This window comes from Pinibacter soli (assembly GCF_029961145.1).
Taxonomy (GTDB): domain Bacteria; phylum Bacteroidota; class Bacteroidia; order Chitinophagales; family Chitinophagaceae; genus Pinibacter; species Pinibacter soli.
The window spans coordinates 634,610-1,095,982 of record NZ_JASBRG010000007.1 but is presented as its reverse complement, the minus strand read 5'-3'; the positions used below and the strand labels follow the sequence as shown (position 1 = coordinate 1,095,982).

The 461,373-nt window shown below is 41.6% G+C and carries 334 protein-coding genes, 1 tRNA gene and 1 riboswitch (2 of these 336 only partly in view); of the genes, 211 read left to right on the top strand and 124 right to left on the bottom strand.

The annotated features are described in order from the left end of the window. The 6 genes from QJ048_RS15220 to QJ048_RS15195 form a co-directional block, all read left to right on the top strand. Positions 1-865, top strand: the 3' portion of a protein-coding gene (locus tag QJ048_RS15220; RefSeq protein ID WP_282335249.1) for a sugar phosphate isomerase/epimerase family protein. Its footprint begins 14 nt before the window's first position; the window shows 865 of its 879 coding nt (coding positions 15-879); its start codon lies beyond the left edge, outside the window; the stop codon is at positions 863-865. A 56-nt stretch (positions 866-921) separates the two neighbouring features. Further along, entirely contained in the window at positions 922-2,796 is a 1,875-nt protein-coding gene (locus tag QJ048_RS15215) for a right-handed parallel beta-helix repeat-containing protein (RefSeq protein WP_282335248.1), read from the top strand. Then, entirely contained in the window at positions 2,789-4,975 is a 2,187-nt protein-coding gene (locus QJ048_RS15210; protein WP_282335247.1) for an alpha-L-rhamnosidase-related protein, read from the top strand. The genes QJ048_RS15215 and QJ048_RS15210 overlap by 8 nt, the downstream gene beginning before the upstream one ends. 92 nt (positions 4,976-5,067) lie before the next feature. Then, positions 5,068-8,322 carry a glycoside hydrolase family 2 TIM barrel-domain containing protein gene (locus tag QJ048_RS15205; protein ID WP_282335246.1) on the top strand — a complete coding sequence of 1,085 codons (3,255 nt, stop codon included), beginning with the start codon at positions 5,068-5,070 and terminating at the stop codon, positions 8,320-8,322. Positions 8,323-8,371: 49 nt separating this feature from the next. Beyond that, on the top strand, positions 8,372-9,382 hold the full coding sequence (locus QJ048_RS15200; RefSeq protein WP_282335245.1) for a zinc-binding alcohol dehydrogenase family protein: 1,011 nt from the start codon (positions 8,372-8,374) through the stop codon (positions 9,380-9,382). A 153-nt stretch (positions 9,383-9,535) separates the two neighbouring features. Continuing rightward, on the top strand, positions 9,536-11,890 hold the full coding sequence (locus QJ048_RS15195) for a DUF5703 domain-containing protein (RefSeq protein ID WP_282335244.1): 2,355 nt from the start codon (positions 9,536-9,538) through the stop codon (positions 11,888-11,890). Between the two features lie 174 nt (positions 11,891-12,064). Here the strand turns inward: QJ048_RS15195 and QJ048_RS15190 are convergent, their stop codons facing one another. Further along, on the bottom strand, positions 12,065-13,096 hold the full coding sequence (locus QJ048_RS15190; RefSeq protein WP_282335243.1) for a GntR family transcriptional regulator: 1,032 nt from the start codon (positions 13,094-13,096) through the stop codon (positions 12,065-12,067). A 132-nt stretch (positions 13,097-13,228) separates the two neighbouring features. Here QJ048_RS15190 and rhaT point away from each other — a divergent pair, with 132 nt between their 5' ends. The 17 genes from rhaT to QJ048_RS15105 all read left to right on the top strand — a co-directional run bounded on the left by rhaT (position 13,229) and on the right by QJ048_RS15105 (position 42,257). Continuing rightward, complete coding sequence (gene rhaT, locus QJ048_RS15185) at positions 13,229-14,284, top strand: L-rhamnose/proton symporter RhaT (RefSeq protein ID WP_282335242.1); 1,056 nt, start codon at positions 13,229-13,231, stop codon at positions 14,282-14,284. A gap of 31 nt (positions 14,285-14,315) precedes the next feature. Then, on the top strand, positions 14,316-16,430 hold the full coding sequence (locus QJ048_RS15180) for a bifunctional aldolase/short-chain dehydrogenase (protein ID WP_282335241.1): 2,115 nt from the start codon (positions 14,316-14,318) through the stop codon (positions 16,428-16,430). 88 nt (positions 16,431-16,518) lie between these two features. After that, positions 16,519-16,833, top strand: a complete 315-nt coding sequence (gene rhaM, locus QJ048_RS15175) for an L-rhamnose mutarotase (protein WP_282335240.1) — start codon at positions 16,519-16,521, stop codon at positions 16,831-16,833. 262 nt (positions 16,834-17,095) lie between these two features. Continuing rightward, positions 17,096-18,370: a sugar isomerase gene (locus QJ048_RS15170; protein WP_282335239.1), complete on the top strand. Its 1,275-nt coding sequence runs from the start codon at positions 17,096-17,098 to the stop codon at positions 18,368-18,370. Between the two features lie 148 nt (positions 18,371-18,518). Further along, entirely contained in the window at positions 18,519-19,901 is a 1,383-nt protein-coding gene (locus tag QJ048_RS15165; protein ID WP_282335238.1) for an FGGY-family carbohydrate kinase, read from the top strand. Then, entirely contained in the window at positions 19,898-20,632 is a 735-nt protein-coding gene (locus QJ048_RS15160) for a (Fe-S)-binding protein (RefSeq protein WP_282335237.1), read from the top strand. The genes QJ048_RS15165 and QJ048_RS15160 overlap by 4 nt, the downstream gene beginning before the upstream one ends. A gap of 1 nt (position 20,633) precedes the next feature. Next, complete coding sequence (locus QJ048_RS15155) at positions 20,634-22,004, top strand: lactate utilization protein B (RefSeq protein WP_282335236.1); 1,371 nt, start codon at positions 20,634-20,636, stop codon at positions 22,002-22,004. A 127-nt stretch (positions 22,005-22,131) separates the two neighbouring features. Next, entirely contained in the window at positions 22,132-22,722 is a 591-nt protein-coding gene (locus QJ048_RS15150) for a LutC/YkgG family protein (RefSeq protein WP_282335235.1), read from the top strand. A 370-nt stretch (positions 22,723-23,092) separates the two neighbouring features. Then, complete coding sequence (locus QJ048_RS15145) at positions 23,093-26,341, top strand: SusC/RagA family TonB-linked outer membrane protein (protein ID WP_282335234.1); 3,249 nt, start codon at positions 23,093-23,095, stop codon at positions 26,339-26,341. 18 nt (positions 26,342-26,359) lie between these two features. Next, on the top strand, positions 26,360-28,231 hold the full coding sequence (locus QJ048_RS15140) for a RagB/SusD family nutrient uptake outer membrane protein (protein WP_282335233.1): 1,872 nt from the start codon (positions 26,360-26,362) through the stop codon (positions 28,229-28,231). Between the two features lie 109 nt (positions 28,232-28,340). Further along, positions 28,341-29,990, top strand: a complete 1,650-nt coding sequence (locus tag QJ048_RS15135) for a hypothetical protein (RefSeq protein WP_282335232.1) — start codon at positions 28,341-28,343, stop codon at positions 29,988-29,990. 268 nt (positions 29,991-30,258) lie between these two features. Then, a complete protein-coding gene (locus tag QJ048_RS15130; RefSeq protein ID WP_282335231.1) occupies positions 30,259-31,623 on the top strand; it encodes a pectate lyase family protein in 1,365 nt (454 codons plus the stop codon). Positions 31,624-32,024: 401 nt separating this feature from the next. Beyond that, on the top strand, positions 32,025-33,506 hold the full coding sequence (locus QJ048_RS15125; protein ID WP_282335230.1) for a glycoside hydrolase family 28 protein: 1,482 nt from the start codon (positions 32,025-32,027) through the stop codon (positions 33,504-33,506). Between the two features lie 436 nt (positions 33,507-33,942). Continuing rightward, on the top strand, positions 33,943-37,185 hold the full coding sequence (locus QJ048_RS15120; RefSeq protein WP_282335228.1) for a SusC/RagA family TonB-linked outer membrane protein: 3,243 nt from the start codon (positions 33,943-33,945) through the stop codon (positions 37,183-37,185). A gap of 9 nt (positions 37,186-37,194) precedes the next feature. Next, positions 37,195-39,051 (top strand): RagB/SusD family nutrient uptake outer membrane protein, encoded by a 1,857-nt coding sequence (locus QJ048_RS15115; protein ID WP_282335227.1) that lies wholly within the window; start codon positions 37,195-37,197, stop codon positions 39,049-39,051. A 30-nt stretch (positions 39,052-39,081) separates the two neighbouring features. Further along, positions 39,082-40,707 carry a DUF4957 domain-containing protein gene (locus QJ048_RS15110; RefSeq protein WP_282335226.1) on the top strand — a complete coding sequence of 542 codons (1,626 nt, stop codon included), beginning with the start codon at positions 39,082-39,084 and terminating at the stop codon, positions 40,705-40,707. Positions 40,708-40,772: 65 nt separating this feature from the next. Next, positions 40,773-42,257 (top strand): pectate lyase family protein, encoded by a 1,485-nt coding sequence (locus QJ048_RS15105; RefSeq protein WP_282335225.1) that lies wholly within the window; start codon positions 40,773-40,775, stop codon positions 42,255-42,257. A 196-nt stretch (positions 42,258-42,453) separates the two neighbouring features. On the opposite strand, the gene QJ048_RS15100 is transcribed toward QJ048_RS15105, so the two are convergent. Next, positions 42,454-43,485 (bottom strand): LacI family DNA-binding transcriptional regulator, encoded by a 1,032-nt coding sequence (locus QJ048_RS15100; protein ID WP_282335224.1) that lies wholly within the window; start codon positions 43,483-43,485, stop codon positions 42,454-42,456. A 368-nt stretch (positions 43,486-43,853) separates the two neighbouring features. Here QJ048_RS15100 and QJ048_RS15095 point away from each other — a divergent pair, with 368 nt between their 5' ends. The 5 genes from QJ048_RS15095 (at position 43,854) to fbp (ending at position 52,126) form a co-directional block, all read left to right on the top strand. After that, positions 43,854-45,497 (top strand): glycoside hydrolase family 28 protein, encoded by a 1,644-nt coding sequence (locus QJ048_RS15095; protein ID WP_282335223.1) that lies wholly within the window; start codon positions 43,854-43,856, stop codon positions 45,495-45,497. A 139-nt stretch (positions 45,498-45,636) separates the two neighbouring features. Continuing rightward, the gene (locus QJ048_RS15090) at positions 45,637-47,562 is read left to right on the top strand and encodes a glycoside hydrolase family 88 protein (RefSeq protein WP_282335222.1); all 1,926 of its coding nucleotides are present in this window, start codon (positions 45,637-45,639) and stop codon (positions 47,560-47,562) included. A 165-nt stretch (positions 47,563-47,727) separates the two neighbouring features. Beyond that, entirely contained in the window at positions 47,728-49,170 is a 1,443-nt protein-coding gene (gene uxaC, locus QJ048_RS15085; RefSeq protein WP_282335221.1) for a glucuronate isomerase, read from the top strand. Positions 49,171-49,172: 2 nt separating this feature from the next. Then, positions 49,173-50,744: an MFS transporter gene (locus tag QJ048_RS15080; protein WP_282335220.1), complete on the top strand. Its 1,572-nt coding sequence runs from the start codon at positions 49,173-49,175 to the stop codon at positions 50,742-50,744. A 377-nt stretch (positions 50,745-51,121) separates the two neighbouring features. Beyond that, entirely contained in the window at positions 51,122-52,126 is a 1,005-nt protein-coding gene (gene fbp / locus QJ048_RS15075; protein ID WP_282335219.1) for a class 1 fructose-bisphosphatase, read from the top strand. 80 nt (positions 52,127-52,206) lie between these two features. On the opposite strand, the gene QJ048_RS15070 is transcribed toward fbp, so the two are convergent. The 4 genes from QJ048_RS15070 to QJ048_RS15055 all read right to left on the bottom strand — a co-directional run bounded on the left by QJ048_RS15070 (position 52,207) and on the right by QJ048_RS15055 (position 57,535). Then, entirely contained in the window at positions 52,207-53,697 is a 1,491-nt protein-coding gene (locus QJ048_RS15070; protein ID WP_282335218.1) for a UxaA family hydrolase, read from the bottom strand. A 156-nt stretch (positions 53,698-53,853) separates the two neighbouring features. Further along, positions 53,854-54,237 (bottom strand): HIT family protein, encoded by a 384-nt coding sequence (locus QJ048_RS15065; RefSeq protein ID WP_282335217.1) that lies wholly within the window; start codon positions 54,235-54,237, stop codon positions 53,854-53,856. Positions 54,238-54,326: 89 nt separating this feature from the next. After that, positions 54,327-55,790: a tagaturonate reductase gene (locus tag QJ048_RS15060; protein ID WP_282335216.1), complete on the bottom strand. Its 1,464-nt coding sequence runs from the start codon at positions 55,788-55,790 to the stop codon at positions 54,327-54,329. A gap of 236 nt (positions 55,791-56,026) precedes the next feature. Continuing rightward, positions 56,027-57,535 carry a tagaturonate reductase gene (locus QJ048_RS15055; RefSeq protein WP_282335215.1) on the bottom strand — a complete coding sequence of 503 codons (1,509 nt, stop codon included), beginning with the start codon at positions 57,533-57,535 and terminating at the stop codon, positions 56,027-56,029. A gap of 574 nt (positions 57,536-58,109) precedes the next feature. On the opposite strand from QJ048_RS15055, the gene QJ048_RS15050 reads away from it, so the two are divergent. Then, the gene (locus QJ048_RS15050; RefSeq protein WP_282335214.1) at positions 58,110-58,391 is read left to right on the top strand and encodes a hypothetical protein; all 282 of its coding nucleotides are present in this window, start codon (positions 58,110-58,112) and stop codon (positions 58,389-58,391) included. Between the two features lie 129 nt (positions 58,392-58,520). Here the strand turns inward: QJ048_RS15050 and QJ048_RS15045 are convergent, their stop codons facing one another. Further along, positions 58,521-59,537, bottom strand: coding sequence for a YncE family protein (locus tag QJ048_RS15045; RefSeq protein WP_282335213.1), 1,017 nt, complete (start codon positions 59,535-59,537; stop codon positions 58,521-58,523). A 151-nt stretch (positions 59,538-59,688) separates the two neighbouring features. Here QJ048_RS15045 and QJ048_RS15040 point away from each other — a divergent pair, with 151 nt between their 5' ends. From QJ048_RS15040 to QJ048_RS15030, 3 genes are all read left to right on the top strand, one after another. Next, positions 59,689-60,315 (top strand): DNA-3-methyladenine glycosylase family protein, encoded by a 627-nt coding sequence (locus QJ048_RS15040; protein ID WP_282335212.1) that lies wholly within the window; start codon positions 59,689-59,691, stop codon positions 60,313-60,315. A gap of 204 nt (positions 60,316-60,519) precedes the next feature. Next, positions 60,520-61,266, top strand: a complete 747-nt coding sequence (locus QJ048_RS15035; protein ID WP_282335211.1) for an SDR family oxidoreductase — start codon at positions 60,520-60,522, stop codon at positions 61,264-61,266. Positions 61,267-61,404: 138 nt separating this feature from the next. Continuing rightward, positions 61,405-61,980, top strand: coding sequence for a pentapeptide repeat-containing protein (locus tag QJ048_RS15030; RefSeq protein WP_282335210.1), 576 nt, complete (start codon positions 61,405-61,407; stop codon positions 61,978-61,980). An 88-nt stretch (positions 61,981-62,068) separates the two neighbouring features. Here the strand turns inward: QJ048_RS15030 and QJ048_RS15025 are convergent, their stop codons facing one another. The 7 genes from QJ048_RS15025 to QJ048_RS14995 form a co-directional block, all read right to left on the bottom strand. Continuing rightward, positions 62,069-62,908, bottom strand: a complete 840-nt coding sequence (locus QJ048_RS15025) for a phosphatase PAP2 family protein (RefSeq protein WP_282335209.1) — start codon at positions 62,906-62,908, stop codon at positions 62,069-62,071. A gap of 222 nt (positions 62,909-63,130) precedes the next feature. Then, positions 63,131-63,604: a carboxymuconolactone decarboxylase family protein gene (locus tag QJ048_RS15020; RefSeq protein ID WP_282335207.1), complete on the bottom strand. Its 474-nt coding sequence runs from the start codon at positions 63,602-63,604 to the stop codon at positions 63,131-63,133. A gap of 278 nt (positions 63,605-63,882) precedes the next feature. Continuing rightward, the gene (locus QJ048_RS15015; protein WP_282335206.1) at positions 63,883-64,140 is read right to left on the bottom strand and encodes a hypothetical protein; all 258 of its coding nucleotides are present in this window, start codon (positions 64,138-64,140) and stop codon (positions 63,883-63,885) included. Between the two features lie 126 nt (positions 64,141-64,266). Then, the gene (locus tag QJ048_RS15010) at positions 64,267-65,016 is read right to left on the bottom strand and encodes an ABC transporter permease (protein WP_282335205.1); all 750 of its coding nucleotides are present in this window, start codon (positions 65,014-65,016) and stop codon (positions 64,267-64,269) included. 13 nt (positions 65,017-65,029) lie between these two features. Continuing rightward, complete coding sequence (locus tag QJ048_RS15005) at positions 65,030-65,806, bottom strand: ABC transporter ATP-binding protein (RefSeq protein ID WP_282335204.1); 777 nt, start codon at positions 65,804-65,806, stop codon at positions 65,030-65,032. 559 nt (positions 65,807-66,365) lie between these two features. Beyond that, positions 66,366-68,711 (bottom strand): dermokine domain-containing protein, encoded by a 2,346-nt coding sequence (locus QJ048_RS15000; protein ID WP_282335203.1) that lies wholly within the window; start codon positions 68,709-68,711, stop codon positions 66,366-66,368. A 182-nt stretch (positions 68,712-68,893) separates the two neighbouring features. Next, on the bottom strand, positions 68,894-69,223 hold the full coding sequence (locus tag QJ048_RS14995) for a phosphoribosylpyrophosphate synthetase (protein WP_282335201.1): 330 nt from the start codon (positions 69,221-69,223) through the stop codon (positions 68,894-68,896). Positions 69,224-69,615: 392 nt separating this feature from the next. Here QJ048_RS14995 and QJ048_RS14990 point away from each other — a divergent pair, with 392 nt between their 5' ends. The 17 genes from QJ048_RS14990 to QJ048_RS14910 all read left to right on the top strand — a co-directional run bounded on the left by QJ048_RS14990 (position 69,616) and on the right by QJ048_RS14910 (position 90,968). Beyond that, positions 69,616-71,259, top strand: coding sequence for an NADP-dependent glyceraldehyde-3-phosphate dehydrogenase (locus QJ048_RS14990; protein ID WP_282335200.1), 1,644 nt, complete (start codon positions 69,616-69,618; stop codon positions 71,257-71,259). 147 nt (positions 71,260-71,406) lie between these two features. Continuing rightward, on the top strand, positions 71,407-71,781 hold the full coding sequence (locus tag QJ048_RS14985; protein WP_282335199.1) for a DMT family protein: 375 nt from the start codon (positions 71,407-71,409) through the stop codon (positions 71,779-71,781). Between the two features lie 258 nt (positions 71,782-72,039). Next, complete coding sequence (locus tag QJ048_RS14980; protein WP_282335198.1) at positions 72,040-72,405, top strand: hypothetical protein; 366 nt, start codon at positions 72,040-72,042, stop codon at positions 72,403-72,405. Between the two features lie 39 nt (positions 72,406-72,444). Further along, positions 72,445-73,842 carry a TolC family protein gene (locus tag QJ048_RS14975; RefSeq protein WP_282335197.1) on the top strand — a complete coding sequence of 466 codons (1,398 nt, stop codon included), beginning with the start codon at positions 72,445-72,447 and terminating at the stop codon, positions 73,840-73,842. Between the two features lie 15 nt (positions 73,843-73,857). Continuing rightward, entirely contained in the window at positions 73,858-77,061 is a 3,204-nt protein-coding gene (locus tag QJ048_RS14970; RefSeq protein WP_345774537.1) for an efflux RND transporter permease subunit, read from the top strand. Then, positions 77,058-78,137 carry an efflux RND transporter periplasmic adaptor subunit gene (locus QJ048_RS14965; protein WP_282335195.1) on the top strand — a complete coding sequence of 360 codons (1,080 nt, stop codon included), beginning with the start codon at positions 77,058-77,060 and terminating at the stop codon, positions 78,135-78,137. The genes QJ048_RS14970 and QJ048_RS14965 overlap by 4 nt, the downstream gene beginning before the upstream one ends. A 288-nt stretch (positions 78,138-78,425) precedes the next feature. Next, on the top strand, positions 78,426-78,875 hold the full coding sequence (locus tag QJ048_RS14960) for a response regulator (RefSeq protein ID WP_282335194.1): 450 nt from the start codon (positions 78,426-78,428) through the stop codon (positions 78,873-78,875). A 223-nt stretch (positions 78,876-79,098) separates the two neighbouring features. Continuing rightward, positions 79,099-79,626 carry a hypothetical protein gene (locus tag QJ048_RS14955; protein ID WP_282335193.1) on the top strand — a complete coding sequence of 176 codons (528 nt, stop codon included), beginning with the start codon at positions 79,099-79,101 and terminating at the stop codon, positions 79,624-79,626. A gap of 92 nt (positions 79,627-79,718) precedes the next feature. Next, a riboswitch (cobalamin riboswitch) is annotated at positions 79,719-79,919 on the top strand. Positions 79,920-80,136: 217 nt separating this feature from the next. Then, complete coding sequence (locus QJ048_RS14950) at positions 80,137-81,462, top strand: DUF5074 domain-containing protein (protein ID WP_282335192.1); 1,326 nt, start codon at positions 80,137-80,139, stop codon at positions 81,460-81,462. Positions 81,463-81,476: 14 nt separating this feature from the next. Next, positions 81,477-83,519 carry a TonB-dependent receptor gene (locus QJ048_RS14945; protein WP_282335191.1) on the top strand — a complete coding sequence of 681 codons (2,043 nt, stop codon included), beginning with the start codon at positions 81,477-81,479 and terminating at the stop codon, positions 83,517-83,519. A gap of 138 nt (positions 83,520-83,657) precedes the next feature. Further along, positions 83,658-84,788 carry a YncE family protein gene (locus QJ048_RS14940; RefSeq protein WP_282335190.1) on the top strand — a complete coding sequence of 377 codons (1,131 nt, stop codon included), beginning with the start codon at positions 83,658-83,660 and terminating at the stop codon, positions 84,786-84,788. A 29-nt stretch (positions 84,789-84,817) separates the two neighbouring features. Next, positions 84,818-85,960, top strand: coding sequence for a PKD-like domain-containing protein (locus tag QJ048_RS14935; protein WP_282335189.1), 1,143 nt, complete (start codon positions 84,818-84,820; stop codon positions 85,958-85,960). Positions 85,961-86,217: 257 nt separating this feature from the next. Continuing rightward, positions 86,218-87,039 (top strand): purine-nucleoside phosphorylase, encoded by an 822-nt coding sequence (locus tag QJ048_RS14930; protein ID WP_282335188.1) that lies wholly within the window; start codon positions 86,218-86,220, stop codon positions 87,037-87,039. A 49-nt stretch (positions 87,040-87,088) separates the two neighbouring features. Beyond that, positions 87,089-89,095, top strand: a complete 2,007-nt coding sequence (locus QJ048_RS14925; RefSeq protein WP_282335187.1) for a putative porin — start codon at positions 87,089-87,091, stop codon at positions 89,093-89,095. Between the two features lie 253 nt (positions 89,096-89,348). Beyond that, the gene (locus QJ048_RS14920; protein WP_282335186.1) at positions 89,349-89,747 is read left to right on the top strand and encodes an HYC_CC_PP family protein; all 399 of its coding nucleotides are present in this window, start codon (positions 89,349-89,351) and stop codon (positions 89,745-89,747) included. A 162-nt stretch (positions 89,748-89,909) separates the two neighbouring features. After that, complete coding sequence (locus tag QJ048_RS14915; RefSeq protein ID WP_282335185.1) at positions 89,910-90,311, top strand: heavy-metal-associated domain-containing protein; 402 nt, start codon at positions 89,910-89,912, stop codon at positions 90,309-90,311. A gap of 177 nt (positions 90,312-90,488) precedes the next feature. Continuing rightward, entirely contained in the window at positions 90,489-90,968 is a 480-nt protein-coding gene (locus QJ048_RS14910; protein WP_282335183.1) for a TlpA family protein disulfide reductase, read from the top strand. Between the two features lie 81 nt (positions 90,969-91,049). Here QJ048_RS14910 and QJ048_RS14905 read toward each other — a convergent pair whose 3' ends face one another. Further along, the gene (locus QJ048_RS14905; protein WP_282335182.1) at positions 91,050-92,270 is read right to left on the bottom strand and encodes a 4-hydroxy-3-methylbut-2-enyl diphosphate reductase; all 1,221 of its coding nucleotides are present in this window, start codon (positions 92,268-92,270) and stop codon (positions 91,050-91,052) included. Between the two features lie 193 nt (positions 92,271-92,463). Between QJ048_RS14905 and QJ048_RS14900 the strand changes: the two genes are divergently transcribed. The 3 genes from QJ048_RS14900 to QJ048_RS14890 all read left to right on the top strand — a co-directional run bounded on the left by QJ048_RS14900 (position 92,464) and on the right by QJ048_RS14890 (position 95,870). Then, complete coding sequence (locus QJ048_RS14900; RefSeq protein ID WP_282335181.1) at positions 92,464-93,738, top strand: alpha-amylase family glycosyl hydrolase; 1,275 nt, start codon at positions 92,464-92,466, stop codon at positions 93,736-93,738. A gap of 203 nt (positions 93,739-93,941) precedes the next feature. Next, positions 93,942-94,724, top strand: a complete 783-nt coding sequence (locus tag QJ048_RS14895) for an FkbM family methyltransferase (protein WP_282335180.1) — start codon at positions 93,942-93,944, stop codon at positions 94,722-94,724. 111 nt (positions 94,725-94,835) lie between these two features. Next, complete coding sequence (locus tag QJ048_RS14890) at positions 94,836-95,870, top strand: dipeptide epimerase (RefSeq protein ID WP_282335179.1); 1,035 nt, start codon at positions 94,836-94,838, stop codon at positions 95,868-95,870. Positions 95,871-96,099: 229 nt separating this feature from the next. Here the strand turns inward: QJ048_RS14890 and QJ048_RS14885 are convergent, their stop codons facing one another. Beyond that, positions 96,100-96,606: a peptidylprolyl isomerase gene (locus QJ048_RS14885; RefSeq protein WP_282335178.1), complete on the bottom strand. Its 507-nt coding sequence runs from the start codon at positions 96,604-96,606 to the stop codon at positions 96,100-96,102. Between the two features lie 593 nt (positions 96,607-97,199). On the opposite strand from QJ048_RS14885, the gene QJ048_RS14880 reads away from it, so the two are divergent. Further along, complete coding sequence (locus QJ048_RS14880; protein WP_282335177.1) at positions 97,200-98,033, top strand: CvfB family protein; 834 nt, start codon at positions 97,200-97,202, stop codon at positions 98,031-98,033. 260 nt (positions 98,034-98,293) lie between these two features. Next, the gene (ligD, locus tag QJ048_RS14875) at positions 98,294-100,009 is read left to right on the top strand and encodes a non-homologous end-joining DNA ligase (protein ID WP_282335176.1); all 1,716 of its coding nucleotides are present in this window, start codon (positions 98,294-98,296) and stop codon (positions 100,007-100,009) included. Between the two features lie 160 nt (positions 100,010-100,169). On the opposite strand, the gene QJ048_RS14870 is transcribed toward ligD, so the two are convergent. From QJ048_RS14870 to QJ048_RS14860, 3 genes are all read right to left on the bottom strand, one after another. Then, positions 100,170-100,784, bottom strand: a complete 615-nt coding sequence (locus QJ048_RS14870) for an HAD-IA family hydrolase (RefSeq protein WP_282335175.1) — start codon at positions 100,782-100,784, stop codon at positions 100,170-100,172. Between the two features lie 112 nt (positions 100,785-100,896). After that, positions 100,897-103,386 carry a TonB-dependent receptor gene (locus QJ048_RS14865; RefSeq protein WP_282335174.1) on the bottom strand — a complete coding sequence of 830 codons (2,490 nt, stop codon included), beginning with the start codon at positions 103,384-103,386 and terminating at the stop codon, positions 100,897-100,899. A gap of 158 nt (positions 103,387-103,544) precedes the next feature. Continuing rightward, the gene (locus tag QJ048_RS14860) at positions 103,545-103,826 is read right to left on the bottom strand and encodes a hypothetical protein (protein ID WP_282335173.1); all 282 of its coding nucleotides are present in this window, start codon (positions 103,824-103,826) and stop codon (positions 103,545-103,547) included. A 167-nt stretch (positions 103,827-103,993) separates the two neighbouring features. Here QJ048_RS14860 and QJ048_RS14855 point away from each other — a divergent pair, with 167 nt between their 5' ends. Further along, entirely contained in the window at positions 103,994-104,542 is a 549-nt protein-coding gene (locus QJ048_RS14855) for a hypothetical protein (protein WP_282335172.1), read from the top strand. A 156-nt stretch (positions 104,543-104,698) separates the two neighbouring features. On the opposite strand, the gene QJ048_RS14850 is transcribed toward QJ048_RS14855, so the two are convergent. After that, positions 104,699-107,068 (bottom strand): M1 family metallopeptidase, encoded by a 2,370-nt coding sequence (locus tag QJ048_RS14850; protein WP_282335171.1) that lies wholly within the window; start codon positions 107,066-107,068, stop codon positions 104,699-104,701. A gap of 131 nt (positions 107,069-107,199) precedes the next feature. After that, positions 107,200-107,796: a HupE/UreJ family protein gene (locus QJ048_RS14845; RefSeq protein WP_282335170.1), complete on the bottom strand. Its 597-nt coding sequence runs from the start codon at positions 107,794-107,796 to the stop codon at positions 107,200-107,202. Positions 107,797-107,846: 50 nt separating this feature from the next. On the opposite strand from QJ048_RS14845, the gene QJ048_RS14840 reads away from it, so the two are divergent. Together QJ048_RS14840 and QJ048_RS14835 are read left to right on the top strand one after the other, a co-directional pair. Beyond that, complete coding sequence (locus tag QJ048_RS14840) at positions 107,847-108,419, top strand: DUF6702 family protein (RefSeq protein ID WP_282335169.1); 573 nt, start codon at positions 107,847-107,849, stop codon at positions 108,417-108,419. A 141-nt stretch (positions 108,420-108,560) separates the two neighbouring features. Then, positions 108,561-109,379, top strand: coding sequence for an SMP-30/gluconolactonase/LRE family protein (locus QJ048_RS14835; protein WP_282335168.1), 819 nt, complete (start codon positions 108,561-108,563; stop codon positions 109,377-109,379). 147 nt (positions 109,380-109,526) lie between these two features. Here QJ048_RS14835 and QJ048_RS14830 read toward each other — a convergent pair whose 3' ends face one another. From QJ048_RS14830 to QJ048_RS14820, 3 genes are all read right to left on the bottom strand, one after another. Continuing rightward, positions 109,527-110,087, bottom strand: a complete 561-nt coding sequence (locus QJ048_RS14830) for a methyltransferase family protein (RefSeq protein WP_282335167.1) — start codon at positions 110,085-110,087, stop codon at positions 109,527-109,529. A gap of 149 nt (positions 110,088-110,236) precedes the next feature. Next, positions 110,237-110,923 (bottom strand): 2'-5' RNA ligase family protein, encoded by a 687-nt coding sequence (locus QJ048_RS14825; protein WP_282335166.1) that lies wholly within the window; start codon positions 110,921-110,923, stop codon positions 110,237-110,239. 271 nt (positions 110,924-111,194) lie between these two features. After that, positions 111,195-111,803 (bottom strand): hypothetical protein, encoded by a 609-nt coding sequence (locus QJ048_RS14820; RefSeq protein ID WP_282335165.1) that lies wholly within the window; start codon positions 111,801-111,803, stop codon positions 111,195-111,197. Between the two features lie 320 nt (positions 111,804-112,123). Here QJ048_RS14820 and QJ048_RS14815 point away from each other — a divergent pair, with 320 nt between their 5' ends. The 6 genes from QJ048_RS14815 to trxB all read left to right on the top strand — a co-directional run bounded on the left by QJ048_RS14815 (position 112,124) and on the right by trxB (position 117,979). Beyond that, a complete protein-coding gene (locus QJ048_RS14815; protein WP_282335164.1) occupies positions 112,124-112,645 on the top strand; it encodes a KdsC family phosphatase in 522 nt (173 codons plus the stop codon). Positions 112,646-112,785: 140 nt separating this feature from the next. Continuing rightward, a complete protein-coding gene (locus tag QJ048_RS14810) occupies positions 112,786-113,748 on the top strand; it encodes a geranylgeranylglycerol-phosphate geranylgeranyltransferase (protein WP_282335163.1) in 963 nt (320 codons plus the stop codon). Further along, complete coding sequence (locus QJ048_RS14805) at positions 113,748-114,311, top strand: Maf family nucleotide pyrophosphatase (RefSeq protein WP_282335162.1); 564 nt, start codon at positions 113,748-113,750, stop codon at positions 114,309-114,311. The genes QJ048_RS14810 and QJ048_RS14805 overlap by 1 nt, the downstream gene beginning before the upstream one ends. Before the next feature lie 180 nt (positions 114,312-114,491). Beyond that, positions 114,492-115,754 carry a DUF2851 family protein gene (locus tag QJ048_RS14800; protein WP_282335161.1) on the top strand — a complete coding sequence of 421 codons (1,263 nt, stop codon included), beginning with the start codon at positions 114,492-114,494 and terminating at the stop codon, positions 115,752-115,754. Between the two features lie 181 nt (positions 115,755-115,935). After that, positions 115,936-116,793, top strand: coding sequence for a sigma-70 family RNA polymerase sigma factor (locus QJ048_RS14795; protein ID WP_217792739.1), 858 nt, complete (start codon positions 115,936-115,938; stop codon positions 116,791-116,793). Positions 116,794-117,040: 247 nt separating this feature from the next. Continuing rightward, positions 117,041-117,979: a thioredoxin-disulfide reductase gene (trxB, locus tag QJ048_RS14790; RefSeq protein ID WP_282335157.1), complete on the top strand. Its 939-nt coding sequence runs from the start codon at positions 117,041-117,043 to the stop codon at positions 117,977-117,979. Between the two features lie 171 nt (positions 117,980-118,150). Here trxB and QJ048_RS14785 read toward each other — a convergent pair whose 3' ends face one another. Next, the gene (locus QJ048_RS14785; RefSeq protein WP_282335156.1) at positions 118,151-118,369 is read right to left on the bottom strand and encodes a KTSC domain-containing protein; all 219 of its coding nucleotides are present in this window, start codon (positions 118,367-118,369) and stop codon (positions 118,151-118,153) included. 398 nt (positions 118,370-118,767) lie between these two features. Here QJ048_RS14785 and folB point away from each other — a divergent pair, with 398 nt between their 5' ends. Further along, positions 118,768-119,124 carry a dihydroneopterin aldolase gene (gene folB, locus QJ048_RS14780; RefSeq protein WP_282335155.1) on the top strand — a complete coding sequence of 119 codons (357 nt, stop codon included), beginning with the start codon at positions 118,768-118,770 and terminating at the stop codon, positions 119,122-119,124. Between the two features lie 177 nt (positions 119,125-119,301). Then, complete coding sequence (locus tag QJ048_RS14775) at positions 119,302-120,501, top strand: NAD(P)-dependent oxidoreductase (RefSeq protein WP_282335154.1); 1,200 nt, start codon at positions 119,302-119,304, stop codon at positions 120,499-120,501. Between the two features lie 91 nt (positions 120,502-120,592). Here the strand turns inward: QJ048_RS14775 and QJ048_RS14770 are convergent, their stop codons facing one another. Beyond that, the gene (locus QJ048_RS14770; protein ID WP_282335153.1) at positions 120,593-121,840 is read right to left on the bottom strand and encodes an RNA polymerase sigma factor; all 1,248 of its coding nucleotides are present in this window, start codon (positions 121,838-121,840) and stop codon (positions 120,593-120,595) included. 126 nt (positions 121,841-121,966) lie between these two features. Beyond that, complete coding sequence (locus tag QJ048_RS14765; protein WP_282335152.1) at positions 121,967-122,314, bottom strand: YciI family protein; 348 nt, start codon at positions 122,312-122,314, stop codon at positions 121,967-121,969. Between the two features lie 179 nt (positions 122,315-122,493). Here QJ048_RS14765 and QJ048_RS14760 point away from each other — a divergent pair, with 179 nt between their 5' ends. From QJ048_RS14760 to QJ048_RS14740, 5 genes are all read left to right on the top strand, one after another. Then, positions 122,494-122,874, top strand: a complete 381-nt coding sequence (locus QJ048_RS14760; protein WP_282335151.1) for a nuclear transport factor 2 family protein — start codon at positions 122,494-122,496, stop codon at positions 122,872-122,874. 109 nt (positions 122,875-122,983) lie between these two features. Beyond that, a complete protein-coding gene (locus QJ048_RS14755; protein WP_282335150.1) occupies positions 122,984-124,399 on the top strand; it encodes an aldehyde dehydrogenase family protein in 1,416 nt (471 codons plus the stop codon). A 177-nt stretch (positions 124,400-124,576) separates the two neighbouring features. After that, a complete protein-coding gene (locus tag QJ048_RS14750; RefSeq protein ID WP_282335149.1) occupies positions 124,577-125,368 on the top strand; it encodes a helix-turn-helix domain-containing protein in 792 nt (263 codons plus the stop codon). Positions 125,369-125,568: 200 nt separating this feature from the next. After that, positions 125,569-129,420, top strand: a complete 3,852-nt coding sequence (locus tag QJ048_RS14745) for a hypothetical protein (RefSeq protein ID WP_282335148.1) — start codon at positions 125,569-125,571, stop codon at positions 129,418-129,420. 186 nt (positions 129,421-129,606) lie between these two features. Continuing rightward, on the top strand, positions 129,607-132,675 hold the full coding sequence (locus QJ048_RS14740; RefSeq protein WP_282335147.1) for a hypothetical protein: 3,069 nt from the start codon (positions 129,607-129,609) through the stop codon (positions 132,673-132,675). A gap of 127 nt (positions 132,676-132,802) precedes the next feature. On the opposite strand, the gene QJ048_RS14735 is transcribed toward QJ048_RS14740, so the two are convergent. Next, positions 132,803-133,468, bottom strand: a complete 666-nt coding sequence (locus QJ048_RS14735) for an NAD-dependent epimerase/dehydratase family protein (RefSeq protein ID WP_282335146.1) — start codon at positions 133,466-133,468, stop codon at positions 132,803-132,805. A gap of 106 nt (positions 133,469-133,574) precedes the next feature. On the opposite strand from QJ048_RS14735, the gene QJ048_RS14730 reads away from it, so the two are divergent. From QJ048_RS14730 to QJ048_RS14715, 4 genes are all read left to right on the top strand, one after another. After that, complete coding sequence (locus QJ048_RS14730) at positions 133,575-133,967, top strand: DUF1398 domain-containing protein (protein ID WP_282335145.1); 393 nt, start codon at positions 133,575-133,577, stop codon at positions 133,965-133,967. A 74-nt stretch (positions 133,968-134,041) separates the two neighbouring features. Continuing rightward, entirely contained in the window at positions 134,042-134,611 is a 570-nt protein-coding gene (locus QJ048_RS14725; RefSeq protein ID WP_282335144.1) for a YeeE/YedE family protein, read from the top strand. 12 nt (positions 134,612-134,623) lie between these two features. Then, positions 134,624-135,136: a DUF6691 family protein gene (locus QJ048_RS14720; RefSeq protein ID WP_282335143.1), complete on the top strand. Its 513-nt coding sequence runs from the start codon at positions 134,624-134,626 to the stop codon at positions 135,134-135,136. Between the two features lie 257 nt (positions 135,137-135,393). Further along, positions 135,394-136,617 (top strand): glycoside hydrolase family 27 protein, encoded by a 1,224-nt coding sequence (locus QJ048_RS14715; protein ID WP_282335142.1) that lies wholly within the window; start codon positions 135,394-135,396, stop codon positions 136,615-136,617. 130 nt (positions 136,618-136,747) lie between these two features. Here the strand turns inward: QJ048_RS14715 and QJ048_RS14710 are convergent, their stop codons facing one another. Next, positions 136,748-137,359, bottom strand: coding sequence for a methyltransferase domain-containing protein (locus QJ048_RS14710; RefSeq protein WP_282335141.1), 612 nt, complete (start codon positions 137,357-137,359; stop codon positions 136,748-136,750). Between the two features lie 404 nt (positions 137,360-137,763). Between QJ048_RS14710 and QJ048_RS14705 the strand changes: the two genes are divergently transcribed. The 7 genes from QJ048_RS14705 (at position 137,764) to QJ048_RS14675 (ending at position 149,846) form a co-directional block, all read left to right on the top strand. Continuing rightward, positions 137,764-139,065, top strand: a complete 1,302-nt coding sequence (locus QJ048_RS14705) for an SWIM zinc finger family protein (RefSeq protein ID WP_282335140.1) — start codon at positions 137,764-137,766, stop codon at positions 139,063-139,065. A 12-nt stretch (positions 139,066-139,077) separates the two neighbouring features. Further along, complete coding sequence (locus QJ048_RS14700; protein WP_282335139.1) at positions 139,078-140,589, top strand: DUF5691 domain-containing protein; 1,512 nt, start codon at positions 139,078-139,080, stop codon at positions 140,587-140,589. 11 nt (positions 140,590-140,600) lie between these two features. Continuing rightward, on the top strand, positions 140,601-141,680 hold the full coding sequence (locus tag QJ048_RS14695; RefSeq protein WP_282335138.1) for an ATP-binding protein: 1,080 nt from the start codon (positions 140,601-140,603) through the stop codon (positions 141,678-141,680). Positions 141,681-141,822: 142 nt separating this feature from the next. Further along, the gene (locus QJ048_RS14690) at positions 141,823-144,111 is read left to right on the top strand and encodes a DUF5682 family protein (RefSeq protein WP_282335137.1); all 2,289 of its coding nucleotides are present in this window, start codon (positions 141,823-141,825) and stop codon (positions 144,109-144,111) included. 140 nt (positions 144,112-144,251) lie between these two features. Next, a complete protein-coding gene (locus QJ048_RS14685; protein ID WP_282335136.1) occupies positions 144,252-147,242 on the top strand; it encodes a DUF4132 domain-containing protein in 2,991 nt (996 codons plus the stop codon). Between the two features lie 262 nt (positions 147,243-147,504). Then, entirely contained in the window at positions 147,505-148,644 is a 1,140-nt protein-coding gene (locus QJ048_RS14680; protein ID WP_282335135.1) for a VWA domain-containing protein, read from the top strand. A 92-nt stretch (positions 148,645-148,736) separates the two neighbouring features. Then, on the top strand, positions 148,737-149,846 hold the full coding sequence (locus QJ048_RS14675; RefSeq protein ID WP_282335134.1) for a pyridoxal phosphate-dependent aminotransferase: 1,110 nt from the start codon (positions 148,737-148,739) through the stop codon (positions 149,844-149,846). Positions 149,847-149,914: 68 nt separating this feature from the next. Here QJ048_RS14675 and QJ048_RS14670 read toward each other — a convergent pair whose 3' ends face one another. From QJ048_RS14670 to QJ048_RS14660, 3 genes are all read right to left on the bottom strand, one after another. Continuing rightward, on the bottom strand, positions 149,915-153,142 hold the full coding sequence (locus QJ048_RS14670) for an error-prone DNA polymerase (RefSeq protein ID WP_282335133.1): 3,228 nt from the start codon (positions 153,140-153,142) through the stop codon (positions 149,915-149,917). 271 nt (positions 153,143-153,413) lie between these two features. Next, positions 153,414-154,910 (bottom strand): Y-family DNA polymerase, encoded by a 1,497-nt coding sequence (locus QJ048_RS14665; protein WP_282335132.1) that lies wholly within the window; start codon positions 154,908-154,910, stop codon positions 153,414-153,416. Then, positions 154,903-155,679: an ImuA family protein gene (locus tag QJ048_RS14660; protein WP_282335131.1), complete on the bottom strand. Its 777-nt coding sequence runs from the start codon at positions 155,677-155,679 to the stop codon at positions 154,903-154,905. Before QJ048_RS14660 ends, QJ048_RS14665 begins: the two co-directional genes overlap by 8 nt. Positions 155,680-156,110: 431 nt before the next feature. Between QJ048_RS14660 and QJ048_RS14655 the strand changes: the two genes are divergently transcribed. The 4 genes from QJ048_RS14655 to QJ048_RS14640 all read left to right on the top strand — a co-directional run bounded on the left by QJ048_RS14655 (position 156,111) and on the right by QJ048_RS14640 (position 159,185). Continuing rightward, complete coding sequence (locus tag QJ048_RS14655) at positions 156,111-156,467, top strand: hypothetical protein (protein WP_282335130.1); 357 nt, start codon at positions 156,111-156,113, stop codon at positions 156,465-156,467. Positions 156,468-156,493: 26 nt separating this feature from the next. Continuing rightward, positions 156,494-157,081 carry a hypothetical protein gene (locus tag QJ048_RS14650; protein ID WP_282335129.1) on the top strand — a complete coding sequence of 196 codons (588 nt, stop codon included), beginning with the start codon at positions 156,494-156,496 and terminating at the stop codon, positions 157,079-157,081. Between the two features lie 288 nt (positions 157,082-157,369). Next, positions 157,370-158,848: a sulfatase family protein gene (locus QJ048_RS14645; protein WP_282335128.1), complete on the top strand. Its 1,479-nt coding sequence runs from the start codon at positions 157,370-157,372 to the stop codon at positions 158,846-158,848. A 94-nt stretch (positions 158,849-158,942) separates the two neighbouring features. Beyond that, positions 158,943-159,185 (top strand): hypothetical protein, encoded by a 243-nt coding sequence (locus tag QJ048_RS14640; RefSeq protein WP_282335127.1) that lies wholly within the window; start codon positions 158,943-158,945, stop codon positions 159,183-159,185. Positions 159,186-159,315: 130 nt separating this feature from the next. Here QJ048_RS14640 and QJ048_RS14635 read toward each other — a convergent pair whose 3' ends face one another. From QJ048_RS14635 to QJ048_RS14620, 4 genes are all read right to left on the bottom strand, one after another. Further along, a complete protein-coding gene (locus QJ048_RS14635) occupies positions 159,316-160,578 on the bottom strand; it encodes a DUF4861 domain-containing protein (RefSeq protein WP_282335126.1) in 1,263 nt (420 codons plus the stop codon). Positions 160,579-160,872: 294 nt separating this feature from the next. Beyond that, entirely contained in the window at positions 160,873-162,240 is a 1,368-nt protein-coding gene (gene glmM, locus QJ048_RS14630) for a phosphoglucosamine mutase (RefSeq protein ID WP_282335125.1), read from the bottom strand. A gap of 219 nt (positions 162,241-162,459) precedes the next feature. After that, complete coding sequence (locus tag QJ048_RS14625) at positions 162,460-163,377, bottom strand: sugar phosphate nucleotidyltransferase (RefSeq protein ID WP_282335124.1); 918 nt, start codon at positions 163,375-163,377, stop codon at positions 162,460-162,462. Between the two features lie 4 nt (positions 163,378-163,381). Beyond that, on the bottom strand, positions 163,382-164,674 hold the full coding sequence (locus tag QJ048_RS14620; RefSeq protein ID WP_282335123.1) for a sugar MFS transporter: 1,293 nt from the start codon (positions 164,672-164,674) through the stop codon (positions 163,382-163,384). Between the two features lie 225 nt (positions 164,675-164,899). Here QJ048_RS14620 and QJ048_RS14615 point away from each other — a divergent pair, with 225 nt between their 5' ends. The 6 genes from QJ048_RS14615 to QJ048_RS14590 all read left to right on the top strand — a co-directional run bounded on the left by QJ048_RS14615 (position 164,900) and on the right by QJ048_RS14590 (position 175,611). Continuing rightward, positions 164,900-165,610, top strand: coding sequence for a carbohydrate-binding family 9-like protein (locus tag QJ048_RS14615; protein WP_282335122.1), 711 nt, complete (start codon positions 164,900-164,902; stop codon positions 165,608-165,610). A gap of 260 nt (positions 165,611-165,870) precedes the next feature. After that, positions 165,871-169,122: a ligand-binding sensor domain-containing protein gene (locus tag QJ048_RS14610; RefSeq protein ID WP_282335121.1), complete on the top strand. Its 3,252-nt coding sequence runs from the start codon at positions 165,871-165,873 to the stop codon at positions 169,120-169,122. Positions 169,123-169,149: 27 nt separating this feature from the next. After that, positions 169,150-169,923 carry a response regulator transcription factor gene (locus tag QJ048_RS14605; RefSeq protein WP_282335120.1) on the top strand — a complete coding sequence of 258 codons (774 nt, stop codon included), beginning with the start codon at positions 169,150-169,152 and terminating at the stop codon, positions 169,921-169,923. Between the two features lie 244 nt (positions 169,924-170,167). Then, positions 170,168-171,667, top strand: coding sequence for a sulfatase family protein (locus QJ048_RS14600; RefSeq protein ID WP_282335119.1), 1,500 nt, complete (start codon positions 170,168-170,170; stop codon positions 171,665-171,667). 234 nt (positions 171,668-171,901) lie between these two features. Continuing rightward, entirely contained in the window at positions 171,902-173,422 is a 1,521-nt protein-coding gene (locus tag QJ048_RS14595; RefSeq protein WP_282335118.1) for an alpha-L-fucosidase, read from the top strand. Between the two features lie 32 nt (positions 173,423-173,454). After that, positions 173,455-175,611: a polysaccharide lyase 8 family protein gene (locus QJ048_RS14590; protein WP_282335117.1), complete on the top strand. Its 2,157-nt coding sequence runs from the start codon at positions 173,455-173,457 to the stop codon at positions 175,609-175,611. 219 nt (positions 175,612-175,830) lie between these two features. Here the strand turns inward: QJ048_RS14590 and QJ048_RS14585 are convergent, their stop codons facing one another. Together QJ048_RS14585 and QJ048_RS14580 are read right to left on the bottom strand one after the other, a co-directional pair. Beyond that, the gene (locus QJ048_RS14585; RefSeq protein WP_282335116.1) at positions 175,831-176,217 is read right to left on the bottom strand and encodes a VOC family protein; all 387 of its coding nucleotides are present in this window, start codon (positions 176,215-176,217) and stop codon (positions 175,831-175,833) included. A 164-nt stretch (positions 176,218-176,381) separates the two neighbouring features. Then, the gene (locus QJ048_RS14580; RefSeq protein ID WP_282335115.1) at positions 176,382-177,248 is read right to left on the bottom strand and encodes an AraC family transcriptional regulator; all 867 of its coding nucleotides are present in this window, start codon (positions 177,246-177,248) and stop codon (positions 176,382-176,384) included. A gap of 72 nt (positions 177,249-177,320) precedes the next feature. On the opposite strand from QJ048_RS14580, the gene QJ048_RS14575 reads away from it, so the two are divergent. The 10 genes from QJ048_RS14575 to QJ048_RS14530 all read left to right on the top strand — a co-directional run bounded on the left by QJ048_RS14575 (position 177,321) and on the right by QJ048_RS14530 (position 190,999). Beyond that, positions 177,321-178,151, top strand: a complete 831-nt coding sequence (locus tag QJ048_RS14575) for an SDR family NAD(P)-dependent oxidoreductase (protein WP_282335114.1) — start codon at positions 177,321-177,323, stop codon at positions 178,149-178,151. Positions 178,152-178,306: 155 nt separating this feature from the next. After that, the gene (locus tag QJ048_RS14570) at positions 178,307-179,530 is read left to right on the top strand and encodes an enolase C-terminal domain-like protein (protein WP_282335113.1); all 1,224 of its coding nucleotides are present in this window, start codon (positions 178,307-178,309) and stop codon (positions 179,528-179,530) included. Positions 179,531-179,631: 101 nt separating this feature from the next. Beyond that, on the top strand, positions 179,632-179,967 hold the full coding sequence (locus tag QJ048_RS14565; RefSeq protein ID WP_282335112.1) for an L-rhamnose mutarotase: 336 nt from the start codon (positions 179,632-179,634) through the stop codon (positions 179,965-179,967). 166 nt (positions 179,968-180,133) lie between these two features. Beyond that, positions 180,134-181,432 (top strand): L-fucose:H+ symporter permease, encoded by a 1,299-nt coding sequence (gene fucP / locus QJ048_RS14560; protein WP_282335111.1) that lies wholly within the window; start codon positions 180,134-180,136, stop codon positions 181,430-181,432. Positions 181,433-181,901: 469 nt separating this feature from the next. Further along, entirely contained in the window at positions 181,902-182,873 is a 972-nt protein-coding gene (locus tag QJ048_RS14555) for a TonB-dependent receptor plug domain-containing protein (protein ID WP_282335110.1), read from the top strand. Between the two features lie 102 nt (positions 182,874-182,975). Beyond that, complete coding sequence (locus QJ048_RS14550) at positions 182,976-184,451, top strand: sulfatase family protein (RefSeq protein ID WP_282335109.1); 1,476 nt, start codon at positions 182,976-182,978, stop codon at positions 184,449-184,451. 124 nt (positions 184,452-184,575) lie between these two features. Next, positions 184,576-185,904 carry an alpha-L-fucosidase gene (locus tag QJ048_RS14545; RefSeq protein ID WP_282335108.1) on the top strand — a complete coding sequence of 443 codons (1,329 nt, stop codon included), beginning with the start codon at positions 184,576-184,578 and terminating at the stop codon, positions 185,902-185,904. 142 nt (positions 185,905-186,046) lie between these two features. Beyond that, the gene (locus QJ048_RS14540; RefSeq protein WP_282335107.1) at positions 186,047-187,570 is read left to right on the top strand and encodes a sulfatase family protein; all 1,524 of its coding nucleotides are present in this window, start codon (positions 186,047-186,049) and stop codon (positions 187,568-187,570) included. Positions 187,571-188,084: 514 nt separating this feature from the next. Continuing rightward, positions 188,085-189,236 carry a glycoside hydrolase family protein gene (locus tag QJ048_RS14535; RefSeq protein WP_282335106.1) on the top strand — a complete coding sequence of 384 codons (1,152 nt, stop codon included), beginning with the start codon at positions 188,085-188,087 and terminating at the stop codon, positions 189,234-189,236. A 98-nt stretch (positions 189,237-189,334) separates the two neighbouring features. After that, positions 189,335-190,999 carry a beta-N-acetylhexosaminidase gene (locus tag QJ048_RS14530; protein WP_282335105.1) on the top strand — a complete coding sequence of 555 codons (1,665 nt, stop codon included), beginning with the start codon at positions 189,335-189,337 and terminating at the stop codon, positions 190,997-190,999. Positions 191,000-191,123: 124 nt separating this feature from the next. Here QJ048_RS14530 and QJ048_RS14525 read toward each other — a convergent pair whose 3' ends face one another. The 5 genes from QJ048_RS14525 to QJ048_RS14505 form a co-directional block, all read right to left on the bottom strand. Then, a complete protein-coding gene (locus QJ048_RS14525) occupies positions 191,124-191,828 on the bottom strand; it encodes an XAC2610-related protein (protein WP_282335104.1) in 705 nt (234 codons plus the stop codon). A 42-nt stretch (positions 191,829-191,870) separates the two neighbouring features. Then, positions 191,871-192,584, bottom strand: coding sequence for a hypothetical protein (locus tag QJ048_RS14520; RefSeq protein WP_282335103.1), 714 nt, complete (start codon positions 192,582-192,584; stop codon positions 191,871-191,873). Between the two features lie 198 nt (positions 192,585-192,782). Beyond that, the gene (locus QJ048_RS14515; RefSeq protein ID WP_282335102.1) at positions 192,783-193,727 is read right to left on the bottom strand and encodes a DUF6624 domain-containing protein; all 945 of its coding nucleotides are present in this window, start codon (positions 193,725-193,727) and stop codon (positions 192,783-192,785) included. 189 nt (positions 193,728-193,916) lie between these two features. Continuing rightward, entirely contained in the window at positions 193,917-194,585 is a 669-nt protein-coding gene (locus QJ048_RS14510) for an ATP-binding cassette domain-containing protein (RefSeq protein ID WP_282335101.1), read from the bottom strand. 589 nt (positions 194,586-195,174) lie between these two features. Then, the gene (locus QJ048_RS14505; protein ID WP_282335100.1) at positions 195,175-195,729 is read right to left on the bottom strand and encodes a hypothetical protein; all 555 of its coding nucleotides are present in this window, start codon (positions 195,727-195,729) and stop codon (positions 195,175-195,177) included. 162 nt (positions 195,730-195,891) lie between these two features. On the opposite strand from QJ048_RS14505, the gene QJ048_RS14500 reads away from it, so the two are divergent. Further along, on the top strand, positions 195,892-196,437 hold the full coding sequence (locus QJ048_RS14500) for a DUF4468 domain-containing protein (protein ID WP_282335099.1): 546 nt from the start codon (positions 195,892-195,894) through the stop codon (positions 196,435-196,437). Positions 196,438-196,811: 374 nt separating this feature from the next. On the opposite strand, the gene QJ048_RS14495 is transcribed toward QJ048_RS14500, so the two are convergent. Further along, complete coding sequence (locus tag QJ048_RS14495) at positions 196,812-196,991, bottom strand: hypothetical protein (RefSeq protein ID WP_282335098.1); 180 nt, start codon at positions 196,989-196,991, stop codon at positions 196,812-196,814. A gap of 339 nt (positions 196,992-197,330) precedes the next feature. On the opposite strand from QJ048_RS14495, the gene QJ048_RS14490 reads away from it, so the two are divergent. Beyond that, positions 197,331-198,695, top strand: coding sequence for a glycoside hydrolase family 28 protein (locus QJ048_RS14490; RefSeq protein WP_282335097.1), 1,365 nt, complete (start codon positions 197,331-197,333; stop codon positions 198,693-198,695). A gap of 183 nt (positions 198,696-198,878) precedes the next feature. Next, positions 198,879-200,069 carry a chondroitinase-B domain-containing protein gene (locus QJ048_RS14485; RefSeq protein WP_282335096.1) on the top strand — a complete coding sequence of 397 codons (1,191 nt, stop codon included), beginning with the start codon at positions 198,879-198,881 and terminating at the stop codon, positions 200,067-200,069. Positions 200,070-200,179: 110 nt separating this feature from the next. Here QJ048_RS14485 and QJ048_RS14480 read toward each other — a convergent pair whose 3' ends face one another. Continuing rightward, positions 200,180-200,611 (bottom strand): DUF1801 domain-containing protein, encoded by a 432-nt coding sequence (locus QJ048_RS14480; protein WP_282335094.1) that lies wholly within the window; start codon positions 200,609-200,611, stop codon positions 200,180-200,182. Positions 200,612-200,792: 181 nt separating this feature from the next. Here QJ048_RS14480 and QJ048_RS14475 point away from each other — a divergent pair, with 181 nt between their 5' ends. Next, on the top strand, positions 200,793-201,815 hold the full coding sequence (locus QJ048_RS14475; RefSeq protein WP_282335093.1) for an LLM class flavin-dependent oxidoreductase: 1,023 nt from the start codon (positions 200,793-200,795) through the stop codon (positions 201,813-201,815). An 88-nt stretch (positions 201,816-201,903) separates the two neighbouring features. Here QJ048_RS14475 and QJ048_RS14470 read toward each other — a convergent pair whose 3' ends face one another. Together QJ048_RS14470 and QJ048_RS14465 are read right to left on the bottom strand one after the other, a co-directional pair. Beyond that, positions 201,904-202,311: a DUF3592 domain-containing protein gene (locus QJ048_RS14470; protein WP_282335092.1), complete on the bottom strand. Its 408-nt coding sequence runs from the start codon at positions 202,309-202,311 to the stop codon at positions 201,904-201,906. Positions 202,312-202,365: 54 nt separating this feature from the next. Next, a complete protein-coding gene (locus QJ048_RS14465) occupies positions 202,366-202,884 on the bottom strand; it encodes an STM3941 family protein (RefSeq protein WP_282335091.1) in 519 nt (172 codons plus the stop codon). Between the two features lie 391 nt (positions 202,885-203,275). On the opposite strand from QJ048_RS14465, the gene QJ048_RS14460 reads away from it, so the two are divergent. From QJ048_RS14460 to QJ048_RS14430, 7 genes are all read left to right on the top strand, one after another. Further along, a complete protein-coding gene (locus tag QJ048_RS14460; RefSeq protein WP_282335090.1) occupies positions 203,276-203,881 on the top strand; it encodes an RNA polymerase sigma factor in 606 nt (201 codons plus the stop codon). A gap of 80 nt (positions 203,882-203,961) precedes the next feature. Then, on the top strand, positions 203,962-205,185 hold the full coding sequence (locus QJ048_RS14455; protein WP_282335089.1) for a FecR family protein: 1,224 nt from the start codon (positions 203,962-203,964) through the stop codon (positions 205,183-205,185). A 191-nt stretch (positions 205,186-205,376) separates the two neighbouring features. Continuing rightward, positions 205,377-208,622: a SusC/RagA family TonB-linked outer membrane protein gene (locus QJ048_RS14450; protein ID WP_282335088.1), complete on the top strand. Its 3,246-nt coding sequence runs from the start codon at positions 205,377-205,379 to the stop codon at positions 208,620-208,622. A gap of 12 nt (positions 208,623-208,634) precedes the next feature. Then, complete coding sequence (locus tag QJ048_RS14445) at positions 208,635-210,011, top strand: RagB/SusD family nutrient uptake outer membrane protein (protein WP_282335087.1); 1,377 nt, start codon at positions 208,635-208,637, stop codon at positions 210,009-210,011. A gap of 23 nt (positions 210,012-210,034) precedes the next feature. Next, positions 210,035-211,513, top strand: a complete 1,479-nt coding sequence (locus QJ048_RS14440; RefSeq protein WP_282335086.1) for a redoxin domain-containing protein — start codon at positions 210,035-210,037, stop codon at positions 211,511-211,513. Positions 211,514-211,836: 323 nt separating this feature from the next. Beyond that, a complete protein-coding gene (locus QJ048_RS14435) occupies positions 211,837-212,706 on the top strand; it encodes a TlpA family protein disulfide reductase (protein WP_282335085.1) in 870 nt (289 codons plus the stop codon). Next, the gene (locus QJ048_RS14430; protein ID WP_282335084.1) at positions 212,703-212,879 is read left to right on the top strand and encodes a hypothetical protein; all 177 of its coding nucleotides are present in this window, start codon (positions 212,703-212,705) and stop codon (positions 212,877-212,879) included. Before QJ048_RS14435 ends, QJ048_RS14430 begins: the two co-directional genes overlap by 4 nt. Positions 212,880-212,979: 100 nt before the next feature. Here QJ048_RS14430 and QJ048_RS14425 read toward each other — a convergent pair whose 3' ends face one another. Further along, positions 212,980-214,524, bottom strand: a complete 1,545-nt coding sequence (locus tag QJ048_RS14425; protein ID WP_282335083.1) for a TolB family protein — start codon at positions 214,522-214,524, stop codon at positions 212,980-212,982. A 454-nt stretch (positions 214,525-214,978) separates the two neighbouring features. On the opposite strand from QJ048_RS14425, the gene QJ048_RS14420 reads away from it, so the two are divergent. The 14 genes from QJ048_RS14420 (at position 214,979) to QJ048_RS14355 (ending at position 231,168) form a co-directional block, all read left to right on the top strand. After that, positions 214,979-215,410, top strand: a complete 432-nt coding sequence (locus QJ048_RS14420) for a CBS domain-containing protein (protein WP_282335082.1) — start codon at positions 214,979-214,981, stop codon at positions 215,408-215,410. 64 nt (positions 215,411-215,474) lie between these two features. Next, a complete protein-coding gene (locus QJ048_RS14415; RefSeq protein ID WP_282335081.1) occupies positions 215,475-215,933 on the top strand; it encodes an NADH-quinone oxidoreductase subunit A in 459 nt (152 codons plus the stop codon). Between the two features lie 112 nt (positions 215,934-216,045). Continuing rightward, positions 216,046-216,684 carry an NADH-quinone oxidoreductase subunit NuoB gene (gene nuoB / locus QJ048_RS14410; RefSeq protein WP_282335080.1) on the top strand — a complete coding sequence of 213 codons (639 nt, stop codon included), beginning with the start codon at positions 216,046-216,048 and terminating at the stop codon, positions 216,682-216,684. Between the two features lie 119 nt (positions 216,685-216,803). Beyond that, complete coding sequence (gene nuoC / locus QJ048_RS14405; RefSeq protein WP_282335079.1) at positions 216,804-218,552, top strand: NADH-quinone oxidoreductase subunit C/D; 1,749 nt, start codon at positions 216,804-216,806, stop codon at positions 218,550-218,552. A gap of 86 nt (positions 218,553-218,638) precedes the next feature. Continuing rightward, complete coding sequence (nuoE, locus tag QJ048_RS14400) at positions 218,639-219,118, top strand: NADH-quinone oxidoreductase subunit NuoE (protein WP_282335078.1); 480 nt, start codon at positions 218,639-218,641, stop codon at positions 219,116-219,118. A gap of 74 nt (positions 219,119-219,192) precedes the next feature. Then, positions 219,193-220,467: an NADH-quinone oxidoreductase subunit NuoF gene (nuoF, locus tag QJ048_RS14395; protein WP_282335077.1), complete on the top strand. Its 1,275-nt coding sequence runs from the start codon at positions 219,193-219,195 to the stop codon at positions 220,465-220,467. A 162-nt stretch (positions 220,468-220,629) separates the two neighbouring features. After that, entirely contained in the window at positions 220,630-223,338 is a 2,709-nt protein-coding gene (nuoG, locus tag QJ048_RS14390) for an NADH-quinone oxidoreductase subunit NuoG (protein ID WP_282335076.1), read from the top strand. Positions 223,339-223,436: 98 nt separating this feature from the next. Next, the gene (nuoH, locus tag QJ048_RS14385; protein WP_282335075.1) at positions 223,437-224,393 is read left to right on the top strand and encodes an NADH-quinone oxidoreductase subunit NuoH; all 957 of its coding nucleotides are present in this window, start codon (positions 223,437-223,439) and stop codon (positions 224,391-224,393) included. Positions 224,394-224,666: 273 nt separating this feature from the next. Continuing rightward, positions 224,667-225,182 (top strand): NADH-quinone oxidoreductase subunit NuoI, encoded by a 516-nt coding sequence (gene nuoI, locus QJ048_RS14380; protein WP_282335074.1) that lies wholly within the window; start codon positions 224,667-224,669, stop codon positions 225,180-225,182. 3 nt (positions 225,183-225,185) lie between these two features. Further along, positions 225,186-225,737 carry an NADH-quinone oxidoreductase subunit J gene (gene nuoJ / locus QJ048_RS14375; protein WP_282335073.1) on the top strand — a complete coding sequence of 184 codons (552 nt, stop codon included), beginning with the start codon at positions 225,186-225,188 and terminating at the stop codon, positions 225,735-225,737. A 3-nt stretch (positions 225,738-225,740) separates the two neighbouring features. Then, the gene (nuoK, locus tag QJ048_RS14370; RefSeq protein ID WP_282335072.1) at positions 225,741-226,052 is read left to right on the top strand and encodes an NADH-quinone oxidoreductase subunit NuoK; all 312 of its coding nucleotides are present in this window, start codon (positions 225,741-225,743) and stop codon (positions 226,050-226,052) included. Positions 226,053-226,129: 77 nt separating this feature from the next. Then, the gene (gene nuoL, locus QJ048_RS14365; protein ID WP_282335071.1) at positions 226,130-228,019 is read left to right on the top strand and encodes an NADH-quinone oxidoreductase subunit L; all 1,890 of its coding nucleotides are present in this window, start codon (positions 226,130-226,132) and stop codon (positions 228,017-228,019) included. Beyond that, positions 228,016-229,470, top strand: coding sequence for a complex I subunit 4 family protein (locus tag QJ048_RS14360; protein WP_282335070.1), 1,455 nt, complete (start codon positions 228,016-228,018; stop codon positions 229,468-229,470). The genes nuoL (QJ048_RS14365) and QJ048_RS14360 overlap by 4 nt, the downstream gene beginning before the upstream one ends. A 261-nt stretch (positions 229,471-229,731) precedes the next feature. After that, positions 229,732-231,168, top strand: coding sequence for an NADH-quinone oxidoreductase subunit N (locus QJ048_RS14355; RefSeq protein WP_282335069.1), 1,437 nt, complete (start codon positions 229,732-229,734; stop codon positions 231,166-231,168). Between the two features lie 103 nt (positions 231,169-231,271). Here the strand turns inward: QJ048_RS14355 and QJ048_RS14350 are convergent, their stop codons facing one another. From QJ048_RS14350 to QJ048_RS14330, 5 genes are all read right to left on the bottom strand, one after another. Then, entirely contained in the window at positions 231,272-232,255 is a 984-nt protein-coding gene (locus QJ048_RS14350) for a maleylpyruvate isomerase N-terminal domain-containing protein (protein WP_282335068.1), read from the bottom strand. A 97-nt stretch (positions 232,256-232,352) separates the two neighbouring features. Continuing rightward, positions 232,353-233,294: a GGDEF domain-containing protein gene (locus QJ048_RS14345; RefSeq protein WP_282335067.1), complete on the bottom strand. Its 942-nt coding sequence runs from the start codon at positions 233,292-233,294 to the stop codon at positions 232,353-232,355. A 201-nt stretch (positions 233,295-233,495) separates the two neighbouring features. Next, positions 233,496-234,068 carry a dihydrofolate reductase family protein gene (locus tag QJ048_RS14340; RefSeq protein ID WP_282335066.1) on the bottom strand — a complete coding sequence of 191 codons (573 nt, stop codon included), beginning with the start codon at positions 234,066-234,068 and terminating at the stop codon, positions 233,496-233,498. A 241-nt stretch (positions 234,069-234,309) separates the two neighbouring features. Then, positions 234,310-235,254 carry a T9SS type A sorting domain-containing protein gene (locus tag QJ048_RS14335; RefSeq protein WP_282335065.1) on the bottom strand — a complete coding sequence of 315 codons (945 nt, stop codon included), beginning with the start codon at positions 235,252-235,254 and terminating at the stop codon, positions 234,310-234,312. Between the two features lie 286 nt (positions 235,255-235,540). Continuing rightward, positions 235,541-236,806 (bottom strand): TolB family protein, encoded by a 1,266-nt coding sequence (locus QJ048_RS14330; protein WP_282335064.1) that lies wholly within the window; start codon positions 236,804-236,806, stop codon positions 235,541-235,543. 347 nt (positions 236,807-237,153) lie between these two features. On the opposite strand from QJ048_RS14330, the gene QJ048_RS14325 reads away from it, so the two are divergent. After that, complete coding sequence (locus QJ048_RS14325) at positions 237,154-238,155, top strand: helix-turn-helix domain-containing protein (protein WP_282335063.1); 1,002 nt, start codon at positions 237,154-237,156, stop codon at positions 238,153-238,155. A gap of 370 nt (positions 238,156-238,525) precedes the next feature. Here the strand turns inward: QJ048_RS14325 and QJ048_RS14320 are convergent, their stop codons facing one another. Beyond that, positions 238,526-239,362: a methyltransferase domain-containing protein gene (locus QJ048_RS14320; protein ID WP_282335062.1), complete on the bottom strand. Its 837-nt coding sequence runs from the start codon at positions 239,360-239,362 to the stop codon at positions 238,526-238,528. A 377-nt stretch (positions 239,363-239,739) separates the two neighbouring features. On the opposite strand from QJ048_RS14320, the gene QJ048_RS14315 reads away from it, so the two are divergent. The 5 genes from QJ048_RS14315 (at position 239,740) to QJ048_RS14295 (ending at position 246,018) form a co-directional block, all read left to right on the top strand. Then, on the top strand, positions 239,740-240,669 hold the full coding sequence (locus QJ048_RS14315; protein ID WP_282335061.1) for a dihydrodipicolinate synthase family protein: 930 nt from the start codon (positions 239,740-239,742) through the stop codon (positions 240,667-240,669). Between the two features lie 49 nt (positions 240,670-240,718). Continuing rightward, complete coding sequence (locus tag QJ048_RS14310) at positions 240,719-242,296, top strand: sodium:solute symporter family protein (RefSeq protein ID WP_282335060.1); 1,578 nt, start codon at positions 240,719-240,721, stop codon at positions 242,294-242,296. Continuing rightward, positions 242,284-243,429, top strand: coding sequence for an iron-containing alcohol dehydrogenase (locus QJ048_RS14305; RefSeq protein ID WP_282335059.1), 1,146 nt, complete (start codon positions 242,284-242,286; stop codon positions 243,427-243,429). The genes QJ048_RS14310 and QJ048_RS14305 overlap by 13 nt, the downstream gene beginning before the upstream one ends. A gap of 154 nt (positions 243,430-243,583) precedes the next feature. Continuing rightward, a complete protein-coding gene (gene pdxA / locus QJ048_RS14300) occupies positions 243,584-244,636 on the top strand; it encodes a 4-hydroxythreonine-4-phosphate dehydrogenase PdxA (protein ID WP_282335058.1) in 1,053 nt (350 codons plus the stop codon). A 269-nt stretch (positions 244,637-244,905) separates the two neighbouring features. Continuing rightward, entirely contained in the window at positions 244,906-246,018 is a 1,113-nt protein-coding gene (locus QJ048_RS14295; RefSeq protein ID WP_282335057.1) for a four-carbon acid sugar kinase family protein, read from the top strand. 63 nt (positions 246,019-246,081) lie between these two features. On the opposite strand, the gene QJ048_RS14290 is transcribed toward QJ048_RS14295, so the two are convergent. Then, positions 246,082-246,885, bottom strand: coding sequence for a hypothetical protein (locus QJ048_RS14290; RefSeq protein ID WP_282335056.1), 804 nt, complete (start codon positions 246,883-246,885; stop codon positions 246,082-246,084). Between the two features lie 334 nt (positions 246,886-247,219). Between QJ048_RS14290 and QJ048_RS14285 the strand changes: the two genes are divergently transcribed. The 16 genes from QJ048_RS14285 to QJ048_RS14210 all read left to right on the top strand — a co-directional run bounded on the left by QJ048_RS14285 (position 247,220) and on the right by QJ048_RS14210 (position 275,027). Continuing rightward, positions 247,220-247,756, top strand: coding sequence for an RNA polymerase sigma factor (locus QJ048_RS14285; RefSeq protein WP_282335055.1), 537 nt, complete (start codon positions 247,220-247,222; stop codon positions 247,754-247,756). Between the two features lie 97 nt (positions 247,757-247,853). Further along, a complete protein-coding gene (locus tag QJ048_RS14280) occupies positions 247,854-248,690 on the top strand; it encodes a hypothetical protein (protein ID WP_282335054.1) in 837 nt (278 codons plus the stop codon). A gap of 36 nt (positions 248,691-248,726) precedes the next feature. Then, positions 248,727-250,943, top strand: coding sequence for a DUF6055 domain-containing protein (locus tag QJ048_RS14275; protein ID WP_282335053.1), 2,217 nt, complete (start codon positions 248,727-248,729; stop codon positions 250,941-250,943). A 78-nt stretch (positions 250,944-251,021) separates the two neighbouring features. Next, a complete protein-coding gene (locus QJ048_RS14270) occupies positions 251,022-254,120 on the top strand; it encodes a SusC/RagA family TonB-linked outer membrane protein (RefSeq protein WP_282335052.1) in 3,099 nt (1,032 codons plus the stop codon). Positions 254,121-254,128: 8 nt separating this feature from the next. Beyond that, positions 254,129-255,541 (top strand): RagB/SusD family nutrient uptake outer membrane protein, encoded by a 1,413-nt coding sequence (locus QJ048_RS14265; protein ID WP_282335051.1) that lies wholly within the window; start codon positions 254,129-254,131, stop codon positions 255,539-255,541. 11 nt (positions 255,542-255,552) lie between these two features. Next, positions 255,553-256,305, top strand: a complete 753-nt coding sequence (locus tag QJ048_RS14260; protein WP_282335050.1) for a DUF4843 domain-containing protein — start codon at positions 255,553-255,555, stop codon at positions 256,303-256,305. Positions 256,306-256,320: 15 nt separating this feature from the next. Further along, entirely contained in the window at positions 256,321-257,862 is a 1,542-nt protein-coding gene (locus QJ048_RS14255; RefSeq protein WP_282335049.1) for a PKD-like family lipoprotein, read from the top strand. A 23-nt stretch (positions 257,863-257,885) separates the two neighbouring features. Continuing rightward, on the top strand, positions 257,886-259,055 hold the full coding sequence (locus QJ048_RS14250) for a TlpA disulfide reductase family protein (protein WP_282335048.1): 1,170 nt from the start codon (positions 257,886-257,888) through the stop codon (positions 259,053-259,055). Positions 259,056-259,321: 266 nt separating this feature from the next. Continuing rightward, entirely contained in the window at positions 259,322-261,241 is a 1,920-nt protein-coding gene (locus tag QJ048_RS14245) for a 7TM diverse intracellular signaling domain-containing protein (protein ID WP_282335047.1), read from the top strand. 404 nt (positions 261,242-261,645) lie between these two features. Continuing rightward, the gene (locus QJ048_RS14240) at positions 261,646-263,490 is read left to right on the top strand and encodes a glycoside hydrolase family 2 protein (protein ID WP_282335046.1); all 1,845 of its coding nucleotides are present in this window, start codon (positions 261,646-261,648) and stop codon (positions 263,488-263,490) included. Between the two features lie 33 nt (positions 263,491-263,523). Beyond that, positions 263,524-264,750 carry a glycoside hydrolase family 5 protein gene (locus QJ048_RS14235; protein ID WP_282335045.1) on the top strand — a complete coding sequence of 409 codons (1,227 nt, stop codon included), beginning with the start codon at positions 263,524-263,526 and terminating at the stop codon, positions 264,748-264,750. A 748-nt stretch (positions 264,751-265,498) separates the two neighbouring features. Then, positions 265,499-268,642 (top strand): SusC/RagA family TonB-linked outer membrane protein, encoded by a 3,144-nt coding sequence (locus QJ048_RS14230; protein ID WP_282335044.1) that lies wholly within the window; start codon positions 265,499-265,501, stop codon positions 268,640-268,642. 20 nt (positions 268,643-268,662) lie between these two features. Beyond that, complete coding sequence (locus QJ048_RS14225) at positions 268,663-270,324, top strand: RagB/SusD family nutrient uptake outer membrane protein (protein ID WP_282335043.1); 1,662 nt, start codon at positions 268,663-268,665, stop codon at positions 270,322-270,324. A 29-nt stretch (positions 270,325-270,353) separates the two neighbouring features. Further along, positions 270,354-271,352, top strand: a complete 999-nt coding sequence (locus QJ048_RS14220; RefSeq protein ID WP_282335042.1) for a PKD domain-containing protein — start codon at positions 270,354-270,356, stop codon at positions 271,350-271,352. 56 nt (positions 271,353-271,408) lie between these two features. Beyond that, positions 271,409-274,090 carry a beta strand repeat-containing protein gene (locus tag QJ048_RS14215; protein WP_282335041.1) on the top strand — a complete coding sequence of 894 codons (2,682 nt, stop codon included), beginning with the start codon at positions 271,409-271,411 and terminating at the stop codon, positions 274,088-274,090. 43 nt (positions 274,091-274,133) lie between these two features. After that, positions 274,134-275,027 (top strand): glycosyl hydrolase, encoded by an 894-nt coding sequence (locus QJ048_RS14210; protein WP_282335040.1) that lies wholly within the window; start codon positions 274,134-274,136, stop codon positions 275,025-275,027. A gap of 138 nt (positions 275,028-275,165) precedes the next feature. Here QJ048_RS14210 and QJ048_RS14205 read toward each other — a convergent pair whose 3' ends face one another. The 19 genes from QJ048_RS14205 to QJ048_RS14115 all read right to left on the bottom strand — a co-directional run bounded on the left by QJ048_RS14205 (position 275,166) and on the right by QJ048_RS14115 (position 293,007). Further along, on the bottom strand, positions 275,166-275,963 hold the full coding sequence (locus tag QJ048_RS14205) for a hypothetical protein (protein ID WP_282335039.1): 798 nt from the start codon (positions 275,961-275,963) through the stop codon (positions 275,166-275,168). Positions 275,964-276,197: 234 nt separating this feature from the next. After that, complete coding sequence (locus tag QJ048_RS14200) at positions 276,198-276,794, bottom strand: hypothetical protein (RefSeq protein ID WP_282335038.1); 597 nt, start codon at positions 276,792-276,794, stop codon at positions 276,198-276,200. A gap of 208 nt (positions 276,795-277,002) precedes the next feature. After that, positions 277,003-277,629: a hypothetical protein gene (locus QJ048_RS14195; protein ID WP_282335037.1), complete on the bottom strand. Its 627-nt coding sequence runs from the start codon at positions 277,627-277,629 to the stop codon at positions 277,003-277,005. 2 nt (positions 277,630-277,631) lie between these two features. Further along, the gene (locus QJ048_RS14190) at positions 277,632-278,345 is read right to left on the bottom strand and encodes a VIT1/CCC1 transporter family protein (RefSeq protein ID WP_282335036.1); all 714 of its coding nucleotides are present in this window, start codon (positions 278,343-278,345) and stop codon (positions 277,632-277,634) included. A 266-nt stretch (positions 278,346-278,611) separates the two neighbouring features. Then, the gene (locus tag QJ048_RS14185; protein ID WP_282335035.1) at positions 278,612-278,977 is read right to left on the bottom strand and encodes a hypothetical protein; all 366 of its coding nucleotides are present in this window, start codon (positions 278,975-278,977) and stop codon (positions 278,612-278,614) included. Between the two features lie 81 nt (positions 278,978-279,058). Then, complete coding sequence (locus QJ048_RS14180) at positions 279,059-280,444, bottom strand: NADH-quinone oxidoreductase subunit N (RefSeq protein ID WP_282335034.1); 1,386 nt, start codon at positions 280,442-280,444, stop codon at positions 279,059-279,061. 157 nt (positions 280,445-280,601) lie between these two features. Further along, complete coding sequence (locus tag QJ048_RS14175) at positions 280,602-282,086, bottom strand: complex I subunit 4 family protein (RefSeq protein ID WP_282335033.1); 1,485 nt, start codon at positions 282,084-282,086, stop codon at positions 280,602-280,604. 8 nt (positions 282,087-282,094) lie between these two features. Further along, positions 282,095-284,026, bottom strand: a complete 1,932-nt coding sequence (gene nuoL / locus QJ048_RS14170) for an NADH-quinone oxidoreductase subunit L (protein ID WP_282335032.1) — start codon at positions 284,024-284,026, stop codon at positions 282,095-282,097. 191 nt (positions 284,027-284,217) lie between these two features. Continuing rightward, positions 284,218-284,532, bottom strand: a complete 315-nt coding sequence (gene nuoK, locus QJ048_RS14165; protein WP_282335031.1) for an NADH-quinone oxidoreductase subunit NuoK — start codon at positions 284,530-284,532, stop codon at positions 284,218-284,220. Beyond that, on the bottom strand, positions 284,533-285,156 hold the full coding sequence (locus QJ048_RS14160) for an NADH-quinone oxidoreductase subunit J family protein (protein WP_282335030.1): 624 nt from the start codon (positions 285,154-285,156) through the stop codon (positions 284,533-284,535). Further along, positions 285,156-285,632, bottom strand: a complete 477-nt coding sequence (locus QJ048_RS14155; RefSeq protein WP_282335029.1) for a 4Fe-4S binding protein — start codon at positions 285,630-285,632, stop codon at positions 285,156-285,158. The genes QJ048_RS14160 and QJ048_RS14155 overlap by 1 nt, the downstream gene beginning before the upstream one ends. Positions 285,633-285,712: 80 nt before the next feature. Then, the gene (gene nuoH / locus QJ048_RS14150; protein ID WP_282335028.1) at positions 285,713-286,789 is read right to left on the bottom strand and encodes an NADH-quinone oxidoreductase subunit NuoH; all 1,077 of its coding nucleotides are present in this window, start codon (positions 286,787-286,789) and stop codon (positions 285,713-285,715) included. A gap of 119 nt (positions 286,790-286,908) precedes the next feature. Beyond that, complete coding sequence (locus QJ048_RS14145) at positions 286,909-288,030, bottom strand: NADH-quinone oxidoreductase subunit D (protein ID WP_282335027.1); 1,122 nt, start codon at positions 288,028-288,030, stop codon at positions 286,909-286,911. Positions 288,031-288,066: 36 nt separating this feature from the next. Beyond that, positions 288,067-288,519, bottom strand: a complete 453-nt coding sequence (locus QJ048_RS14140) for an NADH-quinone oxidoreductase subunit C (RefSeq protein ID WP_282335026.1) — start codon at positions 288,517-288,519, stop codon at positions 288,067-288,069. Continuing rightward, positions 288,516-289,079: an NADH-quinone oxidoreductase subunit B gene (locus QJ048_RS14135; protein ID WP_282335025.1), complete on the bottom strand. Its 564-nt coding sequence runs from the start codon at positions 289,077-289,079 to the stop codon at positions 288,516-288,518. The genes QJ048_RS14140 and QJ048_RS14135 overlap by 4 nt, the downstream gene beginning before the upstream one ends. Next, the gene (locus tag QJ048_RS14130; protein ID WP_282335024.1) at positions 289,070-289,420 is read right to left on the bottom strand and encodes an NADH-quinone oxidoreductase subunit A; all 351 of its coding nucleotides are present in this window, start codon (positions 289,418-289,420) and stop codon (positions 289,070-289,072) included. Before QJ048_RS14130 ends, QJ048_RS14135 begins: the two co-directional genes overlap by 10 nt. 101 nt (positions 289,421-289,521) lie before the next feature. Continuing rightward, the gene (locus QJ048_RS14125; protein ID WP_282335023.1) at positions 289,522-290,574 is read right to left on the bottom strand and encodes a 2-oxoacid:ferredoxin oxidoreductase subunit beta; all 1,053 of its coding nucleotides are present in this window, start codon (positions 290,572-290,574) and stop codon (positions 289,522-289,524) included. Next, on the bottom strand, positions 290,574-292,454 hold the full coding sequence (locus tag QJ048_RS14120) for a 2-oxoacid:acceptor oxidoreductase subunit alpha (RefSeq protein WP_282335022.1): 1,881 nt from the start codon (positions 292,452-292,454) through the stop codon (positions 290,574-290,576). Before QJ048_RS14120 ends, QJ048_RS14125 begins: the two co-directional genes overlap by 1 nt. Positions 292,455-292,659: 205 nt before the next feature. Beyond that, positions 292,660-293,007, bottom strand: a complete 348-nt coding sequence (locus QJ048_RS14115; RefSeq protein WP_282335021.1) for a 4Fe-4S dicluster domain-containing protein — start codon at positions 293,005-293,007, stop codon at positions 292,660-292,662. A 157-nt stretch (positions 293,008-293,164) separates the two neighbouring features. Between QJ048_RS14115 and nifJ the strand changes: the two genes are divergently transcribed. Beyond that, the gene (gene nifJ, locus QJ048_RS14110; protein ID WP_282335020.1) at positions 293,165-296,737 is read left to right on the top strand and encodes a pyruvate:ferredoxin (flavodoxin) oxidoreductase; all 3,573 of its coding nucleotides are present in this window, start codon (positions 293,165-293,167) and stop codon (positions 296,735-296,737) included. Positions 296,738-297,303: 566 nt separating this feature from the next. Here the strand turns inward: nifJ and QJ048_RS14105 are convergent. After that, a complete protein-coding gene (locus tag QJ048_RS14105) occupies positions 297,304-297,741 on the bottom strand; it encodes a lipocalin family protein (protein ID WP_282335019.1) in 438 nt (145 codons plus the stop codon). 104 nt (positions 297,742-297,845) lie between these two features. Here QJ048_RS14105 and QJ048_RS14100 point away from each other — a divergent pair, with 104 nt between their 5' ends. Continuing rightward, complete coding sequence (locus QJ048_RS14100; RefSeq protein WP_282335018.1) at positions 297,846-298,208, top strand: hypothetical protein; 363 nt, start codon at positions 297,846-297,848, stop codon at positions 298,206-298,208. Between the two features lie 620 nt (positions 298,209-298,828). Here QJ048_RS14100 and QJ048_RS14095 read toward each other — a convergent pair. Then, complete coding sequence (locus QJ048_RS14095) at positions 298,829-299,527, bottom strand: DUF1826 domain-containing protein (protein ID WP_282335017.1); 699 nt, start codon at positions 299,525-299,527, stop codon at positions 298,829-298,831. Positions 299,528-299,954: 427 nt separating this feature from the next. On the opposite strand from QJ048_RS14095, the gene QJ048_RS14090 reads away from it, so the two are divergent. The 8 genes from QJ048_RS14090 to QJ048_RS14055 all read left to right on the top strand — a co-directional run bounded on the left by QJ048_RS14090 (position 299,955) and on the right by QJ048_RS14055 (position 314,454). Then, on the top strand, positions 299,955-300,152 hold the full coding sequence (locus QJ048_RS14090) for a hypothetical protein (protein ID WP_282335016.1): 198 nt from the start codon (positions 299,955-299,957) through the stop codon (positions 300,150-300,152). Positions 300,153-300,543: 391 nt separating this feature from the next. Continuing rightward, the gene (locus QJ048_RS14085) at positions 300,544-303,924 is read left to right on the top strand and encodes a SusC/RagA family TonB-linked outer membrane protein (RefSeq protein WP_282335015.1); all 3,381 of its coding nucleotides are present in this window, start codon (positions 300,544-300,546) and stop codon (positions 303,922-303,924) included. Between the two features lie 13 nt (positions 303,925-303,937). Next, on the top strand, positions 303,938-305,782 hold the full coding sequence (locus QJ048_RS14080) for a RagB/SusD family nutrient uptake outer membrane protein (RefSeq protein WP_282335014.1): 1,845 nt from the start codon (positions 303,938-303,940) through the stop codon (positions 305,780-305,782). A gap of 13 nt (positions 305,783-305,795) precedes the next feature. Next, positions 305,796-307,472: a DUF4957 domain-containing protein gene (locus tag QJ048_RS14075; protein WP_282335013.1), complete on the top strand. Its 1,677-nt coding sequence runs from the start codon at positions 305,796-305,798 to the stop codon at positions 307,470-307,472. A 193-nt stretch (positions 307,473-307,665) separates the two neighbouring features. Further along, entirely contained in the window at positions 307,666-307,890 is a 225-nt protein-coding gene (locus QJ048_RS14070; RefSeq protein WP_282335012.1) for a hypothetical protein, read from the top strand. A 32-nt stretch (positions 307,891-307,922) separates the two neighbouring features. Beyond that, positions 307,923-309,572 carry a glycoside hydrolase family 28 protein gene (locus QJ048_RS14065; protein ID WP_282335011.1) on the top strand — a complete coding sequence of 550 codons (1,650 nt, stop codon included), beginning with the start codon at positions 307,923-307,925 and terminating at the stop codon, positions 309,570-309,572. A 195-nt stretch (positions 309,573-309,767) separates the two neighbouring features. Continuing rightward, a complete protein-coding gene (locus QJ048_RS14060; protein WP_282335010.1) occupies positions 309,768-312,806 on the top strand; it encodes a SusC/RagA family TonB-linked outer membrane protein in 3,039 nt (1,012 codons plus the stop codon). A 10-nt stretch (positions 312,807-312,816) separates the two neighbouring features. Beyond that, a complete protein-coding gene (locus tag QJ048_RS14055) occupies positions 312,817-314,454 on the top strand; it encodes a RagB/SusD family nutrient uptake outer membrane protein (protein WP_282335009.1) in 1,638 nt (545 codons plus the stop codon). Positions 314,455-314,645: 191 nt separating this feature from the next. On the opposite strand, the gene QJ048_RS14050 is transcribed toward QJ048_RS14055, so the two are convergent. Further along, a complete protein-coding gene (locus tag QJ048_RS14050) occupies positions 314,646-314,807 on the bottom strand; it encodes a hypothetical protein (protein WP_282335008.1) in 162 nt (53 codons plus the stop codon). A gap of 39 nt (positions 314,808-314,846) precedes the next feature. Here QJ048_RS14050 and QJ048_RS14045 point away from each other — a divergent pair, with 39 nt between their 5' ends. Together QJ048_RS14045 and xyl3A are read left to right on the top strand one after the other, a co-directional pair. After that, a complete protein-coding gene (locus tag QJ048_RS14045) occupies positions 314,847-319,079 on the top strand; it encodes a hybrid sensor histidine kinase/response regulator transcription factor (protein ID WP_282335007.1) in 4,233 nt (1,410 codons plus the stop codon). 67 nt (positions 319,080-319,146) lie between these two features. Next, entirely contained in the window at positions 319,147-321,861 is a 2,715-nt protein-coding gene (gene xyl3A / locus QJ048_RS14040; protein WP_282335006.1) for a xylan 1,4-beta-xylosidase, read from the top strand. Between the two features lie 235 nt (positions 321,862-322,096). On the opposite strand, the gene QJ048_RS14035 is transcribed toward xyl3A, so the two are convergent. The 12 genes from QJ048_RS14035 to QJ048_RS13980 form a co-directional block, all read right to left on the bottom strand. Continuing rightward, positions 322,097-322,879, bottom strand: coding sequence for a transporter (locus QJ048_RS14035; RefSeq protein ID WP_282335005.1), 783 nt, complete (start codon positions 322,877-322,879; stop codon positions 322,097-322,099). Between the two features lie 138 nt (positions 322,880-323,017). Next, positions 323,018-324,466, bottom strand: a complete 1,449-nt coding sequence (locus QJ048_RS14030; protein ID WP_282335004.1) for an amidohydrolase family protein — start codon at positions 324,464-324,466, stop codon at positions 323,018-323,020. A 102-nt stretch (positions 324,467-324,568) separates the two neighbouring features. Further along, positions 324,569-324,967, bottom strand: a complete 399-nt coding sequence (locus QJ048_RS14025; protein WP_282335003.1) for a hypothetical protein — start codon at positions 324,965-324,967, stop codon at positions 324,569-324,571. Next, positions 324,964-325,923 (bottom strand): leucine-rich repeat domain-containing protein, encoded by a 960-nt coding sequence (locus tag QJ048_RS14020; protein WP_282335002.1) that lies wholly within the window; start codon positions 325,921-325,923, stop codon positions 324,964-324,966. Before QJ048_RS14020 ends, QJ048_RS14025 begins: the two co-directional genes overlap by 4 nt. Before the next feature lie 91 nt (positions 325,924-326,014). Then, positions 326,015-326,356, bottom strand: a complete 342-nt coding sequence (locus QJ048_RS14015) for an alpha/beta hydrolase family protein (protein WP_282335001.1) — start codon at positions 326,354-326,356, stop codon at positions 326,015-326,017. A gap of 31 nt (positions 326,357-326,387) precedes the next feature. Continuing rightward, positions 326,388-326,762 carry a hypothetical protein gene (locus tag QJ048_RS14010; protein WP_282335000.1) on the bottom strand — a complete coding sequence of 125 codons (375 nt, stop codon included), beginning with the start codon at positions 326,760-326,762 and terminating at the stop codon, positions 326,388-326,390. Between the two features lie 188 nt (positions 326,763-326,950). Continuing rightward, positions 326,951-327,895, bottom strand: a complete 945-nt coding sequence (locus QJ048_RS14005) for an alpha/beta hydrolase family protein (protein ID WP_282334999.1) — start codon at positions 327,893-327,895, stop codon at positions 326,951-326,953. A 1,079-nt stretch (positions 327,896-328,974) separates the two neighbouring features. Continuing rightward, positions 328,975-329,811: a DUF6268 family outer membrane beta-barrel protein gene (locus QJ048_RS14000; protein WP_282334998.1), complete on the bottom strand. Its 837-nt coding sequence runs from the start codon at positions 329,809-329,811 to the stop codon at positions 328,975-328,977. A gap of 68 nt (positions 329,812-329,879) precedes the next feature. Further along, on the bottom strand, positions 329,880-330,386 hold the full coding sequence (locus QJ048_RS13995) for an OsmC family protein (RefSeq protein WP_282334997.1): 507 nt from the start codon (positions 330,384-330,386) through the stop codon (positions 329,880-329,882). 200 nt (positions 330,387-330,586) lie between these two features. Further along, positions 330,587-331,150: a hypothetical protein gene (locus QJ048_RS13990; protein ID WP_282334996.1), complete on the bottom strand. Its 564-nt coding sequence runs from the start codon at positions 331,148-331,150 to the stop codon at positions 330,587-330,589. Between the two features lie 242 nt (positions 331,151-331,392). After that, positions 331,393-331,794, bottom strand: coding sequence for a VOC family protein (locus QJ048_RS13985; RefSeq protein ID WP_282334995.1), 402 nt, complete (start codon positions 331,792-331,794; stop codon positions 331,393-331,395). Between the two features lie 243 nt (positions 331,795-332,037). Continuing rightward, positions 332,038-332,934: a winged helix-turn-helix domain-containing protein gene (locus QJ048_RS13980; protein WP_282334994.1), complete on the bottom strand. Its 897-nt coding sequence runs from the start codon at positions 332,932-332,934 to the stop codon at positions 332,038-332,040. A 150-nt stretch (positions 332,935-333,084) separates the two neighbouring features. Between QJ048_RS13980 and QJ048_RS13975 the strand changes: the two genes are divergently transcribed. Further along, positions 333,085-333,627, top strand: a complete 543-nt coding sequence (locus tag QJ048_RS13975; RefSeq protein ID WP_282334993.1) for a hypothetical protein — start codon at positions 333,085-333,087, stop codon at positions 333,625-333,627. A gap of 548 nt (positions 333,628-334,175) precedes the next feature. Here the strand turns inward: QJ048_RS13975 and QJ048_RS13970 are convergent. Further along, positions 334,176-334,670, bottom strand: a complete 495-nt coding sequence (locus tag QJ048_RS13970; RefSeq protein ID WP_282334992.1) for a low affinity iron permease family protein — start codon at positions 334,668-334,670, stop codon at positions 334,176-334,178. Between the two features lie 277 nt (positions 334,671-334,947). Between QJ048_RS13970 and QJ048_RS13965 the strand changes: the two genes are divergently transcribed. Beyond that, a complete protein-coding gene (locus tag QJ048_RS13965; protein WP_282334991.1) occupies positions 334,948-337,131 on the top strand; it encodes a catalase in 2,184 nt (727 codons plus the stop codon). 570 nt (positions 337,132-337,701) lie between these two features. Here the strand turns inward: QJ048_RS13965 and QJ048_RS13960 are convergent. Further along, complete coding sequence (locus tag QJ048_RS13960) at positions 337,702-337,926, bottom strand: hypothetical protein (protein WP_282336713.1); 225 nt, start codon at positions 337,924-337,926, stop codon at positions 337,702-337,704. Beyond that, complete coding sequence (locus tag QJ048_RS13955) at positions 337,875-338,024, bottom strand: hypothetical protein (RefSeq protein ID WP_282334990.1); 150 nt, start codon at positions 338,022-338,024, stop codon at positions 337,875-337,877. The genes QJ048_RS13960 and QJ048_RS13955 overlap by 52 nt, the downstream gene beginning before the upstream one ends. A 192-nt stretch (positions 338,025-338,216) precedes the next feature. Here QJ048_RS13955 and QJ048_RS13950 point away from each other — a divergent pair, with 192 nt between their 5' ends. Beyond that, positions 338,217-338,639 (top strand): response regulator, encoded by a 423-nt coding sequence (locus QJ048_RS13950; protein WP_282334989.1) that lies wholly within the window; start codon positions 338,217-338,219, stop codon positions 338,637-338,639. A gap of 56 nt (positions 338,640-338,695) precedes the next feature. Here QJ048_RS13950 and QJ048_RS13945 read toward each other — a convergent pair whose 3' ends face one another. The 4 genes from QJ048_RS13945 to QJ048_RS13930 form a co-directional block, all read right to left on the bottom strand. Then, positions 338,696-342,082 carry a CheR family methyltransferase gene (locus QJ048_RS13945; protein WP_282334988.1) on the bottom strand — a complete coding sequence of 1,129 codons (3,387 nt, stop codon included), beginning with the start codon at positions 342,080-342,082 and terminating at the stop codon, positions 338,696-338,698. 519 nt (positions 342,083-342,601) lie between these two features. Beyond that, positions 342,602-343,624, bottom strand: a complete 1,023-nt coding sequence (locus QJ048_RS13940; protein ID WP_282334987.1) for a fatty acid desaturase — start codon at positions 343,622-343,624, stop codon at positions 342,602-342,604. Positions 343,625-344,100: 476 nt separating this feature from the next. Beyond that, the gene (locus QJ048_RS13935) at positions 344,101-345,720 is read right to left on the bottom strand and encodes a Na+/H+ antiporter (protein WP_282334986.1); all 1,620 of its coding nucleotides are present in this window, start codon (positions 345,718-345,720) and stop codon (positions 344,101-344,103) included. A 347-nt stretch (positions 345,721-346,067) separates the two neighbouring features. Continuing rightward, entirely contained in the window at positions 346,068-346,559 is a 492-nt protein-coding gene (locus QJ048_RS13930) for a hypothetical protein (RefSeq protein WP_282334985.1), read from the bottom strand. Between the two features lie 707 nt (positions 346,560-347,266). Between QJ048_RS13930 and QJ048_RS13925 the strand changes: the two genes are divergently transcribed. After that, positions 347,267-348,901, top strand: a complete 1,635-nt coding sequence (locus tag QJ048_RS13925) for a sigma 54-interacting transcriptional regulator (protein ID WP_282334984.1) — start codon at positions 347,267-347,269, stop codon at positions 348,899-348,901. Between the two features lie 23 nt (positions 348,902-348,924). Here QJ048_RS13925 and QJ048_RS13920 read toward each other — a convergent pair whose 3' ends face one another. The 5 genes from QJ048_RS13920 to QJ048_RS13900 all read right to left on the bottom strand — a co-directional run bounded on the left by QJ048_RS13920 (position 348,925) and on the right by QJ048_RS13900 (position 352,502). Continuing rightward, complete coding sequence (locus QJ048_RS13920; RefSeq protein WP_282334983.1) at positions 348,925-349,677, bottom strand: SDR family oxidoreductase; 753 nt, start codon at positions 349,675-349,677, stop codon at positions 348,925-348,927. Further along, positions 349,674-350,111, bottom strand: a complete 438-nt coding sequence (locus tag QJ048_RS13915) for a carboxymuconolactone decarboxylase family protein (RefSeq protein WP_282334982.1) — start codon at positions 350,109-350,111, stop codon at positions 349,674-349,676. The genes QJ048_RS13920 and QJ048_RS13915 overlap by 4 nt, the downstream gene beginning before the upstream one ends. A 62-nt stretch (positions 350,112-350,173) precedes the next feature. After that, the gene (locus QJ048_RS13910) at positions 350,174-351,154 is read right to left on the bottom strand and encodes a catalase family peroxidase (RefSeq protein ID WP_282334981.1); all 981 of its coding nucleotides are present in this window, start codon (positions 351,152-351,154) and stop codon (positions 350,174-350,176) included. Between the two features lie 28 nt (positions 351,155-351,182). Next, positions 351,183-352,016 (bottom strand): alpha/beta hydrolase, encoded by an 834-nt coding sequence (locus tag QJ048_RS13905; protein WP_282334980.1) that lies wholly within the window; start codon positions 352,014-352,016, stop codon positions 351,183-351,185. A gap of 9 nt (positions 352,017-352,025) precedes the next feature. Continuing rightward, positions 352,026-352,502 (bottom strand): DUF4142 domain-containing protein, encoded by a 477-nt coding sequence (locus tag QJ048_RS13900; protein WP_282334979.1) that lies wholly within the window; start codon positions 352,500-352,502, stop codon positions 352,026-352,028. Between the two features lie 1,044 nt (positions 352,503-353,546). Between QJ048_RS13900 and QJ048_RS13895 the strand changes: the two genes are divergently transcribed. The 14 genes from QJ048_RS13895 (at position 353,547) to QJ048_RS13830 (ending at position 384,010) form a co-directional block, all read left to right on the top strand. Further along, a complete protein-coding gene (locus QJ048_RS13895) occupies positions 353,547-355,571 on the top strand; it encodes an NPCBM/NEW2 domain-containing protein (protein ID WP_282334978.1) in 2,025 nt (674 codons plus the stop codon). 60 nt (positions 355,572-355,631) lie between these two features. After that, a complete protein-coding gene (locus tag QJ048_RS13890) occupies positions 355,632-358,256 on the top strand; it encodes a glycoside hydrolase family 3 C-terminal domain-containing protein (protein WP_282334977.1) in 2,625 nt (874 codons plus the stop codon). A gap of 425 nt (positions 358,257-358,681) precedes the next feature. Beyond that, a complete protein-coding gene (locus QJ048_RS13885; RefSeq protein WP_282334976.1) occupies positions 358,682-359,422 on the top strand; it encodes an SDR family NAD(P)-dependent oxidoreductase in 741 nt (246 codons plus the stop codon). A 50-nt stretch (positions 359,423-359,472) separates the two neighbouring features. After that, complete coding sequence (locus QJ048_RS13880) at positions 359,473-360,546, top strand: LacI family DNA-binding transcriptional regulator (protein ID WP_282334975.1); 1,074 nt, start codon at positions 359,473-359,475, stop codon at positions 360,544-360,546. Positions 360,547-360,873: 327 nt separating this feature from the next. Continuing rightward, the gene (locus QJ048_RS13875; protein WP_282334974.1) at positions 360,874-361,500 is read left to right on the top strand and encodes an RNA polymerase sigma factor; all 627 of its coding nucleotides are present in this window, start codon (positions 360,874-360,876) and stop codon (positions 361,498-361,500) included. A gap of 76 nt (positions 361,501-361,576) precedes the next feature. Further along, entirely contained in the window at positions 361,577-362,794 is a 1,218-nt protein-coding gene (locus tag QJ048_RS13870; protein ID WP_282334973.1) for a FecR family protein, read from the top strand. A gap of 113 nt (positions 362,795-362,907) precedes the next feature. Beyond that, positions 362,908-366,324, top strand: a complete 3,417-nt coding sequence (locus QJ048_RS13865) for a SusC/RagA family TonB-linked outer membrane protein (RefSeq protein ID WP_282334972.1) — start codon at positions 362,908-362,910, stop codon at positions 366,322-366,324. An 11-nt stretch (positions 366,325-366,335) separates the two neighbouring features. Continuing rightward, positions 366,336-368,219, top strand: a complete 1,884-nt coding sequence (locus QJ048_RS13860) for a RagB/SusD family nutrient uptake outer membrane protein (RefSeq protein ID WP_282334971.1) — start codon at positions 366,336-366,338, stop codon at positions 368,217-368,219. A gap of 18 nt (positions 368,220-368,237) precedes the next feature. Beyond that, positions 368,238-371,063, top strand: coding sequence for a SusC/RagA family TonB-linked outer membrane protein (locus QJ048_RS13855; RefSeq protein WP_282334970.1), 2,826 nt, complete (start codon positions 368,238-368,240; stop codon positions 371,061-371,063). A 22-nt stretch (positions 371,064-371,085) separates the two neighbouring features. Continuing rightward, positions 371,086-372,855, top strand: a complete 1,770-nt coding sequence (locus QJ048_RS13850; protein ID WP_282334969.1) for a RagB/SusD family nutrient uptake outer membrane protein — start codon at positions 371,086-371,088, stop codon at positions 372,853-372,855. Positions 372,856-372,887: 32 nt separating this feature from the next. Beyond that, on the top strand, positions 372,888-373,919 hold the full coding sequence (locus QJ048_RS13845) for a DUF5627 domain-containing protein (RefSeq protein WP_282334968.1): 1,032 nt from the start codon (positions 372,888-372,890) through the stop codon (positions 373,917-373,919). A 146-nt stretch (positions 373,920-374,065) separates the two neighbouring features. After that, a complete protein-coding gene (locus QJ048_RS13840; protein WP_282334967.1) occupies positions 374,066-381,352 on the top strand; it encodes a glycoside hydrolase family 98 domain-containing protein in 7,287 nt (2,428 codons plus the stop codon). 307 nt (positions 381,353-381,659) lie between these two features. Next, positions 381,660-383,063, top strand: a complete 1,404-nt coding sequence (locus QJ048_RS13835; protein ID WP_282334965.1) for a glycoside hydrolase family 43 protein — start codon at positions 381,660-381,662, stop codon at positions 383,061-383,063. Positions 383,064-383,113: 50 nt separating this feature from the next. After that, complete coding sequence (locus tag QJ048_RS13830) at positions 383,114-384,010, top strand: sialate O-acetylesterase (RefSeq protein WP_282334964.1); 897 nt, start codon at positions 383,114-383,116, stop codon at positions 384,008-384,010. A 59-nt stretch (positions 384,011-384,069) separates the two neighbouring features. Here QJ048_RS13830 and QJ048_RS13825 read toward each other — a convergent pair whose 3' ends face one another. Beyond that, positions 384,070-388,068, bottom strand: coding sequence for a hybrid sensor histidine kinase/response regulator transcription factor (locus QJ048_RS13825; protein ID WP_282334963.1), 3,999 nt, complete (start codon positions 388,066-388,068; stop codon positions 384,070-384,072). 539 nt (positions 388,069-388,607) lie between these two features. On the opposite strand from QJ048_RS13825, the gene QJ048_RS13820 reads away from it, so the two are divergent. The 14 genes from QJ048_RS13820 (at position 388,608) to QJ048_RS13755 (ending at position 415,155) form a co-directional block, all read left to right on the top strand. Next, entirely contained in the window at positions 388,608-390,719 is a 2,112-nt protein-coding gene (locus tag QJ048_RS13820) for a family 43 glycosylhydrolase (protein ID WP_282334962.1), read from the top strand. 51 nt (positions 390,720-390,770) lie between these two features. After that, positions 390,771-393,884: a SusC/RagA family TonB-linked outer membrane protein gene (locus QJ048_RS13815; protein ID WP_282334961.1), complete on the top strand. Its 3,114-nt coding sequence runs from the start codon at positions 390,771-390,773 to the stop codon at positions 393,882-393,884. A 12-nt stretch (positions 393,885-393,896) separates the two neighbouring features. After that, positions 393,897-395,849, top strand: coding sequence for a RagB/SusD family nutrient uptake outer membrane protein (locus QJ048_RS13810; protein ID WP_282334960.1), 1,953 nt, complete (start codon positions 393,897-393,899; stop codon positions 395,847-395,849). Between the two features lie 171 nt (positions 395,850-396,020). After that, on the top strand, positions 396,021-397,949 hold the full coding sequence (locus QJ048_RS13805) for an alpha/beta hydrolase-fold protein (protein WP_282334959.1): 1,929 nt from the start codon (positions 396,021-396,023) through the stop codon (positions 397,947-397,949). Between the two features lie 63 nt (positions 397,950-398,012). Then, a complete protein-coding gene (locus tag QJ048_RS13800; protein ID WP_282334958.1) occupies positions 398,013-400,604 on the top strand; it encodes a glycosyl hydrolase 115 family protein in 2,592 nt (863 codons plus the stop codon). Between the two features lie 19 nt (positions 400,605-400,623). Then, positions 400,624-401,730, top strand: a complete 1,107-nt coding sequence (locus tag QJ048_RS13795; RefSeq protein WP_282336701.1) for a glycoside hydrolase family 43 protein — start codon at positions 400,624-400,626, stop codon at positions 401,728-401,730. A 40-nt stretch (positions 401,731-401,770) separates the two neighbouring features. Beyond that, positions 401,771-403,333 (top strand): glycoside hydrolase family 43 protein, encoded by a 1,563-nt coding sequence (locus QJ048_RS13790; RefSeq protein ID WP_282334957.1) that lies wholly within the window; start codon positions 401,771-401,773, stop codon positions 403,331-403,333. Positions 403,334-403,335: 2 nt separating this feature from the next. After that, a complete protein-coding gene (locus QJ048_RS13785) occupies positions 403,336-404,682 on the top strand; it encodes a family 43 glycosylhydrolase (RefSeq protein WP_282334956.1) in 1,347 nt (448 codons plus the stop codon). Positions 404,683-404,750: 68 nt separating this feature from the next. Next, positions 404,751-406,820 carry an alpha-glucuronidase gene (locus QJ048_RS13780; protein WP_282334955.1) on the top strand — a complete coding sequence of 690 codons (2,070 nt, stop codon included), beginning with the start codon at positions 404,751-404,753 and terminating at the stop codon, positions 406,818-406,820. A gap of 97 nt (positions 406,821-406,917) precedes the next feature. Continuing rightward, complete coding sequence (locus tag QJ048_RS13775) at positions 406,918-408,048, top strand: endo-1,4-beta-xylanase (protein WP_282334954.1); 1,131 nt, start codon at positions 406,918-406,920, stop codon at positions 408,046-408,048. Between the two features lie 25 nt (positions 408,049-408,073). Further along, entirely contained in the window at positions 408,074-409,573 is a 1,500-nt protein-coding gene (locus QJ048_RS13770; RefSeq protein ID WP_282334953.1) for an MFS transporter, read from the top strand. Positions 409,574-409,575: 2 nt separating this feature from the next. Continuing rightward, on the top strand, positions 409,576-410,613 hold the full coding sequence (locus QJ048_RS13765) for a glycoside hydrolase family 43 protein (protein ID WP_282334952.1): 1,038 nt from the start codon (positions 409,576-409,578) through the stop codon (positions 410,611-410,613). Positions 410,614-410,678: 65 nt separating this feature from the next. Continuing rightward, positions 410,679-413,156: a glycoside hydrolase family 95 protein gene (locus QJ048_RS13760; protein ID WP_282334951.1), complete on the top strand. Its 2,478-nt coding sequence runs from the start codon at positions 410,679-410,681 to the stop codon at positions 413,154-413,156. Between the two features lie 151 nt (positions 413,157-413,307). Further along, positions 413,308-415,155 carry a glycoside hydrolase family 97 protein gene (locus QJ048_RS13755; protein ID WP_282334949.1) on the top strand — a complete coding sequence of 616 codons (1,848 nt, stop codon included), beginning with the start codon at positions 413,308-413,310 and terminating at the stop codon, positions 415,153-415,155. A gap of 574 nt (positions 415,156-415,729) precedes the next feature. Here the strand turns inward: QJ048_RS13755 and QJ048_RS13750 are convergent. Then, on the bottom strand, positions 415,730-416,440 hold the full coding sequence (locus tag QJ048_RS13750) for a LytR/AlgR family response regulator transcription factor (protein ID WP_282334948.1): 711 nt from the start codon (positions 416,438-416,440) through the stop codon (positions 415,730-415,732). Further along, entirely contained in the window at positions 416,437-417,402 is a 966-nt protein-coding gene (locus tag QJ048_RS13745; RefSeq protein ID WP_282334947.1) for a sensor histidine kinase, read from the bottom strand. Before QJ048_RS13745 ends, QJ048_RS13750 begins: the two co-directional genes overlap by 4 nt. Before the next feature lie 341 nt (positions 417,403-417,743). On the opposite strand from QJ048_RS13745, the gene QJ048_RS13740 reads away from it, so the two are divergent. The 9 genes from QJ048_RS13740 (at position 417,744) to QJ048_RS13700 (ending at position 428,995) form a co-directional block, all read left to right on the top strand. Beyond that, positions 417,744-418,868 carry a TlpA family protein disulfide reductase gene (locus QJ048_RS13740; protein WP_282334946.1) on the top strand — a complete coding sequence of 375 codons (1,125 nt, stop codon included), beginning with the start codon at positions 417,744-417,746 and terminating at the stop codon, positions 418,866-418,868. A gap of 43 nt (positions 418,869-418,911) precedes the next feature. Then, positions 418,912-419,805: an ABC transporter ATP-binding protein gene (locus QJ048_RS13735; RefSeq protein ID WP_282334945.1), complete on the top strand. Its 894-nt coding sequence runs from the start codon at positions 418,912-418,914 to the stop codon at positions 419,803-419,805. Positions 419,806-419,811: 6 nt separating this feature from the next. Next, positions 419,812-420,219 carry an ABC transporter permease gene (locus QJ048_RS13730; protein ID WP_282334944.1) on the top strand — a complete coding sequence of 136 codons (408 nt, stop codon included), beginning with the start codon at positions 419,812-419,814 and terminating at the stop codon, positions 420,217-420,219. Positions 420,220-420,221: 2 nt separating this feature from the next. Further along, entirely contained in the window at positions 420,222-420,620 is a 399-nt protein-coding gene (locus tag QJ048_RS13725) for a hypothetical protein (protein WP_282334943.1), read from the top strand. A gap of 182 nt (positions 420,621-420,802) precedes the next feature. Next, positions 420,803-421,405 (top strand): RNA polymerase sigma factor, encoded by a 603-nt coding sequence (locus QJ048_RS13720; protein ID WP_282334942.1) that lies wholly within the window; start codon positions 420,803-420,805, stop codon positions 421,403-421,405. 72 nt (positions 421,406-421,477) lie between these two features. Further along, the gene (locus QJ048_RS13715) at positions 421,478-422,725 is read left to right on the top strand and encodes a FecR family protein (RefSeq protein ID WP_282334941.1); all 1,248 of its coding nucleotides are present in this window, start codon (positions 421,478-421,480) and stop codon (positions 422,723-422,725) included. Positions 422,726-422,845: 120 nt separating this feature from the next. Then, on the top strand, positions 422,846-426,343 hold the full coding sequence (locus QJ048_RS13710) for a SusC/RagA family TonB-linked outer membrane protein (RefSeq protein ID WP_282334940.1): 3,498 nt from the start codon (positions 422,846-422,848) through the stop codon (positions 426,341-426,343). 23 nt (positions 426,344-426,366) lie between these two features. After that, complete coding sequence (locus QJ048_RS13705) at positions 426,367-427,842, top strand: RagB/SusD family nutrient uptake outer membrane protein (RefSeq protein WP_282334939.1); 1,476 nt, start codon at positions 426,367-426,369, stop codon at positions 427,840-427,842. 22 nt (positions 427,843-427,864) lie between these two features. Next, positions 427,865-428,995, top strand: coding sequence for a TlpA family protein disulfide reductase (locus tag QJ048_RS13700; protein ID WP_282334938.1), 1,131 nt, complete (start codon positions 427,865-427,867; stop codon positions 428,993-428,995). A gap of 831 nt (positions 428,996-429,826) precedes the next feature. Here QJ048_RS13700 and QJ048_RS13695 read toward each other — a convergent pair. The 5 genes from QJ048_RS13695 to QJ048_RS13675 form a co-directional block, all read right to left on the bottom strand. After that, positions 429,827-430,612, bottom strand: a complete 786-nt coding sequence (locus tag QJ048_RS13695; protein ID WP_282334937.1) for an HXXEE domain-containing protein — start codon at positions 430,610-430,612, stop codon at positions 429,827-429,829. Between the two features lie 96 nt (positions 430,613-430,708). Further along, positions 430,709-431,389 carry a TetR/AcrR family transcriptional regulator gene (locus tag QJ048_RS13690; protein WP_282334936.1) on the bottom strand — a complete coding sequence of 227 codons (681 nt, stop codon included), beginning with the start codon at positions 431,387-431,389 and terminating at the stop codon, positions 430,709-430,711. 209 nt (positions 431,390-431,598) lie between these two features. Then, positions 431,599-431,988 (bottom strand): site-specific integrase, encoded by a 390-nt coding sequence (locus QJ048_RS13685; RefSeq protein ID WP_282334935.1) that lies wholly within the window; start codon positions 431,986-431,988, stop codon positions 431,599-431,601. 368 nt (positions 431,989-432,356) lie between these two features. Beyond that, positions 432,357-432,438, bottom strand: a tRNA-Leu gene (locus QJ048_RS13680). A 190-nt stretch (positions 432,439-432,628) separates the two neighbouring features. Then, complete coding sequence (locus QJ048_RS13675) at positions 432,629-433,435, bottom strand: 2,3,4,5-tetrahydropyridine-2,6-dicarboxylate N-succinyltransferase (protein WP_282334934.1); 807 nt, start codon at positions 433,433-433,435, stop codon at positions 432,629-432,631. A 282-nt stretch (positions 433,436-433,717) separates the two neighbouring features. Here QJ048_RS13675 and QJ048_RS13670 point away from each other — a divergent pair, with 282 nt between their 5' ends. Both QJ048_RS13670 and QJ048_RS13665 read left to right on the top strand, forming a co-directional pair. Beyond that, a complete protein-coding gene (locus tag QJ048_RS13670; RefSeq protein WP_282334933.1) occupies positions 433,718-434,320 on the top strand; it encodes an isochorismatase family protein in 603 nt (200 codons plus the stop codon). An 88-nt stretch (positions 434,321-434,408) separates the two neighbouring features. After that, the gene (locus QJ048_RS13665) at positions 434,409-434,840 is read left to right on the top strand and encodes an SET domain-containing protein (protein ID WP_282334932.1); all 432 of its coding nucleotides are present in this window, start codon (positions 434,409-434,411) and stop codon (positions 434,838-434,840) included. A gap of 140 nt (positions 434,841-434,980) precedes the next feature. Here QJ048_RS13665 and QJ048_RS13660 read toward each other — a convergent pair whose 3' ends face one another. Then, positions 434,981-435,493, bottom strand: coding sequence for a ferritin (locus tag QJ048_RS13660; RefSeq protein WP_282334931.1), 513 nt, complete (start codon positions 435,491-435,493; stop codon positions 434,981-434,983). Between the two features lie 382 nt (positions 435,494-435,875). On the opposite strand from QJ048_RS13660, the gene QJ048_RS13655 reads away from it, so the two are divergent. The 6 genes from QJ048_RS13655 to QJ048_RS13630 all read left to right on the top strand — a co-directional run bounded on the left by QJ048_RS13655 (position 435,876) and on the right by QJ048_RS13630 (position 442,544). After that, positions 435,876-436,328: a cupredoxin domain-containing protein gene (locus QJ048_RS13655; protein WP_282334930.1), complete on the top strand. Its 453-nt coding sequence runs from the start codon at positions 435,876-435,878 to the stop codon at positions 436,326-436,328. 7 nt (positions 436,329-436,335) lie between these two features. Further along, positions 436,336-438,024: a cbb3-type cytochrome c oxidase subunit I gene (locus QJ048_RS13650; protein WP_282334929.1), complete on the top strand. Its 1,689-nt coding sequence runs from the start codon at positions 436,336-436,338 to the stop codon at positions 438,022-438,024. Continuing rightward, complete coding sequence (locus QJ048_RS13645; RefSeq protein ID WP_282334928.1) at positions 438,021-438,674, top strand: SCO family protein; 654 nt, start codon at positions 438,021-438,023, stop codon at positions 438,672-438,674. The genes QJ048_RS13650 and QJ048_RS13645 overlap by 4 nt, the downstream gene beginning before the upstream one ends. Further along, a complete protein-coding gene (locus QJ048_RS13640; protein WP_282334927.1) occupies positions 438,667-439,236 on the top strand; it encodes a c-type cytochrome in 570 nt (189 codons plus the stop codon). Before QJ048_RS13645 ends, QJ048_RS13640 begins: the two co-directional genes overlap by 8 nt. Before the next feature lie 184 nt (positions 439,237-439,420). Beyond that, on the top strand, positions 439,421-439,813 hold the full coding sequence (locus QJ048_RS13635; RefSeq protein ID WP_282334926.1) for a hypothetical protein: 393 nt from the start codon (positions 439,421-439,423) through the stop codon (positions 439,811-439,813). Between the two features lie 400 nt (positions 439,814-440,213). Next, positions 440,214-442,544 (top strand): T9SS type A sorting domain-containing protein, encoded by a 2,331-nt coding sequence (locus QJ048_RS13630; protein WP_282334925.1) that lies wholly within the window; start codon positions 440,214-440,216, stop codon positions 442,542-442,544. A gap of 167 nt (positions 442,545-442,711) precedes the next feature. Here QJ048_RS13630 and mqnE read toward each other — a convergent pair whose 3' ends face one another. After that, positions 442,712-443,896 carry an aminofutalosine synthase MqnE gene (gene mqnE / locus QJ048_RS13625; protein ID WP_282334924.1) on the bottom strand — a complete coding sequence of 395 codons (1,185 nt, stop codon included), beginning with the start codon at positions 443,894-443,896 and terminating at the stop codon, positions 442,712-442,714. Positions 443,897-444,175: 279 nt separating this feature from the next. On the opposite strand from mqnE, the gene QJ048_RS13620 reads away from it, so the two are divergent. Together QJ048_RS13620 and QJ048_RS13615 are read left to right on the top strand one after the other, a co-directional pair. Continuing rightward, a complete protein-coding gene (locus tag QJ048_RS13620; RefSeq protein ID WP_282334923.1) occupies positions 444,176-445,435 on the top strand; it encodes a nucleoside permease in 1,260 nt (419 codons plus the stop codon). A 220-nt stretch (positions 445,436-445,655) separates the two neighbouring features. Further along, complete coding sequence (locus QJ048_RS13615) at positions 445,656-445,973, top strand: hypothetical protein (protein WP_282334922.1); 318 nt, start codon at positions 445,656-445,658, stop codon at positions 445,971-445,973. 790 nt (positions 445,974-446,763) lie between these two features. Here QJ048_RS13615 and QJ048_RS13610 read toward each other — a convergent pair. The 13 genes from QJ048_RS13610 to topA all read right to left on the bottom strand — a co-directional run. Beyond that, a complete protein-coding gene (locus tag QJ048_RS13610; protein WP_282334921.1) occupies positions 446,764-447,543 on the bottom strand; it encodes a sulfite exporter TauE/SafE family protein in 780 nt (259 codons plus the stop codon). 159 nt (positions 447,544-447,702) lie between these two features. After that, complete coding sequence (locus QJ048_RS13605; protein WP_282334920.1) at positions 447,703-449,106, bottom strand: TolC family protein; 1,404 nt, start codon at positions 449,104-449,106, stop codon at positions 447,703-447,705. Positions 449,107-449,218: 112 nt separating this feature from the next. Further along, the gene (locus tag QJ048_RS13600) at positions 449,219-452,284 is read right to left on the bottom strand and encodes an efflux RND transporter permease subunit (protein WP_282334919.1); all 3,066 of its coding nucleotides are present in this window, start codon (positions 452,282-452,284) and stop codon (positions 449,219-449,221) included. Between the two features lie 98 nt (positions 452,285-452,382). Next, a complete protein-coding gene (locus tag QJ048_RS13595) occupies positions 452,383-453,468 on the bottom strand; it encodes an efflux RND transporter periplasmic adaptor subunit (protein ID WP_282334918.1) in 1,086 nt (361 codons plus the stop codon). Between the two features lie 548 nt (positions 453,469-454,016). Beyond that, on the bottom strand, positions 454,017-454,784 hold the full coding sequence (locus QJ048_RS13590; protein ID WP_282334917.1) for an OmpA family protein: 768 nt from the start codon (positions 454,782-454,784) through the stop codon (positions 454,017-454,019). Positions 454,785-454,996: 212 nt separating this feature from the next. Continuing rightward, on the bottom strand, positions 454,997-456,205 hold the full coding sequence (locus tag QJ048_RS13585; protein ID WP_282334916.1) for a formylglycine-generating enzyme family protein: 1,209 nt from the start codon (positions 456,203-456,205) through the stop codon (positions 454,997-454,999). 326 nt (positions 456,206-456,531) lie between these two features. Continuing rightward, complete coding sequence (locus QJ048_RS13580; RefSeq protein WP_282334915.1) at positions 456,532-457,032, bottom strand: hypothetical protein; 501 nt, start codon at positions 457,030-457,032, stop codon at positions 456,532-456,534. 274 nt (positions 457,033-457,306) lie between these two features. Continuing rightward, positions 457,307-458,269 carry a hypothetical protein gene (locus QJ048_RS13575; protein WP_282334914.1) on the bottom strand — a complete coding sequence of 321 codons (963 nt, stop codon included), beginning with the start codon at positions 458,267-458,269 and terminating at the stop codon, positions 457,307-457,309. Between the two features lie 141 nt (positions 458,270-458,410). Beyond that, a complete protein-coding gene (locus QJ048_RS13570; RefSeq protein ID WP_282334913.1) occupies positions 458,411-458,851 on the bottom strand; it encodes a DUF2147 domain-containing protein in 441 nt (146 codons plus the stop codon). 48 nt (positions 458,852-458,899) lie between these two features. Further along, complete coding sequence (locus tag QJ048_RS13565) at positions 458,900-459,145, bottom strand: DUF6934 family protein (protein WP_282334912.1); 246 nt, start codon at positions 459,143-459,145, stop codon at positions 458,900-458,902. Between the two features lie 49 nt (positions 459,146-459,194). Continuing rightward, positions 459,195-459,746: a D-glycero-alpha-D-manno-heptose-1,7-bisphosphate 7-phosphatase gene (locus tag QJ048_RS13560; RefSeq protein ID WP_282334911.1), complete on the bottom strand. Its 552-nt coding sequence runs from the start codon at positions 459,744-459,746 to the stop codon at positions 459,195-459,197. A 164-nt stretch (positions 459,747-459,910) separates the two neighbouring features. Next, positions 459,911-460,495 carry a D-sedoheptulose-7-phosphate isomerase gene (locus tag QJ048_RS13555; RefSeq protein ID WP_282334910.1) on the bottom strand — a complete coding sequence of 195 codons (585 nt, stop codon included), beginning with the start codon at positions 460,493-460,495 and terminating at the stop codon, positions 459,911-459,913. Positions 460,496-460,612: 117 nt separating this feature from the next. Next, a protein-coding gene (gene topA, locus QJ048_RS13550; RefSeq protein ID WP_282334909.1) for a type I DNA topoisomerase crosses the window boundary here: on the bottom strand, positions 460,613-461,373 show its 3' portion. It continues 1,840 nt past the right edge of the window; only the last 761 of its 2,601 coding nucleotides appear in the window; its start codon lies off the right edge, out of view; its stop codon occupies positions 460,613-460,615.

The window sequence follows — 461,373 nt, the reverse complement described above, 5'->3', positions numbered from 1 at the left end:
CTTTTGTGCAGTCATCTTAGCTGGATGCGTGCTGACAACAACGGGCTTGAATGCACAATCAAAGAAGTCCAGCTATAAAGTAGGGCTGATAGATCTGATGTTATTAAAGCGTCAAAAGCCAGGCGCCTTGCAGCTTGCAAAAGATCTGAATGCTGATGGACTTGAAGTGGACATGGGTGGACTTGGTCAACGCGAATCATTTGATAACACGCTGGCGAATGATTCCATTCGTCAGATGTACATGGACAAAATAAAGGAACTGAACATAGAGATCTGTGCGTTGTCAATGTCGGGTTTCTATGCGCAATCATTTGCGCACAAGCCAACTGCAGTGAAGGCTGTGGGAGATTGTATCGCTACAATGAAAAAGATGAATGTGAAGATTGGGTTCCTTCCACTGGGAACAAATTCTGATTTGACAGAACATCCGCAAGTGCGTGATACAGTTGTGCAGCGTTTGAAAGAAGTGGCAAAGATCGCTGAGAAAGAAAACGTGATCATTGCGATCGAAACTTCCATTTCGGCGGCTGACCAGTTGAAACTGCTGAAGGACATTGGTTCTCCTGCTATCAAGATTTCTTACAACTTCCAGAATGCATATCAGCGTGGAAGAGATTTGACAACTGAATTGCAAACGCTTGGTGCAAAAAATATTGCCCAAATACATTGCTCAAACAAAGACAGTGTATGGCTGCAAAACGATCCGCAAGTTGATTTAGCCGCAACGAAGAAAGTGTTAGACAAAATGAAATGGCACGGTTGGTTGATCATTGAGCGTTCTCGTGATGCAAAGCAATCGAGAAATGTGAAAGCTAATTATGGCGCGAATGTGGCGTATGTGAAGTCTGTTTTTGAGAAGGAGTAGAAAAGGAACACTGATCGTTATGATTTTTAAGATTGACAGGATTTTATTTTTTGGATATGAATTGGATTAGATATACAATTTTGTTGGCTGCGCTTATGATCTGTTGCGAAGTATTTTCGCAGCAGGTGATTTGGGTGGCGCCGAATGGATCAAATGCGAATGATGGTTCAAAGGAATCACCATTTGGTTCAATTGATATCGCCTTGCGAAAAGCGAGAGAGTTGCGTAGGTTGGATAGTACATCGTCGCTGAAAGACATTATTATTAATGTGCGTGGTGGCGTTTATAATTTGTATGAGCCGATTTTTGTAAGGCCTGAGGATTCGGGAACTCCTGAACATCCTTTGCTTATTCAGGCCGCACCAGAAGAGAAGCCGGTTGTAAGTGGAGGTGTAAATGTTACAGGATGGAATAAGGTGAAAGGAAATGTTGAGGGTTTGCCGACTGTTGCCAGGGGCAAAGTTTGGGAAGCTGATATACCTAAAGTTGGTGGCAGAAATATTGAGTTTAGACAACTATGGGTAAATGGGAGAAAGGCAGTTCGTTGTCGCGAAGTGGATGGTAATAATTTAAAACGAATTCTTTCTGTTGACAAACAGAAAGAAGAGATGTGGGTGGAAGCGCCTTCATTCAAAGTTTCGAAAGATGTTGCACAAATTGAAATTGTGTTGCACGAAATGTGGGCCACTGCTATATTACGGGTTAAGAGTATTGATGTCGTTGGTAATAAAGCCAGATTGACTTTTTATCAACCGGAGAGTCGTATTCATTTTGAGCATCCATGGCCATCAGCGGTGGTGGATGGTCAGAATGGTAATAGTGCTTATTATTTTACAAACGCAATTCAATTGCTTGATGAGCCCGGTGAATGGTATCTTGATCTAAACCACGGTAAAGTTTATTACTGGCCGAAAACAGGAGAGGATATGGCTACTGCAAAGGTTGTCGCGCCTGTTTTAGAACAACTCATGAAAATGGAAGGTTCGCTTGATCGGCAGGTTTCTAACATCATTATTAAAGATATTAGCTTTCAACACACAACATGGTTGCGGCCTTCATTGCAAGGTCACGTGCCGTTACAGGCTGGCATGTATTTGTTAGATGCATACAAACTGAAACCCAAAGGAACACCGGAAAAGAGAGGTTTGGACAACCAGGGCTGGATCGGTCGACCGCCAGCAGGGAACGAGATCAGCGGTGCGAACAACATTCTCTTTCAACACTGTGATTTTCGCCACATGGCTTCGGCGGGATTAGATCTTATTGATGGTACGAGTCAAAATCTTGTACAAGGTTGTGTATTTAAAGATATCGGTGGCAACGCCATCCAGGTTGGTACTTTCTCGCCTGAAAATTTCGAAACGCATTTGCCTTTCGATCCTAACGATCAAAGAATGATTTCTTCTTACGATAGAATTGAAAACAACTATATTGATGATGTTACCAATGAGGATTGGGGATGCGTAGGCATTGCTGCGGGTTGTGTGAGAAACATTAATATCGAGCACAACGAAATTTGCAATGTTGCCTATACAGGAATTAGTGTTGGTTGGGGTTGGACAAAAGCATTGAACTGCATGCGCAGCAATCGTGTTCACGCCAACTACATTCATCATTACGCAAATCACATGTATGATGTGGCGGGCATATATACCTTGTCTGCACAGCCGGGAACTTCTATTACTGAGAATTGCGTTGATAGTATCGGCTATTCACCCTACGTACATGATCCGGAGCACTGGTTCTATTTATATCTTGATGAAGGCTCTTCTTACATCACCGTCAAAAATAACTGGTGCCCTAAAGAAAAATTTTTAGCGAATGCAAACGGTCCCGGTAATACATGGGAGAACAATGGACCGATGGTTGCTGATTCAATAAAGAATGCTGCGGGTTTGTTGCCCGGTTTTAAAACGATAAAACATGAATAGAATGATCAAACGAATGGCGATAGTTTTCGGCGCTTGTTTCTTAATGTGCTCAGAAGCAATGATGGCACAGGAAGCAACGTGGATATGGTATCCCGGAGATTTCGATATATGGCTTAGCAATAAAATGCAAAACAGGCGCACAGAAAGAGGAACGTTTTATCCTCCATTCTGGAAAGTGGATAACCACTATGTGTGCGTTGATTTTCATAAAGATTTCACTCTTGCACAGCCAGAGCAGGTTGAGATTTATACTGAAGGAAATTACAATGTAAAGATTGATGGTAAGATGCAGGAAGGTGCCCCTTCACAGGTCTTCGTGCCGGCCGGTAAACACAGGATCAACGTAAAGATATTTAACCAGGCTACTGTTCCTGCGCTGTTTGTAAAAGGGCAAACGATCGTATCAGATGCTTCATGGTTGGTTACGTTTGAAGACAAAGAGTGGATCGATGAAACTGGTAAAGCATCAGATCAGGCAGCGACTGCATGGTTGACGGCAGGCAGCAAAAATTTCAATGATCCGAAGATAAAGCCATCTTCTTTCGAACTACTGACAACGCCTCAATATGCTGCATCAGTTGAAAAGAAAGGACAATCATTGTTGGTCGATTTTGGTAAAGAAACCTTTGGATATGTTAAGCTGAACGGCCTTCGCGGGAATGGCAAAGTGAATATTTATTATGGCGAATCAAAAGCAGAAGCGTTGTCGACGGATCATTGTGAAACTTTAGACAGATTGCAGGTTAGCAACGCAATTTCAAAAGATACAGTGTTGTCATCTTCAAAGGCATTTCGTTTTGTGAATATTCAATACGATGGGTCACTCGCGATTGATTCAGTGTCTATGTTGTACGAATATGCGCCGGTAACGCAGCGTGGAACTTTCAGATGTTCGGATACTTTGCTGAACAAGATTTACGATGTTTCTGATTATACGTTTCATTTGAATACGCGTGAGTTTTTTATCGATGGCATCAAGCGTGATCGTTGGGTTTGGAGCGGCGATGGTTATCAGAGTTTTTTAATGAACTATTATTCTTTCTTCAATTCGCCAACTGTAACTTCTACATTAATGGCGCTTCGTGGCAAAGATCCTGTAACCAGTCATATCAATACGATCATGGATTATACGTTTTATTGGTTCATGGGTATTTATGACTACTATTTGTACACTGGTGATCAAACTTTCATCACGCAGGTATATCCTCGCATGCAAAGCATGATGGATTATTGTTTGCAAAGAAGAAATAAAGATGGTTTGATGGAAGGGTTAGGCGGTGACTGGATATTCATCGATTGGGCGGATGGCCTAAGTAAAAAAGGTGAAGTAAGTTTTGAGCAATTGTTGCTTTGCCGCAGTCTGGAAACAATGTCATTATGCGCCGACTTGATGCACGACAAAAAAGCCGCGCAGTACAGACAACTGGCTGCGGATCTTAAAGGAAAAATATTCTCTTACTATTGGAACGATGGCAAGCAAGCGTTTGTACACAGTCGCATTAACGGCCAGCCAACTGACAATGTAACACGCTACACCAATATGTTTGCGATCTTCTTTAATTATTTATCAGAAGCTCAAAAACAGGGAGTGAAGCAAAATGTATTGCTGAATGATAAAGTACAGAAGATCACCACGCCATATATGCGTTTCTACGAGTTGGAAGCAATGTGTGCATTGGGAGAACAGCAATATGTACTGAATGAAATTAAAAGTTACTGGGGCGGTATGCTGCAAAATGGAGCAACCAGTTTTTGGGAAGAGTACAATCCGGATAAAAAAGGCGACGAACATTATGCCATGTATGGAAGACCGTTTGGCAAAAGCCTCTGCCATGCATGGGGTGCGAGTCCGATTTATTTGTTTGGAAAATATTATTTAGGTGTACAGCCGACATCTCCGGCGTACAAGACATACACCATACAGCCTGTAACCGGTGGTCTAAAATGGATCGAGGGAACCGTGCCTACGCCAAACGGATTGGTGAATGTGTACTGTAGTGCAAAGCAAATGAAAGTGAAAGCAGACGAAGGAACAGGGACATTGAAATTCAAAAGTAAAAAGAAGCCGTCCTGCAAAAACGGAACGATTACAAGTGTTGGCAATGGAGCGTACGAAATGACGGTGGAAAAAGGCGTGGAGTATGTAGTGAGTTACGAGGAATTAGGAAATAGGAGTTAGGAATTGGGGTTCGCCCCGTAGAGACGCATTGAATGCGTCTCCCGAAATAGCCGACTGTTTCAAACAAGCAGCGTGACAAGAACAGATGTTTTATGAAAATGGTCACAATTAAAAATATAGGTTCGTTATTGATGGTCTTGTTGCCTTTTGCATTGAAGGCGCAATTGGTTGACGGAACACCTGCAGCTGTGCCGAACAAGCCGGCTGTCTACGCGACAGAACCATGGGAAGATCCGCGAATAACCAGTATCAACAGAGATGAAGCAAGAGCAACAGGCTATTCATTCAGCAATTTACAGGATGCCTTGACATGTGACAGAACTAAAAGCTCACGTGTGATGTCATTGAATGGCAACTGGGATTTTTCATTGGTATTAAAGCCAGACGATACACCTAAGGATTTTTATAAATCGAGAGTAACGGGCTGGAAGCAAATTCCAGTTCCATCCAATTGGGAGATGCAGGGATATGACAAGCCTATTTATAAAAGTGCAGTATATCCGTTTCGTCCTGTGAATCCGCCATACATCGTGAAAGATTATAATGCCGTTGGTTCATACCAACGAACATTTACTCTGCCGGAAGATTGGAGTAACATGAATATCACTTTGCATTTTGGTGGCGTGAGTTCTGCTTTCAAAGTTTGGGTGAATGGGCAGTATCTCGGTTATGGTGAAGATAGTTTTCTGCCGTCGGAATTTAACATTACGCCCTATTTGCAAAAAGGAGAGAATATTTTATCAGTTCAGGTCATTCGCTGGAGTGATGCTTCATACCTCGAAGATCAGGATCAGTGGCGATTGAGTGGAATACAAAGAGAAGTCATGTTGTTGGCGGAGCCTAAATTAAGAATTGCAGATTTTCATTGGGAAGCAAAACTTGATAAGCAGTACAACGATGCAGCTTTCAGCATTCGTCCGCGCCTCGAAAACCTAACTGGAGAGGCGGTTCCGGGTTATGTGGTAAAAGCGCAGTTGTTTGATAAAAGTGGTAAGCCTGTTTGGAATGCACCATTGCAAAAGAAAGCGGACGAAATTATTAATGAAGTATTTCCCCGCTTGGATAATGCCAAGTTTGGTTTGTTGGAAGAACAAGTGAAGAGTCCTGAAAAGTGGAGTGATGAAACTCCGAATTTATACACGCTTGTGCTAAGTCTTGAAGACAGTACAGGGAAACTGATGGAAGCCAAAAGTTGCAAAGTTGGTTTTCGCAGTATTGAATTTTCAGGCGAAGGAAAGTTGCTGATCAATGGCAAGGTCACTTACCTGTACGGTATTAACCGGCATGATCACGATCCTGTTCGTGGCAAAGCTGTGACAAGAGAAGATATTTTGCAGGATGTAAAAACCTTGAAGCAATTTAATTTCAATTGCATTCGCACCAGCCACTATCCAATGGATCCATATTTCTATGACCTGTGTGATCAATATGGAATGCTGGTGATCGACGAAGCAAATCTTGAAACACACGGACTCGGCAGTAAGCTAAGCAACGATGCTGCATGGACTGCGGCTTATTTGGAACGTGCAACACGAATGGTATTGAGAGATAAGAATCATCCTTCCATTATTATCTGGAGCCTGGGTAATGAAGCAGGTCGCGGGCCCAATCACGCAGCGATGGCTGCGTGGATACACGATTTTGATATTACTCGTCCGGTGCATTATGAACCTGCAATGGGAAGCCCGAAAGTAGAAGGTTATATCGATAACAAAGATCCACGCTATCCAAAAACAAATGATCATTCTCATCGTTTGCAGAATCCGGTTGACCAATATTATGTAGATATTGTAAGCCGCATGTATCCGGGCATTTACACGCCTGCTCTGCTTGCGAATCAACAGAACGGTGATAATCGTCCAATATTTTTTGTAGAGTATTCGCATGCTATGGGTAACTCGAATGGCAACCTGAAAGAGTTCTGGGATATTTTTCGTTCAACGAAACGCATAATTGGTGGCTGTATTTGGGAGTATCGTGACCAGGGTTTATTGAAGAAAGACGAGCATGGCGAATACTACGCGTTTGGTGGAGACTATGGAGAAAAGTATTACGACAATTTTACAATAAAAGGAATTGCAGCTTCCGACGGAAGGCCAAAAGCGGCGATGTATGAATGTAAGCGTGTGTTTCAGTCGGTTGAGTGTAGTTTGGAGGATGCCGCGAAAGGACTGGTGAAAGTTACAAACCGTCATGCATCACAATCGCTGAGTGGATATAATGTTTCTTTGATCATACGCGAAAACGGAAAGGTAATTTCTCAGAAAATTTTGCCTGCGATTAATCTTGCAGCAGGTAAAGATACAGTGATCAGTGTTGCTTCCCTCTATCCATCATTCAAAGTAAACAACGAATATCTTGCCGATATACATTTCACTTTGTCGCAGAACGAACTTTGGGCAGATAAAGGATTTGAGGTTGCGTCTAATCAATTTGCATTAACAAAGCCTGCTCGTCCTGCATTTGATAAAGGCAAACAAAATAAAGCGGCTCAGCTCGCTGAAACAGATTCGGCTTACTCATTAAGTGGGAAGAATTTCTCTATTGCCATCAGCAAAAAGAGTGGAGGCTTAAGCTCTTATGTTTGGAAAGGGAAACAGCAGATCTATGCGCCATTGTTGCCTTGTTTTACAAGACCTTTAACTGACAATGACAAGCGTGGATGGAAGTCGAATAAAGTTTTGAAAGAATGGTATGATACAACTTTGCAGTTGGTGAATGTAAGTGCAAAAACTGAGAATGGAATGCCAACTATTACGAGCAATTATATACTTGCAAACGGAAGTAAAGTTGCAGTTGTCTATAACGTCAACAATGACGGCGCAATAAAAGTAAACTACACATTGGATGTTCCTGCAGGCAGACCGAATATTCCTAAAGTGGGCATGCAATGCGGCATCGTGAGGGATTATGACAATATCTCATGGTATGGTCGCGGGCCCGAAGAAAATTATATTGACAGAAGATATGGTTTTGATGCCGCGGTTTATTCATTGCCTTTGGATAAATTTATCGAGCCGTATGTGGTACCGCAGGAAAATGCGAACCGCAGCGATGTTCGCTGGATGTCGCTCAGCAATAAAAAACTAGATGGCTTTACTGTTGTTGCAGATAGTTTGTTGAGCATGAGTGCCCGTCCTAATACAGATTACAACATACAGGCATCAAAGCACACGTACGATTTGAAGGACGCTGGATTTATTACTTTAAATATTGACCTTGTACAAATGGGAGTAGGTGGAAATGATAGCTGGAGTGCGGTTGCAGCACCACTGGAGCAATACCAAATTGCTGCAAAACCATATAGTTATTGCTTTTACATTTATCCTGAGGTTAAAAAGAATTGATTTCATTTTGTTGAATAAAATATTGAGAACAAATTATTAATTGCATCGCATGAAAACATTGGTTTGTGTTACACCGGGAACATTTGAATATGGAACATTAGAACTACCTGAACTAAAGGATGGTTATTCATTGCTTAAGATCAAAAGAATTGGCATTTGCGGAACTGATCTGCATGCATTTGAAGGCACACAACCTTTCTTTTCCTACCCAAGAATATTGGGTCATGAATTGGCCGCAGAGTACATAAGCGGAGATGCGAAAGGCTTTCAGGCCGGTGAAGCAGTAACGTTTATCCCTTACTTCAATTGCGGTAAATGTATAGCATGTAGAATGGGTAAGCCCAATTGCTGCGCAGCGATCAATGTTTGCGGCGTGCATGTTGATGGCGGCATGCGCGAATATTTGCTGGTTCCTTCGGAATCATTGATTCATGGTGAAGGTCTGAATTTTGATGAATTGGCATTGGTAGAGCCATTGGCTATTGGGGCGCATGGTGTGAGACGTGCCGATGTTACTCCGGGGGAATTTGTTTTGGTAGTAGGCGCCGGTCCAATCGGCCTGGGTACAATGGAGTTTGCGCGTATTGCAGGAGGAAAAGTAATAGCTTTAGACATCAACGATACTCGTTTGGAATTTTGCAAGGATAAACTGAATGTTGATTTTACCATAAATGGCATGAAAGAAAATGTAGTGGAACGATTGAAAGAAATTACTAATGGCGATATGCCGACGGTAGTGATTGACGCAACAGGAAGTTTGCGGGCCATCAATGCAGGGTTTGAATTCATGGCGCATGGAGCGAGATACGTATTGGTTGGATTGCAAAAAAATGAACTGGTAATTTCTCATCCTGAATTTCATAAACGCGAAGCCACTTTGATGAGCAGCAGAAATGCCACCAGGCAAGATTTTGAGCACGTAATCGCTTCCATGAAAAAAGGACTTGTAAAACCTGAAACATACATCACGCACCGCGTTTCATTTGACGAAGTGAAAGATAACTTCGCCAACTGGTTGAAACCGGAAACTGGCGTCATTAAAGCGATGGTAAGTATTTGATCGGCGACCAGTAGAGATGCATTCAATGCGTCTCTCTTCCTACAGTAGCTGTTGCAAATCATTTATAGATGCTGAAAATCGGGAGACGCATTCAGTGCGTCTCTACGGTCATTCTACCTATTTTTCTTACATTCGTTTTACAACCTTTTATCATTGACCAGTACACGTAAGAAAATATCGCTCCTTCTTCCAATCATTTTTTTTTACCTCATTTCTTTCGCACAGCCGAAGGAATTATCTAACTATAATGTCATCTGGCACACGCAAAGCAAAAACTCTTCAGAATCCATGCCTTGCGGTGGCGGCGATATTGGATTAAATGTTTGGGTGGAAAATGGCGATGTGTTGTTTTACATTTCACGAAGTGGAAGCTTTGATGAAAACAATCAAATGCTCACATTGGGAAGAATGCGATTGCATTTTTCTTCCAATCCGTTTGCAGGAAAAGATTTTAAACAAGAATTGAAATTACTCGAAGGTGGTGTTGTTATTTCAGGAAATAACACTGAAGTGAATTTGTGGGTTGACGTGTTTCGTCCGGTTGTACATGTGAATATTAAAAGTCCCAAACGGATTGATATTACTGCGTCTTACGAAAATTGGCGCACAGCGGACCGCTTAATCAAAGGGGCAGAATTAAGAGCAAATTCGTACAAGGCGCCTCAACCATTTGACGTGGTGATGTATAAAGATGATGTGCAGGCATTAAATGGTGAAATACTTTTTTATCATCGCAACAGAGACGATAAACAAAATGTTTTTGACTATACGGTAGATAAAGAGGGCATGAGTTCAGTAAAAGAACAAATGTTCAATCCGCTTGCGAACAATACATTTGGTGGCGTCGTGAAGGCAAAGAATATGCAGTTTGTAAAAACTGACACCGGCACTTACTGCAATACTTTTTTTACTTCATGGCAGTTGAAAACAAAATCTGCTGTGAGTTCGCAGCAAATCGATATCGCTTTGAATGTTTCGCAAGCCGCTACAATTGATGTTTGGAAGAATGAATTGGACAATATTCTGAGAGACGCTGCCGCGAATAGTTCTACTGCATTGCAGAAGACAAAAGCCTGGTGGCAGCAGTTCTGGAACAGAAGCTACGTGATGATCGAAGGCAAGGATAGTTTTGTTTCCCGCAATTATAATTTGTTTCGTTACATGCTTGGTTGCAATGCTTATGGCAAATGGCCCACTAAATTCAATGGCGGTTTATTTGTCTTCGATCCGGTATTTGTAAAAAGCAATCAGCCATATCCATATTCGCCTGATTTCCGTTTGTGGGGCGGTGGTACAATGACGGCACAGAATCAGCGACTGGTGTACTATCCCATGATCAAGAGCGGAGACTTTGATATGCTAAAGCCTCAGTTTGATTTTTATCTGAACGCCTTACGCAATGCAGAGTTGAGAAGTGCAGTGTATTGGAACCATAAAGGCGCATGTTTTACCGAACAAATTGAAAACTTCGGATTGCCGAATGTTACCGAATACAATTTGAAAAGACCTGCTGATTATGATGTGGGTTTGGAATACAACGCATGGTTGGAATATTTGTGGGACACTGTATTTGAGTTTTGCCAAATGATGTTGGAAACGCAACGTTATGAAGGTCGCGATATAAAAGAGTACATTCCGTTTATAGAAAGTTGTCTTACTTTCTTTGACGAACACTATCAATACATCGCGAAAAAGCTTGGTGCAAAAGCGTTTAGTGAAAAGGGAGAATACATTTTTTATCCGGGTTCAGCGGCTGAAACATACAAAGGCGCATATAACTCAACTACGACCATTTGTGCATTGAAAGTAATCCTTGATCGTATGCTTGCTTTACCTGATCAATACCTTGATACAGCACAAAGAAGCAAGTGGCAAAAAATGCTGCAACGTATTCCGGTCATACCATTGCAAATGATCAACGGGAAAACTACGCTGGCTCCGGCTTTGGTATGGGCAAGGGTGCAAAATGCAGAAGCGCCACAACTGTATCCTGTTTTTCCGTGGGGCATTTATGGTATAGGAAAGCCGGGTTTGGATACGGCGATCAATACTTATCAACTCGACTCTCAAGTTATTAAAACCCGCAGCCCAATCGGCTGGAAACAGCACAATATTTTCGCAGCACGATTGGGATTGACGTACGAAGCAGCCGCATTGACCAAAGAGAAATTTGCTGACGGTCCTTATCGGTTTCCTGCATTTTGGGGCCCGGGCTACGATTGGTCGCCAGATCATAACTGGGGCGGTAGCGCCATGATTGGTTTACAGGAAATGTTAATGCAGGTAGATGATAAGAAGATTTATTTGCTGCCGGCATGGCCAAAGAATTGGAACGCGAAGTTCAAGCTGCATGCTCCTTATAAAACAACTGTGGAAGGCGAAGTGAAAGATGGAAAGATTGTGAATCTCTTGGTGATGCCTGCTGAACGAAGGACGGATGTGATCGTTAAAATAGAATTTGTTTCGCAGACTGAATTCTTTATTCAATCGAAGGAGCCAACAAAGTAAGGTTTAACGCTATTATATGCTGCAACAGACCTGACAGGTTTTAAAAACCTGTCAGGTCTTAGTCCCACGAGTAAGGATCTTTCCTTAGTGCCTTAGTTGTGAATTAGAAATTTTGCAGATAGAGAAAATCAGCGGTCATCTGTCAAATCAGCGTCATCTGTGTGCTATCTCTCTCTACAATGAACTTCTCGGCGTTAGATAGAAAGGAACATCTATGTGCTTAAACGAATTCGTCAGTATCAATTCTGCCGCCAATTCGCCCATCTTTTTAAAGTCTGTAGAAATGGTAGTGAGCCCGTTCAGGATGAGTTTTTTTAATGGCGTTTCGTTGTAAGAAATAATGCCCACATCTTCGCCTACAACAAGGTTTTGCGCAATGATCTTTTCTAACAGAATTACCAAATCATTTTCACGAAGATTAATGTAAATACTGCCCGGTGAAATAGATTCCTGCTCGATGTTCGAAATGATCTCATAGTTAAACGCATAGTCCTGGCAAAAGCGCTTAAAACCCTGCAGGATTTCGTCAGGATAATAAGTGTTCTCCGGAAAAATGATCTTGATACTTTTGTATTTCTGTAATTTATCCTTCGCTTGTTCTAATGCCGTATAAATGTCTTCTTCAAAGTTTTCGTACACGCCGCGGTAGGTGCCCGTTACGCCTTGCAGCCGTTTGTCAAGTAATACCAATTTTTCTTTAGGCAACGTGTTTAACACCTCATGCACATTTTCCCAACGTTCCCTGAAATGCGGAAGAATAACAAAGTGCGTGTACTCGTCAGGGCGGCGGGTTAATATATTCTTGAACAAACTAAAGTCACTGTTGTAAATGTAGAAGTCAATGTTAGCATGCTCACCAATCGTATCCACAAAAGAATCGTAAATGATTTTCTTGTGTTCACTCAGTTTGTTGAACAATAATAGTATTGTGAACTTCTGCTCGAACTGTGTGTTCTGCACAAAATAACCCTTACCGGGAACCGAAGAAAGAATACCCAGAGACCTTAGATATTTATAACCCTTTTCCGCAGTATCTCTCGAAATTTCAAACTCAAAGCTTATTTCGTTTATAGAAGGCAGTACATCATTCTTTTGAATTTTACCCGCTGCAATAGCTTTAATAATGGAGTTGGCTAGCTGGAGGTATTTAGGCGTAGCGGAGTAAACGTCTATAAATAAATGCTGCGTAATAGGGACTTGCTTCATGCGGTGCCTGTAGTAATTTGGTTATTGTTCAAACCTACGAAATTGTGAACCATGACAGTGCATGATGGATAAAAAATCATAACTTTTTACTTTTATTGAATTATTGTTTAGCCATATAAAAGACCAACTGCCATGGGAGTTATTCTCGGAGTAATTTTTCACTTTATCGGAGGATTTGCATCAGGAAGTTTTTACATACCCTATAAAAAAGTAAGAGGCTGGGCCTGGGAAAGCTATTGGATCGTAGGAGGACTTTTTTCCTGGCTCATCGTACCACCATTAGCTGCATGGCTAACGGTTCCTGGTTTTTCAGAAATTATCAAGTACTCGCCGTCACACATTTTGTGGATCACTTTTTTCTTCGGCATTTTGTGGGGCATCGGCGGTTTGACATACGGGTTGGGTGTGCGCTATTTGGGCGTGTCGCTTGGTAGCAGCATTATCCTGGGATTATGCTCTGTATTCGGTTCACTCATTCCTTCTATTTATTACGATCTCTATCCAAAAGCAGGTAAAGAATCTTTCTCAGACATGCTGCATAGCAACTGGGGAAAAATGGTATTGCTGGGTATACTTGTTTGTACCATCGGTATCATTATCTGCGGTAGAGCTGGCGTGTTGAAAGAGAAGGAGTTGTCGCAAAAAGAAGTAACAGAAGCGAACAAAGAATTTAAAATAGGACTGGGACTTTTTGTGGCGATTGTGTCGGGTGTGTTGAGCGCATGTTTTAACTTTGGGTTAGAAGCAGGAAAGTCAATGGCCGAGGAAGCCGTTAGACAAGGAATGAATCCTCTCTATCAAAATAACGTTGTGTATGTTGTGTTGCTTTGGGGCGGACTTACTACCAACTTCATTTGGTGCATGATCCTGAATGCACGCAACAAAACATTCGGTGACTATAGGAATCAACAGGCACCCTTATTAAAAAACTACATTTTTTCCGCACTGGCAGGCATCACCTGGTTCTTACAGTTCTTCTTCTATGGAATGGGAGAAAGTAAACTTGGTAATGGAGCAAGCTCCTGGATCCTGCACATGGCATTCATTATACTCGTTGCTAACTTGTGGGGACTGGTTTTGAAGGAATGGAAAGGAGTTAGTAAAAAAACATTATCAACCGTATTGGCGGGCATTTTGATATTGATCGTTTCGATTTTAGTAGTGGGTTACGGAAACTCACTCAAGTAAAACAATAATTGATTTTATAAACCTAATGAATATGTCGGTTACAACAACATTCAAACATGTGAGCTATTTATGGGATGAAGAAAAAGCAGCAGCACTTGCTGGTGACGAAGTGGGTCTGCTTATTTACAGGTCTAATTTGTTGGGGGCAGATTTGCGCCTGACGAATTATGGCGGAGGTAATACATCCTGTAAAGTTTTTTCAAAAGATCCATTGACGGGTGAAGAAACGGAAGTAATGTGGGTGAAAGGTTCGGGTGGTGATTTGGGCACGTTGAAAAGAAGCGGTCTGGCTGCTTTGTATGTTGACCGTTTACGCAGACTGAAGTCAGTGTATCGCGGTATTGAGCATGAAGATGAAATGGTTGAATTATTCAATCACTCCATATTCGATTTGAATTCAAAAGCACCTTCTATCGATACGCCTTTGCATGGATTTTTACCATTCAAACATATTGATCACTTACATCCTGATGCAGCTATTGCGATTGCTGCAGCGAAAGACGGCAAACGCATCACTCAGGAATTGTTTGGCGGCACGATCGGTTGGGTAGAATGGCAGCGTCCCGGATTTGATCTTGGTTTGAAATTGCGCCAGTGCCTGGATGAAAATCCTGGTATCCGCGGAATAATGCTGGGTTCACATGGTTTATTTACATGGGGCGACACAGCTTACGAAAGCTATATCAACACACTCGAAGTAATTGAGCAATGTTCTGCTTTTATAGAAGAACAATCAAAAAATAAACAGGCATTTGGTGGAGCTAAAATTTCTTCTTTACCAAAAGAAGAGAGAGTAAAACAAGCGTCTGCATTGGCTCCTGTGTTGCGTGGGTTCTGCTCAAGCAGCCTCAAAATGGTGGGTCACTTTACCGATGATGAAAAAGTTTTGCAATTCATCAACTCTAAAGATCTTGACAGACTTGCTCCAATGGGCACAAGCTGTCCTGACCACTTCCTGCGCACAAAGATCAGTCCGTTGGTATTGTCATTGACACCAGGCGAAGACTTGTCTGACGTACAGGCTATCAAAGAAAAACTGGCTCCGCAATTTGAAGCCTATCGCAAAATGTATACAGAGTATTACAACTCTTGTAAACATCCGAACAGCCCTGCAATACGTGATGCAAACCCTGTGGTAATTCTGTACCCTGGTGTGGGTATGTTTACTTTCTCAAAAGATAAACAAACTGCAAGAGTAGCGGCTGAGTTTTACATCAACGCGATCAATGTAATGCGCGGTGCAGAAGCTATTTCAGAATATACTTCTTTACCAAGACAAGAAGCTTTCAATATTGAATACTGGTTGTTGGAAGAAGCGAAATTGCAGCGTATGCCAAAACCAAAAGCATTATCTGGCAGGATCGCATTGATTACCGGAAGTGCTGGTGGGATAGGTAAAGCAATCGCACAGAAATTTGCTGATGAAGGTGCTTGTGTAGTGATCAACGATAACGACGCGTCAAGACTGGAAACAGCGAAAGAGTTCTTCCAGAAAAAATATGGTAAGGATGTTTTCACCGGCGTAGTGCTGGATGTAACAAGCAGCAAAGATATCAACGCTGCGTATGATGCTGCAGCATTGGCTTTCGGTGGTGTTGACATCGTTGTGAACTGTGCAGGTTTGTCTATCTCAAAACCATTGGAAGAGCATACAGAAAAAGATTGGGATCTGTTATATGATGTATTGGTGAAAGGTCAGTTCCTCGTAACACAGGCTGGCGTTAACACTATGCGCAAACAAGATATTGGTGGTGATGTATTGAACATCGTTAGTAAAAATGCTTTGATGAGCGGCCCGAACAATGCAGGCTACGGTTCTGCAAAAGCGGCTCAAATGCATCTTAGCAGATTGAACGCAGCTGAATTGGGTAAAGACAGAATTCGTGTGAACGTTGTAAACCCCGATGCAGTTATTTCCGACAGTAAAATATGGGAAGGTGCATGGGCAGAAGGAAGAGCGAAAGCATACGGCGTAAAGGTGGAAGAGCTTCCTGCTTACTATGCAAAAAGAACTTTGTTGAATGAGATCATTCTGCCTGAAGACATAGCAAATGCGTGTTTCGTATTTGTGGGCGGATTGCTCAATAAATCAACAGGCAATGTACTGAATGTAGACGGTGGCGTTGCTACAGCATTCGTACGATAAAAAGCGTTTGTTTTTTCGGTTCATATAGTAAATGTTGGGTAGGTTGGTGGCCCATGCGGTCATCAACCTTTTTTTCTAAATTACAGGCATGAAGAAACGTGCGTTCAAAATGCAATTGTTCGATGGTTTCGTGAGTGAATACAAAAAGCGCCACGATGAGCTCTGGCCCGAGCTTGAACAATTGTTAAAGGAAACAGGCATTCACGAGTATTCAATCTTCCTTGATGAAGAGACGAATGCTCTATTTGGCGTTATGGACGTTGAAGACGAAACCCTGCTTGACAAGTTGCCGGAACATCCTGTAATGCAGAAATGGTGGAAGTATATGGGTGATATCATGGAGTCGAATCCAGATAATTCACCGGTGAGTGTGGGGTTGAAGGAAATGTTTTACCTCAAGTAGAGACGCATGAAAATGCGTCTTATGTGAATTAATAATTAATAATTAAGAATTAATAGAGGCAGTTCGAAACAAATTCATGATTCACGATAGATCTAAGAGTTTTTTTGGGGACCAAACGACAGTGCTACTACAGGGCTTTTCTTGCGTCGCACACTTGTACTTTTAGTTCTTTATTCGGCGTAGGTTGATTGTGTTAAATTGCGGTTGACCATTCACGAATTTTCAAATTTTCAAATTTTCAAATTTCAAATTTTCTCTTGCCATGCAAATTGAAAAATATAAAATAGCAGATAACAACGATAAGCAAATTGCCGCACACAAAAGAGCGTTTGGCTTTGTTTCAGAAGGAGTGAGCAACGTAGAAGAAATGTTGCAAAAGTTGAAAGACTTCCAGGTGGCAATTCCAAGCTGGGCGCTGGGTACAGGCGGTACACGTTTTGGCCGTTTTTCTGGTGGTGGTGAGCCTCGCAACCTCGAGGAAAAAATAGAAGACATTGGTTTGTTGCATGCGCTTAACCAATCGAGCGGTGCTATTTCATTACATATTCCATGGGACATTCCTGAGAACTACGCCAACATAAAAGCATTGGCTGCGCAAAATGGTTTGCGTTTCGATGCCATGAATTCTAACACATTCCAGGATCAGCCGGGACAGGAGCACAGCTATAAATTCGGTTCGTTGCAGCACGTGGATAAAGCCGTGCGTCAGCAAGCTATTGACCATAACATCGAAGTGATCAGACATGGTATTGAATTGGGTTCTGATTCATTAACTGTTTGGTTGGCTGATGGTTCTTCTTTTCCTGGTCAGCTAAATTTCCGCAAGGCACACCAACACACATTGGAAGGCTTGCAGGAAATCTATAAAGCATTGCCCGATAACTGGAAAATGTTTGTAGAGTACAAAGCGTTTGAGCCAAACTTCTACTCAATGACAGTAGGAGATTGGGGCCAATCATTTTTGTATGCAAACAAACTGGGCGACAAAGCATACACATTGGTTGACTTGGGACACCATTTGCCAAATGCCAACATCGAGCAGATTGTTGCGCTGTTGCTGGGCGAAGGCAAGCTCGGTGGTTTCCATTTCAACGATTCAAAATATGGAGATGATGATTTAACGGTAGGCAGCATTAATCCTTACCAGTTGTTCCTCATCTTTAATGAACTGGTAGAAGGTATGGATGCAAGAGGCATGAATCACGCAACCGGTTTAGGTTGGATGATCGATGCTTCGCACAACATCAAAGATCCGTTGGAAGATCTTTTGCAGTCTGTAGAGGCGATCAAGATTGCTTATGCACAGGCTTTGCTGGTTGATACCAAAGCATTACAACAAGCGCAAGCGGATAACGATATTGTAAAAGCACAGGAAATATTGCAAGGTGCTTATCGCACGGATGTACGTCCGCTGGTAGCAGAAGCGAGATTGCGTTCCGGTGGAGCGTTGAACCCATTGTCTGTGTACCGCAGCGAAAAAGTAAGAGAACAATTGATTAAAAGCCGCGGCCAGAAAGCTGTGTCGACCGGCCTGTAAATTATAAACTATTGGTGCGGGTTCCGGTAGAGACAAGGCACTGCCTTGTCTCCTGATGCACCCCGATCGTGCGATGCACCCCGATGATGCAAGAAAAGACAAGGCAGTGCCTTGTCTCTACGGTTCACATTCAAAACTCACAACATAAATGTCCTCTGTCATTGCCATATTCGACGTCGGTAAAACAAACAAGAAGCTTTTCCTTTTTGATGAGCAATACAATATTGTGTTTGAAAAATCGGCGAAGTTTACCGAGACGACGGACGAAGACGGCGATATTTGCGAAAACCTGGAAAGTCTTCGCCTGAGCGTGTTTGATTCATTGAGAGAAGTGTTTGGAAAGAAAGAGTTTGATATTAAAGCAATCAACTTCTCCACTTACGGTGCGAGCTTTGTGTACATCGATGAGGACGGCCAGCCGTTAACGCCTTTGTACAATTACCTGAAAAAATATCCCGAATCACTCAGCGAACCGTTTTATGAAAAATATGGCGGCGAAAAGAAATTTTCGCTGGAAACGGCATCGCCGGTTTTAGGCAGTTTGAACAGCGGTATGCAATTGTATCGCATCAAGCAGGAGAAGCCGGAGATATTCGCACAAATGAAGTATGCGCTGCATTTACCGCAATACATGAGTTATTTGATCTCAGGCATAGCACACACTGATATTACGAGTATTGGTTGCCATACAGCGCTATGGAACTTTGAAAAAAATGACTATCACGAATGGGTGAAACGCGAAGGACTGATTGATAAATTAGCTCCGCTCATTTCATCGGACGTTGTCGTTCCTTCAACATTTCCCGGCAATACATACTCGGTAGGCGTAGGCTTGCATGACAGCTCTGCTGCGTTGATTCCTTACCTCGTGAGTTTTCATGAGCCCTTTATTCTAATATCAACCGGCACATGGTGCATCAGCATGAATCCCTTTAACGACGAGCCTTTGACGAGCGGGGAATTGGAGCTGGATTGCCTGTGCTACATGACATACCAGGGCAAACCGGTGAAGGCTTCAAGACTGTTTGCAGGTTACGAACATGAGCAACAGGTAAAAAGAATTGCCGATCATTTTAATACACACACGGCCAAGTACAGGAGCGTTCCTTACGATGCCGACATCATTGCTTCACTAAAAAAGAAAGATCAGCTTTCAAAAAAACAAGTGGAGGCAGGCAAATTACATGAGTCTATTTTTGCACAAAGAAACTTAAGTAGCTTCGCCAATGATGTAGAAGCTTATCACCAGTTATTGCTCGATATTATCGAACAACAGTATTTAATTACCCGCCTCGTGTTAAATGATTCGGTGAAACGTATTTTTGTTGACGGAGGCTTTAGTAAAAATGCTATTTATATGAATTTGCTGGCAGCTTATTTCCCCGGGCTAGAAGTGTTTGCAGCCTCTATGGCGCAGGCAACGGCGGTGGGTACGGCGCTTTCCATTCATACAAAGTGGAACACCAAAGCATTGCCCAACGACATTATTGAATTGAAATATTATGCGTCCGCGCATCCGTCCATAGTATGAAAGTAGGTTTGTTTATTCCCTGTTATGTAGATCAATTCTATCCTAACGCAGCCATAGCTACGCTGCAGTTGCTTGAAAAATTCGGTGTTGAAGTAACATATCCGTTGAGTCAAACCTGTTGTGGCCAGCCGATGGCAAACTCAGGTTACGAGCATTTGACCAAAGGTTGCAACGAACTCTTCATTAAAAATTTTGAACCATTCGATTATATAGTCGCACCTTCGGGCAGTTGCGTATTGCATGTTCGCGAGCATTTGCACGATCCCGCAAATGAAGAAGCCGCAACGGTTTTGCGACATAAGGTGTACGAACTCACATCTTTCCTCACAGATATTTTGCAGGTAAAAGAACTGAATGCACGTTTTCCGCATAGGGTAGGCATGCACCAGAGTTGCCACGGACAAAGAGGTTTAAAGCTTGCGCAAATGAGCGAATTGGTAGCGGAACCTTTTTCCAAACCGGGCTCATTGTTGAAAATGGTGAAGGATATTGATTTGATAGATCTTGGGAGAGTAGACGAATGCTGTGGTTTCGGCGGAACATTTTGTGTAACAGAAGAAGCTGTCTCGGCGAAAATGGGAAAGGACAGAGTAGCGGATCATCTGCACCATGGTGCAGAATACATTACCGGCGTTGACATGTCTTGTCTCATGCATATGGAAGGCATACTGAATCGTGCGGGCAGCAAAGTAAAAGTAATTCACATCGCAGAAATATTAAACGCACAGTAAAATGCACGAGTCTACAAAAGATCACGCTGCATTGGCGGCGGAGTTTAATAAAGATGAACAGCGTGTCAACTGGCACGACGAAACGCTTTGGTGGATACGCCAGAAGCGCGACAAAAATGTACACCAGTTGCCCGAGTGGGAAGCATTGAGAGAGGCAGCTTCGCAAATAAAATTCAACGTGCTGTCTAACCTGCACGACTATCTGTTGCAGTTTGAAAAAAATGCTACTGCCAACGGAGTGCATGTGCATTGGGCAGCTGATGCAAAAGAGCATAACGAAATAGTACATCGCTTGTTGACGGAACATAAAGTTGACAGGATGGTGAAAAGCAAATCGATGCTCACTGAGGAATGCGGATTAAATGAATACCTTGCGGAGCACGGCATTGAAGTGATTGACTCCGATCTTGGTGAACGTATTGTGCAGTTGGCAAAAGAGCCACCAAGCCACATCGTGTTGCCTTGCATTCATAAAAAGAAAGAAGAAATTGGCGACCTGTTTCATAAATATTTGGGCACACCGGCAAACGTTGCTGATCCGCAAATCTTAACAGAAGCGGCGCGACAACATTTGCGTGATGTGTTTCTCACAAGAAGAGCGGCGCTAACTGGCGTTAATTTTGCGGTAGCAGAAACCGGCGAATTCGTTGTTTGTACAAATGAAGGCAATGCCGACATGGGCGCACATCTTGCTGATGTACACATCGCAAGCATGGGCATTGAAAAACTAATTCCGGAAAGAAAACATCTTGGTGTTTTTCTGCGCCTGCTTACACGCAGTGCAACGGGGCAGCCGATTACAACCTATAGCAGTCATTTCAAAAAGCCACGTAAAGAAACGCCCATTCACATTATTCTTGTTGACAATGGAAGAAGCGTACAGCTTGGCAGGAAAGAGTTCCGCAATTCGTTGAAATGCATTCGCTGTGGTGCGTGTATGAATACTTGTCCCGTTTATAGAAGAAGTGGCGGCCACAGTTACCATACTGCAGTTGCGGGTCCTATCGGTTCTATTTTGGCACCGAATCTTGACATGAAAAAGTACAAGGACCTTCCATTTGCGTCTACGCTGTGTGGCTCTTGTTCCAATGTTTGCCCGGTTAAAATTGACATTCACGATCAGCTGTACAAGTGGAGACAGGAATTGGTGAAAGAGGGATATACGCCTGCGGCAAAAACGATCAGCATGAAGTTGATGGCCCAAACATTGTCATCACCAACATTATACAACGCTGCAGGAAAATCAGGCAGATTTGTGTTGAAGCATATGCCATTTTTGGTAAGCAATAAATTGAATCCCTGGTACAAGGAGCGTGAAATGCCCGAGGCACCGAAGGAATCTTTTAGAGAGTGGTACAAGAAGAACAATTAATAATTAATAATTAAAAATTAATAGGGCAACAACGGGATTGAATGTCGCACGCGTAGGGGCGAATCGCATTCGCCCCTACGCAGCCAACGGAATTCAAGAATGCACGAAACGACGAACATTTAAAAAAATGAACAGCAGAGACAAAATATTATCAGCCATCGCAGCAAACCAGCCCGAAAGAACGGCATTGGCGGATATTTCTGGGTTTAAAGGTGCTGAGGAAAATTTGCAAAACAAATACGCCGCGGTGCTTACAGCCATCGGCGGCAGGATATATTTTGTGAAAGATGAAAATGAAATCGCTGCTACCATTGCTGCTCAGTTTCCAGAGGCAAAGCGCATCATCAACCTCGTTGACAATTTGTCCATCGGGAACTTCGAAACAGTCATTTCAGATCCTGAAATACACAATCTGAAAAATGTTGACCTCGCCATCATCAAAGCAAAATTTGCAGTAGCCGAAAACGGCGCCGTTTGGATCACTGAAAAAGAAGTGCAGCCTCGCGTATTGCCTTTCATCTGCGAACACCTGGCAGTTGTAATAACCGACGGAATAATTTTCCCTACCATGCACGAAGCCTATCAAAAAATCGCCACTTTGGAAGAATATGGCTACGGCAGTTTCATCGCCGGCCCGTCCAAAACCGCAGATATTGAACAATCCCTTGTCATTGGTGCCCATGGCCCGAGGAGCATGAGTGTTTTTGTAAAGGTGTAAGATGTTGTAGATGAGGCGTCGAATGTACAAAGTACGACGTATTGCGTACAAACGCCTTCAGAGCGATCTGTAAACTGAATTTCGTACACCTTTCACCGCACATCCCAAACTATTTATTGCCGGTATTTTTGTAAAAGAAATATTTTTTTACCCGCTAATCAACCCACATAATATTAAGTGTATTGGCATCGATTGCGTAAATAAAGAATTCTTAAAATTTTTCTAATCCGCAGGATCGTGGTATGATTGTCAAGTATTTGAACGATCGCATTGCCAAGAGTGAAAAAATCATCTCATTTTGTTCTAATTATTCCTGTCAGGAGGTCCTTCGTATACGCCCAGTAACCCATTTACTCAATCACACTGCTATATGAAACGATCATTACTTAGCCTATTCGTGTCGTTATTGATTACGATCGTGGCAACGGCGCAAACCACCCAGATCAAAGGAAAAGTGGTGGACGGCGACGGCGCGCCGGTTCGCGGAGCCAGCGTTGTTATCGACAAGTCCAACAAAGGAGTATCAACCACAGACGATGGATCTTTCTCGATCCCTGTTAAGGATGCCTCACAGGTAGTTAATCTCACCATCACCAGTAAAGGTTTTAAAACAATCAGGACCGCAGCAAAGCCTGGCGTAATTGCCAGCATCACCATGGAGAAAGAAATTTCCAACATGGATGAAGTGGTTGTCGTTGGTTACCAAACCATGAAAAGGAGGGACCTGACTTCTTCCGTTTCGTCTGTTACATCCAAGGACCTGAGAGATGTGCCTGTAAGTACAGCTGCGGAAGCTGTAACCGGCCGTTTGGCAGGCGTACAGGTAACTACAACCGAAGGTCAGCCAGGTGCGACTATCCTTATTCGCGTACGCGGAGGCGGATCACTTACACAGGACAACTCACCGCTTTACATTGTGGACGGAATTCAGGTAGAAAATGCCCTTTCATTACTCGCGCCATCTGAAATTGCAAGCGTGGACGTTTTGAAAGATGCGTCTGCAACTGCTATTTACGGTGCCCGCGGTGCAAACGGTGTGGTGTTGATCACTACCAAGAGTGGTAAAGTAGGAAAGGCAAAAGTGATATACGATGGTACGTTCGGTGTAAGAAACATCGCCAACACATTGGATGTTATGAATCCTTACGATTTCGTAAACTATCAATCCGAATTATACAAAACCATGTATAACGGAACTTCTGATTCAACGAAGTTCGCCACTAAATACGGCCAGTTTGCAGACATGGACCTTTACCACCAAATGCCAATGGTAAACTGGCAGGACCAGGTGTTCGGCCGCAATGCAATGGCGCAAAACAATACGATCAACGTAACGGGAGGTGTTAAAGGAACTACTTACTCCCTGACGCTGAACAATAACAGAGAAGACGCGATCATGCTGGGTTCGGGCTTTAAGCGTAACATGGCTTCCTTCAGACTTGACAATGCATTGTCCGACAAGATAAAAATGGGTTTCAATATCCGCTACAGTTCACAACAAGTAGATGGTGGCGGTACTTCCAATACGGGCAGCCAGGGAAATAACAAGTTGAGAAACATAGTGAAATACCAACCGTATCAGTCAGAAACAACTTTTGATCCGGATGTCGTGCTCGATCCGACAACATATAACAGTTCTGCTATTGTTAACCCGATTGTGTTTGTAAACGACGACGTAAGACACCAGAAACAAAACACTATCGTTGTGGACGGTTATGCAAGCTGGCAGATAGTAAAAAATCTTACTTTCAAAACGACAATTGGTGCCACACGTGCGGATAGTGCTACTAATTTGTACTCCGGCGTATCAACGTACATCGCGAGACAGTATGGAAACATGCCGGCTGCTACAATGGGAACTTCGTACTCAACTTCGCTGAACAATTCCAACACTTTGGCTTATACCAATACATTCAAAAACAAACATAGCCTGAACGTATTGCTGGGTGAGGAAACCTACCAGGTTAAGTACAATTCTTTCAGCGCAACCAATTATTGGTATCCTGCAGAAATGAAGGCAGACCAGGTGTTCGCACAGTTTCAATCTTCGCAGCCTCCTACAGCGGCAAGCGTTCAGCCTACTCCAACGTCTTTCCAAACGCAGGCTCAATTGCTGTCTTTCTTTGGTCGTGCTAATTATTCTTATGATGGCAAATACATAGCGACAGTATCAATGCGTGCTGATGGCTCTTCAAAATTTGCTGACGGACACCGCTGGGGTTATTTCCCTTCTGCATCTGTTGCATGGCGCTTATCACAGGAGAAATTCATGCAGGGTGTAATTGGCGGGGGTAATGTCGTAAGTGACATCAAAGTGCGTGCAAGCTACGGAACGGCCGGTAACAATAGAATTTCAGATAATTGGTGGAGGCAAACATTTGGAAACTCTTTGACTGAGGGATATGGTTATAGTGTAGGTGCAACAAGTCCGGGATTAACTTCCGGAAGCCTTGCAAACAGCAACCTGAAATGGGAAACAACGGTTTCGAGAAACCTTGGTCTGGACTTCGCGTTCATGCATAACAGGTTGACTGCCTCAATTGATGGTTATACGAATCAGACAAACGACCTGCTACTATTGGCAGATGTTCCGCCAACAAGCGGCTATACAAAACAGCTTCAGAACGCAGGTAAAATTCAAAATAAAGGTATAGAGCTGCAACTTAGCGGACAGATCATCAACAAGAGAGATTTCACGTGGACGGCGAATTTCAACATCGCCCGCAACTGGAACAAAGTTATTGATCTCGGCATTGATCCTACAGGACACCCAAGACAATCTTACCAGGTTCAGTCCGGTTGGGTAAATCAGATGTATGATTTTTATGTTCAGTTAGGTAAACCTGTAGGTCAGTTTTATGGATATGTAACAGACGGATATTACACTACTAACGATTTCTCCGGCTATGACGCTGCTAAAAAAACATTTATTTTAAAGCAAGGAGTAGCAGATGATAAAGAGGTTGCTTTGGGTGGTAAAAACATTGAACCAGGGATGTTGAAGCTGAAAAACTTAGGCGGAGACAGTGTGGTTAGAAGAGATGAAGATGAACAAGTATTAGGCAATGCGCAACCAATATTTACCGGCGGTTTCAATAACCAGTTTACCTACAAAGGATTTGACCTGAGCATTTTCATGAACTTCGTGTATGGTAACAAAGAGTATAACGCAAACAAACTGGAATTTACAACGACATATCAATACACAGATAATAACCTGTTGAACGTTGTAAAGGATCGCTACAGAATATACGATGAAGCCGGAAACAAAGTAACCGATTTCAAACAATTGGATGCGATGAATCAAAATGCAAAAATATGGACACCTTCAAGGGGTAACTATTTCCTGCATTCTTACGGCATAGAAGACGGTTCTTTCCTTCGTATCAACAACGTCACATTGGGTTACACACTTCCTGCAAACTTGTTGGCTAAGACTAAATTCATTTCGAAAGTGAGAATTTATGCTACAGTAAATAATCTGTACACGTTTACCAACTATTCAGGATTCGACCCCGAAGCCAGCACAAGGAGAGCAACTCCGGAAACACCGGGTGTGGACTATGCAACATATCCACGCAGCAGATTTTATCTCGGAGGTTTGAGCGTAACTTTTTAACAGCTAAAGAAAATTGTAATGAAACTTAATATCATCAAAATATTACCACTATCAATGATCGCCTTGGGCGCATTGGTACTACCATCCTGCAAGAAATATCTTGATACGGATCTTCTTTCCAGTATGTCAACAGATGCTGTGTTCAGTAGTGTCACCAATACGCAATCAGCTATCAACGGTGTTTATAATCAGTTGACCGGTGACCAGGCTTATGGCATACGTTTGAGCCTGTATTTTGCACAGTCGGCTGACGACTTTAAAACCTCAGGTTCCAAGGATGGCGGTCGTCGCGACTTCAGCATGTTTTGCGTGAACCCGGCGAATACAGAACTTGCTAACCCGTTCAATAATTTGTTTGCAGGAATAGAAAGAGCAAACATTTGCATCAAGTACATTCCGAAATCAGATCTCTATACAAAAGGAAATGCGACACAGCAAACCAGCATGAAGAAAATGTATGGTGAAGCTTTGACACTGCGTTCAATGTTCATTCTCGAAGTTTTGAGAAACTGGGGAGATGCACCGGTTTCGCTTATTCCTTCTTCAGATGTTACTAATTTGTACATTCCAAATATCAGCAGGGATTCATTATACGATCACGTGTTGAATGATCTTAAAACTGCGGAAGACTTAGTTCCATGGCGTTCAGAAACCGGCGATCCGGCTACGAAAATTTCGAAAGCCGTGGTGAAGGCGATGCGTGCAAGAATCGCGTTGTATCGCGGAGGATTTTCATTGCGTGGCGATTCAAAACAAATGGAACGCAGAAGCGATTATAAAACCTATTACCAGATCGCAATGGATGAGTGCAAGGACATTATCCAGAAAAACGAAAACGGTTTGAACGCAAGCTATGAGAACCTGTTCAAATCATTGCATACATCTTCCAACAGTTATGTTGCAGATAATGCAAATGAAATGATGTGGGTAGTAGGCGCTTCTACTGCCGGCGGTTTGGCAAATACAGATACCAAACTCGGTTATTACAATGGCATCAAATCTGCCAGTACAACGTATGGTACAGGTGGAGGCGGTATCACTGCCATTCCAACTTATTTTTATGAATTCGATTCAATTGGTGATGCTCGTCGCGATGTAACACTGGCTTATATTCAAATAGACAACAAAGATCAAAAGACTTTGCAGGCTGCTGATGCGATGGCAGACGGTAAGTTCAGAAGAAACTGGACCAACAACAGCACAGCTCAATATATGGAAATTCAATGGCCGTTGGTGCGCTTTGCAGACGTATTGCTGATGTATGCAGAAGCAGACAATGAAATAAACGGTGCTCCATCTTCTGCTGCTCAAAATGCATTGAAGAGAGTAAGAGACAGGGCCTATGCGGGTTATCTCGATCGTGAGCCTGCAATGCCAACCAGCCACGATGGATTTTTCAATGCACTAGTACAAGAGCGCTTGCTGGAATTTGGTGGAGAAGGTATTCGCAAATATGACCTGATAAGATGGAACCTGATTGGAACCAAGATCAACGAGACTAGAGCGAAGTTGACACAATTTGCAGATACAACCGGAACAGGCGCCGGCCGCTATTCAAATGTTCCAATGGTGATATATGCAAAAACAAATGCGTTCCTTAATGCAGCTATTCCTCAGGAAATGTCATCGCTTATTCTTGCGACAGATGCGGTAGGCGGCACTGGTCCTGTTGCTAAAGTATATTTTACGCCATCCCCTGTCACCACTGCTCCAACAGGTTATACTGCATACAACTGGAGAAAACAGATCAAAGTGGCAACATACCTGAATGATGCGAACCAGGGATATGCGTATTATTTCAAATCGAATTTCAGCGAATTGCTGCCGTTCCCGAATACAGCGATCAATACGAATTTTAATCTGGTACAAAACCCGTATTATGGACAGTAGGAAAAATTGAAAGTTGAAAGTTGAGAATTGTTGACGCCCAATTTTGAACAGTCAGTATTTCTCACAACTATTAGCAAACAACTGTTTTTTCCTAACAAAAAACTGAAACATGAAACAAAGAATATTTAACCTTCTATATATCACTATAATAGCTTTTGCTGTTGTAAGCCTGGCATCGTGCGATAAGACCGGTGGTTTTCAGGACCCCTCATTTTCACGCATGTTCATGCCTAACTCCGCATTGAAAGCCACCACGGATGCCACTTCGGCTACGTTGTCATGGGGAACTTCATTGTACAATGATACTGCAGCAAACAAAATTTACTACGTCCTGCAAATAGCAACGGACGCGGCTTTTACCAATATTGTTCGCACTGATACAACAACAGCTCTTAGCAAAAAATACACAGATGCAGATCTGCTCGTGAAGAAGGATTACTATGCCCAGGTGAAAGTGCGTGGTGTAAATGGTGCAGGAGATTCACAGTGGTTAAAAGGGAATAAATTTTCAATTCTCGGAGAGAATCTTTTCATTGCGCCTTTAGCCGGAGATATTCAATATTATACAGCTATACTGCGTTGGAGACACCAGGATGGGTTAACAAAAGTGACTATCACCGTTAACGGTGCGTCCGCTGATTCTCTCATCTCTGCAGATACTTTACTGTTGAAAAAATTAACGCCAAACACTACTTACACTGCTGAGTTATTCAAAGGAGCGACTAGCAAGGGAACAATGACCTTTACAACAAAAGATGCAGGTATGTTCACCAAGATTATTGATCCAACTGCGAACCTGATTACAGAAATTAACGGAGCACTTGATGGTGCTGTACTTGGTTTGACCGATGGTACTTACGATTGCGGTGGTTTGAACCCGACCCTTCTTCTAAAGAATATCACGATTGCCTCTGTTACAGGCGATCCTACAAAAACGCTCATCGTTAACACAAAAGAAATTATTCTGAAAGGGAATGGAGCCGGTTTAACCATCTCCGGTGTTACGTTTGACGGTACTACTAACAACGGTTGGGTTGGAGCATCTTATTTTGTTGTATTGAATGGGCAGGTTAATACAGGTGATGCCACGACTTTCAAACAGTTCACAGCTGACAACTGTATTATTAATTTGAAGAGCGGTGCAACAACCTTTTTGAGAGGAAGCTACGGTACAGCCGCTAACGATCACAAGATTGGGAACATTAAAATCAACAATTGTGTTGCGAACGTGGGCGTTACCGGTTCTCAAAACTATGGTGGTATCATGTGCGATAAATTGCAGTTCGACAGTGTGATTATTACCAAATCAACTCTTTATAATATTGCCCGTGGCATTATAGGCTACACTGCCAAGATGAATGCACGTTCAGGTACATCGGTTACTATACCGGTGGTTAAAATTGATCAGTGCACTTTCAACAGTTTTGGCCAGCAGGCTAAAGCCGCTGTGTTTGATGGCAATACAGATGTAGCCAACCAGGTAAATTTCTTTTTGACAAACTCTATAATGGCTAACACGCCGGATGCTTTGGCTGCAACAACTGTAAACGCGAATGCGTTTGTTGGCTATGCCAGCAACGTTTATACACTGACGAATAATTTTGTCTATAATTGTATGACTGCTGCATCTGGCGGCACTGCCATTATTTGGCCGGGCACTGCGCCAACAACTGTTACATTGCCATGGACAACATCAACAACAAACTTTGCGTTGCCAGCAAGTGTTCCGAACAACGGTGACCCAAGATGGTACCATTAGTCAGGAATTAGGAATTGGAAACTCATTTTTTTGAGCCAGGCGATAGAATAAGAATTGAGCTTTGGTTGCGTCGCACACTTGTACAGTTGTATTTCTGTGCGGCGCTTGATATACGACATTGACGAAGTTTTTCAACTGAGGGAATGATTGAGCGTAAACATTCAGTATTCAATTATTCAGTTACTCAGTTATTAAGTTTTAACCCCTTAACCCCTATATCCTAATGCCCTCTACTTACTTTTTTGTAGGTTTATAAAAACATTTAGGGATGATCCGTAAACAAATGATGCTGCTGCTTGCCTCGGCCGTTTTAACGGCCGTTGCATGTACAGCTCAACAGGCAGCAGTTTCAACAACAGGCAGAGCAATTGCATTTCCGGGAGCGGAGGGCTTTGGCAAATACACGACAGGTGGTCGTGGCGGCAAGGTGTGGATCGTTACCAATCTCAACGATGCAGGCCCCGGCAGTTTGCGTGAGGCAGTCGAAGCAAAAGGGCCGCGCATGATTGTGTTTGCAGTCTCCGGCACAATCGAACTTGCGTCAAAACTCGACGTCAAAAATGGCGATGTAACCATTGCCGGACAATCTGCGCCGGGCGATGGCATCTGTCTTAAAAATTATACTTTCGTTATAGAAGCCGATAACGTAATCGTTCGTTACATGCGGTCACGACTTGGTGCAGAAAAGCATCAGGAAGACGATGCGATGGGCGGCACAAGGCAGCGTAGCAACATCATCATTGACCATTGCTCTGCAAGCTGGTCGGTTGATGAAACAGCTTCGTTTTATCACAACAGAAACTTCACCATGCAATGGTGCATCGTTGCCGAAAGCCTGAACAATTCTGTACACTCCAAAGGCGAGCATGGCTATGGCGGCATATGGGGTGGAGAAAGCGCAACATTTCATCACAATTTATTGGCAGATCATAAAAGCCGCAACCCACGTTTCAGTGGTTCGGCCACAACACCCAATCAACCAGATGAACTTGTTGATTTCCGGAACAACGTAATTTTTAACTGGGGAGAAAACAGTACGTACGGCGGCGAAAAAGGTTCGTATAATATGGTTTGCAATTATTACAAACCTGGCCCTGCAACAAAGAGAAAGACCGCTGATAGAATTGTTGAACCGTGGAGCCCACTTGGTAAGTTCTATGTTTTCGGCAATGTGGTTGAAGGAAATTCTTCTGTTTCTATTGACAACTGGAACGGCGGCGTACAAACGGCTGACCCGGATTCCGCTAAGGCCTTTGCTCCTTTTGAAGTAGAAAAAATACAATACACTTCAGCAAAGGATGCCTACACTGCAGTACTGAAATATGCAGGAGCAAACAAGTTCCGTGATGCCGCAGATCAACGCGTTATAGAGCAGGCGAGAACCGGCAAAGCAATCACCGGAAAAAACAGAAACGGCATTATTGATTCTCCTGCTGATGTTGGCGGCTGGCCAGAATTACGTTCACTTCCTGCTCCAGCAGACTCCGATAAAGACGGCATGCCAGACGAATGGGAAACCGCCCACGGCTTAAATCCTGCCAATGCAAGTGATGCCGCAGCTTATACGGTTGATAAGCAATACACAAATTTGGAAGTGTATTTGAATGAGCTGGTTGCAGCGGTTAATAACTGAATAACTCAATAACTGAGTAACTGAATAACTGAGAGTTTCTTACGCCCAATGCAGTTTGCATAGCCTTAGGTTATTGCATAGTGCATTGGGCGTTCTGCATTTGGTATTATGCGTTGGGCACCAAAAACTACGCCAACGATTGCGTGTTATTGCAGTACCGGCGTTTTTAAAAAAGATGAAAAGAATTACTACCGCTGAATGGAGCGTCGCAATGCCAGTAAAATCAAGCCTCTTCAGTTGATCACCCAAAAAATAGTTTCCATTTTTTCAAGTGAGGGATTTGTTGAAAAGATGAAAAAAACGGTGCTTCAATATTACATTTTTGCAAAGGATTGTGTTTTTTCCTTTGCCGCTTCAGAATTTTTCTACAGATATTTGTCGCAATTAAATTTAAGCTTGATATGAAATTTTTAAGGCTTACAATTGTTCTTGGTGCAATGTCGCTGTGTATGTCCGCTTTCGCACAGGATAAAGACATGACGTGGTATGTGAAAAATGCGCCATTCGCTATGCCGCAAACGGTCATTCCTTCATTTCCTTCTAAGACGTTTAATATTGTTGACTACGGCGGTGTAAATGACGGACACTCGCTGAATACACAAGCTTTCGATAAAGTGATAACGGCTTGTTCGCAAGCGGGTGGCGGTCGTGTTATTATACCGCCTGGTGTTTGGCTCACCGCGCCAATTCAGTTAAAGAGCAATGTTGATCTTCATGTAATGCGCGGTGCCATTGTATTATTTACACCCGACAGAAATTTGTTTCCGATGATAAAGTCGGGCAGTGGCTACATGGTGCAACCGCCTGTGTATGGCGCTAACCTGGAAAATGTTGCCATTACGGGCGAAGGTATTTTCGACGGTTCCGGTGAATCATGGAGACCACTGAAAAAATCAAAAGCCACGGAAGCGCAATGGAAACAATGGAACAAAACCGGCGTTGTAAGTAAAGACGGCAGTGTTTGGTGGCCAAGCAAAGAAGCCATGAATGGAGAGGAATATCTGAAAACATTGAAAGGAAAGAAAGATGCAACTGAAGCAGACTATTTGCCGGCAAAGGATTTCCTGCGTCCAAAGCTCGTTGTTATAACCGGTAGCAAAAACGTGTTGATCGACGGGCCAACTTTTAAGAACTCTCCAAACTTTGTATTGAATCCACAAAACTGTGTAAACCTTACTATTCGCAACATCCAGGTGAATAATGAATGGTGGGCGCAAAACGGTGACGGCATTGATATAAGCGCAAGTAAGAATGTAGTGATATACAAATGCACTGTCAATGCAGGCGATGACGGCATTTGCATGAAATCGAGCGGAGGAAAAAATGGTGAGGCACAATTGCAAAACGTTGTGATAGCTGATTGCATTGTGTATCATGCGCACGGTGGTTTTGTAATTGGAAGTAACACAGATGGAGGAATGAAAAACGTATTTGTGAGTAACTGTAATTTTATTGGAACAGACATTGGCATCCGTGTGAAAAGCAATGCCGGTCGCGGTGGACTGGTGCGTGACATTTATATCGACAATATTTTTATGCACGACATTCAGGATGAAGCGATCTTATTTGATACCTATTATGACAATGTGGGAGCAGGGCAGGACAAAGAAAAAGTGAAGAATGTTGCAACCGATAAGGTGCCGGAATTTTGTAATTTTTACATAAGCAATGTCGTTTGCAATAAAGCTGAAACTGCATTCAGCATTACAGGACTACCAGAAATGCCTGTCCACAACCTCGAATTCAAAAACGTTGTTATTTCGGCCAAAGATGGTTTTGTATCGAAAGATGCAAGTAATATCAGTCTGAAAAATGTGAAGATCATCACCGATGCCAATCCCGTTTTTAAAACAGTAAGTTCAAAAAATATCAATGTGCAGTAAAGTGATTTAGCAGATCGTTTTACTAACACTGTACTTGTTTAAAGGGGCTTGACAAATTATTTCCGACGGCTTCGTTGCTTCGTCGGCTTAATTTGTCAGGCTTTTTTTTATTTATACCATTACGGAATTTTATTGACAATCGATTTCAAAAAAAGTCAAATTTATTACGTCCTGTGTAATGTTTTCCGCTATTATGACGTAGATGCATCGCCCATATTGACCTTGCTCAGGATTAAAAAAAAAGAGAACGATTGCGTAAAAAAAGAGGTTGCAATTTTTTTTTTTGAAAGAATATGTCGGTAAGATTGTTCAGGTTTTTAATACTACACTTTTAAAATAAAAAATCGATCGCCTGATCCGTTTTTTATGACCTGAGTCACCTCCATTGTTGCCTTTTACCAGCATTCATCAAGTTTAATTACTAATACCAAGCCGTATGAAGCGACTACTATTTTCTCTACTATTACTATTGTCAATTACTGCTGTTGCAGTTGGTCAATCTACTCAGCTCAAAGGCAGAATTGTTGATGTTGACGGAAAGCCTGTTCAAGGGGCCAGCATCTTTATTGACAAAACCCAAACAGGCGTTTCTTCGGGAGAAGACGGCACGTTTGTTATTCCTGTCAAAGATGCCTCTAAAACGTATAGCATCAATGTTTCAAGTAAAGGATTTAAATCTGCTACTAATTCCGTTAAAGTGGGCGTTCCCGCAAACGTAGTATTGGAAAAAGAGGTTTCCAATATGGATGAGGTAGTGGTAATTGGATATGGTACGGCAAAGAAAAAAGACCTCACCGGTTCTGTATCTGCGATCACCGGAAAGGAACTTTTAAAAGCACCTGTTACCAATATTGCAGAGGCCATGACCGGTAAGATGGCAGGCGTTCAGGTTACCACTACAGAAGGTTCTCCGGATGCGGACATCAAAATACGCGTTCGTGGCGGTGGTTCTGTTTCCCAGGATAACTCTCCGCTATACGTTGTTGATGGATTTCCCGTGAATAGCATCAACAACATATCGCCATCGGATATTCAGTCGATGACAATTCTGAAAGATGCGGCATCAACTGCAATCTATGGTGCGAGAGGTGCGAACGGTGTAGTGCTGATCACAACAAAAGATGCGAAAGCCGGTAAAACAACTGTTAGCGCTAATGCTTACTGGGGCGTGAAAAAACTTACAAAAGAGTTAAATGTGCTCAGCCCTTATGAGTACGTAAGGTATCAATATGAATTGGATCCTACTTACTCAACCACTACAACGCCAACAACGTTTACAAATAATTACGGCGCGTTCAGCGATTTGGATATTTATAAATCTCAAAGCGGTACAGACTTCCAAAAAGAAGTTTTTGGAAGAACTGGTTTTCAGCAATATTACAATGTGGGAGTTACAGGTGGTACCAAGTCAACAAAATACAATGTTGGTCTGACCCGCAATGATGAAAAAAGCATAATGATTGGTTCAGGGTATGAGCGCAATAATCTTAGCTTCAAACTTCAAAGCGATATTTCTGACAAGTTAACATTTGACTTCATAAACAGAACCAACTACACCGTCATTACCGGAGCAGGAGTTAACACCGGCAGTGGTGCAAATACACGTCTGAGAAATTCAGTAAAATATGCGCCGACGAAAGGCTTAAAGGGTTTTGCCGGTGTTAGCGATGATGATGATATGAATAGTCCTGAATCATTGAGTCTGCTGTACAATCCTGTAGAATCAGCAAATGACGAGTATAAAAAGCAATATCAGTTTGCTAGTAATTTTAACTCAAGTTTGAGTTGGAAGATTATCAAGGGGCTGACATTTAAAACATTACTTGGTTATGAATTTCAGAATCAGAAAGTCAATAATGTTTGGGGCCCTGCAACTCCTGATGCGAAAACGCTGGGTGGTCAACCTATTGGAAGAATTGCAAATTCTTCTGGCTACACATGGATAAACTCGAATACTTTAACTATTGATCCTAAGTTAAAAAGTGGACATACGTTAAATGTAGTGTTGGGGCAAGAGATAACTACATTATCAGCTACCAGGAGTGTAACAAACGAATCACGCTTCTTCCCGAAAGATTGGAGTGCTGATATGGTGTTGGCCAATATGCAGTTTGGAACTGCCATTCCAACTAAGACTTATGATGACATTCCCAATAGGATGAGTTCATTTTTCGGCCGCGCCAACTATTCATATCTGGGCCGGTACCTTGCCACTGTAACATTTCGTGAAGATGGTTCCAGCAAATTTGCCGGTGGTAACAGGTGGGGCTTTTTTCCTTCACTGGCGCTTGCATGGAGAGTATCTGACGAGAAATTCATGGAGCCGGAATCAAAATGGCTAAATAGTTTAAAAGTCAGAGCAAGCGTAGGTACAGCCGGTAATAACAGAATTCCTGACAATTTATATAAACAAACGCTTATTGCTGAAGGTGGCGATAAGTACTATATGCCTAACGAAACACCTGGTACGGGAGTCATTCCCTCAACAATTCTTTATAACCCTGATTTGAAGTGGGAAACTACGCTCACACGAAATGTTGGATTGGACTTTGGTGTGCTTAATAACAAATTATCCGGTACACTGGATTTTTACTGGAACACTACACATGATCTGCTCGTACAGTCTCCGATAGCAGAAAATTCAGGGTATTTGTACCAGATCAAGAACGTCGGTCAAACCTCCAACAGAGGTATTGAGCTGACATTAAATGGCCAGATCGTAAGCACCAAAGACTTTTCTTTGAATGCAGGTTTCAATATTAGTTTCAACAAAAACAAAGTGGATAGATTTCCAAATGGCAATGTTAACTTCAAAACCTACAATTCGGGATGGAATGGTACTGCCTCACCACTTGAGGATTACATTGTCAAAGAGGGACAGCCAATTGGTGAAATGTACGGATACATAACTGAGGGAATGTACACTTTCGATGACTTTACATTTGATGGTAGCAAGAAAAACTGGGTGATCAATAAAGGTGTTGCCAGCGATAACTCCCTAATCACTACTTCTAATGGATATTTTGGCCCCGGCACTCTTAAGTTAAGGGATTTGAATGACGATGGTGTAATTGACGAAAAAGATAAAACAGTTATCGGGCACGCATTGCCGACACATACTGGTGGTTTTAATCTTACCGGTCAATACAAAAACTTTGATTTCTCTGCATTTTTCAATTGGTCATATGGCAACGATATATACAATGCCAACAAAATAGATTTTACTTCTTATTTGCTAACACGCAAATATCAAAATCTTACTACAGACATGGATCTTGCTCACAGGTTTACTACGATTGATCCGGAAACAGGTTACAATGTTTACTCCGGCAAGGACGCAGATCCTGCGAGACTACAGGAAATAAATAAGAATGCTACTATCTGGCACCCAATGATGACCAGTGGCGTATTTCATTCATGGGCAGTTGAAGATGGTTCCTTCTTGCGCCTGAATACAGCTACAATAGGATACTCACTTCCTAAAGCTGCATTGCGTCGTGCAAAATTTCAAAGCATAAGAGTGTATGTAACCGGATATAATCTCTACAATTTTACGAAGTATTCCGGCTTTGATCCTGAAGTTGATACAAGAAGATCAACTCCGTTAACGCCTGGAGTAGATTACTCTGCATATCCTAAAAGTCGCTCATTTGTTGGTGGTTTGAATATTACATTTTAAATAAGCCGTATGAAAAAAATAAATCTGTATCTAATAGCATTAATCGCTTTTTCATCTCTCGCAGGTTGCAAAAAGTTTCTTGATACAAAATCTGATTCTCAGTATACACCGGATATTGTGTTTAGCTCGCCGTCAATGGTAAATTTCGAATTAAACGGTATTTACTCATTGCTTACGCAGGATCAGATGTATTCTGCAAGACTATCTCTTAACTATGCTACTAACAACGATATCGAATTTGTAGGGGCAGATGAAAACTCTTATTCGGAAGATAAAAACAGAGGTCTGTCTAACTACATGGGCACCCGCAATAATACCGTGATATATAACGAATGGGTAACGCTGTACCGCCTTATTGAAAGAGCAAATCTCTTAATAGACGGTGTTGCTAAAAGTCCACTCTTAACTACCAGTGACTCTACAACAGTTAAGGGGTATTTAGGAGAAGCGTATACATTGAGGGCTCTTGCATTTTATGAACTTGTCAAAAATTGGGGAGATGTTCCGTTTTCGACTGAACCGGCCAAGCCAGATCTTTCGACTGTTTATATGGGACCAACGGACAGAGACACGATCTATGATCACATTATCGCTGATTTGCAACTGGCACAAAATATAGTTCCATGGGTAGGCGAGGGCGCAGGTTATACGCCAGAGAAAATTACAAAAGGGTTTGTAAAAGGTTTGCTGGCAAGAATTTGTCTAAGCAGAGGCGGGTATTCTATCCGTAACAAACCTGGTTATCCTACCGAAAGAGGAAGTGATTGGCAGAAGTACTATAGAATTGCGGATACCGCTTGCCGTGAGATTATAGCTAGCGGTCGCCATAATTTAAATCCTTCTTATACCGACATCTGGAAAAATCTTTGTCAGTTGACAATTGATAACGGTTCCAGAGAGAACCTTTTCGAAGCAGCAATGGGATTGGGTTATAGCGGTGAAATGGGTTATTCAATTGGCGTAAGATCTTACACCAATGGTAAGTACGGTTTTGGAAACAATGCCAATGTTGTAAATACCAGCCCTGTTTATTTTTACAGTTTCGATACAACTGACACAAGAAGAGATGTAACAGTAGCGTATTACTCGTATGGCAACAGTAGTGGAGATAAAAAAGAATTTTTTCAATCCAATCCATTATCCTATACCATTGGAAAGTGGGATCAGCGCTGGATGAATGGAGGCTTTCTATCAATGAATTTAGCTGCGCAAAGCAAATTTGGATATGGTATTAACTGGGTGCTGATGCGTTATTCAGATGTTCTGCTAATGTTTGCCGAAGTTGAGAACGATTTAAATGGAGGGCCGACAAATGAAGCTAAGCAAGCACTCAAACAAGTGCGAAGCCGTGCATTTGGGCCCAGCAAGCAGTCAGAAAAAGTAGACGGTTATGTGAATGGTCTTTCAGGCCAGGCAGCTTTCTTCAATGCAATTGTAAACGAACGTGCATGGGAATTTGGTGGTGAAGCCATTCGTAAATATGATCTGATCCGTTGGAATCTTCTTTCCTCTAAAATCCAGGAACTAAGAGATAACTTTTCAAAAATGCTTTCTCGTCAAGCTCCTTACGACAAACTTCCTCAATATCTATTCTACAAGTATAATGCTGATAACGAAACTATAGATAGAGCAGGAATTAACTTCTATACAGACAAAGGCGCGGCTGACATTGCCGGATATACAAAGATTAATTGGTTGTCTGGTTATAAGGATGCTGATAAAGCGAGTTATCTGAATAGAATGAACCTTTTTAGCAGCGGTTTAAACAACAATTCAGCGGGAGTGCGAAACAGGCATTTATATCCTCTTCATGGCTCTGTTATAAGTAATTCTAATGGCAAGCTTGTGAATGCATATGGATTCTAATAATTATTCTAAACAATTATCATTTAAACAATGAGAAAGATATTCAACCTGATATTCCTGTTATCCGCAATTGGAATGTCGTTTATTGCCTGTAAAAAATATAATGACTGGCCAACCGACAGTTCTTACAACAGACTATTTCAACCTTCTACTTTAACAACATCCGTGGATGGAATAACTGTAACCATGAAGTGGAAAGGTATGCCATCAACAAACAAATATGTTGTTGAATTAAGTAAAGACAGCTTGCAATTTAACCCTGTTGTGGCAAGATTTACAGGAGCCGCATCATCAGATGCAAACGGATGCTATTTTGTTATACCGGGCCCTTTAGATCCACTGACAACTTATTCTGTAAGGATAAAAGGCGAGGACACTACAAATGGAACACCGGATTCACATTGGGTGACTGCAATGTTTAAGACAAAGTCTGAACAGATTATGACTAATGTTCCAGCATCGGATGTAACGGCAAATAGTATTACCTGGAGATGGCAGACTCCCAATGCTGTAACCCATTTAATTGTTAACGGGGTTCGTTATAACATTTCAGCAGATGAAGTTGCTACGGGCGCAAAAACAATAACAGGGTTGCAACCTAAGACTTCTTATTCTGCAACGTTATATAACAATGCTAATATCAGAGGCTCGCAAACTATGTCAACAACAGCGCTTGTTCCTGTTGGGCCTGATGTCATTTACTTAGGTCCTTCTGATGATCTTGCGGCAAAAATAACAGCATTAACTTCTGGTGACAATAAGATATTTGTTTTGTATCAAGGTTCCAGCTATAATCTTGGTGGAACTGCTGTTGCGATTCCTGCCGGTGTCTCAATTACAATTTGGGGCGAAGAAGGCCCTGACAGACCAGTAATTTATCCTGGAGTACCGTCAGTATCCGCTACTCAACTTTTTACTATCCCGACTTCTGCCGGTACAATAAAATTTGAGAATATTGATTTGGAAGCCTTTGCTAACAATAATCCTAACAGTGGTTTCAAAGCGACCTACGTATTAAACCAGGCGTCAACGGACCCCGCTTGTAATATTTCAAAAGTGGTATTTGAAAATTGTAAAATTCGAAATTTTGCAACTACAGCTTTGAGACTTCAGGTTGCAAATTCAATAATAGATAGTGTTGTCGTTAACAACAGCATTGCCTATAATACAGCGAACGGCTACGGATTCATCCATATTAGTGCAACAGGAGCTAGCGGCAATAAAATAAAAATAACGAATAGTACTTTTTATAACCTGGGGTTGGTAAGTGCGTCTAAAGGCATTGTATATAATGATAAGGTTGCAAATACAACAGTGATACAGAATTGTACTTTTAACAATATGCAATGTGGAACAAATTATTTCCTGACATTTGGAGGATTGGCTTCTAATTTAACGTTGGGTAATATTATTATTGGAAATCTTACCGGTAAGGGAATGGCCGCGGGTCCTATTGTTAGCATAAATCCAAGTGGTTCTGTTTTCAGGACAGGGGATGCAAATTTCACTGCTAATGCAATTTCAGGTATCTCCTTGTTTGGAGTAGCACCAAACAATAATTCAACGGATTTATTTGTCGATCCAACAAACGGAATTTTCACTACAAAACCAGGTTTTAGTTTAAATACTGGCGTAGGAGATCCCAGATGGTTTTAATTGATTTGTATATTTGATCATAGAAAAGGTGTGGCTCAATACCACATCTTTTTTAATTAATTCATATGAAATATATAATATTAGCATCGCTTGTTGCTTGCGTTTCTTTATTGTCGTGCGATAAAAACTCCAATACGGCGTATTCCCCGTCGGGCGGAAACAATAATAATGGCGGAGGAAACAACAACCCTGCACCCGTTCAGGAAACTGCTCTTGCATTTCCCGGTGCTGAAGGTTTTGGAAAAAACGCGACCGGCGGTCGCGGAGGCAAAGTGGTGTACGTAACCAAACTTACAGACGATGGCTCACAAGGAACTTTGCGCTATGCTGTTCAGCAAACAGGAGCAAGATTTGTTGTGTTTAGCGTATCCGGTGTTATACAACTGAATTCAAAGCTTGAAATTACAAATGGCGATCTTACCATTGCAGGGCAAACTGCCCCGGGAGATGGCATTTGTATTCGCGACTATCCTATGGTTGTGAACGCCGACAATGTTATCATTCGCTATATGCGGTTCCGCATGGGAGACGTGACTGGTTATGAAGACGATGCTTTCTGGGGGAGAGGTCACAAGAATATAATGATTGATCATTGTTCGATGAGCTGGAGTATCGATGAATGCTCTTCGTGGTACGACAATCAGAATTTTACCATGCAGTGGTGTATTCTTGCGGAGAGTTTAAGAATGTCGGATCACGTGAAAGGAGCGCATGGTTATGGGGCGATATGGGGCGGACAAAAGGCTTCGTTCCATCACAATCTGATGGCAGATCATGATAGTCGTAATCCACGGTTTTGTGGTAGCCGTTATACCAATCGACCTGATTTGGAACGAGTGGATTTTAGAAACAACGTTATTTTCAACTGGGGTGCTAATAGTGGTTATGCCGGAGAGGGTGGACAGTACAATATGGTCAATAACTACTATAAGCCCGGGCCGGAATCCTCCAATAAAACCCGCATTTTTCAGCCATACGGCGATGACGGCACAAATAGCCAGCCGGCTGGTGTTTGGGGTAGCTTTTATGTTGCAGGAAATGTTATGAATGGCAGCGCTTCAGTTACAAGCGATAATTGGACCGGTGTTACTCCCAATGACGCTAATAAAAACAAAGCTGATTTAAAACTTGCTTCAGCATGGGACATCACAGGCGGCGAAGTAAATACCCAGGTTGCCGACACTGCATACGACCGTATAATAAAGTTTGCAGGCGCAAGTTATAAACGTGATGCGGTTGATACACGCGTTACTGGCGACGTGAAAAGCGGCACTCCAACCGTAAGAGGTTCAAGTTCCCTGAATGTTGCGCCATATCCTAAGCTCGGTATTATAGATTCACAGAAAGACGTTGGTAATTGGCCTGTTTATAACAGTACTACAGCGCCAGTTAGCACAGCGAGCGACGGTATTCCGGATGATTGGAAAAAAGCGAACAAATTGGATGTAACGAAAAGTGTAGCCAACGGCCGCAGCCTTAGCACCGGTTATGATAATATTGAAGTGTATATAAACAGTCTGGTGAAAGATATTACAGATGCACAAAAATAATTTGGTTTATTCCTGGCATGGCTGCAATTCGATTGAAAAGAGTGCGGCCATGCTTTGTTCATTCATATTCCTCGTTGAAAGGAGCGTCGCAAGTAAAGTCCAATCAAGGAACAGCCGTTGGTGGCCAAAACAAAAAGCGTTTCGTGAAGACAAGAAACGATGTGACTTTCAGTTATTCAATGAATCAATAATTCTGCTATTTCTTTTCACTCGACTCTCTTATGACCAACTCTGCTGGAAGCACATAGTTCTCAAAAGTTTTATCCTGCCGTTTTGCTTCAATCATCTTTAATAAAAGTTCAGTTGCTTTTTTGCCCATTTCAAAAGCAGGCTGCTTGATCACGGTCAGTGCAGGTTGCAGAAGATCTGCATTTTCAGAGTTTGAGAAACCAACCAGTGCAATGTCATCCGGCACTTTCATTTTTTTAGACTTGAAATAACGCAGAATGCCCATTGTCATGGTATCGGATCCTGCAAAAACAGCGTCGGGCTTTTTTTTCTGCGAAAACAACGAATCCATTACCTGTTCAAGTTCCTCGTAATTCTGACCGCCATGCTCACAATACCGGATCAGTTTTTCATCTTCCGGGATGTTATTGTCCTGCAAGGCTTTTTTATAACCATTTAATCTTCCCTGTGCAATAAATGAATGTTCGGAAATAGAAACAATGGCAATGCGCTTAAAGCCATTTTTCATTAAGTGTACTGTGGCATTGTATGCGCCGGTAGAGTTGTCGATGATGACTTTGTGTGTATCGATATCGTCCACTACGCGGTCAAAAAACACGATTGGCAGTCCTTTGTCGTGCAGGCTCTTCAGGTGATCGAAATTGGTGGTTTCCATTGCCACAGAGATCAAAAGGCCATCAATCGAGCGGGAAGCAAGGTAACTCAGGTCCAGCACCTCGCGTTTGTATGATTCGTGACTTTGTGAAATGATCACATTGTACCCTCTGTCATACGCGATAGATTCGATACCGTTAATGATCTGCGAGAAAAAACTGTTGGCAATTTCGCAAACAACCACACCAATGGAGCGGCTTCTTTTCTCTTTCAGGCTGAGTGCAATAGGGTTGGGTCTGTAATTATGTTCCTCGGCATACTCACGAACGATCTTTTTCGTCTCAACACTTATCTCGTGACTGTCTCGCAGTGCACGGGAAACGGTTGAGGTCGAAAGGCCAAGGGCTGTGGCAATATCTTTTATAGTAATAGCTTCAAATCTCATATTTAATTCAGAATGTCGGAAAGAATGAAGATAGGGAAAAATGGTCGCATCATAAAATATTGATTATTAATTAATTGATTGGGGAAAAGCTGTTGGTTGGGATTTTTGTTGTTGAACCTCCGGTAAACGCAGATTTCTAAACAGCTATCGGGCCTTTTATTGTAAACAAACATGAGCAGATAAAGGCCTGTAACTAACATCCATCAACTAATCACTTTATAGCTGCAACCCGATAACGATTGCGTAAAAAAATATCTCTAACACCGTTGTTCTCCAAGAATATATAAGTAGCATTGTATGCTGAGATTAGTATCATATTGCTTCTATTTCTCGTGTCTAATCTTTATTCAGGAACTTAACTTGTCATCATGAAAATAAGGCCAATATTAGGTTTAACCCTTGCTTCGTTTGTTCTTGCTGCTGGTGCAAATGCACAGAAAATGCCTGTAGTGCAGCAACCCACTTTCAAAAAAGATACATTTAATATTGTTCGTTATGGGGCCGTGGCAGATGGCATTACGCTTAATACCAAAAGTATCAACGATGCTATTACTGCGTGTAACAAAAAAGGGGGCGGCGTTGTGCTGGTGCCTGAAGGTCTTTGGATCACAGGCCCGGTAGAAATGAAAAGCAATGTGAACCTGCATGTAAAAAACGGGGCCATTCTGCAATTCACGAACGATCTTTCGCAATACAAAATTGTAGAAGGTAACTGGGAGGGACAACCGAACGCCCGCAACCAGTCGCCGATATCCGGAAAGAATTTGCAAAACATTGCTATCACCGGCAAAGGTATTGTTGACGGTTGGGGCGATGCGTGGCGCATGGTGAAGAAAGATAAACTGACAGGCTCCCAGTGGAAACAATTAACGGAATCCGGTGGCATTACCAGCGATGACGGCAAAACGTGGTATCCTTCTCAAAGTTCGATGAACGGATCAAAAACAAAGGATGCCGGAGTTTTAGCAAATGGTAAAACGATCAAGGATTTTGAAGATATAAAAGACTATCTGCGTCCAAATTTACTTGTACTGGAAAGCTGTAGAAAAGTTTTGCTTGAAGGTGTAACCTTTCAAAACTCTCCCGCGTGGTGCCTGCATCCATTGATGTGTGAGGATTTGACGGTAAGAGATGTGTACGCAAAAAATCCCTGGTATGCACAAAATGGTGACGGCATTGATGTGGAATCTTGCAACCGCGTGTTGCTTGAAAACAGCACATTTGATGTAGGCGATGATGGTATTTGCGTGAAATCAGGTAGGAACGAGTCTGGTAGAAAAAGAGGCATGCCTACGCAAAATATGATCGTTCGCAATTGCATCGTGTATCATGCGCACGGCGGATTTGTGATTGGAAGTGAAATGAGCGGTGGTGCGAAAAACATTTACGTAAACAACTGTTCATTTATCGGAACTGATATCGGCCTTCGTTTTAAAACAACAAGAGGTCGTGGCGGCATAGTGGAAAATATCAATGTTTCGAACATCAGCATGAAAGACATCATGGGTGAGGCTATTTTGTTTGACATGTATTACGAAGCGAAAGATCCTGTGCCTTTGGCAGGAGAAGTAAGAAATGCACCAGCGGTAGAGTTGTTCCCTGTTACAGAAGCAACGCCACAATTCAAAGACTTTAACATCCGCAATGTAGTTTGCAACGGCGCATCCAAAGCTATATTCGTAAGAGGATTGCCCGAAATGCATATTCAAAACATTCTGCTGAAAGATATTTCTATTGTAGCAAAAAAAGGTATACAAATAGAAGAAGCAACCAACATAAAAATGCAGAATGTACATTTGTCAATTGCAGCAACTGATGCATTGGTAAGTATTCAAAACAGCAAAGAAATTTCGTTTGACAAATTATCAAATGTAAAACCAACGGAAGTTGTTTTCAGTGTGACAGGTAGCGGATGCGGAGATATTCAATATGCAAACTCCACGCTTCCTTATAACAAACAATTCGCCGCATTTAATGCAGGCGCGACTGAAAAATCATTAATCAAAAAATAGATTGTTCCCGGGATCGTCAATATGAAATGAGCATGACAACGATTTTGCGCTGAAAGAAATGATGATTTTCATATGAGTTCATTGCCCGACAAAAGCCATTCAGACAGGCATCTGACCAAAATAAATTGAAAAAATACAGATGAAAAGAACATTAGTAACAGCATTTATAGGACTTGGCTCAATTGCTTTTTTCTCTGCAAAATCGCAAACCGCGCAGCTTTCATGGTCGCAGCGTGCAGGCAATACAATCATGCAGCAATGGCCAGATTCATTAGTGAAAGAAGGTGCACACGAGGCGCGATGGACATACGATCTTGGTGTAATGTATGAAGGGCTGAGAGGTTTATGGTATAATACAGGTAATGGAGACTATTTCAAGTTCATCGAAAAGCGAATGGACTTTTTTGTAAATAATGACGGAAGTATTAAAACTTACAAGCAAGACGAATATAATATCGACAACATACTGCTCGGCCGTTCTGTACTTACAGCGTTTCGTGTTACTGATAAAGAAAAATATTACAAAGCCGTAGCTAATCTGCGTGAACAATTGAAATCTCAGCCACGCACAAATGATGGCGGCTTCTGGCACAAGAAAAGATATCCTTACCAAATGTGGCTGGATGGTCTTTACATGGGAGAGCCATTTTACGCGGAATATGCCGCACAGTTTAATGACACTGCGGCTTTCAGCGATATCGCGAAGCAGTTCATTTTAATGGAAGAACACTCTCGTGATAACAAAACTGGTTTGATGTATCACGGTTGGGATGAATCCAAAGAACAAAAATGGGCAGATAAAACAACCGGCAGATCGCCAAATTTCTGGGCTCGTGCGATGGGATGGTATGGTGCTGCATTGGTTGATGTGTTGGAAACATTTCCTGCCAACCACCCAAAACGAAAAGCATTGGTTGACATCTTAAACAGGTATGCCGCTGCTGTGCAAAAAGTACAGGATGCAAAAACAGGTTTATGGTGGGATGTGCTGGACAAGCCAAATATAAAACCAAATTATTTTGAAGCTTCTGCAAGCTGTCAGTTTGTGTATGCCTTTGCAAAGGGCGTAAGACTGGGCGTATTGCCTCAATCATATCTTGCTGCCGCGCAAAAAGGATATAAAGGCATTCTTGCTGAATTTGTAAAAAGCGATGGCAAGGATGGTATGACACTTGACGGAACGGTCAGTGTAAGCGGCCTTGGTGGAAATCCTTACCGTGACGGAAGTTTTGAATATTACATGAGTGAAAAAGTAGTGCGAAATGACCAAAAAGGTTTGGGTGCTTTTTTACAAATGAGCAATGAAATGGATATCGCAGCAATGCCAAAACCTGGCAAAGGAAAAACAGTCCTGCTTGATAGTTATTTCAACAACGAAACAAAGAAAGATGCGGCTGGCATTACCCGTCCTTTCCACTACAAATGGGAGGAACTGAGATATGAAGGGTTCTCTATCTGGGGTCATACTTTTAAATGTGCCGGTGCAAATCTGGCCACTTTGAATGAAGCGCCTACTGCCGCAAATCTTAAAAAGGGAAACGTTTTGATAATTGTTGATCCTGATACAAAAGCCGAAGCACCAAACCCAAATTATATGGATGAAGCATCTGCACAAAATATTTACAATTGGGTTAAAAATGGTGGTGTGTTGGTGATGATGATGAATGATTCTGCAAACACAGAGTTTGCTCACTTTAACATATTGGCGGACAAATTTGGCATCCATTTCAATCCGGATTTGCGCAACCATGTAATCGGTAATGCAATTGAGCCGGGCATTATGACGATTCCTGCTAGTGATAAAATTTTCAAGAATACCAAAAAGGTTTACCTGAAAGACATTTGTACAATTAAATTGAAAGCGCCTGCAACAGCACACTTCACCGATAAAGGTGATGTGATAATGGCAGTAGCGAAAGTCGGCAAAGGGACAGTATTCGCTGTTGGCGATCCATGGTTGTATAACGAGTATACCGATGGAAGAAAACATAACGACGATATCAACAACTACGCCGCAGCAAAGGATCTTGCTAACTGGTTATTGGAGCAAGCATCTGTGAAGTAGGTGGGGAGTTGCGCTCTGTGAGGCTTCCTGCCTCGCAGCTGTATTCTGTAGCCCTTGGCAACATTAACATCGCCGGAAGCGATAGATTAAACTCCGAAGCTGTAAGCTTCAGAGAGCAAGGTTAAATAAAAACACATTTTAGTGAATAAAAGATAACGTAAGTGTATGAAACAATTTTTAAACGAGGATTTCTTATTAAACAATAAGACCGCTCAGCGCTTATACCACGATTTTGCGAAGCAAATGCCGATCATCGATTATCATTGCCATTTGCCACAACAACAAATTGCAGAGAACAAGATTTTCGAAAATCTTACGCAGATATGGTTGTATGGCGACCACTACAAATGGAGGGCAATGCGTACCAACGGCATTGACGAAAGCTATTGCACTGGCAATAAAACTGATGAAGAAAAATTCCAGCAGTGGGCAGCAACTGTTCCTTATACTTTGCGCAATCCTTTATATCACTGGACGCATCTTGAATTGCAACGCTACTTTGATGTGCACGATATACTAAATCCAGAAACGGCAAAAGCGATCTATGAAGAGTGTTCCGCAAAATTGAGAACACCTGATTATTCCGTTCGTAGCCTGATGCGCAAGATGAATGTGAAACTGGTTTGTACAACAGATGATCCTGAGGATGATTTGTTTTTCCATAAACAATTATTGAACGAAGGCTTTGAAATCGGCGTGAAGCCAGCTTATCGTCCGGATATGGCGATGAACATCGATGATCCTGCGGCGTTTAACAATTACGTAGCAAGATTGGAGAAAGCGGCTGATATGTCGATCGGTACTTATGACGATCACATTGAAGCTTTGAAAAGCCGTCACGATTATTTTGCAGCCAACGGTTGCAGCGTATCTGATCACGGTATCGAGCAGATCTATGCAGAAGACTTTACTGCTGCAGAGATCAATGCCATTTTCACTAAAGTACGCAGTGGTAAAAAAGCCGATGATCTCGAAATCAGGAAATTCAAATCTGCGATGTTGATCGCATTTGCAGAATGGGATCATGAAAAAGGCTGGGTGCAACAATTCCACCTTGGTGCTTTGCGTAACAACAACAGCCGCAGATTGCGCGAACTAGGCGCAGATACAGGTTGGGATTCTATCGGTGATTTTTCACAGGGCCGCGCTTTGTCAAAATTCTTAAACAGATTGGATAACAATAATACATTGGCAAAAACCATTTTGTACAATTTGAATCCTGCCGACAACGAGTTGATGGCAACGATGATCGGCAACTTCAATGATGGTTCTTCAGCAGGGAAAATTCAGTGGGGTTCTGGCTGGTGGTTCCTTGATCAGAAAGATGGCATGACTAAACAAATGAATGCGTTGTCAAACATGGGTCTGTTGAGCCGCTTCGTTGGAATGTTGACCGATTCAAGAAGTTTCCTGTCTTACCCTCGTCACGAATATTTCCGCAGAATAATGTGCAACTTGTTTGGCGAAGAAATTGAAAATGGTGAACTGCCAAACGATGTTAATTGGGTAGGAAAGATCATACAGGATATTTGCTACAACAATGCTAAGGAATATTTTAGCTGGCAGCACCTTGACGTAAATAAAACAGCAACCCAAAAAGCACTTTAATAATGTATTCTAACGATGAAACAGCCATACTGGAGAAAAAAGAAGCCGTGCAGGAAAATGTACCGCAAAAGAAAAGTAACTACAGATGGGTGATTGTAAGCTTACTTCTTTTCTCGACCACCATCAATTACATGGATAGAAATGTAATTGGTTATCTGAAAGACTATTTCTGTTCTCCCACCGGTTTTGGCTGGTCGGCGAGTGACTTTTCCAAGCTAACCGCGATATTCACCGCGTTTTATGCAGGCTTCACACTATTTGCCGGCTTTATCATGGATAAAGTGGGTACAAAAAAAGGCCTTGCCTTTTCACTTGTGGTTTGGTCTTTCGCAGGAATCAGCAGTGCATTTATGGGCACGAGCCTTTGGCTGCACAATGCGGCCAGAGCGATTTTTGGCGCGGGAGAAGCAGGCAACTTTCCTGCATCTATCAAAACGGTGGCAGAATGGTTTCCGAAAAAAGAGAGAGCCTTGGCAACGGGAATTTTTAATTCAGGTTCCAATATTGGTGCCATGATTTGCGCATTGATCATTCCTATGATCCTTGCAGCATGGAACCCAACGGAAGGTAATTCTTTGTTCATGGGAACCTTTCATGGCTGGCAAATGGCGTTTATCATCACCGGAGTCGTTGGTTTTGTCTGGCTGATTTTTTGGAGAAAGTTTTATGCAACTCCGCAACAGATGCTTACGAGAGGAAAAGTTAGTCAGCAGGAATATGATTACATCAATAGCGAAGCGGAGCAATCTGCCGAGGTTGATGTAAAAAAAGAAGGTGAAAAAAAACCATGGTACAAAATGCTTTCTTATAAGCAAACGTGGTCCTTTGTACTTGGTAAGTTTTTAACAGACGGCATTTGGTGGTTTCTTTTGTTTTGGTTGCCAACTTATATAAAGCAGCAGTTTTGCGTAGGCATGGCTCCGGATCAGGCAAAATATACTGTAATGATCTCCACATTCACTGTGTATGGCATTGCAATTATTGGATCAATTTATGGCGGCTCCATACCAATGACATTTATGAACAAAGGCTGGCAGGCATATAAGGCCCGCATGACAGCCATGTTAATCATTGCTTGTGCGCCATTATTGTTATTAACCACTCAATGGATGGCTACCTATGGTATAGTAGCTGCAACTGCTATCATAAGCATAGGTGCAGCAGCTCACCAGGCTTGGTCTGCAAATTTGTTTACAACCGTTTCTGATATGTTCCCTAAAAAGATGGTGGGCAGTATAACCGGTATCGGTGCGGCAGCCGGTGGTCTTGGTGGAGTGCTCGTTCAACTGTTGGCAGGGAATTTAGAAGACAGCTACCGTATTAAAGGGGTTTTCGAAGCAAGCAAAGCCGGTTTAATAAAAGCCACAGAAGCATTGCCATTGGAAAACGTTAAAGTAGATAATTTGAAGGATGTTTTGATTGACGCAAACACGTTTGATCAGGCAAGACATTATATCACTTCCAATATTTCAGTAGCTTACGGCGTTATGTTTGCCGTTTGCGCAGGAGTTTACTTAGTGGCATGGATTTGCATGAAACTGCTGGTGCCAAAACATAAGCCAATTACGGCATAAATAATGGAGAATTGAAAATTGAAAATTGAAAATGAGAAAACCGAACGCTGATTTTCATGATTGTCATGATTTTTATGATTGAATAAAATCATTAACAGATAGTCTAAGTCTCAAAATCGGCGGCCATTCATTTTCAATTTTCAATTCTCAATTACCCCCGTAACACTACCATAATACGCGAGCCTATATCAACCCGAATATTGTTCGTATCTTTCACATCAGAAAAAGCAACGCAACAACTTCTGTAGAGGAGATGTTTGCATCGTACGTTATTTATCCCAACATTTTTATATGCAGTTTTCGAACGTAAAACTGCAACCTCGTATGAACTGAACCGGCAACCGACACCAATAACTAACAACACTAATTGATTAAACATGGAAGAATCCCGCATCGCAACGCCCATAGGGACCACGTTGGACAGGTTCATTAAGAACAAACAGGAAAATTTTAAGTACGCAACAGGAGAGTTGTCGCAATTACTACGTGACATTGCCCTTGCTTCAAAGGTGGTGAACCGTGAAGTGAGCAAGGCCGGGCTGGTTGATATTATCGGAACGCTGGAAGCGCAAAACAGTGGTGGTGAGCAGCAAAAAAAACTTGACGTTCTGGCGAATATCCGTTTCTCACGTGCATTGAAAAAAGGAGGGGAGGCATGTGCGTTGGTCTCTGAAGAAAACGATTCCTACGAAGAGTTGAACAGGGATGGAAAATATATCATCGCCATCGATCCACTTGACGGATCTTCTAACATCGATGTAAACGTTTCCGTAGGTACTATCTTTTCCATTTATCGTCGCAAAACTGAAGTGGGATCGGCTGTACAGGAAATAGATGTTTTGCAGAAAGGCACGGAACAAGTAGCGGCAGGCTATGTATTGTACGGTGCTTCCACAATGCTGGTGTATACGACCGGTCACGGTGTGAACGGCTTTACCTACGAACAATCGCTTGGTGAATATTTTCTCTCCAATCCAGATATAAGGATTCCGGAAGATGGGACCATCTATTCAATTAATGAAGGGCTGTCGAAAGAATTTTTTCCTCCCGTAACTGCGTATGTTGACTGGTGCAAAGAGCAGTCATTCAACGCTCGCTATGTTGGATCGCTTGTTGCAGACTTTCATCGTAACCTGTTGAAAGGCGGCATTTATATTTATCCGGCAACAACCAAAAAAGCAGATGGAAAACTGCGGTTGGTCTATGAGTGCAATCCTCTTGCTTTTATTACAGAGCAAGCTGGAGGAAAAGCTACCGATGGAAATAAAAGGATCATGGAAATAGAGCCGGTTGCGTTACACCAGCGTTCACCTTTGTTTGTAGGTTCATTGAACCTGGTAGAAAAGGCGATGGATGAAAGGCTGGCGCAGAAGGCAAAATAGTGTGAATCACAAAGGAACTAGCAATAATAAAAAATCCGGTCAGTCGACCGGATTTTTTATTATCACGTTATATAAACGGTTTACAAGGTTACACCTGTTTTAAAGATGGCGATTTCCTTGAAGCCTGTTTTTTCATGTTTTAGTTTGTCGTTTCCGTTGCATATTTCAAGAACGAAATCAACAAAGTTTTGCAGAACTTCTTCCATTGATTCATCTTCAAGCAAAGTGCCAGCATTGAAATCTATCCAGTTCTTTTTATGATTGTACAACGTGCTGTTGGTAGATATTTTCATGGTAGGAACAAAGCTTCCAAACGGAGTTCCTCTTCCTGTTGTAAACAATACCATCTGGCAACCGGAGAAGCCCAAAGCAGATGAAGCCACCAGATCATTACCAGGGGCCTGCAAAAGGTTCAACCCGTGTTTTGTTGCAGGCTGGCCGTAATCTAAAACGTCGACTACGTTAGAATTACCACCTTTTTGAGTACAACCCAGTGACTTTTCCTCAAGTGTGGAAATGCCACCTTTCTTATTTCCCGGAGACGGGTTTTCGTAGATAGGTTGCTCGTGCTTGCGGAAGTAGTTTTTGAAATCATTGATCAGGCAAACGGTGTCATCGAACACTTTTTGCGTGATCGCTCTATCCATCAAAATTGTTTCAGCACCAAACATTTCTGGTACTTCAGTCAATATAGTTGTGCCACCCTGTGCAATTAGCCAATCAGAGAACTGTCCTACCAATGGGTTTGCAGTAATGCCTGAAAATCCGTCACTACCACCGCATTTTAATCCTATTTTAAGATAAGAAAGTGGCAGAGGCTGACGCTTATCCAATCTCATTTTTTCAACGAATCCTTTCATTATCTCGAAACCTGTTTCCACTTCGTCTTCCACTTCCTGCGAAACAAGAAACTGTACACGATCTTCATTAACTGCTCCGACAAGTTTTTTAAACTCGGGGATCTGATTGTTTTCACATCCCAATCCCAGTACCAATACACCACCTACGTTAGGGTGCTTAACCAGTGCCGCGAGTGCCTTTTGCGTATTTTCATGATCGTCTCCAAGTTGAGAGCAACCATAGTTGTGTTTAAATACACAGATATCATCAATGTGCGATACATCCAATTCCTTTTTGATACGGTCAATGATCATTTGCGCCTGGCCGTTTACGCAACCAACCGCGGGCACGATCCATAGTTCATTACGAATGCCCATGTTGCCGTCTGCACGCAAATAACCATTTACGGTAAGCTCTGATTTAGGAATGTTCAAAACTGCCTTTACAGCATTATAAGAATATTCCAGGTTGTCGTGCAGATTGGTCTTCAGGTTATGCGTATGAATGTGCGCACCCTTTTGAATAGGCTCAATTGCGTGACCGATCGGGTAGCCGTATTTGATCACATTTTCATCAGCGCCGATGTTTTTCAAAGCAAACTTATGGCCCTTTTCCACATCAGTTGTGATGTTGATGTCGGTGCCGTCTACTTCAATTGTTTCGCCCTGCTTCAGTTCATCAAGGGCCACCGCTACATTGTCCTGATCATTTATTTTTATATAACGTTTCATAATTGGAGCTGTCGTTTTTAGATTTTTTTAAAAAAATTATAATCACGTTCGTTTTTCAATCCTTACCATATAAGAGATTTTCAAAAGTCAGACTTCCGCAAAAGAAATAGTCATCTTATTCTGAAAATCTTCCTCAACTCAAGAAACCAATATCGTTTAAACCATTGCTGAAGTATTTACCTGCAAACTGATTGCTGAAATTTTTTCTGCATATTCCGCATCCGTCAAGTATACTTTTTGAGGATTCATTTCGAATGTACTTCCCCATGTGTGGCCTCCTTCGTATTTAGGCACCAGGTGAAAATGCAGGTGAGCCAATTTATCGGAATACGCTCCGTAATTGACCTTATTTGGATTGAATGCTTTGCTCATTGCTTTTGCAGCACGGGCAACATCTTCCATAAATAATGCTCTTTCTTCGGGACTCAATTCGAAAAGTTCGTTTACATGTCTTTTGTAGGCAACAAGACAGCGACCTGGATATGACTGTTCTTTGAACATGAACAATTCAGAAACCTTAAGATCACAGATTTTGATCATCAGTTCTTTTTGTATTTCGTTTTTATCACAATATAAACAACTCATAGTTTCGAATTAAAGTTTAAAAGAAGCAGAAATCAGATGCCTGATTATTTTCCGATTTCTGACGCTAATTTTTTATTTTCAAATACTTTTTTCAGAGCATCTTCCATGCCGTCATTTAAAATGGATGTCACCATTTTAGATACTTCACTTACCAAAGGAGTAACCTGCGTAAGATCTACTGTCCAGATTTGCTTATTACCTAAAATTGCTTTTACAGAAGCTTCAACATCTGCGGTGTTAAAATTCTGCTGTATGAAAACAACATGTTCCGGAGTATCGTTTGCCACAAAATCAATTTTAGATTTTCCGCTGTACAGCACCAGTAAAGAAGCTAATGAAAACGAAGTGAGAGAAGCCAGCTTGTTAAATTTCGTCCATGTGTCCAACACGGTAGGAAAATCGCGTGTTTCCCATTTAGATAATGAATTAAGTGAAATAGTTTCCAGGTAATGTTTGATGTACGGATTGTAAAAACGCTCAAGTATCTTTGCAGCGAACTTTTTCAGCTCTTCCGGATCTTCATCAATAGCTGGCAATACCTCTTCTGCGACCATTTTATTAATATACTTTTCAACCAACGGATTGTTGAACGCGTCCATTACTGTTTTGCACCCCATTTGCAGTGCCACAGGCACCATCGCAGTATGTGAGCCGTTCAGAACACGTACTTTTTTATCGCGGAAAGCTTTAATGCTATCCATGAACAATACGTTCAAACCTGCTTTATCCAATGGGAACTTCTCTTTAATAACAGGATCGCCACCAATTGCCCACACGTGGAAATATTCTCCTTTAACCACAAGGTTATCATCGTAGCCAATTTCTTCTTTTATTTCGTTGATGGTTTCTTTAGGGAAACCAGGCACGATGCGATCCACCAATGTATCGTAGAAATAGTTTGCATTTTTTACCCAGTCGATAAATGCAGCTTCGAGGTTATTTACTTCCGCGTGCCTGATTACAAACTCGCGCAATGTAGAGCCATTGTTTTCAATCAGCTCACAGCAAATGAACATCAACCCTTTGTCTGCTGCACCGTTGAATGCTTTATAACGTTGATGTAACAACGCTGTTACTTTTGCAGGAAATGATTTTGGCGGTTTTGCATTTAAATCATCGCCTTCTTCGTAGCGGATACCTGCTTCAGTGGTATTGGAAACAACAATTTCCAGTTCAGGACTTAAGAAACATTTTTCATACACTTCGTATGATGTGTATGGGTTTATAGCATGTTGAATGCTTTCTACCAGTGAAATTTCTTTCACCGGTTTTTTATCTTTAATACCTTCTAAATAGACATGGTACAAGCAATCTTGTTTTTCCAGCAGATCAGCCATTCCCTGATTGATGGGCTGCGCTACCAAAATGCCATGATTCATAATACCTTGTTTATTCGCTTTGTCGATCATCCAGTCGACAAACGCACGCAAGAAATTACCTTCACCGAATTGCAAAATTTTTACTGGCAAAGCTTTCGTTGAGACATTTTTTCTATTCAACTCCTTCATGAGATTCGCTTTTTATGATTAGAATAATGAGTTTAAAGTTATGTCGAAAACACAAGGTGGAAGGAAAAAACACCGGAAACGATTGCGTAGACTTGCGGCGGGAAACACCTTTCCTGTCGCAGGATTGGTGGAAATGTCAATATAGGGGAATTTAAAAAGACAAGGCTTCGACAAACCGTCTCTAACAGCGAGTTAGAAAGGGAGGTCGAAGCCCTGTTAAATAGATAAAAACGAGTTTATTTGATCGCCTGCAAAGAAGACAAGACGTTTAATGCTCCATGTTCCTGAATGGCGTAAAATTTCTCCGTTACAGCGTCTTCAAAGCCTTCCAGTGCAGATAAATCTGCGTCCCAAAGCTCACGGTCCCGCAATACTTTTGCAACGATCTGCTCCGGTACGGTATTTTGCCATAACTCGTAAAAATAGCCGGCTTTGTCATCGTTAATATGATAGTCGGTGCCGTTAAACGAGCCATAGTATTTGCCACCTTCTTTTTTTACAGGTTTTGTAAATAAAATGTAGGCTGCAAAACCGAGTGCACAATGCTGGGGAACCGTGTTGAATAATTTATAGTATTGGTGCAATATGGGGACAATGCGCATTTTAAGCTTTGACGAGTATTGCAAAGTAATGCTTATCCATTGGTGCTGCATGTAAGGGTTTCTGAACCGCGTAAGTACTTGCTGGCCAAAATCCACCGCAGCGTTTTCAGGCAGTGGATAAGGGATCGCAGGCGCAATTTCTGCCAGCATCACGTCAGTGATGTATTGAGCAAGCTCCGCATTCTCCATTCCCTCGCGAACGGTGTTTATGCCGCTCAGGTAGCCTAATCCGCAGGCAAGTGTGTGCGTACCATTCAGCAAGCGCAATTTCAGTTCCTTGTATATCTCAATGTCTTTCTCAATAACCACGCCTTTATCTGAGGCGGCAAATGATAAAACTTCTTTTACCTTTTCATCGCCTTCAATGGCCCAAAGGCGGTAAACTTCGCTCATGATCAGCAATTCGTCCTTGTAGCCCAATTCTTTTTCGAAAGTAGCCAGCAAGTCTGCCGGAGGTTTGCCGGGCACGATTCTGTCTACCAGCGAGTTGCAAAATCTGTTGTGCTGCTGCAACCAGTTAATGAAACTGGGCTCCAGCTGGTTGTAGGCAGACAGCTCGAGTATAATGGCTTTCAGTTTTTTGCCATTATCGGTGAGCAGTTCGGTTGGAACGATTACCATGCCGCTTTCTGCACTGCCATTAAATGTTTGGTAGCGTTTATATAAAACGGCCAGTAATTTAGCAGGATAAGAAGACGGAACGCCCTCTGAAATGCTTTCTTTTACCAACTGTATACCGACTTCTGTTGTGTTGGAAATAATGACCTGCAGTTGCGGATTGGTTACACAATCAAGGATTTCCTGCCATTGCTGTTTTGCAGAAAGCACACGGCTGATAGCCGAAACAATGATGTTTTCCTCTACATTTTCTCCGATTTCAATACCTCTAACGCAAAGTGTATATAGATTGTCTTGTTTGTCAAATGCATCTGTACCACCGCTGTCTGTTGATTTTACCACAACAATGCGGCCGTTGAAAATGCCGTTGCGATTGGCTTTGTCCACGAAATAGTCAGAAAGTCCGCGGAGCAATACGCTGGTTCCAAATTGAAGGATCTTTTCCGGAAGGAAGAAACTGTTTTCCGATGGCTGCTGTATACCCGCAGGCAGGTTAGTCGTTAGTGTTTTTTTTGAAAGCTGCATGTTTTTTCGATCGTTTTCGAATCTGTGAAAGGTTGATTGTCAACATTTTCACAAAAAAGGTTTGATCCTCAAACCTACGAAAAGTTGAGCAAAGCAGATCGACTATTTTACTTCAACGATTGCGTAGGAGACGATAGCACGCAGATTTTCATGCTTGTGATGACGGGAGATAATTTTTTTGGGGTCTGTTTAAAACGGGTGGTTATTAAGTTTTTGTGGAAAGCCTGGTTTATTGAATGCCAGGTCTCAGGTTTATTGTAGTGTGAGCTTGTTTCTTGTTTAACACACGATTTACTTCATCTGCTAAAATTCTGATTATATACAAGATATAAATATGTTCAAAAACCTTTCTTGATTTGCAACTTTAGGATGCTGCTTTTAGTCAAATACAAAACAGACATTAAATATTTTCATCTCAACCTGAAATCTGACTTATTTGATAAATGATTGGTCTTTTCCAGACTCTGGTGAAATTTAAGTTGAATTACCTTGCATTAGTAAATCAGTTGCCAATACTTAGCCAAAAGGATCCTTTAAGTGTACATCAATTGATCTACCGCAAACCTTTTACAAAATGAATTTATTAGAGTTGAAAATTAGTATCGTCTGGTTCTTGTTAAGCTTTATCATATTGCCTTTTGCAGGTTTTATTTTCAGAACAAGGCAGTTGCAACAAAAACAAAGACGCATAAGAGAGTTGGAGCAGGAAATGGTTTCTAACCATGCCGAAATATTGTCATTACACGGGCAGTTGGCAACTCGCAAAACCGAAAATCTCAAGACAGTTGCCATTAAGGAAAATGCAAGTTTTGTAGAGAATTCCGGTAAAGGAAAATTAAAAGTAAGTAGTATGTAGGCCGCTAAAGTAAATACTTACACAAAAGGGTTCTCTAATCGCGAGCCCCATTCGTTTATATCAAAAATCGCTCGTCAAAAAAAAGCGCTGATAAGATTATCAACGCCTGATTTTTCATGTGTTGCGGATTTATTTATTATATACCAAAACTTCAAAACTACCGGGAACTATTGGAGGGCGTTTGCCCTCGTGCGGCCCTGCCACAAAGTCTGCAGTGGGTAAGTAAATAGCGTGACTTACTTCATCAATGGCGATGGTTCTTGCTCCTTTCTTCGTTGCAACCGTATTGATTACTTCAAATGAATTTGCTGACTTCTCCTTAATTACGGTCATTGTACCATCTTCTCCGTTAGATGCAAATATTGTTTTGCTCTCGTTGTCGAAAGCCACGCCATCACAGCCTTCGCCTATGGGAACTTTTGCGATTGTTTTGCCGTTTGTTGCATCTGTTACTATCAATAGTTTATTGTCGCAACCGGCAAACAATCTTTTTGATGTTTTGTCAAAAGCAAGACCGGTAGGCGCTTCACCCGGAGCGATGCTCCATTTTGCTTCAACGGACATTGTTTTAATGTTAATAACGGCTATTTCACTTTTGTCTTCAATATTTACGAACACTTTTCCCTCACCGTCGCTTACTGCTGTTTCCGGCTTTCCGTCAAGAGCGATGGTAGCGACTACTTTGTTGGATTGTGGATCAATAACAGAAAGATCCTTGCTGCGCCCATTGCAGGTAATTACTTTTTTGGAGAATGGCTCGAGCATGATAGCATCGGGATTTTCACCCACCAGTATTTGTGCCTGAACATTGTTGGTGGTGAGATCAAACACTGTTACGCTGTTCAGTTTGCCATTACTAGTATAGCCTTTATTAAGAGCGTTGTCAAATGCGATGCCGTGAACACCTGTGGTATTGGGAATTACACCAACAGAGTCGCCCGTTGTTTTGTCGAGAATGTTGACCTGTGTTCCGTGCGACACATACAGCTTGTTATTGTTTACAGCCAGGTAATCCCAGCCGCCGGCACTGGCGATGTGAAATGTTTTTACAAGATGATAAGGTTTGTCCTGCGCGAAAACGTTAGTGAATAAAGCAGAACTTAAGATCAGTCCTGTTGATAGTGATAATGCTAATTCTTTGGTCATAAGAAATAATGAGTTGAATGGGCTGCAAAGTTATCGGCCAATTCTGAAGAAACTTTGTAAACGAGCGGCTAGTAACAATTCGGTAACGATGACGTTTAGCCGCATTACAAGAGTTTGAATTGCTGTTTTTTACTTTTACTTTTAACTTTTCATGCATCCAACATTTACTTCCGGCAATTTTAAAAAGATATGTGCGAAACTTGCTCTGATTGACAGCGATCTGAAATTGGTATTGGAGACTTATGGCTATCCTCCGTTGTGGTCGAGGCCCAACACTTTCGAAAGCCTCGTGCATATTATCCTTGAACAACAGGTTTCGCTCGCTTCAGCACTTGCAGCGTTGAATAAATTAAAAGAAAAAATAATGAACATCACTCCTGAGGGCGTTTTGTTGCTGACAGACGAAGAGTTGAAAGCAAGTTATTTCAGCCGTCAAAAAACAATTTATGTAAGGCATTTGGCCGAAGCTATTCAAAACCGCAGGATCGAGTTGTTGGCGTTAGAAAAACTATCAAACGAAGAGGAGCGTGAACGGCTTACCAAATTAAACGGAGTCGGCAACTGGGCAGTTGATATCTATCTCATCTTCGTTCTGCACCGTTGCGACGTGTTTCCTATGGGTGATCTGGCGGCAGTGAATGCGTTAAAACAAATCAAGCGACTGCCCGGGGATATTTCCCCGGAGGAACTTTCGGCAATAGTCTCTAGATGGCAACCCTATAGAACAATTGGAACAATGCTGTTGTGGCATTGGTATTTGTCGGTGAGGAAGAAGTGAAGTCAGGAATTGAACTAAGAATTAAGAATGCCTCAAAGTAAGTTGCATTTTTGAAGATGGACTTCGGAAATGGTATAAGTAAATTAACAGGGCCGGGTTAAGTGATATTTGCAACTTTCCATTTTTTTTCAGATATTAAGCTCTTGCCATTCTTTGGGGCGTGCTGTGCTCCCAATTCTTAATTCCTAATTTTTAATTGAATTCATGAACAGACTACAAAATAAAACCGCGGTTATTACCGGAGGAAGCAGTGGAATAGGCTTTGAAACGGCCAGGCAATTTCTGGCAGAAGGTGCAAAAGTGATCATTATTGGACGAAATAAAGATGAGCTTGATAATGCTGTCGGCGAGTTGGGTGAAGGCGCCTATGCAGTGGAGGCAGACGTTTCAAAGGTCGATGCTATTAAAGCAATGCGTGGAAAAATAGAAAAGATATTTCCCTCGCTTGATATACTTTTTGTTAATGCCGGCATAGCAAAGTTTGCAGCCATTGAAGACGTGACAGAGGAATGGTTCGATAACCAATTTAATACGAATTTCAAAGGCGCATATTTTACTATACAACAATTGCTGCCGCTGTTTAAAGGTAGCGGCTCCATTATTTTAAATGCATCACTCAATGCACATATAGGCAGGCCGACTGCTTCCATTTATGGCGCGACCAAAGGCGCTTTACTCACGCTGGCGAAAAACCTTTCCGCTGAACTGATGCCGCGCAAAATACGAGTGAACGCTGTGAGTGCCGGCCCTGTTGATACACCACTTCATCACAAGAAAGGTTTAACTCCGGACCAACAAGTGCAGGATCACGAAAATTTTAAAACGATTATCCCCATTGGTCGTATGGGTGATCCGTCCGAAATTGCGAAGGCCGTACTGTTCTTTGCGTCTGACGATGCTCCATTTATTGTAGGCGCAGAGATTTTAGCTGATGGCGGAATGTCATTGTGAAGCAGCAAGCTAATAAATTGAATAACTGAATAAACTAAGTGGTTTAACGTTCGGCAATATTGATTATTCAACGATTCCATAATTCAATGCTTTTAAGGTGTTACATTTGAGGCTGTTTTTCAGAAAAAACAAATAGCAATGCCTGACGTATATGTAGAAGATAAGAAGTTTGACAAAGTGGATTTTACACAGAAAAATCTTGAGCGCGGCGAGTACGAATATTGTGAGTTTAATAATTGTGACTTCTCCAACACTAATCTTTCTTTCATAAAATTTGTTGAGTGCAAATTCAACGGTTGCAACCTAAGTCTTGTAAAGCTTGGGGGCACAGCCTTTCGCGACGTAGTGTTCAAAGATTGTAAAATGCTTGGGCTTCATTTTTACGATTGTGATGATTTTGTATTGGCATTCAGTTTTGATAATTGCACACTGAATCACTCTTCTTTTTTCGGAACAAAAATCAAGAGCACAAAATTTAAAGATTCGCAATTGCAGGAAGTTGATTTTACGGACTGCGATCTTACATCTGCGGTCCTTGACTATTGTAACTTAGTCGACGCCAAGTTTGAAAATACAAATATTGAAAAAGCTGATTTCAGAACTTCGGTAAACTATTCCATCGACCTTGAAAACAATAAGATTAAGAAAGCGAAATTTGCTTACCCCGGTTTGATCGGGTTGTTGGATAAGTATGATATTGTGATAGAGAAATAACTGAGTAACTGAATGACTGAATAACTGAATAAACTGAGTGGTTGAAAGTTAAAGGGCAAAATCAATAATCAATTATTCAATGGTTCAATTATTTAAAGTTCCATGCTGCGCTCAGGCCTCCAGAACTGCCATTATAGTAAGGTATGAGCGATAAATTCTCCGGCTTCTTTTTCCATATCGGCCATTTGTTTTGGTGGGTGAGATAGGCAATGTTTACCGAAAGAATACCAAATCCTGCTCCGGCAACGACATCAGAGACCCAGTGTCTGTTGTTCAGTATACGCATGGCGCCAACCGCTGTGGCTACAACATAGCCGCCGATTGCAACTCCGGGATAATTTTTGCCAAATTCCCGTCTTAATAATTCAGCAGATAAGAAGGCTTGTGCGGTATGTCCGGAAGGAAACGAATTGTAGGCGCTGCCGTCTGGTCGTTGCTCATGGGTGATGTTTTTCAGAGAGAACACCATCACGTTCATCAGTATTTCTGATTTTACCAAAAGAGCGGTTTGGTTCCAGGCGTCATGTGTACCCTTGAAACCCATCGCATCCATTGTGTACATTGCAGCTATCGGAACGTACAGCAGGTAATTATCAACGCTGGTGTGAAATGTTCCGAAGTGCTCCATTCGTTCTTCTCTTACCTCGTATTTGTTAAACAGATCACCTTTGCCTCCGTCGCCATCGTAGTTGGCCCAAAAACCTATGCCTATAAGTGCCGCAGGAACGATAAAGCTTTTTAACACTTTAGCACGTTTATAGTGAGCGCTGTCCTTTGAGGTGAGTGGAGGAAAGCCATTATTTCGTTGGTGAACAATGCTACTGTCATAGTTAAATGACGAAACGTTTACAGTTTGTGGTACAGGTTGCTGGGCAAAAATTCTTAATCCATTCAAAATCAAGGCTGCCGCTACAAAGTAATGCCGCATCAAATTTTATTTAACGCTCAACTTACCTTGAAATTCTGAACAGAAACTGAAGAGGAAATAGCAGAATTAACAAATAGGAATTAAGAATTAACAATTAAGAATTAAGAATTCATTCTGTGTAAGATGCTAACGAAGAATATGCTCTTTGCATAGTAAGGAGATATCATTCAGTAGTGTAATGCTAACCCAAAGAATTCTTAATTCTTAATTGTTAATTCTTAATTAATTAGCGGCCGCTTCAAACTGCCCCACCTGATAGCCTCCTGCCAAAGTGCGGAATGAAATATTAAGACGGTTGTAACTGTTGATAGTAATTACTGCAAGGGTTAAATCGATCAATTCTTCTTCGGAGAATTCAGCGCTGGCCTGTTCGTAGATTTCATCAGGCACATCGCCACCATTAATTTTTGTGACAGCCTCGGCCCATGCAAGTGCGGCGCGTTCCCTGTCTGTATAGAGAGGGGCATCTCTCCAAGCGGCCAAAAGATATAGACGTTGTTCTGTTTCTCCCATTGCACGAAGATCCTTTGAGTGCATGTCCAGGCAGAACGCACAACCGTTTATTTGTGAAACCCTGAAATAAATCAGGTCCTGAAGAGTTTTTTCAATAGAGCATTTCGCAAGGTAATTTCCCAGGCCAAACATGGCTTTTAGCGCTTTGTGTCCCTTTTCGAGAAGGTTTAATCGTTGTTCCATTTTTTAAAATTTAGATGTTGAATGTTCGTGTTACATCTACATAATGAATGGGAGAGGAAAAAATGGACAGTTTGGAGAAAGTTTTTTTAAAAAAAAGTAAAAAGTAAAAAGTAAGAGGTAAAAGAACTCCTAATTCTCAATATCGACTTGCTGCATAAGCCTTATTTCAAATCTCAAATTAAAAATAACTAATCATGACAATCATGAAAATCTGCGTTCCGTATCTCATAAAAAAAGGATGACATCGAAACTTCAACATCATCCTTTAATAGCTTTATTTAAGGTGCATCTGGTGGGGGAGGCGGTTTTGTAGTAGTATCGCCATCGCCTCTCATTACAGGTTTAGTGGAGCCAACTTTCGCTTTGGCTGCTGCTTTTTTAGCCACTTTTTTCACCGCCGCTTTCTTAGGCGCTGCTTTTTTAGGAGCCGCTTTCTTCGCAGCTGCTTTTTTGGGTGCAGCTTTTTTTGCAACTTTCTTCGCTACCTTTTTAGGGGCGGCTTTCTTGGCTGCTTTTTTGGGTGCTGTTTTAGCCATATTATGTTTTAATTGGTTGCGGAAAAATTACTGCTTTTGTTTTTTAAATGCAAGCGCTGATTAGCAAACTGGTTGCTAAAATTAATCACAAGTTATTCCCAATGACATTTGTAGAAAGAGCGACACTTACTTTGTGTTCCATTTGAATTTCCTGATGCCCATGAAAGCGAAGATCAGCGTGTAACCCAGCGTAACCAGCAATGCTGTTGTGGTTTCACTCTTCCATAAATCCGGTTGCAGGCTGCCGGCCAATATCGTTTGTACAGCGCCGTAAGGTGACCAGTGTGCAATTTCTTTTGCCTCTTTGCCCAACACGCCCAATCCGCCCAGCATTCCGGTTATGATAAAAGCAAAGTATACCAATCTGCTGGTAGAGTTGACTGTTTCCGGGTTTTTAATGAGACCAACGATCATTTGTCCGAGACTTAAGTACACGGCTCCGCCAACCAAAGCGCTCATTACAGTTAGCAAATAACCAACGGCAGACAGATGAATGCCATCGACATAATATCCCGTGATAAAAACGCAAAGAGTGACGAGCAGGATCATTACAAGTTGAACCGTTAACCTGCTGATCATTATTGCCCAATCTGGAATTGGCGCTACACGCAGTCGCTGGAAAATGCCTTTGTCTCTGTCCCGTGCAATTGAATTGCTATAGCCCATCAAACCAATTGCTACCAGGCCGAGTGCAATGGCGCTTGATAGTACAAAGGCGCCTCCAAACATTTTGATAACTCCTTTCCATGAAATAAGAATAATGACCGGCACAAGCAAAGCCAATACCGCAGAGCGGCGATTGCGCCATTGTGTGGTAAAATCGGCACGAAGCAGTGATGAAAATACAGTAGATGTTTTAGGTATGTTAATTTCCATTTTGAGCATTTTTTTAAGAGCGGATATCCGTTCCTGTTAAAGCAATAAATACGTCTTCCAAAGTGATCCTTCCTTTGCGCGAAACTCTTATCACCTCAGGTTCGTCCCTGTGTTTTTCGATCAACGCTTCGGGAGTGTTCACTTCTATCACCCTGCCGTGATCAATGATGCCGATGCGATCGCAAACAGATTGTGCTTCTTCCATTGAGTGGGTGGTGAGCAATACGCCATGACCTTTTTCGCGTATGTTTTCAATGCGTTCCCACAATTGCCTGCGTGATTGCGGATCAAGACCGGTTGTAGGTTCATCAAGCAACACGAGTTGTGGATTGTGAATAGTGGCGATAACAAGGGAAACGCGTTGTTGCTGGCCGCCGGATAACTGCCCGAACTTCTTGTTGGCTGCATCGGCAAGTTTGATGTCCTGCAATTTGTTCATCAATTGTTCCTTACTGAGCGACAACCCGTAAATACCTGCATACAGTTGAAGAATTTCCAGAATGGTAAGTTCCGGTTGAAAACTGGTTGATTGTAGCTGCACGCCCAGTGCGGCTTTGGCATGCAGCGGTTTTTCTTTATTGTTGTTGCCTGCAACACTAATCGATCCTGAATGGTAATTCAATAATCCTTCAATAGCGCTCAGCGTACTCGTTTTGCCGGCACCGTTAGGTCCGAGCAATCCGAAAATTTCTCCGCGTCTTACATCGAAAGAAACATTCTGTACAGCATGGGTGGTGCCATAGTAAACATTCAGGCCTTCTACTTTTAGAATTTGTTCATGGTTGTTCATGTCGAAAATTAATAATTAATAATTAAGAATTAACAGCGCGGTTATGCTGCGTGAAATTAATATTCGAGAAGTGAGGATAATATTCTGCTTAGGTGGATTGGTGATTTTTGCCGGTGAGCGATGGAAGAGAGTCGGTGAAAGAGGCAGTTAGAAATTAGGAATTAATGATAAGAAAATGAGCGACCCATAGAGACGCCGGCACTGCCGCGTCTCCCTTAGCACCCATATTCTGCCAAAACAGATAAAATGTCTTCGCCTTTAGTTGCCAAAGGCAACAGAATGGTCCTGCGAGGCTACAAGCCTCGCAGAGCCTACTCCTTCGTCTGGATGACAACCAACATTTTTCTAATTCTTTGAAGAGCTCATCAATTGAACTTTTTGTCTTGTTCATATTTATTCTACTGTTGAAGTGTGCGACGCAACGATGCTTAATAGATATTCTTTCGCCTGGTACATAAAGAAAAGTCCAATCTAAACGTAGATTAGACTTTGGTTTGGTTTTTATCTTAAAAAAAATTGCAGGCCGCTTATTCAATGAATGTTCAGGCTCACCTAATTTCTATCTTCTTCTAACTCCTCCACCACCACCGCCTCTGAAGCCGCCACCAGCACTACCTCCGCTGCGTTGATAGTTGTTGTAGCGTTGGGTTTGCATTTGTCCGCGGTAGCGGGATTGTGCAGAGTTATTGAGTTCACCCATAGTGCGGTCGTTTACACTTGGGCGGTTTTGTGCGGAAGGTTGATTGCGTGTAGCGCCACCTAAGTTTTGATCGCGGGTTCCGGCAGTTGGTGTTTGGTTACGCGTTCCCCCGTTTACGTTTCCCTGGCCCGGTTTGTTTACTGAACTCCAGCCTCCGTCTTTATTATATTGGCTCCACGAGCCATCGGTATTTTTTCTGTACACATTACCATCCTTTCCGGCGTATGTTCCATTGTTGGTACGTGCAACGGTTCCGTTATCACCGTGGTGAATGATGCCTTGGTTGCCACCGGAAGTTCGATATCCGGCAGTGGTTCCATTTGCATTGCTGACATGCGCGGTGCGGGCCCATTGGTCACCGCGAACAGCGGCAGACTGTCCCCAACTTCCGTAAGCGTTATGCCCCTGAGAAGTTCTACCGTAGGCGCCCGTGTAAGGGTTGTAGGAAGATGCCACCGTTCTGCCTCCATATGGAGTGGCTACACTTGCTGAGCGACCGTATCTGCCGGTGGCTGGATTGTACCATGCTGAGCCGCCGGCAGCACCGTAAGGTCCGTAGACTGAACGATGCGCGACATACCCGCCCGACCACGGGTTATAAGCGACCCCGCACCCATACGAGTACGGGTATGGCCGATAGACAGGATAGCCGTAAGGTGGGTAATACATATATGGAGGATAATACCAGCCGGTGCCATACGCCATGCATGCGCCCATTGTCATGCCTATCACGAACATGCCGAAATAACCAGCGGTGGTGCTGCTTTCAACGGTTTCTTCTGTAGCATTTGTTTGCGTAACGTATGTTACATTATAAACCGGTGAGCTCGGCGGAATGGTATAAATTTTTGAATCTACAGAATCGGCTACTTTCCATGGTCCTGTGGCGGCAGCAGATATGAACCATACACCCTGGAAACACAAATAATAAAGGTCACCTACCTTGATCACTTTTTCCTGTGTGTTGTAAGCGTATTCCATCGACGTACTGTCAATCGGTTTGAATTGAGGCGTATTGCCATCATACGCTACTTTCACTTTTGCTTCAACATCTTTTTTCTTGACAACGGCGGTGGTAGGAATTTGCGCCAACATCACTGCATCCGAAGCTTCCTGCGTGCCGGGAACGCATGAAAGTATATAGCTTTTAGGAGAGGCGGCCGGGATTTTTTTGAAGTCTTCCGGAAGGGTGTTTCCGGCGTACGTCCATGGGCCCGGCAGGTTCGGCGCGCTGAACCAGCGGCCCGAGATCAACACAAAAAATTTCTCCGAAGTATTGTCGAGGAAAAGATCATTGTCGGAATTCGTCACATACATCAAATTTGTGTTGTCGATCTTTGAATAGATCGGCTGGCCGTCGGACAAAATAAGTTCGGCCGGTTGATTGCTGTAAAAGACTGTTGGATCCAATGTAGAAGCAGGCGGGGGAACCTGTTGCTTCACGTCGTCGAAGTTTTGGCCCGCCGGAAGTTTGGCCATGTCCTTTGGCAGTTTGGTCGTAATCTTCCAGCCGGATTCCAGTTTGTTAGACGTCATCCATGTGGTATTGTCCAGCAAATAATACTGATTGGTAGTCGTGTCGATGAAAATATCCCAGTTGGTATTGATTACAAATTTTATCGAAGTCTTTTCGATAGGTGCAAAAACGGGATCACCGTAAATCATTAACAAAATTGCCGGAGTGGCACTGTAGAAAATTTTAGGGGGATCGTTCCTTAATTCAACACCGCTTACGATAACAGAATCTTTTTCCATGTCTGCAAGCACACGGTCAAGAGAAATGGGCTGTGCACTTTTAGAAGGTATTAATTTCTTTAAAAGCTTCTCCATGATTTTTGCCGAATCTTCGCTGAGTGCAGGAAAACGAACATCGTCGATGGAAATAGAGTGGAAATATACGGTACGGTTATCTTTATTAACGTCTGTTTTGGCCGAGAGATTTGCTACGCCTAATGTTTGTTTACCACCTTTTGGTGTAAGGGCAAACGCCATACGTGTGTACACCCGTTTGTAGTCTTTCCAGGAATCGATTTGTGGTTGATAGTAGACGAGTTTTGAGCCGTCCTGGGTGATCTGGCGCGGCCAGCCAAGATCCTTCGAAGAAATAGAATCTCCTTGTTGTGCCGAGGCTGTTTTGCCCGCGCAAAAGAAAAGTGGCAGGGCTAAGATGACAGGTAAGACCGTTTTCCTGAAAAGTCTGTTCATAAGGGAAAAATGTTTATGTTTTAGGGTCATGACACTGGTATGTGCCCAGCCAGAAGACATAACATTTTTACCCACTGAAATGTTCAGGACTGAATAACTGAGTAATTGAATAATCGGCGTTTGGGTATAATCACGCTATATGACGTTCAACCAATCAGTTATTCGGTTACTCAGTTATTCTGCTATTCAAATTGGTGCCGGTAAGCAATATTCTGTTCACTCAGAACCAGTTTCTTAATAATCTCCGAAGTTGCAGCGTCATCATAAATTCCGTAGCCGTTTACGAGAATGCCTCTAAGATCATGTTTTGTAGAAGAAACGGCAATTACGATGGCTTCATCAGCAGGGTCCGTTTCTCCTTCAAACCTGAAAACGTCGTCGATGGTAAAATGTTCAGGAGAGGAGTTGATAGTGCTGTAGTTATCGTTTTCTTCCTGTTTATTGAAGGATGCGGTATATCCTTTTTTACTAAGGTCGTTTACAGCTTCGGTTACTGTTTCGTAGGCGTTCATGGTGATTAGGAATTAGGAATAAAAAATTAGAAATTAGTTGTGAGCTACGCAAAGTGAAGTTAGCATTTAACTATGAGATGTAATAACAATAAAGCGCAGCCTTCTTAAGAGAGGTTTCGTTTTTTTACTACGGAAGTTTTGCCACAGAGTGATAAAGGACACTGAAGAAGAAGTCTCTTAATAAACTCAATACGTCTGTGCATCTGTGGCAATCTTTAAGATGCGAAGCATCTCTTGTTGCTTCGCAAACAATTGCGTAAATAGAATAATCTACAAAAACAGCAGAGTAAAACGCTATGGTCAGTTATAACCAGAGTTTATGTGTCATAACTCGTGGTTATGGACGACAAAAAAAAGTTTTTTGAAATGGTTCGTTCCTTACCTTTAGCGGTATGAAAAACACAACGCTAATTAATTTTAAGGAAGTAATTCTCGAAAAATTTGTCCCGGAAGATGCGATTCCGGCGGAGTTTGCTTTGTCTGAACAACTGCATCAAAAAAAGTATTTGTGCAACGGTGAGATGAAAGAATGGAACGGTAAAACAGAGCCCGTTTATTCACCGGTATGTATAAAGAGAGGAGATATTTTAGAAAGAAAACTCATCGGTTCATATCCTGTTTGTACAGAAGCAGAAGCAATGGAAGCATTGAACGCTGCGGTCGCTGCCTATAATCACGGACGCGGCGAATGGCCCACGATGAGTGTGGCAAAGAGGATAGAGTGCGTGGAAAAGTTTACCAAGAAAATGCTTGAGCAAAAAGATATCGTGGTAAAGCTCATCATGTGGGAAATTGGAAAATCGTATGCTGACTCCATAAAAGAATTTGACAGAACGGTTGAATATATTTATGCAACAATCGATGCCCTGAAAGATCTTGACAGACATTCTTCACGCTTTGAAATAGAGCAGGGCATTGTGGCCCAGGTGCGCCGCTCACCGCTTGGTGTAGTGTTGTGCATGGGGCCATTCAATTATCCGTTGAATGAAACGTTCACTACGTTGATCCCAGCGCTGATCATGGGTAACACGCTTCTTTTCAAACCTCCAAAACACGGTACGTTATTGCACTATCCGCTGTTGCAGGCTTTCAAAGAATGTTTTCCTAAAGGCGTAGTAAATACGATTTATGGTCGCGGACATTCTATTGTTCCTGCATTAATGCAATCCGGTAAAATAGATGTGCTTACTTTGATCGGTTCAAGCCGTGTTGCGGATCAATTAAAAAAGCTGCATCCCAAAGTAAACAGGCTACGTGCGATCCTTGGCCTTGATGCGAAGAACGCAGCGATCATTACACCAAAAGCAGATCTTGCTTTGGCGGTACAGGAAACAATTCTGGGTTCTTTGTCTTTCAACGGACAAAGATGTACAGCCTTGAAAATAATCTTCATTCATCATAGCCTGGCTGACAGATTTATCGAGCAATTAAATGCGGCTATCGCTAAACTAAAATTCGGTATGCCCTGGGAAAGTGGTGTGAGCATTACACCGCTGCCAGAGCCCGGTAAACCTGCTTATCTCGCAGGATTGATCGAAGATGCAAAATCACATGGTGCAAGGGTAATGAATGAAAACGGTGGCGAAACTGTTGAGTCATTCGTATATCCTGCCGTATTGTACCCTGTGAATGAGAAAATGAAAGTGTATCGTGAAGAGCAATTTGGTCCTGTGGTGCCGATTGTTCCTTACTATAGCCTTGAAGAGCCGGTGCAGTATCTGATCGAATCAACACACGGCCAGCAGGTCAGTGTGTTCAGCAACGATCCCGAAGAAGTGGCTTCATTAATTGATCCGCTGGTGAATCAGGTGAGCCGCGTAAATATCAACTGTCAGTGTCAGCGAGGTCCGGATGTATTTCCATTTACCGGAAGAAAAGATAGTGCCGAAGGAACGTTGTCAGTGTTTGACGCATTGCGTTCATTCTCTATCCGTTCACTGGTAGCTACAAAACTGACTGATTCTAATAAGCAATTGCTTAATGATATTGTGAACAGTGATCACTCGAACTTTTTGAGCACGAAGTTTTTATTTTAATTAATAATTAATAATTAATAATGAATAGAGTCGCATTCGTAAAAGAATGTGGCTCTATTTTTTTATGAATACCTGATTTTTTGCGAAGGCTGTGAATAAACATGCATCTCGCCCTATTAATTCTTAATTCTTAATTACCTTCACGCCATGTCAAAAGTTATCTCAACCGTTGGTCTTCTTTTACTATCCAATTCTTTCATGACACTTGCGTGGTACGGACACTTGAAATTTTTTGCGAAAGATTCCAATCATTCGTCAACTCCCTTGTGGACAATTATATTAATAAGTTGGGGACTGGCTTTTTTCGAATATTGTTTCCAGGTGCCAGCAAACAGAATTGGTTCTTCAGATTTTGGTGGCCCCTTTACCTTGGTGCAGTTAAAAGTGATTCAGGAAGTGATTACATTGATTGTGTTCATGATATTCTCGGCGCTGTTTTTCAAGAACATTCAGTTCACCGTTAATCATTTAATAGGATTTTGTTTTTTAGTGGTCGCAGTGTATTTTATTTTTAAGAAATAGTTGCTGCGAGATATCTACCATAAGGCATTAAGGACACAAAGCTTCACTAAGGATTGTCTAAAGATTGTGTTTTTCTTAGTGAAACTTAGTGCCCTGAGTGTCTTAGTGGTGAAGAAAAATAGGGCCGCAGGCGCAATGGCTTCACGAGATTGCAATTTTTTGCATCACCACGTTAACTACATGTTATTTATTGAAGCGTTGCCTTTTTTTTATTTCTGCCCTGGAACGAAGTTTGAACGAATCCACTAATTTTGGCCCGTGCTAAATAGAATATTTACCCATAGGACTCCATTCAAAGTGCTGTTACTGCTCGTTTTCAGCATATTCTATTTTGTACAGGCACAGGCAAGTTTTATCGCTTGTGCATATAATGATTATCCAACATTATCATCCGCAAAACAATCACACAGTTTTAATATTTCTAAAAAAGGAAAAGAAAAAAAGGCGCTGACAAAGCTTAACAAGCGATACCAGGCAGGTGATTTAATTGCCATTCTTCCTTTAACAGTTGAAGTTGAAAAGCCATTTTGCTTAATTGAAAAAGATTGGCAGCAATTCTTCTTTGATCTTCCCGTCAATTATCCTTATTGTTTATCGTTACGGGGCCCACCCGCTTTTGATTAATCCCGGTTCTCTATTTTATTAATCAAAAGAAAATGTTTTATGCTTGTTTTACGAAGTAAAGCGGCAAAGATGACTGCGTACATTCTTGTGTGCATAAGTCCTTTGTTGTCTTTGGCGCAGATGCAATCTGTGTCCCTGCAAAGTTTAATTGATTCTGCAACGCATCATTTGCCTGTACTTGATCAAAAAAGGGCACTTGTTAAAAGTGCAGATGCGCAGGTGGATAATGTTCGCCATAATTTTTTACCGTCGGCGGTTGTTGCCGATGAGCTGACTCTGGGCACCGATAACGGAGTGCCAGGCTCATACTGGTCCTTTGGTATCATTCCTTCCACCTCTTCCGGGATAAGAAGCAGCAATGATTACCAGCCGGCTTTTGGTAATATTGCCATTTTATATGGTCAATACAATCTGATCAATTTCGGATTGAAGAATGCAAAAGTCGAGCAAGCAAAAATGTATGCCGATGTTAACAATGCAGATCTTGAAAAAGAAATTTATCTCCTGAAATGGCAAATTGCAAAATTGTATTTTGACCTGAAAAAAAATACGTTTCAGCTTGAAGTAGATGCGCAGAATGTGAAGCGCAACGAGGAAATTTATAAAGTGATACAGGCCGTTACCCGAAGCGGGATCAAAGCTGGCGCCGATTCTTCCATGGCGCTGGCTGAGCTTTCCAAAACGCGTATTAACTACAATCAAACACTCGGGCAGGTTTTTCAATTGCAGCAACAGTTATCTTATCTCACCGGTATACCTCAATATAATCTGAGCGTGGATACGACTGCAAAGAGCGATTACAATCAATCGGTGCAGGCTATATTGCTGCAGTCGGACAGTGCGCAAAATCCACTCACAGACTACTACGAGAAGCAAAAGAAGGTTTACGATGCAACAGAAGTATTGGTGAAAAAAAGTTACATGCCGAAAGTGTTGCTGTCTGCGAGCACATGGGCAAGAGGCTCAGGCATTGACTATAGCGGTAATTTTAAAACAGATCCCTCTTATGGTTTGGGTTACCAGCGTGTCAATTACATGGCCGGTCTTACTTTATCGTACGATCTTTTTAATGGTGTGCACAAGAGAGATGAACTAGCTGTAAGCAAATACAACGCACAGGCAATCGACTATGCTTTGCAGCAGCAACGTTTGGCACTGCAAAATGCAAATGCACAGGCAAACGACGCCATCAATACAGCCAATAAAAATTTGCAGGAAATTCCTGTCCAGATCAAGTCATCAGGAGATACTTACAATCAAAAAAGAGCGCAGTATAAGGCAGGCATCATCAATCTGATCGATCTCACCAATGCATCGTATGTATTGTACAGATCGCAGACAGATTATGTGCGTACGCTAAACGACTGGATGCTGGCAAACCTCGACAAAGCCGCAGCCACAGGCAATCTTGATCAATTTATTCAATCTATAAAATAATTAACCATGGTAAAAATGGCTTTGAAAAAACCAATTACCATATTGGTTTTGTTTATTGGGCTTTTATTATTTTCTGTACTAGCCGTTCGCACAATTCCCATTGATATTTTTCCAAAACTCAATTCACCTACCATTTATGTAATTGAGCAATATGGTGGTATGTCGGCAAAACAAATGGAAGGATTTTTTGCCACACGTATGCAAGATCAGTTTCTGTATATCAATGGTGTAAAAAATATTGAAAGCAAAAGCATTCAAGGACTTTCATTGATTAAGCTGAGTTTTTATGAAGGAACGGATATGGCCGAAGCCTCTGCGCAAGTGGCTTTGCAGGTGAGCAGGACACAGGCATTCTTTCCACCTGGAGCGTTGCCTCCGCAGGTGAGTCGCTTCGATGCATCTTCGTTACCGGTAGGAGAGTTGGTGTTCAGCAGCAAAACAAGATCACTGAAAGAAATATTTGATCTTGCGTTGACACGTGTAAGACCAATGTTTGCTACGGTTCCGGGTATGTCATCCGCTCCGCCTTTTGGGTCCAATGCAAGAACAGTTGTGATCAATGTTGATCCGAAAAAGTTGCGCACAGCAAATATGTCGCCGGACGAAGTGGTGGAAGCCATCGCGAAGAATAATGCAATCAGCCCTTCGGGAAATATCCGCATTGACAGCACCATGTTTGTCACGTCCGTGAATTCATTGGAAAACAAAGTGCAGGCATTTGAAGACATCCCGCTTAAAAGCAATGGAGCATCCACACTGTTTGTAAGAGATGTGGCGTCCGTTGCAGACGCCGCCGATGTTACTGTTTCGTATGCGTTGGTGAATGGCAAACGCTCCGTGTATATTCCTGTTGTAAAAACTGCAGATGCATCCACCTGGGATGTCGTACAAACATTGAAGAAGAAAATTCCGGAAATGCAAAGCCTTTTGCCGGACGATGTGAAGATCACTTATGCATTTGATCAATCGGTGTTTGTAATGAGCTCAGCTAAAAGCCTCATGACGGAAGGTATACTGGGCGCCATTCTAACGGGTTTGATGGTGCTGCTGTTCCTGCGCGATTGGCGAAGCAGTTTCGTAGTGATCGTTACCATTCCAGTGGCAATATTAAGTGCCGTTTTCTTTTTGAAATTATCCGGACAAACCATAAATATCATGACGCTGAGTGGTCTGTCACTTGCAATTGGTATTCTCGTAGACCAAGCGACGGTGACGATTGAAAACATTCACCAACACCTGGAAATGGGCAAATCAAAACGGCAGGCAATCTATGACGCGTGCACCGAAATTACGCTTCCGCTGATGCTTATTTTGTTGTGTATTCTCGCGGTGTTCGCACCGGCATTTGTGATGTCTGGCGTGCCAAAAGCAATGTTTTTGCCGCTTTCATTATCCATTGCATTTGCAATGATCGTTTCCTTCATAGCTGCGCAAACATTAGTTCCTGTGATTAGTAACTGGTTGTTGAAAGCCGAGATGTTTCAATATCATCATTCAACTAATCATGCACATGCCGGTCTGGCTTTGAATGCTGCAGAAGTAAATGAAGTGAATGAACACAATTTGCAGGATGCAAAACATGGTCATGAAAATGGATTTTTTCAACGATTGAAAATGTTGCTGCAAGCCAAACTTGATGAGTGGATGAAAAGCAGAAAGCTGATCGTGTCGCTGTATGTCTTGCTGGTGTTGGGTGCCGCTGGTGTTTGTTATTTTGTTATTGGTAAAGATCTTTTGCCTAAAACAAATTCCGGCCAGTTGCAATTGCGTATTAAACAACCAGATGGTACAAGATTGGAAGTAACGGAACGAACGACAAAAGATGTACTGAACATTATTAATAAAACAGTGGATAATCACGTGGACATTTCTTCTGCATTCGTTGGTTTGGTACCGAGTAGTTTTGGTACGAGTAACCTGTATGTGTTTAATGCCGGAACGCATGAGGCCGTGATACAAATAAATCTTGATGAAGATTACAAGGTAAAAATGGATCAGTTGAAAGAAACGCTACGCAAAGAAATCGCCGCGAAGTATCCGCAGCTGCGCATTTCCTTCGAACCAATTGAGCTAACAGAAAAGATTATGGCGCAAGGAGCTTCAACGCCAATAGAAGTAAGGGTTGCAGGGAAAAATATGAAAGACATCAGATCTTATGCCGATATGATTGTGAGCAACCTGAAATCGATTAGTTATCTGCGTGATGTGCAAATTCAGCAACCACTTGATTTTCCTTCTGTCAATATAACGGTGGATCGTTTAAAGCTGGCGCAAATGGGACTGACTATCGACAACGTTACAAGAAGCATCACCGACGCAACATCTTCAAGTCGCTTCACCAACAAGAATTTATGGTTGGATGAGAACAGTTCATACACCTACCAAACACAAGTGCAGGTTCCCGAATACATGATGAACTCGATGGAACAAATGCAGGCCATTCCATTGGTCAAGGGCCAACCAAGACCTGTGCTGTCAGATGTTGCAATGCTTAACAACACGAAGGTGCCAGGCGAATACGACAGGAGCGGGCCTCGAAGATTTGTTACCATCAGCGCCAATATTTTTAATAAAGATCTTGGTACCGCAACTGCGGCAGTGCAAAAAGCAATTGACGAGGCAGGCAAACCGCCCGTTGGTTTGGTGACAGAAATAAAAGGGATGTCTTCATTGCTCGTTGAAACGCTTGGTTCATTGCAAAGCGGGTTGATTGCTGCGATTATCGTTATCCTGCTGTTGCTTGCAGCCAACTATCAATCATTTGGATTGTCTGTTGCTGTATTGTCAACGGTGCCAGCTGTATTGTTAGGTTCTATGTTGTTGTTGCTCGCCACTGGTGCAACACTCAATCTGCAATCTTACATGGGCATCATCATGTCAACAGGCGTGTCCGTTGCAAATGCGATCCTGATCGTAACCAATGCAGAATCCTTGCGACTTGAGTACAAGGATGCATTCAAAGCAGCGTCTGTTGCGGCTAGCATACGTTTGCGTCCCATCTTAATGACGAGCCTCGCCATGATCGCCGGTATGATTCCAATGGCCAGTGGTCTCGGTGAAGCAGGTGATCAGTCAGCGCCACTTGGGCGTGCAGTGATCGGCGGATTGATCGCGTCAACATTTGCTGCATTACTGATCGTGCCTCTTGTGTACGGTTGGATACAACAGAAAAAAACATTCGAATCCCCTTCATTATTACCAGAAAATTCAAACAAATGAAAAGAGTAATCATCTATATATTTCCTGTCATAGTTTTTACAGCTTGCTCCACTGCGCAAAACCAGGAAAAGAAAAACGAGAGAAAGGAAAGTACGCCTGTGTACGCAACCGCAACCGTTGAGCAGGGTGGCATTTCATCTACGGTAAAATTGCCCGCGCAGCTGGCAGCTTACCAGGAAGTGAGCATTTTTCCAAAAGTAAACGGATACGTGAAAAACGTGCTGGTAGATATTGGCAGCAAGGTGAAGCAGGGCCAATTGCTAATGACACTCGAAGCGCCGGAATTGATCGATGCATCTTTACAAGCAAAAGAAAACTACGCAAAAAGCAAGTCTGGTTTTGCAATTGATAAAGAAAATTACATGCGCTTGCTGGAGGCATCGCGTACTGCAGGTGCCATTTCTCCGCTCGATCTCTCTACCGCCAGGGCGAAGATGGAGGCGGACAGTTCACTTTGCAACGCCGAAAAAGCGAATTGGCAGAGGCAGGAACAAATGCTGGCCTATCTGAACGTTACAGCACCTTTTACCGGTGTGATCACCGAGCGCAATGTGCATCCGGGTGCATTGGTAAGTGCCGCTGAAAAAAATACCGCTATGCTGGAGTTAAAGCAGGTTGAGCATTTAAGGTTGCAGGTGAGTGTGCCTGAATTATTTTCTACCCAAATGAAGATCAACGACACGATCTCATTTTATGTAAATGCCTTAAATGGCAAAAAGCTAACGGGAAAAATTGTGAGAAGAGCAAGCGATGTGAATACGCAATATAGAACAGAAAAAGTAGAGATCGATGTGGTGAATAAAGATGGTGTTTTAGCGCCTGGGATGTATGCGGATGTGTTGCTGCGTGCCAATGGTAGCCTGCAGGCTTTCAAAGTACCGAAGAGCGCTGTGGTTATTTCTACAGAGCGCAAATACGTACTGGTGTTGAAAAATAACGTCATTTCCAAAGTGGATGTTACCACAGGAAATCAATCTGCCGACAGCGAAGAAGTATTTGGAAACCTGCAAAAAGGAGATGTTGTTATCACCAACGCAAGCGATGAAATACCGGAGGGCGAAGTAGCAGGAAAATAGGGCTCAACGCTTAAAGCCTAACGCCTAACGTAATAGTGTGCTGCACCTAAGCGTTAGGCGTTTTGCGTTAAGCGTTTAGCATTTTACTAGTTTATGGTCATTTATTTCCTCAATTAAAAAACTGCTGACGCCTTAATTTACTCGTTTAACTGTTACTTCCGTTTGCGCCTTATTACTGGCATTATATTTGGCGCAAATATTCTGACCGTTATAAAAGATAACAGTTATTTTAGTTTTCGAAAATTATATTGATAGATGATTTATAGTTAAGTAAAACGAGACAAGTCCATGATAAATGCAAACTCCGCAACCAATGTTTTAATAGCTGAAGATGATGACGATGATTATCTGATTTTTTCCTTAGCAGTAGAAGAGTTGTCTGTTCAGGTTGTTTTAAGCAGGGCTGAAAATGGTGATATTCTGATGAAGATGCTGAATGAGAATCATCCTGATCTTTTGTTTCTCGACATTTTAATGCCTTGCAGAGACGGACGTCAATGCATTAGAGAAATAAGGGCCGATTCGAAATTCGACTCCCTGCCGATCATCGTGTATTCTTCACTGAAAGACATGGAGACGATCGAATTTTGTTACCGCGCAGGTAGTAATTTATATGCATTGAAACCGTCCTCCCTTAAAGAGGTGAAGGCGACACTCGAAAGAATATTTGCCGTTGACTGGAAAAAAATGCTGTATTATCCGCCTCTTTCGCAGTTTGTACTACGCGGGGAAGAGTAGTTGTCCGTTCGGGAAAATATTGAAGCACCAGATGGTGCTTTTTTAGTAGCAGAATAACTGAATAATTGAATAACTGAGAGTTCGAACGTCGCAGAGCAAAATCAAAAATCAAGCACTCAGTTATTCAGTCATTCGGTTACTCAGTCATTCAGTTATTATTTTGAAATACCGAAAAAGTTGCTTTTTTTACATCCTGATTGGCGTAACTCCTAACTTATATTTCATGAGAAAACTTGTAGTCTGTATAGTCCTTTTGAACGCTTTCGTTACCTGTGCTTACAGCCAGGTTAAGGACGAAGACAGTCTGCTGGTCACGATGCAACAGCAAGCGATGAAAATGGCGCAGGCATTACTGAAAGAAGATTACAGGACATTCACAAAATTTACCTATCCAAAACTTGTTCAGATTTCCGGTGGTTACAACGAAATGGCGACACTGATTGAAAAGGAAATTTCGGGAATGAAAAAACAAGGATTTAAAATAGATGATGTAAAAGTAGATTCACCCTCTCATATTTTCCGGAACGGTAAAGAGTTGCAATGTACTGCGCTGCAACACTTGTACATGACTGTTCAGTCAAAAAAAATCATGTCGACTTCTTCTCTCATTGCATTTTCTTCTGACAATGGCTTGAACTGGACATTTCTTGATGCCAACAACAAAACGATCGAAACGATCAAAAAGATAGTTCCCAACTTAAGTCCGCAAATTGTAATACCAAAGCAAAGGCCGCCGATGGAACTTAATTAATTGAAAATTGAAAATGGATATGTTACGTTTTGAAAACGCTGGTGGGATACATCATTTTTAATTTTCAATTTTCAACTTTCAATTTCACATCCTATCTTCGCATCGCTATTTGGTTCTTTTATTCATAACAAAGAATGAAGGATTAAAAGGGAATCCGGTGTAAATCCGGAGCTGTCCCGCAGCTGTAAGTTCTGTTACTGATGTCACTTCAAAGTCACTGTTACCAATGGTTGTAACGGGAAGACCGACAAAAGGGAACGAGCCAGAAGACCTGCCTTTAGCATCATACTGATTCATTGCTTTCGGGGATAGAAGCGTGAATGATTAGCAAACAAAAATGCTTATTCATTAAGTTTTCCTTGCAGCTACATCTGTAATTAACCATTGGGTTAGTTAAGTGTATTGCTATGTGTTTTGCGAAAAATGTTTCGCAGGATATGTAACAGTACAGATGTAAATCAGTGTGCCATCTTGTATCAATTAAAATTTGAAACAAATAAAATGCACACTATGTACACTTTAAGGTCATTGGGCAAGCGTATTGTATTGCCTTTGTCAGTGATTATGTTTTCAATCGTTGCTTGTAATAAGAACGATTACAAACAGCCTTTGCCGAAGATCGTCGACAACAACATCAAAGATGGCAAAGACACCATTACTATCGGTAGTAGCCTTTTGTTATATCCAAAACTACTCGACAGAACAACTACAAGTTATTCATGGACAGTAAATGGAACACAGGCAGGCACTGATTCTACATTATCTTTCAAACCTGATGCTGCAGGTAAATATCTCATCAATTTTACAGCAAGCAATTCCACAGGACAAGCCTCCGCTAATTATCAGATTTATGTATTGGGTAAATATGAAAACGGCATTCTGATCGTAAATGAAGGTTGGTTGGGTCATGAAAACGGCAGCGTTAATTTTTATCGTCATGGTAGTGACACGATCGAGCAGAATGTTTACGCAAAAGAAAATCCTGGTAAGCAACTAGGTACAACAACAGAATTTGGTGCTGTTTTCAATGGTCGTTTATACCTGGTTTCAAAGCAAGGTCCATTGGTGGTTACAGACTCAAAGTCGTTGGTAGAAATGGGGCGCATAGAATCATTGCCGGCTAATGGCCGTGCATTTCTTGGCATCGACAGCGCGAACGGTTTGATCACTACACAAAGCGGCATCTATCCTTTGAATCTGCAAACATTGGCTATTGGTACAAAGCTGTCAAGTGTTAGCGGACAGGTGGGTAACATTATCATGCAGGGCAATTACATTTTTGCACTGACGCAAACAGATGGCGCTGTAGTTCTTAACAAAAGCGATTACAGCATTGCTAAAAAAATCAGTGGATTAACGGAAGGCTTTACCACCAGCAGTGATGGCAGCGTGTGGGTTGCCGGAGGAACATCTTTAGTGAAAATCAATCCTTCAACACTTGATACTACAAAAGTTACATTGCCTTTTTCTGCTGCCAACACGTGGGGTGCGTGGACATCGGGCTCGCTGAGTTTCTCGGCAACGGAGAATGCAATTTTTATAGCAAAAGAAAAGTCATGGGGTTCTAGCGGTACAAGCTTTTACAAATATGTTATTGGCAACACAGCCTCTCTGCAAAATCCATTTGCTACCCTGCCAACCGGCAAAGAGTTGTATGGATGCGCAACACGCTACAATCCGCTGACCAACCAGGTTGTGGTTACCTCAGTACAATCCGGCTATGGGCAAAATTACAAATACAACAGCCTTTACTTCTACAATGCGTCAACAGGAAATTTAGATAAGACAGTCTCTTATGAATATTTCTATTTTCCTGGTTTAATGCTATTCAACTAATAGTAATGTTCTTGATGAAAAACCATAAGGCTTTTGTGGCAAATGTGTTGTCAATGATATTGTTGTTCGCAGCAAGTCAGCGCAGCGCATTTGCGCAGAAGCAAAATGAAACCACGCGACATTCGCAAGATTCGGTAAAGGTTCGTGTACTGGAAGAAGTAACGGTTAGGTCCAAAATGCTATCGCAAAACAAATCTGTAACACCTGTGCAGTCATTGAAAGGAGAAGCTTTGCAGAACATGAATAGTTTGTCGGTAGCAGACGCCATCCGTTATTTTTCCGGTGTACAGTTGAAAGACTATGGCGGCATTGGAGGATTAAAAACTGTTGATACGCGTAGCATGGGAAGCAACCATACCGGCGTTTTTTATGATGGCGTGCAGTTGGGGAATGCGCAAAACGGACAGGTTGATCTTGGTAAATTTTCTTTGGATAATATGGAAGAGATTTCCTTGTACAATGCGCAAAAGAGTGAGATATTCCAACCGGCCAAGGCTTTTGCATCAGCTGCTTCCATTTATCTGCAATCACGCACGCCTGAATTTGGTAAAGCAAATTATCATGTAAGAGCAGCGATCAAAACAGGCTCGTTCGGGCTCTTAGATCCATCGGTTTTGTGGGAGCAAAAGATCAGCAAGAATGTTTCTTCTTCTTTTAGCGGAGAATGGATCAATGCAGACGGCAAATATAAATTCCGCTACACAAACGGTACGTATGACACTACTGCGAATCGCGAAAATGCCGATATCAATGCGTGGAGAGCAGAGGCTGGTTTCTACGGAATGCTTAAAGATAGCAGTAAGTGGCGCGTCAAAGCTTATTTCTATGATGCAGCACGTGGCTTGCCCGGAGCGGTGGTTGCGAATAAATTTTCGCGTGACCAAAGGCAATGGGATCGCAATGTTTTTCTACAGGCATCTTATGGCAACAGTATAAGCAAGCGATTCAACTACCTGTTCAATGTTAAGTATGCCAATGATTACATGCGCTATCTCGATCCGGATTTTGTAACAACAGCTGGCTATCTCGATAATCGATACAAGCAACAGGAAATTTATTTTTCCTCCGCTAATCAGTACAGGATTACGAAGTGGTGGAGCGTAGCGATATCCGGCGATTTTCAGTGGAACAAACTAGATGCTAACCTATATCGTTTCGCATATCCGACAAGGTACCAGGGCTTGGTTTCTCTGACGAGTGACTTGCATTTTAATAATGTTATTGTGCAGGGCGGGGCTTTGCAGACGATGGTTTGGGATAAGGTAAGAGAGTATGAGTCGGCAGGTAACAAACAAAAGCTAACACCATTTTTATCAGCATCGTGGAAGCCTTTTACAAAAAGCAATTTGCGTGTTCGCGGATTTTACAAAAGTATATTCAGGCTTCCCACCTTCAATGATCTGTACTACACTTTTATTGGTAACACATCATTGCGACCGGAGTATACAAAGCAGTATGACCTGGGTTTCACCTGGGCGAAGGCTACAAACACAAATCCTGGTTTTATACAGCTGCAGGTAGACGGCTATTACAACACGGTTACAGATAAAATTGTAGCCGTGCCCACTACCAATCTCTATCGCTGGATGATGCTGAATCTTGGCAAAGTGGAAGTGCATGGCATTGATGCAAGTCTTGAAACATCGTGGAAATGTTTTCAGCAATTGGTTATTAGCACTACGGTGAAATACACTTACCAGCATGCAGTTGATATTACACAAGGAGCGGACAATTACAATCAGCAAATTCCGTACGTGCCTTTAAACAGTGGTTCTGCAATTGTAAACATGCTGTGGAAAACATGGTGCTTCAACTACAGCTTCATCTATTCCGGTGAGCGATACAGCCAGAAAATGAATATTCCTGTCAACTATGTACAGCCGTGGTATACACACGATCTCTCATTATCGAAAAAGTTTTCCTGCAAACATATCAACGCCAAGTTATTGCTTGAAGTAAACAATGTGTTCAATCAATACTATGATGTGGTGCTGAATTTTCCAATGCCGGGAAGATACTATCGGGTGGGAGCGGAGATAGGAATTGAGAGGAATTGAAAGTTGAAAATTGAAAGTTGAGAGTAACCAAAGCCCCAGAGGGGCGACACGTTAGTAGAAGAGAAAATAAACGTGTCATCATTAAATACCAGCCCAGAGGGGCGACATGTTAGTAGTAGTAGAATGAAAATGCAATTTATGAGAAATAAAATAAGGACAGTATGGTTGTTATTGCTGTTGGTAACTGGTTTAGCAAGCTGCCGTAAAGACCCATCGATTGTACGTCATGAAGAGGTAGAGGTACAGCCGGATTCGATGCTGGGCAGCGGCTTTTACTTGTTGAATGAAGGCAATATGGGCATGAATAAGGCCTCGCTGGATTTTTATGATTTTAGAACAGGTGTTTACAAACGGAATATCTACAACGAGATCAATCCTACTGCTACAAAGGAGTTAGGCGATGTGGGAAATGATATACAGATTTATGGAGCGAAACTTTATGCAGTGATTAATATGTCTGACAAAGTAGAGGTTTTGCAGGCACATACCGCGAAAAGAATCGGACAGATCAACATTCCCAATTGCCGCTATGTAACATTTGCCAACGGCAAAGTATACGTTAGTTCGTATGCGGGAATAGTAGGTGATCCTAATGCCCCAGAAGGTTTTGTCGCGGAAATAGACACCGCATCGTTGCAAATACTACGCAGGGTAACGGTGGGTAGACAGCCGGAAGAAATGGCCATCGTAAACAACAAGTTGTATGTTGCCAACTCCGGCGGATATAGTCCACCCAATTACGAGCGAACCATTTCTGTGGTAGATCTTTCTACGTTCAAAGAAATAAAACGCATAGACGTTGCGATCAACTTGCATCACGTCAAAAAAGATAACTACGGCAATTTGTTTGTGACTTCACGTGGCGATTACTATGACATACATTCAAATCTGTTTGTTATCGATACCAAAACAGATCAGGTTACGGACTCGTTTAATATAGCCGCTGAAAACATTTGTATACAAGGCGATTCCGCATATGTGTACAGCGTTGAGTGGAGCTATATTACCAATAAAAATGTCACGAGTTACGCGTTGATTAACGTGCCGGAAAAGCAAATTATTTCTAAAAATTTCATTGCAGACAGCATACAAAAACAAATCAAAATTCCTTACGGTCTCGCTGTTAACGAAACCAACGGCGACATATATGTAACCGATGCAAAGGATTACGTCACGCCGGGAGCTGTCCATTGTTTCGACCGGGCGGGACGTAGAAGATGGAGCGTAACAGCGGGTGATATTCCCGCACACTTCGCGTTTTTACCATAACATTTTTAAACCTTAAGACACACATTCTGATGAATCAGAAACTCAATTGGCTTTTGGCCTTAACCATTATTATTTTATCTGTATACTCCTGTAAGAAAGATGACGCATCTCCTGTGCCGGTGATCTCATTGTCTGTTACAACGGACACACTTTCGGTTGCATTTGGCGATAGCGTGATTATTAAGGCAACCGTTAATAACAACATACAAGTGGAGCACTCATGGAAACTGAACGATTCTTTGTTTTCAAAAACTGCGGAGTTTAAATACAAGCCAACCGTGGCCGGCGATTACAAACTTATGTATGCGGGCGGCAATGCGGAAGGGCATTTTACAAAAAATATTTTACTCCGGGTTGCTGCACCTATAAGACCCATAACCACTGCCAGCAACAAATATATCAGCGTCGTGTTTGATTATTTGCCAGCTCCCGGCCAGTTTGTGAACGAAGAAGGACTAGGAGATAAAAATGCTCCGAAGGGAATTGTCGGCGGGACAGATGCGTTGTTGCATTTAGGTGCTTACGGCGGATATGTTGTTTTTGGATTTGACCACTCGATTCTCAACAAGCCGGGATTTGATCTGGCCATTTACGGAAATCCTTTGCCGCCGCCAATGGAGTGGTCAGAGCCGGGCATAGTAATGGTGAGCCAGGATAAAAACGGCAATGGTTTACCCGATGATGAATGGTACGAGCTGGCCGGAAGCGAATACAACGCCGGAACAACCAAAAAGAAATACACCATCACTTATTACAATCCTAAATCAACTGCCGATGTTCAGTGGAAAGATAATTTGGGAAACATGGGTGCAGTTGAGATCAATCCTTTTCACGATCACTGCTATTATCCATCATTCGCAGCAAACCAGGATTCAATCTCATTTACGGGAGCTCTGTTAAAAAATACCTTTGGTTTAATGGATAACGGTTTTATTTACATCAATACCGGATTTTCTTTTGGTTACGCCGATAACTATTCTTCCGGCGATGATTATGCAAAAAATCATTTCAATTCTTTCAATATAGATTGGGCAGTCGACGCTAACGGACAGTCAATAAAAATACCATCAATTGATTTCGTTAAAGTCTACACCGGACAAAATGATAAGGGTAATATGCTGCTAGGAGAGATATCGACGGAGATCAGTGGAGCAAGAGATCTGGGCCTTTAGGAATTAGGAATTAGGGTTTAGGAATTAGGAGTGATTTCTGTATCCCATTACTTCTTGATTTAATGAGCCGTACTATTTAGTAAACAAGCTGCTTAAATACATGTTTACAGCCAAAGTATTCCTAATTCCTAAACCCTAATTCCTAATTTCTAATTCTTTATTATCCCTGCTTTCTTATATTTGCTCCCGCTTATGGCAAGGGTTCATTAAAATAATTGCAAAGCAACAGGTTACAAGGAATTTTAAAAGCAAAATTTATGTCAGCACTACTCGACAAATTGAAAGAAACAGTTGCCTACATTCAAAGCCAATATTCAGCTAAACCATTGGCTGGTATAGTGTTAGGTAGCGGCCTTGGTAACCTTGTAAAAGAAATCGTCGTTGAAAAAGAAATCCCTTACGATAAAATTCCACACTTTCCTGTGTCTACTGTTATTGGACACCAGGGAAAACTGATCTTCGGCCAGCTTGCCGGAAAACCGATTGTGGCAATGGCCGGACGTTTTCACTTTTACGAAGGCTATTCTGCGTTGGACGTAACATTTCCCATTCGTGTAATGAGATTGCTGGGTATTGAAACGCTTTTCCTAAGCAATGCAGCGGGTGGTATGAACCTCGATTTTAAAGTGGGCGATTTGATGATCATAACTGATCACATCAGCATGTTCCAGGTAAATCCACTCATCGGTAAAAACGAAGATTCTTTGGGAACACGCTTTCCGGACATGAGCGAGCCTTACAGCAAACAAATGATCGCTTCCGCAAAATCGATCGCTGCAGGTGCCGGCATCGATATAAAAAGCGGTGTGTACGTTGGCGTTACCGGTCCAACCTTTGAAACAAGGGCAGAATACAAAATGCTGCATATTATAGGTGCCGATGCAGTAGGGATGAGCACTGTGCAGGAGGTGATCGTGGCGCAACACATGAATCTACCGGTATTTGCGATCAGCGTAATTACAGATCTTGGTATTCGTGAAGAAGAAAATGTAATCACGCATGAAGAAGTGCTGGAAGCTGCACATGCGGCTGAGCCGAAATTGACAACCATTTTTAAAGGATTGATTGCCGGCCTGTAACATCTTTACATATTAAATTACATTTCCAGTTTTGGCGCAGCAAAAACTCTTGAAGTATTTCAGATATAGTATGACCGTCATTGCAATTATTGTAATTGCAATGCAAGCTTCTGCGCAGAATCCTATTCAAAACGTGGGAAACCGCTTCAAAGGAATGGGCGGCGGAAGTACCGGCGGCGGTAATGACAGTCTACGCCATAGAACGGGTTTGGAAGATTCTCTGACCATTTCCTATCGCTTTCTTGATACCACGCGTCAAAGTAAAATGGATTCCTCCATCAGTGATTTTACTAAACGTTTTCCTATTCCTGCGCATTACATGACACTGGGCAATAATGGTGCTGCTGCCAAATCATTACTGTTTGCGCCAAATATGAAAGACGGCTGGGATCCGGGTTTTCATGCATACGATGTATACAAGTTTACAATTGAAGACACACGTTTTTATACTACCACAAAACCATATTCTGAACTCGGCTATTTGCTCGGAAGTAAAAAAGAGCAGATAATCGGTTTTACGCATACACAAAACATGACGCCCAATTGGAACGCAGGGTTCCAGTTCAGGTTGATTAACTCGCCGGGATGGTTCAAAAATCAAAATACCAACCACAGTAATATTCGTTTCAACACTGCTTACCAGTCAAAAAATAAAAGATATCACCTTCAGTTTATTGCATTGTCTAACAAACTACAGGGGTCTGAAAATGGCGGTATACAAAACGAAGCGGATCTGCAGAACACAGTTACATACAAAGACAGGGTAACCATTCCAGTGCAATTGGGAAACTACATAGCACCGGGGTTTGCAGTATTCAATAGTAAAATATCAACCGGAACAAAGGACAAGAATTCTGCTATCTTGTTAAGGCAGCAGTACGATTTCGGGCAAAAAGATTCTACTGTAACCGACTCTACGGTTACCCATTTATTTTATCCGCGCCTGCGTGTTGAATACACTGTTCAATACAATAAGTTCGACTATGCATTTGTGGATCAGTCGCCTGATTCTTACTACGTAGACAAATACGATTTCTTTGCGCCGCCTCCAACAAATTTCGTTGTAGAAGAAAAGTGGACGCAGCTGGTGAACGACTTTTCATTTTATACATTCCCTGATTCTCACAACCCGCAGCAATATTTAAAATTGGGCGCTTCGATCGAGAATCTCAAAGGAACTTTTACTTCCAACGGAAGAACGCTGTACAATACAATCCTGCACGGAGAGTACCGTAATAAAACACGGAACAAAAAATGGGATTTTGAAGCTGCCGGTAATTTGTATCCTACAGGATATAATGCGGGAGACTTCAGCATTTACGGGCATCTTCAGAGATATCTTGGAAGAAGATTTGGTACGCTTCAGGTGGGAACCCAAATAACTAACAGAACGCCATCATACATTTTCAGCGGCGAAGGAAGTTTCGGATTTACCAAACAGACATTCAATAAAGAAAATATCATTAAGTTCTTCGGAACAGTTGATGTGCCGTACCTGAAAATGAAACTGTCAGGAGCATATTTTCTTGCGACTAATTTCACTTATTTTAACGGTTACTATCATCCTGACCAGGCGAGCTCGCCGTTTAACCTGTTGCAGGTAAATGCGGACAAAGATTTCAAACTTACAAGGCATCTGATCTGGCATGCACAAGTTGCATTGCAACAAAGAATTGGTGACGGCCCTGTAAATGTTCCTTTGTTCTACACGAGAAACAGGATCGGGTACGAAGGAAATCTTGGCTTTAAAAACCTGGTGCTGAACACCGGTTTGGAAATAAAATATAATTCTCCGTACAAGGCCGATGGTTATTCTCCGTTGTTTGGCCAGTTCTATTTTCAGGACGACCGTGTGGTTAATTTGAAAGCTCCGGAAATTGATGGCTATTTGCACTTCCGCATTCGCTCTTTCGTTTCTTATGTACGCCTCGAAAATCTTAACACAATCAGTTTCAAAAACGGTTTCTCTTTCACCAATAACAACCTTGCAACAGCAAATTATCCATATCCCGGTGTGCAACTGAGGGTGGGAATTTACTGGACTTTCGTAAACTAAGAGAGCATTAAGAGAGCACGCAGATGATGCTGATTGGACTGATTTACACGGATTTTTTCTCCAATTATGAAAAAAACTCATTAATCCTGACACCGGATTGTGTCGCGAGTCAGTTATTCCCTTAAAACAAATCAGTGAAAATCAGTCCAATCAGCGTCATCTGCGTGCCAATCTCTGATTTTGTTAATTTTTTGCCCTTTCATCCAAAATCGTCTTTAAGTAGGCTCTTGTCGCCTATTTTTGTAACTCACTCATGAAGAAATTATTTACCATAGCGTTGGCGGTTCTTTACCTGGCTATTACGAGTGGCCTGGTGCTGGAAATGCATTATTGCATGGGTAAACTGGCTTGTTCTGAACTTACTCTTGCCAAACATGAGCATTCCAAAACCTGCAGCAAATGCGGCATGGAGAATGGCAAGAACAAATGTTGCAAGGACGAGGTGAAAGTGATAAAGCTTCAGGATGCCCACAAACTCGTTTCTCTTGATTATGAAATAAACGTTCCGGTTGCAATTTTACCGTACCACACATGGCAGTTAGATCATTATGCACCGGTGATCAGCGACAAAAATTATACTTACAACTCACATGCGCCACCTCCGATTTGTGGCGTCTCTAAATGTGTGCTCAACAGCGTTTTCAGAATTTAATACCTTCTCAACGTTACGTTTCGTAACCTGATGGCACTTATGCCGTTGTTTCAATTTAATCGTTATTTTAGTGTGAATAAAAGATGTTACGGCCAATATTTAAGCCGGAACATAGCTATCAAAAAATCAACAATGCCGCATAGCGGTACAAAAAATATTATCATGAAAACGCTTCAATTATTTTCATTTATAGCCTTCTTATTTATTTCAGTTACTTCATTTGCGCAAACACAAAAGCAAACCGTAAAAGTGTGGGGTGAATGTGGAATGTGTAAAAAAACAATCGAAAAGGCAGCTAAACAAGCAGGCGCTGCTTCCGCAGATTGGAATGTGGATTCAAAGATTTTGACAGTTTCTTACGACGCAAAACAAGCCGATCTCAAAGGCATTGAAAAATCAATCGCTGCGGCTGGTTATGATACAAAGAATTTTACGGCAAGCGATGAAGCTTACAAAAAATTACACACTTGCTGCCAGTACGAAAGAAAGGCAAGCATGACAACAACTAGTGAAAATGCCGCTAAATGCTGCAGTGATGCGAATTATGAAAGATTGCACAGATAAAGACTGCTGCAAAGGAAAAGACTGCGCTAAAGGTTGTACAGACAGTACAACTTGCTGCAAACACTAATTTATTTTATCAATAAACAGGCGGGAGGCTCTTGCGACATGAAAAATGCGGCAATAGTTTCCCGCTTTTTTCGTTAAATTTCTTTGCGCTGCGGCGCTCGAATCAATACTATGAAAAGGAAATTTCTATTTGTTGTTATACTGATGTTTGCCGGAGCGGTTGCTTATGCACAGCCACGGCAAGGGCAGCCGGCTGGGGAAATCTCTTTGCCGGATGTAAATGGAAAAAACGTTTCCTTGTCGTCATTAAAAGGGAAAATAGTACTGATCGACTTTTGGGCATCCTGGTGCGGTCCCTGTAGACAGTCGAACAAGCATTTGGTAAAGCTGTATGAAAAATACAAAGACAAAGGTTTCGAGATTTACGGTATTAGTGTGGATGACAGTAAAGACGCATGGAAGAGAGCCATCAAATACGACAAAATAAACTGGATACAGGTAAACGAAAGCAACAGTAAGGATGGCAAAGTTGCAAACGCCTGGTATATCCAAAGAATACCCACGTCCTTTTTGATGAACAAAGAAGGCGTTTTAATTGAAATGAACCCGGATGACAAACAGCTGGAGAAGTACTTGAAGGAAAACCTTTAGGGAATTGAAAATTGAAAGTTGAGAGTTGAAAATGGAACGCAGTTTTTGACTTTCTAATTTTCAACTCTCAATTTTCAATTTTCAATTATTCGCTAGTTCATCCACTTTATTCCCCACGCCATAAAACCCCGCCAGCTTTCTGATTACTCTTTCTACCAGGGCATCGGGACATGATGCACCGCTGGTAATTAAAACCTTCAATGGTTCTTTTGCGGGCAAATAATCGTGCGAAAGAAGCTCTTGTTTCGTGTGGAAATTGTAGTGCAATATCTCTGTTGGTGAAAGTATTTTTTCGTCGCTGTTTACAAAATAAGTTGGCAGTTTTTCTTCACATAACTCAACAAGGTGCGTTGTGTTGGAAGAATTGTATCCGCCTACCACAACGGCAATATCCGCCGGAGTGGAAAGCATTCCTGTAACAGCCGTTTGGTTGTCATTGGTAGCGTAGCAAAGCGTATCTCTTGTATCTGCAAAACGTTCGCCGATGTTTGAGTCATTTAGTTTGTGATGTTCCTGCATTACCTTTTTCAAATATTCGGCAATGGCTTGTGTATCGGTTGCCAGTTGCGTTGTCTGGTTAACAACCCCAATTCTTTGCAGGTCTTTTGTAATATCGAATCCTTCGCTGTATCTGCCTTTAAAAGCCTGGTAAAATTCGTCTGCAGGTTTTTCTCCGGTAATGTATTTCGCAAGATCAATTGTTTCCTGCATATCATTCACAATAACGGTTGGCGTGTGTGAAGCTGCATGGGAAAAAGTAGCTCTTGTTTCCTCATGTTTTGGTTTGCCATGCACAACAATTGAGTAGCTTTTTTGGGCGATCTGTTCACTGCGGTTCCAAACCTTTTCTACGAAAGGACAGGTGGTATTATATTTTTCGGTATGAATGCCGATCTTGTTCAGTCTCTCTTCAATGTCCAGCGTTGTTCCAAATGCAGGGATCAAAACGATATCATCTGCTGTCAAGTCTTCAAATGGAATGATCTGTTTGCCGTAGGTATCCTGCAAAAACTGAATTCCACGTTCCTGCAGATCAGCATTTACCTGCGGATTGTGGATCATTTCACTTAAAAGAAAAATTCTTTTCCCGGGATTTTCATCAACAGTTGTGAAAGCAATTTCAATGGCATTTTCCACACCATAACAAAAGCCGAAGTGTCGCGCAAGATAAATGTGTAAAGTACCCAGATCCAGCTGTGTAGGAGTGAAATCTTTTTTCAATTTATCATCCTGCTTGCGCTTGTTTTTAATGGCGGTAATGAGCGGGCTACGGTATATGTTTGGAACGTTGAACTGCTTCATAGGGCAAAAATACGTGGAAATTGAAAATTGAAAATTGAAAGTTGAAAATGGGAGAGATTGGAACGCAGATCGTCAAGACTGTGATGATCCTCATGATTTTTATTAATCATTTCAAATCTTGATAACCGTGATAATCTGCGTCCCCCGTTTTCAACTTTCAATTTTCCACTGTCAAAATCCCTATTTTTATTCCATGGATACACTCTTTCAGCCCGTTTCATGGATACATTCGACGAATATTTACGAGGTAAACTTCAGGCAATATACTCTGGAAGGAACTTTTAATGCTTTTAAGGCGCATTTACCACGATTAAAGAACATGGGGGTGGAGATTTTGTACTTTATGCCGGTTACGCCCATAAGCTTCGCCAAAAGAAAAGGATCGCTGGGCAGTTATTATGCTTGCAGCGATTATACTTCCATTAATCCGGAGTTTGGAACGATGGAAGACTTTAAGGCGCTCGTTAAGGAAGTGCAGCAGCTGGGTATGAAAGTGATGATCGATATCGTGGCCAATCACACAGGCTGGGATCATCGCTGGATCCGCGAGCATCCTGAATACTATCGCAAAAATCTGGACGGTGAATTCTTCGACGCACATGGATGGGATGATGTGGTTGACCTCAACTACGACAATCCTGATCTGCGCAAAGCCATGATTGATATGATGCTTTTCTGGATCAAAGAGTGCAATATAGATGCGTTTCGCTGCGATATGGCTATGCTCGTGCCCGTTGATTTCTGGAAAGAGGCTAGAACAGGCTGCGACAATGTGAAAAAACTGTTTTGGTTCGCAGAATGCGAGGACATAGTTTATCACGAAGTCTTTGACGCCACCTATACATGGAAATTTCTTCACTCCATGGAAGCTTTCTGGCGAAAATCAATTGACATAAACGGGCTGCAGGCCATTCTTAAAACCTACAACGAAACATTTCCTTCGCACGCATTCAGGGCATATTTTACCAGTAACCACGATGAAAATTCTCACAGCGGAAGCGAATACGAACGCATGGGGGAGGCTGCGAAAGCCTTTGCTGTTCTTTGTTTTACCTGGAACGGCATTCCATTCATTTATTCCGGACAGGAACTGCCCAATCGAAAAGCAATAGAGTTCTTTGAACGCGATCCCATCGAATGGACGGATAAATTCGAGTTGAATGATTTTTACAAAACCTTACTGGAACTGAAAAAACGAAACGAGGCTTTGCGTGCGGTAGATTCCTCCACTTTCATGATCCAGACAAATGCCGCTGATTATGTATTCTCTTATCTCCGCAAAAACGGCGATGAAGAAGTGCTGGTATTTCTGAATCTTTCAGAACATCCGGTAAATATCTCCACGTCACATCCTTACATACGCGGCAGTTTTAAAGACGTTTTTACCAATACAACATACGACTTCTACCAAACTAAGTCCATCACAATCGATAGTTGGGGATTTGCGGTGCTTGAGAAACTGGCATAATTTGAAAATTTGAAAATGCGTTCTCTGTAGAGGTATTTTGTTTATAAAGAGCATCTTGAATGTTTAAGAATAAAATAATTGTATGAAATTATTAGAATGCTTAAAGTTGCGGCAACCCCAATTTTCAAATTCCCATATTTACATATTTTCAAATTTTCAAATTGCCTTATCTTCGGGCATTCCAAAAGGCTACACCACCCATTATGGCGAAAATCAGGTTAAGAAAAATCGTTCCGGATGCATTAGTATTAGCTGCAAAAAAAGGCGCATACAGGCTTTACAATTTTACCGATAAGTTTTTTACCGGTCCTTTTGATGTGTACGATTTTCAAACAACCAAAGTCATTAACAAGGTATTGAACCGCAATTCCAATTATATTGATATCGGAGCGCACAAGGGACACATTCTTCGTGAATTGATCAAAGCAGCACCTGATGGAAAAGGTTATGCTTTCGAGCCGATCCCGCCATTGTTCGAAAAAATCAAAAAGCAATATGGTAAAAAAGTCGTGATGTACAACCTTGCTTTGTCGGATGCAAAAGGCGAAGCGGAGTTTTCGTACGTTGTGGACAGACCCGCGATAAGCGGCTTGAAAGAGCGCACTGTTCAGGGCGAGGATTACCATACAAAGCAGATCAAGGTAACAATTGAAATGCTGGATGATATTATTCCTTCCGATCTTCGCATCGACCTGATAAAGATTGACGTAGAAGGTGCCGAGCTTGGTGTTTTGAAAGGCGGCATCAACACGATCAAACGCTGCAAGCCATACATTCTTTTTGAGTTTGGATTGGGCTCTGCAGATCTGTACAACACTACTCCAGAAATGATGTTTGATCTTTTTGATGAGTGTGGATTATCTGTTTCCACGCTTGACCATTTCCTGAAAGGCAGAGCGCCATTTGATAGAAACGAATTTATTGGTCAGTACAATAAAGCGTATAATTACTTTTTCATCGCATATGATGTAAAGCGTGAATCGTGAAAGGCGAATCGTGAATGGAATGGCAGACGAGTCAAAAAGTATTTATAATGGTAAAAATGAAACACGTTCAACAGCTTATTCACGATTCACGTTTCACCAAATTTTAGTCTTATGAAAGTTCGATCCACACAGCTTAACAGCAAATTCGTTTATCCATTTACCATTTCCAAAGGAACAAAAACGCATCAACCTTCGCTTGTTGTTGAGCTGAACTTCAATGGTATTAAAGGTTACGGTGAAGCGCCTGCAATTGCGTATTACAATATTCCCGTTGAAAAAATGTCCGCTGACCTGGAGTTGAAGAAAATGTTCGTAGAGAAGTTTTCTTTCACTGAGCCGGGAAGATACTGGCATTACCTCCATCATTTGCTGCCGCAAAATAATTTTCTCGTGTGTGCATTGGATATAGCCGCTTGGGATATTTATGGAAAATGGAGAGGTGAGCCGCTGTATAAAATGTGGAACGGCGATATTGCAAAATCGCCTGTAACAGACTACACCATCGGCATTGACGATATTGATAAAATGGTACAGAAGATGAACGACAAGCCATGGCCTGTGTACAAAATAAAATTGGGAACAGACAATGACATAGCGATTATTGAAGCGTTGAGAAAACATACAGATGCTGTTTTTCGCATAGATGCAAATGCCGGCTGGACAAAAGAAGATGCGCTGGGAAAAATAGATGTCTTCAAAGATTTGAATGTGGAATTTGTTGAGCAGCCGCTGGCAAAAGACGATTGGGAAGGAATGAAATGGTTGTATGAAAAATCGGCGCTGCCTTTGATTGCTGACGAAAGCTGCGTAACAGAACATGATGTGCAAAAATGCGCCGGACATTTTCACGGCATCAACATAAAACTTACAAAATGCTCTGGCATTACGCCGGCACTGCGCATGATCGAGAATGCCCGCAAGCTGGATATGAAAGTTATGATCGGCAGCATGAATGAAACAAGTATTGGAAGTGCAGCCATTGCGCATCTTGCTCCACTGGCGGATTACATAGACATGGACGGGCCATTGTTGCTGGAAGCTGATGCCGCAACGGGAGTGGCTTTTGACTATGGAAGAATTTTGTACAATGAAAATCCCGGATTAGGAGTTGCCGTGAAGGGTGAGGTGTTGGAGATGTTGAAATGATAGGAAGTGCGGATTTGTAGGCAAGTTCGCATCGTCATTGCGATGCCACGGCAAAAAATCACTATCAGATTAAATGAAGAAATCTTGCGCATAGTGCATGTGTGGCGAAGCAATCCCCGGCACTTCGATTAAGATTGCTTCGACCGCCCGCTGTTTCTTGATTTTGTTTTTATAGTTCGATCATCCTCCTCGGCAGGTCTCGCAATGACGGGTGCAAGAGGCCTTTATTCTACAGCCTCACGATATTCATAATCATCACCGGCGGTTCAAACGAAGTGTTATCTTCTTTGCTGTTGTAAACTTTTCTCACCACATCCATTCCTTTAACCACTTTTCCAAAAGCGGCATACCCTTGCCCGTCTGCATTGTTTTCTCCACCATAATCAAATCCCGGCTGATCGCCGATGCAAATAAAGAACTCTGAGGTTGCAGTTCCGGGTTCATTTCTGGCCATTGATATGGTGCCATTTTTATGCAGAATATGTGTTTGCTGAGTGGTTTCATGGGGAATAAAGGCCGGATGGAATTTTGCCGAAGGCATTTTGTAAATGCCTCCCTGGATAAGTTCGGCCTTGGGTGCATCGGAAGACTGATTATCCGTATTCAATACGCGGTAAAAAGAACATCTTTTATAATAGCCTGAATCAATATGCGATAAAAAGGCAGCCACTGTTTTGGGTGCTTGTTCGGGATATAACTCAACCTCAATGTCACCCAGTTCCGTTTCAATTTCCACGTGAGGATTTTTGTATTTGTGTGTGCAGGAAAAAATAAAAAAGGAGATAAAAAGCAAATAGAAGTAACGCATAATGACTGGTATGTGATTATGCAAATATAAAAGAAAGGACAAAGAGGGATAACCATCAAAAGAATAAGGTTTAATGGTTAATGGTATATCCCTCAAGGTTTAACGTCAGCGTACCCAACAAGGGTTAAGGGGTGGAAGAAGCTCAAAAGGACAGGTTTATGGTCATTTGGTACAATAAGATTAGGTTTAACGATCAATGGTGCTTGAGCAATAGGGTTTAGTACTTAATGACACTTGATTGTTTTTTCACGAAATAAGGTTAACGGTCAATGGTATAAGACAGGCCGGAAAATTAGTCGCGGGAAAAAAATGTATGGTAACATGGATGAGGGACTTTTTTTAAAAAAATAGGCTCTCTGGATTTTTGGTAATTTGAAAATGCTTTAGGTGCATCTTTTTTACTTATTATTTGCTTTCCAAATTGGAGGTGGTTTGATAAGGAGAAGTTGCGCAGAAAGAATTTTCAAATTCTCATATTTTCAAATTTTCAAATTAACGCAGTCTTTGTCTACTTTTGCCCCATGGTTAAAATTGGCGAATACAACACATTGAACGTTATCAGAATGGTAGATTTTGGCGTTTACCTGGATGATGGTGATGAAGGCATTTTATTACCGAAACGATTCGTTCCGGAAAACACAAAAATCGGTGATGAGTTAAAGGTTTTTGTTTATCACGATTCTGAAAACCGTGTAATCGCTACAACGCAGCACCCGAAAGGCGTGGTGGGCGATATTGTGCTCTTGAAAGCCGTTACGGTAACCCGCCAGGGAGCTTTTCTTGACTGGGGTCTGATGAAAGATATTTTCGTGCCCACTTCAAAACAACTTTCTGGTATGCGCACCGGTGGCGAATACCTGGTGAAAATATACGTCGACGAGCAAACCGGACGGGTAGCTGCTACTGAGAAAATTGAGTATTTCTTAAATAATGATGACCTTACGGTAAAAGAAAAAGAGGCCGTTCAGCTCATCGTTTATCGTCGTACCGACATTGGCTATGTGGTGATTATCAATAACAAACACACAGGAGTACTGCATTTCAACGAAATATACCGCAATATTCGTGTGGGCGATACTTTTAAGGGTTTTGTCAAAGCGATCCGCGAGGACAACAAAATAGACGTTGCCGCCGGAACCTCCGGTTATAAAAGGGTAGAAGACGAAGGAGATAAAATACTTCGCTTACTCGTGGAAAATAACGGCTACCTGCCGTACCACGACAAATCCGATCCCGAAGAGATTTACAGCTTTTTCGGCATGAGCAAAAAGACTTTCAAAATGACAACGGGAAATCTTTATAAACAGAAGAAGATTGAGTTTACAAAGACGGGAATTAAGTTAATTGAGAGTTGAAAATGGAAAGTTGAAAATGAGGTTTTATGCGAAGAACGACCATTATTTCACAAGCATCGGCTAGCGCGACATGAGCGCAGCAACACAAGAAGCATTTTCAATTTTCAACTTTCAATTATTGACTGGCACAATTTTTTGATTGAAAATTGGAGGTCGAAAATGCGTTACGTGCTACTTGGTGATTTATCACAAGACCGTGTTTGTTATAACTCGTAGAGATTGTCTACAAGCTCATTTTCAACTTTCAATTTTTAATTAAAATGAGTCTGGCCAAATACAAACAAAAGCGATCGTTCAAACAAACGCCGGAGCCGGAAGGAGGAAAGGCGAAAAGGGGTGAATTGCGTTTTGTGATACAAAAGCATGACGCGTCGCATCTGCATTACGATTTCAGGTTGGAAATGGACGGTGTATTGAAAAGCTGGGCCGTACCGAAGGGCCCATCAACCGATCCGGAAGTGAAGCGCCTGGCAATGATGGTGGAGGACCATCCATATGATTACCGCAATTTCGAAGGCATTATTCCCGAAGGAAATTATGGAGCAGGAACAGTGATCGTTTGGGATGAAGGAACGTATTTATCAGATGAAGATGTCCCCACCGATAAAAGATCCCAGGAGAAAAGCTTACTGAAACAACTTCATGCCGGTACGATTAAGTTTACTTTAAAAGGAAAAAAACTAAAAGGAAGTTATGCATTGGTAAAAATGCATGGCAAAGGGGAGAATACTTGGTTGTTGATAAAACACAAAGACAAATATGCCTCTACGGACGATATTACTGAAAACGACAAATCTGTTATCTCCAAAAAAACAATAGAAAAGATTGCTGCTACGAGCGAAAATGTTTGGCATTCTAATAAAACCGCGTCAAAAAAATCGGCGGTGAAAAAGTCCGCTGCTAAAACAACCACAACAAAAACAGCCAAAAAAAAAGTTGAGGAAGATGTTGAAGTGATTGGCGATGCATCAGTAAATGAGTTGCTCGAGAAAGGGAAGAAGCAAGCGTTTCCTCATGATCTTAAACCCATGCTGGCAACTAGAGTAGAAGAAGCGTTTGATAACAAAGATTGGTTGTATGAAATCAAGTGGGATGGTTATCGAGCATTGGCTTACCTGAATAAAGGAAAAGTAGAATTGCGATCACGCAACAATCTTTCATTTACGCAAAAATTTGCTGCAATTACTGATGCTCTGCGAGAAGAATGGAAAGGCGATGCAATTGTTGATGGTGAAATAGTTGCGTTGAATGATGAAGGATATCCAGACTTTCAAAACTTGCAAAATTTTGTAAAGAATGGCAGAAGAGCAAAACTTGCATTCTATGTCTTTGATATTCTGTGGTATAGTGGAAAAAATCTTACAGGCTTACCGCTTATCGAACGCAAAACAATTCTGCAAAATCTTGTTCCTAAAAGTGGCGTGATTATTTTCAGTGATCATATTGTTGGAGAAGGGATAGCGTTTTTCAAACTGGCTTTAAAGAAGGGTTTGGAAGGCGTGATGGCAAAAGATATGCAAAGCGAGTACTACATTGATCACAGAAGCAAAAGCTGGCTGAAGATAAAGAATACACAAAAACTCGAAGCGATCATTTGCGGCTTTACAGAGCCGCGTAAGAGCCGAAAATATTTTGGCGCAATTATCTTGGGAAAATATGATGGCAATAAACTGGAATATATCGGCCATAGTGGCTCTGGCTTTACTGAAAAAACGTTGAAAGAAGTTTATCAAAAATTGCAGCCGCTTGTTGTTAAGAAGCCTCCATTCGATAGCGTTCCAAAAACAAACATGCCTGTAACATGGGTAAAGCCACAACTCGTGTGTGAAGTGACTTACACCGAATGGACACAGGATGCTGTTCTGCGACATCCTATTTTTCTTGGACTAAGAGAAGACAAGAAAGCAGCTACAGAAAAGAATGAAAAGGTAGTGTCTGCACCGAAGAAAAGAAAGAAAAGAGAGACCGAAGTTTAACCGCAAAGGGCGCGAAGGTTGCGCAAAGGAAACGAAGGTTTTGAACTGTTGAGAACTGACGTCTCCCTTGTGTTTCTTCGAGGTCTATGTGTTTTTGAGACTTGTAATTTGTATTCTTTGCTTCCTTTGCGCAACCTTCGCGCCCTTTGCGGTTAAAAACTCAAACACTTAATCCGAATTCTTTCAATGCTACTTTTGTTGAGTCATAATCTTTATGCACAATGCCCTTAATGTCCAGACTTTCAGCTACGGAGATAAACATTGGTCTATCTTCAATATATAACACTTCTTCCGGCGCTACCTGCGCAATGTTCAGTGCCAGTTTAAAAATATCAGCATCCGGTTTGCGCATGTGTACATAGCATGAAGAAATAAAAAAATCAACAAACGAATTCAATTTGAATTTGCTTGTCCTGAATTCATTAAACTCTTTGCCTTCGTTATTTACAACCGCAATCTTTAAATTGTATTTCTTTTTGAGTGCACAGATCATATCGATCATCTCATTGTAAGGCTGCGATTGCGATTGTATGAAATTGATAAAAGCCTCCCTGGTAAAAGACCTTGGTTCGTAGAAAACAATTCTTGTAAGATATTCTTCCAGTGAAAGTTTTCCCTCCTCGTATGTATCAAAAGTCAGGTGATGCCTTTCCTCAAGCTCAGGCAGATCAAGATTGAATTGCTGAGAAGCCTGTTTGCGTGCATTGCGGTCCCAGCCATTGGTAAGCAACACTCCGCCGATATCGAGGAATAAGGTACTAGGTGTAAGATTCATTATAAAAGGTATTATAACACAATTTAAAAAATAACTGATTAACTGAATGTTGAATTATTGAAGAGCGTCCGACCTTCAAGTTCAGTTATTCAGTTACTCGGTTATTCAGTCATCAGTCCTTCCACTCCAGCGGCACATTAACTTTAAATGAAAAATTCCTCCCCATGTTATGTATACCATGATTTGGATTCGTGTCTGCATCGGAGTACAGAAAATATTTCAACCTGTTCAAATGATCCCAATAGGCAACGTCAAAAATGTTGTTTGCCATTAAATACACATTAAACAGTGTTCTGCCTTTTTTATTAGTGAAACCCGCACCAACACCGGCATTTACCAGTGTATACCCTGGCGTGGCGCTTTCTGTATTGTCGGTAAGGTAAACACGATTTTGTTTCGCATAGTAGGCTAATTGAACTTTTGCAAAGCCATCAACAATGTGATGAGCCTTCCCATCAAAATCATAGCGCAATTCAGAAATGCCATGTAATGGTGGAACGAACGGGAGGTATCTGTTGCTGTCTGTCTTCATAGCGCCGCTTACGTTTTTGTTATCGGCGTACACAACAGATACACTGTTTTCGAAGTGCAAAGGTTTTATCGGATGGAAATCTACACTTAATTCTCCACCATATAAATTGGCTTTTCCCTGTTGAAATTTGTAAACAGTATTGCCGTTTAAAAGCGAGTCTCCACCATTGGTTGCAGCAAGCTTCTGATTAAAAATGTAATTAGAAATAGTGTTGTTAAATACACTGAAATTGATGATCACATATTTTGAAGTATAGGAAAGACCAAGATCTTCCTGCAAAGAGAATTCTGGTTTAAACTGATTATTTCCCACCTGGTAAATATTCGTTCCGGGATGCACACCGTTGGCGGAAATTTCAGAAATGTTTGGTGCACGGTAACCTCTTGAAATATTTCCTTTCAGTGCAAATTTTTCTGAAACTTTATAGGTCGCGCCTACGCTTCCTGAAAAGCCCGTAAACGTATGTTTGTAATTGTAAAACGGATTGTCCGCACCAACTGTGTCTGCGCCATGTACAGGCTTCTCAAAACCGGAAACAGGATCAGTGCCAGTATACAATGCGCTATTGTTAAAAGATCTGCTGTCATAACGTACACCGCCTGCAATGTCCAACCTGTTAAATGTTTTCTTTATCAAGGCAAACGGACCTATATCAAACTGATGATAAGACGGTATTATGAACTCCGTTCCTTTTGTTACGTCATTTTGCTGAAACATACCATTCACACCTGTAGTAAAATTCCAACCATCAATCTCGGGCAGGTAATATTTTACATCGTATGAGTAAGTGTTCATTTGTAAGTACAAACCCGCAACGTCCTGGTAAGGAGCTTCGGGATGGTTGAACTCTCTTCTTACGCTGCGCTGAAAGGCAAGGTTAACGCCAAGTCTGCCATTATTGCCCAAAATGAAATTGTTGTTCAAATAGCCTCTGTAGTGCTGTACATGTTGGTGCAATGGAGTGATCGCATATGATTTTAATTCATCATCGCTAACGATCGGCCGGTAAAGATCATCTTCGGTAATTTGTTTCGTGAACTTTCCTGTTACTGAATCGCGGCTGCCGTCCGGAATTTCCTGCAGATCATCAAACATAGAAAGGTTCAAATGCGTGTAGCCCCATTTGCCGTGCAGGCCCATTGCAATGGTTGCGTCTGTTTCTTTAAACCCAGTATTAAAAACCCTGCCATCAATTTTGTTTCTGTAATTGGTGGCTTCTTTGTGAGAAACACGCCCCATCCATTCGAAACCGTTTCTATTGCCGGAAAGCATTGCCGTTCCTCCAAACATCCCATTGTTGGTTTGATACTCCGCCTGTACTTCGCCTTTTATTTTGCCGTCTTGGGGCTGCGGAGTAGGAATGAGGTTTACAACACCTGCCAATGCATCAGAGCCGTAACTTAAACTGGCCGGGCCTTTGATCACTTCAATCCTGTCAACGCCGTATTGGTCCACTTCAATGCCATGTTCATCGCCCCACTGCTGACCTTCCTGTCGAACACCATCAAACAATGTCAAAATTCTATTGTAACCCAACCCGCGAATAAAAGGTTTTGAAACATTTGGTCCCGTAGTAAGGGCACTTACACCGGGTACTTTTGCGATAGCATCAATGATATTTGAACTCAGATTTGTTGTAAGGTATGTATGACTTACTGCAACGATAGGAACCGGGCTGCGCTTGATTTGCGTAGCTTTCGAAGTGCCCGTGATCACCACGGTTCCTTCTTCCACCACTTCGTCAGTTAAGGCAAAGTCCTGCTTGCGTATGGCGCCATTTACAGTTATGTTTCTTGTTTGGGCCTTATATCCTATATAACGTACCTCAACGAGGTAGGTACCTTGAGGAAGTGTCTTAAATGAATAGTGTCCACTGTCATCTGCCACAGTTCCCGTTTGAAGATCAGGAATGTAGATCGTTGCCTTGGGCAAAGGGGCGCTGGTTTTCTTCTCAAATATATTGCCGGATAATGATCCCGGAGCTTTGCCGGTCTTATTCTGCGCAGAAATTAACTGGCAGGAATGTATAGAAACAACCAGTATAGTAAGTCGTATAAAGAATGATTTCATGCCAAATCAAATGGAGATTAATGAAATGCACCAATGCATGTGAAGCATATGGGTGTTTTCACAAGGGAAAAAGTAATGAGTTATGCGTATTGAATTATGAGTAATGACCGAGACGAACTCAATCAATCAATCAATTGTCAAATACAGAGAAAGATGGGTTATGCCATTGGCGGACCTTTCAGCGAGCAGAATAGTTTTTCTGCGCATGAGAAAGGTGAATTATAAACAGAGAAGATTGTTTTGAATTCCTGTGTAGGAACATGCAGGGAAAAAACAGGAGTTTCATCAAGCGGCATTAAAAAGTCGTCAATACAATCGCACTTGACGGATTTGTCTTCGCCGGATGAAAGCGGGTCCTTCTTTTCATTTGCCTGCTCAGTATGATACCAATTGTGTAGCCACAAACGCAATCCCATCTTTTGGGTAAACACCAAAAGCATTAAAACCGTGATGACTTTTATAAGGGATTTGCGCATCTGGCAACAAAACTAATAAAAAATGCAACAGTATTTCAAAAATTGAAGAGTATTAATTTGGGATTGCCTTTTAACGTTTGAGCGCTACCTTAGCGGTCAAGGTAATTTAATCAATCCTAAACCTATTGGTAATGAAAATGACAAAATGGACCTTCCTTGGTCTTACAGCCTTATTTGCTGGTTTTTCTTCCTGCCAGAAAAATATTAGCGAGACTCAAAACGAAAACTACTTTACTTACGAAGGCAAAAACTACCCGACTGGGGCTGCCTATTACAGCAATGATTTTATCGGCAGTGGTTATGTGCAAGTATTTCTTACGACTACATTACAGGCTGATAATGGGGCAAATGCAGTTGAATTCGGCTTTTACAAAAGTGAAATTCCGACTAGTGGCACATTTACCGCTCATTATTTTGATACAGCGGATTTTGATTCTACGAAGAATTTTGATGAGGCAATGGTTGGCTTGAATTTTTCAAAACAAAGTCTTAGCTATGGAACTTTGTTCATGGGCACAGAAGGGCCCGATGCGACAGATTTCTATAAAATGGACGGAAGTACAGTCACTGTATCAAAAAATGGAGACAACTATACTTTTGTGTATGAGTTACATTTCTTAAAAGATGGAAAGACATCTGTTGTTAAAGGACAGTATACGGGGAAAGTACTTAAAGAATAAACAATAAGGTACTCCTGTTACCCCGCACCAAACCTCCACTAGGAAAACCCTTAGCTTAGTGGTAAGTATTCGAGACTATAAATTACAAACACTGCCACAACAAAAAAGCGTCCCGAAAAATCGGAGACGCTTTTTGACTGTTTATTTTTGACTTTCTTAAAATCCTTTCTTCTTCTCAGCAGCTTGCATTGGGTTTCCGCCGGTTGACTGACCGCGGGCCTGCTCAGCAGCTTTGAACACCTGGAAGCGGCTAGGAGCAGATACATTCGGCCAGCTGTTGTTGCTTTCGTCTATATCTGCTGTTTCACGCATTGGGTCAAGTTTAATGCTTGCCACTTCTTTGTGCTTCACAAATATTTTAGAAAGCTTGGTTTCGCTTTTGCGCCAAACCTGTGCCGGAATTCTTTCAACTTCTTTAGTGCCGTCTTTGTATGTCCATTCTATGATGATTGGCATAACGAGACCGCCTTTGTTGGTGAAGAACAATTGGTAGAAGTTTTCAGCAGCGATTGCTTTTTTCTCATCGTCTGTCAAAGTAGCTGCAGTTGTATTGTTTGGCACAGCTATGTTTGTTGTGTCGTATGGCTCAATACCGCGATCATACTTCCAGTAGAAATCACGAAGCGTTGTATCTGCGTCAGTCAGGAACTGGATGTTTTTATCATCGCGGTTGCGCACTTTAGAAATGTCTTCAAATGCGTTCACCTGAGGGCCCGCCAATTTTTTATAAACAACTGCAGTACCGTTTGATTTAGTAATGAACTCTGGTTTGAAACCTTTCACGCTATCCAATGCAATATCACAAGCGTCTGTACCAAAGAACCAACCTCTCCAGAACCAGTCAAGATCTTCAGCGCTGGCATCTTCCATTGTGCGGAAGAAATCAGCAGGCGTAGGGTGCTTGAATGCCCAGCGTCTTGCATATTCTTTAAAAGCATAGTCAAACAATTCGCGACCCATAATGGTTTCACGCAAAATGTTCAGACCTGTTGCCGGTTTGGAATATGCGTTTGGTCCAAACTGTACAATATTTTCAGAGTTGGTCATAATTGGCTCCAACTGATCTTTCGGCAATTTCATGTAATCAGTGATAGTGAATGCCGGTCCGCGACGGGAAGGGAATTTATTGTCGTACAACTCTTCTGTCAGATACTCAACAAAAGTGTTCAAACCTTCATCCATCCATGTCCACTGGCGCTCATCGCTGTTAACGATCATAGGGAAGAAGTTGTGACCCACTTCGTGAATAATCACACCCAGCATACCATATTTAGCCGCCTCGCTATAAGTGCCGTCTTTTTCTGTACGGCCATAGTTGAAGCAAATCATTGGGTATTCCATACCGTTTGATGCTTCTACGCTTTGTGCAACAGGATATGGGTAAGGAATAGTGAACTTAGAATATGTTTTAATGGTATGAGCAACAGCTTTTGTAGAGAACTTACGGTAAAGGCCATACGCTTCTTTTCCATAGTAGCTCATGCACATTACTTTTTTGCCTTCAACATAAGCAGGCATTGCGTCCCACACAAACTTAGGGCTGCTTCCCCATGCAAAGTCACGGACGTTGTCTGCTTTGAAGATCCATGTTTTTGTCTTTGTGGTTTTATCCTGCTCAGATTTTTTTGCTTCGTCAAGCGTAACTACTTCAATCGGTTCTTTGGTAGTTTGCGCTTTTTGCCAGCGTGCAAATTGCGCCGGAGATAATACCTGCTGATAGTTTTGGCATTCTCCTGTTCCGCCCACTACGTGGTCGGAAGGAACTGTCATTTGTACCTTGAAATTTCCGAAGGTCAACGCAAATTCTCCGCGACCAGTGAACTGGTGGTTTTGCCAGCCCTGGAAATCGCTGTACACGCAAAGGCGAGGATACCATTGTGTAATGGTGAAAAGGTAGTTGCCATCTTCAGGGAAATATTCATAACCACCGCGGCCGCCTTCTTTAATACGGTTGCTGATATAATAGTTCCAGTCAACTTTTAAAACAATTTGTTTGCCCGGTTTTAGTGGAGTTGGCAACTCTACACGCATCATTGTTTTGTTGATCGTATATTTCATTGCTGCGCCCAGTCCGTCCGTCAATTTGATGATGTTCACGCCACCTTTGTTAGGTTCGTTTTGCGACATCATACGGCCTATCTGTTGGCTGCTGGCTGTATCCGGCATGCCACTACCATCCTGGTAATTTGCGTTGTTTTTTGAGCTGTGCTCATTTTCATCAAGTTGCAACCACAAATAGGTTAAAGCGTCGGGAGAGTTGTTCCAGTAAGTGATCGTTTCACTACCGGTTAGCTGTAATTTGCTTTCGTCAAGGTTACATTTTATGTCATAATCTGCACGTTGCTGCCAGTACTTAGGGCCCGGAGCGCCGCTTGCAGTGCGGTATTCATTTGGCGTCGGCAGGATGCCACCCAATTGCTCAAACTTGTTTCCGTGGTTGGAACCCGGATTGTTTTGAGTGTTTTGAGCGTTCGATTTTCCTACAACAAAAAGCAGAAAACCAAAAGGAATCAAGAACTTTTTCATCAGTTAATTTTTATTGTTTTTTTTGGTCTAATGGAATTCGCCAAATAATCATTGCTTTGGATATGCAAGGTGATAATGGCTCATTTCATCATGTGTTTATTCAGTTTCAGTTTGAAAAAAAGGTTAAACATTTATGCGGCTTTCAAATATAATTCAGGCAGCCGTTCAAATGCCATTTTACATGAAAAAATCAATATTATTATAGAAATTATCTGTAACCATCTTTGAGCGGGCAGCTTGATAATGTTAACTACTAAATGAGAAAGAGCCAAAACCACGGCCACTACCAGCAATTGCGCAACTTCTATTCCAAGATTAAAGGCAAACAAATGTGCGACAAGGCCTTCTGTGCCCTCTAATGAAAGCAGAGTGGTGGCATAAGCCATGCCGTGTATCATGCCAAAGAACAGCGCAAAAAAGTAAATGAGCGGCAGTTTCTTTTTGGTTGCGCCCGGTTTTTGCAGCAGGTTATTAATGGCTGTACAAATGATGGTTATGGGGATTAAAAATTCGATCCATTTTGTATTCATGTGGAGAATGCCTAACGTGCTCAATGCCAAAGTGATGGAATGGCCGATGGTAAAGGCTGTAACTAAAACGGCTACTTTGCGCCAGTCTTTCCATGTATAACGGAGGCATAAAGCAGCAACAAACAATATGTGGTCCATCGCCTCCCATGTAAGAATGTGGTCAATGCCTAATTTAAAGTAAAGATTAAAATCCAGCATAAGATTTGAAAATAATCAAGACTTTTGTTACCCCGTAAATTAGTTTTTAAATGGCGAATAGATTTTATAAATGGCAGTTCTTATTGTGTTTATTTGTTATTTGTTCGGTTGCTGGCAATGATTTGCAGGCAGCCGGTCAAAGGATCAAAAAAGTTACCGTAAGTCCCGAAAAGCCAATCGCAAACCATCCTTTTTACATAAGTGTAACGGAAATCAACCATAACCCGAAAGATAAAACGCTTGAGATTAGTTGTAAAATGTTCCTCGACGATTTCGAAAAAACACTACGCGATGTAACAAAAACAGAAGTTGACCTCAATAATATTAAGGATAAAACGAAGGTGAATAAACTGATCAGCGATTATATAAACAGTCACTTGCAACTAAAAGTAGATGGAAAGCCGGTAGTGCTACAGTTTGTAGGTTTTGAAAAAGAAAGCGAAGCTGCATGGTGCTATGTTCAGGTAAACAATGTGCCTTCTGTAAAGCAACTGGAAATAAAGAATACGCTGCTGTTTGAAGAATTCGATTCACAGATCAGCATTATGCACGTAACCGTAAATGGTACACGTAAAAGTACGAGATTGAATAAGCCCGAAAGTGTTGCAAAGTTTGAGTTTTAATAGCTGAGTAACTGAATGGACTGAATGGTTGATAGTTGTAATGCAAGATCGAAGATGAAACACTCGGTTATTCAGTTATTTTTTCTGGCATTGTATTTTCAGTGTTTATTGATTATGTTTAACCATCACAAAAATCCTTTTATGAAATACATCCTGATGATCATTGCCCTCATTGCAGTATTTTCTGTAAATGCGCAACATTCCCTTTCAAAATTATGGCAAACAGATACCGTGCTGGCTATACCAGAATCGGTGAAGTTTGATCCAAATTCTCAAATACTTTATGTTTCGCTTATTGATGGAGATGGTACAGCAAAAGACGGAAAAGGAGGCATTGCCAAACTGGGAACAGGCGGAACAATTATCAATGCCGACTGGGTCACTGGTTTAAATGCTCCTAAAGGCATCGGCATATATGGGGATCTGCTTTATGTTGCGGATATTTCAGAGGTAGTTGTAGTAAGGATTTCAGAAAATAAAGTGGTTAAAAAAATACCGGTAGAAGGGGCAGTGTTTTTAAATGATATCACCATAGATAAAAACGGCGTTGTGTATGTTTCTGATTCAAGGAAAAATACCGTGCATCAAATCATCAGAGATCAACCGGTTTTGTTTGCTGACGATTTGCCCAACGCCAATGGCCTGCTGGCTGTCGGCACAGATGTATATGTGCTTGCTTCCGGCGATTTGTGGAAGTTTGACAATAAAAAACAGCGAACAAAAATTGCGGGCGGCATGGAAAAAAGCACCGATGGAATTGAAATGGTGGCGCCCAATGAATTCATAGTTAGCTGCTGGGCCGGTGTTATCTATTACATAAAAGACGGGCAAGCCGAACAGATGCTTGACACAAGAGAAGAAAAAAGCAATACAGCTGACATCGGCTACGATAGCCAGAATCACATTGTATACGTGCCAACGTTTATGAAGAAAAGCGTTGCAGCGTATCAGCTTAAGTAATTGAAAATTGAAAGTTGAAAGTTGAAAATGCTCTGGGTGCTACACTCTTATAGTCAATCAATCAGCTTGCTAATTGAAAAGTAAGATAACTTGAACACAAACCTCATTTTCAATTTTCAACTTTCAACTTTCAATTATTTGCTCCATTCAATACACCCACGGTATCAACCTATACGTCTCCTTCGCATACTTTGTATATTCCTCTCCGAATTGATTTTGAAGAACACGTTCCTCTATACGTATACGTTTCATAAAAGCAGTAAAAACAGCGATCGTCACTACAAAGAGGCTGATCCAGTTGTTTAGCGAAATACCGAAACCAACAAAAGATAAAATAGAACCCGAATAAGATGGATGGCGAACAATTTTATAGAAACCATCTTTCTTGAGGTGGTGCTCCTGCCGGATCGTGACATCTACTGTGAAGAATTTACCCAGCGAATTCACTGCGATAAACCTGATGAGAATGCCAATTCCTATCACGATCAATCCCACATATTCATATCCCTCTTTTCGAAAAATCGGAGCCCGGAAAAATGTCGCGATGAAAACACTCAGGGGAATAACCATCAAAATTGTAATCCAGATAGTAGCGAGCGAATTTTTGTCTTCGTGCTTTTTGTCGGCGTGCGCCGATCGTTTAAGCCTGTTCAATACAATTTCCGAGATGAACCAGATGAGATAAGTAAGCGTGAAAATATTTGACATAGTAAGGTTGTTTGGCCGTCACAGCACGTGGCTATAACCGTCAATAATGTTGTTTAAAAAAAACGGCAGGCAATTGTTGGGGCGAACCGCATTCGCTCTTTTCCACAAACAGCGAATTGCATTCATGTACGTGGCCCGAAGATAAAAATTTATTCAGGTAAGTGGAAGGTATGTAGCAATTTGCTTTTTTCTTTTCGTTGATACCAATCGTTGCAAACCAGCTCCAGTTCGCTGATACGGCATTTGCCGAAATCCATGCCTCTAAAAGTTTTCAATTTGTTAATAAGCGCATGGTTATCTGCAATCTTTTTTCTAAAGCGAACAACTGTCGAATGAGCCGTAATGATAGAATACCTTTTGTCGATTGATTCCTGTAAACCTGCGTCATTAAAAAGTTCGCGCAAGCGGCATCGGATCGTATGAAGTTCGTCGTTTTGAGGAAATCCCTGTAAGATGATGCAAGATGGTGAGGCTGTGATGCCATGAAAATGAACATCAAAAGCTTTTCTGTTGTGCAGGCCCGATTCAACCACTTTAATATAATCTTCCGTATTGATGTTTTTCAATGAAAAACCATCATATGCGGAAATGATCGACAGAACCGTAATGTGGATCTCAGAGGAGGGGTAAAAATATTGATCAGGCTCGAGTTTGCGCAACTCTTCAAACATATGTTGCACCTTTTGTTTAACTTCTTCCGACGGTCTCGCAATAAGCGAAATGCCGAATCTTTTATCGCTGTTAGAATCAATCAGGTGATCATATTCGAAAGCATTCTGTTTAAATTTACTAAGCGCCTTATACCAAAGGTTTTCATAATGTTTCTTCAAATCCATATCACAAAACAAGGGTTAGTTGATCAAAAAAATCTCTGCAAATTTAATCAACTTTCAAGGGACTTGTTACGTTTGTTTCTTAATGCGAAGGCATCTGCAAGTTCAGACTGACAGCACTATCGGGATCGCATTTGTCGAAGCCAAAAAAAGACCCCGTTTTAAACGGGGTCCGTCTGGACTTAGAATGCTAATGAATCAAACAAACAAAATAAAGAGGCAAAGTCTGAATGTTTTATATTTGAGATGGCTTCGTTACCACTCATTTAATGTACTAGTATCTTCTATAATCACCTTTGTCGTTGCCTCTTCTGCCATTGTCATGTCCCCAGTTGCCATTATTGCCCTGGTCGTTGTTGCGAGCCCAGTTGCCATTATTTCTTTGACCATTATCATGCAAATTTTCATTACCTCGGCCTCCTTTGTTGTAATCTGCATTTCCGTAAACTTCTCTGCGAACAGGGTATTGATTATTGTATTTGCCGTAATCTGCTCTGCCGGGATAGTCGCGCCACATCGGCTGAGGTTGGTTCCAGTTTCTGTAGCCCGCATATCTTGTATGGTAGTACGCATTGTTTAAGTAAGGTCTTGGCTCATTTACCACCACCTTGTAAGAGTGGTAAAGGTCAAAGTCCCTGTATGCATAAGGAAGACAGCTGTTGTACACCCATTGATTGTTTTGGAAATAAACAAATTGTTGCGTTGGTACGTAGTAGTACATGTCCACATCTGGCAGGTAATAATAATCTACGTGATCATAACCTGTAGGACCCCACATTGGCTGATTACCGATGTTGATATTTGCGGTTATCGCTACCTGTGCATTCGCTCTAAATACGATGGCTGTGCTTAATAACATGGCTGTAAGTAGAATCTTTTTCATAACGGTAATTTTTCTATAAATAAGATTCCACATTGGTTTGTAAGTTTAAAAGACAGGATAGTGGTAATTGTTAAACTATAGCCAAAGAGAAATGATTGAATAAGAATAATTGATGGTGCGTAATTGACTTTTGTCATTTACTCAGTAATTCAATAATTCAATGACTCAATAATTCAATTATTCAGATTACTTTGCAGCCTCGGCGAGAATTTGCGAGCGACGGATGAAAATGCGAAATGACTCTACTTAAGGACTTTTCAAATTTTCCCCGCCTGCATGATTGGTCGGGCAGGAAATTTTCAAATTTTCAAATAGAACAAATGAGCTTATTAAACAGGTTTTCAAAGATCACAACATTCGTGCTGGATGTAGATGGCGTTTTAACGGATGGAAGTATTTTGCTGCTCGAAGACGGACAAATGGCAAGAAGTATGAACACGAAAGATGGTTATGCCATGCAACTTGCTATAAAAAAAGGATATAGAATTGTGATCATTTCTGGCGGCGCCTCGGAAGCGGTAACCATTCGTTTAACCAAGCTTGGTATAAAAGATGTTTTTCTTAAAGTGGAAAACAAAATTGAAATTTTGCACGATTACATGAATCGCAACGGCATCAAAAAGGAAGAGATTTTATACATGGGAGACGATATACCTGATTACGAGGTAATGAAAGCCTCCGGAATTGCATGTGCACCGTCTGATGCTGTTGGCGAGATAAAACATATTGCCGCATATATATCACCGTTATCTGGTGGACGTGGCTGCGTTCGGGACGTGATAGAAAAAGTGATGAAGCTGCGCGGCGATTGGCACATTGATGTTTCATTACAAAGCAGGTAGGGACGAATCGCATTCGCCTTTGTTCCGCAAAAAGGCGAGCCGCCAATTATCGACCCGGAGCGACTGCTATTCGCCCCTGCGATTCACAAATATGCAAAATCCAAAAAAGAAATTAAATTTACCCTAAACAAATACTATCCTTGAAGTTATTAGGAGCCTTTTTTCGACTCATTCGCTGGCCAAACCTGGTTTTTATCGTTATTACTCAAGTGTTGTTTTATTATTGCATTGTCTTGCCCGTATTTGAAAATCCTGCCGATGTTGGACTCAATAAAATTTCAACATGCCTGTTCTGGCTGATTGTGGCATCATCCGTTACCATCGCTGCGGCGGGATACATTATCAATGATTACTTCGATCTTAACATAGACCAGGTTAATAAGCCGGACGCCATCGTTATTCAAAAACTTATAAAAAGACGATGGGCCATTGTATGGCATTTATTATTGTCTGCCATCGGTGTAGTCATTGCCTTTTACGTTGGATTTAAGATCAACAATATTTTATTGGGTTTTGCCAATCTTGCCTGTGTGCTTTTATTATTAACTTATTCCACCACATTCAAAAAAAAGCTGCTCATTGGCAATGTCATTATCTCGGTGCTAACGGCATGGGTCGTACTTGTTTTATATTTTGGAGAAGTGAGGGTGATGTACTGGAACTGGTCGCCGGAATTTAAAGTTTTGTATCAAACAAAGATCACCCGGTTATTTAAGTTCGCTACCATTTATGCAGGCTTTGCTTTTATCATTTCACTGATAAGAGAAGTAGTAAAAGACATGGAAGACATGGAGGGGGATGAAAAGTACGGTTGCAAAACCATGCCGATAGTTTGGGGCATTCCTGCATCAAAAGTTTTCGTAGCGGTGTGGCTCATTGTTTTAATTGTTTCTACAGGCATCGTACAGGTATATGGGTTGATGAAAGGTTGGTGGCTCGGCGCGGTATATTGTTTTATATTTATAGTATTGCCTTTGCTTTATCTGTTCAAATATTTGTACCGGGCAGTCAATGCAAAAGATTACCACAAAGTGAGCACCTACATCAAGTTGGTAATGCTCACCGGTATTTTGTCCATATTATTTTTTAAACTGTATATGTAATGGAAAGAATTGTTTTGGCCTCACAATCTCCGCGCAGAAAGCAATTGCTCGAATGGGCAGAAATTCCTTTTGATGTGATTGTGAAAGATACCGATGAGTCTTATCCCGATGGTTTGCATACAGAAGATATTCCCGTTTTTATCGCCAGAAACAAAGCATTGGCAGTAAGAAGCGAACTGAGTCATGATCGTGTTATTCTTGCAGCAGACACAGTGGTTGTTCTGGATGACGAAATAATTGGTAAGCCAGAAGATAGGGAAGATGCCATTGAAATTCTTACCCGCCTGGAAGGCAGAACGCACCAGGTTATTACAGGTGTGGTTATTATGAAAAATGATAAAGAAATTGTTTTCTCCAATACAACAGAGGTAACGTTCAATCCTCTTTCGTACGACGACATCAGATACTACATTGACAAATATCAGCCATACGACAAAGCTGGCGCCTACGCCATCCAGGAGTGGATCGGTGTAGTAGGAATTGGTGAAATACACGGCGACTTTTACAACGTAATGGGATTGCCGGTGAGCAGGGTTGTGCAGGAATTGCACAAGTTAATTTGAAAATGTGCTGATTTGAAAATTTGAAAATTCATTCTGTGCCTCATTCATTATTTTGATTTATCATTGCTTTAAGGCTGCTTCAAAGCAGCAAGGAAAGATGCACTGAAAGAATTTTCAAATTAGCATATTTTCATATTTTCAAATTTGACCTACCAAGTACTTCCGCATAAAACCACAATTATGACGGAAAGATTACTTCACTTCATCTGGCAGTTCCAGTATTTTAACAGAAGTCAATTACAAACTGAACAGGGTGAATCCATCACTGTTATTGCTCCGGGTATTTATAATACAAATCAGGGTGCAGATTTTTTGCAAGCGAAACTTAAGATTGGGAATGTGCTCTGGGCGGGCAATATAGAATTGCATATTAAAGCATCAGACTGGAACAAGCATGCCCATGACAACGATCCCAATTACCGGAACATCATTCTTCATGTGGTTTGGGAAAATGATCTCCAACTGGCAGGTATGCCTGTTTTGGTTTTGCAGCATCGTGTTTCCTCTATTTTGTTAAATCGATATCAGCATTTGATGGAGCAGCAGGGGTTTGTTCCTTGCGGAAACAGCTTGCAGCAAGTAAGGGAAATCATTTGGCTTACGTGGAAAGACAGGCTTTTTGTTGAGAGAATGGAACGCAAGACGCTTCACATTCATAGCTTGTTGCAGCAATCGAAAAGTCATTGGGAAGAAGTCTGCTGGTGGCTCGTCGCCCGCAACTTCGGTATCAAAGTAAATGCAGATGCATTTGAAATTGTTGCCAGATCTGTATCAATAAATATTTTAGCCAAGCATAAAAACAGCATTCAACAACTGGAAGCATTATTGTTGGGACAGGCCGGTTTCCTCGAAAATGATTTTGAAGAATCATATCCACAAATGCTGCAGAAAGAATACCGGCATTTAAGTAAAAAATACTCCTTGCAACGGCCACAGGTTCAGATTCACTTCCTGCGTATGAGGCCGCCTTCTTTTCCTACAGTTCGACTTGCTCAATTGGCTGCATTTATCCAAAGTTCCAATCATTTGTTTTCCCAATTACTTGATGCCGAAACAATTGATGACCTTTTAGTGTTATTTAATGTAACGGCAAATGATTATTGGCACTATCACTACAAGTTTGATGATCCCACAGCTTACCAACCGAAAAATCTTGGCAAAGGCACAATTATTAATATTATCATTAATACAATAGCGCCTTTATTGTTTGCGTATGATAGTTTCCATTCGCTGGAAATACACAAAGAAAGAGTGCTGAAATGGATGCAGCAATTACCTGCTGAAAACAATACAATTATGGAAAAATTCGAAGAGCATGGTGTTAAAAATAGTTGTGCATTTGATAGTCAAAGCTTAATCGAACTCAAAACACAATATTGCGAAAGCAGGCGCTGCCTGAGCTGTTCAATTGGAAATGTTTTGTTAAAATTCACTGAATGTTAACATCTGTGCGATTTAAAAATGATCTAAAAGCGTTATTTTCTAGGATCATAAAATTTTGCATCGTACCTTTGCAAATAGTGCCTGATTGTACAGTTAATTTTTAACCTTTCTTAACGCAACTTTTGGCAAACATATGCTGTCATACATATGTTATAACAATATAATAATACAATAGATAGATATGAGGCAACTTAAAATTGCTACGCAGATTACAAACCGGGATTCTCAGGCGGTCGAAAAATATCTCCAGGAAATTTCTAAGATTTCAATGATTACTCCCGAAGAGGAAACTGTGCTGGCGCAGAGAATTAAAATGGGCGATCAGAGGGCTTTGGACAAATTGGTGCAAGCTAACCTTCGTTTCGTAGTTTCTGTGGCTAAACAATATCAACACCAGGGTCTTTCTCTAAGTGATCTTATTAATGAAGGTAACCTGGGTCTTATTAAGGCTGCTCAGCGTTTTGATGAAACAAAAGGTTTCAAATTCATTTCTTACGCAGTTTGGTGGATTCGTCAATCTATTTTGCAGGCTTTGGCAGAACAGGGTCGTTTGGTTCGTTTGCCGCAAAATAAAATTGGTACATATAATAAAGCAAACAAAGCTTATATGGCGTTCGAACAGGAGCATGAGCGTGAGCCTTCTACAGAAGAGCTTGCCGAAATCCTGGAAATGAGCGAAACAGAGATCAACAACATTTTCCAAAGCAATACCCGTCACACTTCATTGGACGCTCCGGTTCACGAAGCAGAAGATGTAGCTATGGGTGATTTACTGGAAGGTAGCGATGACACTGATGATGATGTAATGCAGGATTCTTTGAGAAATGAAATCCGTCGCATTCTGAAATCATTGAGCCCACGCGAAGCTGAAATAGTAAACGCTTACTTTGGTCTTGATGGCGAAAATGGTGTTACTATCGAGCAAATTGGTCAAAAATATGATCTTACAAAAGAACGTATCCGTCAGATTAAAGAAAGAGCTATCAAGCGCTTGCAAAAAGCACGCTATAGCAACGCTTTAAAAGCTTATCTGGGATAAGAAATCTTTTAAAAATAACGAACCCGGCAAGCTTGCCGGGTTTTTTGTATAATGAAAATTGCGTTTTGCACAGTCTATTCACGTGATTGCAAACTATTTGCGCAAGTTCATCTTTCACTCTTACCTTTGCCTGCCTAATTGAAGTAAAAAGTAAAAATTATGAGGTCAAAAAGGGGCTGACTTGAGAAATCTCATCGATTTTTGAATTTTTACTTTTGATTTTTATTTTTTTAAAACCCGAAGATTAATGGAAAAAGTTCATTGTTTAATTATAGGATCTGGCCCTGCAGGCTATACTGCGGCTATTTACGCATCGAGAGCGAATTTGAAACCTGTTTTGTATCAGGGAATTCAACCGGGCGGTCAATTGACCATTACTACAGAAGTGGAAAATTATCCTGGTTATCCGGAAGGTATTCAGGGGCCGGAAATGATGGTTGATTTTGAAAAACAGGCAGCAAGAATGGGAGCTGATATCCGCTACGGCTTGGCGACTAAAGTTGATTTTTCAAAACAACCTTTTAAAGTTTGGATCGACGAAGAAAAAGAGATTGAAGCTGACTCAGTCATCATTGCAACCGGAGCTTCTGCAAAATGGCTCGGTTTGCCAAGCGAAGAGCGACTGAACGGTTTCGGCGTGAGTGCTTGTGCTGTTTGCGACGGATTTTTCTTCAGAACGAAAGAAGTGGCAATTGTAGGCGCGGGTGATACGGCTTGCGAAGAAGCGATTTATTTGTCAAAACTTTGTTCTACGGTTCACATGATCGTGCGTAAGGACGAGAGTGGCATGAAGGCATCTAAAGTAATGCAGGACAGGGTGAAAGCAACGCCAAATATCAAGATTTACTGGAACTCGGTTACCGAAGAAATCGTTGGTGAAAATAAAGTGGAGGCAATGCGCATTAAAAACATAGTAACCAATGAGATAACTGAAGTTCCCGTGCAAGGGTTCTTTGTTGCGATCGGCCACCAGCCAAACTCAGATATCTTCAAAGGTTGGCTGACAATGGATGAAGCCGGTTACATTCAAACGATTCCAGGCACTTCCAAAACAAACGTTGAAGGTGTTTTCGCTGCAGGAGATGTGCAGGATAAAATTTACCGCCAGGCGGTAACTGCTGCAGGTAGCGGTTGCATGGCGGCGCTGGATGCAGAGAGATATTTGTCTGCGAAAGGACATGTTTAAACAATTAAGAATTAATAATTAAGAATTAAGAGGTGTTGCATGGTGTGTTGGTAGAGCCTCTTATATTTTAGAATATTGAACCCGGCGAGTGCCGGGTTTTTTGTTTATATGCAGCTCTCCCCGGAGCTCCAGCTTCGGAGCGCTGCCCACTCAAAACTCACTACTTGCATTTCATCCCTTTTTCTCAGACTCGTAATGCTCCTTAATGCGTGTATTTGCAAATGTTCCTTTGGATTCGGCTTGCATAAGTTCGTTGAAGATGTGTTCAGGAACCTTGAAATAATCATACACGTCGCCTGAGATGTATTCAATCTCCAGAATTTTTTTATCGGCATTATAGCCGATAGAGGAGATTGCTGAAGATTTTACTGGTGAGCGTTTTATGAACATTTGCTTTGTTTTTTATGTATGTGGTTTAGTTGAATTGAAAGCCGCGGGATTGCTCGATGTTGCACCCAAATTACGATCGACAGGGTTTAAGTCATCAAATATGTTCAATATATATACCACCGTTGAAGTGTGCGACGCAACGATGTTGATAGGAATGCTAATGCCGGGTTCAAAATTATTGCATCACAATTAACGGTGCTTTCGTTACTATTTAGCAACAAACGCCTGCAGTTGCCGGAGAAAACAGAATAGTTCTCTGAAGCTGGAAGCTTCGGAGGACATTCGCATACTGTCATGCTCGCAACAAACAACTTCCCATCTACCTCCCAGAAATTAATAAACAGTTCGAACATTAATGTCTAATTTGCGCCCATTCTATTACGAACTGATTAGTATTTATGTTGACTGTACATCTTGAAGATTTGGTCTTTCATGCACATCATGGCGTTTATAGCGGCGAATCTGCTGTGGGCAATAGTTTCCAGGTAAGCTTGAGTGTCTCTTACGATGAAGAGAATATCAAATTGAACGATCTTCAAAACGTGATCAATTACGAGGATCTGTATAACATTGTAAAAAAGAAAATGGCGGTCCCAACCCCTTTGCTTGAAGAAGTTGCGGAAAGCATCATACGCAAGATCAGGCACTCGTATGCAAACATCAAAAAAATTTCCATTACCATTTTAAAATTGAATGCGCCTATTGAAGGTATTCACGGTAAGGTTGGCATTACTCTTACCAAGAAATTTGATTAATCATTTCATAGCGGGTTAACTATTCTTATATTGTATTATAGAGAGCAATTAATAATTAATAGTTGAGCTTTCTGTGATGTAGAACATTCATCTGTCGTTTTAGCAAGCCGCGTTTTTTAACGAAGTGTACCCCTATTAATTATTAATTATTAATTTTTAATTATTAATTGGAACTGCATGATTGCCATTGGATTAATCAAAGAAGGGAAAATTCCTGAAGACAACAGGGTGGCGCTGACACCGGAGCAATGCAAATGGGTGCAGGAAAATCATAAAGATGTAAAGATCATTGTGCAAAGCAGCAAGACGCGCTGCTTTAGTGACAACGAATACCGGAAAGCCGGCATTGAAGTTGCTGAAAGCGTGAGCAAATGCGACATTCTCCTTGGTATCAAGGAAGTGCCGGTAAACGATTTAATTGAAAACAAAACCTATCTTTTCTTCTCCCACACGCGAAAAAAGCAGCCGCATAATCAGAAGTTGTTGCACGCTATTCTTGAGAAAAAAAACTCTCTGATTGATTATGAATGTCTCGAACATGAGGATGGACAACGCATTATCGGCTTTGGTTTTTTTGCAGGCGTGGTCGGTGCGCACAATGGTATCATGGCCTACGGAAATAAAACTGGTTTGTTCAAACTTCAACGCGTTTATAAACAATCGAATCTTCGCGAACTCATTCATACTTATTTTGGTTTAAAACTACCGAACATAAAAGTGGCTGTAACCGGCTCGGGACGTGTGTCCAGCGGCGTGTTGGAGGTCATGAATTTGCTTGGTATTATTGAGGTTGAACCGAACGAATTTTTGGAGAAGCGGTTTTCTTATCCTGTCTACGTGCATTTGAAAGGACAGGACCTTTACAAACATCATAAGACTGGATTATACAACCGTGATCATTTTCATGCTTATCCGCAAGAGTACGTTTGCAACTTTTTGCCTTATACCAAAACAGCGGACGTATTGTTAAATGGCATTTACTGGGAAGAGCATATTCCGCGATTGTTCAGCAAAAGCGATGTGCAGGCAAATGATTTTTCCATCAAAGTTATTGCTGATATAACAGACGATCAAAACGGTTCGGTGCCTATTAACCTCGGCGATCAACCCATTGAAGATCCTGTGTATGGAGTGGATAAAACAACGCTTCAAAAAACTACTGCTTACCAGTCCAATACTGTCGATGTAATGGCAGTTGGAAATTTGCCCAACGAATTACCAAAAGATGCTTCGAGATATTTTGGCGAGCAACTGATCAAGTATGTGTTGGATGACCTGCTGAAAGATGGTTCTGATATTATAACAAGGGCAACGATTGTAGAAGAGGGAAAGCTGACAAAACATTTTGAATACTTGAATGAATATGCGGCGGGTTGATGTTGCGGTAGAGACAAGGCATTGCCTTGTCTGCACGGGCAGCATGATTGATTAAGGAAGACAAGGCAGTGCAGTGCCTTGTCTCTACAGATCATGCGTTTATTAGATTTATTTCCTTTAATTTTTTCTCTATAAAATTTCTCTCTGCATCAGTTTTTGAAAGCTGTAGCGCCTTCTTAAGATGCGCTGCTGTTTTGTTGTTGTCGATGTTTTTATAAAGATTGGCGAGCAGCAAATGATACCAGTGATTATCATCAAGCCGTAATTTTTCCGCCTCGATGATTGCTTCTTCCTTACCATTTGCTTTTGAAAGCGCATAGGTTCTGTTGAGTGCCGCGATAGGCGAGTATTCAATTTGCAACAGGCGATTGTACAACTGTAAAATGCTTTCCCATTTATCCAGTGTGTCTGCCTGATTTGTGTGGTAGAAAGCAATAGCCGCTTCGATGTGATATTTACTAACTTTGTTTTTATCGCAATGCGAAGATTGTTCGAGATAATATTTCCCTTTCTGTATCAATTCTGTACTCCACAGTTCGGCATCCTGATCTTCGTACAAAATAATTTCACCGTTGCTATCCATGCGTGCTTCAAAACGTGAAGCATGGAAACACATGATTGACATTAAAGCATTTACCGAAGGCGTGTTGGTGCTTTCGTTTTCAATTAGCGAATAAGTCAGCCGCATTGCTTCGAGGCAAAGGTCCTTACGCAGCGTAACATTTTGCGAAGCGGAATAATATCCTTCATTGAAAAGCAAATACATCGTTCTTAAGACAACATCAAGTCTGTTATCGATTTCCGTTTGAGATGGCAGTTCAAGCGCTACGTTGTTCTCCTTCAATTTGTCCTTTGCCCTTGCCAGACGTTTGTAGATCGTTTCTTTGTTTGACAAAAATGCATCTGCAATTTCTTCCGCACCAAATCCGCACAAGATATTCAACGCAAGTCCAATCTGTGCCTCGGGGGAAATAGAAGGATGACAAATGGCAAATATCATTTGCAACTGGCTGTCCGTAATGTTTTTCTCGGAAAGATCAATGTGAAGTTCGTTGTTGTCGGCTTCTTCTTTTGGTAATGCGGGCTTTACTTTTTTATCGAAAATATTTTGCCGGCGCAAAATATCCCTGCTCTTATTTTTAGCAACAGTGTAGAGCCATGCAACAGGGTTTTTTGGCAAACCCTTTTGTCCCCACATTTCAACGGCGAGTAAGAATGTATCGCTCACTACATCTTCAGCGATGCTGATGTGTTGGATGCCAAATGCTTTACACAGTACGGCAACCATCTTGCTGTACTCGGTTCGAAATAAGTGTGGTATGAGTTCGTTGTTTTCCATAAAGAAAAGCCAAATCAAAAGTCAAAAGTAAAAAATCAAAAGTCGAAAACCTTCCGGTCCAAGACTTTGATATGTAATCTTGCAGTCAATGTTTTTGAATTTTGATTTTTTACTTCTAATTTATTATTAGTCCATACCCACAAGGCCCCGAACTTCCACATTGCCGCCAATATTCAATACCGGACATCCTTTCGCCAATTCAGCCGCTTCGTCGAGGTCATTTGCTTTAACAACTATATAACCGCCAACCGCTTCTTTAATTTCAACGTAAGGTCCATCGGTTACTATTTTATCGGATTTTACAACCCGTCCGTCTGAGGCTAGTCTGTTGCCCGAACTTGCCAATTTGTTTTGCGCAGCAAGACTACCCATCCAGTCCTGCCATGGCTTCATCATCTTTTGAATTTGTTCGGGAGAAGGTTGTTCTTCTTTATTAACGAAATCTCTTCTGAAAATTAAAAGGAACTCTTTCATAAAAATATTTTTTAATTGTGATTATAGTATTGTCACGAATGAGTTTTGGGAAATGGACATTTGTGACACAGAAATTAGGAATTAGGATTCAATTTCGCCTTTAAAGTTCTAAATAATATTGATAATGAAGACATAAAAAAAGGCAGAACAATATTGATTACGATTTGTATTTTATAGTTATGAAAGATGTATCCGTTTTTATACAAAATCTATATAAACTTTTCAATGATAGAAAAATTGAAGAGATCATTGTTCACATGGATGAAGACGTGAAATGGGCGAATGGTATGGAGGGTAACTTTGTGTATGGGCACGATGGTGTTCGGGAATACTGGACAAAACAGTTTGAGGTGATCCAAACGAAAGTTGAACCCTTGACAATTGACGTAGAAAGCGGCGTGATCAAAGTGCATGTTCACCAGGTGGTGCATGATATAAATGGCACTTTACTGGCCGATCAGTTGAGGGATCATTACTTCAGGCTAAAGGATGGTAAAATTATAGAGTTTGGTATCCGTAAAAGCGAAGTAGAAGACGCCGGTTGGACATTTGATAACTAAGTGAACGTATTAACAAAGCAGATTGAACTTTTAAACAAACCATAGAGGACATCTGTTGACGGAACTTTGTGTAACAATTTTAAATCATTGTTCACAAAATTACTTGGAAATGAAAACGATAGATAAAATCTACATCAACGGAGCCTTTGTAACTCCCTGCGGAACTGAATTTTTTGAGCTTGTAAATCCCACCACAAATGAACCGCTCGGCAAAGTGGTATTAGGTGATGAAGAAGATACCAGGAAAGCAATCGCCAGTGCCAAAACTGCGTTTGTACGTTTCTCCAAAACAACCAAAGAAGAACGTATTGCCTATCTGCAAAAAATGTATTACGCTGTTGCGAAAAGAAAAGAAGAGTTAACGGCGATCATGGTGCAGGAATACGGTGGCACGTTGCAATTTTCAACAGCCAGTACACAACATGCACTGAATGGCATACAGAGCGTTATTGAAACACTTAGAAACTATGAATTTGTAAGGAGCATCGGCAAATCAAAAGTAAGACTAGAGCCTCTTGGTGTTGTTGGCATTATCACTCCATGGAACGCGAGCAATAGTTTTATTTGTAACAAACTTGCCACTGCAATCGCGGCAGGTTGTACTGCAGTTATTAAGCCGAGTGAAATGAGTGCCTTGCAAACACAGGTGTTGCTGGAATGCTTGCACGAAGCGGGTTTGCCAGCAGGAGTATTCAATGTTGTGAATGGCTTGGGTAATGTTGTGGGCGCTGAAATTACACGTCACCCTGATATTGCCAAAGTATCATTCACCGGTTCTACAGTAGTGGGAAAAACAATTGCGCGTGGTGCGGTTGATACCATGAAAAGAGTTACGCTTGAACTCGGAGGGAAATCTCCTAACATCATCTTAGACGATGCCGATCTGCAACAAGCAATACCAACAGCCATTGCGGCAGCGTTCATGAATAGCGGTCAGGCTTGTATTGCAGGTACGCGTTTGCTGGTGCCGGAAAATCGTTTAGATGAAATCAAAACGCTTGTAAAGGAGACTGTTGAAAAAGTGAAGGTTGGTGATCCGAAAAATGAAGACACCGTTGTAGGGCCGATGGTGAGTAAAAAACAATATGCACGTGTGCAACAATACATTGATCTCGGTGTACAAGAAGGCGCTGAAATTCTTACTGGCGGAGCTGGACAGCCTGAAGGACTGGAGGCAGGTAACTTTGTAAAGCCAACCGTTTTTGTTAACGTGAACAACAAGATGCGCATTGCACGCGAAGAGATTTTCGGACCTGTGTTGTCGATCATTACCTATAAGAATGAAGACGACGCGATTAGCATTGCAAATGATACAGACTATGGCTTGCAGGCTTATGTTAGTTCATCGGATTCAATTCGTGCAAATCGTGTTGCAGCCCAAATCAACGCGGGCCGTGTTTTGATTAATGGCCTGAATCATGATCCTATGGCGCCTTTCGGAGGCTTCAAACAATCCGGCATTGGCAGGGAATTTGGCGTGTATGGGTTGGAGGCGTATTTGGAAGTGAAAGCTGTTATTGAGTAATTAATAATTAGTAATTAATACGGCGATTTGCTGAGTAGATTTCGGTTATAGCGTATCGGCACATAAGTGACACTTTAACTAAGCCTCTATTCACCTTTGAGTGTCGCTCGTATTAATTACTAATTATTAATTATTAATTGCAGCTCCACAACTATATTTGAAACACGAAAAAGTAAAATGACCACACGACCATCAATACAATATTCCTGCTACTTTACAAGAAGCAGAACGGGGGAGCAGTTTGTGCCAGAGCATGCGATTGGGTATATAGTAGCAGGTGCATTCGAAGTTAATGACGGCGTAGTTAGCAAAGTCTTCAATAAAGGTGAACTATATTTTTGCCGTAGAAATCAACTGGCGAAATACACAAAGTATCCGGAAGAAGGAGGCGAGTTCAGATCGGTTTCTATTTTCTTCGAACAGGAAATGCTGAGAGAATTTAGCATTGGGTTTGGTCATAAATCGAATAAGGTTATTGAAACTCCTGCATTTCAACAATTACCTTCAAGCTCTGTGCTGGCGCACTATATGGAATCACTGCGGTCTTATGAAGATGTATTTAAAAACAAAGGAACAAATGAACTGCTGGCGGTAAAACAAAAAGAGGCTTTGTTGCTGTTGCTGCAAATACAACCTGCATTGAAAGATGTTCTGTTTGATTTTTCAGAACCCGGTAAGATAGACCTTGAAGGTTTTATGAACCGGAATTTTCATTTTAATGTTGATCTCAAAAGATTTGCTTATTTAACGGGCAGAAGTCTATCCACGTTTAAACGCGATTTTGAAAAAATATTCCACATAACACCGAGTCGCTGGTTATTACAGCGGCGTTTGCAGGAAGCGCATTATTTGCTGAAAGAAAAAAGGCAGACAGCTTCTGACATTTATCTCGATCTTGGTTTTGAAGATCTATCGCATTTTTCCTTTGCATTTAAAAAACAATATGGCGTTGCGCCGTCGTTGGTCTAACGTAATAGACCCGGCAGGCTGAGAGGCTTCGATAAATTTATCGGGGCCTTTTTTATTTATAAGTGCAAAACTTTACAACCAAACAATATGCAGTGATGTTATAAAACGCTGAAACCTTATCGCGCGAAGAATATTAGGGAAATAGTTCTCACCCTTGAAAGTTGTAGCAACATGTTTGCGGAAATCAAAAAGATCTAAGGATGAGAAACTTATTATTACCTGCAATTTTGGTGCTGTTGTGCAACACTTTGTGTGCGCAATATTACGGAATGGATAGTGTTACCTTCGGTAGTTCCAATATCAAAGCTGTGATTTACCCGTCTGCGGCAAAAAGAATAGCCGGCAAAAAGTATCCGCTGATGATTCATTATGAAGGTGCAGATCAGGCAGAAAGTATGCTTTCGTCTGTCTTTGGTGCCGGTTTCCCAAGGCAGGTGATGAACAACAGAATTATAGGAACTGTAGCAGATAGTATCATTCACGTTTGTCCGTTAGCGACATCGCCTGGATCTTTAAAGTATCCCTCCATGTTTAACCAGGTGATGGACTATTGCCTCGGGAATTTGCCCATTGATACTTCTAAGAACAATCAGGGAATGTATACGCAAGTTTGTGTAGATGGCATTGGGCAAGGTGCTAGCGATACCTGGGATAACCTCGCGTGGTACACAACGGGCAATGGTGATTTAAAGTATATAAAAAAGATAGGTCATGCCGTTTTCATTTCGACGCCCAATTTGTACCCCGCATCAGAAGCCTACATCAATTACCAGTTCACCAACACAAAATTTTTACACGAACAAAATACAAACGGCTGTTGTCAGTACGGCCCTGCGCAAGGCATGAGCAGCACGCTGAACAAAACGACTGGTGCGATTAGTACGTTCACGCTGTACACTATGTCCGGCAATGGATTCAACAACTTCACATGGGATAGCATGTACTCTCCATTTGGCCGCGACACGTTGACGAATATCTACAGATGGCTACTAAACAGTGCATCGCAACCTGCACCAACGCCGGCTCCATACTATGGCATGGATAGTGTAACATTTGGCAGTTCTAAAATTAAAGCGGTTATCTATCCAGCATCTGTCAGGCGTATACCCGGCAAAAAGTATCCACTGATGATTCACTATGAAGGGGTGGATCAGGTTGGCGCAATACTTTCTTCCGTGTTTGGCGCAGGTTTTCCAAGGCAGGTGAAGAACAACCGCGTTCAGGGAACAATTGCCGATAGTATTATTCATGTTTGCCCATTATCAACAAGCGCTGGTTCATTGAAATATCCTTCCATGTTTAACCAGGTGATGGATTATTGCCTTGCTAATTTGCCCATCGATACAGGCAAGAGTAATTACGGAATGTATAAGCTGGTATGTGTAGATGGTATTGGCCAGGGGGCGAGTGATGCCTGGGATAATCTTGCGTGGTACACAACCGGTAATGGAGATTTGAAGTACGTCAAAAAAATAAGTCATGCTGTTTTTATGTCTATACCTAATCTGTATCCGGCATCCCAGGCCTATGCCAACTACCAGTACACTAACACAAAATTCTTTCACGAGCAAAACACAAACTCCTGCTGCCAGTATGGGCCTGCGCAAACTATGAATAGCACGCTCGCACAAACGAAAGGAGCCCTCAGCACATTTACTTTGTACACAATGGCGAACAACGGGTTTAATAATATTACGTGGGACAGCATGTATTCGCCGTTTGGTAATGACACCATTACCAATATTTACAGATGGTTGTTAAATAGTGCCAAGACGGAAGCACCGCCCGTGGCTTCGGCGAAACTAAAAGTATATGAAAGCAGCTTGTATGATTTGTCAGGTCGAATCAATCATAAAGACAGACCCTTTAATTTTTTTGATGGTTTTGAAACAATTGATCCTAAAAATGGAAACGTAGATTTTGAGGCACAAACTGTTTTGGACGAATTGGGAAAACCAAAGCAGGTGAGAGGTGACACGACAAACTCTATTCCGGGTTCGGGAAGAGATGCTGCCTATTTCTATGGTGAAGGCAACAAGTCTCTTGCTTACGGAGGCTATTATTTTCCGGGCAAACGAGGAAGGTGCATAGTTGTAGATCTTGCTAATGATCCATCTGTAAAACATGCATTGATCACACATGGAAAGAAATTCAACATTACAGATGTTTATGGTTGGGAGAAAAATTTTGAGCAGGGCGACAGTTTGTTTTTCTACAACTTCGATAATGTAATCGAAGAAACCGATGTGCGAAAGATACCTTACATGATCAGCAGGCCGGATAGTATGCTGAAGCCCTTTGCTGTGCTGATTACGAAAGGTGGCACATCTTCTGTCGGTGTATGGCGCAATGTTTCCGGCATTGCAGACAGCATGCGTTATATAATGATCCGCAACACACTTCAACAACGGAGCGGCTACACGTCTACTGCATATTTTAATGAAATCGTTTTTTATGGATCACCAAGAGGAGATAGCACCTCCAAGCCCGCAGGTTATACAGGTCCGTTGCCGGTACAAAAAACATTATTCGATAAATCCGGTGTCAATACTGGTGTGCAGATTGATACGAATGTAATGAGCATTGTAAAAAATATTCGCCAGTATGTAAATGTGGATTGGTACGACACAGATACAGCTGCTGCTACCAAATACAAACAGCTTTTTAATGCAGACTATTTTCCCGGCTATTTAAACTGGAACCAATACTGGACGCCTCACAACAGAAACCATTGGCTTGCTGTATTTGGCGCATCAAAAAGAGCCGGTAATGAAATGAAACAAAGTGTAAGAAACAATATCGATACGCCTTATGCTGAGCCCGGTGATTGGTTACACTACATTTCACACGGCAGATTATTTTATCAGCTGGCATACAAGTGGGGCAATAACAAATCGCTGGATGGCAGTAAATACAGATGGTTCAACGATGTTACGCTTTCTGGTTATGCGCAAGACTGGCACCCGTTTTTAGAATTGGGGAATGAAGATGATACTTATGAACCTCCTGCCATATCTGCTGCGAAGCTGATCATGGCCGTCAATGGAAACAATAAGTATCTGGGTGATACACTCGGCATCAGAAATGCAGATCCTCGAACAAAGATTGTTTATGCAGGACAAACATATCCTGATACATTCCGTATTCGTACAGTAATGATGCTTGCTTATGCAATGATGAAAGATACGACCGTGAGGCTTTTTGACGTGTTTAGTTATCACGACTATAGCAGGTTGATCGATACTGTTTCAGGAATTGTCGGTCCTACCTATGAAGAGCAGATTGGTAACGGTGGTATGATTCCTGAAAGAAACAATTGGTACAAAGAGAGTAGTGGCATCGCAAAATTTATTTGGAAAATAACAGGCGATACAAGTATAAAAACATGGAACACAGAATATGGCTTTGATAATTTTTCTGTGCGTCCCGGCACCACAGATCAACTTGCCACTAACTGGACGACAACTTCCGTTCCAAGAATTACAGGGTATGATTCCGTTCAATCGAAAAGCATTGTAATGATGCGTATGGAACTTATAATGGGTGCAAGCGAACTGGATGGATTTACTGAGTTTAACGCACATAACTCAAACCTTGATCCGACCAATCACGTAAGCAAGAATTTTTACACAACAGGATGGGGTGGTGGAGATTATAGTTTGTCAACGAAGTTTACCAATTACTATGCGAAGAAATGGATGTATGAAAGAATGGGAGGTTATGCCGTTGACAGTGTTATAAGTGCCGACGGTACTGGTTTGTGGGAAATCAAATGGAGGAAGCAATCTGAACCCGATTCCGTGATGTTTTCTATTTGGAAAGGAAGCGACAACGCAACTAAAATAGATTACGACGATGTGAAAATAGAAGGTGTTACTTCGGGCACCACAAAAGAAGTTTATAATTTCTCCACCAAAACTGCAGATGTGACGCCGATTAAGAAGAATGATTCATATAGCTTTAGTGTAGTAGAAATGCCTGTGTTCATTTTTGCTAAAGAAGCCGCTCTGAATAAAGCAAGGATAAGATTTAGGAATAAAAAAGATCACTGAGTAAATTATTCTAAACAGATAATTTACTGAAAGTTGACATTCAGGGTAAATAGCATCCTCAGTACACCTGGGCGTGCTATCGAATGTCAGGCATTAATCTTGACAATTTTTTTGATCTATATTCCGTTTACAAACAAACAACGGACATTTGTATTATAAAAACCCATTACCGATAAAATGATTTGGATGAGAAGTTTACTAATACTTAGTGTTTTAGTGTTGTTTTGCAACACTGTATCGGCTCAGTATTATGGAATGGATAGCGTTACAATTGGCGGGTCGCAAATCAAAGCACTGGTTTATCCGGCTGCAGGGAAAAGAGTGCCCGGTAAAAAATATGCGTTGATGATCCACTACGGAGGTGTGGCGCAGGCAGGCAGTCGGCTTTCGGTTTTGTTTACCGCCGGTTTTTCGCGGCAGGTCATGAACAATCGCGTACAGGGAACCATTGCTGATAGCATCATACATGTTTGCCCGCTCGCTTCATCGCCTGGTGCTTTAAAATATCCCTCCATGTTCAATCAGGTAATGGACTATTGCCTTGGAAGCCTGCCCATCGATGATGCAAAGAATGAAAATGGTATGTACAAATTTGTGTGCATCGACGGTATTGGGCAAGGCGCCAGTGATGCGTGGGATAATCTTGCATGGTACACTGGTGGTCATGGCGATTTGAAGTATACAGGTAAAGTAAGCCACGCGATTTTTATTTCTATAACTAACTTATACCCCGGAGCCCAGGCATTTGCCAATTTCCAGCATACAAACACCAGATTTTTACACGAGCAAAATACTGATAAATGCTGCCAGTATCTACCCGCACAGGCGATAAGCAGTAAGCTTGCCGAGATGCCCGGTACCTACAGTTCATTTATTATGTACAACATGGCAAACAACGGCTTCAACAATGTTACATGGGATAGTGTGTTTTCTCCGCTTGGTAATGACACTGTTACAAACATATATCGTTGGTTACTGAATCGCAGCGGCTTTAAAACTCAATTGTTTTTTTCCTCTGCAAAGATCAAAGTGTATGAAAGCAGCTTGTATGATCTCTCAGGTCGTATCAATCATACAGACAGACCCTTCAATTATTTTGATGGGTTTGAAACTGTCGATCCCAAGAACGGCGACGTGAAATTTTCGGAGCAAATGGTGTTGGATGAACTTGGAAAACCTAAGTTAGTAAAGGGCGACACGACAAACCCTGTTCCTGCATCGGGAAGAGATGCAAGTTATTTTTACGGAGCAGAAAATGGCGATCTGGCATTTGGCGGATATTATTTTCCGGGGAAAAGAGGACGATGCATTGTGATCGATCTTGCCAACGATCCTTCTATAAAACACGCTTTGATAACGCATGGAAAGAAATTTAACATCACCGATGTTTATGGGTACGAAAGAAATTTTGAACCTGGCGACAGTTTGTATTTTTACAATTTCGATAAAGTAATTGAGGAGACTGATCTAAGAAAAATTCCCTACATGATCAGCAGACCCGATAGTACGTTGAAACCATTTGCTGTTTTGGTAACACGGGGTGGTACATCAGCAACGGGCGCATGGATAAACGTTTCCAACATCGCGGATAGCATGCGGTATATAATGGTTCGCAATACACTTCAAAAAAGAAAGGGTTACACATCGACAGCATTTTTCAATGAGCTGGTTTTTTACGGGGCTCCTAGAACTGAAGGAACGCAAAGGCCCATAGCCTATAGCGGTCCGCTGCCTGTACAAAAAACGTTGTTTGACAAAGCGGGCATCAATACAGGGGTGCAAATAGATACAAATGTTTTGGGCATTGTAAAAAATATACGCCAGTATGTAAATGTTGATTGGTACGACACTGACACGGATCCCGCAACAAAGAATCGGCAGAGTTTTAATGCAGATTTTTTTCCCGGTTATTCAAAATGGAACGAATACTGGACGCCGCACGCATATAATCACTGGCTTGCTGTATTTGGCGCTTCTAAAAGAGCTGGAAAAGAAATGAATAAAAGTGTGAGAAATAATATCGATAAACCATATGCAGAACCTGGTGATTGGTTGAATTATATCTCACACGGTAGATTATTTTACCAACTTGCTTATAAGTGGGGCAATAACACAACATTGAACGGTTCTAACTACAGATGGTTCAACGATAAAACGCTTTCAGGCTATGCACAAAACTGGCATCCATACTTGGAGCTTGGCAATGAAGATGATACTTATGAACCGCCTGCTGTGTCTGCTGCGAAGCTGGTCATGGCCGTAAATGGTAATCGTAAATACCTTGGTGATACACTAGGTATTCGCAATGCAGATCCGCAAACAAAGATCATTTATGCAGGGCAAACCTATGCCGATACTTTCCGCATAAGAACGGTAATGTTGCTTGCATACGTCATGATGAAAGATACAACCACAAAGCTTTTTGATGTGTTCAGTTATCATGATTACAGTCGCTCGCTTGACACTGTATCAAATATACTCGGACCTACCTACGAAGAGCAACTTGGCAATGGGGGGATGATTCCGGAAAGAAATGACTGGTACAACAAATGCAGTGCTATAGCAAAATACATCTGGAAAATAACAGGCGACACCAGTATCAAAACATGGAACACAGAATACGGTTATGATAACTTTTCGGTGCGTCCCAAATCTACGCAACAACTGGCCGGGATATGGACAACAACTGCGGTGCCAATCATCAAAGGCTATGATTCGGTTCAATCAAAAAGCATTGCAATCATGCGCATGGACCTTATCATGGGCGCAAGCCAGCTCGATGGATTTACAGAATACAACGCACACAATTCCAATCTCGATCAGACGAATAATATAAATGTCAATTTTTATACCTCAGGTTGGGGCGGAGGTACCTATGGTTTATCAACAAAGTTTCCGAACTACTTTGCAAAGAAATGGATGTACGCAAGAATGGGCAACTATGTCGTAGATAGTGTTATAAGCAGCGATGGCACAGGATTGTGGCTCATAAAGTGGAGAAAGCAAAATGACAGTGACTCTGTAATGTACTCCGTTTGGAAAGGCAGCGAAGATGGTAGTAAGCTGACAAGAAATTTGCCAGTCACAATTTCACAAGGCGCCACTAAAGAGGTGTATAATTTCTCTAAACAAACTGCAGATGTAACTACGCTTACGCAAACGGATTTGAATAATTTTACCGTAACAGAAATGCCGGTTTTTATTTTTACCAGGCAAAACTTTGGAAGGAGTTCACTAGCAGGAATCAGGAATTAGAAGTTAAAATTTAGGATTGACGTATGTTTTTGATCAGGAAGTCCGTAGTTGACGTGGAAAGATCAGGCAACTGTTTTTATTTTCCAAAACAACTTGGCCAAACACATTAATGCTGATTTCGTAGAGTCTACTGTCTTGCCAACTCCTTAATATCGCTGACTTCTAAGATGCTCTTTTCATAGCCTTTCGTAGCGCTATTGATCATTGCAAGTGCGAGCTCGTGGATCGTGTTGCTGTTTTTCGGAAACAGCACTTTAAATACAGGGAACAATGCTGCAATGATTTTATAATAGCCCTTAATATTTTGTTGGCCCTCTGTTGGCTTCATTAAGCCGGGACGGAAATTGTATATTTTTCTGAAAGGAAGTTTCATCAAAGCATTTTCTGCTTTGCCTTTTACCCGCGCCCACATGATCTTGCCTTTTTCGGAACTATCCGTATGACTGCCTGAAATGTGGCAGAAAACCATAGATGGATTTGCCCGTAGCAGCTCATTTGCAAACACCATTACTGTGTCGTAAGTGATGCGACTGTATTGTTGTTCGTTCAATCCGCGTGAACTAATACCGGCGCAATAAAAGCATGCGTTGTAGCCGTTGAGTTGTTCGCGAACATTATGAATGTCAAAAAAATCGTGAAGAATCAGTTCTTTTATCTTGCCATTGCGAACACCTGGGTAAGGTCTCCTGCTAATGATCAAAATTTCGGAAACAGCTGGGTGAGCAAGGCACTCAAGTAAAACACCTTCGCCCACAAGGCCCGTTGCTCCGGTTAAAATTATTTTTAGTGACATGCAGTTTCAGTATGAGGTCGTGAAAATAATATTCAATGTAACTATTATTTTTCAACAAAAAGAATAGCAGTATCTTTTGGCATAATAAACAGAAAACAACATCAGGATGTTCACAATCGATCAAATAAAACAAGCACATTCAAAAGTGAAAAGTGGTGCAGATTTTCCAGCCTATGTTCAGGAAATAAAAACACTGGGTGTGCGGTTCTACGAACATTATGTAAGCGATGGACATATCGAATACAAAGGAGAAAATAATTTTTCCCTATCGGCAGATGCCTGGTGGGCTCCGGCGCAAATAGCATCGGAAGGCAGCGTAGATGCATTAAAACATGTGTTAAAAATCCATCAGCAGGGGCAAACTGACTACATGACTTTTTGCAAACAATCAGCAGAAGCAGGTGTGAATGTTTGGGTTGTAGACCTGGTTAACATGACATGTATTTACTATGACAAAGCTGGCAATGAAATGGTTGTAGAAGCTATACCATTGCCCTGACCGGACCTTAGAAACAAAGTTGATACAATAAACTTCAGATAGTTTTTACATTCGCATTAGTAAAAGTATTTTGAATGACCATTACCGAACTATTACACAATCCCTGGCCATGGTATGTTGCCGGGCCGTTGATCGGATTAACCGTGCCAGTGTTACTCATTCTCGGCAACAAATCATTTGGCATCAGTTCTTCACTAAGACATATTTGCGCCGCCTGTTTTCCTTCTAAAATTCCTTTCTTTGAATACGACTGGAAAAAAGAGCGATGGAACCTATTCTTTGTAAGCGGCATTTTCGTTGGAGGAATTATTGCAGCATCTTTATTATCCAATCCGTCACCCGTTGCAGTGAATCCTGCTCTTGTATCTGACCTGGCTCGCTATGGTATTACCGATTATCATTCACTTGTGCCCGTCCAGATTTTCAACTGGCAATCGTTGTTGACAGCACGAGGCCTGATCCTTATGGCGGGCGGCGGTTTTCTTGTTGGCTTTGGCACCCGCTATGCCGGTGGTTGTACAAGTGGCCATGCCATCATGGGCATTTCCACATTGCAATGGCCATCGGTTGTTGCAACGGTTTGCTTTATGGCCGGCGGCTTTATCATGGCGAATCTTATTCTTCCTTTCATTCTTGCATTGTAAAAAAGAAATTTAATGGAAACAGAAACTATCATAGAGACTGAATTCAATACAGATTTTGAAGTACGTTCTTTAGATACCATTTGCATAAATGAAAGTCATTTGCAACATAAATGGTATCACAATATCAAATACCTCATCGTAGGTATTTTCTTCGGTATTGTATTCGTGAAGGCAGAGATCATTAGTTGGTTCCGTATACAGGAAATGTTTCGCTTGCAATCCTTTCATATGTATGGGGTAATAGGCAGTGCTGTTGCCGTTGCGATGTTGTCGGTTTGGTTGATAAAGAAGTTCAACATCAAAACTATTTACGGAGAAAAGATTGAGTTTCACAAAAAGCCGTTCAACAAAGGGCAAATTTATGGAGGCCTTTTGTTTGGCTTTGGGTGGGCACTTACTGGCGCTTGCCCTGGCCCTTTGTTTGCGCAGATAGGAACAGGTGCAACTGTTATCATAGTAACATTGCTGAGTGCCATTGCGGGAACATGGGTGTATGGTAGGTTCAGAGACAAGTTGCCGCATTAGGATGGGCTTCGGGTGGAACATCGGTGAATACCAGTTGTGGCGAAAGTTTCCAATCAAACAAGATTTCTTCTGCAAAGCAATAATAACAAAGACGACAATATCAATACTCACAAGTCGTGGAAAGCCGCGGCCAGGAATTATTTTGTTTTGTAAAATGGCGTTAAGTTATAAGAGTGCATAGTCAATATTCAGGAGCGCGGTTAACAAAGATGTGTTTAACTTCAAGTTTCTCATTCATTCAAATATCAAATTGCCATATGCTGAAAACTAAAAAAAGATTGACCTTATTGGTTGCAATGTGTTTGCTCCGTATTGTTACAATAGCCCAAACCTCCGATAGAAACAAACTCGCTCCAACGCCGCCAATGGGCTGGATGTCGTGGAGCTTTTTCGCAGAAAAGATCAGTGAGCAGGGCGTGAAAGAGATGGCTGATGCAATGGTCTCCTCCGGCATGGCGCAGGCGGGATACAAGTATATTTTCATAGATGATTGCTGGCAGGGTGGAAGAGACAACCGAAACAACATAATTCCTGATCCAAAAAAATTCCCATCGGGCATAAAGGCACTCGCAGATTATGTTCATAGCAAAGGATTAAAACTTGGTATTTATTCAGATGCTGCACCACTTACCTGCGCAGGGTTTACTGCGAGTTTGAATTTTGAAGAAAAGGACGCAAAAACATTTGCATCATGGGGGATTGATTATTTAAAGTATGATTACTGCGGCGCTCCTGAAGATTCTGCAACGGCAAAATTGCGCTATAAAAAAATGGCAGATGCATTGTCTCACAGCGGCCGTGACATAGCGCTGGGTATTTGTGAGTGGGGTGACAGGCAGCCATGGAACTGGGCGGCAAATGCAGGCGGAAGTCAATGGCGTATGGCCGGTGATCTGCGTGATAAATGGCAATCCAAACCCGGCGAGCCCGGCATGTCCATTATGCAGGTTGTTAAAACAAATGGCGATTTGGCCGCATATGCTGGCCCGGGTCACTGGAACGACCCTGACATGTTGATGATTGGACTATACGGTGTAAAAGGTCCCTCTGCAGATCTTGGCGGCACAGGTTGTACAGATGTTGAATATCAGAGCCAGATGAGCTTGTGGAGCATAATGGCTTCCCCGCTTATTGCAAGTAACGATTTGCGAAACATGAGTCCGCAAATCAAAACAATTCTTACCAATGCAGAGGTGATTGCAATTGATCAGGATGTATTGGGGAAACAAGGTATTAGAAAAGTGAGTGATGAAGTGTGGGATATATTTGTAAAGCCTTTGGCAAACGGTGATGTTGCCATTGCGGTCTTAAACAAAGACAACAACGCAAGAGACACAAAAATAAACTTCGTTGATCTCGGTATAAACGGCAAATGTTTAATAAGAGATTTGTGGGCGCATGCAAATGTCGGCACTGCATCTTCCTGGAAGGGAAATGTGCAAGCGCATGAAACAAAGATGTTCAGGTTGACAGCGAAATAGTAAGTCGTAAGAAGAACGCAGGTTTTCATGATTTAAGCAGATTTGAGATCGTGTGTTACCTCAAAATCAAATTTTAAATGAAAAAATCTTGACAAATCATGACACTCATGAAAATCTGCGTTTCGTTTCGCTACTTTCTCTCGAAGCTTGCGAATAAAAAATTCTGCTCAGTATTAAATGGTGTTGTGTGATTTTCAAACAGGTGATTTGTTAGTGTAAATCCGGTGCCAAAAGTTTCCTGCAAAGTTTGAGGAGTATATTGATGGATCGTTAAACCGCTACATTTTAAAGGTCCCGCCGTTGAGAACGTGGCGATCATCATTTTGCCATTTGGCTCAATATATTTCTCTGTAATGGCAATATACTTCGCAATGTCAGTTGGATCGGTAAGAAAATGAAATGCGGCTCTGTCGTGCCATACGGCAAATTTTTCTGCTGGTTCGAAATCAAGAATGTTAGAGACAACAAATTTTACTTTGTATGCCTTATCGCCCAATCTCTCCTTTACCCGCTCAATTGCCGCAGCAGAAATGTCAAGCACTGTAATGTTTTCATAGCCCTCTTCCAACAAAAAATCCGGCAGCATACTGTCCCCGCCACCGACATCAATGATTGCCGCTGATTTCGGAATGTTCCATGATTGTATTGTCTTCAAAGACGTCGCCGGAACTGCTTGCGTCCAGCTTACTTCATTTGGTTTTTTTGTTTGATACACCTTTTCCCAATGCGCCTTTAAATCCATGTTCTAAATTTTTACAAAGTTAGGTAGAGAGAACAGAGATTATCATGATTATCGAAGATTTGAAATTAGAGTTTCAATGTCGTTTAGTTAAGGAAAGGGCGCCAAAGGTTAATGCCATACGGGCAATAATGTTCAGGTTACGGCGATTTTTATTGATGTTTTTTCCCTACGGGAAAAGTTCTATTGCACGTAGGGCGTTAATATCAATAGAAAATATTACGGAGGAGCTTTTTGTCCGTAGGACATTAATATGGCAAACGGCGATATCGCCTAACCAAACGACATTGAATTAGAGATTAGATGGTATGAAAATCACGTGCTCCTCCTTCCATTTTCAAATTTCCATATTTCCATATTTTCAAATTGCTTTCTTTTCCCTAATCTTACACCTTAAAATTTTATCCTTGCAACTTTCAGAAGAACAGATATTATCCCTTGCCCCTGATGAATCTTCGAAGAAAAATGGAAAAGCATTGGCAACACTTTCCAAGTGGGTGTCAAAAGGCGCCAACGAAAGAGCGCTCTGGGGCGAGTGCCAGGGCAGCGGCAGCAAACCTTATCAAACACAAGTTGATCTTTCGACAACTTCCTTTAAATGTTCCTGCCCCTCACGTAAATTTCCCTGCAAACATGGGCTTGGCTTGATGTTGTTGTATGCAAAAGACAAGCTTTCTTTTACAGATACCACAATGCCCGGCTGGGTAGATGAATGGATAGGGAAAAGAACCGAGCGCCAGGAAAAAAAGGAGACAGAAAAAGAAAAGCCTGTTGACGAGGCCGCGCAACTCAAGCGGCAAAAAGCAAGAGAACAAAAGATCGCCGACGGTCTTGAAGAATTAATGTTGTGGATGAAGGATGTTGTGAGCAATGGCATTATGAATATTCCAGAAAAAGGAACAGCAACATTTGAAAACATGGGCCGTCGTTTGATTGATGCGCAAGCCCCCACGCTTGCCGGTATGGTGCGCACCGCCGGAAATATCAACTTTTATGCAGAAGGCTGGCAATCTGCGTTGCTCGATCAACTGTCACGCATTTATCTCGTCGCTACCGGATATAAACGAATAGAGACACTTGATCCCATGCTACAGCAAGACATCCGAACGTTAATTGGTTTTTCACAAAGCCAGGAAGCGTTGCTCGAACAAACAGGAGTGAACGATCATTGGCTGGTGTTGGCAAAAGAAGTTTCAGAAGAAGACAACATAACAACAGAACGATATTGGCTGTATGGCTTGCATACGCAACAAACAGCCCTGGTACTGCAATTTATTGTAAGAGGACAAGGCGGGCAATTAACACTGATGCCGGGTGCATGTATTCAGGCAGAGCTCGTTTTTTATCCATCCGTGTTGCCGCTTCGTGCATTGATAAAAAAGCAGATCGCTTCAAATGATACAACGTCACCAAAGGCTTATAAAGATTGGGATGAAGTGTTCGAAGCTCAGGCGCTTAATTTCAGTAAGCTGCCATTCAAAGGTTATTCGCCTTATATTGTAGAAAATGTGCGGCCGGTGCTGCATAATCAGCAATGGCATTTGCAGGATGCAAAAAACTGTTTGATGCCATTAAAAAAAACATTCGATAACATTTGGCTCCTGTTGTCATTGAGTGGAGGTGACTATACCACCATGTGTGTCATTGGGGCAGAGAAAACTTTTACGCCATTAGGCATGTGGTACAATCAAACATACAAGGCGCTTTAAAAATATTTTTACATGCAGTTTTGGAATCACATTATACAAGTTGCATCGCTTGGTACAGGCAAGCAACAGGCGGATGTTGCAGAAGCTGAAGAATCTTTACAGCCGGCATTGCAGCGCATTAATGACAATAATCAAATAGATCACGAAGAACGTTTTTTGCAAATAGTAGCGCTGGCTTTTAACTATCGTCAGTCCGGCGCGTCATTGGTGCCGGATGAGAAAACGAGCATTGAAATTGCATCGCCTGAAGAAAAAACTTATTGCCCTTCCGCCGCACTTTATTTGTTAAGTGAAATAATAGATGCGGAAAGCAACGGATTGTTGGAGATTTGGCTGAATGTATGTGCCGGCAAAGGTTTTATTGTTCCGCCAGAGCTTATTCCATCGCTGTTTGATATCGCTTCGCAAAATAAAAAATTGCAAACCATCATTGCGAAATGTTGCGGCAAGCGTGGCGAATGGTTGATAAGCTTTAATCCTGACTGGAAATTTTCCACAAGTGAAAGTGATGAAGAGATATGGAACACGGGACTGGCCGAACAACGCAGACTCGTGCTCATGGAAATGAGAACAACAGACCCTGCAAAAGCAAGACAATTATTGGAAGAGACCTGGGATAAAGAAGACGCCAATACGAAAGCTTTGTTTTTATCTGTTTTCGGAAATGGGATAAGTGAAAAGGATATTGATTTCCTTGACAAATTGAAAACAGAGAAAAGTAAAAAGGTAAAGGAACTTGCCTTTGCGTTACTTAAAATAATACCCGCGTCTTCCGTTGTTCGTGAATATGTACAAATATTGCAACAGGCTTTGCAGGTAAAAAAAGAAAAAGCATTGCTGGGGCTTGTTTCGAAAAATGTCTTGCAGATACAGTTGCCTCAAATAAGCAGTTCCGTTTTTGAAACCGGCATAGAAAAGTTAAGCAATGTAAAAGAATTGAGCGATGACCTTTTTATCGTACAACAGTTGATGGCCTATGCGCCGCCATCTGAAATAAAATCGATGTTGCAATTGTCTTATGAAGAGATTGCAGACTTGTTTTCACATCAATCTCCTTCCTTGCTAACGGCGTTTGGCACCGCTGCCGTGCGTTTTAAAGATCTTGATTGCTTTCGCGTGGTTGTAGGCAAAGACAAGAACACTTTTTACACAGATGCGCTTCATTTGCTGCCTCCGGCAGATGCCGGTGATTACGGCTTTTCATTTTACAATTCCCGGACTGGCACAGAAGCAGTGAGTGAACGCAACAATCTCATCAATGCAATTACCGCTGCAAAAGTTCCTCTTGATGAAGCATTTTCTGTTGCTGTTGTCGAGCATCTCGCCGGTAATATGTATATACACAACAGAAAGTTTTTCAGTACATACATTCACTTGTTTCATCCGGCAATGATCAATGCCGTTGATAAATTCCAACCGAAAGAACAATATTTGCAATCGCAATGGGCAAACATGGGGGACTACATAAAACACCTGATGCAATTGCGTTTACAGATACAATCATCATTTATACATAAACCTTAATCAACAATATTATGTCAACCATACTACGCCAACACGCAGAGCAATTATTCGCACAGGAACTTGAGGAATTGGGGAAATATGATATGGGCAAACGTCCGGCCAACTGGAAGCTCACGCCGCAAGCTGTAGTTACTTATCTCGTAGGAGGTAAACTTAACAATGGTTTTGAAGTAACGCCCAAATACATCGGCAGCCGAAAGCTGATGGAAATTGCTGTGGCCACACTTGCCACAGACAGGGCATTGCTTTTGTACGGTTTGCCAGGAACGGCGAAAAGTTGGGTGAGCGAACATCTTGCAGCGGCCGTTAGTGGCGACAGCACCATGATCGTTCAGGGAACTGCAGGTACGAGTGAAGAAGCCATTCGTTATGGATGGAACTACGCACGTTTGCTGGCAGAAGGACCTTCTGAAAAAGCATTGGTAGAAACGCCTGTAATGCGTGCCATGAAAGATGGTAAATTGGTAAGAATAGAAGAGTTGACGCGTATCGGCGCAGACGTGCAGGATACGCTGATCACCATACTGAGTGAAAAAGCAATGCCCGTACCGGAGCTCAACATTGAAGTGCAGGCAACCAGAGGGTTCAATGTAATTGCAACTGCCAACAATCTCGACAAAGGCGTGAATGAACTGAGCAGTGCATTAAAGCGTCGTTTTAATACGGTCATACTTCCCGTTCCCGATTCTATTGAAGAGGAAATGGATATTGTAAAACGTCGAGTTGAAAGCTATGAGAAAGTTATGGAGCTGCCTGCAGAACCACCTGCATTGGAAGAAATAAGACGCATCGTGACCATCTTCCGCGAACTTCGAAACGGCGTAACCATCGATGGTAAAACAAAAATAAAAATGCCGTCAGGTACATTGAGCACGGCAGAAGCGATTTCTGTAGTGAACAATGGTCTGGCAATGGCCGGTTATTTTGGTGATGGAAGATTAAAAGCAAATGATTTAGCTGCAGGCATCATTGGTGCTGTAATCAAAGATCCCGTTCAGGATAAAATAGTCTGGCAGGAATATCTTGAGACAGTTGTAAAAACAAGAGATGAGTGGAAGGATGTGTATCGTGCATGCAGAGAACTGATTTAGGAATTAGAAATTAGGAATTAGAAATAAGTTGCTAGTTGATAGTTGTTACACTTCAGTTTTGAATAGTCGCCATTAAAGGCCAACAACTAACAACCAACAACTCAAAGCTCATTTTCAACTTTCAACTTTCAATTTTCAATTAATGCAAATACTTGGCATACGCCATCACGGTCCAGGTTCGGCACGAAATGTAAAAGACTTCCTTGAAGAAATGAAGCCCGATATCGTATTGGTAGAAGGACCGCCGGACGCAAATGATATTTTACAATGGGTGGGAAAATCTGATTTGCAACCACCTGTGGCTATACTTGCATATCAACCCGAAGATCCGCAGCAGTCATTGTTTTATCCATTTGCTGAGTTCTCGCCGGAGTGGCAGGCTATATTGTACGCACGCAAAAACAACATACCCGTGCGCTTTATGGATTTGCCTGTAATGCACTCGATGGCCATAGAAAAAGAAAGAATAGAAAAAGCAAAGACACAAGGGCAGGAGCAAAAGAAGGAAAACGAGGTGGCTGAACCAACTGCTATTGAATCTGCTGATGCAACTGCTGCAGTCGAAGGTGATGAAAAAGCAGTTCCACATTTTCCTATCGATCCTATAAGCCATTTGGCCAATGCTGCCGGCTATAGCGATGGAGAAAAATGGTGGGAAGTAATGTTTGAGCAGCGGCTCAACAATGAAGCGATATTTGAAGCAGTAGGCGAAACAATGCAGGAACTTCGTGAGGCTTTTCCCAAAGAAAATGATGCACGTGAAAAACTCCGTGAAGCCTATATGCGCAAGGTCATTCGCGAAGCAGAAAGAGAAATGTTCACAAACATTGCAGTGATATGTGGTGCGTGGCATGTGCCGGCATTGACAAACATGCCAAAGCAAAAGGAAGACAATGAATTGCTGAAAGGTTTACCAAAAGTAAAAATACAATGCAGCTGGGTGCCATGGACATACGATCGCTTATCTTTTGAAAGTGGCTATGGTGCAGGAATTCAGTCCCCCGGATGGTATGAGCACTTGTGGCACTATCCCAAAGATGACGGCACAAGATGGATGAGTAAAGTAGCCGCACTGTTCAGGGGAAAGCAAATGGACATTTCTGTTGCGCATGTGATAGAAGCGGTGCGACTTGCTGATTCACTCGCGGCATTAAGGCAATTGCCACGGCCCGGATTATATGAGCTGAATGAAGCTACATGGAGCGTGTTGTGCAATGGCGAAAATATTTTGCTGAACCTTGTTCGGGATGAATTGATAGTAAGCAATAAGATAGGTGCGGTTCCTGAAGATGTTCCCAAACCTCCTTTGCAGGTCGATATTGAAAAAATACAGAAGCGTCTGCGCTTGCCGCAAACCGCAGACTGGAAGGACTATACTTTGGATCTGCGTAAAGAAAATGATCTCGAACGAAGTATATTCTTGCATCGTCTGCTGATATTACAGATCAACTGGGGTGAGAAAACGCACAGCAGCAGCAAAGGAACATTCAAGGAAGCATGGCGCGTTCAATGGAGGCCTGAATTGTCTGTAGATATTGTGGACAAAGGAACCTGGGGCAACACGGTGGAAGAGGCAGTTTCGTCATTTTTAATAGATCGTTGTAAAAGTAGTTCTTCATTACAAGAAGTCGCGGGGCTGTTACAATTGGTGATACCGGCTGAGTTGACAGGTGCCGCATCGTTTGTGGCAACGCATATCGCCAACATGGCGGCCGCAACCAACGATGTACTGGAACTGATAAAAGTAATTCCAAAACTGGCCGACATTGTAAGATATGGAAACGTGCGGCAGACCGATACAGACATGATCTTATCATTGCTAACGAGCATGGTTACGCGTGTTTGCATTGGTTTGCCGGCGGCTTGTTGCGGCGTTGATGAAAATACTGCGACGGCGATTACAGATGACAGCCTGAAAATAGAACACAGCATTCAACTCCTGAAGCATCAGCCTTTTCAGCAGCAATGGCAGCAATGCCTGCAGCAAATTGCATTCAATGTACAGGCCGCACCAATGCTCAGAGGCTTTGCTGTTCGCCATTTAATGGATGCCGGTGCAATGAAGGAAGAAGTGCTGTACAATACATTTTATAGCAGCATGAGCAAAGCCGTTCCGCCGCCGGAAGCAAGTGCATGGCTGGAAGGATTCCTGAAAGGCAGCGGTACATTATTGCTGCTCGATGAAAACCTCTGGCAGATGGTAAACAACTGGGTAACTCAACTCAACGAAGAGGTGTTTACGCAATTGCTGCCATTATTGAGAAGAACATTTGCCGTTTTCTCCAAACCCGAAAGAAGAAAAATAGGAGAGAAAGTGAAGTTTGAAGGCAGTGGTATAACAAAAACCGGTACGCAGATATCAATCAATAAAGAACGTGCAGAAACTGCAATTGGAGTAGTGATGGAACTGATGGGATATTCGAGTAACTGAGTAACTGAATAACTGATTAACTGAATTAACTGAATAATGGAATAACTGAATGACTGAGTAATTGTAATGAAAGATGAACATTCAAGTTCAGTTATTCAGTCAGCCTGGAAACAAAAAAGTAGAATTTAAACAACCATCTTATGCCTTTTTCACAGCAGCAAATAGATGATGTGTTAGCACGTGCGGAGTCTGAGAATTTGACCCTGTTTGCATTTCATCATCTCCTTAAATCAACGGACTTTAGACAACATCCGACTATCCTTGGCATTGTTGATTATCTCACAGGTAGAGCAAGTCAGTTGCCTGTTGTTCAGTACGATGCGTCTGTGTATGTAGTAAATGTTTTTTTGCACCTCTTGGAAAATATCGAAACGCCATCTGTTAACGATCATCTCATTTTGGATTTGGTTACTGCCCCTGCTTTAGACGCTTACATGCAGTATGCTTTTCATCAATTTCTGTTGGGTTACCTAATAAAAAATGATACCGATTCAGCCATTCAGCACGCTATATATTGGATGAAAAAAACAAGGGGATCTGAAGAAGATATTTTTAAAGGCTGTATTTTTTATTTGGGTTTCGATGATAAAACAAGCAAACCAATCTTCGCAAGTCAAAGCATACAGCGTTATGTGGTAGATTATATAAAACAAAGCAAACTGTTTATTTCTCCTTTTGATCATAGAGGACTGCTTGTTGCTATTAATGACGAAACATTTAGTAAGGCCAATCAGATGAAAGCTTTTTTTGTACTGTTGGATGATATCAGACCTGAATTTGCAGAAAGATTTGTTGAGTATTTGTTATTGAGGAAAATGGAGGACGGTATTAAATTCGTAAGTGTATTTAGAAACGGTATTTATTTGCAACGGGTTCAAAGCAGGCTGCAGGCTGATGGGGTCAAATACGGAGATGAGCGGTTTGACGATTTTACAAAGGCGCTCACGCTATACGAATTGGATTCCAAAAAGTACAGAGATGCTATGCTGTTTCAATCCCGCAGTTATCTGGATTACTATTTGGGGCTTCCGAAAAACGAGCCCTACGGTTCACAATATTACGCGAATAGTCCGCTTCTGTCCGGGTTAACCCATTTCAGTACTTTTAGCTTGTACATTGTATTTGAAAACGATAGAAGTGAAGGCCTCGCATACCTGGAAAAGATAAAAGAAGCAAAAGCTTTTATACAGGATCAAACACTCACGGTTATTGCTCATTATTTAAACGAAGATGCTTTGCCTTATTATCAACTGGCACTGCAGTCTGATGGAGGTATTGATTATTACAGAAGTGTTTTAGCCGGACTGGCAAAGCATTTTCCAATAGAATCACAACTGCCCTTGTACTGGAGCTTTGTTAAGCACAAATCAAAACCCTTGCGGGCACAGGTTGCCTCTCTTATTGTAGCCAATGATTCGAAGGCAGAAGAAAAAGCAATCGAGTTGCTGAATAATAAAAGTGCCGATGCCCGTCAAACGGCTGCGCAAATACTTTCAGCTTTCTCTAGCCCTGCCGCGGAAAATGCGATTAAGCAGGCTTTGGGCAAAGAAACAAATGATGTGGCCCGCGATATTCTGTTGCAAACAATTGCCGGAAGCCTGCCGGGGCAAAGCTCCTATGCGGTTGTCTCGGAGATGGTTGATTCTGCAAGAGAAAGAGGAAAGCTGAACAAATCGGTAGAAGCGTGGTTGATTGAAGACGAGTTACCGTCGCTGCACTATGAAAGTGGAAGCGAAGTAAGCAAGGAGGAACTGCGGTTTTTGCTTTACAGAATGAGCCGTGTAAAAGACATGCGGTCTGATATTGAAGCAAAATATTTGTTGCAATTGATTGATCGTGTTACGGCTGCTCCATTTGCCCTGACACTTATTAAACTATTCATTGAAAAAGGCGCAAAGCCCGAGCATAAATATCTAATGACGCTCGCAGGTCTTTTGGGCGACGATACCGTGGTAGATAAAATTCGCATTACCACCGATAAGTGGATAGATGAGAATCGCTACAAGATGGCTGAGTATGGCGTTGGTGCGCTTGCTATACAAGGTAGCAACAAAGCCTTGCGCTGGGTGGAATGGTACAGTCGAAAATACAAAGCTAAACGTGCGAATGTGGGCAGTGCTGCTTTGGCTGCTTTGGAAACTGCGGCGGAGGAACTGAATATTACCACGCATGAATTGGGCGACCGTATTGTTCCCGACTTTGGCTTTGATGGTTTATTCAAACACTTTGCAGTGAACGGAGAAAACTATAGGGCATTTATTGACAATAAATTCAAAATAGCATTCTTTAACGACGACAATAAAAAGCTGAAAACAATACCCGCTGCGGCGGACGATACAATAAAGGAAGAATTTAAAAGCATTGCAAAAGAAGTACGCGACATAACAAAATCGCAGTCTTCAAGGCTCGAGTATTATTTAGTTATCCAGCGAAAATGGAGCTTTGCACAATGGCGCCGTGCATTTCTGGAGAACCCGGTCATGTTTATTTACGCGACGAGATTGTTGTGGGGCGTATATGATGAAGCGGGCAATTTGCAACAGGCATTCTATTGCAACGAAGATACTTCTTTGCAGGATGCCAGCTATGATGATATAGAGCCCGGCGATAATGCACGCATTGGTATTGTACATCCAACGCAGTTGCCCACAGAAGATCTGCAACGATGGAAACAACATTTTTATGATACCTCTGTGGATGCTATTTTCCCTCAGCTTGAAAGGCTAGTAGTCAGCCTGAATGAAGATGAATTAACAAAAACTATTTCCTCGAAATACGATGGAAAGCTTATGAAAACTGGCTCGATCAGATCAACGTTGGAAAAGCATGGCTGGCATAAGGGAAGTACCGGAGACGGTGGCTACATTGAATCATTCAAACTATTGTACGACGAAAAAAATATAGAAGCGGTGCTCGAAATAGAGGGAGTGAGTGTTGTGTATGGATTTGGCGGTGATGAAAAGTTAGGGAAGTTGTATGTGTTGAACAGAGCAATAACGAACAATTCAAAATGGTATTCACCGAAAGGTATGGATGATGAGGCTTTGGTAGCATTTAAAGAGTTGCCACCGATTTTTTTGAACGAAATGTTCGCGTCGATAGATGCGATTAAAGTGTTTGAGAGTAATTGATAACACTAATTATTGTAAGATGGTTTGTATTAAGACAATAGTCATTTTGTGGAGTTTCGATTGTGAGCCGGGCGATAGAATAGGTATTAAACATCGTTGCGTCGCACTCTTCGACTGTTAGTTCTTTAATGATCAATTTAAAATTGTTCAATAGATATTCAACTGTTGAATGGAGCGTCGCAAGCAAAGTTCAATCAAGGCATAAATGCCGGTGTCAAAAAAATAACTGTAATTGTTTTGAAGTAATTCTAAACTAAGTAAAATGAGTGACGAACAACATCTTCGTAAATGGAGATTGATATTAGGAGGCGATCAAAGTGATGGAACAGGGTATTCATTGTCGGGCACCGATGTGCAAATGGATAATACATTATCTGCTTTGTACGACTCAGACAAGCAGGGCGGTCTTGGCGCGTCTTCGCCGAATGTCGCGAGATGGCTGGGAGATATACGCACTTTTTTCCCGAATACTGTTGTGCAGGTCATGCAGAAGGATGCGCTCGACAGGCTCAATCTTACCCAGATGCTTTTTGAAAAAGAGATGCTGGAAAATATTGAGCCGGATGTGCATATGGTAGCAACATTAATGACGTTAAGCCGCGTGATACCCGATAAGACAAAGGATACCGCAAGAATGGTGGTGAGGAAAGTAGTGGACGAACTATTGCGCAAACTCACACAACCCACGCAGCAGGCGATTGTTGGCAGTCTCAACCGCAGCGTGCGCAATCGCAGGCCGCGCCACAATGAGATCAACTGGTCGGAGACGATCAGGCGTAATTTGAAACACTATCAACCGGAATATAAAACTATTATTCCGGAAACGAAGATTGGTTATGGTCGCAAAAGAAATGCGTTGAAAGATGTTGTGCTGTGCCTGGATCAAAGCGGATCGATGGGAACATCTGTTGTTTACTCAGGTATCTTTGGATCGGTGATGGCGTCGATTCCTGCGGTTAAAACAAAGATGGTGGTGTTTGATACCACGGTTGCTGATCTTACAGAAGATCTGCAGGATCCCGTAGAGTTGTTGTTTGGCGTGCAGTTGGGCGGTGGTACAGATATTAATGCTGCGCTTACCTATTGTCAGCAGATCGTAACACGACCAACAGACACGGTGATGATATTGATCACAGATCTGTACGAGGGCGGCAATGTGGCCGATATGCGCAAGCGTGCCACAGAACTGGTTGCGGCAGGCGTGCAGTTGATCGTGTTGCTTGCTCTGAACGACGATGGTGCGCCGGCATACGATCACAATAATGCACAGTTTCTCTCCAATTTGGGTGTGCCTGTATTTGCTTGTACGCCCGACAAATTTCCCGATATGATGGCCGCAGCGCTGAGCAAACAGGACGTGATGCAATGGGCCGCGAAGGAGGATATTGTGCTGAGGAAATAACTGAAGTCAGAAGTAAAAATTCAAAAGTCAAAAGAGTTGCCGATTATCCGGATCTCTTTTGATTTTTGAATTTTTACTTTTAACTTAAATGTATGTTGTACAAACGCATGCCTATCGAAATAGAAGCTCCCGAAGGGTTTGGATATGAAAATATCGATTGCAATCTTTCTGAAAGTTCCTTTACTGATCAGCGTTTGAGCGATCTGGGTATTAATATCAACGACCTTGTTTTATTGTACGGCGATCACAAAGGAAAGCCGGAGTTGCGGGAACTGCTTGCGAATGAAATTGGTTTGTCTTCTGAAGATGTATTGATTACTTCCGGGGCTGCAATGGCGCTGTTTATTGTAGCCACATCGTTATTAAACAAGGGCGATCATCTTGTTGTTGCAAAATCAAACTACGCGACAAACCTTGAAACACCAAGGGCCATCGGTGCAGATATTTCTTTTCTTGAACTGAAGTTTGAAAATAGCTTTGATTTAGATATAGAGGAGTTGAAGCAAAAAATTACACCTCAAACAAAGCTTGTCAGTCTCACTTATCCGCACAATCCAACCGGTGTAATGATCGATGAAAATAAACTTCGTGCAATCATTGCTATCGTTGAAAAGAACAACACTTATTTATTGCTTGATGAAACATACAGGGAAATGTCCTTTGTAGAGAAATTGCCGGTGGCCGCGACATTATCAGATAGAGTGATCAGCATATCGTCCATGTCAAAATCATATGGTTTGCCTGGAATTCGTATTGGCTGGATGTTCTCAAAGAACAAGCGATTGATGGAAACCTTTCTTGCAGCAAAGGAACAAATCTGCATCACCAATTCTGTGATTGATGAAGAGATTGCGTTTCATTACTTAAAAAGAAAAGAGGAATTGTTTGCACCCAATATGCAAACCATTGTAAAGAATTTCAGCATTTTAAAACAATTCATGGAGCAACAGAATGTTTTAGAATGGGTAGAACCCAAAGGAGGCTGCGTTTGTTTCCCGAGAATAAAAAAAGAAATAAATGTCGATACCGATAAATTTCATGATATACTGCTGAATAAATACAAGACCTACATAGGCCGTGGACACTGGTTTGAGGAAGACGCAAGGTATATGCGTATTGGCTATAGTTGGGATAAAACGGAAAAGTTGGAAAAGGGATTACGAAATATTTTGAAGGCGATTGAAGAGTCCAAAATTCCGTAGAGACAAGGCATTGCCTTGTCTACCGATGCAACCAGATGGTGCGGGAAAGACAAGGCAGTGCCTTGTCTCTACTTAAAATTCCTCGCCTCCGGAAAATTAATCTCCGTATTCTTCTCTTTTATTTGTGCACGTTTATTATTGGCCGTATATGGCGCAGATCTTTCATCGGCGCGGGATAGCGTTAACAGCGCGTTTTCCTGAACTTTGACTGCCGTCAGATCCCTAAGCATTTTTGAAAAATCATAACAACGTTGTACGATCACGTGAATGACTTCGCCTTCGCGTTGTAATTTGCCCTCTACCATCAGTAATTTGGCGCCCAGAATTTGTTTGCGAAAAGCATCAAAGAGATTTTGAAAAACAACAAGATTACTGTAGCCGGTTTCATCTTCAATAGTAATGAAACACACGCCACCAGCGGTTCCGGGCCGTTGGCGCACAAGTACCAGTCCTGCAACATTCACAAACGCACCATTGGGAATGTCCGATAGTTCATGCGTCGTGCGTACATTCAGGCGTTGCAGTTTTTCTCTTACAAAACTAACCGGATGTGCTTTTAATGAAAGAGATACTGAACTGTAATCCTGCACCACATGTTCTGCCATCGTCATTTCAGGTAATGCAATTTGTGTTTCATTTTTACTTTCTATTGAAGTGTTAATGAAAAGTCCTGCGGGTTGATCATGAATGGCAGAAGCCTGCCATAGTGCTTGTCTTCGGTCAATACCCATCGAGCGGAAAGCATCAGCTTCTGCGAGTTTTTTCAAAGCAGATTGTGGAACGCCAGCCATACGCAATGCATGTATGTTTTGGTAATTTTCTTTTCTGTTGCTCACGAGTGTTTGCATGTCGTCCTCTCTTAAACCTTTGATTTGTCGAAATCCAAGTCGCATTGCTTTGAAGTTGCCATCCTGTTCTTCCAGCGTATTGTCCCAGTTAGAATGATTGATATCGACAGGTCTTACGACAACTCCATGTTTGCGTGCATCGATTACTATTTGTGCGGGCTGGTAAAATCCCATCGGCATACTGTTGAGCAATGCGCATGCAAATACATCCGGGTAATACCATTTGAGCCATGAAGAAATATATACAAGCAGCGCAAAACTGGCGGCATGACTTTCCGGAAAACCATAACTGCCAAAGCCTTCGAGTTGTTTGAAAACCCGTCGTGCATATTCTTCTGTATAACCGTTTCGCATCATGCCATCGATGAGTTTCCTTTCAAACTTTGTAACCAGTCCCTGCACTTTAAATGTTGCCATGCTTCGTCTTAATTCATCGGCTTCAGCAGGTGTGAATCCCGCTGCAACGATGGCGATTTTCATCGCTTGTTCCTGGAACAAAGGCACCCCCAGGGTTTTTTCTAAGATCGCTTTCAGTTCGGGTGACGGGTATTCTACTTTCTCTTCATCATTGCGTCTTCGTAAATAAGGATGCACCATGTCGCCTTGAATTGGCCCGGGGCGAACAATAGCCACTTCAATTACAAGATCATAAAATGTTTTTGGTTTAAGTCGCGGTAGCATCGATTGTTGCGCACGGCTCTCAATCTGAAACACGCCAATCGTATCTGCATGTCCGATCATTTCATACACCGCAGGATCATCCTGCGGAATATTTGCCAATGTAAAATCATGGTCATAATGTTGTTTCGCCAAATCAAATGCTTTGCGAATACAAGTAAGCATGCCCAGCGCCAGTACATCAATCTTTAAAAAACCAAGTGCATCGATGTCATCTTTGTTCCATTCAATATTGGTGCGGTCTGCCATTCGTGCATTGATGATAGGACAGAGGTCCGTCAATTTTCCCTGGGTGATCACAAAGCCTCCTGTATGTTGCCCAAGCTGACGCGGAAAACCTATGAATTGCTGGGTAAGCTCTAAAACCTTTCGCAGGTGAGGATCGCGGGGATCGAAGCCTTGCTCAGCCACACGATGACCTTCGAACCATTCCGTTGTAAATTCCCAAACAGAGCCCGACAACCGGCTGATCGCATCCACCGATAATCCCATGGCTTTGCCCACATCACGAATGGCGCCCCGTTGATGTTGCTGTGTTACTGTTGCAACGATCGCAGCTCTGTCACGACCATATTTTTTATAGATGTATTGAATCACCTCTTCGCGTCGTTCATGTTCAAAGTCTACATCAATGTCCGGTGGTTCATTACGTGCAGAAGAAATAAACCGTTCAAACAAGAGGTCGAATTTTGTAGGATCAACAGCCGTGATGCCAAGGCAGTAACAGATCGTTGAATTGGCCGCAGAGCCGCGTCCCTGGCAAAGTATCTTTTGTGAATTTGCGAAACGGACAATATCATATACAGTAAGAAAATAAGAAGCATAATTCATCTCTTTGATGAATTTGATTTCATGCAAAATATTTGCTCGTATCTTATCCGGAATAATGCCATTATATCTTTCCTTAGCGCCTTCCCATGCAAGGTGTTCCAGTTCTTCCTGTGGTGTGCGGCCCTCTGAAGTGATTTCTTCAGGATAAATATATTTAAGTGTATTGAGAGAAAAATTACAAGCCTCTGCAATTTCCTGTGTGCGTTCAATGGCTTCGGGGTAATGCCGGAAAAGCCGGAACATTTCTTCTTTGTGTTTCAGATAGCGCTCTGCATTTTGATGCAACTTAAAACCTGCGTTGTAGATTGTGCATTTCTCTTTTATGCAAACAAGAATATCCTGTAACTCGCGACGTGCATGGTTGTGATAGAACACATCATTCGTTGCGATCATGGGAATATCAAAACGATCTGATAATTCTTTTATGCGAAACAATCTCTTTGCATCATCTCCCAAATATGATTTGGTGGCAGCGAGATATACATCTTTGCCCAATGCATCTTTATACTCTTTCAGAGATTTGATGAAATCAGGATCTATATCAAATGAAGGTGTTAATGAAGATGGTGGAATGGCAATAAACTTCATGCCTTTTGCATAAGCATAAACATCTTCTTTGTTTAAATGGCAGCTGCCTTTTTCTGCTCTCAGGTTGCCCTTGGTTAGTAGAGCGGAAAGATTGCCATAAGCATCCTGGTTGGTAGGATAAGCAAGTAGGCTTGGCCCGTTCAGCAGATCGAGTCTGCAGCCTGTGATCATACGGATGTTGCGTGTTTTCGCAGCCACGTGTGCACGCACAATTCCTGCGAGAGTGTTGCGATCTGTCACAGCAATATTTGTATAGCCAAGCTCCGCGGCCTGCTGCATCATTTCTTCAGGATGTGAAGCACCCTGCAAAAAACTAAAGTTGGTTGTAATCTGTAATTCTGTGTATTCCATATGCTTTTTTTTAGCACACTGATGACACTGATTGGACTGATTTACACAGATTTTTTTGTTGATACAAACTCTTCGTTAATAACACAACCTGTTGCTCTCTTTGTTCATAAGAATTACTATTGTTGAAGTGAGTGACACAACCGAAGCTCAAACACGGTACTACTGCTGGTTTCACAAAAAAACTCAATATTTAAGTTGTTGCAAAAATGAATTATCGTTAAAAAAAATCAGTGTAAATCAGTCCAATCAGTGTCATCTGTGTGCTCTCTCTTCATGCGAAAAATCCATGCACATACCATTCTGGTTTCTGTTCTTCGTCGTAGTGTCCCAAACGGAACAGCCAATAGCGTTGCCCCTGTTCATTTTCCACCACATAATAATCTCTGTGCAATCCTTTATCGATCCACCATTCCCGTTCTATGCGTTCGGGGCCATCTGCTTTTGCCACTTTATGCAGTTTGCCTTTGTAGTTAAACTGCATTGGCGGGTAATCCGGAATGGGTGCGGTTACTGCAATCTTTTCAGGAACGGGTAATAGTTGTATTGGCCTTGGCTTATCCGTTCTCCATGGAATCAAAGGCGTGTCATCAAGCGATGTTGCAGGCTTGATAGAGCGTTCCGGCCAGTGATGTTCAGCAGGCAAATAGCGATGAATATGCCCCGGCCCGACTTTCCCTTCTATACGATCAATTAACTCTGCAATGCCGGGATCCAGCAAACCGCTAGTGCCGTTCCATAATTTTTCCTGCGGCACAATAATGTCATCCACTTTCGGTGCCTGTAAAATGAACAACTCAATACCAAGAGCTGGCTCAATGGTGTCGATCTTTAACTCAAAAAGTTTGAAAAGATGCAGTGCATTGTGTGATGCACGACTGGTGCCGATTTCAATTTGCTCAACTTTTCCATCAATGCGATAACATTTGAAAACGGCCGTGCGAATGCCTTTTTGTTGTTTGTAAAGTCTTTCACATAAAGTGTCGAGTAATCGCGTTAATGCAATCTCAATGCCTCTTGCTGTGGAAATGGGTTCAAGGCAAGGCAAACGTTCTTCAAAAGTTTCTACCGGTTGAACGGGCTGGATAAATTCCTGTTCCTGCCCAAACGCCTGGTCAAGTCTTTGTAATAATAAATGTCCAAACCTTCGCCGCAATGCCGGACGTGGAATGTTAACCAATTCTCTGATCTGGCGTATGCCCAATTTATTTAAACGTTCAATGGTGCTGTGTTCTATGCGAAGAGAAGCAGGTGTCAAAGAAAGTAAAGTGTTTGTTTCATCAACAATAATATTACCCGAAGATGCAAAACGTGCAAAGGCCCAGGCCTTACCAACCGTATCGGCAATAGCAACATGCACATAATAACCTAAGCGACGAAAACGGTTGGTGATGTCCTGCAGGTATGCATTTTCCCCGCCCCATAAATGCGCACAACCAGTTGCATCCAGTATCAGGCCATCGGGCAGATCTATTGCTACGACCGGGCCGTAGCGAATGCACCACTCGGCGAGATTGTGTAACAGTACCATTTCCAATCCCGGTTTTGCATCTTTATATTGTAAGGCTGGAAAAACGGCTTTCGCATCTGCCAGTACCATTCCTGCATCTATGTTTTCCTTTTGTGCCAGTGCATTCGCGGCAACGATCATCATGCGGCCTCGTTCAGGGGCCACTAAAACAAACGGCACTTTGTTAAGTTGCGGTGCATGCCGTGCAGAGCGATCGGTGAGCAAATAACGGAACCATATGGAAATATAGCGTTTAGGCATATCGTTCGCGTTTTTGATTTGAAGAAAATGAAACTGTGTTTAATTCTTTTTCTATCAGCTTGAATTTTCCTTCACTCCATTCCACGTTCCATGCGCCGGGTTTGCCATTACGCACTTTCAATAGTTCCACCTGCCATCTTGGGAAACCTACGCCCGGCATATGATTGGGCAATTCGCTAGGCAACGGTTGAATCTGCCATCTCGTAACACATGCAGAAGGCATTATTTTTTTTGTGTCTTTACGAATGATAAATCCGGTCACCCTGCTTTTTTCTACTGCGAGTTGCAGCCTGCGCGATTGATTAAAGTCCATTTGTTGTATTTCTCCTACAACAGCGGCAACATGCTCGCATTTTAGCGTTTCTTCAACTACCCATAAAGCATCTTTTTCTTTTTTAAGATCGATGAAAATGATTCGCTCTGGTGATATGTCAAAATGTTGAAAGGCCAATGGGAAAGCGGTTCTTGCAGTGCTTATCCAGATCACGATGCCATTGTTTTTTATAATGCCAGATGTTATTCCGGAAATGAAGCCGCTTGTTGCTGCAAAACTTTCTGCTCCTGTTGAAATAAATTCATGTACGGCTCCTAAAGGAAATGTACCATTTGGAAAAGCTTCATTAATGGCGCCCAGACCATTTTCTACAGGATGGGTTTGCAATGGGTTCCTGATTCCCTGCAAGGGCAGAATGGCTCTCTGCAATTGTGCAAGCAACGCTTTTTTGTCGCTGTCACCAGTAGGAACTGTATGGATGGTATTGGCTTGCATGCAGGAGATATTCTACTGCAAGATTACGAAAGTTAGAGGTGAAATACTAATAAATTTAGTAATAAAATACTAATTAAGTTAGTGGTTGGCGTAGGAGGTTTTTAGTCAATTGGTTAGAATAATTTGTTAAACCATGCAAGAGCAAATTCATTTTATTGTTATTTTAGAAAGTCGATATTGTTTATAGGAAAACATTCGATTAACCCTATTTTTGACCTGTACTATCAAATGCCCAAACTGCAAAAAATAAGAAAGATAAGTTTGTTGACAATCTATTAGTATCCAGATTATTCTATTTAACGATTCTTCCATTTGTTGTCGTTTATTTTTACTTAGATCGTTCCATTCTTCATTTTTCCACAGAGCTATTTTGTATCACCATGGGAGTGTCTTTGTTGACACTAGCAGCTTTTTTCTATTGGAGGAACCTTATGTACAAAGAATATTACAGCTGGCTATTAGCAGAATACGGCGCCTTTTGGATTAGCGTTGGTTTTTTGTTGATCGTCCTGATGTTTAGATTTTTTGTAATGATTCCCTTTCAACTATTAATAATTAAAGCTTCTGATTCGAATGAAACGCATTATGTATCCTGTAAGATCACGAATATCAATACAGGAAAGCGTTTGATTTATTATGATTTTATGGGAAATACAACCCGCTTTCATTATGATTTTGCCGTAGACACACCATATACATTTAAGAAAAATTATGTTGTAGAAATTGGCGTGAGGAAATCTTTGTGGGATACTTATTTGGTTACATCTGAAAAGCTTGTGCATAATTAGATCATATCGGAAATGTTCGCTGAATAATGAAAACTATACTTGTCATAACTTCTCTTTTTTTATCATCAATTGCTTTTTGTCAACAGCACAAAAAAGCTAAGTCTATTGATGCTGCATATTACGGACTAGACACTATCTGTAAAATTGTTAAAGGAGATTTTTCTGACATTGCTGACAGGTTGGAAAGTCGATTACAAGCAGCCCACTTAAAAGATTCTTCATTGTTTAACTTGAAAGACTCAGCCGCGACAAACATTTCATATTTTAGATATTGTGGGCCAACTGGTGAATATTTGCTGGTAAAAATTTGTGTTGATTCCTCAGGCAAATTCAGGTCTTATGATGTCAGCCACAATACAGTAAAGGATAAGAAATATGATAAACGAGCTGTAAAGGTTTTGAATGCGATGCAATCATTTGATTATAGCCCGATCATGAAAAAAAGAGGTGTCTTACGAACTAGTTGTTACATAACCGATGCTACAGATGTTTTTTTGATCGTGAATAATAAGTCAGGCGTGTTGAACGGGCTCGGTGTTGTTTCGCTGGGAAGTAATGATCGACTCGGTGCTGATTATGCGTTCCTATTAATGATTTGTGGTGGGATTATTTAAGGGATAAAACTTTACAAATATCAACATCCCTAATTCACCACTAAGGCACTAACGACACTAAGTTTCACTAAGGGTTGTCTAAAGTTTAAGTTTTTCTTAGTGAAGCTTAGTGTATCCTAAGTGCCTTAGTGGTAAATAAAACTCTTGCAGTAGATGTGAGTTCCCCCAATACAAAATTCCCCCTCTTTAAAAATAAATTTACCCCTGCTACTTTAAATCTATTAGTAGGTTTGTAGTTGTACATTCTCGTACCACAAGCCATAATGTTAAGACATTAAACAAGAAAACATGCTTGCAAAACTTGCCAGGATAATAAACTTCTCTTTAGCGATGACTTGCTGCATTGGCGGCACTTCCAGCTTAGCACAAAATACAAACGGAAAAACTGCAAAGCCGAATATTGTTGTCATCCTTGTGGATCAGTGGCGCGGGCAGGCGCAAGGCTACATGCAGAAGGAAAAGGTGTTTACACCCAATGTAGATGCATTGGCAAAAGAAGGAGTGGCGCTAAAACAAATGGTGTCGAACTATCCTGTTTGTTCGCCGGCGAGGGCGATGTTCTTTAGTGGAACTTATCCTTTTAAAAACAAAGTGCATGCGAATGCAAATTCTAAATCTGCGCCATACGGAGTTGAGTTGCCGACTAATATTGTTTGCTGGTCCGATGTGTTAAAACAGCAAGGTTATAGCAATGGCTACATCGGTAAATGGCACCTTGATGCGCCTCACAAGCCATATATTCCGGTTGCCAACAATACAGAGGAACTTGCATGGAACGAATGGACGCCTTTCGACAGAAGACACGGCTTTGATTACTGGTATGCTTACAATACTTACGACTATCACTCGCGGCCTATGTACTGGGACACAAAAGCACCAAGGGATAGCTTTCATTTTGTAGATGAGTGGGGGCCAATACATGAGACGGATAAAGCGATTGATTTTCTCGATAATAAAGGAAACGTAAGAAATCCTGATGCACCTTTTGCAATGGTAGTGTCGTTTAATCCTCCGCACTCACCATACAATACCGCACCTGCAAAATACCACGAACCCTATAACAATATTCCACTTGATTCATTGTTGACGGATGCAGATATTCCTCCGGTGGGAACGCCAATGGGAGAGCAATATCGCAAGGAGGTGAAAAATTATTATTCAAGTATCACAGGAGTAGATGCGCAAATTGGCCGCATTGTGAATGCACTGGAGGAAAGGAAAATGTTTGACAATACGATCATCGTATTTGTTGCAGATCATGGCAATTGCCTAGGGAAACATGACGAGGAATCTAAGAACAATATCTACGAAGAGTCGTTGCGCATTCCGTTTATCATTTGCTGGAAAGGGAAGATCAAGCCTTCTATGGACAATACTTTCCTCGGTAGCTTGCCGGATGTTTATCCAACGCTGCTGGACCTTGCGGGATTAAAAAGCAAAATTTCTCAAACGATAGATGGTAAAAGCTATGCAAATTATTTCCTGAAAGGAAATGGAGATCAACCTGCGGAACAGTTCATTATGGGAGCGATGGCCTACGATACTTTGCAAATGGGACAATCCGGTTTCAGAGGTATAAGAACCGCACAATACAAATTGGCTTATCAGAAAACGAAGAAAAAAACAGAAGCTTTTCTGTTCGATATACAAGCTGATCCTTTTGAACAGCACAACTTGTATAGCAAAGATAATTTGCAGGTGAAATTGATGAGGCCCAAGCTGGCTGCCTGGTTGAAGGAACACGATGACCATTTTACGCTTGATTAAGAATAAAATAAATCTGAATTATTCCTAAATCCGTATATAATAAAAGTCGTGAATCCGTCTCTATAGTTAACGCTTTAATTTAAAGGGATTGTTTATGGATAATTATTATTATGTAGCAATGTACACAGTTACAGACAATGGTAATATAATTGAGGAAGCGTCTTTTTTTATTCGATCGCCACAATTCATGGACCGGCAACGGATCAAAGAATATATCAGAGAGAAAGAGAAATACACGACTGAAAGTATTTCATTGTCAAATGTTATAGAAATTGGGGAGGAAATGTTTAAAGAGTTGGCCGAAAACCAGGATGATCAATGTTTTAAAATAGTTTAAATGTCCGGTTTGATGTTCAAAAAATAAGCTAAGCAAATTCACATTTTGCTTAGCTTATTTTTTGTGATGAAGTATGTTTGGTTGCTGTCAGAGACTTGCACAGACAGCATTTTCAACTTTCAACTTTCAATTACTTGACTTCCACAGGGCTTGCCATTAATTCAAGCTCTTTGTTGAAATAATCTCTTACACCTTCTTTCGAGGAAAATGCAGTATTTGTTTTTTCCCATAAAGCGTAGAATCTAAATGAAACTTTGCCGTTGTTAACGGGCTGGCTAACGAGCCAGGTATCCTTTATTTCACTTTGCAAAGAGTTGGCATTTGTCATATAGGTGTGGCTATTATTGGACACGCTTATGCCGAGTGCTAACTTATCTTTATTTTCACTTTGTGTGCCGTAGGAATAATATATGTTTTGGTTGTTGCTTTTTAAACTCTCACCATTGTTCTCATAAAAGTCAGCCATGCCCGTTACTAATTCATCTGTAGCGCTGAGTCCGGAAATAGTAAGATCTGATTGATAGAAATATTGTCCTTTCCAGATGCTTGTGCGTTCTGTAATTGTGAAAGGCTTGTTGTTGATGACGCATGAATATGTCATCTCAAACATGACACGTAAAGGTCCATCGCTTATCACACGGAAAATTTCTGATTTTACCGCACTACCACCAACTCTTATGAGTGTGTCGGCATTGGCTGATGTTTTCGTGCGAATAGCCAAAGCACCTGCGCCCAGTGACTTTCCAACGCGTAGAATATCCATTCCCCAATTGGAGAAGTTATGGTAACTATTTTTTGGATCGGAGCCAACCGTATCCATCACCATACCGCTGATTCTTTTTCCATAAATGTCTTTACAATTTCTTGCATCAAAATATAGTCTGAATGCAACTTTATCATTCTCCCATGCTGGACCTTCAGTAAGGTAAGGCGGCAATACCACTTTCGAAAAATCTGTCGGGGGATTGTTGAATGGCATCGTATCTCTTAATACAAGTGGGCCGAAGGTTTGATCAGGGTTTTTATGTTTCTGTCTTACGTGAGCAAAAACGGCTTCCTGATATTGTGGCATATTTTTGGAAGCTTGCAGTTGTAGCTTAATGCTTTCCTTTGGTGCAAAGGAAATAATCAACGCTGCTTCATCCCATTTGCCGTCGCCATCTATATCGTCGAATTGCACTGGAACTGATTTGCCATTTGCGATGAAAGCTAAATATTCATTCGGTTGAAGGTTCTTTATTTTCGATTGAAGTGAGCTTCTTTTGAGGACGATCAGTTCGTTTTCTCTGTTCAACGAGCTTTTGTTTTTAAGCACGAGAGTGCCGGTATCCAGAGCAAACAAACTTGTTGTTGATGCTGCGAGTAGAAGGGAAGTAAGAAATTTTTTTGTCATGTTGGTTTAAATGCCGGTTATTGATTCGGTGGCAGGAAGATAAGTAAGTTATTTTGTATAGAGATGAAAGATACTTGTCATTTACAGGCCCGAGGGATCTGAGTGGAGATTTAACAACAACAACAATATGAGATACCCAGACCCCTCGGGCTTAATGCACTCCAATAGTGCGAGTGTTTTTTTACCACTAAGGCACTAAGGACACTAAGTTTCACTAAGACAGGTCCTTAGTGAAACTTAGTGTCCTTAGTGCCTTAGTGGTAAGATTTGAGATGCGAAGCATCTCTTCATGTATTATAAAATATTCATTACATCATTTGCGAATTGTTCCGCAGTTTCTTTGGTTGTAGCCTCCGTGTATATCCTTATGATCGGCTCTGTGTTTGATGCCCTTAAATGTATCCAGCCATCTAGCAAATCTATTTTCAAACCATCTTCTGTATTTAGTTTTTGGTCAGCATAAGCCGATTGAACCTTTGCAAGTACGTCTGTAATCTGTACATCAGCTGCAAGGTCAACTTTCTTTTTGGCCATATGATAATCGGGGAAGGTTTTGCGGAATGCAGAAATCGTTCCTTCAAATTTGGCCAGTGCCGAAAGGAATAAAGCCACACCTGCCAAAGCATCGCGACCATAGTGCAGCTCCGGCAAAATGATGCCGCCATTTCCTTCGCCACCAATAACAGCGTTTACTTCTTTCATTTTTTTCACCACATTCACTTCGCCAACAGCTGCTGCATAGTAGTTGCAGCCTTGTTCACGTGTAATGTCTCTTAAGGCTCTTGAGCTGCTTAGATTGCTTACAGTAGAACCTTTCTGAAATTGCAAAACATAATTTGCTACAGCAACCAAAGTATATTCTTCTCCAAAGAAAGTTCCGTCTTCGCACACAAAGCAAAGCCTGTCTACATCAGGATCTACAGAAATGCCGAAATCTGCATTGTGTGTTTTTACCGCTTCACATAGTTGTGTTAAATGCTCAGGAAGAGGTTCCGGATTGTGCGCAAAATTGCCTGTAATGTCACCGTTTATAATGATGGCGTTTTGTACTCCCAATGATTCCAATAGCTTGGGAATTGCAATTGCGCCGGTCGAATTGATCACATCAACTACAACTTTGAATCCTTTTTTTTGGATCGCTGTTTTGTCAACATATTTCAGTTCTATAATGGACTCAATATGTTTTTCGATCACTGAATCTATCTGGGATAATTTGCCGAGTGAGTTTACATTGGCAAATTCAAATCTTTCATTAGTGGCTTTTTCAAGAATATTCAAGCCATCTTCAGCACTGATGAATTCGCCGTGATTGTTGAGGAGTTTAAGAGCGTTCCACTGCATTGGGTTGTGGCTTGCTGTGAGAATAATGCCTCCATCGGCTTCTTCCCAAACTACAGCCATTTCAACCGTAGGCGTGGTGCTGAGCCCGGCATCAAGAACATCTATACCAAGGCCGAGTAGTGTATTCACAACAAGTTGGTTTACCATTGAGCCGCTCATACGTCCGTCGCGGCCTACAACAACTTTTTTGCCCTTGCCTTTTTCAAGCAGCCACGAGCCATAAGCTGCAGTAAATTTCACAATGTCTACCGGAGTGAAGTTTTCACCGGGCTTGCCGCCAATGGTTCCTCTGATGCCTGAAATACTTTTGATGAGTGACATATTGTTTTCGTTTGCCTTTTTATTTAACTGCAAAGGGGGCAAAGGCAGCGCAAAGAAAAGAAGGGTTTGTTGATTGCCTGATATTCTTTCCAGCTTATGATTATTTCATATTCCGAAAGAATCTCCATCACTTTAAAACCTTTGCTCTCTTTGCGCATCCTTAGCGTTCTTTGCGGTTAACTGTGTATTTTATTTTACACAATTCGTTAAATAATAAGTTTATTGTTGAAATACTTTTTCCGGCCACAACGCAGCAGGATAGCAATTGCTTTCTACTAAAGTGTTGATGCAGTCCTGCACGATTGGTTTGTCTTCTTTGTAGGTAACGCCAAACCATTTCTCAGAAGTAGTGACTGCTTTGATCTGGCCCGTTCCCTGCTTAATGAATTCGTCTGCAACAGATGGAATATAAAATTCTGATTTTAGTTCATTCATGTGCTGACTAAGGAAAGTATCAAACATCGATGATAGCGAATCAAAAACACTTTCAGAGAAACACCAGAAATTCATTGATGCTTTGGCTCCTTCATTGATCGGCAACAATCCTTCCGGCTCTTCACAAACTATTTGATTTCCCTGGCGAAATACTTTTGTTCTTTCTGTTACTGAAGTGATATTTCCATCTGTATTGATTTCGCAAATACCACGACTTACAGAGCCATGATCAGAAAGTGTGTTTGGCAGTTCGTAGCAAATATTTGCCCACAAATGATCCGATGCTTCTTTTGTTAAGAATGCATATGCTTTTTTGAACGCATCTTTCCCGTAAAAGTCGTCTGCGTTGATCATTGCAAACGGCCCGCTCACTTCATTGCGTGTACACAATACTGCGTGGCCCGTTCCCCATGGCTTTGTGCGGGTTGCGGGAATGATATGATTGCCTGTAAATGATTCAAGGTTTTGATACGCATAACGTATGTTGATGCGATTTCCAAAACGTGGTTCGAATATTTCTTTAAATTCTGCTTCAAACTCTTCGCGAATAACAAACACGACTGTGTTAAAACCTGCTTCAATGGCATCGTAAATTGAATAGTCAATGATGCTTTCTCCCGCCGGACCAAATTTATCAATTTGTTTAAGGCTTCCATATCTCGATGCCATGCCGGCAGCAAGAACTACTAAAGTTGCTTCCATTATTTTAAGTGTATTGAGGTTCAAGTGTAAGTTGTTTTTGGCCTGTCTTATATCCCTTCACAGCAAAGTAAAGAATGAACAAATAGCATGTGGCCATGAGTACAAAAAAGACAGCCTGGAAATGATAAACTTCTTTGAGGCTTGCGAAAAGTTTAGGAATAATGGCGCCGCCGGCGATGCCCATGATCAGAATAGCTGATCCTTTTTCGGTGAATTTCCCCAGACCATTGATGGCAAGGGGGAAAATTGCGGGCCACATGGTTGCGTTGGCTAAGCCAAGCATCGCAACAAAGAAAACGGAAACATATCCACTGGAAACAAATGCTGCACCGCTAAAACATATACCAAGAATAGCAGAGTATTTCAGAGCCGCTTGTTGTGAAATGTATTTTGGAATGGTGAACAAGCCAATCAAGTAACCCAGCAGCATCGCAGCAAGTGTGTAGGAAGTAAAATATTTTGTTTCTTCTGTTGGAATATGGAAGCCTTTGCCGTAAGTGCCGATCGCGTCACCGGCCATTACTTCCACGCCCACATAAACAAATATGCACAAAGCACCCAACCACAAATGAGGAAACTGGAACAGACTGTTTTTTTCAGAACCATCAGTTGATGTTTGTTTGTTTTGTTCTGAAGCCTTCACTTCAGGTAAGGAAGATTTTAAGATCCAGGCAGCAAGGATTAACAACAGCACCGACATGCACAAATACGGTATGTATATTTTTTGAGAAAATTCATCCAGGATGACATTGCGTTGAGCTGCATCGGTAGTGGCTTTTACTTTGTCTTCAAGAGTGGTTACACCTTTCAGGATGAGTCCGCTGATCAACATGGGACTGATGATGCCCGCCACCTTATTGCAGATGCCCACAATACTGATACGGCGTGCAGCACTTTCAATAGGGCCAATAATGCTGAGGTATGGATTTGATGCGGTTTGCAGCAATGAAAGCCCTGAGCCGATTACGAATAATCCGGTCAGGGACATTGGATAATTGCGGTGTGTGGCAAACTGTCCAAAAATAAACGTTCCAATTGCCATCACAAGTAAGCCAAGGCTCATGCCTTTCTTCATACCTGTTTTTTCAAGTATCCACGAAGAGGGAAGTGCCAGAAAAAAATAGGCCATGTAAAATGCAGTGGTAACCATGAATGCCTTTGAATCTGAGTCCAGTTCAAACGCAAGTTTTACATACGTAATGAGCGGCCCGTTCAGCCATGTTACAAATCCAAATACAAAGAACAGTAGTCCCATAATGGCCATTACATTGGCTGAGCCTGGTTGTTTATTTTTCATGCATTTTTATTTTCTAACCTAAAGTAATCATAAGCTTGATAGCAAATCATATCAACCGTTTGCGCAATTTTTTAAAGCAAGATGATAGTATGTTTGGAATATCATTGTCACGAGGGTTATTGTCGAACGGATAAGCGAAAAAAGGAGTTTTGAAGTGATTGTTACTATGAAAATACATTTCTGCCCCTAATTAGATACATTTCTAACCCCTTTGCAAGGGAAGTAATGATCAAATTTATCAGCGGTTATTATTCATGTTTTTATAAAAAAAATGCCATTATGGATGTCGCACGGGTAAAAGAGAAAATAAAAACCAGGTTTGTTCCGGTTCAACTTTGCAAGGAAGGAATAAAGAAAATATCGGACGTTATGGATGGGCTGGACAGACATACAATGAAGTATTGCCCGTGGAAAGAATATGGTTATGCGCCTGAGGTTTCCTTTTCTATAGCGCATTCACATGATTGTATATACCTGAAATATTTCGTAAAGGAAAAAGAGATACGTGCCCATGCAAACCAGCTGCAAGGACCGGTTTGGGAAGATGCATGTGTTGAATTTTTTGTGTCCTTTGATGGCGACGGTGGTTACTACAATTTTGAATTCAACTGCCTTGGTACTTTCCTGGCTGCTTTCGGGCCCTCAAAAACTGAAAGAAAGTTTTTGGAAATGAATGTCATGAAACAAATTGTTACGCATGCCAGCATCATTCGAAATGAACATGATGATATTCAATGGGAACTTGCTGCGGCTATTCCTGTCGGCTGCTTTGCTCATTCATCTATTGGTAAGTTGAACGGCATTAGCTGTGACGCGAATTTTTACAAATGCGGTGATCTGTTAATTGATCCGCATTTCGTGGCGTGGTCGGATATAGAATCGCCGGTGCCCAATTTTCATCTGCCGGAATATTTCGGAATGCTTGAATTCAATTGACAAAACGCATGAACGTTTCGGACCTAAAGTGATCAGCTCTTCTTTTATGCGTGATTGTTTATTAGGAATTAAGAACTAACAAATAGGAATTCTCTACAGTGCAAAACACCTGGCAGGATTGGAACCGCGTCAGGTGTTTTGTTTTGTGCAAAACCGGCGATTGCTAACTTTCGTCAATGAGGTGGACATTGAATTTTTAATTCCTAATAGGAATTTCGTTAAGTTTGAATACGATTGTTTCTGTACCAAACACTAAGCCAATGAAGATTGTTCGCGCAATATCAGGAGTAGTCGGCCTGCTTCTGCTACTCTTTACAAGTGTGGCATTTTCGCAGCCTTTACTTACATTCAAACATCTTACGGTGGAAGATGGGCTTTCATCCGGGTCCGTGTTGTCTATTGCGCAGGATAACAGAGGTTTTATATGGGCCGGTACAATGGACGGACTGAATCGCTATGACGGCAAAAGGGTCAGGATTTTCAAATCATTTTATCGCGATAATTTCATTGGTGCAAGCATCAAAATAAGTCAGCTATGCGCTGATGAACACGATAATTTGTGGATAGGCACCAACAACGGTCTGTATGTCTACAACGTTGCGCTGGATTCGTTTCGCGTTTTCTATCATTCTCCAACGGAAAAAAACAGCCTTTGTCATAATGTTATCAAGGACTTATTTCTCGATAGTAAAAAGAATTTGTGGGTAGGAACGGAAGGTGGGATAAACGTTGTTGCCAACACCGGCAATTTTGATTTTAAGTTTACATCTATTCCCCTTCAAACTAAGGATTCGGCACTTCTTGATGTAAACTCATTGTTCGAAAATACTTCGGGGGAAATGTTTGCAGGCACTGCAAATGGGTTGATCTCACTGTCTAAATCATCTGCTTCTTGCAGCTGGCAAATAGGCAATAATGTTTTGCAGGGTAATACAGTAACGGCTATTGCTGAGGATCAATTTCAGAACTTATGGGCAGGTACGCTTGCAAGCGGTGTTTTCAGAATATCCCGTGATTATAAAGTTGTAAATCATTTTGCGCGGGATAAAAACATTGCAGCAGGACCAGTCAGTAATTTTATTCGCAAAATTACCCTTGATAAAAATGGGAAACTTTGGATCGGCACCTTAAAAGGATTGGATATTGTGGATCCTGTTTCCTTAAGGTTTGAGACACATGTGCACGACCCGGGAGATGACCGCACATTGAATTTTAACTCCATCTGGGACATCATACAGGATCGGCAGGGATCGATGTGGGTGGCAACCTTTTTTGGCGGTCTTAATATTGCAGAAGCTATTTCTACTCCCTTTAAAGTGTACCAGAATGGTGCAAAGAATACAATTTCCAGCAACGTTGTAAACCCGATTATCGATGACGGTTCCGGTAATCTTTGGGTAGGTACCGAAGCGGAAGGATTGGATTTTTTCAACAGGAAAACAAATAGGTTCACTCAATTCCGGAATGACGAAACCAACCCAGCTTCTCTAAGTTCAAACCTGGTAAAGACATTGATGAGGGATAATCAAAACAATGTATGGGTGGGAATGCACGGTGGTGGCATCAATGTTATTACTTCTTCGGGAAAAAAAATAAAAGAGTTCAATAGCGGCACAAAAGGCGGCCCGCTTAATTCCAATGATGTGATGGCTTTGTTGTATGATGGCAAAGGGCGTGTTTGGGCAGGGACAGAGGAATCCGGCGTAAACATTATAGATGTAGCAACCAATCGTGTGCTGAATTTCGAAGATATTTTTCCAAACCGCAGGTTAACCAGTAAAGCAATAACGTGTTTGTTCCGAGATTCAAAAAATAATATTTGGATCGGTACACGCCAGGGTCTGAGCAGGTTGCAAGCTGATGGCAGTGATCTTACAGGTTATCTGCGCAGCAATGTGAAGGGAAGAATGCTTTCTGATTATATCAATTGCATTGCTGAAGATGTCCAGGGTAAAATTTGGATAGGCACGTACGAAGGACTCACATTTCATGATCCTGATAAAAAAGTATTTGGAACATTTACAACCGCGGATGGCCTTGCGGGAAATAAGGTGACGGGCATTTTAAACGATGATAAGGGAAATTTATGGATCAGTACCAATAAGGGTTTGAGCCTTCTTGATCCCTCAAGGAAAGGGTGGCACAATTTCACTGTGGAAGATGGTTTGCCTGCGAACGTGTTTAATTATAATTCATATTTCAGGGATAGAAACGGAGAGATGTTTTTCGGAACCTTTAAAGGACTTGTAGAGTTTAATCCGGCGAATATTCAAACCAATAGTGTTGTTCCAAATGTATCCCTAACCGGTCTTTCAGTCAATGGCAAGGCTGTGTCAAAACAGGATAGCACTGGTATTCTTTCTGCCAATATGTTAGAAACAAAGGACATTCAATTGAAGTATGATCAAAACGTTTTGACTGTAGACTACGCCATTTTGAACTTTATTAAATCAAGCAAAAACAGATCGGTGTATAAGCTGGAAGGATACGATGCTGATTGGCAAACTTCCAGCAATAATTCGGCTACATTCAATGGACTGCCACCGAACCGTTACCGTTTGTTGATCAGAGCCAGCAACAATGATGGTGTGTGGACGAAATCGCCGACTGTCTTGACAATAACAATTCTTCCTCCTCCCTGGAAAAGCTGGTGGGCTTACGCTTTGTATGTGCTGGCGTTCATTTTGATCGCGTCTGTTATCATTTGGGTCATATCATCACGCACGGCGCTTCGCAGAAAACTGAAGTATGAACATATGATTTCTGTAAAGCAGCAGGAATTGCATCAGATGAAAATGGATTTCTATACTTATATTTCTCACGAGATCCGCACGCCGTTGTCATTGATCATGGGACCGGTGGAAATGTTGCAAATGAGAAATCAGGGCAAGCCTGAAGATAATCGCCTTTTGGAAATGGTGAGAACAAATGCAGAACGCCTCTTGAAGCTTGCTACAGAGCTGCTGGAGGTTCGTAAAATTGATACCGGACATATGAAGCTGACAATCGAGCAGCATGATATTGTGCCATTTGTTGACTCGGTATTTGGGAAGTTTAAAGAGATGGCAAACAAGAAAATGATCGCCTATCATTTTGAGTCTTCGGAAAAAAGCTGCCCTGTATATTTTGATTCACATTATTTGGAAATTGTTATTTCAAATCTCTTGTCGAATGCTTTAAAGTTTACGCCCGAACATGGAAAAGTGTGGGTGAAAGTTACAAGGCGGTCAAAGGAAATAGACATAGCGGTACATGACAATGGACCGGGCATTCCAAAGGAGAATCAAGACAGAATTTTTAGTACCTTTTACAGGGCAGATAATGCGATCAATAAAACGTCTGGTACAGGAATAGGATTGGCATTTTCAAAAAGCCTGATAGAGTTGCATGGAGGAAAGCTTGCGTTTCGCAGTGATGACGCTGCTCACAATGATCAGCCTGAAACCTGCTTTACAATAACACTCATGCTGGAGAAAGAGTATGTACCCAAAAGCATGTCACTTAATTCATAAGTTTCTTAATTTACTTTATTACCAGTTATGAAAGAGAACAAGATCCTGATTGTAGAAGACAACACTGAACTCCGTGAATTTATAAAGATATGTTTGTCGCCCTATTACGAGTTTCTCGAAACCAGTAACGGCAAACAAGGCTGGGAAGCGGCTGTAGCAGAAATACCTGATTTGATTGTAACTGATGTAATGATGCCTGAAATGGATGGTAATCAGTTTTGCAGAAAGCTTAAAAGTGACGAACGCACCAGTCATATACCTGTGATCATGTTAACCGCCAAGATAGCCGTAGAGCAACAACTCGAAGGGCTGGAAAGCGGCGCCGACATTTATCTTACCAAGCCATTTAGTGTACAGATACTTCAATCATATATCAGCAATCTGCTGAAGTCACGTGAAGCGATTCGTCAGCGATATGACAATAAAGTTTTACTGGAGCCGCTGGAAGTAGAAGTGGGTACTGTGGACAAGAAATTCATGGAAAGATTAATGAATGTCATTAATGAAAACTTATCGAATGCAGATTTCAATATTTCGGATCTGTCGAAATGTATCGGCATGAGTAAAGCCGTGCTTTATAAAAAATTCAATGCACTTACTCAAATACCAATTGGAGAATTCATCAAATCGCTGCGATTGAAAAAGGCTGCTATATTGCTTTCGAAGGATAAACTAAACGTGGCAGAAGTGGCGTGGGAGGTGGGTTTTAACGATCGTAAATATTTTAGCAAGGAGTTTAAAAAGTTGTTTGGTAAAACACCGTCGGAGTATATCGATCGGGCGAAAGGAGAATATGAGTGACACAATAGTCCTTTCGGCATAACCTGCGTCTTCATAACCTGCCTGATTGGCTCGCAGGTACAAAGGCGAAATAAGTGTCTCTTGGTTTCAGTATTTACAATGAGTAAGCGGGTACCACGGATCAATGAACAATGCTTGTTCGGTATCGTGATGGAAGATAAGCAGACGCTTGTTTTCTGCGCAACCGTTTGTGTTATCACGGGATCAAAAAAAACAATTACATTGTTGTCAAACACATATAGCCATGTGCAAATATTTATCCGTTTGTTTTTTCAGTTTGTGGGCCTTCGCTGGCTTTGCACAGCGACCCAATGTGATCTTGATCTATGTAGATGATCTTGGCTATGGTGATCTAAGTTGCTATGGTGCTACGAAACTTCATACACCAAATCTCGACAAGTTGGCTACGCAGAGTGTGCGGTTTACAAACGCCCATTCTACATCAGCTACGTGTACGCCTTCCCGCTATGGATTGATGACGGGGCAATATCCATGGCGCAAAACCGGTACCGGTATATTGCCGGGCGATGCGGCATTGATTATTCCTACAAATGCTACCACATTGCCAAAGCTGTTTCAAAACGCAGGTTATACAACCGGTATTGTAGGCAAATGGCATCTGGGATTAGGTGATGCCGTTGCAAAAAACTGGAACGAAGAAATAAAGCCCGGTCCAAATGAAGTGGGCTTTGACTACTCTTTTATTTTTCCGGCTACGGCTGACAGGGTTCCATCAGTGTTTTTGGAAAATCATAGCGTAGTCGCATTAGACAAAACCGATCCTATTGCGGTGGATTATCAAAAGCCTATTGGTAATGATCCTACAGGTAAAGATCATCCTGGGTTACTGAAAATGAAATCATCGCATGGACATGACAATACAATTGTAAATGGTATTGGTCGCATCGGCTACATGAGTGGTGGGCACACCGCACGCTGGACAGACGAAGAAATGCCGCTGACATTTTTGACAAAAGCAAAATCATTCATAGAGAGCAACAAAACCAAGCCCTTCTTTTTATACTACGCTTTGACAGAGCCTCATGTGCCGCGTATGCCAAGCACTATGTTTAAAGGTAAGTCCGGCTTAGGTTTCAGAGGAGATGCCATTCTGCAACTCGATTGGGCAGTGGGAGAAATTGTGAAAGAAGTGGAAGCAATGGGCATCGCAAAAAATACCATCATCATCTTCAGCAGTGATAACGGACCAGTTTTAGATGATGGCTATGTGGACGGAGCAGCAACACTATTAAATGGTCACACACCCTGGGGGCCTTTGCGGGGCGGTAAATACAGTGCTTTCGAAGCGGGCACACGCGTGCCTATGCTGGTAAGCTGGCCGGGACAAATAAAGCCTTCTGTGTCTGACGCATTGGTTTGCCAGATTGATTTTATCGCGTCTTTCTCCGAATTGTTGCAACAAACAATACCATCATCAGAAGCAGCAGATAGCCAGGACATGCTCAATGCTTTAATGGGAAAAGCAAAACAGGGAAGGAACTGGCTCGTGCTGGATAGCGATACATATGCGATCATTCAAGGCAATTGGAAATACATTGTTCCCAACAATGGCCCTGCGCTTAATAGGCAAACAAACACTGAGCTTGGCAACAACGCAAAACCTCAACTGTATGATTTGGGTAACGATATCGGCGAAAAAAATAATCTTGCGGAAAAACAGCCGGCGAAAGTAAAAGAGTTATCGGAATTATTGCAAAAAATACAAGGGCCGAACAGGCCGTAGGGGCGAATTGTATTAGCCCTGGACTTCGCTGTTTTTCGAAAACCAGTAAGTTTTAATACAGCTTGCGAGGTATGGTGATGCTTTTACAAATTTCACCCCAAAAAAAGAGATTTGTCTCCCATAGAATTTATCAGGTCTTGTAAGTTTGAAACGGTTTCAATATCGCTCGGTTCGCTGAGAAAAACGACTTAAATTATACTTATCGTAATTGACGATTGATTAAAACGACAACCAATGAAAAAGAGTTTGGCCATTACATTATCTGCGTACCTATTAAGCGGCTTTTCTGTAAGCCAGGTTTTTGCGCAGCCCAAAGATGCTGACAAAGTAAAGATGGAGCATGCCCAGATCGGCATTGTGGAAGACAACAAATCCAGCTACAAACATACTACTCATCCGAATGGCCAGTGGTTTCCCCAGGCAGGGTTCGGCATGTTTATACACTGGAGTATTGCTTCTGTAAAAGAGATTGACCTTTCATGGCCCATGATGGCGGGCACACAGATCGGCTGGAGCTCTAAAAAGCCTTCACAGGATTCTGTTGATAGATTCGTTGCTAGTGGAAATTTTTTTGCCGGAAATAGATGTGAGAAAAATAACAGTTGTATCACACCAATAGAGTATTGGTCGCTTGCAAAATATTTTGATCCCAAAAACTATGATCCTGAAAAATGGATCAAGGCAGCGAAAGAAGCCGGGATGACCTATGTTGTTTTAACTTCAAGACATCACGATGGCTTTGCTATGTGGCCGAGTGCTTACGGTAATTTGAACACAAAAAATTACATGGGTGGACGTGACCTTGTGAAGGAGTTTGTGACTGCATGCAGAAAGTATGGACTGAAAGTCGGCCTGTATTATTCCGGTCCTGATTGGCACGAGAATGGCGAGTTTCAAGACTTCATGTATTATGGTGTTTCCAAAACTTATTCCAATGTTCCCGCACTGGATGAAAATTTAAAACCAAGAACAGCGGCAAAAACAGAGGCTGAAAAACAGGCGCACTATGAACACATGGCTGCTTATGTGAAAGGCCAGGTGGAAGAGCTGCTGACCAACTATGGCAGAATAGACATGATCTGGTTCGATGGCTCTGCCGACATTCCACGTGGCAACAAAGCATGGGATCAATGCATCTCCATGGAACGCATACAACAGTTGCAACCGGGCATCATTGTGAGCCCAAGGTTTTTCGGTTACGGCGATTATAAAACATTTGAAGGAGACAAAGCACTACCCGCTGTAAAACAGGACGGATGGGCTGAACTCTGCACCACCATTACACAAAGCGGTTGGGGCTATACAAAGAATCCCATGAAATCAACGGCACATGTTCTTGAGTATCTTATCAGATGCAGATCGTTTAATACAAACATGTTGCTGAATTACGGTCCTACCAAAGACGGCGTTTTTACTCCTGAGATGTATAAAAGCCTTTCAGAAATTGCTGCATGGATGAAAGTGAACGGCCCGTCAATTCAAGGGGTACAAGCAATTGATTCCACCGAATATGCATCAGTGCCGGCCACTGCAGGAAAAGGTCATCGTTATTTGTTTTTGATACCACAGGAAAAAGGTGAAACAATCGCTGATGAAAAAGTTGTTTTCAATACCAATAAAAAAATTAAGAAAGTTCAATTGGTAGGTAGCAAACAAACATTAAAGTACAGCGTAGAGAATAATCAGTTGACAGTGTTTGTTCCTGCAACAGTAAGAACAGCATTGCCCGATGTGATTGATGTGGTACTGAATTAGAAAGTAAAAAATCAAAACTTACAACTTCCACTATGTCGCTAACCAAGATATTTAAAGCGGTCATTTTTATTTGTTGCTTAAGCGGGATGCAAACCGTTTTCTGCGGGTCGTTGCAGGGCGGTGTTTACAGTAAAGTCTTTGAGACGTTGCCGGTTTTCGGCACCATTATGAGCCGGGTATGGCAGCAGACAAAAACAAGCCCGGCATCTTCAGCAACTGTCAACAGTTTGCTCCATAGCGTTCAGCCGAACGGAAAATGGAACGATATTGATTACGCTGACAGAACAATTGCAAAATGGCAACCGGCTGTACACCTCGAACATCTGAAGCTATTGGTCAATGCTTATGTTTCGGAAGATGCCAGGTATGGCGATGAATTGTTCAATGCTATTCAGCATGGACTTGAATACTGGTATAGTGCCGATCCTAAAAGCGATAACTGGTGGCACAACGAAATAGGTGCTCCACAATGTCTTGGTGAACTGTTGATAGGTATGCGCTATGCTAAAAAGCAATTGCCGCAAAGCCTCCAGGATTCATTGATACAGCGCATGAAACGTGGCGATGTTTTTAAGCAAACCGGTGCCAATAAAACGGATGTTGCTTTGCATTATTTCTATCGCGCCTTGTTAACATCAGACACTGCCTTGTTATCGTTGGCCGTGGCTCAAACTTTTGAACCGCTGGTACTCGTACACTATAAGGAAGGTTTGCAGTATGATAACTCGTACCTGCAGCATGGTCCGCAATTGCAAATATCGAGTTACGGCAACGTATTTCTGGCGGGCGTGGTTGGCATGGCGTATTACGTGCACAACACTCCATATGCATTAGACAAACAAAGACTGGAGTTGCTGTCGAATTACTATCGCAATACTTATTTAAAAATTATCCGCGGATCCTATTCTGATTTTAATGTTGAAGGCCGCGGTGTCAGCAGAAAAAATATACTCAGCAAACATTCAGAAGGAAAGCGACTGGCTCTGATGAATGAGATAGACCCTCAATATGTTGAAGACTGGTTGGGTGCAATTCAAAGATCTTCCGGCGCCAGGCCCGCTTCATACAATGTGACAGCATTTGACAGGCATTTTTGGATCGGCGATTACACCATACACACGATGCCCGATTATTCCTTTAACATCAGAATGGTGAGCACCAGAACAAAAAGATGTGAAGCCGGCAATCGCGAAAATTTGCTGGGAAGATATTTGTCGGATGGTTCCACCAACATTCAAAGGGACGGCTCAGAGTATTACAATATTATGCCCGTTTGGGAATGGGATAAAATTCCAGGTGTAACATCAAGAGACTATGCCACCGACCGCCCAACAACAGTTCAGTGGGGTGAGCAGGGTAGTACCGCATTTGCCGGAGGCGTTAGCGATGGTCTGTATAATGCATCAGCCTATGTCCAGAATTATGACAGCGTGCAATTAAAAAAATCGTGGTTCATGTTTGATAAGGAAATAGTTTGTCTTGGTGCAGGCATTCGCAGTATTGCAGACGAGTCGATCACAACGACGGTAAATCAATGCTGGCTACGCGGAGATGTATTCACGGGCGACAAAAAACAAAAGACATTGAATAAGGAAGAGGCCTCTATGACTTCAAAGAATGGCGCATGGATATGGCACGATAGCATCGGTTATTACTTTCCGCAAGGTGGAGACATACGGATCTCAAAAGCAGTTCAAACAGGCAGCTGGAAACATATCAATAACTCATTTTCTGATGAACAGGAAAGCGGCAAAGTATTTAAGCTGTGGTTTGATCATGGCGCTAAACCTCGCAATGCTTCTTACGCATACGTTGTGTTGCCTGCTGTAAATAGTGTTGCAGAGATGGAAAAATATGACGGTAAACAAATTTTTATCATCGCTAATAACGATTCTTTGCAAGCGGTGAAGCACAAAGGCTTAGGCGTAACGCAAATCATTTTTTACAAACCAGGCAAAGTGGATGTTGGAGGATTTTCTGTCACTGCAGACAAGCCTTGCATTCTTATGATAAAAAATGCAGAAGCTCCAGGTGGTGCGATTTATATTGCTGATCCCACGCAGGTGGAAACCGCTGTCAATATCACTCTGCAAAATAGCAGGTCAGGTATACAACAGCATTTGCATATCGATTTACCAACAAAAGAAATGGCAGGATCGACTGTTTCTGTTTCGCTTAATAAGGAGTAGAAATTGAGCCAAAAAATCAATACTCATTCCTAAATTATGATCTCGAAAAAATAATAGATCATGAAATGAAAAAAGGATTTTACATAGGTAATTAAAGTAGGTTTTGTTTGGTCAAATGTTGGGTTCTTGTTGTTAAGCAAAAAGGGGGAGCTTCCCCTTTTTTTAATTTGATGACTTAAGAAGAGTTACTTATGTACAATGCTATAACGCACAGCAGTACTACATATGAAACACGTTGAACTTGTGACCATCAGGATCTGCAAATACAAAACCGTAATATCCTTTTCCAAATTCTTCAGGTTTTGACACTACGGTTCCGCCGGCTTCCCCGATCTCTTTTGCCCAGTTATCAACATCTTCTTTAGTAGGGGCAGAAAGTGTAAATATAATTTCATTTCCAGCCTTTGAATCCGTGATAGGCCCTTTCATTGCGGGCTCCAAAATATCCTTTAAAAAGAAATGAATGATGAAATTTTCGTCACCGAACAAAAAGCTCGTCAGTTGCTCTGAAGCGCCATTGTGTTTAAAGCCAAGTTGCTTATAGAATTTGGTAGTTCGGTCCAGGTCCTGCACACTGAAATTGGCCCATATTTTTTTAGGTTTCATAAACTAATTTAATTTGAGAATTTGAAGATTTGAAAATTTGAAAATGTATTCTGTTCGGCATGTTTGCTAATTTTCATTCTTTCATGCGAAACAACCTGTCTCGAATTTATAATGAAAACTGCATCTAAAGAATTTTCAAATTAGCACATTTTCAAATTTTCAAATTATTCCAGCTGCATGCTCTTCTTATACTCATTAGGCGGCAGCCCTTTTGATTTTTTGAATTGGCGATTGAATAATGTGAAGCTGTTGAAGCCGCTTTCGTAGCAAATTTCTTTAATGCTTTTTCTGCCTTCAGAAAGTAACTTGCAGGCATGGCCGATGCGGAGTTCCATCACAAACTGCGAGTAGCTTTTGCGAGTGCAGGATTTGAAATAACGACAAAACGAATTGGGCGTCATATTGGCTATGTCCGCCAGTGTTTTGATATTGATCTTTTCTTTGAAATTGCGAAGTGTGTGGTTGTAGACAGCATTAATGCGGTCGGACTGTCCTTCAGATGTGACGCTGCTGTAATCCGACGCGATGTACTGACATTTCCTAAATTCTGCAAGGGAGTACAATATTTCCAGCAGCAGAATAATTCTCCGGGTTTCCGTTGCGGTGGTCAGGTCTTTCAAAAGGCTTTTGACGGCTAATGTTTTGGACCCTTTCAGCACTATGCCTTTTTGTGCCCTCTCCAAAAGCGAAGCTATTTTTTGATTTTCCGGTAAGGTTAAGAAATTTTTACCCCAAAAATCATCCCTGAATTGTGTCAACTCAATATATGATTTTAAAGGCTTTTCAACAAGTGTGTAAGGATCGTCGAATTTCCAGTAATGTGGTAACATACTGCCAATCAATACTAAATCTCCATTCTTGAAATAATGCATGCCATCACCGGCAAACAGGGTGCCTTCTCCTTTTACTACATGAATCAACTCAATCTCGGGGTGGTAGTGCCAGTTGTTGTTCTTGTAAGATTTGGCATCAGTTCGTGCACTGAATGATACCGAAGGCCCTGATGTTATTTTAAGAAGAATGGGTTTCATATGTCAGTCGCAAATATTCTCTTTGGACAATAAAAGTAGATCATTTATGATAAAATAGTGCATGTTTTGGAAATGAAACGAAATCTTTTGCTTGATAATTATCATTTTTTTTGTTGCAGAAAATTGCTTGTTGCCATATGTTATTGGAAAAAAGAGTTATCCTGGTTACCGGAGGTGCCAGTGGGATTGGGTATGCATTGCGTAAAAGCATATGTAAAGGAAGGAGCTTTGGTCGCAGTGTTGGATGTTGACGCCGCTGCATTAAATAGTCTGATGTTGGAAATAGGCAACGATCATATGGGTGTTGTTTGTGACGTGTCAGACGCTGTGCAAATAGAAGATGCTATAGAAAAAGTAATTGCCCGCTATGGGATACTTAACTGTATTCATAACAATGCCGGTATCGCAAATCCGGCGAAAGCTCTGCACGAAACGTCCATGATAGAATGGCGAAGATTAATGGACGTAAATCTTTTTAGCATTTATCTCACTACAAAATACGGACTTGAATATTTAAAGGACAGTGGTGGCTGCATACTCAATACAGGTAGTATGGTTGGCAGCATGGGCCAGGGCGATCATGCAGCGTATGCCGCCACTAAAGGTGCTGTAAACGCACTGACAAAATCGATGGCAATTGATTATGCGCCATTTGGTATAAGAGTGAATACGGTAGCACCGGCAGGAGTGTGGACACCTATGTTGCGCAAGTGGGCTGACGAACAAAAGAATACAAACGAGATTGAAAACTATTTGAACGACATCCATTTGCTGGGGTATTGTCCGCAGGGTAATGTAATAGCTGATGCCTGTGTGTTTTTATGTTCCGATAAGACCTCGTTTGTAACAGGCTGTATTATGCCGGTGAGCGGTGGTGCGGAATTGGGATATAGGAGGAGTTGAAAATTGAAAGTTGAGTTGAAAATTGAAAATAGAGAGTTGCGGAATATTTAAGCAATCATATCAAAATGATGTATTCAACGAGTTTGTATGATGGCAAAAACTCAAGACTCAAGACTTAAAACTTGTTAAACAGTTACGCTAAAAAAAAAGAAACAATGATCAAACATATAAGAATTGATGACCGGAGATTTCCTTTGGCACCGGGTGCAGGCAGTGATGCCATTCATAAAGATCCCGTGTATTCATATGCGGTAACAAACCTGGTAGATGATAGCGGAATAGTAGGTGTGGGACTTGCGTTTACATTGGGAGAAGGAAATGATCTGGTGTGTAAGGCCGCATCATTTTATGCGCAGCAATTAGAAGGAAGAGATATTGAGGAGGTTATGTCCGACTTTGGAAAACTGTCAAAGGCGTTATCGAATGAACAGCAGTTCCGTTGGTTGGGGCCACATAAAGGAGTAGTGCAGCTTGCATTGGCGTCGGTTACGAATGCATGCTTTGATCTGTGGGCAAAAAAAAGAGGTTTGCCTTTATGGAAGTTGCTGACAACATTAACACCCGAGGAAGTTGTTGCTACACTTGATTTGAGCTATATGGATGACGAGCTTACGGCAGAACAGGCAAAAGCCATGCTCCGTGCACAACAGGAAAACACAAATGGCAGAATGTCTATCATCCAAAACGGATATCCGGGTTATGATACTTCTATTGGTTGGTTCAACTATAGCGATGATAAAGTAAAGGAGAATTGCAAAAAAGCGATCGATGCAGGCTTTAATGCCGTGAAGTTGAAAGTGGGTAGCGAAGACTCTCAACGAGACGTAAGGAGAGCGCACATTGTAAGAGAAGCGATGGGTGATGATGCGAAGATAATGTTGGATGCTAACCAGCAATGGACGTTGAACCAGGCTTTGCGGATAGCAGAAATGCTAAGGCCAATGAATCCATATTGGATAGAAGAACCAACACATCCGGATGATGTATTTGCGCACAAAGTACTGGCCGAAGCAATTGCTCCTATGAAGTTGGCTTTGGGCGAGCACGTACCGAACAGGCTAATATTTAAAAATTATTTGCAGGCTAAGTGTGCGGGTTTTATACAGGTAGATGCAGTGAGGGTTGGTGGTGTAAGTGAGTTTATTACAGTGAGCCTGCTGGCAAAAAAATATGGTGTACCTGTGGTACCTCATGTGGGAGATATGGGACAATTACATCAACACCTTGTACTGTTCAATCATATCAGCATGGGACACGAAGCCTTGTTTCTGGAACATATACCGCATTTGCAAAAACATTTTGTACATCCGGTAAATGTGAAAAACGGAGTATACGAAACGCCGCAGGAGCCGGGAAGTTCGTGCGACTTGATAGGGTAGGAAGTTTTGAGTATTGAGTTTTGAGTTACGAGTAGGGCGAACTAAACTCAAAACCCCGAACTCAATACTCAGAACTCATAACTCAAAACTTACATTGAACCATGAAAAAATTCTGCTTAACGCTTGACTTGAAGAACGATGATGGGTTGATAGAAGCCTATGAGAAATATCATCGACAAGATTCAATATGGCCTGAGATACCGGAAGGCATCAAAGCATGTGGTATACTATCGATGGATATCTATCGCGTATCGACAAGACTTGTAATGATCATGGAAACCGATGATGAGTTTGAGTTGAAAAGTGGCTTTGAAAAAATGGCTGGATTGCCGCGCCAACAGGAATGGGCTGCATTGATGAATACGATGCAGGAGAAACCCGCATTTGCTGAACCTGGTGAACATTGGGTGTTGATGAAACAAGTATTTAAACTATAGGAGGAATTAATAATTAATAATTAAGAATTAATAGGGTGACATGCTTTACAAAAATGATGTTACAAATCTGTTCAAAAATTGGAGGTGTTACATTTAATAACGAATGCTATTCTATTAATTGTTAATTATTAATTACTAATTGAACTAAAAACGTATTGCTTGCAAAATGGATAATCATTTACCTGGGATCAAAAAAGAAAAGTACATAGTACCCTTTATCATCGTAATGACGCTGATGCTTTTGTGGAACATGTGCAGAAACATCAATGATGTACTGATTCCGCATTTGAAGAGAGCGTGCAGACTTACTGATGTGCAATCAACTTTTATTCAATCCGCTTTTTTTGGCGCCTATTTTTTATTGGCTCTGCCAGCGGGATTGTATATACGTCGCAAGGGTTATAAAGCCGGTATGGTAGCAGGTTTGGTAATCGCATGTGTAGGAGCTTGTTTATTTTATCCGGCCGCTCAAACACGATATTATCCGTTGTTTTTGGGCGCGTTGTTTATTATGGCAGCAGGTTTCACTTTTTTGGAAACCGCTGCCACTCCTTATGTCGCAAAGCTTGGCGCACCGGAAGGCGCATCAAGCCGGCTAAGCTTATCGGCAGCGATTGGGTCATGCGGCGCTGCAAGTGCCCCGTACATTGCGTCGTTGTTATTGCTGCATAAGAAAGATGTTTCTGCTGAAGAGATCAACGCATACGCGCCGGAACAATTGAATCAGTTCCTCACAAACGAAGCCTCACTGGTAAAACTGCCTTATATCGCTTTGGCCGTTTTGTTTTTATTGGCAGCAATATGTATTCTGTTTACAAAACTGCCCACTATTCAGGAAAATGCAGATGAGCAATATAAGTTCAAAAATGTTTTTCGATACAAACATGCGTACCTCGGCGCATTGGCCGTCTTTGCTTACGTAGGGGCAGAAGTAGGCATTGTAAGTTTCTTTATCCGTTATGCAAAATCAATGAACCTGGAAGGGTTGGGAGAAAGGAAAGCCGCCTTGTTTATTACATTGTTCATGCTGCTCGTTTTAGCAGGCAGGTTGAGTGGATCGTGGCTACTGAAGAGGGCTCCGGCTCAGCGCATGTTGCTCATATCCGCAGGCGGTGCGTGTGTATGTGTGGCGCTTGCAATAGTGGCGCCGGGTTATTACTCTTTATGTCTTCTTGCATTGGTAGGATTGTTCACGTCTGTGATGTATCCGTTGATATTTACACTAAGCATTAAGGATCTCGGTGCGTACACAAAAGCGGCTTCTTCATTATTGATCATGGGAATTGTGGGTGGTGCAGTTGTTCCGCCCTTGATGGGAATATTGTCAGACAGAGGAGACATCAGGTTAGCATATTTGTTTTCCGCAGCCTGTTATGTGTATGTGATATACTATGCAAGAAAAGGGTCACGAATAATTCATAAAAAACCGCAAACTATAAGTGTAGAAAGCTTAGAGGTTGTTTAAAGTAATTTGAATATTGGTTTATCCTGTCCAATGAAATCAACGATATATTGAAGGAAAAAAAAGACGTTTTTGTTGGGGCGCTTTTTGTATTTATCCTCTAATATATTGTTGATAGTAATTGTTTAATTGGTCCGTTTTTTTTTTTCTAAAATGGTCCATTAACAAGATTAGCACATTTGCGTTGCATTACTTGCGTAACTAATCTTCTCCTATAAAAAAAGACGCAAGTGTAGTGTCTTGGATAGCTGATGAAAGACGCCATTAAACCTTATCATAACTATATATGATGACATCAAAATAGTGATAAAATGCTCTCAAGCATAACAATAAGTGCAAAACCACCGCAGAAATTATCGGGAGCATTTTTTTTTCAATTTTTTTGTCAAATGACATAAGTATCAACGATCGCTAAATAAACGATTGGGTAATTTTTTTTGATTATTAAAACCCAAATTTAAAAACTGCCATTATGAAGAAATCAGTAAGATTAATGCTTACGCTGTTTATGCTTTTGTGTACGTGGAGCATCTTTGCTCAAAACGTAGCAAGCGGAACTATTACGGGTGTGGTAACAAATGACAAGGGTTTGCCACTTGCCGGGATAACCGTTACAGAAAAAGGAACGAACAACGCAACTGCTTCAGACGAAAAAGGAAAATTCAGCATTCGCCTGAAACATAGCAACAGTACAGTCCTCGTACTCACCGGTGTTGGGTTTGAAGCACAAGAAGTAAAAGCAGGCCAACAGGCTTCCCTCAGCATTGTTTTGAAAGATGACTCCAAAGCATTGACTGATGTTGTCGTTGTTGGTTACGGTACTCAAAAGAAAGTGAACCTTACCGGTTCTGTTGCCGTAGTAAAAGGCACAGAATTGATTAACCGTCCTACCGCTACACTGTCGCAGGCACTGCAGGGCAAAGTAGCGGGCATGAACTTTACGCCGGGAACTTATGGTTTTGAACCGGGTGCCGCGTTAAGCATGCAGATCAGAGGACAGGGTACGCCTCTTGTTCTTGTAGATGGTATTCAGACCGATAACATCAATGGAGTTAACCCCAATGATATCGAATCTGTATCAGTTCTAAAAGATGGCGCTTCTGCCGCTATTTATGGCGCAAAGGCATCTTATGGTGTAATTCTGATCACTACTAAATCAGGTGGAACGAATGGTAAATTGAATATTGAATATTCAGGAAACTGGCACAGATGGAGAGCACACGCTTTGTTTAACGGTAAACGTCCTTTAGGCTTTCCATACCTTGCTTCGGACTATTCACCGGCTCCAACTGTGTTAACCAATGCGCAAGGTCTTGTGGACGTGTTGAAAACGGCTTTACCCAACGGATATAATTTCAACATAAACAGAGATTACCTCGATAACATTCCAACGAATGAAATCACACTGAATCCGAAACTCTCCCAAAATCCAGGTTGGCAATAAAAAACATCGAATCATCAATATTGTTATAGAATTTGGATTAAAATATCAGTTATTTGTCACCGGCGAACAGTATTGTTCGTCGGTGATATTTAAAACCGAAAGATGAAACCTATATTTTTGAACTCGCTCCTGGCAATGTTCTTGTTGGTAAGTAACGTAAACTACGGACAACGTGCAAAAAATGAAGCTGCTGGTAAGCAGCCCAACGTCATCATCATTCTGATGGACGACATGGGATATGGTGATCCTGAGTGTTACAACGGAGGCCCGTATCACACGCCGCAAATCAACAAGCTTGCGGCAGAAGGTATGCGCTTCACAAACTTTTATGCAGCACAGGCAACATGTACTGCCTCAAGGTGCGGCTTGCTTACAGGTTGCTATCCTAACAGGCTCGGTATATCCGGCGCATTCATGCCTTGGGAAAACAGAGCACTCAATCCAGAGGAAGAAACCATCGCTTCTATGTTAAAAAAAGTGGGTTATCATACCGGCATGGTGGGTAAATGGCACTTAGGCGGTAAAGCACCTTATTGGCCAATTCATTATGGCTTCGATGAATTTTTAGGATTACCTTATTCAAATGATATGTGGCCGGTTGGTTATAATGGCAAGCCAATGACGGACTCTACAAAACCTCAGTTTAAATATCCTCCTTTGCCTTTGCTTGAAGGCGATTCTCCGATAAAATATATTCAAACATTAGAGGATCAGGGAGAATTGACAGGCATTTATACAAAGCGTGCTTGCAAGTTCATTAAAGAAAATAAAAACAGACCATTCTTCTTATATCTTGCTCCATCCATGGTGCACGTGCCGATATATGCATCGCCTGCCTTTTTGGGCAAAAGTGGTAAAGGGCTTTTTGCTGATGTGATGATGGAGGTAGATTGGTCCATCGGCGAAATTATGCGCACGCTGAAAGAGCGGGGCATAGATCAAAATACTTTAGTGGTGTTTACCAGCGACAATGGTCCATGGTTAACATTTGGTAATCATGCGGGCAACACAGCCGGCTTGAGAGAAGGCAAAGGAACCAGCTGGGACGGCGGACAAAAAGAACCCTGCATCATGCACTGGACAGGTAAGATTCCTTCAGGCACCGTGTGTAACAATCTTTCATCCACTATTGACTTGTTGCCGACCATTGCAAAACTGGCGGGAGCGCCATTGCCAAAAAACAAAATTGATGGAGTAGACATTCAATCATTATTGTTTCAGCAGCCTGATGCAAATCCAAGAGAGGAGTTTGTTTACTATTACGGACGCAACAACTTAGAGGGCGTGCGTAAAGGATATTGGAAACTTGTTTTGCCGCACAAAGGACAAACATACAAAACCTATATGCCCGGTAAAGATGGATTTCCAGGCGGATATGCGGATATGAATGTACCTGAAGCATTGTACGATCTGGCGCATGATCCGGGTGAAACACATGATGTGCAAAACGCCCATCCCGAAATAGTAAAAGAACTTGAAGAGATCGCAGAAAAATATCGCAAATCTTTAGGCGATGATCTTACAAAAACTACCGGATCCGAAGTTCGCGAACCGGCATACATTAATAAGACGAAGTAAAGTAGTAAGTAATAAGTAATAAGGTTTAAGTAGTAAGAAAGTTGACGCTCTTTTACTACTTACTACTTACTACTTAAAACTTAATACTTAGAACTTAAAACTCAAAACTCAAAACCTCCTTCATATGCGAAACAATACAAAAAAAATAAGCCTTGTTTGCGGCTTGTTATTATGCCTGGTCGGTTTGTCTCATGCACAAGGACCGAACGTGCCTACATTTCCGGCAGTGAACAAACAGTCAATGAAAGACTTTATGGACCTTCGTTTTGGCATGTTCATACATTGGGGACCTGTCACCTTACGCGGAACAGAAATAGGATGGTCGAGAAATCACCAGGTGGCGCAAAACGATTACGATAGCCTGTATAAAGAATTTGATCCCGTTTTATTTGATGCTGATGCATGGGTAAAAACCGCCAAAGATGCAGGCATGAAATACATTGTGATAACCGCAAAACATCACGATGGTTTTTGTTTATGGCCCACTGCCTTTACAAGCTACAACATCATGCAGACGCCGTTTAAAAAAGACGTGGTAGGTGCATTGGCAAAAGCATGTAAGAAATACGATATTAAGTTTGGCATTTATTATACGGTGCTGGACTGGTACGATCGTTCATATCCTGTACACAACGACGGCAAAGGCATAGCGCCTGATGGCGACATGAACAAGTTTGTGCAATACATGAAATCGCAATTGAAAGAATTGATCGATAATTATCATCCTTTCTTGCTTTGGTTCGACGGTAATTGGGAACAGCCGTGGACAAACGACTATGCAAAAGACATGTATGCATACCTGAAGAAATTAGATCCTGCACTGATCGTAAACAACAGGTTGGGAAAGAACGAGCACGAAATACTGAATGAGCAATCTGTTGGCGATTATGCAACGCCAGAGCAAAAGATCGGGAAGTTAAACATGTCGTTTCCATGGGAATCGTGCATTACCATTTGCAATCAATGGGCGTGGAAACCAAACGATAAAATGAAGCCATTGAAACAATGCATCAGTACGCTTGCACTTACTGCCGGAGGGAATGGTAACTTGTTGTTGAACGTAGGACCGATGCCGGACGGACGCATGGAAGCAAGACAGGTAAAGCAATTGAAAGCAATGGGAGACTGGTTAAAACAAAATGGCGCCTCCATTTACGGAACACTCGGTGGGCCATTTACTCCTGATAGCAGTTTTGCATCCACAAGAAAAGGAAATAAGATCTACTTACATCTGCTTAATGTATCGAAGAAAAGCTTAGTGCTGGCAACCATTCCCGGTGTTCATATACAGAAAGCGTATTTAATGACGGGGGCCGCTGTCAATTTTAAAGAAAATGCAACTAGCATTGAATTGCAACTTCCTGACACACTAATTCCAGATAGTAACGATACCGTGATCGTGCTGCAAGCCGATAAGAATGTCGAAGATGTTGTGGTGGTGGAGAAAAATTAAAAAGTAAAAATTAGAAAGTAAAAAAGGTATAATGCGGTCAGACGAATACTTTTTTTACTTTATTTTTTACCTACGTACGTCAAACACACGTCGCCCAAAATATCTAGACGAAGCTACTCGGACCTTTTTACTTAATAAACATATGAAACAACTGCCAGGAAAATTACTATTGCTACTTCTTTCTCTCTCATGTTTTTTTGCAAAAGCGCAAAACAAACAGCTTAATATTTTAATCATCATTTCAGACGATCATGCTTATCAAGCCATTGGTGCATATGGCAGCAGGATGATGCCTACGCCTGGCATTGACAGGTTGGCAAAAGAAGGTGCTATTTTCAAAAATGCATTTGTAACCAACTCTATTTGCGGTCCCAGCAGGGCCTGTCTGCTGACCGGAAAATACAGTCATGTAAACGGGTTTAAAGACAACCAAAGCACATTCGATGCAAGCCAGGATGTGTTTGTGAAAAGATTAAAAGCTGCGGGTTATCAAACTGCGTGGCTGGGTAAATGGCACCTGGAATCAAAACCACAGGGATTTGATTATTGGGAAATAGTGCCGGGCCAGGGCCACTATTACAATCCTGATTTTATTCAAATGAACGGAGATACGGTGTTGAAAGAAGGGTATGTAACGAATATCATCACCGATATGGCTGAGAAGTGGATAACGAACAGAGATACTTCCAAACCGTTTTGCATGGTGGTAGGACATAAAGCTACGCACAGAGTATGGATTCCCGACACGCAGGATCTTGGTCGTTTTGACAATATTAAATATCCTTTGCCTGCCAACTTTTACGATAACTATGACGGTCGTTATGCAGCTGCTCACCAGGACATGAACATTGCCAATACCATGCGATTGGGTTATGATTTAAAAGTATTGCCCGATACAGGATTTGGCAAGGGAAACTATACAAGAATGAATGCGGAGCAACGCAAAGCATTTGACGCATATTATAAACCAATTGAAAAAGACTTTTTGTCAAAACATTTGACCGGCAAGGAGCTTACTGAATGGAAATATCAAAGATATATCCATGATTATTTAAGCACGGCCGCTTCGCTGGATAGGAATATTGGCGAGTTATTAGACTATCTCGATAAAAATAATCTTGCACAAAACACACTCGTGATCTACTTATCTGATCAGGGATTTTATTTGGGAGAACATGGATGGTTCGACAAAAGATTTATGTATGAAGAGTCAATGAAAACACCAATGCTGGCGAGGTTTCCGAATGTTATAAAACCCGGAACAGTGTATAGGGATCTGGTCATGAACATAGACATAGCACCTATGGCATTGGATCTGGCGGGGCTTTCAATACCAAAGGAAATACAAGGCAAGTCCATGCTTCCATTGTTTAAGAATAAAGAATACAAGACAAGAGATGCTGTGTATTATCATTATTACGAATGGGGAGAACATTCAGTAGTTCCGCATTTCGGTGTAAGGACTTCAAGGTATAAATTGATCCGTTTTTACCAGATAACCGATAAATGGGAACTATATGATCTTTCTAAAGATCCGCACGAAATGCACAACGTTTACGGCGAAAAAAAATATGAAAAAGAACAAGCAAAGCTGATAACGAGATTGAATGAGTTAGCGAAACAGTATGCCGATGTAGAAGCAGCGAAGGTTTTGGAAACTCCGTAGGGGCAAATCAGGAATTAAGAATTAGGAATTAGGAATCAATGTCGTTTCCTTAAGGACACATCTTCTGAATGAGATTGCTTAGCCCGTTTCTTGTTTGTTTATTTTACTTGATATAATTCAACCATTCATTCTCTGCAGGGGCTCGCAATGACGCGCCCATTCTCGAATTCTGCGGTAACAGGTTGTTGGATAAAGCTCAAAATAGCAGCGCCGTCATTGCGAGACCCTGCAGAGGATGGAGATTGCAAAAGGAATCTATTCCTGAAGCGTAAGGAACGGGTCGAAGCAATCTCGTTTAAGGAAATTATTCTTAAGGAAACGGCATTGAATTAGGAATTAAGAATTCATCCTGTGTTGCAGGAGAAATGAAAGTAAGCCTCACGCTATGGTTTGTGGAGATACGAACCATAGCGCGACGCACCAACAGCTTCTTTCGTTGATCAGCAAAGAAAAAGCAGATTGAACGAACGGATAATTTTTGACTTTTAACTTTTGACTTTTGAATTATTTAGGGATGAAAAAGATAGCAGTATTTATCGTTGCACTCTTAAGCTTGTTGCAGGTGCATGCACAAGACGATCTCGATCTTGCAGTCATGCTGCAGAAGACACCGGATAGTAATCAGATATTTAAATCGGACGATTACTACACCTGGTGCAGCAGTGTGATAAAAGGGGAGGACGGTAAGTACCATATGCTCTACTCAAGATGGCCGCATGGAAAACGGTCATTGAGCGGCGACTCAATGAATTATATTTTCGATGGCTTTAGTGGATGGCTCAGGTACAGCGAGATAGCATATGCGACCGCTGATAAACTAGAGAGCCCTTATCACTATGTAAAGACAATTTTGAAGGGAACGGGAGATAATGATGTTTGGGATCGCTTTACCATGCACAATCCGCAGATAAGGAAATTCGGCAAATACTATTATCTGTATTACATCAGCAATTCCTTTGATTCAAGCTTTAGTTTGCCTGGCAAGCCCCGCGATGAGAAATGGATGCATTGGCTGCAATACAACTGTACACAAAAAGTGGGTGTCTTGAAAGCCGCTTCATTAAAGGACTTGATTAACGGTAAATTTGAAAAATCTGCTCAGCCTATCATGCAGGCAGATAGTGAACATAGTTTTGAAGTAACTACCAATCCCTCCGTTACACAAGGTCCCGATGGGAAATTTTACATGATGTACAAATCCCGCAAACCGAACGTTGGTAACATGACCATGTGGATGGCTGTTTGCGATAGGCCCGATGGCGTATTCAAAACCATATCCGAAGTGTTTACTAAACCTGAGATGGCTTGCGAAGATCCTTGTTTGTGGTATGATCATAAAAGAAAAAGATTTTATGCTGCCGTGAAATATTATTCAAACGCAAAAGTGCTGGCGCCTGACTTTGGAGATCTTGTACTCATTACATCAGAAGATGGTAGGGTCTGGACGCCAGCAGCGCATTCTTTAATTTCTCTGAAAGAGCTACAACTAAAAGGGCAGCAGCAAATTCATCTTGCGCATCTGGAAAGACCGTTTGTTTTTACGGATAACAATGGGCAGCCGAAAGCCTTGTTTGCAGCCGCTTCTATCGAAGAGCCTTCAAAGGGAGATGTGGCAAAACCGGCGCCGGCGTTTAATACTTTTAACGTAAGCTTTTTAATAAAGTAAAAAGTAAAAAGTAAAAACTTTTAAAAACTAATGCTCCCGGATTAATAAAAGATATTTGATTAGGAGACAATTTTTCTTTTTGCTTTAACCGTTTGTATATGAGACAAAGAATATTATCGCTCGTTGTTTTGGTATTTGCTTGTATTTGCTCAAAGGCACAATCAGTAAACATCATCCCAAAACCATCTTTTGCAGAGAGCCTGAAAGGTAATGCATTTGTTACCGCCCACACACAAATAAAAGGAAGAAGCAATGTTGCAAAATCAGCAACCTTTCTTGCAGATTATTTGCACAAAATGTATGGACTAACACCCGCAGTAACAAACAAGTTCAAGCATGGTACGGAAACTGAAATTGAATTGACTATTGCACCAAAGAACAATGCAATTAAAGGTGCATACTCGCTTACAGTAAAAGACAAAAAAATAACAATAACCGGATCCGATGAAGAAGGCGTTTTTTATGGTATACAATCACTTATTCAATTATTGCCAACAGCAAAAAGTAATCGCCTGATCATTCCTGCAGTTAAAGTAAAAGATGAGCCACGCTTTGCTTACAGAGGCGGCCATTTCGATGTGGGCAGACATTTCTTCGATGTTGCTTTTATCAAAAAATACATCGACCTGTTGGCTATGTACAAGTTCAATACATTTCACTGGCATTTAACTGAGGACCAGGCTTGGAGAATTGAAATAAAAAAGTATCCGGAGCTTACACGGGTGGGCGCTTATAGAAACGGTACAATTATTAATCATTATCCCGGTAATGGAAATGACAATACTCCTGAAGAAGGTTTCTATACACAAGAACAAGTGAAGGAAATAGTAGCATATGCCGCAGCCAGATACATAACTGTTATCCCTGAAATTGAACTGCCCGGTCACAGCAGTGCAGCGATAGCAGCATATCCTTCGTTAAGTTGTTTTCCGAAAAGAGTTACCAATATTCCTGTCAATATGGTATCTCAGCGCAGCGTGAAAGAAGCGCAAAAAAATAACCGAGTGAAATTTGTGCAGGAAACATGGGGTGTATTTGATGATGTGTATTGCGCAGGAAAAGACTCTACTTTCTATTTTTTACAGGATGTGTTAGAAGAAGTGATGGCGTTGTTTCCATCAAAATATATTCATATTGGTGGAGATGAATGTCCGAAGACCTTTTGGAAGCAATGTCCGGCTTGCCAGAAAAGGATCAGGGATAATCATCTGAAAGACGAGTTTGAATTACAATGTTACTTTATTGAAAGAATCGAACAATACGTAAACAGCAAAGGCAAAAACGTTATAGGATGGGATGAAATACTAGAAGGTGGGTTAGCACCAAATGCGGCTGTTATGAGCTGGAGAGGAGAGAAAGGCGGTATAGAAGCTGCCAAACAACATCACAATGTTGTGATGACTCCCGGTGAGTTTTGTTATTTAAACAGAGCGAATTCGCAAAAAGAAGACTCCTTGACTGCAGGCAATAGTTTGCATATTGAAAAAGTATATAGCTATAATCCTGTTCCGGCTGCGTTGAGTGCAGAAGAAGCAAAATACATCATGGGTGCGCAGGCTTGTTTGTGGACAGAATATATTACCAATCCGGCTAAAGTAGAATATATGCTCCTGCCGAGATTAAGTGCCATGAGCGAGGTGCTGTGGACCGCTCCTGAAAAAAAGAACTGGGTCGAATTTTCAGGAAGACTGGATAACGAATTCAAACGCTATGATTGGTTGGGGTTGAATTATTGCAAAATCTACCTAAGAGATAAAAAGTAAAGCAGATCGTTTTGTTGTTTCTGGTTTTGTGCCGGCGCGTCAAACTTATTGTTTGGGCGGCCGGCATTTTTTAGTGGCTAGGTATTGATTTCAACTTTTGCACTAAAAGCTCTGTAATGCGCGGCTAATTTTTGCAAACGTTAATTAGTGTGTGACGTTTCTGTTTCCAGGTGTTTGTTTTTTTGTCAAATTGATAAATATGTTCTCCTATTCCGCAAGCTCCTGCCAGAATGTATGTTGTCAGGGTTTTGTTTTTGACATTTATTTTTGAAGGAAAGAATGACACCGAATCAGTTAGGAATTTATCCAGAGCGAATTGCTGTCTATTCGTTTGCATGAAGTAGCTATAAGTGGGGCCGCTGCTGCTGAGGCAATCGTTGACCACAGCAATATCGTCATCGCCATCAAAGTTTAAATCGGCAACAACTATGTCTCCAAAGTCGTTGTCAACAATCCGCCTGTTTGATTTGAAATGCGTTGTGTATGAAGTTGCACTGTCGCAACTAGAGAACGTTTTAAAATAATAAGTAAAAGATGTCAGGGACAAGCTGTCAATCAATAGTCCGGTTGATTTGTTTTTGATAAAAACCTTTAATGAACAAGAGTCTAGTTTCTCCGCACTGTCGGTGTATTGTTTGAAGTCGATTGAAATGTCAAATTGTTTTGAAAGCTTAGTTTGCGTACAATTGTTTGCTCTTGTTAAAACGAATTTGGGTGTCTCGCGGTTGATCTGTTTGGTAGTGTGTGGTAATATCCTGTTGCCTTTTTGCTCCTGCTGTGTCCAGCATGCGGAAAGGAAAAGTAGCGCTATGATAATTGATGGTCTCATTATAGGACACACGCAGTTCGTCTTTTTCGACTGCTTCAGGGTTTAAATTTTATTTCTTTTCACCAATTGCCTGATCGACACCAAATGTCCGAACAGCACAACCGGTACAACAAATGTAGGCAACCAGCTAAAAGGAAAATAAAGTATAGCAATATTCGGTTGATCAAACGCAAATTTCTGTGCCGGTGATGGCACCGAAAATAATGCATTCAAAACGATGTTTGATAAAAGCCCAAGGCAGATTATGTTCCAAATTAAAAGTCCGCTCCGCCCGATCCTGTGTTTTGTAAAAACGAGGTAGGCTATTATCGGTGCCGTTATTCCTGAGAGTATGTCAAAGTTTCTTCCTTCGAAGGTCATCAGCTTTGGAATTGCTTTATTGAAAAAGAGCCAAAGTAAAACAATCTCTACAGGTATTCTTACAATGTGTATATACGTGATATTTTTCAGTGGAATACTGTCTATGAATTGTCTTCCTTTTGTTGATGCAAACAATAGAATAATTGTCAGCAAAGCAGGTAAAATTCCAAGTAACATTATTTTGGGCGGAAATGAATTTGTATTGCTGCTGTAAACGTCCTTAAGTGTTATGGTCGCCTGTATGACTAACCAAATTGTCAAGCCCAAAAAAACGGGAGTTGATTTTGTTCGTCTACTTTCAGAATTTGATTCTCTGATGGTCCATATAAATAACATGAGCGTGAGTATGGTTGTCAATCCAAAAGTCAAAGAAATATAAGCGGGCAAGTTTTCCATGTGTTATATTTAATCTTTGTTTCTGAGGCGTTTTGCAAAAAAGCAAGTTGCACGGATTTGTGACTTACAAAGCTTCTGCTAATTGAAAATATGAGTTGAATGTAAGAAGTAAAGTTAGCTTATTCAAGAGTTCATCATGGTTGTGGCATTTTCTTGCACGTGCTTTATCTTTCTTCAGTTTTGCATTTGTGGTTTTTGTCAGACTTTTGGCTTGTAATCAATTCCAAAATATTTTCCATATTCACTTAAAGGCTGCAAATTCATTTTCTTTCTTCGTTTGTCAACATTTTTTTCGTTCTTAATTGGATCAAACACCATCTTTTTTGTTGTAGCATCCTGGTGTACCTGGCTGCCATAAATTTGATAGCCATGCTTCGCCAATGAAAGCCGGTCAGTTAATAATGCCAGATCCTGGGGTTTTGCTTTTTTCTGACTTACAGCCTTTTTTAAAAGAGGTAAATATTTTTCCCAATTCGTAGAGTCAGCATGTTGAATGACGAGGAACAAGGTTGAATTTCCCGTTGATCCAACAGTTTCTTCACTTTGCCAGCCATAGGTATCTATAAAGCTTGTTATGGCAATCAGATTCATTGAGTCCTTTAGTTGCATTTCCGGCCAGTAGCGGAGCGCTTCCTGCGAATTGTAACCATATGTCTTAGCCGCTTTTTGCCATTTCCTTCTTATTGCCTGATCTTCCAGAAAAATGCTATCGAGATAATTTGTCCACTCAAGATTTTGGTTTGGAGCAGTGCGTTCTTTTGTGTTTTTTATGTGCTGCATCAGCGTGTCAAACCTAGGTTGATCGGTCCTTCTCAGGATATTGAAAGCAGTGTCTGAAGTGATCTTTAAATAGTTTACATAGTCCTGCTTCCAAAGCCGCTCGATATTTTTAAAAGAAGAATCGCAATTATTTGCCAATGCAAAAATTCTGGCGGCTTTAAACCTGTCCTTTGGTGTTCCGCGCCACTGAAAGGATTCAAACGCGGCATTCAGATGATATGTCGCTTTAGTGTATTCTTTGATCTCGCTTAACGAGTCTGCTATTGCAAGATTGATATTGTATTCTGCGGGGGGAACGAGTAGTTGCTGTGCATGGCAAAATTGTCCGATGTAAAGAGACAGGATAAATAGTAACGATCTCATTTGGGGTTATAGTAATTGTGAGTGATGCGTTGTTGGTAATTGTTTGTTTATGGGGCGGTAGCCAAGTTAATAATTATTAATGTAGCGAACTAATTTCTCATCGCATTATTTGTCTTGCTGATTACTTTTTAACGTAAAATTTAGAGACGAAATGAAACCCATGAAATTATAGTGAAATGATAAGCGAGTTTATAATTGGACTACCGGTGGTATATAACCGAAAATTGCAAGTTCGGCATTGTTTTTTAAAAGATGAGTTTTGCCATTTGTAAGCACATACACATTGTCGGCGACATCGAGTATTGAAATGTACATGTGATCTGTAACAATGATTCCTTTGTTAGCCTTTTCCTCAATAATCAGCTGCGAGATTTTTTCTATTTGTAAAGGCATTAAATGAGTGAAGGGCTCGTCCAATATAACAAATTTCGATTTTGATTTTAATATTAAGTAGGTTTCGAGAAAACGCCTTTCTCCTCCTGATAAGTTTTTAACGCATCGGCGCGAAGTGGATCTGAATTCCGGAAATCGGTTCGAGAATTCACCAAAATCCAATTCGAAATCTTCAAAGACCCGCGCTAAATTTAGAAATGCAGGTGCAAAATTGAATTGAGGCAGGTATCTAAGCAAGTCGGGCCTGCTGCAAGGTTTTGCTATGGGCGTGCCGTCGAATCGTATCGATTTTTCGTTCGTCTCCAGCGCTCCATATACTATCTTAAATAAACTTGTTTTGCCTTGGCCATTCCGTCCCAGCAATGCGGTGATCTTGTTGGTTTCGCACCTAACAGCTATGTCAGACAATATTCTTCTTTCACCAAACGAAAGCTGAATGCTATCAAATTCTAAAACGTGTTTCATCGAAATTTATTTACCTGAACAATAACAATGAGATAAAGCAGCATATCGAAGATTAAGGTTGTTGTCCATAAGACTTTTTTTGATACGCCTAAGTTTTGATAGTAGTAAAACTCGTTGCCATTATAGTTGCGGACGAAATGATAAATGATAAACAACGAAGTTATTTTACCCCAAAACAGCGTAGCGAAAATGGGATATCCATACTCCCAAGATAAAAATGAGAAAGCTAATGTCAACATGAAGCCTGCTAAAAAGTATCTGCGATAAAAGGTTAGTATAAGCCTCAGCTTAACTAAACTTTTACTAATGTAGGTGCTGTTGTTTATCATTGTCAAATATGCAGGTATTAATTAACTACAATCGTGAAGCACAGGCGCATCCACGATCGCGGACGTGATCTACAGTGCCGGGATCGCAACCAAATTAATAATTGAGAATGTAGTGCAATAATTTACTTGCGGATTATTTCGCTTGCCTGCAATTTTTTAACGTAAAATTTAGATTAAACACCACAAGCAACAACCGTTTAGTGGTTGCTTGTGGAAATATGATTTTGCGGGAAGTAATTTGAAGTTGGAGTACACCTTAATCAGATGTGTTCCGCAATTATTTCTTTTCGGATGTAGTCTACTACTTCTCTATCAAACAGTGCAATAAAGTCTTTGGCCCTTTGTGTATTAAACTCTCCGTGTTTGTCTTCTCCCCGTATTACAGAATGACCCTCCTTGTCTTCAGCCCTTTCCAGAAATATGGTTGTGTTGCTTGAAGTTGCCCATTCTATTGCATCTCCGGCATACATGAATGAATACCGGGTTACCGTATCACCTATTTTTACTAACAGGTGTACTTGCCGGTTTTCCCATTCTACCACCTCCATACTGTCTTTTTGGTTATGAAAATCTGTAAGCTTGATAAACATCGTTGAAGTATCACCGGAAACATCGGGGTGGCGCCTTACCAGTACCGTTATAGGAGTGGTGTCAATGGCAAGATGAGGATTGGACGCAATTACCTTTAATACAATTTTCTGCAAATTGGTCTTTTGCGTTCCGAAATTATACTCTTTAATCGGAGGATTGGAATCCATGCAGCCGGTAAATAGAAAAAATAGTCCTGCGAATAATGGGGGTTGTAAGTATTTCATTGGCTTTGTTTATGAACTTTCAACGGGTTAAGGCTGAGCCATTAATGTACAAAATTTCAAACAAGAAAAGAATACATTCCATTGGTCAACAATTTCGCACCTGAGTTGTTGTTTTTGTATATAGTCAAATCATTTTTACATCTGTATAATTGTTAACGTTTTATGAAACATCTATTACCCATACTCGTTTTTTTATTGCCCTTTATTACAAAGGCCCAGTCCAATGGATTGAACTATAAAGTAGAGGACCGTTATTTATATTATGGCGAGGTTGTGCCGGTTGATACTTCTTTTACTGTTGCCGACCTGTATAAGAATGCCAAATTGTATGTTGTTAAGCTGGCGTTGCCAGACATTAAAACGCTTACCGATGACCCAACAGGAGGTACACTTGCCGTTGCTGTGGAAGAACCCGGAACTTACAAAACGGAAACGGGTATTGGTACCATACCAATGAAATTGAAATACAATATTAAATTAGAAATGAAGCAGGGCCGGTACCGTTATACCATTGATAACATCATGGTCAATTATACGGACGATGGACGGAGTGTAGATCATCCATTGTACGATGTGGACAAAGGTAAAGGCGGCGGCATTATTGGCAATGGCGAAAGGAAGCGCATACTGAAATCAATGGATGCATTGTTTGTGCGTAAAATTGATTTGTTAAAAAATACTATGAAAGTCAGGTCAGACGGCTTCTAGCGCTTCACTTTGGCTTGATGGGTTAAATTTCTTTTGGTGTATGTAGTAAAAGAAAAGTGCTCCTGCCAGGTATGCAAATGTATCCCATACATCGCCGACAGTATCGGATGTAAACTGCGGCACGATCCATTCACATAGCAGTCCGGTGTAAATAGCTGCAACCAGGAGCCAGTGCAGAGAGTAGATGTAGTTACGTCCACGCAGAAGTAGATGGCGGGTGCAGGTTCGCGCAAAATGTGCGACCGCAGGGATGAATGCAAAATCTGTCAGCCATCCGTTTAGATATGGCAGAGGATAGTGTAAATAACGAAAGAAATGCACTAGAAGCCAGATAGCAATGTACATGCAGAACAGCGGATCGAATAGTTGCTTAACTACAGCGCCATAAGAACGGCGAGTCCAATGGCTATTGTAGCACCTCCGAGTAGAATAATGGTGCTCCAGAATCCCACATGCTTTCCCATCTTCACTGCAGGGTTGTCCTTTTCGTGAATGGGTAATATCGAAGCTTTTAAACTTTTCCATAGTGAATCCTCTTTTTCTTTGGTGTCCATCATAATGAATTTACGTTGCGAAAATACGTTGTTAATGGCCGAAGTTTTCTGAATTAGTTGATGGGAACTTTTTGGATCACAAAATCGTCCGCAGCGCAAAAGTTTTTACCATTAAAGTTGGAAAGATTGGTTGAGCTGTAGAAGATGTTGTATTAGCGAGGCTCATTGCCTCACAGGCAGTACAGTGCAGGACGCGAAAACTGCAAACAACAACTAATTTGATGACTTCTAATATAGCAAGCAATTTTGTGCCACTGTTTCCACGGTGGCTTTTTATTTATACATATTAATTGCTTTGTTGAGGCAACCAATCTGTTTTGAAATTTAATCAGACAAACCATGAAGTTTACCCTTCTTTACATTTTGTTCAATTCGTTTTTCATGTTGTCGTTTGGGCAATCCGGCGCTTCTATAGAAATTAGGCAACTCAATATTAAGGCGCCCTTTACAATGCCGGCGATTGATGTTCCTGATTTCAGCAAATGCCCTCGATTTAATATCACGTCTTTCGGTGCGGTACCGGGTGATAAAAATGCAACTTTTCGGGCCATAGCAAAAGCAATTGATACAGCTAATAAAATCGGTGGCGGTGTTGTGATCATTCCCAAAGGACTGTGGTTAACGGCACAGTTGCATTTTAAAAGCAATGTTGAATTGCATCTTGAGAAAGATGCCGTTTTGGAATTCTCCGAACGCCCCGAAGATTATTTACCGGCGGTCTCTTCATCCTGGGAAGGAATGGAATGTTATAATTTCTCACCATTGATCTATGCTTATAAATGTAAGAATGTAGCGATTACAGGACAGGGAGAATTGAAGGCCCGCATGGATGTTTGGAAACAATGGTTTGCCCGTCCAAATGCACATATGGAAAGTCTTAAGAGATTGTACAATATGGCCTGGAATAATGTTCCCGTGGAAAAGCGTGAAATGACTGATGATAGTGCCCATCTTCGCCCTCAGTTCATCCAGTTCAATCGTTGCGAGAATGTTTTACTTGAAGGTGTTAAAATAACCAACAGTCCATTCTGGACGATCCATCCATACCTGTCAAAAAATGTTGTGATAAGAAATGTCCACGTATATGCGCATGGGCATAACAACGATGGAGTGGATCCTGAGATGAGCCAAAATGTGCTGATTGAAAATTGTACTTTCGATCAGGGCGACGACGCAATCGCCATTAAGTCTGGCCGTAACCCGGAAGGATGGCGCTTAAAAACGCCTGCGAAAAATGTTGTCATTCGTAATTGTGTTGTTAAGAACGGCCATCAACTGGTGGCGATTGGAAGCGAACTTTCCGGAGGAATTGAAAATGTATTTGCCGATAGTTGTACTGTGCTGGATGGCGCCAAATTGAATCATCTGTTGTTCATCAAAACGAATGAGCGGATGGGAGGGTATGTGAAAAATATTTACGCCAGCAATATCGCCTCCGGTAAAATTGACCTTGGCGTTTTAGGAATCGAGACAGATGTTTTATACCAGTGGAAAACATTGGTGCCTACTTATGAACGCAGACTTACGCCAATACAAGGCGTGTATTTGGACAATATTAAATCCAAAGAAGTGAAATTTATTGTGAGGGTATTGGGACAGGCTGAGTTGCCAGTGCGTGACGTTTTGCTCAAAAATATTTCCGTAGAAAAAGTGGACGAAAAAGAAAGTATACTGGAAAATGTAGTTGGTTATTCGAAAGATTGATCCGCGGTGTTTTCTTCTATGTGGTTTAAGAAATAGAGCTACGTCTTTTATACTCAAACTCAATTTTACTGTAGTATTATGTTGTGTACACAAGGCGTTCAACGATGCACAATTGTAATTTTATAAAAAGTCAGTCTCCTGACAATTGTACTAAAGGGATTGACAACTTTTATTAAAGAAATTATGACGAAAATATTCAGCGGTTTATTTACATGCTTGCTACTTATCTTTTTTGCTACAAATACTTTTGCAATAACAGTTACCGTGCATACTGCGGCAGAACTGGAAGCTGCAGTGGATAAGGCTAAGCCCGGAGATGTAGTCCTCATCGCTAATGGGAAATACGCTGATTGGAACTGTATGTTGACGGGTCGGGGAGAGGCAGGTAAACCCGTAATCGTGCGGGCAGAATCAAGCGGAAAGGTTAGCTTTGGCGGGCCTGTAATGAAGACGATATTTAGGATAACCGGCACTTATCTCGAGCTTTCGGGCATTACATTTAGCGAGTGCAAGGTATCAAGAACGCCCGGTCAAACTACAACACTCGTTCAACTGGAGGGCTCTACGGGTTGTCGCGTTAGTGGTTGTTCGTTTGAGAAGAATGAAGTAATGAGTCAGTTTATGCCGATTGTTGTAATCTCTGGTAAAGGGGAATCGAATAGAGTAGATCATTGTTCATTTATCAGTAACGTAAATAACATGGAAGTGCAGGTAGTAGTCGCGAAGGTAGCTACACCTTTTCACACGATGATTGACCACAATGAGTTCAGAAATAAAGCCAAAGTTACATGGCCGGTGTTTAATGGCGGAGAATGTGTGCAGGTAGGGCAGGATCCTGTTTTGCTCGGAAACATAAGTTCCTTTACAACTGTAAGGGACAATCGCTTTATAGAATGCAATGGCGAGCCGGAAGTGATCAGCAACAAAAGCTCGGATAATAAGTACATCAATAATTCTCTTACAAACTGCGAAGGAGAACTTGTAATGAGAGGCGGATTTGACTGCATTGTAGACAGTAATATTGTTGAGGGAGGAGCATGCGGCATCAGGATAAATGGGGCGCATCATACTGTGACAAACAATAGGATCAGCAACGTAAAGACCGCTATAAGGCTGATGTATGGCATGGCCACCGGCAAGACGGAGATTGGTTTTTACATAGCAGCGTCGGACTGTATTATCACAAATAACAAGATCAGTCATGTACAAACGGGCATATTAGTCGGAGACAGCAAAAATGCCGACTGGACGGGTAAGTTTGATGTAAAACGATATCCGTCACGAACCATGCAGGATGTGTCTCCTGCCAACAACAAAATTGAAAATAACAGCATTACAGATGCGCAAACTGAGATAATGAGAAATGATAATTAAATCCGGGTGTCAGGCATCTGGCAGAGGTTTTATGATCGCTTAAAAATCCATTTTATTTCAGAGCCGTTTTTGGGAAGTAGAATGAATGTTCTTATAAGGTACAAGTGTTGCTACTCCTTTAGCGAAGCTTCTGCTCCATATTGTATTGCTTGCCCAAGTACATCAAGGTTTATGTCTTTTAAATTTTTGAACTTAATGCAATAGCCTGTCACACTCGCCTTGCCTAGCTTTGTTCCAAATGTTTGGGCCAGGTATGACTTATCTTTTAGGCCAAGTATATAAACAGAAATTCCGGTTGTGTTTCCGCTCATGCCAATTTGAAAAAACTCTTTGGTGGTCCCGTTAGCATATTTTATGGTGAAAAGTCCATACCCTACAGTAGGATTAGCGACAGTTTTATTTTCGCTGTTTTTGCCATTGTCGAACCATAGCTTACAGTTTGGTAATGTCTTGAGTATATGGAGGTGCAACGCTTGCATGTCTGCACGTTTGGCATCAGGTTGGCCGGCAATATATGTTTTGATTTGTTCTTGTACGTTCATATAAAATTGTACTTGCAAACATTCATGAATACAATCCGGGTTAAAGGTATAAAAGTTCGTCGTTACTCTATAGCACAATTCGTAAGCAGCCAGTCAGCGATCTACAATTAATTTTTATTTAGCTGTATCTCTTTATGTAAATTAGAAGTTCATTGTCTAAATGGACCATGACTGAATATTTATGAAGAAGATAGGATTCTTATCATTTGGGCATTGGGCCAATCATCCGGCTTACAAAGCCCGGACAGCAAGCGATACATTGCTTCAGTCTATTGATCTGGCCGTTGCTGCGGAAGAAATAGGCCTGGACGGCGCTTATTTCCGTGTACATCATTTTGCTGCGCAACTTGCATCTCCGTTTCCTTTGCTGTCGGCGATTGGCGCCAAAACGAGCAAAATAGAAATTGGGACAGGCGTCATTGATATGCGCTACGAAAATCCGCTGTATATGGTGGAAGATGCCGGCGCTGCTGATCTGATTGCTGAGGGACGGTTACAATTGGGCATCAGCAGAGGTTCGCCTGAACAGGTGATAGATGGCTGGCGTTATTTTGGATACGAACCGAAGGATGGAGAAACGGATGCAGATATGGGACGCCGCAAAGCAATGGAGTTTTTGGATAAATTGAAAGGTGTTGGATTTGCCCAACCGAATCCATACCCGATGTTTCCCAACCCTCCGGGCTTGCTTCGCTTAGAACCACACTCGCAAGGATTGCGGGAGCGCATTTGGTGGGGAGCAGCTTCAAATGCCACCGCTGTTTGGGCCGCAGAAAATGCCATGCATCTTCAAAGCTCAACGCTGAAGTACGATGAAAGTGGTAAGCCTTTTCATATACAGCAAGCCGAGCAGATCAGGCTGTACAAAGAGGCGTGGAAAAAAGCCGGTCATCAACGCGAGCCGCGGGTGTCGGTGAGTCGCTCCATTTTCGCTTTGATGAATGACGAGGACCGTTATCTCTTTGGACAACAAGCCAAGAGCAGTGATTCCATCGGAATGATTGAACAGGACAAGCGTGCTATCTTCGGAAGAAGCTATGCCGCAGAACCTGATCAACTCATAAAAGAATTAGCTACGGATGAAGCGATACAGGAAGCGGACACATTGCTTTTGACGATACCCAATACGTTAGGCGTTAAGTACAATGTGCATGTGCTATCGTCTATTTTAGAGCATGTGGCACCGGCATTGGGTTGGAGGTAGTTTAGCGTAAAATGCGTTTGGCTTTTATGGTTGTCATCATTTGTTACAACAAATAATGACAACCATGAGGTTCGTTACTTCAACACAATCATTTCAATACTATTTGTGCTGCAAAATATCCGATTCCTATAAAAAGAAATCCGGCTGCAAATGCTCCTATTATAATTGCAGGTGCAAACGCCCCAAAGTAAGTAAGTATTTTTATGTCTGATGGATTGTGAGGATCATACACAATTGGAACTTCGCCGCCCAGGTAAGTTGTTGGCAGTGCCGCTGGAAAATGACATTCGAATTCCTTCTCTTTGCCATTTATCGTGGTGAACGATAGAATGTAATAGGAAGAGTGATTTTTACTGTTCGCTACTTCTTCGACGCGGGTAATGGTGGAAATGGTTTTTTCGCCATGCCTGATGAGATAGATAGAATCTTTTGTGAACGCGAAAGAAACGATCAGCAGTACCGTTCCAACTATTATTAAAGCGATGTAGGTATTCATAAAAGATCGAGTTAGGATTAGGCCAAATGTAAACTAAATAGCACGTGTTTAAAATTAATTGCACTTGTGAAGCTGCGCAATCATTATGTCTTTAATGTTTTCTACATTGTCTTTTATTCTTGTTTGGGCAACTATCACGGGCGTTCCAAACTTTTTTTGAAATCCTCTCAGTGTTTGTTGTTTCCATTTGCTTTGTTTGCTGATTAGTGTATTAGCATTACGAATGTAAATCAGCAGAAAGTTTGTATTGAAGGCTTTTTTTACTTTTACCTCAGTGATATCATTCCAGGGAATTTTGCCGCAGGAATATATAGACAGATTGTCCAGGATGCCATCTGCTTCAATCGAAAGCATAGCCTTTCTGTTGAATGTTGTTTTGCAATAGTCAATAACAGATACACTCGTGTAGTAAATGCAGGGCACTATAAAAAATAGATAAAAATAAAAACGCTGTTGTGTACTTGCATCTTCGCTACTTGTGACGTTTATCATTGCCATTGCCAATAACACGATCAATATAAGGCCGGCAATGGCAAGAAACGGTATTCTTTTTTTGTTGGCTTGAATTTTCATAAAATGAACAGGGTACTGGTAACAAAATTTTTTTTCTTTAAAATTGCTTCAGTATTGGTTGCATTAAATATACTATCTCTAATCTTTGCGGCAAAAAATGCCTTGAAATATGAGCTGCACGAAACCATCGATCCGAAACTTTAGCTGTTGGTGTGAAAATCTGCCCTTGTGCGTGGCTAGCCAACACCTATCCGCACTGTTGCTGGTACGCCTTCGCTACCAGCCAGCTTCGATACCAACAACGGCGGTTCGTCCAACAAAATTTAGCATGAAATAATGCAGCGTATATTTATTAGCGAAACGCACATAAACCATTTTCAAATTTTCAAATTTTCAAATCTTCAAATTCACATATCCTGCTGAAATTGAATTAATTTTACTATTTTAGGTTATGACTTTGGATTCTGATTTTAGTGACCAGGCATTGAAAAAGCGGGCATCGCAGGGCGAAGAACAGGCTTTTAAAATGTTGTTTGACCGTTACCATTCGAAACTGTTTCATTATCTTTTTAGCATAGTGAAATCAAAAGAAGTGGCGGAAGAGCTTGTGATGGATGTGTTTTTAAAAATGTGGCTGGCAAGGGATATGATCGTGCAAATTGAGAATTTAGACGGCTTCCTGTTCAGGGCTGCATATAATAAGAGTGTCGATTTTTTCAGGGCCGCAGCAAAAGATAAACGCCTGACAGATCTTATTTGGGAAAATGATCAGATTCCCGCTGGAAATTATGCTGATGATTCCCTGTTGATGCATGAATATGAATCCAAACTTCGTGACGCCATCGACCTGTTATCTCCCCAACGCAAAAAAATATTTCTCCTTCATAAAGACAGCGGATTGTCCAACGCAGAAATTGCGGACACCTTGAATATCTCCAAGAAAACAGTCGCCAACAGCATCGTTGAGGCCCGTCAATTCATTAAGTCATACTTGTCCAAAGAGCTTGGTTTCTGGCTCTTTACCACCGTTGTTTACAATCTTTTAAAAAATAATTAAAAAAAAGTTCATTTTGAACGGGAACACATATTAGGATTTACGTCTTCTATATGTAGGTAATCACGTATATATATTTAACTATGGGAAACGAAAGTACCCCCAATAACGATTTGCAGCATTTAATTGAAAAGTATGTAAACAAAACATACTCAAAGGAAGAACTGCAGAGGATCGTGAACGAGGCGGCAAATGGTTCGGACGAACTGTTTGCTGCATTAAAAGCTCTTTGGGATAAAGCAGAAAACAGAAATGTAGAGGATCAGGCACATTGGAATGAACTTTTCAGTTCGATGATGGAGAGGTCAAACGTGCTGGAGTCGGCAGAGGGGCGCAATTCGGAGGAGGATAAAGAACAACTACCCCGAATTGGCCGCAGAAGAAGATTTATTGCAAGAACTGCCGTTGCTGCTGCTGTCATTTTAGTGGTATCAACAACGCTGTTAATTCTTTACAGTAACAAGAAGCAACAAGTAGCGGTAACACCGCAAACTAATCCGGAGAAGAATATTTTGCCTGGAGGTGATAAGGCGATTTTGACATTGGCTGACGGCAGTAAAATAGTTTTGGACACTGCTTCTAATGGCACGCTGGCACAACAGGGAGGCAGTAAAGTAATAAAGATAGGAGGTCAAATCAGTTACGAGGGGCAGCAAAATGCGGGGCAGGTTCTTTACAATACTATTTCCACACCGAAAGGAGGCCAGTATCAACTGGAATTACCGGATGGCAGTAAGGTTTGGCTTAACGCATCTTCCTCTTTAAAATTCCCTACTGCATTTGTAGGGAAAGAGAGAGACGTTGAATTGAGCGGTGAAGGTTATTTTGACATTTCACATAATGCGAAGCTTCCGTTTCATGTTCGTGTAAATGATCTGGATGTGCGTGTGCTGGGAACGCAATTTAATGTGAATGCCTATGATGACGAGCCAAGCCTGAAGACTACATTGATAGATGGAAGTGTAATAGTATCATCACAAAGTTTAAAAAAGGCTTCAGTGCTAAAACCGGGGCAACAGGGAGTTCTTAACAAGAATGAATTATCGGTAAATAAAGATGTTGACATTGAGGAAGTTGTTGCCTGGAAAAATGGTCAATTCATGTTTACCAGTACAAGGCTGGATCAGATAATGAAACAGATTTCGCGCTGGTACGATGTTGAAGTGGAGTTCCAGGGACACAACCAGGACAGAGTGTTTAGCGGTATCGTGGGCAGGGGAAGCAATATTTCAGAAGTGTTGGATATTATGAGGAGAGCGGGAATTAAATTTCAAATTCAGGGAAGGAAAATTACAGTTTTACAATAAGCTATTACGATTGATCCAAAAAAGAACAAGGAAGTGTTTGCACCACTTCCCTGTGAAATGCTTTGGAGTAATCATACAATTCTTTCAGGACTGCTATTAATTAACCAAAACGAACCAAAGTTATGCAATTAAAGGCTCTTTGCAAACGCCCGTCAAAGAGGCGGGTGCTCACTTTTCAAACACTGCTAATTATGAAGCTGACTGCTATTTTTTTACTTGCTATCACCTTGCAGGTAAACGCGAGTGGTTTCGCACAAACCGTCACAATTTCCCAGAAGCAAGCTTCATTGCAAAAGATTTTTAAAGAAATCAATAGGCAAACTGGCTTCACGTTTTTTTACGAGGATGAAGTTTTAAAACAAGTAGGGAAGGTGGATATTCAAGTGACAAATGCATCTATCCAACAGGTGCTCGACATTTGTTTTAAGAACCAGCCATTGTCGTACTCCATTGCCGGCAATTCAATCGTTGTAAAGCAAAAGGAAAAAAATCCGGAGCCAAAAAATATTGCAACTGAAGAGTTGCAAAACATCGAAATCAGGGGAACTGTTACAGACGAGCAGGGAAGGCCGATGCCGTCTGTGTCAGCCACTATTCCAGGCACGCCGTTGGGAGCAATGACCAACCAAAAAGGCGAGTATGTTATAAAAGGTGCTCCGGAAAATGCCGAAATTATTTTCTCCTATGTTGGATATGTAAGCCAGCGTTTTCGAATTAATAACAAAACCGTTATCAATGTGGTCCTTAAGCAGGAAGATAGCCGCATGGAAGAAACCGTTGTTATTGGTTACGGTACAACCACTAAAAGAAAAAACACAGGATCGGTTAGCACTTTAACGGCTGAGGAAATTGCCAAACAACCCGTTGCCAATCCTTTGAATGCTTTGCAGGGACGCGTTGCAGGTGCGTTGGTAACACAAAGCAACGGTTTGCCGGGATCACGTGTAACCATTCAAATTCGTGGGGTGAACACCATTGATCAGACAGGTGCAGGCACTCAACCTCTTTATTTGGTTGATGGAGTACCGTTCAATATTAATGACAACTCAACCCCAACAACAAACGATTTGAACGGTCGTGGATCTTTCGCTGCAGCTGGCGGTTTAAGCCCGTTTAGTGTAATCAATCCGGCGGACATCGAAAGCATCAGCATCCTGAAAGACGCGGACGCCACTGCTATTTACGGTACCCGTGGATCTAACGGTGTTGTGTTGATCACGACTAAAAAAGGTAAAGCGGGAAAAACAAAACTCGATGTAAATGCATATACCGGCAAAGGAAAAGTTGGGCATTTTATTCCAATGATGAACACGCCGCAATATTTGCAAATGCGGAAAGAAGCATACGCGAATGATGGCATTACGCCTAATGCTGCAAGTGCTCCTGATTTGCTTTTGTGGGATCAAAATGCGTACACCGATTTTCAAAAGAAATATCTTGGTGGCACTGCTGACATAAGCGATGCGCAGGCAACTGTATCAGGCGGCGATCAGAGAACACGCTTTCTGTTGAATGCAGGATACCATTATGAAACGCCTGTATTTCCTGGCGATTACAATGACAAGCGCATCTCTTCACGTCTTAATGTTGACCACAATTCTTTGGATAGAAAATTCAATGCAAATGTTTCTGTTAACTATACATATGAGAACACGAACCTGTTAGCACGGGATTTGAGTACGCTTTATAATCTGCCTCCAAACATGCCGCTGTATAATTCAGATGGTTCAATATACTGGGATGCAAACTTTACAAACCCTGAATCTTATTTGCTTGTAAAGTATTTGGGTAAGACCAATAGCTTAATGGCCAATACGCTTTTGCGTTATACCATTTTGCCGGGACTGGATGTAAAGGCAACTTTTGGATTTAGCAAAATCCAACTGGATCAGAACACGCAGAACCCTGCAACTTCGAAAAATCCACTGACCACTGCAGTTACCAACTCTGCTTCTTTTGCCAATATCAACCAGAACTCCTACATCCTTGAACCGCAAATTACTTATACAAGGAATATTGCCAAGGGCAAATTCAATGCATTGTTAGGTAGTACCTTTCATAATTCTTTGAATACTTCTTTGCGTACGTCAGGCGACAATTACGCTACGCCGGTATTGCTGGGAAGCATCACCGGTGCGGGAACTGTTGGTACTCCATCATACGGTTATACGCAATACAGATACACGTCCATCTTTGGAAGAGTAAACTATGACTGGGATTCAAAATATCTGATCAATGCAGTATTAAGAAGAGATGGCTCTTCACGTTTTGGACCGGATAACAAATTTGGTAACTTCTGGTCAATTGGTGCAGGCTGGATTTTCACCAATGAAAATTTTGCAAAAGACTTGTCTGTTTTATCCTTCGGTAAATTAAGAGCAAGCTATGGCCTTACAGGTAACGACCAGATCCAGGATTACATGTACCGCACATTCTTCACTTCTTCAGGAACATATCAAAACAGTACCGCGCTTGCACCTGATAAAATAAACAACCCCGATCTTCACTGGCAAAATACTTACAAGACAGAGTTTGGCCTTGAGTTAGGATTTATTAAAAACAGGATTGCATTAACTGCGAATTACTATACAAACAAAACGCCGGACCAGCTTGGATTTTTGAATTTATCAGCGCAGGCCGGATTCAATTCTTACCAGTCGAATTTCGATGCAGTGATTCGTAACAAAGGATGGGAATTTGAATTGAACACCACCAATATTTCCACGAAAGATTTTAAATGGACAACTTCATTTAACATCACCATACCAAAAACAATTTTGGTAAGTGCAAGTCCAAGTTATTTCTTCTACAACAAGAGCACAATAGGTCAGCCGTTGAGTTCTGTATTTAGATTTATCTATGAAGGCGTTGATGCCAAAACCGGTAATCCTTTATACAAGAACTTAACCAAAGATACATTGACCTTTACGCCTAGCTTCAGTACCGACAGAGGCGTTGCCGGCTACACTCAGCCAAAATATTATGGTGGGTTGAACAATGTTCTTAGCTATAAAGGTTTTGATCTATCCTTTTTCTTTCAGTTTACAGGTCAGGAAGGAAATATTTATCCAACAACTGCCCCCGGCGTTTTGTCTAACGGAAACCAACAAACATATTGGTTAGACCGCTGGACCACGACAGGCGGAAAGGTGGGTGGTACACCGAGGTACACAACAACTTCATCTGTGTATAGCTCATGGTCATCATCAGATGCGGTGTGGGGAAATTCTTCATTCCTGCGTTTGCGTACAGTAAATCTTTCATATTCGTTTCCGCGTGAGTTAGTCTCCAAATGGAAAATGGATAATCTCCGTTTGTACCTGCAGGGCCAAAACCTATGGTGGGCCTCCAAGAACAAATATGTGTATGATCCTGAGACAGGTACTGCAATGCCGCCTCTACGTGTCATCACAGCTGGAATTAACGTAACACTTTAAAGAAAAAAGACAATGAGACTTACTATAAAAAAATATAATTATCTGCTTATTGCTGGTGGCTTATTCATGCTGCTGTTTAATACTTCGTGCAAAAAATACGTAACGATTCCTCCTCCGGTAAATGCCGTTGATGAAGCATTGGCCTTCGCTGATTCGAGTACGGCAACCTCTGTGGTGCTTGGAATATACAGTAGTATCGCAACCGGGAACTCTTCTAACGTTTTTAACGCGATCAAGTACGGTGCAATGAGTGCCGATGAAGGATATTATCTGACAAATGCATCTTTCGATAACTTTAAAAACAATACGCTGGCAGCGGGAAATGATGCGAATGTTTTTTGGGGCGCTATGTACACAAAAATTGGCAGAGCAAACTATGCCATAGAAGGAGTGAATGCATCCAAAACACTTTCAACTTCCGTTAAGAACCAACTGGTAGGCGAGGCAAAATTTTGGAGAGCATGGCACTACTTCTACCTGGTAAATTACTTTGGCGATGTGCCTTTGGTCGTTAATACCGATGCATTAACAAACGGCTTATTGGCAAGAGCTCCGGTAGCCGATGTCTACCAACAAATTGTAACAGATCTTACTGATGCGAAGGCGCTTTTAACAACCAAATATCCTTCAGTAGAAAAAGCAAGAATCAACAAAAGCGCGGTATCTGCATTTTTAGCAAGAGTTTATTTTTATCAGCAAAACTGGGCCGCTGCTGAATCTGAAGCAAGCGAAGTGATCAATAGTGGAACGTATAGTTTGGTGACAAACCTTAACAACGTTTTCTTAATCGGCAGCACGGAAACAATCTTTCAGATCTCGCTTGCAGGAACTTCCGTTCCTGCAACGGTAATGGGCGCAGAATTTATCCCTGCAAGTACAACACCTTCTTTTGTTTTATACGATACGCTGGCAAATTCATTTGAAGCAAATGATCAGCGTAAAGTCAATTGGACAAAGGCGATTACGTACGTTGGTAAAACATACTATTACCCATATAAATACAAAGTGCGCTCCACTACTGCAGGTACAGAGTACCCGGTAATGCTGCGTTTGGCTGAGTTGTATTTAATTCGCGCAGAAGCAGAGGCTAACGAAAGCAAGATTCCGCAGGCCCAGGCAGATCTGAATTTGGTTCGTAATAGAGCAGGTTTGCCTAATACAACTGCTGCTACAAAAGATGATTTGGTAAAGGTACTGGAACGTGAGCGTTGGTTTGAATTGTTTACAGAATTTTCTGACAGATGGTTCAGCTTAAAAAGAAAAAACAGGGCAACTGAAGCGCTGAGTCCAATTAAGCCGGCATGGAAGCCGTTCCAGCAATTATATCCCATCCCAGCGCAAGCAATGGGTGCTAATCCTAACTTAAAAGATAACCCTGGTTATTTTTAATAAAAAAAAATTAAACGTTTTAAATGAAAAAGTATTTTTTTCTCGGCCTGACAATCACAACGGTGTTATTGTCACAGCAGACTATTGCGCAAACCAATGCGCAAACGGGAGACAGCACCATAAAAAATTATACGCGTCTTGCTAATTCAACAAACGAAGCTGATAAAGCAGAATTGGAGAATCAATTATACACTTTGCTGAAAAGCAATAAAGAAACTGACTGGTTAACTGCAAGCCGATTTTTTTACCAGTTGAAAAAGAATAAAGTAGCCGATTCAATAGCTACTGAGGGTAAGAAAAAATTTCCGCTTGGTATATGGGTAAGGAATGAAAAAGTGGATACCGTGTACAAAGAGAAAGATCCGGTTAAAAAAGAGCAATTGTACATGGCATGGATCAAGAAGTTTCCACCACAAAAGTTTCCGGCAGATCAGCAAATCAGTTACGACTATGCAAGGTTCAGCGTGGGCACTGCTTATGCAGAAGCTGACAATGTAAAGACGGCATTGGAGTACGCAAATATGATTGCAACTCCCGCCTGGAAGGGTCAGGGCTGGGCCGGTACCGCCAATCTATTGCAAAAAAACGGACACTTAAAAGAAGCAGCAGAACTTTACAAAAAAGCCCGAGAGGATGCGTATGCGTTTAAGACAACGAGACGAAACGAACCCGGCGCCGGTTTTGCCGCGATAGGTTACGCAGGTTATAGCAAAAGCCTGGGCAGCGTATATATACAACAGGGCGATTACGAAAAAGCTTTGCCGTTGCTGAAAGAAGCACACGATAGTTCAAAATCCATTAATGGTTCCATCAACAGTGACTATGCAAGCGCATTAATGAAAGTGGGAAAAGATAAGGAAGCTTTCGATATCATTGATGAAGCCATTAAGGCCGGACAGGCAACGCCTGCAATGAAAAAGGATTTAAAAACACTTTATGCAAAAGTGAAAGGAAGCAATGAAGGCTATGAGGAATATATCGCATCAGTTAACAAACTTTTGTTAGAGAATATCAGAAAGGAAGTATCAAAGCAGATAATAAATGTTCCTGCCAAAGATTTTACATTGAAAGATGTTGACGGAAACGCGGTATCTCTGTCAGATTATAAAGGTAAGACCGTTGTTCTTGATTTTTGGGCAACCTGGTGCGGGCCTTGCAAAGCTTCATTTCCATCAATGAAAATGGCTGTTGAAAGATTTAAAAATGATCCGAATGTAAAGTTCCTTTTCATTCATACTTGGGAAAAGGAAGCTAATGCAACAGACAGTGCAAAGGCTTATGTAAACAGAAACAATTATCCTTTCGAGGTTTTGATGGATTTGAAAAATGATGCAGGTTCAAATCCGGTTGTGGCGAGCTACAAGGTTACCGGTATTCCCACAAAGTTTGTGATTGATGGTAATGGCAACATACGCTTCAAGTTCACAGGATTTAGCGGTGGTATGGACGCAGCTGTAGAAGAAGTGGCTACAATGATTGACATGGCAAAGAATACAAAGTAAGCAACACTGTTGAATTTAAACTTATCATTTGTAGCCTTCAATTCAATGTCGTTTTAGTTATGGCTTTACGAAAAAAATAAACGCACGTCGCTTGTCATCCCGACGAAGGAGGGATTCGGGTGTTTGCGTAAACGACGTGCTGATGCGGATCCCAGATCCCTCCTTCGTCGGGATGACAAGCAGTCTTTGCGAATGGATTACAAGCATTCGTTATTGAGAAACATAACTGAACGACATTGAATTTAAACCTTACCATTTAACATTCAGAAAAGCAATTCAATGAAGAAAATATTTTTTCTATCGCGGTATTGATTTGTGGAAGCGTGATAGCGCAAACATCGTCACCAACATTAACCGTCGGAGATGCTGCGCCTGCATTTAAAGTGTCGACATGGCTTAAAGGTGACAGCACTAAAGGCGTTGAGCGCGGCAAGATTACTATCGTTGAGTTTTGGGCCACGTGGTGCGGACCTTGTCTCGCGAATATTCCGCATCTGTCAAGAGTAGCATCTGAATACAAGGACAAGAATGTAAACGTATTTGCGATAAGTGTGAAGGAACGAAATACAACGGATGCTGATTCTTTGCGACGTTTTATAAAAGGGCCGAAAGGCCAATCCATGCACTATAATGTTGGCGCAGATGATGCTGAACAGTACATGGCAAAAAACTGGTTGGCACCTGTAGGGCAGGGTGGTATTCCTTTCGCTATGGTTATAGATCAGCAAGGAAAAATCGCATGGATGGGGCATCCCGCAATCATTGATTCACCACTCGCTAAAATTGTATCGGGTCGATGGGATATTTCCACGGCGCTCTCAGATCTAAAGAATTCTAAAAGAGTCGCTAAAATTGACAATGACATGATACCACGATTGAACGATTTGGCAGCAAAAAAAGATTATAACGAAATGTTGAGAGTCGTTGATAGTGCGCTCGCCAAAGAACCCTCTTTGATAAAACAATTTGCCACACCTCATTTCAAATTCCTCGGTTTGCTGCATACCGACCCTGAAGCCTCTGTTACTTTCGCACGAAACCTATGGGCAACGGTGGATTTTCCGGACTGGAAAAGTGTTTCAGATATTGTTTGGTACGAAGTAGATAAAAAAAAAAGTCACTACCTGCATCAGTTTATTTATTGGCAACCGATGCTCTGCAGGCTCAGATCGATCATTATCCCTGGAGCATGAACATTCCGGCTACCTATGATGAAATTGCGAGGTTTTATAGTTTGGCAGAGAAAAAAGAAAAAGCCATTGTGGCGGAGCAATCTGCTATCGACGCTGCAAATAGCAAACCTGGTTATCCTGAAGCTAAAATAAAAGAGTATTCTGAGACACTTAAAAAATATCAGGCTAAATAGACGCATAAGAAGTGTGGAGTTGTGGCACTTTGTTATTTGAAATAAGATGTTTAAGAAAACGACATTGTATGTTTGATTACATACAGCCCGCTGCGTCGCATTAGTGCTGCCAGTTGGGATTCCAGGCATTGGTTACAATAATTCCCTTTGAAGTACCTTTGGCAGAAGCCCATGCAACATCCTTTCTCAATCCGGATACAGAAGTGTATGCTACGCTGGTTCCATCGCCAGACCACGATGTCGCTGTCCATGCTTTTATGTCTGAAGCAATGGCTCTGATTCCGGTACCGTCAGCATTCATAACACCAATCTGTATATCCTTCGGATCTGTACCGCTCGGTTGGCGCATTTCCATCGCGAGTTTCGATCCATCAGGTGACCAGCTTGGACCCAGGTAATTGATTTGATCGAATATGTTTATATCAGAAACATTAACGAGCCCTGTACCATCCGGCTTGATGGTGTAGATATCAAATACAAAGTCAAAGGCTGCCCAGTCGCTCGCAAATGCAATCTTTGTTCCATCCGGCGACCATGCGGGCTGCACATTTCGTCCTTGCCTTTCTAATAGCAACGATGGTGATCCCGTTGTTGCTCCCACCACCCATATGTTTGCGCTGCCATTAGTGTTCGAAGAGTAAGCGATTTTTGCTCCATCCGGCGACCAGGTTGGATGTCCGCTATAACTCTCAGTAAAGGTCCTGCGTGTAACATTTGAGCCATCCGCATTCATAGTGTAAATTTCCGGAACGCCGGTTCTTGCACTCATGAAGGCAATTTTTTTACCATCCGGTGACCAGGCAGGATCGTCATCGTCGCCGGCGCTATTTGTAAGCCTTTTAATGTTGGATCCGTCAGCATCGCAAGAGTAGATCTCGGCATTGCCGTCGCGATCAGAAACGAATACGATCTTGCAGTCTGCGCATGGTGGATACCGTTTGGTCACTGTAATCGTTACGGTATCCTTGTCTGACAATCCACTGGCATCGGTCACTAGCAATTCAAATTCGTAAAAGCCCTCCACAAGATTACTCACGGACGTTTGTGCTGCATTTGCCGTCGCAATGTTTGATGATGATGGTCCCGAAATTTTTGTCCATAAGTAAGCGGCGATATTATTGTCCGGATCAGTCGATCCGCTTCCATCAATTGTAGCAGTAGTTGCAGGTAGTGTAATTATCTGGTCGGCTCCCGCATTGGCAACCGGTGGATGATTTGTTGTGCGTATTGAATCAACAATTACTGTTACCGTATCCTTTGCGGATAAATCCTGGTTGTCGGTTACGGTTAATTCAAACCGGTAAATGCCGGCAACGATATTTCTCACAACTGTTTTTGCTGTGCTTGGATTGATGATACTAAATGCAGAGGGCCCTGAAATCTTTTTCCATAACCATGTATTGATCGTCCCATCCGGATCATTGGAAGGAGAGCCATCTAATGAAATACCGTCGGTTGGTAAAGTGATATTCTGGTCAGGACCTGCAATTGCAATAGGTGGTTTGTTAGCTTCTCTACAGCTCTCACACGATAATTCCTTTTTGCAGGAAAAGCTCAGCATGACAAAAAATAAAGTCGCGAAAATGCAGCAAAGCATTTCTTCAACTTTACTAACCATTAAGGGCTGGACTTCCTTAATTTTCATGAAAAGCTCTTTTATGAATACGACAAAATCGTCTGCCGGTTTCCCGGTAAACAAGAAAATCTCTCACACCAAAATTTAGATGGTATTTTCAGAAGGTAGCAAAAAGAGTGGTGGTAGCGGCAGCGTTTGGTTTAGAATAGAATTGGACGGAAAGTGAATGTAAAGCTACAAAGATTTACAAGACTGTGTTTTGTATAAGCTTGTGCAAATAAATTAATTAAGATGAGCAAAATATTTTTCGGTTACAGGATCAAAAACGGTGTGCGGACTCACTAACAGTTTGAGTAACCGAACTCTCCGGAACGCTTTCTGCGCAGCAGAATCTGGAGTTCAATTGTCTTGTTTTGAGTAATGCTGAAGATATTTATTTGCAAAACTTTACGCAATCTTTTGCATTTGATAAGAATAGGTGTTAACTTAATAGTCATATTAATAGCTCTCTTAAATATTTTTTATGAACACTGTTCGAGATATCCTGCAAAAGAAGGGTAACTCAGTGTACGGGATAGGCCCAGATAGTTCCGTGTATGATGCATTGGAAACATTGGAAGAAAGGAATTTAGGTTCTCTCGTTGTAATAGAAAAAGGAAAGCTGATTGGAGTCTTCACGGAAAGAGACTATGCCCGCAAAGTTATCCTCAAGGGGCGCTCATCTAAAGAAACGCTTGTTAAGCATATTATGACAAGCCGCCCGATTTTTGTAACTCCTGATACAACTATTGAAGAATGCATGCAAATGATGACAGATAAATTTATCCGTCATCTTCCCGTTTTGAATGACAATGAAGAGTTGGTTGGGCTAATCTCCATTGGCGATTTGGTAAAGTACATAATGTCTGACAAGGATTTCATCATAGATTGCTTGGAAAGGTATATCAAAAGCTGAGCATAAGCGGGAATTGCAATTGTACAGACAAGGCATTGCCTTGTCTCTAACGCCGGCGTAACACATGCCGGTAAACGGATTGTTGCTAAATATTAACAATATGCCGGTAAGTAATGATCATGCAGTTTTGTGGCCTTTTCTGCTGTATGCAAGCCTGGTGCTTTTTTTGCTGACGCTTATACTGTCTCTGTCTTATGTACTTGGTCAAAGGCACAAAGAACGAGCTACTGATCTTCCTTATGAAGGCGGCATACAACAAGCGGGCAACGCAAAAATTCGCTTTTCAGCACAGTTTTATTTAGTGGCAATGTTGTTTGTGATATTTGATGTAGAAGCTGTGTTTATTATGTTATGGGCGCTTGGCTTTTATGAACTTGGTTGGGCAGGGTATATAGGTATGTCAATATTCATTGTACAACTAGTGGTGGTATTGATTTATGAATGGGGAATAGGCGCCCTTGATTTTGGGCCGGACGGAAAGAAGATATTGAAAGCATTTAAAGTTTTGAGTAATAAGTTATGAGTTTTGAGTCTAGTCTAGTCTAGTCTAGTCGCCAAATTTACGACTATTGCTATACTACTTTAAACTTACTACTTACAACTCAAAACTCATCACTCATAACTCATAACTTCTTATGAAATGGTGGTTCAGCAAAACAGATAATGATACCGGCAATTTTAACGGTAATGGCAGCATGGAAGAGGCTGTGAGTAAAAGTATAATGCTTACGACCGTGCAGGATTTGCTTGCATGGGGCAGAAAAAATTCCATGTGGCCGTTTCACTTTGGGTTGAGTTGCTGTTTTGTTGAAATGGCTACCAGTATTACCAGTAAATATGATGTTGCTCGTTTTGGTGCAGAAGTAATCAGAGGTACACCACGTGAAGCAGATGTTATGGTTATTGCCGGAACCGTGTTTATTAAAATGGTGCCTATCATCAAAAGATTGCACGAGCAAATGATGGAGCCGCGCTGGGTAATATCTATGGGCAGTTGCGCCAACAGTGGCGGCATGTATGACATCTACAGTGTTGTGCAGGGTGTAGATAAATTTTTACCTGTTGATGTATATGTGCCGGGGTGTCCGCCAAGACCCGATGCTTTTATGCAGGGCCTTGTTTTGTTGGGAGAAGCTGTAAAGAATGAAAGGAGGCCGCTAAGTTGGGTGATCGGCGATCAGGGAGTTGAGAAACCCAAAATGCAATCAATGAAAGATAAACGACGTGAAGAAAGAATGAACATGGTAAACTTCAGGTCAATAGATGAAGTGTGATGAAGAGTAAAAGTAAAAATTAAAAAGTCAAAAGTAAAAATTCAAAAGGCTTGTTTATGAATAAGTAAAATGTCAACGTTTTGAATTTTGAATTTTTACTTTTGAATTTAGTATAACCTATGTCTGATGCCTTTGCCATATTAGACTTACTGCAACAAAATTTTGGTGCGGATACATTTATACAGCAATCTACAGTGGATGATATACCTACGCTGTGGCTTCCCAAAGAAAAAATAATTTCCGTTACAACATATCTTAAAACAAACATTCCTCAACCTTTCAATTTATTATATGACCTGTGCGGTATGGACGAGCGCGACAGGTCAGGTAAAGAGAAATTGCCTGTAAAAGATTTTACTGTTATCTATCATTTATTTTCGTTTGAACGAAATAGTTTCATCCGGCTAAAAGTAGGGCTGCAAGGTGAATATCCATCATTGCCTTCCATAACGGGCGTGTTTAAAAATGCCAACTGGTACGAGCGGGAAGTGTATGATATGTTCGGTATCAAGTTTGAAGGGCACCCGCATTTACAACGCATCCTAATGCCATTAACATGGCAAGGGCATCCGCTACGAAAAGAGCATCCTGCAAGAGCTACAGAGATTGGGCCATATCGCTTAGTAAATGAAACAATAGATCGCGAACAAGATGCGCTGCAATTTAAACCAGAAGAATGGGGCATGCAGCGTGAAAGTGATGATGCAGATTTTATGTTTCTCAACATAGGGCCCCAACACCCAGGCACACATGGTGTGTTACGAATTGTACTTCAACTGGATGGTGAAGATATTGTTGACGCAGTTCCCGAAATTGGTTTTCACCACCGTGGTGCAGAGAAAATGGGTGAACGGCAGAGCTGGCACACATACATACCTTATACAGATCGTATTGATTATCTCGGCGGCGTAATGAACAATCTTGCTTACTTGCTGGCCGTTGAAAAGATGGCAGGCATAACTGTGCCTGATAGAGTAAAAGTTATTCGTGTTATGCTGTGCGAGTTGTTTCGCATATCAAGTCATCTTGTTTGGTTCGGCACATTTGCGCAGGATGTGGGACAGCTATCGCCAGTGTTTTATATGTTTACAGATCGTGAAAAAGTATTCGATATCATTGAAGCAGTTTGTGGTGGGCGCATGCATCCAAACTGGTTCCGCATTGGCGGAGTAGCACAGGATCTGCCCAAAGGATGGGATGCTCTGGTGCGGGATTTTGTTGAATATTTTCCAAAGAAAATTAAGGAATATACCAATATGGTTATTCGCAACAGCCTGTTTAAGGGAAGGACGAAAGGCATCGGAATTTATACATTGGAAGAAGCGATAGAATGGGGCGTAACAGGGCCGGGTTTGCGTGCCTGTGGCTACGAATGGGATTTTAGAAAAAAGCAGCCATACTCTGGCTACGAAATGTTTGATTTTGATATTCCCACCGCGCAACATGGCGACTGTTTTGATCGTGCCGTAGTACGCGTAGAAGAGTTATGGCAAAGTCTGCGCATAGTAAAACAATGCCTGGAAAATATGCCGGAAGGCAGCTACAAGGCAGACCATCACCTCACAACACCGCCCTTAAAGAAATATACCATGCAGGATATAGAAACGCTCATCACGCATTTTCTAAATGTAAGCTGGGGACCCGTAATACCTGCCGGTGAAGCCATGAGTTGCATAGAAGCAACAAAGGGCGCCAATAGTTACTACCTGGTAAGTGATGGCAATACATCATCATACAGAACACGCATAAGAACTCCGTCATTTCCGCACATGCAAATGCTGCCCTTTGTAAGCAAAGGCTACACTGTTGCCGACTTGTTGTCAATTTTGGGAAGTGTGGATTTTGTGCTGGCAGATATTGATAGGTAATTGAAAATTGAAAATTGAAAATTGAAAATGAATAGATGCACGAATCAAATCTTATACTCGAACAGAAACATAATGATCATGCACATATGGAAAAAAAGGAATTGCTAACGGAAATAGAAATGCGTGCGATTGATCATGAAATAAGCATGGTGCCTTATAAAAAAGCAGCGGTTATAGAGGCATTAAAAATAGTGCAGAAACAACGACGTTGGATAAGTGATGAAAGTATTGATGCTATTGCAAACTATTTGGAAATGAGTGCAGCAGAAGTGGATAGTGTAGCTACTTTTTATAACCTTATTTTTCGCAAGCCGGTTGGCAAACATGTGATATTGTTGTGCGACAGCATATCGTGTTATGTGATGGGGTACGGCAAAATATACGAGGCATTGCAAAAGCAACTAAACATTCAGTTCGGGCAAACAACGAAAGACAACTTATTCACGCTGCTGCCTAATGTATGTCTTGGTTGCTGCGATCATGCACCGGCAATGATGATAGATGAAGATTTGTATGAGGATGTAAAGGAAGAGCAACTTGATAGAATTTTAGAATTGTATAAATAAATGCTGATAGCCTGTAGAGACAAGGCATTGCCTTGTCTCTACAGGTTGCTGATATTTTAAATTTGCTTTTTAAAATGGAACAGCCGCTAACAAAAAATATCATAACAGGAAACACACTCAGTTTAAAAGACTATGAGCAGGCAGGCGGTTATGCGGCCCTACGAAAAGTATTGAAGGATAATTCGCCGCAACAAGTACAGCAAATAGTAAAAGACAGTGGTCTGAAAGGACGTGGTGGCGCTGGTTTTAGCACAGGTATAAAATGGAGTTTTGTACCAATGGATGAAAATGCAAGACATCCGAAATATCTTATTTGTAACGCAGATGAAATGGAGCCCGGCACATTTAAGGATCGCTTGCTGCTGGAAGGAAACCCGCACCAGTTACTTGAAGGAATGATTCTGGCCGCCTATGCAATAAAAGCAGACATCTCTTATGTGTTTCTCAGGTGGGCCTATCGAAAGGCTGCAGAAATTATGGAGAAAAGTATTAGTGACGCATATGCAGCAGGTTACGTTGGTAAAAATGTTTTAGGCAGTGGCTGGAATTTGGAAATGTATTTACATACCGGCGTAGGACGGTATATATGCGGCGAAGAAACAGCGCTGCTAAATGCGCTGGAAGGCAAGCGAGCAACGCCCCGGGCCAAACCTCCCTTTCCACAGGTAAGCGGTTTGTATGGCAAGCCAACAATTGTAAATAATGTAGAAACGCTTAGTTGTCTGCCTCATATCATTAACAATGGAGCAGATTGGTTTAGAAGTTTAAGTGTCAGCGAAGACAGCGGTACCAAGCTCTACGGAGTAAGTGGAAAAGTAAAACGACCCGGTGTTTGGGAACTTCCTTTAGGTACAACCATGCGTGAAATAATTGAAGAATATGCCGGAGGTATGACAAATGGTTATAGCTTAAAAGGTGTATTACCGGGCGGAGCATCAACAGATTTTTTAACAGAACAGCATCTTGATATAAAGATGGACTATACTTCTGTTGCGGCAGCGGGTAGCCGCTTAGGTACAGGCACAATCGTCGTAATGGATGATAAAACATGTCCGGTAGGATTTGTACATAATCTGCAGCATTTTTTTGCACAGGAAAGTTGCGGTTGGTGCACGCCCTGCCGGGAAGGATTACCCTGGGTTGAAAGAATTCTGTCCGGGCTTGAAAAAGGAAATGGATCGCCAGAGGACATGGAGTTGTTGCAAATGCATACACAATACCTCGGCCCAGGCAATACATACTGTGCATTGGCGCCCGGCGCAATGGAGCCATTGCAAAGTGCATTAAAATATTTTAGAGAGGATTTTGTTCGACATATTGAGGAGTATAAGTGTCCTTATGAAGGTTGAAGGCTGTGATGCCAATTAATAATTAATAATTAAGAATTAATAGGGTTACAGTTATTAGAAAAAGCGGTTACCATTTTTGCAGAATCTAAAACCAAAGGCTCTCGAAACATCGAAAAGAGAGGCGGTCAAAGTTTTAGAGCGATGCTATATTAATTGTCGGCCATGACCATCCACATCGATAACAAAACATACACTGTAAAAGCCGGTAAGAATTTACTGGAGGCTTGTCTTGCACAAGGTTTGGATCTGCCTTACTTCTGCTGGCATCCAGCAATGGGTAGCGTAGGCGCATGCAGACAATGTGCGGTTAAAGTATACAAAGATGAAACTGACACAAAAGGCAGGCTGGTCATGAGTTGTATGGAAAAGGTAACAGATGGCTTATATCTTTCCATAGACGATAAAATTGCTAAAGCATTTCGCGAGCAGGTGATTGAGTGGTTAATGACCAATCACCCGCATGATTGCCCGGTGTGTGATGAAGGCGGGGCCTGTCATTTGCAGGACATGACAGTAATGACTGGCCATGATTACCGCAGATATAAGTATAAAAAAAGAACATACACTAATCAATATCTCGGCCCGTTGATCAATCATGAAATGAATCGCTGCATACAATGTTACCGTTGCGTTCGCTATTATCGCGACTACGCTGGTGGTGGTGACCTGAACGTATTTGCGGCGCATAATCATATATATTTTGGAAGAGAAAAAGACGGAGTGTTGCAAAGTCCATTCAGTGGAAATCTTTCGGAGGTTTGTCCCACAGGCGTGTTTACTGATAAAACCTTAAAAGAACATTATACCCGCAAATGGGATCTGACAATGGCTCCCTCTGTTTGCCATCATTGTAGCGTAGGCTGTAATACAATTGCAGCGGAACGCTACGGAGAATTACGCTGTGTGCTTAACAGGTACAATGGCGATGTAAATGGTTATTTCCTTTGTGATCGCGGTCGCTTTGGGTATGAATTTGTAAATAGTGAAAACCGTATAAAACAAGCTCTCATTAGAAACCGTACGAATGAAGCTGCAAAAGAAGACGAAGTAATGGCGCATTTACAGCAGTTTATTTCTACTGGTAAACTGATAGGAGTAGGTTCGCCAAGAGCGTCCATGGAAAGCAATTTTGCGTTGATGCAATTGGTAGGTAAAGAAAATTTTTACCAGGGTGTCAGCGAAGATGAGGCATATGTAAACAGGCTTGTTGTAGAAATGCTCAGTTCGGGATGCGTGCACAGCGCATCGTTGAAAGACATTGAACAGGCTGATGCCGTTGTAGTAATCGGAGAAGATATATGGAACACTGCGCCAATGCTGGCGTTGGCTGTTCGCCAGGCTGTTGTTAAAACTGCTGCAGCCGAGGCTTCAAAATCGGTTCAAGCGCCTGTGTGGCTCGACTCTGCTATTAAAGAGTTTGCACAGGATGAAAAAGGTTTTCTGGCAACGCTTACTATTACAACATCGCCATTAGATGATTTAGCAACGCATTCATGGCATGCCGCACCTGATGAACTGGCCAGACTTGCTTTTGCAATAGCTGCTTATTTACAGCCAGGGAAAATAGATAATACAGACATTAACGAAGAGTTATTAAGCCGGGCAAAAACAATAGCGGATGTTTTGAAGAAAGCAAAGAATCCGGTTGTTGTTACGGGCACATCCTGCTACAATGATAATGTTATCAAATCCGCTTTTGATATAGCCGTTGCATTAAATACCAGCGAAAGGAAAACTGCTTTTAGTTGTGTGATGAGGGATTGTAACAGCATGGGTCTTGCAATGATGGAAGCTCCTTCATTTAATGTAGCCAATGAGGCTGTTAAAAAGAACGGACATGCTGCAGCCGTTATTTTGGAAAATGATCTTTACAGAAATGTGACGTTTGGTGTCGCCAATGATTTTTTTAATGCCTGCGATCACATCGTTGTGTTGGATTCGTTGCATAATACAACAACACAGAAGGCACATGTGCTGTTGCCCGCAGCTACTTTCGCTGATGGCGATGGCACATTGGTAAATAATGAAGGTCGTGCGCAACGCTTCTTCCAGGTTATTCCCAATGCAGGTTCGCAGGTGCAGGAAAGTTGGAGATGGCTGAGAAAAATGCAATCGTTGAAGTCGCATGCTGTCAATAACCATGCAGCCTTTCCCGATGAATTGTTACATGAGCTGGAAACTGCATTGCCTCAATTTAAAGGCGTTACGGAGGTCTCTCCTCAACATGATTTTACGATACACGGCGAAAGAATACCAAGAGAACCGCATCGGTATAGCGGACGGACAGCGATGCTGGCGAATAAAAATGTGAGTGAACCGAAACCATTTTCTGATGAGGACTCGCCATTGTCGTTTACGATGGAAGGGTACAGAGGCGTGCCTCCGCCAATGATGACTCCTTTCTTTTGGTCGCCGGGATGGAACTCAGTTCAATCTGTTAACAAATACCAGGATGAGCCTGGCGGAGCGCTTCGTGGCGATGATTCCGGAGTGCAGTTATTTAAAGATAAGCAAGCAGATAACGGTCTTTTTTTTAACGATGTTCCCGGATCGTTTGTTATAGCAAAAGACAGATGGTTGTTGCTGCCAAAGTATGATACATTAGGTTCTGGAGAGTTAAGTAGCTATAGTCTGGCACTTCAAGCTCTTTCGCCTGATCCGTTTATATGTGTGTCACCGGGAGGTTTACATGTGTTGGGAGTGCAGGAAGGCGATCCGTTACAGATAACAGACGCCGGAATTGTGTATGATGTTCTTCCGGTTAAAGTTGATAAAGATTTGTGCGATGGCGTAGTGCTGATTTCTGCGGGCTTGCGTGGATCAATTGGAATGAACTGGGGGTCGAGAGTCAAATTAGAAATTAGAAATTAGAAAGTAAAAAGTCGTAGATACCTAATCATTGTACACGATGGTCTTCTCTTGTTTTGAATTTTGAATTTTGGTTTTTTGAATTTTAAATTAACACCAAGATGACAGTCATGCAACATGTTTGGATCGTATTAGGAGTGCTATTCGTGCTGTTGAATATTGCCGCTGGCCTTATTTGGGTTGAGCGCAGAATGTTGGCTATGTGGCAGGACAGACTTGGTCCTAACAGGGCTGGGCCGTTAGGAATATTGATCGTTTTAGCAGATACATTGAAGTTGTTTTTTAAAGAAGACTGGGTTCCACCTTTTGCCGATAAGTGGGTGTTTATATTCGCTCCTGCTGTGGTAGTCGGCAGTGTATTAATGAGTTTTGTGATCATACCCTTTACACCACAAATAATAGTAGCGGACCTGAATGTTGGTATTTTGTTTTTCCTGGCCATGTCATCGTTGGGCGTGTATAGCATTGTGTTGGGTGGATGGGCATCCAATAATAAATACTCATTGCTGGGCGCCATGCGTGGCGCATCGCAAATGATAGCTTACGAAGTGTTCATGGGCCTGAGCCTGATGGGTGTGGTTATGTTGACAGGCTCTTTTAAACTAGGTGATATTGTTAATGCACAAAAGGACATGTGGTTTGTTATCAAGCAACCCGTGGCACTGATTATATTTTTTATTGCAGGAATAGCAGAAACACACAGGTTGCCATTTGATATTCCGGAAGCAGAAAGTGAACTGGTAGCCGGTTATCACTCAGAATATTCAGGAATGAAATTCGGGATGTTTTTTATTGGTGAATATTTAGGTATAACACTTATATCTGCAGTGACCGTTACCATGTTTTTCGGTGGATGGTTGGGTTGGTCATTCCTGCCTCCGTGGGCATGGTTCTTTTTAAAAACATTTGCCTTTATTCTGTTCTTTATATTATTACGCGCATCGTTGCCACGACCAAGATATGATCAACTAATGGAGACCGGCTGGAAGATATTGCTGCCTTTGGCACTGCTGAATTTGATGATTACCGGCGCTGTAGCGCTATTGATAAGAGGCTGATTAAAGTTTCACGCAAAGGCGCGAAGGAGATTTGTTTTTTCGCAAAGAGTCCGACTTATTTCACGCAACGAGCGTGGCGAAAAAGCGACGCAAAGGGTTGCAGAAATTTGTGGACGCTGACAAGGAGGAAGCTTTGTTATAAGGAAAGTTCAAATAAGAAAAACTCAAATCAACAATTCTTTGCGTCGCCGCTCCGTTGCCTTCGTTGCGTGAAACCTTTGCTTTCTTTGCTCTTTTTCTTTGCGCTTTTGCGTGAAAAATAAAACTTGATCTATGTTTAGTCATATACGAACCATATGGTTGACATTTCTTCATCTTTTCAAAAGACATGTGACCATTCAATACCCGGAAGAGAAAGTAAAATTGCATCCACGCTGGCGCGGAAGAATCGTGCTGACAAAAGATCCTGATGGTGGCGAACGCTGTGTGGGTTGTTACTTATGCGCTGTTGCGTGCCCCGTTGATTGCATTGCTTTGCAGGCAACAGAAGATGAAAATGGCAGGCGATACCCGGAATTTTTTCGCATCAATTTTTCACGCTGTATTTTTTGCGGGTATTGCGAAGATGCATGTCCAACGTATGCTATCCAGTTAATACCGGATTTTGAAATGGCAGAATACAATCGCCAGAATCTTGTATTTGAAAAAGAAGATCTGCTGATAAACAGCCAGGGGAAATATCCCGGTTATAATTTTTATAAAGTCGCAGGAATGAATGCAGGCGTAAAACAAAAAGGAGAAGGTGAAAACGAAGATGCGCCGGTTGACATTCACAGCTTAATGCCATAAGAAATGAACTATCTCTTTTACATTTCATCCATTGTTGCAATAGCGGCTACCGTTATGGTAATAACCCGCCATCAGCCCGTGCATGCATTGCTGTATCTCGTTGTATCTTTTTTAGGCGTTGCAATGATATTCTTGTCTCTGGGAGCACCATTTGTAGCCACGCTGGAAATTATTTTGTATGCAGGAGCGATTATCGTACTCTTCATTTTTGTAGTGATGATGCTCAATTTAGGACGGGAATCCGCCATACAGGAAAAGCAATGGATGCAACCCAAAACATGGATTGGCCCTTCGATATTAACAGTCATTTTACTAGCAGAGTTGCTGTTACTAATAGTTATGGGAGGATCTACAACAATTCCTCAACAAACCGTTGATCTGAAAAAAATCCCGCTTTCATTGTACGGTGAGTACATAATAGCGGTGGAGCTGACCGGCTTTCTTTTAATGGCAGGCATTGTAGGCGCTGCACATATAGGCAGGCATAAGAAAAAATATTTACACAGGTTTTTGAAGCAGGAGGAAGATGCAGTGCATTTTTCATCTAAAACATAAACAATGCAATCATATTCAGTACTTGTTGTAGCCGCTATACTTTTTGTACTTGGATTGTTAGGCGTACTTACGCGGCGAAACATAATTTTCATATTGATCTCTGTTGAGATAATGCTGAATGCTGCGGGAGTTGCATTTGTTGCAGCCGGTGCCCGGTGGGGACAACCCGACGGGCAGGTGATGTTCCTGTTTATTTTGGCAATGGCAGCGTCCGAAGTATCAGTGGGGCTGGCATTGGTCATGCAGGTATATCACCAGCATAAAACACTTGATGTTAGTAAACTGAATAATCTTAAAGATGATATAGAGACGTAGAGACAAGGCATTGCCTTGTCTTTTCGCTACCAGACAAGGCAATGCCTTGTCTCTACAGATATTCAAAAACGATTGTCATGCAAGAAGTTTTATTTCTTATCCCGGCGTTACCATTGATGGGATTTTTGATATTATCCCTTGCAGGAAGACATTTGTCCAAACAGGTGATCGCTGTTGTAGGCGCAGGTGTTGTCTGCATTGCAGCAATTGTAACCATATGGCTTGGGATTAATTTCTTACAAGCCCCACCAGAAAATGGTGCCTATACGGAAACCTTATGGCGCTGGATGAGCGTAGCGAATTTCAATTGCTCCTTTAGTTTTCGGATAGATGCATTATCACTTGTGTTTCTCTTTGTGATAACATTTGTCGGTGCACTTATACATATTTACAGTGCAGGTTTTATGAAGCACGATCGTGACTATGCGAGGTTTTTTGCATCTATGAATCTTTTTGTTTGCGCCATGCTAATACTGGTAATGGCAGATAATTTGGTATTGCTGTACCTCGGTTGGGAAGGAGTGGGTCTATGTAGCTATTTACTCATTGGGTTTTGGTACGAAACCACTGCTAACGTTCATGCGGCCAACAAAGCATTTTACATTACGCGTATTGGTGATACTGCCATGGCAATAGGTCTTTTTCTGCTGTTCCGTGAATTGGGAACACTTGATATTCCTGCCATTCAAAAAGCAGCACCAGAACATTTTATCAAAAGTTCACCTCTTATAACTTCCATAGCATTGCTGTTGCTGGCTGGCGGAATGGGCAAGTCGGCACAAGTACCTTTACAAACCTGGCTGCCGGATGCAATGGCTGGTCCGTCACCGGTAAGTGCGTTGATACATGCTGCAACAATGGTAACAGCAGGTGTTTACCTTGTAGCAAGAATGCATGCAGTGTTTCAGCTATCACCATTTGTGATGAATATTACGGCGGTTGTTGGTGCCGTCACATTGTTAATAGCAGGGTGCAGCGCAATGGTGCAGACAGATATAAAACGCATTCTTGCTTATTCAACGATCAGCCAGGTAGGTTATATGTTTTTAGCACTCGGTGTTGGCGCATGGAGTGCCGGCATATTTCATTTTTTTACGCACGCATTTTTTAAAGCCTTATTATTTCTTGCAGCAGGAGCTGTCATAGAATCATTGCATCACGAACATGGTATTTTTAAAATGGGTGGCTTGAAAAATAAACTGCCCATTGTGTTTTATACATTTCTTGCCGGTGCGGCAGCATTGGCAGCGTTGCCATTTGTAAGTGCAGGTTTCTTTAGCAAGGACCAGATTTTATGGTATGCATGGAGCGCTAACGGAGGTAATCCCTTGCTTTGGTTAGTAGCTCTTGCGGGCGCATTTATTACCGCTTTTTATACAACACGTTTAATGCTGGTGGTTTTTTGGGGCGAAATAAAAACAGATATTAGTGAACCTCCCGGCAGGCTGATGACATGGCCCTTAATTATTTTGGCACTGTTAAGTATTGTCGCCGGTTTTATTGAATGGCCACATAACCTGATGCACGTTACATTGTTTTCAGACGTAGTGCAAAAGGCTTTGCCGCCTTTAACAGAAAAAGATATCGTTCCTTCCGAATACATTTTTCAATTAATTGCGGTGGCGGCAACATTAACAGGAATATATACAGGCTATCTCTTGTACAAAAAAAATACTGCCATAGTAGCCAAATGGAAGGAGGTGCCGGCATTGGTTGGGCTGCGTAATTTCTTTTTTAGCGGCTGGCGGTTCGATCAATTGTATCACACATTATTCGTTCGTCCTTTCATGTTTGTAACAAGTTTGAACAAACAGGATGTAATTGACAAAATATATACAGGTATTGTATCTATATTTCAATGGCTCAACGGAATATTTTCCGTAAGCCAGGATGGTTCTGTGCGAACGTATGTAATAAGTGTATTGATAGGTATCATTTTTATTTTAGCCTTACAATTTTTTTTATGATACTAGTGTGGCTGATAGTTGTTTTATTGAGTGGCGGCATGCTATGCTGGCTCATTGCAAGATGGAATCCGATGGCTGCAAAATGGATTGCGTTATTTGCAGTGCTGGCAGACCTTGCTATCCTCATGAATATATGGTTGCAGTATGGCAGAGGAACACATACAAGTACAGATACATGGATGATCCAGTATCAAACTGCATGGATACCATCTTTCGGTATCAGCTTTCACGTAGCAATAGATGGCTTAAGTATGATCTTGCTACTGCTTACATTTTTCCTGGGAACGCTTGCTGTATTATGTTCATGGAAAGAAATTCATAACCGCACAGGATTCTATTATTTCAACCTGTTGTGGACGCTTGCCGGTATTAGCGGTGTGTTTGTCGCGCTGGATCTTTTTCTTTTTTACTTTTTCTGGGAAGTAATGCTTGTGCCCATGTATCTGCTTATACTTATCTGGGGCGATAAGAACAGGAGATATGCTGCGTATAAATTTTTCATTTTTACACAAGCGGGTGGCTTGCTCATGCTGCTTTCCATATTGTCATTGTATTTTACACACGGTGCGAAAAACGGCACCTATTCATACGATTACTTCAGTCTCTTAAACACGCAACTTGAACCTGCCACAGCAAAGTGGATAATGATAGGTTTTATGATCGCTTTTGTTATAAAGCTGCCGATGGTGCCATTTCACAGTTGGTTGCCTGATGCGCATAGCGAAGCGCCTACAGCCGGTAGTCTTATACTAGCAGGGCTGCTTCTTAAAACTGGCGCTTATGGCATCATACGTTTTGTTCTTCCACTGTTTCATCAGGCTGCTGTTGATATTGCATGGTGGGCAATGTTGTTTGGTGTCATCGGAATTATTTATGGAGCCATGATGGCTTTTGCGCAAACAGATATTAAACGGCTCATCGCTTATACATCTGTAAGTCATATGGGTTTTGTGCTCACCGGTATTTTTGCGTTCCGCGAAATAGCTATGCAGGGTGTTGTAATGCAAATAGTCACACACGGCATAAGTACTGGTGCATTATTCGTTCTTGCCGGCATGATCAAGGAGCGACTGCATACAAGGGATATAGAAAAAATGGGTGGGTTATGGACGTCCATGCCTGCCATGGGTGGAGTTGCCATGTTATTTACCATGGCTTCACTTGGCCTGCCGGTATTGGGAAATTTTATCGCGGAGTTTTTAATCCTGTTGGGTACGTTCCAGGCAAACGTATTGCTAACCGTTTTGGCTTCCACTGGTTTGGTTTTTTCAGCGTTGTATTCTTTACGCATGATGCAAAAAGTTTTTTTGGGTCCTACGACAAGTGGAGATAAGTTAACTGATATAACTGCAAGAGAGTTGATCATTCTTGCGACGTTAAGCATTGCAATCGTATTGCTGGGGCTTTATCCGCAAACAGTAATGGATCTTTTAAGTTATAGGCTGCATTAAAAGTTGTTTGTGTTTTTTTGGGCCCGGCAGTAGAATAAGAAGTGAACTTTTGTTGCGTCGCACACTTGTACTTTTTATTCGTTACTCAACATGTAGCATTTTATGAAACAGGATTGTAGCGATGCTGAGTAGAATTACTTCCAGCTGAAGAGTGCGACGCAAGAGACGGTGATAGTAGTAATACAGCTGGGTTCATAATAATGCTCGTTATAAGTCCAATGTTTTTATGGAGAACCATGTTCAACATACAACGTACAGTTTATGACTCATCAACAGCTAATGGCGCTTCTTCCTTTTATGGAGCTGGCAACAGCATCTATCGTTATTATATTGCTGATCGCATTTCGTCAGGGGCATACCATTATACAGATCATAGGCTTTCTCATGATGTGCCTGGTTATTTTTACGATGTGGTATGTAAGAGATGTTTTACCTCAAGCGATCATGCCATTGCTGATAGTTGATGGATATGGAGCCTTGTTCACAGGCCTAATTATATTCTGTGTCTTAGTGGTGGGCCTGTTCTCCTACATTTATTTTGAAGAGCGTGAAGAGAACCCGCGTGAATATTATATCCTTATTTTTTTAAGTACACTCGGTGCAGCGATATTAACCATCAGCAGACATTTTATCTCATTCTTTATCGGGCTGGAATTATTGAGTGTAAGTTTGTATGCATTAATCGCATACTTGCGTACCAGGAACAATGCTGTTGAAGCAGGCATCAAATATCTTCTGTTGGCGGCGCTTACATCTGCTTTTCTTTTGTTTGGCATGGCGCTGATCTATATGGATACCGGCAGTATGGATTTTTCTATCATAGCCAAAAAGTTAGATTCATCGTCACCATTATTCATAGCGGGATTTAGTTTAATCATGGTTGCTGTTGGCTTTAAGCTGGCATTAGTGCCGTTTCATTTATGGGCGGCAGATGTTTACCAGGGCGCACCACCACCTGTAGCAAGCTTTATTGCCACTGTTTCTAAAATTGGCGTATTTGCTGTACTGCTTCGTTTTGCGCAGGAACTTCATTTGCAAAGCAATCATTCGGTTATGACAATTGTTTCCGCTATTGCGATACTTTCCATGATAACAGGAAACATACTTGCGTTGAGGCAACAGAACATAAAGCGATTGCTGGCTTATTCTTCCATTGCGCATTTTGGATATTTACTGGTGGCATTTTTGCCAGGAAACAGCAGGGGTGTAGAAGCTGCTGCTTTTTATTTAATTGCTTACGCGGTTACTATATTGATAGCCTTTGGTGTGATGATATTATTGTCGGCAAAAGATAAAGATGCTGACTCATTGAGTGTATACCGCGGGTTGTTCTGGGAAAAACCATTTGTTGCCGTTGTGCTTTCCGTGGCATTACTTTCGCTGGCAGGAATACCGCTAACAGCAGGATTTATCGGAAAGTTTTATGTACTCATGGCAGGCGTTGAACAACAAGCATGGCTGCCTGTAATCGTATTGGTCGTAACGAGTGTGATTGGTTTGTATTATTATTTGCGCATCATCAGTACATTGTTTTCAGATGTTGCTGTTGTTATCCAGAAAGAAAAAAGCCTGCATCCATTTTTTTATGCGGCTTCTTATGCAGCTTTGGTTGTATTGGTAATGATGCTGTTGGGTTTTGGCGTTGTGCCCTCGATCATTATTCCAGGCATCAAACAGTTTTTGTTAATTGGCAACTGACAAATAATGTGGCAATGTGAATGAAAATTTCATGTCAATAAAAGAGTGGAAAGAATTAAAATCTTTTTGTCTCATAAGTTATTATCCGATGTTATTGAAGATGCTATTTTCTATATCTTGATTTCAAAATATTTTCCTGCGTTTGCTCTGTTCGTTCCCAAAAATGCCAGAACCATTTTTTTGCGATAGCATTGGCTTTATGTTTGTTGCCTTCAATTTTTATTTTTCCAAACATTATTGCAGACATGGCTGCAATAATGCCAGTGAACTTAGCAGCGAAATCTTCTTTTTTCTCTTTTTTTACCATCCATTCTAATGCCCTTGACAATTTTCCTATGAATGGCGCCGGACGGGCAAGTGCAGTCGAGATCAGGTCTTCAACAGTTGTTGTTATTGTTATTTCGGGATTCTGTACTGTGCCCTGAGAAACAACACAAGCATTGTCTTTTATACTTTGAAACCAGTTGCCTCCTGCAGTTCCGGTAATTGAATATTGAACCAGCGCCGATTCGCCATTGGTTCTTTCCGGCCTGAAAGAGGCTGGTCGGAACATCCGCATGAACCAATCCATAAGCGGCGCTGTAAATTTCGGGTCGAACGAGTTCCAGCGGTTATTTGCAAATAAGAGATCCCGTTCATGAACTACATTATCGGCAAACTGGACCAGGAACAAGGTGCAGATATCAACATCTCCAATAAAGAAGAAGGCGGGCATTTTCCATTGCTCTTCGCTTAGTTCTTCCAGGCGATCTAAAAGACGGGTTATTTCGGTCTTGAATTCAAAAATTGTTTCTTCGGTAGTTTTGCGTCGTCTGCGGTCCACTTCCTCTGCATTTCGCAGAAACAGATTGAAGCCGGGCTCCGGGACCGGCTTTTCTTCAAGAGCCATTTTGACAAGCAAATTGAAGTTTATGGTGATAGCACTGGTCATGTGATTTACCAAGTCTTTACAATCCCATCCGAGATAACGTGTACTGGACCTCCATTCTGCTTCACTTAGTTTATTCAGTTCAGTAAACAGATGAGAATAAAATGATCTTCCGAGCGAGAGCCATTCAGCCTTGGATATTTTTGTATGGTCAATCATTGTAAGAGTGTCGGGTTGTGTTTGTAAAACGTTAGTTATATCCAATAACGTTTAGGTATTGCCGATGGTTGAAGGCCAACAATTTTTCGTTTGTACTTTACTCATAATCTTTATCAACTATTGTCATTACTTCAAATAAGCTTCTTGCTCTTTCGTAATCTGCTTTTTTCTTCGGGTCCTTTGATAAGATCAATTCCTGTGTATTTGGATGCCAGCAAATAGTAAACTCCGATTTACCTTCCTTTGAAATTTTATAGCAGTCTTCAGCCTTTCTGAATATGTCGTTAAAAGAATCCCGCGGGTCTATTTCAACAACCGCACAATGAAATGACAGGTTTATATTTTCACCTAAGATATTGATGGTCTTTTTTGAAATTTCCTGAAATTGCCCAATCAGCCTGTTGGAAAAACCAATTGCATCAGCCTGGTCGCCTTCAATTATAAATGCAAATTCGTCACCACCAGGGTATACTCTGTAAAAACTTTCTTTGTCATGATTATCATTGACTGAGTATTTATACATGTCTTCATTCCGGCGCATGCGTTTATAGATTGTTTGTGCAATTGCTCTTAGAAGATCATTTGTCTTGTTAAATCCGAACTTGCTATTAACCTTTCTAAAATTTTTTAAATCGATAAAAATGAATTGCATCTTTTTCGAGGGCCTGTTCCTGGCGAAGAATTCGTCTATGTCTTTTTCAAGACTTCTGCTGTTGGGGATACCGGTAATCACATCAGTCAAACGTTCATTTTCGGAAATTTTCAGTGCATCATTTAAATTGTCCCTGTCTTTTTTTGTTATTTCATGTCTGTTATATTCTTGCTGCCAGAAATAATTCATAACAAACCAAACAACCAAAACAGCGATTGACAGGATGAGAAATACAAAGCGCCAATTTAAAAGAGTTCCATTTGGAACAAACAAGTCGTAAAATTCTTTCCATTTAGCAAATGTTCCCACAACGGCGGTTGCTATTATAACCAACCCGATTATAAGTCCAAATTTTAATTCGATTCCTATTGGTTTTGGGTTTGCCATAATTTAATTAGTTCGGAGTCAGAATGTAATTTGCTTTGCAATTATTTCAAGTAATGCTTTGTTATCTTAGTTGCAAGAGAAAGTCGCGATGGTTGTAAGTGAACTTAAAAAAAAAATTTGATTTTTTAAAATTTACCGGGCAGTTACTGCTGAATGACCGGGTGCCACCCGCATTTGCGAACACTTTTGAGTGGTTTGTTTTTATTGCTTGTTTACGGTGTAACTCAGTTCTGTTACTCCAGAGGTAAACTGTCGCGAATTCGATAGAGTCAGCTTTATTTTGTCTTTTATGTTTTCAAACAATGGAATGCCGCGACCAAGAATAATGGGATTAACAAACAGCCAGTAGCCGTCAATTAAGTTCAGTTGAATAAGCGAATGTGTTGCAGTAGGGCTGCCAAATAACAAGATTTCGTTGCCTGCCTGTTGTTTTAAATCATTTATCCTTTCTGGGAGGTTGTCGCTTATAATTTTTGTGTTACGCAAATCTTCTTCAGTCATTGTTTTTGATAAAACAATTTTTTGAACGTTGTTGTACCATTTTGAGTGTTCTATATCATGCTTGCTTGCATTCGGCTTATCGCCGACAGTAGGCCAGTAATTTTCCATCATCTGGTAAGTCACCCGTCCATATAATGCAGTATCGCCCTCGCTTATCCGTTTGCCCACATGATCAAAGATTTCTTCATCAACTTTAATCCAGTTCATTTCCCCGTTCGGCCCTGCTACAAAACCGTCTAGCGATATGTGCATAAATGAAATTATTTTCCTCATGTCACACTGTTTTAGTAAGACAAGGTGCTACTATTATTTGGGAAAGACAAGCCTCGTGGAAAAAAAACTAAATGAAAAAGGGAAGTTGGGATTTGGCTAAAAAGTTCAATGATTTTTTATAAAAAGTTCGTTCAAAATCGAATTCTCGTTTTGAATATAATTGAACACACGACAAGCGTCAACTTGTATTCACAATGGAATTCGATTTGATGCTCGTCGTGTGAGCTGTTTGCCGTAAAATCTATTGCTTAAAAAATCTCGTGGTGTATGAATTTCTTCCATCCGCAAGTTTCACGAAGTACAGTCCCCGGCTTAACATGGAAACATCAATCGTAAATGTTTGATTGTCGAAGGTTACTGTTTTCGCCAGCTGGCCAAAAGCATTGAAAATCGAAACCTGGCCTAGGCCAGATGCGGGCAAACTGACGGTCATTGAATTGTTGACAAGTGTTGGTGTTATGGAAAATTTTTCTGTTTGAGATGAAGTAACCACTACGACTTTACTGAAAACATATTTTCCGTCACGATCAACGATCTTCAAACGATAATAACGATCGCCGTTCAATTTATTACGATCGCTGAATGAGTAAGAATAACCTCCTCCTTCTGATACCATTGGAGATGTTGTTCCTGCAAGCTGCCAGCCTGAGCTTCCGTTATCGCTCGACTCGATTTCAATGAAGTTTATATTCTCTTCATTTGCTGTTGTCCAGCGCAGTATGACTTGCTGATTTTGTTGTAAGCTGGCTGCAAAAGAAACGAGTTTTAATGGCAATGGAGCAGCACCGGAGCCTTGTCCATTATTATTAATATAAGAAGGCCCTTCTACCGAAAATGGTCCTTTAATGGTAAAGGAAGGGAAAACAAGCTTGGCCCCGGGATTTCCACCGGTAATGCTGCCGCCTGAATAGATATTCACAGCCGAGCCCGACCCTAAACTAACTTTTGAACCATTTGTGAAATCAAGCGTTCCGGAAATATCAAGATTGCCAATTTCAACCGTATTGTTGCCAGTTACTGTGACTGTAATTCCTGTTCCAATGGTTACATTATCCCCCGCGCCGGGAACGTGTCCGCAACTCCATGTGGTAGCCGATTCCCAGTTTCCGTTTTTGCTGGCTGAGCAGGATGCCGCTTTTGCATAGGTACTGATCAGCAGTAGGGCAATGCCGATAATCTTATTCATGTAGGTCAATTTGGTGTTTACGTAAGGGCTCGTATTTTTCGAACGCAAAAAAAGTAAAAGGATTATCGGCTTGCGGCTTTACGTAGGTGTTAGATTGGAAAATTTTCGGTGCGCAAAATACACAATAGTTTCACGGTTACAACTAAACGATGAATTATTTTTAATTCAAGTTGTCTTGGGTGAAGCAAGAAAGATTCAAGACTTGGCGCTGCCAATGCTAGTGTTGCCAGGTAGCGTTCCAGCCGTTGGTTACAATCACTCCGGAAGAAGAACCATCAGCGGAAATCTATGAGATATTTTTTGTGGATCCAGACATTGATGTGTACGCGATCTTCGTGCCATCGGCGGACCAGGAGATAGCTGTCCCGAGTTTCATTGGTGCTGTGGGAAAAGCTTTAACTCCGCTGCCATCAGCATTTGTAACACCAATCTGTGTTGTATATTGATAAAGGCCTGTAGTCTGACGAATTATCATTGCAAGTTTTGATCCATTTGGTGACCAGCTCGGGATAATGTAGTCTTCCTTGTCGAAGAGGTTAATGACAGGAGAGATGTCGGTGAGTCCTGTACCGGTAGGCCTGATCGTATAGATATCATAGTTCTCACTCACGGTAGAGTCTCTCGCAAAAGTGATCTTTGTTCCATCAGGTGACCATGCCGGGTTTAGGTTCATGCCCTTGCCGTCGAACAGCAATGACGGCGATCCGCCCGTTGCCTCCACCACCCAGAGGCTAGTATTATAACTGCCATTTGTCGACATGGAATAAGCTATCCTTGTTCCATCGGGCGACCATGTTGGACTATTGCAAAAGTTTCCAGTGAAGGTCCTGCGAACGACATTTGAGCCGTCTGCATTTATGGTATAAATCTCATAGGTGCCGGATCTGCCGCTGACGAAAGCAATGTGTGTTCCATCCGGCGACCACGCCGGTTGGTCATCGTCTCCGCTACTGTTAGTAAGTCGTTGAATGTTGGATCCATCGGACTTGCAGGAATAGATCTCCATGTCGCCACTGCGGTCAGAGACGAATGCAATCCTGCAATCTGTACATGGAGTATGTTGTTTCGAATCAACAGGCAATGCTACTGTAACTGTAATCGTGTCAGTAGCTGATAAACCTTGTTCGTCGGTTACTTTTAATTCAAACTTATAAACTCCTGCGACGACATTTTTTACAGCTGTTTTTGCAGTCTCAGGATTAGCAATACCAGCAGAAGGACCGGAAATTTTTGTCCACAGCCATTTGCTTATTGTTCCATCCGGATCATTAGATGCTGAACCATCCAGTATGAGACTGTCGGTTGGTAAAGTAATAACCTGGTCGGAGCCGGCAATCGCAACAGGCGGTTTGTTAATGGCCTGGCAGCTTGCACATGACAGTTCTTTTTTGCAGGAAAAGCTTAGCATGGAAAAAAGCAAAGTCGCAAAAATGAAAGCCAGCGGGATTGCTTTTTTCGATTGCCCACTAGGGGTTAAATTTTTAGACACCTTGTTGCTGCGTGCTTCTTCAGCTTTATTAAACGTTAAGGGAAGAGGGGCTTTAATTTTCATAAAAAATTTTTAATGGATGCAACAGAAATTGTTTGCCGGTTTTCCATAAAACGATGCAATCGTTTTATGGAAAAAAATGGTACGTGTTTTCAGAAGTTGGCACAAAAAAAGGCAAAGGGGGGCAAAGGAATTTACGTGAAGCGAGGGAGTAGATAAACCAAATCACAACTTGACATTGACATTTCCCGTTCCCCTGCCTGTGATTGTGCATAATTGTTACCGTTATTAATTACTTGTCGAAAATTAAATGCTATTGTCATTTAACAAAAAACGAGTTACTTTTAGATGCAATGGCATTTTCAACCAAAACTGCAGTGCCTGCTTAAAAACTCTAAACTAACCAGGGAATGGAATCAACCAGTGTTCAGGTGATGTTTTTTCAGCATCTTAAATCATCGTTGCCTGTGCATATATCGATGGTTGATGATATTGCCGACTTGCTGCAAATTAGCACCGACAGTGTTTACCGGAGAGTTCGCGGCGAAAAACCCATTTCGCTTGAAGAATTGAAGAGACTCTGTACGCATTATAAAATCTCACTTGACCGGTTAATACACATTCAAAACGACACTGTTATTTTTAATGGTAAAACAGTTACGGCTGCCGATTTTAATTTTGAGCAATACCTGCATAGTGTATTGCAGAATGTTCAGTACATGAATTCTTTCAACAAAAAGGAAATGTTATACCTGAATAAAGACATTCCTGTATTCTATCATTTTATATACCCCGAACTGGCTGCGTTCAAATCGTTTTTCTGGATGCGCAGCATTTTGAACTACCCGGAATATGCCAATAAACAATTTAAGATAGCTGAACATATTACTGACGAAATAAGACAAACGGGGCAAAAGCTCGCCGAATCTTACAGCATGTTGCCTTCGCAGGAAATATGGAACATTGAAAGCATTAACAGCACCATCAGGCAAATTGAATATTATAAAGATACCCGGGTTTTTGCATCGCGTCAGGATATTATAACGATCTATGAATGCCTCGAAAAAACAATGGATTATATTCAAAGGCAGGCCGAAGCAGGCTGCAAGTTCAGTACGGATGGCAAGCAAATGAATTTCAGTGTGCCATACAAAATGTATGTGAATGAGTTTATTCTTGGCGATAACACCATTCTGGCAGTGTTGGGCGATACTAAAATTGTCTATGTGAACCATAGCGTTTTTAATTATTTGCTTACAAGAGATGCTTCTTTTTGCGAGTATACATGGCAGCATTTTCACAATATTATTAAGAAGTCTACGCTCATTAGTGAGGTAGGTGAAAAAGAGCGGAGCCGGTTCTTCAATATCATAAAGGAAAAGATCAACGCCAGGAAAAATGCTTTGAAATAGCTGCTGGATTACCTTCCGCCGTTTTTATCTGTTTATAAGGTTCGTTTACGGAAATGAAGATTGGATTGGTGTTGCTCACTTTAGCCCCCGTTTTTTTAAGTTTAATAAATTGATTGGCTGATGGCGCACTACGTTTTTGAACCTTGCGCAATTCAAAAATAATATTCAGAGTAGGCTTTTTCTAATTGATTCCCGCCATGCATCTCTTGAAAAATGCAGGTGTTGCAACATGCCTGAAGGTTGAGTAGAATAGGAATTAAAAATTAAGAACCTTGTATAACAATTTTCATTTCGAAGCAGGAATTGCAAAACATTCAGGGAGCAGTTGCAATAATTGCAATTTTTTTATAATTGAATTGAGTAAAGTACATCAACGAAGAAGATCCTTATATTCATTCGTCCCATAACCAATAAATCCCTGGAAAGACATGAAGAAATTATCTGACTTTGCATCTTCATCCAGGCCCTGCCACCAATTATCAATTGCAGTCTGTGTAAATACATTGTTTGCAACACCTGTTTGCAGGATTCCTTCATACACTCTTTTCATAATGTTCAACAGGATTTCGCTGTTGCCATAATAGCTGGATGGTCTAACCTCTACATTTTTGAAACCGGCGTTTCGCAGTTGGAGATATAAATCCGCGCCAATCCGGCCATTTGGAAAACTGTCGGACGCATAGCGAATGATTTGCCGTGTAAGTGCTTTGTCCCGGTGCGCTATTAAAATGCCGTCCCAGTCAAAATCAAATATGACCAGTCTGCCTCCGGGTTTAAGCAATCTTTTAAACTCTTTAATAGCTTGTTGCGTATCGGGGAGATACATCAAAACTCTTTCAGTTCGCACGCAGTCAAATGATTGATCGGGAAAGGGCTGGGAACATGCGTCAGCAACAAGGAATTCAAGAGGTAGCCCGGAATTTGCTGTTCTGCTCCTGGCGATGTCAATCATCATGGTACTGATATCTGTGCCCACAACTTTTCCCGAAGGGGATGCCATCTTTGCCATAGTCAACGCCTGGAGGCCGATTCCACAACCCACATCAAGCACGTTATCGCCGGGCCTTATATCAAGCAGTGTCAATTGTAACCCGAAGCCTTCCGCGAACACAGGAAGTGCGGCTACATCTTCCAGAAATTTTGCGAGAAACTGATGTTGGGAATTGTCAACCTGTTGAAAGCCGGTTGTGATGTTTTGTTTTTCCATTGACATGACGATTTAGGAGGGGCCCTGGAATTATTTTAGCTGATTTCTTTATACAAGGATATTGTTTACAATTCTTGTATGTGAAATAAAGTGTAGTTATTAAAATTGATAATGCTGATGTTCAATTTGTATTAAGTCGGCATTCCATAAATATAAAATTTGGCAATGGTATTGTCAATAGCTAACCATCAATAATGGACTTGCTCCCGTTTAGACTGCGCGAGATTTTTGTGTTCGGTATTTTTCTGTTTTATACTAAAAACACTAATTGCTGGTTAATGGTTATTCATTTACATAAAGCAGGGCCACCTGTAGGACGGTGCAGGATGCCCGAAACAATGTAAAAAACTAGATTCGGGCATTTGATTGATGACTATATGAATGAAAAAAATGAATATCCTGCGGGTAAAAAATATGCAGGTATTGTTGTTCCAATGATTACTCCTCTAACGAAAGAGCTACAGCCAGATGTAGAGGCAGTAAAAAAAATAATGCTGCAATTTGCTCAAAACAATATATCTCCGCTAGTGTTGGGAACTACAGGTGAATCTCCCTCTATTGGAAAGAAAGAAAGCGAAATGTTTGTGGCAACAGCTGTTCAGTGCAAACAAGGTAATCAAATAATCTATGCAGGGTTGGTAGGCAATAATTTTGCGGAGGTAATTGAAAGTGCGAAATGCTATGCCGGGCTGGGTGCCGATGTTGTAGTAGCCACACTTCCTTCTTATTATACGCTTACGCCGGCTCAAATGGAAAATTTCTATTTGCAATTGGCAGAGCAAAGCCCTTGTCCGGTTATGATGTATAATATCAAAGCCACTACGCAAATGACTATCCCGTTGGATGTGGTAGCGCGTCTTAGCAAACACCCGAATATTAAAGGGCTAAAAGACTCTGAGCGTGATCCGGAGCGGTTGAAAGAATGTATCGATACGTATAAAAACAATAAGGACTTCTCTTTCTTTTGCGGCTGGGGTGCACAAGGGTTTAGCAGTCTTGCAATGGGTGCAGATGGTATTGTTCCAAGCACGGGCAATATCGTTCCCGAATTGTATAAGAAAATGTATGACGCATTTGTATCGCAGAATTTTGATGCTGCAAAAAAATATCAACAGGAAACGGATGACATAGCTGTGTTGTATCAGAAAGACAGAACATTGGGGCAGTCATTGGCCGCGTTGAAATTGATGATGCATGCACGGAATATGTGTCAGCCCTATATGATGCCGCCGCTAACAGAATTGTCAGCTGAGGAAAAAAACGACTTTGAATTGAAGATGGACGATTTAAAACTATCTGTTGTATAAGTGGATGTATGAGTAAACTCATTTAAGAAAAACGATTTAATTTTTCGCCATGGGAAATGCTTTGCACTGGATTGATTATACCATCATATTTATTACCGTGTTATCATATGTAAGTATTGGCGCCTTCTTTGCAAGAAAACATAAAAATTCAGAGAACTATTTTGCCGGATCAAAAAACTTTCCAGCATGGGTTATCGGCATTTCTATTTTTGCCACGCTAATTAGCAGCGTTACTTTTCTTGCTTATCCAAGTGCGTCTTACACTTCAAACTGGATATTGTTGGTACAAGGGCTAATGGTGCCTGTCGTATTGATTGGGATGATTTGGGTTATTGTACCATTGTTCAGAAAGGTAATACGCCTGAGCACTTACGAATATTTTGAAGCAAGGTTTGGCGTATTTGCACGCATGTACAGTTCTATTGCTTTTACGTTTACGCATTTCACCAAAATGGGAACGGTGCTATACTTGCTGGCTTTGGCTATGAATGCCGTTGCCGGCATTGATATTTATGTAACCATTATCGTGTTTGGCTGCATCATCGTTACACTCACTTTAATAGGGGGAATAGATGCCGTTATCTGGATGGATGTTGTCCAAGGTTTTTTGCTGATAGGAGGCGGTCTTTTGTGCCTCGGTATTCTTATTTTCTCGCCTCACGGCGGACCCCAGTTTGTGTTCACCAAAGCAATAGAATGGAACAAAATAGGTTTTGGTCCTTACGATATGGACTTTACCAAATTGACATTTGTTGTAATGGTTTGCAATGGTATGTTTTATGCCATTCAAAAATATGCGACGGATCAAACTATTGTGCAGCGCTATCTGACCGCGAAGAATGACAAAGGCGCTAAAAAAGCAGCGTACATTGGTGTTGCGATGAGTGTTCCTGTGTGGGCAATGTTTATGTGTATCGGCACCGCTTTATATGTTTTTTACCATACAACCGCTACGCTTCCTGCAGGCATTAAAGCTGATAGCGTATTCCCTTATTTCATAAAAAATCAATTGCCGGTGGGTGTGGTGGGATTGGTGCTTGCTGCCCTTCTTTCTGCGGCAACTGCGAGTTTGAGTGCTGACATGAATAGTCTTTCTGCGGTTGCAGTACAGGATTATTATAAACGCTTAAATCCTTCTTGTACAGATAAGCAAAAACTTCGCATGGGCCGCATTATCGTTGTTATCGCCGGCTTAGGTTGTATCGGTATTGCATCTTTGTATGCAGCGTGGGAAGGCCAGGGTGTATTAGGTGTTGTTTTTGAATTGTATGCAATCTTTTCAGCCGGTATTGTGGGCGTATTTTTGCTTGGTTTGTTTAGCACAAGGGCAAACAGGCAGGGGCTTAATGTGGGCCTGGTTGTCTGTATTTTGTTCACAGCATACGCAGTGCTTACCACAACAAAAATCGGCACCGGAGATAATAAGCACCTGATAATGGATTGGGGTAAATATAATTTCCCTCATCACAAATATATGCTGGGAGTGTACAGCCACATTATCGTATTTGTGGTGGGCTATTTTGCCAGCTTCTTCTTTAAAAACAATGTGCCGTTAGATGAACATCTGACTATCTACGGATCTTTTAATAAGTTGAAAAAGAAAACAGAAGCATTATGCGAAGTATAAATTTATTGCAACCTGCGGAGATTGTATTTGGTGAAAACGTGTTTCAGCGGCTGCCGGATTATTGTCAATTAAAAGGATATAAACGAATAGCATTTATAGTTGCCACGCCATTGTTGAAAGCTACGGCGCCGGTTATTGAAGCATTGAACGAATCTGGTGTGCAGACGAATTTGATGGAATACACTATTGGAGAACCCACTGTAGAATATGTTTACGATCAATTGAAAGTTGTAACAAACTTTTCTCCGGATTGTGTGGTGGGAGTAGGAGGTGGAAGTGTGTTGGATACAGCTAAATTGTACGCAGCATTACATAATAGCGAGCAGCAACTTAACGAGGTGTTTGGCAACAGGATATTGTCCGGCAGAAATACAGGACTGATTTGTGTACCAACTACAGCAGGAACAGGAAGTGAAGTGTCTCCGAATGCGATTTTGCTCGACGAAACCACTATGGAGAAGAAAGGAGTGATTAGTCCATACCTCGTGCCCGATATTTGTTATATCGATCCTGCATTAACTGCAGCGCTGCCTGCGAAAATAACGGCTGAAACTGCGATGGATGCTCTTTCTCATTGCATAGAAGCATTCACCAATAAAAATAGCCATCCCATTGTAGACAACTACGCATTAGAAGGTATCAGGCTCATCGCCGCTAATCTGGAAGCTGCATGTAAGGATGGAAATAATATTGAAGCGAGAGGAGCACTGGCGTTGGGCAGTATGTACGGAGGCTTGTGTTTGGGCCCTGTGAATACAGCCGCAGTACATGCTTTGTCATACGGTTTGGGAGGAAAATACCATGTGTCTCACGGATTGGCGAACGCGATTCTTTTACCGGAGGTTATGAAATTTAATGTAGACGCTAATATTGAAAAACACAGACAGATTGCTTTAGCAGTTGGAGTTCCCGATCATGCTAATGCTAAGGAAACGGCGATGAAGGGAATTGACAGAATCCAGGAAATATCTGTTGGATGCGGAATACCGCAGAAGCTTTCTGAAATAAATATTCGCAAAGAAGATGTTGAAGAACTTGCAGATCTTGCAATGAAAGTGCAACGTCTTTTGGTCAATAATCCCCGCGAAGTAAAACGCGAGGATGCAATTAAGATGTACAACAATTTGTTTTAAAAAAATAGCACGCAGATGATGCAGATTAGATTGATTTACGCTGATACAATACAAGCCTTAGTGCCTTTGTATCTTTGCGTCTTTGCGTGAAATAGATTTGTCTCGCTGCGTCGCTGCTTCGTAGCGTTCGCCGCGTGAAAAAAATAAAAGCGATATGAAACCAATAATAGGAATAACAATGGGTGATCCGGCTGGAATTGGCCCTGAGATCATTGTAAAGTCTTTAACCAATGCCAGTGTGTATGACATATGCAATCCATTGGTTTTTGCAGATGCAAGAGTAATGAAGGCGGCCCTGAAAGTTTGTAAAAGCAATCTCAGGATCCGGCCTGTAGAACAAGTTAAAGATGCACGTTTTGAACATGGTACAATAGATGTGTTTGATTTGAAGAATGTAGATATGGCACAACTGGAATATGGAAAAGTTTCAGCGATGGCAGGAAATGCAGCATTTGAGTCCGTACACAAAGTAATAGAACTGGCGCTCGCCAAAGAAATTGACGCAACGGTTACTGCGCCTATCAATAAAGAATCTGTAAATCTTGCAGGACACCATTTTGCAGGGCACACAGAAATTTATGGTCATTTTACGAAGACGAAGAAATTTGCCATGTTGCTTGCTGATGAAGCGTTACGGGTTATTCACGCGACTACGCATGTGTCTTTACGACAAGCTGTTGATTTAATTACAACGGAACGTGTGCTGGATGTAATCAGATTATTGCATGATGCCTGTTTGCAATTCGGAATAAATAATCCTAAAATTGGCGTGGCCGGTTTAAATCCTCACGCAGGTGATGGCGGGCTGTTTGGCGATGAAGATGAAAAACAAATTTTACCTGCAGTAAAGCAAGCACAGGCAGAAGGTTACAATGTAGAGGGGCCTTTACCTCCCGATACACTATTTGCAAAAGCTATCCAGGGAAAATATGATGGCTGCGTAGCAATGTATCACGATCAGGGACATATTCCGTTTAAACTGGTTGGTTTCAAATGGAACAATGAAACGCAAAATATGGACAGCGTAAAAGGTGTTAATGTTACTTTGGGCCTGCCGATTATTCGTACCTCTGTCGATCATGGTACTGCTTTTGAAATTGCAGGCAAAGGCATCGCCAGCGAAGATGCTATGACAATAGCAATATCTTACGCTGTTAAAATGGCGCAGAATAAGAAAAGAAATCAGGAAGCAGGAGTTAGGAATTAGAAGAAAGCTAATTTCTGTTTTCCAGTTTCAAACTTCTAATTCCTAATTCAATATCGTTTAGTTAAGGTGTTTGAAAAAAACAAAAGCATATCGCTTGTCATCCCGAGGAACGAGGGATCTGGGCCTGACACTAGCGACGCAGATCCCTCCTTCGTCGGGATGACAAGCAGTCTTTGTTTTCTGGACATAGCAACCAAGCAATTGAAAACTTGCTTAACTAAATGACATTGAATTCCTAATTTCAAAACGTCTAATTCCTAATTCCTCCCATGCTCACAGTTATTGCAGATGATATAACCGGTGCTGCAGAAATAGCAGGCATTTGTTTGTCTCACGGAGTGTCGGTTACTTTTGATTTTGAGGCAAAAGAAGTGCCGGATACGATGGTATGGATTATAGCAACAAATACCCGCTCTTTACCCGAAGACAAGGCGGTTGACGAAATAAGCAGGATCGGTAAATTTTTACAGAGAAAAAATATTGTCGACGTATTTAAGAAGATCGATTCGGCTTTAAGAGGTTTTGTGATCCCGGAAACAAAAACATTGCTGCAATTTATTCCAAAAGAAAAAACTTTTGTTCTGTCTGCAAATCCAGACACAGGACGGGTGATAAAAAACGGACATTATTATATTAATGGAGTGGCTTTGAATGAAACTTCATTTGCTAGTGATCCCGATTTTCCTGCACGTTCATCTTCTGTAAATGAAATACTGCATCTAACTCAGAAAGATGCCGATTATTTCCTCACTCCGGATATTACCCGAACAGAAGATTATGCAATCTATGCAGCACAACTGAACGAATCCACACTTCCTATTGGCAGTTCAGTATTTTTTGAAGCAATTTTGGAAATCAATTATCCTCAGTTTCACAAGTGTATAACATCAATGTCTACAGGCTTTATGAAAGCGAAACACACACTGATGATAGCGGGAAGCACACATGAAAACAGCATTCAATTCGTAGAGAAAGCACGAAAATATTTTGCTGTATTTGAACTGCCTGTACAATGGGTGGAGCATTATCCTCCTGATATTGAAATCGAAAAATGGGCAGACAAAATAGCGGAAACTATTCAGAAGGAAGGCCCTGCTATCATCACCAGTAAAAGAGATAAAATACAAAGTCTTTATGCCAAACAAATAGAGCGGTTGTATGCTGCGGCTGCCGGTCGTATTCTTTCCCGGACTCCTGTGGATGAACTTTATATAGAAGGAGGAGCAACCGCCTGGTCAATACTTAATGCTTTGGGTTATTCCTCATTTACGCCGGTTGGTGAATATGCACGCGGTGTTGTAAGAATGCAAGTGGAAAGTAAAAAACAACTTTTTCTTACAATTAAGCCGGGGAGTTATTTATGGCCGGAGATCATTTTGTAATAGCGTTCTTTTTTGCGGAAGCCATCTTGATGACAATGTCCAGGTCATTTTCCGGTTATGGCATCAATAGCTGGAAAACTTCGTTGAAAGATTTTGTAATTTATCGAGATGATCATCTGATAGTTCTTGCAATTGGATATTTAGATCAGCGAGTTCTTTTTCAAGATTTGAATATATTTCTGAATAGAAGTCATCCATTTGATTCGAATAGTCACTTAAAAGATGAAGAGAAGACACGTCGGTTTGCTCTGCATTTTTCATCTGTTTCTTATAATATCTAATGCGGGTTTTTATTTGTGAATGCAGCTCAATATGCATTGATAGAATTACTTCATCTTGATAGTCTAACAGACCTGACATTTTATTTTTGAATCGCTCCCTTGCCTCACTGAGAAATAGCGGGCCACCCTTGTAGATAGAAAGATATTCATCCCGTCTTGTAGTTAAATCACACTGTAGTTTTTTAAGTTCGCTTTGCGCAAAATTATCAAAATCATTGTCGTCAAAATTTGAGTTAAAACCCAAAGTTTCAATCTGCGGAGAAATCCATTTTGACTTTCGCATTGTAGATTTAATGCGATCAATTATTGATGTCTTCCTGCTATCGTAATGATCTTTTGTAAACGTGTAGATCAAACAAGCTATAATAATTGGAGTCACAAGCCATATTATTGCGGAAACGAAAACAATTATCTTAACCAGGATCGAAATGGCTTTTATATGCTCATCTAAATAAATAAAAAACTCATTTAGTTTTTTATCAAAGAACAGACAAAATAATCCTGCTGTGAAAACTATGCTAAAGACAGTGGTTATTGCAACTGCTGCAAAAAACGACCTCGATTTTTTTGAGAGAATAGGCTTCATGATCTTGATTTAATTTCAATGAAACAGTGGTTGCATAAGATGCTGTGGAATTTGCATTAGTTGTATATGTAATATGTTTTCGCCTATAAAAATCCATATTGGGTGAGCATTTGAACCTTTGTGAGTAGTCTTTGATAGTTATTCAATGAAAATGTTTGGGATTGCCCGATTTAGGAGTTATTTGTGTGTCTCACGGAAACCAGTAGTTGTGATGATATTAATTTGAAGATCAGGATTTTATTTTTTTAACTAGAAGTCTATTAATTTGGTAGACTGATTTTTTTAATTTTTTTTTGTAATTTGTAACCCTCTGACTAACTGTTAAGGCTTGATTATGCGTTTAAATAACGAAAGGGAACTTATTATTCAATTAAAACAAGGAGACGAAAAGTCGTTTGTTGCATTATATAATGCATATAGTGAGGTACTTTATTCTTTTTTGGTGAAATTGAATATCGCACATGAAAACATTAAAGATGTCATCCAACAAACTTTCATTAAGCTTTGGGAGAAGCGGGAAGCAGTAAACGAAGAGTTATCCCTTCAAGCCTATCTTATTACCATTGCAAAGAATACAATTTACAACGAAGTCAAAAAACAAATAGTCTCGCGGAAGTATGAGGCGTCTGTGGCCCGCCGGGAGATTGCCGATGATGAAACAAAGACCAACGAGATTAACCAGGTCCTTCAACAAATTCTCCAGCAATTGTCAGATAAAAGAAGAGAAGTTTTCACAATGTCCCGCATAGAAGGATATAGCAACCAGGAAATTGCTGAAACCCTCAATATCAGCAAAAGCACCGTCGAGAACCACATTAACCAGTCCAACAAACAGATAAAGGAGATTCTGAAAAAGATGGGTTTTTCATGAAAATGAAATAATTCGAAAAAAAATTGAAAACGATTAGGTGCGTTTACGTTTTAGATTGTATAGTATTTAGATTTTTGATTCACAAGTCTTAAGCAAAGTGACAAACGAACTTTTAAAAAATTATTTCGAAAGAACCTGTTCTGAAAGAGAAGCGGCCATAGTAGAAGAATGGCTCATGGAACCTCAAAACCAGCAAGCGTTTGAGCGTTTTTTAGAGTCTTACTGGCAAGAGCATCTTGACGAGCAGTCGTCAATTCCGACAGTAACAGCGCCGAAAGAAGTAAGGAAAGGAATTGTACGTCGTTATTTGCCACGACTTGCGGCAGCGGCTGTGTTGGGTTTTATAATTGCGGGTTCTTATTATTTTATATCGGAGAAAACGGAGCCGCAAAAAAATAATCCGGCAATTGCCAAAACCATTGTGAAACAGGAACCCATTGATGAGCATGTAGTTTCTAATACGTTGCACGCTTATCCACAAAAAATTAATGTACATCAATCTAAAACTAAACAACATGATAAGAAAGCATTGTCAGAGCCCGCTTTGGTAAAGGACTCTGTAGTGACTGCTGATACTGTATCCCGGGAACCGAAACCGAAAAGTGTTAAGATGACTCCAATGGGCAAGGTGATGATTAATGAAGTGGCATTGAATAAACTGGATTCATCTGAACAGCTGAAAGTCTTAAATCAGATGGCACTCAGAGTGAGTATTAATAATGCTTCATTCAACGAGATCGCTGCAATTTTACAGACTAAATATGGTATCGTTCTTGAGCTTTGCGAAACCGGCAAGCCGGATGTTGCAGGGAAAATGTATACTGCACATTTTCAACAGGTGAGCTTTCCGGATTTAATTGACGATATGTCAAAGCAAATGTTGTTTTCATATACTATCACAGACAAGAAAACAGTCAAGATCTGTTTTAATTAACCAACTTTCCAACTCGCTTTAAGGAATTTTCTGCTTATGAGAATATTGTCATTAACGGTATTGTATACCGTGCTGGTCATTCTATTGTCTTGCAGCAAGGGTAGTAAGGAATCCGCATCCGGAGAGGAGACTACCTTTACAGCTTCTTATGCAAGTAATGTTTTTAAAGTTGCCAAAGGTGCAAAATTCGCCAGCGCAGCAATTGTACATAATTTTCCCGCAAATGTTCAGTTCAGTGTTTTGGATGTAAGAAATACATCCGGTAAAACCGTTTCCGCTTTTTTAGATAAATATTCCATAGGCACCTGGAGCCAGCCTGTAAATAAAAATACTGACCTCACCGAAGCAGCTGTTGTTGCCAAATACACGCAAACAGAAAAGAGTGGAGTAAGCATTGATCCAGCAACAGGTGTGATTACCATAGAAGGTGCAACCACACAAAATATTGCTTCTGGTACTTATTACATTTTGGTGCAAGCGAAGGTGAATGATAAAACATACACACTTTCAAATATTGCCAGCATTGAATTGACAGAAAATGTTTTCGCCCCGGTGAAAGCAAACTGGAAATATAGTACTGAAGCAAATACTGTTCAGGCAAGTGTTAATGTTACAAAACTTAGCGGTTCTTACCTGAATGATGCAGCTGCTACTATTCCAAATTATAAGGCTTCAAAAACATATCTCAGATTAAAGATCACCGATAACAGAGATAAAGGAATAAGCATTCCAGATAATATCGATTGGATCAGCAATTTTTCTTTAACCTCTATCAATCCATGGGTTACTGCTGTTAAGTCGTCTGACGCCATTATCCTTAGTTCTCCTATCAACAGATTTCCGGTGCTGGAACAAGACAGCGTACTGAAGGGTACCATAAAGGCAGCGTCGCTGCTCAACAAAACAGCCATCAATTTTGATGCTACATTGAATGTAACCGGCGAAGGGATTTATGATGTAGTAATCAAGCTAAATAATAATCCTGCGCAAAAGGTTTTATGGTGGCCGGGCGGCAAAGCCATATACATGGCGAATCAATTGAAGTCAAACAATTTTAATGACAACAATAGTCAATGGTCATACGACAGGATGGATTGGTCAGACAATGCTGTTGTGTTTTGGGAAAAAGGATTTGGTAGCGACCCTTCTGTTTCCGCAACAAAAAAAGTTGACATCAAAGCGATGCTGAGTAATATTGAGCATTACTATGCTTACTACTACGACACCATGCATTTTGTGAAGGCGGGGCAAACAAAAGCTGATCAATACAGAACAATAATAATGTTGTACGAGCAAGCCGATTGGCTGGCAACCGGCTCCGGTTACGATAGCCAGACAGGAGCCATCTGGATCAACTACAGTGCTGCCAATGATAACGCGACATTGGCACATGAGATCGGGCATACTTTTCAATACCTGAACAGTTGCGATGGATATTATGCTTTTACCGGCAGTCAAAATTATATCGGGCAAATATGGGAGCAAACTGCGCAATACCAGGCCACACTGCTTTATCCAACTGCATACTTTAGTTACATACCTTCCTTTCTTCCAAAAACGCATTTGAATTTATTGCACGAGGATAACAGGTACAGCAACTTTTATCATCTGCAGTACTGGCATTTGCTGCATGGTATCGACTTCGCCGGAAAGCTTTGGCAACAGGCAATTACAGGAGAAGATGCAGTAGAAGCATATCAGCGCATTACTAATATTACACAGTCACAATTTAACGATGAAATGTATGACTACGCAAGAAGAACGCTGAGCTGGGATTTTCTTCATAAATCTTACTATACCAATTACGTGTTGTCAACATCGGCGTCTTATACACAGAATGTGAAAGTGAATGCAATGGGGGACGGTTATTACATCATCGACACTTCGAGGTGCGTTCAAAACTATGGGTTCGATGCTTTGCAATTAACGGTTCCTGCGGCGGGCACTGTTGTACAGGTGTCGTTTGAAGGAGTTAAAGGCAACAGTTTGTATAACACAACTTACGATCAATATGCGGGTTGGCGCTGGGGACTGGCGGCTGTTACAAGCACGGGAAGTGTTGTATACGGTGCTATGAACAACGGCAATTCGGGCACGGCGTCATTTACCGTTCCTGCGAATACCAGCAGAATATACCTGGTTGTAACAGGAGCACCCACGCAACATTTTCATCACGCGTGGGATAATAATCTCGCAAATGATGAACAGTATCCGTGGAAAGCAAAATTTGTGAACACCTCCCCCAAAATCTAAAACTCTTGAGAAAATAAAGGCCCGGTAAAAAAAAAGGCCCTCTATTCGTTCAAACCAAAACAACCACTACAAAGTATTATGAAAGAAAAGTTGCGCTTATGGGCAAGATGGAAATCCACTCTCGTGGTTCTGCTGGCAATTACGCTGTTTCCTCTTTCCCTGCTTAGTCAGGTGCCAATGATGTCAGTTAAAGCTTCACCCAAAGTTTTAGGTAAGGTTTTCGACGATGATAAGAAACCGCTGCCAAACGTTTCTATCGTATTAAAAGGAAACAGCAAAATAGGCACTACCTCCAATAACCAGGGAGAGTTCATTCTTACTTTAGATAAACCGGAGGCTACATTGGTTTTCAGCCATACTGGTTATAAAGAGAAAGAACTAGTGATAACGGATAAAACAAAATTTCCGATTGTAGTTGTGATGCAAAAGCGCATAGAAGAGAATGAAGATGTGGTGGTGACAGGTTATTCGCGACAAGCAAAAAACAGCTTTACCGGAAGTGCAGTTACGTATAAAGCAGAGGACCTGAAAAAAGCCGGTAATAAAAACGTATTACAGAGTTTACAAAATATGGACCCTTCATTTGTGATAACGGATAATCTGGTGCTTGGTTCCAATCCAAATGCTTTGCCAGAAATTCAAATGAGAGGCAAGTCTGGATTGGATGATGTAAAAGGTGAATACGCCGGAAACCCTAACGAGCCTTTATTTATTTTAGATGGTTTTGAAGCAACTCTTCAAAAAGTTTTTGATCTGGATATGAACAGAGTGGCATCTATCACGCTACTGAAAGACGCGGCTGCTAAAGCAATCTACGGATCAAAAGCAGCAAATGGTGTGGTGGTTATAGAAACACTTAAGCCAAGAGAAGGAGAGATGCGTATATCCTACAACGGAAATTTCAACGTGGAAGTGCCTGATCTGAATTCTTATAATCTTACAGATGCCCGTGAAAAATTGCAGGTTGAAAAAAATGCAGGACGTTATACATCTACGCAGCCATTTACACAACAGTTTTTAAATGAGGAGTACAACGCGATTCTTCAAAATATTGAAAAGGGTGTAAACACTTACTGGTTGTCCAAGCCGTTGCAAACAGGCTTTGGCCATAAGCAATCTCTTTACCTTGAAGGAGGTTCTTCTGCCATGCGTTATGGTGTGGATCTTAACTACAATAAAGTTGCGGGTGTAATGAAAGGCTCCGACCGCCAGACAATGGGAGGTTCGATTAACTTGTCTTACAGAAGCGGTAAAGTTAACTTTCGTAATATTCTGAATCTGACTTTCAATAAGGCTAACAATTCTCCTTATGGCAGCTTTTCCGAATACACTTCATTGAACCCATATTACGCGCCAACTGATGAAAATGGAAATGTGCAAAAACTATTAGGCACTTACCAGTCAACAGCGTCATCAACTCCGTTGTATTATTTTAACCCGTTGTACAATGCGCAACTGGAAACCAAAAACTTCTCCAAGTACAATGAGGTTACAGAAAACTTTTATGTGGAATACCAGGCGCATCAAAATTTAAAATTGACTGCAAGGGTTGGTTATACTTACAATGGCAACAGTGCAGAGGTATTTCTTCCGGGAGATCACACAAAGTTTGCTTTGTGGACAGGTGATTCGTATTACAAGCGCGGCTCTTACTCCATCACAGATGGTGAGAACAATAATTTGAGTTCCGACATTTTTGCCAACTGGTCGAAGACTTATGGAAAACATGTTTTGTTTCTAAATGGTGGCTGGAACCTTACTGCATCTAAAAACCAAAGTCATGGCATGACTGCGTGGGGCTTCCTTAACAACAGGGTTGACTTCATCACTTTTGCAAAACAATACGAAGAAAACGGCGTGCCGTCTGGTGGCGAATCTTCCAAAAGAGAAGTTGGTCTTATTGCATTTGGTAACTATTCATACGACAACAGGTACCTGGCAGATGTGAGCATTCGCAGAAATGCCTCGTCAGTATTTGGTGCAGACAATCGCTGGGGAACGTTCTGGTCACTGGGCTTAGGATGGAATATTCATAACGAATCATTTTTGAAGGGCCAGAAATATATCAACCTGATGAAATTAAGAGGCTCTGTGGGTTCTACAGGAAGCCAGAATTTCAATCCTTACCAGTCGATGGCTACCTACAGTTTCTTTACGAGCAGCACTTATGATAACATTTCCGGAGGCTACTTATATGCGTTGGCAAACAACAACCTGAAGTGGCAGGAAACAATGGATTATAACGTTGGTATGGATCTTAAGCTGTTCAATAAATTGAACATTCGCTTTGACTATTATTTGAGCAATACAAATAGCCTTTTGATAGACTTTACATTGCCTCCTTCGACAGGTTTTTATACTTACAAAGAGAATTTAGGATCGCTGCAAAAGAAAGGGTACGAGGGTACTATCAGTTACCAGCTTTATGGCAACCCACGCAAACAATCTTATGTAACGTTGAATGCATCCTTTGCTCACACAACGAATAAGATCACTCAAATATCCGATGCGCTTAAGCGCCAGAATGATGAACAAGACGCAAGCCAAACAAATCTGAATGCTCCGAAAACGCGTTACCAGGAAGGGCAGTCAATCAATTCTATCTGGGCCGTGCCATCTCTGGGCATTGATCCTGTAAATGGAAAAGAATTGTTTTTAACCAAAACAGGAAAAACAACATATACCTGGAACCCTGATGACCAAGTGGTTGCAGGCGTTACCGATCCTAAGCTTAATGGTAACTTCGGCATCAGCATGGAATACAAAGGATGGGGCTTGTTTGCTTCTATGCGTTATTCGTTAAATGCGGGCTACTACAATGCTACCTTGGTTAACAGGGTAGAGAATGTAAATATCGCCTACAATGTTGATGAAAGAGTGTTGAACAATACCTGGCACAAGGCGGGTGACGAGTCTTACTTTAAAGGCATCACGGCAACTCCCACAGTTACAAGGCCCACAACAAGATTTTATCAGACAAAATCAGACCTGGCGTTTTCAACATTGAACGCTTACTACGATTTCAAATGGAGAAACATTAAGAAGTATCATCTGGAAAATCTGAAACTTGGATTCTATATGTCCGAGGTGTTTATTGCTTCAGATGTAAAAACGGAGCGCGGTACGGATTATCCTTTCTCCCGTACGTTCTCATTTTCAATTCAAACCACTTTTTAATTACAGGCATGAAAAAGATAAACAAAACGTTCGCAATCATACTCACTGCAGTGCTGTTTACCTCATGCAGCAAATGGCTTGATGTACAGCCCAATTCACAAATCAAAGATTCGGAACTGTTTAAAGACGAATCTGGATTTAAAGAAGCGCTGGCCGGTGTATATACCATCCTTACAGGTGAACCTCTGTATGGCAAAGAGCTCACATACGGAATGATGGGCGTACTGTCTCATGAATGGGTTACTTATCCTACGGCCTATGATGATGATGGTAATTACAATTACACAGGCACTTTATCGCAGAACAGAATTGAAGGGGTATGGAGCAATATGTACAAAGCTTTAAGCAATACCAATAATATTTTGGGGAACATTGACGGGAAAAAAGTTTTCAAAGGAGATAACTACAATATTATAAAGGGCGAGGCATTGGCACTAAGAGGCTTTATTCATTTTGATCTGCTGAGATGTTTTGGTACCAGCTATACCATCAATGCATCGCAACCTGCCATTCCATATGTAACACAGTACACAGCCCAGCAAACATCGCAATATAAAGTAAACGAAGTGGTCAATAGAATTCTGGAAGACTTGTTGGCTGCAAAAGAACTACTAAAAGTTGATCCCGTTTTTACTGGAAAAAAAGTAACTGAATTTGATGACAATGGATACCTTATCAACAGGCAGTTGCATTTGAACTATTATGCTGTACAGGGCTTGCTGGCAAGAATATACTTGTACATGGGTGATTATGCAAAAGCACGTGAATGCGCCCAGGCCGTTATTAATTCAGGTAAATTTTCATTTTCCACGCAGGCAAACTATATCAACGGAACCGACCTTAGCGGCGCTCCCGAGCATTTGTTTGCTTTGCAGATAACTAACCTGAACCAATATGCGATAAATTATCTTTCCGAAGAAGGCACTACTGTTTTTTCCCTAAACTCTGCAACGCTGCTTTCTTACTACGAAAATAATACGGACGACTACCGCTATTTGTATTTGTTCGAAAATGGTACAAGCATCAATACGGATAAAAGATATGTACTCAAATATTCCGAATCGGCCTCTACCGACGCATACTATCAAAACAAAATGCCGGTGCTGAAACTCGCTGAGATCTACTATATACTTGCCGAGTGCGATTATCACGACGGTACTGATGTATTAAAAGATTTCAACCCGGTTAGAAAAGCGAGAGGTGTTGCTCAGATGACCACCGCGCCTGCCGACTTCAGATCCGTTATGACAAATGAATACAGAAAGGAATTCATTGGAGAGGGTCAATTGTTTTATTACTACAAGCGTTGGAACATGGCTGCTATCCGCGGATCGGATAAGGACCTCGTTGGCCTGAAGGCATATATTTTCCCGCTACCTGCTTCAGAGTATGAAGCAGCAAACAGAGTAACTAACCGATAATACTACAAACCATGCATCAGTCTAAATTTTTAATATTCATAATCAGCTGCTTTCTCTTTTCCTGCACGAAAGAGCATAAATTTCCCTTTCCTGAGGAGAGAAACGCGATCAATATCTGGCTCGGATCCGGCAGTGTTGTTGAAGATAGCGTTACACACAATTTCGCATACACCGTTACCGGCAGAGATTCTGTTATGTTTAATTTCAGACTTTCCGGTTACCCGTTGAACCACGATACGAAATTTGAATTGCAAGCCGTATCAGGCGATACCAGCCGTGTGTATTATACTTTTGGTATCTACACCATTAAGGCTGGACAGTACGAAGGAAGATTTCCCATCTACATTGACAAACCCGCAGGCTACACTGAGTTTAAAAATAGCACAGGGAAAATTGTCTTTAAGTTAAAGGAGTCCCCAACCTTTTTGGAAGGTGCAGAAGAGTTAAGTGATCTTACTGTTATTTTTAAAAATGCCGTATCGAAGCCTGATAACTGGGATGCGGCGACATCTCCTTATTTCGCCATGAGCAAATACTTTGGCACGTATAGCAATGTGAAGTATGCCTTTATCATTCAAACCACCGGCATGGCCAACTTTAAAATTTATTATACAGTTGCCAAGGACCCAGTGCTTGCTGACAATACAATTACAGCAACACAGGCATCTTACTTCCAGAATTTATGCAAAGCTGCTCTGCAGGCATATAAAGACAAGTACGGCCCTTTAATGGATGAAAATAATAGCGAAGTCGTTTTCCCCTAATTATTTACAACAAGTATGAAAAAAATAATAAGCATCATAAGCTGTGTAATCCTGATATTGGGCATTCACAGTTGCTATAAGGATAAAGGGAATTATGATTATAAAACCCTTGACAATATTGTTATTGATACAAGCGTGAACAACATACGGGCAGACTATGCGGTTTACCGGTACGATACGTTGACGATTGAACCCAAGATCTATCTCAACGGTAAGTTGGTTACTTCCGAGAAAGAGGTAGAGGGTAAGCTGGATTTTACCTGGGTTATTTTTCAAGGCTATGTGGGCACGCCTGTTTATTCCCGCGATACGTTATCACACCAGATAAAGCTGAAAGTTCCCATCACTAAACCTGCCGGTAAATGGATCGTTCATCTGGCGGTAAAAGACCTGAGCACACAGGTGGAAACATACCAGCGTTTTAACTTGCAGGTATCTGAAATACTTTCAGACGGCTGGATGGTACTATATGAAAAAGAAGGAAAAACAGATGTAGGCATCATAGTAGATGAAAGAGTGAAAACAGGTGTTACAAAGCCACGTTTGTTCCTGGATGTGATTAAGAATACAAACGGTGCAGCGCTTGATGGGAAACCAGTTTCGCTTCTTCATTCAATTGCGCCGCTATCATCCGGAGATGTACTGATAGCTTCAGAAAATGATATGATAGGAGTGGATAAATCTTCTTTTGCTATCACCTATCCGTTCAATAAATTGTTCTGGACTGCACCTGCAACTAAATCCATTCAGTTTCTAACGGGAAACAACACACGAAAAGAATTGGTGGTGAACGATAATAAAGTGCATGTGACCAATTTCATTTCATCAGGATCTTACAGAATAAATTATTTCGGCGCAGCTTTAGGAGGCGACTATGGTCAAATTGATAGTTGGACACCTTACTACTACGGATCTGCTTTTGACGCGGTTGTGTATGATAAAACTAATAAACGTTTTGCCTATGTAGCAGCAAACGGAGTAACGGTTACAAGATTCCCCACACAGGTTAATACTACTCAGTTTAATGTGGACAACGTGGGCCTGGACATGAAAGCAAACGACTGGGGTCTTACCAACTATGAGTATAGCATTATGGGCGACGGTACCAATTCCTATTTTATGGTGGCCAATTTTATGGGCACTACAAACAACGTGGGTCTGCGTAAAATTGATATGTCCACTAGTCCCAATGTAAAGAGTGCCAACACGATGGCGACCGCTTTTGCAGGGCAGTATGCTTTGTATGGAGCCTCTTCGGGCGTGTATTTGTTTAAATATAATTCGGGACTTCCGGCAGATCTGGCATGGTCTGCACCTGCTGGCGAAACGGTAACCTGCGTTAGATTACAGAAGTTTTATTACCCAGCCGTTCAGCTTGCTCTACTACCCAATGCGAACAAAATAGTATATATCGCTACATGGAACGAAACCACTAAGACAGGTAAAGTATACTGCTATTTTATTGATCCTTCCAATGGTACCATTGATAAAACCAGTGAAAGAATAACAGAAGGATACGGTAAGATCAAGAACATGAGTTACAAATGGAATTTATAATAATAAAAAACAAAAAACAGACAATGAATCGTTTTAGATTAATGGGCTTAATGATGCTTGCTATGCCATTTGCAGCGCACTCCCAAACCGAACCCAGACCACTGAAGGATGTAAATATATCCGGCAAGTTTGTGAATGTAGAAGACAAGTTCAATAAGATTCTTATGTTTTGGACAGAAGATGGTACTAAACATGTTGACAGTGCAGATGTTGTAAACGGTGCTTATCAGTTTCATTTGCAAGTCACGGCTCCGCTAATGGTTGCCATGATTGGTGCTGAAAGTGTTCCCGGAAGGCGTACTACAGTCGGCATTATGATGAACGGACCGAATAGTAACAAACTAGACGTATATGTAGAGCCGGGAAATCTTAAGATCACCAGCAAAGACAGGTATGTAAACTTCACAGTTAGCGGTTCAAAAAGTCATACAGAATATGAAAAGCTAAATAAAAAAGCGATGGCACTGCAAGTGCAAACGCCGGTGCTTAACAAAGTGATGTTCGACAAAAATGCAACTGCAGAGGAAAAGCAGGCAGCAAAAGAAGGTATTATAAAAGAGCAGGCAATGATTCGTGAAGAAGTGTATGGTAAATACATAAAAGAGAATCCCCAGTCTCCAATTTACTTCTACGCCTTTTCCCGTGCCGCAGGTGGTTCAAAAGAAGATCTTAGAAAAGCATTGGATCTGTACAAAACCTTGCCGGAGAACCTACGCAACTCGCCTGAAGGTCTTGCCTTTGCAAAAAGAACAGAAGGTCAGTTAACTATTATGGTAGGAAGCATTGCGCCAGATATCACGCTCAACACTCCTGATGGAATACCGGTGGCGCTTTCATCTTTCCGTGGTAAATATGTATTGCTCGATTTTTGGGCAAGCTGGTGCGGACCTTGCCGTAAAGAGAACCCGAATGTAGTTCAAGCTTACGGTAAGTTTAAAGACAAAAACTTTACTGTGTATAGCGTTTCCCTGGATAAAGGAAATGATAAAGACAAATGGATAAAAGCTATTGAAACGGATCACCTGGGCGCATGGACCAACGTGTCTGACCTGAAATACTGGGGTAGTGAAGCCGCTTTGAAATATGGCATCACAGGCATTCCGCAGAATTTCTTAATTGATCCTAAAGGTAAAATCATAGCGACTAATTTAAGAGGAGAAGCATTAGAGAAGAAACTGGAAGAAGTATTGTAAGTCACTTATATAATCATCAATCAAAAGGTCAAACGGTCACAGAACTGTTTGACCTTTTTTTAGATGTCGCCATAGAAGTTCCAGAAAAAAACGCCAAAGGAATATTCATCGCTCAAGTCATGAGTTTTCAATAGTTTTACCCCAGTTTTAACGTGCTTCTATGTGACCCGATAATCCTTTGGTTAACGACCAGTTCTGCTACCAGGGCAACTAATCAGGTAAACATCATAGAGTTATGGCACTTTTGTAAAATTGGGCTTACTATTATGATTGTTCGAATCTCTGCACATAAGAAAAGCTGTATATGGCTTGCCTTCTTCATTGTTTTTGCTACTCGTATGAGCGCACAGATACCTGTGCCACTTGACCATAATATTGAAAAGCATATTTTTTCTTACGATGAAATTCAAATATTTGAAGACGCGAAAGGGCAATATACCATAACAGATGTAGGTGATAGCTCTTTCAATAATAAGTTTGCAACAAGCCGGTCCTTTATTCCTAAAACCTTTCATTATAAAAGTACCTACTGGTTTAGGGTTCGAGTTCGAAATGTCTCAAAATCAAACAAAAATTGGGTTTTTGAATTTTACGATCAAACTATCGATAACATCAGGTTTTATTCGCCCAATGATAGCGGCAGGTTTGATGAGTATGAATGTGGCGCAATGTATCCGTTTAACCAGCGCCAGATAAGTCATAAGAACTTTACTATACAACTTTCTGACGATTTTTCCGGAGACAAGGTTTTTTACTTCGCCATCCGTTCACAGCAGCCGCCAACGGTAATGGTGGTAATAAAACCTGTTGAGGAATTTATAAAATATGGATTGCGTGAGTACATTCTACTGGGCTTCTTTTATGGAATGATGCTCATTTTTTGCTTGTATAATTTCATGATGTTTGCGGCTACAAGGCAGCGTCAATACATATACTATATCGTGTACAATTTTAGTATAGGCATTTTCGAAATGAGTTCCAATGGCATTGCGTATCAATATTTATGGCCCTCATTTCCGCGGTGGAACGATATCGCATTTGGTGTCGCCCTTTATACGGCCACCATTGGTGCGTTGTTATTTACAGCAAGTTTCCTGCGACTAAAAACGAAAGCTCCGCGCCTTTATAAACTGGTTGCATATGCCATCGTTTTGCGAACGGTTTTTTTCGCAATCTGCCTGTTTATCAATAACCATTGGTTCGTATATAAATTTGTTGATGGTATTGCCATTTTATTTGGTCTCTATTGTGGCATAGTTGTCTTAAGAAAGAAATATTATCCTGCCCGTTTTTTTGTTGCAGGATATTCATTTTTGTTATTGGGCTTTTCGATAAGGGTGTTGAAAGTGCTGGCTTTAGTCAATCTGCCATTTGGGCCATTTAATTACTATAGTCTGAGCTTTTGCTTCATACTGGAAATGATGTTTGTTTCCTTTGCCATTGGCGAAAGCGTAAGTTACATGAAGAAGGAAAAAGACAGAGCGCAACAGCGGGTGATTGAAGAAATGAAACGCTTGGACGCATTAAAAGAAGAGCTGAACAAAGAACTAGAAGTTAAAGTAGTACAACGCACAAAAGAAGTGACCGAACAGGCGTCCATCATCAAGCAACAAAATGATGAATTGCAAAATGTGAACGAGCTGCTTAGCCATCAGGCCATAGAAATAAAAAGAATGAATGCATTGCTGAAAGAAGATAATGAGACTTTGCATACTGATATTGAGAAAATTGCACAGGCCCGCGTGTTATCCTCTGAAGTGAATTTTGAAGAGTTCAGCAAAGTGTATCCTGACAACGAAAGCTGCTATAAGTTTCTCGCCAATCTTAAATGGAACGATAGTTATCAATGCAAGAAATGTGGCAACGAACACTATGGCGAGGGTAAAACATCTTTTAGCCGTCGTTGCTCAAAATGTGGTTATGAAGAATCTGCTACGGCATACACCATATTTCACAATACCCGCATACCTGTTAATAAAGGATTTTATATGCTGTTCCTCATTTACACCTCTAAAGGAAAAATTTCTTCGCACCAGTTATCTGAAATATTGGAAATACGGCAAAGTACCTGTTGGTCATATAGCAGTAAGATTAAAAAGCTAATGGAAGAGAGAAAAAAAGAACTAAAGAACGCAGGGGAAAGAGGTTGGAGCAAATTGGTTTTTGAAGATACCGTTGGCGGCTAAGAGTATTAATTTAATATCGTTTCCTTAGCACTAAGACTATTTCTCGTTTATTTTCTATTAATGTTGTTCCGCTATGTGGAACGTTTGCCCGTAGGGAATTGATATCAATAGAAAATGTAACAGAAACAAGACCATTGTCCGTAGGACATTGGGTGTTAATTAAAGAGGGTTTCTAAAATACATTTTTGATCTTTAAAGAAATTTTTTACGCGTATCAGAGAGGCATGCAACAATAAAAATCCCCAAACAATAAAGAACATATTATCAATTCTATAACGAAAACTGTTTGCTGCGACTAAAGCGTATCAAAAATGGCAGACTGTTGATTTTTAATTGTTTATAAAATTTTGTTTTGAGTTTTGGAATGTGTTGTTTTAATACATTTACAGTCTCAAAGCAGTCATATGAGGCATTTCTTAACCACAAAGAACTGGCGGCTTCTTCTCGCCATACTATTATTTTTCAGCTCTAATGTTTTTTCTCAGAACGAGATCATCGGCAACGTAAATGCCAGGAAAACTTTTAGCCTAAACGGCAAATGGCAATACATTGTCGATCCTTATGAAACCGGTTTTTATGATTACCGCTTTAAAGAGAGAAATATAAACGACCGGGAAGCCTATTGGAGCACAGACATTCCCACTAATAAACTTGATAGAAAAGAACATCAGTATAATGACAAATATTTACTGAATGTACCCGGTGACTGGAATTCGCAGGACCCAAAATTCCTTTACTACGAGGGCTCCGTGTGGTACAAGAAGTCATTTGACTATACAAAATCAAATGCCGGTAACAAATTATACCTCTATTTCGGCGCGGTAAATTATAAAGCCGACGTGTACTTAAACGGTATAAAACTAGGCACACACAAAGGCGGTTTTACACCATTCAATTTTGAGATTCCTGATAATGCGTTGAAATCAACCAATAACTATTTAGTAGTAAAAGTTGACGACAAACGTTACGCCGATGAAATACCAACGCTCAATACCGACTGGTGGAACTATGGTGGCATAACCCGTGATGTAAAGCTGGTGGAACTCCCTTCTGCTGCTGCGATAAGGAATTATGCCATTCAGCTAAAGCCGGTAGTGAATACAACAGAAGTGGAAGGTTGGGTAAAATTGGATAATGCTAAAGCAGGAGAAAAAATTTCTGTAGAAATACCCGAACTCAAAGTAAAGAAAGAGTTTACCGCAGACGCAGGATCTGCAAAAATCAATTTCAAACTGCCAACTACATTTCAGCGCTGGAGTCCCGAAAATCCAAAATTATATAATGTTGTAGTAACAACTGCTGCGGATAAAGTAACAGATAAAATTGGTTTTAGAACCATTACTGTAGATGGGAAAAAACTGCTACTCAATGGAAAAACAGTATTCCTGAAAGGGATAAGCATACATGCAGAAGTTCCGCAGGAAATACGCCGCGCTTATAGCAGCAAAGATGCAGCCATGTTACTCGGATGGGCAAAAGAACTTGGATGTAATATGGTGCGGCTCGCACATTATCCGCATGATGAAGCCATGACGAGAATGGCAGATTCTTTAGGATTGCTTGTATGGTCTGAGATCCCTGTTTACTGGACGATCGATTTTACGAGCGATGCTGTGTTGGAAAAAGCGAAAGTACAGTTGAATGAAATGATATCCCGCGATCAAAACAGGGCAAGCGTTATTATTTGGTCAGTGGGAAATGAAACACCTGTAAGTGAGGCCCGTACACGTTTTATGAGCACCTTACTTAAAACTGCAAGAGGTTTGGATCCTTCACGACTTGTCTCTGCCGCACTTGAGGTGGATTATCAATCTGAAAAAAATCTGCGGGTTATAGATGACCCACTTGGTGAATATGTAGATGTAGTGGCTTTCAACGAATACCTCGGCTGGTATGGCGGCACTCCGGAAGCTTGTCGCACTGCAAACTGGGCCACGAAATATAACAAGCCCCTGTTCATAAGCGAAACCGGTGCTGAAGCGCTGGGAGGCTATCACGCAGATGCAGGCACATTATGGAGCGAAGAGTTCCAGGAATGGTATTACCAGGAACAAGTGGCCATGCTAAAAAGAATGCCCGACAATTTCACAGGAATTTCTCCATGGATATTGGCTGACTTCCGTTCGCCCCGTCGCAACAATGCCACTTACCAGGAGGGCTGGAACAACAAAGGATTGATAGACCAGCATGGCAGAAAGAAAAAAGCCTTTTATGTTATGAAAGCATATTATGACAGCATAAAAAATTAGAAAAACCAACGTTAGAATTAATCCGTACCCAAGATGAAAAAGATTTGTACCCTATTCTTTTATATAGCCATTTTCACTTCTCTGGCACAGGCTCAGTCTAAATTTGTTACTGTACAAGGAAAAGAAATTATAGGAAAAGATGGCAAGCCATTTTTGATAAAAGGAACCAATTTAGGTAACTGGCTGGTGCCGGAAGGCTATATGTTTAAATTTAAAAACACCAATTCCCCAGCTATGATCCATGCGGCTATCGCACAGGTGATTGGACCGGAAGAAGCGGTGGCGTTTTGGAAAAAATTTCTTCAAAACTATGTAACACAGAAGGATATTCATTTTCTGAAATCTATTGGAGTGAATTCCATTCGCGTTCCCTTTAATTACCGCTTATTTACCAAAGAAGATTATCTGGGTGTAAATGATGATACCCGTGGATTTGAATTGCTGGATAAGGTTATTAAATGGTGCAAAGCCGAAGATCTGTATGTTATTCTTGACATGCATTGCGCACCCGGCGGCCAAACAGGTGACAATATTGACGACAGCTTTGGCTATCCTTTCCTTTTTCAAAGTGAGAAATACAAGAAGCAGACGATTGATATCTGGAAAAAGATTGCTGCGAGATACAGTAAGGAAACAACAGTAATGGGTTATGATCTGCTAAACGAACCAGTGGCACATTACTTTAACGCAGATTCTTTGAGCCAATACGTCGAGCCATTTTATAAAGACCTTGTAAAAGAGATCCGTAAGGTTGATAAAAATCACATTATGTTCTTAGGCGGTGCCCAGTGGAATACCAATTTCAAGATATTCGGACAGCCTTTTGATTCAAAACTTGTTTATACTTTTCATAAATACGGTGATCAGCCTGACTTTGGCTCTGTAAAACGGTTTATAGAATTTAGGGATCAATTCAGTGTACCTATTTATGCTGGTGAGACAGGAGAGAATAACGATGAATGGGTGATGAAATTTAGAAAAGTACTGGAAGAAAACAACATTGGCTGGCACTTTTGGCCATATAAAAAGATGGACAGCCCCAAAAATATAGCTTCAGTAAACAAGCCTGCCCTGTACGATTCACTGATAACTTATGCTGAAACACCAAGAAACAGCTACAAGGATATTCGCAATGCGGCGCCTAACCGCAAAGCGATCAAACAGGCGCTGAACGACTACCTGGAAAACTGCAAGTTTGAAAATTGTGTAATAAACGAAGGGTATGTAAAGGCATTGGGATTTGAAGTGCCAAAAAAATAGCTTTTTTATCTTAAGGTTTCAATGTAAAGCCGTCGGTTCATTACCGGCGGCTTTTTTATGTATATAGGAATCAAGGTCGTTTAGTTAAGGAAAGCGCAGGTTAATGCCCTGCGCCCGCCCGCGCCGGATCGGATGGGGGGCAATAATGTTCAGGTTACGGCGATTTCTATTGATATTTTTTCCTGCGGGAAAAGTTCTATTGCCCATAGGGCATTAATATCAATAGGAAATATTGCGGAGAGGAGCTTTTTGTCCCCGTCCGATCCGGCGCGGGCGGGCGTAGGACATTAATATGGCAAACAGCGATATCGCCTAACTAAACGACATTGATATAAGAATCTACGGTAGTGTACAAAAGTTTCTGCCTTGCTGCTTAATAAGACAATGCTTTAAATGTCTTTTAGTGAGGTGGATCATGCCTTTTTTTAAACGAAAAAGGTAAGATTGCAGCAAGTTTCTGCTATAAATAACTCCACAGTTCAACTTACCCACCAAAGTTCCGATTCCAGACCAGGTTTTTTTAGAAAAAATAAAGTTTTTCTGGCGTATCAAAGTTTTTCACCCGTCGGAAAAAGTCGGACCAAAAGCATTGACAATCAAAAAATAAATCCGAATTGCAAATGCGATTAAAGCGTATTGAACTATTTGCAAGTGCATAATAATCAATATTTTATGATATAAATCCTTTTTATTTGAAAACTGTTTCCGATATCTTTGCTTTAACATTTTTTTTAACAAAAGCTTGTATATGAAAAGCCGTACCAAACGCTTCCTCTATCTACTGCTGTTTATTACCTGCGTATTTTCTGTGAGCAGAACGTCCTTCGCGCAGGAAAGCAGGACCATCACGGGCACAATAAAAGGTCAGAACGATAATGCCCCCATTACCGGAGTTTCAGTATATGTAAAAGGAAAAATTACCGTAGGCACCACCACAGATGCCTTAGGTCATTTTGCACTTAAGGTACCTTCCGGAACAGAAACGCTTGTAGTTTCCAGTGTAGGTATGAAGGACAAAGAAGTGTCTGTAAAAGGCACCAACAATGTGGATGTGACGCTGTCACCAGCTGCGCAGGCGATGAATGAAGTGGTAGTCGTTGGTTACGGCACACAAAAAAGAAGTCTTGTAACCGGGGCCATTACGTCCATAAAAGGAGCGGATCTGGTGCAACCGGGCGCCATGCGTGCTGATGACGCATTGCAGGGCAAGGCGGCCGGAGTTACTGTAACTGCTAATAGTGGCCAGCCCGGAACCGGAATGTCCATTCGCATCCGTGGAGTAGGAACAAATGGCACCGCACAGCCACTTTACATTGTAGACGGTGTTATTGTAGGAGACATTGAATATTTAAGTCCTACCGACATCGAATCATTGGAAGTAATGAAAGATGCCGCATCAAGCGCCATTTATGGAGCAAGAGGAGGAAATGGCGTTATCATTATCACTACCAAAAAGGGTTTGCCCGGTAAAAGCACCGTGCAGTATAACAGCTATTACGGATGGCAGAATATAGCACGCAAAATTCCAGTGCTGGACGCCCATGAATATACTGTTATTCAAAATGAAGCTGCCGCTAACGGTGGACAATCCAAACTGCCTTTTAGTGCTGAAGACCTGGACTATTATAGCAAATACAAAGGAACAGACTGGCAGGAAGCCGTATTGTATCGCAATGCGCCGGTAATGCAACACCAGATTTCATTACGGGGTGGCGACAAACAATCTTCCTACAGCATGTCTGGCGCCTATTTTTCTCAAAACGGTATATTGGCGAAAGGCAAATCACAGTTTGAGCGTTACACATTCAACATTACAGCTGATCGCAAATTTCTTAATGATGCATTGACAACTGGTGCGAATGTGACCATTTCCCGCGTGCAGAAACAGTCAGTAACGCAAAACAGCCTTACTGCCGGCCCGCTGGTTGGTGCATTGAATATGGATCCGCTGACACCGGTTTATGATACCACACTTACTCTCTCTCATGGTAAGGAATACGGTGGATTTGCCGCTTCAAATTATGTATCGCAGGAAGTAGTAAACCCTGTTGCCCGCATTTATTTTAACAATAGTCCTTCCTGGTATACCAAAATGATGGGTACCGGTTTTGCAGAACTGAAATTTCTTAGAGATTTCAGAATTAAAACGGCCGGAACTGCAAACTTTACATGGGACGGTTCTAAAAGCTATACTCCTATTTATAAACTGAACTCAACAACCGGAACTACGCATACAGGAGCCGGACAATCTATGAGCGAAGTGCGCACACTGACATGGGATAATACTTTGACATACATCAAAAAACTTGGTAACCATGATATCACTGCGCTAGTAGGTACAAGCTCTCAGCACTACACTCCATTAGCAATGAGCGGCAGTCGTAACGACCTCATCATTGATGATCCTAACTATGCATGGTTGAGCATGGCATCTTCGGCAGCTCCATCTGTTAGTGGTGGTCCGTTAGTGAACGGCAATTACGAAGCATCATGGTTCTCTTATTTTGGAAGAGTAAACTATTCATACGATAACCGCTTCATGTTTACTGCAATATTTCGTCGCGATGGTTCATCCCGTTTTGGACCGAACAACAAGTATGGTACATTCCCCTCAGTATCTGCCGGATGGAACTTAAGCAATGAAAAATTCATGAAGGATATTGCGTGGATCAACAACCTGAAACTAAGAGCAGGGTGGGGAAGAAATGGTAACGATAATATTGGCGACTTCCAGTATTTATCAACCATCTCTACTTATGCAATGGGTTATGCGTATGGAAGCCAGTCTGCATCGCAATCCATTGCAACGGGAGCAGATCCTTTAAAAACACCTAATCCGGCTTTGAAATGGGAAACGGTTGAGCAATCCAATATTGGTGTTGACCTTGTGTTCCTGAATGATTTCACTGCGACAATTGATATTTATTCCAAAACAACAAAGGATCTCCTGATGATCGCTAAGGATCTTTTGATGTATGGAGATGGACCAAGATCTTTCCCAACAAAAAATGTAGGCAATGTTAACAACAAAGGAATAGAGCTGTCATTGTCGTACAAAAAGAAAATAGGGCAGGTGCTTTTAGATGTTAATGCCAATGCGGCGTATAATAAAAATACCGTTACAAAAGTTGATAATGGCTCTGGCTTTGTAGGTGGCGTTACCATGCAGGGTTTTGGTTCCTCGCCAATTACAAGAATGGAAGTTGGCCACCCGATGGCTTATTTCTGGGGATTGAAAACAATGGGCATTTTTCAGAACCAGGACGAGATCAATAACTATGTGTACAGTGATATTAAAACAGGTGTAAAAAATCTTGTTCAACCTAAAGCACAACCCGGCGATTTTAAATTTCAGGATACAAACGGAGATGGTGTAATTAATGAGAATGATAAAGTTGATCTGGGTAATCCTAATCCTGATTGGACCGGAGGTTTTAATCTGAACCTGGGTTATCACGGTTTCGATCTTACCATTAATAACAGCTTCGCAACAGGCAACCAAGTCTTCAGTGTACTTCGCCGAGTGGATCTTCCAATGAGCAATTATGCAAATTGGGTGCTGGGTCGCTGGCATGGAGAAGGTACTTCGAATAGCATTCCACGTGTTACACAAAATGACCAGAACCAATCGTGGTCAAGTGTTTCTGACTTCTATGTAAAAGATGGTTCTTACTGGCGCGTGCGCAATGTGTCACTTGGTTACACATTCAATCGCCCATTCAAATACTTCCAAAGCATAAAAGTATATGGTGCAGCACAGAACCTTTTCACATTTACCAAATACTACGGATGGGATCCTGAAATTGGCGGCAGCCCTATGAGCACAGGAGTGGACTATGGTGTATATCCACATCCACGCACCATTACCGTAGGTTGTAATATTAATCTGTAACGATCGCAAACTATACAAAAATGAAAATTAGAAATATATTTTTTGCATCCGGATTTGCTTTAACTGCGTTGGCAGGATGTGCAAAATCTTTGAACATCGATCCGACGATGCAGCAAACCGCAGACAATTTTTACCGCAATGAAACTGATGCTTTTCAGGCTTTAACATCTGCTTATAGCGTACTTACTTATGATGCGCCAAGTACCGCAGGCGGCAGTGCACAGAATGTGGCCTTCTCACTTGTTAGTGAAGTAATGGGCGACTATTGTTATGGAGGCGGAGCCAATGCGACTGATATTCCTGCAACAGTACGTCTTGACCAGTTTCAGGAATTTGTTACCGATCCCGGACCGGAAGCATTGTGGAGCAAATATTTCACCGGGTTAAAACGCAGCAATATACTCCTCGATAAGTTGCCCAATATACCATTTGAGCACCCTGACCTAAAACCACAGTATGAAGCTGAAGCTAAATTTTTGAGAGCGTATTATTATTTCGATCTTGTTCGTTTGTTTGGCAATGTGCCATTGTTGCTCAGACAATATACAGCAGCAGATGGCGCTCAAAAACAAGTGGCTCCTGAAGAGATCTACAAACAAATTGGCATTGATCTGCGCGACGCGATCAATGCGAAACTAACTGATGGTACAACCGATGCGCTTCCAAAATCTGCGATTGTCATTGCTGCAGAAAGTAAAGGAAGAGTGTCTAAAGCTGCTGCGCAGGCCTTGTTGATGCGTGTGTGGTTGTACTACACCGGCTATTATGGCAAACCTCAACTGCCGGGTGTTACTACACAAGATATTATTGCTATCGGCAATGATGTGATCAATAACAGTGGCAACGATCTGATGCCAAATGCATACGACAAAACAAATGTGACTGCAGGTACTAAGCGCGGTGTAACACCTCTGTTTGATGTAGCTAATAAAAACAATGTTGAAAGTGTGTTTGAAGTTCAGTATTCGGCTTTATCAAAATGGGGCGACTGGGGCAACAGGGAAGGTTGCATGGGAAACCAGGCGGTTATTTTGTGGGGCATGCGTGACATAAGTGGTACATACGCTGCCGGCTGGTCATTCGCGCCAGTAAGCAAAAAACTTTTTGACAAATTTGATCCAAAGGACCCGCGCCGTTTCGCTACCCTTATCAACGCCAATGCAAGCACCGTAACCGGCGATGACGGCGAAGCGCTTAAATACACAAAAGGATATCAGAACACAGGATATTTTTGCAGGAAGTTTGCACCAATTACGTATAACAACGCTGCTGGAGGTTCCCGCGAGTTAAATTATCCTAACGATAACCCCGTGATACGTTTTGCAGACGTGTTGTTGATGGCAGCAGAACTGAATTTGAATTATGGTGATAAAAACGCAGCATTGACTTATTACAAACGTGTTCGCGAACGTGCAATGGGCGTTGGTTCTGTAACAACTACTGCAAGCCAGCTTACACAAACGATGATAGATGATGAAAGAGTATTTGAATTGTCACTTGAGGGTGTCCGTTATTGGGATGTATTGAGAAAAGGTCAGGACTATGCCGCGTCTGTTTTAAACAACGGCGAAGCAGGCGACTTTAGTGTTAAATATAATAAACAGCGTGCAGGACTGTTGCCAATACCTCAGTATGAGATTACTCAATCGAATGGAGTTTTTATACAAAATCCAGGCTATTAATGGTTTCATAATCTTTAATCATTTTATACATGAAAAAAAATATTTTCAATATACATTCAACTTTCTGCATTCTGCTTATTACTGCAATGGCGGCGTGCAGGCCACAAGCGCCCATTTCATTGGATCCCAAAATAGATGATCTGCGCATTGTTGTAACACCCGATAGTTTGCCCAACACCTACATATTGACCGCGAACCCCGGCAATGTAATTGGATACTGGGACCTTGGAAATGGTGCCAAAGTAAATGGTGCGAGTTCGGCACGTGTTCAATATCCATCGCCAGGCAACTACACTGTAACATTAAACGCTTATGGCAGCGGAGGGAAAACCAATATCGTATCCATCGTAATTCCTGTTTTGAAAAGCAATTATGATTTACTGAAAGACAGCATTTATACGTTGCTTACAGGTGGTATTAATAATCCCGGTGGCAAAGTATGGGTAGTAGATTCTATGATTACAGGACACCTGATCAAGAATCCTCAAAAAGGCGGAAACGGAGATTGGGCCGCACTTCCGGCAGATGGTGCCAATGGCTATAATAATCGTGCTAATAACAAGTACGGTGCCGGTATGTATGACGACAGTCTTATTTTCAAGCTTACAGATAAAGATGGTTTTGCTTTTGAATATCGCAATCACGGTACAAGCTGCGCAGCTTCTAACGCTATCTCTTCCGGTGCTGATGCAGGCAAAGGCATTTACACTTTACTGCGTACTAACGGCGCATGGCAATCAACCGGAGCGGTGCCGGTTTCATCAATAGTACCCGGAGCTACCGGCGATTATATTGTTTATTGTACACCTCCTAAAAATATGGGTTGGTCATTGTTAAAAGATGGTGCCGGAAACTATAGCCTGATATTCTCATCAGGTGGCGGTTTTCTATCCTACTTCACGGATTGGAGTTCAGACTACCAGGTGAAATCAATAAACGCAGATAAAATGGTCGTTTGGAAATCTTGTTCAGATGGTGCTACAAGACAAATTGTATTGTGCAGAGCGGGATTTGCAGATCATGACTAAGCTTGACGAATAAATTAATTAATGGAACACATTTTAAAGTATAAATGTTAGGGCCCATGAAAAAACTAATTATATTTTCTCTTTTTACAGTGCTGGTGTGTGCGCTTGCCTGCCGTAAAAATGACGATAACAAATTTGCAAGGACATTTGATATAAACACGGAAGGATGTTATGCGGAAGGCAGCTTCGTACAAGCGACCAAACTTGCATCAACGAGCCAGGCCGTTATCCTTTATGAAAACTGCGGAGGCGGTACCGCTACTATAAGTGCTGACACAGTAAATGGTATGTATATTCCTGCTACCACAGTTACATTAAAGAAAGACAGCGGTGCTGTAAAAGTACCGGTATCAGGTACTCCTGTTGAATTGAAGGTGACTTACCTGCCTATAAAAATAATGTACAACAGTAAAATTTATAACACTACTGTTTCTGTTGCCGTGGCTCAGGATCCGGATCCTAATGGTGTCATTCATTTTACTATAGATAATACAGCGATCACATCGTTGTCAGCTATTAAGCAAATAAGCTTTACAGTGGATCCAACCCCTGCTGCTATTTTAGTAAGTAACAGCAATACTATCCAGGGCCTTACAACAAATGTTGTTGCTGATCCTTATACTGGTAAAGGCACACTTACGCTTACTCCAACCGCTCAATTTTTAAGTGACACGGTGATAGCAGTTGCAAGTTTTGGTGCAAGACCTGCTGTAACAGTAAAAATCCCTGTATCGGCGTTTTCGGCTGGAGATGGCTCTATTGCTCATCCTTATGAAATTGCATCATTGAACGATCTAAACCGTGTACAATACGGATTGAATAAGGCTTATAAAGTAATAGCGACTATAGACGCTTCGAGTCAAAACTGGAGCCCGATCGGAACATCTGCCGCACCGTTCACAGGTTCATTTGACGGCAATGGACAAACGATAAAATATGCTATCAACCAGCCAACACTTGACAACCAGTCATTCTTTGGTTATGCAGGTGCGGCAGCGGTAGTGAAAAATCTTACGCTGACCGGTTCAGTTACTGCAAACAATGTAGTAGCAGGTATAGCAGCAAACAGCGAAGTCGCATTTACCAATTGCGATGCTTCGGGTGTTGCGGTTACAGGTAGCAACACAATAGCGCTTTCAACAGCAGCTGGTAGTGCAAAAGACACCCGCATACTGGCAGTTGGCAGTAGTTTTCCAACAGTTATCAACATTACAATGGGTACTAATTCTGCATCGGTGCCATTAGGTGTAACACCTAAAGATGTATATGTAAACACAACGGCAAACCCAACAGGAGCTGCTATTACATACAATACAACTACAGGAAATATAACAGCGGATAAGTCTGGCGGCACGTTTACGCCCGGTAATATTACCGTGGCAATGAGCCTCGCACAAACAGGTGCAGGAGCCAATGTAAAGACAACTGCGCGTACGATTGCCATCAGTTCAAAAAGCATGTATGAAAGTGGCAGCGGTACTACAGGTGATCCTTACATGGTAAAGGACCAGGATCAATTAAATTCTACAATGGCGAACTATCCGAATGCATCAGTAAAATTCATGAATGATATTACTGTAACCAATCCGTGGACAGCCATCACAACTTTCGGTGGTACTGTAGATGGAGCAGGTTTCAGCTTGAGTGGTCTGTCAGGAGCTTTTGCTACAAAAGGTGCATTTGTTGTTACCAATACAGGCACTATTAAAAACATACAATTCACTGGTGTTAATATGACAACAGCGGTTGCTTTTGGTTTAGTTGCTGGTACAAATTCCGGAACTGTTCAAAACGTAACTGTCGCAGGTACACTGGTTAGCACAAACACGAGTGACATAACAGGTGGTGTGGTAGGAGAATTAACAGCTGGTAAAGTTACACAGTGTGCTACTAATCTTTCCATCACTTCTTCCAGTGGAATGGTTGGTGGTATTGTTGGCAAATCATCAACCAATGCCAGTGAAATTTCTTATTGTACAGCAAAAGGAAATATCAGTATTACAGCAGCGAAAAGCAGAATTGGTGGAATACTGGGCAGAGGCGAATCTGCAGTAACGATTAAAAACTGCGCTTCTTCAGTTGTAATTACAGGCGTAGCTGCAGGTGGTACGAATGGTGTTGGCGGCATCTTTGGTGCAAACAACAACGACAACATGCGAATTGATGAATGCTTGTTTACCGGTAATATTACCAACTGTTTCTCTATGGGCGGTATTGGCGGTGTGGCTGCCAACGTGCGTAACTGTTTGGTAAGCGGTTCTACATTAAATGTGGGAGGGGTAGTAAATACAGGGGCGGCCGGAGGAATTAACGGTACCGGTAAAGGAGCTACCTCAAATTGTGTTGTAATTGGTGCTACTCTCGGTGGCATCACCGCTACCGGTTTGGCGAATGCAGGGATTGCAAGTACTTTCCAAAACAATGGCTATGCTTCAAACTGTGTAGTGGTAAATGCAACCATCGGTTCTTCTTCTGCTACACCATATCTGCAACGTGTTGTGGGTACGGCAGCAAATGGAACCGGAGTAAACGCTACGAACTATGCGGCAGCAGTAACGGGTATTGCAACGCCTGTTGACAATGCAGGCGGTTTAGATGGTGGAACCAAATTAACAACAGATTTAACGCAGTCTTTCTATCAGGGTTTAGGTTTTGATTTTACCAATATCTGGCAGATGAGCGGCGGTAATCCTGCTTTGAAAAATGCAGGCTACAATGGCACTTTGCCAACTCCTTAATTTTTGAATAAAACATTTTTTGACAACAAATAACGACAGTCAAATGAAAATGAATATAACACTTGGTATGCTGTTGATGATCCTGGCATCATCCTGCACCAAAAGTCAGCTTATAAGCGATTTGCCACTGGCTAAACAAAGCGGTAACGGCAGTGCTACATTTACTACCAAAAAACGTGGAGCTGCGTTTAGCACAGGAACCAGTACTGGTTTTTGGGCCGACAATATAAAAAACCTCAATGCAAACTGGTATTATACCTGGGGCACTACTACAGGTCTTGATCCGGATGCGCCGAAAGGAATTGAGTTTGTTCCAATGTTCTGGAGCCATACGAACGTAACACAGGCAAATATTGACGTAGTGAACCAGATGTATCGTGATGGTAAGATTTTCTTTGTACTTGGTTTTAATGAACCAGATCTTACTGCAGAATCAAACATGAGTGTATCGCAGGCATTGGATGATTGGGAAACATTGTGCAACAAACTTGATCCGGGTATTAAATTGGTAAGTCCCGCAGTGAGCTGGCCTGGTGCTGCATGGTTCGATCAATTCATGCAAGGTGTACAACAGCGCAACCTGAGAGTGGATTATATTGCCCTGCATATTTATATGGGACAAAGTCCTTCCACTTACGCAACCCAGGTAAGTAATATTTACAACAAATATTCAAAACGTGTATGGATAACCGAATTTGCGCCACGTGATGACAATGCGACCAGCGGACATCCTGAAACAAACCACTATTCTTCCGACTGGATACTTGCAAACTTTATGCCCCAGGTGCTAAACTCTTATGAATCGATGGATGCGGTGTTCCGCTATTCATGGTTCAGCGGATCGCCCACAATGGCCGGCCTTTGGACGTCAATGCTGGTGGATAAGAACGGCGCCCCAACAAATTTGGGTAACTATTATAAAACAGTAGGACAGTAAAATATTCATTCTAAAAAAAGATAACCACCCGAACAAGGTGGTTATCTTTTTTTTTGGTAAACATTGTTCTCAAAAGAAGGGTAAGGTTTAAGCTTTATAGTTTGAGGAATAATGATCTTAGCTTTTCGCCGCGAGTACTCAATAATATTTGGGAACTCCGTTACAATCATATTCTATTTCCATTTTATTTGCCGCAAAAGAGGACATAAAAGGACCGCCATAAGGATCTGAAAAAGTCCAGCTTGCAGGCAACAGGTAGGGGTTGTATTCGAAATGGTATGTGCCCCATGGCAGAGCCGTAGGGTTATGCAAACTGTAATCTAAACTAACAAACATCCAAATTTTATTGGTTCGCCGGATATTTATTGCTGAGTCGTAAGCTGAATACATATTTGAATTTCCATTTGCATCATACAAAAAAAATTGAGTATAATTACTGACAGGATCCGTAACTGTTGAAATTCTTCCGGAGTTATCGAAGTTCAGGTATCTTGTATTTGTAAGGGCGCTGTTATATGGAGGGTGACTATCGGTAATGTACGAATCGTAGTACCAGCAATTATAAAGCGTGTCTACAACTTTTGTAGGAGATAAGTAGTGATAAGTGTGCCATAGCCAGGCATGCTGTTGCCCGGCAGGCTCAACGAGCCAGTCTGTAAGGCGGCTCTGTTTATCGTATCTAAAATGCTGATCATTTTCAGCAAAGTTTCCGGGTATGTCGGGATATTTACCAACTACATCTTTCGGCTGGCCAGCTTTGTTGTAATAGACTGTAAATTCATAGTAGGAGTCCCTATACCATATCTTGAATTTTTTGATGTCGCAGAACTGAAATGTTTGTGTTGGATTTTTATTTATTTGATCAATAATTTTCTTGCAGGCTAAAAAATAAAATGTTGCAATTGTTGCGACTAGCGTTAATAATATCTTTTTCATAACCCTTGCATTTAAAGATGTAAGAATAAAATGCGCTTTAAATAAGGTACTGATATCTTTTGCTTTTTTGCGGCAGGATACTGGGAGGAGAAGAGAAAGAAGTTGAAATTCGTCTACTAATCTACTAAACGATGTTGTTTTATAAAATGATGGCGATCATTGCTGTATTTGATTATGCTCATCTGGCCATCCCAGATAGCCCGATAATCATCAGGTTGATGTGTGTTTCACCAGTTATTTCCAGATGTTAAAATTGATTCTGAATTTTTTCTCCTGTAATAATTTTTTCCAGTCTGTAAATAAAAAAAGGCATATCAAAAGTATACCAATAGACGTTCCCAGGAAAACCTTCCAGGTTAGAATACCATGAATAATATCATTAAAATTGTTTGCTACATAATCACCGGTGAAGACCATAACGGCATCGCTAATAAATTTGCCAACAATAAAAGCCGGGATCAAATATGAAGTTTTTACCCCGGAACTCCCCGCCACTGTAAACAAAGGAGTGGATGGGAGGGGCATGAGTGTATAAAGCAACACAAAGAGTTGAACCTTCCAGTTATTATCTGCTAGCTTCCCTCCAATAAATTGCAGATCATCCTTTTTTTCAGGTTTGAGAAAACGTTTGGATAGCAAATATATATAGCCACTATACAAGTATCTTCCCATTGCAGATCCCGCAACGCCTGTAATGAGCACAAACCAAATATTCAGGTCAAATTTTACCTGGAAAAAAACCATCACGATCCATGCCGGAGGGCCGATAAAAGGCACAAGATCCACGACAAGAGAGGAGAGAAAGACAAAAAAATAAATAAGGATGTTCATAGCAGACCTTTTTGCGCATGTTTTTATTCTATCGTGGCAATGGACTACAAATTACGCAAATTGCTGTGGACATAATCAAAATAACGGATCGCGTTTTATACAAAGAACATAATTAAAAAAGATATAGCGTTTTAAATTCGAATAGCGATTTACGTGAGTATCATAAACAATAACAATTGACAACTCAAATTGTCTCAGTTTATAGCATTCAAAAATAGATACTTAATGATGCAATAACAAAATTGTCGATGGAGAAGGGGTTGAAATAATATACACCTGCGGTAAGTTTCCAGAATGAATATTCAGCAAAAATACCGCGCTGTGTGTCGAGACTCGTTTGGTATAAACGTGTTCGCTGTATTGAAATGCCCGTTCGAAGACTGTTGATTGGAGTCACTGCCAGTTCTGACCATACGTAAAAGAAATTATTGCCTTTGTCTGCAAAGTCTATCAGGTATTCGCTTTCGGAGTACAGATCAAAAATTTTATAAGAAGCTTCCAGTTCCAATGCCGGTATAAGACCGTTCGAATTTCCGGCTGCTAAGCCCACCATAGGGGTGGCAGCAAACTGAAATTTTTCCCCGGTTTCAAAACGCCATCCGGCAAATGCAGAAACAGTTTTCAAATCTTCATAATTATATCTTGCTTCTAAATGTAAAGATTTATGATCCGCATATCCGATAAGCGTGCCCGTGTTTTTTTCTTCGGGAATAAAATAGTAATAACCTGAGGCCGAAAAGGTCCATTTGGCCTGCGTTGAATCGACAGGTTTATCTTGAGCAGTCGCAATGTTTCGCAGAAAATAGAAAATAAAAAGTATGAATATTTTATGCATAATCAGCCTCCGAGAAAAATGGTAATAGCAACAAGTAATATTCCAAGCAGAACCATGAAAAGTCCCATGCGCCATTTGTTGTAACCGCTATAACCTGCAAGCATCCATCCTCCGACGAACATCAGCACTATTGCTATTCCATTGGAAACACGCATTGCCAGCTTGATATCGTCAATGAATTTAAATGGAATTGCCACAGGAAAAGTAGAGAGAAATACCAGCAGGAAAACGCCGAGCGCCATTTTTATATCTGTTGTTTTTATCCGCACACGCAAACTTGATTCCGGAAGATCTAATAACCGTTTACGGACAGTTTCAAAGTCCTCATTTTTCATTGCAGCAGAAACAACAGGTGGTAACGCATCTGAAATTGCTTCTCTTGCTTTTTCCGGCGTACTGGTTGAGCGTATATAGCGAAGAATCATCCTGCCGCGACCTTGCTCCGCAAGGCCGGTTAAAACAAACATAATGGCATCTACCAATCCCCACGCAAGATTACATCCGATAGCACCGATAAGAACGTCTTTTACATCGGCTTTGCCTGATTCAACAACACTAATGGTGCAGGTAAAACTAAGCGCCATGATCAATCCAAAAACAATTTCAGAAATTCTGTCAACAGGGTTTAACAACCTTCTTCCTTTCTGCAATGCACGTGGTGGGTGCTCGTCTTTGAGACTGGTTCTTGAAGAATTATATAGGTTTGTATCGGCCATGGGCGGGGTTGTTTTATTATAAACTCCGTTTATTCCGCAAAATCAGATAGTCTTAGGTGCGACTATCTCGAAGTAAAATGTCTTTATTATAACAATTTTTGCCCGTGATTGTTTTGAGGATAAAGTTTAATACCGGTAACGAGGGTAGATCGATAGAACACTCGCTGACCTAAATTGTTTTTTTTGTCGCATGTGCAACATGAAGATGGAGGCTTCCGGCCTCCTCTTTTTTTGTTCGTAGTTAAAAGTTCTACATGCTTAGGTTGTCAGGTGCTACTCTTCTCGTAATAAGGCACTTCGTCGTTTGATACGGCTTCTTTTTGCTGCCAGTATGCCAGTGATACAACGTGGCCATCTTTTGTACGCAGCTGTCGTCCAAAAACAGCCAATACAGCGCTAAAAGTAACATCGGTAACGCCAACAATAAAACTGACCGGCGTTGCAGGCGATCCTTCTTCAGCGGCAGTAGGCGCGGCTTTTGGCGGTGGCGCAGGAGCTACTATCACTGTATATCCATTGGTTTCAAGAAGTGTTTTCAGGAAATCAGCACGTTCCTGTAAAACGTTTTTTTCTACAATCGCACATTTTACTCCCTGCAGATCATCAAACTCGTGATTTTTATTAATAGCCATGGAAAGATTAATTAGGAATTAGGAATTAGGAAATAGAAATTAGGAAAGCCACCTCACAACGTTTTATTTTTTTGCTTAACACTAGTTTAGTACTATCAGCGAATAGATATAATCATATACAGGGCTTGCAACACCTATTGATATAACTCCGGCAATACATACGGCAAATGCCAGCTTTGACATAAGCGGTATGCGCACGGAAGGAAGTGGTGTTGAATTTGCATCCATGAAAATTGCTTTTACTACCCGCAAATAATAATAAAGCGAGATAATAATGTTTAAAGCAGCGATGCTTATCAAGATATAATTTCCTTTGCCTGCACCTGCTATCAGTAAAAAGAACTTACCGAAAAATCCTGCTGTTGGCGGCACACCGGCCAGTGAAAACATGGCTATTGCCAACACCCATGATAACGCAGGATTGGTTTTGTAGAGTCCCTTGTAGTCGCTGATATTTTCTTTTCCCGTCGCAGACGTTACCACTGATACTACGCCAAATGCAGCAAGGTTCGAGAAAACATAGATCAATACAAAGTAGATAACAGAGGTGGTTGAAATATCCGTTCCTCCTGATACACCCACCAGTATAAAGCCTACCTGAGCAATGGAAGAAAAGGCAAGAAAGCGCTTGAAGTTTTCCTGCCGGATGGCAAACAAGTTGCCTATAGCTATAGTGAGTAACGACAAGATGAAAATCATGTTGTACCATACTTTCGCCAATGGGCTGAATACTGTGTATAGCACTGATACGAATACAAAGAGTACTGCACCTTTTGATATGACAGATAAAAATGAAGTTACTGATACCGGAGCGCCTTCATATACATCCGCCGTCCACAGGTGAAAAGGAGCTACTGAAATTTTAAAAGCAAATCCTGCAATGATTAATATAAAGGCAAACAGCTGCAATGGATTATTGCTTATATGCTGTGGCAGTTCAGTAAATACCAGTGTACCGGTAGTACCATACAACATGGAAATACCAAATAACAAGCAGGCGGATGAAAATGCGGATGAAAAAATTAACTTCATGGCGCCTTCGGATGAACGTCTCTTTGCCAGGTCGAAATTTACTGCTGCTGCCACAGGAATGGTCGACATCTCAAGGCCGAGGTAAAACATGAGAAGATTGCCCGAAGAGATCATAAAGAACATGCCCAGCAGTGAGGACAACAGTAGTATATAAAATTCCGGCACATGTTTATGCGTCTTTAGCCATGACCACGATTGCAGCGAAATGATGAGCATCGCAAGGTTGAGAATATTTTTTTCAAGTACTATCAACTTATTGGTACGGAACATTTCATTAAACAATATGCCTTCACGATTGCATACGAAACCCAGGATAAGATTAAGCAAAAGCAATACATTGATCACGTTCATATAACTTTCGTTGCTTCTGTCTTTTCCCAGTTTCATAAACAGTAGTATGAAAACCATGGCGACCACGGCCATTTCTTGTTTCATGAGTATTAAAAAATCAGTCCACATTGTTACTCGTTTACATTGTTTAGTTAAAAGTGTAAAATCAAAAATCAAAAGTCAAAAATGTTTAAGGCTGGTAGGCTTATTCTTTTTTAAATATTAGCGCCTCAAACTTCATAGTACTTTGATTTCTTACTTTTTACTTTTGAATTGTCATTATTGTCAATACCTTATTCATAATAATATCTGTTGAAGGCGTTATCAACTTTGTAAGTAAAAAAGGCGCAAGGCCCATTATTACGATGCCTGCAATCAAAATACCGGCAGCCAGTTTTTCATTCCATGTTGCGTCGGTTAATTTAGCGTGTGATGCGTTTAATGGTCCCATAATTGATCTGCCTGTTGCCCGTAATATATACACTGCCGTCACCACTATAGAAGCGCAGGCGAGGATAGTAGCAAAACGGTACCACCCATCAGGGTTTTGCCATGAGCCCATAAACACCGTCATTTCAGCTACAAAGCCACTAAAGCCCGGAAGCCCCAGTGAGCAAAAACCTGCAATTATAAATACGGTAGAGATAAACGGCGTTACTTTTAGCAGGCCACCTAATTGTGCTACCTGCCTCGTATGTGTGCGGCTGTAGATCATACCGATTGCAGCGAAGAAAAGGGCCGTCATCAGGCCGTGCGATACCATTTGCAATACCGCACCATTAATGGAAGTTCTCGTAAGCATGCCAATACCAAGTAACACAAATCCACAATGGCTAACTGAAGAATAGGCATTGATGTATTTCAGGTCCGTTTGCATCATGGTCGCGAACGCCCCATAAATGATAGCGATGGTTGCCAGCAAAATAATAATCCATGAATAGGCGTGTGCGGCATCCGGCATTAAATACGTAGCAACACGCAAGCAGCCATAACCACCGAGTTTCATTGATATGCCCGCTAAAAACATTGATGCTGCTGTTGGTGCAGAGGAGTGACCATCTGGTACCCATGTATGAAAGGGAAACAAAGCAGTAAAAATGCCGAAGCCGATAAATGCAAAAGGGAAAAACATTTTCTGAACGGATAATGGAATTTGCATTCCTGCAATCTGCACCACATCAAATGTGTGCGTATGAAAATAAATGCCTGCAAGCCCCACAAATACTAATGCCGAACCTGCCATAAGCATTAGTGCCAGCTTCATGGCGCTGTACTCTTTCTTTCCGCTTCCCCAAATGCCGATCAGTAAGAACTTGGGAACAACTGCCACTTCCAGGAAGAAGAACATAGTGAAAAGATCGAGTGAAATAAAGAAACCATATGCACCTGTGCTTAACAACATTAACAGGAAGAAAAATTCTTTGCTCAACTGTTCCGTTGTCCACGAAACAAGGGTGCCCGCAAGAACCACCAAGGCAGTGAGAATGATCATGGCAACAGATATGCCATCAACACCCACATGATAATTAATATTGAGTGGCTTGAACCACGTAACAATCGATTCGAACAAAAACTGCGTACTGCCTGAAGCATGCTGTTGCCAGTATGCCGTCAGCAGAAAACCAACCAGTACAAGTTGTGCAACAGCACCGGCGAATGATACTGATCTCACCTGCTTTAATCCTTTACAAAAAAGAATAGCAATTGCTGTAAGAAATGGTACTACAATAAGAAGAGTTAAGTTCATACGACAAACTATTTCCAGAGATAAATAAATAAAATTGCCAATCCTGCAATACCAGAAAAAAAGCACAAAGCATATGTCTGCACTTTACCGGACTGCCATCCTTTTATAAAAACAGAAATGGAACCGGTAGCAGTGGCCACTCCGTTCACAAAGGCATCGATGATGTTCCTGTCTATCCAGGCTGCGGGCCGGCCAATCAGATTGAAAATAACTTTGCGGGTGACGAAAAGATATATTTCATCAACATAAAATTTCTTTGTTGCTGCTTTGTAAAAGTTGCCAAAAGTCGCGGCCATTTTATCGGCAGACCCGTTTTCTTTTTTGTACATGCGTGCCGCAAAAAATATGGCGAGCATCACGATGGTAATAGGCACAAGAGAAAACAATATATCCATGTGTGTTTCCAGCGCAACCCCATCTGATGTAACCATTTTTGTAAAGGGGACAAAGCCTGCGCCGATAGAGCAGATCATCAGGATGATCAATGGAATTTTCATGGAAGTGGTACCATCTGCATGATGTGTTGAATGCACACCAGGTTCCTTTCTCCAGAAAATGGAAAAATATAAACGGAACATGTAGAATGCGGTAAGGCCTGCAGTAAACAATGCAATGCCATAAATCACTTTGTTGGAATGGAATGAAGCCGTGAGAATTTCTTCCTTGCTAAAGAATCCTGCAAATGGCGGCACACCTGCAATGGCCAGGCAGGCCACCAGGAAGGCGATATGTGTAACAGGCATTAATTTGCGCAAGCCGCCCATGTCTTTCAGATCGTTGCTATGAACAAAATGGATGATGACACCTGCACCCAGGAACAGCAATGATTTGAAGAATGCGTGAGTGAAGAGGTGAAACAACGATGCGGTATAACCTAATCCGCTTTCTCCACCATAACGAGATACACCCAGCGCAAACATCATGTAACCGATTTGCGACATGGTAGAGTAGGCGAGTACCCTTTTGATGTCGGTTTGTGTGCACGCAATAATGGCAGCAATGAAAGCTGATATGGCACCAACCCATGTAACAACTTGCAACGCCGATACATCAATGGCGAAAACAGGAAACAATCTCGCTACGAGATAAACACCGGCTACCACCATCGTTGCAGCGTGTATTAATGCTGATACGGGTGTTGGTCCTTCCATGGCATCCGGCAGCCAGATGTGCAGCGGAAACATGGCCGACTTTCCAGCGCCTCCGATAAACACAAGACTTAAGCCCCAGGTCAGCATGGATATGCCAAGAAAAGAGGCTGTCGTAATGGCGATATACTCGCCCGATTGCGGTGCAGTGAGCCGTTGAATGAGCGTATTGAAATCCAGTGTGCCACCGTAAAAACTAAGCACCAGGATACCTATTAAAAACCCGAAGTCAGCAAAGCGGGTAACGATAAAGGCTTTCTTTGAAGCAGCCACCGCCGAAGGTTTGTTATAATAGAAACCGATCAGCAGGAATGAAGAGGCGCCCACCAATTCCCAGAAAATGTATATCTGGAAAATGTTGGATGAAAGCACCAGCCCCAACATGGAGAAGGTGAACAAAGAAAGATAAGCGTAGTATGTTGCAAAACGTTCTTCTCCTTTCATGTATCCAAGACTGAATATGTGAACCATCAGCGAAATAAAACTCACTACCACTATCATCATCATTGATATAGGGTCCACAATTGCACCCATATCAATGGACATTGTTGGCGAAAACGCCAGCCAGCTGTATTTGTATGCAATGATATGCTGGTAAACTCCGTCTATTTTTCCGTCGGCAAAAAAGTAATTACCTGCAACCAGCACAGAAATCACAGTAACCACAAGCATCGATGCTGTGCCTATAACTCCAGACGCGTTTTTTAAATACTTTTTTCCAAACAACCCCAGCAATAAAAAACATGCCAGCGGAAGCAGGAGAACCGGTAAAAGATATTGTTGATAATTCATAAAGAATATATTTCTGTTCAGTTATTGATTTGTTGGGAATTAATAATTAATAATTAAGAATTAATAGTTGTAGCATTCGTGACGAAAGGTTAAGCGTCTCTATAGTTGAACATTCAACAGGCCGTACTCAAAATGGGGCAGCCTTGTTAATTGTTAATTATTAATTATTAATTAATTGAAATCGTTCTCCTTCACCACTTCATCTCCGTTGCATCATCCACATCAATGGATTTGTGTGTTCTGTATAAATTAATAACAATGGCAATCGCCACGGCTGCCTCTGCGGCTGCAATTGTGATGATGAATATGGTAAAAAATATCCCTTCCATTTTTTGCGGATACAGATATTTGTTGAACGCAACGAAATTGATGTTTACGCTATTTAATATCAATTCGACCGACATTAGAATGGTGATCATATTTCTACGTGTAAACAAGCCGTACATTCCTGTAAAGAACAGGGCCGTACTTACAAATAAAATATGCGTCAGTGGTACTGTGCTCATTTAAACCTCCGTTGTAATTAATGGTTCGGAAATAGTTGCATCCACATATTCCTGAACTGTTTCGGGAATATCTATATGCTCGTTTTCAAGTTCTGCTTTGTCTTTTTTCGGTTGCTCTTCCGGTGGCTTTATGGCAATAACAATGCAGCCAACCATGGCAGATAACAGCAACATGCTTACAACCTCAAAAGGCAGGATATATCCATGTTCTGTTGTGCTTAGCATTTGCGTGCCCACATCGTTTACAGATACGCTGAAATGCGGGGAACCTGTATTGCTAAAGCCATAATGGTTAATAAGGTTAAATGAAAAGAAGAGACCGAAAAGCGCTGCCAGCGCAGATGCGATCATGCGCTTTAATGACGGCTTTGGCATTTTTGTGCCCGCCTGCTGCGTCAGGAAAATGGAAAAAATGATCAGGACAACAATGCCGCCAACATATACGATGATTTGAATGGCAGCGATAAATTCCACCTGCATCCAAAAATAGAGTGCGGCAATTCCCACCAGTGACAGTAAGAGCCAAATGGCAGATCTGAAAATTTTTGATGACGTTACTGCCATCAAACCCATTGCGAGCGTAAAAGCCGAGATGGCATAAAATATAATTGCTGAAGTATCCATTATTCAACTCCCTCTCTGATTTTGGAACCGGGTTTATTTAATTTTTTTGTCAGTGTGCTCCGATCGTAAACACTATGTTCAAAGTTTTGCCCCATCTGAATTGCTCCGGTTGGGCACGCGTCCACGCATAAGCCGCAGAGTGTACACATATCGAGGTGGTAAACAAAAGTGTCCAATGCTTTTTTCTTTTTGTTTTCCGGTGTCAGTTCAAACTTTGTAATCACTTTAATGGTAGCATTGGGGCAGGCAAGTTCGCAAGCGGTACATCCGGTGCAGGCATGCTGGTTGTTTTCATCATGCGGCATAGTAACTTCACCGCGAAACCTTTCTGCCATTTTTAATGTATCGCGGTTATCCGGATATTGCTCTGTAATAACTGTTTTTAGCCGTATGAAATAATGTCCCGTGAGCCTCATGCCCGTCCACAGCGACTTTGTAGCCTTTGCGATTTCCGTTATGTATTCTTTAATAAACATTTTTAGTGTTTAAATAATTTTGAAATAGTTCACGTCCAGCAAACGAATGAATAGCTCCCTGTTAATTCCTAATTATTAATTTAAAAGTGCCAGTTCATAATCGCGATAACCGTTACCAGCAGCAAATTGAAAAGACTGATAGGTAACAAATATTTCCATTCGAGGGTTAACAGTTGGTCTACCCTCAGTCGGGGGAATGTCCACCTGAACCACATGATCAGAAAAATTAAAAAGAAGGTTTTTCCAAAAAACCATATAGATGATGGTATATAATCCATAACGTGGTTAAACTGTGTCCAATCACCTATGTGGAAAGGCATCCAGCCTCCAAGGAAAAGTGTTGCGCCAATGGCACACACAATAAATATGTTGATGTACTCCGCCAGGAAAAACAAAGCGAACTTCATCCCCGAATATTCCGTGTGAAAACCTGCAGTAAGCTCCGACTCGGCCTCTGCCAGATCGAAGGGCGCCCTGTTTGTTTCGGCTGTTGCTGCAATAAGAAAAATAACGAAGGCTATAATAACGGGAATATGCCCCTTAAATAACCACCAGCCGTTTTGTTGCGCATGAACGATATCTGAAATCTGCAGGCTGCCGGTAAGTACTACAATGGTGAGAATGGAGAGTCCGGCCGAAAGCTCATAACTTACAATCTGCGCTCCACTGCGCATTGCACCAAGCAATGAATACTTGTTGTTACTTGCCCATCCGGCTATCAGAATACCTATTACGGAAAGTGAGGAAACAGCAGATACATAGAGTACTCCAATGTTCACGTCCCATATTTGAAAGCCATTGGCAAAGGCAATGGGCGCCAGGGCCAGCATGGCCACAATCATTACAATAAATGGTGCGAAGTTGAATAAAAGTTTATCTGCGCCATCGGGAGTTAATCCTTCCTTCAAAATCAGTTTCAGTGTATCGGCAGATGTCTGGAAAATGCCGGCAGGCCCAAGGCGATTTGGCCCGAGACGGATTTGCATATGTGCAGCCACTTTTCTTTCCAGCCACACCAGTACTAAACCTAAAACTGCAAACAAGGCAATAGCCAGTACAATTACAATAAGACTTTCTATTATCAACACCCATAGCGGGCTAAACCTGACACTCAACCAGTTTTGAATAGAATCTGTTATGGCATGCAAACTATACATAGAGTTTTGAGTTTTGAATTGTTAGTTGATAGTTGTTTGTTGTTAGGTTTTAGGGAGAATATTTGCCGCTTAAGTCCAACAACTATCAACTAATTCCTAATTTCTAATTCCAGTTTCCTTCATCTATCAATATCCGGTATTACCAAATCCAATGTTCCCATTGTTGCCATCAGGTCGCCTATTTTGCCACCTCTTGCCATTTGATCAAGGGCAGAAAGGTTGGAGAATCCCGGTGAGCGAAACTTGATCCTGTAAGGCGTCGTAGCGCCTTCACTTACAATGTACACGCCCAGTTCACCTCTTGCCGTTTCCACTCTTGTATAGAAATCGCCTTTTGGCAACTTCAATACCGCCTTTGTTTTTGCCTGGTGTTCACCTTCGGGAATATTGTCAATCAACTGCTCAATAATTTTTACTGATTCTCTCATTTCCCGCATGCGTACCATATAACGTGCAAAAGAATCACCTTCTGTTTCTAAAATTTCATCAAAGACCACCTTGTCATATATATCGTAAGGATATAACTTTCTGATGTCGCATGATACACCACTGCCCCTGGCTACAGCTCCCGTGCAGCCGTATGAAATAGCATCAGCTTTAGATAAATAACCAACACCTTTCGTCCGATTCTGGAAAATAATATTGCCTGTTACCAACTCATCATATTCATCGATCTTCGATTTGAAGAGTTCAATAAACTCTTTTACCTTTTTTTGGAAGTCAGGATGGATGTCTGTCATCACGCCGCCGGGCACCATGTAATTCATGGTGAGTCGTGCGCCGCAGGTTTCCTCCATTATATCAGTGATCTTTTCACGCTCTCTGAATGCGTAAAAGAAAGGAGTGAAGGCCCCCAGATCCATAGCCATGGCGCCCCACCACAATTCGTGAGAAGCTATACGTGTAAGTTCATCCATAATTACACGTATATATTGGGCTCTTTGCGGCACTTCTATTTGCATGCCTTTCTCTACCGCCAATGCACATGCGTGATTGTTAATGTGTGCAGACAGATAATCCATGCGGCTGCTGGCATAAATGAATTGCCTGTAAGTAAGGCTTTCACACATTTTTTCGATAGAGCGATGGATATAGCCCAGATGCGGTTCTACTTTTTTTATCGTTTCTCCCTGTAGAGTAATCACGAGGTGCAACACGCCATGCGTAGCAGGGTGTTGTGGTCCCACGTTTACCACCAGTTCGTCGTTACTATTGCTGATAATCTGTGTTTCTGTATACATATGGCTCTTGTGTGTCCCGCTTGCGGGAATGAAGCTTTATAATTTTATCATATTAACAGCGTCCTCAAAGTCTTTACGCAGAGGATAACCTTCGAAATCGTCTGTTAAGATCAATCGTCTTAAGTCAGGATGGTTTTTGAACCGGACACCAAACAGGTCGAATACTTCCCGCTCGTGAAACTCTGCTGTCTTCCATATATCTGAAACCGTTTCTATCAAAGGATCGTTTCTGTCAACCTTTGCCTTCACAACAATTGCACGCCTGTGATCGGTAGATGTAAGATGATACACGTTAGTGAAATGTGTTTTCCAGTCTACACATGTCAGGCAAAATAAGTAGTCAAAATTGTAAGGTGCACTATGTAGCAACCTCGCCAGTGGCCTCCATTGCACTGCCTCAATCTGAATGGTAAAAAATTCTCCGCTCTCATCAAATGTTGCCGAGGGCAGCGCATTAGACACAAATTCTTTTATGGCTTCGTTTGTCATAACTGAATGGGATTTGCTTTTATTTGTTCTCTGGTCATTCCACTTTTTATTTTTCCCTGCAGTGTAATCAATGCGTGGAGCAGGGCCTCTGGTCGCGGAGGACAGCCCGGTATATAAACATCAACAGGAATCACATGATCTGCACCTTTAATTACTGAATAGGTATTGTAAAAAAATGGTCCGCCGCTAATGGCACAAGCGCCCATTGCTATAACATATTTGGGGTCGGCCATCTGGTCGTATAATCTCTTGAGAACCGGCGCCATCTTTTGAACGATCGTACCGGCTACAATGATAACATCTGCCTGGCGGGGCGAGGCTCTTGCTACTTCAAAGCCAAAGCGTGAGAAGTCGTATTTGGAAGATGCCACACTCATCATTTCAATGCCGCAGCAACTGGTGGCGAACGTGAGGGGCCACAATGAATTTGAACGTGCCCAGTTGATAACATCCTGGATAGTTGAGGCTATGATGCCGCCGCCATGTGTTGGAATGATGCGACCCGGAAACGCTTCCTGTTGTTTAGTTTGCGCCACTTCTATATTTTCTGTTACATCCATTTTAACGCTCCTTTTTTGTGGGCGTATAAAAAGCCCATAAATAAAATGAAAATGAAAATGATTATTTCGAACAACGCAGTCATGCCCATTTTCTTTACTACTACCGCCCAGGGATACATAAAAACCATTTCCACATCGAATATGAGGAACAACAGTGCAAACAAATAATAACCGACATTGAACTGGTGCCACGGCGACGTTTGTGTAGGAATGCCGCATTCGTAAGGCTGGCCCTTGTGGGCGTTTTTGCTGCCTTTGGTAAATAACTTACCAGCCATAATACCGCCCGCTGAAAAAGCGACAGCTGCAATTGTTAATACTATGAGTGAAAATGGTCCCATATGAGTATTGAATATTGAGTTATGAGTATTGAGTTATCGGTTGGAGGTTATGAGGTATAAAAGCATGTTACAACTTAAAGCTGCAACTCACTACCCGGAACTCATAACTCAGGACCTCCAATCGTCCATGTTTTCTCGCCCGACAATATTTGATCCAAAGACATTTTTCCCTTACAGGCAGTGAGGTGGTCAATTTGTGCCGAAAGTATTTCTTCATACACCGGCCTTTCCTGCGAATAGATTACACCAAACGGCCTCGGGAAAGCAACGTTATTAAACGTTGTATCAAAAAATCTTGCAATGAAGATTGCTTTTGTTTTGTCATGCTCATCGTGGATCCACAAATCATCGGCGCTTATGTTTTGCTCTTGTAAGTTTACAATTACAGGCGTCAATCCATCCAGCCTGATCCCTTTTTCATTGTTGTTGCCAAACACAAGCGGCTTGCCATGTTCCAGACGGATGGCGTCTTCATTTTTGGTTTCCTTTTCAGAGAAAGAAAAGAATGCGCCGTCGTTAAACACCGGACAGTTTTGGTAGACTTCTACAAAAGAAGTTCCCTTATGTGCATGTGCTCTTTTTAAGATGCCTTGCATGTGCTTAGGATCGCGGTCCAGCGTGCGGGCCACAAAAGATGCTTTTGCACTTAATGCCAGCTCTATCGAATTGAATGGCTCTTCAATGGAGCCGTAAGGAGAGGTCTTTGTTATTTTCCCCTTTTCTGATAGGGGCGAATATTGTCCTTTGGTGAGGCTGTAGATCTGGTTGTTGAACATAAGATAGTTTATGTCAAAATTCTTCCTCATCAAATGAATGAAATGGTTTCCGCCAATGGACAATGAATCACCGTCACCGGATATTACCCATACACTTAGTTCAGGATTGGCGGCCTTTACACCGGATGCAATAGCGGCTGCACGGCCATGAATAGAGTGCATGCCATATGTGTCCATATAGTAAGTGAAACGTGATGAGCAACCTATGCCGGAAATAAAAACGAAGTTTTCTTTCGGTACACCCAGGTCAGGGAAGATGGTTTGCACCTGTTTCAGAATAGAATAATCACCGCAACCGGGGCACCATTTTACATCCGCTTCCGGTGCAAAATCTTTTGGCGTGAGCCTCATTGTTTCATCTGTAGCAATCGTTTCCATTACAATGGTTTTAGTGTTTCAAGTATTTTTTCTTTTATCTCCACTGTGGTAAAAGGCATTCCCTGTACCTTAGAAAAACCGATTGCAGGCACGAGGTATTTCGCTCTTATCAGTTGCAGCAGTTGCCCGCAGTTCATTTCGGGAATTAAAACTTTATCGAATCCGTGCAGCAATTCGCCTAAATTTTTAGGGAAGGGGTTAATGTGACGTAGATGGACATGCGCAACATCGTAACCTTCTGCAAGCAGTTCTTTTACGGCTGTTTTAATGGCACCGTAAGTGGAGCCCCAGCCCAGTACCAATAGTTTGGCATTTGTGCTGCCGCTTTCAGGTTGTGCAAGAGGAAGGCTGTCTGCAATTTTTTTTACTTTCTCTGCCCTAAGCCGTACCATCTTTTCATGGTTGGCGGGTTCGTAGCAAACAGCTCCTGTTCCATCCTGTTTCTCCAAACCACCAATCCGGTGAATAAGTCCTTTTGTGCCGGGTTTGATCCAGGGTCGTACAAGGTCTTCATTTCGTTTGTATGGCAGCAATGCTCCATCTTCTCCATTGGGCTTATCCAGGAAAGTAACCGGAATGTCTTTTATATCAGATGCAGCAGGAAATTTCCATGGCTCTGAACCATTGGCTATATAACCATCACTCAGAAATATAACCGGTGTCATGTGCTCGAGTGAGAGTTTACAAGCTTCGAATACTGTTTCAAAGCAATCGGAAGGCGAGGATGCAGCCAGCACTATCACTGGTGCTTCGCCATGACGGCCATGCATAGCCATCAACAGATCTGCCTGTTCGGTTTTTGTAGGCAACCCAGTTGAAGGGCCGCCACGCTGTACATCTATTACCACCAAGGGTTGTTCCAGCATGGTAGCAAGTCCCAGCGCTTCTGTCTTTAAAGCCATGCCCGGCCCCGAGGTGGTGGTTACTGCAAGGTTGCCGGCGTAGGATGCACCAATCGCCGAACAGATACCTGCAATTTCATCTTCTGCCTGGAATGTTTTTACGCCATTGGCTTTGTATTTGGAAAGCTCTTGTAAAATGTCTGTTGCAGGAGTAATAGGGTACGAACCTAAAAACAAAGGCAATCCTGATTTTTCAGAGGCGGCTATTAAGCCGATGGCTGTAGCATGGTTGCCTGTGATATTGCGGTATATGCCGGGGGGTAGTTTTGCCGGTGCGACTTTATATTGTGTAACAAAAATTTCTGTACTCTCACCGTAGTTCCATCCGGCTTGTAACGCTTTGGTATTGGCGTTGGCGATATCGGGTTTTTTGCCAAACTTTTCTTTGATGAAGTTTAACGTGTAGTCCAGCGGCTTGTCAAACATCCAGAATAATAAGCCTAGCACAAACATATTTTTGGAACGTTCTATTTCCTTAACGCCTAAGCCAAGATCGGACAGGCATTCTTTAGTGAGCTTTGTAATGTCAACTTTGTGTACTACATAATTATCCGTTATACTACCTTCCAGCGGATTGGATCCTTCAGGATATTTGGCAAGCGATAAATTTTTATGATCAAATCCTTGTGTGTTGGCAAGAATGACGCCGCCTTTTTTCAAGCGGGGCAAGTCAACTTTTAATGCTGCTGCATTCATGGCCACCAGCACATCGTATTTGTCGCCCGGAGTATAGATCTCAGTGCTTCCAAAATTTATCTGAAAGCCTGAAACACCTGCAACGGTGCCTATCGGGGCACGTATTTCGGAGGGGAAATCAGGAAATGTGCTCAGGTCGTTTCCAAACCATGCAGCGGTGTCTGTAAACTGCATACCGGTTAGCTGCATACCATCGCCGGAGTCACCTGAAAAGCGGACAACAATCTTGTCCAGCTCTTTTATAGAGATATTTTTCTTTATTCTATTTTCTGAAATTTCCATATGGCAATCGTTTGAATTATTTGAAGGCTTTACCATCCCGTCCGAATATCCTTTCGGACGGGATGGCCTCTCAAGAAGAGAGCTGGAAACTATGGATTCACATGGCTCGAGAATTGTCTAACGGTCACGTATAGACTGAATCTCTTGTTTTTGAGTCGGGCAAAAAGCAACTGATACTTGTAGCGTTTTTATTTTTTACTTAACACTAAGCATGCAGTAATTCTTTCTTTGCCAGCAATTGCTCTACCGTTTCTGTATAGCTTTCGTCGGATACGCAACAATCTACAGGGCAAACGGAAGCACATTGTGGTTCTTCATGGAATCCCTGGCATTCTGTACATTTATCAGGTACTATATAATAAGTGTCAGAAGAAATTGGAGTCTGCTGATCATCCACATTTACTGTTGTTCCATTCTTAAGAAGGTAGCTGCCTTTTATTGTTGTTCCATCAGCAATGGCCCATTCAACACCTGCTTCATAAATAGCATTGTTAGGACATTCAGGTTCGCAGGCTCCGCAGTTGATGCAATCGTCAGTTATTTTAATAGCCATAAAAAAAGATGTTTTTAAGAGTGGTTATTTTTTTGCTCAATAAAGGAACCAGTATTTTCGGACCCAATTATTGACGAAAATTTTGTTTTTCGCTGATATTTGTCAACGTCTAAACTTTTAATCTTAAATAGCTTGGCTGATTCAAATTACAATCGATATGCAGCCAAATTTAGAATCTCAGGAAGTTGAGACTTTATCATCAAAGAAGACATTATCTACAATAGATGGCAACGAAGCTGCCGCTTATATTGCCTACAAGTGCAGCGAGGTATGTGCCATTTATCCTATTACTCCCTCGTCTGCTATGGGGGAATGGAGCGACGAATGGAGCAGTGATGGCCGTACCAACATTTATGGACAGGTGCCGAAAGTTATTGAAATGCAAAGTGAGGCAGGCGCCGCCGGTGCGCTGCATGGCGCTTTGCAGGGAGGAGCGTTGGCCACAACATTTACCTGCTCGCAAGGCTTATTATTAATGATCCCAAATATGTTTAAAATTGCAGGAGAATTAACTCCAACAGTTTTTCATATTGCGGCAAGAGCATTGGCCACACATGCTTTGTCCATCTTTGGAGATCATAGCGATGTGATGGCTGTCCGTTCTACAGGCTTCGCACAGTTATTTGGTGCAAACCCGCAACAGGCGCATGATATGGCCATGATTGCTACAGCAGCATCTTTGCATTCGACCGTTCCTTTTTTAAATATATTCGATGGCTTCCGCACTTCTCACGAAATTAATGAAGTGGAAATCCTTGCTGATGATATCATCCGGAAAATGATAAACGAAGAAGATGTAATAAGGCACAGGAACCGTTCGCTGAATCCTTCTAATCCCTTTATAAGAGGCACTGCACAAAATCCCGATGTGTTCTTCCAGGGCAGGGAAGCTGCAAACCAATACTACTGGAATGTGCCCGGCATAGTAGAAGAAACGATGAACAAGTTTGCGTCACTTACAGGTCGCTCTTATAAGTTGTTTGAATATTACGGTGACCCACAAGCGGAAAGCGTCATTATCATTATGGGTTCAGGATCCGGTGCTGTAGAAGAGACAGTGAATTACCTGAACAATAAGGGTAAAAAAGTAGGCTATCTGCAAGTGCATCTTTACCGTCCTTTCTCGGTAAAACATTTTTTACATGCATTGCCCGCAACCGTTAAAAAGATTGCCGTGCTCGATCGTTGTAAAGAGAATGGAGCCATTGGAGAACCGCTGTTCATGGACGTGGTAAATGCTGTACATGCGGAATGGGAGCATGGTACGCCTGTGATTATCGGTGGCCGCTACGGGTTAGGTTCAAAAGAGTTTAGCCCTGGCATGGTGAAAAGTATTTTTGATGAGCTTGATAAGCAAAAACCCAAAAAGCAGTTTACCGTTGGCATTAACGATGATGTAACTTTCACCAGCCTTGATTATGATCAAAAATTCTCACTGGAAAGTCAGCATATCTTCCGCGGATTATTCTTTGGGCTCGGCGCAGATGGTACCGTTAGTGCCAATAAGAATACGATCAAAATCATTGGCGATGTAACCGACAATCATGTGCAGGGCTACTTTGTATATGATTCTAAAAAGTCTGGCTCTCTAACAACATCACATCTTCGCTTCAGCGATAAACCAATTCAATCAACTTATCTTATTAACTCTGCAAATTTTATTGCCTGCCATCATTTTCATTTCCTTGATAAATATGATATACTAAAAGACGCTGAAGATGGAGCTACATTCCTGCTTAATTCGCCTTATGATAAAAGTGAGGAAACGTGGAACCAATTGCCACAGAAAGTACAGGAAGAAATAATAGCAAAGAATTTGAAATTCTATGTCATCAACGCCTCGAAAGTGGCAAAGGAAACAGGCATGGGATCACGCATTAATTCTATCCTGCAAACCTGCTTCTTTGCTATCAGCAATATAATGCCTAAGAGTGATGCCATTGATTATATTAAAAAGAGCATAAGAAAATCATATGGCCGTAAGGGTGAGGCTGTAGTGCAGAAAAATTTTGAAGCCATAGATAAAACGCTGGCGAATCTTTTTGAACTTGACTATAGCAGTTATACACCGGGTAACAAAGCATTAGAGGGCCTTGCCGTAGAAAATGCTTCTGATTTTGTAAAGAAGATTCTTACAAAAGTTATTGCAGGGGAGGGAGATGAACTGCCGGTAAGTTCATTCCCGGCTGATGGTACTTATCCATCAGCTACTACCAAGATTGAAAAAAGAAATATTGCGGACGTGGTGCCTGTGTGGGATGCATCGCTTTGCTCGCAGTGTGGCAAATGTTTTTTTGTATGTCCTCATGCAGCCATTCGTCCTAAAGTATACGATAAAGGGTTGCTTAAAGATGCCCCTGATTTCTTTAAACACGTGGCACCAATAGGTAAGGAGTTCTTAAAGGACCAGGAAGCTTATACATTGCAGGTTTCTGTTGAAGACTGTACTGGTTGTAACTTATGTTACGAAGTATGTCCTGTAGAAAGCAAAACACAACCAGGACACAAAGCGATAAACATGCAAGACGTGATTCCGCTGAGAAAAACAGAAAAGAAAAACTGGGAGTTCTTCCTTTCCCTACCGGATATTGACAGAACAAGGGTTAATCGCAATACAGTGAAAGGCTCACAACTATTGGAGCCATTATTTGAATTTTCCGGAGCCTGTAGCGGATGCGGTGAAACGCCTTACCTGAAACTGCTGACACAATTATTTGGTGATCGCATGATGGTTGCCAATGCCACAGGTTGTTCTTCCATTTATGGAGGTAACTTGCCTACCACGCCCTGGGCTAAAAACAGTGAGGGTTGTGGACCAGCCTGGGCCAACTCATTGTTTGAAGACAATGCCGAGTTCGGATTGGGTATTAAACTGGCCGCCGATCAAAAAAGAGATTTTGGCAGATATATGTTGGGTCAACTAGCTTCCGAGGTGGGTGAAGAACTGGCCAATGCTATTCTAAATAACCCTGAAAGCCAGGAAACAGAATTGATACAACAACGTAAAGATGTAAATGAACTGAAGGGTCGTTTAAGAACGCTTTCAAATCCTTTGGCAACTCAATTACTGCACATTGCCGACTTTTTGCAGCGCAAATCTTTATGGATCATAGGTGGTGACGGATGGGCATACGACATTGGCTTCAGCGGTTTGGACCATGTTTTGTCTACCGGCGAAAATGTAAATATTCTGGTGATGGACACAGAAGTTTATTCCAACACGGGAGGCCAAAAATCAAAATCAACACCTATAGGAGCGAGTGCCAAGTTTTCCATCAAAGGAAAAACAACAGGTAAAAAGGACTTGGCGATGCAAGCTATAGCGCATGGTACAGCTTATGTTGCTGAAATTGCCATGGGTGCAAATGATGTGCATGCATTAAAAACCATATTGGAAGCTGAAGCATATCCGGGACCTTCCATCATCATTGCTTATAGCCATTGCATCGCACACGGCTATGATATGAGCCACGGTGTTGAACAACAAAGTTTGGCTGTTAAAACGGGTTACTGGCCTTTGTTCCGTTACAATCCTCTGAAAGAAAAAGGACAAAGATTTGTGCTGGACAGCAAGGAGCCAAGCGTTACGCTGGACAACTTCCTGTATAACGAAAACCGTTTTAACGTGGTTAGAAACAGTTCTCCGGAAAAAGCTGAAGAAGTATTTGATGCGGCGAAAGCTGCCCTGCAAAGTCGCTGGGAAAAGATTGAAGCACTCAAAGCTTTGTAAAATACAAGTATAATTATATAGGCCAGGCGGAGCATAATTCGCCTGGCTTTTATATTAGTGGTTGCCATCAAAGAATAGATAAATATTTCATTTCAATCTGAATAGTTGAATAAAAAGGGAGCTTCGGCCTCCCTTTTTTGTAAGTTTTAAAAAATGTTGTAAATCAGTTATTGTAAGCCGAACTGCTTCTAGTCAGGCGTCATTTGAGGATAAATGGCAGGGAAAAATTATGAATTTGCCCTCTTTAAATCCGAATTCACCCCCTTATTGTAATTTGCAGGACAAGTATTTTTGATATTAGTACTGCGATCGTACAGCAGTAGCGAAATCTAACTTGTTGGGAGAGAATACACTGATTTCAATTCAAAAACTTGAATTTCGTACAATTCCTGAGTTTATTTTGAATCGAGTTAACTGTTAATATTAGCTTCAATGATTGCCTTGAAAAAGATTGTTTGTTTTGTGCTGTGCGTGATTTTATCACTGTGCAATACCTTATATGCAAATGATGAGTTAAACATTGGTTATCTGGGAATAGAGCGGTGGTACAGAAATTATTCCCTGGATTATTGTTTGGTATAAGTTAGTTCCTCATCTATCGTGTAAATATAATTGTAGGACATTCTACCCTTCACTCTAAAAGTAGTAGGTGTCAGTTCTTCAATCTGATAATTTATACCACTAAGGCGAATCCGGGTTTGATTGTCTGTAAAGCTCCAGGTTGAGGTTAAGGACTGAGGATCGCCGCTGGAGCATTTCACAGGCCCCTCGTCCGCGATCAATGTCCCGTCTGCCTGAAAAGTGTAGATATTATCTTTCTGGCAGGGTGCATACATCGAGTAGGTATCTTCTTCATAAAAGCCATCTTTGTTATAGTCCGTTTGCAACGCTGTCAATTTCCATTTCCCGTTGGTGAGATACTCCTTATTGAAAGCATCGCCGCCAGGTTTAGAGCAAGAAAAAAGTGTGGTGATAATCGCAATAATTAAAAGGTTATGTGTCATATCTATTAAAGGTTTAGGGGTTGACAAATACATAATTGGGATAAATTGAGTGAAATTAGTGCTGCCAGTTATACCTGCGCAGTGTTTTACAAAATGTGCAGTACATGAATTTATTCAATAAAAGGGAAATGTTGTACCTGAATAAAGACATTCCTATATTTTATCATTTTATTTTTCCTGAACTGGCTGCATTTAAATCGTATTTCTGGATGCGCAGTATTTTAAACTATCCGGAATATGCCAACAAACAATTTAAAATATCTGAACACATTACTGACGAAATAAGGCAAACTGGCCACAAGCTGGCAGAGGCTTACAGCCAATTGCCGTCGCAGGAAATTTGGAACATTGAAAGCCTTGAAAAAACAATGGATTACATTCCGGAAAGCACAAGAACCTTGAATGTTCCATACAAAATGTATGTGAATGAGTTTATTCTGGCGATAATACCATACTGGCACTGTTAGGTGATACTAAAATTGCCTACCTCAACCATAGCATTTTTAAATACCTGCTTACCAAAGACGTTTCTTTTTGTGAGTACACGTGGTAGCATTTTCAAAACATTATTAAAAAGTCTACACTCATCAGCGAAGTAGGAGAAAAAGAACGGAGCCGGTTCTTCAATATAATTAAGGAAAAGATCACCGCCAGGAAAAGTGCGCTTATGCACTAAATGTTTCAGCAATGCTCACAGTTCGTTACCAGTGTAAGAGAGTGACCCTGCAATTTTTCTCCATGTATCTATTTTCCATAGGAGTGCATTGCAAAAACAATTGTCACAGCGCGAATCCTATGTTGATCAGGTACATTGCCCATATAATTTCCCATTTTAAAAGTTTGATAAACCAGATAGCTGTTTACTTGATATTTGATTATTGATCTTGTACAATTCAAAAATAATACTCCAGCAAGCCTTGTGCTAATTGATTCGTGCCTGCGACTTTTTGAAAAGTGCCGTTATTGCAAATTCTTTGAAAGTTGCACGCAGCTGGAAGTGAAAATTGAAAATCCTCAACTAATTATTTCCGTTTTACAGGAGATTTGCAAAAGTTCTTTGCGTTAGTTGCAATAATTGCAAATTTTTTTAGCAGATCAGCAACAACCTAGGCTGTCCGGATTTTTCCTTTGGTGCACGGTGAAGACAGGGAGGGACTTTACTTTCAGGATGATCAATCGCCAACCTCCATAGGTGGCCAAGACCTAAGCTTATTGGACGTGCATCCGGTTTGGCCTGATAGTGTAAATCAAAGAAATGTTCACTTAAGAATGATTCAAAACCCTCTTCTGGGCCATGATATATCTTTTTTAGGTCATCGCGTATTTCCGGAATAAGTATCTTCTGTATCCCCTGTGAATTTGGCAATATTTCACTTGAATCGCCATGGTAAGTGCATAGAATGGTATCAGTTGGAATAGGAGAGCGGTCCACATGAAATGAATAAACATCCGTTGGAAAAAACGGATAAGTATCATCCTGATCATAATGGCTGATCACGTTAAGGATTGGCGACGCGCCATGAGCTTCCAATACCTTTAAATCATTCAAGAGGATTTCACGGGCAAGTTGCCCTTGCTCACTCAACTGAAGCTCATAAAGTTCGTCTTGTTCTATTGCAGTTATATTCCCACGTAGCTTTACCTTTTTTACGATTTCAGAAAAATCACCTGTTAGCTCACGTGTCCAGCAAATCGCATTAATCTCTCCATTAAATGGTGTAGACAAAAAGTCTTCAAAATTTGCGACACAATGAATTTGGTTGTTAGCGTGAGATAAATCTATCATAATGGTGATGTAAATATAAAGTCATTAGTAACACCAGTCACCTGATACATTTTTGTTTATAGAGGATTTTTAATTGAAGGTCCGATCGATTGGAATTGGTATTGAGGTTCATTTTTATTTAGTCTGATTTAGGTCGGTTGCTAACCTTAGAAGGTTTTCGCATTTCGATCGCAAAAATGAAACTGGTGGTAAGCTAATATTTCCTTTTTTGCTACTTGCAACTATTTCATCTTTATTGGTACTATAAATTATAATTACACCATTTTTGTGATCGATCGAACTGGTGTACCAGGCCTTTGGTTTCCCAAATTTTCGACTTTTTTGATCAAATCTTGAACGTCAACCGGAACTTCAATATTTAAGTTTGTTGACACTATTTGAATGGCATCCCCCAGATAATATAATTATAGCAAATGTGCGATTGAGCATGACAAATTCATACCAGTTAGATCAAAGGGCCGCTATTTCTGGTAGCCGCACTTATTACTTATCGAAATTATCCCTACAAAACCAGCAAGCTGAGTTTTTAGTAAGAAGATACCTGTATCACTGGCAAGCGATCATCAGGACCAAAAGTAAGTCCCCACAGTTCTCTGAGGGGACATCTTCTTACGACCCTTCTTAACAACAATCTCTTTATAATTTTCACATCCACCCGTTGGTGCCAGCACCTGTCGAAGGGTGTTGCACAGGCGGCACGCTAACTAAATGACAAAGAGCGCTTGAATACTGAATTTTCAACTTTTTAAAGCAATTTTTCGCCCTTCTCCCGGCGATGTCATTATACTTTTACTACACACAACGATTACGAAAAACAAAGTCTAACGCTGATTTTTTCCTTCCATTTGCCGGATCAGTATTAGAAAGCCGACTGATGTTCTTCCGCAGCGCTGTCTAAAAAAGGAGGGTCATATGAAATAGAAACATTGCCTTGCAGGGACAAAACCAGTCCCATCCCGATTCACTCCCTGATGATCGGTGTACTAAAAAACCATTACTAAAATCAAACATGCCATATGAGTAAAAAGGTTCTTTCCGGCTTGCCTGGAAAACGACGCTATTACAACTTCTCATCCCTCATAAAGTCAACTTTGTTCCTGCCGGCAATGTGTTGGCTGATTTTTCAATTCTTTATTCTGCATGCTTATGCGCAAACTCCCGAAAAAACGAATGCAGCTAATCAGCCCCCGTCCGGTCTCATTATCAAGGGAACCGTTAAAAACCTTCGGGCCGGACCGATGTCCGGTGTGAGTGTAAACATTAAAGGGACGAATTCTTATACCACTTCCGACAACAACGGCGCCTTTTCTGTGAAAGTGCCCAACGAGGATGCCGTACTGGTTTTTTCTTTTATCGGCTATAAAGTAGCCGAACAAAAAGTAGGTAAAGACAAAGTCATCAATATTGTGATGATGGAAGGCGCTTCTGAATTATCGGAAGTTGTCGTTGTGAATGTAGGTTATGGTTCCGTGAGCCGCGACAGGCTGGCTGGAGCCGTTTCTTCCATCACTTCAAAAGACGTGGCCAACTTTCCCGTGTCCTCGGTTGCAGAAGCGTTGGCGGGTAAACTGGCCGGCGTAGCGGTGTCATCAACGGAAGGAGCACCTGGATCCGACATTGTCGTTAAAGTGCGTGGCGGTACTTCCATTACCCAGGACAATAGCCCTCTTTATATAGTTGACGGTTTTCCAATGGACAATGCGTTAACCATCTTGTCACCAATGGAAATCGCCTCTATCGATGTATTGAAAGATGTGGCCTCCACTTCCATTTATGGTTCACGTGGCGCAAATGGGGTAGTGCTGATCACTACAAAAAGCGGACGCAAAGGGCGCACCAGTGTGTCTTTCGAAACCTACGCCGGCGTTCGCCAAATCACCAATTATACGGAAATGCTCGGGCCTTATGATTATGTAATGGCGCAGCTTAGCCAAAACCTGATGCACTACAATGGTTTTCTGCAGGACACTGTTTCGGTAAACGGTTTTCAAAGAACGTATGGTAAATTTGCCGACCTGGAAATATACAAAAGCGTGCCTGCTGTTAACTGGCAGCAACGCGTGTTTGGCAGAAATGCGTTTTCCAATTCACAAAACCTCAGTCTTAACGGAGGGAACGAAACAAATACTTACAGCTTCATTTTTAACAGATATTCAGAAGACGGCATCATGCTGGCATCCGGCCTTGACCGCATTTTCGGTTCATTCAAATTTGAATCGCAGTTAAGCAAAAGATTTCGTGTAGGAGTGAATGCCCGGTACAGCAATCAAATGGTAATTGGTTCAGGAACATCTTCTAAAGGTTCAAACGGATCAATCATGGGCGCTGCACGTTTTCAACCGTATGACGCTGTTTCCAATTTTTCGCAAAATGATGAAGACGCAAATTTCGATACCTACATTGATCTGAGTACGCCGACAACCTTTGCTACAAGGGACATGAACCGCAACCAGTCAAAGCAATTGATCAGCAATGCATTTATTAATATCAACATTATTCCCGGCTTGTCCTTTCGTTCCAACATTGGTTACAACACCGGACAAACCGATTACAAAAGCTTTAGAGGCGTAACACAATACAAGACAACAAGCTTCTCAAATCCCGGTCTTTATACTGGTTATCCTTATGTAAACCTCTCTAAAGGAAATACAAGCTCTGTAAACAACAGCAACGTATTTACATTTACGAAGAATTTTAAGTCCCAACACAACCTCAACGTTGTATTGGGGCAGGAGATAAATATTTACGATAACGATGGCTTCACGCAAAACATTCAATGGTTTCCGCCTTCAGTAACCTGGCAAAGTGCCTTCGCCAACGTGCAACAGGCAAATCCTCCGCCGGGCAGTATTCAGGCTCCATCCTATACCAGTGTTGGCGGCGAAAGATTGTTGTCGTTCTTTGGAAGAGCCATGTACTCATACAAGGGTAAATACAATCTGAACCTGTCATTCAGAAGAGATGGATCGTCCAAATTTGCAGAAGAGAACCGCTGGGCCAATTTCCCTTCCGCGCAATTTGCATGGAGGCTTTCAGAAGAGAAGTTCTTTAAAAACCTGAATGCTGTTTGGGTAAACAACCTGAAATTCAGGGCCAGTTATGGAACCGCAGGAAACAATCGTGTAAACGGAGATAGATTGTATGCGACAACATTTCTCACGAGCCCAACAGCAGGTGGTTATGCAGTAACAGATAATTCACAACTAGCAGGATATTACTCTGCAAACCTTGCCAATCCTGATCTGAAATGGGAAACGACAGTATCCCAAAACTTCGGTTTCGATTTTGAATTGTTCAGTTCCCGCTTAATGGGATCGATAGATTATTACTCCAATACAACGAACGATTTGTTATTGAATACAAACGTTCCGCAGCAAACCGGTTACATCACACAGTATCAAAACATTGGTTCTACAAACAACAGCGGTATTGAAATACAGTTGTCGGGCGATATCGTAAGAAATAAAAATTTTGTTTACAGTTCATCATTCAACATTTCATTCAACCGCAATATTGTAAAGGCACTCAACCAGAGTAAATCTCCTGCATATGGCTATGCGGTATCATCTGGCTGGGGAGTAACGGAAGAAGACTACTATGTGCAGGTGGGCCAGCCCGTAGGACTTTACTATGGCTATGAATATGATGGCTTTTATACAATGGACGATTTTGATCGCGCTGCTTACGATGCCAACACCAATCCGGCCAAACCTGTTTGGGTATTGAAAAAAGGCGTTGCAAATGCGCAAAGTAAATACGGCTCCAACTTATATCCTGGTAAGTTTAAAATAAAGGATCTTGATGGTGACGGAGTGATAACATCCGCAGATAAAAAAATCATCGGCCACTATCAACCGAAATTTTTCGGTGGCTGGAACCAACAGTTTCGCTACAAAGCTTTTGATCTGACTGTATTCATGAACTTTTCTTACGGGAGCCAGATCTGGAACGCAACCAAGATGGTGCTTGGAAGTACATACCAGGTTAACGGAAATAATTTTCCAGCAACGTTTAAAAATGCATGGAAATATTTTGACGAGCAGGGCAACTTCATTTCCGGATGGGATAACATTGCCAATGCCAATGCAAACGCCAACATATTTGCTCCGCAAACAGGCTCTTTGCTACCAACCAGCTACGGCGTAGAAGATGCATCGTTTCTACGTTTAACTAATATTACATTGGGTTACAGTCTGCCTGACAAAGTGCTGAAAAAGATGAAAGTGTTTTCGAAATTCCGGGTTTATACTACAGTCAACAACCTGTACACATTTACCAACTATAGCGGTAATGATCCGGAATCTAACACAAGATCTTCTGCACTTACTCCGGGATTGGATTATTCTGCTTATCCACGCAGCCGCTACATTCTCGGTGGTCTTATTCTTTCATTCTAACACAAGAAACAATATGAACAAGCATATAAAATATAGTTTGTGGACGGCGGCTTTTGCCAGCATGATCACATTAGGTTCATGTAAAAAATTTCTCGATTATAATTCACCTTCTGCTTTAAATATTGAGCAAACATTTGCAAATCCAGACAACACCAACAACGAGCTGTTGAGTGTTTATAACAAAGCTGCAGGAAGGTCTGCATTTGGTGCAAACCTTTCATTCATCATACCTGCGGGTGGCGATGATTTTAGTTCGCAGGGTGCATCCAGTTTTGATCCGGCAAATAACTATGCCATCCCAAACTTTGGTGTCAGTTCAATGGCGGGTAGCTTGTATGACACATACACTGCGCTTTATGCGGGCATTGAACGTGCAAATATTGCCATCAAATACATTCCGAAATCATCAGGTTTTTCTTCCAATAAAACAATCATGCAACGCTACCTCGGAGAGGCTTTGACGCTACGTGCGTTGTTTTATTATGAACTGATCATTAACTGGGGAGACGTGCCTGCGACCTTTGTACCTTCAGCGGATTTAACCAACCAGTTTATACCAAACTCTGATCGGGACAGTACTTATGATAAGATACTGGCAGATTTAAAACAAGCCGAAGACTATGTTGGCTGGCGCTCTGAATTGAGTGATTACGGAAGTTATCGCATAACGAAAGCAGCGGTTAAAGGAATAAGGGCACGTATTGCACTTGCATGTGGCGGCTATGCACTTCATGATGATAAGATGGTGCGTAAAGCAGACTATCAAAAGTATTATCAGATTGCAATGGACGAATGCCGCGATATCATCAAGTCAGGAGAACATGGTTTGAACCCTGTTTATGAAAACATCTTTAAAACACTTCATACGCCAACCAGATACGATGATGCACGTGAGATCATTTTTGAAATCGCCATGTGGGGCGGCATGAATGACAGTGACCTTGCAAGATCTTTCGGCACATGGTTCAATACAAGTCCTACATGGGGGAAATCCGGTGGTGGCCCGACAGCGCTGCCAACTTATTTTTACGCTTTTCAAAATGGAACAGATGCAAGACGCGACGTAACCGTTTCCACTTACACAGTAAATGGCTTGGACCAGAAAGTGTGTAATGGCTTGGTAGGATTGAATTGTGGAAAATTCAGAAAGTCATGGACAACATTTACCGCTTCTTCAACATTGCTAACCTTCGGTGTTAACTGGCCCGTGATCAGATATGCTGACATATTGATGATGTACGCAGAAGCCGCTAACGAACTGCAAACATTCACAGAACTGAGTCCGGCAGATGCATTGGCAATGGTGCAAAAGCGTGCATATGGCTCAAACCCTTTACCTGTTGTACCAAAAGATAAAGATGGATTTTTCAATGCGCTGGTACAGGAAAGAATGCTCGAGTTTGGAGGCGAAGGACTTCGCAAATACGATCTCATTCGCTGGAACCTGCTGGGAACAAAGATCGCAGAAACAAAAGCAAAACTTCCATACTTATGTCTTGGTGCGCCCATGGATAACAATCCGTACCCTTATGCGTCAGATCACGTATGGCAATTGGCTGCCCCTTTTACGAATAAAGATTGCACGACAGAAGAATCATCCATTCAATATTACGGAGGCAATAACAACGTTGCATTTTATACTTACAGCACAGCATCACCTGCGGGCTACGCAAGGGTTTACTGGAGAAGACAAGTCGGCTCGTGGGCCAATGGTGTGTTGACAGCACCATACATTAATGATCCCAACCAGGGATATGCATGCAAGTTTGAAGCAAACAGAGCTGAGTTGCTGCCTTATCCGCAGAAAGTGATGATTGAAAACAGAGGCGCCATTAAACAAAACAAGGGTTATAACTAACAAACTAATTGCAATGACAAAAAGAATTCTATATATAAAACTGCTGGCTGGCTGTATTTTCCTGATGCTGTTTAATAATGCCTGCGTCAAGTCTTTTGATGGCCAGATCGACGATACTACCACCAACAGGGCATTTCAGCCATACAGCTTTGGTGTGAAAACTTCAAGAGATACTGCCACTTTCAGCTGGTCACAACCAGTTCTTTCTGCGGGAAAAAGATACATGTACACCGTAGATATTTCAGAGGATTCAGCTTTTGGCACAATCAACCTGTCAAAGACAGTGGATACTTTAGCGTTCAGAATTATTGAACCGGAAATTTCTGTTGGCAAAAAATACTTTGCCCGCATGAGAGTGAACGCATTCAAAGGATCTGCACCTTCCGAATATTTATACCTTGACAGATCATTCGCTTTACCGGGCGAAAACTATCTGCGGATGATCCGTGATTTTGAAATTACGCCAACAACGGTGCTTGTTCACTGGTATGCAAATGTGGCAGGTCTGAATAAAGTTGTCGTTACTGCAGACAAAGATGCGGCTACAAGTTTTGATATTAGTTCTGCGGAGAATGCGGCTGGTCAAAAATTGCTCACCGGTCTTGCACCGGCAACAAAGTACACGCTGCAATTATTTGCCGGAGCAAAAAGCAAGGGCATCACAAGTTTTACTACAAACAAACCAATCGTTTATACAACTGTGCTTGATGCAGGTGGCGATCTTGTTGCTGCTATAAACAATGCTGCAGACAGCGCTGTGATTGGTTTAAATCCCGGAACTTATACACTTGGCAGCAATGTGTTTACCATGACTGGAAAAAAGATAACCATCGCCTCTACCTCTAATAACCCAAAGGATACTAAAATAAATGTACGAGAGTTGGACCTCGTTGGAACCAACGCTGGTATTGAATTAAAAGGTGTTGAGATCAATGGTAATTATTCAGGCACATCATACGGCGTTCAGTTTCTTGTGATTAAAGGAGGACCAAACCAGGGCGATCCTGCCGATTTCGCAGATGTAAAACTGGACAACTGTATCATCCATGATTATACAAGATGCCTGGTGCTGGCAAATTTGGCAACGACTACTGCTACGCAAAAAATTAAAACACTATCTATTAATAACTGCGTGATCTATAATATTGATAAAGCAGGCACAAGCACTTATTACACGTTTAGCGTGGAAAAGAATGTGATCAGTAATTTCAATATCACCAAGTCAACGTTTTATAGCATGGGCGCCGGATTAATTAACATGGGGACAACGTTGGGGACATCTGACATTCCTACCATTACAATAGACTATTGTACATTCAACAACTTTGGCGGAAGTGGCAAATATTTGTTGATTGATGCCAATGCCAACACCGTTAGCTACACGCTTAAGAATTCCATTCTTGCCAATACACCGGAAGCCGGCACCATTAACGGAACAGCATTCCGTTGTACCGGAACGGGAAGGGTGCTGGATTTTCTCAACAACAATTATTTCAAACTAAATGCAACATATGGATCAACAACACCCGTGAGCCTGACCGGATTGAATCAACAAAGTTGTATCAGTTCCGATCTGGGTTGGACCGCGGCTACAATAGATTATAGCCTGGGCGCATTACCGGCTTCACATCCTGTTTTAAAAGCCAGTGTCTCTGGCGGTGTTATCGGTGATCCTCGTTGGGCCTATTAAAAAGAAAATAAAAGCATGGTTTGATGAAGTGATTTTCCGCAAGGGAGTTGAAAAAAAATCAGCTCCCTTGCTTTTGAATTAAGGCGTAGGTCAATTTTTTAACTATTTAGCCCAATTCTTGAACTTCCGCTAGTACCAGCTTACATAAGTTTGTAGCATTGTCGCTAACGATTATTAAACTTTCAATTGCCTAATGAAGTTCCTGCAAGTAACCTCCGCAAAATTTGTTCTGCAAAAGAATTTTTTCTATTTACCGGTAGTCTTACTTTTTATTTCACTGCCGTTTACAAGGACGCAAAGCCAGGGTAATGTATCCACGACAGCAATTAAAGAGTTGCCAAAATATCCTGTTGCTTACGAAGTGTCAAAACCTGCGACAATCAAGGCAATGGTAGATCGTATTCAAAAGCGGGTATAAAAAGCGCATTAATAAAATTTCAAACCAACAACATGAATAGCAAATTCTTCAGTTTCCTGTTTTTAGGAATTGCCTGTGGCGCCACAGTTTTTGCGCAGAACTCCCCTGGCAAATATTCCTGGTCAAATCTGCCAACGGCACAATTGCCGTCGTTTAAAAGCGATACGCTTCGCATTACAAATTTCGGAGCGGTAGCGGACGGCATCACACTTAATACGCGGAGCATCAATGAGGCAATAACTGCATGCAGCAAAAAAGGTGGGGGCGTAGTGCTTATCCCGGGCGGCTTGTGGCTCACCGGGCCAATTGAACTGAAAAGTAATGTGAACCTGCACCTGGTTCGCGATGCGGTGTTATTGTTCTCTCCGGACATCAACCAATATCCTCTCGTAGAAGCAAACTTCGAAGGTCGTCGCTCTGCAAGATGTCAATCGCCGTTGTTTGCTACAAATACTGAAAACGTTGCTATTACCGGCCGAGGCGTTATCGATGGAAATGGAGATGTATGGAGGCCGGTAAAAAAAGACAAGCTTACTGAAAACGAGTGGAAAAAAAGAGTAGAATACGGCGGCGAACTCAGCCAGGATGGGCGAACATGGTATCCTTCGCAGATGTCGAAAGTGGCTGAAGAAACGAAACGCGGCAGTGCTATGTCGGAAGGACAATCATTAAAAGATTTCGAGGATATAAAAAATTACCTGCGTCCGAATCTGCTTTTTTTAAACGGTTGCAGGAAGGTGCTATTGGAAGGTGTCACTTTTCAAAACTCACCGGGATGGTGCCTGCATCCTATGCTGTGCGAAGAATTGACGTTGAGAAATTTGCTGGTTAAAAATCCCGACTATGCACAAAATGGAGACGGCATGGATATAGAGAGCTGCAAAAATGTTTTGGTAGAAGGTTGCACGCTTGATGTAGGTGACGATGGTATTTGCATTAAATCAGGAAAAGATGAAGAAGGAAGAAAAAGAAACAAACCAACCGAAAATGTTGTGATTCGCAATAACCTTGTTTACAAGGCGCACGGCGGTTTTACGATAGGTTCCGAAATGAGTGGAGGTGCAAAAAATATTTTTGTATACAACTGTTCTTTTCTTGGATCAGATGTTGGTTTGCGTTTTAAAACTGCAAGGGGAAGAGGAGGTGTTGTTGAAAATATTTACATCAAAGACGTCCACATGAAAGACATAAGTGGCGCTGCTATTTATTTTGACATGTATTATTTTACGAAGCCGCCCGCTGCGGGACAAGAAGTGCTGATACCTGCTGTGACAGAGGAGACGCCGAGTTTCCGGAATTTTTACATTAATAATATTGTATGCAATGGCGCTGAGCAAGGCATATTCATAAGGGGGCTTCCTGAAATGAGCGTGAAAAATATTTTCCTTAATGATATTACGCTGCAGGCTGTAAAAGGCGTCGATTTGATCGAAGCCTCTAATATTCAACTAAACAATGTAAACTTGTTATCAGATAAAAATGATCCGGCGGTTTACCTGGAAAATGCAAATGATATTGTTTTGGATAGCATAAAATACAATTCAAAGACAACACGTTTTATAAATGTAAATGGAAAACGCAGCGGATCAATTAAACTGTCAAATACAAAATTACCGGAAACCGCAGAGAGCATTCAGTTCAACAATGGTGCAAATGCATCCATGTTTTCAAAAATCAAATAAAAGCCAGCTATTTGTTTAGGAACAGATATTTTGGTCCGTAGAGACAAGGCACTGCCTTGCCTCTACTCACTATTTACCAATTTTTCCTCTATTTATCTCAATTCCTCAACCTCCGTCGCTGGCGTCTTATCTAAGTTTGGGTGTAGTTCGACTGCTGCTCAAAACGATTTTTAAACTTTTAAGATTGCCATTTTTATGAAACTTCTACACCTGCTGTATGAGGATGTGCTCAGAAGAAATCCGAAAGTATTTGCGCTTCCGCTTTCTTTTCTTACCCTCTCCGCAACCGGTTCGTTTGCCGCCGGTTCACCCGACAAAGTAATCGTTAGTAAAAAAAATGTTGCTGCGCATATCATCGAAGGAACGGTAAGGAATGCTACCGGGACTCCGTTGCCGGGCGTAAGCGTAATGATCAAAGGATCAAAACTGGGTACCACCACCGATGCTAAGGGCCAGTTCAAATTACAAGTGCCTGATGAATCCAAAAACGCGACACTCATTTTTTCGCAGGTCGGTTTTAAAGATCAGAAAGTAAGCATTAGCGGAAAATCGCAAATCGACATTACGCTTAAAGAAGAAGCTAAAGCGCTGAACGAAGTGGTGGTGATCGGATACGGAACGGTAAAGAAGAAAGACCTGACAGGTTCTGTTGCTTCCGTAAAAGGCGAGGATCTTGCCAACGTGCCTGCACTGAATGTGATGGAATCTATACAGGGAAAAATTCCCGGCGCGGACATTACGCGTAGCAGCGGACAAACAGGCTCCGGGGTAAACGTGACCCTTCGGGGAAACAGATCCATACAGGGAAGCAATAGCCCGTTGTTTGTTGTAGATGGCGCAGTGTATTATGGTAATATTGCCGACATCGATCCAAACGATGTACAATCGATCGACGTTTTGAAAGATGCGTCTTCCACTGCCATCTATGGTTCACGCGGTGCCAACGGCGTAATCGTGATCACAACGAAAAGAGGCGTGAATGGAAAAACACAAATCGGCGTAAATGCTTATGCAGGTTCTTCCCAGGTTGCACGCTATTATGATGTTGCCACCGGTCCGCAATATGTTGACTGGAAACGAGAAGCGAACAGAGCTACCGGCAGGTGGAATAGCCCGGCTGATGATGCGCTTGTTTTCAGCCCTTCTGAACTCGCTGCTATCCAGGCAGGCAAATGGACGGATTACCATCCGCTCTTGTTGCACAATGGTTTGCAACAGGATTATCAATTCAACGTAACATCAGGAACCGAGAAAACGAAGATCTATTTCTCCGCAGATTATTACCAGGAAAACGGCATTCTGAAATTGGACGCACTCAAGCGTTATTCAGGTCGTTTGAATATCGATCAAACCATCAGTAAAATATTCAAAGCCGGTATGCAGGCGCAGATCGTTTACTACAATCAAAGTCTTCGCGGCGATCCTTTAAATGCTGCCAACAAGATCAATCCATTGGGTGCAGCTTATGACAGCGCCGGAAACTTTGTTCTGCAGCCACTTCCGGGAGGAGCGTACAGTCCTTTGACAGATGAGCAGCCCGGTACTTATACAGGTCAGGGGCGCAACAACAGGACATTTGCAACAGTGTATGCAGAGTTGGTTCCGCTTGCAGGATTGAGCATCCGTTCAAGTTTCACCGCAAACTTGTCCAACTCAAGAACCGGTTACTACTATGGCACCAACTCCCTGGCAAGAGGAGGCTCAGCGCCAAGATCACAATACAATACATCCGGTTCTGCTGATATACTTTGGGAAAATGTCATCAGGTACGATAAAAAAATACACGATCATGCATTTACTTTAACCGGCATTACCAGCTATCAAAACCGCACTACAGATGGCGGCGCCGCACAAGGCGATGGTCAATTATTGGCTTCGCAAATATTTTATGGCCTTGGTTCTGCAACATCTGGTTTGATCGCTTCTACAAGTTATTCCCGCCAGGACATTGTTTCAGGTGCGGCACGGTTGAACTATTCTTACAAAAGCAAATACCTGCTAACCTTAACAGGCAGAGCTGATGGCTCATCAAAACTTGCAGAAGGACATAAGTGGACATTCTTCCCATCTGCTGCTGCCGCGTGGCGCATTAGCGAAGAATCATTTTTGCAATACAACAAAGTTCTTAATGATCTGAAATTACGTGTGAGCTATGGGATTGCGGGCAATGATCCTTACAGTCCTTATGTTACCCAAAGTTTGTTAACCCCTCAGCCTTATTCTTACGGCGAAACGCTTGCTCCGGGCTACACTTACAATCCACAGATAGGCAACTCTGATCTGCAATGGGAGCGTTCTTCAACAGTTGACATCGGTCTTGATTTCGGTTTTCTGGGCAACCGTATCAGTGGTACGATCGATTACTATGATACACGTACTAATGATTTGTTGCTGCCAAGAAAACTGCCGCCAACTTCCGGTGTAACATCAACGGTGCAAAACATTGGCGCAACAAACAACAAAGGCTTTGAGTTGATGCTAACTTCCAACAACCTTGTATCACGCGATTGGTCATGGACAACATCGGTAACATTTACAAAGAATATTGAAAAGATTACAAGGCTTGTAACTGACGGGGTAAATGATATAGCATCAGGTTATTTCGTTGGCCACCCAACTTCGGTGTACTACGATTATGAGCGCCTTGGCATCTGGAAAACAGCCGAGGCAACAGAAGCCGCAAAGTATGGACAAAAGCCGGGTTCCATTAAAGTGAAAGATCAAAACAATGATGGAAAAATTGATAGCCAGAACGATCGCGTGGTATTAGGAACGCCACGTCCAAAATGGAGCGGCGGTCTTGACAACACAGTCCGTTACAAAAACTTCGATTTCAATATCTACGTCTTTGCACGTGTGGGTCAAATGATAGCACCGGATTATTTGGGTGTAAAAACAAACTACGGTGAGAATACTGCACAAGCGGGTTTGAATTACTGGACACCGGAAAATGAAAACGGCATGTATCCGAGACCTAATGCAAACGGCGGGTTCCTGTATACATCCACGCTCAACTATACAAACGGATCTTTTGTGAGAATCCGGGACATCACTTTGGGATATACTTTCCCTAAATCAATCAAGGCTTTCAAGAACCTGCGCATCTACGCAAATGCGAAAAACTACTTCACATTCACGCATAGCAGAATCAACGACTATGATCCTGAAAGAGGCGGTTCTGAAAACTTCCCGATGACTAAACTTTTGACAGCCGGTATTAACGCAACCTTTTAATTTTTGAGTGATGAAAAAAATAAATCTTTATATAACATTGGCAGTTGTTACAACCTTGCTAAGCATCTCTTGTAAAAAAACACTGACTGAATATAATCCCGGAGGCTTTACATCCGAAGCGGTGTACACAACGCCGGAGGGCTTTGAAACACTAGTAAACGCTGCATATGAATACCAGCGCTGGTGGTATGGGAAAGAAGAAGGCTACAGCCTTTCCGAAATGGGCACCGACATTTGGACAAGCGGTTCCGGCGATGTATATCCTGAGCTGAACAAATACATCAACTTGCAAGCAGGCAGCAGTGCTGTTACAACAGAATGGCAACAACTGTATGCAGCCATCAATCTTTGCAACACCGGCATCAATCGTATTGGTAAAGCCGGTTACAGCGAATCTCAACGATTGATACGTGAAGGCGAATTACGTTTCTTACGAGCATTTTATTATTGGCACATTGTAGAAACTTGGGGCGGCGTGCATTTCACTTTGCAGGAAACAACAGGCATTGTAACAACTGCCAATAAAACTCCGGTAGATACTTTTTACAACCAGATATTCAGGGACCTGCAGATCGCAGTTGCCAATTTGCCGGCTACAACTACCAACTACGGACGTGTAACCAAACCTGCTGCCAAAGCGTTTTTAAGCAGAATGTATCTTTCGCGCAACATGAACAGGGAAGCAATTGATGCCGCAAACGATGTGATCAAAAACTATGGATTTTCTTTGCAAGCCAATTATGCAGATCTGTGGAAAATGAGCAATCTGCAAAATAAAGAAGTAGTGTATGCAGTGAACTATTCTGCCAATCTAAGTTTGAATGATTTGAAAGATGCCATATTGTTTCCCAACGGACACGGAAGAGGTGGCAACAACGGACACATGCTTTTCTTAATGAAGTATGACGATCAACCTGGCTTGACACGCGACATCGCTAATGGAAGACCGTTTGTGCGATATGCGCCAACACGCTATTTGCTAGATCTGTTTAACGAAGATCTCGATGCCCGTTACCAGGGATCTTTCCAAACCGTTTGGTTTGCAAACAGCACTTCAAGACCGGCAGGTATGAACATCGGCGACACTGCAGTACTTACTTCAAAGAACAATGTATCTTCTGCAGGAAAAATTTATCGCGTGTATGATCGTAGTAAAACCTATAAGGCAGATGGCACTTTGCTGGACAATGGCCACTACGTTACGTTGTTGAAATTCCAGGATCCTACAAGGCCGAGCTCAAACGAACAACAAAGTGCAAGGGATGTATTTGTGATCAGGTTGGCAGAAATGTATTTGAATGCCGCAGAAGCCTCATTCAAACTAGGCAATCTTGATTCCGCAGCTTACTATATCAACATTGTTCGTACAAGAGCGGCAAAATCAGGCAAAGTAGACGCCATGAAAATAACTTCTTCGCAAGTCAATCTTGATTTTATTCTTGACGAACGCGCAAGAGAATTTGCCGGCGAACAACTTCGCTGGTTCGATCTTAAACGCACAGGCAAACTGATCGACCGGGTGAAGACAGACAATCCAGATGCAGCAACCAATATTCAAACTTTTCATACGGTGAGGCCAATACCTCAAACGCAGATAGATGCCGTTACGAACCGTGATGAATTCAAACAAAATGATGGATACCAGTAGGGGCGAATCGCATTCGCCCTCCAATACCGAATCGCATTCGCCCTCCAATACCGAATCGTATTCACTTTGCCACATCCTGACGAATGATCAACCATTCTGCGGGCGTAACACTGAGAATGCGATTCGCCATTATACTTAATGTCTACAACCAGTACAGTACCACACGGTCCATTCATCATATTTTGATATCTTTATTCAATTGTATTTATTGACGATTGTTGCGCTGTGATATGAATAGAATAACCCGTTTTTTTTACTGTCTTTACTTCCTGTGCCTTTGTTGTAGCTACGTTGCATCGGCGCAGTCCAAATGCAAACTCGAACATTACTCCACCGAGGATGGACTTTCGCACGATATCATTTCATTTATATTCAAAGACAAAGAAGGTTTTATGTGGTTTGCCACCTGGAACGGCATCAACCGTTTCGACGGCCGTCACTTCGTTTCATTTAAATCTTCACCCGGCGACCAATCGTTTTTAAAGAACAACAGAATAGACCAGATCATCGAGGATGATTATCGCCATTTGTGGTTAAAATCGTACGATGGGCAGATCTATCGTTTTGATAAGCAGACAGAACAATTCATGCCGCTTTCCACCATACTGAGATCTCCGCAGTATCAGAATGTTTATTACACATCCATATTTTCCATTGATCATGAAAACATGTGGGTAGGAACAGAAAATGACGGATTGCTGTTGGTAATGAATATAAACGCCGATTCATCCAGTTACATCAACTACAATGCTAATGAGGTTACTTCATTCAAATTGCCTTCCAACAAAATCTCTCTTTTTAAAAAACTGAAGAATGGAACCGTATGGGTTGGTACGCCGCAAGGATTGGCCTGTCTTGTAAAAGATAAAGATGGCGTTTATAAACGCAGAGATTATGCACTGCTTAAAAATGTAGTCGATGTAAAGTGTGTTGAGGAACGCAATGACCAACTGTATTTTGGCACTGCAAGCGGCGATGTAATTATTTACAACAGTATTACTGATAACCTATCTTCTTTCAATACGGGAACTGCTAAAATAAACTCACTGCTTGTCGATCACACGAGTGATCACCTGTATGCAACAACTGCCGCGGGAGAGCTTTTGTCAATCAACATTTCCACGCATCAATCAGAAAAGTTTGTGTATCCTGATCATACTGAACTCTCGACCATTTTTCAGGATAAAAACAATAACCTTTGGATAAAACCGGCAAGAGAAGGAGTGGTGAAATTTTCTCCCAATGATCATCGTTTTAAAACATACACACAGAAGACGAATGCGAAGAAAATTTATCCCGGGGATCACTACGCGATATTCGAGGACAGCAAAGGAACAGTTTGGATAAATCTTTTAGGCGGCGGCTTTGGTTACTACAACGCAGCAAAAGACGTGGTGGATTATTTTTTCAATGAGCCCAATTCGCCCAACCGTAAATTCTCCAATATGGTTGCAGCAGTTTATTATGATCCTTCAGGCATTTTGTGGATGCGCACAGATGAGCGCGGTATTGAGAAGATCACTTTTCAGCAAAACGACTTCAACCAGCAACTGCTGATGGATCCAGGCGTTTTCCTTTCAGACAATGAAGTGCGCGGTTTGTTGCAGGATAGAAAAGGACGGCTTTGGGTGGATTCAAAAAGCAATCATTTGTACGTTTTTGAAAATGGAAAGGAGCAACATCTCAAATTTCAAAATATGCCCCAAAACGGCATGGGTCTGATATACACAATGATGCAGGACAATGCCGGTGCCATTTGGCTGGGCACAAAATCCAATGGTTTATATAAAGCTGTTCCGGTAAACCGCGAAGAGACTTCCTATAAACTATATCATTTTACATTTGATCCTTCCGGTGCAAATGGCATCAACGGCAAAGAGATATACACTTTGCTACAAGATAAAAAAGGCCGCATCTGGATCGGCACATTCGATAACGGACTTACTGTTGTACGTTGCAGCAATGATCCTTCACAGCTTGTACGTGATAATATTTCGGATGGCTATTCGAAAACACGATTCCGGAAAATCCGCCACATGGCGCTGGATAAAACAGGCAACGTGTGGATAGGCACAACTGACGGCTTGCTGATTGCTAACACAAAAGACGCAGATAAGTTAACCTACACCGCGTATCAGAAAAAACCGGGCGACATCACAGGTTTGAGTAACAACAATGTGCAGTTTATTACCAAAGATTCAAAAGATAGAATGTGGATTGCTACAGCAAACGGACTCAATATGGCAATAGGTGACCATCCCGAAAAGGAGTTGCGCTTTGCTGTTTACTCAGAAGAAAACGGTTTGCCAAATGACTATCTCTTAAGTTGCGTCGAAGACAAACAAGGTAACCTGTGGATCGCCACACAAGCCGGGCTTGCAAAACTTAATCCTGATGGAAAAACATTTCGCAACTACAATTCATTCGATGGTCTGCCCAAGTATGCATTTTCCGAGGCATCCGCTATTCGAATGTCTGATGGCAAATTGGCATTCGGCACTTTAAGAGGTTATTTGGACTTCGATCCGCAAGCGATAGTCGATCATCCAATACAAGCTGCTATCGCCTTTACAAATGTGCAGATCAATAATAAAGATGTGTCCCCTACGGCAAAAGGAAGTCCAATGACATTGGCCGCAAACTACACGCAGGCGTTGACTTTGAAGCATGATCAAAACATTATCAGCATAGATTACACAGTTCCTGATTTTCGTTGGAACAGCAAGGCATCCTACGCTTATCGCCTGAAAGGATTCGATGATGAATGGCATTACAACCGGTTTGAAAACAGGGCAACTTACACCAACCTTCCGCCGGGCAAATATGTGTTTGAGGTAAAAAGCGTGAACAACGAGTTGTACAGCAATGTGCCCGCGAAAAGCATGAGCATTACCATTCTTCCACCACCATGGAAAACATGGTGGGCCTATGCAATTTATGGTGCGCTTGCTTCGCTCGCATTTCTGTTGATACGCAGAACGGTGCTGACAATGCTTCGCCTCCGGCAAAATATTGCGCTGGAGAAAAAATTGTCGGATATTAAGCTCAACTTTTTTACCAACGTATCACACGAACTAAGAACGCCTCTAACGCTTATTATTAATCCGGTAGAAGAAGTGGTGAAACAGGAACAACTTTCTCCACGCGGAAGACAATACATGGAAGTGGTGCGAAAAAATGCCGGACGAATGAGCCGCTTTGTTGATCAACTGCTCACGTTGCGAAAACTGGAAGGCGGCAAGATGAAGCTATTCATTTCTAATATTGATGTGGGCCTCTTTGTGAAAGGAGTGTGTGCCTATTTCGATGAAATGGTGAAAGAGAAACACATCGACTTTCGGATTATCAATGAATTGCCAAACGCTGAAGTGTGGATGGATGCAGGCAAAATTGAAACGGTCGTTTATAATTTGCTCGGCAATGCATTTAAGTTTACCGCCAACAATAAAAGCATCCATGTCACCATAAAGAAAGGCGCGACGGACAACAACATTGTTCTTGAAGTCGCCGATCAGGGAACCGGCGTGCCCGCAAACAAGCTCGCACATATATTCAAACTCTTCTACGAATATGAGGGCGCTGATGTTCAAAATACAAAAGGTATAGGCATCGGACTTGCATTGTGTAAGCAACTGGTTGAGTTGCATGGAGGGTCCATCGCTGCGGAAAACAATACCAAAGGTGGTCTTACAGTGAAGGTCACTTTACCGGCTGGTGCACAGCACTTTGACAAAGAAATTGTGCAGTTCATCGATAATGAAATGCAACAACCGGTGGAAACAAATATGGAATCAAACCCGCAGCCGTTGGTTTCATCTGAACAAGCAGATGAACAGGATAAATCTACACTAATATTATTGGTAGAAGACAACGCCGATCTCCGTTTCTTTTTAAAAGATCAACTGGCAGCACACTATCGTATAGAAACGGCGCGGAACGGAGTAGAAGGTTTGCAGAAAGCCTCAGAACTTATGCCGGACCTCGTTTTGAGCGATATCATGATGCCCGAAATGGATGGCTTGGAAATGTTGAGTCGCCTTAAAAATGATAATCAAACCAGTCATATACCGGTGATCTTACTCACGGCGAAAAGTGCTGTTGAAAGTCAAATCGAAGGGCTTGAATTTGGCGCCGATTATTATATAGCAAAACCGTTTAGCCTGGACCTGTTATTTGCAGCGATACAAAACATCATAAAAAAACAAAAGCGAATTCTCAATACTTTACTCGACAATAAAAAGATCATACACCTAGTCTCTGAAGAAATACAAGTGCTGCCACAGGACGAGATCTTCCTGCAGAAAGTAGTGGACACAATTGAAGAAAAAATGACCAATCCTGATTTTGATATTGATACAGTGGCAGAAACCCTTGCCGTTAGCCGCAGTTCTTTTTATAAAAAATTCAAGGGGCTCACAGGAATAGCGCCGGTTGAATTTGTAAGAGAAATGAGATTGAAAAAAGCGGAGCAATATTTGAGATCCGGCTACAATAACATTTCCGAAGTGGCTTACTTGGTGGGCTTTAATGACCCGAAATATTTCAGCACCTGCTTCAAGGCAAAGTATCAGATGACACCTAAAAAATTTATACAGGAATGCCAGCAAACAATGCAGAAAGATTAATAGCGGACAGTTCTTGCGGTTATCAATTTTTCAACTTATTACCACAGAAATTAAACGTCGGTAATGGATGGAAGCTATAGTTTGCGGCAACGTACAGGAATGCAGTCAAACTCGTTTCGCCACAGGCTGCCATGAAAAATTATTTGCCATAACCGGAAAAAGAAAATCGACGACCATCATGCTCAAAAAAATTATTGTTGTTTGCCTTGCCACAACGGCATTTTCATTTAGTTTGTTTGCCCAAACATATCCCTATCAAAACCCACGCCTTTCTGCAGACGAACGTGCGAAAGATCTGCTCGGTCGAATGACACTTCGTGAAAAGATCAGCCAGACGATGAATGGATCTCCGGCAATCGACCGCCTCGGCATACCAGCCGTTGATTGGTGGAACGAAGCACTGCACGGCGTTGCAAGAGCAGGTAAAGCCACCGTATTCCCTCAAACAATTGGCCTCGCTGCTACATTCGATACGGCCGCTGTGTACGAAACCTACAACATGATATCCGATGAAGCAAGAGCGAAACATCATGAATTTAAGCGCAACAATCAATTGAAACGATACCAGGGATTAACTTTCTGGACGCCCAATATCAACATACTCAGAGACCCGCGATGGGGTAGGGGAATGGAGACATACGGTGAAGACCCATTTCTTACCGCATCTATGGGAGTGGCCGTGGTTAAAGGATTGCAGGGAGATGGCACGCAGCCTTATGACAAGACACATGCATGTGCAAAACACTATGCTGTTCATAGCGGACCAGAGTGGAGCCGACATAGTTTTGATGCAAAAAATGTTTCGCAGCGTGATCTTTGGGAAACTTATTTACCCGCCTTCAAAGCATTGGTAACCCAAGCGAAAGTAAAAGAAGTGATGTGTGCATATAACAGATTTGAAGGTGAGCCTTGCTGCTCAAGCAAAGAATTGCTGGTAAATATTTTGAGAACCAAATGGAAATTTGATGATATCATAGTATCAGATTGCGGCGCCATTAAAGACTTTTACGCGCCTGGGAAACACGAGACCCATCCCTCTGCAGAAGCGGCATCTGCTGATGCGGTGATATCAGGAACAGATCTGGCGTGCGATGGTTCCTATGCCTATCTCGAAAGTGCAGTCAATAAAGGTTTGATCACCGAAGCAGATATTAACAAATCTGTTTTTCGTTTGTTGCGTGCCCGCATACAACTTGGCATGTTCGATGATGACAGCCTTGTTTCATGGTCGACCATTCCTTATTCAGTTGTTGAAAGCAAGGAGCATGTTGCGAAAGCATTGGAGATGGCAAGAAAAAGTATGGTGTTGCTGAGCAATAAAAACAATATTCTTCCCCTCAGCAAGTCGATTAGAAGGCTTGCGGTTGTTGGGCCAAATGCAAATGACTCTGTGATGTTGTGGGCAAATTACAATGGCATTCCATCACATTCAGTAACCATCCTGGATGGAATACGCTCGAAGTTGCCCACCGAAAATGTGATCTATGAAAAAGGCTGTAGCCTAGTCGACAAGAATGTGTTTTACAGCTACATAAATGCATGTCAGTTCGATGGAAAGCCGGGCTTTAAGGCCACATTCCGGAATAGTAAAGATTTCACCGGACCGGTTGCTGCAATCGACCAGGTGAACAAGCCATTAAATTACGATGGCGGTGGAAACACAGTGTTTGCGCCAGGAGTGAATCTTTCCGATTTTTCTGCTCGTTTTGAAACAGTGTTCACTGCACCTCAATCAGGTGAAGTTGTTTTTACAATAAGTGCCGATGATGGCTATCGCTTGAATATAGATGACAAAGAAGCGCTGTCATCATGGGGCATTGGTAAGCAACCACGCAAGACGTACAAACTTGCCGCAGAAAAAGGAAAGAGCTATCGCATCGTGTTGGAATATTTTCAGGCGGAAGGAAATGCATTTTTGAATTTTGACCTTGGATATTATCAAGACGTAGATCCCGCTGCAGTTGCAGATCGCGTAAAAGATGCCGATGCAATTGTTTTTGTTGGCGGTATTTCTTCGGCGCTGGAAGGTGAGGAGATGGGTGTTGAATTGCCCGGCTTTAAAAAAGGCGACAGAACAACTATTGATTTGCCAAAAGTGCAGGAGGATTTATTGAACGCATTAAAAGCAACCGGCAAACCGGTGATCTTTGTTCTATGTTCAGGTAATACAATTGCATTGCCCTGGGAGAATGATCATGTCGACGCGATCCTGGAAGCATGGTATCCCGGGCAACAAGGTGGAACGGCAGTGGCTGATGTTTTATTTGGTGATTACAACCCTGCGGGCAGACTCCCACTGACTTTCTATAAATCCACACAAGACTTGCCAGCCTTCGACGATTATTCAATGACCAAAGGAAGAACGTACAGGTATTTCAAAGGCAAACCAGTGTATCCGTTTGGTTATGGCTTAAGCTTCACAACTTTTCAATACGGGAAAGCAAGCTTAAGCAAACCTGTCATTGCAGCAAATGATTCTCTTCTTATAACAATACCTGTGAAGAATACCGGCCACATGGATGGTGATGAAGTGGTGCAATTGTATGTAAGAAATTTACAGGATCCACAAGGGCCAATTAAATCACTGCGCGGTTTTAAAAGGCTCAATATAAAACAGCAACAAACAGCGACTGCGACTATCACGTTGAACAATAGTTCGTTTGAATTCTTCGATCCACAAACACAAATGATGAAAGTAAAAGCAGGAAAATATGAGTTGTTATATGGAAGCAGCTCCGCGGATAATGTATTGCAGAAAGTGATGGTAACGGTGCGTTTATAAGTCTATAGGGTGGACTAAAAATATCGACTAGAATATAGTGTATGAGTGCCTTTATATAAAGTAGTTGTTATTTTGTATTGATAATTTTATCCCTCGATATCCAATTGGTTAGAGCGGTGTCAGTTACATCAATTGAAGATTTACTTGTTATGAAAAAAGTGGACTCTATACCGCGCATATAATAAATAAAACTGCTTATCCATCCTCAACTGAGATGAGGGGCTATTCTAAAAAATCAATGCCCATGCGATTTTTTTGACGTGTTAAATCCCCACGTTCCGTTAACTGCGAAATAATTTTTGGGTGCAAAGTGCGAGATACCCGTGCCTGCAGTAATGCCGAATTGTACCAGGTCATTAATCGTATAAGCTAAGCTGGCATCAAGATTATTTTGTACCATATCGTCATTAATGAAGCCGAAACACTCAGCAGTAACCATCCACCTCTTCTTATAGTAGTAGGAAGTGCTGGCATTATAAGTGAAATTAGGTGAAGTAGAATATCCATCCCATAGCAAACCGCCGCTTAACCCGAATATCCATTTCTCATATAAGGCCTCCTGTAAGCTAATCTGCAGAACGGGGGAAAAATAATTTATTGTAAATTCTTTTGTTGAAAGGAAAGGAATTGCCAGTTGCGCAGAAACGATAACAGAAGGGCTATTATCGTTGTCCCGTAATACCTGGTAATTGGCACCGACCAGAACAGGTTCTATTCCTGTAGTGTTTTGTTTGCTTGAATATGACTTGTTCTTTGCCGTGATCAAACTCATCTCTGTATTTACTTCCAGGCGATCGCTGAGCGCATAGTGCAGAATTAAGTTAGGATAAATGATAGTTGTCAGTTGTGAGTCAATGGTCTCTCTCCCAATCTCCCATTCAGCCTGGAAATCATTTTTATCTAATGCGAATTGGCTCTCAGACTTAAACCGTCTCCCTTTTTTGATTCGCTTTACGACCTGGGCTTCGCAGCTAATTGTCAGTACAATCAACAAAAGGAGGGTTAGCAGATTTCTCATGACCTTAAAATTTACTCATAGACTACACTTTAAGATTTTGTGCATTCAACTCTCAAACAATGAAATTCTTTGAAATAAAGTTAAGCTCAAAATGCTTTGCTTCATCTATAATCTCCGTTTAATGGAATTTCGTCTTAATCAGTAAAACCCAACTTTTCCTTTCATCGAATCAAATATTTTTTTTGAATCATAACCTATTCCATTCCTGAAGACAAACTGAACTTTACGTATGTCGGATATATTCTTTGAAGGGTCTCCATCAATAATTAAAATATCTGCAGATTTACCTGCTTCAATTGATCCGGTAGTTTTAGCACGACCTAACGCAATCGCTCCATTTAGTGTTGCGATTTTTATTGCCTGTAAGGGAGTGAAACCATCTGCCAGCACTAACAACTCTATTGCGCGCCAGCTTCCTATACCTGCAATTGTGCCACCGTTCCCTGTTGGGTCAGTTCCTACAGTGAGCAAGCCTCCCATGTCGTAGAACTTTTTTTCAAGTTTCGCATTGGTATTAAATACTGAGTCCATTCCAGAGGGGCCTTGTTCTGGTTTTATATCTTTCAATTGCTCCAGATAGTAGTTTTTGCTATCCGGTGAAAACATATCAAGCAGCTCGTTAGAAGGAGGGAGTTGAATATTATTTAATCCCTCGAAAACTGCAAGGGTAGAAGTGATTCCTGTTTTTTTATTGATAAGCTGGCGGATTGTTCTATTTACAATGTCGCTGTTGATATTCAGATTGAGCAAGGAATAAAGTACATTTACCGGACATGGGCCATAGTTGGTGTTTGTTCCCACGAAATCAGAGCCAGCATAAAACCCATGTTCCAGGTTGTCAATTTCCAATTCAGCAGCATCGGCATAAGTTGTTTGGCATAAATGTCCTGTAACTTTCAGATGCCTTTTATGAGCAGTTTCAATTACAGCTTTGCAGATTGACTTGTCAGCGCCGCTATAAATTTTAAAAGAAGTAAATCCCTCATCAGCCCAGAAGTTTACGAATCTTACTGCTTCGGCAGGGGTTTTTATTTCCTTCATTTGCGGAAAGTCCATGCCTGGTTCTTTTTGCTCTGCGTATGGCGCCGTCAAATCAATATAAGGACCAGGATATGTTCCGGCATCGATGTCTTTTTTTATTCTTAAATCGGAATAAGGCTCTATGCTACCACATGTTCTTATCGAAGTAACGCCTGCAGCCAGGTACAGACGAGGAAAACTGATGGGTAATTGTTTCAGAAGAAAATGCATGGGGTCAAACGAAAACGCCGAAGTGAACATATGCTCATGTAGCATATTGAAGCCTGGTAAAACTGCTTTACCATTTAAATTGATGATTGTTGCCGTAGAAGGTATTACGGCATTATTATCATCCCCAACCCAGGAAATTTTACCTTTTCTGATGACGATAGTTTGTCCGGACTTAGGTTGATTCCCATTGCCATCAATTAATAAGGCATTCTTCAAAACGATAAGAGAATCGCTATATGCAATATATTTTTTCGTCTCGTCGCTAAATTTGGATTGTGAAAATGCAACGAGTGAAAACATACAAAGTAATGATTGAGCAATTAATACTTTTATCATACGGTAATTGTTATGTTAATTTATGAAAACCATTAAAAAGTATTTGTTTTTTAGAAGCACTTCAGCCGCTTTATTGCCAAACCAATGTTATAGCCAGTTTTTCTATTTCTCTTGTCGTTCGACATAAATACCTGGGTTCAAAACCTTTTCTAAATCGTCAATTTTGAGTAAGTCTTCTATTGCCTGTTGAATACATTCTCTTGTCAATTCCTTTACAAACAAGTCTGGTGGTTTTTGATAAAGTCCGTTTAAATTTTGTCCCGTTTGCCTGTCTTCATTAATTGCTGTTTCTAAGTATTTATATGTCCATATATTTAGTCCATAATGTCGTCCGTCTTCTAAGTCAACATGAATATTGCAAAACTGGTTTTCAATGTCCCAATTATTCGGGTCAACTTCTTCAAATTCTAACCACAGTTTAAAATTTAGTTTAGTCAATTGTCTATTCATAGCAATATTTTGTTGGGCGTTCGGGCTTTTGTCTGAAGTTCTTTTGTTCATACTATTCTTTGTCCGGTTTCAACGTCATGGTATAAAATTCGTGTTCTATCCGGCATATCAAAATTCATTTTGTCAGTCCCACAAAATTTGTTGCCTAATATCTTTTCAGCTTTGTCTTGTTCTCTCTTGGTATAAAAAAATGTATAGACTTTTTGTAATTGATTTGCAGTGGATAACGACTTTAAAAAATCCACGTTTTTATTTGGGCCAGTTAGAATAAATTCCTCAACGTTTGAGTTAACCAAAGCTGAAACATCTTCCAATGAACCGAAATTCATCAATCGTATGTTCTTCAGGTTAGTCAATTTGGATAAGTCGGGCAGTACTGCTATTTGTTTTTCATCTTCCATTCTAAGTTTTACAAGATTGGCCAACTTTGAAACTGCTCGTATGTCGGATAGTTGTTTGACCCATAGTACGTCAAGCTCTTCCAGTTTTGTCAAGCTTTGTATGTTGTCAAAGTTTTTTGAAGTTCCAAAGCCAATATAAAGCTGTTTCAATTCCGTTAGCTCATTTAAAAAAGGTAGTTTTTCAATTGAATGACCTGTCAATGCTAAACCTGATAATTTCGGTAGTTGAGTAATACTTTCAAGGCTGTTTTGATTTCTTACTACAGATAGATATGTCAAGTTTTTTAACTGAGCTAATGGCTCCAATGAAATCTTCTTCAAATTAAATTCTCCAAGTTGCAAATGTTCTAAAGTGTCGGTAAGAGCCAGGATTGGAGTCAAGTCTGTTACACTAGTGAGAAAAACCCTTAGAGCCTTTATTCCTTTATAAAACTTTAAAAAGTCTAAGTTGTAATTTTTGTCTGCATCCCAAGTATCACCCCAGCGTCCACCAAAATGTGAGACCTCGATTCCGTCTATTTTATGAGCTAATATTTTTTCTGCGATTTCCTTATGCTGATTGCCCGATAAGCTGTCTGATATTTTTACTAATGATGTTGTTCTCATGATTTGTTCATATTTAGCGTGTCGCTATAGCCTGACCGCTAACCCTTCCGACCGCCAAACTTTTGCAAATACATTGTTGTATGAAGTTGTATTAATTCCCGTGAGGATTTAAACTAGGCCAGCTTTTTTTATCACGCACGTAAGTATCAAGAAATAATTTTATTGAGTGATTCACCTCGTCAAAGTGCTCTATTAAACTATGTTGGCCACCTTCGAAAAATTCAAAACGCAAAGGATGTTTAATTTTATAAAGCACATTCACCATTTCTAATGCTTCCTCGGGAGAAACTCGCCAGTCAGCGCTTCCTGCCAACAAAAATAATGGAGTGGTTTTACATATTTTGTCGGCCCAATATACCGCAGACCTTGATTTTAAAGCAGAATCTCTATTTGTAAAATAACCTGGTACCAATTCAGAAAATACAGAATCCATTTCAGGTCTTTTAGAAGTATTAATCAATGCATTAGTCAGCACTCTCAAGAAAATCTTTTGTTATCTGCACTGAGTCATAAATTATATAGTGATTTATATAGGTCATGTTGGCGATATTGTCCCCAATGTCAATGTTAAAATTTCCTAATTCATGACCCGTCTTTATATCAGGGAAGCCTTTGATTAATTTAATCAAACCGTCAGCGTTTAATATTTTCCCATGTCCATAAAGAAGAAAATCAGTATCCGTTAAATTTTTAATTTTGTCAAAGTTCTTTGTCTGAACCGCATCAAAAAAGTCATTCATTACCAACTGTAATTTCTCGGTGTTTTTTGTTTTAATGTCTTGTTTGCAACTCAGTAAAAAAATGAATGAGACTGCGAAAACAAATTTTATAACTTTCATATTTTCTTTTGTTTTTTTATATAGGAAATGCCAAATAATTGCCCACACTGTACAGGGCTTTATGCAGGTTGGAAATTAGCAATTCGTCTGGCGATAGCTGTTTGAAATTATTTTGGTGAAGTTAAAAACTAGAGTTTTGCGTTGCTTGTCCAGCCTCCATATTGCCAAACTTTTTGCTGTGCGGCATATCAGGTTCCATTAGGTTCGAGAGTAGGCCACTTCTTTGCTTCTTTAACATAGATATCAAAAAACAACTTCATCTGCCTATATATTTCATCAATGTATTCCATAAGTCCATGCGTGCCGCCTTCAAATAAAATAAATCGAACCGGATGTTTTATCGTATACAGTTTATCAACCAATGGTAGCACTTCATTAGTGGGGACTCTCCAGTCTGCAGTACCCTGCAAAATCAGGATAGGAGTTGATTTATTCATTTGTTCAGCAAAATAAAAGGCAGATCTCTCTTGTAATGCTGCCATTTTGTTTTTGCTATAGCCAGGTACAAGTTCTAAGTATAACGAATCAAATTCCGGACGGTCCTTCATTCCTTGCACTTCATCAGCCGAACCGGAAATACTAATCGCAGCTTTGAAACGATTTGTTTTTGTAAGAGCCTTATAGGTCATCATTCCTCCTCTGCTAACACCGTAAATGCCCATTCTTGAAGTGTCCGCATTAGAAATAGAGGCCAGCAGGGGAATTAAATTCATTACATCATCAATGTCTTTTCCTCCAAATTCTTCCTTTCCCTCCCCGCCATCGTTTCCACGATATTGACTGCCGACAACAACATAGCCCCAACTGGAAATGACACCCATGTAGCCTAACATCTGGTAAGTATCAATTTTACCAAAGTCCTGATTACCTCCCCTGTTAAAAATAAGACAAGGAAATTTTTCGGCACCATGTGGAACGGCCATATAACCTGTTACCTTCAATCCATCAGATAAGTAAGTGATTTTATAATAGTCAACATGTGATATTGAGTCTACGATTTGTGGAAGAAATTTTTTTGTTGCACTTATTATGTCATCAGTAATGCTAATTTTTTCCTGATCAATTATCTTTCCATTTTGACAAAAACATACATTGATCACAAACAGACTTAGAGTCGTCAGAATATATTTCATACTGTACTAGTTTTTCAAAATTATTTACGCACAACGGTCAGGGCTTTGTGCAGGCGTGGCATTGTTGCAGTGTGCGCCCACAACTGATGCTGATTAAATATATTTTGTTTAAGTAATGTACAAAATCTGATAGTTGTTTTTCTGGCCGAACTGAAGCAGGGATTTTCAATTGGCTCATTTTACTGGGTCAACCCCAACTTGCAGAAAATCCAACGTTAGTGGCTTGCGCTTTGTCATTTTTTTGTTTGTACAAGTGTAACCGTCGCCACAGCCTCAACCCATTCTCCTTGCTTTCTGTCTTTCCATGTCTTGTTTTCAGGCATAAAGTCGCATAATTCAATGTGAACTGGTGTAGGCTCTTGCCATGTTTGTCCAATGTGTCGAAGTTCAAGAACAACTATGTCGCCAGTAATTTTTTCACCAGAAAATTTTTGGTCAAGTTGTACAACAGCAGCAGTTGATTCATTTTGTCCTTGAATTGGATAACTGTTCCACTACGCTTTGAGGCTGGCGGATTTTTTAAAAATAATGGGTCATAGTCATAGCCTCTTGACAATTCTATTTAGTCTCAGACTTGTAAAGGTTGTGTCAATTTAAAGTTCACAGTCTTCGCGTGAGAAATTAAAGTGTTATCATGCTTTTGGGTTGGTTGTTGTCGAGTGTTACAACTTACAAGAAGTGCCACAAGCAAAACTGTCAACGCTGAAATTATAAGTTTTGGAAGTGTCTCATTTTGTATTGCACTAACTCATAAATATACGCATGTTTCTCAACCCTTAATACTTGCCGAAATGTTTTTTAAACATTGATATCCAACAATACATTTCAATTTACGCAAATGGAGAATCATATAATGCGATGTGTTTGCGTTCAAAAGTTATTGTCAATTTGCCGGTTCAGCCAATGCTTCGCCACCTCGGTCACATGGCGAGGGCTTAAAGGTTAATTGTGAACTTAATATTTTTCCCCATAAATCGAAAGCTTTTTAAGAAAATAGCGCCCTTTTTTTCAAACCAACAAGTTGAGGTTGCCGATAACAAAAGATATTCAATTTCCCCGGGACCATTCAGCGATACAATTCAAAGCCTTATTCGATAGCTGGCATCTAGTTTAATAAAAAAACCATCGCCCCAATTGTAATCTGTCAGATAATTTTTATTATGGCCATTACCTGTTCTTAATTTTCGCATAATGCCGTAGCCGGCTTCGCCAGTAAATACAATATGCTTTGTTGCGTAACAATCAATAAATCCGCCAAGCTGGTTATCATCAATGCGTAGGTAGTTGCCATTGTTTAATTTATACGAGTTGGTAATAAATCGGAAAGTGGAGCCGATATAAAAATGATTATTGAGCTTGTGTTCAAAAGTTAATCTTCCGGGCAATATACCAAACAAATTATTGCGGCTATTTATGTGCCAGTCAATGCCTGCAAGTGGTATGATAAATGGTCCGAAAAATTCGCTGTTGGCATAAACGCCAAACTTATATTTCAGGTTGTTATTCTTTTTGTAAACAGCCAAAAAGATGCCTCCCATTTGAAAAGCGTTATCCGGTTTTAAATTTTCGCTGTTGATACGGGGTATGGCAGCAATTGTAAGCGACCAGTGCGTTGTATCAAGGGGGATAACGGCGCTAAGTGCCAGGGCAACACTACTTACCGGGGGAAGGAATGATTTATTTGAAGAAGAATCAATATTCCAATTTTCATATATCGGGCTAATAACAAAAATGATATTCTTCTTTAGTTGTATGGGAAGATCAGGGCCTATGAAAAGATGACTGAATGGCGTTCCTGCTTTTGATTGAGCTTTAAATCCATACGTGTACCTTACATGAATTGGATCCACATAAGGCTGAGTAAAACCTTTCAATGAAATAATGATTAGAATTGCGGGGAGGAACTGTTTCATCATTTATTACGGTTGGGTAGAAGGTGCAATAACTGCATTTTAGTAATACTTTCGTTAGCCGAAGGATCATTCTAAGATGTCTTGAAATCAGTATTTACTTTAACTCCTTTGATTAAAGTTTGATAAACTACGCAATATCTTTCTGTAAGTTTAGATAAACTTGCCAACTGTTCGCTATCAATTTTGCCATCAAGAATAAAAAATAATCGTATCTCTTGGAATCCGACAGGAACTTCTTTAGAAACACCCAAGGTTCCTCTAAAATCTAAATCTCCCTCTGCTTTGATTGTTCCAGTTATTGAATCTATTCCAATAGCTGTTGCAACAGCTTTAAGTGTTACACCTGCACAAGCAACTAATGCCTCAAGAAGCAAATCACCGGAACAAGCTAATAAACCGTTTCCTCCGGTAGCAGGGTGAAGACCTGCCTGAATTAAAGCACGCCCGGTTTCGACTTTGCATGATATACCTTCGCCAATGGTTCCATTTGCTTTTAGTGTGATAATGGCAGACTCGGGATGTTGTTTGTATTTTGCCTTAAGTGGTGCTTGTAGATTTTTAAGTTCTGAAGAGTTCATACCATTTCATTTTAGAATTGTAAAGATCATTTGGGTTTTCGGCTAGCAGCCAAGGGCTTGGCGAAGGTTAGGCATTAGCATTCCTTCTGTTCGCTTGGCCATTAAAGAGTTGATTCGTTTAAGCCAAATTACTACAGTCGGGTCAGAATTCCTATTGATGATGGGCCAATTACTTCTGCCCAACTCTTGCAAAGCCATTGTTAGCTGCCACCCTTCTTTCGTCCCACATGTAAGGCTACAACATAGGTTTTCTCAGAGGATGGGCTGTCCCACGAGTCGCGTGTTAAAATAATATCATCGTCTTGTTCTGCTGTCCTGTTAAAGCACGAAGAGAAAATTTCTAAGTCTTCAGTTTCTCGCTTTTCCATTTTTTTTAATTCCTCACTTAAGTGTCCCAATAATTTTATTTCTAATTCTGTTGGTTTATGAGTCTTTTTATTTTTTAAAAGCATTGACCAATAGTTAATACACCTGTCAATTTTTTTGTTCCCCCAATAGTAGATATTTACTTCAGGTTTTGCATCTTCAATAGAAACATAGTCCATAAGTCCATAAGAAGTGAAAATGTCGGCTCGATTTTTTAGATCATCTCTTCTTATCGTAATACGTCCGTTTGGGTCACTTAAAAACGGTGAAATATCGATGTCGTTTTTATGTTTTGCAAAAGTCTGTATGCCAATTAAAATATTCGTTTGTCGGAAAGGTTTGCCATATTGGTCAATAATATCAATATGTACAACGTCAGGTATGAAAAGTGTCTGCATAAATTATTAGGTGTGTCCCATAGGGTGGCAGCTAATGAACCAGGCTTGGCGAAGAACTGGCATTTGAAAACCGTCCGCTCATAACCGTTGCTGAATAAAATTATAAAAAGTTGATGATTAAAATTCTAAAGCCGACTTCTATTCTTCTGCTGGAAGCTAAAGATCAAAAGCAAACGATGTTGAAGTTCCGTTGTTTGTCCGCCTACATAACGCCAATACGATGTTGGTGGCAATGCTTTTTATCATATGGGTTGTGCAAATTTTAAGTGATAGCCATTAATGTCTTTAACAACATATTGTCTTGCGCCCCAAGCCCTGTCAGATATCGGCTCGATAATGTTTACGCCGTCCGCTAAATGTTTTTGAAATAATTTATCGGTATCGGATACCCAAATAAAAATTTCAGGGCAGATTTTTTGTTCTTTGATTAGACTTGCAATGTCTAGGCCGTAAGAAAAATATATTTCTACATCTCCTGATTTTACACCTGCGTACACGACAGGTTCTCCATACTCGGAATCAAGAGTCAAACTAGGAATATTAATATAAAAAGAAAGTGCTTTTTGTACATCGTTAGTGGAGATAACAGGAACTGCGCTATGAAGCAAATTTGATATCATTTCTATACCAATTTCTGCAGACAAATAATTTTGAGCACGTGAAATTAAGCATGCATTGCCACCAACGGTGAGGCATTTGCGATGGCACGGCAATAGTGAACTGTCAGCCGAAACAAACGCTTAATTGAAAAACTGAAGTTGAAGATAAAAATAAATGCTCAATAGTTTTACGTCGCCCTGAATATGCTGTTGATTAAAATTACTGATGCCGGAGTTGCTCCCGTCCAGCCACGCTTTTAGCAATGCCGTTGAAGCGGGAAGATTTTCTTAAGAGCTAATTTCAAGCTTATATCCTTTGCCGCGTATAACAACAATATTGATGTTCGGATCAAGTTCCAGTTTTTTTCTAAGCTTTGAAATGAACATATCCAGACTGCGGCCTACTATAACACCTTCATCTTCCCATATCTCTTTTTGTAGACGGCTTCGCTCTATGGTTTCGTTAGGAGACAACGCGAAAATGCTGAGTACACGGGTTTCAGTTCTCGTCAAGTCAATGGTCTTTCCATTTATCATGAGTTTACGAGTCTCTGCATCGAACGACATCGAACCTAAAGTGAATATACCAGTATGCTCGCTGTCAGGTTCAGGTAAATCCTTCCGCGGCTTAACAGGTCTTAAAAAAATAAATCCAACAAATGCTAAAACTAACAAGCCGCCCAAAAGATATCCATTCTTTGCTGTAATTATTCCTGCCGGTTTGAATTTAATATTAATCATGTAACATGCTATGGGTTGCCTTCTTCCTTTACAGGCTACAATATCATCTTTCTTATTTTTTGATATAGCAAATCCGTAGGCTACACTGGCATTCGCACAATTCAGTACATTAACAATGTAATCACTTGCGAGCGGGTCTTGGGCTAACAAACGCTGAGTAGTATTCACCAGGAATTCGGGTTGAAAAGTAAACGCACTCTCAAAACTGATCTGGTATTCATTTCCGGCAATTTTTTTTACTGGAAGTACCCGTGATGTGCTGTCGCCCGACTGAAGGAGTATTTCATGCCCGATTCGGCGAAGCAAAATTTCCCTTCTGGCAAAGTCAAAGTTATCACTGCCTGTCATGCTGAAAGCCACACAGATTATCGAGATAAATAATAGTATTATTAATCCGCCTATGTACTTATGCTTTATGAGCGGGAAATTTCTTCTAACAAGCATAATGCAAAGATATTATTTACAAAGTTTACACTATTATTTACAATCCAGGTTCTGCTGTCTGAACCCTGTCAGAGTATTTTTGTTGCATCAACTTTAACCGGATCTGATTTATCAAAAGACAGATTTATGTTAACTAAAACTACAAAAAATATGAAAAAAGTTCTCTATGCGCTGATCTTAGCGCTGGTTGTGGCAAGCGGACTATTATTTGCCAATCGCGAAATCAAAAATGAAACTTCTGCAAAATCAACCCCAAAGCCACTCTCTGCTGCAAACAGGGAAGCCGCAGTGAAAAAATGGGAGGCCAGCCCAGGTGGTATAGCGTACACAAAATGGAAAACGTCTCCCGAAGGTAAAAAAGTACTTGCCAGTGCTGCTAAAATAGGGAAATATATTAGTGATTCTTCCAGTATGGAGGCCGTTGTAACCTCTCTTTCTCTTCCGCCAGGCTCACGATTAGGTTTCGGAGTGATGGTCAGGATTAATGGTGACGATTATATTCTTAGTTTTGGACTGGAAAGTTCTATCGAATTTCAGCAATTGCAAAGCCTGAAAGTTAACGACAAGATAACTATAAGAAGCCGTAGTGTGTCGCATGCCCCCAAGTATTTATATCCAATAGTATCGGGCGACTATATAGAACGAGATAGTAAGATAATTTATAAACGTGCCCCTCGCAAAGGTGGCTGCTGAGTAACGTTAATTGTTTTCTTAGCTACGCTTGGTTGTTGAATAAACAATCCCAATTGTGCCTACAGTGTGGGCACAATTGGGAGACATAGCAAGTAGTGATACAACGTCCATCCGTTTTCAAAATAAATTAAAATAGTTGTCAAAAATTGGCTATCCATGTGTCATAAATTTGAGACACGCGTGTCATTGATGACACAATCCTTGAACTTAAGTTCAAAACCGAAAGAATGCGAAACTATTCGACAAAAACAATATTTGGTTCTTCGTGTGTCGTACTAGTTAAGGAAGACAGTATTTTCATAGAACATTATTTCAATTCATCAAGGATTTATATGAATGTGTGTTCTTAGATTTAGTAAGTGTTCGAATGGTGACTAATTCGCACTAGGTACTTTATTAATAGAAGATAAATGTTATTGATTAATAGATATGAAAGTAATTACTGCAATTATAGTTAAGTCGGCAAAGGATTTTGCAATGCTTCTTCCGTAACAGCACCATGAGAAACAGATACAGATAGCAGGCAATGATCCCAATATACTTTTGCTTCAATTGCTTTTTCCTAGATTCTTTTTTACATCTTCTTCGATGTCTTTTTTCAGCTCATGTATTTGCTCTGCTTCGTCAATAGAATGCGACCGTTGTAAATTTTCTTCGCTCTTGCTAAACTCACTTAGTTTGGAATAGTATTTCTGGATCACTTTTAACTCATCCTCGGTCATGTTTTCGACGTTGACAAGACGATTGCTAGCGAACTCATGGGCGGCCACGAGCTCGTTTAATTTTAATTGTATAGCAAGCGAATCTTTGTTCTGTGACTTTTGAATAAGGAAAACCATTAAAAAGGTGATGATAGTGGTGCCTGTATTGATTACCAGTTGCCAGTTTTCCGAATAATGAAAAAATGGTCCGGAAACGGCCCAGACTATAACAATTAAAAATGCGACAAGAAATGCTATTGTGCTTCCTGCTGCTTTGTTTACCTTATTGGCAAATGTTTCAAAAAAGTTTGAGGTGTCTTGTGTATTTGTATTCTGTCTCATTGTTTGTGATTTTTATCAGTTATCTCTTACATCCAATATGGATAAAACTTTCAGCTAATCGCAACACTCTACAGGGTGGCATGCTATTGTCAACTTAAGTCGAAGAAATACCATACACTGCAGGTAATAGAAAGTCCAATCCGGGTGTAACGCCTGTACGGACTAAATAAGCAAATTTGTTACCATGGTATTTGCGGAGTTAAGCCAGCTTTTCTTTACCTCACTATGGCATAATTGTTATGCATACATTTCATTCGCTCATTTATAATTATGTTCAATGCCAAAAAGTAAAAAAGACAATTCGTCTAAAAAAAATGAAAGTACAAAGATCAATGATCTGCTGCCTGATATACAGTCTAATGAAGACGAGTTACTTACCACCAACCAGGGCTTAAAAGTGAATGACGATCAGAATTCACTGAAGGCCGGAAGCCGCGGTGCTACGCTGCTGGAAGATTTTATTTTGCGGGAAAAAATCACCCATTTTGACCATGAGCGAATTCCGGAAAGAATTGTACATGCCAGAGGTACAGCGGCACATGGCATATTCCGTTTGTATAAATCACTTGGAGATGTTACCAAAGCGGGTTTTTTAAATGACACTTCTATTGAAACGCCTGTGTTTGTAAGATTCTCTACAGTGGCGGGTTCTCGCGGCTCAACGGACCTTGCACGCGACGTGCGTGGTTTTGCTGTGAAGTTTTATACACAGGAAGGCAATTTTGACCTGGTGGGCAATAATATGCCCGTATTCTTCATACAGGATGCGATTAAATTTCCCGACCTAATTCATGCAGTAAAACCTGAACCACATAATGAAATTCCGCAGGCAGCATCTGCACATGAAACCTTTTGGGATTTCATATCGTTGATGCCGGAATCTACTCACATGATTATGTGGTTAATGAGTGATCGTGCTATTCCGCGTAGTTATCGTATGATGGAAGGATTTGGTGTACACACTTTTCGTTTTATAAATGAAAAAGGAGATTCGAACTTTGTTAAGTTTCATTGGAAACCTTTGCTGGGTGTGCATTCGGTAGCATGGGATGAAGCGCAGAATATTTCCGGTAAAGATCCTGATTTTCATCGTCGCGACCTTTGGGAAGCTATTGAAAACGGTGCTTTCCCTGAGTGGGAACTGGGTGTACAGATCATACCAGAAGCCGACGAACACAAGTTTGAATTCGACCTGCTCGATCCCACCAAACTGGTGCCGGAAGAACTGGTGCCTGTACAAAGGATTGGCAAAATGACGTTGAACAGAAACCCTGAAAACTTTTTTGCTGAAACAGAGCAGGTGGCTTTTCACGTAGGACATGTGGTGCCGGGTATTGATTTCACTAATGATCCGTTATTGCAAGGCAGATTATTTTCATACACAGATACTCAGCTGCTGCGACTTGGTGGACCTAATTTTCATGAAATACCTATCAACAGACCGGTAGTTCCAATCCATAACAACCAGCGTGATGGTCACATGCGCCAGCAGATCAATAGTGGTAAAGTGAGCTATCATCCAAATACACTTGGCGGTGGTTGTCCGTTTCAAGCCGGCATGAAAGATGGAGGCTTTACTTCTTACGCTGAACGCATTGACGCTAAAAAGATAAGGGAACGAAGCCGCAGTTTCTTTGATCATTTCAGTCAGGCGACTTTGTTCTTCAATAGTCAGTCACAGCCGGAAAAAGATCATATCGTTGATGCCTTTTCGTTTGAGCTGGGCAAAGTGAATACACAAGAGATAAGGGTGCGTATGTTGGGTATATTATCGCTGGTTGATAAAAGTCTTGCAAGCCATGTGGCACGTAAGCTTGGACTAAATGTGCCAAAGCCTGAAATGCCTATTAATAAAAGCATTCCGGCTGATGGTGATCCTACGGAATATGAATCCATCATTGCAAAAAGTAGTTTGGAAAAATCAGATGCACTAAGTATGATGGGCACTAAAAAAGACTCTATTCAAACGAGGTGCATAGCAATCTTGGTGGCTGATGGCGTTAATGAAATGTCTGTAGATGCAATGACAAATGCGTTAACTGAGCAGGGTGCAACATACCAATTAGTAGCGCCGCATCAAGGCACAGTAATGAGTACCAATGACAAGGAGATTGCTATAGATCAAAGTTTTCTTACGGCTGCTTCTGTGTTGTTTGATGCGGTGTATGTGCCGGGCGGTACCAACAGTGTAGTCAGCCTTGAAGCAGAACCTGATGCTATCCATTTCATCAACGAGGCATACAAGCATTGCAAAGCCATCGCAGCAGATGCGGATGCGATGCAGGTTTTGAAAGCAACTTATTTTTCGAAAAAACTTCCTAAAGATTTAAAGAATAGAAAAAAGGAGGAAGAAGGTTTGATTATAGAAAATGATATTGCAGTACTTACAAAAAGTTTTATAAAAGCCGTTGCTGCACACAGGTTCTGGCACAGAGAAAAGGCCAGAAAAGTGCCTGCGTAATTTATACTGATGGTCACACAATATAGTTCCATTTCAAGGTCGTCTCACTGTTATATTGGTTTGATCCATTGGTATTATATGTGTTGTGTTAATAGCGTTTGATCAATTAGGTCAGGCGCTATTTTATTTTATGTGGGAAATGATTTGCAGTTATTGGGATTGTAGCACTGCTGTATTTGGGTAAGATTAACCACAGGTCCGCCAGTCGCTTTTACAAGCATTTCTATTTAGCCGGTCGGCGTACGTGGAACGCCATTTGTGAATATCAGTTTACAACATGATCGTTATGAAAAAAAATGCGCAGTTAAGGGCTCCTCATTCTACTCCCCCAAAAAACAAAACTAATCGCAGGCAAAAAGACGCTTGTTTGACAGTGTTCATGGAACAGGCGCATTTGCATATATCTTCACACAAAGTAAAGGCTCATGAGCTTTTTGGGTCATTTACCGCGAATATTTTAAAAGAGAAAATAGTTTTTACAAGGTAGCATAATCAGCTGTTGTAAAACACAAGTCCATAGCTTTCTTCGGTAATGATATCGTTCCAATTCTTTATTAAATTTTTGTACGCTTAGCCAACGGGCGTTATTTCCCTATTCAGATTATATAGTCCCAGTTCATTAATGTTTCCATTATCTTCTCTTAGTGCAGTGTCCCAATCTACGTGATGTACAAGGCTGTACCACGTAAACCCGACAATAGGCACGCCATCGTGTTTTAATCTATGCACATTTGCCCATTGTTTTAAAACCCATTCGGTACAGTAAGGCATCTTAATATTTGTTTCTGTATGCATAGGTAGCAATTTCGTAATGTTCTACTTTCTGTTTTTGTTTGTTCCAGGTGGGTTGCAAAGGCGCTTTTCAATCCTTCAGAACTCGCTGCTTTTTGCATTTTAGGTATTCTTTCACAAGGTTCTTCTCTGCCCAGTAAATGTCTTTTATCTCATCTACAAAATAAGAATTTACACGTGATGAAAAAAAGACGACTTACGGTATAATATGCGTACTTCTGTGTTAAAGAACTTTGATAAGTGTAAAATTATTTCTAATTTCTGCTTCTAATTAAACTGAGGAAACGCACACATTGAAAAAAGGACCCATCATAATTATAGATGATGATCAGGATGATTGTGACTTGCTTCAGCATATTATTGATAATATTGCTCCGAAAAGTATTTACAGATTTTTTGCAAATGGCCAATTGGCATTGGATTATTTTCTGCAAACGCCGGAAAAGCCTTTTGTTATTTTTTGTGACATCAATATGCCGGTAATGAGCGGGCTTGAATTATATAAACGCATTTCTGAAAACGAATACCTTCGGCAAAAATCTATTCCTTTTATTTTTTTGACAACCAGCCGCAACCCGGGGGAGATAAGAAAAGCTTACGAGCTTACCGTTCAGGGTTACTTTCAAAAGCCTTCAAATTTAGAAGCTTTCGAGGATCTGGTAAAAAGTGTACTGGATTATTGGGACAGGTGCCTGCATCCTAATTCTATTAAATGAATATGTTAGCAATGAAGACATTTCGGATCATCATTGTTATCAATTGGTGCAGGCAGTCAGTTTAATTGTTTTAAAGGAAGGATAATATGAAAAATTGTTCCCTGGCCTTCTTTGGCTTCTGCGTATATCTCGCCATGGTGAAGCACCACAATCTTTTTACACAACGCCAAACCGATTCCTGTACCTTCAAATTGTTCGCGGGAATTTAATCTCTGAAAAATTAAAAATATCTGTTCTGAAAATTTTTGATCAAAGCCAATGCCATTGTCTCTAAAAATAATTTCTACATACGGCACCTTGCTATTCAAATCAGGATATTTTTCCATGTCCGCCTCTGCCAAGGCATTTGAAGTAATACTTATAACAGGAACAATGTTGGTATTAGAAAATTTTAAAGCATTGCTTAATAAATTATAAAATAGCTGGTTGATCTGTAATGGCACTGCATCTATCATAGGTAGCTTCTTGTATGTGATGGATGCATTTTTCTCAAAGATCAGTAAATCAAAATCAGCTATAACATCCTCTATAACTTTATTCAGATCTGTTTGCTCAAAAACAAGTTTAGACTCAACTATTTTTGAATAGCTGAGTACATCCGTAATTAGAGTGGACATACGATCCGCTGACAAGCTGATTTTTTTGAGTAATTGTTTAGCCTCGTCTTTTATATCGCCACTATAACGTTGATTGAGAAGACTGGCAAACGCCCTGATCTTTCGCAACGGCTCCTGCAGATCATGTGAGGCTATGGATGCATATTGCTCTAAGTTCTCGTTTGAATGTTTTAATGACTCATTGGAGTTTTTCAGATCAAGCGTTCTTTCTTCTACTTTCTCTTCCAGTTCCAGTGTGAATTTTTTCAGCTGCGCTTCCTGTTTCTTCATGTCGGTTACATCTTCAACAACCAATAGAATCAACTGTTCCGCATCTTTTTTTCTAAAAATTTGCGTAGCATTCAATAGCATAATCCTTTCACCTGAATACTTGAAGACCTGCCTGATTTCAAAATCCTCCATTTCTTTTCCTTCTAATAAAACGGTCTTCAGCATAGATCTTAAATAGGGGATATTCCATTGTCCTTCCTCCAGTTCATAAAATGACTTGCCTTCCGTCTCATTTTCCGTTGTTCTAAATTTCTGATAGTATGACCTGTTAGCTGTCTTCACATTCATATTCTTGTCTAGCACAATGAGCGGTTCTCTAATAGTGGCTATAATTGATTCCGCATATAACCTGGCTATATTTAGCTGTTCGTTACGATCAAAAAGCTCCTGGTTTAAAATCGTAAGTTCTTCGTTAGTACTTTGTATTTCTTCTTTTGTTGATTGTAGCTCTTCATTTAAACTTTGGAGTTCTTCACTGCCTGAAAGAAGTTCTTCATTCGCACTTTGGAGTTCTTCATTTACCGCTTCCTGATCTTCTGTAATGCTTCTCATATCTTCCCGCGTCTGGGCAAGTTCCATTTGCAGTCTTTGAATATGCAAGGCTTCAGCGTTTTGCTGGTCAGGATCTGCAGATGGAACCAATTTTAAAACGGCATTGGATAGCTCGCGGGGAAACATGCTTTCTTTGAAGAGGATCAAAAAATAAGGTTCAGCAGTGTTTAATAAGGGTACCACTTCAATAGTGACCCATTGCATTTTACCCATAAACTGCATGGGAATATTTTCTTTGACAATGGGCAGTTCGCTTACTTTTACTTTGTGCAATGCGTTCCTTAATTCAAAAGCCAATCCTTCCCGTGCCATTTTTAAAACATTCAGAGTTGGCTTGCCGGAAGATGGTTCGAGCCAGTTGCCTGTTGCTCCTCTGAATTGCACTATTTCCATCTGGTCATTAATCACCACCCCTGCGGGAGTATATCTGGAAAGCAAAATATCATCGGCACTTTTTTGAAAATCTTCCTGAACAAATTCATTTTTAGCAGCAATATTGTTTTTCTTAAATTCTGAATTGTCCGTAAGGATATTTAAGTATTTTCCCTCGGCCGGTTTTCTGATGTATACTTTTTCATTTTTACCGAAAATGGCAAACAGATCGGACGCGGGGCTTACAGATTCAGATTTTCCAAGTAGCAGGTACCCGTTATCTTTTATTGCATAATGGAACGTTGTAAGTACTCTTTTTTGTAAAGAAGGTTCCATATAGATAAGCACGTTCCTGCAACTGATCAGATCTATTTTTGCAAATGGCGGGTCCTTCAGAAAGTTGTGACAGGCAAATACGCAGATATCCCTGATAGATTTATCTATTTGAAAATTACCCTTCCATTTTGTGAAATACTTTTGCAAGCGGGCAGGAGTCAGGCTTGTGATTTCATTTTGCGAATACGTTCCTGTCCTTGCTTTTGTAATAGCTTTTTCAGAAATATCAGTGGCGAAAATTTGAATTTTATCATCAATGGCTTTGTCTTTAAAATACTCATACAGGCAGATAGCCATTGAATAAACCTCTTCTCCGGTGGAGCATCCGGCAACCCAGATGCGTAAAGGAGCCGCTTCGGCTTTGTTTCTTAAGAGAAGCGGAAATATAGTGTCGCAGAGAAAATCAAAAGTTTTTGTGTCGCGAAAAAAACTGGTAACCGGTATCAACAGGTCCTGGTACAACAAATCCTGCTCTTGTATATTTTCTTTGACAAAAGAGAGGTAATCAGTAATATTTTCCACGTTATTCAATCCCATTCTACGGATGATGCGTCTGCGGATAGTGGTTTGTTTATAATAGGTAAAATCGGCACCTCTCCGTGCATGAAGAATAGCCAGCAATTGGCGAAAGGCATCTCCGCCGTTGGGATTGGCTTTTTCATGTGGCCCGGTAAAGTCAGGTTGAAATGATCTGACAAGCCTTGTCAATTGCAAAGGAATTTCTTCGGGGGCAAACACGAAATCTACCACGTCTGAATCAATCGCATTTTGCGGCATGCCATCATAGGCCGCCGATTTGGGGTCCTGGGCAATGGTAATACCGCCTTGCTCTTTAATAGCTTTAAGTCCTATCGTGCCATCTGTTGCAGTGCCGGACAATACAATACCTATAGCCTGGCTGCCGTGAATTTCTGCAAGCGATGTAAAGAACACATCGATAGGCATATTCTTTTCATTTTTGGCCGGCCGTGGGCTTAATTGCAGAACACCATCAGTTGCAGTGAGTAACTTATTGGAAGGTATAATGTAAATCCGGTCCGGCTCTACACGTATGTTATTTGTAATCTCGTAAATGGGTACAGGAGATATCTTTTGCAGCAGCTCTGCTAATTTACTTTCGTGTGTAGGTTCCAGGTGTTGCACTAAAATATAGGCCATTCCGGAAGTTTCGGGAATAGCTTTTATTAGCTTTTTAAATGCCTCTAATCCTCCGGCAGATGCACCAACGCCCACAACCGGGAACCCATTTGTGGGAAATTGTTTTGTTTTATTTTTATCTAACCCCTTTTCGGACATTATAAAGTTTTTCGGCAGGTTAACTGCCTGTGTTCGTTAATAATTGTACCACACAGTAACTGCAAATTCAAAGTCGGCGGTTTTATCGAAGGTTAAATAACAATAATAATATCATGGAGAAATAGCCATGTTTAAAACTATTATCAGCAAGCGCATGAGGGTGAGTTATCGGACATGCATCACTAAAACTTTTTACATCAACAGCACTGCTTTTAAATTTTGCAATCTGTTTAGGATAGCGCTCTATTGCAAATTGATTGACCTTAATTATCTGCTATTCAAATGTAGTTCTTTTCTGGCCCATTTCAAGTATTCCCGGGTCTTTTGACTTTGAGATATTGCGCTTTCCAAATCAATCAGAAATAGCGTGTTATCACAGGTTCATGTACTTTGTTATGAATAAAATAAGCCTGTGTTTTGCCCGATTGGTATGCGTATCAAATAAATGTAATTGTGAGAAATTGCTTCACGTAAAAACGACCAGCACAAATAGTCATTTGCAGCGATGATAGTAACACGTTATTTACTATTTGCAAGTACATATTTTTTCAGGAATTCTTTTTTTGAATCATGAAAGGAAGAAACGATGCCAATTTTATACATACAGAAAATAAAGATCCAGGCAGGATCTATCTGATACGATAAAAAACCGGCACGGGCGCTGCCGGGATACAAGTGATGATTGTTGTGCCATTCACCGGTAAAAAGCCCCGGCCTCATTTGATTAACGGACAAATTGCTTCTGTCATAATCCAAACCATCAATATGCTTTTCTTTTCCTTTTGCATGACCGGTATAGTTAAATGCGCGAACAAAAATAAACCACAACAAAGTGCTGCTAAAAATAGCACAGGCCAAAGCATTGCCGCCTACAAAGTAGAGAAGGGTATACCAAAAAATCCAGTTGAGCAGCCATGATGCAATAGTGTAAAGTGGTTGGGCAACAGAACCCCATTTACGATACTGTTTGAATGAATTAATTTTTACTCCTGTATGTTGCATAAATCGACAGACCTTTAAATAATTCTCTTCCGTAAGGTCAGGAGAGATCCGCTGGTGATTAAACTCTGCCAACATGCAATACCACAAACCTCCCCTGGAATTGTATGGATCGCCCGGTTGATCAGATTTGGAATGATGCACATGGTGTGACACAACATAAATTTCTTCCGCAAGTGTTTTAACAACCATATGTTGCGTTAAAAAACGCCAAACAGGGTGACTGAACTTGTAAGCCTTATGTGTGCAGTAACGGTGAAACCAAATGGTGCCGTGCGTTCCCATGACGATCACACTGTAAAGCACTACAACAATCATAAGCCGCCATGAAAAATATTGTGTAACAAAAAGAAATAGAAAGGGCACCATACAGACAATCATAACGATTGTCTGTAACGATATCCAGTTTTTACGCGAATTAAAAATATTCAATCGGGAAAGTGTTTCATGGAATAGTTGTGCTTTGATGGGAACAATCAATTCGTGATTTTCATTTTGCCATCCATAAGACGGCTTGCGCAGAATTTTATCGATAAATGCCATAAGTTCTTTTAAAATATTAATGAGCCATTTGAGATTTGTTACAGGAATTATCTTTCTTTTATTCCTGGTCAAACCGCACGCTGTTGCCATGCTGCCTCACAGATGGTAAATGCAATGTAGTATTGAGTAATAGCCCGAGAAGATGTATATATTTTACCCTCCTTATTTGCTATTTGTTCTTATAACCTAGTTAGTGATGGGAAATAGAAGAGAGGCTTGTGTAAGTTGACTGCAACAAAAAGCAAAGAGGAGGAAAAATTGTGTAAGAATTAAAACTGATCAAAACTAAATGATGAAGAACTTAGTCCGCTCTATGAAGGTAGGTCCTTTTTGCCAGTATGTGACATCGTTTAAAAAAAACTTTGGTTAAAGTATTTTTTAAACGGCTTACTATTACTACTGAATAGATTGGATTACAGAATTGTTAATGGTGCCATTTGAATTTGTTGATACATGAAAGAAAATATTTAGCGCCCTTAACTTTCAGGTTGGTCTTCCTTTGACGGAAGTTGCTGATTCAAATTTAGTTCCTCTATATCCAAATCACGTTCAACCTCTTTAAGAGCAGTGGTGCTTACTTTTCCGTCCTTGTGTAACTTTAATAGCAGGTCCCTCTGAAAAAGCCCGATCGCTATTCGCGCTTGTTGCAAAGGCGTCAGTATTCTGACAGCTACTCGTTTTCCTCCAGTTTCATTCCACTTATGCGCACGTATTTCACGCACTAGTCTTTCCGCTGTTAGTTCAAACTCTTTTTTCAATAATGCCTTAACCGATTCTTCCAACGGGAGAGGATATTCGTGATCTATGTAATGCAGTGTGCTCTTGATTAAATGTAATTGAATTTGTCGTTCCTCTTTATCTTCTTCACTATTTTTTACATTAAGCAAACGGATAAGCAACGGCAGCGAAAAACCTTGTATCACCAGCGTCACAAAAATAACAACAAAGCAAAGGAACACGATCAGGGCACGCTCGGGAAATGGTTTTCCGCTGTACAATGTCAATGGCAAAGCAAGTGCCGCGGCCATGGAAAGAACGCCCCTGGTGCCGGTCCATGCTACGATCATTACATTTTTCCATGTGTCGTCATGATCAATTTCAGTAGAGCCTAACCCATCTCCTGGCTTTTTCCATTTAAAAAGTCGTGCAAAATAGGCACCTGAAAAAACCCAGCCTATGCGTACACCGATAGTTACAACACTTATCAATGCACTGTATAAGAGAAGCGTGTACCATGAGTAGTAATTCAGTTCATTCAATATAACCGGTAACTGAAGCCCGATAGAGATAAAGACAAATCCATTTAGTAAAAACATGATCGTATCCCAAACATAAGTAGTTTGCAGACGCATATCGTAGGAGAAAACTTCCGATGAACGCACTGAAACAACAAGTCCGGCACTTACAACCGCAAGTATGCCAGACGCACCTATCCGTTCAGCAGCAAAGTAGGACAGAAACGGCGTTAGCAGTGTAAAGCAAGTCTCAATAATAGGCTGTTCGTGAATTTTATTATGTATCCAGGTAATGATGTAACCGATAAGTCCACCGATTAAAATGCCACCCGCAGCTACAAATATAAATTGAAGAGCAGCCTGCCACAGCACAAAACTTCCTGTGAGAACCGCGATCAATGCATAACGGTAAGCAATAAGCGCCGCTGCGTCATTTACCAGGCTTTCGCCTTCTAAAATGGCAGATACCTGCTTGTTCAAAGAAAGTCCCTTGAGTATGCCGGTTGCGGCGACCGCATCTGGCGGAGCAATGATGGCGCCCAGTAAAAACGCCGCGGGCCAATTAAAAGCCGGAATAAAATAATAAGCAGTTATAGCAACGGCCAGAATTGTAAAGAAAACGAGGTTAACGCCCAGCGCAGAGATCGGACGTATGTTGGCTTTAAAATCTTTCCAGGATGTGCGTGATGCGGCATCATATAGCAAAGGAGGAAGGATAACCACAAAAATAACATCAGGATTGAGAATGATCCGTGGTACTCCCGGAATGAAAGCAATTATTAATCCTGCAAGTACAAGCAATACAGGATAGGGGAGCTTGATTTTTTCAATAAAAGCAGACAACCCGATCAGTACTGCCATGATTAATATAATCACTTTGAAATTCTCCATCATATAACATCTTTCGGGAAAATAATGTAAGGTAGGTTTATTAGTTAACAGGAATACCTGCATATTACGTTCATAAAAAACGTACCGCGGTTAATTAAGCAAGTGCTCCGTAACAGCATCTTGCTCATAAATTTTTCAATTGGATAAATGTGTTGGATTGTCCGCCAATGAAGCATTACGTACCAAAAAATAACCTTCCAAAAACTGAATGCTTCTATAAAAATAGCACCGTTTTCTGGAAAGTTATTGATAACAAGTTTATGTTAAACTGAATGTTACTTTACTCGTGAATGTTAATCTCTGCCATTTGTGCCTGTTTATTGAGGCGCAATTATCTCAGTACCTATGGGCTTATCTAGCAATTCCGGTTTTACATACTTATCTAATTTCACCTGGTTAGCGGCAATCTTGTTTTTCAGATCCTGGATGTCGACATTTAGTTTGTCCAATGAGCTTGTTTCTTTCCTTGCATTTTTTGAATCTGACTTGGCGCTACTTGCATTGTTGTTTGCTGTTCTGGCCAACTTTTTGTCTTCCGGGTGATCACTTAGCTTACCTGCTGCTGTAGTATTAGCATCCGCAGACTTTTGAGCTTGTTGTGACGCATCATGTTTGTTTTGTGTTTTTTGCTCAACCTGATTTTGAAGTTTGCCCAGTTTCAGTTGATCTTCGCTGATTTTAGCGACCAGGGAAAGAGAGTCTGTATTTGCCTTTTGAAAAAAGAGTGAATCTGTGTTTACCTTTTGAGCAGATATAGATGCACAGACAAATAATAAACCAGTGAAGGTTAATAATAATTTCTTTGTCATAATAAAAATTGAAAGAATGTTGTTAATTAAATTAAAGTTGCGGTCTGTTCGTTAAGATTTCAACTATGCCTGCAGGCCTGAAGAATTGATTGCTTAAAACTTTGCGGAGAATAGAGAAAGAGACAGAGCTATTAGCCTGTTGTTTGATTCTTAAATCGTATCCTGAGAAAAATCTAAAGTAAGGTACGCAATAAATTCGACATAAGCGGAATTACTTTAAACGCAATGTCTACCGTAAAAATTTATCTCTGTTTGTTGTCGATTTTCCTGACCTGGAAATCGATATGTCTCGATATCCAATCTAATGAATTTGGTCAGAATGGAGACCTCTCTTCACGATATCAAATTTTGATGAATCAATAATGAAGTACTATAATAATCGGCAACATTCCCACCGGAAACTTTTCTGCAGCGGGCGGACGCTGAAAGTGCTATGAAATGTTCAATTTGCTGTGTAAGCACAAGAGGAGGTGTGTTATATTTCGTGGTTTTTTAAAAGAATTGCCATCGGTACTATTAACTACAAGCATGTACTTGAACTATGTTAATGCTTTGAAATATTATTTTTATCTTCAGTTTTGTATTTCAATTCAGCTTAGTTATTTATTGATATGGAGCTGACACTAACCTTCAGAGTGCTAGGACGTAAGTGTAACTTAACCCAAAAGCTATCTATAAGCGGATAGAAATCTTAATAATGATTTTGTATGGAAACCCCGAAACAAACAACACAAACAAACCCTGCCGTTGACAATAATCATTCAATTCTCCTGATAAAGGAAATTGAAGAAGAAAAGTCTTTGCTACTGCTATTAAGTAAGGATATTACTTCCTGCCGCACTAAACAGGATATTCAGCAAATTGTGTCTGAGAGGCTGGCCAAATATTTCCGTTTCAATGAAATTATGATATGTCTGGATAATACCGACAATCTAACCCATACCAACTACATTCATACTATTACGGAACAAACAATACAACACCCGAGTTTTGCCAAAGGCGTAGCGATGAAATATTATATTAATGACGGCATTTACAATGTTATTCAAACAGCGGAAGAGCCGGTAATATTTGATATGTATGAATTAATGAGGCGTTCAAACCGGCCTTACTATGTTGACTTTTTTTATGAGCTTAATGTTAACCAGTTAATCGGATTTCCTGTTCGGGTAAACAATAAAAGCTTCGGTGCTGTGTTTGTGTATGTAAAAGAAAAAATATTTTTTTCACCTTCTGAAATTAAGCTAGCCGAAGCCGTATGCGCACATATTTCCATTGCCATTTCCAATATACTCGCCTATGAACAAATTCAAAACCAACTGGCTGAAATCAAGCAGTATAAATCAAGGCTGGAACAGGAGAACTTGTATTTACAGGAACAAATGAGCGATGCCGTTAGTGCCGGTGATATTATTGGTGCTGCTACTTCGCTTAAAAAAGTTTTTCAGTTAATTGCCAATGTTGCACGTACTAACAGTACCGTTTTGATTATGGGCGAAACGGGCACCGGCAAGGAGTTAATTGCCAGGGCTATTCATAATACATCCGGCCGAAAGGATAAGCTGATGATCAAAGTAAACTGTGCTGCATTGCCGGCCCAACTGATAGAAAGTGAATTGTTTGGGCATGAAAAAGGAAGCTTTACCGGTGCTACTGAACGAAGGATGGGGAAGTTTGAGTTGGCAGACAATAGTACTTTATTTTTAGATGAGATTGGTGAAATGTCTTTGGATTTGCAGGTGAAGTTTTTGAGAGCTATCCAGGAAAAAGAGGTGGAAAGAATTGGTGGGCAAACTGTTATTAAAACAGATGTACGCATTATAGCGGCAACAAACCGCGACCTGGAAAAAGAAGTCGCGGCAGGAAGATTCAGAGCTGATTTATATTATCGACTGAACGTGTTTCCTATTGTGTTACCACCGCTGCGTCATCGAAAAGAAGATATTGATGAGCTAATTGCTTATTTCATTCACAAGCTAACGCCAAAAATTGGTAAAAAAATTACAGGCGTTGCACCTGCCGTTTTAAAAGAATTCCACCAATATGACTGGCCAGGAAATATTCGTGAACTGGAAAACGTGATTGAAAGAAGCATACTGATGGCAACGGGTCCCTGCATCGAAGATATTCATCTTGTTAGTACGGTAAAAGAACCATCTGTGTTACCGGAAGAACAAGACATCAAATCACTGGAACAAGTAGAAAGACAACATATAGTAGCTACGCTTAAGAAATGCAATGGAAGAATACGTGGCGAAAAAGGCGCTGCGGCTATGCTCAATCTTCCTCCAACTACACTGCAATCAAAAATGAAAAAGCTTGGAATTAATAAAGAATATTGATAAGTACAAAATTCTTCCTGCTACTAGGAAACCGTATTTACAGTAAGCCCGCCATCAATAATAATTTCAGTTCCGGTAATGAATGATGCATCGTCAGATGCAAGAAAATTTACCAGTTTTGCAATCTCTTCCGGTCTGGCAAATCTTCCCAATAATATTTTATTTTTCAAGTGATCATACATGCCTGTTAATTGTGTTTCTGATAAACCTAATTTATCATACAATGGTGTTTCTACCGGCCCTGGCGATACAGCGTTTACCCTTATTTTTTGAGACGCAAGTTCAGCTGCCAGAATTCGGTTTGCTGCAATAAGTGCGGCTTTTGAGGCTGAATAAACAATGCTTCCGGGAGCACCCAGGCTGGCGTTTACTGAGGCCATCAATATAACAGATGCACCGTTTGCAAGTACCGGCAGAAATTTCTGAATAGTGAAGATGGTGCCTTTAAAGTTCAGATCCATCATAGCATCAAAATGTTCCTCAGACATTGTATCTATAGCACTGAATTGTGTAATGCCGGCGTTTAAAAAGAGTATGTCGATCTTGCCATATGATTGCTGTACTTCACTTACTAAAGCATTTGTTTCTGTTATGGAAGACTGGTCTGCGCGAATACCATGTACATTCAATTCTTTTGAAACTTTATCCAGTGTCGGTGCATCTCTGGCTGTAATGATAACTGTTGCACCTGCTTCTCTAAACAGTTTTGCGGTGGCATAACCAATGCCGGTAGTGCCGCCGGTAATAACAGCGGTTTTGTTTTGCAGTGTATTCATATTTGCGGTTGTAAATGTGTGGTGATGGCAATACGGTTCCATGCATTGATTGTTACAATAGCCATGATGATTTGCGCCAGATATTTTTCATCAAAGAAGCTCGCAGCAGTTGTATATACTTCGTCTGTTACATGATCTTTAATAAGGCTTACAGCTTCAGTTAATGCAAGCAAAGCTTTTTCTGCATCACTAAATATCTCCACTTCCTTCCATGCATTTAATAAATAAATGCGTTGCTCTGTTTCGCCCGCTTCCCTTGCTTCTTTGGTATGAAGATTAATGCAGAAGGCACAACCATTTATTTGCGAAGCCCTGATCTTGATTAAATTTTTATGTGTTGTTTGCAGTGATGATGCCGACAGGTAACGTTCCAACGGGTACATTGCTTTGTATGCTTCCGGATCTGTTTGTTGAATGTTTATTCTTTTTTGCATGTGTTTTATTTTATTGTAGAATTCGATAAAGGGTTTATTAAGCCTATAGTTTTTCTAAAATTCTATTGTCTTTCTTTTACAGAAATGGGGTAAGCTTTGGACCTGAAATCAATCATAGGATCTGCAGGTTCAATTCCTGCCGGAATATTATTTGGAATGAAAAATAGCGCTTTATCAGCAGCCTCTGAATTGTCTGCCAGTCTTGTTAAGGTAACCGTTCCCAGAAAAACTTTCCGTCTTGTATTGGGCCATGCTACTGAAGGATTATCAATAACATCAATATTCTCCGCGATTTGAGCATACATTTTAAAGACCACCGGTTTTTTAGCTATCCGGTTTTTGATTTCGTTAATAAGATAATCAGCATCCTTATTATTGTATTCTTGTGCAGTAAGTAATTTCTCCTCTTCAGGAATAAATTGGTATCGTATATAACAAGATTTTCCCTTCCGGTTTGTAAACTTAAATGCGTTTACGCCAAAGTATGCAATTGTAGCATAGCTCGCAGGTAGTTTTTGTGTTGTAAGAAATGTTTTTGCTATTGGATGTGTTGCTAAAAAACTGTCAAGCGCAGTTGGTTTAAGCGCTCCTTCTCCGCTGCGAGCTATGGAAAGAAGTAAATCATGAAATTGATCTGAATTTTCAGTAGGAAAACCATTGAAGCTGTGACCAACAATGTCTGTTGCTGAACTATCATCCATAATGAACTTAATGGCCATTCCTCTTGGGTTTGCTGGCCCTGCATTATCGGGAATGTCGGGAATGCCTGTAAAATCAGAAAAGCGAACGATTACATTACTGCTTTTATTTTGTAGATGTTTCGCTTTGGTAATAGCTGCTGCATCTTTTGAAGGTGAGAATGTTCCGTCAAAAAACAGACCTTTTGTATGTACGGCCCGGGCGTGATGTTCTCCGAAAGTAGTGTGTAATGCAGTTACCAGATCTTTTGGATCGTATTTTAGCGTGTCATGTTGGGCGTATGCGATACCTGATGAAAGCGCGCCCGAAATAACTAACAGCAAAGTCAATTGTACCTGTTTCATATTATTGTTTATTAAGTTGAAAACCCTTTTAGATTCTTTGTTTTAACCATTCTATAATTTCCTTCATCACTATTTCTTTTCCTGTATCGTTAAGCAAGTCGTGATAATAACCTTCATACAGTTTTAAAGTTTTATCCGGAGAACCTGCGTGCTCATAGAAATATTCACTGCCCGACGGTTTAGTTGCTTTATCGGCAGTGCCGTGCAGGATCAATAACGGCAATTGAATTGTATTGAATCGACTCTTTAATTCTTCATCAGCGAGTGCCAGTTGTTGTATTGTTTTTGTAGACTGCACTTCATGTGCAATAAGCGGGTCGTTGTTCATCACTTCTACAGCGGCAGGGTCACGAGTAAAATCTTCATTTTTTAGTTTTACCACATGGGCATGTGGCGCCAGGTGGCTTAAACCTTTTAAGGCAGCGATTGCAAAATCAGGAGCGGGAAAGCGAAATGCAAAACTCTCGCAAATAAACCCGCTGAGTTTTTCACTGGGTGGTAATGTATAGATGGCTGAAAGCACACCACCTGCACTATGGCCTAAAAGAAATACTTTCAAACCAGGGCTTGCCGATAATGCAATGCCAACCAGTTGATCAATATCTGATATTAGTTCATGGTAGTCATTTATATAAAAACGTTCACCATCGGAGTTGCCGCGGCCTCGTAAATCAATAGCAAAAACTTCGAATCCGTTTGCAATTAATTGCTCTGCGGGCCACTGGTAATAACCGCTGTGTGCATTAAATCCATGAACAATAACAACAATAGCTTTTATTTGATTACCTGGTTGCCAATGGCGATACGAAATTGAGTATCCGTCAGCAGTTGTAAAAGCTGCTGTTTGTGGGAGTGTAGTCATGATATATTGTTATGCGTTTAGGCTGGTGATTATTTTTTTACATAGCCCTACATGTTCAGTAAAAGCAAACAGAGCCAGCCCTGCCACATGCCAGGTTTCCTTGTCCTTACCTAATGGTTTTACTTGTTGCGTGTTTAAATAATCGTGGGCAAGGTTGCGGAGAAATTCGTGATTGGAAAGTTCTGCAGCCATGTATTCTTTTTCAAAAGCTGATTCATCCAGGTTTTTGAGTTTTGAGAGAATGGCAGAAGCATCGCTGCTTAGCGTAGTTTGGGATGTCCCTAAATCTTCCAATACTTCAATCACAGTTGTTGCTTCCATTAATTCCCAGCCTGCGAATTCTTTGATTTCGGTGTTCGAAGTTTTTTCAAGAGCAATTTCACAGGCCAGTTTTGAAAGTTTTGCACGGGGCATTACACCGTTACGAAACTCTTTTTCGCTGACAAAATTAATGGTTGCCCGATTGAAGTTTTGATCCTGGTTCATTGCTTATTTTTTTGCTGTTATAGCTTCGATATTGAAGCAATTCAGCAAAAGCAAAACACCGGCCTTTTTTACAACCATTGATTATCAATGCTTTCAAATATGACTCAGTTTTAATTCAATGCTTTTTTCGGCGTTAGACGATAAGATGAACGAAATATCGTCGAGTTATACATTTGAAAGACTATCAACACTTCATTTTGTTAGCGGGTCTCCATGCAGCAATAGTGGGTTAAGCAAACAAGAATGGTGGATGCAGTAATTTCTTACATTTGATTAATAGGTCTCTTCATTATTTATTTCGCTGTAAGCAATGTGGTGAGTAGCATTGTCATTGACTTTGGAAGTAGTTGATATCATTATTGATATAGAAAAATTTCAAATCCAGTCACCCATAGAATTGTTTCCTTAACTACGTTTGGTTGTTGAATAAACAATTCCAATTGTGCCTACTGTGTGGGCACAATTGGGAAACATAGCAAGCCGTGATACAACGTCTGCCAAAAAAAATCAAAAAATGATATAGTATATTTCGTACATTAAAAATGTGTCACCTGACAATACAAATATAAAAATTGTTGCAAAAAAAATTGACTGTCGTGTATCATCATTTTGACGCACGTGTGTCGTTGATGGAGGAATTCCTAGACTTGAGGTCAAAACCGAACGAAAGCGAAAGTATTCGACAATGCGGTATTTTGGTCACCGTGTGTTATACTGCTTAAGGAAGATAGTATTTTCACAAAGATTTTTTCTATTTTTCATTTAGAGATTCCCCCACTAAAATTCACAGTAACCAGCAAAAAGGTATACCGATCCACAATTGCGAATACACTGTATTCGCAATTGGAAATGTTCAGTAAAAAGGATAGTATGTAAAATCGAAAATAGGTTGTATGAACTCAAAAAAAGGGTTGACGCCGAACCACCCTCTTTTAGATATTTTGGATATTATATGCTCGCAGACTGTGTGAAGTGGTTTTATAAAATATATGCCATTTTCAACAAACAGTTCTTTTTCGCTACTTTTTAACTTGAAAGTTAAATATGACAAATAGAATAATTACAAGCATTATAGTTGTTATCGGCGTAGTTTCCTCTTATCGATCAGCAGCTCAAATGGTGTGGCTTGACCAGTTAGATATAAGTGCCGCAACGCAAGGCTATGGCGTGCCCAACAATAACAGATCGGTGGATAACAGGACACTTACAATTGCTGGTCAAAAATTTCAGCGTGGTTTTGGGACACACGCAGAAAGTTCGTTGATCATCTTGTTGAAAGGAAAAGCGCAATCGTTTAGTGCCATGGTTGGCATCGATGACGAAGTCGCGGGACATGAACCTGCGGTAGAATTTGTTGTATTCGGAGATGGTAAAAAGATGTGGTCGAGTGGGATTATGCATTTGGGCGATAGTGCCAGAACATGCCAGGCTTCAGTTAAAGGGATTCAAAAAATGGAATTGGTGGTGAATGATGGAGGCAATGGCAATTACTACGATCATGCTGATTGGGTGGATGCAAAGTTTGAAACGACGGAACCAACTGCTTTGTCAACTGTTAATCCTATACCGGCAACTCCCTACATTTTAACCTCTAAAGCTCCGGCGAGTCCACGAATTAACGGTGCTACCGTTTTTGGCGTGAGACCCGGTTCCCCTTTTCAATTTCGCATTGCTGCAACTGGTGAGCGGCCGATGATTTTTTCCGCAACCGGACTACCTGCGGGTCTTTCGTTAGACAGCCATACTGGTTTAATTACCGGAAAGCTCGAAAGATGGGGCACATTTAATGTTAAACTTAAAGCCCGCAACACGAAAGGCATTGCAGAAAAAAACTTACGCATTGTGTGCGGTGATAAGATCGCGTTAACACCGCCTATGGGATGGAACAGTTGGAACTGTTTTGCCGGAGAAGTATCTGCTGACAAGGTAAAGCGGGCGGCCGATGCGATGGTAAAATCGGACCTGGTCAATCACGGCTGGGCCTACGTGAATATTGATGATTTCTGGCAAAACCATCGCGATTCAAAAGATGAATCTTTAAGAGGGAGGTTTCGTGACGATGCTGGTAACATTATTCCCAATGCCCGTTTTAAAGACATAAAGGAACTTGCTGACTATGTGCATGGACTTGGGTTGAAAATTGGTCTTTATTCAAGCCCCGGTCCATGGACTTGCGGAGGTTGTGCCGGTAGCTATGGTTATGAAAAACAAGATGCGGAAACCTATGCTAAATGGGGATTTGACTATCTGAAGTACGACTGGTGCAGTTACGGCAATGTGATTAATGGAATGCCTAACAACGACCCTTATAAAGTTTCGTCTCTATCGTACAAAGGCGGCAATGAGCTTCCAACTGCGAAAGCTCCCTTCTCGCTCATGGGAAAATTTTTACAAGAGCAGCCACGCGATATAATATTTAGTCTTTGTCAATATGGAATGTCTGATGTTTGGAAATGGGGCGACTCGGTGGGTGGCAGTTGCTGGCGCACGACCAACGACATTACAGATACATGGTCAAGTGTATCCAGCATCGCTCTTGCTCAAGACAAAGCGGCGCCTTATGCAAAACCCGGGAACTGGAACGATCCTGATATGCTTGTCCTGGGAACAGTTGGCTGGGGCAATCCTCATGCGAGCAAGCTCAAGCCAGATGAACAATATCTTCACTTTAGTTTATGGAGTTTATTTTCTGCACCGCTGTTGATTGGCTGTGATATGGAGAAGCTGGACGATTTTACACTTAATCTCCTAACAAACGACGAAGTGATTGCCGTGAACCAGGATGCCCTTGGTAAGCAAGCGATCTGCCAACTGAAGAAAGGCGATTTGCGAATTTATGTAAAGGAGCTGGAAGACCGGAGCCATGCAGTGGGTTTCTGCAATTTTGGATTAGAGCCTATTGATATGCCATTTTCAGATTTTCAACAATTGGGTTTAACAGGCAAATTAAAAGTACGCGATCTGTGGAGGCAGAAAGACATTACAAAATTGGACACCCGGAAGGATAAACTTTCTGTAAAAGTTCCTGCACATGGTGTGTTGCTGTTGAAATTTGATTGCATCAAATGATTTCGTTATTAATTGACCGGGTGGAATTATTTGAGTAGTTTTTAAAAAAGATTGACAAGGATGAAGTTGACAAAGACGATTTTTTTTGCTGTGGCGATATTGTGCCGGATAAACGGGCATGCACAAACGCAGCCATCGCAGTTACCGTTCTGGAATTACAAGCTGGGATTTAAAGAAAGAGTAGATGACCTGGTGGGTCGGTTAACGCTGGAGGAAAAAGTGGCTCAAATGCTCAATCATGCGCCGGCCATTCCAAGGCTCGGTATTCCAGCGTACGACTGGTGGAATGAAGTGCTGCATGGCGTCGCCAGAACGCCTTTTAAAACAACGGTATACCCGCAAGCCATTGCGATGGCCGCCACCTGGGATACTACTGCGTTATACACAATGGCCGATCAGAGCGCCATGGAAGGAAGAGCGATCCATAACAAAGCAATTGCATCCGGCAAAACCGGCGAACGTTATTGGGGGCTTACCTACTGGACGCCAAATATCAATATTTTTCGCGATCCCCGTTGGGGTCGCGGGCAGGAAACATATGGTGAAGATCCTTTTTTGACTGCCATGCTGGGAAAGGCTTTTGTGCATGGCCTCCAGGGAGACGATCCGAAATACCTGAAAGCGGCAGCCTGCGCAAAGCATTATGCTATACACAGTGGTCCGGAGCCGTCACGGCATGAATTTAATGTGGATGTCAGCGCACAGGATCTCTGGGAGACTTATCTGCCGGCATTCAAAGAGCTTGTTACAGACGCCCACGTGGCCGGTGTAATGTGTGCATACAATGCCTTCAGGAAACAACCTTGTTGTGGAAGTGATCTGCTGATGATCGATATCCTGCGCAATCAATGGAAGTTTAACGGGTATGTTACTTCTGATTGCTGGGCCATTGATGATTTCTTTAAACACCATAAAACGCACACCAATGCTGAAACAGCATCAGCAGATGCAGTGTTTCATGGAACAGATGTAGAGTGTGGTACCGACGCTTATTTGTCCTTGGTTAAAGCTGTAAAAGATGGCATCATCAAAGAATCGCAAATTACTGTTTCAGTGAAAAGATTGTTTATGATCCGCATGCAGCTGGGTATGTTTGATCCTGCGTCAGAAGTTGTTTATGCGCAAACGCCAACCAGTGTTTTGGAGAGTGGAGAACACAAAGCACAAGCCCTTAAAATGGCACAGGAATCTATTGTATTACTCAAAAATGAAAACAACACTTTACCTCTTAGTAAATCATTAAAGAAGATTGCAGTAGTTGGACCCAATGCTGAAAACAGTATTGCTGTACTCGGAAATTATAACGGAACGCCGTCTGAAATTGTAACAGCATTGAATGGCATCGGGCAAAAGGTTTCCAGTGATACAAAAGTGGTGTATGAACAGGCAGTGAATTTTACCAACGATACATTGCTGGCTTTTACCGACATAAGTGCACAGTGCGCTTATGAAGGCAAACATGGTTTTAAAGCTGAATATTTTGCTAACCGTCAACTTGGCGCAAGTCCGATTGTAGTGAATGAAAACGAAATCGATCATTTCTGGCAGGAAGGACAGCAGGTAACCGGCAGCATTAAAGCGAATGATTTTTCAGCACGGTACACCACCAACTTTACTGCCGGGGAAGATGGCTACATAACATTCCAGGTGCAAGGCGATGATGGCTATAAATTTATGATCAATGATAAGGAAGTCATAAACGCATGGGAAAGGAACCGTTGGGGCGCAAGAACTTACAGGCTCGACACAAAGAAAGGAGAAGTGTATAAACTCGTGTTAGAATATTGGCAGGGAGATGGAAAAGCAAGCGTCGCATTAAAAGCAGGCAAATTTGTGAAAACTGATTTTAATGCACTTGCCAACAGATTAGCTGATGCAGATGCCATCATTTTTGTTGGAGGCATTTCCCCACAACTTGAAGGCGAAGAAATGAAAGTTGATTATCCCGGTTTTAACGGCGGAGACAGAACATCGATCTTGTTGCCATCTGTGCAAACCGAACTATTAAAAACATTGCAGAAAACAGGCAAGCCCGTGGTGTTCGTCATGATGACCGGCAGTGCCATTGCAATGCCATGGGAGAGTGTGCATATACCTGCCATTGTAAACGCATGGTATGGCGGACAGTCAGCAGGAACTGCGATTGCGGATGTGTTGTTTGGTGATTACAATCCATCGGGTCGTTTACCTGTTACGTTCTACAAAAGCGATGCAGATCTTGGTTCTTTTGAGGACTATTCGATGAATAACCGCACTTATCGTTATTTCAAGGGAGAACCTTTGTATCCTTTTGGGTATGGCTTGAGTTACACCTCCTTTCAATACAAAAATCTGGTGATTCCTGCTGCCGTTAAAGCAAATGCAAATATTCCTGTTGACGTGACTGTTACCAACACCGGCAAACGTGCAGGTGAAGAAGTGGTTCAGTTATATATTTCCTACCAGGGGCAATCTTTTAAAGTGGCGCGAAAAGCACTCAAAGGTTTCAAGCGTATACATTTAAAGCCGGGAGAAACGAGTATCGTCCATTTTACTTTAACAGCAAAAGAGTTGGCAGTTGCCAATGCCAATGGGAAAATGATTTGTCCTGCCGGCAAACTGGTTATTAGTGTTGGAGGTGGGCAGCCGGGTGTAAAAAATATCCCGACCGGTAATGTATTACAAAAAGACATAAAGATCAACTAGCGTTTAATTGGGTTATATTCTAATTAAAAAAAGTAATGTCTAGGGAAATAAAACCCCTTTTAAGATAATGAAGATTCATAAGCAGAGGCATCTCAAAGATCCGGTGCGGTTGGGTTTAGCCTGATCTCGTTTTTTTGACCTTAAGCGATTAAAAGCCGGCTAGTCACCGGCTTTTTTGTTGTTGTCTCCCATAGAACTGTATTAACCTGAATACTTACCTGCTAAAATAACTATTTGCATTGCTGCTGAACATTTGTGTTATTCTTTTCAACAAATAAGCAATCCTTTCCTTAGCCTCCTTTATACATTTGATTGTGTTGCGGCAAGAAATTTATTCAATTTTTTTACAGCAATGAAACGACGGGTTGGGACCTCAAGCCTGAGATATTTTTTAACTACCCTGTATATTATAAGTGAATTCAATCATGAAAAAAATAGCGATCATTACCGGCGGAGGATCAGGAATCGGGCTGGCAACCGCAGAGAAATTTGTGAGGGCCTCTATACACACCATCATCATAGGCCGGGATCAACAAAAGCTTTCAGAAGCGGCAGAAAAACTGGGCCCTCTTTGTGAAACCATTGCCTGTGACCTGAACACACTCTGCGAAATACCGAAACTGGTGCAATGCATATTGGATAAACATGGCCGCATAGATATTCTGGTAAACAACGCGGGAATCAACATGAAAAAGGAATTGGTGGAAGTGACCGATGCAGAGTTTCAAAATATTTTGTTGACGAATGTAACCGCTGCTTTTTCGTTAACACGCGAAGTGATCAAAGCAATGCTTGCACAACAAATAAACGGAAGCATTATTAACATCAGTTCCATGGCATCCCAATACGGCCTGCCGAAAGTGATTGCTTACACCGCTTCAAAGGCAGCCATTGAAGGGATGACAAGGGCAATGGCCGTGGAGCTTTCACCCAGGGGAATAAGAGTGAATTGCATTGCGCCTGGTTTTATTGCCACCAACATGAGTGCGAAGGCTTTGAACAATGATCCCGAGCGCAAGCAAAAAGTAATGTCGCGAACACCAATGGGTGTTCTTGGTAATCCCTCAGATATTGGGGATGCTGCTTTATTCCTGGCCTCCGATGCGGCCTGTTACATTACTGGCGTAATACTGCCGGTAGATGGCGGAAACTCAATTGGGTTTTAAATAAAGCTGACTGAACAACACCTCATAAACGCATACCACACGTTGCTTGTATGAAAGAAGACAGAGAGATTACCATATATGACATAGCCAGACGCCTGAATGTTTCTGCTGCCACAGTTAGCAGGAGTTTAAAGGATCATCATGCAATCAGCAATGCCACCAAAAAGAAAGTGCATGCGGTGGCGAGAGAAATGGGATATCGTTCCAATAGCTTTGCAAGGAATCTTCGCCGGCAACAGGCAAATACTTTGGGGCTCATTGTTCCGCGACTTAACAGCTACGTTGTTTCTTCCATTATAGCAGGCATGGAAAAAATCGCCAATGAATTTGGATACAATATCATTATCAGTCAATCCCTCGGTTCTGCCAAAAAGGAGATCTCCAATATCGATATGATGTTTGACAGCCGCGTAGATGGTTTACTCGTTTCTCTCGCCCACGATGCCAAAAGCATGGATCATTTCAACGCGTTCTTTAATAAGCACATACCGGTAGTATTCTTCGATCGCGTTTGTGAAGATGCACGCAGCCTGAATATCGTTATAGACAATTACAAAAGCGCTTACAATATTACCCGGCATTTAATTGAACAGGGTTGCAGGCGCATTATGCATATAGCCGGGCAATCTTCAACCAATATTTATGCGGAAAGATGCCGCGGTTATAAAGATGCACTCCTCCATGCGGGGCTTTATTTTGATGATAACCTCCTTGTCGTAAATGACCTGACCGAAAAAAGCGGGATAGAGGCCGGAAACCAGATCCTGCAAATGACGGAAAAGCCGGATGGCGTTTTTGTCGCAAATGACCTTTGTGCCATTTATTGTATGCAGACGCTTAGGGCTGCCGGCATGAAGATTCCGCAGGAAATTGCTTTCGCCGGATTTAATAATGAACCTATTACCAAGATAGTAGAACCGAATCTAACTACGGTAAATTATCCATGTTATGAAATGGGAGAGATGGCAGCACGGTGTCTTATTGATCATCTTTCAGGGGCACGCACAGTAGACAATGCGAATACGATCATCCTTCGGTCGGAAATTATTGTAAGGCAATCGTCTTTAAAAATGAAAAATGAAACTGCGTTGCTAATGGTCGATGGCCCAGAATCCTTGTCGTAGTGCAGTTTTGGACATTTGTTCCATTCTTCCTGCACGTTTTGAACATTTGTGCGACGATTTTGGCGAAATGTAAAGTCGAAAAAGACAGCCGGCAGATACTTTTGGAATGTTTGATAGATGCCAGTCTATAACCCAAAAAACTTTTGCAATGCCAGTAAATCAATACCAATCAGTTTTGACAATCCTCCGAAATATCGGGTATAAACCTCCGCAGCCCAACATTTCCAGATCAGAGAATTAGCGAAGATGCTTTGTAAAAATGGTGAAAGCCTTTTACAAAGCCACATCCTTTGTGCACTAACCAAAACTGCTTTGAAAGATTGCTATATGAAACTAACTTACTTTTCAGGTAATGCTTCCCTGGATGCCGATCCGCCGGTGAAGACTTTGTTAACCCATTTAAAGGTGGGGAATAAAAGCGCTTTTGTGCATATTTATAATACCTACCATAATTCCCTTTATGGTTATGCCTTGCGTTTTGTAAAAATTCCCCAGGTAGCAGAGGACATCGTTCAGGAGGTTTTTATTAAGGTTTGGGACCGGCGTTCAAATATTGATCCATCGCTTTCTTTTAAGTCATACCTGTTTACCATAACCCGAAATGCTGTTTTTAAACAGCTTAAGAAAATTGCCGCCGACGATCAGATGCGAACAGAAGTGGCTCTTCATATCGGAAACAAAGTTGCTGATCCTGCATTGCAATTACAGTGGCAGCAATACAATCACATTTTAACGGTTGCCATTGAGCGGTTACCACCCCAACGAAAAAGAGTTTTCAAACTTTGCCGACTTGAAGGAAAAAAATACGAAGAGGTGGCCACAGAATTAAATCTGACACGCAATACCGTAAAGGAGCACATGGTACTTGCTGTGCGATCTATCAGGGAGTATGTAGGGCACCATGCAGATATGCAATTGATGCTCGCAGTTTCCGTGGCGGTAATGATTAATTGATCATTATATAAATGTTAAAAAAACTTTCAACACACCCACCCTTGTTTTTGGTTTAAGGATATTATAAGTGATCGCGATGCTTGCGACTATTTATATGATTAAAGACGACCAATATTATAAGGCGTTGTTGACCCGTTATCTCGACAATGAATGCACACCGGAGGAACTTTCGGAGATAATGAACTATTTATCGAAAGAAGAATCTGATACTTTATTACAGTCAGTGTTGAGAGATAACATTGCTGAAGGTCCTTTATCCTCTGAAAGTATTGCTGAAAAAGCTTCTGGAAGAATACTTAATGAACTAATGGTAACAGTTGAGGTGGCCCCTGTTGTTCCATTTTATAAACGCACAAAATATTACAAAGTTGCGGCCGCAATGATAGCCATTGTAGTCAGCATATTGTACACAATTGGATTTCGCCAGAAAGAGCAAACAAAAATTGTAGCCCAAACAGGTTATTGTAACAGATTTAAAAATGACGTTGCACCCGGCAGCAATAAAGCGACACTGATATTGGGAGATGGCTCCGCGATCGATCTTGATAATGCAAACAACGGGACCTTAACGAAACAGGGCGGTGTGGAAGTTGTAAAGTCAGGAGATAAGTTGTCCTATAAAACAAGTAATTCAATTACGGATGAAATAGTATACAACACCATTGTAACACCAAGAGGCGGGCAGTATCAACTACAACTTCCGGACGGCACGAAGGTGTGGTTGAATGCCGCTACCAAATTAAAATTCCCGGCTGCATTTGTAGGAAAAGAGCGCCATGTAGAAATTGAAGGAGAAGCTTATTTTGAAGTAGCGCAAAATATCAGCAAACCATTTACTGTGGGCGTTCATAACGGAGAAGTGCAAGTTCTCGGAACGAACTTCAATATTATGGCCTACCGCGAAGAAGCGGCTATCAATACAACATTGCTGCAAGGTTCTGTAAAATTCAGAACGGCTACAGATAGCAGCATGCTTAGGCCTGGACAGCAGTCCCAGTTATGCAACGACGGAAAAATCAAAATCAATAAATCCGCAGATGTAGATGCTGTGATGGCGTGGAAGAACGGCGCCATCAATTTCTGCAACGCAGATCTGAAGACAGTTATGCGACAGTTGTCCCGCTGGTATGATGTCGATATCGATTATCAAAACACCTCCTTCAATCTGCATTTCGTTGGCGAGTTGCCAAGAAGCCTGAGCCTGATCGAAGTTTTAAAAGCACTCGAACTTACAGGCAATCTTCATTTTGGTATTGAAGGCAAAAAAATCGTGGTATTGCCTGAGTCAAAATAAAATGTCAAACATGATCCACTTTTCATTCAGCTATCCTGAATATAAAACGATGGATTCAATTGAATAACGCAACCTCTTTATTGTTAAACTAAAAGTAAACCAAAACTATGCATTTGATTGTTTGCCTAAAGTCCTTTGTATCAAAGGAGCCTTTAAGAATGCGCTTATTGGTGAAATGTCTGGTACTCCTCTTATGTGCCACCGGCCTGTCTTCAAAGGCATCGGCGCAGGGGATAACTTTGCATGAAACAAACGCCAGCTTAGAGAAGATTTTTACGGAGATCAAAAAACAAACCGATTTTACGTTCATCGCAACGAAAGAACATTTTCAGAAATCGCATCCTGTAACGATTTCGGTTACCAACGCCACACTGGAGAATGTTTTGAAAATTACTTTCCAGGGTCAGCCGCTGGAATATTCCATCGTTAAAAAAACAATAGTTGTTGTTGACAAGAAAGTTGCCATTGTGGAGCCTGTTCCTGCATTGGCAACGAGTACTGTCGCTGTGATGGCAACAGGTACTGTTAAAACAGATAAAGGTGATCCGCTTGTTGGTGCCACTGTTACTGAAAAAGGAACCAACAACGGTACACAAACAAAAGAGGATGGCAGTTTTTCATTGAAAGTAAGAAGCAGTAAATCTGTGCTTGCAATCGGATATGTTGGTTACTTCTCCAAAGATGTAGCCATAGCTGGAAAAGAAAATGCAATCGCGGTGTCTCTGGCACTTGCCAGCCAGGCGGCGACAGATACCATTATCATTGTAGGATATGGAAGACAGAAGAAGGAAAGTGTGGTGGGCGCCATTGTACAAACATCCGGCAAAGTACTTGAGCGCACCGGCGGTGTCACCAACCTGGGCATGGCGCTGACTGGTAATCTGCCCGGCCTGATCACTACCGCTTCTTCCGGCATGCCTGGCGCTGAAGATCCGCAAATGGTGGTGCGTGCACAAAGCTCATGGAACAATAGTTCTCCACTTATCCTCGTAGATGGTATTGAACGCTCCATGAGTTCGATTGACATTTCTTCTGTTGAAAGTGTTTCTGTATTGAAAGATGCGTCTGCTACCGCCGTGTACGGTGTGAAAGGTGCGAACGGCGTAGTTTTGATCACTACAAAAAAAGGAACGGAAGGAAAAACAAGCATACAGATCAGGTCCAATGTTACCGCAAAAGTTCCTTCCAAGCTGCCACAGAAATATGACTCCTATGATGCGCTGGAACTCAAGGATCGTGCGATTGAACGTGAGCTGATGATTTCTGCAAATGGTTGGACCTCATATAAGCCACAAGATATCATTAATAAGTACCGCAATCCTGCAAACACAGCGGAAGCTGACAGGTATCCAAATGTAGACTGGGAGAAAGAATTGTTCAAGGACCATGCAATGTCTTACAATACGAGTGCCAATGTTTCCGGCGGCTCTAAGTTTGTCAATTATTTTGCCGGTGTAGATTTTGTGAGTGAAGGTGACCTGTTCAAAACCTATCAGAATAACAGGGGATACCAGGCTGGCTATGGTTATACACGCACTAACGTACGCAGCAACCTTGATTTTAATCTGACAAAGACGACTAAATTATCTACCAAAATATTTGGCTCCAATGCCGTGCGCAAATTGCCCTTCAACGTTGCAGACGGTGACGCAAGCTTTTGGGCATCTGCTTACCGTACTTCTCCCGATGCGATGCAGCCCATTTATTCCGATGGCACCTGGGGCTTTTTCCAGCCACGCAATGCAGACGTTCCCAACTCTGTATATAATCTCGCGATGTCTGGTGTTGAAAAAAGGACCACTACGCAGATCACTACTGACTTTATTTTGCAACAGCAACTGGATATGATTTTACGTGGCCTTAGTTTTCGTACCAATTTTTCCTTTGACAATTCATTTAAAGAAACCGGACGAGGCATCAATGACCTGTATAATTCAGCACAACGCAAATGGGTAGATCCCGAAACAGGCACCATATACCTGGAGCAGCAAATCAATACAGGCACACAGCTTGATTACACCGATGGTGTTCGCTGGTCAAGCGTGGGTGGATCAGTGGACAGGGGCGCCACTTATCGCAGGGTCAACTATTCTTTCCAGTTAAATTATAACCGCAGGTTTGGCAAGCATGATATTACTGCAATGGGATTGTTGCTGAGAGAAAAATATGCAACAGGTAGTGAGTTCTTTCACTTCCGTGAAGACTGGGTATTTAGGGCTACTTACAACTATGCCGCAAAATATTTTTTCGAAACGAATGGCGCTTACAACGGATCGGAAAAATTTGGACCTGATTATCGCTTTGCATTCTTCCCATCTTTTTCAGCAGGCTGGATGGTCAGCAACGAGCAGTTTATGAAAAATCTTGGCTTCACCAACACACTGAAAGTTCGTGCATCGTGGGGAAAGATTGGTGATGATAATGTGAGTGATCGCTGGTTGTATAGAGACCAGTGGTCATATGGCGGCAACACTTTGATGGGAAGCATTCCTGCCAATACACCATACACTTATTACCGCATCAGTTCCCTGGGCAATCCAAACGTTTCCTGGGAAACTGTGGAGAAGAAAAACCTCGGTATCGACTACGGTTTCCTCAAAGGCAAGATTGAAGGTAGCGTAGATGTTTTTAGCGATCACCGTACCAATATTTTGATCGATGGTAGCCAACGTGCCATTCCCACTTACTTCGGTGCCACTGCACCAAAAGCAAACCTTGGCGAGGTGAAGAGTAAAGGCTACGAAGTAGAGCTGAAACTGAATCATACAATAGGTACCGTGCATTTGTGGGCCAACCTTAATATGACGCATGCCACCAACAAGGTAATATTCCGTGATGATCCCGAGTTGCTTCCGGATTATCAAAAAAATGCTGGTTATGCCATCGGTCAAACCAGGGCTTACTTAAACGCCGGTTTTGTACAGAGCTGGGACGATGTATATGGCAGTACACAGAGATCCACCAACAACAATAACAAACTCGTAGGTGACTACAACATCATCGACTTCAATGGCGACGGCGTGATTGATACGTACGACCAGGCACCTTATCAATATACCGGAACTCCACAGAATACCTATAGTGCTACAGTGGGGTTGGATTGGAAAGGGTTTAATGTTTTCGTCCAGTTCTATGGCGTAAACAATGTTACCCGTGAAGTAACTTTTCCTACGTTCCATTCTTCTTCCAACGTGGCTTTCGTTGAAGGCACTTATTACACTAAAGGAGCAGGTGGTACTATTCCGCTTCCACGCTGGGCAACACTCATGGGTCCTGATGCAGCCGGCACAAGGTATTTATTCGACGGGTCCTATACAAGGTTGAAAAATGCAGAAATAGGTTACACCCTTAGCGGAAACAGCATCAGAAGACTCGGCATAAAAGCCTGTAAGTTTTATGCGAATGGCAACAACCTGTTGTTATGGACAAAGATGCCGGATGACCGTGAATCCAATTTCAGCGGAAACTCCAGCTTTGGTGCTTATCCTACTGTTAAACGCTTTAACCTGGGTCTTGACATAACCTTATAAAATCAACGAGAATGAACAGCTATTTATCAAAAATACTAATGCCATTGATGGTGGCAGGCACTTTGAGCCTCCCGTCATGTACAAAATACCTCGACAAAGCGCCATTGAGTGATATCGCTCCCAATGATGCCTATAAAAATTTCAGAAACTTCCAGGGCTTTACTGAAGAACTTTATAACTGTATACCACTGGTAAGTTCACAGGATTTTCATAACAACTGGAACTTTGGTGAAGATGAATTTTGGGAAATTGGGGAGACGCGTTTGTTTGCTTACTCTATTGACCAGGGTGACTACTGGGCATGGAACACTGCCGGCTATAGCTGGTTTAAAACTGGCGGAAACCCTTCTACGCAAGTGCGTGGTGACAAGGGCCGGCTGTGGGGATTGTCATGGTATGCGATACGCAAAGCAAATATAGGTCTTGCAAATCTTGACAAACTCACTGATGCAACGGACCAGGAAAAAAGTCTTATCGCAGGTCAGTTGTATTTTTTCAGAGGATGGTTCCACTTCATGCTTATGCAATACTGGGGCGGCCTTCCTTATGTTGACCAGGTGTTGCCATCAGACCAGGTGATCAAATTGCCTCGCCTTAGTTACCAGGCGACAGCCGATAAAGCCGCTGCGGATTTTAAAAAGGCGGCAGAGCTATTACCTGTTGATTGGGATCAGACAGATGTAGGTTTACAAACCAAGGGCAACAATAATTTTCGCATCAATAAGATCATGTCTTTAGCCTATCTCGGAAAGAATCTTTTATGGGCCGGAAGTCCGTTGATGAATCGGGAGTCCACCGGTACCGCTGCTTATAATACAGACTATTGCAAAAAAGCATCAGACGCACTCGCGCAGGCTTTGTCACTTACCGAGTCTACTAACCGCTACAAACTTGTTGACTTCGCAAATTACGCCCAACTGTTTTACACATTTAACCAGAGCGGTAAAATGCCGGGACTCGAGGAAGCCATCTTCATTGAGAACATGGCAGAGTCCGGAAACCGCTGGCGCTTTAACCAGGTAAATGATTATCGCCCGATGACCATTAACGGGTCCGGTATTAAAGTTTATCCCACCGCAAACTATGTAGATTATTATGGCATGGCCAATGGACTTCCCATCGTTGATCCTGAAAAAAAAGATGCAGAATCAGGCTATGACCCGGAGTATCCATGGAAGAACAGGGATCCGCGCTTTTATAACGATATCCTTATTGATGGTGAAAAATGTGCTTTGAATACAGCCGGTAACCTTTCCGAAGATCGCCAGTACGCCAGCCTTTACACCAATGGAACATATAGAACGGCAAATGGTAACAAAGCAGCATGGACTGGATACCTCAACTCTAAGTTTACTTCAAAACTGATGAATGATTTTGATGGCTACAGAGAGAACAACGTATTCGCTCTAAGCTTCATGCGACTGGCAGATGTATACCTCTTGTATGCGGAAGCTACTACCGTAGGTTATGGTTCTCCGCAAAGCACTGGTAGTGGTTATAGCCTGAGCGCAGTAGGCGCCGTAAATAAAGTGAGGACGAGAGCGGGCGTGGCAAATGTGTCAGCTAAATTCTTAAATACCGTAAATGATTTTATGGGTGAAGTGCGGAGAGAACGTGCAGTAGAGCTCGCTTTTGAAGGGCATCGGTTTATAGACCTGCGTCGTTGGTTGCTGTTGACTGAACGCCCTTATACGCTAAAGAAAGCCATCCAGTTTGATCGTGCCATGGATGTTCCAAACAATGTGCTGTATCTGAACCCACGAAACGGACACGTTAAAAATTTCAGGGAAACGGTGTTGTTTGAAAGACAACTCGGACAGCGCCACTATTGGTTTCCATTTCTTCGAAGCGATGTGAACCTGTATGAAGAATTCAAACAAAACCCGGGTTGGTAAAAAGCAAAAAACTATACAATGAAAAAAAATATAAAGGTTTGCCATGCTTTGATTGCGCTCTTCTTACTGAATACTTCAACAATCATGGCACAGGAAAAAAAGGACAGCGTGGTGAATGTAGCTTTTGGAACAGTGGCGAAAAAAGATTTGACAGGCGCTGTTACTACCGTGAATATATCCGAATTATTTAAAAAGAATTATTCTACTTATAGCCTTGATAACCTGGAAAGTTTTGTAGGTGGTTATACAGGAAATATCTGGGGACAGGCGGGGCTTATTTTGGTGGATGGTATACCTCGCAGAGCGACAGATGTCCGCCCGGTGGAGATTGAATCTATTACCGTTTTAAAAGGGGCAGATGCCGTTGTTTTGTATGGCAGCAGTGCCGCAAAAGGAGTAATACTTATTACGACTAAAAGGGGAGCTGTAAAGCCACTCACCATTGATGTGCGTGCCAACACAGGGCTCTATGTACCTAAAAGCTATCCCAGTTACCTGAAGGCTGCGGACTATATGACTTTGTATAATGAAGCCAGCCGCAATGATGGCATCGCTGAAAGATATTCGCAGGATCTGATTTCAAAAACAGCTGCGGGTACAAATCCTTACAGGTATCCGGATGTCGGTTTTTTTACGGATGAATATTTAAGAAAAGCGTATTCAAAATCAGATATTACCACTGAAATTTCAGGCGGCAATGAACGTGCAAGATATTATACCAACATCGGCATGTTTTACAACAATAGTATTGTAAAGTATGGTGAGCAGAAAAACAACAATGATGTCGGGTTTAACGTACGTGCCAATGTTGATATGAACCTGAACAAATGGCTCACGGCCTCTATGGACGCGGTTGCGATAGTCAACAACAGTTACCAGGGTCGGGGAGATTTCTGGGGTGCATCTTCCACCATACGACCTAACTTGTTCTCTCCATGGGTGCCGGTAAGCATGCTTGATACGGCCAATAAATCGCTGCAAACAATAGTAAATACAAGCAATCACGTAATTGACGGCAAATATCTTTTAGGTGGTACATCTACAGATCAAACCAATGCCTTTGCTGATATGCTCGCTGCAGGTTATATCAAGACCAAGAATCGCACTTTTATGTTCAATGTTAATGTGGGAGCAGATCTCAGTGCGATCCTGAAAGGCTTGTCGTTTAAGACAGTGTATGGAATGGATTATACATCGATCTATTCAGAAGCCTACCAGGTGCCTTACGCTGTATATGAACCAACATGGGCAACAATAAATGGTGCCGATGTGATCACCGCACTAAAAAAATATAACAACGACGGTAATTCTACTAATGAGTTTATCGGCAGAACATCTTACTCACAAACGATGACGATCAGGTCGCAGTTTAATTATGATCGTGTTTTTAAAGAAAAACATTCTGTAAGTGCAGCATTGCTGGGTTGGGGTTATATCACGCAAAATTCCAGCGATCCTGATAACAATGGAGGAAGCGGTTATCATCCTATTAGAAACACCAATCTTGGTTTGCGCGCAGGATATGATTTTCGCAAGAAATATTATGTTGACTTCTCCACTGCATTGGCACATTCCACAAAGTTGCCATCAGCAAAAAGAGATGCGCTGTCACCGAGCGTGACACTGAGTTGGAGACTAAGTGATGAAGGTTTTTTTAAAGGAGTAAGCTTTGTTGATGATTTAAAAATCAGCGCTTCTTATTCTTCCCTCAACCAGGATATTGATATCACCAACGGTACAACAGATTGGTATTTATACCAGGGCTATTACGACAACAAAGGTGGATGGTACCAATGGCGCGATGGTGTGGCTGGCGGCTGGACCACTGGCTCAAAGCGGGGGGACAATCCTAACCTCGGTTACATTAAAAGGCAGGAATTTCGCGCAGGGTTGAATACTTCTCTTTTCAAAGGGTTGATCACATTGGATGCGAATTACTTCCAGCAGAAAACGGAAGGCCTCCTTACACAAGGCGCCTCCACTGTTTTTCCATCTTATTTCTCTAACTGGGATTTCTCTTTTCTTCCTTACTTAAACTTTAATAATGATAAACGCTCAGGAATCGATTTTAATGTAGGCGTTCACAAAAAAGTAGGCCAGGTAGACCTTTCACTAGGTGCGGTAGGAATGTACTACACGTCAAAAGCTGCAAAAAGAGATGAAGTGTACCAGGATGCGTATCAATACAGAGCTGGTAAACCACTCGATGCTGCCTGGGGTTATGTTAGCGAAGGGTTCTTCCAGGATCAAAATGACATCACCAATCACGCGAAGCAAACTTTTGGCGATGTTAAACCGGGAGATATTAAATACAAAGATGTCAATGGAGATGGCGTGGTAGATGGTAAGGACCAGGTAAACTTAGGTCACAATGGATTTGCTGCAGCGCCGTTTTCATTTGGTTTGAACTTAACTGCAAAGTGGAAGCATTTCACCCTCTTTGTTTTGGGTTCAGGAAATACAGGAGCTATCTGGTTCAAGAACAGTGCTTACTACTGGGTTCGTGGTGCGAGCAAATATTCCGATGTAGTTTGGGGACGCTGGACAGAAAATAACAAAAACACTGCAACGTATCCACGATTAACAACAACCAGCAATAACAACAATTTCCAAAATTCAACTTTCTGGATGTACAAAACAGATCGGTTCAACCTCTCCAGGGTTCAACTAACTTATGATTTCGGTGAAAATGTTTTCAAAAAATCTTTTGTTCATGGCCTTAGCATCTATTTCAAAGGAGATAACCTGCTGGTAGTATCAAAAGAGCGCAAGCTGATGGAAACAAATATTGGAACAGCACCACAGTTCCGTTTTTACAACCTTGGTGTTAAGACTTCTTTTTAATGACCTATAAAGCGCTTTAAATATGAAAATAAAACTGCTAATACTTTGTGTCTTCGTTCTCTCGGCAATGGGTTGCAAGAAATTTTTAACGCCTGAAGAAGAGAACCTGAAAACAATTGATCAGATGTACACGGATGCGGCATATGCACAAGGTTTTCTTGTGAATGTGTACAGATCAATTCCTGCTTATTACGATAACAGTGATTATGCTACAGATGATGCGGTGACCAATCAAAAAACAAATACCTACCTGCAAATGGCTACCGGTTCTTGGACCTCTGCCAATAGCCCGGTATCGGTTTGGAACGCAGCATACGGATCTATTCAATACATCAACCTATTTTTGGAGAATGTAGATAAAGTAAAATGGGCGCAGGATCCGGAAGCAGCAAAGTTGTTCAACATTCGAATGAAAGGAGAAGCATATGGATTGCGTGCCCTTTACATGTATTACCTGTTGCGTGCCCACGCGGGCTTTACTGCTGATGGACAATTGATGGGTGTGCTGATCCTACCACAGTTTCAAACTACGGGATCAAACTTTAACGTGCCACGTGCAACTTTTGAAGACTGCGTGAAACTCATCTATAAGGACCTGGACAGCGCAGAACTTTGCCTGCCCGTAGAGTACAATGACGTCACGACAAGTGCGCAAATACCTGATCGATTCAAGGTAGCTACGCAAAGACCAGAAGTTTACAACCGGGTGATGGGCCAATATTCCCGCCAGTTGTACAATGGTTTAATAGCAAAATCATTTCGCGTAAGAACGAGCTTGCTTGCTGCCAGTCCGGCATTTCAAAATGCGTCTAATACAACTACCTGGGCGAAGACGGCAGACAATGCCGCAATGATCATTGATTACAAAGGCGGAGCCAATGCGCTGCCTGCAAATGGTGGTACATACTATGCGAACACCAGCGAGATTGATGGATTGAGTGGTGGTATCAATCCTTCTGAAATCATTTGGCGCGAAAACATTCTTACTAACAATGGTGACCAGGAAGCACAAAATTATCCTCCCTCATTATTCGGTACAGGTTATATGAATCCGACACAAAACCTGGTTGATGCATTTCCCATGTTGAATGGTTACCCGATAGGCAATGCCAATAGTACTTACGATGCAACCAAACCATATGTGGGAAGGGATCCAAGATTTGCCAAATACATCATCTATAACGGCAGTACAGCAGGTGTTTCTAACGCTGTTATCAATACCGGCAGCCAGTCAGGTAGTGACAATGGCATCAACGTTCGTGAAACATCTACACGCACAGGGTATTATATGAAGAAACGGCTTCGTATGGATGTTAACCGCAACCCTTCAGCGACCTCCGGGAAGAACCACTATAACCCAAGGGTTCGTTATACTGAAATGTATCTCGCGTATGCTGAAGCGGCAAATGAAGCGTGGGGGCCAACAGGAGCCGGTGGTCATGCCTATTCAGCGTATGATATCATCAAGGCGATTCGCAAAAGAGCAGGTATAGGTACAACCAATGGCGATGCTTATTTAGAAGAGTGTAAAGGGGATGTAAACAAAATGCGTGAATTGATCCGCAATGAAAGACGTATCGAACTATGTTTTGAGAGTTTTCGTTTCTGGGATCTTCGCCGCTGGAAACTTAACCTCAATGAAGTGGCTAAAGGCATGGATGTTAACGGTACCACGTATGCACTTTTTAATGCCGAGACACGTAATTACGATGACTACATGTATTACGGTCCTGTCCCTTATTCCGAGCAATTGAAATTTACTAACCTGGCACAGAACAAAGGTTGGAAGTAATCAACATTAATTCATGAATTGAAACTCGAGTTATGAGAAAAAATAGCATTTTCTTTTGGTTGGTCATCGCTGGCGGCGCACTAACAGCATGCAATAAAAATCAAAGTATTACTTATCCGGACTTTGATTATCAAACAGCTTATTTTGCCACGCAATTTCCGGTAAGGACTGTGGAGCTGGGAGAGGACCTGTTTGTAGATAATTCACTCGACAATGAGCACAAAGTATCCATCAAAGCCACTACTGGTGGTGTACGTGAAAACCAGCATGATGTAGTCCTTGATTTCGCAGTTGATGCGTCGCTTTGCAATGGGTTGTACTTTACAAGCGGCGGTAACAAAGTAGTGCCGCTTCCGTCAAGCCATTATAAGTTGGCGTCAAACCAGATTGTCATTCCTAAAGGCAGTATTCTTGGTGGCGTTGAGATGGAGTTAACCGATGCTTTTTTTAATGATCCCTTATCCATCGGCAACAACTACGCAATGCCATTTAAGCTGACAAATGTAAAAGGCGCTGATTCGATTCTTAGAGGACTGCCATCTGTTTCCAAGCCCAATCCCTGTATTGAAGGTAACTGGGTAGTGAAACCACGCGACTTCATAATCTATGCTGTTAAATATGTGAACCAATGGCATGGCAATTACCTTCGTCGGGGGGCAGATGTGATTACTGGCAGCGTGAATACCACTGTTGTCCGTCATAAGCAATATGTGGAAAATGATGAGGTAAATAAGGCCACGACCACATCACTGTCCCAGGTTTCTGTGCCTGTGATCTTCAAAAATCAATCAGGAACAAATATCACCTGCAACCTATTGTTAACCTTTGACAAAAACGGAACCTGTGCGATTAGCTCCGGCACGAACCTGGTGACAGCTACAGGCAGCGGTTCATTTGTAAAACGCGGCGAAAAAAATAGTTGGGGCAGCCAGGACCGTGATGCCATCTACCTAAAATATACAGTAGACATCCCTGCACAAAATATGCACGTGCAGTCTACAGATACATTGGTATTGCGTGACCGCGCAGTAATGATGGAAACGTATACTCCTGTTGTGCAATAACCTTTTTGCACATTATTCTATGAATTTGTTGAATAGTAAAGCCCAGGCTTTTTAATCGGAAATACAGTCGATGTAGAAAAGCCTGGGCCCTTTCAACTGCCTCCGGTACTATTTTACAATCTTCAATCAAACAAGAGCCATATAAAATGAAAAAGATTTTTACCACTTTTTTATTGTTCGCTATTGTGCAATTTTGTACCCTGGCACAATCCTCCAACGTGCTGCTGCGAAGACCTGTTTCGTCTTCCAGTCCTATGTATTTAATGCATATTGATACGTGGAACTATCCTGATCCTCAAAAGATCATAGATCTTATTCCCGCAGATGTCAAACCCTATGTGGTTATGAACATCTCGCTTTCGATTAGTCATGATTCCACAGGACGGTTTAATATTGCGGAGTATGGATATGAGACTGTGAAATCGTGGTTAAGGGTGTGCGCTGAAAACAGGATGTGGGCAACGGTACAGGTGGCAAGCGGAGGCATGACGCAAGCCCAGTTCTCTGAAAAGGATTTGACTGTTTATGAGGATCTGTACAAAACATATCCCAACCTGCTAGGCTTTAACTATGCTGAACAATTCTGGGGATATGATGCAGCTAATGATCCCATTTCGGTAGCATGGAACGACCGCATCACGCATTTTGCGGACCTTTTGAAATTGAGTAACAAGTATGGCGGCTTTGTAATTGCGAGCTGGTGCGGTAACCAGTATAGTCCTAATATTAACCCGATAGGGATGCTCAAACGCAATCCTGCGTTTGCATCGGCCTGCCAGCAATACACCAAAAATTTTATTCTTTGTGAGAAATATACCCAGAATGGCTACCAGTACGATATGGAGAGCATTTGCCTTGGTGCCTATCTTTCAGGCTTTAGCGGCAACTATGGTATCCGTTATGACGATACCGGATGGACCGATTCTACCGGGACACATACTTCCGGAAGTTTTACCATGGGTACGGCAGCAACGCCTATATTGGAGCACGCTATGCTTACCGGTGAAACAGTTGTTGATGGCCCTGAATTGATCTGGACACAGTGTTTTGAAGAGACCAGTCCTTTAACAACAACCAACGGGTACACCGCTCGTAATTGGCATACCTTCCCTCAATTCGATAATGTAAGTGTCGATTTGTTTCGCAAAGTACTTGATGGTACCGTCCGTATTCCTACACGCGAAGAACTTATTAAGAGAACAAAAGTTGCCATCATCAATAATGTGAATAGCGGCCCTGCGGATTCGATATATAGTTCGCCGCAGAGCCTGTTTCAAGGTTTGTATTCAATGGATGGCAACTACGAGAATAATAAAACTTTCTTCAAGAAATCAGGGCGGTATCCCACCATTCCAACTGTTTACCAGTTGTCGGATGCAACGGCAAATTCTTTTTCGGTAAAAATAAACCGCTCAGATTATAACAACCGTTGGCCTAGTTTGAATGCAAAAACGAATGAACTCGACAACCTGTTTCCGCTGGAATACTCAGGAGATATATACGCGGGTCGTCATGAAAATGGCTGGGTAGTTTACAATCCTTACAAAACAGTAAGAACAGCAAACGGACGCATTCCATTTAAATACAACACTGCGGACAGCATGGAGCTGGTGCTTTCACAATACACTGCAGGGGTAATAAAAGAAACTTCTAACCAGTTAAAAATATACCTGAACAATTACGATAATAAAATCAACCCTGTACTTAAAACAGATGTGATCAAAATTTATGGCAGCACATCACAGCCAACGTGGTCCTATACAGACAGGGCTAACCACCAGGCCAGCAGTCTTTCCGGAAATTGGTCGGGGAGTGTTTTCACACTAACCATCATGCACAATGGACCGTTGGATATTGCCATTAATTGTTCCGGCACAGCTATAGGTCGGTTAACGACGTACACGCCAGCAACCCTTGCTGCACCTGACCGTCCGGCTGCGTATGCAGGTTCCCGCCAATACGAAGCTGAAATTTTTGATTATAAAAATATTTCCGGGATTGTAAAAAATGGTTACTCTGGTAGTATCCGAAATTATACGGGCCAGGGTTATCTGCAACTTGGAACAAGCGCCTCTGCTGCCGTTCGTAAAACAGTGAACGTCCTGCAGCCCGGAGCTTATTTGTTGCAAACAAAATATTCTGTAACCGGCGATGATATTACCAATCTTGATCTCTATGTAAACGATGTGAAAGTTGCTACACCAACATTTACACAAACGTCTACAGCAAGTGATTGGAAAATCAATGCACAAGCTGTTGTATTAAGAACGGGCGTCAATACCCTTGAGTTAAGAGCAAAAGCCTCAGCTTCAGTGAGCATGAATATTGACAACTTTGTTTTGTCTGCAGGTTCTGTGGATATGTATCATTTCAATAGTGATACCGCAACCACGGTCGCAACCAATCCTGCTGCACTCGTAACTACTTTAAAAGCAGGAACAGCGGGCGTTGTGTCTTACACTGATGCTTTAGGTAATAGAAGCAATGCATTAAAAGCTTATTCAAACGGAATTGTTAACGGCACTGGCGTAATTGATCTTGATCTTTTTGCGGCGGCTTCCAATTACAGCATCACGTGGAAAGAGTTTGCATCGACCGCAGGTGGAAAAAAAGCAGTGTTGCTGCGTGGTAGTGGTTCTTCCTCTTATGCTACAGGCATGAAACAAGGTTATCTTTTTGTAACAGAAAATAACGGAGATAATACAGTTTCACTTCGACCTTACATTGTGAGCTCTGCTGGAATCAATGCACAGGCAAATTACACATCATCTTTCACCGTGACTGCTAATAGTCCAACGTGGTACCGTGCAACAGCTTTCGGCAACACCCTGAAATTTGAATGCTCCAAAGACAGCATCTCGTGGGAGGGAGGAAAAACAGCTACCTTCACCGACAACACTTATGGCAGCGGTACGTCACAACTATTGTGGGGTTTTGGTGCCAACAATTTCTCATGGGCGATGGATAATATAACGTATGATGCTCCTAAACTCTCCGCCAATATCGGTTCCCTCGAAGGGTTCAGTTATGCTGAAGGAAAAGGTCCGTCTTCAAGCCAGCGCTTTATCATTAGCGGGCAGTCGCTGAAATCAAATGTTATCATAACTGCGCCATCAGGCTATGAAATTTCACTGAGCGATACATCGGTATATAAAGGCACATTTAGCTTGTCGCCGGTAAACGATTCCTTGCCTGCAGCTGCTGTTTACGTACGATTAAAATCAGGATTGTCTTCTGGTATTTTCAAAGCGGCAGTAACCGCTACTGATGGAGAAAATGTAGTGAATATCAGTGTTAGTGGCAGTGTGACCTTGCAGAAAATTTACAGCTTCACAGACGATGTTGCCGGTATAGCACCAACAGATCCTCCTGCAGCCAATATTACCACCGGAACTAGTAACGGTGCAACAGCGGGTGTTGTGTCGCGCACTGACCTGAGCGGTACTAGTAACTACCTGAAAGCGTACAGCGGTGGTGCAAGAAATGCTACTGGCGCATTGAACCTCGACCTGTTTCCAACTGATGCAAGCAATTATTCTGTTAGCTGGAAACAAGTGCTTGAAGCACCCGCTGCCGGTAAGGAATATAAGAACGGTGTATTGCTAAGAGGTACCAACCCTGCAGGGACTGCCACTACGGGGTATGTTCAGGGACTTAAACAAGGCTATGTTTTCATTGTTTATAATTCGGGGGTGTCTAGTCCGCAGTTCAGGATATACCGTTCCACGGCAGCTACCAGTCTTACCATGCTGGTGAATGCAAGTGCTGGCGCGGCTCCTGTTGCAAACAAGCCAATGTGGTATAGGGCAACCGCAACAGGCACTAATCCCGTTACCTTGAAATTGGAATACTCAACTGATAGCCTAACCTGGAGCACCGGCGCTCAAACCTCGGACGCGGCTACTCCAACTTATACAAGTGGCTCTACACAATTTGTATGGGGGCTGGCAGCGGCCAGCTATGATTTTTATATAGACAACATTACCATGAACGCTGCACCACAAGCCGCTGATATTACTGTGTCTGATGCTGTGCTTTCTGGTTTTGCATCTACAGAAGGAAGCGGTCCTTCAGCCAGTAAATCATTTACAGTATCCGGTGCCAAACTCACTGATAGTTTGCTTATCATAGCACCTGCCACTTTCGAAGTATCGAAACAAGCAACAAGCGGTTATGCGAATACACTTGCCTTGTCTCCAACGGGCGGCAACCTGGATTTTACCACTGTTAATGTACGCATGAAACAAGGTCTTTCGGCGGCTGATTATGGAGGTAATCTTACATTCAGTTATGCAAGCCAGCCAAGTGGTTTTGACAAGGTTATTACACTGAAAGGATCGGTGGTAAAGCCAAATCTCGTTGCAACAACATCTGCCGCAATTAACGATCTTGGATATGTTTTGCCGGGCGGTAACGCAGCAGTACGTTCGTTCTTTGTATCGGGCAGCAGGCTTGCGCAAAATGTTGTGGTAACAGCTCCTGCAAACTTTGAAATTTCTCTTGCTGAAGGTGCTGGTTATACTAGTGCTATTGGTCTTACGCCAACAGATTCAGTACTGGCAACGACAACCGTGTATGTAAGAATGACTGCAGGATTAGTTGCCGGAATTTATACAGGTACCATCAATCTTAGTTCATTAGGGGCAGACAATAAAAGCCTGGATGTAAGTGGAAATATAGCTTCGAATGCTTTTGTGAGCACGTCTGCAACAGCCATTACTGGTCTTGGTTACAGCACATTTGCTGCCAACAATTCTGCGGCCGTTTCCTTCATTGCATGGGGACATCCGCTTGCCGGTGATATCACCATCACGGCGCCTGCTAATTTTGAAATTTCGAGGACGGCATCAGATAATTTTGATGCATCGGTCACGTTGGGCAACAACAACGGAACAGTTGATTCAACCATCATCTTTGTTCGTTTGAAAACAGGACTTGCAGAAAATAAATACCAGGGAACTATGGTTATTTCATCTGTGAAAGCAACGGATAAAACGATAACAGTTGCAGGGATTGTAACCTCCAACAGGATATATTCTTTCTCACAAGACATTGCTTCCTCCATCGCCCAAAATCCGCCTGCTGCCAACATCACAATTGGCACAGCGAATGGGGCGACTGCAGGTATTGCTTCTTACACAGATGCACAGGGTGCTAGCAGCAACCGTTTCAGAGCTTATACAGGAGGCACAAGAAATGGTACAGGCGTTGCGAATTTGAACCTCTTCCCAACTGACGCTACAGATTACTCTGTTACATGGAAACAAAACATTGGTACTTCTGGCATCGATTATAAAGCAGGTTGCCTGTTGAGAGGAACTGGTACTGAGGGAACCGCAACAACAGGTTACGTTCAGGGAATGAAAAATGGGTACGTGTTTATTGCTTACAATGCAGGCAGTTCACGCACCGAGTTCAGGATATATCGTTCTACCAGTGCAACGTCATTAAATACGTTAGTGAACACCGCAGTAAGTACGCTTATTCCTGCAGTGGGTCAAAATATTTGGTATCGTGCTTCTGCAAAAGGTAATGCCCCTGTGAATTTGAAATTCGAATATTCGACCGATAGTATTAACTGGAACATCGGCTCTATTGCTACAGATGCAGCAGCAGATGCATTTGCTACAGGATCAACACAACTTGTATGGGGGTTGAGTTCTCCGGGATTCAATTTCTATATGGACAATATCACTTATCGTTCACTCGTACCCGTGCCTCAAACTTTGGTGATGGATACGATACCTATTAAGACAGCAGGAGACACAGCCTTCCAGTTGCATGCAACTGCCTCATCAGGCCGCCCGGTTGCATTTACCAGCAGTGATACGACGACTGCAAGAATCGCCGGAGATTGGGTACAGATATTGAAGAAGGGCACGGTTACCATCACAGCCAATCAACCGGGTGATGATGTGTTGTTGCCTGCTGCCGACACCAAAATCCTGAGCATTCAAGGTAAATTGCAGCACATTTTGTTTGACAGCATTTCTCCAAAATTGATTGGTGACACGGCCTTTCCGCTCACAGCCACTGCTAGTTCAGGATTGCCGGTTATTTACAGCATCACCAACACAGGCATTGCAACTATTGACAATGGCTATGTTACCATGCTTACGCCGGGCACCGATACGATCATTGCGATACAGCCTGGTAATAACCAGTATGATGCAGATACAGCATCAAGAGTGATGGTAGTGAATAGCCTCCATATTGCATTGCAATACAGTGACGGCGATGGCGGCAATGGTTCTAACAATGTGATCAAACCTTATTTCAAAATTGTAAACAATGGCGCTAGTCCGGTTGCGTTGCAACAGCTTACAGTTCGTTACTGGTTCACGCCGGAAAATTTCACCGGTACTATTAATAGCTGGGTTGACTATGCACAAATGGGCAACAGTAAAGTAGCAATGCAATATGTGCCGGCGTCTCCAGCACGACAAGGAGGTTATGGCTACATGCAATACTCGTTCCTTCCATCTGCTGGTAATGTAACAGCGTCGGGAAATACAGGTGTGATTCAAACACGTTTTGCGAACGGCGATTGGTCAGTGTTTAGCGAAGCAGATGATTATTCTTATGTACCCGCAGCTCCTTACGCATCTAATGATAAAATAACAATTTATCGCAATGGCGTGTTGGTGTGGGGAACCGAACCCCCGATAGCTGAGCAATTACTAATTGTAAAAGCATATACGCAAAGCAAGTCTGGTGCAAAAAATACAATCGGCAGCACTTTGCAGTTGAATAATGAAGGCAACCAACCAATAGCTTACAGCGATTTGAAAGTTCGTTACTGGTTCACAAGGGAAAGCAGCTCTTTGCTTAATTATTGGATCGACTATGCGAAAATTGGCAACGACAAAGTGAGTGCAAAATTTGTAACCGTTCCTTCAACAACCGACAGTGCGGATACCTATATCGAGTTTAGTTTTGCATCGTCACTTGGCAGCCTGTATCCGAAAGCAGGCTCGGGAGACATCAATTACCGGATCGCTAAACAGGACTGGAGTGCCTTTGATCAGCGAAATGATTATTCGTACAGACTGCCTTCTGTAGCACTTTCCGAGAACACGCGGGTGACAGTGTACAACGGAACCAACCTGATCTATGGCACAGAACCTGCAACCGGATTGTTATCCAGTCAAAGCATAAGGCTGATGCAGCATACAACCCCTGTAATTACTGCGACAAGTGTTTATCCTAATCCTGCAAAACGAACATTCAATATTGTTCCGGCTTCAGGAGTAGATACACGACATGGCATAGTTGTCAAGATTACGAATCTGAGCGGCCAGGTAGTATACATTGAAAACATCAGGGAGTACGCTTCAGGACCCATACAGGTCAACCTGATAAAAGACCTGCCACCGGGAATGTATTTTGTTTCCATCAACAATGAACAACCTTTGCGTTTAATGATTGAATAGGCTTGATCATAAAACAAGATAGCGGGTGCGGAGTTTTCCCACCCGTTTATCGTTTTATAGGGCAAGACTTTTGCTGCCTGCGCAAGCCCCCTGAAGATATGTGAACTCATGGAAAATTAGCGGCACTGCGAAAGGACGTGACAACTAATAAACGAACATTAAACATTTCTATTCTTATTTAAAACAATTCTTCCGCTGGTTCCCACGAACATCTTATAGTTTGCATGGTATCATCAGGCATGGTGTCATGCCAGGGTTTTGTTTCCCATATTACCATTATTTAAAGTAAAAAAGAGTCGCATAATTTATGAAGTTACAATCAGTTATTTTGTGCTTACTGTGGATGTATTCATGCAATGGCATAGTACGCGCCCAGAATCCCATTGTTCAAACGCATTTTACTCCCGATCCCGCACCGATGGTGTATAACGGAAGGGTATATGTTTATACGGGAGATGATATTCCCGGCTACGATTTTTATTACATGACCAAGTGGCGGGTCTGTTCTTCCGCAGACATGGTGAATTGGACAGACCATGGTGTTCCTATTACACTCGAATCTTTTTCCTGGGCGAGGGATCGCGCATGGGCTTCGCAATGCATCGAACGCAACGGAAAATTCTACTGGTACATCTGTGCGCAAACAGTAGACAATAACGTAGCTATTGGAGTAGCCGTTGCCGACCATCCAACCGGTCCTTTCAAAGATGCGATTGGCAAACCGATCATAAGTACTGGCAGCTGGGCAAATATAGACCCCACAGTCTTTATCGACGATGACGGACAGGCTTTTTTATACTGGGGCAATCCCAATCTTTACTATGTGAAATTAAATAATGACATGGTTTCTTACGCGGGAGATATCATGCAAATACCTCAAACAATTGAGTCCTTCGGTGGTGTACGAGCTGCGCGAAACACTGGTGGTGCAGCATCCGCGGCAGAACCAACCAAAGATATGTATGTCGAAGGGCCATGGTTTTATAAACGCTCCGGCAAATATTACCAAATGTTTGCAGGAATGACAAAGGGGAATGAATGTTTATCCTATGCCATGAGTGATGCACCAACAGGACAGTGGAAGTACCAGGGTAAGATTATGACCGATCAACCTGCGAACAGTTTTACCAATCACGGAGGCATCATTGATTTTAAAGGAAACTCCTATTTGTTCTATCATACCGGTCTTTTGCCAGGCGGCGGCAGTTATGGCCGTTCGACTGCGGTTGAGCAATTTAGGTACAATGCCGATGGAACCATACCATCGATCAGGATGACAAAAGAAGGCGTGCAACCAGTAGCGACACTCGATCCCTACAAACGTGTGGAGGCGGAAACAATAGCGTGGGCTGAAAAATGCAAAACCAGCCAAAACAAAGAGGGGGTTTTCGTGACCAGTATTCGCAACGGCAGTTTTGTTAAAGTTCGGAATGTAGATTTTGGAGCCTCGTCTCCTCAAGCGTTTTCCGCATCGGTTGCTGCGGGACTGGATGGTGGAGTGATGGAAGTGCATGTGGATAGTCTTGCGGGAGCGACACTTGCCATGTTCAATGTTCCGCGCACCGGCGGTTGGGAAACATGGACCACGATTACTCGGCAAATACAGACAGCTGTTACTGGTGTTCACGATGTTTATTTTCTTTTTAAAGGACAAAACCTTACGGCCGGTCGTGAACTTTTCAATTTCGATTGGTGGTCATTCCAAAAATGACTCCAAATCTAGTTAGGCTATTTATCCACTTGCAAAATATTTCATCAATCATGAAAAAGAGAAATCAACGGTTTGAAAGTAAAGGTTTCAAAAGTTTTCTATTGTGTTGCCTGCTTTGTTTGATAAACAACCTTACCCATGCACAGGACAATAATTTCTATATTTTCCTTTGCTTCGGGCAATCCAATATGGAAGGCAATGCAAAGTTTGAACCGCAGGATACTGTTGGTGACAGTCGCTTCCAGGTAATGGAAGCTGTTGACTGCGCGGGTCTTGGAAGGGTGAAAGGTCAATGGTACGCCGCTGTTCCTCCGCTTTGCAGATGTTCAACCGGTTTAACGCCATCGGATTATTTTGGAAAAACAATGGTGAAAAATCTTCCGGCAAATATCAGGGTAGGCGTTATTAATGTCGCTGTTGGTGGGTGTAAAATAGAATTGTTTGACAAGGACCTTTGCAAAGATTATGTTACAAACGCACCAACGTGGATGCTCAACATGATCAGGGAATATAATGGAAGTCCTTATGAACGCATGGTGGAAATAGCAAGACAGGCACAGAAAAGTGGCGTGATAAAAGGAATACTGTTGCACCAGGGCGAGTCCAACACAGGAGATACAACTTGGACAAGTAAGGTGAAACATGTGTATGATAACCTGATCACTGATTTAAAACTCCACAAAAATTCAGTGCCACTGCTGGCAGGAGAACTTGTGAGCGCGGCTCAGGGTGGAAAATGTGCCAGCATGAATGCTATTATCAATACGCTTCCGCAAACCATTCCCAACGCTTATATTATTTCGTCTGAAGGTTGTACTGCCATTAAAGATGGCTTGCACTTTGATGCTGCCGGTTACAGGGAGCTAGGCACCAGATACGCCGCTCAAATGTTATCGTTACTTGGTTACACTATGCAAAAGAAAGGATCTGTTGCCAATGCAAACTGATTCACTATGATATTGTATGTGAAAACAAATAAAGGTGTCTGTCTGCGTCAATCCGTTGACTAAGCCGACACTTTTTTATTACCATTTCTTTTATTGTTGATATACTCCGATGGAAGCATATTGAACTTTGCCTTAAATGATTTCGCAAAATAATTAGGTGTTGCAAAACCAACGGAGTAGGCTATCTGAGCAATGTTCATGTCGCTTTTCTCCAGTAGTACTGCCGCCTTGTCCAGTTTTACGGAACGGATGAATTCAACCGGTGTCTGCCCCGTAAGTTCAAGCAACCTGCTATACAGGGAACTTCTTGACATGCCAACCTGCCTGCTTAGTGCTTCAACCGACAATTGTGTGTCCGTTAAATTTTCATCCAAATATTTCATCACCTCGTTCATCAAGCGCTCATCTTCCGATTCTATTTGAACTTCAGGTGTTAATACTTTTATTTGTTTCGAATAAGTATTCTTTACGGTATTATTTAAAGTAAGCAGATTCTTGATCTTAGCGATAAGCATTTCAACATTAAATGGCTTCAGGATATAGTCATTGGCGCCTGTTTCCAGTCCTTTTAATTGTTCTTCTTCACCCGTAAGCGCCGTCAATAGAATAACAGGAATATGATTGGTGCGTTTGTCTGCTTTGATCTTTTTACACAGATCAATTCCATCCATATAAGGCATACTGATGTCACTTACGATTAACAACGGATGCTGTGCCAGTGCCTTTTGCCAGCCTTCTTTACCATTGCTTGCTTCCAGTATTTTGTAATGAAGCCTGAGGTTGTCTTTAAGATAGAAACGCAGATCGTCATTGTCTTCAACAATCAAGATCGTCGGTAAGTCTGAAGGTTGATTCTCTGCATTCTCAGCGGCGCTATTTGCATCCGTTTGCATCATTTCTTCCGCATCAGCTTCCCCGAACTCTTTTGTTTGTATCAGTTTGCTTTGAATGGCTTCATCGGAAATAACAGTTAGGGGAAGAGTAACTGTAAACGTACTTCCTTTGCCCATCTCACTGTCGACAGTTATTTCGCCATCCAGCATTTTTACAAACTCTTTGGTAATCGACAAGCCTATTCCTGTGCCCTTGTTAAGTATCGCAGCAGAAGTAGTGTTTTGGAAAAACCGTTCAAATATTTTTTCCTGTTTATCTGCAGGAATGCCAATGCCTGAATCTTTCACTTTAATACTTAACCAGGTTTTGTCACCATTATTTTGTCGTTGTATCTTTTCAATAACTACAATAATTTTGCCGCCTTCCAGCGTAAACTTAAACGCATTGGAAACCAGGTTGAAAAGTATACGTTCTATTTTATCGTGATCAAAACGGGCAAACAATTTATGAACATTGCTGTCAAAACTTAAACTGATTTTTTTACGCTCAGACATATCGCGGAACGAGTCTGTCACCTCGTGCGCAAATGAAATGAATTCACCGTCAGATGATTGCAGTTTCAATTCCTGCTCTTCCATCTTACGGAAATCGAGCAACTGGTTGACAAGGTTTAATAACCTGCGACCATTCTGTTTGATCATCTTCAGCTGTGTAAAGGAATGTTCATCTTTCTCTTTGCGCAACAGCGTATCAATGGGGCCGAGTATCAGCGAAATAGGTGTCCTGAACTCATGACTAAGATTGGTGATGAATTTGATCTTCAGTCTGTCCAGCTCACGAATTCTTTCAGTTTCCCTGCGTTCCTGTTCACGTTCCATTCGCTGTTGTTGCTCAAGAAACTTCCTTTTAACTTTTTGTATGCCTTTATAACGGATGAAAAGTAACAAGCCAAATGTGCAAAGCGTATAAAAGGCATAGGCATAAGCCGTGCGCCAGAAGGGTGGGTGCACAATGATCCTGATGGTTTTTCCTTTATCATTCCATACGCCGTCATTGTTACTGGCCTTTACATGCAGCACATATTCACCCGGATCAAGGTTGGTGTAAGATGCGGTGTTGGTGTTGCCTGTATAGTTCCATTCCTTTTCAAAACCCTCCAGTCTGTAGGCATATTGATTTTGCTCCGGAGCCGTATAGTTTAATCCCACAAAGCTGATGGCAAAGTTTTGTTTGTAGTCCAGATCTATCCTGCCTGTGATTGAAATGTTTTCTTTGATGGGGCCTTTGTCGGAAGGCGTCACGGACTTGTTTGAAATTCTCAGATCCGTGAATAATACGCTTGGGGCATTGGTATTCTTTTTTAAACTGGTTGGATCAAAATAGTTGAACCCATCTAGGCCACCCATATATATAGTGCCGTTGGAGGCAAGCAGGCCGGCGCCACGTACAAAATTATTATGCTGGACGCTGTTGTGAAAAGTATATTGACTGAACTTTCGCGTGAAAGGGTCAAAGCTGCAAATACCTTCATTGGTAGACAACCATAGAAGTCCGTTTTTATCTTCAATGATTTTATAGATGTTATTATTCAAAAGTCCGTTCTGCTCAGAGAAGATAATGAACTTGTCTGTTTTTTTATCGAGCAGTCCCATTCCTCCACCGTAACTTCCGGTCCATATGTCACCTCGCTTGTCTTCCAATACCGAAAATATTTTATCGCCCGGCAATTTGCTTTTGTAAGTGCTGTATACGGTAAGCTCGTGGGTGGCAGGATTGAGTTTTGCCATGCCTCCACCATGTGTAGCGATCCACATATTTCCTGCTCGATCTTCGCGGAAATCACGAATGTATTGGTTCATCGCCATTTTAATATCGGTAGGGCCTGCGGGGTTGCGCGTGTACCTTGCCACTAATTCGAACGACTCATTCAACACTATAACGCCTTCTCCGTTCGTTCCTATCCATATCTGTCCTTTGCTGTCCTGGTACAGGCAGAAGATGTCATTTGAATTCAGCACGCTGTTACTACCTTTAAGCAGCTGTTTGTATTTGCCTGACGATACATTATAGACAAAAAGTCCATCAAGATAAGTGCCCACCAATAGTTCATTTCTCTTTGTCATTAGTAAAGACACGATGCGAAGTCCTTTGTCATACCCTTTTAATGTTGACACTAAATCAATATGCTGAAAAGTCCTGGTGGCAGGATCGAAAAGAGAAACGCCGCCAACATCAGTGCCTACATAAATTTTACCCCTGGGCCCTTCTGCAAAAGAAGTGACTACCGGACCAGGCAAACCATTTTTGTTGAACGGATCATTTTGAACAAGGTTAAATAGGTTCAAATGGCTATCATATTTAATAATGCCGTTTCGATAAGTGCCTATCCAGTAAAGGCCGTCTTTTTCTATGTGAATGGAATTGACATCTTTTAGTCTTAAAGTTTGGCCGTTGCCTTTGTCGTAGGAAATAGATTCCGCTTGTCCGGTGACTACATGCAAAATATCCAGCCCCGCAGACGAACCTACCCAAATCCTGTTTTGGTCATCCACTGCAAGTGCGTTCACCTCGTTACCACTAATCGTGTTTGGTTTTGAACCATCGTGTTTATAAGTAGTAAAGCCGTTGATGTTCGCATCGGTCATACAGAGCCCGTTTGTAGTAGCTATCCAAATATTCCCTTTATTATCTTCGGCTAAATACCGGATTACATTGTTGCATACACTGTGTGGATTCGTAGGATCATTTACAAAATGTCCCAGTTGTTTATGTTGTTTGTCAAAAACAAAAATGCCCTCACTTGTGCCCACCCACATCCTGTCACGACTGTCTTCGAGTAAACAAATGGTGGTGACTTTAAATGGTTTTTTATCGCCGCCAACAAAAGGGGAAACCTTCAAGGTAACGGGATCAATTAGATCCAATCCCTGGTAGTGTCCCACCCAAATTTTACCATCGTGATCGCTCGTAATGGCCTTAACAACATTATTGCCAATGCTATTGGGCTCAGCGCCTGCGGAGAAATTGTAGAAATTGTCATTTTTTCTATCGTACATGCTTAACGAACCACCGCTCGTTCCTACCCAAATTGTGCCATTCCTGTCCTCATAAAGCGCAGGGATCTCATTGGCCTGTAAACTTTTAGGGTCATTGTCCTTATTACGGTACAAAGTGAAATTGGTGCCGTCAAATTTTGCCAGACCATCGTCTGTGGCAAACCACATCAGACCGAATTTATCTTTTATGATAGCATTTACTGTGCTGGAATGAAGTCCACCGCTGGTACTTAAAGGAGTAAAATTGAACCGTTGTTGAGCATTCAACAAGTTAAATAGTGTCAGAAAGACAATTAATGTAACAGATGTTTTTCTGAAATACAGCAATTTAAAGCAGTTAGTTCTGAAGATCATATTAGCATTAGCAAGCGTTAGCATTCATTGATTGGCTATGCTTTAGGAACCGGATTAAAATGGGTTCTTAAAACTGAAAGCATAACATCAATCTGTTTCTAATTACAAGATACGAATTAATAGTAAAGAATGCGTTGGTCTCACATCAGGCAGTGCTACAATTGTTCATACAATATCGCTTTTTTGCATCCCTTTTTTTGAACAGCAGGAGGAAGGAATATCGAGGAAAAGTGTCAAATAGACATTTTTAAATAAATTGCAATTGCTTTATTAGCAAGGAGATAGGTTTTAAAAAAAACTTAAAACAGCTGAGCAAAAATGCATTTTTAGCAGTCTGAACATTTGTTACATAAATGAAAACAAATGTTCATGACCCTAAACATTTGTTTCCTTCTTTTCAACAATTGAGCGATCCGGCAGCAGGGGGCAATTCTACTTTTGAACTGTTCAAAAACATCAGCCATATCATGTTGAAACGATGTCTTGCTATTGTCCCATTTTTGTGCTTGCCATTTTTCCTGGTAAAAGCACAAACCAACTCACCGGTAAAAAAAGTGGGTTCGGTTGACCCAATTTCAAAAGCGGACCCCTTAGCGCTCTATACAGAAGAAATGACCTATGTAAATCCCGTTCTTCCGGGAGACCATCCGGACCCTACTCTTTTAAAGGTCGGAGACGATTTTTACCATTGCGGTTCTTCTTTTCACTTTAACCCTTATTTACCGATATATCATTCCAAAGATCTTGTTCACTGGAAAATAATTGGCCGTGTTCTTCCTCCGTCACATTCATCGATGGTGACTGATCGTCCATCGGGTGGGGTGTGGCAGGGTGCCATCACCTATTTCTACGGCTCCTACTGGATCTATTTTTCTTCAGGCGGTCAATGGTTTTCCAAAGCGTCTTCGCCTTTTGGCCCGTGGTCAGCCCCTGTCCAGGTAAAAACCAATTCCGTTACAGGACCACTTGGTTATGACAATTCCATTTTTGTGGATGACGACGGTAAACCTTATATGGTAATTAAAAATGGCCAAAAGGTAAATCGCCTGCAAGCACTGGGTCACGACGGACAACTTACCGATTCAGTGATCAACCTTGATTGGATCAACGCCAATCTTCAATATAGTTGGGCAGAAGGTCCGGTGATGTGTAAAAGGAACGGTTATTATTATTACTTCCCCGCAGGAGACGTTTCAGGAGGACAATTTGTATTGCGTGCCTCTGCGCTAACTGCTGACTCTACAAAATGGGAGCGGCTCGGTAACTTTTTTAAACCAAGTCCCGATCCCAAAAATGCATTTAGGAGTCCCAACCATATTGCGGCACCTGTTCAACTGTCTGATGGCACGTGGTGGACCATTGGACAGAGTTATCAAAAAACAGACAATGATGACTGGTCTGGCATGGGAAGGCAAACGTCACTTTACCAGGTGATCTGGGAAGGAGATCGTCCATGGGGATTGCCTCCGGTAAGTACTCCCGTTACAAAACCTGATCTTCCGCAAGACGGCATAGCATGGAGAAGCATGTATAGTGATCGCTTTGATGGCGAAACAGCTCTTGACCCAAGCTGGCATTTCCTCGACAAGCCTTCTGCGGTTAGTTATTCTTTGTCTGCGAGAAAAGGATGGATTCGTCTAAACCCAGGAAAAGAAAAAACACATCTCGTTCAAAAAGAAACAGATCATTTCTATACAGTCATTACAAAAGTTGATTTCGATGCGGCTGATACGAGCAACAAAGCCGGCATCTATTTAACTAATGGCAATCAAAAAGTATTCGTTGCATTTTATACCGGATATAATAACGGCAAGAAGATAATATTCCATCATGACAGCTCCACTTTTAGCGTAGCGAACAAGGCAGGAAAGGATCTATGGTTGAAAATGGAAAGAAATGAGCATGAACTGACTGCATCGTATAGCCGAAACGGCAATGACTGGACAAAAGTTGGTACGGTTAACAGCCTCAAGCTTGATCGTGCGCAACCCAGCTTCAACTCATGGGTGGGTACAAGCGTAGGACTTTTTGCGCAAGGCAAGCCTGCAGATTTTGACTTTTTCATTTGCAAAGACGGCCGCTCTGTTTTACCTGCTATCAGTTATAATAATTATTACGGTGTAGAAACGGTTACAACAGCCAATGGAAAAATGGTCACCAACAACAGCGAAAACGGTGGCTGGATGATGTTTTCAGGAATTGATCTGGGAACAGAAGCCGAGCCTTCACGCAAAATGGAAATAGAATTTTCCGCTGATGCAAACACAAACCTTGAAGTATTCCTCGATAGTTTGAGTAGTGACAAGTCGCTTGCAACTATTGCCGTTTCCCCTACACAAGGCAAACTTAAAAAACAAATTATTGATATAGGTAAGTCATGCGGTCAGCACGACATATTCATTCGTTTTTCACGCGCAAGCAACCGGGCCGTGTATTTACGCTCGATCAGCTTTCCGGCAAAGTGAGGATGATTTATGACCGCTTTTAATTTTTTTTTAAAACCAATCTATATTCTAATGTCAACCTTTCAACAAAAAAGGCGATCAGATCAGCCAGGGGCTGGAATGATCAGGATTCTTACGATTGCTTTGTCCGTAATGTTAACTTTTTTCCATCACGCGGTATTTGCCCAGGCGGTACATGTGACGGGTAATGTAACCAATAGTTCTGGCGAAGCTGTTGGTCACGCATCGGTTTCTGTAAAAGGAGGGGCCGGTGCAGTTGTCGCAGATGACAAAGGTATTTTTCACATCAGCGTTCCATCAAATGGTACGTTGGTGATCAGTTCTGTTGGGTACGAAAAACAAGAGATCGAAGTCAACGGACGTGCATCCATCAATGTTTCACTCAAGCCTTCAGCCAGCAGTATGCAGGATATTGTGGTGATCGGCTATGGTACACAAAGAAAAGAAGCAGTAACAGGTTCAGTTGCTTCTATTAGTGGTGATGCAATGCGTGAAGTGCCATCGGCAAACGTGTCACAAGCATTGCAGGGACGCATGGCGGGCGTGCAAATGTCGCAAACTTCCAGCAAGCCTGGTGCTACGATGCAGATCCGCATTCGTGGTACGCGTTCATTAACTGCTGACAACAATCCGCTGATCGTGCTTGACGGAATTCCTTTCCCCGGTTCTATTGCAGATCTGAATCCTGATGATATCAAAAGCGTGGATGTATTAAAAGATGCATCTGCGACTGCTATCTACGGTTCTCGTGGTGCCAATGGTGTTATTTTGATCACTACCAACAAAGGTCAGAAAGGTGCCAAACCAAGAATTGCCTACAATGGTTATTATGGCAATCAAACAGTTTTCGCAAGATATCCAATGATGAACTGGCGCGAATTCACTACGCTGAAAGAAGTGTCAAACAGGTTTCCAGCATTGGGTGTTGATGAAGATTCTACCGGTAAGGTAAATACTGACTGGCAGGATTTGCTGTACAGAACAGGTACTGTGAACAGTCATGACATCAGCGTGACCGGTGCCAGCGAAGGGGGTAGTTACAATGTGGGCATGGGCTATTACCGTAACCAAAGTGTTATTCCCACTCAGCGTTACACACGCTATTCTTTCCGTACCGCTGTTGATCAGCAGGTCGGTAAATTTGTTCGTGTCGGTTTCACAACAAACAGTAACTATAATTTAAGTGAAGGTAGCCAGGTCGGTGTGAACGTTGGTTTGTCGCCAATTGCCAATCCTTTTTACCCAAGCGGCTATACCAAAAGGACAGTGAATACAACACTTGGAGACAGTTATGTATTAACAAGAGACAGAGTGGATAGTTTAACAAGTAACGGTTTGTGGTTAAATGAAACAAGAAGCTTTGCTACTTACAACTCCGCATTTGGTGAAGTTAAAATTCCATGGGTGACAGGTTTGAAATACAGAGTAAACCTTGGTCTTGATTTCATTCAAAGTAACAATGGTAACTATACAGCGCAGGGTGTAAACAGTGTAAATGCTACAACACCCTCAACTGCGGGTATCAGCAACTCACAAACCTATCATTGGACAATAGAAAATATTTTGTCTTACGACCGCACTTTTGCTCAAAAACATAACGTGAGTGTGATTGCTTTGTATTCTGCTGAACAGCAGAAATACAACTCGTCTTCCATGTCTGCGAAGAATATACCTTCCGACGCATTCCAGTTCTATAACATCGGACAGGCGCAGGCTACAGATATCACGGTTAACCCCAATAACCAGAGTTATAATGTGTGGGGTTTGTTATCCTATATGGGACGTGTGATGTATTCGTATGACAATCGCTACATGATTTCCGCAACGGTCCGTTCTGATGCCTCTTCAAGATTGGCGCCTGGTCACCAGTGGCATACCTATCCGGCTGTTTCACTTGGTTGGAACGTTGCCAACGAGTCATTCATGAAGGGTGTGAGCTGGCTGAATGCGCTTAAACTTCGTGCAGGTTATGGACAAACATCTAACCAGGCAATTGCGCCTTATGCAACCCTTGGGGCCTTGAGTACAAGACCCTACAATTTTGGAGAAACCAACTATGCTACAGGCTACTATGTTACACAATTGCCCAATCCAAACCTCGGATGGGAGTATTCAAAAACATGGAACTATGGTATCGATTTCGGTTTGTTCGGAAATCGTTTGACAGGTACCATCGAATACTATGTAACAAACACGAACGATCTTTTGCAGAGTGTTGGTTTGCCTGCAACGTCAGGTGTAAGCAGTTATACGGCTAATGTTGGGAAAACACAAAACAAGGGTATTGAATTCACCTTTAACGGAACGATCATTGATGGCGGACACGACGGCTTTACATGGGATGCAGGTTTCAACCTGTATGCTAACCGAAACAAACTTGTAGCACTTGCCTCAGGTTCAACCAAAGATGAAGGCAATGGATGGTTCGTTGGTCATAATATTAACTCCGTTTACGACTATCAAAAAATAGGTTTGTGGCAGGCAAAAGATCCTAATCTTTCCGCACTGGAACCAGGTGGATCGGTTGGTATGATCAAAGTATTGTACACTGGCGGCTATAATGCAGACGGTACACCGGTAAGAGCGATCGGTGCTGATGATCGCCAGGTAATGGACGTGGATCCTAAATTCTTAGGTGGCTTCAATACACGCCTGGCATATAAAGGGTTTGATCTTTCTGCTGTCGGTATTTTTCAGCAAGGCGGTATTTTAATCAGCTCTGTATATGGATCAGGCGGCTATTTGAACACATTAACAACACGTAACAACAACGTAAAAGTCGACTACTGGACACCTACCCACACAGACGCAAAATATCCAAACCCTGCCGGTCCATTGAGTGGAGACAATCCAAAATACGGAAGCACGCTCGGTTATTTTGATGCATCCTTCCTGAAGATTCGTACCATTTCATTGGGTTACGATTTTAACAGGAGCCTTATCAAAAACAAGAACATGAGATTGCGTGGGTATTTCACGGTGCAGAATCCGTTTGTGTTGTTCTCTCCTTACAAGAAAGAGTCAGGAATGGATCCTGAAACAAACTCTTACGGCAATGAGAACGCGGCCGTTCCCTTGTCTGCTAACCTGAAGCGTTTGTTAACAATCGGCGTGAACACACCATCTACACGTAATTACATTGTTGGTGTTAATTTATCATTCTAAACTAACGGTCATATGAAACACATCAATATCAATAAAATATTCACAGCTACTGCGGTGTCAACATTGTTGCTGGCAGGCTGTACAAAAATACTGGATGAACAACCGCGTGCTACTTTTACACCAGATTACTTTAAAACAGTGAATGGCGTGCAAGGCGGTATTACTTCCCTGTATGCTCACCTGCGCAACATTTACGGACAAGCTTATTATTATAACTCCTGCATTACCGGAACGGATGAAGGTACCTGGGCACAAAGTGCTGACGGGAACTTCAAAGACATGGACCTGTCAGGTGTTGGTCAATTGACTTCTACCAGTTTTCCACCGAGCATTCCCTGGGGTGAATCTTTTTCAGACATAAATACAGCCAGCGGTATCATTGAAAATGCATCTTCGGTAGGTCTTTCAAATGCATTGATCGCTGAAGCCAGATTCTTCCGCGCATTTGATTACTTCTTGCTTGTACAAACTTACGGCGGTGTGCCGCTGGACCTGGGTGCAGGAGATTTGAAATTCAACACCAATCCGGTAAGGACTTCAAAACGTAATACTGTGCCGGAAGTGTACACAAAAGCGATTTTTCCTGACTTGTTAAAAGCTGTGAGCGACTTGCCGGATGCAGGCCGTGTAACAGGTGGTGTAACAAAAACTGCTGCTCGCCTGTATTTATCAAAAGCTTACCTGACGTATGCATGGTGGTTGCAGAATCCGAATAATATTCCTACTTACCCCGATGTGGCCCGTACCGACCCTGATGGTCATAACGCACAGTGGTATTTCCAGGCTGCCTATGATGTAGCAACAGCAGGCATTGACAACCACGGCTCATTTTCTTTGCAGCCTACCTACTATGATTTGGGTGTAGGTTCCAATGACCGTAACAGCGAAATCCTTTTATATGCTGATCATACACAACAAAGCGAATACTACAACGGTTCCAGCCTTACTTATGGCGGAGGTGGCGCTCCGGATAACTTTGCAGTTTGGATGCTAACATGGAACTATACGTTGATCAGAAGCAGCAAAAGTGCCACTTCATGGAGTAGTACGGTAAGCACTGTACAGCGTGAAGCCTCGCAGGATCTTGGCCGTCCCTGGACACGTATGGCGCCAACGATTGACGTAGTTGAAAAAACATTTGCCGATAAAACGAATGATTCCCGCTATGACGGAACATTTGTGACAGTATTTCGTGGCAACTGGGATAAGGCAGGAGATAAAACACCTGTGTATTACAATGCCAATTATTTGCCCGTAAAACCGGATGATGCCATCCTTACGTTCCTTGACAGCGAACCGGGTACGGCTATTGATTATACAAACTGGGCAACCAAAAACAATGTGGGTGCCGGTGCATTGCCAGGCAGAGCGGACTTCGTCGTATCTCCTGAGGGAATCACCAGGTTGAGGTATCCGGGTCTCTGGAAGATGGGTACTTACCGTACTGATAATGCTGATGGGCTTGGCCAGCCAAATGCTGCAAGTACCCGTCCTTTCAACATTGCAAAGCTGTCTGAATTGTATTTCATCGCGGCCGAAGCTGCAGTAAAAGGAGCGACGACAACAGCCGGCAAATCAGCAAAAGAGTTGATCAATGTTATAAGGGCACGTGCTGGTAAATGGCGATTCAGCAATGCAGACAATGCAACAAAAACGGTGGATCACAGTGCAGACATGATTGCTGCCACACCTGCTGCCATTGATATCAACTATATTTTGGCAGAACGTTCCCGCGAATATTATGGAGAAGGCTATCGCTGGTACGATCTGATACGTACACAAAAATGGAATGAACTAGCGTCGACTTATCGTATCGGTGGAGTAAACATTACGGACCATACACCGACAACCGTAACACGTACAATTCAGCCGTTCCATTATTTGCGCCCGATCCCGCAAGGACAGATCGATGCCATGCAAATGTCGGATGCTGAAAAGAAAGCATATCAGAATCCTAACTATTAAACATATTAGCGTGCTATCGTTCGTCAGCACCCATAAATGTTCGTCGGATATTAGCATTAGCAAATAGAAGGGGTGTTTCTACACCCTTTTCCCTTATCACCAATAGCTTTCACCACACCAGGCGAAACAACCGTGTTTTACTATACACCACCAGCATTGAAAAATAAGAACATGAAACAGCTGTCCTTTCTTATCGTAGCCTTGTTAATTATCTCTATTCATCTAAACGCGCAGGGCTTAGAAAAACATTCTCCGCAGGGATTTGATTCCCTTAGGACCGGTATTCCACATGGTAAAATTGATACAATCGTTTATGACTCCAAAACCGTAGGTGTCCAGCGAAGAGCCCTTATATATACACCTCCGGGATTCAACAAGAAAAACCGTTATCCTGTCTTGTATCTACTGCATGGTATAGGTGGCGATGAAAAAGAATGGTATACTAACGGTAAGCCACAAGTTATTTTAGATAATTTGTATGCCAATGGAAAATTGCAACCAATGATCGTTGTACTGCCCAACGGCCGTGCCATGAAGGATGATCGTGCAACCGGCAATATCATGGCAGCAGACAAAGTGCAGGCATTTGCCACCTTTGAAAAAGATTTGCTCAATGATCTTATTCCTTTTGTAGAAAAGAAGTTTCCTGTTTATGCAGACAGAGACCACCGCGCAATAGCAGGCCTGTCAATGGGCGGCGGCCAATCCCTGAATTTTGGTCTTGGCAATCTCGACAAATTTGCATGGGTGGGAGGCTTTTCTTCCGCTCCAAACACAAAACGTCCGGAAGAACTATTGCCCAAGCCAACAGAAGCCATTAACAAACTAAAATTACTCTGGATATCGTGTGGCGACAATGATGGAGTCATCAACTTTAGTGAACGCACACACCAATATCTTCAACAATTCAATGTTCCTCATATCTTTTACATTGAGCCCGGTGTACATGATTTTACAGTATGGAAAAACGATCTCTACATGTTTTCTCAATTATTGTTTAAACCAGTAGATGCTTCAAAGTTTTCTCAATACAGTGTCCTGGGAATGCCTGCTTCCACCAATGTTCGCTCTGCAAAATATCCTCAAATACTACCCGATCATCGTGTTGTGTTTCGTGTTAAAGCACCGGACGCACAAAAGGTACAAGTGGATCTTGGGAGAAAATATGACCTGGTAAAAGACACAGGCGGTTACTGGAGCGTAACGACAGACTCCATCAGTGAAGGATTTCATTATTATTCTTTATTGATCGATGGGGTTGCCATTGCCGATCCTGCAAGTGAAACCTATTATGGCATGGGGCGTATGGCCAGTGGAATAGAAATTCCTTTTAGTGGCGGCGCTTACTACTCTTTAAAAAATGTTCCGCACGGCGACATAAGAATTAAAAATTATTACTCGGCTGTTACCAATACATGGCGACAGTTATATATCTACACACCACCAGGCTATGATGCAAATACAAATCAAAAATATCCGGTACTATACATTTTGCATGGAGGCGGAGAAGATGAAAGAGGCTGGGCTATGCAAGGCAGAACCGATATTATTTTAGACAACCTTATCGCTGAAGGAAAAGCAAAGCCAATGTTGGTAGTAATGCCCGATGCAAATATCGGCGCGGCAGGAATTTCCAATTTTGGTGAAAGCAATCTGAAGATGTTTGAAAGAGAACTAAAACAGGTTGTTCTTCCTTTCGTTGAAAAAAATTATCACACAGAAACTTCTGCTTCGGGAAGAGCGCTGGCAGGCTTGTCAATGGGCGGCATTCATACACTATACACAGGTGTTCAAAATACCGATATGTTTTCTTACCTCGGCGTATTCAGTTCCGGCTGGATGCAGCCACTGCTTAGCAGTGTCGCTGATAATCAATATGCTTTTTTAAAAGACAATGCCGCTAAAGTGAATGGCAAGTTAAAAGTGTTTTGGATTGCGATAGGAGGCCAAGAAGACATCGCCTATAAAAATTGCCAGGTAATGTTGCAAAAGCTTGATGAGCTCGGCATAAAACATACCTATTACGAATATCCCGGTGGGCATACATGGCCCGTATGGAGAAACAACCTTTACCAGTTTGCTCCTTTGCTCTTCAAGTAGTGGTAAACAATGCGGACAAGTGGTGATGTGATTTTAATAAACAAAGCTAATGCGATTTTGATCATGACTCTATTAGAATATTGTAAAAAATATTTGGTTCAGGTATCTGTTGGTTGCTTTCTGCTTAGTGTGAACGCACATGCGCAACAAACGCTTCCGTTTAATGCAGATATCATAAGTGAATCAAACAAGGAAGCCGCATTTCCTATTGTGGGAACTGATCGCAGCGCAACTCCTGTTCGTTTTGATACCGGCGATTACAAAGGCGTTATTCGTGCTTTGCAGGATCTGCAAAACGATATTGACAATGTAACAGGAGTGCGTCCACAATTGGCGACGAGTGAATCAGGTTCTTCAACAGAGATAGTTGTTGGAACACTCGGAAAAAGTAAGTTGATCGATCAGTTGGTGTCGTCAAAAAAACTGGATACAAAAGATCTGAAAGGCAAATGGGAGAGCTTTGTAATTACCTCGATTGACATACAAAAACCATCCGCAAAAAAAATATTGATAATAGCAGGGAGCGACAAACGTGGAACGATTTATGGCATTTACGAATTGTCAAAACAACTGGGCGTGTCACCATGGTACTGGTGGGCAGATGTTCCGGTGAAAAAAAGAACGGCAGCTTATGTGCTGCCGGGTCGATACGCATCAGGTGAACCCAAAGTACGCTACCGGGGCATTTTTATCAATGATGAAGAACCTGCCTTTGGTGGTTGGGCACGTGCCAAATTCGGCGGCATCAACAGTAAAATGTACACACATATGTTTGAGCTGTTGCTTCGCTTGCGTGCAAACTATTTATGGCCGGCCATGTGGGGCAAAGCTTTTAATGAAGATGATCCTGAAAATCCGCGCCTGGCAGATGAATACGGCATAGTGATGGGGTCTTCCCATCATGAACCAATGATAAGAGCACAGGCAGAGTGGGGACATCATAAAAAAGAATTGGGGAACGGAGAGTGGAACTATGTTACCAACAAACCCGCAATACAGGATTTTTGGAGAAAAGGTTTGGAGAGAAATAAGAACTATGAAAGTATCCTCACCATGGGCATGCGCGGTGATGGTGACATGGCCATGCCTGATGCCGGCAGTGCACAGGAGAATTTCAGGGTGCTGGAAAACATCATGGCTGACCAAAGAAAAATTATTGAAGAGGTAACCAAGAAACCAGCTTCTGCTACACCGCAAATATGGGCGCTTTACAGTGAGGTGCTTGATTATTATGACCAGGGCATGAAAGTACCGGATGATATGACTGTACTGCTCTGCGACGACAATTGGGGTGATGTGCGCCGGTTGCCGGAGCTTGGTAAAAAACAGCACAAGGGTGGTTATGGCATTTACTATCATGTTGACTTGCATGGTGCACCCCGTGCCTATCAGTGGCTTAACATGACACAGGTCCCTCACATGTGGGAACAATTGCAATTGACCTATAGTTATGGTGTGGACAAAGTATGGATTTTAAACGTTGGGGATTTGAAGCCCAATGAATATCCCATGGATTTTTTCCTGAAAATGGCATGGGACCCAACAATGTTCACGGCAGATAATCTGGATGCTTATGCACAAGATTTTTGTACGCAGCAATTTGGTGAAGCCCAGGCAAAGGAAGCGGCAGAAATCATCAGCACTTATTGTAAGTACAACGGCCGGGTTACTGCTGAAATGCTAAATCAAAAAACATACAACCTGCAAAGTGGAGAATTTGAAGCGGTGAGAAACGCCTATCTCGCACTCGAGACAAACGCTTTGAGACAATTTATATCGTTACCAGAAAAATATAGAGATGTTTATATTGAATTGATACTGCATCCAGTTAGAGCCATGGCGAATTTGTATGACATGTACTATGCGGTGGCAATGAATGAAAAATTCGCAGCAGAAAAAGATATGAAGGCGAATTATTGGGCCGATTATGCAGACTCTTGTTTCAGCAGGGATGCAGCATACTCAAAAGAATACAACCTGAATGTGGCCAATGGTAAGTGGAATCATATGATGGATCAGACCCACATAGGTTACAGGTCCTGGGATGAGCCAAGAGGCGGCAATGTTAAACCAAAGGTTGTTCGTCTGGCACAAAGTGATGCAACAACAGGCGGCTATGTGTTTACAGAAAAGAATGGAGCAGTAGTAATGGAAGCTGAACATTTTTTCGAGAGTAAGAATGCGCCCGAAACCAAATGGACAGTCATTCCTGATCTTGGAAGAACGCTTTCTGCTGTTGCCTTAATGCCGTACACCAAACCAACTACTGATGCCCGTTTAACTTACAAAATGAACATGACAGATCGTACTGATAGTGTTATCCTTCATTTGTTCTTCAGTTGTACACTTCCTTTTAAAAATGGAGGTCAATCAGTGGCGGCTGCTTTTGATGGTGGTGCGGAAAAACAATGGAACATTAATGATCAGCTGATCTGGAAAAATGTATACAACAAAATGTATCCTGCAGGTGCCGCAAGAATGATTGAAACAACTACAACGTTTGCGGTGCCTCATACAGCAGATGGTTTGCACACATTGAATATCCGTCCGCTTGATCCCGGGGTTGTGTTGTATAAAGTGGTGGTAGATAACGGCGGTTATGAAAACACTTTTTTGAAAATGCAGGAAAGCCCTTATAAAAAACAAGGATTGTAAAATTTAAGAAGTGTCGCTGATGATAAGGATATTGAAAACATGTTTATTATTGATTGCTGCGCAGAGTGTATTTGCGCAAGTTGATAAGAGTGATACTACTAAACACTCGTTTCGTTATACCAACCCGATTACACGTGATACAGCGATTTCCATGCGCGACCATTTTATCATTAAGGTGGCGAACAAATGGTATTGCGTGGGTACTTCAAATCCTGTGTGGACGGGCTTTAATCCTGGCGTTCGATTATTGGTGTCAGACGATTTGATTCACTGGAAGCAGCAAGGCTGGTTGATTGATGGAAATAAGCTTCCTGCTGATTGTCCCTATAATGGTCGCTTTTGGGCACCAGAAATTCATTTCATTAGAGGCAAATATTGGCTCACTGTAAATAGTGGTAAAGTAACGGCGGAAGATACCAAAGGCATGCAGACACACAGTGTTTGGTTGTTTTCATCTGATCGTGTTGATGGTCCTTATACGTTGGTGAAAGGGCCTCTCACGCCGCAGTATAATAATGATGCTACCTTGTTTGAAGATGAGGACGGGCAAACCTATCTTTATTGCAGCGGCAATGGTTTGTTCCAGGCAAAGATTGACCTGGCAACGGGCAAACTAACAACGCCCATTCAAAAGTTTTTGGATAAAAAACAACCCGGTTATCCGGAATGGATGATCGGCGGAATAGAAGGGCCGTTTGTGATCAAGCGCGATGGTGTTTATTTTATGTTCTTTTCAACATGGACAAGAGGATACGAAGTAGGATTGCTAAAATCCACCTCACCGCTGGGGCCTTGGGAACTGGCATCTACCGAACCAATCTTTGGAACAAGAAAAAAGGGGTACCGGCCTGAGCTTGCTGCTGCTGGTGGATATGCGCACTTGAAATTCCAGGATACGGAAGATCCTTATTGTGAAACAGGTCATAATGCATTGTTTGAGGGACCTGACGGCAAGCTGTGGACATCCTGTCATTACCTGATGTATGAAAGTCGTCCCTATCCTTACAGTCAAACATTGCAGAACTGGGAGAAGACACCGCAACTTGGCATAGAACCGGTGCATTATAAAAATAAAATGTTTTACATCAACCCTCCGACATCGACAGAGCAGTTGGTTGAATATTGATCGACTAAAATTTTAAAAAATAATTATAAATATCAAAGCAATGATCAGATTTATTTTTTTCATGTGTGCGATACTTGTGCTCCTTGATGTAAATGCTCAGGAAAACAAAGCGCACAACCCGGTGATATTTGCAGATGTGCCGGATATGGCAATGATGCGTGTTGGCGATACTTATTACATGAGCAGCACCACTATGCATATGAGCCCGGGCGTAACGATCATGCGAAGCAAGGACCTAGTGAATTGGGAGATTGTAAATTATGCGTACGATACTTTGGCAAATGTTGATGCAATGAATCTTGACAATGGTAAAAGTGCCTATGGCAAAGGTTCCTGGGCAAGCAGCCTTCGTTTTCACAATGGCACGTACTACGTGAGTACGTTTGCTCAAACAACCGGCAAGACTTACATCTACTCTACAAAAAATATAGAGAAAGGTCCCTGGAAAAGAGTGACATTTCAACCGGCATTTCATGATCATTCCCTTTTCTTCGATGAGGATGGTAAAGTATATATGGTTTGGGGAAATGGCAAACTAAGGATCACTGAATTAAACGAAGAGGTGAGCGGGGTAAAGCCGGGAGGGGTAGACCAGGTGTTGATAGAAAATGCAAGCATTCCGGCAGGCAATAATATTGCTCTCGGTGCAGAAGGCTCGCAGCTGTTAAAAGTAAAAGGCAAATATTATCTCTTCAATATTACCTGGCCGAGAGGAGGCATGCGCACAGTGGTAGTGCATCGCGCAGATAAGATTACAGGACCTTACGAGGGTAAGATAGGATTTCAGGATTTAGGAGTGGCGCAAGGCGGATTGATTGACATGCCTAACGGGGAGTGGTATTCGTACTTGTTTCGTGACTACGGGGCTGTGGGCCGCATTCCATACCTCGTTCCTGTTAAATGGGAAGACGGTTGGCCGGTGTTGGGAGTGAATGGCAAAGTGCCGGAAACACTTGATTTGCCAATAAGCAAAGGATTGATACCTGGTATCGTTGCCTCTGATGAATTTGCCCGTAAGAAAGGCGAGCCGTTGTTGCCACTGGTATGGCAATGGAACCACAATCCTGATAATAAAAACTGGTCGCTGACTGATAGAAAAGGTTTCCTGCGTATCACAACTGGAAGAGTGGATACTTCTTTTTACCTGGTAAAAAACATGCTCACACAACGTACGATCGGGCCTGCCTGTAGCGGCACTATTGCACTGGATGTTTCTGGTATGAAAGACGGTGATATTGCTGGTCTTTGCCTGTTGCAAAAGAAATTTGGATCAGTTGGTGTGAAAGCATCTGCCGAAGGAAAAGCAATCGTAATGGTCGATGCTCAAAGTGGTAAAACCGAGGAGATTCAATCATTCCCTTTAACACAAAAAGTAGTATACCTGAAAGCCGAGTGCGACTTTAGAAATAAAGTGGACAAAGCCAAATTCTACTATAGTCTTGAGGGTAAGACATGGCAACCTATCGGAGCCACGCTAAAAATGGAATATTCCCTTATGCACTTTATGGGCTACCGTTTTGGACTTTTCAACTATGCCACCAAAAATGCGGGAGGCTATGCAGATTTTGATTATTTCCATGTCAGCGAAAAAATTTCAAACTAAGTATGGTAGGATATATAAAACAGGTTCTGCTCATTGCATCAACAGTTTTTGCTGCTGAATATTTGCCTGCACAGAACCCGCTCATCACCTATCAATACAGCGCTGATCCTTCGGCGAGAGTGTTTGGAGATAAAGTGTATATTTTTCCTTCGCATGATATTTTAGCGAATGAAAACAGGGGGCGCCCGGGCTGGTTTTGCATGGAAGATTATCACGTGTTTTCTTCCTCGGATCTTACCCACTGGAAAGACAATGGTGTTATCGTGACGCAGAACAAAGTGCCTTGGGTAAGGCCGGATAGCTACAGCATGTGGGCGCCTGATTGTATTTACCGGAACGGTAAATATTATTTCTATTTTCCTTCCACACCAAAAGACACTACTGTAAACGGGAAAGGTTTTACGGTAGGTGTGGCCATCGCTGAAAACCCTGAAGGTCCTTACCTGCCGCAGGAAATGCCCATCAAAGGCATACGCGGCATTGATCCGAATGTTTTCATTGACAAAGATGGACAGGCTTATCTCTACTGGTCGGAAGGAAATATCTACGTAGCTAAATTAAAAGAAAACATGCTCGAGCTTGCTTCGCAGCCGCAGGTACTCACTCACTTGCCTGATAAAGGGCTGAAAGAAGGTCCTTATATGTTTGAAAGAAATGGCACCTACTATTTGACCTATCCGCATGTTGCTAATAAAATAGAACGACTGGAATATGGTGTCGGTAAAAGTCCGCTCGGCCCTTTTACTGTTGCCGGAGTGATCATGGATGAATCGCCCACGGGTTGCTGGACAAATCATCACTCGATCATTGAGTTTAAAAAGCAGTGGTATTTATTTTATCACCACAACGATCTTTCTCCTGCCTTTGATAAGGCAAGATCCATACGTTCAGACAGTTTGTTTTTTAATGCGGATGGTACTATTCGAAAAGTCATACCAACAACACGCGGCATTGGTGTAACCCAAGCCAGGTCAAAAATACAAATGGATAGATATAGTGCCATCAGCAATGATGTGGCAATTGATTTTCTTGACACTGCGAACAAGTTTGATGGATGGAAAACAATGTTCAATGAACCTACTGCCTGGGTACAATACAATAGCGTGGAATTTGGAAAACAATCTCCTGTATCTGTAGTATTACGCGTTGCCAGTACAGAAGGTGGTACACTGGAAATTAAACTTGATAGCATAAACGGCCCTGTCGTTGCACAGATTCAAATTCCAAATATCACCGGTTGGAAATTGATCAAAACGTCCTTGCGAACAAAAGTTACCGGAAGGCATCATCTCGTTGCGGTACTTAAAAGGGGCAACGATGCATCGCTTGACTGGATACAATTTGAATAAAATAATTTAAATATAGAAGATCATCAAAGCTGCGAAGCAAGATGATCTGATTAGTAGCATAACGCGATATGAAACATTTATTTTCTGTTTGTTGTACTTTGTTCATCACTACTTTGCTTATTGCGCAAGATGGACATGAGCTATGGTTGCGTTCTTCAAAAGCTCAGCCGGTGAACGTTGTTTGTTCCGAAAAATCTCCTACGCTGTCTATTGCCATACAGGAGTTAAAAGACGGCTGGCAGGGAAAGCCAGGTACAACCATCACGTTGACGATAACGAAAGATAAAGCCATTCAATACGATGGTTATAAACTTAGTGAAAATGCTGTACAGGCAAATAATAACAAAGGAATTTTGTACGGTGTTTACGATTTTTTGCGAAGACAACAAACCGGTGAAAGTATAACCAACGAGGTAAACAATCCGTCTTACGAAGTGCGCATATTAAATCATTGGGACAATCCAGATGGTTCTATAGAGCGCGGCTATGCTGGTCATTCTATTTTCTGGAGAAACGATGATGCGTTTGCTGTTACTGCGCAGGACAAAAAACTATGGCAGGAATATGCGCGTGCCAATGCTTCTATTGGTATTAATGGCACAGTGCTCAACAATGTAAATGCTTCGCCGCAAATATTGAACCCAGATTATCTTAATCGGGTAAAAGCGATTGCAGACATCTTGCGCCCTTATGGGATGAAGGTTTATCTCTCGGTAAAATTCTCTTCGCCAGTACTGCTTGGTAAATTGAAGACATCCGACCCGCTGGATCCGGAAGTGATTGGCTGGTGGAAAGCCAAGATAAAAGAGATTTACAGCATTGTTCCTGATTTTGGTGGCCTTCTTGTAAAAGCGAGCAGTGAAGGGCAACCCGGGCCGCAGGACTTTGGCCGCACACATGCTGACGGCGCTAATATGCTCGCTGATGCATTGAAGCCGTATGGCGGTATTGTGATGTGGCGTGCATTTGTGTATAGTGCTAATGATAAGGATCGTGCAAAACAAGCCTACAATGAGTTTATGCCCCTTGATGGACAATTCAGGGACAACGTAATCATACAAGTGAAAAACGGACCCATCGATTTCCAGCCCCGTGAACCTTTCAGTGCGCTGTTTGGTGCGATGAAAAAAACATCCCTTATGCCTGAGTTCCAGATAACACAGGAGTATTTAGGTCATTCCATCCATTTGGTGTTTTTGTCTCCTATGTGGGAAGAATGCTTGCAAAGCGATACTTACCAGCAGGGAGATGGCAGCACGGTTGCCCGTTGCACAGATGGCAGTATTTATCAGCAGAAATATACAGCCATTGCAGGCGTCGCAAATATTGGTCTTGATACAAATTGGTGCGGGCATCATTTTGCGCAGGCCAATTGGTATACCTTTGGCCGCCTCGCATGGAACGTTAATTTGAAGAGCGAACAAATTGCCGAAGAGTGGCTCAAGCTAACGTTTTACAATGATCCATCCGATAAATTGGGATCATCTGATTACAATGCTTCGTGGACTAGTGATTTTCTCAAACCTGTGAAACAAATGATGCTGGATAGCAGGGAAGCTGCTGTAAACTATATGACACCTCTTGGATTGCATCATATCATGAGTGCGAATGAGCATTATGGACCCGGTCCCTGGTGGGCTCCCGAAAAAATGAGAGCAGACTGGACACCACCGTATTATCACCAGGCAGCCGGGAATGGAGTTGGGTTTGATCGTACATTGAAAGGGAGTGATGCCGTTGAACAATATCATCAGCCGCTGGCTTCGCAGTTCAATGATCCGGCGACCTGTCCCGAGAAATTCTTGTTATGGTTCCATCATTTGCCATGGAGCTATCAAATGAAAAGCGGACACACACTTTGGGATGAATTGTGTTATGACTATGACAAGGGCGTTCAACAAGTTCATTCTTTTCAAAAAACATGGGATAAGGTGCAGCCTTATGTGGATAGTACACGTTTCATAGCAGTACAGCGAAGTTTGCGCGGCCAAAGCCAAAATGCAGTTTTATGGAAAGATGCATGCCTGTTGTATTTCCAGCAGTTCAGCCAGATGCCAATACCTTATGAGCTGGAACGTCCAGTCAATAATCTTGATGAAATAATTAAAAACGATAGCAGAAGAACCACGGAACACTAGGACGATACTATGATCTCCTTTTTTGAAATCATAATAAATCATGACAATCATGAAAATCAGCGTTCCCGTCTATTAAAACTCAACCAACATTTTTTATATGATACATCAATCGTTACGAATAGGTTTGCTGTTTGCAATGGGAATCATTTTGGTAAATTGCTCAGTTAGCAAGCAACCGAAGAAGACAACTGAGGCAGCAACCCTCAGAAATACATTCAAAGATGATTTCCTCATAGGCACTGCCATGAATACCCCACAAATTGAACAGCGGGATACAAAAGCCGCTGCGCTGATCCCAAAACAGTTTGACGCGGTTACGCCGGAAAATATTATGAAGGCAGAGGAGATACATCCGCAATGGGGAACGTATAATTTTGGTCTTGCAGATAAGTTGGTTGCTTATGCAACAGCTAATAATATTCGTGTGAATGCCCACACACTTATCTGGCACAGCCAGTTGCCTGCTTATGTGCGCAGATTGCAAAGCGCCGATTCTGTGCGTCAGTTTTTTACAGAGCACATTAATACATTGGCTTCACGCTATGATGGCAAAGTGTATTCATGGGATGTTGTTAACGAAGCGTTGAATGAAGATGGTACACTTCGCAAATCTATCTTTTTGCAAAAGCTGGGGGATGATTACATTGTCGATGCATTTCGCCTGGCACAGCAAGCGGCTCCTCATACACAGCTTTATTATAACGATTACAACATTGAGCAACCAAAGAAAAGAGCAGGAGCCGTTGCAGTGGTGCAAAAAATACAAGCAGCTGGCGTGCGGATAGATGGCATTGGTATACAAGGCCATTGGAGAGCAGGGCATGTGCCATTTGATGAAATTGAAAAAAGTATCGTGGAATTTGGTGCACTCGGTATCAAAGTGATGTTTACAGAGCTTGACCTGAGTGTATTGCCCAATCCGTTAAATGGCAACACCGCTGATGTTAACCAGACTGCGGCTTACAATGCGCAGTATAATCCTTTTGCGGCGGGACTTCCAGACTCAATGCAGCAACAACTTGCCAGCGACTATGAGCAATTGTTTAAGCTGTTTTTAAAACACAAAGACAAGATTGGTCGCGTAACTTTTTGGGGTGTTAATGATGGCCAGTCCTGGTTGAATAACTGGCCTGTAAGAGGTCGTACCAACTACCCATTACTATTTGACAGACAATTTGCACCAAAACTAGCCTATTACAAAGTGATAGAATCCAAAACAAAAAGCTGATATTTAATACTCAATTTAACCCCAAATGAAAAATTCATCCCAACGATTGTCTGTCCTTGAAAAAATAGGATACAGCTTAGGAGATCTCGCGGCCAACCTGATCTTTCAAACATTGATGGCTTTTCTCGCTTTCTTTTACACAGATATTTATAAGATTCCACCGGGCAAAGCGAGTATGGTGATGCTGATAGGTGGCATCATTGGTGCCTGTTTTAACCTCGTGATGGGCGCCATTGCAGATCGTACACAAACAAGATGGGGCAAGTTTCGTCCCTGGGTATTGTGGACAGCCATACCGTTTGGTGTGATATCACTCGCAGCATTTTCAACACCCGATTTTTCTGAAGGAGGAAAAGTGGCCTACGCGTTCATTACTTACCTCTTGCTGGTTGTTGTATATTCTGCCAACAATCTACCGTATTCTGCATTGAGTGGTGTACTCACAGGAGACATGAAAGAACGTAATTCATTGTCTTCTTATCGCTTTGTTGCGGTGATGGTGGCACAGTTCGTTGTCCAGGTTTTGTTATTGCCGCTTGTATTATCATTAGGACACGGAGTCGGGCCTGAACAAAAACAAGAAGGATTTGAAAAAGTAATGATGATGTTTGCCATTACTGGTGTCGTGTGTTTTATCATTACATTTCTTACAACAAAAGAAAGAATACATCCTCCACAAGAAGAGAAAACGCCTGTTAAACAAGATCTGCAGGACCTCGTTAAAAACAAACCCTGGTTGATTATGCTTGCCGTAACTATTCTCGTTTTTATTACGCTTGCGATAAAGGGTGGCATGAACATATTTTACTTCAAATACTATTTAAGCGAGCAAAGCCAGGTTGCTTTTTTGGACAAGGTTGGATTCAATAAAATCATTAGCGGACTCAGTCATATTTTTAATCCTGCTGCGTTTGAAGAATTTCAAAAACCGGGAAGCGCGCCTTATGCTGCCTCCAGCTTCACCAGTGCCTTCAGCACCATTGCGATGATAGTGGGCATTTCGTTTTCAAAACCATTTGCCGACAAATTTGGTAAAAGAAATGTTTTCTCCGTTTTTCTCGCGTTGTCTGCGCTTTGCCTGATCGCGATTTACTTCTATAATCAAACGGCAGTTATGGCGGTATTTGTTACACAAACATTGCATGGATTTATTTATGGTATAACCATTCCGTTATTGTGGGCCATGATTGCCGATGTAGCAGATTATAGCGAATGGAAAAACAATCGCCGCGCAACAGCCATTATATTTTCTGCCATGATCTTTGGATTGAAAGTTGGCCTGAGTGTAGGAGGCGCCTTGTCTGCATGGCTACTCAGTATTTTCGGATACGATGCAGATGCTGCATCGCAAACTGCTGCAGCTACCAATGGAATTAAATTGCTGGTGAGTGTCATTCCCGGACTAATTTTCATTGCTGCCGCACTGTTGCTTTTAGGTTACCGGTTAAACAAAAAAATGGAACTGGAAATTGAAGATGCATTGAAACAAAGAAGAAACAAAATTAAAGAACCTCAAACCGCATAGTCATGCCTGAAGATAGTACCGCACACATTGATTTCGAAGCATTGAATCAGAATGCTATTTCTGCACCAGTTGTAGAACATATTTACACCGCTGATCCTTCGGCACATGTATTTAACGGAAAGATATACATCTATCCATCTCATGATATCGACGCGGGTGATGCGTTTGATGATTTGGGCAGTCACTTTGCCATGGAGGACTATCATGTGCTATCGATGGAGGCGCCGGATGGAAACGCAACCGACCACGGCGTAGCATTGAATGTAAAAGATGTACCCTGGGCCGATAAACAAATGTGGGCACCGGACGCCAACGAAAAGGACGGACGATATTATCTCTTCTTTCCCGCGAAAGATAAGCAAGGCATTTTTCGAATAGGCGTTGCAGTTAGTGAGTCGCCTTCAGGACCATTTACTGCACAAGCTGATCCGATCGCAAACAGTTTCTCCATTGATCCTGCCGTATTTAAAGATGCCGACGGAAGTTATTACATGTATTTTGGAGGTATTTGGGGCGGTCAGTTGCAGCGCTGGAGAAAAGAAACATTCGAAGCTTCACAACCGGAAAGTCCTTTTGCTCATTTACCTGCAGATAACGAGCCTGCGCTTTGCGCTAAAGTCGCAAAGCTCACCGATGACTTGCTTGAGTTTGCTGAAGCTTCCAAAGACGTACTGATTGTAGATGAAAGCGGCAAAGCGCTGTTGCAGGGTGATAACAACAGAAGATTTTTTGAGGCCTCATGGATGCACAAATATAATGGCAAATACTATTTTTCTTATTCAACTGGCGACACGCATTTTATATGTTATGCAATAGGAGACAATCCTTACGGACCTTTCACATACAAAGGTGTTGTGTTAAATCCTGTAGTGGGGTGGACCACTCACCATTCGATTACTGAATATAACGGTGAATGGTATTTGTTCTACCATGACTCTTCTCTTTCAAAAGGTGTTACTCATCTTAGAAGTGTAAAAGTGGCAAAGCTGCAACACAATACAGACGGAACGATTCAGACATTGAATCCGTATAGACAATAACCCGTAGTAGTTGAATTGATCACCTTTTTATTAAGCAATAAACGACAGTAAATCCAAAACTAACGATGAAGTTTGCATCTGTTTTCAAAGTAATTCTCATTGGTATTTTGGCCGTTCAGCTAAATAGCGTCACCGCTCAGAACGACAACAGGTTAAGGCTTTGGTATGATCATCCATCCGGCGACGTATGGGAAAATGCTTTGCCCATAGGAAACGGTAGATTGGGGGGAATGGTATACGGAAATGTTTCTACCGATATTATTCAACTCAATGAACATACTGTTTGGAGCGGTGGTCCTAATCGTAATGACAATTCATTATGTCTCGATTCATTAGCAGCAATGCGTCGGTTGATATTTGATGGCAAACAAAAAGAAGCGGAAAAACTTGCAAACAAAGTGATTGTTAGTAAAAAATCGCAAGGGCAAATGTTTGAGCCGGTGGGCAACCTGCAATTACATTTTGATGGGCATGAACAGTTTTCAAATTACAGCCGCGAACTTGATATTGAAAAAGCAATTGCAACTACCACTTACAAAGTAGGTGATGTGGTGTACACAAGACAGGCAATTGCCTCATTGCCGGACCGGGTGATAGTAATACATCTTACTGCAAATAAATCACACGGTCTTTTCTTTACGGCAAACTATAAGGCGGCGATGCCAGGCGCTGTTGTGAAAGCGGAAAATCCCGCGCAGCTAAGTATTTCGGGAACAACCATTGACCATGAAGGCGTAAAAGGAATGGTGAAATACAAAGGAATTGCTCAGATAAAAACAAAGGGTGGCGTTCTGACGCTTGCAGATACTTCCATAGTTGTAAAAGGTGCTGACGAAGCAACGATTTATATTTCCATTGCTACCAATTTCAATAGCTATAACGATTTGAGCGGAAACGAAAATGAAAGAGCCTCTGCTTATCTCAATAAAGCAATCAACAAAACATTTGTACAAATTTGTAAAGAGCATGTTGCAGCTTACCAGCAATATTTTAACAGGGTTAAACTTGACCTTGGCAATACAGCTGCAGCAAAGCTTCCGACAGACCAACGTTTGAAATCATTTGCCAACAACGATGATCCGGCACTTGTTACGCTGTACTATCAATATGGTCGTTACCTTTTGATCTCTTCTTCGCAACCTGGAGGACAGCCAGCCAACTTGCAGGGAATATGGAACAATAAATTATTTCCTCCCTGGGATAGCAAGTACACGATCAACATCAATGCAGAAATGAACTATTGGCCAGCCGAAAGAACAAATCTTGCAGAACTACACGAGCCGTTCCTGAAAATGGTGAAAGAGATGGCAGCAACAGGAAAGCAAACAGCTCGCGACATGTATGGCGCAAGGGGTTGGATGGCGCATCACAATACAGATATATGGCGGTGTACAGGTGCTGTAGATGGTGCTTTCTGGGGTATATGGAACAACGGTGGTGGCTGGACAAGTCAGCACTTGTGGGAACACTATGAGTACAGTGGCGATAAAAAATTCTTGTCAGATGTTTATGACATACTAAAAGGAACCGCAATGTTTTACGCTGACTTTTTAGTGGAGCATCCAAAATATCACTGGCTGGTTGTTTGTCCCGACATGTCGCCCGAAAATGCACCTGCTGTACATGAAGGTTCGTCGCTTGACGCGGGCGTAACGATGACGAACCAAATTGTTTTTGATGTGTTTTCAAACGCAATCAATGCAGCGGAAATTTTAGGCAAGGATGTTGCCTTTGCGGATACGCTTCGTACGCTGCGAAAGCGACTGCCGCCCATGCATATAGGCAGGCATGGTCAGTTGCAGGAATGGCTGGATGACATTGATGAACCTAAAGACAATCATCGTCACATTTCACATTTGTATGGATTATTTCCTTCCAATCAAATATCTGGGTTTCGTACGCCAGAGTTATACAGCGCGGCGAAGAACACGCTCATTCAACGCGGCGATATATCTACCGGATGGAGCATGGGTTGGAAGGTTAATTGGTGGGCACGTATGCTCGATGGTAATCACGCATACCAGCTCATCAAAAACCAACTGACGCCAGTTGGTACCAATGAAGGAGGTGGAGGAACTTACAACAATCTTTTCGATGCACATCCTCCGTTTCAAATAGATGGCAACTTCGGTTGTACATCCGGCATTACTGAAATGCTGATACAAAGCGCAGACGGTGCCATTCATTTATTGCCTGCGTTACCGGATGCATGGCTAAACGGAAGCATTACCGGTCTTCGTGCGAGAGGTGGTTTTGAAATTGTGCGTATGGAATGGAAGAACGGGAAGCCAATAAGAGTCTCGATCAAATCAACAATAGGAGGTAATCTTCGTGTGAGGGTTCCGGTGATAATGCAGCTAAATAATGGAGAAGCATTAAAGACTGCGGTTGGCGACAATGCTAATTTTTTTTATAAGACAGAGAAGACGCTGGAACCGGTTATGTCATCAGAAGCCAACGTTACAATGCCAGTATTGAAGCAAACCTTTTTATACGATATTTCCACGCAGCCCGGTAAAACATACGAGCTGATTGCAAAATAAATATCAGTGCAGGCACAGATAAAAGCCTGTTCTTCTGATAAAGAGGCTCTAAAAATGAGCAGTTCATGGGCCCGGCATATGGTGGTGCGTAACCGGGCCTCTTTTGAAATTTGGGCTCGCAAAAGAATTAATTAAATCTATTGATAGTCAAATGAATTTTTTTTTGAAAAGGTTACTCATCTGTTTTTTGTGCACAGTAAAATGTTTTGCCGTACTATATGGCCAATTGGTTCCGCATAGTGTTACCATAACATCCCCTGACAAAAAATTGAAAGTAGCCGTTAACGAAACAGATGACAATGTAGTGTATAGTTTTATTGCAAATGGACAGCAATTGATCAGGCAGTCTGTTATCGGTTTAGATGGTGTTGGAAAATTCCACTGGTTGCAATCTTCATTAAAACACGTTAAGCAAACGTGGAAGCCTGTGTGGGGAAAGAGAGCCATCGTACCCGACGATTACAATGAAGCGCTTTTTAATGGGGCATTATATAAAATAAGAATAAGAGTTTACAACGATGGATTTGCTTTCAAGTATGAAGGCACCGACACAGAGAAAGAACTTACACAGTTTAATTTTGCTGGTAACTACACCGCCTGGTATTACAATGGAGAAAATAGAAATATAGGTCCGGAGAAATTGAAAGATGCCAATGGTATTCGCATGCCGGTAATGACGATTAAAGCAGATTCCAATCATTATATGGCAATACATGAAGCAAACCTGGAATCAGGCGAACCTTTGCTACTAAAAGCAAATCAGGGAACAACAAATTTTACCATCTGTTCCAAACGGGCAAATGCGTGGCGCGTGGTATTGTTTGGCAATACTCCGGGTAAAATGGTAGACTCCCACTTAATAGAACTGCTAAACCCTGAACCTGCAAAGAATCTGGATTTTTCATGGGTTAAACCTGGCGTTGCTGTCTGGGATTGGCGTATTAACGGCGCAGAAGCAAATGGATTCAAATACGAAATGTCTTTGCCTTCATGGAAAAGAATGGTTGATTTTGCTGACGATAATAATATTAAAAGCCTCGTTTTGGATGCTGACTGGTATGGCCCAGAGTTTAGCAAAGGTTCCGATCCGCTAAAAGGCGGCAAAATAGAACAGGTTCACCAGTTGCTTAATTATGCGAAGGCAAAAGGCATAGGCATATGGTTGTATCTGAACGATGTTGGCGGTAAAACCTATCCGCTGGATCAAACCATTAAGCAGTATGGTCAATGGGGAGCAGCGGGCCTAAAATATGGATTTATGAATGGGAGCCCTGAAGAGAAAAACAAACACACACAGCTCATTACAAAACTTTGCGCTGAGAATAAATTACTAGTGGATTTCCACGACGGACCCGTTCATCCTTACGGACAAATGCGTACCTGGCCAAACGCTGTTACAAGGGAATACTGCCATGCGCAGTTGGATGCCCATCGTGTGTTTCAGCCATCTACGTTTGTGACTGCTGTTTACGTAAACATGCTGGCCGGCCCATTGGATATGAGCAATGGAGTAGTAGACATGATGCAAAAAGGCCGGGTAGATAATCCCACACCTGTTCCTTCAACCATTACAGCGGAAGCCGCCAGAACACTGATCGTATTTTCCGGAGCAACTATCATCCCGGACATTCCTGAAAACTATTTAAAACATCCGCAAATCTTAAAGTTCATACGTGCAGAACAAATGCCATGGAAAGAAACTAAAACCATAATCGGAGAAATTGGCGAGTATATCGTAATGGCAAGAAAGTCCGCAGATAACAAATGGTTGATTGCGGCTGCGACAAACGAAGAGGCAAGAACACTTTCAATTCCACTATCAATAATCGATAAAGGACAGTATAAAGCCACGATCATTGAAGATGGAAAAGATGCGGACTTTAGAACCAATAAGGAAAGTTACATTGTAACGAATCCTACTGTTTCATATGGTCAGGAAATAACGGTGCATTTGGCTCCCGGAGGAGGCGCTTGTGTTCTGTTGGAAAAGACTAAATAGAACCTTGGATTCTCTTCTCTTTCCTTCTTAAGTGTACAGAAACCTAAATGAGTAAATCTAGTGTGGGCACGATTGAGAAATCAAATAGGTCGTAACATTTCAAATGGTAATTTATTTTCGATGAAATGATATAGCATATTTTTTACATTAAAAATGTGTCACCTGACATATTTTTAGTCATAGAGAATTTTTAATTTGGTGTTACAATAGATTGGAGTTGATATAGAGTTCAAGCTATTTACCGGAAAGAGAACAGTAATTGTCGTTGGATGGAAGAAGATAATATGATATTATTTTTGATTTTGCGTGGTGATTAAACTGATACTTAATACTGCCACTCATTTCTTGTTGTAACTACATTAGATGTCTTAGTAATTCTAATAAATTCGACATAAGCGGACTTACTTTAAACGCAATGGTGAACCGGAATTGGATTCGCCTTGCTTATAACTGATTGTTAAATGAAGTATGCTAAACAAAATCGCATGTAGAATATTGGTAATAATGATATAATAAAGTGCCTATGGTTGAATTCGAACTGGGCTTGTTTACCATTGCCATTTCATTTTCATCGTTACTTTTTGTTTGCAATAACCAGTTGTCTAAAATCATCCAGGTATTTGCTGCCAATAGGAATCTCATTGTCGAAAATCTTAATAATGTTGTTGTCATATGCATTTATATAGTTCTTGTTTACAATGTACGATTTGCTTACGCGGATGAAAATGTCGTTGGGAAGATTGCCATGAATGGTCTTTAGGTTCATGTTTGTAATGATGCGACTGTTGGGAAGATGAATAATTACATAGTCTTTGAGCCCTTCGATAAACAGGATATTTTTATGCTCAATTTTCACGAATTGTCTTTCTGACCGAACAAGAATGTAGTCTGCTGAAAAATTTAGCGAAGGCGCATTGTTCGCCTGTTTCAGCAAGTTCAGATAGTCGAAAGCCTTGCGAATGGCTTTGTGAAATCTATCGCTGTGAATAGGTTTCACCAAATAATCAATCGCATCCACTTCATAGCTTTCTGTTGCGTACTCCGGATGCGCTGTAATGAAAATAAGCATTGTTTGTGTTGCCAGGGTGCGGGCCAGTTCGATACCGGTCATGCCGTTCATCTCAATATCCAACAAAATTAAATCCACCTCGTTTGATTGTAGAAATGATAAAGCTGTTTTTGCCTGGTTAAAGCTTCCTACTACTTCAATATCTGAATACTCCTGCAGCAGTTGATGGATGCCCATTCTTGCAATCGGCTCATCATCCACAATAATGCATTTCATAGTTTTATATTTAAGATTACACGAAAGGTATTTTCGCCCTCAGTTATATCAAGCGTATGTTTTTCCGGATATAGTAATTCCAGGCGGCGCTTCACGTTTGCCAATCCCAATCCCCCCACTTTTTGTGTGCTGCTTTTGTTTGTCGGATTGGTGCAAATAAATATCAGATGGTTGTTATTAATGGAAAACGACACATATACATTTGCTTCTTCAGTATCAACATTGTGTTTGACAGCATTTTCCACGAATGGAATAAACAGCAATGGAGGCACTTCGATGGGTTGACTATCCTTTGGATGCGTTTCGATGGTAAAGTGAAAATGGTCACGTCTTATTTTTTCCATCTCCAAATAGTGCGTGAGAAATTCAATGTCTGCGTGTAAAAAAACTTTCTCTTTTTGACTGTCGTACAATTGATACCTGATAAAATCCGACAACTCGACCACGATTTTTTTTGCTTTCTTCGGTTCGGCGCCAATCAGGACGTCGATATTATTAAGCATATTGAAAAGGAAGTGTGGGCTGATATTTGTTTTTAGCAGGTCCAATTCAGTTTTATAATAGCTGTTCTCTAATTGTATGAGTCTATAAGTGTCGTTAACCCATCTTTGGAACAACTTGATGGCAGAAGTGGCCGCAATCAAAGTGCCAATAAAGAATAGATAAAACAGAAACATCAATATAAAGGAGGCTACAGTAATGGGTTGCGTTTTTTCAGAAGCATTTACAAAGCTGTATTGGGAGTAAAAAGTTAGACAAGAATAAAACAATAACAGGCAAGAGATCAAAACAGTTATATAGCTTTTATACTTGCCTTTGAAAAGGTATTGTGGTAGAAACAGGTATAGGTTCAAAAGAATGGGAGCAGCCAGTAAAACAAACAAACCCGGCATATACCACCAAAACATGTGTTGAATGTTCCGGGTAGCGATAATCAGCGCTATTACTATAATCAGTAACATCGCAAAAAGTACTGCCCTTCGATATTTGCTATACTTTTTACTGACCAGGTAGTTGATGAATATGTCTTTTGGTTCTTTCAATTTTCTACAGATAAATTAATCAGGCTTTGAATTACTTTGAATAGCGGATGTTGCACTGCTACGGGTTTAATATTCTGTTTTTTTGCTCAAATAAATTTTCTAAATCTACAAAGCTGCATTTTTTTTCTACAAAAGTGAATGACGTTTTTTTAAGTATAGAATTACAATGTGTTCGTCTAGTATCTTCTTCTTCATTTTTATCAAAAATTACTTTTGAGAGGATTTAAAGAAATTATTAAAAGGTAGTAAATAAAATGAACATGAAATATCTTAAGCAAACACGAGTGGTTTTCGGGCTTTTTATAGGTGCGTTTACACTCAGTTCTGTTGTTGCAATGGCTCAATTCAATTCGAATGTTACTTTAAAAATAGGTGATGCTGCGCCTGCTTTGAAGGTCGAGGGATGGGCCAAAGGCAAACATTTAACAGGGTTCAAAAAAGGGAATGTATATGTAATAGATTTCTGGGCCACATGGTGTGGTGGTTGTATTGCCTCGTTTCCCCAGATCAGTGCGATAGAGGAAAAATATAAAGGCAAAGTACAGTTTGCCTCTATTGATAGCTATGAAGATATTGGTGAGAACAAAGGGAAAGATGCAATGACTGTTGTGAATGAATTTTTGAAAACACCCCAGGGGAAAACATTGAAACTGAATGTGGCTGTGGATGGTAAAGCCAATACAATGTATAATACATGGATCAAACCTTTGCGTCGCCAGGGATTTCCAACCACGTTCATCATTGACAAAGATGGCAGAATAGCCTGGATAGATGTTAATCTTGACCAGCTTGACTGGGCGCTGAGCCAGGTTCTCGCGGGTACATGGGATAAAGTTAAAGCGGCACAAATAATGAAAGGAAAAGATGATTTGGAAGATCAGTTGATAAAGGGCTTCCAGGATTCAACTAATAAACAAACCATTATGCTTGCCATGAAGTCGCACGCTGAACAGCTTGAAAAACAGTTTCCGGATAGAAAAGATGCCTTCGCATTTTACAAACTGTTTGCACTGCTGGAAGTTGACATGAGTGGCGTACCCGCAGTATTAAAACAGATGGCGGCAGATCCCTTATCGCGGTACTTAAATTTGTCGGATGCCGTTGGGTTGACTTTGCAGAAACCAAATTTAACGAAGGAGACGTATATAGCATGTGCAAAGGTGCAGGAGAGACTATTAAGCTATCCATATAGCGGAAAAGGCTATGGAGGCAGGAGTGTGAAGGCATATCAGGAATTGGCCAATACCTATTATCATGCAAATAACAATAAGCTTGCGCTTAGCAATATTCAGGAGGCAATTCAGTTGGCTCAAAAAGAAAAAGCCTCTGCGGAAAAAATAGAGGAGCTGCAAAAGTTGTTTGCCATGTACCAGGCAAAAATCTAACGGATGCATAAACACACAGTGCAATACATAAAACAAAATACCAATGAAGGTTTTAGAAATAAATAACATCCACAAATCTTACGGTGCCACGAAAGCCTTAAATGGCATTAGTTTCAGCGTGCCCAAAGGTTCCATTTTCGGAATTCTGGGTCCTAATGGCAGCGGCAAGACGACATTGCTGAGCATCATATTAGATGTATTAAAAGCCAATAGTGGCACATTCAACTGGTTCAGTGAAGCTTCTTCTGAAGTGCAGCGACAATGCATTGGGACATTGTTGGAAACGCCGAACTTTTATCACTATTTATCGGCAACCAATAATCTTGAAATTACCCGCCAGATAAGCGGCCGTGGCAAGAAAGGCGAAATTGATATTGCTTTGCAGAAGGTGAAGTTATTTGATAGACGCAACAGCAAATTCAGCACTTATAGCCTGGGGATGAAACAACGATTGGCGATTGGTGCAGCGCTGTTAGGGTCTCCGTCTATTTTAGTATTGGATGAACCAACCAATGGACTCGATCCGGTTGGCATTGCAGAAATTCGTGAATTGATCCTTGAATTGAATGCGAAAGGGCACACGATCATTGTTGCTTCTCACTTACTCGATGAGGTAGAAAAGATCTGTACGCATGTTGCCATTATGAAATTCGGAAAGCTGTTAACCTGTGGTCCTGTTGCTGAAGTAATGTCAAACGATGATTTAGTTGAATTGGGGGCAGAAAATTCCGAAGTATTGCTTTTTGTGATGGGGAAATATCTAGGCGTATTAAATATCAGAACAGAAAAAAATCTCGTTGTTATTGGCCTTCCAAAAGGCGCTGCAGATCTTGAAGAGATTAATAGCTTCTGTTTCAACAGTGGCATCGTTCTAAATCATTTGTACGTGCGCAAACAAAAACTGGAGACGCGCTTCTTTGAACTTACACAAAACTAATATCCCATGACAAATCTTTTGAAAATAGAATGGCTCAAGATTAAAGCCTATCCGGCATTTTGGTGGGTACTGGTAATAACTGCCATATCTTATCCCGCAGTGAATTATTGTATGTCGGTTGTATATCATCATTTTCTGGACGACCCGAAAATGGCGACTATAAAACTGATGATCGGCAACCCGTTTGCATTTAACGAAGTGTGGCACACGGTCGCCTATTTTTCTTCATGGTTCATACTATTTCCTGCAATCATTGTGATCATGTTGATCACCAATGAATATACGTTTAAAACCTACCGGCAAAACATCATTGACGGCTGGAGTAGAAATCAATTCTTATCGGCAAAGCTTTTAACGTTGTTATTATATCCATTATTATCACGTTGTTGTACATGGTTGTTTGTTTATTGGTAGGAATGAAAAATACAGCAGCTACTGATAAGGCGGGAGCGAGTGGCATTTATTTTATTGCCTATTTTTTTCTGCAAACATTCTCCCAATTGTCCATTGCCTTTATCATTGGATTCTTTTCGCGAAAGTCTTTTATTGCATTGAGCGTATTTCTTTTTCTGTTTCTTATCCTGGAGCCCATTCTTACAAAGGTGCTCGAAATGAAGAATATTGTGATTGGACATTTTCTTCCCTTTGAAATATCTGATCGCATGATTCCTCCGCCTGCATTCTTTGGCCGCATGGATCCGGCTGCATACGACCTGGCCATGAAGAATGCTGGACATCATTTTTTATATACGCTTGTATTCACGCTGATTGTTTGGATCGGTTGTTTCAGGTTTAATATGAAGAGAGACCTCTAACCGCTTCATTTTTAGTTACAAGGCTTGAGCCGGCACCAATTGGGTGTTGGCTCATGTGTTTGAAAGTTGGCAGAAGTTTCCGGAAGTCTTGTATCGCAATGGGTTAGCAAAAAAACATCCCCTAACTTTTTTTTGACTTGCTTTTTTTATTGTAGTTTGCGCTTATCGCTTAAATTTCTCCCTTGACAAAACAACTGCCCTATAGTGACGCTGAATTGGCAGAACTGATTAGAAACGGTGACGCAGAAGCCTTTCGCTCGTTATTTGAAAGGTTTATTCGTGCGTTGGTATATTTTGGTGTAAAGCTAACAGGCGATCAGGAAGAGTCAGAAGATGCAGCAAGCGAGGCGTTTCAAAAGCTTTGGCAGAAAAGAGAAGACATGAGAGGTTACCCGGAAATGAGAGCTTATCTTTTTTCAATAGTACATAACAGGTCAGTGAATTTTGTAAAACGCAGGAGCATGGTAAAAGCCGCGCACCAAACCATCCAGGCAGAAGGAGAGACGCACTCAGACAGTTCAATCACCACTCGAATAATACAGGCAGAAACAATGGTAGCCATTCATAATGCTATCGATAAATTACCACTGCATCACCGCGATTTGTTGCATAAAATATATATAGAAGAACAATCCACTACGGATCTCGCCAAAATGCTTGGAACTACTCCTGCTCATATACGTACTTCAAAAGCAAGAGCGCTGGCCTCTTTACGGGAAATTTTATCCGATGAAACACTGCTCAGGAGCTGCATTGTTTTTTTCTTTCTATTTTCTGCAAAATAATTTTAAAGAAATTGTTACGCTTTTGTTACCCGATTGTTCTACTATGGAACGGAACCATTTATCCATTACTACATGACAGAAGATCAGATAAAAAATATATTGCTTAAGAAGGTAAGACGTGTAGAGTTGTCTCAGGAAGAGCAGCGCCAGTTGGACGACTGGCTGAATAGTTCTGATGAAAATGCACTTCTGTTATCACAAATAATGGATGAGCGCCAGCTAGTTGAAGAGCTGAAAATAATTCAAAATATTTCGACCGATACCATTTGGAACAAGCTACAAGATGACCTTGAGTTACAGGGAGGGATAATTAGAACTATCGATAAGAAATCAAAAGGATCGCGTCGTTACTGGGTATATGCAGCCGCTGCCGCCGTGCTGTTGGCAATCGCAATTCCTGTTTTTCGTTGGCAAAAACAATCTAAGCAGACAGAATTGGCACAGCAGGATATATCTGGGAAATTTGATTTGCCGCCTGCGTCCAATAAAGCTACCCTTACACTGGCCGATGGTTCTGTAGTTGTTTTGAGCGATTCTGTACATGGTGTTATCGGACAACAACTTGGAAGTACTATTAATGTAAAAGGCAATGGAGAGGTGGCTTATACGCCTTCGGATAATAACACGAATGCTGGAAATGAATACAACACCATTCGCACTCCAAAAGGCGGGCAAATTCATTTGGTATTGCCAGACGAAACGCATGTGTGGTTAAATGCTGCTTCGTCGATCACTTATCCGACGGCATTTACAGGAAAAGAAAGACGCGTAACCATAACAGGAGAGGGCTACTTTGAAGTGGCATCTAATAAAGACAAGCCGTTCTTTGTGCAAACAAATAAATGTGTGGTGCAGGTATTGGGAACGCATTTCAATGTAGATACTTATGAAGATGATGATGATTCGAGAATAACTTTGCTGGAAGGAAAAATCCGTTTAAAAGCGGATGTGAAAAACGGAAGAGTTGCCAATGCCAAGGATGTTGATCTCAGTCCCGGCCAGCAGGCTGTAATGGCTAACGAAGGCGACAACAATAATATGAATGTTATTGCACACGCGGATATTGATAAAGCAATGGATTGGAGAAATGGGCTGTTTAATTTTGATGGCGTGCACCTACACGCATTGATGCGTGAGTTGTCACGCTGGTATGATCTGGATGTGGAGTATGAAAAAGGTGTCGCCGATATTCAGTTTGGTGGAGGTATGAGCAGGTCAGTGCCGTTATCGGAAGTATTGAAAGGACTTGAAAAAATGGGTGTTCATTTTAGAATAGAATCGGAGAGAAAATTGATTATAGTAAACCAACCGGCTAAATAATATTTTTTAAACACTGCTGTTGATACCAAAAGCAAACGGGGTCGCGACCTGTTTGAAGGGGTATGTATTGCTTGATTTTTATCACTTGTATCCAACTTTAACCAAAACTATTTTAAACTTATGCGACATAAACGTTTCCCCGGCTATGGGATGCATAGAAGATTCTTACGCATTGTAGCAGTATTTGTAATGGTGTCTACACAAGTCTTTGCAAAGAGTATTGCACAGCGTATTACCTACTCAGGTAAGGATGTTTCACTTACGCAGATTTTTTCCGTTATAAAAAAGCAAACCGGCTATGTGACGTTTTATTCTACAGAGCTGATTAAAAATACAAAGCCGGTTAGTGTTTCAGCAAAGGATGTAGCATTGAGCGATTTTCTTACAATGGTTCTAAAGGATCAGGACCTGGACTTTTCGCTAAGTGATAAGACAATTATGTTGTCTAAGCGAGTGAAACAAAATACTTCTGCTCCATTAGTTGAATCAAATGATCCAATACCTGCAACATTAAAAGGAACTGTGTTTTGTAAAGAGGGTCCTGTCGCCGGAGCCGCAGTTATGCTAAAGCCTATTGGCATTGGCATGGCTACTAATAGCAGGGGAGAGTTTTCACTTGCCAATGTTCCGCAGGGAGAGTACACACTTGAGATTTCCAGCATTGGTTACAAGGCTTACTCAAAGAAGATTACAATTGGCTCATCTGTTCCAAAAGTGAATGTTACAATGGAGCCTGAAATGCAGGTGCAGGAAGAAATTGTTGTGTCTACAGGTTACAGTTCAAAGAAGCCTGGTGAGATCACCGGTGCTGTACAAAAAATATCAGGTGATGAGTTGAGAAAAGGCATTACTACATCCGATCCTACTTCACTTCTTAAGGGTAGGGTAACTGGTTTGTATATATCAGAACAAAATGCGGGCGATCCAACAAGCAGTGGCGGCCAGATCTTTATGCGCGGTCAAAGCAGTATTGTAGGCGTGGGACTTGACCAGGCAAATGAATATGTAATTCCAACGATCAACTATGGACCATTGATTGTGCTTGATGGTGTGATCATGCCAAATCAAAACTTAAAAGAACTGGTGAGTCCAAACGAAATTCAAGAGATTACTACGCTTAAAGACGCTGCAGCAACTGCCGTATATGGCTCAAGAGCAGCGGGTGGTGTATTGGTGGTAACAACGAAGAAAGGCAAAGATGCCAGACCTCGCGTTAGTGCTGAATTAAAGTATGGTATCAACAAGCCGAACCAGGGTACCATAAAATACATGAATGGCCAGGAACTGTACAACTATCAAAAGGACTATTTTACTGCAGATTATAGTGTCAACGGAGGAAGCCTGGCAAGTATGTTTCCAACAGTAGAAGACTACCTGCATTATAAATTGCCCACACAGCAAGTTGTTGCTAACTCATATGACTGGACAAAATTTGTTTTTGTAACCAGCAATACGATGGAAGCAAACCTGTCTGCAAGTGGTGGAAATGAAAGATCGAAATATTATTTTGGTGGCACTTATTATAACGAACAATCAACCGGGGTACAGAATGGGCTTACAAGAGGAAATTTCAGATTAAACCTGGATTCAAGACTGACCAGCAGGCTTTCATTGAATGTTTCTTTAAACGGCATCATCAATAGTGGTAAGCGTGATCCGAATGCAAATACTGATTTCTTCGGACAATTGATTCCATGGGCGAACCCTTATGACTCAAATGGCAACGTTACTCAAACCCTCAATTATAAATTTAATGGTATCCCGGTAGTAAAAGGTAATCCTCTTTTTGATAAACAGTATAATTTTAACAAGCTTCAATCGCAACTCTTCTTTGGATCTGTAAGATTGGAATACAGAATTACCGACTGGTTGAGTTTGTCAAGTACCAACTCCGGCAACCTGAATTATAACAAGAACCAGACTTATATTGATGTAAGAACCTATAATGGTGGAACGATCTATTATGCACCGCAAGGATTTTTGGGAACCACTACCAGCAACCTTTCAAATTTTCTTACCTCAAATCAGTTGTCATTTAGAAAGAAGTATGGTAAAAGCGCCATCAGGGCACTTGCAGCGATGGAGTATGGGGAAACAACACGAGATTTTTCAACTGTAAATGTAAACCATGTAAGGGCTGGTTATCCTCAGATTTCAATGGGCAGCCAGGTTGGGCCTTCATATGATTTTTCAATATTTGGCATCCCTACTACAAAAGCAGGCAACATAGAAGGTGGAACTGATAAGCGTGCACAGTTTTCTGCCTTTGGAGAGGCAGGCTATACCTACAACGATCGCTATACCGTTAGCGGATCAATCAGAACAGACGCATCAAGCAGTTTTGGCGCTGATAACCGCTATGGAACATTCTACTCAACAGGTGCTGCGTGGATCGTGAATAATGAAAACTTCATGAAGAATGTAAAATGGGTTAATAACCTTAAGGTGCGTGCGAGCTACGGTACCACAGGATCACAATTAGGAGATAATTTTCTTACGAAAACCTTGTACAATCCTACATTGCAATATAGCGGTCAAAACGCTGCAGTTGTAGCCGTACTTGCCAACCCGAACCTGAAATGGGAGATTACCAAAACCTTTAATGGAGGTCTGGATTTTACCTTGTTTAAAAATCTTGATGTAACACTGGATGCTTACTCCAGACGTTCTGAGGATTTGCTTCAAAAAGTGGCATTGCCACCAACTTATGGTTTTCCAACGCAATGGCAGAATGTTGCAAACGTGCAAAACCATGGAGTAGAATTGATGCTGAACTGGAGAGCAGTAAATAAAAAAGATTTTCAGTGGAGCACTTCGTTTAATCTAAGTTATAACAGAAATAAAATTATTGCGGTAGCAAACGATTCGTTGGTGCAAGGTTGGAACCAACAAGCCTACTATTTATATCCGGGAGAAGATATCAATACTTTAAAAGCAGTAAAATGGGCAGGCGTAGATCCGCAAACCGGCAAACCTCAATATGAAAAATTGATTTTTGATGCAAGCGGTAAAAAAACAGGTGTTGAATTGGTTAATTCAGTAGCTGAGGTTGGTGCATCCACAGATCAGCGCCAAAATCAATCCATTGGTTCATTCCAACCTAAATTTTACGGTGGCTTCACGAACACTTTTTCATACAAACAATTTTCTTTGAACGTGTTGATCACCTATGCGTTAAAGTATGTGATGAATGATGGTGCGGCACGAGCTTATCAGGGAACGTCCCCAATGCTGTATAACCAGATAAAGTATAAAAATAACCAGGTGCCGTGGACTACTCCCGGTCAAACCAATGCAACTGAGCCTTGGGTTTATTACCAGGGAACTGGATACAGAGATTACTTTGGTTCCAGTAAATACATGCATGATGCCAGCAATGCATCTTTGCGCAGTGTTCGGTTAAGCTATGATCTTCCGTCTTCAATTTTGACAAAGCTCAGGCTGTCGACATGTAGCTTCTACGTAAGTGGCGACAACCTATATACACTTTACTCAAAATCGATCGTAGCCGCAAATCCGGAAGGGCCCTCAGTTGGTGAAGCGCAGGGTTTTGGTCAATCAGCATTTGGCCTGGGAATTCCGAGACGATACATGTTTGGCGTGCAATTAACTTTCTAGTTGAACCTTAAAGTTTTTACAAAATGAAAAAATCAATCATCATATTCTTCTCATCATTAACAATCATTGCTTGTAATAAGCAAATAGATGCTATTAAACCGCTCACGCAGATAGACGCAGAAGGGGAACTCTCTTCGGTTGCAGGCATTGTAGAAGCAACTACTGGAAACTATTCACTGCTGCAAGGTTACTCCTTTATTACTCCTTACGATGCACCAATGATAAACATTGGGGAAGGAAGAGGTAACAATGTGACCCTTCAGCAATTTGGCCCTCCAACTAAACAGACGGATGCCTTCTTTTTTCAGAACAGTAGCGGGCAGACAACTGGTTACAGCTCTGATTTTTATCGAGGCTCTTACCAGGTGATAGTCGGTACAAACCTCGTTTTAGAAGGAATTGTAAAGATGGAAAAAGATGGCTTTGCATCTTTATCGGCTTCCGATAAAAATAAATTTTTGTATGCAAAAGGAGAGAATCTTTTCCTACGCGCACTTACGTATTTTAATCTGATCAGAGTATATGGTAAACCTTATTACCAGGATGCTGCAACAAGTTCTGGTGTGCCTCTAAAGAAAACAAGCAGTGTAAAAGACAATCCTGCACCATCCACAGTTAAAGAAACATATGATTTCATCATTAACGATTTGCAGCAGGCTGCACAATTAATGAAAGCGCCGGTTACAAAATCAAATGCCTTTTCAAATACTGCGGCAGCGTGGTCTCTTTTATCAAGAGTATACTTGTACATGGGAGGAAGCGTTGCAAGTCCTGATGCTAATTTCAACCGTTTAGGTGTTACTTACTCGGATAGTGTAACCAATCAAACCGGTGCGAAATATGCATTGCTACACGGGCAAGACTATTACAAAATGTTTGGCGATGATTCTGACGGCAGCCTTGGCAAGACAAACTTTTCTGGTAACAAAGAAATTATCTTCGCACAAGACAATGCTACCGGAAGCAGTGCAGGCAGCTATATTGGAATGATCTTTAATACTGATGTCATAAATGGATCAACTGCAACTTATATTCCTTCTTCTGATTTTAAATCGTTAATCGTTGCGAATGATATCAGAGCGACATTTTTAAAGAAGAATGAAAACACCGGCTATGTTGAAACAACGAAGTACCTGAGCGTGACCTACCAAACCATTACTTATGCACCGCAGATATATTTCAGGCTGGGTGAGGTTTATCTCAATCGTGCAGAAGCCAATGCGAAGCTGGGAAATTACCAGGCAGCAAAAGATGATCTCAAAGCCATTCATACGCGAGCGGGATTGCCGGCCTCGGATATTGATAATGTTGCCAACCAAAACTTACTTGCAGCGATACTAAAGGAAAGACGCATAGAGCTTGCCTTTGAAGGACATGCCAGCTTTGATTATTTCCGCAATGGGTTGCCGATGACAAGAACGGCTGCCGATAACAATGGGCAGGCTGTTACTATTCAGCCAACCGATCCAAAGGTTGTATTTACTATTCCAAATTTTTAATTAACACGTAAACATCATTATTATGAAATATGCATTGGGTAAATTAACCCTACTGGCAGTACTATGTCTACTAGCAAGCAAGATGTATGCACAGCAAACGGCCACAATTGGATTGGGCGATAAAGCTCCGGAATTAAAATACGGCAAATGGTTAAAAGGAACACCAATTAAAGAGTATCAAAAAGGTCGTTTGTATTTGTTTGAATTCTGGGCAACCTGGTGCGGACCTTGCGTAGGATCAATGCCTCACTTATCTGAACTCTCAAAAAAATACAAGAATGAAATCACCATTGTAGGTGTAAACATATGGGAGGGCTCACATAGTGATAACTCAAAACCTTATAGCTCTTATTTGCCTAAAGTAACAAAGTTTGTTAACCAAATGGGTGATAAACTTGCTTATAACGTAGTTATGGACAACGATGCACAATTCATGGGCAATAATTGGATGAAAGCCGCAGGGCAGGGCGGTATCCCATGCACATTTGTGGTAAGAGATGGTCAAATCCTTTGGATAGGACATCCTATCGAATTGGATTCATTGATTAAAGTTATTCTGGGCGGTCAATACGATGTAGCGGCAGCACGCAAAAATTTTGAGAAGAAAGAAGCAGAGTCTGATTCATTAACTGCACCGTTTACAGCTTTGTATAAAGCTTATGAAGATGCTGTAAAAAACAAAGAGTACGACAAAGCTTTGCGATTGACTGATTCTGGCATTGCTACCATGCCAACTTTTGCAGGCACATTTGGTTTTTTTAAGTTCCAGGTTCTTCTTGATCACTTTAGCGAGGATTCTGCTATGGCATTTGCAAAAAGATGGCAAAGCACAAAGCCTGGTTATGTAGGGTCAACCGCTGCGGTTATTTCAAGAAAAGAGGGTTTGTCAAAAGACACTTACCTGTATGCTATCGATTTAAATAAACAGCTCATGGTTGAAAATGCTAATATGCCACCATCTGTATGTTACAATGAAATGGCCGGTGCTTATGCGCACATGGGTGATTACAAATTAGCAGTTGAAACGCAACAGCAAGCCATCAATAGTGCAAAACAATCTTTGAAAGAGGGAAAATTTGCAGGATTTATTCTTCAATCTACAGTTGATGAATATGAAAAAACACTGGCAGACTATAAAAAGCATTTGAAGTAATTTTTTCCGGGAAGCGTTTTTCTCTTTAGGTATACAGAGGGGCAGGGGAAGCCTTGCCTTTCTTTTTAAAGTGCAAAACCGCATTGGCAATAAAAGCTGATTTGTACAATCACACGTTTAGTTTACGCCAATGCCTGCAGCCAATTGGAAAAATGAACAATGTGTAAAGTAGAATAAATCGTGAACAAATTATACTGTCTTCATTAAGTTGGGGAAGAAGAAATCGTCCGACGAAAACTTGGTTTTTTCTCATGGTGTACAAGGAAGCGTTATAATTATAACCTCCCTTTTTTAATTCTCCAATTGTGTCCACACTGTGGACACAATTGGGAAATTGAATAAATTAGCAGAGTTGAATGTTGAGAAATACCTGAGGTGTGCTATTTAGTATTTTCGATCACCTAAATTTCGGCTATTGATTGAAGTGAAAGAATGTGCTAGCTAGGTGTCCTTTAATTGATTGATAAGTGAATGATTGTTAAATAAAAAAACGCTGACAATTTATTGATTGTCAGCGTTTTTTATCAAGTGCCCAGGACTGTGTCGCCCTCTAATCTGTTTTCATTACAAATATAAAAATGTTCATTCAAAATTGATTGCTCGTGTGTCATAAATTTGACGCTCGTGTGTCATTTAGAATAATTGTGTTACAATTCGGAAGTAAGCGAAACTATTCAATGAAGCAACGAACCAATATTGTTGTAGGTGGGATATTTTATAACCTGGCCGGAACAACTGCTGATTGAAAATATTTTGTTGAAGTTATAAACGAAAGCCCAATTATTAACATCTCGCTTGAGCCAAAGTACAGCGATGCAAACTCCTGATGTTTCAATGTCTTGTATCTCTTGCAGCAATATTTTTGTTAGCGGTAGCGGTGCTTGAGTTTTTGGGTTTTAGAAGCCATTTGCTTGCTATCCATGCCAGTAACAAAGGTGACGTCATCGCTAAAAAATCAAATGTGTAAAGTGCGACTACCCCACCTGCATCAAGTGATGCGTAAGCTCCAAATAATATTAAATGTCCAATTAGTCCTGCAACTAAAGTGGCAGTAATCGCCCATCCGCTCATTACTTTCCATTTCAAGCATGCACGAATCATCAATATTGTTACAGGAATAAATAATGCAATACTGGTCATTGTTCCGCCACTAACATAATAGTATATAGAATTTCCAGATGACAACCAACCTCCAATGTGCAAAAGTCCGTTAGCTAAAATCAGTCCGTAAGGAGCCAAGGCAACCATTGGGTTAGTTTTGTAGAATTTCCAAGCACCAAGCATTGCCATAAACCACAAGATGATATTCACAAGCCAATAATGTTGCACTGGAATTGGACATTCAGGATACGGTCCATATCCTATTTTTTGGCAAATCATATCAGCAAATGGATGGTGAAGTGTTTTCACGTCATAATAAAGTGCATATTCTTCAAATTGATGAAGCATATACATAGGGGCTGCAACCCATGCAAACCAACCTGCATCCTGCCATCGGGGTTTGTTCAAATCGCTGCGTAACAAATCTGTAAAAAACAGCAAAACAAAAAACACCATTGCAATCCCTAAACCCATCCAGGACCAAGCAAAGTCAAATTTTGTAACCCAAGCTTCCATTTTGTCTTGTATTTAACTAACCAAATCTCGAGATTAAATTTAAATAAAACAAGTGGTTCGAACAATTGTTCGATCCATACCCAAAAAATTTATAAGTTATTTTTTGAGAGAATTCCAGATGAGTTCAACAATCATCTTTTTTCGAGCCTTCAATTTGATGTTCATTTGTTCCTCTGTGAGTTTTAAGGATTTCATTTGTATACCTTTCAACAAGAAAGGAAACACAGTCAAAGACCGTACATTGGTCAATAAATCAATAGCACTTATTTTCTTTATTTTACCATTCCTAACTTCCTTGCTAATCTGTTTGTCCAATGCACTAAGAGCGTCAGAAGAAAGATTGCTGATAAAGGAAAAAACGATCGAGGGATTGCGATTGATCTCGTTCAAAATAAAGATAGGAAGTAGGGGAAATTTCAGAATCTTCTCAGTATCGTCATTTACTAGATTCGCGATCTTGTCGTACAATGATAAATCAGATTTTACAAGTCTAATCGTTCCCTCGTAGAATTCCTGAAACTGAGCTTTAAAAACAATGCCAAAGAGTTTTTCTTTGCTTCTGAAATAATAGTTTACCATTGATTTAGTTGTGTTCGCTGCATCCGCTATTTCTTGCACTGTAGCACCATCATACCCCTTTTCTTTAAAAACTTTGCTAGCTGCTTCTAAAATCAATTGTTCGGTTGTTTTCATTTTCACCAGATCAAGTTTAGTTCGATCACTTTTTTCAAATTTACATACAAATTGGGGGATAAATAAATCAGAACTGCGAATCATCAGTGATCACGGTCTAACAAGTAATGATTCTCTTATAGAAGTCTATTAGTACGATGTCACTCGTTAGTATGACTAAATTGTCCGGCGGCCTATTACCGCCAACACTTAAATATAGGCAACAAAAGGAATAACCGCAACCGTCATAGTTGCGCTATTTTTACTTTGCTTTTTTTGGTGCTGCAAATATCTCACTCATCCCTCGTGCTGACTTAAGCATTTCGTCTTTGAGAATTCTCTGTTTGTAGTGATGTAATGCTGAGTTGTTGTAATTTTAGTGTGTCCCAACATCCGCTGTATAGCAGGATGTTTACACCTTGTTCATTCGTGATAGATGCGAAAGTGCGTCTAGCCATGTGCGTTGTCATATTCTTGGTTATGCCACAGACATCCGCGATCTCCTCCAGATATGCATTCATCTTTTGGTTAGATACTACTGGAAGCTTGTAGTAATACTTTTCCAGGATCTTAATGACCTGTGGAAACAGGGGCACATCATAGTCAACTCCTGTTTTTACACGCTTGCTGTCAATCCACTTTGCACCAGAAGAGTCAGTGTATATAGTAGATGTGTTGAACTCTTTTACATCACTATAGCTCATCCCTGTAAAGCACTGGACTATAAACACATCCCTTGTGCGCGTATCTCACTCATCCGTCTTTTTGCTGTTTGTTCAAATTCTTTTTTCAACATTATCGTAACTGGCTCTTCCAACGGGAGAGGATACTCATGATCTATGTAATGCAACGTACTCTTGATTAAATGTAAATTTTGTGAATTAGAAGAGTTGAATGATGAGAAATACCCGAGGTGTGCTATCTAGTATTTGCAATCACCTAAATTTCGGCTATTGATTGAAGTGAAAGAATGTGCCAGGCGTGCCAGCTATATGTCCTTTAATTGATTGATAAGTGAAAGTCTGTAAAACAAAAACGCTGATAATTTATTGATTATCAGCGTTTATAAAAGTGCCCAGGACTGGATTCGAACCAGCACACCTCGCGGCGCTGCCACCTGAAGGCAGTGCGTCTACCAATTTCGCCACCTGGGCATCCTTTAACAGGGGTGCAAATATAGGAAGTAGAAAGTAATAAGTGATAAGTTTTTTGAAAAAGTTTTGAGTGGTGAGTTACGAGTTTTCAGTACTGATGAAACATAGCACAAAAAAACCATAACCCAACTTTCAATTTTCCCCACCTGACTGACGAAGTCGGGCAGGAACTTTCAACTTTCAATTCTTCCTACACCGCCACATTAAAGTCGCGCAAGGCATCATTCAAACTTGTTTTTAAGTCTGTGCTTGGTTTACGCTGACCAATGATCAGGGCGCAGCTTACATTATATTCGCCAGCCGGGAATTTTTTTGCATATGTGCCAGGAATAACAACGCTTCTTGCCGGTACGCGACCTTTGTATTCGATCGGCTCTGCACCGCTTACATCGATGATCTTCGTGCTTTGAGTAAGTACCACGTTTGCGCCCAGTACCGCTTCTTTTTCTACACGAACGCCTTCTACCACGATACATCTTGAACCTACGAACACGCCGTCTTCAATGATTACCGGAGAGGCCTGCAATGGCTCCAAAACGCCACCGATACCAACACCGCCGCTGAGGTGAACGCCTTTGCCTATCTGAGCGCAGCTACCTACAGTTGCCCATGTATCAACCATTGTACCTTCGTCCACAAAAGCACCGATGTTTACATAGCTTGGCATCAATACCACGTTTTTCGCGATGTATGCACCATATCTTGCCACCGCATGCGGAACGGCACGCACACCGAGTGAAGCGTAATCTTTCTTCAGTTCCATTTTATCATAAAACTCAAACGGAGGTAATGACATGGTTTTCATTTGCTGAATACCGAAGTACATCAGGATGGCTTGTTTTACCCATTCGTTTACTTCCCAGCCACTTTCTACAGGAGCAGCTACTCTCAGTCTGCCTTTGTCCACTTCTTCAATCACCGCTCTTACAGCATCGGCATATTTCGCGTCTTTCAACAACTCGCGGTTTGCCCATGCAGATGTGATCAATTCTTTCATGCTTGAAATTTTTTGCAAACATAAAGGAATCGAAAAATAAAACGGCTAATGACGGTAAATTAATGTTGCCGGCAGGAGGACGGAGTAATAGCTATAAGTTGTATGTAACAGGTTGGAGGCCGCAAACAGAATCCATACCATGGCTGGTGATAAGTACTTAAAACATACTACTTAAAACTTATGACTTACAGCTTTCCACGTCGGCAATGGTACAAATTTTACAGGGAATGAATCATCGCCGCTGGGTTTGGCATCGTAACTTTAAAAACAAAAAATTCATTTATGATCACTACACTTGACAATAATACTGCGCTTGTTTTGATTGATCTCCAGAAGGGGACGTTGAACGCTCAGCTGGTGCATCCGGCTAAAGGTGTGCTGGCAAATGCTATTAAACTCATAGACGCTTTCAGAAACGAAGGGTTGCCGGTAGTGATCGTGCATGTGAACCCCCTTGGTGCGCCCTGGACAAAGACGCGGAAGCAGGTGAGTATGATTCCGGCAGACGAAGAGGGGCAAAAGGCGGCGGAGGCAAAAATGCAGGAGGATGGGTTCTTTACCATTGTGCCCGAAATTGTATTGCAACCCGGCGACTTGCTGGTAACTAAAAAAACATGGAACGCTTTCTTCGAAACGGGCTTACACGACGAGCTGCAAAAGAGAAATGTTACCGGCATTGTATTGGGCGGCGTTTCTACAAGTGTGGGCGTGGAGGGTACTGCAAGGGCTGCCAGCGAGTTGGGTTATAATATTACCCTTGCTTCTGACGCAACAACCGACAGGATCGCCTCCGCTTACGAACATAGCGTGCATACCATCTTTCCGCGGATCAGTGAGATTGATACTACCGATGCTATTATCAAAATGCTCGCGCAAAGAAAATAATTGTCAAAAAGTTATTTATTAATAAAACAGCATTTTAAAGGAATGTTGAAAATAATTATCTTGCTTCAAATAAGTTCATAACATTTATATGGCATTACTAGAAGAGCACTTAATGGTAAAAAAATCCGGGTTACCTAACGCCGGAAAAGGGTTATATACAAAAAAGCCGATACCGAAAGGCACCCGAATCATTGAATACAGGGGCAAATTCACCACCTGGAAAGAGGTCGATCATGACGAGGGAAACAACGGTTATATATTTTTTGTAAATCGCAATCACGTGATTGATGCCAGCGAAACGCCAGAAGAACTTGCACGGTACGCCAACGATGCAAAAGGTTTGCAACGCGTAAAAGGTATTATTAATAATAGCGAGTACGAGAAGCAAGGGAAAGCTGTTTATATAAAATCATTGAAAGATATTCCTGCAGGCTCAGAGATCTTCGTGTCTTACGGAAAGGAATATTGGGATACAGTGAAAGAGAATATGAAGATTGATAAAGTGAATGGGAAGAAGTAGTGTAAAATTAATAATTAATAATTGATAATTAACAGGGCCACATTCTTGAGTGAATGCGGCCCTGTTGTTTGTAGAGCAGATGATATGCTATTCTCTCATCACTGTGCTACACCTATTAATTTTTAATTATTAATTGCTCCCTACCTCTTCTTCCCCTCATTTCCTCTGTGCAACATAATATCTCTGTCAAAAAGATAAATGCCGCCTTTGTCTTCGCCTACAAGTACCAGCTTGTCATTTAAGGTTCTGGCGAGATGCTCTTCTTCAATCTGCTCATTCACGTACCATTGCAGGAAGTTGTGTGTGGCGTAATCCCTTTCAGTGAGCGCCATTCCCACCAGCTCGTTAATATTTGTCGAAACAATGATCTCATGTTTTAAAAACTCTTCGAACACACGTTGAAGGGAGAGAAAGGTAATGATAGGTTGCTCCAGTGCGGGAACGATCGCAAAACCGCCGCGTTCATTAATGTAACGGATCAGTTTTAACATGTGCATTCTTTCCTCATCGGACTGGGTGTAAAAGAAGTTTGTAACGCCGTCAAGTCCCGGTTGTATCTCTGCCCAGCTGGCCATTGCCAGATATGCCTGTGAACTTTCGGCTTCCAGTTGTACCTGCCTGTTTAGGGCCTCTTGCATTGTTTGTGATAGCATGGGTTAGTTTTTATAAAACAATATAACCAAATAAGTAAATTTTAGGTTTATTATATCCGTTAATCTTTTTGAGAAAAAATTGAAAAACTGTGAACTGTTCGGGAGGTTTTTTGTTACTGTCAAACGGGGAGTCGATTCGCGTTGCAATTTAGCCAAAATAAAATGTACAATTATCGGATACCGATACTGGTTTTAGGGCTTATAAAAGTCAAAACTAAGAACTCAAAATTTAAAACTTACTTATGGATTCTAATCAAGACCTGCCTGAAAAATTTGTCCCCCGAGGCGCTGTTGCTTTCTTTGCCCTGCTCGTTGCTTTGGGCCTTATTATTTGGTTTACCATATATTTTATTATGCTTTACCGCAGCTAAAACAATTTATTATGCTGGATAAATTTGAAAGAACAGTAATCGGAGTGGCGTTGCTGGTATCGGCGCTGTTCATATTTAGCCTTCTGTATGCTATGGGCGCCAAAAAAGGAGATGTGACCGAATGCCTTCCTTACGATAAATCATATGAAGATGCAAGGGTGAACCAGGTAGATAAGAACACTTACCAAATCTTTTATGTTGCCCGCATGTGGAACTTCGAGCCTTCTGTGGTTTACATTCCTGTAGGCAGTGAGGTTGATTTTTTTGTTACATCAAAAGATGTGGTGCATGGCTTTGATATATCTGAGAAAAATGTGAACCTGATGGGCGTACAGGGCGCCGTAGCGAAAACAACCGTGAAGTTTGACAAACCCGGCGTATACAAAATAACCTGTCACGAATTCTGTGGCACCGGCCACCAGAACATGCAGGCCGAAGTAATCGTTAACTATCCCACAAAATAATCCGATCATGCACATAAGTAAACCTATTAGAAACATTATTCTCATAGAGCTTTTTGTTCCTGTTTTGTTGCTGACCATCGGCATTTATCATGGCTTGATGCAGGTAATATACAGGGCGGGAGTTATTCACCAGTCTTCATTTGCAAAACTTGATTATTACCAGGGATTAACCTTGCACGGCGTGATCAATGCGATCGTGCTGACTACTTTTTTTGCGGTAGCATTTGGCCATGCCACAGTTGCCTTTCATTTAAAAAGAGAACCGAACTATAAAGCCTCCATGTTGTCACTGTGTTTAATGGTAGGTGGAACATTAATGGCTGCGTGGGCAATGCTTGCGGGCAAGGCTTCTGTGTTATATACGTTTTATGCTCCGTTAAAAGCGCACCCGTTGTTTTATCTTGGAACTGCTCTGCTTATTGTTGGTTCATGGGTTGCATTTTTTGACTGGGTAACCATTTATTTAAAATGGAAAAAAGATAATCGCGAAGTAAACACGCCACTGGCTGTTTTGGGAACCCTTATCAACTTCACCATATGGTTTGTTTGTACACTGGCGGTTGCGTACGAAGTGCTCGTCCTGCTAATTCCGTGGTCCATGGGTTGGACGCCTACAGTCAACGTTTCGCTTACAAGAACATTGTTCTGGTTTTTCGGACATGCATTAGTATACTTCTGGTTGTTACCGGCTTACATTATGTTCTATACCATTTTACCAAAAGTAGCCGGTGGCAAATTATACTCTGAGCTTGCCGGTCGCATTGCTTTTTTTGTGTTCTTGTTATTGTCGATTCCCATAGGGGTGCATCACCAGTTTGGCGATCCCGCTATTGGAAGAGGCATCAAGCTTACCCAAGGTATTCTCACATTTGGCGTTGCCATTCCGAGTTTTATCACAGCTTTTACCATTGCCGCTTCGCTTGAGTACGCAGGAAGGAAAAGAGGCGCAAAGGGTTTGTGGAACTGGGTTTGGAAACTTCCTTTCTTCGATAAAAATGTTTACCTGTTTGGCTATCTCATCAATGGTTTGATACTATTTATTTTTGGTGGATTGACAGGTTTGGTGAACGCATCTTATTCGCTCAATAACGTTATTCATAACACGGCGTGGGTGCCGGGGCACTTTCACCTAACTGTTGCCGGACCGGTGTTTCTGGCGATATTGGGTATGTCGATTTTCATGACATCACAACTTACAGGTAAGAAAATTTTTCTACCAAAGATCAATACAATCGTTCCTTATTTATGGACAGTGGGCGTTTTGATTTTCTCTACAGGACTCATGTGGGGTGGGCTTTTGGGCGAACCGCGCAGAACGAATCTTGGGCTCACTTATCTCAATCCTGAAAGCGAATTGTACAATCCCTATTGGGTGATCACAACAATGCTCGGTCTTGCAGGCGGCGGTATTATGTTCACTGCGGGACTGTTGTATTTCGTCGTTTTCTTCGGCACATTTTTTAGCAAACGCACGGCAGAGCCTGTTATTGATTTTCCGGTTAGTGAAGTTTATCATACAGAAAAACGGATACCCATATTCGATACTTTCCGTCCGTGGCTCATAGCTATGGCGATCATATTGTTTATGGCTTATCTGCCGGCCATTATGGACACGTTGAATAACAATCGAAAGGGTGCGCCGCCATATTTGCCAACGGATCCGGCACCGGTAATATCTACGAGTGAAAAGAAATGAAAAAGTTGCTCAGGTACATATTAAGTTCGTGGAAAGCCTTTCTGGTGCTGGTTTTGGTGGTACCGCTACTGGCTTATACCGTTGTAAACTGGCTGGAAAATAAATACAGTCCGTTGCCATACAAAGGTTATAACGATACTTGGGTAAGCAAGAAAAATGCCATTGCCTTAATGCCGTTTTCATTCAGCGATCAACAGCATCAAGTTTATGGTTCCGGCGCGATCAAAGGAAAAATCACTGTGGCGAATTTCTTTTTTTCATCTTGCCCAACCATATGTCCGGATATGTTCAGGCACATTAAAAAGGTGAGCACGGCGTATGCAAATACTGATGATGTGCGGTTCATTTCCTTTACAGTGGACCCCGAACGTGATACGCCGGAAAAACTGGCTGTTTACGGAAAATTGAACGGGATCGATCCCTGTCAATGGAAATTATTAACGGGTGATAAAAAAGAGCTGTACCGCCTTGCACGCAAAGGCTTCTACATTACAGCAACGGAAGGGGACGGGGGACCGGAGGATTTTATTCATAGCGACAGGTTGGTGCTGATGGACAAGGATCAATTCATTCGTGGTTATTATGATGGAACGTCCGACAAAGACATCCAATTGCTGATTAACGATATTAAAAAGCTGGAAAATGATTAAAGCTTCAAAGTATTTTTCGCGCAAATATTTTGCAACATTAAGAGTAATGGCTGTTTGCTTTTTGTTTTGTGTAAGAGTGCATTCGGTTGCACAAGATGTAAATGCCGATGAGGGTAAAAAACTCTTCCAGGGGCGCTGCGCATCCTGTCACAATGTGAACAAAACGCTGACGGGGCCCGCACTGGCAAAAGTGTATGAGCGCCATACCATGCCATGGATAATCAGCTTTGTGAAGGGCTCCCAGTCTATGGTAAAAAGCGGGGATAAGGAAGCGCTGGAACTGTTTAACAAGCACAACCAGATTGTTATGCCCGACCACCCGGATTTAAATAACAGCCAGATAGAAAGCATAGTGGAATATATAAAAACGGAAGAAAAAAATCCGGTAGCCGATGCAGCTCCTTTTGCCCGTCCGGGTAAAAAAGTGCCGCACAGAATGCCCTTATCCATTTATAATTATCCGTTTATGATAGGCTATGTTGCATTGATCATTTTGATGGTCGGAGTGTTAATTTCTTTGGTAAATATTAAAAGTTACGAAAGTCATGTGCATCATGAATAAGATTTATTAACTTAGTAAAACCTATTGTTAAACCGGCCTGTTTAACCAAATTATCACACTTTAGTTTCTAGATTTACATACAACATTTACAATAACGATTTGCCGGCTATAGTCTCCTGTTTTATTTACCCGTACTGTCTTGGAAACGACGTTTTCTATTCTCTTAATGTGAAAAATAAACACTATGACTATACAAATTAATGACAACCGCAGGTTGCACGATTTGCAACTCGAATTCAGCAAGACATTTCCATTTTTGAAAATTGAGTTTTTTAAGAAAAAGCATAGTGACAGGCAGCTTTCAAAAACCCATCTTGTCGAAACAGGGAACCAATGTGTTTGCGATGTGCGTAAATCGCACGAAGAGGGGGAATTGGAAGTTACTTCCAGCATGACGGTTGAACAATTTGAGTCTTCACTTGTAAAAGATTTCAGTCTTCCCGTACAGGTGTTCCGCAAGGCAGGCAGGCTATGGCGCGAGACCACACTAACAAATAAGTGGACGCTTCAAGAGCAAAATGAACATGGAAAGCAGATAAACAGGGCAAAGGATGAACGCCCCGAACTTTTTTGGTAGTCGGTGTAACATTTATTAATACTGATTAGGCATTAAACCTTTCCAACTTATAAAGCATATCCTTTAACAGGGGTATGCTTTTTTATGGGAGCTTGTGATTCGATGAATTTAAGATGTGGGTATTGTGTTGCTGGGAAAGTTGAAAATACCCACTGTAAAAATATTGTCGTAACCAAACAATAACATTTACATGAATTGTTGTTTTTTTGCGTCACCATTACACGGTTTGACACTTTTCTATTGATTTTTATTGTTTACGACGGGTAAAATAAAAATTCAACTATTTTGATGTAGGTCAAAAAATTGTATTTTGTAGCAGCTTCAAATTTCCTAGTAAAAAAACCAAAATTTAACTTTATCCACGTCCTGTGTCCCTATTAATGCTTATAAAATTTTTGGTATGAGGAAATTATACTTCTTACTACTGTGCTTATCATTTTTCACTTTACATTCCTCATCGCTGCTGGCTGCAAATATCACGTGGACAGGTGCCACCGGCGGAAGTTGGAATGTTGCCTCAAACTGGTCAACAGCAAGCGTTCCCGGCTCAGGCGACAATGTTACATTTAATACAAGCGTAACGGTTGTTATGAATGGCCTGTTAATTAATATTGCATCACTGAATGTGACGAGTAACAGCACAGTTGTTTTTACGAGTAACGCAATTACCGATATCAATGTTTCGGCTAGTACCAACGCTTTGGCAGTAGGTAGTGGCTCTTCATTAAAAATATTTACCAGTGGCGACAACGAGCTGCATGTAAGTCTTGTGAGTGGTGCATCCGGTGTTATCAACGGAACTTTTATCATGGAAGCTGACACAGATCCAGTTGCTAACTTTGGATCAACCCTGTCAGTCAATAGTGGTGCTACGTTGGCAGTAAATGGTACTGTTACAGTGAATCCTCATGGTCTGTTTCTTGAGACTACAGGGACCAATGTTTCTTTTAATGCAGGTTCTAATTATATTCATGCCAGAGACCGCGGACTGATTCCCCAGGCTACATGGGATGTGGCTTCTACGATACAAGTGACCGGATCAATAAATGATTTGCCGACTTTTCCCGGAACCAATTTGTCATTGGGAAATCTGTATATTAACTGCCCTAATATACTTAATGCTTTCCCTTACTCATACAATTTGCATTTGTATGACAATACAACAATAAAGGGTGATTTACAGGTATTGGGTTTCAATAGTCTTACAGTGATTTTATTGGCCAACTCGGGTAGCCCGACCAATTTAGTTACAGTCAATAAGAATTTTGTTCTTAGTACAAACGCCACCGTGCAGCTTTCTTCGACAGAAAATGACGGTACCAAGGACGCAGATTATACTTTGCAGGTAAACGGCAACTATGTACAGTCTACGGGTACATTTTCTTTACAGGAAAATGATAATGTAACAGGGACAAGTAAACTGGGTATCAAAGGTAATTTTAATCAAACAGGCGGACAGTTTACAAGCAGCAGCATTGCAACCAGTTCATCAAAGAATCTGTTTGTTGTGGAGCTTAACGGCAACGCAGCGCAAACAATCACCAGCAGTTCCGGCGTAATCGATAATGCCAACAATCAAGTGGCATTGCGCCTTAATAATACATCTGGAGGTGTAAGTTTAAATAATGCGCTTCAGGTAGGAAGATTGGATTTGACGTCTGGTGTGCTTACAACCACTGTTGCCAGAACGATTACTGTCAGGAGTACTGAATACGCCCAGGGTGTGACCAGTGCCAATAACAGCAGTTATGTTTCAGGACCCGTAACAAGAAGCACAAATACAACCAACGTATATAGGTTCCCTACTGGAAGCAACGGCTTCTACAGGCCAATTGAAGTGGCTCCAAATTCAACAACGATTTCTTCTTACACTGCAAATTATTTCAGGACAGCCAACGGCTCTCCGGTTGCGGCACCGCTGCAGGGAATTTCCAGTGCGGAATACTGGTCAATAGGAAGGGCTTTTGGAAGTGATGCATCTGTGCAGCTTTTATTGTTTGGCCAGGCGGTTCCCGGCGCTCCTGCCAACAGTGCACTGGTTGTGGCCTCTAATAGTGGTTCACAATGGACCAGTGCGCAGGGTGGCACCGGCATTTCTATTTCTCCGGGTAATTCGGTAAATGGAACGGCAACATCAGCCGTACTCAGCGGTTTTAACTTGTTTACGTTCGGCCTTATCGGTGCGCCGCTACCAGTTATATTACTCGATTTCACTGCCACAAAATCGGGTTCTTCTGCTAACCTGAAATGGACCGTTGATGAGGTTGACATTCCTCAATCGGTTGAAGTATTGAAATCAAACAATGGTCGCGACTTTACCAAAGTGGGCAGCGTACCGGGTCGTGAAGGGGTTACAAACTACAACTACGCCGATGCTTTAAGTGACGGCAATAATTACTATCGTTTGCGATTAATCGATAAAGACGGTTCTGTCACTTATAGTAAAGTGGCCGCCATTCTTAACCAGGCAAATGGATTTGCGATCACAGGTTTCGCACCAACATTGGTTACAAGAAGTGTGAAGCTGAGTGTTAATAGCGGTTCTGGTGGCACGATGGATCTGTATATTACAGATATGTCAGGAAAGGTATGGCGTAAATTCGGCGTGCAGGTTTCTACCGGCAACAACGAGCAACAGCTTGATCTGTCTGACCTGAGCGCAGGTGTTTACCAGGTGTTCGGTTATATGAACGGTGAAAGAACAGGTTTGATAAGGTTTTTAAAGCAGTAGCGAATAAGTAAAAAATAAAAAATAAAAAGGCGTTCGAAATGTATCGAACGCTTTTTTATTTGATAAACGTTATGAGGGTTTTACTACTCAAAACTTTCTTAAAGCCTCAAAGTAAAAAGGGAGCCCGATGTAAGCCGGGCTCCCTTTTTACTTTTTATTTTTTACTTTTAATTCAACAGCGGATTTACTTCAATCTCTTTGATATCAATGTCAGAATAATCTCTGATTTCATTGTATAAAGTATCACGCTCAACAGGCTGACGTTTTACCTGTTTGATCAACGCCACCATTTCAGCGGTGCTCATTACAGGCGTTTGCTCTTCGCTGCCTGCCATTGAATATATCTTTGTAGAATCGTCGATGGTGCCATCGATATCGTTTACGCCGAAGGCTAGGCTTAACTGGGCGTTTTTGCGGCCCAGCATTGGCCAGTATGCTTTCAGGTGAGGGAAGTTGTCCATGTATAATCTTGCAATCGCATAAAGCCTCATATCTTCCGTTACCGAGCTTTCCGGCACATCGCTCATGTCATTTTGTTTATTGCGGAACTTCAGCGGAATAAAGGTGTTGAAACCACCCGTTTTGTCCTGCAGGCTGCGCAATCTTTCCATGTGATCAATGCGGTGATGGAATTTTTCAATGTGACCATATAACATGGTCGCATTCGAATGCATGCCCAGTTTGTGTGCTGCTTCATGAATAGCCAGCCAGCCCGCTGCGTCAACTTTGTCCTCGCAGATCTGTGTGCGTATCTCAGGGGCAAATATCTCTGCGCCACCACCCGGCAATGATTGCAAACCTGCTTCATGAAGAAATTTCATTCCTTCGTCGATCGTCATTTTCGCCTTGCGGAACATGTAATCAAGCTCCACAGCTGTAAAGCCCTTTACGTGCAGGTCCGGGCGATGAGCCTTTATTTTTTGCAAAAGGTCTGCGAAGAAATTAAGATTCAATTTCGGGTGAACGCCACCAACGATGTGTACTTCCGTAACCGGTTTGCCATCGTATTTTTTAACGATGTTCAGCATGTCGTCTGTACTCAGTTCCCAACCCTCTTCACGATGTGCATACAAGCGTGAGTAGGAGCAGAACTTGCAGGAGAACACGCAAACGTTTGTTGGTTCAATATGGAAATTGCGGTTGAAATATGTTTTATTGCCATGCAGTCTTTCGCGAACATGATTCGCCAAAGCGCCCACAAAAGGCAGGCTCCCTTTTTCAAAAAGTAAAACGCCTTCTTCCCCGGTTATTCTTTCCTTATGGATAATTTTCTCGCCAATGCTTCGAAGAGCTTTTTCTTTTTCTGCTTCTATAATCTTTTGTATAGAAATTGTTGAGTCTGTAATAATCATCTTGTAAAGCTTTTTCTGGGGCGAAATTACGGGATTTAATTGATCGTTGATGGTGGTTATTGAGGGCAGGTGGGTTGACAAATGTCAGTAGCCAGTAGCCGGTTACCGGTAGGCAGTAGAGAGCCGCCTGTGGATTGTTGAGTACGATATACGAAATACGATTTACGAAATGCTTTTGAAAACGGCCTCGTGACGGCTTTCTTGCACCGTACATCGTCTTTTTTTTCCCATTTCCCATTATTTACTATCTTGACCCCTTTATTCTATTAATCTGCATACATGAGTATTAAGTTCCGCCTGACGATAATGAGTTTCCTGCAATTTTTTGTTTGGGGTTCATGGCTAATCACAATTGGCAATTACTGGTTTAGCACAAAAGGATGGGATGGAGGAAAGTTTGGAGTTATTTTTTCAACAATGGGAATCGCATCCTTATTTATGCCGGCATTGATGGGAGTGGTGGCGGATCGCTGGGTGAATGCCGAGAAACTGTACGGATTTCTCCACGTATTAAGCGGTATGTCCTTATGCCTGATCCCGCAGATCAATGATCCTTCTCAGTTTTTTTGGGGAATCTTATTGGCTATGATTTTCTACATGCCTACCATAGCGCTTGCCAATTCCATAGGTTATACCGGGTTAAAAAATAACCAGTTTGATGTAGTGCTTGACTTTCCGCCAATTCGTGTTTTTGGAACTATAGGCTTCATAGCAGCAATGTGGACCACCAATCTCAGCGGAAATAAGGCGTCTGCCAACCAATTTTATATCGCAGCAATAGCATCGTTTATACTGGGCCTGTATTCATTTACGTTGCCGGCATGTCCGCCATTGGGTAAACAAACCGGGAAAAAGAGTTGGGGACAGATATTGGGTCTTGATGCTTTGGCTTTATTCAAGGATAAGAAAATGGCGCTCTTCTTTATTTTCTCCATGTTTCTTGGAGCGGCGTTGCAACTGACGAATGCTTATGGAGACGTTTTTCTGGGCGAGTTCAGTAAGGTTCCCGAATATGCGAATTCATTCGTGGTGAAAAGGTCAACCATCATCATGTCTATCTCTCAGTTTTCTGAAACAGCTTTCATTCTTGCGATTCCATTTTTCCTGAGACGCTTTGGTATTAAGAATGTTATGCTTATAAGTATGCTGGCCTGGGTGTTCAGGTTTGGGCTGTTTGCGTATGGCGATCCTTCACCGGTTGGAGTAAGTCTTATTATTTTGTCCTGCATTGTTTATGGAATGGCATTCGATTTCTTCAACGTTTCCGGTTCGCTATTTGTGGAAACGTCCACTACACCTCATATCAGGTCAAGTGCACAGGGAATGTTTATGATGATGACAAATGGAGTAGGAGCCGTTGCAGGAAGTACCATTAGCGGATTTATAATTCAGGAATACTACACTTCAATGGACGGTACCAAGAACTGGCACGGCATCTGGATGGCATTCTCTATATATGCCTTAATCGTAGCGGTTTTGTTCGCCGTATTTTTCAAACATAAACATGTGGCGAGTGAAGCGGTGGCGGTGAGACATTGAGGTAATTAATAATTAATAATTAAAAATTAATAGGGCATCAGTCGTTTATTCGATGATTCCCTATTTTTTTGACTAGTCATGAACGGCGACTATGATTTCGAATGCACACTATTAATTCTTAATTCTTAATTATTAATTTTTCTCTCTCGCAAACCGAATTCCCTAATCTATAACCGATCTCTCAACACTCCGTATTTCATTTGCACCATAAACTTCCAATATGTGCAATTTCAAATCATGGCATTTTGACGATCATGCTTGTAACATTTACCAGGTAACATTTGGCACAACGATGCTGATACTTGATAAAAATAATTTCGAAACTTTTATTGAGTTAGTAACGGCGCGTTGTGAAACGCTTGTTCCCATTGATGATAAGTTGAAATATATCGTTCTTCCTACACCGGGTAATATTGTCCACATTGTTTTAACTGAAAAAGAACTGATGCATCTGCATTGTATGCTGCAGAATGCCGACACAGAAATTAAATCACAACAGATACTCGCTCTCTTTGATGATAAGGGTCTGGAGTCATAAATTGATTTTGTTAAAATCAATTCAACAACGCTAAGTTAACTACTCCTTAATACTGCGTGGTACAAGGATTGATAAATTTGCATGGGCAAAAACGAAAACATCCAATACAAATAACTAAGTCCAGGTAAGTGTCAGACTTGCTTTATAAAATGAATGTCTGATAACGCCTGGCACCAATTCAATTAATAATTAATAATTAAGAATTAATAGTGTTGCCCTCAAAATTATAATCGACAATGCCCTGTTAATTTTTAATTATTAATTATTAATTTTTTTTCGAACATCTTGACTTGAAAACTCAGTTATTCAGTTACTAAGAATAAAAAAAGCCGTTCGTTAGAACAGCTTTTTTAAAATTAGGTAATATAATAAAGGTGGATAAATCTTGACTGCTAGGATCGGATATATTACCTGGTCTTCACATGGATTGGTGGATAATTACTTCATAGAAAAGGTTGTGATGCTTGTTTGTTCATTGGACGTGGACTCGGTTTTTTGGACTAATGGACTATTGGTTTTTTTCTAATTGGATATTGTAACTTGACAATGCAAATATCTTGAAACTTTCAACGAAATGTTCAGTTTGTGTATTACATCTTTGTTAACTAAGGAGAAGGTTTAAAAGCAGTCTAACTGCTATGGATATGTTAAATTAAATGTCAAAATAATATAATCCAATTTTATTGAAGAAAATTTTTCGGATCTAAGGGGATACACTTAGTGGATTGTTGGTTGTTCTGCTTTAGTCTCCGCTAGTCAAAATTGATGGCTAATAACCAATAACTAGCAGCTAACCTCTTATCGCCAGCTTCGCTACATCCCACGCAAAACGTATGATCATGCCCGTTACCACGATTAAAAAGACGATGCGTATAAAACGATTACCTTTTAGCAAGGCTAGCCTCGCACCAACGAATGAGCCGCAAACATTAAATACCGCCATGGGGATTGCATAATGATACAAAATATGACCGGTGCTGCTGAAGTAGATGATCGATGCACAATTCGTGGCAAGGTTAATGATTTTCGCGTAAGCGCTGGCATGCAGAAAGTCCTGACCTAATACACTTACAAAGAGGAGAATAAGAAAACTACCTGTTCCCGGACCGATGAAGCCATCATAGAAACCTAGCAGGAGGCCAAATGAAATGCCATAGGCCAGCGCATTTTTTGTTTCCTTTAACTCATGTTCGCTTTGCCCGAATTTTTTGTTACTATACGTATAGATGGCAACGCCAATCAGCAATATTAATATGACAGGTTTAAAAACAGCATTGCTTAATTTGCTGGCCATGGCTGAGCCGAACAGTGCCGCAAAAAAGGCACAGATTGATACGCCTGCCAGCAAGCGCATATCAAGCTTTACACGTCTTGTATATTGCCATGCTGCAATACTGGTGCCGGAAAATGAAGGAATTTTTATAGTGCCCAATAATGTAGCAACAGGATATTGCGGCAAAATGATCAGTGTTGCAGGCGTTTGTACAAGTCCGCCTCCGCCTACAATAGCATCGATAAAACCCGCCGCAAAAGCCGCGCAACAAAGAAGGATGAGTTCATGTGGAAGCATTGCGGGAAATTAATAATTAATAATTAAAAATTAATAGGGCAACATTCACGACAGAATGTTGCCCTATTGTATGTCGAACATAGTTAAGCAGTGTTCTTATCCAGATGCTACACCTATTAATTGTTAATTATTAATTTCTATTTCCGAACGCTGCACTAACTATGGTTTCAATTGATTGCTCACTCTTTTCAATTCGATCTCTGCTGATTTGGCGGAGAAGCTCAAGTTGATAAGGCTATAGCCTGCAAGTTCAAAACTTTGTTGTGCCGTTCTTACGTCAATAATAGTTGCCTGGTGCAATTGGAATTTTTGAAGTATCAGATCAACCAATTGTTTTGACAACTCGTAGTTTTTTCTTTGCGTTTCAAGTTGCTTTAATGTGCTAGTGTAGGCCTGGTATGTTTTGATGATGTTCGCAGAATAATCTCTTACGATAATGTCTTTACTGAGTTCTGCAGAGTTAACATTCATTTCTGCAATTTTTTGTTGCCGTTTATATATAGAACCATTGTAAATAGGAACGCCAACCCCAACGCCAATGGTTGGACCGTAGCTGTTGTTCAAGCGGGTGTCACCCGCGGCGCTGCTATTGTACACGAAGCTGTAACCGCCATTCAAACGCAGGGAAGGATAGCGCTGCGCCGCTGTTTCTTTTACGATAAATTCATTGATCCTCACCTGGTCCTCTGCCGCCCGTAAATCAGGGTTGTTAGGAAGATTGTCCAAAACGGTTCCCAATACAAGTGAATGATCCACCAAAATAGTATCTGAAATAGTAATGACAGAATCTGCTTTTAAGGTAAGTAACCGTAGCAATTCCGTTTTAGCCTGGTCAATTGCCAGTTGCTGTGACTGGTGCGATTGTAAAAGCGTGTTATAATCTACTTGTGCCTGGAACAGATCTGCATTGTTTGCCATCCCAACTGCCTGTTGTGTTTTAACGATGTCGAGCTTTTGCTGAGATACAACTAGTGATTGATCTATCGTTTTGATATAGTTCTGCTGACGAATGACATCATAGTAAGATGTCATCACTGAAGCGATGATGTTTTGAACCTGTGAGTTCAATTGCTCCTTACTTTGGTTGAGCAATTCGTTTAGTCTTTTCCTGGTCGTAACAACACGCATTCCGTTAAATAACAAATAGCTTGCTTGTATGTTTCCACTAAGGTTGTTAGTGGCAACGCCTCTTTTTTCAACATCACGCTTCGGATCTGCATACTTTTGATTAATGTTGGAAAGCTGCTCTGCGTCAGTCGCCGTCCCTGATATTACCGGCAATCCTCCGGCGATGCCAATGTAATTGTTGATATCGTTAACGGTTACATTGTTTTTAGCGAGCTGTATATCAAGGCTATTTTTTAACGCAATGTTTACGGCATCTTCCAATGTAAGGTTTTGGGAAAATGAATAGCCGCATATGAAAAGAGTACAAGTAATTGCAACACCTTTTTTAATGAAAGGGGACACATTCATGTTTATAAAAATACGCTCAATCAACTTCCTGCCGCTGAAGAGTGCGACGCAACCAATGCTTAATAGAAGTACTACTGCTGACATCATAATTAAAACAAAATATTTAACGATGGTCCGTTTGCGATAATGTTAATCGTGTTTCGCGATATGCGAAGAGTGCGAATGCAATTCGCCCCTGCGAATCATTTTCAATTTTCAACTACTCGTTAATTTGCGTAACATGTGCTTTGTGTTTACCCGACAAGTATGTGTATACCGCCGGAATTACCAGCAACGTTAATATTAACGAGAACAAGATGCCTCCTACTACTACAATACCCAAAGGAATACGGCTGGTAGAAGCTGCACCAAGACTCATGGCAATTGGCAATGCTCCAAGTGATGTGGCAAGACTCGTCATCAGGATTGGTCTTAGCCTTTGTTGTGCCGCTTCAGTTACGGCTTCAAATTTTGGAAGCCCGAGCGCTCTTTTCTGGTTGGCAAACTCAACGATCAGGATACCGTTTTTGGTAACGAGACCTACCAGCATGATCATACCAATCTCAGAGAATATGTTGAGTGTCTGATGAAATGCCCAAAGGCTCAACAAGGCGCCGGCGAATGCCAATGGAACGGTAAGTATGATGCCTATCGGATCAATAAAGCTCTCGAACTGTGCAGACAACACAAGATAGATCAATATAATTGCCAGCCCAAGCGCAAACAGAATGTTGGAGGAGCTTTCCGCATAATCACGTGAAGACCCGCTCAATGCTGTCTGGAAGGTTGGGTCCAGTACTTTGGCTGCAATTGAATCCATTGCTTTAATGCCATCGCCAATGGTTCTGCCTTCTGACAAAGAAGCCTGGATGGTGGCAGCTTTATATCTGTTGAAGTGAAACAAGGTTGATGGGTTGGTGCTTTCTTCCATGTGCACTACTGCACTCAATGGTATATTTTGACCACTTGCATTTTTTACATACAGGTTTGAAATGTCAATTGGCTTGTTTCTGTCCTGCCTGTCTACCTGTGCTATTACCTGGTACTGGTAACCATTCATGATGAAATATGCCAAACGGCCACCACTGAATGCCGATTGCATAGCCGAAATAACATCCTGGGTAGAGAGACCAAGATCTTTTACTTTCATACGATCCACGGTGATCTGCAATTCTGGTTTGTTAAATTTCAGATTCACATCAACGTTAGAGAAAGTTTTATCTTTTCTCGCTTCGTCGAGGAACTTTGGAATGGCAGCTTTAAGTTTATTTAAATCCTGATTCTGCAATACAAACTGTACGGGCAAACTTGTTCTTGAACCGGAACCCACGGAGATGGTTTGCTCCTGGATGGCAAATATCCGCGCATCATTAAAGCGTGATAATTTCTTTTGCAGATCGTTTGCAATTTCGTTCTGACTTCTTTTGCGATCACGGGGATCGACGAGGCCGATACGAGGTTGTGAAGTGTTCACGCTTGTTCCTGCCGGAGTTCTCGCGAAAACGAAATCTCTTTCAGGAACTGAATCGTATAAATAGTTAGAGACCTTATCAGTAAGAGCATTCATGGCTCCAAAGCTCATACCTTCTGCGCCGGTAGCTGTGAAACGAATGCTGCTTCTGTCTTCCAGCGGGGCAATTTCACTTTGAAGATGTGTAAACACGAAAATGATAATTCCAACGCACACTACAATGATCACCCATGCCATCCATCTTATTTTTAAGAATCCTTCCAGTATTCTTCTGTAGCCATTTTCCATGCCGGTAAAGAAGGGTTCTGTAGCCAGATAAAATTTACCGTGAGAACTGTTTTTACGCGTTAAATAGACATTCAGTACCGGAGTGATGGTAAGTGATACAAAGGCTGAGATCAATACGGCTGCGGCCAATACCACACCAAATTCACGGAACAATCGTCCCACGAATCCTTGAAGGAATATCACAGGCAGGAACACAACTGCCAATGTGATAGACGTGGAAATAACGGCAAAGAAAATTTCCTTACTGCCTTCCAATGCCGCTTTGTGTATTGGCATGCCTTCTTCAAGTTTGCGGAAAATATTTTCCGTGACAACGATGCCGTCATCCACCACAAGGCCCGTTGCCAGTACAATACCCAGCATGGTAAGGATGTTGATGGAGAAGCCCGCTATATACATGATGAAGAAAGTAGCAACGAGTGAAATAGGAATATCGATCAGTGGCCTGATGGCGATTAACCAGTTGCGGAAGAAGAAGAAGATGACCAATACCACCAGTGCAAAAGCAATCAGCAATGTTTCTTCAACCTCGCTTAGTGAGTTACGGATGTTTTGCGTATTATCGATCAGGACACTTACTTCTATACCTGATTTGTTTTCTTTTTTAATTTCATCCAGACGTTTGTACACTTCATCTGCAATGGCAATGTTATTGGCGCCCGGTTGTGGAATCACGGCAAGACCAACGGCATTCACGCCATTGTATTTCCAGCTTTGCTCCAATGCTTCCGGGCCAAGCTCTACACGTGCGATATCGCTCAATCTGACAATGCCGCTGGAATCTTCGCGAATTAACAGATCACGGAATTGCTGTTCTGATGTAAGGCGACCCAATGTGCGAATGGTAAGCTCTGTGTTATTACCGTAGATCTTTCCCGGAGGAAGTTCTACGTTTTCGCTGTTTAATGCAGTACGTATATCATTGAATGAAACATTGAATGCACTCATTTTATCGGGGTTCAACCAAATGCGCATTGCATAACGCTTCTGCCCAAAAATGCCCACGGAGCTTACATCGTTTACCGTTTGCAATTGTTGTTGCAAAACGTTTTCAGCATACTCGCTCAACTCCATCAAACCTTTGGAGCGGCTTTGCACTGCAAGGATCAGAATCGGGTCACTGTTGGCATCTGCTTTTGCAACCACAGGAGGTGCGTCGATATCCAGTGGTAAGCTACGTTGCGCCTGGCTCACTTTATCGCGTACGTCACTCGCAGCAGCTTCCAGTTCCACGCCAAGGTTAAACTCAACGGTGATCTGGCTGGAACCCAGAGAGCTTGATGAAGTAATGGTACGAATGCCGGGAATACCATTGATCTGTTTCTCCAATGGCTCTGTGATCTGGCTCTCAATAATATCAGGATTGGCACCTGTGTATGAAGTCGTAACTGTAATAATCGGCGGATCAATTGCAGGGTAATCTCTTACTGCAAGAAAGTTGAATCCGACTATACCAAACAGGATAATTGCAAGGTTCATCACCGTAGCAAATACCGGCCGCTTTAACGATAACTCAGATATGTTCATGAATCTAATTGAAAGTTGAAAGTTGAAAATTGAAAATTGGACGAGAAACTTGAATCACGAATCGTACACCATCTTAATTCCTAATTTCTAACTCCTGATTACTGAGTCGCTACCGACTGGTCCAGTTTCTTAACTGAACGTATATGCACCGGAGATTTCGGGCGGGCAAACAGTACACCGGTAACAACAACGGAGTCTCCTGGATTTACGCCTTTTGTTATTTCTACGTTGCTGGCTTCTCTGTCGCCGGTTTCAACATTTACAAAGTTTGCATGACCATTTTTTACCAATACCAGTTGTTTGTTTTTGTCATCCGGTATGATGCAGTTGGTAGGCACCATGATCGCTTTTTTTTCGGTACTGGCGTTGATGAACACTTTTACGAAAGCGCCTGGATTCGGTTTGCCATTTTGCAATACCGTTCTTACTTTCAGATTGCGTGTTGCTGCGGTTACCTGCGGCTCGATCGCTATGATGGTTGCTTTTAAATCGCTCTGTTCATTTTCATCCACCTTTATACGAACCGTACCGCCCATCTTAATAATGCTGTTATAGTTCTCAGGTATGGTGAAATCAATTTTTATTTTATCCAGTTGCTGAATTGTGGCGATGATGTTTGTCGAAGAAACATAAGCTCCGGGGCTCACCTGGCGCAGGCCCACAATGCCGCTAAATGGTGCTTTGATAACTGTTTTATCAATTAACGCCTGGTAGTATGCAATGTCTGCTTTATATCCGTTCATTTGATTCAAAGCCACATCGTAGTCGCTTTGGTTCATGCCGTTCACTGCGAGCAATTGCTTGTATCGGTCAACGGTTTTTTCAGCCAGGTCGAGTTGTACTTTGCTTTTTGCGATTTGGGCTTGTAGGTCCGCATCGTTGATTCGGGCGATCACAGTTCCTTTGTTTACAAATTTCCCTTCTGGTACGTTGAGGTAGATAAGTCTGCCTGTCACCTCAGGTCTCAGTTCAACATATTCATTCGCGACAACGGTTCCGTTTGCCTCCACGATATTGCTGATGCTTTGGGAAGCGGCAATAATAACATCCACTTCGGCAGGACCGGATGATTTTTGTCTGTCTTTCGAAGCTGCTTCCTGCTTTTTATCTCCGCAGGCAACAACCATAATAGCGGAAAAAGTGACGAAACAGAAGAAATGTAATTTTTTTGGTAGCAAATACATTGACTGAGATTTATGAAATATTTCAATGAAAAATATCGGCAATAAGCAAAAAGGAAAAAATAAAAAATTTGCCCCAAAAAATACTCCAGCTTTTTGTTGATTTACATTTTCCAGAACATAGAACTAGCTGCACCGGAGTTTTTTTACTTTTTATTTTTTCTTAACCCTTAGACGTCATCGGGTAAAAAAACTTTTCCGTTTTTTCGGATGAGGCCAAATATAGAAAGTTTTGCTCCTTTAACGGTTGAACATTAGGATGAGCGGAAATTATACCCGTGGCTCCTTTGACCATATCTGAGCCGGATTCTGGAAAATCGTTTTACTGCTGCCTGTATAAATAAGGCCTGCGGCAAAAATCAGTAATAAATGTTATCTGGTTGTTATTCGAGGGATTATTACAGAAAATGTTGTGCCCGGAAGAGTTTAAAGCTAAATGCCTAAAGCTTAACACAATTTATGTGTAAAGGGTTGATTAATAAAACGCTTAAAGTATAACCTCAAAAGTTACACTTTAAGCGTTAAGCATTTCGCATCAGGCGTTAAGCTTTCTACTGCTGCGACGATGCATTCACAAGGTTCCAAACCTCGGATAGATCCGGTGTTAAAACTATTTCTGTCCGGCGATTGCTGGCTCGCCCTTCTGGTGTAGCATTGTCTGCGACAGGAGAGTACTTGCTTCGGCCCGCTGCAGTCAGACGGGCTGGATCCACGCTATAACTATCACGAAGAATGCGAACAATGGTATTGGCTCTTTCTGTGCTCAACTGCCAGTTGTCTTTATAGGATTTTTTAAAAGCAACCGAGTCTGTGTGACCAACTACCATTATTTTAATGCTGGTGTCCTGGTTGAGCACCGATGCTACCGTTCCCAATGCTTGTTTACCGCGTTCATCAAGAATCGCACTACCTGATTTGAATAACAGTTTGTCCTGCAAAGATACATACACCAGACCGTCCTTGTATGTAACCTGCACCTCATCTGACTTAAACCCATTCAAAGCGTCGGCGATCTTTGCGCGGAGATCTTCCATCGCTTTTCTTTGTGATTGCAGTGAACTTTGCAAGGATTGCATTTGCTTCTGCTGATTTGCCATGCCCTGTTTGGCATTATTAAGGTTAGCGTTCAATGCATCTTTTTGTGCATTGAGATCATTCATGTTGTCTTTAAGACCTGCTATTTGCTGATTGAGTGAGTTGTTTACGCTATCGAGACGCTGGATTTCAGCATTGGCTGATTTCAGTTTTTTGCCTGTGCCGCATGACATAACAGCGACGACTGTAAAACATACAAGGCATGCAGAGAGTACTTTTTTCATACAAGTAAGTTTTGTTCTACTGTATTGAAAAAATTATGCCGGGGAAACTAGGGTTAGGAATTAGAAGTTTGGAGGACTGCGTCGTAGAAGGCTAGTAGGTATTTAGTTGTAGGGAAATGCAGAAATTCCAGCTCTAAAGTCTACAAACCAGCAATTATTAACTAATAACTTGTTCGAGCATCTTCTAATTCCTAGTTCCACACTCCTGATTCCTATTTTTTCGCCAGCATTGTTTTCTTCGAAACGTCTTTTACGCAGCGGAAACCAATGTGATTACTGGCAGAACTGAACTCGCCTTTGCCGCGAGTACCTACCATATATCTTGTGCAATATTGATCTGTACAAAGAAAAGAGCCACCTCTTTGCACTTTCTTTTCGGTGCCTGGCTCAGAAGGATCGAAAGATGTTGTGGGGCCTTGTGGGTTTCTTGTAACGGCTTGTCTGGAAAGTTCTTGGTAATAATCTGATCTGTACCAGTCATTGCACCATTCCCAAACGTTGCCAGCCACATCATAAAGACCATATATGTTCGGCGAAAATTGTTTAATGGGCGCAATGCCTACAAAGCCATCGCTACCCTGGTCATTGTTTGGAAAATGTCCCTGGAATGTATTAGCCATCCATTTATCATTTGGTTTTAGCTGGTTGCCCCATGCGTACATTTCTCCCGCTTTTCCGCCTCGTGCAGCAAATTCCCACTCTGCCTCTGTTGGCAATCTTTTTCCCGCCCAGTTTGCATACGCAACGGCATCTTCGTAAGCTATTTGTACCACGGGGTAATTATCCTTGCCTTTAATATCACTATCCGGGCCTGTCGGATGTCTCCAATTCGCTCCTTTCACATAGTTCCACCATTGATAATGGTCGTTCAATGGAACTTCGTGAGAAGGAGGGGTAAATACAACTGAGCCGGCCACCAGGTTTTCTTCCGGTGCATCCGGAAATTCTTCTTTTGTAGGCTTTTTTTCGGCCACCGTAATATAGCTGGTTGAAGCAACAAATTTTGCATATTCTGCATTGGTAACCTCTGTTTCGTCCATATAAAATGGATTCACATACACCCTGTGAATAGGCCTTGCGTCATTCATCGCTTCGTGGCCACCATCCTGCATACCGGTGGGGTTCACACCGCCCATGCTGAATTCACCACCGGGAATTTTTACCATTCCTTCAGGGGCTGCATCAAAGTTAACTGTGTTGACAACCGTAGGTTTGAATTCATTGCCACCATTGTTGGCGTAAATTGAGCTGTCGGCAACTGTGAGACCATTAACTGTACATGAAACCGCGCCATCGACTTTTGCTTTTGTTAGTTCCGAAATAGAACGTCCTGAGTTATTACCTGCCGAGTTGTTGCACGATATAAAACTAAACGCAAAAGCAGTAAGTGTGTAAGTATATAAAATCGGTAGGCTTTTCATGTCACGTTATTTGTGGTCAGAGATGTTTCAGCGCTGAAGTTAGCAAAATTTCCCGCAAAGGCGCAAAGGAAAGTCAAAGGACGCAAAGACTTCTCGCGGTCACCGCAATGAAGCGGCGGCGCGGCAGGAGCTTGTTGGTTTAGGTCTGCAATTTTCTTATCAGGTGCACATCAATCTGTTTAAAACCTAAAATAACATTCCGACGTTCGCGAACTCTTTGCGTCGCTTATTCGCTGCGTTCGCTGTGTGAAACAACTCAGTTTCTCCGCACGAAAAAATACCCTTTGCGCCTTTGCGTGAAATATTTCTGGCACACGAAACCGGTCTCACATTTGGTTTGTAGGCTTTTTGGTTTTGTCGAGTTCGCCTATGAATGGAATTTGATCCATGATATGTGCCTTGATGATTGTTTGCAGATAACCTTCCAGTTGAAAGAATTTCGCTGCATTTACCCCGCCAACAGCTGTAGATATCTTCTTGTAGTATTGTAAGTGCAATTTGTCCAGATTGATTTCATTCTCCAATGCACGTTTTGCTAAATTATCAGCTTTTGTATTATCGAGTTTGTCATAAGCACTGGCATAGTCCTGTATGATGCCTATTCTTTCCCTGTTCAGGTCTTTGCGTTTTACTTCATACTCATCATAAAGTGTCCAGAATTTGGCACTTTGATCGGCTGGCAAAGTCATGTATTGTTGAACCAGTTCTTTCTTTTCTTTTCCAAAAACTGATTGTATTACATCGATGTCTTCTTTTGACACAGCATCTTGCGCGAAAGTTGTTGCCGTTATAAAACAAGCCGCCAGTACAAAAAATGTTTTTTTCATAATAGTGAGATTTAATTCAAATTATCAGAAGTTTTTGTGAGTTACGTTACGGTAAATAATACACCCGTATGCATAACGAGCCGGGCCATTATTGCATAAGCAAATGGATAACAATGCAATCCTTCATTTTGTTAACTAAGAGGAAGAAAATTTTTAGAAAGTGAGGAGTAGAGGCGGGGGAACAGAGCTCGTTAAAAAAGGTTTACGGTGTACGAAAGTCATTAGAGTGTTGCTTCTAATGACTTTCGTACACCGCAAACCTTACATCGTATGTCTAGTGCGGTTTTTTCTTTTCGTTCTTTTGGGATTGTTCCAATAGTTTTTGTTCGTTAATGTTGCCGTTGGCATCACGAATGGTTTGCTCAACGGGTTCTTCTCCCTCTTTTAGTTTAAAGTTGAATACTTTGTCAACATGCACCCATTGGCCCTTTTCCCATTTAAAGCCTTCAAAATCGCCATCAGGAACATAAGTTTCTTTTCTTTCCGGCTCGTCTGTTTCAGAGGTCAGGTGATCATAGATGATCATATCCAGTTCCGGATTGTAGTTAAAAGTTGTTCCCGCCTCTTTTTTATATTCAATATAGAAACGGCTTTGCGGCGCTTTCTTCGCAGTATCATTTTTGAAGGTAAAATAGCTGCCCCCAAATATTGGTTCTCCTGTTTTATCATCAAATGTGAGTACATCGATCCATTTTCGGTTACTGCTCACCGTGTAGCCGTCAAAACCAATCAAAGTGTAATACTTTTTATTGTTGTAAGTTTTTTCAATGATGCGATAATAGACCGCACCGATCCAGTTTCTGTTGGTGCGTATGGAGTCCTGCGGTTTTGATGTAAACATCGATTGATCAAACAGCGGAACCAGTTTTAACTCGCCATTCGCGGTGCAGTATTGAATGGCACCTTTTTGCAAATAGAAATATTCATCCTTTTTCATCTGCCACGTAAAGATTCTGAAAGTGCTATCCGGCGGATACAATTTAGAAACTGTCTGGAGTGAATCAAAAGGGTAGTAGAATGAGTTGTGCGTTTTCAATGCACGCACAAGACCCCGCACAAAAAGACTGTCGGCTATAAAACGGTCAGACGGCTCCTGCGCATTGATCATATCATCTGCATATTTTCTTAAGGTGTCCTGCTTAAGATGAAGCGCTTTTACGTCAGATTTTGAAATACGTTGACCAAAAGAAAGGCGTGCGATTAAGACGAATGATATCGAAATGATTAATTTATACATAATTATCTCTGCCGGTTATTCCGAATTGCAAAACTGCAAATATTAAGCGAATAAATGTTAAACGAAATTAACCGTAGGAAATTTTATCTATTGTAAAATAGAAAGTTAAAATGTAGTGGCGGATTGAATTAGCCCTGCGAGTTATTCGGCGAGCGTCCAGGTGCTTGTTCGGCCAAGCATTGAAAAACTGCATATATACCCCTTAAGTTTTAGTTCTTTGCCGGAAACATTGATCTTTCCGCAATAAGTTTTCCCTGAGACGGGATCGTACACAGTTCCGCCTTCAAACTGGTTGGCATTGCCCGTGCTTTTTTTAAAAGACTTAAGTATAAGGAGATTTTGGAGGGGAGTGTTCCTCTTATTTTCTTCTGGATTTTTAACATCAGTTTTGGGAATACCCGACGCATCTTTTGGCTCAGCCAGCCAAACCAGTTTTCCATAAAACAAGCCATCTGTTCCTTTGTAAACTTGGATTTTTGATGTCTTTTCCTGATTATACCACACTCTTTCAACAGGTTCTTTTTGTGCCTTTGCGAATAAACAGATGCTTATAAACAAGAAAAGGGAAAATGTTTTTTGCATAAATGTAGGGCTTGGTTCTAAAATCGTTCAGCAGCTATACATGGGTATTTAACAAAGCAGCACACTTTTAGGTTCAGAGAACACCTTTTTGCTATCGCCATTGTCAGTAACAATAAGATTGTTTATGTCGCCGTGCCCGGTGACATCTCCAAAACCGAGATTGTAAACGTTCGGTGTTGTTGGGAACAAATTAAATTCTATCTTTTTGTGTATTTCTCCTTTCGGGCCTGTACTCACCAACTCAAATCGCCGTAACGATGAAGAAACCTTCATCTCATACTTATCAAGCTGCATCTAAAAAAGGCAAGCTTTTAAAGATGGTCATCAGGTAATGGGATAGTAATTACAGAGCCTTCGCAAAATCCAGCAGGTCATCAAACGCAAAATCAATAGCAGGGTGGGGAAGTACTTGTTCAGGCTTTGTCGTTTTTACAAATACTGTGCGCATACCCGCATTTCTTCCAAATTCCATATCGCTGATGTTGTTGCCCACCATCAATGATTTGGAGAAATCAATTTCGGGAAAATCCTGCTTCGCCTGGAAAGCCATGCCGGGATTAGGTTTGCGGTGGGAGTGACTGCTATCCAAAGCAATGCAATAATAAATAGAGTCGATGCGGCCGCCGGCTATTGTTATTTCTTCCAGCATGTTTTTATGAATATCCTGTAGACTTTCTTCTGTCATCAACCCCTTGCCAACACCTTTTTGATTGGTCACTAAAATGATTCGTGGAAATTTCTGAGCAAGTATTTTGATAGCCTCTATAGCCCCTTTATAAAAAGTAAACTCTCCATAATGATAAATGTAGTCCTCCACTTTTTCATGGTTGATAACACCATCACGGTCCAGGAATAGTGTCCAGTTTTTATCTATATCGGAAAGGGTGAAAGACATGATTTGAAAATATGAAAATGAGAGATGCAATTTGAAAATTTGAAGATTTGAGAATTTGAAAATGCTTTAGGCCGAACATTTGTTATCAATAATTATCAGCCTCTTGGGTTGCCAACAATAAATCATGAATGATACACCAAACGAATTTTCAAATTTTCAAATTTTCAAATTGAGAAATATTTCTCTTCCACCAGCTCACAAATAATATGCCCTATGGTAATATGGCTTTCCTGGATGCGTGGTGTTATGGAAGATGGTACATTGAATAAATAATCACTTAATGAATGCATGATGCCGCCGGTAATGCCAGTGAAGCCAACGGTGATGACGCCTTTCTCTCTCGCAACTTCAAATGCACTTACTATGTTGGCTGAATTGCCTGATGTAGAAAGACCGATCAATACATCGCCTTTCACCATGATGCCGTCAACGAGGCGAGAATAAATATCGTTATAGCTGTAATCATTTGCTACGGCTGTCAAGTATGAGGTATTGCAATGCAGTGCTTCAGCAGGTAATGCTCGCCTGTTTTTATAAAAACGTCCGCTGAACTCGGCAGCGAGGTGTTGTGCGTCTGCAGCACTACCACCATTTCCACAAAAATAAATGCGTTTACCGTTTTGAAATGCGTTTACGATGGCATCAACAACTTCCAGCATTCTTTCAAGCATTGCCTGATCCTGTAGAATTTGCTGTTTTGTATCAATTGATGATTGAATGATCTCTTTTACCTGAGTAATGCGTTCCATGTTTAATTAGTTGATAGTTGTTGGTTCGAAGTTCTTAGTTCCTGCCCGACTGAAGTCACTCAGGCGTGTTAGAGACTAGCACCAACCATTTTCAAATCTTCAAATTTTCAAATTCTCCTATTTTTTCTTTGGCGCGGCCTTCTTCGGTGCTGCTTTTTTAGTGGCAGTCTTGGCGGCCGTTTTTTTCGCTGCGGTTTTCTTTGCGGCAGCTTTCTTTGCAAAAGCATTAGGTACCTGCTCTACGATCATTTTCTTTACATCTTCCAATGAAATGGCTGCCGCTTCTTCTTCACTATATTTTGTGCCATCAGCCTTTCTGCCCAGCTTCAACATTTTCTTTTGGAAGCGTATGAATGCGCCCCAGCGACCATTTTCAATAGAAATCTTTTCTTCCGGCCACTGTTGTATATAACGGTTGGCCTCTTTTTCCATTTTCTTTTGGATCAGTTCCTCGCATTGCGCCTGTGTAAGCGTATCGAAATTGTAGGCTCTTGGTACGTTAATAAAAATGTCGTTCCACTTAATGAACGGACCAAAACGACCTTTGCCTTTTGTAACTGGCTTGCCTTCATAAGAAGCGATAGGAGCATCAGCAACCTGTTTTACGTTAATAATGGCCATTGCTCTGTCCATATCAACAGTTAGCGGATCTTCGCCTTTTGGAATGGAGATAAAGTCTTCACCCCATTTTACATAAGGACCAAAGCGGCCAACGTTTACCGATACTTCTTTTCCTTCAAACTCACCCAATGTAAGTGGTAGTTTAAAGAGATCCATTGCCTCGTCAAATGAAATGGTCTCGATGCTTTGATTGGATTTCAGGCGTGCAAAACGAGGTTTCTCTTCGTCGTCGGCGCTACCAATTTGCACCATTGGGC

Coding starts and splice junctions, on each gene's coding strand:
- QJ048_RS13960 (WP_282336713.1), bottom strand. CDS start 337,926: ATGCATACAGAAACAAATATTAAGATGCCTTACTGTACCGAATGGGTT.
- QJ048_RS14065 (WP_282335011.1), top strand. CDS start 307,923: ATGAATAGCAAATTCTTCAGTTTCCTGTTTTTAGGAATTGCCTGTGGC.
- QJ048_RS14185 (WP_282335035.1), bottom strand. CDS start 278,977: ATGGCTATTAATAAAAATCACGAGTTTGATGATCTGCAGGGAGTAAAA.
- QJ048_RS14550 (WP_282335109.1), top strand. CDS start 182,976: ATGAAACCTATATTTTTGAACTCGCTCCTGGCAATGTTCTTGTTGGTA.
- QJ048_RS13630 (WP_282334925.1), top strand. CDS start 440,214: ATGAGGAAATTATACTTCTTACTACTGTGCTTATCATTTTTCACTTTA.
- QJ048_RS14725 (WP_282335144.1), top strand. CDS start 134,042: ATGACCATTACCGAACTATTACACAATCCCTGGCCATGGTATGTTGCC.
- QJ048_RS13790 (WP_282334957.1), top strand. CDS start 401,771: ATGATCAGATTTATTTTTTTCATGTGTGCGATACTTGTGCTCCTTGAT.
- QJ048_RS14330 (WP_282335064.1), bottom strand. CDS start 236,806: ATGAAAATTAAAGCCCCTCTTCCCTTAACGTTTAATAAAGCTGAAGAA.
- QJ048_RS14015 (WP_282335001.1), bottom strand. CDS start 326,356: ATGGATTCTGTATTTTCTGAATTGGTACCAGGTTATTTTACAAATAGA.
- QJ048_RS14315 (WP_282335061.1), top strand. CDS start 239,740: ATGAATGAAAAAAATGAATATCCTGCGGGTAAAAAATATGCAGGTATT.
- QJ048_RS13600 (WP_282334919.1), bottom strand. CDS start 452,284: ATGAACATATCTGAGTTATCGTTAAAGCGGCCGGTATTTGCTACGGTG.
- QJ048_RS14105 (WP_282335019.1), bottom strand. CDS start 297,741: ATGACACATAACCTTTTAATTATTGCGATTATCACCACACTTTTTTCT.
- QJ048_RS15015 (WP_282335206.1), bottom strand. CDS start 64,140: ATGGCTAAAACAGCACCCAAAAAAGCAGCCAAGAAAGCCGCCCCTAAA.
- QJ048_RS14715 (WP_282335142.1), top strand. CDS start 135,394: ATGCTGAAAACTAAAAAAAGATTGACCTTATTGGTTGCAATGTGTTTG.
- QJ048_RS13855 (WP_282334970.1), top strand. CDS start 368,238: ATGAAAAAAAATATAAAGGTTTGCCATGCTTTGATTGCGCTCTTCTTA.
- QJ048_RS14935 (WP_282335189.1), top strand. CDS start 84,818: ATGAATCAGAAACTCAATTGGCTTTTGGCCTTAACCATTATTATTTTA.
- QJ048_RS15070 (WP_282335218.1), bottom strand. CDS start 53,697: ATGAAACGTTATATAAAAATAAATGATCAGGACAATGTAGCGGTGGCC.
- QJ048_RS14695 (WP_282335138.1), top strand. CDS start 140,601: ATGTCAACCATACTACGCCAACACGCAGAGCAATTATTCGCACAGGAA.
- fucP (WP_282335111.1), top strand. CDS start 180,134: ATGGATAATCATTTACCTGGGATCAAAAAAGAAAAGTACATAGTACCC.
- QJ048_RS15140 (WP_282335233.1), top strand. CDS start 26,360: ATGAAACTTAATATCATCAAAATATTACCACTATCAATGATCGCCTTG.
- QJ048_RS14895 (WP_282335180.1), top strand. CDS start 93,942: ATGGCGAAAATCAGGTTAAGAAAAATCGTTCCGGATGCATTAGTATTA.
- QJ048_RS14755 (WP_282335150.1), top strand. CDS start 122,984: ATGAAAACGATAGATAAAATCTACATCAACGGAGCCTTTGTAACTCCC.
- QJ048_RS14625 (WP_282335124.1), bottom strand. CDS start 163,377: ATGGAAGCAACTTTAGTAGTTCTTGCTGCCGGCATGGCATCGAGATAT.
- QJ048_RS13730 (WP_282334944.1), top strand. CDS start 419,812: ATGACAAATCTTTTGAAAATAGAATGGCTCAAGATTAAAGCCTATCCG.
- QJ048_RS14685 (WP_282335136.1), top strand. CDS start 144,252: ATGCCTTTTTCACAGCAGCAAATAGATGATGTGTTAGCACGTGCGGAG.
- QJ048_RS14730 (WP_282335145.1), top strand. CDS start 133,575: ATGTTCACAATCGATCAAATAAAACAAGCACATTCAAAAGTGAAAAGT.
- QJ048_RS14205 (WP_282335039.1), bottom strand. CDS start 275,963: ATGAAAAAGATATTATTAACGCTAGTCGCAACAATTGCAACATTTTAT.
- QJ048_RS14970 (WP_345774537.1), top strand. CDS start 73,858: ATGGCTTTGAAAAAACCAATTACCATATTGGTTTTGTTTATTGGGCTT.
- QJ048_RS14650 (WP_282335129.1), top strand. CDS start 156,494: ATGAAAACTATACTTGTCATAACTTCTCTTTTTTTATCATCAATTGCT.
- QJ048_RS14155 (WP_282335029.1), bottom strand. CDS start 285,632: ATGTTTATTAAAGAATACATAACGGAAATCGCAAAGGCTACAAAGTCG.
- QJ048_RS13685 (WP_282334935.1), bottom strand. CDS start 431,988: ATGAGCTATAGTGATGTAAAAGAGTTCAACACATCTACTATATACACT.
- QJ048_RS14880 (WP_282335177.1), top strand. CDS start 97,200: ATGGTTAAAATTGGCGAATACAACACATTGAACGTTATCAGAATGGTA.
- QJ048_RS13875 (WP_282334974.1), top strand. CDS start 360,874: ATGAAACTAACTTACTTTTCAGGTAATGCTTCCCTGGATGCCGATCCG.
- QJ048_RS14455 (WP_282335089.1), top strand. CDS start 203,962: ATGGGAAACGAAAGTACCCCCAATAACGATTTGCAGCATTTAATTGAA.
- rhaM (WP_282335240.1), top strand. CDS start 16,519: ATGAAGAAACGTGCGTTCAAAATGCAATTGTTCGATGGTTTCGTGAGT.
- QJ048_RS14610 (WP_282335121.1), top strand. CDS start 165,871: ATGAAGATTGTTCGCGCAATATCAGGAGTAGTCGGCCTGCTTCTGCTA.
- QJ048_RS14985 (WP_282335199.1), top strand. CDS start 71,407: ATGTCAAAAGTTATCTCAACCGTTGGTCTTCTTTTACTATCCAATTCT.
- QJ048_RS13900 (WP_282334979.1), bottom strand. CDS start 352,502: ATGAACCAGGATCAAAACTTCAATCGGGCAACCATTAATTTTGTCAGC.
- QJ048_RS13805 (WP_282334959.1), top strand. CDS start 396,021: ATGAAACAGCTGTCCTTTCTTATCGTAGCCTTGTTAATTATCTCTATT.
- QJ048_RS13925 (WP_282334984.1), top strand. CDS start 347,267: ATGGAAACCCCGAAACAAACAACACAAACAAACCCTGCCGTTGACAAT.
- QJ048_RS14245 (WP_282335047.1), top strand. CDS start 259,322: ATGATTGTTCGAATCTCTGCACATAAGAAAAGCTGTATATGGCTTGCC.
- QJ048_RS15020 (WP_282335207.1), bottom strand. CDS start 63,604: ATGGAACAACGATTAAACCTTCTCGAAAAGGGACACAAAGCGCTAAAA.
- QJ048_RS15210 (WP_282335247.1), top strand. CDS start 2,789: ATGAATAGAATGATCAAACGAATGGCGATAGTTTTCGGCGCTTGTTTC.
- QJ048_RS14285 (WP_282335055.1), top strand. CDS start 247,220: ATGCGTTTAAATAACGAAAGGGAACTTATTATTCAATTAAAACAAGGA.
- QJ048_RS14440 (WP_282335086.1), top strand. CDS start 210,035: ATGAAAAAGTATTTTTTTCTCGGCCTGACAATCACAACGGTGTTATTG.
- QJ048_RS15090 (WP_282335222.1), top strand. CDS start 45,637: ATGAAAAGAACATTAGTAACAGCATTTATAGGACTTGGCTCAATTGCT.
- QJ048_RS13935 (WP_282334986.1), bottom strand. CDS start 345,720: ATGGCAGTACTGATCGGGTTGTCTGCTTTTATTGAAAAAATCAAGCTC.
- QJ048_RS14690 (WP_282335137.1), top strand. CDS start 141,823: ATGCAAATACTTGGCATACGCCATCACGGTCCAGGTTCGGCACGAAAT.
- nuoB (WP_282335080.1), top strand. CDS start 216,046: ATGAAATGGTGGTTCAGCAAAACAGATAATGATACCGGCAATTTTAAC.
- QJ048_RS14740 (WP_282335147.1), top strand. CDS start 129,607: ATGAGAAGTTTACTAATACTTAGTGTTTTAGTGTTGTTTTGCAACACT.
- QJ048_RS14655 (WP_282335130.1), top strand. CDS start 156,111: ATGTACAAAGAATATTACAGCTGGCTATTAGCAGAATACGGCGCCTTT.
- QJ048_RS14210 (WP_282335040.1), top strand. CDS start 274,134: ATGAAAATGAATATAACACTTGGTATGCTGTTGATGATCCTGGCATCA.
- QJ048_RS13915 (WP_282334982.1), bottom strand. CDS start 350,111: ATGCAAAAAAGAATAAACATTCAACAAACAGATCCGGAAGCATACAAA.
- QJ048_RS14350 (WP_282335068.1), bottom strand. CDS start 232,255: ATGATTGACCATACAAAAATATCCAAGGCTGAATGGCTCTCGCTCGGA.
- QJ048_RS13605 (WP_282334920.1), bottom strand. CDS start 449,106: ATGATGTCAGCAGTAGTACTTCTATTAAGCATTGGTTGCGTCGCACTC.
- QJ048_RS15110 (WP_282335226.1), top strand. CDS start 39,082: ATGAGAAAGATATTCAACCTGATATTCCTGTTATCCGCAATTGGAATG.
- QJ048_RS13745 (WP_282334947.1), bottom strand. CDS start 417,402: ATGTTACTGATTATAGTAATAGCGCTGATTATCGCTACCCGGAACATT.
- QJ048_RS14640 (WP_282335127.1), top strand. CDS start 158,943: ATGGATAATTATTATTATGTAGCAATGTACACAGTTACAGACAATGGT.
- QJ048_RS14975 (WP_282335197.1), top strand. CDS start 72,445: ATGCTTGTTTTACGAAGTAAAGCGGCAAAGATGACTGCGTACATTCTT.
- QJ048_RS15065 (WP_282335217.1), bottom strand. CDS start 54,237: ATGATCAAAATCTGTGATCTTAAGGTTTCTGAATTGTTCATGTTCAAA.
- QJ048_RS14900 (WP_282335181.1), top strand. CDS start 92,464: ATGGATACACTCTTTCAGCCCGTTTCATGGATACATTCGACGAATATT.
- QJ048_RS15135 (WP_282335232.1), top strand. CDS start 28,341: ATGAAACAAAGAATATTTAACCTTCTATATATCACTATAATAGCTTTT.
- QJ048_RS13565 (WP_282334912.1), bottom strand. CDS start 459,145: ATGCAGCTTGATAAGTATGAGATGAAGGTTTCTTCATCGTTACGGCGA.
- QJ048_RS15160 (WP_282335237.1), top strand. CDS start 19,898: ATGAAAGTAGGTTTGTTTATTCCCTGTTATGTAGATCAATTCTATCCT.
- QJ048_RS14115 (WP_282335021.1), bottom strand. CDS start 293,007: ATGGCTATTAAAATAACTGACGATTGCATCAACTGCGGAGCCTGCGAA.
- QJ048_RS14540 (WP_282335107.1), top strand. CDS start 186,047: ATGAAACAACTGCCAGGAAAATTACTATTGCTACTTCTTTCTCTCTCA.
- QJ048_RS13885 (WP_282334976.1), top strand. CDS start 358,682: ATGAAAAAAATAGCGATCATTACCGGCGGAGGATCAGGAATCGGGCTG.
- QJ048_RS15105 (WP_282335225.1), top strand. CDS start 40,773: ATGAAATATATAATATTAGCATCGCTTGTTGCTTGCGTTTCTTTATTG.
- QJ048_RS14765 (WP_282335152.1), bottom strand. CDS start 122,314: ATGAAAGAGTTCCTTTTAATTTTCAGAAGAGATTTCGTTAATAAAGAA.
- QJ048_RS15010 (WP_282335205.1), bottom strand. CDS start 65,016: ATGGAAATTAACATACCTAAAACATCTACTGTATTTTCATCACTGCTT.
- QJ048_RS14020 (WP_282335002.1), bottom strand. CDS start 325,923: ATGAGAACAACATCATTAGTAAAAATATCAGACAGCTTATCGGGCAAT.
- QJ048_RS13670 (WP_282334933.1), top strand. CDS start 433,718: ATGATCACTACACTTGACAATAATACTGCGCTTGTTTTGATTGATCTC.
- QJ048_RS13560 (WP_282334911.1), bottom strand. CDS start 459,746: ATGTCTTTCACCCTTTCCGATATAGATAAAAACTGGACACTATTCCTG.
- QJ048_RS14305 (WP_282335059.1), top strand. CDS start 242,284: ATGCGAAGTATAAATTTATTGCAACCTGCGGAGATTGTATTTGGTGAA.
- QJ048_RS14855 (WP_282335172.1), top strand. CDS start 103,994: ATGAAAATGACAAAATGGACCTTCCTTGGTCTTACAGCCTTATTTGCT.
- nuoJ (WP_282335073.1), top strand. CDS start 225,186: ATGAACTATCTCTTTTACATTTCATCCATTGTTGCAATAGCGGCTACC.
- QJ048_RS13825 (WP_282334963.1), bottom strand. CDS start 388,068: ATGTGGTTTGCCACAGACGATGGTCTGGCAAAATTTGACGGCACCAAT.
- QJ048_RS13890 (WP_282334977.1), top strand. CDS start 355,632: ATGAAGTTGACAAAGACGATTTTTTTTGCTGTGGCGATATTGTGCCGG.
- QJ048_RS14820 (WP_282335165.1), bottom strand. CDS start 111,803: ATGAAAAAGATTCTACTTACAGCCATGTTATTAAGCACAGCCATCGTA.
- QJ048_RS14325 (WP_282335063.1), top strand. CDS start 237,154: ATGGAATCAACCAGTGTTCAGGTGATGTTTTTTCAGCATCTTAAATCA.
- QJ048_RS13590 (WP_282334917.1), bottom strand. CDS start 454,784: ATGAAAAAAGTACTCTCTGCATGCCTTGTATGTTTTACAGTCGTCGCT.
- QJ048_RS13930 (WP_282334985.1), bottom strand. CDS start 346,559: ATGACAAAGAAATTATTATTAACCTTCACTGGTTTATTATTTGTCTGT.
- QJ048_RS14670 (WP_282335133.1), bottom strand. CDS start 153,142: ATGGAATACACAGAATTACAGATTACAACCAACTTTAGTTTTTTGCAG.
- QJ048_RS14095 (WP_282335017.1), bottom strand. CDS start 299,527: ATGATAGATTTATCTCACGCTAACAACCAAATTCATTGTGTCGCAAAT.
- QJ048_RS14070 (WP_282335012.1), top strand. CDS start 307,666: ATGAAGTTCCTGCAAGTAACCTCCGCAAAATTTGTTCTGCAAAAGAAT.
- QJ048_RS14635 (WP_282335126.1), bottom strand. CDS start 160,578: ATGACAAAAAAATTTCTTACTTCCCTTCTACTCGCAGCATCAACAACA.
- QJ048_RS14865 (WP_282335174.1), bottom strand. CDS start 103,386: ATGAAATCATTCTTTATACGACTTACTATACTGGTTGTTTCTATACAT.
- QJ048_RS14445 (WP_282335087.1), top strand. CDS start 208,635: ATGAGACTTACTATAAAAAAATATAATTATCTGCTTATTGCTGGTGGC.
- QJ048_RS13940 (WP_282334987.1), bottom strand. CDS start 343,624: ATGGCATTTATCGATAAAATTCTGCGCAAGCCGTCTTATGGATGGCAA.
- QJ048_RS14700 (WP_282335139.1), top strand. CDS start 139,078: ATGCAGTTTTGGAATCACATTATACAAGTTGCATCGCTTGGTACAGGC.
- QJ048_RS14815 (WP_282335164.1), top strand. CDS start 112,124: ATGAGCTTATTAAACAGGTTTTCAAAGATCACAACATTCGTGCTGGAT.
- QJ048_RS15025 (WP_282335209.1), bottom strand. CDS start 62,908: ATGCGGCATTACTTTGTAGCGGCAGCCTTGATTTTGAATGGATTAAGA.
- QJ048_RS13945 (WP_282334988.1), bottom strand. CDS start 342,082: ATGTCCGAAAAGGGGTTAGATAAAAATAAAACAAAACAATTTCCCACA.
- QJ048_RS14585 (WP_282335116.1), bottom strand. CDS start 176,217: ATGAAACCTAAAAAAATATGGGCCAATTTCAGTGTGCAGGACCTGGAC.
- QJ048_RS14645 (WP_282335128.1), top strand. CDS start 157,370: ATGCTTGCAAAACTTGCCAGGATAATAAACTTCTCTTTAGCGATGACT.
- QJ048_RS14835 (WP_282335168.1), top strand. CDS start 108,561: ATGAAATACATCCTGATGATCATTGCCCTCATTGCAGTATTTTCTGTA.
- QJ048_RS14120 (WP_282335022.1), bottom strand. CDS start 292,454: ATGGAAATTTCAGAAAATAGAATAAAGAAAAATATCTCTATAAAAGAG.
- QJ048_RS13760 (WP_282334951.1), top strand. CDS start 410,679: ATGAAGTTTGCATCTGTTTTCAAAGTAATTCTCATTGGTATTTTGGCC.
- QJ048_RS15000 (WP_282335203.1), bottom strand. CDS start 68,711: ATGAACAGACTTTTCAGGAAAACGGTCTTACCTGTCATCTTAGCCCTG.
- QJ048_RS13585 (WP_282334916.1), bottom strand. CDS start 456,205: ATGAAAAGCCTACCGATTTTATATACTTACACACTTACTGCTTTTGCG.
- QJ048_RS13660 (WP_282334931.1), bottom strand. CDS start 435,493: ATGCTATCACAAACAATGCAAGAGGCCCTAAACAGGCAGGTACAACTG.
- QJ048_RS13830 (WP_282334964.1), top strand. CDS start 383,114: ATGAAAAAGAGAAATCAACGGTTTGAAAGTAAAGGTTTCAAAAGTTTT.
- QJ048_RS14220 (WP_282335042.1), top strand. CDS start 270,354: ATGAAAAAAAATATTTTCAATATACATTCAACTTTCTGCATTCTGCTT.
- QJ048_RS13975 (WP_282334993.1), top strand. CDS start 333,085: ATGAAAAAAGTTCTCTATGCGCTGATCTTAGCGCTGGTTGTGGCAAGC.
- QJ048_RS14760 (WP_282335151.1), top strand. CDS start 122,494: ATGAAAGATGTATCCGTTTTTATACAAAATCTATATAAACTTTTCAAT.
- QJ048_RS14495 (WP_282335098.1), bottom strand. CDS start 196,991: ATGGACACCAAAGAAAAAGAGGATTCACTATGGAAAAGTTTAAAAGCT.
- QJ048_RS13755 (WP_282334949.1), top strand. CDS start 413,308: ATGAATTTTTTTTTGAAAAGGTTACTCATCTGTTTTTTGTGCACAGTA.
- QJ048_RS14890 (WP_282335179.1), top strand. CDS start 94,836: ATGAAAGTTCGATCCACACAGCTTAACAGCAAATTCGTTTATCCATTT.
- QJ048_RS13665 (WP_282334932.1), top strand. CDS start 434,409: ATGGCATTACTAGAAGAGCACTTAATGGTAAAAAAATCCGGGTTACCT.
- QJ048_RS13920 (WP_282334983.1), bottom strand. CDS start 349,677: ATGAATACACTGCAAAACAAAACCGCTGTTATTACCGGCGGCACTACC.
- QJ048_RS13785 (WP_282334956.1), top strand. CDS start 403,336: ATGGTAGGATATATAAAACAGGTTCTGCTCATTGCATCAACAGTTTTT.
- QJ048_RS14145 (WP_282335027.1), bottom strand. CDS start 288,030: ATGTATACAGAAACACAGATTATCAGCAATAGTAACGACGAACTGGTG.
- QJ048_RS13990 (WP_282334996.1), bottom strand. CDS start 331,150: ATGCAGACACTTTTCATACCTGACGTTGTACATATTGATATTATTGAC.
- QJ048_RS14090 (WP_282335016.1), top strand. CDS start 299,955: ATGACAAATTCATACCAGTTAGATCAAAGGGCCGCTATTTCTGGTAGC.
- QJ048_RS15215 (WP_282335248.1), top strand. CDS start 922: ATGAATTGGATTAGATATACAATTTTGTTGGCTGCGCTTATGATCTGT.
- QJ048_RS14255 (WP_282335049.1), top strand. CDS start 256,321: ATGAAAAAAATAATAAGCATCATAAGCTGTGTAATCCTGATATTGGGC.
- QJ048_RS14860 (WP_282335173.1), bottom strand. CDS start 103,826: ATGCTTTTGGTGTTTACCCAAAAGATGGGATTGCGTTTGTGGCTACAC.
- QJ048_RS14775 (WP_282335154.1), top strand. CDS start 119,302: ATGATTGCCATTGGATTAATCAAAGAAGGGAAAATTCCTGAAGACAAC.
- QJ048_RS14240 (WP_282335046.1), top strand. CDS start 261,646: ATGAGGCATTTCTTAACCACAAAGAACTGGCGGCTTCTTCTCGCCATA.
- QJ048_RS13705 (WP_282334939.1), top strand. CDS start 426,367: ATGAAAAAATCAATCATCATATTCTTCTCATCATTAACAATCATTGCT.
- rhaT (WP_282335242.1), top strand. CDS start 13,229: ATGGGAGTTATTCTCGGAGTAATTTTTCACTTTATCGGAGGATTTGCA.
- QJ048_RS14480 (WP_282335094.1), bottom strand. CDS start 200,611: ATGAACGTACAAGAACAAATCAAAACATATATTGCCGGCCAACCTGAT.
- QJ048_RS13970 (WP_282334992.1), bottom strand. CDS start 334,670: ATGAGACAGAATACAAATACACAAGACACCTCAAACTTTTTTGAAACA.
- QJ048_RS15055 (WP_282335215.1), bottom strand. CDS start 57,535: ATGCAGCTTTCAAAAAAAACACTAACGACTAACCTGCCTGCGGGTATA.
- QJ048_RS13860 (WP_282334971.1), top strand. CDS start 366,336: ATGAACAGCTATTTATCAAAAATACTAATGCCATTGATGGTGGCAGGC.
- QJ048_RS13695 (WP_282334937.1), bottom strand. CDS start 430,612: ATGGAAGCTTGGGTTACAAAATTTGACTTTGCTTGGTCCTGGATGGGT.
- QJ048_RS14485 (WP_282335096.1), top strand. CDS start 198,879: ATGACGAAAATATTCAGCGGTTTATTTACATGCTTGCTACTTATCTTT.
- QJ048_RS14125 (WP_282335023.1), bottom strand. CDS start 290,574: ATGGAAACGATTGCTACAGATGAAACAATGAGGCTCACGCCAAAAGAT.
- QJ048_RS14175 (WP_282335033.1), bottom strand. CDS start 282,086: ATGAACTTAACTCTTCTTATTGTAGTACCATTTCTTACAGCAATTGCT.
- nifJ (WP_282335020.1), top strand. CDS start 293,165: ATGCAGCCAAATTTAGAATCTCAGGAAGTTGAGACTTTATCATCAAAG.
- QJ048_RS15045 (WP_282335213.1), bottom strand. CDS start 59,537: ATGACCAAAGAATTAGCATTATCACTATCAACAGGACTGATCTTAAGT.
- nuoH (WP_282335028.1), bottom strand. CDS start 286,789: ATGTATAGTTTGCATGCCATAACAGATTCTATTCAAAACTGGTTGAGT.
- glmM (WP_282335125.1), bottom strand. CDS start 162,240: ATGTCACTCATCAAAAGTATTTCAGGCATCAGAGGAACCATTGGCGGC.
- ligD (WP_282335176.1), top strand. CDS start 98,294: ATGAGTCTGGCCAAATACAAACAAAAGCGATCGTTCAAACAAACGCCG.
- QJ048_RS13815 (WP_282334961.1), top strand. CDS start 390,771: ATGTCAACCTTTCAACAAAAAAGGCGATCAGATCAGCCAGGGGCTGGA.
- QJ048_RS15005 (WP_282335204.1), bottom strand. CDS start 65,806: ATGAACAACCATGAACAAATTCTAAAAGTAGAAGGCCTGAATGTTTAC.
- QJ048_RS14930 (WP_282335188.1), top strand. CDS start 86,218: ATGTCAGCACTACTCGACAAATTGAAAGAAACAGTTGCCTACATTCAA.
- QJ048_RS15130 (WP_282335231.1), top strand. CDS start 30,259: ATGATCCGTAAACAAATGATGCTGCTGCTTGCCTCGGCCGTTTTAACG.
- nuoG (WP_282335076.1), top strand. CDS start 220,630: ATGACCATCCACATCGATAACAAAACATACACTGTAAAAGCCGGTAAG.
- QJ048_RS14945 (WP_282335191.1), top strand. CDS start 81,477: ATGAAAAACCATAAGGCTTTTGTGGCAAATGTGTTGTCAATGATATTG.
- fbp (WP_282335219.1), top strand. CDS start 51,122: ATGGAAGAATCCCGCATCGCAACGCCCATAGGGACCACGTTGGACAGG.
- QJ048_RS13795 (WP_282336701.1), top strand. CDS start 400,624: ATGATAAGGATATTGAAAACATGTTTATTATTGATTGCTGCGCAGAGT.
- QJ048_RS14600 (WP_282335119.1), top strand. CDS start 170,168: ATGTGCAAATATTTATCCGTTTGTTTTTTCAGTTTGTGGGCCTTCGCT.
- QJ048_RS14005 (WP_282334999.1), bottom strand. CDS start 327,895: ATGAAATATATTCTGACGACTCTAAGTCTGTTTGTGATCAATGTATGT.
- QJ048_RS14530 (WP_282335105.1), top strand. CDS start 189,335: ATGAGACAAAGAATATTATCGCTCGTTGTTTTGGTATTTGCTTGTATT.
- QJ048_RS14545 (WP_282335108.1), top strand. CDS start 184,576: ATGCGAAACAATACAAAAAAAATAAGCCTTGTTTGCGGCTTGTTATTA.
- QJ048_RS13770 (WP_282334953.1), top strand. CDS start 408,074: ATGAAAAATTCATCCCAACGATTGTCTGTCCTTGAAAAAATAGGATAC.
- QJ048_RS14605 (WP_282335120.1), top strand. CDS start 169,150: ATGAAAGAGAACAAGATCCTGATTGTAGAAGACAACACTGAACTCCGT.
- QJ048_RS14060 (WP_282335010.1), top strand. CDS start 309,768: ATGAAACTTCTACACCTGCTGTATGAGGATGTGCTCAGAAGAAATCCG.
- QJ048_RS13715 (WP_282334941.1), top strand. CDS start 421,478: ATGACAGAAGATCAGATAAAAAATATATTGCTTAAGAAGGTAAGACGT.
- QJ048_RS14940 (WP_282335190.1), top strand. CDS start 83,658: ATGAGAAATAAAATAAGGACAGTATGGTTGTTATTGCTGTTGGTAACT.
- QJ048_RS13955 (WP_282334990.1), bottom strand. CDS start 338,024: ATGCAAAAAGCAGCGAGTTCTGAAGGATTGAAAAGCGCCTTTGCAACC.
- QJ048_RS14720 (WP_282335143.1), top strand. CDS start 134,624: ATGGAAACAGAAACTATCATAGAGACTGAATTCAATACAGATTTTGAA.
- QJ048_RS14675 (WP_282335134.1), top strand. CDS start 148,737: ATGTTGTACAAACGCATGCCTATCGAAATAGAAGCTCCCGAAGGGTTT.
- QJ048_RS13895 (WP_282334978.1), top strand. CDS start 353,547: ATGACAAATAGAATAATTACAAGCATTATAGTTGTTATCGGCGTAGTT.
- QJ048_RS14470 (WP_282335092.1), bottom strand. CDS start 202,311: ATGAATACCTACATCGCTTTAATAATAGTTGGAACGGTACTGCTGATC.
- QJ048_RS14920 (WP_282335186.1), top strand. CDS start 89,349: ATGAAGAAATTATTTACCATAGCGTTGGCGGTTCTTTACCTGGCTATT.
- QJ048_RS13840 (WP_282334967.1), top strand. CDS start 374,066: ATGAAAAAGATTTTTACCACTTTTTTATTGTTCGCTATTGTGCAATTT.
- QJ048_RS13965 (WP_282334991.1), top strand. CDS start 334,948: ATGCCAAAAAGTAAAAAAGACAATTCGTCTAAAAAAAATGAAAGTACA.
- QJ048_RS13610 (WP_282334921.1), bottom strand. CDS start 447,543: ATGCTTCCACATGAACTCATCCTTCTTTGTTGCGCGGCTTTTGCGGCG.
- QJ048_RS15155 (WP_282335236.1), top strand. CDS start 20,634: ATGCACGAGTCTACAAAAGATCACGCTGCATTGGCGGCGGAGTTTAAT.
- nuoC (WP_282335079.1), top strand. CDS start 216,804: ATGTCTGATGCCTTTGCCATATTAGACTTACTGCAACAAAATTTTGGT.
- QJ048_RS13580 (WP_282334915.1), bottom strand. CDS start 457,032: ATGAAAAAAACATTTTTTGTACTGGCGGCTTGTTTTATAACGGCAACA.
- QJ048_RS14905 (WP_282335182.1), bottom strand. CDS start 92,270: ATGAAGCAGTTCAACGTTCCAAACATATACCGTAGCCCGCTCATTACC.
- QJ048_RS14260 (WP_282335050.1), top strand. CDS start 255,553: ATGCATCAGTCTAAATTTTTAATATTCATAATCAGCTGCTTTCTCTTT.
- QJ048_RS14130 (WP_282335024.1), bottom strand. CDS start 289,420: ATGGGACCATTTTCACTCATAGTATTAACAATTGCAGCTGTCGCTTTT.
- QJ048_RS14465 (WP_282335091.1), bottom strand. CDS start 202,884: ATGAAAATTCAAGCCAACAAAAAAAGAATACCGTTTCTTGCCATTGCC.
- QJ048_RS14310 (WP_282335060.1), top strand. CDS start 240,719: ATGGGAAATGCTTTGCACTGGATTGATTATACCATCATATTTATTACC.
- QJ048_RS15190 (WP_282335243.1), bottom strand. CDS start 13,096: ATGAAGCAAGTCCCTATTACGCAGCATTTATTTATAGACGTTTACTCC.
- QJ048_RS13595 (WP_282334918.1), bottom strand. CDS start 453,468: ATGTATTTGCTACCAAAAAAATTACATTTCTTCTGTTTCGTCACTTTT.
- QJ048_RS14520 (WP_282335103.1), bottom strand. CDS start 192,584: ATGGAAAACTTGCCCGCTTATATTTCTTTGACTTTTGGATTGACAACC.
- QJ048_RS15205 (WP_282335246.1), top strand. CDS start 5,068: ATGAAAATGGTCACAATTAAAAATATAGGTTCGTTATTGATGGTCTTG.
- QJ048_RS14290 (WP_282335056.1), bottom strand. CDS start 246,885: ATGAAGCCTATTCTCTCAAAAAAATCGAGGTCGTTTTTTGCAGCAGTT.
- QJ048_RS14555 (WP_282335110.1), top strand. CDS start 181,902: ATGAAGAAATCAGTAAGATTAATGCTTACGCTGTTTATGCTTTTGTGT.
- QJ048_RS14995 (WP_282335201.1), bottom strand. CDS start 69,223: ATGAACGCCTACGAAACAGTAACCGAAGCTGTAAACGACCTTAGTAAA.
- QJ048_RS13570 (WP_282334913.1), bottom strand. CDS start 458,851: ATGCAAAAAACATTTTCCCTTTTCTTGTTTATAAGCATCTGTTTATTC.
- QJ048_RS15165 (WP_282335238.1), top strand. CDS start 18,519: ATGTCCTCTGTCATTGCCATATTCGACGTCGGTAAAACAAACAAGAAG.
- uxaC (WP_282335221.1), top strand. CDS start 47,728: ATGAAACAATTTTTAAACGAGGATTTCTTATTAAACAATAAGACCGCT.
- QJ048_RS14265 (WP_282335051.1), top strand. CDS start 254,129: ATGAAAAAGATAAACAAAACGTTCGCAATCATACTCACTGCAGTGCTG.
- QJ048_RS14510 (WP_282335101.1), bottom strand. CDS start 194,585: ATGAAACACGTTTTAGAATTTGATAGCATTCAGCTTTCGTTTGGTGAA.
- QJ048_RS14420 (WP_282335082.1), top strand. CDS start 214,979: ATGAACACTGTTCGAGATATCCTGCAAAAGAAGGGTAACTCAGTGTAC.
- QJ048_RS13675 (WP_282334934.1), bottom strand. CDS start 433,435: ATGAAAGAATTGATCACATCTGCATGGGCAAACCGCGAGTTGTTGAAA.
- QJ048_RS14460 (WP_282335090.1), top strand. CDS start 203,276: ATGACTTTGGATTCTGATTTTAGTGACCAGGCATTGAAAAAGCGGGCA.
- QJ048_RS14355 (WP_282335069.1), top strand. CDS start 229,732: ATGACTCATCAACAGCTAATGGCGCTTCTTCCTTTTATGGAGCTGGCA.
- QJ048_RS14505 (WP_282335100.1), bottom strand. CDS start 195,729: ATGAAATACTTACAACCCCCATTATTCGCAGGACTATTTTTTCTATTT.
- QJ048_RS14075 (WP_282335013.1), top strand. CDS start 305,796: ATGACAAAAAGAATTCTATATATAAAACTGCTGGCTGGCTGTATTTTC.
- QJ048_RS13575 (WP_282334914.1), bottom strand. CDS start 458,269: ATGTATAAATTAATCATTTCGATATCATTCGTCTTAATCGCACGCCTT.
- QJ048_RS13735 (WP_282334945.1), top strand. CDS start 418,912: ATGAAGGTTTTAGAAATAAATAACATCCACAAATCTTACGGTGCCACG.
- QJ048_RS14035 (WP_282335005.1), bottom strand. CDS start 322,879: ATGAGAAATCTGCTAACCCTCCTTTTGTTGATTGTACTGACAATTAGC.
- QJ048_RS15035 (WP_282335211.1), top strand. CDS start 60,520: ATGAACAGACTACAAAATAAAACCGCGGTTATTACCGGAGGAAGCAGT.
- QJ048_RS14535 (WP_282335106.1), top strand. CDS start 188,085: ATGAAAAAGATAGCAGTATTTATCGTTGCACTCTTAAGCTTGTTGCAG.
- QJ048_RS14200 (WP_282335038.1), bottom strand. CDS start 276,794: ATGAACATCCTTATTTATTTTTTTGTCTTTCTCTCCTCTCTTGTCGTG.
- QJ048_RS14770 (WP_282335153.1), bottom strand. CDS start 121,840: ATGGAAAACAACGAACTCATACCACACTTATTTCGAACCGAGTACAGC.
- QJ048_RS13835 (WP_282334965.1), top strand. CDS start 381,660: ATGAAGTTACAATCAGTTATTTTGTGCTTACTGTGGATGTATTCATGC.
- QJ048_RS14595 (WP_282335118.1), top strand. CDS start 171,902: ATGAAAAAGAGTTTGGCCATTACATTATCTGCGTACCTATTAAGCGGC.
- QJ048_RS13700 (WP_282334938.1), top strand. CDS start 427,865: ATGAAATATGCATTGGGTAAATTAACCCTACTGGCAGTACTATGTCTA.
- QJ048_RS14140 (WP_282335026.1), bottom strand. CDS start 288,519: ATGACAAACGAAGCCATAAAAGAATTTGTGTCTAATGCGCTGCCCTCG.
- folB (WP_282335155.1), top strand. CDS start 118,768: ATGTTGACTGTACATCTTGAAGATTTGGTCTTTCATGCACATCATGGC.
- QJ048_RS15180 (WP_282335241.1), top strand. CDS start 14,316: ATGTCGGTTACAACAACATTCAAACATGTGAGCTATTTATGGGATGAA.
- nuoL (WP_282335032.1), bottom strand. CDS start 284,026: ATGAATTATCAACAATATCTTTTACCGGTTCTCCTGCTTCCGCTGGCA.
- QJ048_RS14500 (WP_282335099.1), top strand. CDS start 195,892: ATGAAACATCTATTACCCATACTCGTTTTTTTATTGCCCTTTATTACA.
- QJ048_RS13645 (WP_282334928.1), top strand. CDS start 438,021: ATGAAAAAGTTGCTCAGGTACATATTAAGTTCGTGGAAAGCCTTTCTG.
- QJ048_RS14235 (WP_282335045.1), top strand. CDS start 263,524: ATGAAAAAGATTTGTACCCTATTCTTTTATATAGCCATTTTCACTTCT.
- QJ048_RS14225 (WP_282335043.1), top strand. CDS start 268,663: ATGAAAATTAGAAATATATTTTTTGCATCCGGATTTGCTTTAACTGCG.
- QJ048_RS13615 (WP_282334922.1), top strand. CDS start 445,656: ATGTGCAATTTCAAATCATGGCATTTTGACGATCATGCTTGTAACATT.
- QJ048_RS14665 (WP_282335132.1), bottom strand. CDS start 154,910: ATGCCTAAACGCTATATTTCCATATGGTTCCGTTATTTGCTCACCGAT.
- mqnE (WP_282334924.1), bottom strand. CDS start 443,896: ATGATTATTACAGACTCAACAATTTCTATACAAAAGATTATAGAAGCA.
- QJ048_RS15200 (WP_282335245.1), top strand. CDS start 8,372: ATGAAAACATTGGTTTGTGTTACACCGGGAACATTTGAATATGGAACA.
- QJ048_RS14955 (WP_282335193.1), top strand. CDS start 79,099: ATGAGAAAACTTGTAGTCTGTATAGTCCTTTTGAACGCTTTCGTTACC.
- QJ048_RS14450 (WP_282335088.1), top strand. CDS start 205,377: ATGAAGCTGACTGCTATTTTTTTACTTGCTATCACCTTGCAGGTAAAC.
- QJ048_RS14025 (WP_282335003.1), bottom strand. CDS start 324,967: ATGAACAAAAGAACTTCAGACAAAAGCCCGAACGCCCAACAAAATATT.
- QJ048_RS15125 (WP_282335230.1), top strand. CDS start 32,025: ATGAAATTTTTAAGGCTTACAATTGTTCTTGGTGCAATGTCGCTGTGT.
- QJ048_RS13850 (WP_282334969.1), top strand. CDS start 371,086: ATGAAAATAAAACTGCTAATACTTTGTGTCTTCGTTCTCTCGGCAATG.
- QJ048_RS14850 (WP_282335171.1), bottom strand. CDS start 107,068: ATGAAAAAGTTCTTGATTCCTTTTGGTTTTCTGCTTTTTGTTGTAGGA.
- QJ048_RS13635 (WP_282334926.1), top strand. CDS start 439,421: ATGACTATACAAATTAATGACAACCGCAGGTTGCACGATTTGCAACTC.
- QJ048_RS13710 (WP_282334940.1), top strand. CDS start 422,846: ATGCGACATAAACGTTTCCCCGGCTATGGGATGCATAGAAGATTCTTA.
- QJ048_RS14360 (WP_282335070.1), top strand. CDS start 228,016: ATGATACTAGTGTGGCTGATAGTTGTTTTATTGAGTGGCGGCATGCTA.
- QJ048_RS15095 (WP_282335223.1), top strand. CDS start 43,854: ATGAAAATAAGGCCAATATTAGGTTTAACCCTTGCTTCGTTTGTTCTT.
- QJ048_RS14030 (WP_282335004.1), bottom strand. CDS start 324,466: ATGATAAAAGTATTAATTGCTCAATCATTACTTTGTATGTTTTCACTC.
- QJ048_RS14295 (WP_282335057.1), top strand. CDS start 244,906: ATGCTCACAGTTATTGCAGATGATATAACCGGTGCTGCAGAAATAGCA.
- QJ048_RS14620 (WP_282335123.1), bottom strand. CDS start 164,674: ATGAAAAATAAACAACCAGGCTCAGCCAATGTAATGGCCATTATGGGA.
- QJ048_RS14425 (WP_282335083.1), bottom strand. CDS start 214,524: ATGAAAATTAAGGAAGTCCAGCCCTTAATGGTTAGTAAAGTTGAAGAA.
- QJ048_RS14710 (WP_282335141.1), bottom strand. CDS start 137,359: ATGGATTTAAAGGCGCATTGGGAAAAGGTGTATCAAACAAAAAAACCA.
- QJ048_RS14010 (WP_282335000.1), bottom strand. CDS start 326,762: ATGAAAGTTATAAAATTTGTTTTCGCAGTCTCATTCATTTTTTTACTG.
- QJ048_RS14785 (WP_282335156.1), bottom strand. CDS start 118,369: ATGTTCATAAAACGCTCACCAGTAAAATCTTCAGCAATCTCCTCTATC.
- QJ048_RS13995 (WP_282334997.1), bottom strand. CDS start 330,386: ATGAACTCTTCAGAACTTAAAAATCTACAAGCACCACTTAAGGCAAAA.
- QJ048_RS15145 (WP_282335234.1), top strand. CDS start 23,093: ATGAAACGATCATTACTTAGCCTATTCGTGTCGTTATTGATTACGATC.
- QJ048_RS13690 (WP_282334936.1), bottom strand. CDS start 431,389: ATGATTCGCAGTTCTGATTTATTTATCCCCCAATTTGTATGTAAATTT.
- QJ048_RS14680 (WP_282335135.1), top strand. CDS start 147,505: ATGAGTGACGAACAACATCTTCGTAAATGGAGATTGATATTAGGAGGC.
- QJ048_RS14250 (WP_282335048.1), top strand. CDS start 257,886: ATGAATCGTTTTAGATTAATGGGCTTAATGATGCTTGCTATGCCATTT.
- QJ048_RS15080 (WP_282335220.1), top strand. CDS start 49,173: ATGTATTCTAACGATGAAACAGCCATACTGGAGAAAAAAGAAGCCGTG.
- QJ048_RS13800 (WP_282334958.1), top strand. CDS start 398,013: ATGACTCTATTAGAATATTGTAAAAAATATTTGGTTCAGGTATCTGTT.
- QJ048_RS14870 (WP_282335175.1), bottom strand. CDS start 100,784: ATGAATCTTACACCTAGTACCTTATTCCTCGATATCGGCGGAGTGTTG.
- QJ048_RS14735 (WP_282335146.1), bottom strand. CDS start 133,468: ATGTCACTAAAAATAATTTTAACCGGAGCAACGGGCCTTGTGGGCGAA.
- QJ048_RS14160 (WP_282335030.1), bottom strand. CDS start 285,156: ATGGATACTTCAGCAATTATATTTTATGCCATCTCGGCTTTTACGCTC.
- QJ048_RS14270 (WP_282335052.1), top strand. CDS start 251,022: ATGAAAGAAAAGTTGCGCTTATGGGCAAGATGGAAATCCACTCTCGTG.
- QJ048_RS14100 (WP_282335018.1), top strand. CDS start 297,846: ATGAATTTATTCAATAAAAGGGAAATGTTGTACCTGAATAAAGACATT.
- QJ048_RS15030 (WP_282335210.1), top strand. CDS start 61,405: ATGCCTGACGTATATGTAGAAGATAAGAAGTTTGACAAAGTGGATTTT.
- QJ048_RS13620 (WP_282334923.1), top strand. CDS start 444,176: ATGAGTATTAAGTTCCGCCTGACGATAATGAGTTTCCTGCAATTTTTT.
- nuoL (WP_282335071.1), top strand. CDS start 226,130: ATGCAAGAAGTTTTATTTCTTATCCCGGCGTTACCATTGATGGGATTT.
- QJ048_RS14580 (WP_282335115.1), bottom strand. CDS start 177,248: ATGAAACCCATTCTTCTTAAAATAACATCAGGGCCTTCGGTATCATTC.
- QJ048_RS15115 (WP_282335227.1), top strand. CDS start 37,195: ATGAAAAAAATAAATCTGTATCTAATAGCATTAATCGCTTTTTCATCT.
- pdxA (WP_282335058.1), top strand. CDS start 243,584: ATGAAACCAATAATAGGAATAACAATGGGTGATCCGGCTGGAATTGGC.
- QJ048_RS14135 (WP_282335025.1), bottom strand. CDS start 289,079: ATGGATGTAACAGAAAATATAGAAGTGGCGCAAACTAAACAACAGGAA.
- QJ048_RS14575 (WP_282335114.1), top strand. CDS start 177,321: ATGAAACGAAATCTTTTGCTTGATAATTATCATTTTTTTTGTTGCAGA.
- nuoK (WP_282335031.1), bottom strand. CDS start 284,532: ATGAGCACAGTACCACTGACGCATATTTTATTTGTAAGTACGGCCCTG.
- QJ048_RS14960 (WP_282335194.1), top strand. CDS start 78,426: ATGATAAATGCAAACTCCGCAACCAATGTTTTAATAGCTGAAGATGAT.
- QJ048_RS14320 (WP_282335062.1), bottom strand. CDS start 239,362: ATGGAAAAACAAAACATCACAACCGGCTTTCAACAGGTTGACAATTCC.
- QJ048_RS14570 (WP_282335113.1), top strand. CDS start 178,307: ATGATCAAACATATAAGAATTGATGACCGGAGATTTCCTTTGGCACCG.
- QJ048_RS14085 (WP_282335015.1), top strand. CDS start 300,544: ATGAGTAAAAAGGTTCTTTCCGGCTTGCCTGGAAAACGACGCTATTAC.
- QJ048_RS13820 (WP_282334962.1), top strand. CDS start 388,608: ATGAAAACAAATGTTCATGACCCTAAACATTTGTTTCCTTCTTTTCAA.
- QJ048_RS14950 (WP_282335192.1), top strand. CDS start 80,137: ATGTACACTTTAAGGTCATTGGGCAAGCGTATTGTATTGCCTTTGTCA.
- QJ048_RS13555 (WP_282334910.1), bottom strand. CDS start 460,495: ATGGAACGCATTACTCAGGTAAAAGAGATCATTCAATCATCAATTGAT.
- QJ048_RS14000 (WP_282334998.1), bottom strand. CDS start 329,811: ATGATGAAACAGTTCCTCCCCGCAATTCTAATCATTATTTCATTGAAA.
- QJ048_RS14990 (WP_282335200.1), top strand. CDS start 69,616: ATGAAAAACACAACGCTAATTAATTTTAAGGAAGTAATTCTCGAAAAA.
- QJ048_RS14430 (WP_282335084.1), top strand. CDS start 212,703: ATGAACATTCCGGCTACCTATGATGAAATTGCGAGGTTTTATAGTTTG.
- QJ048_RS13980 (WP_282334994.1), bottom strand. CDS start 332,934: ATGCTTGTTAGAAGAAATTTCCCGCTCATAAAGCATAAGTACATAGGC.
- QJ048_RS13750 (WP_282334948.1), bottom strand. CDS start 416,440: ATGAAATGCATTATTGTGGATGATGAGCCGATTGCAAGAATGGGCATC.
- QJ048_RS14215 (WP_282335041.1), top strand. CDS start 271,409: ATGAAAAAACTAATTATATTTTCTCTTTTTACAGTGCTGGTGTGTGCG.
- QJ048_RS15040 (WP_282335212.1), top strand. CDS start 59,689: ATGCATCCAACATTTACTTCCGGCAATTTTAAAAAGATATGTGCGAAA.
- QJ048_RS13845 (WP_282334968.1), top strand. CDS start 372,888: ATGAGAAAAAATAGCATTTTCTTTTGGTTGGTCATCGCTGGCGGCGCA.
- QJ048_RS13910 (WP_282334981.1), bottom strand. CDS start 351,154: ATGAAACAGGTACAATTGACTTTGCTGTTAGTTATTTCGGGCGCGCTT.
- QJ048_RS14965 (WP_282335195.1), top strand. CDS start 77,058: ATGAAAAGAGTAATCATCTATATATTTCCTGTCATAGTTTTTACAGCT.
- QJ048_RS15150 (WP_282335235.1), top strand. CDS start 22,132: ATGAACAGCAGAGACAAAATATTATCAGCCATCGCAGCAAACCAGCCC.
- QJ048_RS14590 (WP_282335117.1), top strand. CDS start 173,455: ATGTCGCTAACCAAGATATTTAAAGCGGTCATTTTTATTTGTTGCTTA.
- QJ048_RS14335 (WP_282335065.1), bottom strand. CDS start 235,254: ATGAATAAGATTATCGGCATTGCCCTACTGCTGATCAGTACCTATGCA.
- nuoI (WP_282335074.1), top strand. CDS start 224,667: ATGTTTAGTCATATACGAACCATATGGTTGACATTTCTTCATCTTTTC.
- QJ048_RS14490 (WP_282335097.1), top strand. CDS start 197,331: ATGAAGTTTACCCTTCTTTACATTTTGTTCAATTCGTTTTTCATGTTG.
- nuoK (WP_282335072.1), top strand. CDS start 225,741: ATGCAATCATATTCAGTACTTGTTGTAGCCGCTATACTTTTTGTACTT.
- QJ048_RS14750 (WP_282335149.1), top strand. CDS start 124,577: ATGACCACACGACCATCAATACAATATTCCTGCTACTTTACAAGAAGC.
- nuoF (WP_282335077.1), top strand. CDS start 219,193: ATGGAACAGCCGCTAACAAAAAATATCATAACAGGAAACACACTCAGT.
- QJ048_RS15100 (WP_282335224.1), bottom strand. CDS start 43,485: ATGAGATTTGAAGCTATTACTATAAAAGATATTGCCACAGCCCTTGGC.
- QJ048_RS14840 (WP_282335169.1), top strand. CDS start 107,847: ATGGCGAATAGATTTTATAAATGGCAGTTCTTATTGTGTTTATTTGTT.
- QJ048_RS14055 (WP_282335009.1), top strand. CDS start 312,817: ATGAAAAAAATAAATCTTTATATAACATTGGCAGTTGTTACAACCTTG.
- QJ048_RS13880 (WP_282334975.1), top strand. CDS start 359,473: ATGAAAGAAGACAGAGAGATTACCATATATGACATAGCCAGACGCCTG.
- QJ048_RS14190 (WP_282335036.1), bottom strand. CDS start 278,345: ATGGCCGATACAAACCTATATAATTCTTCAAGAACCAGTCTCAAAGAC.
- QJ048_RS15060 (WP_282335216.1), bottom strand. CDS start 55,790: ATGAAGGAGTTGAATAGAAAAAATGTCTCAACGAAAGCTTTGCCAGTA.
- QJ048_RS14915 (WP_282335185.1), top strand. CDS start 89,910: ATGAAAACGCTTCAATTATTTTCATTTATAGCCTTCTTATTTATTTCA.
- QJ048_RS13775 (WP_282334954.1), top strand. CDS start 406,918: ATGATACATCAATCGTTACGAATAGGTTTGCTGTTTGCAATGGGAATC.
- QJ048_RS14415 (WP_282335081.1), top strand. CDS start 215,475: ATGCCGGTAAACGGATTGTTGCTAAATATTAACAATATGCCGGTAAGT.
- QJ048_RS14515 (WP_282335102.1), bottom strand. CDS start 193,727: ATGAGATCGTTACTATTTATCCTGTCTCTTTACATCGGACAATTTTGC.
- QJ048_RS14800 (WP_282335161.1), top strand. CDS start 114,492: ATGACGGAAAGATTACTTCACTTCATCTGGCAGTTCCAGTATTTTAAC.
- QJ048_RS13650 (WP_282334929.1), top strand. CDS start 436,336: ATGCACATAAGTAAACCTATTAGAAACATTATTCTCATAGAGCTTTTT.
- xyl3A (WP_282335006.1), top strand. CDS start 319,147: ATGGAAGCTATAGTTTGCGGCAACGTACAGGAATGCAGTCAAACTCGT.
- QJ048_RS14180 (WP_282335034.1), bottom strand. CDS start 280,444: ATGAAACAAGAAATGGCCGTGGTCGCCATGGTTTTCATACTACTGTTT.
- QJ048_RS14795 (WP_217792739.1), top strand. CDS start 115,936: ATGAGGCAACTTAAAATTGCTACGCAGATTACAAACCGGGATTCTCAG.
- QJ048_RS14080 (WP_282335014.1), top strand. CDS start 303,938: ATGAACAAGCATATAAAATATAGTTTGTGGACGGCGGCTTTTGCCAGC.
- QJ048_RS15170 (WP_282335239.1), top strand. CDS start 17,096: ATGCAAATTGAAAAATATAAAATAGCAGATAACAACGATAAGCAAATT.
- QJ048_RS14830 (WP_282335167.1), bottom strand. CDS start 110,087: ATGTCAAATATTTTCACGCTTACTTATCTCATCTGGTTCATCTCGGAA.
- QJ048_RS13655 (WP_282334930.1), top strand. CDS start 435,876: ATGCTGGATAAATTTGAAAGAACAGTAATCGGAGTGGCGTTGCTGGTA.
- nuoH (WP_282335075.1), top strand. CDS start 223,437: ATGACAGTCATGCAACATGTTTGGATCGTATTAGGAGTGCTATTCGTG.
- QJ048_RS14340 (WP_282335066.1), bottom strand. CDS start 234,068: ATGAGGAAAATAATTTCATTTATGCACATATCGCTAGACGGTTTTGTA.
- QJ048_RS14045 (WP_282335007.1), top strand. CDS start 314,847: ATGTGGTTTGCCACCTGGAACGGCATCAACCGTTTCGACGGCCGTCAC.
- QJ048_RS14525 (WP_282335104.1), bottom strand. CDS start 191,828: ATGAGACCATCAATTATCATAGCGCTACTTTTCCTTTCCGCATGCTGG.
- QJ048_RS15050 (WP_282335214.1), top strand. CDS start 58,110: ATGAATTTATTAGAGTTGAAAATTAGTATCGTCTGGTTCTTGTTAAGC.
- QJ048_RS14660 (WP_282335131.1), bottom strand. CDS start 155,679: ATGCAAGCCAATACCATCCATACAGTTCCTACTGGTGACAGCGACAAA.
- trxB (WP_282335157.1), top strand. CDS start 117,041: ATGGAAAAAGTTCATTGTTTAATTATAGGATCTGGCCCTGCAGGCTAT.
- QJ048_RS14825 (WP_282335166.1), bottom strand. CDS start 110,923: ATGGATTTGAAGAAACATTATGAAAACCTTTGGTATAAGGCGCTTAGT.
- QJ048_RS14230 (WP_282335044.1), top strand. CDS start 265,499: ATGAAAAGCCGTACCAAACGCTTCCTCTATCTACTGCTGTTTATTACC.
- QJ048_RS14805 (WP_282335162.1), top strand. CDS start 113,748: ATGGAAAGAATTGTTTTGGCCTCACAATCTCCGCGCAGAAAGCAATTG.
- QJ048_RS14745 (WP_282335148.1), top strand. CDS start 125,569: ATGAGAAACTTATTATTACCTGCAATTTTGGTGCTGTTGTGCAACACT.
- QJ048_RS13765 (WP_282334952.1), top strand. CDS start 409,576: ATGCCTGAAGATAGTACCGCACACATTGATTTCGAAGCATTGAATCAG.
- QJ048_RS13905 (WP_282334980.1), bottom strand. CDS start 352,016: ATGACTACACTCCCACAAACAGCAGCTTTTACAACTGCTGACGGATAC.
- QJ048_RS13780 (WP_282334955.1), top strand. CDS start 404,751: ATGAAACATTTATTTTCTGTTTGTTGTACTTTGTTCATCACTACTTTG.
- QJ048_RS14275 (WP_282335053.1), top strand. CDS start 248,727: ATGAGAATATTGTCATTAACGGTATTGTATACCGTGCTGGTCATTCTA.
- QJ048_RS14845 (WP_282335170.1), bottom strand. CDS start 107,796: ATGCTGGATTTTAATCTTTACTTTAAATTAGGCATTGACCACATTCTT.
- QJ048_RS15120 (WP_282335228.1), top strand. CDS start 33,943: ATGAAGCGACTACTATTTTCTCTACTATTACTATTGTCAATTACTGCT.
- nuoE (WP_282335078.1), top strand. CDS start 218,639: ATGGAAAAAAAGGAATTGCTAACGGAAATAGAAATGCGTGCGATTGAT.
- QJ048_RS14615 (WP_282335122.1), top strand. CDS start 164,900: ATGATCAAATTTATCAGCGGTTATTATTCATGTTTTTATAAAAAAAAT.
- QJ048_RS14565 (WP_282335112.1), top strand. CDS start 179,632: ATGAAAAAATTCTGCTTAACGCTTGACTTGAAGAACGATGATGGGTTG.
- QJ048_RS14475 (WP_282335093.1), top strand. CDS start 200,793: ATGAAGAAGATAGGATTCTTATCATTTGGGCATTGGGCCAATCATCCG.
- QJ048_RS14345 (WP_282335067.1), bottom strand. CDS start 233,294: ATGGCAAACCCAAAACCAATAGGAATCGAATTAAAATTTGGACTTATA.
- QJ048_RS13870 (WP_282334973.1), top strand. CDS start 361,577: ATGCTTGCGACTATTTATATGATTAAAGACGACCAATATTATAAGGCG.
- QJ048_RS14195 (WP_282335037.1), bottom strand. CDS start 277,629: ATGCATAAAATATTCATACTTTTTATTTTCTATTTTCTGCGAAACATT.
- QJ048_RS13810 (WP_282334960.1), top strand. CDS start 393,897: ATGAAACACATCAATATCAATAAAATATTCACAGCTACTGCGGTGTCA.
- QJ048_RS13725 (WP_282334943.1), top strand. CDS start 420,222: ATGAAAAATACAGCAGCTACTGATAAGGCGGGAGCGAGTGGCATTTAT.
- QJ048_RS13740 (WP_282334946.1), top strand. CDS start 417,744: ATGAAATATCTTAAGCAAACACGAGTGGTTTTCGGGCTTTTTATAGGT.
- QJ048_RS13640 (WP_282334927.1), top strand. CDS start 438,667: ATGATTAAAGCTTCAAAGTATTTTTCGCGCAAATATTTTGCAACATTA.
- QJ048_RS14910 (WP_282335183.1), top strand. CDS start 90,489: ATGAAAAGGAAATTTCTATTTGTTGTTATACTGATGTTTGCCGGAGCG.